Source organism: Paenibacillus salivarius (assembly GCF_051307165.1).
Lineage (GTDB): Bacteria > Bacillota > Bacilli > Paenibacillales > Paenibacillaceae > Fontibacillus.
The window spans coordinates 282,501-743,873 of sequence record NZ_CP195592.1; the positions used below are offsets into that span (position 1 = coordinate 282,501).

At 51.5% G+C, this 461,373-nt stretch carries 381 protein-coding genes, 20 tRNA genes, 2 rRNA genes, 4 pseudogenes and 3 riboswitches (1 of these 410 cut by a window edge); of the genes and pseudogenes, 297 read left to right on the forward strand and 110 right to left on the reverse strand.

Annotation, left to right across the window (positions count from 1 at the left end; genetic code table 11):
* From ACSFXJ_RS01295 to ACSFXJ_RS01400, 22 genes are all read left to right on the forward strand, one after another.
* A 23S ribosomal RNA gene (locus ACSFXJ_RS01295) occupies positions 1-2,511 on the forward strand (it extends 546 nt beyond the left edge of the window).
* A 64-nt stretch (positions 2,512-2,575) separates the two neighbouring features.
* Positions 2,576-2,692, forward strand: a 5S ribosomal RNA gene (gene rrf, locus ACSFXJ_RS01300).
* A 37-nt stretch (positions 2,693-2,729) separates the two neighbouring features.
* A tRNA-Ile gene (locus tag ACSFXJ_RS01305) sits at positions 2,730-2,806 on the forward strand.
* 19 nt (positions 2,807-2,825) lie between these two features.
* Positions 2,826-2,901 (forward strand) — tRNA-Ala (locus tag ACSFXJ_RS01310).
* A 6-nt stretch (positions 2,902-2,907) separates the two neighbouring features.
* Positions 2,908-2,983: transfer RNA gene (locus ACSFXJ_RS01315), tRNA-Asn, on the forward strand.
* Between the two features lie 4 nt (positions 2,984-2,987).
* Positions 2,988-3,079, forward strand: a tRNA-Ser gene (locus ACSFXJ_RS01320).
* Positions 3,080-3,100: 21 nt separating this feature from the next.
* A tRNA-Glu gene (locus ACSFXJ_RS01325) sits at positions 3,101-3,175 on the forward strand.
* A 13-nt stretch (positions 3,176-3,188) separates the two neighbouring features.
* Positions 3,189-3,264 (forward strand) — tRNA-Val (locus ACSFXJ_RS01330).
* A gap of 19 nt (positions 3,265-3,283) precedes the next feature.
* Positions 3,284-3,357, forward strand: a tRNA-Met gene (locus ACSFXJ_RS01335).
* 32 nt (positions 3,358-3,389) lie between these two features.
* Positions 3,390-3,466, forward strand: a tRNA-Asp gene (locus tag ACSFXJ_RS01340).
* A gap of 26 nt (positions 3,467-3,492) precedes the next feature.
* Positions 3,493-3,565, forward strand: a tRNA-Lys gene (locus tag ACSFXJ_RS01345).
* Positions 3,566-3,576: 11 nt separating this feature from the next.
* A tRNA-Leu gene (locus ACSFXJ_RS01350) sits at positions 3,577-3,660 on the forward strand.
* 5 nt (positions 3,661-3,665) lie between these two features.
* Positions 3,666-3,740: transfer RNA gene (locus tag ACSFXJ_RS01355), tRNA-Gly, on the forward strand.
* Between the two features lies 1 nt (position 3,741).
* Positions 3,742-3,818: transfer RNA gene (locus ACSFXJ_RS01360), tRNA-Arg, on the forward strand.
* A 24-nt stretch (positions 3,819-3,842) separates the two neighbouring features.
* Positions 3,843-3,918: transfer RNA gene (locus ACSFXJ_RS01365), tRNA-His, on the forward strand.
* A 22-nt stretch (positions 3,919-3,940) separates the two neighbouring features.
* Positions 3,941-4,015, forward strand: a tRNA-Gln gene (locus tag ACSFXJ_RS01370).
* A 4-nt stretch (positions 4,016-4,019) separates the two neighbouring features.
* A tRNA-Gly gene (locus tag ACSFXJ_RS01375) sits at positions 4,020-4,091 on the forward strand.
* A 24-nt stretch (positions 4,092-4,115) separates the two neighbouring features.
* A tRNA-Leu gene (locus ACSFXJ_RS01380) sits at positions 4,116-4,198 on the forward strand.
* A gap of 6 nt (positions 4,199-4,204) precedes the next feature.
* Positions 4,205-4,281, forward strand: a tRNA-Pro gene (locus ACSFXJ_RS01385).
* 8 nt (positions 4,282-4,289) lie between these two features.
* Positions 4,290-4,360: transfer RNA gene (locus tag ACSFXJ_RS01390), tRNA-Gly, on the forward strand.
* 287 nt (positions 4,361-4,647) lie between these two features.
* Positions 4,648-5,610 (forward strand): 5'-nucleotidase, encoded by a 963-nt coding sequence (locus ACSFXJ_RS01395; protein WP_435923433.1) that lies wholly within the window; start codon positions 4,648-4,650, stop codon positions 5,608-5,610.
* Positions 5,597-5,920 carry a nucleoside triphosphate pyrophosphohydrolase gene (locus tag ACSFXJ_RS01400; protein WP_435923434.1) on the forward strand — a complete coding sequence of 108 codons (324 nt, stop codon included), beginning with the start codon at positions 5,597-5,599 and terminating at the stop codon, positions 5,918-5,920. The genes ACSFXJ_RS01395 and ACSFXJ_RS01400 overlap by 14 nt, the downstream gene beginning before the upstream one ends.
* A gap of 136 nt (positions 5,921-6,056) precedes the next feature.
* Here the strand turns inward: ACSFXJ_RS01400 and ACSFXJ_RS01405 are convergent, their stop codons facing one another.
* Positions 6,057-6,419: a hypothetical protein gene (locus ACSFXJ_RS01405; RefSeq protein WP_435923435.1), complete on the reverse strand. Its 363-nt coding sequence runs from the start codon at positions 6,417-6,419 to the stop codon at positions 6,057-6,059.
* A 276-nt stretch (positions 6,420-6,695) separates the two neighbouring features.
* On the opposite strand from ACSFXJ_RS01405, the gene ACSFXJ_RS01410 reads away from it, so the two are divergent.
* From ACSFXJ_RS01410 to ACSFXJ_RS01470, 13 genes are all read left to right on the forward strand, one after another.
* Positions 6,696-8,504 (forward strand): sugar-binding protein, encoded by a 1,809-nt coding sequence (locus ACSFXJ_RS01410; protein ID WP_435923436.1) that lies wholly within the window; start codon positions 6,696-6,698, stop codon positions 8,502-8,504.
* A 150-nt stretch (positions 8,505-8,654) separates the two neighbouring features.
* Positions 8,655-10,490: a cache domain-containing sensor histidine kinase gene (locus ACSFXJ_RS01415; RefSeq protein ID WP_435923437.1), complete on the forward strand. Its 1,836-nt coding sequence runs from the start codon at positions 8,655-8,657 to the stop codon at positions 10,488-10,490.
* The gene (locus tag ACSFXJ_RS01420; protein ID WP_435923438.1) at positions 10,469-12,052 is read left to right on the forward strand and encodes a response regulator; all 1,584 of its coding nucleotides are present in this window, start codon (positions 10,469-10,471) and stop codon (positions 12,050-12,052) included. Before ACSFXJ_RS01415 ends, ACSFXJ_RS01420 begins: the two co-directional genes overlap by 22 nt.
* A gap of 117 nt (positions 12,053-12,169) precedes the next feature.
* The gene (locus tag ACSFXJ_RS01425; RefSeq protein ID WP_435923439.1) at positions 12,170-13,489 is read left to right on the forward strand and encodes an extracellular solute-binding protein; all 1,320 of its coding nucleotides are present in this window, start codon (positions 12,170-12,172) and stop codon (positions 13,487-13,489) included.
* Between the two features lie 70 nt (positions 13,490-13,559).
* The gene (locus ACSFXJ_RS01430; RefSeq protein ID WP_435923440.1) at positions 13,560-14,429 is read left to right on the forward strand and encodes a carbohydrate ABC transporter permease; all 870 of its coding nucleotides are present in this window, start codon (positions 13,560-13,562) and stop codon (positions 14,427-14,429) included.
* An 8-nt stretch (positions 14,430-14,437) separates the two neighbouring features.
* The gene (locus ACSFXJ_RS01435) at positions 14,438-15,298 is read left to right on the forward strand and encodes a carbohydrate ABC transporter permease (protein ID WP_435923441.1); all 861 of its coding nucleotides are present in this window, start codon (positions 14,438-14,440) and stop codon (positions 15,296-15,298) included.
* A gap of 22 nt (positions 15,299-15,320) precedes the next feature.
* Positions 15,321-16,805 carry an alpha-N-arabinofuranosidase gene (locus tag ACSFXJ_RS01440; RefSeq protein ID WP_435923442.1) on the forward strand — a complete coding sequence of 495 codons (1,485 nt, stop codon included), beginning with the start codon at positions 15,321-15,323 and terminating at the stop codon, positions 16,803-16,805.
* 19 nt (positions 16,806-16,824) lie between these two features.
* Positions 16,825-17,799 (forward strand): aldo/keto reductase family protein, encoded by a 975-nt coding sequence (locus ACSFXJ_RS01445; protein ID WP_435923444.1) that lies wholly within the window; start codon positions 16,825-16,827, stop codon positions 17,797-17,799.
* A 58-nt stretch (positions 17,800-17,857) separates the two neighbouring features.
* Positions 17,858-18,490, forward strand: coding sequence for a polysaccharide deacetylase family protein (locus ACSFXJ_RS01450; protein WP_435923445.1), 633 nt, complete (start codon positions 17,858-17,860; stop codon positions 18,488-18,490).
* A gap of 184 nt (positions 18,491-18,674) precedes the next feature.
* Complete coding sequence (locus ACSFXJ_RS01455; RefSeq protein WP_435923446.1) at positions 18,675-19,256, forward strand: TetR/AcrR family transcriptional regulator; 582 nt, start codon at positions 18,675-18,677, stop codon at positions 19,254-19,256.
* Between the two features lies 1 nt (position 19,257).
* Complete coding sequence (locus ACSFXJ_RS01460; protein WP_435923447.1) at positions 19,258-19,998, forward strand: CPBP family intramembrane glutamic endopeptidase; 741 nt, start codon at positions 19,258-19,260, stop codon at positions 19,996-19,998.
* Between the two features lie 112 nt (positions 19,999-20,110).
* Entirely contained in the window at positions 20,111-20,947 is an 837-nt protein-coding gene (locus tag ACSFXJ_RS01465; RefSeq protein ID WP_435923448.1) for an alpha/beta fold hydrolase, read from the forward strand.
* Positions 20,934-21,293 carry a PAS domain S-box protein gene (locus ACSFXJ_RS01470; protein ID WP_435923450.1) on the forward strand — a complete coding sequence of 120 codons (360 nt, stop codon included), beginning with the start codon at positions 20,934-20,936 and terminating at the stop codon, positions 21,291-21,293. The genes ACSFXJ_RS01465 and ACSFXJ_RS01470 overlap by 14 nt, the downstream gene beginning before the upstream one ends.
* A 106-nt stretch (positions 21,294-21,399) precedes the next feature.
* On the opposite strand, the gene ACSFXJ_RS01475 is transcribed toward ACSFXJ_RS01470, so the two are convergent.
* Positions 21,400-22,146, reverse strand: coding sequence for an NADPH-dependent oxidoreductase (locus ACSFXJ_RS01475; RefSeq protein ID WP_435923451.1), 747 nt, complete (start codon positions 22,144-22,146; stop codon positions 21,400-21,402).
* 135 nt (positions 22,147-22,281) lie between these two features.
* On the opposite strand from ACSFXJ_RS01475, the gene ACSFXJ_RS01480 reads away from it, so the two are divergent.
* A complete protein-coding gene (locus tag ACSFXJ_RS01480) occupies positions 22,282-22,770 on the forward strand; it encodes a MarR family transcriptional regulator (RefSeq protein ID WP_435923453.1) in 489 nt (162 codons plus the stop codon).
* A 114-nt stretch (positions 22,771-22,884) separates the two neighbouring features.
* The gene (locus tag ACSFXJ_RS01485; protein WP_435923454.1) at positions 22,885-23,727 is read left to right on the forward strand and encodes an aldo/keto reductase; all 843 of its coding nucleotides are present in this window, start codon (positions 22,885-22,887) and stop codon (positions 23,725-23,727) included.
* 83 nt (positions 23,728-23,810) lie between these two features.
* Here ACSFXJ_RS01485 and ACSFXJ_RS01490 read toward each other — a convergent pair whose 3' ends face one another.
* A complete protein-coding gene (locus tag ACSFXJ_RS01490) occupies positions 23,811-24,368 on the reverse strand; it encodes a hypothetical protein (protein WP_435923455.1) in 558 nt (185 codons plus the stop codon).
* 187 nt (positions 24,369-24,555) lie between these two features.
* Here ACSFXJ_RS01490 and ACSFXJ_RS01495 point away from each other — a divergent pair, with 187 nt between their 5' ends.
* Positions 24,556-26,541 carry an S-layer homology domain-containing protein gene (locus tag ACSFXJ_RS01495; RefSeq protein ID WP_435923456.1) on the forward strand — a complete coding sequence of 662 codons (1,986 nt, stop codon included), beginning with the start codon at positions 24,556-24,558 and terminating at the stop codon, positions 26,539-26,541.
* Positions 26,542-26,604: 63 nt separating this feature from the next.
* On the opposite strand, the gene ACSFXJ_RS01500 is transcribed toward ACSFXJ_RS01495, so the two are convergent.
* Positions 26,605-28,764 carry a glycoside hydrolase family 3 C-terminal domain-containing protein gene (locus ACSFXJ_RS01500; protein ID WP_435923457.1) on the reverse strand — a complete coding sequence of 720 codons (2,160 nt, stop codon included), beginning with the start codon at positions 28,762-28,764 and terminating at the stop codon, positions 26,605-26,607.
* Between the two features lie 144 nt (positions 28,765-28,908).
* On the opposite strand from ACSFXJ_RS01500, the gene ACSFXJ_RS01505 reads away from it, so the two are divergent.
* Positions 28,909-29,781, forward strand: a complete 873-nt coding sequence (locus ACSFXJ_RS01505; RefSeq protein WP_435923459.1) for an AraC family transcriptional regulator — start codon at positions 28,909-28,911, stop codon at positions 29,779-29,781.
* Positions 29,782-29,830: 49 nt separating this feature from the next.
* On the opposite strand, the pseudogene ACSFXJ_RS01510 reads toward ACSFXJ_RS01505, so the two are convergent.
* Positions 29,831-29,944: pseudogene (locus ACSFXJ_RS01510) on the reverse strand (winged helix-turn-helix transcriptional regulator); the annotation flags it as partial.
* Positions 29,945-30,182: 238 nt separating this feature from the next.
* On the opposite strand from ACSFXJ_RS01510, the gene ACSFXJ_RS01515 reads away from it, so the two are divergent.
* Complete coding sequence (locus tag ACSFXJ_RS01515; protein ID WP_435923460.1) at positions 30,183-31,268, forward strand: SGNH/GDSL hydrolase family protein; 1,086 nt, start codon at positions 30,183-30,185, stop codon at positions 31,266-31,268.
* Positions 31,269-31,335: 67 nt separating this feature from the next.
* On the opposite strand, the gene ACSFXJ_RS01520 is transcribed toward ACSFXJ_RS01515, so the two are convergent.
* A complete protein-coding gene (locus ACSFXJ_RS01520) occupies positions 31,336-31,866 on the reverse strand; it encodes a hypothetical protein (RefSeq protein ID WP_435923461.1) in 531 nt (176 codons plus the stop codon).
* 212 nt (positions 31,867-32,078) lie between these two features.
* Between ACSFXJ_RS01520 and ACSFXJ_RS01525 the strand changes: the two genes are divergently transcribed.
* The 11 genes from ACSFXJ_RS01525 to ACSFXJ_RS01575 all read left to right on the forward strand — a co-directional run bounded on the left by ACSFXJ_RS01525 (position 32,079) and on the right by ACSFXJ_RS01575 (position 47,124).
* Positions 32,079-33,050, forward strand: coding sequence for a 2-hydroxyacid dehydrogenase (locus ACSFXJ_RS01525; RefSeq protein ID WP_435923462.1), 972 nt, complete (start codon positions 32,079-32,081; stop codon positions 33,048-33,050).
* Between the two features lie 31 nt (positions 33,051-33,081).
* Positions 33,082-33,426, forward strand: a complete 345-nt coding sequence (locus ACSFXJ_RS01530) for a hypothetical protein (RefSeq protein ID WP_435923463.1) — start codon at positions 33,082-33,084, stop codon at positions 33,424-33,426.
* 720 nt (positions 33,427-34,146) lie between these two features.
* Positions 34,147-34,728: a hypothetical protein gene (locus ACSFXJ_RS01535; RefSeq protein ID WP_435923464.1), complete on the forward strand. Its 582-nt coding sequence runs from the start codon at positions 34,147-34,149 to the stop codon at positions 34,726-34,728.
* Positions 34,729-35,223: 495 nt separating this feature from the next.
* On the forward strand, positions 35,224-35,757 hold the full coding sequence (locus ACSFXJ_RS01540; protein WP_435923465.1) for a TetR/AcrR family transcriptional regulator: 534 nt from the start codon (positions 35,224-35,226) through the stop codon (positions 35,755-35,757).
* A gap of 528 nt (positions 35,758-36,285) precedes the next feature.
* Complete coding sequence (locus ACSFXJ_RS01545; protein ID WP_435923466.1) at positions 36,286-37,527, forward strand: sugar ABC transporter substrate-binding protein; 1,242 nt, start codon at positions 36,286-36,288, stop codon at positions 37,525-37,527.
* 119 nt (positions 37,528-37,646) lie between these two features.
* Complete coding sequence (locus tag ACSFXJ_RS01550; RefSeq protein ID WP_435923467.1) at positions 37,647-38,546, forward strand: carbohydrate ABC transporter permease; 900 nt, start codon at positions 37,647-37,649, stop codon at positions 38,544-38,546.
* A 20-nt stretch (positions 38,547-38,566) separates the two neighbouring features.
* Positions 38,567-39,385 (forward strand): carbohydrate ABC transporter permease, encoded by an 819-nt coding sequence (locus ACSFXJ_RS01555; protein WP_435923468.1) that lies wholly within the window; start codon positions 38,567-38,569, stop codon positions 39,383-39,385.
* 43 nt (positions 39,386-39,428) lie between these two features.
* Complete coding sequence (locus ACSFXJ_RS01560) at positions 39,429-40,436, forward strand: LacI family DNA-binding transcriptional regulator (protein ID WP_435923469.1); 1,008 nt, start codon at positions 39,429-39,431, stop codon at positions 40,434-40,436.
* Between the two features lie 41 nt (positions 40,437-40,477).
* The gene (locus ACSFXJ_RS01565; protein ID WP_435923470.1) at positions 40,478-41,245 is read left to right on the forward strand and encodes an alpha/beta hydrolase; all 768 of its coding nucleotides are present in this window, start codon (positions 40,478-40,480) and stop codon (positions 41,243-41,245) included.
* A 282-nt stretch (positions 41,246-41,527) separates the two neighbouring features.
* Entirely contained in the window at positions 41,528-43,693 is a 2,166-nt protein-coding gene (locus ACSFXJ_RS01570; protein WP_435923471.1) for a glycoside hydrolase family 3 N-terminal domain-containing protein, read from the forward strand.
* A 50-nt stretch (positions 43,694-43,743) separates the two neighbouring features.
* A complete protein-coding gene (locus ACSFXJ_RS01575) occupies positions 43,744-47,124 on the forward strand; it encodes a GH36-type glycosyl hydrolase domain-containing protein (RefSeq protein ID WP_435923472.1) in 3,381 nt (1,126 codons plus the stop codon).
* A 48-nt stretch (positions 47,125-47,172) separates the two neighbouring features.
* Here ACSFXJ_RS01575 and ACSFXJ_RS01580 read toward each other — a convergent pair whose 3' ends face one another.
* Positions 47,173-47,985 carry an alpha/beta fold hydrolase gene (locus tag ACSFXJ_RS01580; protein WP_435923473.1) on the reverse strand — a complete coding sequence of 271 codons (813 nt, stop codon included), beginning with the start codon at positions 47,983-47,985 and terminating at the stop codon, positions 47,173-47,175.
* A 32-nt stretch (positions 47,986-48,017) separates the two neighbouring features.
* Entirely contained in the window at positions 48,018-48,245 is a 228-nt protein-coding gene (locus ACSFXJ_RS01585) for a ribbon-helix-helix domain-containing protein (protein WP_435923474.1), read from the reverse strand.
* A gap of 211 nt (positions 48,246-48,456) precedes the next feature.
* On the opposite strand from ACSFXJ_RS01585, the gene ACSFXJ_RS01590 reads away from it, so the two are divergent.
* From ACSFXJ_RS01590 to ACSFXJ_RS01630, 9 genes are all read left to right on the forward strand, one after another.
* A complete protein-coding gene (locus tag ACSFXJ_RS01590; protein WP_435923476.1) occupies positions 48,457-51,582 on the forward strand; it encodes an S-layer homology domain-containing protein in 3,126 nt (1,041 codons plus the stop codon).
* 200 nt (positions 51,583-51,782) lie between these two features.
* Positions 51,783-54,911 carry a hybrid sensor histidine kinase/response regulator gene (locus tag ACSFXJ_RS01595; protein ID WP_435923477.1) on the forward strand — a complete coding sequence of 1,043 codons (3,129 nt, stop codon included), beginning with the start codon at positions 51,783-51,785 and terminating at the stop codon, positions 54,909-54,911.
* Between the two features lie 6 nt (positions 54,912-54,917).
* Positions 54,918-56,036: a response regulator gene (locus ACSFXJ_RS01600; protein ID WP_435923478.1), complete on the forward strand. Its 1,119-nt coding sequence runs from the start codon at positions 54,918-54,920 to the stop codon at positions 56,034-56,036.
* 166 nt (positions 56,037-56,202) lie between these two features.
* On the forward strand, positions 56,203-57,465 hold the full coding sequence (locus ACSFXJ_RS01605; RefSeq protein ID WP_435923479.1) for a hypothetical protein: 1,263 nt from the start codon (positions 56,203-56,205) through the stop codon (positions 57,463-57,465).
* The gene (locus ACSFXJ_RS01610) at positions 57,462-58,007 is read left to right on the forward strand and encodes a hypothetical protein (RefSeq protein ID WP_435923480.1); all 546 of its coding nucleotides are present in this window, start codon (positions 57,462-57,464) and stop codon (positions 58,005-58,007) included. The genes ACSFXJ_RS01605 and ACSFXJ_RS01610 overlap by 4 nt, the downstream gene beginning before the upstream one ends.
* Positions 58,008-58,130: 123 nt before the next feature.
* On the forward strand, positions 58,131-58,349 hold the full coding sequence (locus tag ACSFXJ_RS01615) for a hypothetical protein (RefSeq protein WP_435923481.1): 219 nt from the start codon (positions 58,131-58,133) through the stop codon (positions 58,347-58,349).
* Positions 58,350-58,425: 76 nt separating this feature from the next.
* Positions 58,426-58,737: an epoxide hydrolase N-terminal domain-containing protein gene (locus ACSFXJ_RS01620; RefSeq protein ID WP_435923482.1), complete on the forward strand. Its 312-nt coding sequence runs from the start codon at positions 58,426-58,428 to the stop codon at positions 58,735-58,737.
* 12 nt (positions 58,738-58,749) lie between these two features.
* A complete protein-coding gene (locus ACSFXJ_RS01625; RefSeq protein ID WP_435923484.1) occupies positions 58,750-59,574 on the forward strand; it encodes an alpha/beta fold hydrolase in 825 nt (274 codons plus the stop codon).
* 307 nt (positions 59,575-59,881) lie between these two features.
* On the forward strand, positions 59,882-60,781 hold the full coding sequence (locus tag ACSFXJ_RS01630) for a helix-turn-helix transcriptional regulator (RefSeq protein WP_435923486.1): 900 nt from the start codon (positions 59,882-59,884) through the stop codon (positions 60,779-60,781).
* 59 nt (positions 60,782-60,840) lie between these two features.
* Here the strand turns inward: ACSFXJ_RS01630 and mscL are convergent, their stop codons facing one another.
* Positions 60,841-61,215 (reverse strand): large conductance mechanosensitive channel protein MscL, encoded by a 375-nt coding sequence (gene mscL, locus ACSFXJ_RS01635; RefSeq protein ID WP_435923487.1) that lies wholly within the window; start codon positions 61,213-61,215, stop codon positions 60,841-60,843.
* 401 nt (positions 61,216-61,616) lie between these two features.
* Positions 61,617-62,912, reverse strand: coding sequence for an IS110 family transposase (locus ACSFXJ_RS01640; RefSeq protein WP_435921440.1), 1,296 nt, complete (start codon positions 62,910-62,912; stop codon positions 61,617-61,619).
* A gap of 365 nt (positions 62,913-63,277) precedes the next feature.
* On the opposite strand from ACSFXJ_RS01640, the gene ACSFXJ_RS01645 reads away from it, so the two are divergent.
* Entirely contained in the window at positions 63,278-63,667 is a 390-nt protein-coding gene (locus ACSFXJ_RS01645) for a YmaF family protein (RefSeq protein ID WP_435923488.1), read from the forward strand.
* A 65-nt stretch (positions 63,668-63,732) separates the two neighbouring features.
* Here the strand turns inward: ACSFXJ_RS01645 and ACSFXJ_RS01650 are convergent, their stop codons facing one another.
* Entirely contained in the window at positions 63,733-64,566 is an 834-nt protein-coding gene (locus ACSFXJ_RS01650; protein ID WP_435923489.1) for an AraC family transcriptional regulator, read from the reverse strand.
* 171 nt (positions 64,567-64,737) lie between these two features.
* Between ACSFXJ_RS01650 and ACSFXJ_RS01655 the strand changes: the two genes are divergently transcribed.
* Positions 64,738-66,816 carry a beta-galactosidase gene (locus ACSFXJ_RS01655; RefSeq protein ID WP_435923490.1) on the forward strand — a complete coding sequence of 693 codons (2,079 nt, stop codon included), beginning with the start codon at positions 64,738-64,740 and terminating at the stop codon, positions 66,814-66,816.
* Between the two features lie 73 nt (positions 66,817-66,889).
* On the opposite strand, the gene ACSFXJ_RS01660 is transcribed toward ACSFXJ_RS01655, so the two are convergent.
* A complete protein-coding gene (locus ACSFXJ_RS01660) occupies positions 66,890-67,432 on the reverse strand; it encodes a hypothetical protein (RefSeq protein WP_435923491.1) in 543 nt (180 codons plus the stop codon).
* A 151-nt stretch (positions 67,433-67,583) separates the two neighbouring features.
* Here ACSFXJ_RS01660 and ACSFXJ_RS01665 point away from each other — a divergent pair, with 151 nt between their 5' ends.
* Both ACSFXJ_RS01665 and ACSFXJ_RS01670 read left to right on the forward strand, forming a co-directional pair.
* On the forward strand, positions 67,584-67,796 hold the full coding sequence (locus ACSFXJ_RS01665) for a DUF378 domain-containing protein (protein WP_435923492.1): 213 nt from the start codon (positions 67,584-67,586) through the stop codon (positions 67,794-67,796).
* A 152-nt stretch (positions 67,797-67,948) separates the two neighbouring features.
* Positions 67,949-68,512 (forward strand): tyrosine-type recombinase/integrase, encoded by a 564-nt coding sequence (locus tag ACSFXJ_RS01670; protein ID WP_435923493.1) that lies wholly within the window; start codon positions 67,949-67,951, stop codon positions 68,510-68,512.
* A 76-nt stretch (positions 68,513-68,588) separates the two neighbouring features.
* Here the strand turns inward: ACSFXJ_RS01670 and ACSFXJ_RS01675 are convergent, their stop codons facing one another.
* On the reverse strand, positions 68,589-69,275 hold the full coding sequence (locus ACSFXJ_RS01675; protein WP_435923494.1) for a universal stress protein: 687 nt from the start codon (positions 69,273-69,275) through the stop codon (positions 68,589-68,591).
* A gap of 124 nt (positions 69,276-69,399) precedes the next feature.
* Between ACSFXJ_RS01675 and ACSFXJ_RS01680 the strand changes: the two genes are divergently transcribed.
* From ACSFXJ_RS01680 to ACSFXJ_RS01715, 8 genes are all read left to right on the forward strand, one after another.
* The gene (locus ACSFXJ_RS01680; RefSeq protein WP_435923495.1) at positions 69,400-71,811 is read left to right on the forward strand and encodes a Na+/H+ antiporter subunit A; all 2,412 of its coding nucleotides are present in this window, start codon (positions 69,400-69,402) and stop codon (positions 71,809-71,811) included.
* Positions 71,798-72,220: a Na(+)/H(+) antiporter subunit B gene (locus tag ACSFXJ_RS01685; RefSeq protein WP_435923496.1), complete on the forward strand. Its 423-nt coding sequence runs from the start codon at positions 71,798-71,800 to the stop codon at positions 72,218-72,220. Before ACSFXJ_RS01680 ends, ACSFXJ_RS01685 begins: the two co-directional genes overlap by 14 nt.
* Position 72,221: 1 nt before the next feature.
* The gene (locus ACSFXJ_RS01690; protein ID WP_435923497.1) at positions 72,222-72,560 is read left to right on the forward strand and encodes a Na(+)/H(+) antiporter subunit C; all 339 of its coding nucleotides are present in this window, start codon (positions 72,222-72,224) and stop codon (positions 72,558-72,560) included.
* Complete coding sequence (locus tag ACSFXJ_RS01695) at positions 72,553-74,028, forward strand: Na+/H+ antiporter subunit D (RefSeq protein ID WP_435923498.1); 1,476 nt, start codon at positions 72,553-72,555, stop codon at positions 74,026-74,028. The genes ACSFXJ_RS01690 and ACSFXJ_RS01695 overlap by 8 nt, the downstream gene beginning before the upstream one ends.
* A gap of 14 nt (positions 74,029-74,042) precedes the next feature.
* Positions 74,043-74,522, forward strand: coding sequence for a Na+/H+ antiporter subunit E (locus ACSFXJ_RS01700; RefSeq protein ID WP_435923499.1), 480 nt, complete (start codon positions 74,043-74,045; stop codon positions 74,520-74,522).
* Positions 74,519-74,800 carry a Na(+)/H(+) antiporter subunit F1 gene (locus ACSFXJ_RS01705; protein WP_435923501.1) on the forward strand — a complete coding sequence of 94 codons (282 nt, stop codon included), beginning with the start codon at positions 74,519-74,521 and terminating at the stop codon, positions 74,798-74,800. Before ACSFXJ_RS01700 ends, ACSFXJ_RS01705 begins: the two co-directional genes overlap by 4 nt.
* Positions 74,784-75,197, forward strand: coding sequence for a Na+/H+ antiporter subunit G (locus tag ACSFXJ_RS01710; protein ID WP_435923502.1), 414 nt, complete (start codon positions 74,784-74,786; stop codon positions 75,195-75,197). The genes ACSFXJ_RS01705 and ACSFXJ_RS01710 overlap by 17 nt, the downstream gene beginning before the upstream one ends.
* Before the next feature lie 276 nt (positions 75,198-75,473).
* Positions 75,474-75,950 carry a GNAT family N-acetyltransferase gene (locus tag ACSFXJ_RS01715; protein ID WP_435923503.1) on the forward strand — a complete coding sequence of 159 codons (477 nt, stop codon included), beginning with the start codon at positions 75,474-75,476 and terminating at the stop codon, positions 75,948-75,950.
* Between the two features lie 89 nt (positions 75,951-76,039).
* On the opposite strand, the gene ACSFXJ_RS01720 is transcribed toward ACSFXJ_RS01715, so the two are convergent.
* Positions 76,040-80,461, reverse strand: coding sequence for an endo-1,4-beta-xylanase (locus ACSFXJ_RS01720; RefSeq protein ID WP_435923504.1), 4,422 nt, complete (start codon positions 80,459-80,461; stop codon positions 76,040-76,042).
* 382 nt (positions 80,462-80,843) lie between these two features.
* Between ACSFXJ_RS01720 and ACSFXJ_RS01725 the strand changes: the two genes are divergently transcribed.
* The 14 genes from ACSFXJ_RS01725 (at position 80,844) to ACSFXJ_RS01790 (ending at position 98,520) form a co-directional block, all read left to right on the forward strand.
* Positions 80,844-81,263, forward strand: coding sequence for a hypothetical protein (locus ACSFXJ_RS01725; protein WP_435923505.1), 420 nt, complete (start codon positions 80,844-80,846; stop codon positions 81,261-81,263).
* Between the two features lies 1 nt (position 81,264).
* Positions 81,265-83,922 carry a KGGVGR-motif variant AAA ATPase gene (locus tag ACSFXJ_RS01730; protein ID WP_435923506.1) on the forward strand — a complete coding sequence of 886 codons (2,658 nt, stop codon included), beginning with the start codon at positions 81,265-81,267 and terminating at the stop codon, positions 83,920-83,922.
* 317 nt (positions 83,923-84,239) lie between these two features.
* The gene (locus tag ACSFXJ_RS01735) at positions 84,240-85,712 is read left to right on the forward strand and encodes an ATP-binding protein (RefSeq protein ID WP_435923507.1); all 1,473 of its coding nucleotides are present in this window, start codon (positions 84,240-84,242) and stop codon (positions 85,710-85,712) included.
* Positions 85,713-85,715: 3 nt separating this feature from the next.
* Entirely contained in the window at positions 85,716-86,411 is a 696-nt protein-coding gene (locus tag ACSFXJ_RS01740) for a response regulator transcription factor (RefSeq protein WP_435923508.1), read from the forward strand.
* 132 nt (positions 86,412-86,543) lie between these two features.
* Positions 86,544-88,031, forward strand: coding sequence for an S-layer homology domain-containing protein (locus tag ACSFXJ_RS01745; protein WP_435923509.1), 1,488 nt, complete (start codon positions 86,544-86,546; stop codon positions 88,029-88,031).
* A 40-nt stretch (positions 88,032-88,071) separates the two neighbouring features.
* Positions 88,072-88,791: an ankyrin repeat domain-containing protein gene (locus tag ACSFXJ_RS01750; protein ID WP_435923510.1), complete on the forward strand. Its 720-nt coding sequence runs from the start codon at positions 88,072-88,074 to the stop codon at positions 88,789-88,791.
* Between the two features lie 135 nt (positions 88,792-88,926).
* A complete protein-coding gene (locus ACSFXJ_RS01755) occupies positions 88,927-89,442 on the forward strand; it encodes a hypothetical protein (protein WP_435923511.1) in 516 nt (171 codons plus the stop codon).
* Positions 89,443-89,444: 2 nt separating this feature from the next.
* Positions 89,445-90,098 carry a PspA/IM30 family protein gene (locus ACSFXJ_RS01760; protein ID WP_435923512.1) on the forward strand — a complete coding sequence of 218 codons (654 nt, stop codon included), beginning with the start codon at positions 89,445-89,447 and terminating at the stop codon, positions 90,096-90,098.
* Positions 90,099-90,169: 71 nt separating this feature from the next.
* Entirely contained in the window at positions 90,170-90,694 is a 525-nt protein-coding gene (locus ACSFXJ_RS01765) for a hypothetical protein (RefSeq protein ID WP_435923513.1), read from the forward strand.
* Between the two features lie 90 nt (positions 90,695-90,784).
* A complete protein-coding gene (locus ACSFXJ_RS01770; protein ID WP_435923514.1) occupies positions 90,785-91,042 on the forward strand; it encodes a Spo0E family sporulation regulatory protein-aspartic acid phosphatase in 258 nt (85 codons plus the stop codon).
* A gap of 104 nt (positions 91,043-91,146) precedes the next feature.
* Complete coding sequence (locus ACSFXJ_RS01775; protein WP_435923515.1) at positions 91,147-91,554, forward strand: DUF5360 family protein; 408 nt, start codon at positions 91,147-91,149, stop codon at positions 91,552-91,554.
* On the forward strand, positions 91,551-92,123 hold the full coding sequence (locus tag ACSFXJ_RS01780) for a TetR/AcrR family transcriptional regulator (RefSeq protein WP_435923516.1): 573 nt from the start codon (positions 91,551-91,553) through the stop codon (positions 92,121-92,123). Before ACSFXJ_RS01775 ends, ACSFXJ_RS01780 begins: the two co-directional genes overlap by 4 nt.
* 584 nt (positions 92,124-92,707) lie before the next feature.
* The gene (locus tag ACSFXJ_RS01785) at positions 92,708-97,309 is read left to right on the forward strand and encodes an S-layer homology domain-containing protein (RefSeq protein ID WP_435923517.1); all 4,602 of its coding nucleotides are present in this window, start codon (positions 92,708-92,710) and stop codon (positions 97,307-97,309) included.
* Positions 97,310-97,485: 176 nt separating this feature from the next.
* A complete protein-coding gene (locus tag ACSFXJ_RS01790) occupies positions 97,486-98,520 on the forward strand; it encodes an HD-GYP domain-containing protein (RefSeq protein WP_435923518.1) in 1,035 nt (344 codons plus the stop codon).
* Positions 98,521-98,532: 12 nt separating this feature from the next.
* Here ACSFXJ_RS01790 and ACSFXJ_RS01795 read toward each other — a convergent pair whose 3' ends face one another.
* On the reverse strand, positions 98,533-99,300 hold the full coding sequence (locus tag ACSFXJ_RS01795; protein WP_435923519.1) for a C40 family peptidase: 768 nt from the start codon (positions 99,298-99,300) through the stop codon (positions 98,533-98,535).
* A gap of 290 nt (positions 99,301-99,590) precedes the next feature.
* On the opposite strand from ACSFXJ_RS01795, the gene ACSFXJ_RS01800 reads away from it, so the two are divergent.
* The 15 genes from ACSFXJ_RS01800 to ACSFXJ_RS01870 all read left to right on the forward strand — a co-directional run bounded on the left by ACSFXJ_RS01800 (position 99,591) and on the right by ACSFXJ_RS01870 (position 114,512).
* Positions 99,591-99,971: a hypothetical protein gene (locus tag ACSFXJ_RS01800; RefSeq protein ID WP_435923521.1), complete on the forward strand. Its 381-nt coding sequence runs from the start codon at positions 99,591-99,593 to the stop codon at positions 99,969-99,971.
* 36 nt (positions 99,972-100,007) lie between these two features.
* Complete coding sequence (locus tag ACSFXJ_RS01805) at positions 100,008-100,736, forward strand: amino acid ABC transporter ATP-binding protein (RefSeq protein WP_435923522.1); 729 nt, start codon at positions 100,008-100,010, stop codon at positions 100,734-100,736.
* Positions 100,737-100,769: 33 nt separating this feature from the next.
* On the forward strand, positions 100,770-101,573 hold the full coding sequence (locus tag ACSFXJ_RS01810; protein ID WP_435923523.1) for a glutamate ABC transporter substrate-binding protein: 804 nt from the start codon (positions 100,770-100,772) through the stop codon (positions 101,571-101,573).
* Between the two features lie 12 nt (positions 101,574-101,585).
* Positions 101,586-102,236 carry an amino acid ABC transporter permease gene (locus ACSFXJ_RS01815; protein WP_435923524.1) on the forward strand — a complete coding sequence of 217 codons (651 nt, stop codon included), beginning with the start codon at positions 101,586-101,588 and terminating at the stop codon, positions 102,234-102,236.
* Positions 102,237-102,262: 26 nt separating this feature from the next.
* Complete coding sequence (locus ACSFXJ_RS01820; RefSeq protein ID WP_435923525.1) at positions 102,263-102,913, forward strand: amino acid ABC transporter permease; 651 nt, start codon at positions 102,263-102,265, stop codon at positions 102,911-102,913.
* 477 nt (positions 102,914-103,390) lie between these two features.
* The gene (locus tag ACSFXJ_RS01825) at positions 103,391-103,795 is read left to right on the forward strand and encodes a hypothetical protein (protein ID WP_435923526.1); all 405 of its coding nucleotides are present in this window, start codon (positions 103,391-103,393) and stop codon (positions 103,793-103,795) included.
* The gene (locus tag ACSFXJ_RS01830) at positions 103,762-105,777 is read left to right on the forward strand and encodes a glycoside hydrolase family protein (protein ID WP_435923527.1); all 2,016 of its coding nucleotides are present in this window, start codon (positions 103,762-103,764) and stop codon (positions 105,775-105,777) included. Before ACSFXJ_RS01825 ends, ACSFXJ_RS01830 begins: the two co-directional genes overlap by 34 nt.
* The gene (locus tag ACSFXJ_RS01835) at positions 105,737-106,747 is read left to right on the forward strand and encodes a hypothetical protein (RefSeq protein WP_435923528.1); all 1,011 of its coding nucleotides are present in this window, start codon (positions 105,737-105,739) and stop codon (positions 106,745-106,747) included. Before ACSFXJ_RS01830 ends, ACSFXJ_RS01835 begins: the two co-directional genes overlap by 41 nt.
* A gap of 257 nt (positions 106,748-107,004) precedes the next feature.
* Positions 107,005-108,579 (forward strand): RCC1 domain-containing protein, encoded by a 1,575-nt coding sequence (locus tag ACSFXJ_RS01840; RefSeq protein ID WP_435923529.1) that lies wholly within the window; start codon positions 107,005-107,007, stop codon positions 108,577-108,579.
* 132 nt (positions 108,580-108,711) lie between these two features.
* Positions 108,712-109,704, forward strand: a complete 993-nt coding sequence (locus ACSFXJ_RS01845) for a hypothetical protein (protein WP_435923530.1) — start codon at positions 108,712-108,714, stop codon at positions 109,702-109,704.
* A gap of 283 nt (positions 109,705-109,987) precedes the next feature.
* Positions 109,988-110,755, forward strand: coding sequence for a sporulation protein (locus tag ACSFXJ_RS01850; protein ID WP_435923531.1), 768 nt, complete (start codon positions 109,988-109,990; stop codon positions 110,753-110,755).
* Positions 110,756-110,906: 151 nt separating this feature from the next.
* Entirely contained in the window at positions 110,907-111,626 is a 720-nt protein-coding gene (locus ACSFXJ_RS01855; RefSeq protein WP_435923532.1) for a PspA/IM30 family protein, read from the forward strand.
* 4 nt (positions 111,627-111,630) lie between these two features.
* Positions 111,631-112,662, forward strand: a complete 1,032-nt coding sequence (locus ACSFXJ_RS01860; RefSeq protein ID WP_435923533.1) for a TFIIB-type zinc ribbon-containing protein — start codon at positions 111,631-111,633, stop codon at positions 112,660-112,662.
* Complete coding sequence (locus ACSFXJ_RS01865) at positions 112,659-113,444, forward strand: TPM domain-containing protein (RefSeq protein WP_435923534.1); 786 nt, start codon at positions 112,659-112,661, stop codon at positions 113,442-113,444. Before ACSFXJ_RS01860 ends, ACSFXJ_RS01865 begins: the two co-directional genes overlap by 4 nt.
* Before the next feature lie 18 nt (positions 113,445-113,462).
* Positions 113,463-114,512: an SPFH domain-containing protein gene (locus ACSFXJ_RS01870; protein WP_435925654.1), complete on the forward strand. Its 1,050-nt coding sequence runs from the start codon at positions 113,463-113,465 to the stop codon at positions 114,510-114,512.
* A gap of 595 nt (positions 114,513-115,107) precedes the next feature.
* Here the strand turns inward: ACSFXJ_RS01870 and ACSFXJ_RS01875 are convergent.
* Positions 115,108-116,103, reverse strand: a complete 996-nt coding sequence (locus tag ACSFXJ_RS01875; RefSeq protein ID WP_435923535.1) for a dimethylarginine dimethylaminohydrolase family protein — start codon at positions 116,101-116,103, stop codon at positions 115,108-115,110.
* A gap of 151 nt (positions 116,104-116,254) precedes the next feature.
* A complete protein-coding gene (locus ACSFXJ_RS01880; protein WP_435923536.1) occupies positions 116,255-117,394 on the reverse strand; it encodes a DUF4261 domain-containing protein in 1,140 nt (379 codons plus the stop codon).
* A 318-nt stretch (positions 117,395-117,712) separates the two neighbouring features.
* Between ACSFXJ_RS01880 and ACSFXJ_RS01885 the strand changes: the two genes are divergently transcribed.
* From ACSFXJ_RS01885 to ACSFXJ_RS01990, 22 genes are all read left to right on the forward strand, one after another.
* Positions 117,713-118,336, forward strand: coding sequence for a pectate lyase (locus ACSFXJ_RS01885; RefSeq protein ID WP_435925655.1), 624 nt, complete (start codon positions 117,713-117,715; stop codon positions 118,334-118,336).
* A 127-nt stretch (positions 118,337-118,463) separates the two neighbouring features.
* Complete coding sequence (locus ACSFXJ_RS01890) at positions 118,464-121,253, forward strand: glycoside hydrolase family 3 C-terminal domain-containing protein (RefSeq protein ID WP_435923537.1); 2,790 nt, start codon at positions 118,464-118,466, stop codon at positions 121,251-121,253.
* 247 nt (positions 121,254-121,500) lie between these two features.
* Positions 121,501-122,727, forward strand: a complete 1,227-nt coding sequence (locus tag ACSFXJ_RS01895) for a hypothetical protein (protein WP_435923538.1) — start codon at positions 121,501-121,503, stop codon at positions 122,725-122,727.
* A gap of 361 nt (positions 122,728-123,088) precedes the next feature.
* A complete protein-coding gene (locus ACSFXJ_RS01900; protein WP_435923539.1) occupies positions 123,089-125,527 on the forward strand; it encodes a PqqD family protein in 2,439 nt (812 codons plus the stop codon).
* A 17-nt stretch (positions 125,528-125,544) separates the two neighbouring features.
* Positions 125,545-126,870, forward strand: coding sequence for a daptide-type RiPP biosynthesis aminotransferase (gene mpaD / locus ACSFXJ_RS01905; RefSeq protein ID WP_435923540.1), 1,326 nt, complete (start codon positions 125,545-125,547; stop codon positions 126,868-126,870).
* Between the two features lie 931 nt (positions 126,871-127,801).
* On the forward strand, positions 127,802-127,918 hold the full coding sequence (locus ACSFXJ_RS01910) for a hypothetical protein (protein ID WP_435923541.1): 117 nt from the start codon (positions 127,802-127,804) through the stop codon (positions 127,916-127,918).
* Positions 127,919-128,160: 242 nt separating this feature from the next.
* The gene (locus tag ACSFXJ_RS01915) at positions 128,161-128,298 is read left to right on the forward strand and encodes a daptide-type RiPP (protein ID WP_435923543.1); all 138 of its coding nucleotides are present in this window, start codon (positions 128,161-128,163) and stop codon (positions 128,296-128,298) included.
* A gap of 64 nt (positions 128,299-128,362) precedes the next feature.
* A complete protein-coding gene (locus tag ACSFXJ_RS01920) occupies positions 128,363-128,500 on the forward strand; it encodes a daptide-type RiPP (RefSeq protein ID WP_435923544.1) in 138 nt (45 codons plus the stop codon).
* A 103-nt stretch (positions 128,501-128,603) separates the two neighbouring features.
* Entirely contained in the window at positions 128,604-129,758 is a 1,155-nt protein-coding gene (gene mpaP / locus ACSFXJ_RS01925) for a daptide biosynthesis intramembrane metalloprotease (RefSeq protein WP_435923545.1), read from the forward strand.
* A 3-nt stretch (positions 129,759-129,761) separates the two neighbouring features.
* The gene (locus ACSFXJ_RS01930) at positions 129,762-130,664 is read left to right on the forward strand and encodes an ABC transporter ATP-binding protein (protein ID WP_435923546.1); all 903 of its coding nucleotides are present in this window, start codon (positions 129,762-129,764) and stop codon (positions 130,662-130,664) included.
* Entirely contained in the window at positions 130,661-131,899 is a 1,239-nt protein-coding gene (locus ACSFXJ_RS01935) for an ABC transporter permease (protein ID WP_435923547.1), read from the forward strand. The genes ACSFXJ_RS01930 and ACSFXJ_RS01935 overlap by 4 nt, the downstream gene beginning before the upstream one ends.
* Positions 131,900-131,917: 18 nt before the next feature.
* On the forward strand, positions 131,918-132,757 hold the full coding sequence (locus ACSFXJ_RS01940; protein WP_435923548.1) for an SDR family NAD(P)-dependent oxidoreductase: 840 nt from the start codon (positions 131,918-131,920) through the stop codon (positions 132,755-132,757).
* A 74-nt stretch (positions 132,758-132,831) separates the two neighbouring features.
* Positions 132,832-133,656 carry a daptide-type RiPP biosynthesis methyltransferase gene (gene mpaM / locus ACSFXJ_RS01945; RefSeq protein WP_435923549.1) on the forward strand — a complete coding sequence of 275 codons (825 nt, stop codon included), beginning with the start codon at positions 132,832-132,834 and terminating at the stop codon, positions 133,654-133,656.
* Positions 133,653-134,255 (forward strand): TOMM precursor leader peptide-binding protein, encoded by a 603-nt coding sequence (locus ACSFXJ_RS01950; RefSeq protein ID WP_435923550.1) that lies wholly within the window; start codon positions 133,653-133,655, stop codon positions 134,253-134,255. Before mpaM ends, ACSFXJ_RS01950 begins: the two co-directional genes overlap by 4 nt.
* Entirely contained in the window at positions 134,252-135,640 is a 1,389-nt protein-coding gene (locus ACSFXJ_RS01955; RefSeq protein ID WP_435923551.1) for a YcaO-like family protein, read from the forward strand. The genes ACSFXJ_RS01950 and ACSFXJ_RS01955 overlap by 4 nt, the downstream gene beginning before the upstream one ends.
* A 41-nt stretch (positions 135,641-135,681) precedes the next feature.
* Positions 135,682-136,428 (forward strand): hypothetical protein, encoded by a 747-nt coding sequence (locus tag ACSFXJ_RS01960; RefSeq protein WP_435923552.1) that lies wholly within the window; start codon positions 135,682-135,684, stop codon positions 136,426-136,428.
* Positions 136,428-136,622, forward strand: a complete 195-nt coding sequence (locus ACSFXJ_RS01965) for a DUF4177 domain-containing protein (RefSeq protein WP_435923553.1) — start codon at positions 136,428-136,430, stop codon at positions 136,620-136,622. The genes ACSFXJ_RS01960 and ACSFXJ_RS01965 overlap by 1 nt, the downstream gene beginning before the upstream one ends.
* A 32-nt stretch (positions 136,623-136,654) precedes the next feature.
* The gene (locus tag ACSFXJ_RS01970; RefSeq protein ID WP_435923554.1) at positions 136,655-137,038 is read left to right on the forward strand and encodes a GntR family transcriptional regulator; all 384 of its coding nucleotides are present in this window, start codon (positions 136,655-136,657) and stop codon (positions 137,036-137,038) included.
* Positions 137,039-137,180: 142 nt separating this feature from the next.
* Complete coding sequence (locus ACSFXJ_RS01975) at positions 137,181-138,101, forward strand: polyprenyl synthetase family protein (RefSeq protein WP_435923555.1); 921 nt, start codon at positions 137,181-137,183, stop codon at positions 138,099-138,101.
* Between the two features lie 187 nt (positions 138,102-138,288).
* Positions 138,289-138,465, forward strand: a complete 177-nt coding sequence (gene comX, locus ACSFXJ_RS01980; RefSeq protein WP_435923556.1) for a competence pheromone ComX — start codon at positions 138,289-138,291, stop codon at positions 138,463-138,465.
* A gap of 53 nt (positions 138,466-138,518) precedes the next feature.
* A complete protein-coding gene (locus tag ACSFXJ_RS01985; protein ID WP_435923557.1) occupies positions 138,519-140,897 on the forward strand; it encodes a sensor histidine kinase in 2,379 nt (792 codons plus the stop codon).
* A complete protein-coding gene (locus ACSFXJ_RS01990) occupies positions 140,875-141,534 on the forward strand; it encodes a response regulator (protein ID WP_435923558.1) in 660 nt (219 codons plus the stop codon). The genes ACSFXJ_RS01985 and ACSFXJ_RS01990 overlap by 23 nt, the downstream gene beginning before the upstream one ends.
* Before the next feature lie 64 nt (positions 141,535-141,598).
* On the opposite strand, the gene ACSFXJ_RS01995 is transcribed toward ACSFXJ_RS01990, so the two are convergent.
* Positions 141,599-142,357, reverse strand: a complete 759-nt coding sequence (locus ACSFXJ_RS01995) for a hypothetical protein (RefSeq protein WP_435923559.1) — start codon at positions 142,355-142,357, stop codon at positions 141,599-141,601.
* Between the two features lie 207 nt (positions 142,358-142,564).
* Between ACSFXJ_RS01995 and ACSFXJ_RS02000 the strand changes: the two genes are divergently transcribed.
* The 3 genes from ACSFXJ_RS02000 to ACSFXJ_RS02010 all read left to right on the forward strand — a co-directional run bounded on the left by ACSFXJ_RS02000 (position 142,565) and on the right by ACSFXJ_RS02010 (position 144,940).
* Positions 142,565-142,756 (forward strand): hypothetical protein, encoded by a 192-nt coding sequence (locus tag ACSFXJ_RS02000; protein WP_435923560.1) that lies wholly within the window; start codon positions 142,565-142,567, stop codon positions 142,754-142,756.
* Positions 142,757-142,905: 149 nt separating this feature from the next.
* Complete coding sequence (locus ACSFXJ_RS02005) at positions 142,906-143,481, forward strand: lysozyme inhibitor LprI family protein (RefSeq protein ID WP_435923561.1); 576 nt, start codon at positions 142,906-142,908, stop codon at positions 143,479-143,481.
* 181 nt (positions 143,482-143,662) lie between these two features.
* A complete protein-coding gene (locus tag ACSFXJ_RS02010) occupies positions 143,663-144,940 on the forward strand; it encodes an MFS transporter (protein WP_435925656.1) in 1,278 nt (425 codons plus the stop codon).
* 1,878 nt (positions 144,941-146,818) lie between these two features.
* On the opposite strand, the gene ACSFXJ_RS02015 is transcribed toward ACSFXJ_RS02010, so the two are convergent.
* On the reverse strand, positions 146,819-147,727 hold the full coding sequence (locus ACSFXJ_RS02015; protein ID WP_435923562.1) for an EamA family transporter: 909 nt from the start codon (positions 147,725-147,727) through the stop codon (positions 146,819-146,821).
* Between the two features lie 216 nt (positions 147,728-147,943).
* Between ACSFXJ_RS02015 and ACSFXJ_RS02020 the strand changes: the two genes are divergently transcribed.
* Entirely contained in the window at positions 147,944-148,756 is an 813-nt protein-coding gene (locus ACSFXJ_RS02020; protein ID WP_435923563.1) for a methyl-accepting chemotaxis protein, read from the forward strand.
* Positions 148,757-148,815: 59 nt separating this feature from the next.
* Here the strand turns inward: ACSFXJ_RS02020 and ACSFXJ_RS02025 are convergent, their stop codons facing one another.
* Entirely contained in the window at positions 148,816-149,952 is a 1,137-nt protein-coding gene (locus ACSFXJ_RS02025) for a GntR family transcriptional regulator (protein ID WP_435923564.1), read from the reverse strand.
* Positions 149,953-150,353: 401 nt separating this feature from the next.
* Here ACSFXJ_RS02025 and ACSFXJ_RS02030 point away from each other — a divergent pair, with 401 nt between their 5' ends.
* Complete coding sequence (locus ACSFXJ_RS02030; protein WP_435923565.1) at positions 150,354-154,586, forward strand: LamG-like jellyroll fold domain-containing protein; 4,233 nt, start codon at positions 150,354-150,356, stop codon at positions 154,584-154,586.
* A 145-nt stretch (positions 154,587-154,731) separates the two neighbouring features.
* The gene (locus ACSFXJ_RS02035; RefSeq protein WP_435923566.1) at positions 154,732-156,120 is read left to right on the forward strand and encodes an MATE family efflux transporter; all 1,389 of its coding nucleotides are present in this window, start codon (positions 154,732-154,734) and stop codon (positions 156,118-156,120) included.
* A 69-nt stretch (positions 156,121-156,189) separates the two neighbouring features.
* Here the strand turns inward: ACSFXJ_RS02035 and ACSFXJ_RS02040 are convergent, their stop codons facing one another.
* Positions 156,190-156,750, reverse strand: a complete 561-nt coding sequence (locus tag ACSFXJ_RS02040; RefSeq protein ID WP_435923567.1) for a DUF1697 domain-containing protein — start codon at positions 156,748-156,750, stop codon at positions 156,190-156,192.
* A gap of 162 nt (positions 156,751-156,912) precedes the next feature.
* On the opposite strand from ACSFXJ_RS02040, the gene ACSFXJ_RS02045 reads away from it, so the two are divergent.
* The 6 genes from ACSFXJ_RS02045 to ACSFXJ_RS02070 all read left to right on the forward strand — a co-directional run bounded on the left by ACSFXJ_RS02045 (position 156,913) and on the right by ACSFXJ_RS02070 (position 164,905).
* Positions 156,913-158,691 carry a sensor histidine kinase gene (locus ACSFXJ_RS02045; RefSeq protein WP_435923568.1) on the forward strand — a complete coding sequence of 593 codons (1,779 nt, stop codon included), beginning with the start codon at positions 156,913-156,915 and terminating at the stop codon, positions 158,689-158,691.
* Positions 158,692-158,699: 8 nt separating this feature from the next.
* Complete coding sequence (locus ACSFXJ_RS02050; protein ID WP_435923569.1) at positions 158,700-159,521, forward strand: response regulator transcription factor; 822 nt, start codon at positions 158,700-158,702, stop codon at positions 159,519-159,521.
* Positions 159,522-159,612: 91 nt separating this feature from the next.
* Positions 159,613-160,959, forward strand: a complete 1,347-nt coding sequence (locus ACSFXJ_RS02055) for an extracellular solute-binding protein (RefSeq protein WP_435923570.1) — start codon at positions 159,613-159,615, stop codon at positions 160,957-160,959.
* 133 nt (positions 160,960-161,092) lie between these two features.
* On the forward strand, positions 161,093-161,704 hold the full coding sequence (locus ACSFXJ_RS02060; protein ID WP_435923571.1) for a polysaccharide deacetylase family protein: 612 nt from the start codon (positions 161,093-161,095) through the stop codon (positions 161,702-161,704).
* Between the two features lie 103 nt (positions 161,705-161,807).
* A complete protein-coding gene (locus tag ACSFXJ_RS02065; RefSeq protein WP_435923572.1) occupies positions 161,808-163,802 on the forward strand; it encodes a bifunctional diguanylate cyclase/phosphodiesterase in 1,995 nt (664 codons plus the stop codon).
* Between the two features lie 101 nt (positions 163,803-163,903).
* The gene (locus ACSFXJ_RS02070) at positions 163,904-164,905 is read left to right on the forward strand and encodes a GGDEF domain-containing protein (RefSeq protein ID WP_435923573.1); all 1,002 of its coding nucleotides are present in this window, start codon (positions 163,904-163,906) and stop codon (positions 164,903-164,905) included.
* A 61-nt stretch (positions 164,906-164,966) separates the two neighbouring features.
* Here ACSFXJ_RS02070 and udk read toward each other — a convergent pair whose 3' ends face one another.
* The 4 genes from udk to ACSFXJ_RS02090 form a co-directional block, all read right to left on the reverse strand.
* Entirely contained in the window at positions 164,967-165,602 is a 636-nt protein-coding gene (gene udk / locus ACSFXJ_RS02075; protein WP_435923574.1) for a uridine kinase, read from the reverse strand.
* Positions 165,603-165,710: 108 nt separating this feature from the next.
* Positions 165,711-165,923: a hypothetical protein gene (locus ACSFXJ_RS02080; RefSeq protein WP_435923575.1), complete on the reverse strand. Its 213-nt coding sequence runs from the start codon at positions 165,921-165,923 to the stop codon at positions 165,711-165,713.
* Positions 165,920-166,123: a helix-turn-helix transcriptional regulator gene (locus tag ACSFXJ_RS02085; RefSeq protein WP_435923576.1), complete on the reverse strand. Its 204-nt coding sequence runs from the start codon at positions 166,121-166,123 to the stop codon at positions 165,920-165,922. Before ACSFXJ_RS02085 ends, ACSFXJ_RS02080 begins: the two co-directional genes overlap by 4 nt.
* Positions 166,124-166,575: 452 nt before the next feature.
* Entirely contained in the window at positions 166,576-167,328 is a 753-nt protein-coding gene (locus tag ACSFXJ_RS02090) for an SDR family NAD(P)-dependent oxidoreductase (protein ID WP_435923577.1), read from the reverse strand.
* Positions 167,329-167,578: 250 nt separating this feature from the next.
* Here ACSFXJ_RS02090 and ACSFXJ_RS02095 point away from each other — a divergent pair, with 250 nt between their 5' ends.
* On the forward strand, positions 167,579-168,076 hold the full coding sequence (locus ACSFXJ_RS02095) for a hypothetical protein (RefSeq protein ID WP_435923578.1): 498 nt from the start codon (positions 167,579-167,581) through the stop codon (positions 168,074-168,076).
* A gap of 12 nt (positions 168,077-168,088) precedes the next feature.
* Here the strand turns inward: ACSFXJ_RS02095 and ACSFXJ_RS02100 are convergent, their stop codons facing one another.
* The gene (locus ACSFXJ_RS02100; protein WP_435923579.1) at positions 168,089-168,745 is read right to left on the reverse strand and encodes a YitT family protein; all 657 of its coding nucleotides are present in this window, start codon (positions 168,743-168,745) and stop codon (positions 168,089-168,091) included.
* Between the two features lie 283 nt (positions 168,746-169,028).
* Here ACSFXJ_RS02100 and ACSFXJ_RS02105 point away from each other — a divergent pair, with 283 nt between their 5' ends.
* Positions 169,029-170,159, forward strand: a complete 1,131-nt coding sequence (locus ACSFXJ_RS02105; RefSeq protein WP_435923580.1) for a threonine aldolase family protein — start codon at positions 169,029-169,031, stop codon at positions 170,157-170,159.
* A 155-nt stretch (positions 170,160-170,314) separates the two neighbouring features.
* On the opposite strand, the gene ACSFXJ_RS02110 is transcribed toward ACSFXJ_RS02105, so the two are convergent.
* Positions 170,315-171,675, reverse strand: a protein-coding gene (locus ACSFXJ_RS02110; RefSeq protein WP_435921350.1) for an IS1182 family transposase whose coding sequence is annotated in 2 segments (ribosomal slippage) — positions 170,315-171,105 and positions 171,105-171,675 — 1,362 coding nt in all. Because the reading frame shifts where the segments join, the coding sequence is not laid out codon by codon here.
* A gap of 294 nt (positions 171,676-171,969) precedes the next feature.
* Between ACSFXJ_RS02110 and msrA the strand changes: the two genes are divergently transcribed.
* The 5 genes from msrA to ACSFXJ_RS02135 all read left to right on the forward strand — a co-directional run bounded on the left by msrA (position 171,970) and on the right by ACSFXJ_RS02135 (position 176,932).
* Positions 171,970-172,653 (forward strand): peptide-methionine (S)-S-oxide reductase MsrA, encoded by a 684-nt coding sequence (gene msrA / locus ACSFXJ_RS02115; protein WP_435923581.1) that lies wholly within the window; start codon positions 171,970-171,972, stop codon positions 172,651-172,653.
* Positions 172,654-172,802: 149 nt separating this feature from the next.
* On the forward strand, positions 172,803-173,930 hold the full coding sequence (gene ald / locus ACSFXJ_RS02120; protein ID WP_435923582.1) for an alanine dehydrogenase: 1,128 nt from the start codon (positions 172,803-172,805) through the stop codon (positions 173,928-173,930).
* A 49-nt stretch (positions 173,931-173,979) separates the two neighbouring features.
* Complete coding sequence (gene pyk / locus ACSFXJ_RS02125; RefSeq protein ID WP_435923583.1) at positions 173,980-175,401, forward strand: pyruvate kinase; 1,422 nt, start codon at positions 173,980-173,982, stop codon at positions 175,399-175,401.
* Positions 175,402-175,683: 282 nt separating this feature from the next.
* A complete protein-coding gene (locus ACSFXJ_RS02130; protein WP_435923584.1) occupies positions 175,684-176,025 on the forward strand; it encodes a cupin domain-containing protein in 342 nt (113 codons plus the stop codon).
* Between the two features lie 94 nt (positions 176,026-176,119).
* Positions 176,120-176,932, forward strand: coding sequence for an alpha/beta fold hydrolase (locus ACSFXJ_RS02135; RefSeq protein WP_435923585.1), 813 nt, complete (start codon positions 176,120-176,122; stop codon positions 176,930-176,932).
* Between the two features lie 14 nt (positions 176,933-176,946).
* Here the strand turns inward: ACSFXJ_RS02135 and ACSFXJ_RS02140 are convergent, their stop codons facing one another.
* The 6 genes from ACSFXJ_RS02140 to ACSFXJ_RS02165 all read right to left on the reverse strand — a co-directional run bounded on the left by ACSFXJ_RS02140 (position 176,947) and on the right by ACSFXJ_RS02165 (position 183,294).
* On the reverse strand, positions 176,947-177,957 hold the full coding sequence (locus ACSFXJ_RS02140; protein ID WP_435923586.1) for a glycosyltransferase: 1,011 nt from the start codon (positions 177,955-177,957) through the stop codon (positions 176,947-176,949).
* Position 177,958: 1 nt separating this feature from the next.
* Positions 177,959-178,936, reverse strand: a complete 978-nt coding sequence (locus ACSFXJ_RS02145) for a phosphodiester glycosidase family protein (RefSeq protein WP_435923587.1) — start codon at positions 178,934-178,936, stop codon at positions 177,959-177,961.
* A gap of 124 nt (positions 178,937-179,060) precedes the next feature.
* Complete coding sequence (locus ACSFXJ_RS02150; protein WP_435923588.1) at positions 179,061-180,191, reverse strand: GerAB/ArcD/ProY family transporter; 1,131 nt, start codon at positions 180,189-180,191, stop codon at positions 179,061-179,063.
* Between the two features lie 13 nt (positions 180,192-180,204).
* A complete protein-coding gene (locus tag ACSFXJ_RS02155) occupies positions 180,205-180,447 on the reverse strand; it encodes a hypothetical protein (RefSeq protein WP_435923589.1) in 243 nt (80 codons plus the stop codon).
* 4 nt (positions 180,448-180,451) lie between these two features.
* On the reverse strand, positions 180,452-181,657 hold the full coding sequence (locus ACSFXJ_RS02160) for a Ger(x)C family spore germination protein (RefSeq protein ID WP_435923590.1): 1,206 nt from the start codon (positions 181,655-181,657) through the stop codon (positions 180,452-180,454).
* A gap of 20 nt (positions 181,658-181,677) precedes the next feature.
* Positions 181,678-183,294 (reverse strand): spore germination protein, encoded by a 1,617-nt coding sequence (locus tag ACSFXJ_RS02165; RefSeq protein ID WP_435923591.1) that lies wholly within the window; start codon positions 183,292-183,294, stop codon positions 181,678-181,680.
* 133 nt (positions 183,295-183,427) lie between these two features.
* Here ACSFXJ_RS02165 and ACSFXJ_RS02170 point away from each other — a divergent pair, with 133 nt between their 5' ends.
* From ACSFXJ_RS02170 to ACSFXJ_RS02185, 4 genes are all read left to right on the forward strand, one after another.
* Positions 183,428-184,828, forward strand: coding sequence for an aldehyde dehydrogenase (locus tag ACSFXJ_RS02170; protein ID WP_435923592.1), 1,401 nt, complete (start codon positions 183,428-183,430; stop codon positions 184,826-184,828).
* Positions 184,829-184,890: 62 nt separating this feature from the next.
* Positions 184,891-185,787 carry an aldo/keto reductase gene (locus ACSFXJ_RS02175; protein ID WP_435923593.1) on the forward strand — a complete coding sequence of 299 codons (897 nt, stop codon included), beginning with the start codon at positions 184,891-184,893 and terminating at the stop codon, positions 185,785-185,787.
* Between the two features lie 497 nt (positions 185,788-186,284).
* On the forward strand, positions 186,285-187,703 hold the full coding sequence (locus ACSFXJ_RS02180) for a helix-turn-helix domain-containing protein (RefSeq protein ID WP_435923594.1): 1,419 nt from the start codon (positions 186,285-186,287) through the stop codon (positions 187,701-187,703).
* A 241-nt stretch (positions 187,704-187,944) separates the two neighbouring features.
* The gene (locus ACSFXJ_RS02185; protein WP_435923595.1) at positions 187,945-188,106 is read left to right on the forward strand and encodes an aspartyl-phosphate phosphatase Spo0E family protein; all 162 of its coding nucleotides are present in this window, start codon (positions 187,945-187,947) and stop codon (positions 188,104-188,106) included.
* Between the two features lie 84 nt (positions 188,107-188,190).
* Here ACSFXJ_RS02185 and ACSFXJ_RS02190 read toward each other — a convergent pair whose 3' ends face one another.
* Both ACSFXJ_RS02190 and ACSFXJ_RS02195 read right to left on the reverse strand, forming a co-directional pair.
* Positions 188,191-189,771: an oleate hydratase gene (locus tag ACSFXJ_RS02190; protein WP_435923596.1), complete on the reverse strand. Its 1,581-nt coding sequence runs from the start codon at positions 189,769-189,771 to the stop codon at positions 188,191-188,193.
* A 204-nt stretch (positions 189,772-189,975) separates the two neighbouring features.
* Complete coding sequence (locus ACSFXJ_RS02195) at positions 189,976-190,569, reverse strand: TetR-like C-terminal domain-containing protein (protein WP_435925657.1); 594 nt, start codon at positions 190,567-190,569, stop codon at positions 189,976-189,978.
* Positions 190,570-190,674: 105 nt separating this feature from the next.
* On the opposite strand from ACSFXJ_RS02195, the gene ACSFXJ_RS02200 reads away from it, so the two are divergent.
* On the forward strand, positions 190,675-191,379 hold the full coding sequence (locus ACSFXJ_RS02200; protein ID WP_435923597.1) for a response regulator transcription factor: 705 nt from the start codon (positions 190,675-190,677) through the stop codon (positions 191,377-191,379).
* Positions 191,379-192,314, forward strand: a complete 936-nt coding sequence (locus ACSFXJ_RS02205) for a sensor histidine kinase (protein ID WP_435925658.1) — start codon at positions 191,379-191,381, stop codon at positions 192,312-192,314. Before ACSFXJ_RS02200 ends, ACSFXJ_RS02205 begins: the two co-directional genes overlap by 1 nt.
* A gap of 11 nt (positions 192,315-192,325) precedes the next feature.
* Here the strand turns inward: ACSFXJ_RS02205 and ACSFXJ_RS02210 are convergent, their stop codons facing one another.
* Positions 192,326-192,736 carry a hypothetical protein gene (locus ACSFXJ_RS02210; protein ID WP_435923598.1) on the reverse strand — a complete coding sequence of 137 codons (411 nt, stop codon included), beginning with the start codon at positions 192,734-192,736 and terminating at the stop codon, positions 192,326-192,328.
* 269 nt (positions 192,737-193,005) lie between these two features.
* On the opposite strand from ACSFXJ_RS02210, the gene ACSFXJ_RS02215 reads away from it, so the two are divergent.
* Genes ACSFXJ_RS02215 through ACSFXJ_RS02225 form a run of 3 tightly spaced genes read left to right on the forward strand, consistent with a single transcriptional unit; the run spans position 193,006 to position 195,302 of the window.
* Positions 193,006-193,929, forward strand: coding sequence for an ABC transporter ATP-binding protein (locus tag ACSFXJ_RS02215; RefSeq protein WP_435923599.1), 924 nt, complete (start codon positions 193,006-193,008; stop codon positions 193,927-193,929).
* Positions 193,922-194,611 carry an ABC transporter permease gene (locus ACSFXJ_RS02220; RefSeq protein WP_435923600.1) on the forward strand — a complete coding sequence of 230 codons (690 nt, stop codon included), beginning with the start codon at positions 193,922-193,924 and terminating at the stop codon, positions 194,609-194,611. The genes ACSFXJ_RS02215 and ACSFXJ_RS02220 overlap by 8 nt, the downstream gene beginning before the upstream one ends.
* A 16-nt stretch (positions 194,612-194,627) precedes the next feature.
* Positions 194,628-195,302, forward strand: coding sequence for an ABC transporter permease (locus tag ACSFXJ_RS02225; RefSeq protein ID WP_435923601.1), 675 nt, complete (start codon positions 194,628-194,630; stop codon positions 195,300-195,302).
* Positions 195,303-195,415: 113 nt separating this feature from the next.
* On the opposite strand, the gene ACSFXJ_RS02230 is transcribed toward ACSFXJ_RS02225, so the two are convergent.
* Both ACSFXJ_RS02230 and ACSFXJ_RS02235 read right to left on the reverse strand, forming a co-directional pair.
* A complete protein-coding gene (locus ACSFXJ_RS02230) occupies positions 195,416-195,823 on the reverse strand; it encodes a DUF2000 family protein (RefSeq protein WP_435923602.1) in 408 nt (135 codons plus the stop codon).
* On the reverse strand, positions 195,820-196,380 hold the full coding sequence (locus tag ACSFXJ_RS02235; protein ID WP_435923603.1) for a hypothetical protein: 561 nt from the start codon (positions 196,378-196,380) through the stop codon (positions 195,820-195,822). The genes ACSFXJ_RS02230 and ACSFXJ_RS02235 overlap by 4 nt, the downstream gene beginning before the upstream one ends.
* Positions 196,381-196,550: 170 nt before the next feature.
* On the opposite strand from ACSFXJ_RS02235, the gene ACSFXJ_RS02240 reads away from it, so the two are divergent.
* Positions 196,551-197,792, forward strand: coding sequence for an ATP-grasp domain-containing protein (locus tag ACSFXJ_RS02240; protein ID WP_435923604.1), 1,242 nt, complete (start codon positions 196,551-196,553; stop codon positions 197,790-197,792).
* Positions 197,779-199,023, forward strand: a complete 1,245-nt coding sequence (locus ACSFXJ_RS02245; RefSeq protein ID WP_435923605.1) for an MFS transporter — start codon at positions 197,779-197,781, stop codon at positions 199,021-199,023. Before ACSFXJ_RS02240 ends, ACSFXJ_RS02245 begins: the two co-directional genes overlap by 14 nt.
* A 65-nt stretch (positions 199,024-199,088) precedes the next feature.
* On the opposite strand, the gene ACSFXJ_RS02250 is transcribed toward ACSFXJ_RS02245, so the two are convergent.
* The 5 genes from ACSFXJ_RS02250 to ACSFXJ_RS02270 all read right to left on the reverse strand — a co-directional run bounded on the left by ACSFXJ_RS02250 (position 199,089) and on the right by ACSFXJ_RS02270 (position 205,716).
* Positions 199,089-200,591, reverse strand: coding sequence for a response regulator (locus ACSFXJ_RS02250; protein ID WP_435923606.1), 1,503 nt, complete (start codon positions 200,589-200,591; stop codon positions 199,089-199,091).
* A 15-nt stretch (positions 200,592-200,606) separates the two neighbouring features.
* Complete coding sequence (locus ACSFXJ_RS02255; RefSeq protein ID WP_435923607.1) at positions 200,607-202,373, reverse strand: cache domain-containing sensor histidine kinase; 1,767 nt, start codon at positions 202,371-202,373, stop codon at positions 200,607-200,609.
* A 34-nt stretch (positions 202,374-202,407) separates the two neighbouring features.
* Positions 202,408-203,238, reverse strand: a complete 831-nt coding sequence (locus ACSFXJ_RS02260) for a carbohydrate ABC transporter permease (RefSeq protein ID WP_435923608.1) — start codon at positions 203,236-203,238, stop codon at positions 202,408-202,410.
* On the reverse strand, positions 203,235-204,131 hold the full coding sequence (locus ACSFXJ_RS02265; protein ID WP_435923609.1) for a carbohydrate ABC transporter permease: 897 nt from the start codon (positions 204,129-204,131) through the stop codon (positions 203,235-203,237). The genes ACSFXJ_RS02260 and ACSFXJ_RS02265 overlap by 4 nt, the downstream gene beginning before the upstream one ends.
* Before the next feature lie 256 nt (positions 204,132-204,387).
* Positions 204,388-205,716 (reverse strand): ABC transporter substrate-binding protein, encoded by a 1,329-nt coding sequence (locus tag ACSFXJ_RS02270; RefSeq protein WP_435923610.1) that lies wholly within the window; start codon positions 205,714-205,716, stop codon positions 204,388-204,390.
* Positions 205,717-205,981: 265 nt separating this feature from the next.
* On the opposite strand from ACSFXJ_RS02270, the gene ACSFXJ_RS02275 reads away from it, so the two are divergent.
* The 10 genes from ACSFXJ_RS02275 to ACSFXJ_RS02320 all read left to right on the forward strand — a co-directional run bounded on the left by ACSFXJ_RS02275 (position 205,982) and on the right by ACSFXJ_RS02320 (position 228,105).
* Positions 205,982-208,546 (forward strand): beta-mannosidase, encoded by a 2,565-nt coding sequence (locus ACSFXJ_RS02275; RefSeq protein WP_435923611.1) that lies wholly within the window; start codon positions 205,982-205,984, stop codon positions 208,544-208,546.
* Between the two features lie 320 nt (positions 208,547-208,866).
* A complete protein-coding gene (locus ACSFXJ_RS02280; protein ID WP_435923612.1) occupies positions 208,867-210,942 on the forward strand; it encodes an S-layer homology domain-containing protein in 2,076 nt (691 codons plus the stop codon).
* 36 nt (positions 210,943-210,978) lie between these two features.
* Positions 210,979-218,403 (forward strand): polymorphic toxin-type HINT domain-containing protein, encoded by a 7,425-nt coding sequence (locus ACSFXJ_RS02285; RefSeq protein ID WP_435923613.1) that lies wholly within the window; start codon positions 210,979-210,981, stop codon positions 218,401-218,403.
* Between the two features lie 14 nt (positions 218,404-218,417).
* Positions 218,418-218,828 (forward strand): hypothetical protein, encoded by a 411-nt coding sequence (locus tag ACSFXJ_RS02290; protein ID WP_435923614.1) that lies wholly within the window; start codon positions 218,418-218,420, stop codon positions 218,826-218,828.
* Positions 218,829-219,979: 1,151 nt separating this feature from the next.
* A complete protein-coding gene (locus ACSFXJ_RS02295) occupies positions 219,980-220,240 on the forward strand; it encodes a hypothetical protein (protein ID WP_435923615.1) in 261 nt (86 codons plus the stop codon).
* 14 nt (positions 220,241-220,254) lie between these two features.
* Positions 220,255-220,509 carry a hypothetical protein gene (locus ACSFXJ_RS02300; protein WP_435923616.1) on the forward strand — a complete coding sequence of 85 codons (255 nt, stop codon included), beginning with the start codon at positions 220,255-220,257 and terminating at the stop codon, positions 220,507-220,509.
* Positions 220,510-220,808: 299 nt separating this feature from the next.
* Entirely contained in the window at positions 220,809-222,734 is a 1,926-nt protein-coding gene (locus tag ACSFXJ_RS02305; RefSeq protein ID WP_435923617.1) for an LTA synthase family protein, read from the forward strand.
* Positions 222,735-222,900: 166 nt separating this feature from the next.
* Positions 222,901-225,948, forward strand: a complete 3,048-nt coding sequence (locus ACSFXJ_RS02310; RefSeq protein ID WP_435923618.1) for a stalk domain-containing protein — start codon at positions 222,901-222,903, stop codon at positions 225,946-225,948.
* A 156-nt stretch (positions 225,949-226,104) separates the two neighbouring features.
* Positions 226,105-227,103 carry a glycosyltransferase gene (locus ACSFXJ_RS02315; RefSeq protein ID WP_435923619.1) on the forward strand — a complete coding sequence of 333 codons (999 nt, stop codon included), beginning with the start codon at positions 226,105-226,107 and terminating at the stop codon, positions 227,101-227,103.
* Between the two features lie 96 nt (positions 227,104-227,199).
* The gene (locus ACSFXJ_RS02320; RefSeq protein WP_435923620.1) at positions 227,200-228,105 is read left to right on the forward strand and encodes a polysaccharide deacetylase family protein; all 906 of its coding nucleotides are present in this window, start codon (positions 227,200-227,202) and stop codon (positions 228,103-228,105) included.
* Positions 228,106-228,155: 50 nt separating this feature from the next.
* On the opposite strand, the gene ACSFXJ_RS02325 is transcribed toward ACSFXJ_RS02320, so the two are convergent.
* A complete protein-coding gene (locus tag ACSFXJ_RS02325; protein ID WP_435923621.1) occupies positions 228,156-228,791 on the reverse strand; it encodes a GNAT family N-acetyltransferase in 636 nt (211 codons plus the stop codon).
* Positions 228,792-229,240: 449 nt separating this feature from the next.
* Positions 229,241-230,977 carry a putative bifunctional diguanylate cyclase/phosphodiesterase gene (locus tag ACSFXJ_RS02330; protein WP_435923622.1) on the reverse strand — a complete coding sequence of 579 codons (1,737 nt, stop codon included), beginning with the start codon at positions 230,975-230,977 and terminating at the stop codon, positions 229,241-229,243.
* Positions 230,978-231,232: 255 nt separating this feature from the next.
* Between ACSFXJ_RS02330 and ACSFXJ_RS02335 the strand changes: the two genes are divergently transcribed.
* The 5 genes from ACSFXJ_RS02335 (at position 231,233) to ACSFXJ_RS02355 (ending at position 238,481) form a co-directional block, all read left to right on the forward strand.
* The gene (locus ACSFXJ_RS02335) at positions 231,233-232,210 is read left to right on the forward strand and encodes an ABC transporter permease (protein WP_435923623.1); all 978 of its coding nucleotides are present in this window, start codon (positions 231,233-231,235) and stop codon (positions 232,208-232,210) included.
* 18 nt (positions 232,211-232,228) lie between these two features.
* Positions 232,229-233,119 (forward strand): carbohydrate ABC transporter permease, encoded by an 891-nt coding sequence (locus tag ACSFXJ_RS02340; protein WP_435923624.1) that lies wholly within the window; start codon positions 232,229-232,231, stop codon positions 233,117-233,119.
* A gap of 107 nt (positions 233,120-233,226) precedes the next feature.
* The gene (locus ACSFXJ_RS02345; protein ID WP_435923625.1) at positions 233,227-234,912 is read left to right on the forward strand and encodes an extracellular solute-binding protein; all 1,686 of its coding nucleotides are present in this window, start codon (positions 233,227-233,229) and stop codon (positions 234,910-234,912) included.
* Between the two features lie 64 nt (positions 234,913-234,976).
* Complete coding sequence (locus tag ACSFXJ_RS02350) at positions 234,977-236,890, forward strand: cache domain-containing sensor histidine kinase (RefSeq protein WP_435923626.1); 1,914 nt, start codon at positions 234,977-234,979, stop codon at positions 236,888-236,890.
* Entirely contained in the window at positions 236,865-238,481 is a 1,617-nt protein-coding gene (locus ACSFXJ_RS02355; RefSeq protein ID WP_435923627.1) for a response regulator transcription factor, read from the forward strand. Before ACSFXJ_RS02350 ends, ACSFXJ_RS02355 begins: the two co-directional genes overlap by 26 nt.
* A gap of 105 nt (positions 238,482-238,586) precedes the next feature.
* On the opposite strand, the gene ACSFXJ_RS02360 is transcribed toward ACSFXJ_RS02355, so the two are convergent.
* Together ACSFXJ_RS02360 and ACSFXJ_RS02365 are read right to left on the reverse strand one after the other, a co-directional pair.
* Complete coding sequence (locus tag ACSFXJ_RS02360; protein ID WP_435923628.1) at positions 238,587-239,399, reverse strand: hypothetical protein; 813 nt, start codon at positions 239,397-239,399, stop codon at positions 238,587-238,589.
* Positions 239,400-239,570: 171 nt separating this feature from the next.
* Positions 239,571-239,717 carry a hypothetical protein gene (locus ACSFXJ_RS02365; RefSeq protein WP_435923629.1) on the reverse strand — a complete coding sequence of 49 codons (147 nt, stop codon included), beginning with the start codon at positions 239,715-239,717 and terminating at the stop codon, positions 239,571-239,573.
* Between the two features lie 178 nt (positions 239,718-239,895).
* Between ACSFXJ_RS02365 and ACSFXJ_RS02370 the strand changes: the two genes are divergently transcribed.
* Together ACSFXJ_RS02370 and ACSFXJ_RS02375 are read left to right on the forward strand one after the other, a co-directional pair.
* The gene (locus tag ACSFXJ_RS02370; RefSeq protein ID WP_435923630.1) at positions 239,896-240,690 is read left to right on the forward strand and encodes a formate/nitrite transporter family protein; all 795 of its coding nucleotides are present in this window, start codon (positions 239,896-239,898) and stop codon (positions 240,688-240,690) included.
* Positions 240,687-241,607 carry a nucleoside hydrolase gene (locus ACSFXJ_RS02375; RefSeq protein ID WP_435923631.1) on the forward strand — a complete coding sequence of 307 codons (921 nt, stop codon included), beginning with the start codon at positions 240,687-240,689 and terminating at the stop codon, positions 241,605-241,607. The genes ACSFXJ_RS02370 and ACSFXJ_RS02375 overlap by 4 nt, the downstream gene beginning before the upstream one ends.
* Here ACSFXJ_RS02375 and ACSFXJ_RS02380 read toward each other — a convergent pair.
* On the reverse strand, positions 241,594-242,778 hold the full coding sequence (locus ACSFXJ_RS02380; protein WP_435925659.1) for an ROK family protein: 1,185 nt from the start codon (positions 242,776-242,778) through the stop codon (positions 241,594-241,596). The genes ACSFXJ_RS02375 and ACSFXJ_RS02380 overlap by 14 nt on opposite strands.
* A gap of 260 nt (positions 242,779-243,038) precedes the next feature.
* Between ACSFXJ_RS02380 and xylA the strand changes: the two genes are divergently transcribed.
* Together xylA and xylB are read left to right on the forward strand one after the other, a co-directional pair.
* Positions 243,039-244,355 (forward strand): xylose isomerase, encoded by a 1,317-nt coding sequence (xylA, locus tag ACSFXJ_RS02385; protein ID WP_435923632.1) that lies wholly within the window; start codon positions 243,039-243,041, stop codon positions 244,353-244,355.
* Positions 244,356-244,491: 136 nt separating this feature from the next.
* Positions 244,492-245,988: a xylulokinase gene (xylB, locus tag ACSFXJ_RS02390; protein WP_435923633.1), complete on the forward strand. Its 1,497-nt coding sequence runs from the start codon at positions 244,492-244,494 to the stop codon at positions 245,986-245,988.
* A 387-nt stretch (positions 245,989-246,375) separates the two neighbouring features.
* Here xylB and ACSFXJ_RS02395 read toward each other — a convergent pair whose 3' ends face one another.
* The 8 genes from ACSFXJ_RS02395 to ACSFXJ_RS02430 form a co-directional block, all read right to left on the reverse strand.
* On the reverse strand, positions 246,376-246,657 hold the full coding sequence (locus ACSFXJ_RS02395) for a hypothetical protein (RefSeq protein WP_435923634.1): 282 nt from the start codon (positions 246,655-246,657) through the stop codon (positions 246,376-246,378).
* Positions 246,658-246,927: 270 nt separating this feature from the next.
* Entirely contained in the window at positions 246,928-247,602 is a 675-nt protein-coding gene (locus ACSFXJ_RS02400; protein WP_435923635.1) for an ABC transporter ATP-binding protein, read from the reverse strand.
* The gene (locus ACSFXJ_RS02405) at positions 247,602-248,711 is read right to left on the reverse strand and encodes an ABC transporter permease (protein ID WP_435923636.1); all 1,110 of its coding nucleotides are present in this window, start codon (positions 248,709-248,711) and stop codon (positions 247,602-247,604) included. Before ACSFXJ_RS02405 ends, ACSFXJ_RS02400 begins: the two co-directional genes overlap by 1 nt.
* A 134-nt stretch (positions 248,712-248,845) precedes the next feature.
* Positions 248,846-250,231, reverse strand: coding sequence for a sensor histidine kinase (locus ACSFXJ_RS02410; RefSeq protein WP_435923637.1), 1,386 nt, complete (start codon positions 250,229-250,231; stop codon positions 248,846-248,848).
* Complete coding sequence (locus ACSFXJ_RS02415; RefSeq protein WP_435923638.1) at positions 250,228-250,899, reverse strand: response regulator transcription factor; 672 nt, start codon at positions 250,897-250,899, stop codon at positions 250,228-250,230. The genes ACSFXJ_RS02410 and ACSFXJ_RS02415 overlap by 4 nt, the downstream gene beginning before the upstream one ends.
* 356 nt (positions 250,900-251,255) lie before the next feature.
* Complete coding sequence (locus ACSFXJ_RS02420; RefSeq protein ID WP_435923639.1) at positions 251,256-252,134, reverse strand: sugar phosphate isomerase/epimerase family protein; 879 nt, start codon at positions 252,132-252,134, stop codon at positions 251,256-251,258.
* Between the two features lie 7 nt (positions 252,135-252,141).
* Positions 252,142-253,020, reverse strand: a complete 879-nt coding sequence (locus tag ACSFXJ_RS02425; RefSeq protein ID WP_435923640.1) for a sugar phosphate isomerase/epimerase family protein — start codon at positions 253,018-253,020, stop codon at positions 252,142-252,144.
* A 15-nt stretch (positions 253,021-253,035) separates the two neighbouring features.
* Positions 253,036-254,094: a Gfo/Idh/MocA family protein gene (locus ACSFXJ_RS02430; protein ID WP_435923641.1), complete on the reverse strand. Its 1,059-nt coding sequence runs from the start codon at positions 254,092-254,094 to the stop codon at positions 253,036-253,038.
* 131 nt (positions 254,095-254,225) lie between these two features.
* Here ACSFXJ_RS02430 and ACSFXJ_RS02435 point away from each other — a divergent pair, with 131 nt between their 5' ends.
* From ACSFXJ_RS02435 to ACSFXJ_RS02470, 8 genes are all read left to right on the forward strand, one after another.
* Positions 254,226-255,092 (forward strand): helix-turn-helix domain-containing protein, encoded by an 867-nt coding sequence (locus tag ACSFXJ_RS02435; RefSeq protein WP_435923642.1) that lies wholly within the window; start codon positions 254,226-254,228, stop codon positions 255,090-255,092.
* A gap of 84 nt (positions 255,093-255,176) precedes the next feature.
* Positions 255,177-255,455, forward strand: a complete 279-nt coding sequence (locus tag ACSFXJ_RS02440) for a transcriptional regulator SplA domain-containing protein (protein ID WP_435923643.1) — start codon at positions 255,177-255,179, stop codon at positions 255,453-255,455.
* A complete protein-coding gene (gene splB, locus ACSFXJ_RS02445) occupies positions 255,452-256,480 on the forward strand; it encodes a spore photoproduct lyase (RefSeq protein ID WP_435923644.1) in 1,029 nt (342 codons plus the stop codon). Before ACSFXJ_RS02440 ends, splB begins: the two co-directional genes overlap by 4 nt.
* Before the next feature lie 13 nt (positions 256,481-256,493).
* Positions 256,494-256,808, forward strand: a complete 315-nt coding sequence (locus tag ACSFXJ_RS02450; protein WP_435923645.1) for a thioredoxin family protein — start codon at positions 256,494-256,496, stop codon at positions 256,806-256,808.
* A 107-nt stretch (positions 256,809-256,915) separates the two neighbouring features.
* On the forward strand, positions 256,916-258,031 hold the full coding sequence (locus tag ACSFXJ_RS02455) for a hypothetical protein (RefSeq protein WP_435923646.1): 1,116 nt from the start codon (positions 256,916-256,918) through the stop codon (positions 258,029-258,031).
* A 429-nt stretch (positions 258,032-258,460) separates the two neighbouring features.
* Entirely contained in the window at positions 258,461-259,441 is a 981-nt protein-coding gene (locus tag ACSFXJ_RS02460; protein ID WP_435923647.1) for an AAA family ATPase, read from the forward strand.
* Between the two features lie 3 nt (positions 259,442-259,444).
* On the forward strand, positions 259,445-260,536 hold the full coding sequence (locus ACSFXJ_RS02465) for a DUF58 domain-containing protein (RefSeq protein ID WP_435923648.1): 1,092 nt from the start codon (positions 259,445-259,447) through the stop codon (positions 260,534-260,536).
* A complete protein-coding gene (locus ACSFXJ_RS02470; protein ID WP_435923649.1) occupies positions 260,533-261,879 on the forward strand; it encodes a DUF4129 domain-containing protein in 1,347 nt (448 codons plus the stop codon). The genes ACSFXJ_RS02465 and ACSFXJ_RS02470 overlap by 4 nt, the downstream gene beginning before the upstream one ends.
* 53 nt (positions 261,880-261,932) lie before the next feature.
* On the opposite strand, the gene ACSFXJ_RS02475 is transcribed toward ACSFXJ_RS02470, so the two are convergent.
* Entirely contained in the window at positions 261,933-263,246 is a 1,314-nt protein-coding gene (locus ACSFXJ_RS02475; RefSeq protein ID WP_435923650.1) for a hemolysin family protein, read from the reverse strand.
* A 246-nt stretch (positions 263,247-263,492) separates the two neighbouring features.
* A riboswitch (purine riboswitch) is annotated at positions 263,493-263,592 on the forward strand.
* 98 nt (positions 263,593-263,690) lie between these two features.
* On the opposite strand from ACSFXJ_RS02475, the gene ACSFXJ_RS02480 reads away from it, so the two are divergent.
* On the forward strand, positions 263,691-265,121 hold the full coding sequence (locus tag ACSFXJ_RS02480) for an NAD(P)/FAD-dependent oxidoreductase (protein WP_435925660.1): 1,431 nt from the start codon (positions 263,691-263,693) through the stop codon (positions 265,119-265,121).
* A gap of 420 nt (positions 265,122-265,541) precedes the next feature.
* Here the strand turns inward: ACSFXJ_RS02480 and ACSFXJ_RS02485 are convergent.
* The 3 genes from ACSFXJ_RS02485 to ACSFXJ_RS02495 form a co-directional block, all read right to left on the reverse strand.
* Positions 265,542-266,902 (reverse strand): IS1182 family transposase gene (locus tag ACSFXJ_RS02485; RefSeq protein ID WP_435921350.1). Its coding sequence is split into 2 segments (ribosomal slippage): positions 265,542-266,332 and positions 266,332-266,902, totalling 1,362 coding nucleotides; the frame shifts between segments, so codons are not numbered across the junction.
* 134 nt (positions 266,903-267,036) lie between these two features.
* Positions 267,037-267,681 carry a DUF2306 domain-containing protein gene (locus ACSFXJ_RS02490; protein WP_435923651.1) on the reverse strand — a complete coding sequence of 215 codons (645 nt, stop codon included), beginning with the start codon at positions 267,679-267,681 and terminating at the stop codon, positions 267,037-267,039.
* Positions 267,678-268,748: a DJ-1/PfpI family protein gene (locus tag ACSFXJ_RS02495; RefSeq protein WP_435923652.1), complete on the reverse strand. Its 1,071-nt coding sequence runs from the start codon at positions 268,746-268,748 to the stop codon at positions 267,678-267,680. The genes ACSFXJ_RS02490 and ACSFXJ_RS02495 overlap by 4 nt, the downstream gene beginning before the upstream one ends.
* Positions 268,749-268,945: 197 nt before the next feature.
* On the opposite strand from ACSFXJ_RS02495, the gene ACSFXJ_RS02500 reads away from it, so the two are divergent.
* The 12 genes from ACSFXJ_RS02500 (at position 268,946) to ACSFXJ_RS02555 (ending at position 286,172) form a co-directional block, all read left to right on the forward strand.
* The gene (locus tag ACSFXJ_RS02500) at positions 268,946-269,632 is read left to right on the forward strand and encodes a response regulator transcription factor (protein WP_435923654.1); all 687 of its coding nucleotides are present in this window, start codon (positions 268,946-268,948) and stop codon (positions 269,630-269,632) included.
* Between the two features lies 1 nt (position 269,633).
* On the forward strand, positions 269,634-270,968 hold the full coding sequence (locus ACSFXJ_RS02505; RefSeq protein WP_435923655.1) for a sensor histidine kinase: 1,335 nt from the start codon (positions 269,634-269,636) through the stop codon (positions 270,966-270,968).
* Between the two features lie 164 nt (positions 270,969-271,132).
* Positions 271,133-272,493 (forward strand): IS1182 family transposase gene (locus tag ACSFXJ_RS02510; protein WP_435921350.1). Its coding sequence is split into 2 segments (ribosomal slippage): positions 271,133-271,703 and positions 271,703-272,493, totalling 1,362 coding nucleotides; the frame shifts between segments, so codons are not numbered across the junction.
* Positions 272,494-272,740: 247 nt separating this feature from the next.
* On the forward strand, positions 272,741-274,777 hold the full coding sequence (locus ACSFXJ_RS02515) for an amylo-alpha-1,6-glucosidase (RefSeq protein ID WP_435923656.1): 2,037 nt from the start codon (positions 272,741-272,743) through the stop codon (positions 274,775-274,777).
* Positions 274,778-274,802: 25 nt separating this feature from the next.
* Positions 274,803-276,767: a type I pullulanase gene (pulA, locus tag ACSFXJ_RS02520; RefSeq protein WP_435923657.1), complete on the forward strand. Its 1,965-nt coding sequence runs from the start codon at positions 274,803-274,805 to the stop codon at positions 276,765-276,767.
* A 261-nt stretch (positions 276,768-277,028) separates the two neighbouring features.
* Positions 277,029-278,069: a zinc-dependent alcohol dehydrogenase gene (locus tag ACSFXJ_RS02525; protein WP_435923658.1), complete on the forward strand. Its 1,041-nt coding sequence runs from the start codon at positions 277,029-277,031 to the stop codon at positions 278,067-278,069.
* 32 nt (positions 278,070-278,101) lie between these two features.
* Positions 278,102-280,054, forward strand: coding sequence for an alpha-amylase (locus ACSFXJ_RS02530; RefSeq protein ID WP_435923659.1), 1,953 nt, complete (start codon positions 278,102-278,104; stop codon positions 280,052-280,054).
* A gap of 22 nt (positions 280,055-280,076) precedes the next feature.
* On the forward strand, positions 280,077-281,213 hold the full coding sequence (locus ACSFXJ_RS02535; protein ID WP_435923660.1) for a sugar ABC transporter substrate-binding protein: 1,137 nt from the start codon (positions 280,077-280,079) through the stop codon (positions 281,211-281,213).
* Between the two features lie 32 nt (positions 281,214-281,245).
* Positions 281,246-281,905, forward strand: a complete 660-nt coding sequence (locus ACSFXJ_RS02540; RefSeq protein WP_435923661.1) for a RibD family protein — start codon at positions 281,246-281,248, stop codon at positions 281,903-281,905.
* Between the two features lie 18 nt (positions 281,906-281,923).
* Positions 281,924-283,285: an MATE family efflux transporter gene (locus tag ACSFXJ_RS02545; protein WP_435923662.1), complete on the forward strand. Its 1,362-nt coding sequence runs from the start codon at positions 281,924-281,926 to the stop codon at positions 283,283-283,285.
* Positions 283,286-283,981: 696 nt separating this feature from the next.
* Positions 283,982-284,545 carry an RNA polymerase sigma factor gene (locus ACSFXJ_RS02550; RefSeq protein ID WP_435923663.1) on the forward strand — a complete coding sequence of 188 codons (564 nt, stop codon included), beginning with the start codon at positions 283,982-283,984 and terminating at the stop codon, positions 284,543-284,545.
* 46 nt (positions 284,546-284,591) lie between these two features.
* Positions 284,592-286,172 (forward strand): DUF4179 domain-containing protein, encoded by a 1,581-nt coding sequence (locus ACSFXJ_RS02555; RefSeq protein ID WP_435923664.1) that lies wholly within the window; start codon positions 284,592-284,594, stop codon positions 286,170-286,172.
* 219 nt (positions 286,173-286,391) lie between these two features.
* Here ACSFXJ_RS02555 and ACSFXJ_RS02560 read toward each other — a convergent pair whose 3' ends face one another.
* The 4 genes from ACSFXJ_RS02560 to ACSFXJ_RS02575 all read right to left on the reverse strand — a co-directional run bounded on the left by ACSFXJ_RS02560 (position 286,392) and on the right by ACSFXJ_RS02575 (position 292,502).
* A complete protein-coding gene (locus ACSFXJ_RS02560; RefSeq protein ID WP_435923665.1) occupies positions 286,392-288,710 on the reverse strand; it encodes a glycoside hydrolase family 65 protein in 2,319 nt (772 codons plus the stop codon).
* A 93-nt stretch (positions 288,711-288,803) separates the two neighbouring features.
* Positions 288,804-289,460, reverse strand: coding sequence for a beta-phosphoglucomutase (pgmB, locus tag ACSFXJ_RS02565; protein WP_435923666.1), 657 nt, complete (start codon positions 289,458-289,460; stop codon positions 288,804-288,806).
* Positions 289,461-289,548: 88 nt separating this feature from the next.
* Positions 289,549-290,583: a LacI family DNA-binding transcriptional regulator gene (locus ACSFXJ_RS02570; RefSeq protein WP_435923667.1), complete on the reverse strand. Its 1,035-nt coding sequence runs from the start codon at positions 290,581-290,583 to the stop codon at positions 289,549-289,551.
* A 173-nt stretch (positions 290,584-290,756) separates the two neighbouring features.
* Positions 290,757-292,502, reverse strand: a complete 1,746-nt coding sequence (locus ACSFXJ_RS02575; RefSeq protein WP_435923668.1) for an alpha-glycosidase — start codon at positions 292,500-292,502, stop codon at positions 290,757-290,759.
* A 592-nt stretch (positions 292,503-293,094) separates the two neighbouring features.
* Here ACSFXJ_RS02575 and ACSFXJ_RS02580 point away from each other — a divergent pair.
* From ACSFXJ_RS02580 to ACSFXJ_RS02595, 4 genes are all read left to right on the forward strand, one after another.
* On the forward strand, positions 293,095-294,420 hold the full coding sequence (locus ACSFXJ_RS02580) for a sugar ABC transporter substrate-binding protein (RefSeq protein WP_435923669.1): 1,326 nt from the start codon (positions 293,095-293,097) through the stop codon (positions 294,418-294,420).
* Positions 294,421-294,517: 97 nt separating this feature from the next.
* Positions 294,518-295,819: a carbohydrate ABC transporter permease gene (locus ACSFXJ_RS02585; RefSeq protein WP_435923670.1), complete on the forward strand. Its 1,302-nt coding sequence runs from the start codon at positions 294,518-294,520 to the stop codon at positions 295,817-295,819.
* A complete protein-coding gene (locus ACSFXJ_RS02590; protein ID WP_435923671.1) occupies positions 295,816-296,661 on the forward strand; it encodes a sugar ABC transporter permease in 846 nt (281 codons plus the stop codon). Before ACSFXJ_RS02585 ends, ACSFXJ_RS02590 begins: the two co-directional genes overlap by 4 nt.
* Before the next feature lie 96 nt (positions 296,662-296,757).
* A complete protein-coding gene (locus ACSFXJ_RS02595; RefSeq protein WP_435923672.1) occupies positions 296,758-298,833 on the forward strand; it encodes a methyl-accepting chemotaxis protein in 2,076 nt (691 codons plus the stop codon).
* Between the two features lie 656 nt (positions 298,834-299,489).
* Here ACSFXJ_RS02595 and ACSFXJ_RS02600 read toward each other — a convergent pair.
* Positions 299,490-300,173, reverse strand: a complete 684-nt coding sequence (locus ACSFXJ_RS02600; protein ID WP_435923673.1) for a hypothetical protein — start codon at positions 300,171-300,173, stop codon at positions 299,490-299,492.
* A gap of 271 nt (positions 300,174-300,444) precedes the next feature.
* Here ACSFXJ_RS02600 and ACSFXJ_RS02605 point away from each other — a divergent pair, with 271 nt between their 5' ends.
* A complete protein-coding gene (locus ACSFXJ_RS02605) occupies positions 300,445-302,130 on the forward strand; it encodes a glycoside hydrolase family 13 protein (RefSeq protein ID WP_435923674.1) in 1,686 nt (561 codons plus the stop codon).
* A gap of 42 nt (positions 302,131-302,172) precedes the next feature.
* On the opposite strand, the gene ACSFXJ_RS02610 is transcribed toward ACSFXJ_RS02605, so the two are convergent.
* On the reverse strand, positions 302,173-303,777 hold the full coding sequence (locus ACSFXJ_RS02610; protein ID WP_435923675.1) for a helix-turn-helix domain-containing protein: 1,605 nt from the start codon (positions 303,775-303,777) through the stop codon (positions 302,173-302,175).
* Between the two features lie 3 nt (positions 303,778-303,780).
* The gene (locus tag ACSFXJ_RS02615) at positions 303,781-305,511 is read right to left on the reverse strand and encodes a cache domain-containing sensor histidine kinase (RefSeq protein ID WP_435923676.1); all 1,731 of its coding nucleotides are present in this window, start codon (positions 305,509-305,511) and stop codon (positions 303,781-303,783) included.
* A 308-nt stretch (positions 305,512-305,819) separates the two neighbouring features.
* Between ACSFXJ_RS02615 and ACSFXJ_RS02620 the strand changes: the two genes are divergently transcribed.
* Genes ACSFXJ_RS02620 through ACSFXJ_RS02635 form a run of 4 tightly spaced genes read left to right on the forward strand, consistent with a single transcriptional unit; the run spans position 305,820 to position 311,786 of the window.
* Positions 305,820-306,743 carry an ABC transporter permease gene (locus tag ACSFXJ_RS02620; protein ID WP_435923677.1) on the forward strand — a complete coding sequence of 308 codons (924 nt, stop codon included), beginning with the start codon at positions 305,820-305,822 and terminating at the stop codon, positions 306,741-306,743.
* A 48-nt stretch (positions 306,744-306,791) separates the two neighbouring features.
* Positions 306,792-307,679, forward strand: a complete 888-nt coding sequence (locus ACSFXJ_RS02625; RefSeq protein WP_435925661.1) for a carbohydrate ABC transporter permease — start codon at positions 306,792-306,794, stop codon at positions 307,677-307,679.
* A gap of 52 nt (positions 307,680-307,731) precedes the next feature.
* Positions 307,732-309,342, forward strand: coding sequence for an extracellular solute-binding protein (locus tag ACSFXJ_RS02630; protein WP_435923678.1), 1,611 nt, complete (start codon positions 307,732-307,734; stop codon positions 309,340-309,342).
* Between the two features lie 26 nt (positions 309,343-309,368).
* Entirely contained in the window at positions 309,369-311,786 is a 2,418-nt protein-coding gene (locus ACSFXJ_RS02635; protein ID WP_435923679.1) for a glycoside hydrolase family 31 protein, read from the forward strand.
* A 592-nt stretch (positions 311,787-312,378) separates the two neighbouring features.
* On the opposite strand, the gene ACSFXJ_RS02640 is transcribed toward ACSFXJ_RS02635, so the two are convergent.
* Positions 312,379-314,073, reverse strand: coding sequence for an alpha-amylase family glycosyl hydrolase (locus ACSFXJ_RS02640; protein ID WP_435923680.1), 1,695 nt, complete (start codon positions 314,071-314,073; stop codon positions 312,379-312,381).
* A gap of 343 nt (positions 314,074-314,416) precedes the next feature.
* Here ACSFXJ_RS02640 and ACSFXJ_RS02645 point away from each other — a divergent pair, with 343 nt between their 5' ends.
* From ACSFXJ_RS02645 to ACSFXJ_RS02660, 4 genes are all read left to right on the forward strand, one after another.
* Positions 314,417-315,808 (forward strand): L-cystine transporter, encoded by a 1,392-nt coding sequence (locus tag ACSFXJ_RS02645; protein ID WP_435923681.1) that lies wholly within the window; start codon positions 314,417-314,419, stop codon positions 315,806-315,808.
* Between the two features lie 164 nt (positions 315,809-315,972).
* Complete coding sequence (locus tag ACSFXJ_RS02650; RefSeq protein ID WP_435923682.1) at positions 315,973-316,569, forward strand: prepilin peptidase; 597 nt, start codon at positions 315,973-315,975, stop codon at positions 316,567-316,569.
* A gap of 63 nt (positions 316,570-316,632) precedes the next feature.
* A complete protein-coding gene (locus ACSFXJ_RS02655) occupies positions 316,633-317,067 on the forward strand; it encodes an NfeD family protein (protein ID WP_435923683.1) in 435 nt (144 codons plus the stop codon).
* Positions 317,067-318,002 carry an SPFH domain-containing protein gene (locus ACSFXJ_RS02660; protein WP_435923684.1) on the forward strand — a complete coding sequence of 312 codons (936 nt, stop codon included), beginning with the start codon at positions 317,067-317,069 and terminating at the stop codon, positions 318,000-318,002. Before ACSFXJ_RS02655 ends, ACSFXJ_RS02660 begins: the two co-directional genes overlap by 1 nt.
* Before the next feature lie 53 nt (positions 318,003-318,055).
* Here ACSFXJ_RS02660 and ACSFXJ_RS02665 read toward each other — a convergent pair whose 3' ends face one another.
* From ACSFXJ_RS02665 to ACSFXJ_RS02675, 3 genes are all read right to left on the reverse strand, one after another.
* A complete protein-coding gene (locus tag ACSFXJ_RS02665; RefSeq protein WP_435923685.1) occupies positions 318,056-319,045 on the reverse strand; it encodes an alpha/beta fold hydrolase in 990 nt (329 codons plus the stop codon).
* A gap of 112 nt (positions 319,046-319,157) precedes the next feature.
* Positions 319,158-319,838 (reverse strand): PspA/IM30 family protein, encoded by a 681-nt coding sequence (locus ACSFXJ_RS02670; protein WP_435923686.1) that lies wholly within the window; start codon positions 319,836-319,838, stop codon positions 319,158-319,160.
* A 57-nt stretch (positions 319,839-319,895) separates the two neighbouring features.
* Positions 319,896-320,120 carry a PspC domain-containing protein gene (locus ACSFXJ_RS02675; RefSeq protein WP_435923687.1) on the reverse strand — a complete coding sequence of 75 codons (225 nt, stop codon included), beginning with the start codon at positions 320,118-320,120 and terminating at the stop codon, positions 319,896-319,898.
* 446 nt (positions 320,121-320,566) lie between these two features.
* On the opposite strand from ACSFXJ_RS02675, the gene ACSFXJ_RS02680 reads away from it, so the two are divergent.
* From ACSFXJ_RS02680 to ACSFXJ_RS02705, 6 genes are all read left to right on the forward strand, one after another.
* Positions 320,567-321,736 (forward strand): LLM class flavin-dependent oxidoreductase, encoded by a 1,170-nt coding sequence (locus ACSFXJ_RS02680; protein ID WP_435923688.1) that lies wholly within the window; start codon positions 320,567-320,569, stop codon positions 321,734-321,736.
* A gap of 32 nt (positions 321,737-321,768) precedes the next feature.
* Positions 321,769-322,803: an aliphatic sulfonate ABC transporter substrate-binding protein gene (locus ACSFXJ_RS02685; protein ID WP_435923689.1), complete on the forward strand. Its 1,035-nt coding sequence runs from the start codon at positions 321,769-321,771 to the stop codon at positions 322,801-322,803.
* A 115-nt stretch (positions 322,804-322,918) separates the two neighbouring features.
* Positions 322,919-323,710: an ABC transporter permease gene (locus ACSFXJ_RS02690; protein ID WP_435925662.1), complete on the forward strand. Its 792-nt coding sequence runs from the start codon at positions 322,919-322,921 to the stop codon at positions 323,708-323,710.
* Positions 323,711-323,842: 132 nt separating this feature from the next.
* Positions 323,843-324,987 (forward strand): IS3 family transposase gene (locus ACSFXJ_RS02695; protein WP_435923690.1). Its coding sequence is split into 2 segments (ribosomal slippage): positions 323,843-324,116 and positions 324,116-324,987, totalling 1,146 coding nucleotides; the frame shifts between segments, so codons are not numbered across the junction.
* Between the two features lie 164 nt (positions 324,988-325,151).
* The gene (locus ACSFXJ_RS02700; protein WP_435923691.1) at positions 325,152-325,889 is read left to right on the forward strand and encodes a glycerophosphodiester phosphodiesterase; all 738 of its coding nucleotides are present in this window, start codon (positions 325,152-325,154) and stop codon (positions 325,887-325,889) included.
* Positions 325,890-325,893: 4 nt separating this feature from the next.
* Positions 325,894-327,114 carry an SLC45 family MFS transporter gene (locus tag ACSFXJ_RS02705; protein ID WP_435923692.1) on the forward strand — a complete coding sequence of 407 codons (1,221 nt, stop codon included), beginning with the start codon at positions 325,894-325,896 and terminating at the stop codon, positions 327,112-327,114.
* A gap of 252 nt (positions 327,115-327,366) precedes the next feature.
* Here ACSFXJ_RS02705 and ACSFXJ_RS02710 read toward each other — a convergent pair whose 3' ends face one another.
* Positions 327,367-328,143 carry a YcnI family copper-binding membrane protein gene (locus ACSFXJ_RS02710; protein ID WP_435923693.1) on the reverse strand — a complete coding sequence of 259 codons (777 nt, stop codon included), beginning with the start codon at positions 328,141-328,143 and terminating at the stop codon, positions 327,367-327,369.
* Positions 328,144-328,182: 39 nt separating this feature from the next.
* Positions 328,183-329,859, reverse strand: coding sequence for a copper resistance protein CopC (locus ACSFXJ_RS02715; RefSeq protein WP_435923694.1), 1,677 nt, complete (start codon positions 329,857-329,859; stop codon positions 328,183-328,185).
* Positions 329,860-330,065: 206 nt separating this feature from the next.
* Here ACSFXJ_RS02715 and ACSFXJ_RS02720 point away from each other — a divergent pair, with 206 nt between their 5' ends.
* The 5 genes from ACSFXJ_RS02720 (at position 330,066) to qoxD (ending at position 335,251) form a co-directional block, all read left to right on the forward strand.
* On the forward strand, positions 330,066-331,043 hold the full coding sequence (locus ACSFXJ_RS02720) for a diaminopimelate dehydrogenase (protein ID WP_435923695.1): 978 nt from the start codon (positions 330,066-330,068) through the stop codon (positions 331,041-331,043).
* A 412-nt stretch (positions 331,044-331,455) separates the two neighbouring features.
* On the forward strand, positions 331,456-332,403 hold the full coding sequence (gene qoxA / locus ACSFXJ_RS02725) for a cytochrome aa3 quinol oxidase subunit II (protein ID WP_435923696.1): 948 nt from the start codon (positions 331,456-331,458) through the stop codon (positions 332,401-332,403).
* Positions 332,404-332,428: 25 nt separating this feature from the next.
* Positions 332,429-334,372 (forward strand): cytochrome aa3 quinol oxidase subunit I, encoded by a 1,944-nt coding sequence (gene qoxB, locus ACSFXJ_RS02730; protein WP_435923697.1) that lies wholly within the window; start codon positions 332,429-332,431, stop codon positions 334,370-334,372.
* Positions 334,369-334,965 (forward strand): cytochrome aa3 quinol oxidase subunit III, encoded by a 597-nt coding sequence (gene qoxC, locus ACSFXJ_RS02735; RefSeq protein ID WP_435923698.1) that lies wholly within the window; start codon positions 334,369-334,371, stop codon positions 334,963-334,965. Before qoxB ends, qoxC begins: the two co-directional genes overlap by 4 nt.
* Position 334,966: 1 nt before the next feature.
* Positions 334,967-335,251 (forward strand): cytochrome aa3 quinol oxidase subunit IV, encoded by a 285-nt coding sequence (gene qoxD, locus ACSFXJ_RS02740; protein WP_435923699.1) that lies wholly within the window; start codon positions 334,967-334,969, stop codon positions 335,249-335,251.
* A gap of 563 nt (positions 335,252-335,814) precedes the next feature.
* Here the strand turns inward: qoxD and ACSFXJ_RS02745 are convergent.
* Positions 335,815-336,369, reverse strand: coding sequence for a hypothetical protein (locus tag ACSFXJ_RS02745; RefSeq protein WP_435923700.1), 555 nt, complete (start codon positions 336,367-336,369; stop codon positions 335,815-335,817).
* Between the two features lie 182 nt (positions 336,370-336,551).
* Here ACSFXJ_RS02745 and ACSFXJ_RS02750 point away from each other — a divergent pair, with 182 nt between their 5' ends.
* Together ACSFXJ_RS02750 and copZ are read left to right on the forward strand one after the other, a co-directional pair.
* On the forward strand, positions 336,552-336,902 hold the full coding sequence (locus tag ACSFXJ_RS02750; RefSeq protein WP_435923701.1) for a metal-sensitive transcriptional regulator: 351 nt from the start codon (positions 336,552-336,554) through the stop codon (positions 336,900-336,902).
* Between the two features lie 27 nt (positions 336,903-336,929).
* Positions 336,930-337,130, forward strand: coding sequence for a copper chaperone CopZ (gene copZ, locus ACSFXJ_RS02755; RefSeq protein WP_435923702.1), 201 nt, complete (start codon positions 336,930-336,932; stop codon positions 337,128-337,130).
* 78 nt (positions 337,131-337,208) lie between these two features.
* On the opposite strand, the gene ACSFXJ_RS02760 is transcribed toward copZ, so the two are convergent.
* The 5 genes from ACSFXJ_RS02760 to ACSFXJ_RS02780 all read right to left on the reverse strand — a co-directional run bounded on the left by ACSFXJ_RS02760 (position 337,209) and on the right by ACSFXJ_RS02780 (position 341,162).
* Positions 337,209-337,808, reverse strand: a complete 600-nt coding sequence (locus tag ACSFXJ_RS02760; RefSeq protein ID WP_435923703.1) for a hypothetical protein — start codon at positions 337,806-337,808, stop codon at positions 337,209-337,211.
* Positions 337,792-337,989, reverse strand: a complete 198-nt coding sequence (locus ACSFXJ_RS02765; RefSeq protein ID WP_435923704.1) for a toxin-antitoxin system HicB family antitoxin — start codon at positions 337,987-337,989, stop codon at positions 337,792-337,794. The genes ACSFXJ_RS02760 and ACSFXJ_RS02765 overlap by 17 nt, the downstream gene beginning before the upstream one ends.
* A 15-nt stretch (positions 337,990-338,004) precedes the next feature.
* Positions 338,005-338,859, reverse strand: a complete 855-nt coding sequence (locus tag ACSFXJ_RS02770; RefSeq protein ID WP_435923705.1) for an SPFH domain-containing protein — start codon at positions 338,857-338,859, stop codon at positions 338,005-338,007.
* A gap of 149 nt (positions 338,860-339,008) precedes the next feature.
* Positions 339,009-339,635 (reverse strand): hypothetical protein, encoded by a 627-nt coding sequence (locus ACSFXJ_RS02775; RefSeq protein WP_435923706.1) that lies wholly within the window; start codon positions 339,633-339,635, stop codon positions 339,009-339,011.
* An 81-nt stretch (positions 339,636-339,716) separates the two neighbouring features.
* On the reverse strand, positions 339,717-341,162 hold the full coding sequence (locus ACSFXJ_RS02780; RefSeq protein ID WP_435923707.1) for a PLP-dependent aminotransferase family protein: 1,446 nt from the start codon (positions 341,160-341,162) through the stop codon (positions 339,717-339,719).
* A gap of 187 nt (positions 341,163-341,349) precedes the next feature.
* Here ACSFXJ_RS02780 and ACSFXJ_RS02785 point away from each other — a divergent pair, with 187 nt between their 5' ends.
* From ACSFXJ_RS02785 to nfsA, 4 genes are all read left to right on the forward strand, one after another.
* On the forward strand, positions 341,350-341,961 hold the full coding sequence (locus tag ACSFXJ_RS02785; RefSeq protein WP_435923708.1) for a LysE/ArgO family amino acid transporter: 612 nt from the start codon (positions 341,350-341,352) through the stop codon (positions 341,959-341,961).
* 114 nt (positions 341,962-342,075) lie between these two features.
* Positions 342,076-343,200 (forward strand): YhgE/Pip domain-containing protein, encoded by a 1,125-nt coding sequence (locus ACSFXJ_RS02790; RefSeq protein WP_435923709.1) that lies wholly within the window; start codon positions 342,076-342,078, stop codon positions 343,198-343,200.
* Between the two features lie 74 nt (positions 343,201-343,274).
* The gene (locus ACSFXJ_RS02795; protein ID WP_435923710.1) at positions 343,275-343,874 is read left to right on the forward strand and encodes a TetR family transcriptional regulator; all 600 of its coding nucleotides are present in this window, start codon (positions 343,275-343,277) and stop codon (positions 343,872-343,874) included.
* The gene (gene nfsA / locus ACSFXJ_RS02800; RefSeq protein WP_435923711.1) at positions 343,871-344,614 is read left to right on the forward strand and encodes an oxygen-insensitive NADPH nitroreductase; all 744 of its coding nucleotides are present in this window, start codon (positions 343,871-343,873) and stop codon (positions 344,612-344,614) included. The genes ACSFXJ_RS02795 and nfsA overlap by 4 nt, the downstream gene beginning before the upstream one ends.
* Positions 344,615-344,660: 46 nt before the next feature.
* Here the strand turns inward: nfsA and ACSFXJ_RS02805 are convergent, their stop codons facing one another.
* The 3 genes from ACSFXJ_RS02805 to ACSFXJ_RS02815 form a co-directional block, all read right to left on the reverse strand.
* Positions 344,661-345,941 (reverse strand): MFS transporter, encoded by a 1,281-nt coding sequence (locus ACSFXJ_RS02805; protein WP_435923712.1) that lies wholly within the window; start codon positions 345,939-345,941, stop codon positions 344,661-344,663.
* Between the two features lie 149 nt (positions 345,942-346,090).
* Entirely contained in the window at positions 346,091-346,678 is a 588-nt protein-coding gene (locus ACSFXJ_RS02810) for a metalloregulator ArsR/SmtB family transcription factor (protein WP_435923713.1), read from the reverse strand.
* 141 nt (positions 346,679-346,819) lie between these two features.
* A complete protein-coding gene (locus ACSFXJ_RS02815; protein WP_435923714.1) occupies positions 346,820-347,647 on the reverse strand; it encodes a TatD family hydrolase in 828 nt (275 codons plus the stop codon).
* A 136-nt stretch (positions 347,648-347,783) separates the two neighbouring features.
* Here ACSFXJ_RS02815 and ACSFXJ_RS02820 point away from each other — a divergent pair, with 136 nt between their 5' ends.
* A complete protein-coding gene (locus ACSFXJ_RS02820; protein ID WP_435923715.1) occupies positions 347,784-348,401 on the forward strand; it encodes an HD-GYP domain-containing protein in 618 nt (205 codons plus the stop codon).
* 30 nt (positions 348,402-348,431) lie between these two features.
* Here ACSFXJ_RS02820 and ACSFXJ_RS02825 read toward each other — a convergent pair whose 3' ends face one another.
* From ACSFXJ_RS02825 to ACSFXJ_RS02840, 4 genes are read right to left on the reverse strand one after another with little or no spacing between them, the layout of a single operon-like run.
* Positions 348,432-349,241: an ABC transporter ATP-binding protein gene (locus ACSFXJ_RS02825; RefSeq protein WP_435923716.1), complete on the reverse strand. Its 810-nt coding sequence runs from the start codon at positions 349,239-349,241 to the stop codon at positions 348,432-348,434.
* A 16-nt stretch (positions 349,242-349,257) separates the two neighbouring features.
* Complete coding sequence (locus ACSFXJ_RS02830) at positions 349,258-350,028, reverse strand: ABC transporter permease (RefSeq protein ID WP_435923717.1); 771 nt, start codon at positions 350,026-350,028, stop codon at positions 349,258-349,260.
* Positions 350,025-350,318: an MTH1187 family thiamine-binding protein gene (locus ACSFXJ_RS02835; protein WP_435923718.1), complete on the reverse strand. Its 294-nt coding sequence runs from the start codon at positions 350,316-350,318 to the stop codon at positions 350,025-350,027. The genes ACSFXJ_RS02830 and ACSFXJ_RS02835 overlap by 4 nt, the downstream gene beginning before the upstream one ends.
* Before the next feature lie 34 nt (positions 350,319-350,352).
* Positions 350,353-351,396 (reverse strand): ABC transporter substrate-binding protein, encoded by a 1,044-nt coding sequence (locus ACSFXJ_RS02840; RefSeq protein ID WP_435923719.1) that lies wholly within the window; start codon positions 351,394-351,396, stop codon positions 350,353-350,355.
* A gap of 117 nt (positions 351,397-351,513) precedes the next feature.
* Positions 351,514-351,626, reverse strand: a riboswitch (TPP riboswitch).
* Positions 351,627-351,867: 241 nt separating this feature from the next.
* Here ACSFXJ_RS02840 and ACSFXJ_RS02845 point away from each other — a divergent pair.
* Entirely contained in the window at positions 351,868-352,068 is a 201-nt protein-coding gene (locus ACSFXJ_RS02845) for a cold-shock protein (protein WP_435923720.1), read from the forward strand.
* 99 nt (positions 352,069-352,167) lie between these two features.
* The gene (locus tag ACSFXJ_RS02850) at positions 352,168-352,377 is read left to right on the forward strand and encodes a cold-shock protein (RefSeq protein WP_435923721.1); all 210 of its coding nucleotides are present in this window, start codon (positions 352,168-352,170) and stop codon (positions 352,375-352,377) included.
* A 337-nt stretch (positions 352,378-352,714) separates the two neighbouring features.
* Here ACSFXJ_RS02850 and ACSFXJ_RS02855 read toward each other — a convergent pair whose 3' ends face one another.
* Both ACSFXJ_RS02855 and ACSFXJ_RS02860 read right to left on the reverse strand, forming a co-directional pair.
* A complete protein-coding gene (locus ACSFXJ_RS02855; RefSeq protein ID WP_435923722.1) occupies positions 352,715-353,371 on the reverse strand; it encodes a response regulator in 657 nt (218 codons plus the stop codon).
* Between the two features lie 52 nt (positions 353,372-353,423).
* On the reverse strand, positions 353,424-354,581 hold the full coding sequence (locus ACSFXJ_RS02860; RefSeq protein WP_435923723.1) for a sensor histidine kinase: 1,158 nt from the start codon (positions 354,579-354,581) through the stop codon (positions 353,424-353,426).
* Between the two features lie 163 nt (positions 354,582-354,744).
* On the opposite strand from ACSFXJ_RS02860, the gene ACSFXJ_RS02865 reads away from it, so the two are divergent.
* From ACSFXJ_RS02865 to ACSFXJ_RS02880, 4 genes are read left to right on the forward strand one after another with little or no spacing between them, the layout of a single operon-like run.
* Entirely contained in the window at positions 354,745-355,680 is a 936-nt protein-coding gene (locus ACSFXJ_RS02865; protein WP_435923724.1) for an ABC transporter ATP-binding protein, read from the forward strand.
* A gap of 13 nt (positions 355,681-355,693) precedes the next feature.
* On the forward strand, positions 355,694-356,869 hold the full coding sequence (locus ACSFXJ_RS02870; RefSeq protein ID WP_435923725.1) for an ABC transporter permease: 1,176 nt from the start codon (positions 355,694-355,696) through the stop codon (positions 356,867-356,869).
* Positions 356,862-358,013 carry an ABC transporter permease gene (locus ACSFXJ_RS02875; protein ID WP_435923726.1) on the forward strand — a complete coding sequence of 384 codons (1,152 nt, stop codon included), beginning with the start codon at positions 356,862-356,864 and terminating at the stop codon, positions 358,011-358,013. The genes ACSFXJ_RS02870 and ACSFXJ_RS02875 overlap by 8 nt, the downstream gene beginning before the upstream one ends.
* Before the next feature lie 35 nt (positions 358,014-358,048).
* A complete protein-coding gene (locus ACSFXJ_RS02880) occupies positions 358,049-359,533 on the forward strand; it encodes a sensor domain-containing diguanylate cyclase (protein WP_435923727.1) in 1,485 nt (494 codons plus the stop codon).
* Here ACSFXJ_RS02880 and ACSFXJ_RS02885 read toward each other — a convergent pair.
* Positions 359,508-360,011, reverse strand: coding sequence for a CcdC family protein (locus tag ACSFXJ_RS02885; protein ID WP_435923728.1), 504 nt, complete (start codon positions 360,009-360,011; stop codon positions 359,508-359,510). The genes ACSFXJ_RS02880 and ACSFXJ_RS02885 overlap by 26 nt on opposite strands.
* Positions 360,012-360,105: 94 nt before the next feature.
* Here ACSFXJ_RS02885 and ACSFXJ_RS02890 point away from each other — a divergent pair, with 94 nt between their 5' ends.
* The 7 genes from ACSFXJ_RS02890 (at position 360,106) to ACSFXJ_RS02920 (ending at position 365,664) form a co-directional block, all read left to right on the forward strand.
* Complete coding sequence (locus ACSFXJ_RS02890) at positions 360,106-360,531, forward strand: Rrf2 family transcriptional regulator (RefSeq protein WP_435923729.1); 426 nt, start codon at positions 360,106-360,108, stop codon at positions 360,529-360,531.
* 31 nt (positions 360,532-360,562) lie between these two features.
* The gene (locus ACSFXJ_RS02895) at positions 360,563-361,624 is read left to right on the forward strand and encodes a lactonase family protein (protein WP_435923730.1); all 1,062 of its coding nucleotides are present in this window, start codon (positions 360,563-360,565) and stop codon (positions 361,622-361,624) included.
* A 57-nt stretch (positions 361,625-361,681) separates the two neighbouring features.
* The gene (locus ACSFXJ_RS02900; protein WP_435923731.1) at positions 361,682-362,035 is read left to right on the forward strand and encodes a hypothetical protein; all 354 of its coding nucleotides are present in this window, start codon (positions 361,682-361,684) and stop codon (positions 362,033-362,035) included.
* 470 nt (positions 362,036-362,505) lie between these two features.
* Positions 362,506-363,564 carry a sulfate ABC transporter substrate-binding protein gene (locus ACSFXJ_RS02905; RefSeq protein WP_435923732.1) on the forward strand — a complete coding sequence of 353 codons (1,059 nt, stop codon included), beginning with the start codon at positions 362,506-362,508 and terminating at the stop codon, positions 363,562-363,564.
* 82 nt (positions 363,565-363,646) lie between these two features.
* Positions 363,647-364,477, forward strand: a complete 831-nt coding sequence (cysT, locus tag ACSFXJ_RS02910; protein WP_435923733.1) for a sulfate ABC transporter permease subunit CysT — start codon at positions 363,647-363,649, stop codon at positions 364,475-364,477.
* A gap of 79 nt (positions 364,478-364,556) precedes the next feature.
* Positions 364,557-365,420: a sulfate ABC transporter permease subunit CysW gene (gene cysW, locus ACSFXJ_RS02915; protein ID WP_435923734.1), complete on the forward strand. Its 864-nt coding sequence runs from the start codon at positions 364,557-364,559 to the stop codon at positions 365,418-365,420.
* Between the two features lie 28 nt (positions 365,421-365,448).
* Entirely contained in the window at positions 365,449-365,664 is a 216-nt protein-coding gene (locus tag ACSFXJ_RS02920) for a YezD family protein (protein WP_435925663.1), read from the forward strand.
* A gap of 65 nt (positions 365,665-365,729) precedes the next feature.
* Here ACSFXJ_RS02920 and ACSFXJ_RS02925 read toward each other — a convergent pair whose 3' ends face one another.
* On the reverse strand, positions 365,730-366,620 hold the full coding sequence (locus ACSFXJ_RS02925) for a hypothetical protein (protein ID WP_435923735.1): 891 nt from the start codon (positions 366,618-366,620) through the stop codon (positions 365,730-365,732).
* A 125-nt stretch (positions 366,621-366,745) separates the two neighbouring features.
* Between ACSFXJ_RS02925 and ACSFXJ_RS02930 the strand changes: the two genes are divergently transcribed.
* The 5 genes from ACSFXJ_RS02930 to ACSFXJ_RS02950 all read left to right on the forward strand — a co-directional run bounded on the left by ACSFXJ_RS02930 (position 366,746) and on the right by ACSFXJ_RS02950 (position 371,444).
* Complete coding sequence (locus tag ACSFXJ_RS02930) at positions 366,746-367,426, forward strand: DUF421 domain-containing protein (RefSeq protein ID WP_435923736.1); 681 nt, start codon at positions 366,746-366,748, stop codon at positions 367,424-367,426.
* A 156-nt stretch (positions 367,427-367,582) separates the two neighbouring features.
* Positions 367,583-368,407: a sulfite exporter TauE/SafE family protein gene (locus ACSFXJ_RS02935; RefSeq protein WP_435925664.1), complete on the forward strand. Its 825-nt coding sequence runs from the start codon at positions 367,583-367,585 to the stop codon at positions 368,405-368,407.
* 1 nt (position 368,408) lies between these two features.
* Entirely contained in the window at positions 368,409-368,786 is a 378-nt protein-coding gene (locus ACSFXJ_RS02940) for a DUF1634 domain-containing protein (protein WP_435923737.1), read from the forward strand.
* A gap of 224 nt (positions 368,787-369,010) precedes the next feature.
* Positions 369,011-369,649 (forward strand): NAD(P)-dependent oxidoreductase, encoded by a 639-nt coding sequence (locus ACSFXJ_RS02945; RefSeq protein WP_435923738.1) that lies wholly within the window; start codon positions 369,011-369,013, stop codon positions 369,647-369,649.
* A gap of 112 nt (positions 369,650-369,761) precedes the next feature.
* Positions 369,762-371,444, forward strand: coding sequence for an NAD(P)H-hydrate dehydratase (locus ACSFXJ_RS02950; RefSeq protein WP_435923739.1), 1,683 nt, complete (start codon positions 369,762-369,764; stop codon positions 371,442-371,444).
* A 333-nt stretch (positions 371,445-371,777) separates the two neighbouring features.
* Here the strand turns inward: ACSFXJ_RS02950 and ACSFXJ_RS02955 are convergent, their stop codons facing one another.
* Positions 371,778-372,677 (reverse strand): SDR family oxidoreductase, encoded by a 900-nt coding sequence (locus ACSFXJ_RS02955; RefSeq protein WP_435923740.1) that lies wholly within the window; start codon positions 372,675-372,677, stop codon positions 371,778-371,780.
* Between the two features lie 226 nt (positions 372,678-372,903).
* Here ACSFXJ_RS02955 and ssuE point away from each other — a divergent pair, with 226 nt between their 5' ends.
* The 3 genes from ssuE (at position 372,904) to ACSFXJ_RS02970 (ending at position 375,775) form a co-directional block, all read left to right on the forward strand.
* Entirely contained in the window at positions 372,904-373,449 is a 546-nt protein-coding gene (gene ssuE, locus ACSFXJ_RS02960; RefSeq protein WP_435923741.1) for an NADPH-dependent FMN reductase, read from the forward strand.
* A gap of 56 nt (positions 373,450-373,505) precedes the next feature.
* Entirely contained in the window at positions 373,506-374,096 is a 591-nt protein-coding gene (locus ACSFXJ_RS02965) for an AAA family ATPase (RefSeq protein WP_435923742.1), read from the forward strand.
* A gap of 155 nt (positions 374,097-374,251) precedes the next feature.
* Positions 374,252-375,775 (forward strand): methyl-accepting chemotaxis protein, encoded by a 1,524-nt coding sequence (locus tag ACSFXJ_RS02970; protein ID WP_435923743.1) that lies wholly within the window; start codon positions 374,252-374,254, stop codon positions 375,773-375,775.
* 58 nt (positions 375,776-375,833) lie between these two features.
* On the opposite strand, the gene ACSFXJ_RS02975 is transcribed toward ACSFXJ_RS02970, so the two are convergent.
* Genes ACSFXJ_RS02975 through ACSFXJ_RS02985 form a run of 3 tightly spaced genes read right to left on the reverse strand, consistent with a single transcriptional unit; the run spans position 375,834 to position 378,640 of the window.
* The gene (locus tag ACSFXJ_RS02975; protein WP_435923744.1) at positions 375,834-376,529 is read right to left on the reverse strand and encodes a Crp/Fnr family transcriptional regulator; all 696 of its coding nucleotides are present in this window, start codon (positions 376,527-376,529) and stop codon (positions 375,834-375,836) included.
* Positions 376,486-378,402, reverse strand: a complete 1,917-nt coding sequence (locus ACSFXJ_RS02980; RefSeq protein ID WP_435923745.1) for a heavy metal translocating P-type ATPase — start codon at positions 378,400-378,402, stop codon at positions 376,486-376,488. The genes ACSFXJ_RS02975 and ACSFXJ_RS02980 overlap by 44 nt, the downstream gene beginning before the upstream one ends.
* Before the next feature lie 16 nt (positions 378,403-378,418).
* The gene (locus tag ACSFXJ_RS02985) at positions 378,419-378,640 is read right to left on the reverse strand and encodes a heavy-metal-associated domain-containing protein (protein ID WP_435923746.1); all 222 of its coding nucleotides are present in this window, start codon (positions 378,638-378,640) and stop codon (positions 378,419-378,421) included.
* Between the two features lie 207 nt (positions 378,641-378,847).
* On the opposite strand from ACSFXJ_RS02985, the gene ACSFXJ_RS02990 reads away from it, so the two are divergent.
* From ACSFXJ_RS02990 to ACSFXJ_RS03045, 12 genes are all read left to right on the forward strand, one after another.
* Positions 378,848-380,581 (forward strand): ABC transporter ATP-binding protein, encoded by a 1,734-nt coding sequence (locus ACSFXJ_RS02990; protein WP_435923747.1) that lies wholly within the window; start codon positions 378,848-378,850, stop codon positions 380,579-380,581.
* Complete coding sequence (locus ACSFXJ_RS02995) at positions 380,574-382,433, forward strand: ABC transporter ATP-binding protein (RefSeq protein WP_435923748.1); 1,860 nt, start codon at positions 380,574-380,576, stop codon at positions 382,431-382,433. Before ACSFXJ_RS02990 ends, ACSFXJ_RS02995 begins: the two co-directional genes overlap by 8 nt.
* Complete coding sequence (locus ACSFXJ_RS03000; protein ID WP_435923749.1) at positions 382,433-383,188, forward strand: AAA family ATPase; 756 nt, start codon at positions 382,433-382,435, stop codon at positions 383,186-383,188. The genes ACSFXJ_RS02995 and ACSFXJ_RS03000 overlap by 1 nt, the downstream gene beginning before the upstream one ends.
* A 13-nt stretch (positions 383,189-383,201) precedes the next feature.
* The gene (locus ACSFXJ_RS03005) at positions 383,202-383,681 is read left to right on the forward strand and encodes a hypothetical protein (RefSeq protein ID WP_435923750.1); all 480 of its coding nucleotides are present in this window, start codon (positions 383,202-383,204) and stop codon (positions 383,679-383,681) included.
* Between the two features lie 155 nt (positions 383,682-383,836).
* A complete protein-coding gene (locus ACSFXJ_RS03010; protein ID WP_435923752.1) occupies positions 383,837-384,598 on the forward strand; it encodes a class I SAM-dependent methyltransferase in 762 nt (253 codons plus the stop codon).
* 44 nt (positions 384,599-384,642) lie between these two features.
* Positions 384,643-385,818: a DUF4272 domain-containing protein gene (locus ACSFXJ_RS03015; RefSeq protein WP_435923753.1), complete on the forward strand. Its 1,176-nt coding sequence runs from the start codon at positions 384,643-384,645 to the stop codon at positions 385,816-385,818.
* Positions 385,819-387,512: 1,694 nt separating this feature from the next.
* Positions 387,513-388,829 (forward strand): extracellular solute-binding protein, encoded by a 1,317-nt coding sequence (locus ACSFXJ_RS03020; RefSeq protein WP_435923754.1) that lies wholly within the window; start codon positions 387,513-387,515, stop codon positions 388,827-388,829.
* 59 nt (positions 388,830-388,888) lie between these two features.
* Positions 388,889-389,770, forward strand: coding sequence for a carbohydrate ABC transporter permease (locus tag ACSFXJ_RS03025; RefSeq protein ID WP_435923755.1), 882 nt, complete (start codon positions 388,889-388,891; stop codon positions 389,768-389,770).
* Positions 389,771-389,798: 28 nt separating this feature from the next.
* On the forward strand, positions 389,799-390,677 hold the full coding sequence (locus ACSFXJ_RS03030; RefSeq protein WP_435923756.1) for a carbohydrate ABC transporter permease: 879 nt from the start codon (positions 389,799-389,801) through the stop codon (positions 390,675-390,677).
* A 49-nt stretch (positions 390,678-390,726) separates the two neighbouring features.
* Positions 390,727-392,508, forward strand: coding sequence for a sensor histidine kinase (locus ACSFXJ_RS03035; RefSeq protein WP_435923757.1), 1,782 nt, complete (start codon positions 390,727-390,729; stop codon positions 392,506-392,508).
* Positions 392,505-394,109, forward strand: a complete 1,605-nt coding sequence (locus tag ACSFXJ_RS03040) for a response regulator transcription factor (protein WP_435923758.1) — start codon at positions 392,505-392,507, stop codon at positions 394,107-394,109. Before ACSFXJ_RS03035 ends, ACSFXJ_RS03040 begins: the two co-directional genes overlap by 4 nt.
* A gap of 25 nt (positions 394,110-394,134) precedes the next feature.
* Positions 394,135-396,822: a beta-mannosidase gene (locus ACSFXJ_RS03045; protein ID WP_435923759.1), complete on the forward strand. Its 2,688-nt coding sequence runs from the start codon at positions 394,135-394,137 to the stop codon at positions 396,820-396,822.
* Positions 396,823-397,114: 292 nt separating this feature from the next.
* Here the strand turns inward: ACSFXJ_RS03045 and ACSFXJ_RS03050 are convergent.
* From ACSFXJ_RS03050 to ACSFXJ_RS03070, 5 genes and pseudogenes are all read right to left on the reverse strand, one after another.
* A pseudogene (locus tag ACSFXJ_RS03050) lies at positions 397,115-398,445 on the reverse strand (IS3 family transposase).
* Between the two features lie 130 nt (positions 398,446-398,575).
* Complete coding sequence (locus ACSFXJ_RS03055; RefSeq protein ID WP_435923760.1) at positions 398,576-399,607, reverse strand: ribonucleotide-diphosphate reductase subunit beta; 1,032 nt, start codon at positions 399,605-399,607, stop codon at positions 398,576-398,578.
* Between the two features lie 276 nt (positions 399,608-399,883).
* Entirely contained in the window at positions 399,884-402,217 is a 2,334-nt protein-coding gene (locus ACSFXJ_RS03060; protein ID WP_435923761.1) for a ribonucleoside-diphosphate reductase subunit alpha, read from the reverse strand.
* A 195-nt stretch (positions 402,218-402,412) separates the two neighbouring features.
* Positions 402,413-402,934, reverse strand: coding sequence for an anaerobic ribonucleoside-triphosphate reductase activating protein (gene nrdG / locus ACSFXJ_RS03065; RefSeq protein WP_435923762.1), 522 nt, complete (start codon positions 402,932-402,934; stop codon positions 402,413-402,415).
* Positions 402,931-404,901: an anaerobic ribonucleoside triphosphate reductase gene (locus ACSFXJ_RS03070; protein ID WP_435925665.1), complete on the reverse strand. Its 1,971-nt coding sequence runs from the start codon at positions 404,899-404,901 to the stop codon at positions 402,931-402,933. Before ACSFXJ_RS03070 ends, nrdG begins: the two co-directional genes overlap by 4 nt.
* Positions 404,902-405,171: 270 nt before the next feature.
* A riboswitch (cobalamin riboswitch) is annotated at positions 405,172-405,410 on the reverse strand.
* 461 nt (positions 405,411-405,871) lie between these two features.
* On the opposite strand from ACSFXJ_RS03070, the gene ACSFXJ_RS03075 reads away from it, so the two are divergent.
* On the forward strand, positions 405,872-406,093 hold the full coding sequence (locus ACSFXJ_RS03075; protein WP_435923763.1) for a hypothetical protein: 222 nt from the start codon (positions 405,872-405,874) through the stop codon (positions 406,091-406,093).
* Between the two features lie 1,131 nt (positions 406,094-407,224).
* On the opposite strand, the gene ACSFXJ_RS03080 is transcribed toward ACSFXJ_RS03075, so the two are convergent.
* Positions 407,225-408,049 (reverse strand): MurR/RpiR family transcriptional regulator, encoded by an 825-nt coding sequence (locus ACSFXJ_RS03080; RefSeq protein WP_435925666.1) that lies wholly within the window; start codon positions 408,047-408,049, stop codon positions 407,225-407,227.
* Positions 408,050-408,286: 237 nt separating this feature from the next.
* Between ACSFXJ_RS03080 and ACSFXJ_RS03085 the strand changes: the two genes are divergently transcribed.
* From ACSFXJ_RS03085 to ACSFXJ_RS03140, 12 genes are all read left to right on the forward strand, one after another.
* A complete protein-coding gene (locus tag ACSFXJ_RS03085; protein ID WP_435923764.1) occupies positions 408,287-409,168 on the forward strand; it encodes a cell division protein FtsQ in 882 nt (293 codons plus the stop codon).
* Positions 409,168-411,027: an ABC transporter ATP-binding protein gene (locus ACSFXJ_RS03090; RefSeq protein WP_435923765.1), complete on the forward strand. Its 1,860-nt coding sequence runs from the start codon at positions 409,168-409,170 to the stop codon at positions 411,025-411,027. The genes ACSFXJ_RS03085 and ACSFXJ_RS03090 overlap by 1 nt, the downstream gene beginning before the upstream one ends.
* Positions 411,011-411,835 (forward strand): energy-coupling factor transporter transmembrane component T family protein, encoded by an 825-nt coding sequence (locus tag ACSFXJ_RS03095; RefSeq protein WP_435923766.1) that lies wholly within the window; start codon positions 411,011-411,013, stop codon positions 411,833-411,835. Before ACSFXJ_RS03090 ends, ACSFXJ_RS03095 begins: the two co-directional genes overlap by 17 nt.
* Positions 411,836-411,853: 18 nt before the next feature.
* A complete protein-coding gene (locus tag ACSFXJ_RS03100; RefSeq protein ID WP_435923767.1) occupies positions 411,854-412,657 on the forward strand; it encodes a PHP-associated domain-containing protein in 804 nt (267 codons plus the stop codon).
* A gap of 152 nt (positions 412,658-412,809) precedes the next feature.
* A complete protein-coding gene (locus ACSFXJ_RS03105; RefSeq protein ID WP_435923768.1) occupies positions 412,810-413,115 on the forward strand; it encodes an MTH1187 family thiamine-binding protein in 306 nt (101 codons plus the stop codon).
* A gap of 99 nt (positions 413,116-413,214) precedes the next feature.
* Positions 413,215-413,287 (forward strand) — tRNA-Thr (locus ACSFXJ_RS03110).
* Positions 413,288-413,797: 510 nt separating this feature from the next.
* Complete coding sequence (locus tag ACSFXJ_RS03115) at positions 413,798-414,205, forward strand: hypothetical protein (RefSeq protein WP_435923769.1); 408 nt, start codon at positions 413,798-413,800, stop codon at positions 414,203-414,205.
* 65 nt (positions 414,206-414,270) lie between these two features.
* Complete coding sequence (locus tag ACSFXJ_RS03120) at positions 414,271-414,624, forward strand: hypothetical protein (protein ID WP_435923770.1); 354 nt, start codon at positions 414,271-414,273, stop codon at positions 414,622-414,624.
* 118 nt (positions 414,625-414,742) lie between these two features.
* The gene (locus ACSFXJ_RS03125) at positions 414,743-415,198 is read left to right on the forward strand and encodes a hypothetical protein (RefSeq protein ID WP_435923771.1); all 456 of its coding nucleotides are present in this window, start codon (positions 414,743-414,745) and stop codon (positions 415,196-415,198) included.
* Positions 415,199-415,403: 205 nt separating this feature from the next.
* Positions 415,404-415,769, forward strand: coding sequence for a hypothetical protein (locus ACSFXJ_RS03130; RefSeq protein WP_435923772.1), 366 nt, complete (start codon positions 415,404-415,406; stop codon positions 415,767-415,769).
* Entirely contained in the window at positions 415,753-417,411 is a 1,659-nt protein-coding gene (locus ACSFXJ_RS03135; protein WP_435923773.1) for a TOTE conflict system archaeo-eukaryotic primase domain-containing protein, read from the forward strand. The genes ACSFXJ_RS03130 and ACSFXJ_RS03135 overlap by 17 nt, the downstream gene beginning before the upstream one ends.
* The gene (locus ACSFXJ_RS03140) at positions 417,404-419,257 is read left to right on the forward strand and encodes a DUF927 domain-containing protein (RefSeq protein ID WP_435923774.1); all 1,854 of its coding nucleotides are present in this window, start codon (positions 417,404-417,406) and stop codon (positions 419,255-419,257) included. The genes ACSFXJ_RS03135 and ACSFXJ_RS03140 overlap by 8 nt, the downstream gene beginning before the upstream one ends.
* A gap of 396 nt (positions 419,258-419,653) precedes the next feature.
* Here the strand turns inward: ACSFXJ_RS03140 and ACSFXJ_RS03145 are convergent, their stop codons facing one another.
* Positions 419,654-420,775, reverse strand: a complete 1,122-nt coding sequence (locus tag ACSFXJ_RS03145) for a tyrosine-type recombinase/integrase (protein WP_435925667.1) — start codon at positions 420,773-420,775, stop codon at positions 419,654-419,656.
* A gap of 1,203 nt (positions 420,776-421,978) precedes the next feature.
* On the opposite strand from ACSFXJ_RS03145, the gene ACSFXJ_RS03150 reads away from it, so the two are divergent.
* Together ACSFXJ_RS03150 and ACSFXJ_RS03155 are read left to right on the forward strand one after the other, a co-directional pair.
* The gene (locus ACSFXJ_RS03150) at positions 421,979-422,212 is read left to right on the forward strand and encodes a hypothetical protein (RefSeq protein WP_435923775.1); all 234 of its coding nucleotides are present in this window, start codon (positions 421,979-421,981) and stop codon (positions 422,210-422,212) included.
* Positions 422,213-422,503: 291 nt separating this feature from the next.
* Positions 422,504-423,178, forward strand: a complete 675-nt coding sequence (locus ACSFXJ_RS03155; RefSeq protein ID WP_435923776.1) for a stalk domain-containing protein — start codon at positions 422,504-422,506, stop codon at positions 423,176-423,178.
* Positions 423,179-423,217: 39 nt separating this feature from the next.
* On the opposite strand, the gene ACSFXJ_RS03160 is transcribed toward ACSFXJ_RS03155, so the two are convergent.
* Positions 423,218-423,964, reverse strand: a complete 747-nt coding sequence (locus ACSFXJ_RS03160; RefSeq protein WP_435923777.1) for a Crp/Fnr family transcriptional regulator — start codon at positions 423,962-423,964, stop codon at positions 423,218-423,220.
* A gap of 141 nt (positions 423,965-424,105) precedes the next feature.
* Here ACSFXJ_RS03160 and ACSFXJ_RS03165 point away from each other — a divergent pair, with 141 nt between their 5' ends.
* The 4 genes from ACSFXJ_RS03165 (at position 424,106) to ACSFXJ_RS03180 (ending at position 427,948) form a co-directional block, all read left to right on the forward strand.
* Positions 424,106-425,266: an S-layer homology domain-containing protein gene (locus ACSFXJ_RS03165; protein WP_435923778.1), complete on the forward strand. Its 1,161-nt coding sequence runs from the start codon at positions 424,106-424,108 to the stop codon at positions 425,264-425,266.
* Between the two features lie 143 nt (positions 425,267-425,409).
* The gene (locus tag ACSFXJ_RS03170; RefSeq protein ID WP_435923779.1) at positions 425,410-425,598 is read left to right on the forward strand and encodes a hypothetical protein; all 189 of its coding nucleotides are present in this window, start codon (positions 425,410-425,412) and stop codon (positions 425,596-425,598) included.
* Positions 425,595-426,650 carry an S-layer homology domain-containing protein gene (locus ACSFXJ_RS03175; protein WP_435923780.1) on the forward strand — a complete coding sequence of 352 codons (1,056 nt, stop codon included), beginning with the start codon at positions 425,595-425,597 and terminating at the stop codon, positions 426,648-426,650. The genes ACSFXJ_RS03170 and ACSFXJ_RS03175 overlap by 4 nt, the downstream gene beginning before the upstream one ends.
* 14 nt (positions 426,651-426,664) lie before the next feature.
* On the forward strand, positions 426,665-427,948 hold the full coding sequence (locus ACSFXJ_RS03180) for an Athe_2463 domain-containing protein (protein ID WP_435923781.1): 1,284 nt from the start codon (positions 426,665-426,667) through the stop codon (positions 427,946-427,948).
* On the opposite strand, the gene istB is transcribed toward ACSFXJ_RS03180, so the two are convergent.
* Both istB and istA read right to left on the reverse strand, forming a co-directional pair.
* Complete coding sequence (istB, locus tag ACSFXJ_RS03185; RefSeq protein ID WP_435921273.1) at positions 427,920-428,705, reverse strand: IS21-like element helper ATPase IstB; 786 nt, start codon at positions 428,703-428,705, stop codon at positions 427,920-427,922. The genes ACSFXJ_RS03180 and istB overlap by 29 nt on opposite strands.
* Positions 428,702-429,913, reverse strand: coding sequence for an IS21 family transposase (gene istA / locus ACSFXJ_RS03190; protein WP_435921274.1), 1,212 nt, complete (start codon positions 429,911-429,913; stop codon positions 428,702-428,704). The genes istB and istA overlap by 4 nt, the downstream gene beginning before the upstream one ends.
* Positions 429,914-429,965: 52 nt before the next feature.
* On the opposite strand from istA, the gene ACSFXJ_RS03195 reads away from it, so the two are divergent.
* Both ACSFXJ_RS03195 and ACSFXJ_RS03200 read left to right on the forward strand, forming a co-directional pair.
* Positions 429,966-431,147, forward strand: a complete 1,182-nt coding sequence (locus tag ACSFXJ_RS03195; protein WP_435923782.1) for a fibronectin type III domain-containing protein — start codon at positions 429,966-429,968, stop codon at positions 431,145-431,147.
* A 70-nt stretch (positions 431,148-431,217) separates the two neighbouring features.
* Positions 431,218-432,255 carry a hypothetical protein gene (locus ACSFXJ_RS03200; RefSeq protein WP_435923783.1) on the forward strand — a complete coding sequence of 346 codons (1,038 nt, stop codon included), beginning with the start codon at positions 431,218-431,220 and terminating at the stop codon, positions 432,253-432,255.
* A 331-nt stretch (positions 432,256-432,586) separates the two neighbouring features.
* Here the strand turns inward: ACSFXJ_RS03200 and ACSFXJ_RS03205 are convergent, their stop codons facing one another.
* Positions 432,587-433,144: a JAB domain-containing protein gene (locus ACSFXJ_RS03205; protein WP_435923784.1), complete on the reverse strand. Its 558-nt coding sequence runs from the start codon at positions 433,142-433,144 to the stop codon at positions 432,587-432,589.
* A 330-nt stretch (positions 433,145-433,474) separates the two neighbouring features.
* Between ACSFXJ_RS03205 and ACSFXJ_RS03210 the strand changes: the two genes are divergently transcribed.
* Positions 433,475-433,548 (forward strand) — tRNA-Thr (locus tag ACSFXJ_RS03210).
* A 142-nt stretch (positions 433,549-433,690) separates the two neighbouring features.
* Here the strand turns inward: ACSFXJ_RS03210 and ACSFXJ_RS03215 are convergent.
* Complete coding sequence (locus tag ACSFXJ_RS03215; protein ID WP_435923785.1) at positions 433,691-434,596, reverse strand: LysR family transcriptional regulator; 906 nt, start codon at positions 434,594-434,596, stop codon at positions 433,691-433,693.
* Positions 434,597-434,756: 160 nt separating this feature from the next.
* Between ACSFXJ_RS03215 and ACSFXJ_RS03220 the strand changes: the two genes are divergently transcribed.
* Complete coding sequence (locus ACSFXJ_RS03220; RefSeq protein WP_435923786.1) at positions 434,757-435,785, forward strand: alpha/beta fold hydrolase; 1,029 nt, start codon at positions 434,757-434,759, stop codon at positions 435,783-435,785.
* A gap of 115 nt (positions 435,786-435,900) precedes the next feature.
* On the opposite strand, the gene ACSFXJ_RS03225 is transcribed toward ACSFXJ_RS03220, so the two are convergent.
* Positions 435,901-439,176, reverse strand: a complete 3,276-nt coding sequence (locus tag ACSFXJ_RS03225; protein ID WP_435923787.1) for an alpha-amylase family glycosyl hydrolase — start codon at positions 439,174-439,176, stop codon at positions 435,901-435,903.
* 542 nt (positions 439,177-439,718) lie between these two features.
* On the opposite strand from ACSFXJ_RS03225, the gene ACSFXJ_RS03230 reads away from it, so the two are divergent.
* Both ACSFXJ_RS03230 and ACSFXJ_RS03235 read left to right on the forward strand, forming a co-directional pair.
* Complete coding sequence (locus ACSFXJ_RS03230) at positions 439,719-440,345, forward strand: TetR/AcrR family transcriptional regulator (RefSeq protein ID WP_435923788.1); 627 nt, start codon at positions 439,719-439,721, stop codon at positions 440,343-440,345.
* 201 nt (positions 440,346-440,546) lie between these two features.
* Entirely contained in the window at positions 440,547-441,305 is a 759-nt protein-coding gene (locus ACSFXJ_RS03235) for an SDR family oxidoreductase (RefSeq protein ID WP_435923789.1), read from the forward strand.
* 293 nt (positions 441,306-441,598) lie between these two features.
* On the opposite strand, the pseudogene ACSFXJ_RS03240 reads toward ACSFXJ_RS03235, so the two are convergent.
* Positions 441,599-442,929: pseudogene (locus ACSFXJ_RS03240) on the reverse strand (IS3 family transposase).
* A 186-nt stretch (positions 442,930-443,115) separates the two neighbouring features.
* On the opposite strand from ACSFXJ_RS03240, the gene ACSFXJ_RS03245 reads away from it, so the two are divergent.
* The 4 genes from ACSFXJ_RS03245 to ACSFXJ_RS03260 all read left to right on the forward strand — a co-directional run bounded on the left by ACSFXJ_RS03245 (position 443,116) and on the right by ACSFXJ_RS03260 (position 446,726).
* Positions 443,116-444,456 (forward strand): ankyrin repeat domain-containing protein, encoded by a 1,341-nt coding sequence (locus tag ACSFXJ_RS03245; RefSeq protein ID WP_435923790.1) that lies wholly within the window; start codon positions 443,116-443,118, stop codon positions 444,454-444,456.
* Between the two features lie 171 nt (positions 444,457-444,627).
* Entirely contained in the window at positions 444,628-445,083 is a 456-nt protein-coding gene (locus tag ACSFXJ_RS03250; protein WP_435923791.1) for a DUF523 domain-containing protein, read from the forward strand.
* A gap of 133 nt (positions 445,084-445,216) precedes the next feature.
* Positions 445,217-445,708, forward strand: a complete 492-nt coding sequence (locus ACSFXJ_RS03255) for an RNA polymerase sigma factor (RefSeq protein ID WP_435923792.1) — start codon at positions 445,217-445,219, stop codon at positions 445,706-445,708.
* A 7-nt stretch (positions 445,709-445,715) separates the two neighbouring features.
* Positions 445,716-446,726, forward strand: coding sequence for an anti-sigma factor (locus tag ACSFXJ_RS03260; protein ID WP_435923793.1), 1,011 nt, complete (start codon positions 445,716-445,718; stop codon positions 446,724-446,726).
* 69 nt (positions 446,727-446,795) lie between these two features.
* Here the strand turns inward: ACSFXJ_RS03260 and ACSFXJ_RS03265 are convergent, their stop codons facing one another.
* The gene (locus ACSFXJ_RS03265; protein ID WP_435923794.1) at positions 446,796-446,954 is read right to left on the reverse strand and encodes an asparagine synthase; all 159 of its coding nucleotides are present in this window, start codon (positions 446,952-446,954) and stop codon (positions 446,796-446,798) included.
* Between the two features lie 138 nt (positions 446,955-447,092).
* Here ACSFXJ_RS03265 and ACSFXJ_RS03270 point away from each other — a divergent pair, with 138 nt between their 5' ends.
* From ACSFXJ_RS03270 to ACSFXJ_RS03280, 3 genes and pseudogenes are all read left to right on the forward strand, one after another.
* A complete protein-coding gene (locus ACSFXJ_RS03270) occupies positions 447,093-447,974 on the forward strand; it encodes a carbohydrate ABC transporter permease (RefSeq protein ID WP_435923795.1) in 882 nt (293 codons plus the stop codon).
* Positions 447,974-448,810: pseudogene (locus ACSFXJ_RS03275) on the forward strand (carbohydrate ABC transporter permease). The gene ACSFXJ_RS03270 and the pseudogene ACSFXJ_RS03275 overlap by 1 nt, the downstream one beginning before the upstream one ends.
* A 13-nt stretch (positions 448,811-448,823) precedes the next feature.
* Positions 448,824-450,086 (forward strand): ABC transporter substrate-binding protein, encoded by a 1,263-nt coding sequence (locus ACSFXJ_RS03280; RefSeq protein ID WP_435923796.1) that lies wholly within the window; start codon positions 448,824-448,826, stop codon positions 450,084-450,086.
* Positions 450,087-451,973: 1,887 nt separating this feature from the next.
* On the opposite strand, the gene ACSFXJ_RS03285 is transcribed toward ACSFXJ_RS03280, so the two are convergent.
* Complete coding sequence (locus ACSFXJ_RS03285; RefSeq protein ID WP_435923797.1) at positions 451,974-453,068, reverse strand: FAD:protein FMN transferase; 1,095 nt, start codon at positions 453,066-453,068, stop codon at positions 451,974-451,976.
* Between the two features lie 232 nt (positions 453,069-453,300).
* Between ACSFXJ_RS03285 and ACSFXJ_RS03290 the strand changes: the two genes are divergently transcribed.
* From ACSFXJ_RS03290 to ACSFXJ_RS03325, 8 genes are all read left to right on the forward strand, one after another.
* Entirely contained in the window at positions 453,301-453,699 is a 399-nt protein-coding gene (locus ACSFXJ_RS03290; RefSeq protein WP_435923798.1) for a NusG domain II-containing protein, read from the forward strand.
* The gene (locus tag ACSFXJ_RS03295; RefSeq protein WP_435923799.1) at positions 453,683-454,237 is read left to right on the forward strand and encodes a Gx transporter family protein; all 555 of its coding nucleotides are present in this window, start codon (positions 453,683-453,685) and stop codon (positions 454,235-454,237) included. Before ACSFXJ_RS03290 ends, ACSFXJ_RS03295 begins: the two co-directional genes overlap by 17 nt.
* A 43-nt stretch (positions 454,238-454,280) precedes the next feature.
* A complete protein-coding gene (locus tag ACSFXJ_RS03300; protein ID WP_435923800.1) occupies positions 454,281-455,120 on the forward strand; it encodes an energy-coupling factor transporter ATPase in 840 nt (279 codons plus the stop codon).
* A complete protein-coding gene (locus ACSFXJ_RS03305; protein WP_435923801.1) occupies positions 455,096-456,025 on the forward strand; it encodes an energy-coupling factor transporter ATPase in 930 nt (309 codons plus the stop codon). The genes ACSFXJ_RS03300 and ACSFXJ_RS03305 overlap by 25 nt, the downstream gene beginning before the upstream one ends.
* Positions 456,026-456,027: 2 nt before the next feature.
* Positions 456,028-456,828 carry an energy-coupling factor transporter transmembrane component T family protein gene (locus ACSFXJ_RS03310; RefSeq protein WP_435923802.1) on the forward strand — a complete coding sequence of 267 codons (801 nt, stop codon included), beginning with the start codon at positions 456,028-456,030 and terminating at the stop codon, positions 456,826-456,828.
* 45 nt (positions 456,829-456,873) lie between these two features.
* Positions 456,874-458,886, forward strand: coding sequence for a peptidase U32 family protein (locus ACSFXJ_RS03315; protein WP_435923803.1), 2,013 nt, complete (start codon positions 456,874-456,876; stop codon positions 458,884-458,886).
* 277 nt (positions 458,887-459,163) lie between these two features.
* A complete protein-coding gene (locus ACSFXJ_RS03320) occupies positions 459,164-460,462 on the forward strand; it encodes an aspartate aminotransferase family protein (protein ID WP_435923804.1) in 1,299 nt (432 codons plus the stop codon).
* Positions 460,463-460,472: 10 nt separating this feature from the next.
* Positions 460,473-461,345 carry a UbiA-like polyprenyltransferase gene (locus ACSFXJ_RS03325; protein ID WP_435923805.1) on the forward strand — a complete coding sequence of 291 codons (873 nt, stop codon included), beginning with the start codon at positions 460,473-460,475 and terminating at the stop codon, positions 461,343-461,345.
* The last annotated feature ends 28 nt before the right edge of the window (positions 461,346-461,373 follow it).

Genomic DNA, 461,373 nt, shown 5'->3' on the forward strand with positions numbered 1-461,373 from the left:
GAAAAAGAACCTGAAACCGTGTGCTTACAAGAAGTCAGAGCCCATTTTAGGGGTGATGGCGTGCCTTTTGTAGAATGAACCGGCGAGTTACGTTTGCAAGCAAGGTTAAGTCGAAGAGACGGAGCCGCAGCGAAAGCGAGTCTGAATAGGGCGATTTAGTTTGTAGGCGTAGACCCGAAACCGTGTGATCTACCCCTGTCCAGGGTGAAGGTGCGGTAACACGCACTGGAGGCCCGAACCCACGTACGTTGAAAAGTGCGGGGATGAGGTGGGGGTAGCGGAGAAATTCCAATCGAACTCGGAGATAGCTGGTTCTCCCCGAAATAGCTTTAGGGCTAGCCTCGGAAATGACAGTCGTGGAGGTAGAGCACTGATTGGGTGCGGGGCCCGCAAGGGTTACCAAGCTCAGTCAAACTCCGAATGCCATAGACTGATTATCCGGGAGTCAGACAGTGAGTGCTAAGATCCATTGTCAAAAGGGAAACAGCCCAGACCATCAGCTAAGGTCCCCAAGTGTGTGTTAAGTGGGAAAGGATGTGGAGTTGCACAGACAACCAGGATGTTGGCTTAGAAGCAGCCACCATTTAAAGAGTGCGTAATAGCTCACTGGTCGAGTGACTCTGCGCCGAAAATGTAACGGGGCTAAACACACCACCGAAGCTATGGCTTGAATCGACTTCACTGCTTCTTTGAGGCGGTGTTTAACCGATGACATTTTTGCCGAAAGCGACTTTTGAATTTGTTCAAAGGTTTCGGCCAAATGGTCTTCGGGGTTAAACACACTTCGAAGCTGGAGTGAAGTCGATTCAGGGGTAGGGGAGCGTTGAATGCGGGTTGAAGTCAGACCGGAAGGACTGGTGGACTGCATTCAAGTGAGAATGCCGGTATGAGTAACGAAAAGATCAGTGAGAATCTGATCCGCCGAAAGCCTAAGGGTTCCTGAGGAAGGTTCGTCCGCTCAGGGTAAGTCGGGACCTAAGGCGAGGCCGAAAGGCGTAGTCGAAGGACAACAGGTGGAAATTCCTGTACCACCGTAAACCGTTATGAGCAATGGGGTGACGCAGTAGGGTAGTGACGCGAGCTGATGGATGCTCGTCCAAGCAGTGAGGCTGATGTGTAGGCAAATCCGCACATCGTTAAGGCTGGGCTGTGATGGGGAGGGAAAATTTACAGTACCGAAGGTCATGATCTCACACTGCCAAGAAAAGCCTCTAGCCAGGTGAAGGTGCCCGTACCGCAAACCGACACAGGTAGGCGAGAAGAGAATTCTAAGGCGCGCGGAAGAACTCTCGTTAAGGAACTCGGCAAAATGACCCCGTAACTTCGGGAGAAGGGGTGCCTCGGTAGGGTGAATAGCCCGAGGGGGCCGCAGTGAAAAGGCCCAAGCGACTGTTTAGCAAAAACACAGGTCTGTGCGAAGCCGCAAGGCGAAGTATACGGGCTGACGCCTGCCCGGTGCTGGAAGGTTAAGGGGAGTGGTTAGGGAGCAATCCCGAAGCTATGAACTGAAGCCCCAGTAAACGGCGGCCGTAACTATAACGGTCCTAAGGTAGCGAAATTCCTTGTCAGGTAAATTCTGACCCGCACGAATGGCGTAACGACTTGGGCGCTGTCTCAACGAGAGATCCGGTGAAATTTTAATACCTGTGAAGATGCAGGTTACCCGCGACAAGACGGAAAGACCCCATGGAGCTTTACTGCAGCTTGATATTGGACTTTGATACGATTTGTACAGGATAGGTGGGAGCCTAGGAAGCCGGAGCGCCAGCTTCGGTGGAGGCGCCGTTGGGATACCACCCTGATCGTATCGGAGTTCTAACCTGGTACCGTGATCCGGTGCGGGGACAGTGTCAGGCGGGCAGTTTGACTGGGGCGGTCGCCTCCTAAAGAGTAACGGAGGCGCCCCAAGGTTCCCTCAGAATGGTTGGAAATCATTCGAAGAGTGCAAAGGCATAAGGGAGCTTGACTGCGAGACTGACAAGTCGAGCAGGGACGAAAGTCGGGCTTAGTGATCCGGTGGTACCGCATGGAAGGGCCATCGCTCAACGGATAAAAGCTACCCTGGGGATAACAGGCTTATCTCCCCCAAGAGTCCACATCGACGGGGAGGTTTGGCACCTCGATGTCGGCTCATCGCATCCTGGGGCTGAAGTAGGTCCCAAGGGTTGGGCTGTTCGCCCATTAAAGCGGTACGCGAGCTGGGTTCAGAACGTCGTGAGACAGTTCGGTCCCTATCTGTCGTGGGCGTAGGAAATTTGAGAGGAGCTGTCCTTAGTACGAGAGGACCGGGATGGACGCACCGCTGGTGCACCAGTTGTTCCGCCAGGAGCACAGCTGGGTAGCTAAGTGCGGACGGGATAAGCGCTGAAAGCATCTAAGCGTGAAGCCCCCCTCAAGATGAGATTTCCCAGTATGTAAGACCCCTTGAAGACGACGAGGTTGATAGGCTGGGGGTGGAAGCACAGCAATGTGTGGAGCTGACCAGTACTAATCGGTCGAGGGCTTATCCAAAAAGATCTAAACATGCAAATGAAGTTTCGTATCCAGTTTTCAGGCGATCAAAACGCTTGAACCGTTTGGTGGCGATGGCGGAGGGGTTCCACGCGTACCCATCCCGAACACGACCGTTAAGCCCTCCAGCGCCGATGGTACTTGGACCGAAGGGTCCTGGGAGAGTAGGACGCCGCCAAGCGATCCCCTTGATGGGGCTTTTTTTTGCCCAAATTTAAGGGCCCTTAGCTCAGCTGGTTAGAGCGCACCCCTGATAAGGGTGAGGTCGGTGGTTCGAGTCCACTAGGGCCCACCATAAAGTTCATATGAAATTTGGGGCCATAGCTCAGCTGGGAGAGCGCCTGCCTTGCAAGCAGGAGGTCAGGAGTTCGATCCTCCTTGGCTCCACCATTATATTCCCTGATAGCTCAGTTGGTAGAGCACTCGACTGTTAATCGAGTTGTCACAGGTTCGAGTCCTGTTCGGGGAGCCATTATGGAGAGGTGTCCGAGTTGGCCGAAGGAGCACGATTGGAAATCGTGTAGGCGTCACAAGCGTCTCGAGGGTTCGAATCCCTCTCTCTCCGCCATCATATTTCTTTTATAGGCAAGGCCCGTTGGTCAAGGGGTTAAGACACCTCCCTTTCACGGAGGTAACAGGGGTTCGAATCCCCTACGGGTCACCAACACACCAATTTCGGAGGCTTAGCTCAGCTGGGAGAGCATCTGCCTTACAAGCAGAGGGTCGGGGGTTCGATCCCCTCAGCCTCCACCATATAGATTTATTTTACTGACGCGGGGTGGAGCAGCCCGGTAGCTCGTCGGGCTCATAACCCGAAGGCCGCAGGTTCAAATCCTGCCCCCGCAATTATCCCTTGAACAGGGATGCTAAAGTAGTGTGGAGCCGTGGTGTAGAGGCCTAACATGCCTGCCTGTCACGCAGGAGACCGCGGGTTCGAATCCCGTCGGCTCCGCCATTTTTACAACTTAGTTTCGCTTATGAGAGCCATTAGCTCAGTTGGTAGAGCACCTGACTTTTAATCAGGGTGTCGAAGGTTCGAGTCCTTCATGGCTCACTTTTTAAATTGCGCGTGTGGCGGAATTGGCAGACGCACTAGACTTAGGATCTAGCGTCATTGACGTGGGGGTTCAAGTCCCTCCACGCGCACCATTTATGCGGACGTGGCTCAGCGGTAGAGCATCGCCTTGCCAAGGCGAGGGTCGCGGGTTCGATTCCCGTCGTCCGCTCCATGCGCCCTTAGCTCAGCTGGATAGAGCGTTTGACTACGAATCAAAAGGTCAGGAGTTCGAATCTCTTAGGGCGCGCCATCTTTTTCATAAGAAAGTTCTGCGGCGGTCGTGGCGAAGGGGTTAACGCACCGGATTGTGGCTCCGGCATTCGTGGGTTCAAGTCCCATCGATCGCCCCATTTTATACTTTTGAAACAGTGATGGGGATTAGCCAAGCGGTAAGGCAACGGACTTTGACTCCGTCATGCATAGGTTCGAATCCTATATCCCCAGCCACTTTGCGGACGTGGCTCAGCGGTAGAGCATCGCCTTGCCAAGGCGAGGGTCGCGGGTTCGATTCCCGTCGTCCGCTTCGAATCACTTATCAATTAAATATGCCGGTGTGGCGGAATTGGCAGACGCGCGCGACTCAAAATCGTGAGGGAAACCGTGGGGGTTCGAGTCCCTTCACCGGCACCATAGTAACGGGATGTAGCTCAGCTTGGTAGAGCACCTGGTTTGGGACCAGGGGGTCGCATGTTCGAATCGTGTCATCCCGACCATTTATTTTGCGGGTGTAGTTCAATGGTAGAACTCCAGCCTTCCAAGCTGGTAGCGTGGGTTCGATTCCCATCACCCGCTTATTAGAGATCGTGATTCAAAATGAGAAACGCACTTAACCCATATGCAAGATCACTGGGAAGTGCGTTTTTTTGTTGCTCCAAATTCATTATGATATAAGCCTCGAAACAACCGTAACTCCTTAATACCCTCCAGCCCGCTTCTTTTGACTATACGCTTTAGAGAAAATGGCTCCAACTATAGTCTAAAGTTTAGGTTTATCACCCCTAAGACGGTTATGTCCGACGAAAATCTGCTACGACGGCTTTATGATATAATATCCCAAATAACCTACTGCGGAGGATAAAATGCCGTATCCTATAGATGAAAAATTTGTTGTTGCCGTTGCTTCAAGTGCCCTCTTCGATCTCGAGGAATCAGATAAAGTATATAGGGAAAAAGGAGAGGAGGAGTATAGAAAATATCAGCGTGAAAATGAGCAGGTTGTATTAGAACCGGGGGTTGCTTTTCCCCTAATAAAGCGCCTATTAGCATTTAATAGCCAGGATCCGAGCGAGCAGCCTGTGGAAGTGGTTTTGTTGTCAAGAAATGATCCGGATACCGGACTTCGTGTGTTTAAGTCGATTGAACATTACGGTCTTTCGATTTCTCGAGCTGCTTTTGTCGCGGGATCTAACCCCTATGTTTATATGGAGGCCTTTAACGCATCGCTGTTCCTTTCTGCGAATCCCGATGATGTCAGAGAGGCCTTGAAAAGTGGCCTACCTGCTGCACAGGTATTCCCAAGTAAGTTTGTCGATGATGAAGAAGAAGCGGAATTGCGTATTGCTTTTGACTTTGATGGAATTATTGCTGATGATTCATCAGAAAATATATATCAAAAACTAGGAATGCAAGGCTTTCATGAGAATGAGAAAAAGAGGGCAAATGAGGCTCTTCCGCCAGGCCCTCTATACAGGTTTATTAGAGAAGTTGCACGGTTACAACAACGCGAATGGGAGAGAAAGCAGACAGACCCGACTTATACTCCCTTGATCAGGGTTGCTATTGCTACAGCCAGAAACGCCCCGGCACATGAACGTGTTGTAACCACTTTAAGAGGCTCGGGCATCCGGGTGGATGAGGCATTTTTCTTAGGCGGAATTGATAAAGGAAGAGTTTTAAAGGTATTTCGGCCTCATATCTTTTTTGATGACCAAGTCAGTCATATTGAGGGGGTATCCAGCATCTCACCTTCCGCTCACGTGCCTTTTGGTGTTACCAATCTCATGTCCGGTAAAAAAGAGGATGATAACCATGCCCGTTTATAATAAACTCGTCCGAGATCTTATTCCGCAAGTGATTCAGGATTCCGGCAAGGAGTGTAACACGCGTATTTTGGATGAGGATGAGTATAAAAAGGAGTTGCTCATCAAGCTCAAGGAAGAGTCGGAGGAATACTTCGCCGCCCAAAACTCCAAAGATTCATTGGAAGAGCTGGCCGACATGCTTGAAGTGATTCGTTCACTAACAGCCATGCATGGTTTTACATGGGAAGAGCTTGAGGCACTAAGAGAAAAGAAAGCCAAAGCCCGGGGTGGATTTCAGGACCGGGTGTATTTGATCGATGTTACTGACTAGGCCAAGTCACAAACTGATAGCGGTAAGTAACCTGCGAGTCGATCGCCCGAGTTGAGAAAATGACTCGGGCACCCTCTCTAACATTACCTTAGATGAAAGTGCCACGACGAATTATTCATGTCAAGGCTTACCCTTGTTAATGATCCCCTCTCATCTCCCGCACTTCCCTCTCCGTCACCTGCTGGGACTGATAGATCGCTTCCAGCTTCTCCTCTATATTCTTCAACTGAAGCTGTGTCTCCAAGTGGATTTTTTTGGTCTCTTTTTGCGCTTTGGTGTTATCGACTAATACGCAAATGGTAACGCCCGCGCTAAAAATGGTCAGGCCCCGGGCCAATTGATCTACATCCAGGTGGTCGAGTGACATCAGGCAATCGGCAACCCCGGCTCCGACGAGGAATCCTCCGATAATCATCACCGTGTTCAAAGCCCACTTCTGTTCCGTTAACCTGTTCACATTCGGTTTACTGCTCATCCATTTTGAAAACATGCGCTTCATGGTTGCTTCTCCTGTCTATGTTGAAAATTCATTCTAGATGTTTTCGACAAAATGCGGCTTTTTCCTTTTCGGAAGGTTTTCGTTGACATGTTCGAATTTTGAAAGCCGATGCTCGATTTTTGAATGTAGTAATCCCAGACCACTCCCTAAAATATGGGGTGAACCAACAAATCCATTTGGGGAGGGTAATCGTGAAAGCGCTTCTACGAGGCGTAGGCGGAAGAGTCGTGAGAAACACGGGTAAACATAACTGGCGGTAGGAGGAGATATTTTTTGATGAAGAAAAGAAGAAAGCTGTTCCTGCAATCCATGATGATGTTGTTGGTTATTGTATCCATGGTTTTTACGAATGTTCCCGGTTCGGGGACCGAGGTTTCTGCAGCTGTAAATCCAGGTAAGCCTGCACCTCCAGGGAAGAGCGGCTTCGACTCCCAAGGCAGAATGGTGGCCGACTTCGGCTCGCCCGTGATTGACGGCAACATCGATAAGGCATGGAGCAAAGCGCAAGCGGTTTCGCCTAAACACGGTTCGGACGGGGTGGAGGCTTCCGCAACGTTCAAGGCTTTGTGGGATGACCGGGCCCTGTACATTTTGGCAGAGGTCCAAGACAAGAACTTATCCGTCGAGTCCGTCACGCCCTATATGCAAGATTCTTTGGAGTGGTTTTTGGACGAAAACAATGACAAGACCCAGGAATACGGCCTGGACGATTTACATTTCCGCGTCAACGTCGATAATGCCCAGTCCGTGGACAACGGAGATGCCGGGCGCTTCTACACGGCTGCGAAAAAGACGGATGGCGGCTATGTCATCGAAGCCAGAGTTGCACTCAAGGCGAAGCCGGAAAACGGAAAGGTGCTTGGCATCGAGTTACAGATCAATGATGCGAAGGGATCGGAACGGATCGGTACCTTGAATGTGTTCGATTCGACGGGCAGCGCATGGAACGATACGGGGAAATTCGGTGAAATCGTCCTTTCGGGAAAGACCAAGGGAGACGTCAGCGGAGTGAACCCTTATGATCTCCTGAATTTAATCCAAAGCACGATGAAGCTGGACTTCACCCTTTATAAAAATCCAGACGTCGTGACGGATGCTTTGATGAAGGTGATCGCTTCCAACGTGCTGAACGACAAGAAAGCCACCCAACAACAATGGGATGAGCAAGCCGCCGCCATCAAGAATGCGGTAGCCAAACTGCAGATGACGGAAGATGCGGCCAACGAGAAATATTTCAAGGCGGTTCCGGACGCGTATCGGACGGAGAGCGATCAGCCGGGGACGATCGAGAGTTTAACGTATAAAGCACCTAACTTAACGAACGGGATGGACGACAAGAAACTGCATGTTTACCTTCCGCATGGTTATGATCCATCCGATTCAAATAAGAAATATAACGTCCTTTATCTGATGCATGGCGGCGGGGAAAATGAGGATCTCATCTTCGGCGGACCCGGCCAGAGCAAGGAATTGAAGAAAATTCTGGACAATATGATCGCTAAAGGCGACATTGAACCGCTCATCGTGGTCACGCCGACTTTTTATGGGGGGAAAAATGATACCGCCCTGTTCCATGAGGAATTGATCAACAACATTGTCCCGTTGGTGGAAACCAAGTATCACACATACGCAAAATCCGCCAGCTTGGACGATTTGAAAGCATCCCGGGCGCATCGGGCGTTCGGCGGATTCTCCATGGGTTCGGTCACAACATGGTATACCTTTATCCATAACCTCGACTATTTCAAGTATTACCTGCCATTGAGCGGAGACAGCTGGGTATTGGGCCAAGGGGCCGGAGGCAGCAAGCCTAAGGAAACGGCGGAATACCTTGCCAAAGTCGCTAAGGATGCGGGTTATAAGCCGCAGGATTACTACATTTTCAGCGCAACGGGCGATCTGGATATCGCATATCCCAACTTGAAGCCTCAGATCGATGCGATGAAGAAATTAACGGATTCCTTTATCTATTCATCGGATACGAAAAAAGGAAACTTCTACTTCATCGTGGGCGACGGCGGCACGCATGCCTGGAACTGGGTGAACCAGTATATTTACGACATTTTGCCTGACCTGTTCCAATAGGTTCATATTCCGCGAGTAGTGACCGTAAATCCGAGGCCTCTTGTCCCTGGCGTGGCAGGAGGCCTTGGGTATGTTTACCATGTCCGATCCGAAAGACGATCGTTATAATGGGTTTTGTGGATGAAGGCATAAAGAGCGGGGGGCCAGACGGTGAAGGTACGGTTCATGGATCGCATTCGAGCTTTAAGTTACGGTAAACCCAAGAAATTGGCATTCAAAATCCCGTTTGCTTATTTCTTGGTCATTTTGCTGACGGTCGGGATCAGTTATTTGGTACTGAATCAGATTGCCGCGAACTCGGCGCAGAAGAAAATCAACGAGGCGTCGTTGCAGACGATCACTTCCATACGGACGAACGTGGATTTGATGATTGAGAACGTCAACAATTATTCCAAAATGATCTTCTCGGATCATAATCTGCAAAATTTGTTGCGGCAGGGGGATGTTTACGCCAACTTGCCAACCCAGTCCAAGGTTAGCGCCTACTTATACAATTTGATGCAAGCGGTTCCGATCATCGATTCGGTCCATATTTACGACAATTCGGGACACCGCTTTTCGGTCGCGACCCAGGAATTGCCGGCATACATAGAAGCAAATATCGAGGAAGCCCCATGGTATGAAGAAGTGGTAAACAATAAGGGAAGATACATCTTAAGGCTGGACGACGGAACGGGGGCCGCAGGAAATGCCGACGGCAATACCGTCTCTTTTATCCGATTGATTCGGGATATCGATAACACCGCCCCTCTCGGGGTGCTGGTCATCAATATCAAGGATGAAGCGTTTGTACAGGCCTATTCCAATCTGCTGAACGGAAGTTCCATGCAAATCGCGATTTTGGACGAAAACAACCGGACCATTGTCGCCGATTCGACGGATGAACAGAGCGGCGCGGTCTTTAATGAGCTTCTGCATGCAAACAAGGCGATGCTCGAGGAACAATTCCAGCAAAGCGATTCAGGGTATTTGCCCATGGATTTCGGTTCCCGCCAATATACGGTGAGTTATTTATCGGGCGGGCCTTACAACTGGAAGTTCGTGAGCGTTTCGCCGAACAACAGCATGGAGCCGCGAAACCAATCGCTGGTGCTCCTGGCGCTGGTGCTGCTGATCGTCAACGGAAGCATCTTTTTCATAAGCTCCTTCATCATTTCGCGGAGTATCATCAAACCGATTCAGAAGCTGCTGCGGGCGATGAACAAAGCCCCGAGCGGGATCTTTATGAAGGTTAACGCGGAGCAGAACAGCTTTGAGCTCGAACAGTTGTATCACGGATACAATCACATGATCGAACGGATCGATCAATTGCTGAAACGCGTCGTCGAAGAACAAAAGACGATACGCAAAGCGGAGCTGAATGCGCTGCAGTCCCAAATCAAGCCGCACTTTTTGTATAACACGCTGGACTCCATCACGTCGCTGGCGCTGTCGGGAGACAATGAGCAGGTATGCGATTTGATCGAGGCGCTGGGAAGCTATTACCGATTGAGCGTCAGCAAAGGACAAGACGTAATCACGGTCGGGGAAGAAATCGAGATGGTCCGGAATTATTTGAAAATCCAGAGCGTTCGTTATCAGGACGTCTTTGAGACCCGGTTCGAGGTGCAGGAAGACTGCAACCCGGTGCCGATTCCCAAGCTGGTGCTGCAGCCGTTGGTTGAAAACTCGCTTTACCATGGCATTCGGCCCAAAGGCACGAAAGGAACCATTCGGATCCGCGCATTCCAAGAGAACGGGGCCGTGAAAATATCCATATCCGATGACGGCGTCGGCATGTCGCCGGAGGAGATCACGCAAATCCTGCGCACGGAAAGGCAAGGCCAAATCAAGAGCTTTGGACTTTGGGGAACCATGGAACGCCTGCGTATTTTTTACGAGGACAAGGACGTGTTCCATATTGAAAGCGAGCCGGGGAAAGGAACGACGATCACGTTAATCATACCGAATGGAGTAGATTCACCATGGAAAAACGAAAGGTTTTGATTGTTGACGATGAACATTTGATCCGGAATCTGATCCGCATGCGCATCGATTGGGAACAGCAGGGCTTTGAGATCGTCGGGGAAGCCTCCAATGCCCGCGATGCGCTGGAGCTGGCGGAGGCCCTGAAACCGGATGTCATATTTACGGACATTTACATGCCGAACATTGACGGAATCGAGTTTAGCCGCAGGGTGCTGGAGAAGCATCCGAAGATGAAAATCGTGGTCGTGAGCGGCCATGACGAATTTGAATACGCGCAGCAGAGCATCAAGATGGGGATCTTCGATTTTCTCCTCAAACCGGTCCGGGCTTCGGACCTGCTGCAGGTCACGGACAATCTCAAACGGAAGATGGATGAAGAACGGACCCGTGATCATGAACTGGCCAGAATGAAGGAAGAGTTGGAGCGGAATTTTCCGTATCTGCGGGAAAAATTTTTATTCCAGTGGTTAAAGGGGACGCTCTCCCGCGAGGAAGTTCTGGAACAAGCGGAATACTTCAACCTGCCCGCGATTCGCCGCCATGGCGGTGCGCATCAAATCGCCGTCGTCGAAGTCGCTCCGGCCTCCGAAAATCACACCGAGGAGCAATTGACTTATTTGTGGTTGGCGTGCAAGCACCATATCGAGGCATTTTTTCGGGAGGATCCCCTTGTCACGCTGTTATCGGACACCCGGGACCAATTTGTCATGATTTCATTTCATCCCGAGGGAGATTTCGCCGCCACTTGCGAATCGCTAATGACCCGTCTGGTGGATGGCGGGAAGTGCCGGGCCAACATCGGGGTCGGACGAAAGCGGGAACATCTGCAGGAAGCCCACCTGGGGTACCAGGAAGCATGCCAGGCGATCCGTTATAAAGCGTTCGTGGGGAACAATCAGGTCGTTTGCTTTGAAGACATGGTGGACAGCAGGGAGCAGGCGTACAGATCCAATCCGGAGCTTCTTCGGCAGCTGCAATTTTACATCAGCGTCGGTTCGTCCGAACGCGCCGCACAGATGCTGGCCCGCATCTTCGACGTTTCCTTTTCGAGCGTCTCGCAATTCCGCATGGCCGCGATGGATGTCATTACCGAATGCCAGCGCGCGGCGATGGAACAGCAGATCGAGGGCGAGCAGGGGTTCGATAAAGAAACGCTGGTTTCCATGATTACCGCCGATAATTTGCCGGAGCTGCTTCAAACCTTGGAGCGTTACGTCCTTAGCGTTTCCGAAACCATTCATGCGAAAAAACAAGCCAAGGAAGGGAACCTCATCAGTCAGGTAAAAGCGTATTTGGACCAGAATATGGGCGATCCCCAGATCGGATTGGCGAGCACGGCGGCGGCTTTCTTTGTCAGTCCGGGCCATTTGGGACGGCTCATGAAGAAAGAAACGGGCCAAACCTTCGTCGAATATCTGACCAACCTGCGCATGAAAAGAGCGGAAATCCTTCTGAAAACAACCGATTTCAAGGGATATGAGATTGGAGAACAGGTCGGCATTCCGGATCCGCATTATTTCAGCATCCTTTTCAAAAAAGCGACCGGCAGAGCCATGAACGAGTACAGAAACGGAAAATGACGGGAAACAGGATGCTCGAATTTTAAAAGGGAATGCGTTTATTTTGAATGGAGCTATCGGTGCATCTTCCCTAAAATGACTGTAGTTGCATCGAATTAGAGATTGGGAGGTCAAAAGATGAAAGCGTTATTAAAAAAATCCTTGAGTATCGTATTAGCGTTAGGTTTGGCAGGCAGCCTGGCTGCATGTTCCTCTGACTCCTCCGGAGAGAAATCGTCGGCGGGAAGTGGAAGCGGTTCCATCAAGCTTAAGCTTTGGGATCAGTCCGTAGGGAACACGGACCCGTCGGCCAAATTGCTGCCGCAAATCGTCGAGAAATGGAATAGCGAGCATCCCGATATCCAAATCGAACGGACAGGTACGACCGGCGAACAGTATAAAACCAAAGTCAAAACGTCGCTGGCCGCCGGCGAAGCGCCCGACCTCTTTTACGGCATGGGCGGCGGCAGCTTCATGCAGCCTTATATCGAATCCGGAAACGTGCTTGAAATCTCCAGCTATCTGACGGACGAAATTAAATCGAGAATGGCACCGGGCATGGCGGAAGCCATCGAAACGGACGGGAAAATCTATACCCTCCCCGTTTACACCCATATTGCCAACCTTTATGTAAATACCGAGTTGTTCGAAAAAGCGGGAGCCAAAATTCCGACGACGTACACGGAACTGCTTGATGCGGTAGAGAAATTGAAGGCGGCGGGAATCACTCCCGCGCTCATCGGCGAGAAAGACCGCTGGCCGGGCATGTATTGGTACGACATGATCGCCATGCGTCAGGCAGGAAATGCCGCGGTCATGGAGGCATTTAAAGATCCTTCCAAATGGGATTCGCCGGACTTCGTAGCGGCTGCCGCCAAAATGCAGGAGCTGGCAAAAGCAGGCGCCTTCAACAGCAGCATGCTGAGCATGAGCTATGATGAAATGCTGGGCGCCTTCAATGCGGGCAGCGGCGCAATGATGTTCCAGGCGAACTGGGTCAATGCCGGGATCGAGGATCCGTCCTCGGCGACGAAAGGCAAGGTTCAAGTCGTTCCTTTCCCGGTTTTTGAAGACGGAAAAGGCACGGCCACCGAAATTTTCGGCGGTGCCGTCGACGGTTTCTATATCAGCAGCACGACGAAGCATCCGAAAGAAGCCGCTGAGTTCCTGATGTATTTGAGCGAGCAGCTAGGTACGCAAGGTTATCTGGCCGGTGCCGGACTTCCAAGCTGGAACATTGACGGGTTGGATACCTCGAGCCTGTCCGAGTTGGACAAATCGGCCGCGGACATTATGAAAACCGCAACCTCGTTTATTGCATGGTGGGATAACATTCTTCCCGCAGACTCTGCGGAAACGCACAAAAACTTGATTGCCTCGCTTCTGGCGGGCGAGATTACGCCCGAGGAGTTCTGCAAACAGATGGCCCAGCTTAGACCGACGGAACTCAATCTTTGATCTTTGAATAATCTCAAGCCGGATGTGGTCAGGGAAATCCCTGGCCACATCTTTGAGAGGAGAACTCACGATGAATTCAGTTTTTTCGAATAAGACAGCAATTGCGATATTCGTTCTTCCTACCCTGCTCATATTTTGCGGGATTGTATTGGTTCCGATTTTCGTCTCGAGTTATTATAGCGTCTTGGATTGGAACGGCGTCGGTAAAGGTGCGTTTATCGGACTTGATAATTACGTGGAGATGTTCAAGGATCCCCGGGCATTGCATTCCATCCGTAACTCGTTTCTGTTCGCGGCGGCGTCCATTTTCATTCAGTTACCCCTGTCCCTCTTGCTTGCCTTGATCCTGGCGTCCTCCGTGAAGGGCGAAGGATTTTACAGAACGGTGTATTTTATTCCGGTGTTGATCTCCACCGTGGTCATCGCGCAATTATGGTCCAAAATCTACAATGCGGATTACGGGCTTTTAAATACACTGCTCGAGAACATAGGCCTTTCGGGGTTGGCCCAGGACTGGCTCGGGCAAAAGAAGACCGCGCTCGCGGCTTCGTTCATTCCGACCCTGTGGCAGTATGTCGGTTATCATATGCTGCTGATGTATGCCGGGGCGAAATCGATCTCGCAGGATATTTTCGAAGCGGCCAAAATTGACGGGGCCTCCCGCATCCGGACCGCATTCGCCATTACGATTCCGTTGATGAAGCCTATACTCAAGGTATGCTTGGTCTTTTCCGTCATCGGCGCATTCAAGGTCTTCGACCTGGTATACGTCCTCACGGGCGGCGGCCCTTTGTTTGCTACCGAGGTGCCGAGCACATTGATGTACACGACCATTTTCAACACGTACAGATATGGGTACGGCAGTGCGATATCCGTCTTTATTATCCTGGAATGTTTGGTATTTACGGTAATCATCAATAAATTTTTCAAGACCGAATAGGGGTGAGCATGTTGAGTACTGCAGAAGCAAGGTTGCCCAAGAGACCGCAATTCATCGGGAAGATCCTGTTGCAAGTCTTTCTGATTATCATGGCGATTGTTCAGATATATCCCCTTATTTGGCTGGCGTTCTTCTCCTTGAAAGACAATAGCGAAATCTTCAGCGGCGATGTTGCGAGTTTCCCTAAAAAGCTCCTATGGAGCAACTATGCCAAGGCGTTGTCGGACGGCAACGTGATGAATTATTTCAATAACAGCGTGCTGGTGACCGCGGCCTCCATTCTCCTGGTACTGATTCTGTCCTCGATGACGGCTTACGCCATTACCAGAATGAACTGGAAGCTGAGCAATACCACGATGACGCTGATTCTTCTCGGAATGATGGTTCCGATTCACGCGGCGCTGCTGCCGCTGTTCATGGTGCTGAAAAACCTGCACTTGCTGAATACCTACTGGTCGTTGATTATTCCTTACGTGGCCTTTGGGATCCCGATGGCCGTATTCATCCTGGGCAGCTTCTTCAAGGGCGTTCCCCGCGAAATGGAAGAATCCGCGGTCATGGACGGATGCGGCGTATACAGAACCTTCTTTTCCATTATTCTGCCGTTGATCCGTCCAGCCATCGCCACGGTGGCGATCTTTACCTTCCTGTCCTGCTGGAACGAGCTGATGTTTGCGGTAACCTTCATCAATGACACGCATTTTCAGACGCTGACGGTCGGGATGATGTCGATGGTCGGTACTTATATTACGCAGTGGGGAATTATCGGAGCGGGACTCATGATCACGACCGTTCCTACGGTACTGATTTATTTGCTGCTGAACAAGCAGGTCCAAAAAAGCATGATTGCAGGCGCAGTCAAAGGATAAGGGCGCGAAAGGAGATCATTCGATGAAAGCAACAATGACGATCAATGCGGACCAACCGGTCGGAACGATCAGCCGCCACATTTACGGGCACTTCGCCGAGCATCTCGGCCGCTGCATTTACGAAGGCATCTGGGTAGGCGAGGATTCGACGATTCCGAACACCCGCGGCATCCGAAACGACGTTCTGGAGGCGTTGCGGGGCCTGAACATTCCGGTGCTCCGCTGGCCGGGCGGCTGTTTTGCCGACGAGTACCACTGGAAGGACGGCATCGGTCCGCGGGAGCAGCGCAAGCGCATGGTCAATACCCATTGGGGCGGCGTCGTGGAAAACAACCATTTCGGCACGCATGAATTTTTCGATCTGTGCGAGCTGCTGGGTGCGGAACCGTACATTTGCGGTAACGTCGGCAGCGGCACCGTGCAGGAAATGCAGGAATGGGTCGAGTACATGACCTTCGACGGCGAATCGCCGATGGCCAACTGGCGGCAGGCGAACGGACGGGAGAAGCCGTGGAAATTGAAGTATTTCGGCGTCGGAAACGAAAACTGGGGCTGCGGCGGCAACATGCGGGCGGAGTATTATGCCGACGAATACCGCCGGTACCAGACGTATGTCCGGAATTACGGGGAGAACCGGCTCTATAAGATCGCCGGGGGCGCGAATGTGGACGACTACCACTGGACGGAGACGCTGATGCGCGAAGCCGGGGCACATATGGACGGCCTCAGCCTGCACAACTACACGGTGCCGGGAGGATTCGAGGTTAAACGGCCAGCCCTGGGCTTCGATGAGGCGGAATGGTTCGAGACCATGCAGCTGGCGCTGCACATGGACGAGCTGATTACGCGCCATACGGCGATTATGGACCAGTATGATCCGAAGAAACGGGTCGGCCTGATCATCGATGAGTGGGGGAACTGGTTCCAGGTGGAGCCGGGCACGAATCCGGGTTTCCTATACCAGCAAAATTCGATGCGGGATGCGTTGGTCGCAGGTTTGCATTTCCACATCTTCCATCGTCATTGCGACCGCGTCCATATGGCGAACATTGCGCAGACGGTGAACGTGCTGCAGGCGATGATACTGACGGAAGGCGAAAAGATGCTGCTGACGCCGACCTATCATGTCTTCGAGATGTTCAAGGTCCATCAGGATGCGGAGGCGCTGGCGCTTCATCTGGAGACGGACGAGTACCAAGTGGGGGATGCATCCGTTCCCCAAGTCAGCGCATCGGCGTCGAAGCGGGCGGACGGCACGATCGATATCAGCCTGTGCAACGTCGACCCGCATCACGAGGCTGCCGTCACATTGCGGTTGCGCGGACTGGCGGGAGTCCAAAAGGTTGCCGGAAGGGTATTGACGCATGCCGACATGAATGCGCATAATACTTTCGAGCAGCCGGAGACGGTCAAGCCGCAGTCGTTTGACGGGGTTACGGACATGAGTGAAGGCGGTTTGTCGGCAACATTGCCGCCGATGTCCGTCGTCGTGCTGACGCTTTCTTAAAGAGAGGCGGGAAGAAACTATGAAGTATCGGAATCTTGGAAAATGGGGCATCAAAGTCAGCGAAATCGCCTTGGGCAGCTGGATGACGGATGTGCAGGGCACCCAGGCGGTGGAAACGGCAAGGATGAGCGTCCGGCGCGCCTATGAGCTCGGCGTCAATTTTTTCGACTGCGCCGACGCTTACAGCGGCGGGCAGGCGGAAGTGTTCCTCGGCAATATCCTGAAGGAAAATGACCGCAGCTCTTACGTCGTTTCCAGCAAAGTGTTCTTCCCTACCGGAAACGGCGTGAATGACCGGGGGCTTTCCAGAAAGCATATCATCGAGCAGATCGACAAGTCCCTGAAAAACCTGCAAGTCGACTATTTGGACATGTATTTTTGCCATCGGTATGACGAAAGCACCCCTTTGGAGGAAACGCTGCAGACGATGAGCGATTTGGTCGCGCAGGGGAAAGTTCTATACTACGGCGTCAGCGAATGGTCGCCCGTACAGATCACCGAAGCGTTGTATCTGATCAAGGAAATGGGCCTGCGTCCGATGTCGGTCATTCAGCCGCAATATCATATGATGGACCGGTACATCGAGGACGAAATCATCGGCATCTGCGAGAAGCACGGGTTGGGGATCGTTCCTTTCAGCCCGCTGGCGCAAGGCCTGTTGACCGGCAAGTACCGCCAAGGCCAGCCGATTCCCGAGGGTTCACGGGCAACGCACCAGGCCGATAAGCAAATCAATAACCTGCTGACCGAAGAGAATTTGAATAAGGTGGAGAAGCTGGTCCGGATTGCCGAAGATTTGGGTACCAACCTCTCCGTGTTGGCCTTGGCCTGGCTTTTGAGAAAGCCGCAAATCAGCAGTCTGATCACCGGCGCGTCCCGTCCGGAGCAGATCGAGAACAATGCTGCAGCCAGCGGGCTGACGTTATCGGACAAGGTGTTGGAAGAGATCGAACGCATTCTGGATTATCGCCCGTTTGTCCGCAAAATCGGATGAGAATCGCTCGGACGATTAGTAGTTAGCCGGCATTATTTTTGATCGGAGGAAGGTCATCATGGCCAAAGGATCGTTGGTTCATCGGGTCCCGACCCGGGAGAAGGCCGTCGCCTTTACGTTCGACGACGGGCCGCATCCCGTATTTACGGAACAAATATTGGAGATTTTCCACAAGGCGAACGGCAAGGCCACGTTTTGCATGATCGGCCAAGAGATCGATAAGTTTGCGGACATTGCAGCCAAAGTGCATGATGCCGGACATGAGCTTGCCAACCATACCTACTCGCATCCGGACCTGACCGCATTGACGCTGGAGGAAGCGCGTACGGAAATGCGGCTGGGGGACGAGCGGATCCGCCGAGTGACGGGGAAGCCCGTTTCGAGCTTCCGTCCGCCGTATTTTGCCGCGAATGACGACATCCTTTCGCTTGCCGCCGAGCTCGGGTACCGTTCGATCGGGTGCGTCAACGGCGAGGCGAAGGATTGGGAGCAGCCGCAGCCCGGCGTCGATTACATTTTGGAGCATACGAGAGCGACGGTCGGCAATGGCAGCATCTTCTTGTTTCACGACGGCTATGGAGATCGTGCCCAAACGGTTGAGGCCGTCCGGGTGCTGGTGGAGGAGCTTACCGCCGATGGATACCGGTTATTGACGGTTAGCGAGCTGTTTGCCCTTTCGGACCCGACTTGATTTGAAGCAGCCGATAAACATCCCCTTTTGGTAAAGAGTGGACATGGACCTCCGGGTTTCATGGGATCGACTCTTGGCCGGAGGGGATTTTTTTATGACTAAAAAAAGTGCTTGATTAAATAACAAACATAATATAACATATGTAATATAACAAACGTTATTTATTTGTGAGGAGGAAAAATGTATGCCCCCAAAGCCGAAGGTGACGCGGGAAATCGTTCTGGATGCGGCGCTCGGGCTGCTACGCGAAGAAGGAATGGATGCCGTCAACGCGCGCAATGTCGCGAAGAAGCTCGGTACTTCTACGCAGCCGATTTTTAGCCATTTTGCTTCGATGGAGGAATTGAGGGAAGCGATTTACGCTTATGCCGAACATCTGTACAATACGGCGATGCTGGAGGCGATGCAGGGCGGCGGCAACGGCTTTCTGGAAATGGGCCTCGCTTATATCCGGTTTGCGCGTACGGAACAAAAGCTGTTCCAGCTTCTGTTTATGTCGGGCCGGCTGCAGCAGGAGAAGGTGACCGATATCGCGGGCTCCACCGAAGGCGACGATCAGGTGGTTGCGATGATCGGAAGCATGACCGGTCTTTCGGCCGATCAAGCGCGCAAGTTATATTCCGGGATCTGGTTTACGACGCACGGCATTGCCTCCTTGGTCGCGACCAATGGCAGCACGATGGACGACGCGGAGGCGCGAGCCGTCTTGGGCAGCGTATTTAAAGGTTTGTTGGCTATACTCAAAAAAGAAGGCGAGGCGCTTTAACATGTCCATGAATTTTATTCGCAAACATCCGTACATAGCCGCTATTATTGCGGCATTGATCTGCACTTTTCTGACCGCCGTCGGCTCCGCGGCGGCCCAAATCGCCGAATTGGCGGAGGTCCCCGCTTATCTCGTCATGACGGCGTCCGTGGCCATATCCGCGCTGGCAGGTTTATTTCTGCTCCGCCGTTCCAAGATTTCGGCCGTGGAGGCCGGTTTCCGCAGCCCTGCCTCCGGCAGCGTGCGCTCCATTTGGTTTTGCGTGCCGCTGCTGCTGATGGAGGTAATTCCGTTTGTGGCTTACGGCCCCGGGTTTACCCGTCCGGGAGTCGAATATGCGGCGCTGGCTCTGTTCACCATCGTGGTTGGCTTCAACGAAGAGCTTTATTTTCGGGGTCTGGCTTTCTCCTTCCTGTTGGGAAAAGGCCGCAAGCAGGCCGTCATCGGCTCCGCCGTCATCTTCGGCGTGCTGCATGCCGCCAACACGCTGAGCGGAACAAATCCCGCCGAAGTATTGCTGCAAATCGTCTTTGCTGTTCTCGTCGGTCTTGTACTTGCACTCATCGTCAGTATTACACGCAGCCTGTGGATCGGCATGGTGTGGCACTTTATACATAATTTCCTCTCGTTCAGCACGGAAGTGGTCTTCGACCGGACGGCGCTGATTGTGGTTTCGGCCCAAATCTTGATTTTGCTGATCTTTACGATCGGTTTATGGAAACGCGGAACAGCGGCAAACTGAACATAATGCTATACGTCAAAGCCTGCAACGATCGGTTGCAGGTTTTTTGTGTATGTTATACTTATACCTTACGTAAAGGTATTCAGTATTCATAGATAAGGAGGTTTTTCATTTGGCCAAAGATGATATCCTTGCGCGTAATCATGTAAAGGTCACCGGAGAAGGGGAGCAGGCGCTCATCTTTGGGCATGGCTTCGGTTGTGACCAGAATATGTGGCGTTTTGTCGCCCCGGTGTTTGAAAAGAACTTTAAAGTCATCTTGTTTGATTTCACCGGCTCCGGCAAGTCGGATTTGAACGCATACGATCCGGTGAAGTACAGTGATCTTTACGGTTATGCGGAAGATACGCTGGAGATTTGCGAAGCGCTTGATTTGAAGGATGCGATCTATGTCGGGCATTCCGTCGGAGCCACGATCGGAATTCTGGCGTCCATACGGAAGCCGGAGTATTTCAAAGATTTGATCCTGGTCGGAGCCTCTCCTTGTTACATCAATGATCTCCCCGATTATGTGGGCGGATTCGAGAGAGAAGACATTGAAGGCCTTCTGAATATCATGGACCAGAATTTCGTCCAATGGGCCGAGTACCTTGCCCCAGTGATTATGGCAAATCGTGAACGGCCGCATTTGTCCGAGGAATTGAAAGAAAGCTTCTGCACGACAGATCCGGAAATTGCCCGCCAGTTCGCCAAAGCTACCTTTTTATCCGATTACAGAAGCGAACTGTCGATGGTCTCTGTTCCTTCATTAATACTGCAATGCTCCGAGGATGCGATCGCGCCTTTGGAAGTGGGGGCTTACATTCACAACAAGATCGAAGGCAGCGTTCTTCAAATCATGGAGGCTACCGGCCACTGCCCGCATTTGAGCCATCCGGAAGAAACCATCTCCCTCATATCGGAATATTTGAAATCAAAAGGCCGCGTCACGATTCATGGACAAGCCTGACGAACGGACGGACCATGCCCCCTATGGTTGTCTTTCCACCGATGCGGACCAGTCCGTCGTCAGTATCGACGAAGCATGCAAGCAAATGCTTGGATATGATATCCATGGGTTGCGGGGCGCCAGGCTCGAATCCTTGCTTACCCGCCCCAGCCGCATATTTTACCAAATTTATTTCCTGCCTCTGATTAAGTTGAATGGAAAAATCGACGATATGCAGTTGTCTTTTAAGTCAAGCAGCGGCGAAGAAATCCCGATGCTTGTTCATGTAACCTCCAGCACAAAAGAGGGCCGAGAAATGTATGACTTTATTCTTGTCCCCATACAGCATGAGTCGGACAGTAAATAGAGGAGCGTCAAATGAAAGTAAAGTGAGAGCCCGCCCTAGCCAGATCTTCGAATCGGCCCGATACCGTGTGGTACCGGGCCATTTTTTTCTCCCGATTTGCGCTTGGCTACTTCAGATCAAACCCTTTGCTTTTCACGTATTCCGTATACCCGCCCAACGGCAAATCTCGTTGCAGCATGGCGATGACTTTCCCGGACCAGCTTACCTTCTGTTTGTTATTCGTTCGCGCAGCGTAATACTCCTCGACTTCCCGGTCATACGTTTCGACCTTTGCTTTCAGATCGCGATCTTCATACCGGTTTTCAAAAAAAACGGCGGACCGGGGCAGCCTCGGCTTTTGTTCGGGGAATTCGTCCGGAACGCCTACCGCGAGTCCGACCAAAGGCATGACGAAGTCCGGCAAGTCGAGCCATTCGTCCAGTCCGGGGAGGGCCTCGTTAATTCCGCCGATGATCACGGTTCCGAGCCCCATCGATTCGGCCGCTAAACTGGCATTTTGCAGGGCAAGGGCGGAACTGAGCACGGCGGTCTGGTAAAAATACGAGTAACCCAGGTTACGGCCCATTTTTTCCTGCTGCTCCGGGCCGGCGGCCAACATCATCCGGTGAAGATCGGCGCAAAAAACGAAAAAGTATCCGCATTCCTCAATCCACGGATTTTTCGATTGCACCGCAATCTTCTTCCGCAGCTCCCGATCCGTGACGCCGATGATCGAGAACGGCTGCATATGCGCCGAGGTTGGCGCCATTTGCGCCGCATCGACAATGGCTTCAATTTGCTCGGCGGTCAACGGACTATTTTTAAACTTGCGGATGGAGCGATGCTGGCGGATCACTTGGATGACCTCATTCATTTAAATCCCCTCCAAATAGATGGTTTTTATATTTATGGTTTCCATGGAAACCATACTAACAGGGTGAAATTCTTTTGTCAAATGGTTTCCGTGGAAACCATGGTATAATGAAAAGAAAAAAGGTAGGCTTGCCTTATGCCAAATAGAAATGATGAAATGCCTCAGCTCATAAGCCGCATCGAAAAGTCCATGTACCGGATCCTGATCAGCGAAACCGACGAGGACCAGGACCGGCTATGGCTTATGGAGCGTATTTCCGACGACCGGTTAAAAAAGCTGCTGCCCCGCTTATCCGTTTCAAGCCTGCACGTGTTGGACGTGATCCATGCGCATGACGGCATTAAAGGGGCCGATATTGCCCGCGATATGGGGATTACGAAAGGCGCCGTCTCCAAAATTACCCGAAAATTGCTGGACCATGATCTGATTCGGAAAAACCGGCTGCCGGACAACCTGAAAGAAATATATTTCTCCGTGACTCCGCTTGGCGCCGAATTGGCCGAGCTGCATCGCCTCTTTCACCAGGAGAAGGATCAAAAAGTGATAGAATTATTGACTAATTACGACGCGGCTTCATTGGAAATCGTTGCGGACTTTCTGGAAAAGCTGTCTAGTCTGCGGTAGGTTGCGAAGCCATCTCCAGTGAACTCGCGGCCACCCTCAGCGGGTAATAACCCCTGAACGTCGTTTATAATAGGAGTAGCCAGGTTTTCGATCACTTCACAAGGAGGCTTTTCTATGAACCAGAAGATCCCCGAACTTACACTGAATGATGGATTGAAGGTACCCGCGATCGGGCTGGGCACGTATAGCCTGAAGGGCGAAGAGGGCGTTAAAGCCATGGCCGCCGCGATGGACGCGGGGTACCGGTTGATTGATTCGGCTTTTAACTATGAAAACGAAGGGGCTGTCGGGAAGGCGATCCGGCGGAGTTCCGTTCCGAGGGAGGAGCTGCTGATTTGTTCCAAGCTGCCGGGACGGCGCCATGCCTACAAAGAGGCGCTTGCGACCATCGAGGAATCGCTGTACCGGGCCGATTTGGATTATTATGATCTCTATCTCATCCATTGGCCTAATCCCAAGACGGACATGTACGTGGAAGCTTGGCAGGCGATGATCGAGGCCCGGAAGCGCGGATATATCCGTTCGATCGGGGTGAGCAATTTCCTTCCCGAGCATCTGGAGCGCTTGATTCGGGAAACCGGGGTCGCGCCGAGCATGAACCAGGTAGAGCTGCATCCGTTTTTTGACCAAGCGGATCAGCGGGCGAAGCATGCGAAGCTTGGCATCGTGACGGAATCCTGGAGCCCGCTCGGGCGCGGAAATGATATTGTGGAGCACGAGAAGATCGTGAAGATCGGACAAGCCCATGGGAAAACGGGAGCCCAGGTGATATTGCGCTGGCATACCCAGCTGGGGGCGATTCCGATTCCGAAATCGGGCTCGCTTCAGCATCAGAAGGCTAATCTTGATATTTTCGACTTCGAGCTGACGGCGGAGGAGATGGATGTCATCTCATCCTTTAACCGCGAAGACGGACGGTTGTGGGGACAGGATCCGAGCGAATACGAGGAGTTTTGAACGGCTCTATTATGGGCGGGAAAAAGAAACGGCGGTGCAAGGACCCTTCCTTGGCACCGTCGTTTTTCATGGATTTCTAGACGTTAGTGCTGGTTGATCGGCGTAAGAGGATTGGTACTTAGAATGTCTTCCACCTCTTCGTATCCTTTCGGAAATGCGAAGTTGTAACGCGCGGGGAGCGCAAATACGTATTTGTCATTACGGCCCAGTTCTTTAGGTCCGACGGGGGCGGCTCCGATGTGGAAGCTCTCGGCCTGCAGCGCATCCCATTGGGCGATGGTCAGGATCAGGATCGGAATATCCTGCATGGGCTGATCGGCCGTCCAATCCGGATGCCGAAGGGAGATCTTCGGCCCTTCTTCAATCTTACTGTCCTGACTCCCTTCAAATGGGGTGCCTTCCCATTTCTCCATAATAACCGTATATCCTTTCCAAGTGTCCGGTAACGAGAAGCGGAATCCATAATCGGTATTTTCGTATACGACAGCATCCGACTGTTCCGAATTCTCCGTTTTTTTATTCTCATCCGTTACTTCAGCCGTATCAGCGACTTTATTTTCGCCCGGCGTTTTGTCCGTGCATCCGCTCAAAGACAGGGATACGAATAACAATCCGATAATAAAAATAAGCGACTTCTTCATTACGTTTTCCCTCCTATGTACATGTCATAACCAAGTCCAGTGACCTCATAACATTTCATCGGCCTCTTTCCATTTCGGGCCCCAAATTTTGGAACAAGCTCACTCGTGAAACCCGTGCTATGATGGAAATATGGACCAAGTTTTGGGTCCTGAATTTATCATACTACATAGAGGAGTCTACAGAATCATGAAGCACATCAACATGAGAAGATCCACCCAAGTTGCTCTCTCCGTCATGCTCGCAGCATCTCTGCTTCCGGCAGGCGGCGCGCTGGCGGCGGGCAAGCAGCGATTCACCGATGTACCCTCGGGCCATTGGGCGAATGCGGCCATTTCGCGTTTGGCCGATTTGAACATCGTCAACGGGTATCAAGACGGTTCCTTTAAGCCGAATGCCTACATTACGCAGGAAGAATTTATTTCCATGGCCGCCCAAATCCTATACGGCAAGTCAAACGCGGCTCCCGTCGCCGAGGAGGATATTGATGTACCCCCAAGATGGTCGGATTGGGCCTATGAATCGCTGGCCAAGCACGGTATTACTTCATTAACGGATTTCTGGGTCAGCGACGGCGACAAAAGACTCGTTCAGATTACCCGTGCGGAAGCGGCGCGGATTATCTATATGCTTTTTAACGGGAATGTCGAGAGCTTATCTTCGAAGGTTGCCGTCAAATATTTATACCAGCAGGGTCTGACTTCCGGTACATACAGCGATCGAGGGGATTATTTCGCCAATTACGGCCCGAACGAATTGCTCACTCGCGCCCAGGCTGCCGTTTTCCTGAAGCAAATCAAGGATTATAAGGAGGGAACCCTCAAGAAGCCGGGCAAGCCGGTTAATGTAACCGACTCTCTTGCCAGCCGGATTAAGGCGGTCGCGCAGAAGGCCGGCGTTAAGGTGACCGCTTCCGTGAATGAGGAACGCTATCAGACAAGCATAGAAGGCAGCGGGATTACGCTGGATTTCCAATTTGACGAATTTGCATACGGAGATCTGGGCGAGCATTGGCATATGACGATCGCCAAGCTGGACAAAAGCAAAATCGGCCTGATGTCCTCCATTCTAAAGGAACTTGGGCTGCCGATGACGACGCAGGAAACCAACGCACTCCTGAAGGACTTGCTTGCACTTGAATACGGGCAAACCGGGAAGACCTACAAAAAGGGGAACGTCTCGATCCATACTTCGTACTACTTCGGTTATCACGTCCAATGGGGGCAGCAACGGAACAATGACCCGGTGATCCCCACCAACGCGAAGTCTTACGCTCTTTTCGTCAATGGGGAAGAGAAGCGGGGGCCGGGCTTCAACACCTTCCTGGAGCCGATATTCGATAGAAACGGTAAGATTTATGTACCCGTTACGGATGTAATTTCCGATATGGGCGGTTCCTGGGACATGAGCGACGATTGGAACAACTACACCGTCGTCTTGAAGCCAGGTTACCAGTGGCATTTCGAGTGGGACGGGGTTCCGAAAAAGAACGGCTCCACGTTCATTGGTACTTCCATCGGGATGGACGATTCGGATGTTACAGTAAAGGCCATTTCCATGGATGGTTCGCTCTTCCTTCCGCTGGACTTTGTCTCCAACTATTATCCGGTGACGACGCAGATGGAAGGTGCCACGACGATGATTCTGATCGGGACCGTGCCGGAGCATCCGACAACGAATTATTTCGGAACGAAGGGACAGTATCCGACGACCTTCGATTTCAACCCGCTGGATCCGAATATGGAATATCCGGGCGGATGGAAAGCGCCGCAGCTGACTTCGAAATGGTCATCCAATCCGGAGGACAATTTCAAGGCTTTCGAGAAGGAACTCGGATTTACGCAAGGCGGGCGTTATTACAGCATAACGGGTGCCAATCGTGCGATTACGGTATCGGGAGGCGACACCAAGGATACGGAGGTAACACTCTATTTTACGGGATGGGGGACGCCGCCCGGAAAGCCGGATGCCACGTTGTCGGAATCGTTCAAGATCCCGGTGGTCTCCGCGCAGCTGTTCCGCTTCTACTTCGAGGACAAGTGGAAGTCGGTCTGGGACTACTTCAACCGCAATGATATTCCCGATCAATTTACGTTGAACGGGCGCAAGGTAAACGTGTCTTACAGCAATCTTACCGGTATTTTATCTTTTGAAATCGGAAGCAAGAAGAAATAAAAATAAAGAAAAAAGCACCCGCGCGGGTGCTTTTTTTGCATGTCACAAGTTGGGGGCAATGCCCTAGCTCAATACGATCTCTTGCTTCGCCGTCAACGCCAGCTTCACCGGCTCCTTGCCGGTGAGTGCGCGGCTGCGGCTGTCCGGCTGCGAAGTGCCGACATAGATGGAGAACTGACCGGCATAGACGCGCTTGATCGCTTCTTCGTCGAACAGTCCGAAGGCGTCCACCGGCAGATGCAGCGTAACTTGTTGCTCCTCTTGAGGTGCCAGCTGCACCTTCTTCAACCCCTTTAATTGCGCGTTCGGCGTGCCTTCCCGTTCCGCTTTAACATAGATTTGAACCGTCTCGCCGCCGGCCATCGGGCCGTTGTTGCGGATCGTCGCCGTAACTTCGATGCCTGCGTCCGTTACGAGGTCCATGTTCGCCTTCACGTTAGTGATGACGAAATCGGAATACGACAGTCCGAAACCGAACGGATACAGCGCTTCTTGCGTCACATAACGGTAAGTGCGGCCTTTCATCGAGTAGTCCGTAAACTCCGGCAGTTCTTCCGTCGAGCGATAGAAAGTGACCGGCAGCTTGCCTTGGGGCGAGTATTCGCCGAACAGCACCTCTGCGATCGCTCTGCCGCCTTGTGCGCCAGGGTACCAGCACTGCATGATCGCAGGCAGGCGCTCATCCGCCCAGCTCAAATCCATCGCGCTCCCTGTCAGCACCAACAAAATCACCGGTTTGCCGCTTTCGTAAGCGACCTGGAGGATCTGTTCCTGGATGCCCGGGAAACGAAGGTCCGGTTTGTCGCCGCTAGCGAACTGGTTGCCCGTATCCCCTTCTTCGCCTTCCAATCCCGCATCAAGGCCGAGGCATACGATCACGACGTCGCTTTCCTTGCAGACGCCTTTGACTTCCGCGATTCGGTCGTCTCCCGCGCTAAGGTTGGTCATCTTTTCCTTAAACAAGTCGCAGCCTTCGGAATACAGCACGCGTACATCATCGCCCAAGTAATCCTGGATGCCTTCCAGCGGCGTGATATAACGGGATGCCGTACCTTCGTAGTTGCCGACCAAGGCCCTACGGTTGTTTGCGTTCGGACCGATTACGCCGACGGTCTTCAATTTATTTTTGTCCAACGGCAGGAAGTTGTTCTCGTTTTTCAGCAGCGTAAGCGAAGCGCGGGCGATTTGAAGATTGAACTCGCGCATCTTCGGCGAATCGACTTCCTTATAAGAAATCGTGTTGTGTGGAACTTTCTCAGGAGCGTCGAACATGCCAAGCTTCATGCGGGTCGTCATTAAGCGCGTGACGGCCTGATCGATCTTGTTTTCGGTGACGAGTCCCTGTTTGATCGCATCCTTCAAGAAGACGAACAAGCTGCCGCAGTTCAAGTCACAGCCCTTATTCACCGCAAGGGCGACCGATTCCACCGCGTTTGCCGTTACTTTATGAAATTCATGAAAATCCTTGATCGCCCAGCAGTCGGATACGATATGTCCATCGAATCCCCAGTCGCGGCGCAAAATCTCTACGAGCAGCGTCTCGCTGCCGCAGCATGGCTCGCCGTTCGTACGGTTGTATGCGCCCATGACGGCTTCCACATCCGCTTCTTGCACACAGGCTTGGAAAGCCGGCAGATACGTTTCATACATATCTTGCTTGGAAGCGATCGCGTTAAAGCTGTGTCTCAGGCCTTCCGGTCCGGAGTGAACGGCGAAATGCTTGGCGCAGGCGGCCGTCTTCAGGTAATTCTCGTCATCGCCCTGGAGGCCCTTGATGAACCGGACGCCCAGCCGGGATGTAAGATACGGATCCTCGCCGTAAGTCTCATGCCCGCGGCCCCAGCGCGGATCGCGAAATATATTCACATTAGGTGCCCAAAATGTCAGTCCCTTGTATATATCCGTATCGCCGAATTCCTGCTGCATATTATACTTTGCGCGTGCTTCCAGCGCGATCGCATCCGCGATCCGTTCCAGCAGATCTTCGTCGAAAGTGGCGGCCAGCCCGATCGCTTGCGGAAATACCGTCGCCGTTCCGGCTCTGGCTACGCCATGAAGCGCTTCGTTCCACCAATTGTAAGCTGGGATGCCTAGACGTTCGATCGCCGGCGCCACATGCAGCATCTGATGAATCTTCTCATCCAGCGTCATCTGCGCCACGAGTTCTTTTGCCCGTTGCTTATACTCCATGACCTTTTCAGGGTTTTTCTGCAACTCTGTCATGAACTTGCACCGTCCTTTTCGGCATTATGGTAAAGTAATAGATGCATCTATAGATTAGTATAGGTAATATGTTTAAGGGCCACATCCCATTTATTGCGGTCCTTTCTTTAAATGTTGCGATTTCTGGGCGTCAGGAGGTCGTTTATGATTGAATTTCTTGACGGGGTAAGAGAGACCGTCATGTATCCCGAGCATTTTGGCATCCGTTTATACTTGAACGAATTGGCGACCGATTACCAGATTCATTGGCATGCGGCTGCCGAGGTGATCATGCCTATAGAGAACAGTTACACGGCGGTCGTCGGCGACGTTCGCTATGAAATGCAGCCGGGCGATATTTTGCTTATTCCTCCGGGGGAGCTGCACGAATTGTTCGCTCCGGAGTCCGGGAAACGGTTAATCCTGCAATTCGACTACAGCCAGTTGTCCCATATGAACGGTTTCGATTCCGCCTTGGCCATGATGCGACCCTGCATTTTGCTTACCGAAGGCTCCGATGAGGAACTTATCCGCATGCTGCGGCCGCTGCTGAACGAGATCATGGAAGAGTACTTCGGCAATTCCCTGTTGAAGGAAGCCCAAGCGTACTCGATCTTGATTCGATTCATGGTTATTCTGGGACGCGCGCTGCTTACAAAAGACCGGCATTTCAGTCGGGCGCTAGGACCGAAGCGACTGAAGGACATTGACCGATTCATGCAAGTATGCCGATATATCCGCGAGCATTGCACCGAGAATCTGCTCGTCGATGATGCGGCCAAGGTGGCCGGACTGAGCAAGTTCCATTTCGTTCGGATGTTCAAGCAGTTCACCGGCGTCTCGTACAATACGTATTTAAATCGCCAACGCATCCAGGTGGCGGAAAACCTGTTCGCCGATCCGACCATTTCGATTACCGAAGTCGCCATGCGTTCCGGATTCGGCAGTCTGAATACGTTTAACCGCGTATTTAAGATCCATAAACGATGTACCCCTTCGCAATACAAACAGCTGCGCGGCGAGCATATCCACCATTAGTGTCTAATAAAATATCGGAATAGGCGCGCTTGGCTAAGCGTGCCTTTTTTTATTGCAATAGAAATATCCGCCCCTTCTCCGTTAGTGAATATTCGACGGTTACAGGGACGCTAGGGTACACTTCGCGATGCACGATCCCGTTCTTCTCCAAATGGCGAACTGATAACGGTACGTACTGCATCACCCATGGTTGGCTTCAGCCCTCATCGCACTCGGCTTTGCGGCGGCATTGCCAGCTTTGCGTTAAGCCGGAGGGGCAGGGGACTTTTTAAAGCGAAGCTTGAGAAGCCTCTTTCGTAACCGAATCTAAACATGCCTTATAGACGGATACACCGACTCCTTATAATATAAAAGAGATTAATACTGTGCGTGTTGCGGATCGTTGAGGAGGAAGGCTCAAAATGTCAAAAGAGGAAACGAAGACGACTCTAACCTTTAAGGCAACGGGAAATCAAGTCAAAAGGCTCGGGCGGACTTATGATTACAAGGATGTCCTTTGGCTGGCTTTGTCCGGCGGGGGCGTGGAATTTTCGTTCTATGGGAAAAAGGCGGAAGTAACGATAAAGGGCGATAATATCGCGTCAGGCGATGATAATCTGGCCAGAATCGGAATCTATGTCAATGGGGAACGGGTTGTGGACGATATGGTGAACCAGCCCTTGAAAAGGTACGCCTTTTTCGAAAGTAAAGCGGACCAGCATGTTACGGCGAGGATCGTGAAGCTGTCGGAAGCGGCGATGTCCACGGTGGGAATCCAGGAGATTACGGTGGACGCCGAAGAGGGGATCACGCCAACGCCGGTAAAGGCACGAAAAATTGAGTTTATCGGCGATTCGATCACTTGCGGCTACGGTATGGATGATGAGAAGGCGGATTCTGTCTTTTCCACGTCGACGGAAGATGCCACGAAAACCTATGCCTACCTAACCGCTCAAGCGCTTGAGGCGGATTACAGCATGGTTTCGTACAGCGGATACGGCATTATCTCGGGCTTTACGGATAACGATCAAAAGCTGTTGACGCATCTTCTGCCGGATTACTACGAGTTGGTGGCCAAGTCCGAGGGGAGATTTGACGGTGTTTTGGACCCCAGATCGGTTCGTTGGGATTTCAATCAGTTCGTTCCCGATCTGATCGTCATAAATCTGGGGACGAATGACGACAGTTACGCGAAGGACGATGCCGACAGACAGGCGGAATATGCCCGGCAATACGTCGAATTCCTGAAACAGGTCAGATCCCATAATGCGAATGCCATGATTCTTTGTACGTTGGGGATTATGGGGGACCGGTTATATCCGTCGGTTGAACAAGCGGTTCGCGAATATACCAAGCAAACGGGGGATTCCAACATCTCCGCGATGAAGTTTGACGTGCAATCGGCCGAGGACGGATATACCGTCAATTTTCATCCTTCGCACGCGACGCATATTAAAGCGGCGAAAAAGCTGACCACATATATCAGGGGACTTATGAATTGGGCATGAGTTCAATCAAAGGGAAAACGGAAAATCCACAACCGGAGGGTTGTGGATTTTTTTCGGTGACGATTTACTATGCCTCTTTCACCATAAAGCCGATGTCCAAAATTTTATGATGATTCTCATCCTGATCAACAAACCGTTCTTCGCTGTACCGTTCAAAGAAATTCAAAAATCCTTCCTCATCGGGCTGCAATTCCAATCCTTCTGCCTGGATTCGTTCCATGGCGAGATTTTCTTTGGCGAAAATTTCGTCTTCCGTGCCGAAATACCAGCAGATTCCGAAACTAGAAGCTCCCAGCTCCAAAGAATCGAAACCTTCAGGCACAACTGTATTTGCCGGTACGAACATGCCGATCCAATACTCAAAAGGTGCGCCCTCTTTAAACCGCATGAATCCCAGCGAGGCCGTTCCATCTTCATATAAGGATTGAAGGGATTCCCTGCCGCCTGCCGCGTCTACGATGGTATCAAACCAACCGTTGTCGGTCCATTGCATCCAGTGGTAGCCGAACATCCCGTCCACCCGATCGGGGTCGCCGTACTTTTTGCCGATGAGTTTCACTGCCGGAATCGATTGCTTGTACGATTTGATGATTTCCAATTTGAAACCTCCCTAGTTTTTTCTACTTAGTTCCGCATGATGGTAATAGTAACTTCAATGGGCGTCCATTATTTTCCTTTAGGGGGCCATAATTTTTTTCGCAGGACATCCGGAGCGATTCGTGGTAAATCCATAACCTTATGAGGTTGTGGATTTTTGCTATACAATTGTACTATCGGGTTTAGCCCATTCTTCGAAAGCGAGGTTTTCCTATGAAACCCAAGGTTATTGTATACAAAAAGGTCGACTCGTCCGTACTGGACTTCATTCGGGAGCATTGCGAACTTGTTTATATTGAAAATTTGGATTCCGAAACGTATCCCGTGTTTACGGAACAACTGCACGATGCTCACGGCATTATGGGGGCGAGTTTGAAGGTGGATAAAGCCTTGCTGGACCAGGCTCCCCATTTGAAAATCGTCAGCAATATATCCGTAGGCTACGACAATTTGAATATTCCCGAACTCAGCGAACGCGGCATTATGGCCACCAATACGCCTGGCGTGCTGAACGACACCGTCGCCGATGCGATTTTCGGCATCATGCTGGTTACGGCGAGAAGAATGACGGAGCTTGACCGTTACGTGAAAACCGGAAGGTGGACATCTTCGCTGGGCGAAAGCGAATTTGGCATCGATGTCCATCATAAAACGTTAGGAATCATCGGCATGGGCGGCATTGGTGCGAGCATAGCGCAGAGAGCGCACTTCGGCTTTGGAATGGATATTTTGTATCATAATCGTTCCAGAAAGCCGGAGCTCGAGCAAAAGTATTCGGCGGAATACTGCTCGCTGGACGAGCTTTTGCGACGGTCGGATTTCGTATGTCTCATGACGCCGCTTAGTCCGGAAACGGTAAAAATGATCGGAGAACGGGAATTTAAACTCATGAAAAAAACGGCGATTTTTATCAACGGCTCGCGAGGCGCCACCGTGGATGAGGACGCGCTGGTGCAGGCGTTAAAGAACAAGGAGATTCTGGCGGCAGGCTTGGACGTCTATATGCAGGAGCCCGTCCCGGACAACCACCCGTTGTTATCCCTTGAAAACGTAGTGACCATGCCTCATATCGGTTCAGCAACCTATGAAACCCGGTTGAGGATGGCCATGCTTGCGGCCGAAAACCTGGTCCGCGGGCTTCGGGGAGAGATTCCGCCGAACTTGATTAACAAGGCTATGCTATAATAATTGTAATCACTTAACGGAGGTGTCCAAGATGCGATGGGATGAAATTCAGGAGCGTTTTCCTAATGAATGGGTTGTTCTTGAGGCGACTAAGGCCTACTCAAAAGCAGGCCAACGTTATATTGAAGAAATGGCTGTTATTGATTCCTACGCGGACTCCAAGGAGGCTCTCAAACGGTATAGCGAATTGCACCGGGAAGACCCTCACCGTGAGTATTGTTTTTTTTCACACTTCCCGTCCTATGGTTGTGGCTCGAGAACGTTACGTGGGAGTTCGAGGGCCAAGATGAATATAACGGAGTACTATGGCCTTCCCTTTATAAGCATGACAATTATCTTTAGAGGTAAAGAATTAACATTAGAGGTAAAGAATTAACATTAGAGAAAGTACTACTTGACACAGGTTCTGCAAGCACGCTCTTAAACGCGGATGTTGTACAGGAGATTGCAATGGTCCCTGAGGAAAATGATATTGTTGATATGATAAGGGGCGTAGGCGGTGTAGAGTATGTTTACGCTAAAAATTTGGACCTTTATTATGGTTGGTGAAGTATTGATAGAGGATTTTCAAGTTTAAATTGGCAGCATGGATTATGGTATGGAGATTGAAGGCATCCTGGGGTTTAACTTTTTAAAACAAGCAGGGGCCGTGATTGACGTAAGAACAATGGAACTAAAGATCAATTTTTCATAACGTACTTTATGCAGCACCAGTGACGGGCACCCTAGCGGCGCCCGTTTTTTGCATGCTTCAAAGGGCGGAAGCGTTCTTCACAAAGCGCGGCAGCGCCAAGACTTCACGAAGGTTCCACGAATGGTAAAAATAGTGTCTACGAATTGTAACCCTTTATACACCTCCTATCTCCTATAAAATGGGACAATAAATAGAAATCGGATCAAGCCCCGTACTCTACATACTCGAGACAAGCGATGGATCATCGGCATACCGAGTGGAAGTTTCAGGGGAGTTGACTACAAACAGTTCAATGACTTATCAATAAAAAATTAATGATAATAAATATTTTTTTATTGAAAAACGATAAACTATGGTTATAATCAAATTATTAGAAGTTAGCAAGTTAGCAAGCTGCTTTGTATGAGTTTGCCATTAGAGGTGAGAACGTTGACCGGAAACCAAAAGATATATCTTCTACTAACGGACACGGGAACGGTGTTGAACCGGATGATTAAGTCCTATACGAGACAACCCTATAATCATGCCTCCATCGCCTTTGATGCCGAGTTGACCGAGGTATATAGTTTTGGGCGGAAAACGGCGAACAATCCCTTTATAGGGGGGTTCGTCAAAGAAGATCTTCGCTCTTTCCTGTTTATGCAAGCGGGGTGTGCCGTCTATTCCCTAACCGTAACCTATGATCAATATCAAAGGATGTATCGGTATATCCAGGAATTTGACGCGCAAAAGGAACTCTATCGCTATAATTTTATCGGGTTATTTGGCGTGATGTTGAATAAGCCGATCGAGAGAAAGCATGCTTTTTTCTGTTCTCAGTTTGTGGCTTCCGTTTTAAGAAAAGGCGGGGTCATAGACATGGAAAAGGATCCTTCGCTCATTGAACCGGGCCAGCTGCCTTATTCGGCCAATTTTCAATTGATCTTTGAAGGCAGGGTAGAGGATTATCAGACCATCATCAGAACGACTTTCGCCTACTCCTGAAAGACTGCTCCTTCACTCTTCGGCCACGATCAAAACGGTTAGTTCCCGGCCTTAGTACCCCTTGTTTTTCCATCAGCCTGCAATAGAAGAAGAGCCCGAATGCCGCGACAAGGATCCCTATATCAAACAAGGAGATCCAAGGGCCGAGGACATGCCAACGATCCATAAATGAAAATGTGATCAGTTCCAAGCCCAATATCGATAGGGCGGAAATCAGCGAGGCCTGCAAGGCCAAGCGGGTGCGGCATATCAGCAGCAGCGGAACGATTAGGCCGAAAAAAACATTCAGGGTCCACAATATCAAAGGTACGGCGGGGTAATCCGTAAAATATTCGAATATAGCCTGGCCGTAGCTTTTTGCACGATAATAGGCCGGATCATGTCCAAGCATCATAAAGTAATCGTAAATTCCGTTCGCGTAAATAAATATAAAGAATAGCCTCCTTCGCTTTTGAGACAGAATCCAGGGGCAAAAAACGAGACAGGAGGACAACTATGAGAAAAGGTCAGCCGCATCCCTCGTCGATTACCTCGAAAAACATGCTTTCCCAAGGGCTTGTCGAGCTTCTGCGGGAAGAAGAATTCAAAGACATTACGGTTACCAGGCTATGCGACCATGCACAAATCTCCAGAAGGACGTTCTATTGCAATTTTGAAACGATCGAGGAGGTCCTTGCCTATTATATTGACGGTATCATGGATCTGTTTGTCAAAGCGATGGAGGGATACGCCGAGGATGATTTCAAGACCGTGACCAAGGCCTATTTTTCTTTCTGGGAAAAGTATGACCGGCTCCTCATGCTGCTCAATAAAAACAACTTGATACATATCGTTTTTACGAGATATATTCACTATTTGCACCAGTTTCCGAAAACGTTGTGGCTAAACGGGCAAGCCCCTCCCGATGAGCAGAACTTTGCGGTTCGCCTTGCTTACATCTCGGGTGGGTTATGGAGCGTACTGACGTATTGGATTTCCTCCGGCTGTAAGCATTCCTCGATCGAACTTGCGGACATCATTAACGGGTAAAATAAAAAGAGCGATCCTTCCCACGAGAAAGGAATCGCTCTTTTTCATATTGAACGGAATGGTTTAGGAAACGGAAGAGATAAGATGACAGTAGACCTGTTTCACCATGGAATAGTAGTAAAAAAGCCTGTTACAAACACGTCACGTGAGGGTATTAAGTCATATAAGTGCGGAGCATCCGTGCGGCATTTCACAAGAACGAGCCCGCAAGAATTATTTCAAAAACACCAAATTAACCGCTTGAATTTCAAGAATGATGGGATTATAATGTGAATACGAAACGTTTCGAATCAAATGATTTTTGTTTAATTTACTTATGGAAGCTTTTTGGCTTCCAATTCTATCAAACGGAAATGTAAGCGGTAACTTTTCAAAAATTCAGCATTTTGTAGGGGGTTATTGCACGGATTAGAGAAAAATCAGCTCGAATGGTTTCGATATTTTTTTTGAAATTTATCGAAACGTTTCGATAACAAGGCTGTATTCTTCGATTCTTGGCATTGCATACTAAAAAAGAGGTGAAGAAAAGTGAAGAAAAATTGGATCATTGCTTTGATTACACTGCTTGCTGTTTCCGTTATCGCGGCCGGCTGCGGCTCGAAAAACAACTCGGGTTCCAATTCGGCTTCGGGCGGCAGCAAAACGGTAAAAGTCTGGTTTATGGGCACCTCCGAAAGCGTGGAGCCGATCGCGAAAATGTACGAAGAAAAGAATCCCGGCATCAAGGTGGACGTTCAGGCGATTCCTTGGGATTCCGCGCATGACAAGCTGCTGACGGCCGTCGCTTCCAAAAACGGTCCCGACGTCATCCAAATGGGTACGACCTGGATTCCCGAGTTTGCCTCGGCCGGTGCTCTGATGGATATGGCTCCTTACATTGAAAAATATCCGGAGCTCAAAACGGAGAACTTCTTCGACGGGGCGATTCAAACGACGCAATATGACGGCGTGACGGTAGGCATCCCATGGTATGTGGAAACGCGCGGGTTGTTCTATCGGACCGATTTGCTTGCCGAGGCCGGATATCCCGAGGGGCCGAATACTTGGGATGAGTTGAAGGATGCCGCCCAGAAGCTGGCCGCGAGAGGCGCGGGGAACTATGCGATGCCGATCGACGCAAAGGACCAGAACTATCTGTCCATGTTCGCTTGGCAAGCGGGCAGCGATATCATTACCGCCGACCGCCAGCCGCAGTTTAACCAGCCGGAATACGTAGAAGCGATGAATTTCCTGAACAGTTTTTATAAGGAAAACCTCGTTCCGCCTACGGACCTCGATACGGTGACGGGCTTTAAGGAAGGCACGGTTCCGATGTTTATCAGCGGTCCTTGGATGATCCAAGCCGTGAAGGACCAAAACCCGGAAATCGAAGGCAAGTGGACGGTCAAAACATTGCCGGCCAACAAAAACAATAAATCGTTGATGGGCGGTTCCGACCTTTCGATTTTCAAATACAGCAAAAACCCGGATGAAGCGGCGAAATTTATCGCCTACTTGAGCAGCGAGGAAGCGCAGCTCAAATATTACGAAACCTCGAATTCCTTGCCTGCCCTGAAGACGGCCTGGGATAACGAGCAATTCTCCGATCCGATGATCGCCGCCTTCGGTAAGCAGCTGGAAAGTGCGATTCCGACGCCGATGGTCAAGGAATGGGAAGAAGTTTCGCAAGCCTCGGTCGCCGCTTTTGAACGGATTACGGTTGGCGGTGCGGATGTCCAATCGGAGCTTGATGCATTGAATGAAGAAGCCAAAGGAATTTTAGGGAACTAATCATTTTTTCTTCCGCCCGCGAAGATATCGCCGGGACTCCGCCAAAGCGGGGGTCCCGGTTATCTCTTTCCGATGCTCCGCCTGGAAGGGGGAGGAAGAACCTGAAGGGGTGAGGATGAATGAAGCAGCATGCAAACCGCTGGCACAAATATAAATATCCTTATATGTTCATTGCTCCAGCCATACTGTTGCTTTCGGTATTTTCGATCCTGCCGATCATAATCGCGCTGGTCATCAGCTTTACCGATATGGACCTGGTAGGGCTTGCCGACTACTCCAACATTCACGGCGTCGGCTTTACGAATTATCTCGAATTGTTTAAAGACCCCGTATTTTTAAAATCGGTTGTAAACACCGGCATTTACGTCGTTATCGGCGTTCCGCTGGTCATTCTCTTTGCCATGGCAGCCGCGCTGCTGCTCAATTACGGAACGAGCTGGCTGTTCAAGACGTTTCGGGTCGTCTATTATTTGCCGTCCATTACGAATATCGTAGCCGTGGCTGTTGTATGGGGTTACCTTTATAACAGCAACTACGGGCTGTTTAACTATATCCTTTCCTGGTTTGGAGTACCCGCTCAGGCGTGGCTGCAGGATCCGGTGCTGGCCAAGCTTTCCCTCATCATGATGGCGGTTTGGAAGGCAATCGGCCTGAATATGATCATTTTTCTGGCGGCGCTGCAAGGCATTCCGCGCTCCTATTACGAAGCGGCGGAGATCGACGGCGCCACCGGTTGGAAGAAACTCCGCTATATCACCGTTCCTTTGCTCAGCTTCGCCACTTTCTTCGTGACGATTACGACGCTGATCGGCTGGATTCAGTTCTTCGAGGAGCCGCTGGTCATGACGAAGGGCGGGCCGCTCAACGGCACGATGTCCATGGCGCTCTTTATTTACAACAACGGCTTTAAGCTGAGCGACTTCGGCTACGCGGCATCCGGTTCCTTTGTTCTGTTCATTATCATCATCATTGCCACGATCGTGCAGTTTCTCGTCAAGCGGAAGGAAGTCGAATATTAAGGGCAAAGGAGGGAACGCAAATGGCTTTGAAAAGACTGGAAAAGGGCGTTATGACGCTTCTGCTCGTGATCGGCGGCCTGCTGATGATGATTCCTTTCATCTGGATGCTGGGCTCGTCGTTTAAACCGGAAAGCGAATTTACGATTGTTCCGCCGACGATCATTCCGAACCATCCGACATTCCAAAACTATGTGGATTTGTTCGCAAAAATGGACTTTCTCGTGTATCTCCAAAATACGCTGGTCATTGTGTTGTGTTCGTTTGTCGGGCTGTTTTTAAACGCGCTTGCCGGATATGCCTTTGCTAAGTTTGAATTTCCGGGCAAAAACAAATTCTTCTATCTCATCCTGGCCACGATGATGATTCCCGGTCAGGTAACCATGATTCCCACGTATCTGATCATTAACAAGCTCGGTCTTGTGAATACGATGGCAGGCATCGTGCTGCCGGGTTTGGTCGGGGCGTTCGGCATCTTCCTGTTCCGCCAGTTCATGTCGACGATTCCCACGGATTTGATGGAAGCCGCGAGACTTGACGGCGCGGGAGAAATGCGGATTTTCTTTCAATTGATCATCCCGATCGTGAAACCGGTCTTCGCCGTCCAGGGTATTTTGACGTTTATCGGTGCCTGGAACAGCTTCCTGTGGCCGTTAATCATCGCCAACGACGAAAGCTTGTACACCTTGTCGGTCGGACTGTCCCTGTTGAAAGGACAATACGCCTCGAAATTCGGCCTGCAAATGGCCGGCGCCGCATTTATGGTTGTTCCGATCATTATCGTTTTTTCTTTCTTCCAAAAGCATATTATTGAAGGATATACGATCTCGGGGATGAAATAAGTAAATAGAATTTTTTGTTCGGTCAGAAAGGATGACATAGAGAATGGCTACGATTAAGGATGTGGCGAAATTGGCCGGCGTGGCGCTTTCCACGGCATCGTACGCACTTAGCGGAGACAGCAAGGTCAGCGCAAAAACGAGGGAAAAGGTGCTGGAGGCGGCCAGACAGCTCAATTATCATAAGAACGGTTTCGCCATGGATTTAAAACGGAGCCGTACGAATACGATCGCGCTCATCTTGACGGATCTGTCCGGGCCTTATTATTCGGAGCTGATCCGCAGCGTGCAGGATGTCGCGCTTTCCAACGGTTATGACTTGGTGGCCTGCAGCTCGATGGGAGGCAGGGAGTCCACGGCGGTCAAATATTTGCGCGAAAAAAGAGTCGACGGCGCCATCGTGCTGGCGCAAAACATCACCGATGAAATCCTGCTGAACGCGGCCAGCGCAAGCTTTCCGATCATCGCCATGGACCGTCTTACGACCGGCGAAGGCCTGATCAGCGTCGTCGTGGACGGCGAGCTCGGCGGGTATAAAGCGACCCGGTATCTGATCGACAAAGGGCATCGCTCCATCGCTTATATTAGCGGGCCGGCTAATTCCTATGACAACAGCGTGCGTTACCAAGGTTATTTGCGGGCGATGCACGAAGCGGGTCTGGAGGAGAAGGCCAAATGGCGGCTGAGCGGTAATTTCGTGCGGGACGGCGGCTATAAGGCGACGAAAATGATGCTGATGCAGGGCGAGATTCCTTCGGCGGTCTTCTATGGCAACGATGAAATGGCGATCGGTGGCATCAAGGCGATGGAGGAGGACGGTTTTTCCGTGCCGGGCGATATCTCCGTCATCGGATTCGACGATATTCAATTGGCCGAGTACGTGCAGCCGCCGCTGACGACGATTCGCCAGCCGATGTACGATTCCGGCTCGCTGGCGGGCCATCTGCTGTTTCAATTGCTGAACGATGAACAAGTCAACGATTCCTATAAATTAAAGGTCGAACTGATTGAACGCCGGTCGGTTCAAATGGTTGCCCCGGGAATCCAAGTCTGATTTATATCCACATCAAGGCGAACGAAAGGGTTGTGATCGGTTTGGCTTTTATACGGACTTCCTTGTTTGCGGAAACCCTCGAGATGTCGACGGATATCCATGCGGTGATTCCGATGGCGGCGCTCCGTTCCAGCCGGGACGGCAAGCTGCCTGTCCTTTACTTGCTTCACGGATTGGGCGGGGACCATACGGAGTGGACGAGGTTATCCTCGGTGGAGCGTTACGCGGAGGAAAAGGGCATTGCGCTCGTTCTGCCGCGTGCGGACCGCAGCTACTATATGGATATGAAACAGGGGGCGGCATACTACACGTATTTATCGGAAGAGCTTCCCGCCATCGTGAAGTCCCTGTTTCCTGTCTCGGACCGCCGGGAGGACACGTTTATCGCGGGTTTATCGATGGGCGGTTACGGGGCGTTCAAACTGGCGCTTCGTCAGCCGGAACGCTTCGCGGCCGCGGCGAGCCTGTCGGGAAGCCTGGACATTGTTCACCGTTTGAGCGAGCCGACTGTATTCCGGAATCATGAGGAAGTGCGCATGTTCGGCAGCGTGGCGGAGCTGAAGGGAAGCGATGACGATTTGCTGGCGCTGGCCGGCAAAGTCGCCGCGGCCGGAAATCAGCCGATGTTGTATCAGTGCTGCGGAACGGAGGATTTCTTGTACGAGGGCAACCGGAATTTCCTGAAGCATGCCGGGGAAGTCGGACTGGAGGTTACTTATGAAGAAGGGCCCGGAAGCCATGAATGGGGATATTGGGACCGCATGATCAGAACCGTGTTTGATTGGCTGCCGCTGGATAAGAACCGGTAATGAACCGGGGCTGTTGCACGGGATGGTACGGGCAGCAGTGCGAGCAAGGTTCGAAACGTTATTATTTTTTCGTATACAACTATGAAATAGTTCAATAAAATAAAAGGATTTATTTATAAAAACGATTCGAATATATGGAGATCTGAAAAATAAGATGCAGGCATGGGAGTAAAATGATTCCGAAGAAACGGCAGTGTTCGCCTTTGCGACTGGATTTCATTTTACGGACTTGCCCCGCCAACCATTAAAAATAGTTCTACCAATAGGAGAGGGTGAAACCATATGTCAGAGCAACGACGACTGGAAGATATATTGCAGAACATGACGCTCGACGAAAAAATCGCCCAGCTGCAACAACTGGCGGCGCCCTTTTATGATGAAGCCGGAGATGAAGGACTGATCACCGGGCCGATGGAATCGCTCGGCATTACGGCGGAGACGGTGAAGAATGCCGGCTCCGTGCTTGGCATAGCCGGTGCGGAGAAGGTCATCTCCGTGCAGCAGGCGCATATGGCAAACAACAAGCATGGCATTCCGCTCTTGTTTATGGCGGATATCGTGCACGGGTTCAAGACGATCTTTCCGATCCCGCTGGCCATGGGCTGTTCCTGGGATTTGGAGCTGGCCGAGCGCAGCGCGCAGATCGCGGCGAAAGAAGCCGCCGTATCCGGGCTTCATGTCACTTTTGCGCCGATGGCGGATTTGGTGCGCGATCCCCGCTGGGGCAGGGTCATGGAGTCCACGGGAGAGGATCCGTACCTCAACGCCTTGTTCGCGCGGGCGATGGTTCGCGGTTTTCAGGGCCGGGATTTAAGGAACGATACCGGACGCGTCGCTTCCTGCGTGAAGCACTTCGCGGCCTACGGGCTGGCGGAAGGCGGGCGGGAATACAATACGGTCGATCTTTCGGAGCGACAGCTTCGCGAGTATTATTTGCCGGCTTACAAAGCCGCCGTCGACGAAGGCGCGGAAATGGTGATGACCTCGTTCAACACGGTTGAAGGCATCCCCGCCACCGGCAACCGCAAGCTGATGCGGGAACTGTTACGCGACGAGTGGGGATTTGACGGCGTCGTCATTTCCGATTGGGGCGCCGTCGGGGAATTGATTGCGCACGGCGTCGCCGAGGATGACCGCGAAGCGGCTCTGCGGGCGATCCGCGCGGGCGTGGACATCGAGATGATGACCTCCGCTTATGTCCATCGGCTGGCCGGGCTGGTGGCCGAGGGAGTGGTGGACGAGTCGCTGATCGACGAAGCGGTGCTGCGTATTTTGCGGCTCAAAGAAAAACTCGGCCTGTTCGAGAACCCGCTGCGCGGGGCGAATCCGGAAGCGGAACGCGAAATCGTGTATTGCAAGGAGCATCTTGACGCCGCAAAAGAGCTGGCGGTGAAGTCCTGCGTCTTGCTGAAAAATGAAGGCGTGCTGCCGCTGAAGCGGGAGCAGCGGATCGCGCTGATCGGCCCGTTCGCGCAAAGCGGCGATATCCTCGGCAACTGGTCGTGGACCGGATCCCGGGAGACGGCCGTAAGGCTGGGCTCCGCGATGCAGGCCTTCGGCGGTTCCGGCATCGTGATGACCGAAGGCTGCGGCATCGATGAAATCACCGACCAGCAGTTGGAGGAGGCCGTCAAAGCCGCCGGAAATGCCGACGTCATCGTGATGGCGCTCGGCGAAGCGTCGGAGATGAGCGGGGAGGCGGCGAGCCGCACCAATATCAAGCTACCGGAAGCGCAGCTCCGGCTGGTGCAGAGCATGAAGAAGCTCGGCAAGCCGATGGCCGCCGTGCTGTTCAACGGCCGCCCGCTGGACCTGCACGGCATCCTTGAGGAGGCCGATGCGGTGCTCGAAGCCTGGTTCCCGGGCAGCGCGGGCGGGGCGGCCATCGCCGATTTGTTATACGGGGTCGCCAATCCTTCGGGACGGCTGACCATGTCTTTTCCAACCGCGGTCGGGCAGATTCCGGTTTATTATAACCAATTCAATACGGGGCGGCCGAAGCCCTCGGAAGACACGAAGGAGAAGTACGTATCGCAGTATTTGGATAGTCCGAATGCGCCGTTATTTCCTTTCGGCTATGGCTTAAGCTATACGAGTTTTTCCTATGAGGGACTTGAATTGTCATCGGATTCGCTAAAGGCGGGTCAAACCTTGAAAGCCAAGGTCCGGGTCGTCAACGACGGAAGCATGGCGGGAACGGAAACCGTTCAGCTCTATATCCGCGATATTTCCGGCGAGGTCGTGCGCCCGGTGAAGGAACTGAAGGATTTCCGCCAAGTGGCGCTGGCACCGGGCGAAAGCGCGGAGGTTGCGTTCGAGATCACCGAAGGGCAGCTGCGGTACCATCATAGCGATTTGACTTTTACCAGCGACCCGGGGAAATTCGAGCTGCATGTCGGAGGGAACAGCCGCGATACGCTGCAGGCGGTTTTCCGTCTGGAGCCATGAGTTCCCGAGGGAGGCAGCAGGTTTGAAAGAGACATAAGGGAGTGAAGAGCATGGCAAAAGCAGCAGAATCCAGACTGTCGATTCAAAAAGGCGAACTCGAATTCGTTTTTCATCATAATGGAGACCTGTACGAGGCAACCGGCGGTACCGCGATGATCAACCAGCTCCTAAGCAATCCGCTTGACGGTTCGCTCGGCAATCTATACGCCCGGTTGCACACGGAAGAAGGGATTCGGGCTTATCCGCTCCTGGGCATCCGGTCGGGGAGCCGTTTCCGTCAGGCCGGCGACCGGCTGGTGTGGGAAGGCGATATAGCCGCACGCGAAGAGAAGGAACCGGTCCGCTACCGGGTCCAGTTCACGCTGACGGATCAAAACGTATGGTTCTGGGACGTGCAGTTGGAAGGGAGCGGCGTGAACGTCGATGTCGTTTACGGGCAGGACGTCGGGCTTGCCGATCCGGGCGCCGTCCGGAGCAACGAAGCTTACTTGTCGCATTATATCGACCACGCCGTGTTTACGGACCCGGACAAAGGCTTCGTCGTTTGTTCCCGGCAAAACCAGCCGCAAGGCGGGAAGTTCCCTTATTTGCAGCAAGGTTCGCTGACGAAGGCCGAAGGTTATTCCACGGACGGGTTCCAGTTTTTCGGCTTGTCTTATAAGGAGAGCAACGAACCCGAAGCGTTGTCCAAGGAAAAGCTGGCAAACGAGATTTACCAATACGAATTCGCATATACGGCGCTGCAATCCGGCAAAACGGAGCTAAACGGCAAGGCCCGCTTCGTCTTCTACGGTTTGTTCCGAGGCGATCATCCCGGCGCGGTTACGGAACTGGAATACGCTGACGTTGTCCGCGAGGCATGGGAAGAGGCGGAGCATGCTTCGGCCGGTTTGGAGCAGGGGGGCAAGGGGACCTGGAACCGTACGGTAACCCCTTCGCCGCGGTTCGGAGCACCGGTGCAATCCTTGCCGGTAAGCCGGGAGGAGCTGGACCGCCGGTTCCCGCGGCGTCAGCAGGAGGAATTTGCCGGCGGCAGGCTGCTGTCTTTTTTCACGGATCGGTATGAACATATCGTCCTGAAAGAAAAGGAGCTGCTGGTCGAACGTCCTCACGGGCATATTTTAATGAGCGGAGACAATGTGCGGTTCGGCGCCGAGGTCATCACGACGACCTCTTATATGTACGGCATCTTTAACTCGCAGCTCGTCGTGGGCAACACGAATTTCAACAAGATGATGTCCAATGCGCGAAACGCCCTGAATGTGCCGAAAACCTCCGGACAGCGGATCTACGTGGAGCTGGAGGGGAAATATCGTCTCCTTACGCTGCCTTCTTTGTTCGAGATCGGGTTCAACTACGTTCGCTGGTATTATAAATTACCCGCCGACACGCTGATCATCACGAACTATACGACGGTCGAAACGCCGGAGGTCATTTTACGAGTACGATCCGAAAAGGGCATTCCGTACCGCTTTCTGGTGACGAATCAGATTACGATGAATGTGGCCGAATACGAAATTCCGTTTGTCATGGAACAGGAGGGAGAGAGCGGGGCTCTGACGTTCCGTGCCGACGCCTCCTGCATCAGCGCGCAGGCGTATCCGCGGCTTGCTTACCGGATGGTCCTGGACGGGGCGGCTTACCGTTTGCGCGACGAGTCGGCTTTGGCCGAAGGAGCCGTTCCGGGCTGTGCCTCCCTGGTGGCGATGGAGCTGGATGCCAGCGCGGCGTGGACGCTGACGCACCAAGGGCTGTTGAACGGCGGCGATCTGCCGCTTAAGCCCCGCTCCGCCGTTGACGAGATCGAGCGATATAGAGCTTTTTACGCCGAGGTCATGAGCGGATTTAAGCTGACTAAGGATGGCGGGAACGAAGGCGATTTCTTTAAGGTGAACGCGCTGGCCTGGTGGTATACCCACAACATGCTCGTTCACTATTCGGTACCGCACGGCTTGGAGCAATACGGCGGCGCGGCCTGGGGGACGCGGGATGTCTGCCAGGGGCCGGTGGAATATTTCTCGGCTACCCATAAATACGGGCAAGTGCGGGACATTTTGCTGACGGTCTACGCCCATCAATACGCCGAGGACGGCAGCTGGCCGCAATGGTTCATGTTCGACCGGTATACGCGAATCCAGCAGGAGGAGAGTCATGGGGACATTATTGCCTGGCCGCTGAAAGTGCTTGGCGATTATTTGACGGCGACCCGCGACTTTGCGATTCTCGACGAACAGGTTCCCTATACGAGCAAGCACGGCTTCGACTTTACGCCGGAGACGGCATCGGTTCGCGAGCACGTGCTTAAAGAACTGAGTTACATTCGGGAGCATTTCCTGCACGACACTTACCTTTCTTCTTACGGGGACGGGGACTGGGACGATACGCTGCAGCCGGCCAACGCCCAACTGAAGCGGTTCATGGTCAGCAGCTGGACGGTCGCCTTGACGTATCAAGCCATAGATGTGCTGTCGCGGGTACTGGAGCAGGCGGATGCCGCCTGGTCTGCCGATCTCCGGGAAACGGCCGAAGGAATTAAACGTGACTTTAGCCGATACATGCTGGGAACGGACGTCATTCCGGGCTTCCTTTATTTCGAGGACCCGAACGACGCGAAGCCGATGCTGCATCCGGAAGACCGGGAGACCGGCATTCAATACCGCCTGCTGCCGATGATTCAAAGCATGATCAGCGAATTGCTCACGCCGGAGCAGGCGGAAAGCCATCAAAGGCTGATCCGGGACAAACTGTTGTTCCCCGACGGCGTGCGGCTGATGAACCGGCCGGCGCAATATGTCGGCGGGGTCAGCGTGCATTTCAAACGCGCGGAGCAAGCCGCGAACTTCGGTCGCGAAATCGGGCTGCAATACGTGCATGCGCATATCCGCTACATCGAAGCGATGGCGAAGATCGGGCGGCGGGAGCAAATCTGGCATCATTTGGCCGTCATTAATCCGATCGGCATCCGGGATGTGGTGCCCAATGCGGAGCTGCGCCAAAGCAATACGTATTTCAGCAGCTCCGACGGCAAATTCAATACGCGGTACGAAGCCCAGCAGCGTTTTGAGGAACTGCGGGACGGTTCGGCTCCCGTCAAGGGCGGCTGGCGGATTTACTCCAGCGGTCCCGGGATTTACATGAACCAGTTGATTTCGGGCGTGCTCGGCATCCGGATCGAGGGCGGGGATTTGCTGATCGATCCCGTACTGCCGAACGAGCTGGACGGCACCCATTTCGAATTTGACTTTCATGGTCCCGTCACTTTTATTTATCGGGTAAAGGGGAGCGTCGTTCATTCCGTCAAAATCAACGGGCAAGCGGTGGAAGCCGAGCGGATCGCTAACCCGTACCGGACGGGGGGCTTGCGCATTTCGAAGGCGGAATTCGATAGACTCCGGCAGAACGGCAAGGCCGTTGTGGAGATTGAAATGTAGCCATTGTTCGGATGGCGCGAAGGAGAGGCGGAAGCCTCTCTTTTTTTGTCAGTCACACTCGCGGTTATTCCTCAGAAAGTCATGAACGGTCCGGTTAAATGTCTCCGGTTCTTCAACGAATGGGAGGTGCCCGCAGTTCTGCATGCGAATGATGGAGGATCGCTTTAGGTTTTTATGTAAAAGTTCGGCGGTCTTGATGTTGTGGGGATGGTCTTGTTCAGTAATGATGATCAAGGTCGGCACTTGAATCTCCCCTATCCGATGGATGGCGTAAGGCTTTACGGCAGAAGAAAGGTTGGGGGAGAACCGGCAGAAGTTGCGGGGGTCCCTGACTTGTCGAATGACCGTTTCGCGAGCTTCCTTTTTGGCCGAAGAAGGAAAAAAGTAGTCCCAGAACGGATTTGCTATGAATGATTCGATGGCTTTTTCCCGTCCTTTCAGACGTACGTTGATGAAATTCTTCATTCCTTGCCAGGCCAGCTTTAGCGGGTAAGGGTGGCCGTTAACGGACGGGCAGACAAGAACGAGCGCCTGGACCAAATGCGGGTATGTTAGCGCAAAATCCACGGCAACGCCGCCTCCCGAAGAAGAACCGACGAGAGTCAACTTTTGCAGGTGTAAGGATTCGACGAGCCGTTTTAAATCGTCGACATTCGAGAAAGGGGAGTTCGGAGTGCTCGATTGCCCGTAGCCCCTCAGATCATAGCGTACGAGTTGATAGTGCTCGGAAAAAAAGTCCGCCTGACCGCTCCAGATCCGATGATCGTTAAAATTTCCGTGCAACAAAACAACCGGATGTCCTTTTCCCGACACCGCATAAAAAATCCGCCCGTCTTTCACGTTTAAATAATCTTGAAGCATCGACCTCAACCACCTCCGGAACAAGAATTGAGCTATAAAAGATCTGCATGCTGCAGATGATCTTCAATAATGGATCTCAGCACTTCGGATACGGAATAATCCCCTCTGCGGCAAAGCTGGTCGATTTCATCCCAACACGTCTGCGGCAAAGTCAACGATATTTTCCGGGTTGTGCCGATCGGCTTGCGTCCCGCTCCTTTTCGATTCCCGCCTCTGGGGGCGGCCGGACGGTTCGCGTCCTTGTTATTCATCAATTCCATCTTGTCACCACCCATCCCTATCATTTCATAGGGGTGATTTGCCGTCAATTTTTGCTACCTTAATCAAAAATCGGCCCTTTTTTCGAAATAAGAGCCTGTGTTTGAGAGAGTTTTGAGAGAGAGCTCTGGTATTTTGTTAGGTACCAACAATTCATAATCTGCTTCATTGTGGTGATGGAGTTGTTATTAACTTACAGGATGGGAGAGTCAAATGAAGAAAAAGCTCATTTCAATGGCGGCGGCATTTATGTTACTGGCTGCAAACACGCCGATGGTGCACGCGCTGTCGCCGGTTGCAGAGGTATATTATAATGTCGGAACGAGTCTTAGCGACTCCAGCGAATACGAAAGCAGGTTGACCGAAGCGGTTAAAAACAAGCTCCAGGCCGCGGGCATCAATCCTAAATACGTATCGATCATGGATGCGAGCGCCGATCCGGCTTCGGTGACGGATACGACTTATAATTATGTACATTCCGGTTACGACAGCTGGTATATAGGCAACGGGCCGTACGTCACCGCCCCCGAGGTGGAAACGGCCGATTACAATCACGTGCAAGTTTCCAATGGCGGTAAGACCTTAACGTTCTATGGTTATACCCAGCCGGGTTACAAGGACTTCATGCTGACGGAAGGAAGCCCTTCTGGCAAAAAGATCATCACCTTCGATATGGATGAATCGAAAGTGGATTACCACAGCATGGATGGCGGAGGCTTCTTATTCAATACAGCCATCGATCAGGACGATAAATTGAGCGGATATGCGATTTTGTATGTTCAAGGATATGTCAACGTCTACAAAATCGGCGGGATGGACGTTAACGCGCTGCACAACGAGTCGATGAACCCCTTGGGTTCCATGGCGGGCGTAACCCTCGTCGGTAGTTACCCGAAGGGATCATCCACGCAGCACAGCATTAAAATTGTCGCCACCGATGCGGAATTAAATATGTGGGATAACGGCGAACACATCATTCAAGATTTACGTCTTCCCGACGCATACGGCAACGAATTCGGTCCGATCGTCAGCCATGTCGGTCATGGATGCCAGATCATTTCGATTTTTGCCTATGATAATATGAAGCTGTTCTCGACTTCCAAAAAGAAATTGGACGAGGCGGCCGAAGACGTTCTTTGGGAACCGCATGCGCCTTTGCGTTATCTGGTGAACATCGACGATGAGGACCCGACCGATATTTTGACGAACCCCGGGTTAAAGGAAAAGCTCGACGACAGCGACGTCCAATATGTCGGGGTCACGGACGTGACTTATAAGGACATCGAGGAAACGTTCATTAACGAGCTTAAGAAGGGCGGCCTTCATATCAATTCCGGCGATCCCCTCGATGAGGTCATCGACAAAATTGCCGAACGCATAGCCGAGAAAATCATTACGGAATATAAATCGTCGATCGAGGATATTGAGGCGGCGGAGATCAATACCAACATTGAGTACTCCCCTGGCGATTCGAAAAATGCGGTGAGAAACGACATCACGCTGATTCAAGACGATAAAGTAACCACAGTCTGGTCCTCCGATCAGCCATCGGTCATCGCGGCCGACGGAACCGTGACGAGACCGGTCATCGACCAATCGGGTACTTACGTGACCCTGAAGGCAACCATTACCCAAGGCGGGCTTACCAGTGAAAAAACATTTACCGTCTATGTGCTTGCCGCGGATCCGGCTCCTTTGGCGACATTGTCGGCAGTAGGAGGCAACAAACAGGCCGTATTGAGCTTCCCGGCCCTTAAAGGGGCGACGAAGATTACGGTTATGCAATCCACCGATAATATGAACTTTACGCCGTCCACCGTTTCGGAAACATTGAGCGCAGCATCCACAAGCGCTACCGTTACCGGATTGACGAACGGCACGAAGTATTATTTCCAACTGCTGGTTGAGGGCGGCCGATATGCGGGCCCATCCAATGTGGCATCGGCAACGCCGAGCGCGCCTACCGTTCCTACCGTTCCTAGCGTTCCTGCACCAAGTACTCCGACACCTACACCGTCGGCACCTGCTGCGGAGCAACCTACCACGAAAACGAAGGTCACGGTTTCCGACCAGGAGCATGGAGGCAAGGTCGTAGAGGAGAAAATTACGAAGCTTGTCGGCGAAAACCTGAAGGTGTCCGGAAAGATCAAATCGGCAAACGGTCAAACGCTGAATCTTCCGAATATCGTCATGAACGGGGACGGAACCTTCACGATCCCGAAAGTGGCGCCGGGCGAATATCAGCTGGCGCTGAACGTAATCGCGCCTAACGGCGAGAAACTGGCGGGCCCCGCAGGCAAGCTCGTCGTCGACAGTCAAGGGAATGCGAACCTGTCGGTCGATCTGGTCGATCCGTACGGCACGATTCTCGATGAAGTAACCGGCCAACCGGTCGCGGGAGTAAATATGCAATTGTATTGGGCGGATACGGAGCTGAACCGCTCCAAAGGCAGAACGCCCGGAACATTAGTGCCTTTGCCTGAGCTGCCGGACTTTTCGCCGAACAAGAACCATAACCCGCAAGTAAGCTCGGAGAGCGGACAATACGGATGGATGGTATTCCCAGAAGGGGACTATTATTTCCTGGGCGAGAAAGACGGGTACATCCTTTTCGACAGCCGCAAGGATCCGCGTGAAGAAGAATTCGGATCGGACAGCTATATTAAAGACGGCATCATTCATGTCGGAGACACGATCGTGAAATTCAGCTTCTCCGCACAGCCGAAGGTGAAGGCATCGGGCGATCATGGCGCGTACATGGTCGGTTATCCTGACGGCACTTTCAAAGCGGACCGGGGAATTACGAGAGCGGAGGTCGCTGCGATCTTGTCCCGCTTGTATACATCTGCGGGAAGCTCCAACAAAGTCGCGTTTGCGGATGTAAATGCAAAATCCTGGGCTGCGAATGCGATCGCGACCGCGAGCAGCAACAAATGGATGGTCGGCACCGGCAACAAGATGTTCAACCCGCAAAATCAAATCACCCGTGCGGAATTTGCGCAGATTCTCATGAATTTGTATAAATGGGATGCCGCCGGGGAGAGCACATACACCGACGTAGCCGGACATTGGGCGGAAAAGGCCATTGCGGCTGCCGAGAAGCAAGGTGTGCTGTCCGATTTCGCGGAGAAAACATTTAACCCGAATCAACCGATCACCCGGGTGGAGGTCGTCCGGATCTTTAACGAGCTGCTGGACCGCAACCCATGGACGATCAAGGTTGAACCGAAATGGACCGATGTTCCTGAAAGTCATGACAGCTATACCGACATTATGGAAGCTTCGACCCCGCATGCATTCGAGCAACTCGAAACGGGAATCGAAAACTGGAAAAAATAATTTAGATTTACCTTACCTAACCCGCTCCTACCGGAGCGGGTTTTTTATATGAAAATAGCCGAAAAGCCTTCTTTTCATATGTTTCATATACCTTGCAAATACGGACCGTGATATAATGAGCCATGTCAAGCTTTGTCGAATTTTTAACAATAAAATTATGAATTCAAGTTACGGTTTCAAGAAAGCAGGGGAACAGGCCGTTGTTTAAAAAACGCCGATTATACATTGTACTGCTGGGTGTCGTAATTACTGTATTCCTCGCCCTGTATTACGCCGGACAAGCTTATTTGGTCCGCAACGCGGACAGTCCCAAGGTCCAACAAGGCGTCATCGATCTAACCGGATGGGACTTTACGAATGACGGGCCTGTTAAACTGCAGGGGTCGTGGCAGTTTTACTGGAATCAGCTTCTGTCATCCCCTCCGCACGGGAAGCTGACGGGTTATATGGATGTTCCCGGCCAGTGGAACAGGAGCGGTTTTCCGGTCAATGGCGGAGCGACGTACCGGCTGCTCATCAAGGTGAAGCCTTCCGACATGATTTACGGTATGCGGATTTCCAATGCACAAATGGCCAGCGCCGTTTATGTGGACGGCGTCGAAAGGGGACGCAGCGGACGGCCCGCGGTGACCAAAAGCGGCTACACGCCGGAAAATAAGCCGTATACGTTCTATTTCCCGATCGAAGGGGGCACGGCGGAAGTTTTGCTTCAAGCGGCCAACTTCGATTTTATCCAAGGGGGAATCACAAACAACATTGAATTTGGCAGCATGGATGCGATCAGCCGCCTGGATCGAAGAATTACGGGAATGGATATCGTGGTCATTGTAGCGCTCGGGATGGTCGGGCTCTATCATATAGGGGTATTTTTGAAGCGTAGACAAGACAAGAGCCTGCTTTATTTCGGCGCATATTGCATCGTGGCCGGTTTTGCCTTCGCCTGTTTAAGCGAAAGATTGTTTACCCAAGTGTTGTATATGCTGCCTTTCGAGTTTTCGCACAAATTACAGCTGGTCGCGATCTACGGCTCGATCATCGTCATTACTTTATTCCTTCGGACCATATGTCCGGATATTGTACCGGCCTGGTTTTTCAGGGCTGTTTTTATGGTGTTCGGTTCGTTCGTGTTGATCGGTCTGATTTTTCCTTTCTACCTTTATTCGCACGTTACCTTCATATTCAGTACCCTTCAGGTCGTCGTGTATCTTGGTATCATCTGGATGCTGTCCACTTCAAGGGAAGACCGTTACGGAAATTTTAGCCGGCAGAGCATCCTTATTCTGATCCTCGCCTTTTATGCACTGCTCATCAGTCTTATTGATAACTCCTTATATATATTAGCGAAGTTGCCCAACAATTATTTGGGCATCGTCAGTATGATGGTATTCGCGATTCTCGTTTCATTAATGCTGTCTTTCCGGTTTTCCGATGCTTATAAGACGATAGAAGTCATGTCCGTCAAGCTTTTGGAATCGGATCGCCTGAAGGATGAATTTTTGGTCAAGACGTCCCATGAGTTTCAAACCCCTTTGAACGGCATCATCAATATTTCCCAATCGATGATCGACGGCAGGACTGCTGCGGGAAGTGATCATCACCGGTTAAACCTGACCGTCATTCAGGAATCCGCCAAAAGATTGTCCACCCTCGTCGGGGACATTCTGGACATGGAGAGGATTCGAAGAAACGACCTGGCCTTGCATCCGACTGCGGTTGATGTCAGGGTCACGGTGTCGATCGTACTGGAGGTAATGGGGCACCTTTCTACGGATAAGGACATCCGGATTCTCAACCGGATTCCGGGCAACCTTCCTCCCGTCCATGCGGACGAGAATCGACTCAGGCAGGTGCTTCTCAATCTGATCGGGAATGCGATCAAATTTACCGAGCGAGGTTATGTGGAAATCACGGCCGAACGCATCGGCGACGATCAAATCAAGGTGGTCGTGAAGGATACCGGCATCGGGATAGAGCATTCCGACTGGACGGCCGTTTTTCAACCTTTCATGCAAGCCGAAGAGGAAAAATCGCAGGGATATGGCGGCGTCGGTTTGGGCTTGAGCATCTCCCGGCAGCTTGTCCATATGATGAAGGGGGACATTTTTATAGAAGCTTCGGAACCGGGAGCAGGGACACGAATCGCCTTTGTGCTTCCCGTATCCGAAGAGTCGCCTCCCCCCGCGAAGCCGGCTCGTTCTCTCGACGGGGTCGAGCGGAAAGGTGCGAAACTGGAGACAGCGGCTGCAGTAGATACCCATCCGGGCATGTTCACCTTGCTCGCCGTAGATGATGAGCCTGCCAATCTGCAGGTTTTGAGAAATATTTTTTCGGAGAAAGAATTTGTCCTGCATACCGCCACCAATGGCAGGGAAGCGCTTTGTCAGTTAAAGGAAAATGCGAAGATCGATTTGGTTCTGCTGGATGTCATGATGCCCCAGTTATCGGGTTATGAGGTATGCCGGGAGATTCGCGAAAAATACACTTTATTCGATATGCCTGTCATTATGCTCACGGTACGAAATGCGCCTCAGGATTTGGCGGCGGGTTTCGCGGCGGGAGCCAATGACTTTATCGTTAAGCCCTTTAACGCCATGGAGGTTACGGCCAGAGTAAAAACGCTGCTGAAGCTCAAAACGTCGGTTCGGGAGGCGCTGGATTCGGAAATGGCTTTCCTGCAGTCGCAGATTAAACCGCATTTCTTATTCAATGCTTTGAACGCCATCCTCTCTATATGCTATACGGACGGCGCGAGAGCTGCCCGGCTGATTAACCACCTCAGTCATTATTTAAGGCGAAGCTTCGATATTTCCAGCACGGATCAGTTCGTTCGGATCCGCGAAGAGATCAAGCTTGTGGAATCCTATGTGGAAATCGAAAAGGCCAGATTCGAAGACCGGTTGAATGTGTATTATGACATTGACGACTCCCTGCTGGATTGCCGCATTTTGCCGCTCACGATTCAGCCTTTGGTCGAAAACGCGATTCGGCACGGCCTGATGAGAAGAAAGCACGGCGGCCAGGTACGGCTCAGCATCAAAGCGGGGGCGGTAGAGCGGGAGCAAGCGGTTCTCCCGGAACCGGATTTTGTCCATGTGGAAGTGTGGGACAACGGACTGGGAATCGCTCCGGAAAAAATAGCGGCATTATTGGGGGCCGATGATCGGCATCCCGAAAAGAGCGGGGTGGGTCTAAAGAACATCCAACGGAGACTTCAGGTCTTCTTCGGGCAGGGCCTGGACATGACAAGTGAGGAAGGGGAATGGACCCGTGTGCAATTTCGATTCAAAACTTCAAGAAGCGGAAATTCAACTCCATCGGATGACGTGTGATGCGCCATGCTGAAGGTCGTGCTGCTGGATGACGAGAGGCCTTCGTTAAACGTGCTGAGCCAATTTATCGGGACCCGCAAGGATGTACAGATCGTCGGCGCCTATACCGACCCTTCGGAAATGCTTCAGGATGTAGACAGGCTTCGGCCCGATCTTGCCTTTGTGGATATTGAAATGCCGGAGATGAACGGCTTGGAGCTGGCCGCCCGCATGCTAAAGATCCGGGAAGATATCGAGCTCGTATTCGTTACCGCTTATCGTCAATACGCTTTGGAAGCATTCCGGGTGAGCGCGGTAGACTACCTCTTGAAGCCGGTAGAGCCGGAGCTGTTGTACCGCACTTTGGACAGAGTGCAAAAAAGGAAAGGCAAAGCGGTCACTGCAACGGCGGCTCCGAAAGCCGGTCCCCGAATTGTTTGTTTTGGCGGTTTTGAAATCTACAAGGAGGATCAGGCAAAGCCCGTTCGGTTTCCTACCGTCAAGGCGGAGGAACTGTTCGCTTATTTGCTGGTGAACCGGAACACGACGGTATCCAAATGGACGCTGTGCGACCGGCTTTGGCCGGAAGTGCCTTCCGCGGATAAAGTGGAGCATAAATTGCACGTGACCATGCACCGGATGAAAAAAACACTGCGGGAGAACGGTATAGGCGTTCGTATTTCTTCTCAGAGGGGATTCTATCGTATGGAGTGCGACGAGACTTGCGATTACTTGCTGTTTGAGCAAGCGGTTGCCGATATGACGAACGCGGAGAACGGGGATCCCGAAGCTTTGGCTAAGACGATTGAGCTTTATAAAGGACCGCTTTTCGCGAATCGGGACTACGATTGGTGCGAAGCGGAGCGGGAGCGGATGTCCCGGTATTTTTCCGGACTCTCCGGAAAGCTGGCCAAACGGTACTTCGAACAACAGCGATATCCGCAGGCGGTCAAAGTCCTTCTTTCCTTGATCCGTCACGAACCTTTTCATGAAGAGGCGCATGAGCTCTTATTAAGAACATATCAAATTTTACAAGATAGAACCGCATTCTTAGCTCATTATGAAAAAATGAAAAAGAGCTTTATGGAAGAACTGGGGGCCGCCCCTCCCGATGTTTTGACTAAAATGGCGGAAGATATGTTTTAGTTTCGTGTTATCCATTCGTACCGTAAATGAAGGCTTGCCGCAACCTTCGACTTGGATGAGTCGGGGGTTGTTTGTTTTTGGTGCGACCGGCGAAACCTTCTGTTATCGTGGAACGTATAAATTTAAACTATTTTCATTTATTCACATCAGGGGGAGGGTTTGCGGTTTGCTGAACATGCATTTGAACGGCTCGTTGCTTATCCATGAACGGAAGGATCGGAAGATGGAGCCCTTTTACTGGATTCTCACGTTCGAAGTGATGGCATTTCTGATTGTGCTGGCCGTTGCCTTAGTGGTCGGGCCGGTTTTGCTGATCATGAATGATCAGGCTTGGTGGGGGTACGCCCTGCTCGTTGCCGGGGGAGTGCTTGCCGCCCTGCTCGTGCGGTTTACTTTCCGGTATCTTGCGAAATTAATCAGAAAAAACCGGCGTCTTAATTTATACCGGATCTATGAGGATAGGATCGAGTATGCAGCCTACGATGCCGAAAGGCTAAACCGTAGGGAGGATCGCTTTCCGCTGGAGCGGGCGGAGTCGGTTTGCGCGTCCCTGTATGTCGCTCAGCAGTCCTACCATTACAAAAAAACGGAATGGACCGAACGGGTACCCGCCTATGAATTGCTTCCCGTTCTATACATTGTATATCACGGAGAGGGGGGCCGCAGCGTATTGGCGGTTCCCTTCTATGGAGACAATGCGGTCGATCGCTGGCTCGGTACGCTGCAGCAGCGCGGCATCCCGATCAGAGCTACCGAAGAGCTGCTGCTGCCCCGGCCCGAAGCCGATTGGCTTTCGGTGTTGGACAACGGCGAGTTGACTGTTCCCTTTGCGTATGACGGTAATTTTCGGCTCGACTTTGGGCGTTTTATGCATGAAGCGCAAAGCAGAACGCCTAAGGAGGATTCTCCGGCGGGGATGGAGGATACGGAAGCCGGCGGCTTCGGGAAAAGGGCGGTTCCGATCGGCATGGAGCCCGTTCCCGGCGGTTCCGGCGCCCGTTGGCTCCGTTACCCGTCCTACGTCGTAGTTGTGCTGCTCATCGCTTCGCTATATCCGATCGTTCTGCTTGAAGAAACGGGCATGATTCCGGGAATCGGCACGGTCTTGTGTTTCGTTGTCTTGTTCGTGGCGGCTCTGGCCTTTTTTTACCGGATGCGCCGTTTGACCGTGTGGGCTCCGATCCTGTTCGTGCTGGTCGCCTGCTTGGGATGGTTTATATTCGGCGCCTCTCTGGAGTCGCGAGGCGACATAGCCTATGAGGTAACCTCGGCCGCCGCAGGGGCGGCGATCCTGCAGCCCGCGCTGGTCTGGCTGCCCTACGGAGCGGCGGTCTGGATCCGGCGCCGATGGCCGGCCGCTTACCACCTTCGGCGCATAAAACCGTCGGCGAAGGCAGCCGGCAGTGAAGGGAAGGGGGAGCGCGCATGAAGCTGTATCCGGAAATGTTCATATCGAAATGGCATCTTATCGCGCTCGGCATGATCGTGATTGCCTGGATTGCACTCTGGCTCGGCGGGTACGACCGGAAGACGATTTTAAAAAGCGGGCTGGGAGCCACGCTGGTTTTGTATATCGTCGCAACGATTCCGATCGCCATAATTACTCACGACCATATATCGGTAAAGGAGCGGATGAACGCCGAGCTGGACCGCCATTACGCCATTCGGCTGGAAGCGGGACGGGAACTGAGCGATATCGATAAACTCGCCGCCGTCGCCGTACCTTTCCGGGATGACGATGACTACGCCACGTATATTTACGCCGGTAATTATTCCGAATCTTTTTCGTTCAACGGTATGTTGAAGATGGCGATTTATGACGAACAAGGCAAGCTGCTGCATGAGGAGACCTACGAGAAGGTCGTCCTGAAGCCGGGCGAAAGAAAGAAGGTCGACAAATTCTATTCGGAGGGGTATGCCAAAGGGTATCAATACAAGTTCACTTATCATCCCCCGGCTGAAGGCTCCTGAATGTCGAATCGCGGTAAGGCATTGTGACGATAATCACTGAAAATAAAAATCTAAATTTTGAATAATAAAGATAGTGAATATTAGGTTTATGATTATTTGGTGAGATAGGTAGGGGAAGAGAACATGGGAGCCATTCGTGAATCGGTGGATCAGGATTATATGATTGAGCGTGTGCGGGAGTTGTTCCAATGCAGAGTACTCTGGAGCGAAGGGCGTCCGTGCCTGGAATATAACAGCCGGGAAGAGTTGGACAAAATTTCCGATTACGTGAAGGAAAATTTTGATACGGAGCTTCTGGACGTCTTTTTTACGGCAGTGGAGAGCCTTCCTGAGGAATCTTAGATTTTAATTATGACAAGCATGGTGTCATAATCGATATGGTATCTTTCTCCTATCTTTCATTTAAAGGAGAATGGCCATGAACAGTTTAGAACAAATTCGCCCCTTTCGAATCGGCGTATCTCAGAGGGAACTTGATGATCTGGAGGAACGATTGAACCGCGCACGCTTTCCCGAATTACCGGATACCGGGTGGGACCGCGGCGTCCCGCTGTCGTATTTAAAGGAATTGAAGGAATATTGGCAGGAAGAATACGATTGGCGGAGGCACGAAAGGGAACTAAATGAAATTCCGCAATATATGATTACGATCGGCGGGCAAAATATTCATTTTCTTCATATCCCGTCTCCCGATCCGGACGCCAAGCCATTGATGCTTATCCATGGCTAGCCGGGATCCTTTGTGGAGTTCCTGGACGTCATCGGGCCGTTGTCCAATCCGGGCGCTCATGGGGGAAATCCGGGCGATGCGTATCATCTGGTCATTCCGTCGATTCCGGGATTCGGTTTTTCCGCCCCTTTAAATGGACCCGGTTGGACTCCTGCCCGCATCGCAGGAGTCTTTCTTGAGCTGATGGATCGTCTCGGGTATGCGCGGTTTTGCGTTCAAGGCGGGGATACCGGAGCCTTTATCGCGCCGGAGATGGGAAAACTGGCGCCCGACCGCGTGATCGGCATTCATCTCAACGCGCTCCTTACGTTCCCGTCCGGCGAGGAAGGCGATATGGAGGCCCTATCCGAGGAAGAACGACGGCGCATGGCGCGCATGGAGAGCTTTAACGACGGATACCTGCAAATCCAATCGAAGAGTCCGCATACGCTAGCATATGGCTTGCATGATTCGCCTGTCGGCCAGTTGGCGTGGATCGCCGAAATGTTCATGAAGTGGACCGATCCGGAGGAAGCTCTGCCGGAAGCCTCCATAGATCGGGATCGCTTGCTGACCAATATCAGTCTGTATTGGTTTAGCGGAACAGCCGGATCTTCGGTACAGATCTACTATGAATCCATGAACGACCCGATGGCGTGGATGCCCAAGGAGCGAGGCACCGTTCCGACAGGTGTACTGGTATCCGTGACCCATGACACGGCCATCCGATGTTTTGCTGAACGGGAAAACAATATCACGCACTGGACGGAAGCATCGGAAGGCGGCCATTTCTTCGCTCTGGAGAAGCCGGTACGCTTTGTGGAGGATCTCCGCCGGTTCTTCCGCAGCTTGGATTGAGGCGACTGATAACGATGGCACGGTATGACGATCAGCGGCTAACGAAACTGTATAACCTTATTCGGGTAAAATAGCGCGATTCGAGAATCTAACGAAACTGGATATCGCTATTTTGGAGAAATTTGCCCTATAAGCCCACAAATTCGCCGAATAGCGCTATCACGTTTCCTTAGAGCGGCCGAGCGGGGATAGGGCGAGCACCGAACATCCCATTCATTATGGATCACGGTCTCATTTCCCGGTTTCGACGCCGTCGGTATCGTTCTGGTATGCTAATTGGAATAATGTTTCGGAACGGGGTGAGCGAATGAAACTGGACCGTTTGCTGGCGATCACCTTGGAGCTTATGGCGAAGAAACGCGTCCGGGCTTCCGATCTGGCGGCCCGCTTCGAGGTTTCGACCCGGACGATCTATCGGGAGATCGAGCTCATCAATCAGGCCGGTATACCGGTCGTTTCATTTACCGGCGCGGATGGCGGGTTTGAGATTATGGACGGGTTCTTTCTGAGCAAGCAGCACTTTACGGTGCAGGATTTTTCGGTCATATACCAGCTGCTTCAAAGTGTGGAAGGAACGGTTGGGGACAGGTTCACTCTGTTGAAGGATAAGCTTGGCAGCCTTCATCCGAAGCTGTCCAACCGGGAATATACGGATGACATCCTGTTGGAGCTGAGCACTTCACAGGATGAAAAAGAGACCGTTCGCGTCATCTATCATGCGATTCAACGGAAAAAGGTCATCGGTTTTTCTTATCGAAGCGCCTCAGGCACGGTAACCGGGAGAAGGGTGGAGCCGGACCGGCTGGTTTGGGACCGCGGCGCATGGTACCTGGATGGGTACTGTTTGTCACGGAGGGCCCCCCGCTTATTCCGCGTTTCCAGGATAAGCGCTCTTCTCGTGCAGGAAGAGAGGTTTCAGCCGAGAGAGCCGGCGCCGGCTTTTCCTGAAGATAAGCCCTTAGGAATGCATGCCCGCCTGCGGTTCGAACGGTCGGCGGAGCCCCGGGTGTCCGAACAGTTTGCGGGACAATGCCGTTATTCGGGCGATCATATCGAAGTGGAGACCGTGTTTTATACCGAGGCATACGCTTTGTCCGTCGTTCTGAGTTACGGATCGAAAGTCATCGTCCTGTCGCCTCCGGAGCTTAAGGAAGCCTTATTCAGGGAGATCCGGGAAATCCGGGGAAGATACGGGGAGCCGGGGTAGGCGGCGGTTGATCCCAAAGACGAAAAAAAACAGGGCCTCGATGAGAGGCCCTGTTTCATTTATTTTTCCTTCAGCAAATCCCGGATTTCCGTCAGCAACACTTCTTCTCTGCTAGGGGCTGGCGGTGTTTCCGGTTTGCTTTCTTCTTTCCGTTTGAATCTGCTGATGGCTTTGACAAACAGGAAAATGGAGAAAGAAACGATGAAGAAATCGATGATGGTCTGAAGAAACGCGCCATATTTTACGACGGCATCCCCGTATGTAAATTGGAGCCCGTTCAGGTCCACTCCTCCCAAAAGCAAACCGACGAGGGGCATGATGATATCGGCGACTAAAGAGGATACGATTTTCCCGAACGCTCCGCCGATGACGACCCCGATGGCCAGGTCGAGGACGTTTCCCTTCAGCGCAAAAGACTTAAACTCTTTCCACATGAACATAACTCCCACTATAAAGTAATGTTTTCTCCTGTTTTCTCACAAAATCTCAATATTTCAACTTTGACAGCTTGAGCGGTAATATCGGAGAATGTAGCCTGTGCACGGACTAGAGTCAGAGCGTAGGCGGGAATAGAGCTTAGGATGTCAGATTCCAAAACTGTGGATGGTTCGGTATGATCGCACAGTTGGATATCCACATTCACCCTTGGGGTTTACCCTCCCATGTCACGCTGGGTCTATGCCCTCACATTCCTTCGTTCTACCTCTCAAGGGGTGGATGCCGATTCTTGCTCCTTTACGGGGTCGATGCCCTTATGGAATGTAGTCCTTCGGCTGCTCCAGTGCTTCCGTTGTCTAAGCTAAATGATAACGAGAGTTAACAGGTCATGCTTTGATTAAGCTGCCACTTGCATCTGAGCCTGACGAACCGGTCCCAATACATCATTTGCATCATATTCTTTCTGTTTGGTTCCCAGCGTAAAGAGAATACGGACTAGCCTTCCACATAACGCGATAATCGATTGTTTCTTCTTTAACGGGTTATGGCTTCTCGTCGTATAGTAATGGTGCAGTGCCTTGAACGCAGGGTTCTTGGCGACCATCGGCATTACGGCTCGAAACAACAGGGCTCGGAGACGTGACCGCCCTCGCTTGCTTATTCCAGTCCTGCCCTTTCTCTTGCCAGAGCTATTCTCTTTCAAGTTCAGACCGGCCAAACGAATGATTTGCTGCCCATGGTCGTAGTTGTGAATATCCCCAACTTCAGCCAGAAACCCTGCTACCGTCACCACTCCGATGCCTGGCACCGACAACATCTGTGCAGTGCCCGGAATACTTTCGAGGATCTCCAGCACCTTTGCCATGGTTGTCTCGAGTTGTTCACTAAACAGGTCGTATTGCTGCAACAAGACGGCCAGTTCAATTCGAGCTGCTTCTACGCCTTCCGTAAGACCGATCGAGGTGGAGGCTGCAGCCACGAGTTTCTCCGCTCGCTTTATCCCCACTCCACGTTTCACATCTGTCTTCCAACGCTCCAGGACGCCTCTGGAGCCTTTTGCCACAATCTCAGCAGGCAGCGGAAACTCTCTGAGCGTCATAAGCGATGCCTTGCCTTCCCAGACTTTGAAGACGCCTGTGTACTCCGGGAAGAAGCGGTCGAACCAATTGACGATACGACCCTTAACCTGCGTAAGGCTAACCGACATCTTTTCTCGGAGATTCATGAGGATCCGGAGATCTGCATACTCTTTTGTCGGTAGATTCGGTTCAGAGTACTTGCCGTTTCGAATGAGATCCGCAATGACTTTCGCATCCTTGTAGTCGCTCTTCGTCTGTGAGTTGTCTTCTAGCTCTTTGCTTTTGTTGACGTGGTGCGGGTTAACGACGACGATTTTAATGCCTTGCTCCTTCAGGTACGCTGCTAACGGGAACCAGTAGTGCCCGGTGGGCTCAATTCCAAAGACGATCTCCGTTTTGGCATGGGCTTCTTTAAGCTCCTTCATCCAAGTCGCAAGCTTCGTCAGCCCGCTTGCATCATTGTGGAACGTACAGTCTTTTCCGAGTTCAATACCGCGGAAATCTACTGCTCGGGCCACATGAATCTTCTTCGCGATGTCTGCTCCTACTACGAGCGTTGAATCGGTAATTTGTGTTATGCGTTGAATCTGTTTCTGCTTAAGTTTATACTTCATGTTGAGTGCCTCTTTCGTATGTGGGATTTGTTCTTGCCGGAACGTTTCCCAGTATACAAGAGGTGCTTTTTTTGTTCAAAGCTCAAATTACTTCATTACAGGAATGGCTCCTTTTAATGTAAAAGTTGCTGCGAATCTTGCTATTAGTCAAATTATATAGATGCTGCTGACTGGCTTCAAGGCCGAATAGATCTATTTTTCGATTGAAAAGGAGACCATGCGGTCTCTTTTTTTGCGTTTGGGGCTGCCCAATCGCCTTCAGCTAGACGATCGCATAGGCATTTTCCGATGCAGGGCATAGAGTAACCGTGAAATGCACATATTCATCCGTCTATGATCACATCGTGCAGAAAGGAATGATAAGCATGAAGAAGATTCCGGTCAAAGGAGTTGTCATTTCTTCCACCAATCCGGATGGGAGTCATTCGCACAAGTTATATATTACGTCCTGGGGAGGAAGACCGGTGCATTCTCATGAGTTTAAAGGCGTGACTTCCTTTGACGTGGGGCATCGTCATGTCTATGCCGGACTGACCGAACCGGCGCCCAGCGGGGTGCAGCATACGCACCGTTACCATACGATAACATCGTTTGACGATGGCCATTCGCATGTCATTTCCGGAGTAACCGGTCCGGCGGTCCCCGTCCCCGGAGGCGGCCACATCCATCATTTTGAAGGGGTGACGACGGTGAACGGCGCTACCCCGCATAACCATCATTATAGCGGAAACACAGGGAACGAGGTTAGCAGGTAAACAAACGAATGAGGTTCTCGGGTAGCCTTGCGATAACCCGCTCGGGCGAGCGGGTTATTTGGCCGTTACCCGTACATATCCCGAAATTGCTGGGGCGTCATGCCCGTCATCCGATGAAACTGGCTGATGAAATAGCTGCTCTGGTTAAAACCCGTCTCGTAGGCGATCTGCTTAATGGCGAGCGTTGTGGAGACCAGCAGGTTCTTGGCCAGCAAGATGCGGCATTCGGTCAAATAATGCGTCGGCGACTTTCCCACCGCTTCCCTAAATATACGGGTAAAATGGTACGGGCTGTAACCGGCTTGGTCGGCAATGGTCGTTAAATTCAGCTTCTTGGCACAGTGGGTCCGGATATAGTCGGCAATTTCGAACATTTTTCCGCGGGTGCCGTTTGCCGTCAGCCGGCGATAGTGGCCGGCGTCATGCAACAGCGCGGCGAGCGCTTCGTACAGCGTAGCGGATATGGCAGGCTCGTTGACGTTTTCGAACGTATCGGATAACCGCGTCAGCCGTTCCAGCGCCTGTTCGACGCGACCGCGCTGCTGGCCCAGCGTAAACAACCAAACTTCCCCCATGCCTTTGCCGTTGAGGAACTGTTCCACTCCATTCCCGTTAAAATGGACCCAACGCACCTCCCACGGATCGTCCGGATCCGTTCCGTAAACCTGACTCTCGTCCGGCCCGTACAGAAACCCCGTACCGGCCGACATTTCCTGCCGCTCTCCTCCATGGATTACATATCCTTTGCCCGATACGACGACATGAAGATTATAGTCTTTGAACGTTCCTGCCGCCCTTTTCTCGTGGTGCTCGGGCTCGAATGCATAACGGCCGCATGACTCCGGATAGCAGATATAATGCGGGTAGCTCGGCATCGGCAAATAAATATGCTCCTTCACAAACCTCACCTCGAAAACTCTGAGAATGTACTTTGAATAAAATCCGCAATATTTTAATATGGTTCGCAAGATTCGATTATTTACTCTATATAAGATTTCGCTAAGAATAGAATTTAAAGAAAAATACTGTCGCAATATTTTATCACAAATTTAGTTCTGGAGGGTACGGGAATGGCGAAATCAATAAAGGAAGAGACGATCCAACTGGGCGTTTGCTATTATCCGGAGCATTGGAACGAGACGTTATGGGACGATGATTTTCGCCGGATGCGCGAGCTTGGATTTTCCGTCATCCGCATGGCCGAATTCGGTTGGGCGATCATGGAGCCGGAGGAGGGCGTTTTCAACTTCGATTTGTTCGATAGAGCCTTGGACTCCGCGCATCGTCATGGTTTGAAGGTCATTTTGGGCACGCCGACGGCAACGCCCCCGGCTTGGCTGACGCACCGGTATCCGGAAGTGCTGAACGTTTCCAAGGAAGGAGTCACCTACCATCATGGTTTGCGGCGGCACTACAACTATAACAGCCCGATCTATAATGAGCTTTGCGCCCGGATCACGAGAAGAATGGCCGAACAATTCAAGGATCATCCTGCCGTGGTCGGTTGGCAAATCGATAACGAGCTGAACTGCGAAATCGGCGAGTTTTACGCGGAAGCCGACCACGCGGCATTTCGCTTGTGGCTGCAGAATAAATACGGCTCCCTCGACGCTCTCAATCAGGCCTGGGGCACGGTCTTCTGGAGTCAAACCTATACGGCTTGGGAGCAAGTGTTCCTCCCGAGACCAAACCCTTCGGACAGTCCGAATCCGCATCAGGCCTTGGATGAGAAGCGGTTCATCTCGCATAGCACGATCGAATTCGCCCGGATCCAGGCCGATATTTTACGGGAGGTTGTCGGAGAGCGGCATTGGATTACGACCAACGGCTTGTTCGGTCACATTGACAACCATAAGCTCACGGAGGAGCTTCTGGATTTCTATTCCTATGATTCGTATCCTCAGTTTTCGACGATCTATCCGGACGAGGGACCCGAACCGCTGCTGGATCGCAAGTGGAGTTTGAATCTAAGCCGTGTCCGTTCGATTTCCCCGAATTTTTGCGTCATGGAGCAGCAGTCCGGACCCGGGGGTTGGGTCAACCGGATGGGGATGGCCTCGCCAAGGCCCGGCCAGTTGCGGCTTTGGACGTATCAATCGATCGCCCATGGCGCCGATATGCTGCTGTATTTCCGTTGGCGTACGGCGCTGTTCGGCACCGAAATATACTGGCATGGCATTAACGACTACCATAATCAGCCGAACCGCAGAGTGCTGGAAGCCGGCCACGTCGGTCAGGAGCTGGCGCGAATCGGCGGCAGCCTGGCGCAAAGCAAATATGAAGCGAGCATCGCCATTGTCAGCGACTATGACAACCACTGGGACGGAGAGCTTGACGATTGGCATGGTCCTTTGGAGGGACAGAGTTCGTTCGCCTGGTTAAAAACGCTGCAGCGTGAACATATTGCCGCCGATTCGTTCATGCTGTCGGACCGAACGACGCTGGAAGAATTGCAGCGGTATCGCGTGCTGGTCTACCCGCATCCGGCGATTTTGACGGAATCCGTGGCCCTGCTTCTCCGCTCTTATGTCGAAGCCGGCGGCGTCCTGTTGTTCGGGGCCCGAACCGGGTACAAGAACGAGCACGGCCATTGCCGGATGATGCCGATGCCTGGCTTCGCCGCATCGCTGTGCGGTATTACGGTCGAGGACTTTAGCCTGATCAGGGGGAATGTGCAAGCGCCTACCCTGCGTTGGCTGGACGAGGAGGCTGACGGTGGAAACAACGAAGACTCCGCCATCTTTGCCGAAGGCTTTAACGATATTCTGCAGATCGAGCAGGACAGTGTTAAGGTAATCGCCGAGTATGCTTCCGATTATTACGCGGGCAAGCCGGCGCTGACCGTCAACAACCTGGGCAACGGTCGTGTTTACTATTATGGAGCGGCCTTTAATGAGGCGGTCGTTCGCAAGCTTTTGCCGCAGCTGGGTTTACGGAAAACGGCGGAGGATGTCGTACTCGCACCCGCCGAGGTGGAACTGGCTGTCCGGCGTAACCCGGCTTCCGGCGAAGCGTACATTTTTGCCCTAAACTATTCGGGTAAGCCGGTTACACTGCGGTTTCAGCGAAAGGCGGTCGACTTGCTGAGCGAAAGACCCTTTGAGGGAGACGTTCCTCTGGAGCCGTATGGCGTGATGGTGCTCAAATAGTTGTTCGTGTAACCGAAGACCACAAAGACACCGTTATCGGTGTCTTTTTTTTGAGTCTCGGGGGGTTATGGCCCTATGATCTCATTGTGTATGAAATATCGCCCACAAATCGGAAATTTAGCTCATTACGGGCAAATGTGTATGAAAAATCGTCCACAAATCGGCGTTTTGGCGCATTACGAGCAAATGTGTATGAAAAATCGCCTACAAATCGGCGTTTTGGCGCATTACGGGCAAATGTGTATGAAAAATCGTCCACAAATCGGTGTTTTGGCGCATTACGAGCAAATGTGTATGAAAAATCGTCCTCAAATCGGCGTTTTGGCGCATTACGAGCAAATGTGTATGAAATATCGCCCACAAATCGGAAATTTAGCTCATTACGGGCAAATGTGTATGAAAAATCGTCCACAAATCGGCGTTTTGGCGCATTACGAGCAAATGTGTATGAAAAATCGCCCATAAATCGGTGTTTTGGCGCATTACTAGCAAATGTGTATGAAAAATCGTCCACAAATCGGCGTTTTGGCGCATTACGAGCAAATGTGTATGAAAAATCGTCCACAAATCGGCGTTTGTCCGTATTTCGAGCAATTCTGTATGAAATATCGTCCACATTGAGCGGCCCCTGCGTAAAATCACCTTTCCCCGACATGAAGCGGAGTTACAGGAAAGAAATCGGCACGATGCAGGTGGACTTGATACATAATCGATGGCGAAATGGGAGATACATATATGTAACTTCCCATTACAAGGAGCTTGAGACGATGAAAACATTAAATGTGATTGCTCTCACGTTGTTGATTATAGGCGGACTGAACTGGCTGCTGGTGGGCCTTTTCCAGTATGACCTGGTAGCCGGTATCTTTGGAGGCCAGACCTCCACGCTTTCCCGGATCGTTTATGTCATTGTCGGAATTTGCGCGGTGTACTCGATCAAATTCTTTAATGATGTCAGTGAGGAAAGGGTCGCCAGATGACCTGAAAAGTACCGGCATCGGAAAAACCTTGACCCCTTCGGGATCAGGGTTTTTTCGCCGTGACGGACAAAAAGTTCAACAAGTCGTTCATTGTTATGTTACTTAATATATGTTACACTGAAATTAAGTAACATTATTCGGAGGGATTCTCTGTGGAGTATGTTAATCCGATTCGAGACATTGAAACCATTCAGGCGATGAAGGAGGAGTTGAGAAAACATTCAGTCAGAGACTTGTTGCTTTTCGTGCTGGGCATCAATACGGGAATTAGTCTTATCGATCTGCTGAACCTTACTGTACAAGACGTTTGGGACGGTCAGAACGCAAAACAGTTTCTTTATATTAAGGATGAACGAACAGGGGAAGAACAGGCCTTTTACTTGAACGGCAAGATCGGGGATATTTTAAGCGAGTATTTGTCCACCATCGATTGGAAGCCGGAGGATTATCTATTTAAGTCCAAAAAAGATTGCCGTCCGATTACCCGCCAGCAGGCCTATCGGATTATAAACCACTCGGCAAGGGAGATCGGCATATCGGAAAAGATCGGAACGCACACCCTAAGAAAGACGTTTGGTTACCACGCGTACTATAAGGGAGTTGCCATCTCCATCTTAAAGTCGATATTGCATCATCATTCCACGGCCGAAACGCTCAAGTATTTGGGAATCGACAAGAGCGAGAGGCTTCCTATCAAAGTAGATGTGAATTTATAGCATGCTTTTCTTTTGAAAATAAAGAAACTCTCCACATTGAACATGCGGAGAGTGTCTAATCCCAAGTGACTTTATGTTATTCATCTTCAGAGTCTTTCAGACTCATTGCCGTTTGAATATCCACGTTTTTAAATTCGGTGACGATCCCGTCGGTAACCAGGACCTGAAGCGTCTCAGCGTCCTTCATAAAGCGAAAAATACCATGATCGAAATCGGTATCCGCTTCTTTAAAGAATATGCCTTCATATTCGGTAGATTTATCGTGGTTGAAGCTTAGTTTGTAACGGTCCCCGTCCTTAATTAAGTAAGCACGAATTCCCTTTTCAAAAATCCCTTCTTCATCCCGAATATAACGGGCGACCGAAACAATATGCAGGTCGACAAAAGGGATCTCGCGTACCAAGGAATTAATAATCGATCCCTTCGTAATTTGTTCCCATCGGCTATGCGCCGTTTGGCCAAGAATAATCTGTGTAATATTTTTTTCTCTGGCGACTTCCGCAATGATCTTTGAAACCGGACGGCTTTCATTGTCCTTCATAATAAATTGGGCCGTCGGATGGGAATTGGCATATTCCTTCCATTGCTCGATATAGAATACCTTTTCGGCATCCAATTCATCGAACGGCTTGGGGTCTATGGTCAATATATAAAGTGGAGCCTTCATCATATTCGCGATTTTACAGCCGCGTTTGATTAGTCTTTCGCCGTTTGGACCATAATAAACGCAAACAAGAATGCTTTCATTATATACGTTATCCATTTTGAATAATTCACCTCAAGGTAATAGTAGAGCTCAATTAAACTACGTAAGACTATAATTGATGTTTCAACAAGAGTCAAACCATATTTAAGGCAGAATGATTCTTAAGTAAGGAGGAGTGCGCTTGGCCACATTCTATACCTTTATTTTTCTTCCGTTTATAAGTGCAATCATCGTTCCGTTTCTGTACAAGTATTTGAATCGTCAAGTACATACGGGATGGTTTGTTCTTCTCGTACCCTTATCTATCTTTATCTATTTGGTGCAATATATACCTGATGTTGCGGCCGGAGAAACCTATAAATATATCCTGCCGTGGATCCCGACCCTGGATATCAGCATGACGTCGTACGTGGATGGGCTGGCTCTATTATTCGGCCTGCTCATTTCCGGAGTCGGAACCCTGGTCATCATCTACTCTATCTTTTATATGTCCAAGGAGCGGGAGGCTCTCCATAACTTTTACATCTATTTGCTGATGTTTATGGGCGCCATGCTGGGACTGGTATTTTCGGATCATCTTTTAGTCCTCTACGGATTTTGGGAGTTAACAAGCGTTTCTTCCTTCCTATTAATCTCCTATTGGTACGAGCGAAAGAGCTCTCGTCAAGGCGCTTTGAAGGCCATGATGATCACCGTTCTCGGCGGATTCGGCATGTTGGCCGGATTTATTATGCTGATCCTGATGGCCGACACCTACAGCATTCGGGAGATCATCGCGAATCTGGAGCTCATCCAAGGCCATGGGTTGTTTATTCCCGCCATGCTATGCATTTTACTGGGAGCTTTTACGAAATCGGCTCAATTCCCCTTCGGCATTTGGCTGCCGGATGCGATGGAGGCACCGACGCCGGTGAGCAGTTACCTCCATTCCGCAACGATGGTCAAAGCGGGCATTTATTTAGTGGCACGCATGACTCCGGTTTTCGGCGGCAGCTCGGTGTGGTTCTGGCTCGTTGCCGGCATCGGGATCGTCACCCTGCTTTACGGTTCCCTGACGGCGCTGAGACAAACCGATCTGAAAGCGTTGTTAGCTTATTCTACGATCAGCCAATTGGGATTGATTATGTGCCTGCTCGGGGTCGGTTCTTTGGCGGTCTATTTCGGACCCGGCGAGAGCGGAACGGTCTTTACGGTAGCTACCTTTGCGGCTCTGTTTCATCTGTTCAATCACTCGACCTTTAAAGGAAGCTTGTTTATGGTCGTCGGAATTATCGACCACGAGACGGGCCGGCGGGATATCCGCTACTTGGGCGGTTTGATGCAGGTGATGCCTGTGACGTTCACGATCGCCTTGATCGGCGGTTTATCGATGGCGGGGTTGCCGCCGTTTAACGGATTTTTAAGCAAGGAAATGTTTTTTGCGGCCGTGAATGACGTATCCAAAGCCGGCATTTTCGGACTCGGAAACATCGGTTTGCTATTCCCGATTATAGCTTGGGTGGCCAGCATATTTACTTTCGTGTATTGCATGATCTTCGTATTCAAAACCTTCGGAGGAAGATTCCGGCCCGAAAAGCTGATGCGAAAAGTGCATGAGGCGCCTTTGGGGATGCTGATTTCTCCTCTCATTTTGGGCCTGCTTGTCATCTTGATTTTCTTCTTTCCGAATGTGCTCGGAAAATATATTCTTGCCCCGGCATTAACATCCGTTTTGCCGATGATGCCCGTGACCCCATATGATCTCAAAATCAGCGCATGGCATGGACTGAACATGGAATTGCTGATGACGATCGGGGTTATCGCTTTCGGAATCCTGCTCTTTAAGACGGCGAAGGGATGGATCCAGATCGTCCGCAACGTTCCGCAGGGGTTAACGCTGAACCATTGGTACAATCAAGGCTTGACGGGTACGGAAAAGCTCTCGGCATCGCTGACGAATCGGTATATGACAGGCTCGCTGAGACATTATCTGATCTACGTTTTTTCGTTTTTTGTCATATTACTGTTAGGTTCGCTTCTAGGGTTCCATGGCTTGCAATTCGACTTCTCCAAAGATGCGCCCATCGGCATTTTCGATGCCGGGCTGGTGGTCGCGATGATTATCGCTGCCTTTACCGTCTTGTTGGCGGGCAACCGTATCGTGGCGATCGTCGCTTTGGGGGCTTTGGGTTATATGGTTTCGATGTTTTTCGTCATCTTCCGGGCACCGGATCTGGCACTGACACAAATGGTCGTGGAAACCGTAACGACGGTTCTGTTCTTGCTGTGCTTCTATCATTTGCCGAAGCTGAAGAAAAGCATCGAACGCATCCCGTTCAAGCTAACGAATCTGATCATCTCGGTGGGGATGGGATTAACCGTGACCTTGCTGGCATTATCCGCGAACGGACACAAGTTGTTCGAGCCCATTACCTCGTTTTTTGAAAATGCCTATGAACTGGCCGGCGCCAAAAATATCGTCAACGCCATCTTAGTAGACTTCCGGGGCTTCGACACCATGCTGGAAATCTCCGTGCTGGCGATCGCCGGGCTGGGCGTATATATCTTGGTTCATCAGCGTTCCAAAAGGAGGGAACAACATGAAACCGAATGACGTGATCTTAAAAAGCGTGACCCGGGTTGCAGCCGTGATCATTTTGACCTTCTCGATCTATTTGTTCATGAACGGTCATCATCATCCGGGAGGCGGATTCATCGGGGGGCTGAGCACGGCATCCGCGATCGTTCTTCTGTATCTTTCCTTCGGCATCGAAAAGGTGAGAGAAAACATTCGGATGGATTTTAAAAAGCTTTCGGCGATCGGCGTGTTGGTTGCGGTCGGAACCGGAATGGCGGGCGTGGTGTTCGGGGAACCTTTTTTAACCCAAACCTTCGGCCATGTGGATTTGCCCATTTTTGGCGATACCGAGCTCGCTTCCGCATTGGTTTTCGACACCGGCGTGGCTCTTGCGGTTATAGGCACTGCGGTCAATATCATTCTAAGCATAAGCGAGGATCGGTAATATGGAGACACTCATCGTGATACTCGTCGGAATTTTAGTATCCATCGGTACCTATTTGATCCTGTCGAAACAGCTGCTTCGGATTGTGCTTGGAGCATCCATCGTCAGCCATGCTGTGAATCTGCTGCTCATCACGTCCGGCGGGCTAAAGACAGGGAGCGCTCCCCTTCTGGGGGAAAAAGCCGCAGGCTTTGCGGATGCGGTGCCCCAAGCCTTGATATTAACGGCCATCGTCATCAACTTTGCCGTGACGGCATTAGTATTGGTTCTATGTTATCGGGCCTATCAAAATTTCGGGACGGATGACATGGAACGCTTAAGGGGAAATGAGCATGAATAATTGGTTGGTCGCGCCGGTGATCATTCCTCTGTTAACGGGGATGGTCCTCATTATTTTCCAAAAAAATATACAGCTTCAGCGGATTTTGAGCTTGCTTGCTATGTTTGCCACGGGCGTCATTTCCGTTCTTTTGATGAACCAAGTCAAGGAGGGCGGCATACAGACGCTGCAGTTGGGCGGTTGGGAGGCCCCTTTCGGCATTAGCTTTGTCGGCGATATGTTCAGCGCCTTGCTGCTCTTGGCAACCTCCATCGTCGCGGTTTGCTGCTTGATCTATGCTTTTCCGTCGATCTGCCGCAAACAGGAGAAGCTTTATTTCTACCCGTTGTTTCTGTTTTTGATCACAGGGGTTAACGGCTCGTTTTTGACAGGGGACTTATTTAACTTATATGTCTTTTTCGAAGTGTTTTTGGTTGCTTCTTATGTACTGATCACGCTCGGCGGTACCGGGCGGCAGCTTCGCGAGTCGTTAAAATATATCTTTACGAACATTATCGCCTCCGCGTTCTTTCTTATCGGAGTGGCCTATTTATATTCGATGACAGGCACGCTGAATCTCGCCCACCTCTCCGTTCGGATCGCCGAAGTGGGGCAGGACGGGATGATTACGACCGTCGCCTTGTTGTTTTTGATCGTCTTTGCCTTAAAGGCCGGATTGTTGCTCTTTTTCTGGCTGCCGGGATCTTATAGCGTTCCGCCAACGGCCATTGCGGCCATCTTTGCGGCATTGCTCACCAAGGTCGGCATCTATGCCATGATCCGCATGTTTACGCTGATCTTTTATCATGAGCCTCAGATCACCCATCTGATCATCGGTATTTTGGCTGCCGTTACGATGATTTTAGGGGGGCTTGGAGCGATAGGTTTCGGGGATCTGAGAAAAATAATCACCTACAATGTCGTCATCAGCGTCGGCTTTATCATGCTCGGACTCGTTTCGTTCACGCATGAAGGCTTGATGGGCTCGATCTACTATTTACTGCACGATATTCTGATCAAAGCCCTTATCTTTTTGATCGGCGGAACGGTCATTCATCTCACGGGAACAAGTCGGTTGAAAGATATTAGCGGCTTGATTCGGCTTCATCCCCAACTCGGCTGGATGTTCTTCATCGCGGTGTTGTCCATGGTCGGAATTCCTCCGCTGAGCGGTTTCCTCGGCAAAGTATTTACGATTCAAGGCACCTTCGAGGCCGGTTATTACTGGCTTGGAGGAATCGGGTTGCTGGCCAGCTTGTTCATTCTGTATTCGATGATCAAAATGTTCATGAACGCGTTCTGGGGAGAGACGATTCTGAGTCAGGAAGAAGAGAAGGGGACGACGAAGGGCTTGTTGTTACCGATTGCCCTATTGACGATTGCCAGTCTTGCTTTGGGAATCGGGGCCGAAGGGATTGCCGGTTATGTGGCCCAAGCCGCGGAGGAATTGTTGAATCCGAATCTGTACATTCAAGCCGTGTTTGATTAAGGGGGGAGACAGCCATGCCCGTTCAGGTATTGCTTAACATATTTATTGCCTACCTGTGGATGTTTCTGCAGGACGAAATGAGCGTCTTAAACTTTATCAGCGGCTATATTGTCGGTCTCTTTATTTTACTGTGCATGCGCCGTTTCTTTAAAAAGCCGTTCTATCTGTTTACGCTGACCGCGGTCGGCAAGCTGTTGATTATCTTCATTCATGAGCTGATCACTTCCTCGATGATGGTCATGAAGCACGTGCTCCGTCCAAAAATCGATGTAAAACCGGGAATCTTCAAGGTGGATACCGATTTGGAGGGGGATTTGGAAATTACGCTTTTATCATTGTTGATCTGCTTAACGCCAGGCTCGGTCGTTATGGAGATCACCCCAGATTCGAAGACGCTGTACATTCACGGCCTGAATATGCCGGAGTCGAAGGATTCCGTATTAAAGTCGAAGTCCGTTTTTGAAAAAGCGATAAAGGATGTGACCAGAAAATGATATTCGAGACGATCTTGATCATCGCTTTATGTATTCTCATGGTTTCCATCTTGGCCAATCTATACCGGATCGTCAAAGGGCCGTCCAGTGCGGACCGGGTTCAGGCGCTGGATTCCGTCGGCATTAATTTGATCGCCAGTATCGCCGTGTTCTCCGTGCTCTTGCATACGCATGCCTTTTTTGACCTCATCTTGCTGATCGGGATTCTTTCCTTCATAGGGACCGTGGCCTTTGCCCGGTTTATCGAAAGGGGTGCTGTGATTGAGCGGAAGCGGTGAAGTCGTCGGAGCGATCCTTATTCTCATCGGAGCCGTGTTCAGCTTGATCAGCGCGATCGGCAATGTACGTTTGCCCGATGTTTATACAAGGTCTCATGCTGCATCTAAAAGTTCTACGCTTGGCGTGTTATGCGCGTTGGTCGGAACCTTGCTGTACTTTCTGATTTCCGACGGCTATTTCAGCATCCGCCTCATCTTGGGCATCTTCTTCGTATTTTTGACCGCCCCGGTGGCCGCGCACGTGATCTGCCGGGCAGCCTACCGTCACCGTGTGCCGTTAGCGGAGGGGACCGCCGAGGATGAATTGAAGGACTATTATATGGAGAATGAGAAGGTTGAAGAGGAAAACAAGGTTAACCTGGAGGAGAAGAAGCATCCGCTTCAGGTTACGGAGTAAAGTAAGTAAGGTTCCTCTGTTAGGGATTAGGCGAATCGCGGCTTTGCCAGCTGCGGTTCGCCTTTGATCTATTCATGCGCCCTGATTCTGTATGATTTTTCATACATAAATTCGTATTTTAGCGTCGTATGGGCCATTCTGTATGAAATATCAACCACAAATCGGGCGTTTGGCGGAATTGCGAAGGTTTCTGTATGAAATTTCGTATATAATTAGCGATATGACCGCTTTTGCGGACTTTTATGGTCGAATTTTCATCCATAATGGAGGGACAGCATGAGAATCAGAAACATCCAAGCCGAAGATAACGGTGCCATAGAAGCAATTATTCGGAATTGCCTGATCGAGTTTGGCGGAAATCGCGCGGGGTTGGCTTGGGAAGACGAGAGTTTAAGCCATTTGTCCGATTATTATAGCCCAGAGGGCAGAGCCTATTGGGTTGCATTCGATTCAAGCGGCAAGATGCTTGGAGGCTGCGGCATCGCGGAATTCGGTTCCCCCGAGGAACGGATTTGCGAGCTGCAGAAGATGTACTTGGTTGCCGATGCCCGAGGGACGGGACTGGCGACGGAGCTGTTGCAAACCGCACTCGATTTTGCAAAACGGCATTATAACGCTTGCTACCTGGAGACGCTAAAAAGTATGGAAGCAGCCAACCGCTTCTATGTAAAGCACGGCTTTCGGCCGTTGGATGCCCCTCTGGCCGGTTCCGACCATTTTGCATGCGATGCATGGTATATTCGTGATTTGTAGTTGTTTTCTTTCCGAACAGAAGAGGCTGACTCCCGTTAATAAATATACGGAAGTCAGCCTCTTTTACTAGTTCGTGCGCGAGGTTGTCGTTACAGATTCCAAACGCGGTACAGGATCACAGCCGCCTCAGCACGGGTCAGGGAATCGCCCGGCGCGATTTTTCCGTCCTTGCCGTTGACGATGCCTTTGCTCACCAATGCCGCAACGCTGTCTTTGGCGTAACCGGAAATGCTTGCCGCATCCGAGTAAGCGCCGATAGCACCCGCGTTGCCGTTGGCTTGCTTGCCGGCCGCGGCAAGCGCACGTGCCGTGAGCACCATCATGTCTTGACGGGTGATGTGGCTACCCGGTCTGAACGTATTATCTTCAAAACCGGAGGCGATGCCCAGCTCCTTCGCAATGGCCAGCTCTTTGGCAAAGTAAGCGTTTGGCTGAACATCGGCGAACGATGCTCCGGTTTTACCCGTGCCTTGCAGTTCCAAAGCTCTGATCAGAAGCGCGATGAAGTCCGCTCTCGTAATCTCGGCTCCAGGCGAGAAGCTGTCGCCAGCCGTGCCTTTGATGACGTCGCGGGCCGCAATTGCGTCGATGGCTTGTTTTGCCCAAGGGACGCTTTGCAGGTCGCCGAAGGTTTTGGATACGAAAGCTACGGCAAAGGTGCCGGATTGGGCCGTTTGGAAAACGACCGCTTTGGCGGCCGCGTCGTATCGGCCGTTCGGAACCGCTATCGCGTTGCCGTTGCCGTCGATGGACATGACGACGATGTTGTTCGGATTGGCGAGTTCCGAAGCGCTCGGCGCGTAAGGGATCGATACCGTTACAGGCGCCTTCGGGTTATTCCATGCGATGGTCTTGCCGCCGACCTGTACGCTCAGATCGATCGCCGGCCGGTTCCCGATCACCTCGCGGGCTGCCGTACCCAAATTGTCCGTAGACGCTTTGCCTACTCGAATGGATATTTGCCCATCGCTTTCTGTCGTACCTGACAACATGTTGCCCGGAATTTGCAGGGTAGCGCTTTCCGTTTTCAGCAACAGGACAAAGCTCTCTTGGCCGTTCAGGCTTTGAGCCGGCAGCTGGAGCTCGTAAGAATCGACGCCCGCTTGCTTCGCCAGTTCGACAACGATTTGTTTTTTGCCCGTGGTGCCGGGAACCGCCTGTTCCAGCGCTTTTTTCAAGCTGTCGCCCGAAATGGCGCCTACCGTACGGCCGTCTTCCACTTTCACTACCGGCTTGATCGTCACAGAGCCGTTCTCATTCACGACACCGCCTGGTTGAGGGGCATTGCCATTACTGCTGCCGCTTCCTCCAGAGGTGCCGCCGCTGCTTCCCGTGCTGCCGCCACTGGAACCGCCCGGTTTTCCGGTCAGCGTAAGCACGCCGAAAACGGACGTATCCTGATAACCGTTTCCGGTCGTATCGTTCCAGGCGGCAACGCTTTGGCGCGCGCCGTCCTTGGCGTCATTGATCTGTGCGTCGAAGCCGATTTTTTTATCGTTGCCCGGCGCCATCGTTTTAAACGGAATCTTCGCTTCCACCGTGTAATTCGTCCCGGAAACCTTCGTTGCGGATACGAAGCCTTGGGCCATTTCGTCCGGACTGAAGCTGGTTTCGTTATCGAAGTTCACGCGGAATTGTCCGTCGTCGTCCTGATAGAATGTCGTTCTCGCATTGTTTTCGTCCAGGAAAATTTCGACCGAATCCTGTTCCCAGGCATTCGCGCTGCTCTTGTCGAGCTGCGCGTCGCTCACCTGGATCAGAACGTACAGATTTTGATCGTCCCAGAGTGCTTTGGCCACACCGGTCGCGCCTTGCCAAGCCATCTGATAGCGGTTGATCTGCATCTCCGTCGCTTTGCTCCATGCGGCATCCACCGTTCCGTCAATGACAGGGGTCGCATACACCGCCTTGGATTTGTTCGCGTCCGTGGTATCCGGCGTATGTTCCCGCATAAATTTAACGGGGGCGATAACGCCGTAGTAAGCCGGCTTGGCTTTTAGATTTTTATCGAACAGCAGCGGATTGGAAGCTGCTCTCCAGCTGGTGCCGTCGTCCAGCCCCCAGAACGTGACGCGCGCGATATGATCGCTGTGAGCTTTGTAAAGCTCCATCAACTGCGCGTAAAGATACCCTTGAGCTTCCGCCAGCTTGTCGGAAAGCTCGTAGTTGCTTCCGGCTTGGATGTCCAGCTCGGTGACGCTGACTTCGACGCCCAGGGAAATAAACTGCTCCAGAGACCGTTCCACGTTGGCCGGGTTGGTGTTCACCGAATAGTGGCCCTGCATCCCGATCCCGTCGATCAGCAGTTTACCGCCATGAGCCGCCGCGTATCTGTCGTTGATCTCCTTCGTCATGTGGTAAATGGCGTCCGCTTTATTTTTGTTATCATCGTTGTAATCGTTGTAGTAGAGCTTGATGTCCCAATCGGGGTGGTCGTCGAGCACTTCTCTTGCGGCAAGGAAGGCCTGCTCGACAAAGTCGGGACCGATCGATTTATACCAGTTGGATTGGCGCAGAGCCCCTTGCCAGTCGGCAGGATTTGACGGGTTGTCGTTCATCGCTTCATTGACGACGTCCCAGGAAATCACTCTGTCTCCGAAATGCTCCATAACGGTTCTGATATGGGTACGCATATTCGAAAGAGCCTCGTCTCTCGTCAAAGGCATATCGGTCGATGTATCGGTATTCATCCAATCCGGCGTTTGCTGATGCCATACGAGCACGTGCCCGTGCATCTGCATGCCTTCGGCGAGAACCTTGTTAACCATGGCATCCGCCGAATCAAAGGTGAAAGTTCCCTTTTCGCGCTGCAGCGCATCCGGCTTCATGGCGTTGCCTGCGGTGGCGACATTATGATGCATTTTTACCAGCTCAAGCCGGACGCCTTCCAGATCTTCCGCGGATATCGCCGTTCCGATCAGGAAATCGTTCTTGTATGCCTCTTTGATAGGAGTCAGGTCCTTCTCGATTTCCACCGGGCCGGAGCCCGTTTTTTCAAAATGGATGTCATCGATGTAAAAAGAGGCCGTCGCATTGTTCGAGCTTTCCACATAGATCGTCAAAAACTCGTCGCCTACGCTGTTATAACGGTAAGTTCCTTCAAATTGAACCCATCCGTCGGTCGCGTTGATCGTTTTCGGGGCAAGTGCGACATAGTTTGCGCTGCCGCCGTCACCGACTTGAGTCGACAGCTGAATCTGCGAGCTTGCAGGATCGATCAGCTTGACCCAGGCCGAAATTTTATATTCGCTGCCTTTGTCCACGTATTTTTCCACGCGCAGCGAAGGACCGTGCCACGTCGATGTTCTGCCCTCTACCTTCAAGGCATACGAACCGCCTTCGGTATGGTTGTCTTCATTGGTGACGGTCAGCGTTTCATTCCCGGATCTGCCTTCGAAACCGCCCGTGGTTTGATCTTCAAAATCAATCGGAACGAAAGGCAAGGCCGGATCCCTAGGCGGCTCTTCTCCACCGCCGGAGGTTACCTTTTCAGTGATGCGGATATCTCCAATGTAAAAAGGAACAGCGGCGCCTTCGTCGTTGGAGTTAATGCGAAGCGCTGTATCTTTACTCGTATCCACGGTAAATTGTTTCGTCAAAACGACGGCTTTGCCGGCTTCATAATCCGCGTCCGCATAATTTCCGTAGCTATTCACGGTTTGAAGCGCCGCTTTGGCGCCGCTAGGCACAACCACGTTGTCATCCACATAAACGGCCGCGGTCACCGTATAGGTTTTGCCGTTTTGCAAACCGAGGTCGCTGAACTTGAAGTCCGCCGCGTCCCAATTGTTCACCCTTTTGCTTACATATAACGCCGCGCCGTCGTCGTTGCCGTCAAACACTTTGCCGGTGACGGCCGACAGATTGGCGCCGCCTGCTTGCGTCGCAACCCCCGGTCCGTTCGCAAAGGTTTCGCGGTAAACTTCTTTTTCGGTGGTGTTCGATGTATTTTTGGCCGTGATGAGGATATCTCCGATGTAGTAAGGAACCGATTTTCCGTCGTCATTCGAGTTGATGCGCAATGCCTTGTCTTTGCTTGTGTCGACGGTAAATTCTTTCGTCAACGTCACGGCTTTGCCGGCTTCGTAGTCCGCTTCGGCATAATTCCCGTAACTGTCTACGGTTTGGAGCGCCGCCTTGGCGCCGCTAGGCACATTCTCGGTAGCATCCACATACACGGTTACATTCGCCGTATAGGTTTTGCCGTTTTCCAACCCGAGGTCGGCGAATTTGAAATCGGCCGCATCCCAGTTGTTTGCCCGGTTGCTTACATATAACGCGCCCCCGTCGTCGTTGCCGTCAAAAACCTTGCCGGTGACAGGCGTAAGACGAGCCCCGCCCGATTGCGTTGCGGCACCTTGGCCATTCGCAAAGGTTTCGTGGAAAACCGTTACGGTGTCCGCCGATCCTGCCGCTGCGGCACTCGCGCTTGACGACGCGAACCAGCCGGACGGAATAAGCAAGGCCGATGTCAGCAAAAGCGATAGGGCCTGCTTGGTCAATTTCCTCATTTCGTGCACTCCCCCTAAAGTAGTTTTTGATGAACTTGGTTAAGCGCTTACAAATGTATTGGGTCGGACCTCCTTTCAAAACCAGATGATACCATTCGGGGCGAAAGGGCGTCTTAGTCGAAATTAAAGGATGATTCGAGGTTTTTATATAATTTTTACCACGCAGGTTGTTTCATTAATCCATACTTCCCAAGTAGAAGGTTAGACCTTTACTAGTTGTAGTACAAACAAAGATTGATTAAGATAGTAACATCGCTACATACAGTGTGTTTCTTTCTAAATTTCTAAGTAAATAAATGAGTAGATGATTACATGATAAAGATAGTTTTTTATATTTAAAACTTATATTATGAAGGTAAAAGTGATTTAAGAGAGGTTTAAAATGATCCCTGCAAAAATCCATGAGTTGAAAAAAACATTCTTTTGTCATTCAAGTGTGTATAAATCTGCTACGGAAATAAGGGTTTCTCATAAATTACTATTATTCTATGCAGTCGAATGTGGACTAAAGGTATTATTATTAAAGAAAATTAGAAAGACAACTACTGAGGCGTTTTTGGAACATAGTGAATTAAAGGTTAGGATGAGTGGGAAAAATGGGCATAATATAAAATATATGTTGCAGTTTTTAGGTTATAGCCATTTCTCATTACCAAACATGGAGTGTTTAAACGAAAAACAAGCGTCTCCCTCGGAATATAATCAGGTGTGGAGATATGGAATTCAAAATTCTCAAGAGCGAGATAACGAAATTGAACAAACCTTAGTGGAAATAGTCGAATGGATAGAAGGGAGGATTTAACATGAGTTTATATTATACCTGGTATGATATTGAAAAAAAGGTTTATGAGGATAGGAATAAATGGCCGAGAGAATGGGCAAAAGTCGATGTCTACACAAATGAATTGATTATATCTTTCAAACGAAATTTTACAGAAATTGATCTAGTATTGACAAATCAAGTGCTTAGAGAAATGTTTGGTTTTCATTATTCTGAAAATGAGCATAAGATTAGCTTAGATTACAACGGTCACGCAATTCAAGTTATCTTTGAAGTAGTTGGAACTGATGAAATTTATGAAAGGAGTAGTTTACCACTTTTTAAGAATACTGGGGAAAGGATTAATTCTCCACAGCCACTTAATGGAGTTCCAGTTGTTGCATTTCATTCTTACAAAGGAGGAGTTGGAAGAACTCTTTCTTTGCTATCGGCTGTTATTTCGTTAAGTATGAAAAAAAGCAAGTCTGGGAATCCCTTTAAAGTACTAATCGTTGATGGTGACATTGAAGCTCCGGGTATGACATGGTTGGCCGAAAAAGAGGGATTTAAAAGCGATATTAGTTTTATTGACATGCTCTCAATTATTCATGAAACCAAAAATTGGAAGGAGGTGGCTATTCCCTTTATCACAAAGAAAATTGAGGAATCAGTATTAAGGCTTCCATTAGAGGATCTGGAGGTTGAGCATTATTTCCTTCCGACATATAGGGACACAAGCCAGGTTATGTCAATGCCAGTAACGCCAGAAGTAGTAATTCAGATGAGTGGTCGTGAATGGCTAATGGCAGATATTCTTTCTGATCTTGGGACTAGTCTGGGGGTTGATGCTGTATTTATCGATTTGAGAGCAGGTATATCAGAATTCGCTGCTCCGCTATTAATTGACCCACGTGTAAAGAAATTTTTTGTTTCCTCAACTTCCCTACAGTCAAGGCAAGGTACCCAGACTATTTTAAAAAATTTGAACAACAGACACGATTGGATAAACCCTGGAAATATGCCGGTAATACTTATGTCTATGGTTCCGGATGAAATAAGTAATAATGATCGAATTAGTATGGAAGAAGCCCTTATTTCAACCTTTAAGGTCTTTAATAACGAGGAGGACTACATTGCTTCTCCTGGAGTTCAGGTGGAATTTTTACCTTTTGCTTCAAATTTGGTTCACCTTGAGGGATTAGATTCAATTAGCAAAAAGCTTAATGGAACAGATATGCTAAAGATAATCGATAAGTTATTTATGGATATTTTTGACCAATCCTATATTGAGGTTAACAAAAATATTACTGAGGAAAAAAGAGGAGTATTTTTAAATAGTTTAATTAGTCAAGCATCTGAAATGGAGCACGCAGAAACAACGCTTTTTTCAAGTTTTTTAACAACTACTGCCCTTAGAAATTTATCTAGAAAGTATAGGTTGAGCACGCCAATATCTGTAATATTGGGTGCTAAAGGTTCAGGGAAGACCTTTGCTTATTTACAGTTACTTAGATCGGGCACTTGGGATAGGTTCCTTAGTAAAGTTGAAGGTCATTCAAATAATGAAGATAGTACGTTTATTGTCCCCTTCCTAAAACCAAAGAATCTTGCAGAAAAGTCGGTTACTGAAATGGAGTTACATTTAAAGTCGTTAGAAAACTCTATTGGGTTTAAAATGACGATTCGTGAGCTCCTGGATAGAACCGATCAAATTGAGTTGTTCAATCCAAGCCAAGGAACCGAGGCAGAGTGGAAAGCATTTTGGAGGAAACTGCTGTTAGAAAGCACAGGTACTGGAGTCACTACAATTGATGAACTTCAAAATTACCTAATTGAAAAGAATAAAAAAATCGTTTTTATTATTGACGGATTGGAAGAGATATTTCAAAATGTAACAATCGAATCAAAACAACGAGTAGCTATCAGAGCTTTAACCCAAGGAGTAATAAATGAATTAAAATCAATACCAGATAGCAGGATAGGACTTCTAGTGTTTATTCGAAGAGATTTAGCAATGAATGCAATTGAACAAAACTGGGGACAATTCAACTCGCTTTATGAGCAGTATGAGTTAAAATGGACAAATGTTGAAGCTTTGAGATTAGCCCTTTGGTTATGTACATCTGTGGATCCAGCTTTTTATAAAGGCAATGTTCCAATTGAAATTGCTACAGATGAACTTTTGGAAGAGGCACTTTACCCATTATGGGGAATTAAATTAGGTACGTTAAAATCAAACGAGGCCTATTCTGCAAATTGGATCATCGCGGTTCTTTCTGACTTAAATGAACAACTACAAGCAAGGGATATAATTCGGTTTCTCAAAAATGCGGCTGAAGAAAGTAAAAGATTTTCTTCTACCTCTGACCGTTTCTTATCTCCAACTGCTATTAGAAATGCTATTAAGCCTTGCTCGGATAAGAAAATAGAAGAAATTACCCAAGAAATGCCAACCCTTGCTAAAATTTTCGAGAAACTCCGTAAAAAAACTGTCGAGCAAAGACAGGTTCCCTTTCAGCTTGAAGAATATGATATAAGCAATAGTGAGGCAAAACTCTTGGAGCAACAAGGTTATTTGGTGAAACTTGATGATGGTTTTTATATGCCTGAAATCATTAGAAGGGGATTAGATTTTAGTTTGCAAAGAGGTGCTCGTCCAAAAGTATTCTCATTATTAAAACGTGCCAAAAGAAGGCTTTAGCATTAAGGTTCGGTGTGTAACAGTTATATTTAAAAGAGACCTGAGAGGGTCTCTTTTTTAGTGTTTTTATTTTATCTAAATCTAGTGTTTAATATGACCTATACTAGAAGGGTTCTTAGATTCAACTTTTAGGCTTAATGAGTGGCTTATATTCTACTAATCGGAAGATACGCCACGGAACGAACCGATTAATTGCGTCGTTGCAGGGAGCCATTGCTCGCGACTGGGTTGCTATCGATTGCTCCCCGATTCCCTTCCCGAAAATCATATGTCATACTAGGATTACATTTTACCCTTAACGCGACGAGGTGACCGGTATGTCCATCAGAATCAAACTGCTGCTGTCGTACACGGGCATGTTGATCATCAGCCTGCTGGTATTTGCGTTGGCCGCGGGTCTGTTTACGGTTGCGGCGACGGGCGACATTCACAGTATCCGGGATTTTTACAAGGTCCATTATCAGTTGAACCCGTTGACGGAAGAAGAGGAGTCGATGTTCCTCGAATTGAAATATCTCGCGAAAAACGAGCCGGACCAGCTGCTGGATAAGGAGCTTTTGAAGGATTACGATTTCAAGCTCAGAACCGTGCGGGCCGGTCTTTATGTGCGCCGGGAAAGCAATCAGGTGTTTGAATCGTACACGTTGAACCAGCCGGCTCTGGAACAGGGCTTGCCCCCTTATGATTTGAACAACAACCAGATTCGCAATACGTTTAACATCGGCGAACGGTTTTACGCTTACGCCAAATTCGACTTCCGTTTTACGGACGGCGCCAAGGGCAGCGTGTTCGTCATTCGGGAAAGAAGTCCTTTTAGCGAAGTGACCCGAAGATTGCTTCCGGTCCTTTTATTGATTCTGCTAGGCATGATCGTGGTGGCGAATGCGTTATTGTACCGCTGGATTACCCGCAGCGTCGTCAAACCGCTGGATTTGCTTCGCAGCTCGGCAAACCGCATCAAGGAAGGCCAGCTTGAGTTTGCGCTGGATCTGCATGCCAAGGATGAAATTGGCCAATTGAACGAGGCTTTCGAAAATATGCGAAAAAGACTGCAGGAATCCGTACAGCTCCGGCTGCGGGACGAGGAGAACCGGAAGGAGCTGATCTCCAACATTTCGCACGATCTGCGCACTCCGATTACGAGTATCAAAGGCTATATCGAAGGCATCCGGGACGGGGTCGCGGACACGCCGGAAAAAATGGACAAGTACGTGAACATCATTTATTCAAAGGCCGTAGATCTGGACAAGCTTGTGGACGAATTGTTCCTTTACTCCAAGCTGGACCTGAAGCAAGTCCCTTTTACGTTTGAAAAGATGGACATTGCCCGCTTTTTGGAAGACTGCATCGAGGAAGTCCAATACGTCCTGGAGGAAAAGGGCATCCGGATTGAATGGGAGGAACGGCCGGCTAGAGGCGTTGAAGTCATCGCCGACCTGGAAAAGCTGAAGCGCACGGTCCTCAATATCATCGAGAACGCGCAAAATTTCATGGATAAGCCGGAAAAAACGATTCGCTTCTCCGTGCAAGCGACCCCGGAGTGGGTGACGGTTGAAATCCGGGACAACGGGACGGGCATTCCGCCCGAAGCCGTTCCGCACATTTTCGAGCGGTTTTACCGTGCGGAGCAGTCCCGCAATTCCTTGACGGGCGGCAGCGGGCTGGGTCTGGCCATTGCAAGCCAGATCATCGAAGGGCACGGGGGATCGATCCGGGCGGAAAGCGAACTCGGGGCAGGAACGAGCCTGTTCTTTACCTTGAAACGGGCAACGAAAGAAGGAGGTGCATAAACGATGGGGGCTCGTATCCTAATCATTGAAGATGAGACGACGATCGCTCAGTTGGAGCGGGATTACTTCGAGCTCAACGGCTTTGCCGTGGATCTATGCCACGCGGGCGATGAAGGCTTACGGCTCGCGCTTCAAGGCGATTACAATCTGATTATTGTCGACTTGCAGTTGCCGGGCATGGACGGGTTCGAATTGTGCCGGCAAATCCGGCAGGCCAAGGAAGTGCCGATTCTGATCGTTTCCGCCAAAAAGGAAGAGATCGATAAAATCCGGGCCTTTAACCTAGGGGCCGACGATTACGTCACCAAACCGTTCAGTCCCAGCGAGCTGGTTGCGAGAGCCAAAGCCCACCTGACGAGATACGAGCGGTTATTGGGCAAACAGGAACCCGTTCAGCACACGGAAATCCATATCCGGGGTCTTATCATCGATAAAGCGGCGCATCGCGTTTATGTTCGGAACCAGGAAGTTCCTTTTACGACCCGCGAATTTAGCCTGCTGGAGTTTTTGGCCAGCCATCCGAACCGGGTTTTCAGCAAGGACGAGCTGTTTGAGCGGATCTGGGGCATGGATGCCAACGGGGATATCGCCACCGTAACCGTGCACATCCGCCGGCTGCGGGAAAAGATCGAAGTTGACCCTTCGAACCCGCAGTATATTGAAACCGTTTGGGGAGCCGGGTACCGTTTTTCCGTATAAGCAAGTTTAGAATTTGTTAATAAATTGTTTAACGTCTGTTTATCCCGGGTTTCTTTGGATTTTAGGCCTCTCTTATATCATGGGTATAGCGAAAATATCTACTAAACCTATGGATCTTAAGGAGGATTACCGATGAACAAATATTCTGCAAAACTGACTGCGATAGCGTTGACCGTGGCCCTGGGAGGGGCGGCTCTCCCCTGGAACCTGCCGCATGCGGAGGCGGCAGCGGCGGGGATTTCCCCGCAAGAAATTCAACAGGCGGCAAACGAGCTTGCCGGGCTTCGGGTCATTCAGGGATATGGAGACGGCTCCATGAATTTGGAGGGCCGGATCACCCGCGCGGAATTGGCGAAGATGGTGGCCTTGACCTTCGGGCTGCAAGGGAAGGCGGATGCGCAAGCCGGTTTCGCCGATGTAAACCGCGATGCGTGGTATTTCGATTATGCGGCCGAATTGGCGGCACGCGATATTATGCCGGCGGAGGGCGAAGGCTTCCATCCGAAAGGAACCGTGACCGCTTCGGAATTGACACAAATCGTGGCCAAAGCGCTCAATCGCGACCTCAAGTCCGTCGATTACTGGCTGAGCGGATCCGATTCCGCCGCTGCCGATACCCCGGTCACCCGCGGCGAGGCGGCCTACCTGCTGAATACAGCCCTTCAAGCGATTCCTTCTTCCGAGGCGAAAATCACGAGCGTCCGTTCACTGAACGCCATTACGCTGATCGTCACTTTCGATGCTCCTTTAACCTCGGAGGATGAGGCTTTTGCCAAAGCCAAAGCGGATTTTTCCTTTAACGACGGGCTTACCCTGACCAATATGCCGCGCTTAAAAACGGGCTCGATCGCCACTTATATCGTGCCGACCTCCGTTCAGCAGCCGGGGGCCACGTACACGTTGACCTATAAGGGCGAGCAGGCGGGCACGTTTGAAGGCAGCGCATCGAAGCTGGTCATGACCGAGGCGAGACAGATTGCGAACGACACGTTCGAATTGGAAGCCCTCAAGTCGAACGGCGTCGTCGATTACGGATATGTGATCTCCGCATATAGCGCGGGCCGCGGGGCCAATGCCTTCGTGCTGGACGAGAATAACCGGGCGGACGGAAGGACTTATCAGATCATTTCCTCCGGTCAGGGCAGAGAGGTGACGGTTACGCCGGAAGGCGGGCAGCCGATCACGGCAAAATACGTGCCGTTTACCCAATCCACGGACGGCAAACAGGAGCCTAAGTTCCGCTTGCCGGAAGGAGAGGTATTAAAACCGGGCGTGAAATACACCGTGACTTCGGATTGGGCCGATATCGCGGCTGCATCCTTTGTAGCGAAGGAGATCGCTCCGCTGGAAATCGCCGGCGCCGAGGCCGTCAATGAAACCTCGATTAACATCGCTTTATCCGAGGATCCGGGGGATGAAATGTTTTCCGGCCGCCGGGTGGAATTGACCGATGCCCAGGGCAATAAGCTGTCGGCATCGTACAAATACTCCAGCCGAAAAGGCGCGGTGGGCGTGTTTGACCTGGAGCAAGGCGGAACCTTGGTGAAAGGCGCCACGTACACGGTCACTCCGGTGGGCGACTGGGCCGGTTCATCCAAAGCCGAACTGACGGTGAACTGACATTCAAGCACTCATTTTGAAAGGAAGGTGCTGGCTCGTTATGTTTCGCGGCATCTCTATTTTAATCCTGGCTGTCGCCCTTTCGGGATGCGGGATAAATACGGATTCCCGGTTAACCGGCGGGGATCGGGAACATGCGCAGGAGGTGAAGCTGAAAATGGATAAGTTGAACCGGGAGTTATTGAAAGCCGCGGAACTGGGAAACCGGGAAGCGGCCGCCAAGCATTTGGCGGACGGGGCCGATATCGACGCGACGGACGAAAGAGGGCGAACCGCGGCCATGATCGCCGTTCACACGGATCAATTGGAGATGTTCGAATTTTTGATCGGTCAAGGAGCCAATATCAATATCCGGGACAATCGCCAGGACAATCCGTTGCTTTACGCGGGAGCGGAGGGAAAGCTGGATTTCGTCAAGGCGGCCGTTGAGGCGGGCGCGGATACGACCGTAACCAACCGTTTCGGGGGCACCGCCCTCATTCCCGCGGCCGACCGGGGGCATGTCGAGATTGTCCGGGAACTGCTCGCAACCTCCGACGTCGACGTGAATCACGTCAATGATCTGGGCTGGACCGCGCTGCTGGAAGCGGTTATTCTCGGAGACGGCGGTAAGCGGCATCAGGAGATCGTCGAATTGTTGATCGAGAACGGAGCCGACGTGAATCTGGCCGACGGCGAAGGCGTTACGCCGCTGCAGCATGCCAAGAGCCGGGGGTATCAAGAAATGATCGACGCGCTGACCAAAGCCGGCGGGAAATAACGCCGCCGAGTCAAAAGGATGGAGCCGACCCTAATATAGGGTTCTCCGTCTTTTTTTTATTTTCACGTTTAAGATTCATTAAAGGTTCGTCCCCTAAGATACAACCATGGAGATCACGAAAGGGGGTGAGCGCATATGAAAAGATCTTCAATTCTGCCGGGCATCGTCATCGGGGTTGTTTCCGTCATACTTCTGGCGGCAATACTCAAAATGGCTGCAGCGCCCTTCGCCGAGGCCGTTCCGCAGCGTCAGGCATGGCATGAGGCGATGAGACACGGGCACCATATGACTCCATACGGCATGAAATTTACGGAGCGTGCGGAAACGGGAACAAGTCCGGTATGGTCCATTCTTCTTCAGATCGCCGTTCTGATCGGAGGGGCCGTTCTCTTCGTAAAAGGAACGGGGATACCGAAGTGGATCGGGGCCGTCTTGGCCGCTTTGTGCACGATGAGCTTGCTGACGCCGCTTTGGGGCCTCGCCGCATTGATTCTTGTTTTCTTGTTGTATAGAAGGATTGAAAGCAATCGTAAATATACATCTCCGGAATGGATGTCCGCTCTTCCGACGACCATGGCGGAGACGGGCGTAAGCCGAGGCCGGTTCCTGGACGAGTGGGAACGGGAACAACAACATAAGGAGGAAAAATAACTATGGGTATTTTCGGAAGAATGAAGGATATTGCAGCCGCCGATGTGCATCGGCTTCTCGATAATGTGGAAGATCCGGTGACCATGGCCAAATATTATATCAGACAGCTGGAGGACCAGATCGACAAAGCGCGTTCGGCGCTGGCCGTACAGATCGCTGCGGAACAGCAGTACGATGTGCTGATTGCGGGAACCGGCCAAGTCATCGACAAACGCGCCCGCCAGGCGGAGCTTGCGGTGGACCGGGGCGAAGAGGAGATCGCCAGACTGGCCCTTCAGGAAAAATTGCACCATGTGAAGCTGCATCAAACCTACATGGAACAGCGCGAGACGATTCAACAACAGAAGGAGGCTCTCCGCGGGGAAATCGGGCGTCTTCTGGATTTGCGCCGCGAATTGAACGATAAGCTGACGTTCCTGATTGCGCGGATGAATGCGGCGACGGCGCTGCGTGCGACGGCTCGCGCCGTTCCGGCGGTCGACGCCGGCAAGATTGCCCGCGGATTCGATCAAATGGAGCAAAAAATCACGCGCCTGGAAGCGGGAACTTTGGCTTATCGGACAGTGGACCCGTCTTCCCGCCTCTCGGACTGGTCGGAGCAGGATGAAGTGCAGGCCGAGTTGGACAAGCTCAAGGCGGCCAAGCAAATTTCTTAATGAAGAAGGCGGCATGGCGCCGGGCTTCGGTCCGGCCGTGAAGCCACCCTTTATGACGAGGAGGAACGATAATGAACAAAAAAGTATTGGCGGCAAGCGCTCTTGCATTAACCCTGACATTAGGCGGAGGGGCCGTTCTTGCCGGACAGGTAAACGCCGCGGCAGCGGATAAGACGGACACTACGCAGACTACGCAGACTTCGACGACTTCGGACACGACGGCAAAGACAAAAGGATCGCATCAACGAGGCGGGGGCCAGAAGCTGGATGATGCGGCGGTCGCAACGCTTCTTGGCATGACCGAGTCCGATCTCCGGACGGCGCGGCGTGACGGCAAATCGCTGGCGGCGATTGCCGAGGAGAAAGGAATCGAGGTGCAGTCGGTGACTGATTTGGTTGCGCAGGAGATGACGGCGAAGCTTGACCAGAAGCTGGCGGACGGGAAAATCTCGCAAGCGGACTATGACGACCGGAAGGCCGATATAGCGGCGAAGGCGCTTGAGATCGTAAACGGTACGCATGCCGGTAAAGGCGGCCGGGGGCATGGCTCCAAGGCGGACAGCAGTGAAACCCAAACGACACCGGTGAACGAATGAGCATGAAAGCCTTCCCCCTGCTTCGAACGAAGCGGGGGATTTTGCGCATACAGCCGGGACTATCATTTGAAATCGGAAAGGGGATTCCCAATGAGTAAACGTTGGCATCACACGAAGCCCCAGGGAAGCGGGGCTGCAGCGCATGACGCAGGCCGGTCTGCAACGGTAGCCGCCGCTAACCTTGACCTTCCGGCGTTGGCTGCGGAGATCGAGGCGATGCGCTCGGAGATGGAGGCGCTTTTTGATGCATTGGGAAACATAGGCCCCGAGTTAATCGACATTTCGCAAAGGCTGGACGGACTTATTTTTCGATATATGGACTTGAAGAAGAATGAAGAAGCCGGATAGTAAAGGTTACTTGCAAAAGGTGGGCGGAGACGGCATAATAAAGAATATGGAAAACAAATAAACTAAAATGTTTTCCTAGTTTTTTATTGTGGGGGGATTAAACAATGGGAAGAACCTTAAAATCGTTTATGCTGATCACGGATCTCGGATTTTTGGTTTATTGGCTTATCGTGTTTCTGGAGTTGTTGCCGAAGGAATATCTGTATAAAGACTATAGCCATGAAATGATGACCGCCTGGAATTTGTCGTTCGTACCTCTCGACCTGTTTATTTCCGCCACGGGTTTAACGGCTATCTATTTATATCGCCGGAAACACCGGGCTTGGTCGGCGGTTTGCATCGTGACCTTAACCTTAACCTTTTGTTCGGGATTGCAGGCGATCGCGTTTTGGGGGCTGCGGCAGGATTTTGACGTCTCCTGGTGGGTGCCGAACTTGTTTCTTTTGATGTATCCGTTATTTTTCTTGCCTAAGTTGATTCAAACTCAAACGAGGATCGGAGCCGCGCTATGAAAGATCGAATTATGGACTGCGTGCTGGAAGAAATCATGCAGCGGGGGCTGAAATTTTCAATCCGGGATATTGCCGCCCGTTTGGGAATCAGTACGAAAACGATTTATCAGCATTTCGAGTCCAAGGAGCGGATGATCGACGATCTCGTCGACCGCTGCATTCAAGATATGCGCGATGCCGAGGCGGACTTGATGAATAATCCCTCCTTACCCACCCCGGAAAAATTACGGCAAGCCCTGGTCATTCTGCCAAGCGGCCTGTCCTTCGGGGACAACCGCGTCATTCAAGAGCTCAAACAGAAGTATCCCGATTCGTGGAAAAAGGTAGACGCTTATATTCAGCAGGGTTGGGGCAATATCGGCGTGCTGGCCGCAAAAGGATGGGATGAAGGGACTTTACGGCCTTTCGATCTGGAATTGTTTATTCAGGTTTACATCGGGGCATTAAGCCGGCTGATGGACTTTCAGGTTTCGAAAAAGATGGGACTGACGCTGGACCAGGCTTTAGTGCAGATGGTCGAGCTGATGATGCGAGGGGTAACGGGGGATGCGGCGGGAGAGGGCGAGTGATCTTCCTTTTTATATGAAATGATGTGAAGGCGAGCTCCGGAGGGCTCGTTTTTTATTTGTCGGAAGAGCCGGCAGGTTGGTGAATGTTGTACTTTTTACAACAATATGCTCATTAAATGATGGGGACGAGAGAAAATGTTGTACTTTTTGCAGCAATTTGCTTCATTTATCCTTTCAAAGGCTTATTTCGGCTCAAAATGCTGTATTTTTTGCAACTTAGGGGTCGGAAGGAAGGCGTTCAAGGGATTAATGTTGTATAAAGTGCAACATATGCTGCCTATGAGCATGGGCCAATGTGGGAAAAGCTTACCTAAGTTACCTGATCAAAGACGGTTACTGGACCGGAGACGCTGATTGATAAGGAACTCGGTGCCGTCGCCGATTTACGTCAATCCAGCGACGACGGGGTAGAGCATCTTTCCTTTTTATTTTTGCGTAAAACCTTCTCTAACTCAAAGGAAAACGTGCAGGTTTTGTGAGCACCCCATGGGTTTGTTGAGAATTTGTCGAGTTTTGTCTGTTAGAGTACCGAAAGAGTGTGATCTATCGCATAGAATGTCAACAGAAGGAGGAAATAACTGGTAATGAAGAGGAAAATAGCCCATAAGGCATGCGTTTCTTTGCTGTCTTTACTTCTCGTCGCTAACAGCCTTCCGTTCATGAATAGCCAAGTCAAGGCAGCGGCAGGCAGCGGGGACGGGATATCGACGGATGCCCGCTATGTGACCTTCCCGGGCAGCGGGTTGGCGCAGGTGGGCGGAGCTATCAACATTTCGGATACGATCGACGGAAAAACAACAATTGACGGGGCAACGGCGGTAATTAACGGATTTGTCGCAGGAGATGCATTAACCTTTCCGGCCGATACGGATATTGACGGCATAGACATCACGAATAAGGGAAATGGCGTTTATGTCCTGACAGGAACCGCGGATATCAGTACATACGAAAACCTGTTGAATTCCGCTCAATTTTCGGCAGGCAATACAACAAGCCCGCACATCAGAAATATTTCTTTTTCGCTAGGTAGTGCCTTGGCTTTTAGTGAGAACGGGCATTTTTACGAGTTTGTTAATACAGGTACTAGTATTACTTGGCATGCTGCTCAAAAGGCCGCGGAGGCAAGAACTTATTTTGGACGGCAGGGCTACTTGGTTACGATTACAAGCGCATCCGAGAATGACTTTGTGAAATCCAAGGCCCAGGGTCTGGGCTGGATCGGCGGGAAAGACATTGCCCGGCCCGAAAAAACAAGCAATGGCGTTACAACAGCTGTGGGTGCACATCAAAAAGGAACCGGTGATTGGCGTTGGGTAACTGGACCGGAAGGCTTGGAGGATGGCGGAAAAGGCCTCCAGTTTTACAGCGGCTATTATGGTGACGGCGGACGTTCTGTTTACAACGCAACATACGGTAATCCGACCACCAAAGTCATGTATACCCTAATGGATAAAGGTACGGAACCGAATGATACCGGGGGATCGGAATATGTGCTTCATATTTTTGCGACCGGGTATTGGAACGACTACAGCCCTACTAATAAAGTTACAGCATACGTAGTCGAATATGGCGGAATACCAAACGATGTAGTGAATGTGGATATCAGTACGACCGTTACGGTCATCGATAAGTCCGTCCTTCAAAAGAAGTATGATGACATAACGAAAGAAGGACTCATCGAATCGAGTTACACCCCGGATTCGTGGAACGCATTGAATATAGCTCTAAGCGAAGCTGAGGCCGTTTTAAACAGCGCAAGCGCAACGGTCGATGAGATCGGGCAAGCTTATGAAACTTTGGCTAAAGCCAGAGACGGACTGATGAAAAATCGGCCCGTACCCATCAAAACAAGCGATATCTTCTATGAAGGAGAGCAGACGCTTACCATTGAATTCGATAAGGGCGTGCAAATCGGTTCCGGAACGGCACCAGATGCCTTTACCGTGACTGTTGGCGGCAAGACGCTTCCTGTAGCCAGTGCAAAAGTGGATAGCGCGAATCCGGCTAAAGTGACTCTCACGTTGGAAGTGCCGCTTTCCGCTAATATCGGTGAACAGGTGCACGTCGTATATCATGGCGATACCGGATATCTTTTAGGTAAGGAATCCGGCGGCACGGCAGTCGGTGATTTTGATTTCGATGTCAACGAAGATCCGTTTTCCCAAAACCTAAAGATCACAGCACCGGCGGAAAACACGGATGACCGGCAACCGGAAATCAACGGTGCGGCTCCGGACAGCCCGGATAGTGCGACGATTACCGTTGCAGGTCCGGATGACGTCGCTAATAAAGTGATTGACGGCGAAGCCTTGGTTATCAATCCAGACGGCAGTTGGTCGTTTGACAACTATGCCGCGGATTTGGCCCCAGGCACATACACGGTAACTTTAGCGGCAACGAAAGGCGGGCGTACGGCAACCAAGACGTATACGTTCACGATTGTCGATAAGACCGAGCTGCAGAGCGAAGCCGATAAGGCTACAGGCTTGACGGAGACTGATTATACATCCGTAAGCTGGAACAATTACAAAGATGCTTTGGAAGCGGCACAAATCGTGCTGGATAATCACAACGCATCGCAAGACGAAGTAAATTCGGCAACAACGGCTTTGCAAGCGGCATATGATGCCCTTACGCTGCAACCGCCGGTTGCGGAAAGCGGAAGCTTTACCGAAGGCGGCAACACGATTATGATTGTGCTCGATAAAGGCGTGAAGATCGGTGCCGGAACGGCGCAGGATGCCTTTACCGTAACGATTGGCGGCGTGAAAGTTCCTGTCGACGGCGCGATGGTTGACAGTGCGGATCCCGCAAAAGTGATCCTTACGTTACCGGCGGGAACCCAGCTTCCTTCCAATCAAACGATTCATGTAGAATACGAAGGCGCGTCCGGATATCTTTTGGGTGCAGAGCCTAATGGATCGGCTGTCCCGGATTTCAATTTTGACGTCGTGGATCCGTTTGCGGCAGCGTTGAAAATTACGGAACCTAGCGGAAATACATCCGACAAAACGCCGGCCGTCTCGGGCAGCGTCGATGCAAATGCGGATTCCCTGACGGTAGCGGTGACGGACGAAAACGGAAATACCGTTGCTGTTCCTGGCGAACTAAGCTGGAATGCCGGGGATACGACCTGGTCTTACGGTTTGAAGGAAGAGCTGCCTCCGGGCACTTATACGATCGTAGTCACGGCCGTGACGGGCGGACGTTCCGTTCAGGAAAAGAGAACCTTCACGATTACGGAAATCGTGGATAAAACCGCCTTGCAAACGGAAATCAGCCTGGCCGGCGGCTTGGATGAAGCCATCTACACGCCGGAGAGTTGGTCATTCTATCAAGAAAAGCTGGCAGAAGCTCAAATCGTGATGGATAAAGCGGACGCCACTCAAGCCGAAGTGAAAACAGCGTTGAAAACCTTGACGGCGGCAAGAGAAGGCCTGGTGACCGACAGCGGCCATCCGGTGGTCAACGGGTTGGCACTGGACAAGACGAATCCGGGTCGGTTGGTGCTGACCTTTGATCAGCCGGTGAAGGTGACTTCGGACGAATTGAACGGCTTCAACATCAGCGGTCAACGTGGTCCCATCACGGTAACGCAGGACGTCTACGAGCTGAGTGAGGACGGATTGCAGCTGATCCTCCACCTGGATCGTCAGATCGAGCCGGGTGAACAGATTTCCTTAACTTATGCCGAAAATCTTGGCAACATCATTGCCGTGGAATCCGGCAAAACGCTTCTGTCGTTCAACCGGACGGTTACCCGGCCTGCGAACACGGGCGGCGGAACAACGGGCGGCAGCGGTTCGAACGGTTCGGGCAACAGCTCCAACGTTCCTCCCGGACCGACCACCCAGACGATCGTGGTCGATGTGGTTATCGGCGGCGATGAGGAAGCCGGTATCACCAAGGTTCCGATTGAGCGCACCACCTACGCCGATGGTCGCGTTGTCGACAAGGTGATTTATACGAAAGACAAAGCGCAGGAAACGGTGGATAAAGCGCTGCAAGCCGGAAAGAACGTCGCCCGGATCCTGATCCCGGATGCGTCGGACAAGGTTAGCGAAGTGAACCTTCAAATTCCGGCGGATACCGTAGCATTGCTTCAAAACAGCGGAATTGATTTTGAGATATACAATCCGAATGCGTTTATTCAAATTCCTAGCGCCTCGTTGAAGGGGTTAACGGAAAGCTTCTATTTCCGGCTCGTTCCGGTAAAAAATAAGAGCGAGCGGGAAGAGATCGAAGCCCGCGCGCGGACCGAGGAAGTCGTTCGCAAGTGGTCGAAGGACGACAATATCGAGGTCGTGGCCAGACCGATGACGATCGAGACGAACCTGTCGAGCCGTCCGGTCACGCTGACTTTGCCGCTCCGGGACGTCAAGCTTCCGGAAGATGCGAACGAGCGCGCCAAGTTCTTGAAGAGATTGGGCATTTTCATCGAACATACGAACGGCGGGAAAGAAGTGGTGAAGGGAACGGCGGTCACGATGCCGGATGGCCAATTGGGCTTGCAATTCTCCATCGATCACTTCAGTACCTTTACGATTATCGACTTTAACCGGGAGATCTCGGATGGTCAGCATACTCCGTATGTGCAAGGGTTCCCGGACGGGGAATTCAAACCGCTTGAAAATGTGACCCGCGGACAGCTTGCGGCCATGATTGCCCGCAATCTTGGTTATGTCGAAGGCTCATGGAGCGGGGAAGCGCCGTTTAGCGACGTTTCGAAAACGTCCTGGTCTGCGGGAGTCATTGCTTTCGTGAAAGAAAGAGGAATTATGCACGGCATGCCGGACGGAAGCTTCAGACCGAATGACGCCGTCACTCGCGCGGAAATCGCGACGGTGATAGTCAACTATCGGAAACTGGCCGTGACGGAAGGCGGAGAGATCGGCTTCAACGACATCGCGGGACACTGGGCGCAGTGGAACATCCAGGCGGTGCGGAACTCGGGGCTGATCGCGGGCTTCCAGGACGGCGGCTTCAAACCGGATAACTACGCATCCCGCGCGGAAGCGGTGGTTATGGTGAACCGGATGTTTGAACGCGGACCGCTTCATGGCGTCGCCACACCTTCTTTCGAGGATGTGCCTGCCGCTCATTGGGCGTTCCGGGACATCGAGGAAGCCGCAACGACGCATAGCTATCTGATTGACGGAGAGCAAAAAGAAGTCGTAACCGAATAAGTGAATGCATTGAAAAGCCGAGTGCAGAGAGGGTTCATCCCGCTGACTCGGCTTTTTTGCATATAAGGGTTCACTCGAAATTGTCGAGAAATCGTCCAGTTGGCTATGCAAAAATGAAGAAAGCGGGAAATCCCGTTTTTCAGCTCTTTGTTGCATGGAAAAGGAGGGAGTCTGCTTTGGAAAATACGAATCTCCCGTCCGAAGCGTTTTTAGGGAGAAAGGTAAATCGGGATATTTTTAATGACAACGGCACCTTGCTGATGTCCGAGTTCTCTATCATTTCGCAGGAGCATATCGACATCTTGCATAAACAGGGAATTGTCCTGACGGTCGAAGATGTGGCCGAAGAGCCTGCAAATCCGGGAAAGGATTCCGGTTCGACGGAGAAAATCATCGATGATACGGTGCTTCGAGCGACCGAATTGTTTAACGGGATCCGGGAGACGAAGCAGGTTCCGCTTGCGGAATTGCGGCAACATGTCATCCCGATGATTCATGAGGTTGCGCAAACTTCGCAGCTGATCCCCCTATTTTCAAATTTGCAGGCAAAGGATGATTATACATACCGTCATAACATTGCCGTCGGCGTGATGTCTAACCTTTTGGGAACGTGGATGGGGCTTGAACGTCAGGAACTGCTGCAATTAACGACCGCGGCGTTGCTGCACGATGCCGGCAAAATGCTGGTTCCCGACGAGATTTTGAATAAAGCGGGCAAGTTGACTGAAGAGGAATTTGCCTTAATGAAAAACCATACCGTTTTCGGCTATGACCTGCTTAAAAAGACGATCGGGATCAATTACCGCCAGGCCCTGGTCGCGCTTCAGCATCATGAGCGAATGGATGGCAGCGGGTATCCGCTAGGCATCAAGCGGGAGAGCATCGATTTGTTCAGCCGGATTGTTGCGGTTGCGGATATTTTTCATGCCATGACCTCCAAACGCGTGTATCGGGACCCGGCGCCGTTCCATGAAGTTCTGGAACATATGGAGAAAGGATCCTTCGGCGTTTTGGATCCCCGGATCACTCAATTGTTCGTGCATAAGATGATGCATTCGTTGATTGGAAAAGCCGTTATGCTGTCGGATGAAAGGGAGGGCGTCATCCTCATGGTCAACCATCACGACCTAACGCATCCCTTGATTCGGACGGAAGAGGGGTTCGTCGATTTAAGCAAGGATGCAACGGTAAATATCAAACAAATATTTTAAAGCTTTTGGGAGTCAAATGATCGACCCTCCGAACAGAAACCGGCTTGTTAACTGTCTCCATGTGAGATTATGAATATTGACTCCGCCGCTCTTTTTGGAAGGGCAATGCAGGATTTTTCCGCCTCCGAGATAGATGCCCAAGTGGGATATCGGCTTTTCCGAGGGCGTCAAACCTTTGTAATCCGAAGCCTTGTTGCCGCGATAGTTCGTAAAGAACAGCAAATCGCCGCGACGGGCTTCTTTCAATGAAGTATATTGCCTTTTGGCAAAGGCTTTGACATAGGCACCCTGGCTTCTTGAATCCCATGGCAAATCCATGCCGAGCGCGGTAAGGAATACCCACCGGGTAAAATCGGAACAATCGAAGCTTGAAGGTTCGGTCCGGTCGGAGCCGTACACATAAGGAGTGCCGAGAAATGATTTGCCCGTTTGGATGACGTTCTCCACATAGTTTCCTTTTACGGGAGCGATAGAGGGGTCCGGATATTGGCGGATCAGCGGGAACCCGTTCGGATCGAGCAGTTGCTGTCCGGCGGCGGTTAAGCTGCGAATTCGGGCTTGTTTGCCGTTATAGAGGATCTGCTCCACGCCCAAATCCCCGAAATAGAGATCCGGATCATGGTCCTCGTTTTCCGATAAGCGGGTATTCTTGGCAGTGTTTGTATTTTGCTGCTGCGGAACGGACTTAGTGCGAACGCCGTCGTTCGTCGTGCAGGATGTTATCAATATCAGGGTACATAGGCATAGAAAAACGGATGCGGCGCTTTTCTTTTTTTGCATGAGATTCCTCCCTTTCTTGCCGGTCATTGGAGTTTATGATTTCAAATTTCCACCCGTTTTATGATCCTTTCCCAACACAGTCCGATTCGGATGTATAATGATAGGAAAAAGGTCCCATCTACATTCCATATTTTACGAGGTGCGGTACGCATTCGAAAGAAAAGCTTGAGAAACTGATATTTCAAATCAACCAGGCAAGCCCGTTTTTCCTGACCTCCAAGGCTTGGTCCTCCCCGATTTACGGTTTTTCCTATAATCAAACGAGAAACAGCAAATTTATGGATGCGCTCATGAAAAAAGGGATCATTCAAGAGCGGCGCGCCGACGTGATCTGTATTTTGGCCGATTGGCCGAATGTGGCGGAGGGGATCTTTTTTACGGACAAGGCGATGTATGCCAGTTATCCGAAAAATTCCAGCAAGTCCTTCCGGGTGGAGTATGGCGAAATCAAAAGCCTGGAATACAGGCAGTCCGTTCCCGACTGGAGGATCCGGGAGGAAGCCCAGCATTTGGATTGTATGCAGCGAATCAAGACAGCCATCGAAACCGTTTCGGTCTCATTTCATATTGACATCCCATGTGATAAACACCTTGCCTCGGGAGATTTGCTTCCGACGGCTTGGTGTTTTTTTTGCATTTCTTGTCGGATCGGACTCATAACCACCGGCTAAAAAACATATGCATGTCAAAACGGGGAGGGATATCTGTTGATCCATTTCCATCACGTTGAAAAGCATTACGGGCATTTCCATGTGCTGAAAAACATTGATTTGACGGTGGAAGAAGGCGAGGTCGTCGTCGTCGTGGGCCCTTCCGGTTCGGGCAAAAGCACCCTGCTGCGCTGCATCAACCGTCTGGAGGAAATTACGAGCGGCGAGCTGGTCGTGAACGGAATTCGGGTGAATGACCGCAAGGCGGATATCAATCGGGTCCGGCGCGATATCGGGATGGTGTTCCAGCATTTTAACCTGTATCCCCATATGAAGGTGATCGACAACATTACGCTGGCTCCGTTAAAAGTGCTCGGCATTCCGAAGCAGGAAGCCGCGGAAACGGCCAGGTACTACTTGGAGAAGGTCGGAATTTCCGACAAAGCGGACGCATATCCATCCCAGTTGTCGGGGGGACAGCAGCAGCGGGTGGCGATTGCCCGGGGGCTGGCGATGAAGCCGAAAATCATGCTGTTCGACGAACCGACCTCGGCGCTCGATCCGGAGATGGTCGGCGAGGTGCTCGAAGTCATGAAAACGTTGGCTCGGGAAGGCATGACGATGGTGGTCGTGACGCACGAGATGGGCTTTGCCCGCGAGGTGGCCGACCGGATGGTGTTTATGGACGAAGGGCAAATCGTGGAGGTGGGCGTGCCCGAGGAGTTTTTCGAACGGCCGCGAGAGGTGCGCCTGAAGACTTTTCTCGGCAGGCTGTTGAGTCACTAGGTCGCTAAAGATAGGGAGAGGAGCTGAATCGCTATGAAAAAACATTGGAAAATCGTCTCGCTCAGCCTCGCCGTATTGATGACGATGGCGCTTATGGCCGGATGCGGGAACAAAAAGGAAGAGGGCGGGCTTGCTTCCATCGAGTCGCGCGGCAAACTGGTCGTCGGCGTGAAGTTCGACACGAAGCTGTTCGGACTCAAGGACCCGGCAACCGGCGAGGTGGAAGGGTTCGACATCGATATTTCGAAGCAGTTGGCGAAGCGGATTCTGGGCGACGAAAGCAAGGTCGAGTTCAAGGAGGTCACCTCCAAAACGCGGATTCCGATGCTGAACAACGGGGAGATCGACCTGATCGTGGCGACGATGACGATTACGGAGGAACGCAAGAAGGAAGTGGACTTCTCGGACGTCTATTTTCAGGCGGGGCAGTCGCTGCTCGTGAAGAAGGGCAGCCCGATCCGCGGTATTGAAGACGTCACGGCGGACACCAAGGTGATGACCTCGAAAGGGGCAACTTCCGTGAAAAACATCAAGGAAAAGGTGCCCGGCGTGACCGTGCTCGAGTTCGATAACTACCAGGACGCGTTCAGCGCGCTGAAGGCCGGCCAAGGCGATGCCTTGACGACGGATGACGCGATTTTGTACGGGATGGCGGCCCAGGACCCGAACTTCGAGGTGGTCGGTAAGCCTTTCACCGACGAGCCTTACGGGATCGCGATCCAAAAGGGGAATAGCGATCTGGTTCAGGCGGTCAACGATGCCTTGAAGGAGCTGCACGAAAGCGGAGAATACGACGCGATTTATGAGAAGTGGATCGGCAAAAAGCCTTCGGAGTAAGGGGGATCGCCGGTGGATTTTTCCCTGCTGATCGATCACTACGACACTTTTTTGAAAGGATTCCTGAACACGATTTGGGCCAGCCTGCTGGGTTTGCTGGGGAGCTTTGTACTGGGTACGGTAATCGCGGTGTTCCGCATCACCCGATCTCGCACACTGAGATGGTTCGGTACGGCCTATGTGGAGTTTCTCCGAAATATTCCGCTGCTGCTGGTCGTGTTCCTCTTTTACTTGGGACTGCCTTCGCTCGGGGTGACCTTAAGCGGGTTCGCGTCGGGGACGATCGGGCTTGCCGTGTACACGTCTGCGTTTATCGCGGAGGCGATCCGGGCGGGAATCATGGCGGTGCCGAAAGGCCAAACCGAAGCGGCTCGGTCCTCCGGGCTCACCTACGTTCAATCGATGCTATACGTCGTTTTGCCCCAGGCGATCAAGCTCGTTATTCCGCCGCTCGGCAACCAGTTTATCAATCTCGTCAAAAATTCCTCCATCCTCAGCATCGTCGCCGGGTTTGACCTGATGTATTACGGGGACATCATCGCGACGGAAACCTTCGATACGATCAACACCTATATTTTCGTGGCTTTGTTTTACCTGCTGTTGACGCTCCCGCTTAGCTACGGTACCCGGATTCTGGAACGGAAGCTGGCCAGGCATGACTAACGGATCTCGAAAGGGGGAGGACGAATATGGATTTCGCGGGTGCCTACTCGGGCGATTTTCTGATGTTTCTGCTGGACGGATTGTGGGTCACGTTAAAAATCGCCCTGATCTCCATCGTGCTCAGCTTTACGTTCGGCTGCCTCATCGGGATCGTCCGTTATGCCAAAGTGCCGGTGCTGTCTCCGATACTGGCGGCCTTGGTGGAGCTGCTGCGGAATTTGCCCTTGCTGCTGATCATCTTATTCAGCCGGTTTGCGCTGCCGGATCTCGGGATCAAGCTGGGTCCGGAAGGCGCGGCGATTGCCGCGCTGACCGTGTTCGAGATGGCGATGATCTCGGAGGTCGTGCGCGGCGGTCTGAACTCGATCCCGAAGGGACAGGTCGAAGCGGCGCGATCCTCGGGTTTAAGCGGGGTCCAGACGCTTCGTTACATCGTCCTGCCGCAAGGGCTGCGGCGGATGGTGCCGCCTTTGGTGAGCCAGTTCATTTCCCTGCTCAAGGATACCTCGCTGGCCACGGCCATCGCCCTCGCCGAGCTGATGCACAACGCGCAGATCATTATCGGCCATAGCTACAACTACGCGATTCCGGTGCTTTTGCTCTGCGCGGCGATTTATTTTATCGTCAACTACTTGCTGTCATTGCTTTCCCGGAGGCTGGAGAGTAAGACGGGGTGATTGAGGCAAGTGATGAGTGGCGTGTTGGGAGTGTATGAGACGTGTGTTTGTGACGTGTATCTGAGTCGTGTATCCTCTGTGTCGTGTGGGGTGTGCCGTGATCTGTGTCGTGTGTCGCGAGGCGTGTTGGCGTTTGGCGTGTGGTCATGAGGGGCGTGGCTTGCCTTGTTGCGCCGGCGTCTGGCGGATGAACGGCCGCCGCTGTCGGGCACCCTTTCTCTATAGTAATAAACTCTAACGGATGTCAGCGGCCTTATTCGAGCAAAATCCGGGAGTTTTCCAATCTAACGGATATCAGAGCCGTTATTTCACAAAAAAAGACCCCATGTGGGCCCCAAAGTGCCAAATAAGCGCGCTCAGAACCGTTAGAAATCCAAAAGGGGCAAGTACGGGCAAATAAGAGCTGTCAGGACCGTTAGATCTGCGAAAGAACAACCAATCATCCGTTATCCGGCAACGTCGGGGGCGGATTTTCTTATGCAACCTATTTTTCGCGGAAGCGCAGAGCCTTTGGGAACGAAAATTAACGTTCAGGTCCACGTTCTGAGCAGTTTGTCGAATGACTATCAGAAGTACGGGGAACAAGTGTCCCATTCCTACAAAACGGCCAGTGATCGCATCGAGCGGGAGCTTGAATCCATCGTCAGAACATACTCGGATTACGGCAGCGTCACGAGCAAAGTGTATGAGCTGCAAAACAAGCTAAAAAAGACGGAAGGCCAAGTACGCGCGCTTCAGGATCGCAGCGACGAATTAAGCAGGGGATTGAAAACGGCTGCGGAACAATACATAGAGGAAGTTACACGGAGCGATATGTTCAACAAGCATTGGACGAAGTGGAAGATAAGATGCGGGAAATTACGAAATCGGCAAAATCGGTAAAGGAGCAACTTGATAAAAAGGCAGATGGGCTGAAGCAAGCAGCAGAGGTTTATCTGGACAGCGAGAAGGCTGCCAACAAAGCGATCCAGAGGCAGTTTGTTCCTCCGTCTTCTTACTATCCGAAGCAAGGGAATGTTTTCGGGGAAGGCTCGGCGGCATACTTAAAGGATCCTTTGTTTGGGGACCCGGTGGTGCAGCAATTGCATAAACAAGCTCTAAACGGATCGGATGAAGAGAAGGAAGAGGCATTGAAACAACTGGATGCGATCTTTAAAGCGCGATATGACATTGCCCGGGCGCAAGTTGCTTATTCCGTTTATAAGGCGTTTGGAAACCAAGCATTGATGGACGGAGCGCATCGGGAAGCGGAAAGGCTCAGGAACGTGCTGAAGGACCATGGCATCAGCGAAGATTTTTTCGGAAAAGACGTAAACCTGACGCATTTGTATAAAGGTTCTCCGCTAACCGCCTGCTCCTATGATCCATCTTTTCAAATTACGAAAGACGGAAAATTTGTCCCGATTCTGATGCCTGAGGATAATCAATATACATACTTACTGGGATTGGCCATGTCAGGCGGAGCCGAAGGTGCCTGGGCCAAGGCTCAACTAAACGAAATACATAAACGGCTCGCCGAAATCGGCCGGGCTCAAGTGGCCTGGCATGAGTATAAAGCGGAGAATATGGAAAACGAAATGAAGGGCGCGCATGCTTACGCCGTGAAACTTAGAACGGAACTGAAGGAAAACTATTCCTTGTCATCCGAGATGGTGGATGATGTCGACTATAGAATGCTTTGGACAGGGGCGGGGCCGGCGGGGAAGGTTTTGAAGGTGCAAGAGACGGTAGATCATGAACCTAAGAAACCAACTTATGAAAACACCGCAACTGATATCTTACTCAACCCTGTATACTTTAGTCAGGTGGATCCACGTTGGGCTAGTATGATGTATTCAAAGAATAATGACAAGAGCCAGACGATAGGTACTTCTGCTTGTGGTCCTACGTCTATGGCAATGATCCTTTCCACTCTACTTGGTAGAGAAGTAACACCAGTTGAGTTGTGTGATTTTGCTGTGAAACATGGTTATAGGACATTGGATTCTGGCACAAGTTGGGGGTTTTATAAAGCTGTCGCCAAAGAGTATGGATTAGAGTGCGTACAAACTAGCAGCTTAAGTGAAGTGAAAAAGGCTTTGGGCGCTGGAAAAAGTATGGTGGTCTCCTCCATGGGGAAAGGGCACTTTACGAAAGGTGGACATTTTATTGTAATAAACGGGATGGAATCAAAGGGTGATGATATATGGTTTAGTATCCTAGATCCTAATAGTAAGAATCGTAGCTATGGAAAAGATGGAAAAGTTATTGAAGGGACTAAGAATGATGGAAAGGTTCAGGCGATTGAAAGTGTTATAAAGTCAGAGTCCAAACAGTACTGGATTTTTACAAATCCCAAGCCCCTTAATGTTAAAGAAGCGAAAGTTAAGGAGCTTAGCAATAACGCGGTTAAATTTCTTCATGGTTCTGAAAGTTTTTCAGCTTATGTATATAAGGACCAAGGAGGAAAAGATACCATTGGATATGGACATTTGATTCAACCTGGGGAAAAGTTTAAGGAGCCGATGAGCGAAGAGGAAGCAAGGGCTCTCTACAATAAAGACATTGAAAAATTTATTAATGCGGTACATGAATTTGATACGAAGTATTCTTTAAATCTTACACAGAATCAATTTGATGCACTAGTAATTTTTACTTATAACCTTGGCGAGAATTTTTGGAAGGGCGATTCAACGTTAAAGAAACTACTAATATCCGGTAAATATACAAACGAGGAACTGATGAAAGCATTCGGTATGTATCATAAAGTTACGGAGGACGGTGTAAAGAAAGCTTCAAGAGGCTTATATAATAGACGAATTGATGAAGCGGAGGTGTTTTTATATGCGGAATATAAACGGGATACTACCAGGCCCCTTCCATAATAAGCTTTTTATTTTGCTGATTATGTTGGTGATAGTTTCTGGCTGTAAAGATAATCCCGAGGTCATTACCAACGAAAATGAGACGGATATTCCTGTTACAGTTAACCAGGACAATAACGTAATGAATGAGGGGAAACAAACTAATACACCAAAGGAAGATAGCAATAAAGAAGGGGAGGCAGATAGTAATATCAATGCATCTGATTTCTTCGGAGTTTGGGAATTTACAAAAATACTACCAGGATACATTAGTGGATTAACCCAAGAAGAGGCAGAAGGATATATTGGCAAGCAGGTTACGTATATGCCATTATATTGCGAGTATGAGGGACAGGTCTTACATCAACCTCACTACAAATATGAACAATTACCAACCTCTGATTTCATTGAGGGATATAAATTATCTAATCAGGATTGGAATATTAAAGAGGATTATATTACAAGAGTGGAAGTATATCAGGATGAAACTCAAATGGAACCATGGCAAGAATATGTGAGCAGTTTTTTTATCATCGATTCGCACTTGATAATTAGTATAGAAGGGGACTTTTTTCAAATGGATCGCATAACCGGGAGTAATTTGAATAGAACGATTATTAATCCTGCTACATTGGAAGTTGGCCAACAAATCGGTGAATTAACTGTTTCAAAGTTAGATATTTCAGGAACAGACGCGGATTTGCAAATTAATGATATTACTTTTTCTGGGGAACTTACATTGACAGGATCGTATGAGTGGGAAGATACGGGTGACGGATTTGGGTATATCATTACTCTTGATGAAGAAATGCTAGAAAGAATCCCCTTGTTCGAAGATTTCGATGATGAAAGATCCATCGTTCTTAGCAATACGGAAGAAGCAAAAAAAATGCTTTCCTCATCAAGCGGTAAAGCTACGTTTGTTCTGACGAATTACTCCATCGGTTATCGACAAATAATGATAAAGGCGGATCTAGTAGAGGTTAAATAGTACGGGGAAAGCAGAAGAAACAAACCGAACACTTGGTAAACTTTTACCTGCAAGATATCGAAGATTTGGATAACTAGTTTTCAACGAAATTCCCCTCATACTTCCCGGAAAAGACATCATGATATGAATCCGGGAGCAGAGGGGGATTTTATTTAGTTTAAGAGGGGAAGCATACCATGAGCAGTGTTCAAGATAGATCCGGACAAGTTAAAAGAACTGTCTGGGAGGCTGGGGTTGCTTGGGCATAATGTGGGAATATGCCGAGCGGGGTATTTATCAGGATATTTCCGGATTACTCAGGTCTTAAAGGAAGTTACACGGAACGGTATGTTCAACAAGTATTGGACGAGGATGGGCTGGTGAAATACATGAATAAGGTGATTCTGCTACTTATCTTAGCATTATTAATTTCGGGTTGTGGGCTTCGATTATCCAATAACAATGGGATTAAGGAGAATCAAGGAAATATAAGTGGAAATCATCCAAAGAGTAGCAAGCCCCCTCTATTCACGGCAGCAGGTGATCACTCCCTGGCGATTGACGTGAATGGAGACCTGTGGTTTTGGGGAGCGACTGGCCAAGGCTCGAAATCTTCCCCAACCCCCAAGAAGATGCCGGAAGCTTCTGACGTTGCTCAAGTATCCGGCGATTGGGGTTATTCTTTGTTTCTGAAAAAAGACGGAACAGTTTGGGGATGGGGAGTTAACCGGGACGGTCAGTTGGGTGACGGAACGAATATTGATAGAATTAAGCCGGTTCAAGCCCGGGGATTGGAGCAAATTAAAGAGATTAGTTCTTATGGAGGCAGCTCTCTGGCCCTGAAGGAAGACGGAACAGTCTGGGCCTGGGGAAATAATCTATACGGTCAGCTTGGAACGTCAAGAGAGGATGGAAACCTAGCCTCAAAGGTTCCGGGTCTCACTGAAATTATAGCTATCGAGGCAGGAAGTTCCTGTAACGTGGCCTTAAAGAAGGATGGTACGGTATGGGCCTGGGGATATGGGCCGGAAGTAGACTTAAATACCGAAAACTCGGGTGCTGAACCCGCGAAAGTGGCCGGAATAGAAGGCATCGTGGAAGTCACCGCGAAAGGCGGAGGGCTGCTGGCACTGAAAGAGGATGGTACGGTTTGGGAATGGGGCGGCGATGGGGCGCCCGTTATGGTAGAAGAGCTGGAGAATATACAAACGATAGGATTAGAGCCCGCGAAAAGTTTTGCCATAGACCGAGAGGGAAATATATGGACATGGAGTACCGGTCAAAAGCCAGTTAAAATAAACGGTTTATCGGATATCTTGTATGTTTCGCCAGGTGATGACTATGCGTTAGCGCAAGACAAACAAGGGAACTTCTGGGCTTGGGGTGATAATGCGTATGGCCAGCTTGGCGACGGAACGACCGAAACTCGGAACGAGCCGGTGAAGATCGCATTAGCGGATCAGGAACCGATGGAATCCGAGTATACCGTTAGCGAATCTTTCACGATTATGAAGGATAATGTGGCTATTTCTTTCTCGCTCGAGTTTCCGGATTCGTGGAGAGGGAAATACGTCGTGAAGCAGTATGAGGATCAAGTTTCTTTGTATCATAATGCAGCCCTCGAGGAGCCCATTTGGTTGATGCATATATTCGGAGCTACGCCGGAAGAGTGGAACGCGTCTGTGGAAGCGGGCGGGCTTATGAATAAGTTGGGTGAGTTCAGCGAGGGGCTTATCGTTTACGAGCAATTAGCTGATCAAGCATATCCACTGGAATATGCCGAAGAGGAGGAAGAAGTGGCAACATTGCTGAACGATATCGATAAAATCCGGTTGATCGATATTGCGAATTGATTTGCGGAAGGAATTCCGGACTTTTGACCGAAAAGTTGGACATGAACGAAACGAAGATTCGCTTTACCATCAGCGCCTGTTGACTCGCCAGGTGCTTTTTTGTCGCTAGATAACGGAAGGAGGAACCGAATAATGAAATACAAATCAATAATAACATTGATATTGATTATCCTATGTACCATTACATTGGCTGCCTGCGAGGAGAAGGCTTCTCGATCTGGGGTTGATCTTGAGAACAACGGCGATAACAGTTTATCAACAACAGCCAATAAAAACGAGTCATCTTACGATCTCAAAAATCCTGCTGAACTAAAGAAGTTTGTTGAGTTTTTCGACATGGATAAAGCTTTGTTAGTAGAAAGGTCAGCTCAACAATTCGGGGAATCGCCTGCTGAGGAAACAGACCCGGATACGGGAGCAACCTTTCTTAAGTTAGAGAAAACAGGTTTGATTTTTTATTTGACGGATGAAGAAGGAATCCCGGTTAGTCAAGTTGATATTCTGGATGGAAGCCCCTTTCACTATGGCGGTGCCAAAAGCCATATGTCATTTCCGGAAATTATGAATCTTGTCGGTGATACGATGATTACGGCCGATCCCTATTCAGAGGGCGAAGAACAGAAAGAGTACCAGATCACATATCCGTTAGATGGGGTGAGTGTTGCCTTTACTTCCAATCAAGTATTTGAGAATTCCTCCAAAATGATGGTTAACTCTTGGGGCTATTATGACGAGGAGCCGACTCTGCTCAGCGCTAAAGAGATTCATACCGCTCACGGTTTATTTTCCATTCCGGCATCATGGGTTGGAAAGATAGCTCTGGAGGATTCGGGGACGCATCAAATCGTATCATTCCTTAGCCCGCATGGCTATTACCCTTTGGTTGAAATGGAGTTATTTAATCTGTCGGAGTGGAGTGAATTAGCCCCCGAAGAGCAAAACCATTATCAAATGATTTCGAAAACAGAAGATTGGGTTTTTGGCGCAAAAAGGTTGTCCAGTCATCCGAGTGATAAAGAAGATGCTGAATCGTATCGGTCCATGCAATCGGAAATTGACGATGTACTGAATTCTTTTAAGTCTAGTGTACCGCTCGATTCTCGCGAAGGCCTATCCCGAAACTAGGTCGACCTAACGGATCCCAGCGCCGTTATTCGTGGGAATTTCACCGTTTTTGAAATCTAACGGATGCCACAGCCGTTATTTTACAAAAAAGTGGCCTCATTCATGGCCTAAGAAGCCAAATAAAGGCGCTGACATCCGTTAGATTTTCAAATGGGGGCTTTTTTGGCAAATAAGGGCTGTCGCGAGCGTTAGAATCACACGTGTGACCATCCCCGACACGAACCAATATCCAACAATTCCCTCCCCATGATATAATTAAATATCTTGTATCGGGAGGGGTATCATGTCATTCGTTAGTAAGTTATTGGCAAGTGTGGGGATCGGATCGGCAACGGTGGATACGAAGCTTCAACGGAGTCAACTGGTACCCGGAGAAATCGTGGAGGGCGTTGTCGAGGTAAAGGGCGGAAATATCGCCCAAGACATCGACGGGCTTTATCTGACTTTGTTTACTACCTATGAGCGTTCGGCGAATGACAATAGGATGACGGAGCAAATCGCGATTGGCCGGTATCAACTGACCCCGTCTTTCGGAATTCAACCGGATGAGGTGAAACAATTTCCGTTTTCCTTCCAACTGCCGGTGGATACTCCGGTTACGATCGGAAAAACGAACGTTTGGGTGCAAACCGGCCTGGACATTAAAAATGCAATCGATCCTTCGGATCGCGATCATATTGAAATTGTTCCGACGTCGTTAGCTTCGGGCATATTCGACGCTTTGGAAACGCTGGGTTTCCGGATGCGGAGCGCAAATTGCGAAGAAGCAAAAGGGATTTTCCGCAATCATCGCCCATTTGTTCAGGAGTTTGAATTTTCGCCGGTCAGCGGGGAGTATCATCAAAGGCTCGATGAGCTGGAAGTCGTATTTTTGCCTCAATCTGAAGGCTATAAAGTAATCATGGAAGTGGACCGCAGGGCGCGAGGCTTTTCGGGATTATTGGCCGAAGCCATGGATATGGACGAAACGAAGATCAGCTTTATCGTTACGCCGTCGGATATCCCTAATCTGCCGCGCATTCTGGACTCCTTTATTTCCCGGTATTGTTAACTCGATGTCAAACGAAAAAGCGCCTGGCGAACCAGGTGCTTTTTTTGCCTTGATTCCAGGTTCGGACTTGCTAAAATCTCATATTTGAAACCATTCCCCCGAAACAAATGTATTATTATAAAAAGAAGCACGACCAAGGAGGTACGGAACGATGGGAATCTTGTCGAGGTTCGGGGAAATCATGAGAGTCAATATCGGCGCGCTGCTGGAGCGGGCGGAGGAGCCGGAAAAGGCCGTCGATGCGTATATGAGAAAGATGAACAGCGACCTGGGCCAGGTCAAGGCGGAAGCGGCTTCAACCTTTGCGGCCGAAAGCAGAGCCAAACGGGAGCTCGATGAGTGCAATGCCGAGATCCGTAAGCTGCAGCGGTACGCGGAGAAGGCGGTAGAGTCGGGAGACGAGGAAGGCGCGCTTAAATTTTTGGAACGAAAGGCCAAACAAGCGGAGAAGCTGGGCGAACTGCAAACGGCTTATGACCAGGCTGCCGCCAATGCGACCGGCATGAAGAAGCTGGAGGAAAAGTTGATTTCCGATATGAACCGGTTGGAAGCCCGGCGGTTGGAGCTGAAGGGGAAGATGGCGGAGGCTCAAGCGATTCGGGAGAAAAATGCCGGAGCTTCGTCGGCCGGCGGCGTGGATGCGGCTTTTCGCGCGGCGGAGCAGAAGGCGGATATGGCCTTGTACGAAGCGCAAGCGTTGGCCGAGTTAAGAGCCGGAACGCAGGAAGACGATCTGGATGAGCTTATCGCCCAATTGGAGAAGGGGATGAGCGCCAAGGCGGATACGAATTCAACGCCGGAGGGGCCACAGCCAGGAACGGGGGCCGAAGACGAATTGGCCGAGATCAAAGCGAGATTAAAAGGGAAGTGAGTAAATGCCGGTTATCGATTACAAATGTTCGAACTGCGGAAGCAGCATGGTGTTTGACAGCGAAACGGGGACGTTGTCCTGCCTCAGCTGCGGGAGAAAAGACAATATCGAGCGGATTCCGGATCCGCTAAAACACCAAATATTTACGGAAGACGAAGTCAAGGAGTACCACTGCAACAGCTGCGGCGCCGTCATCGTGACGGAACCCGAGACCAGCGCCACCACCTGTAGCTTTTGCGGCTCCGCGGTCGTGTTGAGCGATCGTTTGACCGGGAGGCTTGCGCCGGTGCAGGTGCTGCCTTTTTCTGTCAGCAAGGAAGAAGCGATACAGGCGTTCAAAAAATGGTGCAGAAAAGGTCTGCTTACTCCCAGCGGCTTCATGACGGCGGACCGGATCAAGGGCATTACGGGGATTTACGTCCCGTTCTGGTTATATGACTTACATAACAATGTGGAGGTCCATGCCCATGGCACCAAGGTAAGATCCTACACAAGAGGCGACTATGAAATTACGGAAACGGATCACTTCGATATTTACCGGAAGATCCGCCTGGATTATACCCGGCTGCCGATCGACGCGTCGGAGAAAATGAACGATGGACTGATGGATAAGCTCGAGCCTTTTCCTTACGATCAGCTCAAGGATTTCAAAACGCCTTATCTGGCCGGATATATCGCCGAAAAATACAGCTACACCGATAAAGAACTGTTCCCGCGGGCCAAGGAAAAGGTGGATCCTTACATCCATGCTTATATTTCTTCAACGGTAAACGGGTATGCAACGGTCAATTACACGGATAAACATATCGACACCAGGGTCAAACAGGCGAATTACGTACTGCTTCCCGTATGGATGGTACAGTATGATTACAACCGGTCGGAGTACACGTTTGCCATGAACGGCCAAACCGGGAAAGTGGTCGGCAAGCCGCCGATCAGCATGGGGAAGGTGACCGCCTGGTTTGCGGGCGTTTCCTTCGTCTCGCTCCTGTCGCTGAAGCTGATTTCGTGGATGATGGGAGGCGGTTTTTTATGAGAAAGCATCTTTCATTGACGGCGGCGCTATTCATGGTCCTCTTCTGCCTCCTCGGGCCGTTTGCGGTGCCGGCGGATGCGGCGGCGGAGACGAAAACGCTCATTTTCGATGAAGCCGGCCTGCTCAGCCAGACCGATGCGGAGGAACTGAACGCGATGGCGAACGAATACGGAGCCGAAAGGGAAACGGACATCATTATCTACACCTCCAACAATCTCGAAAATAAAGACGTCGTGATCATGACGGAGGATTTTTATGACGACCGGGCTCCGGGATACGACAAACCGCACGGCAATGCCGTGATCCTGACCATGGATATGTATAACCAGGATATCTACCTGGCCGGCTTTTACAAGGCGGAGGATTACTTGGATGACAGCCGGCTTGACAAGATCCGGGATAAGATTACCCCCGACTTATCGGAAGGCGACTACAGGGCGGCATTTGAAAAATATATTAAAACGGCGCACCGTTATATGGGGTTTAAACCGGGAGTGAATCCAGACAACATTTTGTTCAAACTTTGGTTCCAACTGGGCGGCGCCCTGGTGATCGGAGGCATCGTGGTGGGCATTATGGCTTACCGTTCCGGCGGACGGGTAACCGTAGGCTTCAAAACCTATGAGGATGCAGGCACCTCGGGGGTGCTGGAGCACGCGGACCGGTACATTCGCACGACGGTGACGAAGCGGAAGATCGAGAAGAGCAGCAGTTCAAGCGGCGGTGGCGGAGGAACGACCAGCGGCGGGCATTCGCACAGCGGCAGCAGAGGATCATTTTAAACGAAGGGATGGGGCATGATGGGTTTTTTTAAAAATCAATTTTCAAATGTGGTGGAATGGGAAGAATTCAGGGACGACATGATTTTCTGGAAATGGAGCAACCGGGAAATCAAGAAAGGGAGTAAGCTGATTATCCGTTCCGGCCAGGACGCTATTTTCATCAACAACGGAAAAATCGAAGGGATTTTCAAAGATGAAGGGGAGTTCCAGATCGAATCGGAAATCATTCCGTTTTTATCGACGCTAAAAGGGTTTAAATTCGGCTTCAACAGCGGCATGCGTGTAGAGGTGCTGTTCGTGAATACGAAAGAATTCACCGTTCGGTGGGGGACGCAAAGCCCGATCCTGATCCCGACTCCCCAACTGCCTGGCGGGTTGCCGATTCGCGCCAACGGGACGTTCAATTTCAAGGTGGATGACTACGTTACCCTGATCGACAAAATCGCGGGCATCAAACAAAGTTATCTCGTCGATGACGTGAAGATCCGGATCACTTCCGTGCTGGACCAGCTTTTGATGAAATGGATCAGCAGGGAAGGCAAGGACATGTTCAATCTGCAGGCCAACGCCTCGGACATTGCGAAGGGCATTCGCGAAGATCTGGATATGCAGGTGATGGATAACGGAATCACGATTACCGGCTTCCAAGTGATGAGCTTCAACTACCCCAAAGAAATCCAGGATATGATTACGAAGACGGCCTCCTACGAGATGATCGGGAATTTGCAAAAATACCAGCAGGTCAGCATGACGGACGGCATCGCTTCGGGCAAAGTGCAAGGAGGCGGTACGGCTGCGGATATGGCGGGCATGATGATGGGCATGAACATGGCGAACGAGATGATGAAAAATATGAATCAGAATCAGCAGCAGAATCAGAATCAGAATCAGCCGCAGAGTCCGCAAAATCCGGGCCAGAATCCCGGGGCAGGTCAGAGCGCTGGCTCGAATCAGCAGCAGAGTCCAAACCAAAATGCCGAAGGCGCGAAAAAGCCGAACTTCTGCCCGAACTGCGGTACGAAAACCGAAGGTGCCAACTTCTGTCCGAATTGCGGGCAGAAGCTGTAACCCGGGTTGCCGCGCGCTGCGGGAGTCCCCTTTCACGAAACGGTGGGAGTACCTCTGATTAGGGGGCCGGTCGGCAAGGAGGTCGGCTTGGGCATATGAGGCGCGTGTTGTATTTTATGCAACATTTGTCCCGTAAAGGGGAGATGCGAGTGAAAGTGTTGTACGGAGTACAACATTTTTGCATCATATTCCACCAAATGGACTTCATTGCGCTCAAAATCCTGTATTTTCTGCAACATATGGGGAGAAGGGCAGCTATTTGAGGGTGAAATGTTGTAAAAAGTACAGCATTGGCGATAAGGTTCGAGGTGCAGAGGCTAGTAGGCTGGCTTTAGCCCGGGGTGCGAGTAAGTTTAGCTAAATATCCATGTGACAAGTGGGATCCAGTGGGCTAACTGGGCTAAATAGGCTAACCGAGCTAAATGAGCTAAATGAGCTAAATGAGCTAAATGAGCATCTGAACTAACTGAGCAAAATTTGGTGTAGGTAAGTGAATTAGTAAATGGAGTAAATTGAGACTTGAGGAGCTCCCTCAAACGACAATCCCCCTTTTTTGGCGGCCGCGGGGCTACCGGAAAAAGGGGGATTTCGCTTTTCAGGAAGGCAGGGAGTCCCGAATCAGCGGCAGCGTGCAGCAATGGATTCCTCCGCCGAGCTTTTCGATTTCGGAGACCTCCACCGGGATCACTTCAAGGCCGTTGCGGGACAGCAGGTCGGCGGTATATTTTCCCTCGCTGGAGCAGATGACTCTTCCGGGCGAGACACACAAGGCGTTGATCGTTAATGCAGGATCTCTGGGGTCAACATGGAGCAGTTCGATATTCCGGTGATGAAGCTCCTCCAGAAACCAGAAGGGCAAGAGGGCAATATTTACGAGCGCTTTCTTCGCATCGACCATGAGGAATGCCTCGTCCAGATGAATAATGGAGGCCGGCAGGTCGATTTCGATCAGATCTATGCCTTGGAACGACAGCAGTTGTTTAAGCTGATGCATGCCCTCGGCGTTGACGCGTTCGGAACGGCCGATCAGGGCGGTATGCTTGTCCAGCATTTCAAAGCTGCCGCCCTCAACGAAGCCGTGGCCTTGGATGGCGCCGAGGATCGGCATTTCCGCCCGGGCAAAGTACCCGGCCGCCAGTCTGGTCTCGCCGTAACGGATGTGGAGCGCAAGCCGGGACAGTATCACCCCGCCCGGTACGACCATCCCCCAGTCACGGGTAAATAACGCCTCCGGCCATTTGGTAGCGGCATCATCCTCCAAAAATACGACCTGCGCCCCTTCTTTCTCCAAGGCCGTCACCAAAGACTGGTGCTGCTTCTGTAGCAGCTTCAGGTTGGGCGGGGCCGGTTTGCGGCTTTTGCCGGTTTTGCCTTTGATTCGGCCAAGCAGCATCGGCCCGAATTCGATTTGCGGAGACGCGTCGTGAAGCTGCATGACTTCCTCTCCGGGCCGATGCATCAATACCCGGCGGATGTGCCCTGCGGGGTTGTCGGCGCCCCAGTTTTCGCCCCAAACGGGCATTAGAAGCCGTGGATCGTGAAAGGCTTCTTTCACGATGGTACGCGACAAATAAGGGAAACGGGAATCCATCAAATTCGGTGCTCCTTTTCGGAATTTCGTAATACCAGCTTTCCCGGGATAGATGTCGTACAATCAACCATTACGTATTTACGTCCGCTGCCTCCGCCGGAAAAAGCCCCCGAACCGAAGGTTCGAGGGCTTTATTTGCGTCCTGCCTGCGTTAAAATCCGATTTTTAAACTTTGTCCGTCCATATATACGCCCTCCGACCGCGTAATCGGCAATTTTTGCTCCGCCGAAAACCCGATCGTTTCCCCGTCTCTTAGAGTGACGTCCTGTTCCACCACGTACAGGGAAATGTCGAAGAGGAATTCGCGGAGATCGGCCGGTTCCGACTGGCTGTCCAGCACTTCGATTTCATCCTTGCCGAAGGATCGAAGGCCTATCGTGTACCCGCTAAGGCCGGTTTCCGTGCGGACGAGGCCAAAGTACACCAGGTTCAACAAAGGCACGGAATCATCGGTTTTTATAATTTCGGCCATGTCGAGAAACATTTCCGGCTGGAAAACGGTGCCGGAGGAATAGAAGCCGACCGCGTTCGGCAGCTTCAGGCAGCTGGCGGCGACCTTCGTGTACAGTTTGCCGGCATCCTGCGGCGAGCCGTTGCGGGTAAAGACCGCCACGATGATCTGGGCGACATGCGTCCGGGTCACCTCCACGGCCGAAGGCCAGAGGTAGTTGCCTTGCGCAAAATGTTCGGCCTCCCCATCCGGCACGGGAGCATCCACAAAGCTTAAGGCAACCATGTACCCTTCCGGTTGGAAGACAAGGATGCCTTCTTTTTCCGAGGCGTCCTCCGAATCATCGCTTTCCGAAGAAGCAGAGCTGTCAATGTTCCAATCGCGAAGCAGATTGGCTTTAATTTGCTCGAGGTCGCACTCGTGAGAGTTCAGCAAAATGAACCCGTTGAATAAACCGCCGGATTCCGATCCGTCCTCTTCTTCGGCCGAACCGTCTTGCGCTTGCTCCGCTTCGATTTCCGCGGCGCGCTGCATCCAATACTCCCGGATCATTTCCACCATGGCGATGGCGTCCTGTTTCGCGGTAGCAGGGTCATAGGGCTGCATTTCGCTGAAAATATGGCCGCAATGTTCGGTGGCCGACGGATCTTCATAACCGCCGACGACGCCGAGGAGCCATTTTCCGAGGATGCTTTTCTTGTACTTGATCAGATAGTAATGCATGTTATGTAAATCAAATTCTCCGGCGATCTCTATTTTGGCGGGGTTTTTGCCAAGCTCGTTCTCATGCGCAAGCCAATCCGTCATGGATTGGAGGGCGGCTTGTTGTTGGGCACTCATAATAATAGGTTCCTCTCCTCTTTGGAATTCGAATGCTATAAATGTGTATATTCTACCAATTGGGAGGAAATGAATCAATATTTTGCTGGATTGGATAGATTCTAGAAGGGTGAAATCCGGTTCTTTTCATATACCATAATATTGAAAATAAGTAATCTTATATAATGATTATATACGTTATTCCTTTCTCGTGGTACGCTCAGGACAAGTCCGGGTGAGGAGCACATCATTTCGGGCTATCATCTGAATGAAGGGACGGGGATTCTGGTGAAAAAGTTGTTGAGTCTGGTAGTTTCATTGGGTATCGTCGGCAGTTTGATGAGTGCGGCACCGGTACCAAACGCCCATGCGGCGGAGACAGTGAATTCCACCATCATCGTCAAGGCAGGAGAGACTTTTGACGGAGGCGGCAAAACTTACGTGGCCAACCCGAACACGCTTGGTGACGGCAGCCAGGCGGAGAACCAGAAGCCGATCTTTCGCCTGGAGAACGGGGCCACGTTAAAGAACGTGATTATTGGCGCGCCGGCGGCAGATGGGGTTCATTGTTATGGGAACGCTACCATTCAGAATGTGACCTGGCTTGACGTAGGGGAAGACGCTTTAACGCTGAAGTCCAAGGGGACGGTCAATATTACGGGCGGCGCGGCTTATAAGGCTTATGACAAAGTATTTCAGATGAATGCCGAAGGAACCATCAATATTAAAAACTTCAAAGCCAATGACATCGGCAAACTGGTTCGCCAAAACGGCGGGTCAAGCTATAAGGTCGTCATGACGGTGGACAATTGCGATATCTCCAAGGTGAAGGATTCGATCCTTCGGACGGACAGCAGCACATCAACGGGGAAAATCACCAATACCCGATATTCCAACGTGCCGACCTTGTTCAAAGGCTTTGCTTCGGGCAAAACGAGCGAGTCCGGCAATACGAAGTACTAGAATAGATTTTGAGGGAGCCCTGCGGCATTCGTGCCGCCGAGGGCTCTTTTTAATGGATTTTTCGCATTAGATAATGTACTTTATATATAGCTGTCAATTCGAATATCATTACATAAGGAGCGAAGACATGAATACAGAGAAGATAGGAGTTCCCTTGGAAGGCTTTGCCGAGTTTAGCAGGAAGGTAGCGGCGGAAGGCGCGGTATTGCTGAAAAACGACGGGCATGCGCTTCCGATCCGCAAAGGCGAAAGCGTTTCAATTTTCGGTAGAATCCAGGTGAATTATTACCGTAGCGGCACAGGGTCCGGCGGAAGCGTCAATGTAGCGTATACGACGAACCTGTTGGAAGGTCTTCGCGCCAAAAAGGACATTGTCATTAACGAGGAACTGGCTGCCGTATATGAGCAATGGATCGAACAAAATCCGTTCGACAACGGCGGAGGCGGCTGGGCGGCCGAGCCGTGGCATCAGAAGGAAATGCCTTTAACCGGCGAGCTGGTGCAAGCGGCCAGACGGAAGTCCGACAAAGCGATCGTCGTTATTGGGCGCACCGCGGGCGAGGATCAGGATAACGCCAATGCGCCGGGCAGTTACCAGCTGACGCCGGATGAGAAGGATATGTTGAAAAAGGTGACCGCGCACTTTGAGCAAACGATCGTGGTCCTGAATGTATCCAACATTATCGATATGAGCTGGATGGATGACGACAGCTATACCCATCCGATTCCAAGCGTCATTTACGCATGGCAGGGCGGCATGGAGGGCGGCAACGCGATTGCCGACGTGCTGGTCGGCGACGTGACTCCAAGCGGGAAACTGACCGATACGATCGCCTACTCTATCGAGGATTACCCGTCCACAAGCAACTACGGCAACGAGTTCAAAAATTTGTATCAGGAAGACATCTATGTCGGTTACCGATATTTCGAGACGTTTTGCCCTGATAAAGTTCATTTCGAATTCGGTTTCGGTCTTTCGTACACGGAGTTTTCCATCGAGCCGGAAGAAGCCAAACAGGTCGTCAAAGAGGGCGAGAAGTATATTGAGATTGGCGTAACCGTCAAAAATACCGGAACGATCTATGCGGGCAAAGAGGTCGTGCAAGTGTACGCGGAAGCGCCGCAAGGCAAGCTTGGCAAACCGGCCAAAGTGCTCGCGGCCTTCGCGAAGACGAAGGCTCTGCAGCCGGGCGAATCGCAGCGTCTCACGATCAGCTTCCCCGTTAACACCTTAGCTTCCTATGACGATGGCGGGGTGACGGGATACCGTTCCGCTTACGTTTTGGAAGAAGGCGTTTACCAATTCTATGTGGGAAACAGCGTCAAGAAATTGGCGAAAGTCGGCGTGGACGGTCAAAACGGTTATACCGTGGATTCGCTGCAACTCGTTCAGCAGCTTGAGGAAGCGCTGGCTCCGACGGAAAGCTTCACCCGAATCAAGCCTGGAGCTCGGAAGGCGGACGGCTCGTACGAGCTTACGTATGAAGAGGTCCCTAAACGAAGCATCTCCTTGGCGGACCGCATCGAGAGCCGCTTGCCGGAAACGTTGAAGCAGACGGGAAACCAGGGTTACAAATTAAGAGACGTGTACGATGGAAAAATCAGCATGGAAACCTTTATCGCGCAGCTTAGCGACCAGGACTTGGCGGTTATCGTCCGCGGCGAAGGCATGGTGAGTCCGCTCGTTACGCCGGGCACGGCTTCGGCTTTTGGCGGAGTCAGCAGCAGTTTGTTCAATTTCGGCATCCCGGTCGGCTGTACGGCCGACGGTCCGTCCGGAATCCGGATGGATACCGGGGAGAAAGCGACCCAGGTACCGATCGGCACCTTGCTGGCGGCATCGTGGGATCCGATGTTGGTGGAAGAACTGTATGTTCTTGAAGGCCGGGAGCTGGTGAGAAATCAAATCGACACCTTGCTCGGGCCGGGCCTCAACATTCGCCGCAGTCCGTTGAACGGGCGGAACTTTGAGTATTTCTCGGAAGACCCGCTGATTACGGGAGTTTTTGCGACCGTCTGCACGCGGGGAATTAAGAAAGGCGGCTCGAACGCCACGTTGAAGCATTTCGCCTGCAACAATCAGGAGAAGCACCGCAGCAAGGTGGACGCGGTCGTGTCCGAGCGCGCGGTCCGGGAGATTTATCTCAAGGGCTTTGAAATGGCGGTCAAAGAAGGCGGCGCCAATTCCATTATGACGGCATACAATCCGGTTAACGGGCATTGGTCGGCTTCGAACTATGATCTGAACACGACGATTTTGCGCGGAGAGTGGGGCTTTAAAGGCATCGTGATGACGGACTGGTGGGCCGTGATGAACGACGTGGCCGAAGGCGGACCCGCGGACCGGAAATACACGAACTTCATGGTTCGGGCGCAAAACGATCTCTATATGGTCGTGAGCAACTACGGCGCGGAAATCAACGCCTATGACGACAATACGATCGCTTCCCTGGAGAACGGGACCTTGACCCGCGGAGAATTGCAGCGGAATGCCATGAACATCTGCGAGTTTCTGATGCATGCGCCCGTATTCTCGAGAAAACAAGTGTTCAACGAAACGGTTCATTCCTTCGCGGCCGCCAATCCGTCTGTAGCACCGGAACAGGTGCAGGAATTGTCGCGCGACTCCCAAGTGAAGCCTGCGGCTGAAGGGTCGGCGTATATGAAGGTCGACGAGGCTGGCCAATATTGGGTGACCGTCAATATGATGTCTCCGGACAGCCACCTGGCTCAAAGCGCCTGCAATATTTTGCTGAACGGCCAGCTTTTGACGACGGCGCAGACCAACGGTACGGAAGGAAAATGGTTCAGACAGCGGCTGGTGAAAATCGAATTGGAGGCCGGGCTTTACGAGATGAAGCTTGATTTCATCAAACCGGGCTTGCAGATCGGGTGGATCGAGTTTAAGCGGGTATAAACGACTAATACATCAGGCTGCCGGGCTAGCTCGGCAGCCTGATTTTTTTGCTTTAAGAGGTGGAGCATAGGATTAAAGCTCTGTTTTTCGACAAAATTAGAGGTTTTTTTGATCGATGTAGCGAAACTCTCATAGGATTAAGGAGTTATAGTCGGTGATTTTTTTTCACCAGCTAACTTTAATTGACATCCATTCGGGATGCATTACAATGTACTTACAACAGCCCTAATTAAGGAAGGTGTATGGCATGTCAGAACAAGGGCAGACGGCCGGAATACGAAACCGAATTCATACGGTGATTCGACAAAATTCCGATCGGGGGTTTATTCCACATAACGGGGATATTCAAGTTGGTGCGGAAATGGGGGCGATTCTCGACGAAGCGCTTACCCTGGCCGATTCCGTGCAGACCTTGGATGTCTTTATTTTGGTGCTCATGGAAACCGTAAAGCTTTTGACACACGCCGATGATTCTTCGGGGGCTTTGGGCGATATCATCCGCCGATGCACGGCGGTGATCGAGGAGCTCTGCAGGACGGCGGATGAAGCGAATCGTAAGCTTTTCTTCGATAAACTGATCAAAGCTTCAACCAATAACGACCTGAAGGAATGGAAGAGCGTGGGCTATGGTTTGCTAAAGGGAACGGTTTATCTGGTGGAGGATTATAGCCAAGTCCAAAAAGTATATGATACCTTTGAAACTCTCGGCCCGCCGAGCGACGGAAAAAAATGCTCCGAAGAGTACCTGATTACGTTCGGCATGATTGAACGGCTCGACGGAAAGGCAGCGGCGGACCGATATTTAAAGGATCATCTGGATGTGCCCGAGCTGAGAAAGCTGGCTGTTGAACAAGCTATTGCCGAGAAACAATATACATACGCCGAAAAGTTATGCACCCAGGCTTTGGGGATGGAAGAACGCTGGAACCTCAGAGATTCGGTTTGGCCGCGTTACCTGGAGACGATTTATGCGGCAACGTCCGAAATAGAAAAGTTGACGGAAATCGTTCATCTGATCCTGATTAACGGACAACCTTCCTATTATTCGAAGCTTCAACAACTGTACGAGGCCCAGGGTGTTTGGGAGAAGAAAAAGGAGCCGCTGCTGGAGCAGCTGTCCACGGCGCTAACCGAGAACGAGTACGCAACGGTTCTGATCGAAGCCGGCGAGTTTGCGAGACTGCTCGAATTAATGGATAAGCATAACCACCTGATCGAGCATTATGGGGAGCAGGTGGCGGAGCACGATCCGGAAGCGGCCTACGAAATTTATGAGACGTTTATCTTGGACCAGGCGGAAGAGGCGACCGAACGTGAAGAGTATAAAGTCGTTTGCGAAGCGATCCATAATTACTTCACGGCGGGAGCGAAAACCAGAGCATTGGAGCTCATCGACCGCCTGAGCGAAATGTATCCGCATCGAGCCGCCATGCTGGACGAGCTGGGGCGGCTGAGGGAGATGCTGGTGAAGTAAAGAGCATATTAAGGAAGCATGAAATACATAAGGCTGCCCAATACGGTTGGGTGGCCTTTTTGTTGCGGCCTGTATCGGACACCACAAGGTTCGTTTGCGGTCCGCCGGGTGCCGATATTGCGTTGGGATTGCGGCGAAAAAACGCAATTTGATTGTGGTAAAACGAATATGGGTTTTCGGTGTAAAACTGGAAAATATAGCTTATGATTAGATCAAGGAAAACAACAAGAGAAAAAACGAAACGAACAACGAATGAAAAACGAACACATACCATGAACAACTTATAGGGCCAATGAAAAGCCCCTACATACAGAACCAAGCAAACAGGAAAGAAGGAAACCTTTGAAAAGGGGATGAGGAAATGCTGAAGCTATCATTCGGAAGCGGAGTCACGCTAGCATACTTTGAACATCATCCGACCCGGTTATTTACGGCAAGCGATCATCTGGACTGCCGGTACGTGAGAGCCTACTTTAAGCAGCAAGGCGCAACGGCTACTCAATATGTGGAGCCAAACTTATCGAATATATATGATGCCGCCGAAGACTTGATTGCGCTGGGTAACGAACGGATTGCATTTTATGTGACCGCCGCGAACTCCCGGTTATGCGAGAGATTAACGGTTGTACTGAAAGAACTGGATGACCGCTGCCAAATCGTATGGTTCGGAGAATATGCCGGCGTACATGGAGAAGCTTTGATGAATCGGACCCAGGTTGACGGTTTGGTAATGCGGGAACCCGAAGCCACGCTGTATGCCCTGTCAAATGCAGAGCCGGAAGAATGGAACGCCATCCCGGGATTCCTCGGCAGAGACGGGGGCGAGAATTCATATACGAGTGAACCGGATTCATCCTTATTATACGAGCTCGACCAATTTAACGGAATCTGGGAGGACGCGGCCCAAACGAGACAGACCCCGATCTTCAACATCAAATGCGCGGATCGTTTGGGGCGTGAAGACCATAAAAACGGGTTGCGGACGCATTCGCCCGACAGGTTCAAGCGGGACCTTGAACTCGCCGTTCAAGCGGCTTCCAGAGCAGCAGGGGCCAGACTTCATATCGAAGGATTCCAGCATCTGCATCATACAACAGCAAGAAACGAAATCCTTGAGATATTGGCGCAAGCTAAGGAAAAAATCAGCTTTAAAGTGGAAGTGCCGTTGGAGTGGATGACGGACGATGACTTTCGGGAGCGGCTCGGGCGGTCGGGCATTACGGAAATAATCATGATCGCACCGATGCTGATGACGGAACGGCAAGTTCGGGAAGGGAACTCATTCATTGATCATTTAAAACATCTTAAGGCATCGGATAAAAGACTGACGATTGCGGTTAAGCTGACGGACTCCTTCATTGAGGCCCCGGAAGCCGACTCGAGGCATACCGCAGAGTGGTTGACGGCCTGGACATCGGAAGCCGTGATCGACGGCAACCATGTAAAAGCCGAGACCAACCAGCCGGGGCGGGAGCGGGACAGATTATTTTTATCGGAACCGATCCAGTCGTATCTACTGAAAAATGCAACCCATGAACCTCAGTCGGCACTGACGAATGGATATGTGGCATACATGACGGGAAGTTACCCCGGTCCGTCGACGGGAGGAAGCGTTAAGCATATCGGATACACGGAGGGAACCTGGAACGCATCGTCGGTTCATCGTCTGGGGGAGTACTCCGGGATCAACAGCGCACTTTTATTCGAACATAACCAAGTTATCCGGGAAGAAAAGTATGAGAATATTTATGCGGATCAAGACGGAGTTTGGAAGCGGGAAAACGGGATTTTTGACGGGCTCCTGCATACGGCGGAACAGGAACAGTACTATTTGTCCAATGCCCATCAAATGATTCGCCGGAACGACCATGAGTTTGAATTGCAGATGAATGATTTTCTCCAATGGAAGCCGCTGCAAGTTCGCAGCATGGACTATTCGACGGCTACACGGCTGCAGCCGGATGGAGACGAGGTTGAGTTTCAGTTTTTGGAGATTACTTCGGAAGAGGATCTGGATGTATTCCTGCAGGATGTGGATCACTTTAGCCGCACCGGAAAGTTCCGGCATGGTTTTGAAATCCAATCCTATATGGTCGATAGCTGCCGCTGGTCGGGAGCCCACCATTGCAGGGCAAGAGAACTGCCGAGGATATTCGTGGACGGTCAAGATCAGATATCCGCATGCCGGGGCTGTTCGGCCATCGGGGACATGTACGATACCTTTGATAGCTTGTTGACGCAGGTATCCATCATCAGCGACCAGGAGCAATTACTGCGGGGCTGCAGAACGTGTGAAATCAAAGATTCGTGCTCCAAGTGCAGCTTTTTGCCCGGCTACATGAACCGTCAGCAGTACTGCGATTTGCGGAAGAAGCATGTCATGCTGCATCGATACATGCAAATGGTTCAGTTGTTCAAAGGTTTGAGGAAATATACGCAAGCGCTCCAAGGGATCGGGATTCCGGAAATCAGGGTTTCCTTGCCGACCTGCACGCATCAATGGCCCCGGCAAGGTGGCGACAACATCAACTCCTTTGTCCACGATACGGTATTTCTGTTCTTTGTCCGGAACGAACCTATGCTATTCCACGCCGTGAGTCAGAAGATCATGAAGCTGAACGAACTGACCGCGCTGATTCTGGAAGCATTTATGGCCGGAGCCGACGAGCAGGAGCTGGTGGAGCATATTGCCGAGAAGTATCAGGTTGAAAAGGAATACGCAGCCAAGTCCGTTTCCCAGGCCATGGAGATGTTTACACGCGAGGGCTGTCTGAAGAAAATGCCGGCGAAAGCCGTTTGAAAGGAGGGAATTGCCCTATGTTAACCCCAACAACGAATTATCCGATGGTCCATCCGCTTAAGGATGTTCGGCTCGGCGGGGAGCTTACTCCGCTCGCGATCGGAGACGGAATCTACGTTCAGGATACGAACGGAAGAACCTATATGGACGGGATCAGCGGGCTGTGGAATATATCGCTGGGCTATCGTCATCCGGGTATTCGCCAAGCCATTATCGATCAACTGGATGCGCTGCCCTATGTAAATCCCGTAGACCAGAGCAATCCGACGACGTTGCAATTTGCCGAAACGCTGCTGCGTATCACGCCGGAGCACTTAAGCAAGGTGGCCTATACCTGCACGGGCTCGGAATCGGTGGAGCTCGCGATCAAGCTGATCCGCAAATACCATCATCTCCGCGGCCGGCCGGATAAAACCATGATCGTCGTCCTGGATAAGTCGTATCACGGCAGCTACTACGGCTCCATGAGCGCCAGCGGGATCGACCAGGAGATTTCCGAGAGCTACGGACCAAAGGTGCCAGGCTTCTTCTTCCATCCGGTTCCGGTATGCGGACACTGTACGCCGGGGCATATCGCCGAAGCTTGCCTCGATCTGAAGATCCGGGAATTGGAGCAGCTTTTCGAACAGGAAGGTTCTACGATCGGCGGAGTCCTGTTGGAACCGATCATCGGTTCCGGCGGAATTATACCGCTGCCTGACCGGTATCTTCGCAAAGTGAAAGAATTGTGCCTGAAGTATGATGCCTTACTGGCCTTTGATGAAGTCGCGACGGGGATGGGGCGGACGGGAAAAATGTTTGCCTTCGAGCATAGCGGAGTCGTACCGGATATTCTGTGCCTGTCCAAAGGCATCAACAGCGGATATTTGCCGCTGGGGGCGACCTTGTTCAGCGAGGCGATTCAGCAGGCCTTTGCCGGGGCCGCTTCACATATCGAGCATCTATCCACGCAAAACGGGAACCCGATCGCTTGCGCCGCAGGAATCGCGACAGTCAAAGCGTTGGAAGAGCCGGGGATGCTTGAATCGGTAGAAAAAAGGGGGGCACAGCTCCGAAGCGCGCTGCAGGAAGCCCTCGGGAACAATCCGATCTTCCTGGAAGTCCGCGGGAAGGGTCTGATGGTCGGGGTAGCCCTAACCGCAGACCGTGGGACCGAAGCATGCCTTCCGCCGGAACGCCTTGCGGAGCTTGTCGGCAAGCTGAAACGCCGGGGACTTATCGTCTATCCGTTCAACACGCCGGAATTAACGACAGGTTTTCATCTGTTCCCGCCGTTTGTCATCCAAGAGCACGAGATAGAGATGATGGTGCAGATCATCAAGAAGGTGCTTGAAGGGAGGTGATGAGGGGTGAAGCATAATCTCTCCTGCAAGCTGGACGAAATTCAGGTCCATCTTCTACCCGAATGGTTGAAAGCCGGGATTACACGATTGGCTTATACCCTTTAAGCCGCGTTGTAACTATACAATTCGCCTACAAGCTTGGCTAACAAGAATGAATAAAAACCAATAACTTTCTGTAAGGAGGTGAGCCGCTTGGTAAGAGTGATTCTCCCGATCATTTATCCGATTCTCCCGATTATCCCTATCGTTTTTCTGTAAGCTGAAGCAGCAGTCCAATCGTACATCCGGCAATAACCTATATATAACGCTAAGATATTCACGGTAAAGGAGGTGAGCAGCATGCAAAAGAATCTGTCCTTGCAATTCGAAGAAATGGAAGCCGTTGCGGCTCCGGGTTGGGTTGATGTCGCCATCGGCGTAGCTGTAGGCGTGGGCATCGGCGTAGCGTTGACATAATTTCCTTCAACCGGGTTTTCATAGATTTTTCGAACAACCATTTTTGTAACGGAGGTGAACGACATGGCAGCCATTTGGCCGATTGTAGGACCTGTCATCGGACCTATCATTCTTCCGATTATTCCGCCGATTATTTCTCTGTTCTAATCATCAAATCATGTTCATGCAAAGGAGGTGAGCAGCATGCAAAAGAATCTGTCCTTGCAATTCGAAGAAATGGAAGCCGTAGCGGCTCCGGGTTGGGTTGATGTCGCCATCGGCGTAGCTGTAGGCGTGGGCATCGGCGTAGCGTTGACATAATTTCCTTCAACCGGGTTTTCATAGATTTTCAATCAACAATTTCTGTGCGGGAGGTGAACGACATGGCAACTCTTTGGCCGATCGTAGGACCGATTATTATCATCCTGCCAATTATTCCGCCGATCGTTTCTCTGTATTAATCATCAAATCATGTCATGCAAAGGAGGTGAGCAGCATGCAAAAGAATCTGTCCTTGCAATTCGAAGAAATGGAAGCCGTAGCGGCTCCGGGTTGGGTTGACGTCGCTATCGGAGTGGCTGTAGGCGTAGGCATCGGCGTAGCTTTGACATAATCTCAATCATCCAGGTACTTAGATAAATTGACGAATTTTCGCAAAAGGAGGTGAGCAGCATGCAAAAGAATCTGTCCTTGCAATTCGAAGAAATGGAAGCCGTAGCGGCTCCGGGTTGGGTTGACGTTGCTATCGGCGTGGCCGTAGGCGTAGGTATCGGCGTAGCGTTGACTTAATTTAGCCCTCATTGAATCGCACATTCCTTATTTTTAATACCAAAAAAACAATAAATGGAGGAATTTATGATGACAAATCCAGCATTGGCTCTGCAATTCGAGGAAATGGAAGCAGTAACGGCTCCCGGGGACGGAGCGTTTCTGGCCGGCGTAGGCGTAGGCGTCGCAATTGTAGCAGGAGCGGCTGTAGTCGTTCTTACCTAAGATCGCTAAGATCGGCGGCACTTCATAAACAATTAAAAATACCAATTAAAAGGAGAAGATGATGATGAACAACACTCTTAATTTGCAAATGGAGCTTTTGGAGGATGTTGCAGCGCCGGGTAGTGCCAGAGATTTCGTGGAAGGCGTAGCCGTAGGCGTAACGATCGCAGGCGGAGTCGTCGCGGTTATCGCATTAACGTAAGACCCGAATATGTCTAAGACTCCTCTCCCGTTAGGGAAGCAGCAGCCTGCGGGAGAGGGATCTTACATAACTTTAATCATGAAAGCATTGAGGTGAGCATTCGATGGAAGCGGTAAATCAATTGGAAATTCACGAAATTGAAAATAACTATTTCTTAGTTCAACATACAGTCCATCAAAAATACGTCAAGTTAGGGGTTCGGGAAGTCGAATTCCTGCGGCTGTTAACGCGGGAGGGAGATTTGAAATCGGCGGAAAGCCAATATGCCGGAAGCCTTACGGAAGAAGAAAGAGCGTTCCTGTACGAAAAGTTCAGCGAGTGGGGATTTCTGGACAGCGCCCCGCCCGAGGCGGAAGAGCAGCGCAAAAAATGGAGGTTCAACTGGAAGATCGATGATATTTCCACGATTAAGTTCTTGTCCGTCAATCCGGATCAGTGGTTAACATCGATGCTGCCGGTCATACGCACCATCCTGCATCCGATTACGATTGTCCTTTTTGCCATCCTTATTCTAACCGCAGGTACCCTGCTTGTAAACGATCCGGCCATTATCAACGGCCTGTCATTCGCACAGCTTGGATTCGGCAGTTACGTTGTCATCTACATCATGCTGCTGATGACGACCGTCGTGCATGAATTCGCCCATGGCATGGTGTGCAAGTATTACGGCGGGCGCGTCAAGCAAATGGGAGCCATGCTTTTCTACTTGAGTCCGGCGATGTTTTGCGATGTGAGCGATACCTACAAGTTTAAAAAGAAGAGTCACAAGTTAGCCGTGTTGTTTGCAGGGATCTTCAGTCAGTGGATTATGACCTCGATCGCGCTAGTGACCTACTATGCATTCGCCAGCTTTCAAGTGCATATTCCAGTGCTCTTCTTCTACGGGATTGCAAATCTGGGGCTGAGCATAATCAATATGCTTCCGCTGGTGAAGCTTGACGGATATTGGATGTTGAGTCACGGACTTGGAATCACCAATCTCCGTACCAAAGCATTTCAAGCATTTTTTAAGCTCATTACGCCATGGAAAAGGAAAAACCAGGGCCCGGCCAGTTTGAAGGAAAGGATCATTCTGCTGGTCTACGGCTTCGCGGCCGTCATATTCGCACCATGCTTTTGGGGCTGGGGGCTCTACAGTATTCAGCAGCGGTTGTACTCTTTTCTTGGGGCGACCAGCTTCATCATCACTGCGGGGATTGCCTGCGTGCTGCTCTATCATGGAACCAAATTTATTATCAAAATAAATAAGGCGGTGTAAATCATGACACTTGAAGTAAAACAATTAGTCAAAAAATACGGAGATGCGACGGTACTCCACGGAATATCGCTGAAGGCCAACTCCGGCAAAGCATTCGGGCTGCTGGGAGGCAATGGAGCCGGAAAAACGACGACGATCCGGTCCGTGCTCGGATTGGTGGACTACGATGCCGGAGAAGTGCATTGGGACGGAATCCCCATCCTGGCGAATCGCCCCAGCATCGGTTATTTGCCGGAAGAGCGGGGCTTGTACCCGAAGGAGAAGGTGAGCGAGCAGCTCGTTTATTTCGCCAGACTTGAGGGGATGGATCGTTCGGGCGCCATCAAATCGATGAAAAAATGGCTAGAACGTCTCGGCATCGAAGAGCATGAGCATAAAAGAGTGGAGCAATTGTCCAAGGGGAACCAGCAGAAAGTCCAGATTATTTCGGCTCTAATCCATGATCCGGAGCTGGTCATTCTCGACGAGCCGTTCAGCGGTCTGGATCCGGTCAATTCGGAGCTGCTCGCCTCCGTGGTGAAGGAACAGCTGGGCAAGGGAAAAACGATGATCTTTTCCAGCCACCAGATGGGGCATGTCGAGCAATTTTGCGAAGAGATTTGCATCCTGAAGCGCGGAAGAATGATGGTATCCGGCAAATTGGCGGACATCAAAAAGTCTTACGGGCGCCGGAATCTGGTGCTCCGAAGCGAGAATGACCTGAACCCGCATTTGGCGGCGTTCGGTTTCCACAATGAGGATGTCGACCATCATGCCCACGAATGGCAGCTCACCCTTGAACATGAAGAGCAAGGCAATGAACTGCTGCAGCGGCTCACGAGCCAGGGCGTAAACCTGCTGAAATTTGAAATTAAGGAACCGACATTGCATGAAATATTTATCGAAAAGGTGGGGGAAGTATCATGAGACAATTCGGATTGGTATTCGGCTATTCATTTATGGAGCGGGTGCGTTCCAAAGCGTTCAGAGTCATGACGGTCATCATGATCCTGATCCTGGCGGCGCTGATCATTCTCCCTAAATTTTTGGGAGAGGCCCAGAACATGGCCAAGGGGGATATCGCCATTCTGGATACCGCGGGAATCGTCACCGAGACGGAAGGGTTCCGGCAGCAGGTGTCCGATTCCTACAATTGGCGGGTCATCCAAGAGGCGGATCTGGCCAAGGAGAAGGCGGAACTGGAGAAAGAGGGCGAGGTATTGGGGATCGTCACGATCGGCGAGAAGGATAGCCGGCCCGTTTTAACGGTAACCGTGAACAAGATGGATGACGCCGCCGACTATTTATCTCCATTAAACAGTTACGTGCAAAATTTATATACCCTGTCGGAAATGAACAGGCTGGAGCTTGCTCCTCAGGATAAGGCAAAGTTGACGGCCGCCGTGCAGGTTGAAGTTCAGGAGTTGAAGGTGGGGAGCAAATCGATTACGGCAACCTACTGGCCGATTTATCTGATCATGTTCCTGCTGTACCTGTTGATCTATTTCTTCGGCGCCAATGTGGCGACATCGATCTCGGTCGAAAAAGGCTCACGGGTCAAAGAAATTCTGATTACGAAAGTGAAGCCCATACAGCTGCTTTACGGTAAAGTGCTTGGCGTCGGGCTTGCGGGGCTGCTCCAATTTTCGTTTGTGATCGGCGCGGCTTATCTGATGATGACATTAAGCGGTTCGGGATCGAACCTGGAACTCTTCGGGTTTCAAATCGACTTTTCGATCCTTGAGGGAAAAACGGTGGCCCTCCTTATCGTCTTCTTCATCTTGGGATACTTCTTCTATGCCGCTTTGTTTGCGGCCGCAGGATCCCTTGTCAGCCGAAGCGAGGAAATCAATCAGGTTACGCTTCCTATCTCCTTATTCTTGATGGCGGGATTGTTATTCGGAGTTTTCAACTTGGCGGACGCCGATAGCTCGGCAGCGGTCATCGGCTCCTATGTTCCTTTCGTCACTCCGTTCATGATGTTCATTCGGGTGGGGATGTCGGATCCGACATGGCTGGAAATTCTTCTCCCGACGCTGGTTCTGTTCCTTTCCACACTCGGGGCGTGCTGGCTGTCCGCCAAGGTTTATCAAGTCGGCGTGCTGTTGTACGGGCAAAAGCCGACGCCGAAGCTGATCTATAAAGCGATGAGGTCCTTATAAGAAAGGGGATGAACCACTATGGCGGTTGAAATATCGGCACCGCAAGTTCCGGATTCCCTTTCCCGGCTTCAAAGCGATGCGGCATCGGATCTGGATGCCATCAAGCTGGTCGGCCAATGGGCGCTCGTCACGGGCGCCGGCCGAGGCATCGGAGCGGAAATCGCGCTGCATTTCGCCAGAAAGGGCGCTTCCTTAATCCTGACGGAGCTTCCCGAATTGATGGATCAGGCCGAGGAGGTCGCGGGGCGGCTTCGGGAATCGTATGGCGTGGGAACGGTATGCGAAGCTCTGGATCTCCGGAATATCGAAGGCATTGAGCGATGCGTTCGTTCCATTGAAGAGCAGGGAGTGGACCTTCGATATCTGATCAACAATGCAGGCGTAAATCTGCTGTCGCCCGCGTTGAACCTGACGCAGGAGGAATGGGACTTCGTGGTGGACATTAACCTGAAGGGAACGTTCTTCCTGACCCGGGAAGTGGCCAAAATCATGGTCCGCAACAAAAAGGGTTCCATCGTCATGATCGCCTCGCAGCACGGGGTCGTAGGCAACGAAAACCGGGCGCCCTACTGTGCGAGCAAAGCCGGCCTGATTCATTTGACCAAGGCGCTCGCCATTGAATGGGCGAAATACGGGATAAGGGTGAATGCCGTATCCCCGACATTCGTCGTCACGGATGCAAATCGCAGCATTATTGAAAATCCCCAATTTCAGCGTACCAACCTGCCGAAGGTTCCGCTGCGCAAATTCGCCGAGCCGGAGGACATCGCGAAATCCGTCCTGTTCCTGGCCACGGACGCGGCCGGCATGATTACGGGCCACAATTTGATCGTGGACGGCGGATGGACGATTCAGTAAAGGGACTTCTCAGTTAATCCACAAACGTTACTTATCATGGTTCCTAATTAATCGATTCGAGGAGGTCGGAAAGGATGTACTTTGGAGTATTTAAAGATTTAAGAGATCTGAATATGCCGAATAGCTATGATTTTGATTTGTACGAAGGCTATTATTCCGAATTTTACGAAGCCGTGGCGGGGCGCACGGACTATGATATTCCGCTTCTTCTGGAGCAGGCCCGGCAATACGCCGGGCAGGGCAAGGTCCTGGAGCTCGCTTGCGGATCGGGAAGAATCCTAATGCATATGGCGAATCGTGGATTTCAGGTCGTCGGATTGGATCTTTCCGGGGATATGCTGAACATTTGCCGCAAGAAGCAGGCGCAGCTGCCGGCCAGATTGAGAAACCGGATCGACGTGAAGCAAGGGGACATGACGGATTTTGAGCTGGAGGAAAAGTTTCCGCTCATCGTTTTGTCCGCGACAAGCATCAGCCTGCTGCGTGAAATGGAAGACTTCAGACGGATGCTGGGAACGGTGGAAAGACATCTTGAAGAAGGCGGGCGCTTCATATTCGACTATGTCCTGTCCAATCAGGATCATAATTCGGCGGTACGCGGCGGGCGCGTCAACGGGATTACGCTGGATCTCGGACCGGAGCATAAGCAGTTCGTGCTCATGGGCGAGGAGGAAAATCTGGAAAAGCAGAGCGCGGTGATGAACTTCTATGCGGAAGTGATTCAGCAGGGAGAAACGAAACGTTTCTTCGGTTCCACTTTCAAAAGGTTTTTCCCGGAAGAAGATTTGCTCGGCGCGATTAAGGATTCCTCGTTGCAAATTGTCGAGACCCACACCTATGACCTTGAGGGCGAAGGGAATGTGAGATGCCTCATCCTCGAGAAAGGCGGCAACCGATGAGCGGGTCCGAAATGACCCCGGTTACCGTTTTGTGCGAGGCCGAAGCCATCAACTCGGCGGAGAGCCTGGAACGCTTGTTGCAAGGACTTGGCGTGGCGGTAAACGTCGTGAACCGGTTCGAGGACGTGAATGCGGATTCCGAGCTCGTCGTGGTCCTTCAAGCCGAAAAGGTCGGAGAGGCGTTCAATGCATACGCTCTCCGGAACGGGATTACCTGGCTCCCGGTTCAATTCTCGCATTCGACCGGGAGAATCGGCCCCATCGTCGTCCCCGATTGCTCCGCTTGCTATGAATGCGTACAGCTGCGATCTCGCTCCCATGGGCTTGCGCCTCTGGAGCCGAAAACAACGATGTTCGATCTATCCTGGTCCGTATTGAGCGGCATCGTAGCCATTGAGACGGTGAAATGGATCACCCGCCATACCAATAGTTTTCCGCCGCTGTCTTTAGGCCACCTGATCGAATTTGATCCCTTCCACCTGCAGGGGGATGTAAATCCGGTTTATAAGCTGCCGACGTGCCCTTCTTGCGGGGTTAGGCATCAGGCTCATCTCGCCGCACAGCCTTGGCGGGAGGCGGAATTGGTGCTGGAGCCATGAGCCGCGCGCTGATTCGCAGGTCGGACGCGGGGAGCGCAGCAGGTCGCTCCACCGTGGGCGCCGACGCTGCCTGCCGGGGCTTAACGGCAACATTGCCGGAAAATTTAAGGAAGGCGATTAGTCCGCATGGGGGAATCGTCAGGGGGCTGATGAATTTGAGCTCCGATCCGGGCGATCCGCGCTTGTTCCTCAGTTTGGCGGCTCCGGGCAACCCTAAGTTTTTCGGGCGGGAACAGCATGGGTTGATCGACTTTTTTGCAAGCGGCATGGGATTTACGCCGGAAGAAGCGAACGTCTCGGCGGTCGCGGAAGCGGTGGAAAGGTACTGCGCAGCTTACGTAACCCCGGAACGTACCGTACTGGCGTCCTGGAAGGAGATCGAGGGGGAAGCTCTTCATCCCGACGAACTGCCCCTGTTTACGAAGGAACAGTACGAACAATGGCAATTTCCTTACCGTCCATTTACCGAACAATCCCGAATTCGCTGGGTACAGAGCCGGAGCCTCTCGACCGGACGCTCCAAATGGGTGCCCGCGGCCATCGCCTGGGATTCGTATATCCCTCAGAGCAACGACGAGGAGGCGATTTGCTTCGGTCTAATGACAGGCTCGGCGGCCGGAAGCACGAAGGAGCAAGCCATGATCTCGGGGCTGCTTGAGATCATCGAACGCGATGCCTTTATGATCATGTGGTATAACTCGCTTTCGCTGCCGCGGCTGGACGTCCGTGAATTCGCGGTAGCGGGGCCGTTCAAAGAGCTGTTGGATCCGTCGAGATTCCAACTCGAAGTCGTGGATACGACGAGCGATATCGGTATTCCGTCCGCTTTCGGCTTGCTGACAACCCGGGACGGCAAAGTATCCGTAGGAGGATCGGCGCGGCTATCCATGAAGGACGCGGTGCGGAAAACTTTGATGGAAATCAGCCAGTTGTTTATCGGCAACAAAGGGCAAATATATTCCAAAGCACTGCCCTCTCTTTTGCCGCATCAAGTGACGGATTACGGCTTGAGACTGCCGTACTATGAGCAGCCGTTCGCCAACGAGGAGTTGGCTTTTACGATCGCTTCCGGGGATATCCGGCCGATCCCCGGAGATACCGAAATCGTTCGGGGATCCGAAGCAGAGCGGCTTCAACACATTGTCGACTGCCTGAAAAAGCGCGGGCTGGAAGTGCTGTGCGTGGACGTGACGACCGACGATGTTCGCCAGCTTGGACTTCATGTCGTAAAAATGATCGTTCCCGGAACCGTTCAACTCCCGCGCAGCGAGAAGGAGCGTCTCATTACGAGCGACAGAATTTACAGGACGCCGATGGAGCTTGGCTTGCGAAGCGGGCCGATCAAGCCGGAAGATCTGAACAACAGTCCGCATCCGTTTCCTTGATGCATGCCGGACTTAATTTTATACGATGAGGACGTGATTGCATGCAGATCAAATATATCGATTGGAGATCCGATCAAGAGGTCGAGGAGGAACGGTTGGCGCTGACGTATCACCATAACTCCAACCTTCATCCCCAGTTTGATGTGTTGACCCGTTCGCGGATGAAGATGCTGAAAAAGCTTTTTTCGCAGATGAATCAGACGGTGACGCCGGCAAAACGGTATTTCGCCTCGCAGCGTTATGGCATGGACGCTATGGACCGGAGAAGACATCCCTTTCTTGCGGATCTGGCGGCCGGCCTGGAGCGGTTGCAGGAAAACTGGCAGCCGTTCAGGGAGTTTGAAAACTTGAGGGAGCTTGGACCCGCTCATGAATTGGATGGGCCGGATCTGTACTTTTTGTCGAAAAACCGGGAAGACGGACAGTATCAATTGTTCTATTGCTGTCCTGCCGAAGGTTTTATTGAGCTGGTCAAGGAGCGGGTGGAAGCGGATTGGTGGAAATCTGCGTTCGATTCCGGCATAGACTTTACGGGTGGCGAAGGCGCCATATTTATTACCGCCAATATTCAACGCTCGATGAAGCTGTTCGGGGAACGCGGATATCGCCTCAGCCTGCTCGATGCGGGACGGTTCACCGAACGCCTTCTGCAAAGCGCGCCCGGCAGCGGCAGGACGGTCTCCCCGATGATGGAGTTTTACGATAAGGCCGTTCATGAACTGCTGGGGATTGACGGTTATTACGAAGTCGTGTTGTCGGTTCTTACATTTAGGGAGGAGGAAAAGTAATGTACGAATATAAATTCGTAAAAATCGAGTTGAAGGGATTTCTTGAAAATAAACCGGTGAAGGATTATCAGGAAATCATTCATGAGCATGCACGGGAGGGCTGGAGGCTGTTTCAGATTTTTGCGCCGAGCACCCAAGGCTTTGGCACCGCCAATCATTTCGATTTGATTTTTGAACGGTCCGTGCAGTCCTGAGGGAGCGGTCCTGACCGAAAGAGGCGATAGTTATGAGCAATCACCCGATATCCATTATGATGACGCCGGATTCCGATGAACCGCTCTACGTACAAATTCGGGAACAGCTGCGCGGGCTCATCGTGAGCGGGAGCTTACCCCACGGCGAGATGCTCCCCTCCTTGCGGGAGCTTGCCGGGCAGCTGGATTGCAGCTTGATTACGGTTCGCAGAGTATACGGCGATCTTGAAAAGGAAGGACTGCTCCTCGTGAGGAGGGGGACCGGTACGTTCGTCAACTGCGAAAGCAGCAACTTCGACCGGGACCGGGGACACCCCCAGGTCGTAAGGGCTTTCGAAAAAGCGATCCGGATCGGAAAAATGTACCGCATGAGCTCCGAGGAAATGACCGGTATTCTCGAACAACTGTTGGATTAAGGAAGGCCTGTTTCATGAACGTTTCGTGGAACAGGCTTTTTTATTATTGAATTCAAAGAAAAAAAAGGGATTATTTAATGAATATGGAATGTATAAAATAAATGGGAAAATTTATAATAATTAAGTTGCGGGAGGTTATAAATTGGAGAGATTTGCGGAAATGATAGATTTAGAGCTAAGAAAAAGCTTGAAGAACTATTTTAACGTACCGCAGCTCTATGAACATGCTTTATTATGTCTCGAAGAAAAAATGAAGGAATCCATGCTGTTGGGCAAAATGACCGTGCTGCATTACCGGATGTTTGCCGGCGAGGACAACGAGGATATCTATCGGGCTGCGGCGGCGATCGAGATGATGATGCTGAGCCTGGATATCATCGACGATATTCAAGACAAGGACAATGGGGAACAGGTATGGAACCGGTTTGCCCCGGAAATCGCCCTGAATATCGGCATCGGATTGCTCACCCTTTCCGTGCAGCTCATTCTCTCCACCGGCTTTCCCTTGGAGCGGAAACTGGAGGCTGCGCGCATTATCAACCAAGAAGTCCTCATCGCCGTGAACGGTCAAATGCGGGATTTAGTCAACGACATACATACGGAAGAGGATTACATCGACATGGTGTCGCAGAAGTCCGCAGCCCTGCTGGTCGCCGCCAGCATGATCGGTACGGTTCTGGCCACCGGGGAATGGGTCGAAGGAGTAAAACAGTATACCGAGGAGCTTGGGATCGCCGCTCAAATCAAAAACGACATTCGCGATCTGCTCAATTGGGATCATAAAAACGATTTTCTGAACCGCAAGAGAACGCTGCCCATCCTCTATTTGCTTCAATCGGTATCCGAACACGAGCATTGGATTGCGGACTATTTCGAAGGAAAGCTGGACTTTACCGATGTCCTGCAGCGAAAGGATGAAATCGAGCGCCTTGTGGAGTCGACGGGAACGTTATTGTATACGTCGGTTCGGATGCGGACGCACTACTACCGTTATTTGGAGCTGATCGAACAGCTTCAAGTGGAACCGCATTGGAAGGAGCAGATGCTCTCACTAGCGGAGTAAAAACGCAAAACAACAACAACACCGCAACAACAACACCGCAACATTAACACCGCAAGTCCCCGCAATGAGACCGCTATCATAATGGCGGGAAATACGGGCACGGTTGTCGTTTCCAGCATCTGGGATCCCTGATATATTGGGCTTAAGAGGAAATCCTCTTATAACCAACCAATCGGAGGGATTGTCAATGTTAAAAGAATTGATTCAAGCTTTGGTTAAAGATGCCGGTGCAATGGTGAACGTTCAAGCGGGTCAGCTTCAATTGGCGGGGATTAGCGGTGTGGAACATAGAGCATTGATGGATGTGCTTAAAGACAAAGGCGATATGAGCCGGGAACCGATGAAGGCTAGCATTTGGAACTAATGTGAATCATCGTTAGAGAAAACTTCCAGCTAAACTATTGTGAGGGATTGTCATTGGCAAACAAATACAAAATTACAGCATTTATTGTTCTGATTAGCATTCTTGTGGGTTATTTGTCCGTTTCCATTCTCAGATATCCTATTATCGGGATCGATGTCGCCCTTAATGACCAAGGGCAATATGTGGTGACGGATTCGCCGGAAGGATATTGGAGCTACGGAAAAGTTTTGGTCGGTGATATTGTCGTCGAGATCGACGGAAAACAGGCGGGAGATTTTTATTCCGTAAAGGCATTGGGAGGAATTGAAAGGGCTTCTTCGATTCTGCTCAACAGATTGGAGAGCCCTGATGGTTTGCGTAGTATCTATTTAGAAGTGAATAATCGTCTTACAGCAAAAGAGATTATCCTTCAGCTTGTTCTTCCGTTGGCTGCGGTACTTCTGTTCGCCGTCCTATCCATTTTTGTCTATCGAAGCAAGAAACACGACAAAGCCGCAGTCCAGCTGATTCTTTTTTTTATGTCGATCGGGATCGCTTATTTAAGTTCTTTTTCGTCCGGCAGGATTGATCCGGTAGGGAGACTCGCGCTATCCTTATCCTTTATGCTGGTGCCGATATTCTTTATTCAATTTATGAACGGATATCTGGTTCGTTATCAAGAAAAATTCGTTAATCGAGGCTTGATAATATTCTTTTATATTACCATTAGCGTTCCGAACGCGTTGGAGCTCAGTAATCTCATCTTTTTTAATGTAGCCAGTGGAATTACTACGATAATTATGCTGGCATATTTTATTTCGGTTAATGTGTTTATCATTTATAAGCTGGTTGAAAAGTATATCATGCACCGCCGCGGGTCTTTAAGGTCTTTATTTAAGCTGACTTTGACAGGACACTTGATCGGTTTTGTTCCGTTTTTGACCCTGTTCGCGGTTCCCCAATTGTTTGGGATCACATTCCTGCCGGCGGAGATTCCGGCGGTATTCCTGTTGACTATTCCGATTGTTTATTTATACATGTTCACGACGAAACAGTTATTCGATATCGATTTTTTGATCAATCGTTTTTTGTATTACGCGAGTTTAGCTTTTGCTCCGACCTTGCTTATTACGCTGCTGGCCACCATTATCCTGAGTCAGGACAACTATTCCTGGATTAAATGGAGCCAATTGTTCCTGGTCAGTTACCTGATGATCACCTTATTCCTGTTCGCCAAGGAATATGCGGATCGCCGGTTAAGACCGAGAATCAACAAAGACTTGCATAACTATCAGGGAAGCCTTAACCGATTTTCGACTCGAATCTCGAGAGTCATGAAAAAATCGGATTTGGAACGTGTCTTGGAACATGAGATCGTGCGAGTCTTGCCAGTCGGGGAAGTAGCCTTTTTCGAGGTTCGGATGGATAGGTTGGAGGAACTGAGCCTGGAAGAATCGCTTGCCGATATCCGCGACTCTGTTATTTCCGCTTTTCGACAAGCCCGGCCTCATTTATCCATCGGAAAGATCATACCGGCTGAACGGGGAATCTGCATTGTGATCGGCATCAAGGGAAGTAATCTCCACGTGTTGTGGCTGGACAATAAAAATAACCGGACCCGTTATAACACCGATGAACGGGCTTGGCTCAAAACGTTGGCCAACTACAGTGCCATCGTATATGAAAATCTGTATTTGATCGAAAAGCTGATTGAAGACTTGGAGGAAGAGTTCCAGAGACAGAAAGGATCGTCCGCATCCCCTTGGGTGCTGAGGCTTATTTTTAGATTATCCGAGAAGGAACGGCGCAAGCTGGCGTCCGATCTCCACGATTCCGCGCTTCAGGATCAGTTGCTCTGGTATCGCCAATTGGAGTCCGCAATGTCCGATTACGATATGTCCCAAGACTTGCGGCAGAAACTGCTGGACATCAGGGAAGGACTGTTGGACGTCATTCATCAGATCAGGGAAACCTGCAACGAGCTTAGGCCGCCATTACTTCATGAGATGGGCATCGTGGAAGCTCTGAAAAGCTTGTTTGAGCAGTCGCAGATCCGTAACAATTTCACCGTCGATTTCCGGGGGGATGATTTTACGGCCGAACTGAACGATGAGCAGATGCTTACGATCTTCCGAATTGTACAAGAGCTTCTTCGCAATGCAGGCAAACATGCCAAAGCTTCAAATATCGTGATCGCTTTGGAACAAAAGGACGGGATTCGTCTTACATATAAAGATGACGGGATTGGCCTCAAGCTGGAGGATTTGAATGATTCCTATCAGCATATGGGCTTGTCCGGGATTAAGGAAAGGGTGCACAGCCTGGAAGGCAGCATCAGCTTCAAGTCCGAAATGGGGGAGGGGCTTGAAGTCAACATCTTTTTACCGCTGGAGTCTTCAAGTATGAACAGGGAAAGCGAGGATGATATCGATGATTCGAATATTGCTGGTTGACGATCACCCCTCCGTGGGCGAGGGAACCAAAAACATGATCGAACAGGACCCGGAAATGCAGGTCACCGTGCTCATGTCGGGGATGGAGGCGCTTGACCTCGTTGCAAGGGAAAGCTTCGATGTGATGCTGTTTGATTTGAATATGCCCGTGATTAGCGGAGTGGAATTGACGAAGCGTATGGTGAAGCTGAACCCGGAGTGCCGGGTGTTAATTTATACGGGGTATGAGATCAGCCCGAACTTCAATCTGTTAATCGAGTCGGGGGTCAGCGGGATCGTCAGTAAGACGGCTAGCCGGGAGCAGCTTTTGAATGCCATCCGCTGCGTCATGCGCGATGAAGCGGTCATTCCCGTCTCCTTGCTGCGGCAGCTCCGGCGCCGGGAAGTGCGTTTGAATCAAGGCAGAGGGGAAAAAGAGATGGAGGAAGTATCCATCAATGAACGGGAACAGGAGATTCTGCAGGAGGTGGCCAACGGCAGCAGCAATCGCGATATTGCTTCCAAGCTGTTGATGAGCCAGCGGACGGTAGAATACAATTTAACGCGTATCTTTGAGAAGCTGGGCGTGCGTTCCAGATCGGAAGCGATTGTGGAAGCGAGAAGACTCGGCTTGATTCATTCCAATGAGTTCGTATAAAAATAAACCATGGAAAAGAGCCGTCCGGGTACCGGGAGGGCTCTTTTTTTGCCTTTTGCCGACATCATCTTAAACTGGATTCCCAATCGGCATATAGATTTTCGATGGATGTGTCCAAAATTTTCTCTATTTTTTTAGGCTTGCGAATGATTTCATTCAGCGTCTCGATTCCGTACTTTTCAACGATATAGTGAATCAATGTACCGCTGTAGAAATATGCCGCTCCTCCAGCTTGATTGAAATAACTTGGCTTCCGAAATTGCTCCAGGGCCGGAAAGTCCAGAAAGGCGAACCCGGAATTGATTTTGGACGCGAATTCCTCTTCAAATTGATTGGAAGCGTAGTAGGCGGTTCCCTCATCAAGCCATTTCGTACGCCCGACATTCGGATTGATCTGCTGGATTATCGCATGAACCAGTTCATGCGTAACTTGATCCGTGTAATCTTTTCGCGTATTGGGATCTTCCAAATCTACGGGGGTATATACCTTAATGGTTTTATCCCTAGCATCATAGGTGCCTTCCGTATCCCGCCCGATCATTTCCCGAAAGGCTTCGTAATCCACATACACATGAACGGGGACCTTTTGCTCGGATTCAAAATGAAACATCTTCGATAAACGCATGAAATGGGCGTCAAATTCGGAGGAGAGGATCTCGGTTACTTGTTTGGAGCCGGCATCGGCAGAGGGACTGTAAAACACGCCGTGTTCCGTCTCCTGGATGAGGATCAATCCCTTGTGAGGATTTCTATTGTTGAGGAAGAATGCCGACACGCCTAGCAATAGCAGGATGCCTAAAGTTAAGCCTATGTATTTTTTCAAAATAGAGCCACACCTCTTTCGATGATATATCCTATCATACTTAAATTTACAAATCGGGAAAAGTGAGGATAGAAAATTTTACGAAATCAGCCGGCGGAGCCGGGACGAGATTTTGCCCTATCCGGCATGGTATAATAGCCCTTAATAATCAATTACCTAAAAATCTACTGCACATTTGCATTTATTCTATTTCAGGGGGTCGTTATTTTGAGAGGCTACAATGTTTGGCGTCCCGTCATGCTGATTTTGATTGCGTTGCTGACGAAAACGCTTGTTACGAATTTGTGCATGTTGTTCGGTGTAACCCCGGAGGCGTCCAGTAATGTCGGCTTTATCGCCATGATGATCGCGGCATTGATCACGTACAACCGGATGGCGAAGAATCGCCGCCGAAAGTAAGCGGATACAAGCGTTTTGCCGGACTTGTCGCCGCCGCTTTTTTTGCGTCGATGCAACTTTTTTATTCCACGCCTCGTTTACGTCATTAGATAGTGCCGGATGATTCGGTCATTGGACATCGACGGCGAAAAATAGGGTAGGTGGAGCCATTGAAAAAAACGGGATCTTTATTCTTATCGGTTATATTGGTCAGTGGGATTTTGGCCGGGTGCGGTAACTCCGGGAAACCTGACCAAACTGGCAATACAACGGGAAATGATGAAGCCGTGCAAACGGAGCAAAATACGCAGGGTCATCCGGCCACGGAAGGAACCCCTCCTGCAGGCGAGTCCGGACTGTCTGACGGGAAGGGAACGGCGGACGGTGGTACGAAGAAAGCCTATATTCAAAAGCTGGACGACATCGAAAAAGGGCTCTCGGATCTTCAGGAATTGTACGATGAAGGCACAACCGTGTCGATGACCAAGGCGGCGGAGGAAGCGTATAAACGGTGGGATGATGCACTGAATGAAATTTACGGAGCGTTGAAAAACCGGCTCACCGAAGAGGACATGGCCGTTTTGAAGAAAGAACAGCAGGCCTGGATCACGAAAAGAGACGAGGACGCCGAGAAGAAAGCGGCCGAATTCAAAGGCGGCACGATGGAAGCTTTGGAACTGTTGTCGGCGAAGGCCGGGATTACCAAAGGAAGATGCTATGAATTGGTCGGAAAATACATGAAATAAAGAGGGAGGGCGCCGAGTAGGCGTCCCTTTTTGCGTTCGGTCTTCCGTAACGATTCAACAGGGTGACGAAGCCGGAGTTCACGCTTCCGCCGCAAAAATATTAAAATTCCCGCACTTTATATCTCCCGCGGAATATATTTTAAAAAACAAGCTTCCGGGGGGATAAGCTATGGGGCAAAAACTGGGGCGCAAATGGATCAACTCGCCGTATACGTATGCGCTGGGCATGTTCGCGATGATGGTGCCCAGCCAAGCGTTCAGTTCGTTCTACAGCTACTTTTATGTGGAACGGCTTGGGCTGGGGATCGGACTGGCGACGCTGGCGCGGACGATCTTTTTGACCTGGGACGCGGTGAACAATCCGCTGTTCGGGTATTGGTCGGACCGGACGAATACGCGGTTCGGGCGCCGCAGGCCATGGGTGTACGGTTCGATTTTGCCGTTCGCGTTTTTTTTCGTGCTGGTGTATTCGCCGCCGGGGTTCTTGACGGGCAACGGGCTGTTTATCTGGTTTCTTACCACCCTGATTTTGTATGAGGCGGTTGCCACGGTGATCTGGGTGAATTACGGGGCTTTGTATCCCGAGCTGTACCGAGGCGACCGGCTTCGGGCCAAGGCGTCCGCCATTCAGCAGGGCTACCAGGTCGTTGCGCTCTTGGTCGCCACGGCGTTGACGCCGGTGCTGTATGCGGCCATCGGCTTCTCGAACATGGCGGTCGTCTACGGTTGCATCTTCGCTGTTTTCATGCTGCTGTGCATGATGGGCATCCGGGAAGACCCGAAGGCCGGACAAGGCGAACCGCTCAAGCTAGTTCCGGCGTTCAAGGAAACGATCAAAAACAAGAAGTTTTGGATATTTAACATCTCCAACTCCTTCGCCCAGACCGTGAACGGGCTGATCAGCTCCATCATCCCCTTTTACGCCAAATATGTGTTGGGTATATCGGAGGCTCAGGTCTCGCTAATGCTCGCGGCCGTGTTCGTTTCGGTCATTCCGCTCGTCTTCGTATGGTATTGGATCATCCGCCGGATGGACGGGGTCAAGGCATGGCGGTTGTCCTTGATCGTTTACGGCCTCTCCGTGATTCCACTGTGGTTCGGATTCGACCTGATCAGCGGGATTCTCGCGGGCATAGCCGTCGGCTTCGGACTGGCTGGCTTTTTGGTTACTCCGCCCATTGTCGGCGGACAAATCATCGATGAGGATGCCGAGAAAACCGGCCTGAGAAGAGAGGGGATTTATACCGCGGTTTCCGGGTTCATCACCCGATCGAGCGGGCTGATTTCGGCTCTGGCCTTTTTCGTCGTCGGCGTGATCTTCGGATACGAAAGCGGCGATAACCCCGGGCCCGCTCCGGGGCTGACGTTTAAGTATTTGATGAGCGTCGTTCCGCTGATTTTACTGGCGGTATCCGTCATCCTGTCTTATATGGTCCGCATGAGGCCGGGCAAGTCCTGAATCCCAAAAGGCCGAGGCTCTAACGGTTGCTAATGCGCTTATCGTTCAAAAAAGAGGGCGTCGCCGACTCTAACGGTTGCTAATAAGCTTAATTGGCTTATCTGGCGATAAAACAGGCTGCCTGCAGCCAATTAGCGACTGGGGCAACCGTTAGAAAATAGAACTGGCGATATGAAGCACATTAGCAGCTGTGGCAAGCGTTAGCGTAAGTCCACGACTGTGCAATTAGATGGTCGGGACTCTAACGCTTGCCATTGAGCTATTAGGTCGAAAAACAGGGCATCGCCGACTCTAACGGTTGCCAATGTGGCTTAATTGGCTCGTCTGGCCACAAAACAGGTTCCCTGCAGCCAATTAACGACTGTGGCAAGCGTTAGCGTAAGTTCACCACTGGGCAATTAAAGGGTAGGAACTCTAACGCTTGCCATTGAGCTTATTAATCGAAAAACAGGCTATCGCAATCGCTAACGCTTGCTAATGCGCTTAATTGACTCATCTAGCCACTAAACAGGCTCCCTGCAGCCAATTAACGTCTATAGCAACTCTTAGAAAATAGAACTGGCGATATGAAGCAAATTAGCGGCTGTGGCAAGCGTTAGCGTAAGTCCACCACTGGGCAATTAAAGGGTAGGAACTCTAACGCTTGCCATTGAGCTTATTAATCGAAAAACAGGCTATCGCAATCGCTAACGCTTGCTAATACGCTTAATTGGCTCATCTAGCCACAAAACAGGCTGCCTGCAGCCAATTAACGACTGTGGCAACCGTTAGAAAATAGAACTGGCGATATGAAGCACATTAGCAGCTGTGGCAATCGTTAGCGTAAGTTCACGACTGGGCAATTAAAGGGTAGGAACTCTAACGCTTGCCATTGAGCTTATTAATCGAAAAACAGGCTATCGCCGACTCTAACGGTTGCTAATGCGCTTAATTGACTCATCTAGCCACAAAACAGGCTCCCTGCAGTCAATTAACGTCTATAGCAACTCTTAGAAAATAGAACTGGCGATATGAAGCAAATTAGCGGCTGTGGCAAGCGTTAGCGTAAGTCCACCACTGGGCAATTAAAGGGTCTGAACTCTAACGCTTGCCATTGAGCTTATTAATCGAAAAACAGGCTATCGCAATCGCTAACGCTCGCTAATGCGCTTAATTGTGCCATTTAGCCGCAAAACTGGCCTCCGGGAGCCAATTAACGGCTGGGGCAAGCGTTAGAAAGTCAAACTGGCCATACGCAGCCAATTAGCAACTGTAGCAAGCGTTAGCGTAAGTCCACCACTGGGCAATTAAAGGGTAGGAACTCTAACGCTTGCCATTGAGCTAATAGGTCGAAAAACAGGACATCGCCGACTCTAACGGTTGCTAATGCGCTTAATTGACTCATCTAGCCACAAAACAGGCTCCCTGCGGCCAATTAACGTCTATGGCAACCGTTAGAAAATAGAACTGGCGATATGAAGCAAATTAGCAACTGTGGCAAGCGTTAGCGTAAGTCCACCACTGGGCAATTAAAGGGTAGGAACTCTAACGCTTGCCATTGAGCTAATAGGTCGAAAAACAGGACATCGCAATCGCTAACGCTTGCTAATGCGCTTAATTGGCTCATCTAGCCACAAACCAGGCAGCCTGCGGCCAATTAACGTCTATGGCAACTCTTAGAAAATAGAACTGGCGATATGAAGCACATTAGCGGCTGTGGCAACCGTTAGCGTAAGTTCACGACTGTGCAGTTAGATGGTCGGAACTCTAACGCTCGCCAATGAGCTAACCGTTAGAAATTAAAACTGGCGAAATAAAGCACATTAGCAGCTGTTGCAAGCGTTAGCGTAAGTTTACAACTGGACACCCAACTCCCGCCAGATCGGCTCCCAGCACAAATCACAGCTCATCCGCAATCCCCAACAAGGCGATCCCCGCAATGACCGCAGCAATGACGGCATATTGCGCCTTGCTCAATTTTTCCTTCAGAAAGATCCGGGACAATATCACGGAGAAGATGCTGTACGAGGCGATCAACGGCGCGGCGATGATGGCGTTGCTCGCCATCGCGAACACGTAGAAGAACTGCCCGATCGTTTCGAATACGGCGGCGTACCCTTTGACCCGTTCCTTGAACAGGTTGAAGGGTTGTTTTTTCAGGAATCTCAAATAGATGAACCCGAGGGCCGCGCAAACGAAAAAAGTAAACTCATAAGCGAGCAAAGCGGCGTCCTCGCCGATCAGGCTCATTTCGTCCAAATAAATGCCGTCCGCAAACGTGCCGAGTCCGTCGATGACGCAATACAGGATGGGAAACAGGATCGCCATCACGCCGATCTGATATTTCGGGTCGACTTTCGCCGAATCCGCTTGAAGGGCTGCCTGTTCGACCCTCTTTTCCAGAACGGCAAGGGCGACGACCCCTGCGGTAATGACGGCGATGCCGAAGACCTCAAGGACGCTTAGCGAATGCGTGAAAAAAATAAACAACAAAATCGAAGTCACGGCGCCGGAGGAATTTTGGACGGGAGAGGCAATGGAGAGCTCCAGGTAGCGCAAGCCTATGTAACCGATCGTCATGGACAGGATGTATAGGGCGGAAACGGGCAAATAGCGGAGCATATCGAACGGATCGAACGCGATTCCCTGAATCAGCATATAGCCTGTGGCGTGAACGCCCATCACAAGGCCCACCATAATGACGATTTTGATATGACTGTACCGGTCGGTACTATCGCTGCCTTTTTTGTAAAACAAATCCGCTCCTCCCCAAGCGAAGGCGGTCAACAGGGCAAACATAAACCACATACGTCTTTCTCCTAACTATAAAAATTGAGCGAAGCGAAGCGCCTAAAGTAGCAAATGGCTTTCCCATTATAGATTTTGCGCCATGACAACTGTCAATGACAACAAGTACAGAGATGCTCGTATTCGTCGTAAATAATTCCACTTTTCCCAAACCGTAGATTGCCGTATAGTGTGATATATATCACTTAGCTGTCGAATGGAGAAGAGGAGAAAAACATGAGCAGGACGTTAGAAAGTTATGTTGCCATTGTACCGGTGATCAAGGCGGCTGTCCCGATGGACTTGTCGATCGCGGTTTGCGACCTGGAGAAATTTATCGCTTATTGGCCGGGGGAAAACATCGATTTGTCTATTCGCGTAAACCAGCTGCTGCAGCCCGACGAACCGCTGACGGACGCCATCCGGCGCAATGTCAGCTTGAAGGCGGATGTGCCGGCCGATTTTTACGGATTTGAATTTACGGGGACGGCGGTCCCGCTTCATGATGAGGAAGGAAACGTGATCGGCGGCATTGCGGTGCAATTGCGCAGACAGAAAGAACTGCGGGATATCTCCGACAACATGGCGAAATCGCTGACCCAGGCCAATGTCCAATTGTCACATATGGCGACCGGATCGGATGTGTTGTCCGATTTCACCCGGCAGCTTCTCGAACTCGCCCATACTACCGTGGAGCAGGTCGATCAGGCGGACGAAGTGGTTTCGATTGTCAAGGCCGTCGGAGATCAGACGAATTTGCTCGGCATTAACGCCGCCATTGAAGCGGCTCACGCCGGGGATAAGGGGAGAGGCTTCGGAATCGTCGCGAACGAAATTCGAAAGCTGTCGAACGAGACGGTTTCTTCCACGAAAGAGATCCAGGAAACGCTGAGAAGATTCAAAGAGGTGACCGGGGAAATGGGAGAGGCGATCGACCGCATCGCACAGATCGTAGACGAACAGGCAGGGGCCGCCCGCCAAATCTCGTCGTTTATTCAGGAGATTCAGCAAATGTCCGAAAAGCTGAGTCAATATACTCAAAAATTGTAGGATACCCCGCTTTCATACCCATTTAAAAAGGAGCCCCTTAACGGGAACTCCTTTTTGCCTTACCGGGTTGGGTTAGCCGGTGCTGTCGAGCTTCGAATGACCAGCTCAGGCTGATAAACAAAGGAAGGCGGCAACTTCCCCTTCTTTTCCACCGCGGATACGATCCATTTGGCGGCCTCGATGCCCATATCCATTTTAGGATGCGTCACGGAGGTCAGCTTCACTTCCGAGGCTTCGGCAAGCGAGGAATCGTCGTAGCCGACGATCGAAACCTGATCGGGTACTTTGAGGTCCAGTCTCCGCAGCATATCGAGCACGGCTAAAGCCAACTGGTCGTTGTAGCACACTACGGCTGTCGGATAGCTTTCGGCCGTGAAGTGCCGCTCCAGCTTTTCAAGAACCACGCGATCCTGTTCCTCCGTCGTAAACGGGATAGCCATCTCCTGAAAAAAAGGCACGCCGTTTTCCCGGAAAGCCCGGATAAATCCCTTCATCCGGTTGACCCCCTGCAGATCATCCGTTTTGAACAAACCGATGATGCGCTCATGGCCAAGCCCGATCAAATGATCGGTCGCCGCAAATCCGCCCTGCTCGTCATTGACGATAATGTGTGGGGGCATAAGCTGGGGATAAAATTGGTTGATCATCAAGTAAGGAATATTTTTCTGCTCCAACTCCAGGTAGTAATTGATGTTCGGATTATGATTGCTGCTCTTCGTCGGCTCGACGATAAGACCGTCGATTTGCCGGCTCAGCATGGTCTGGAGGCACTGCCGTTCCTTTTCCACGTTGTTGTCCGTACAGGCAAACGTCAAGGAATATCCCTGAGCGGTCAGGTAGGATTCAATGCCCTTGATGATGGAAGGAAAAATATAATCCGAAATATAGGTGGTTATGACCCCGATATTTTTCTTGTTGGCCGGAGTTGCGGGGAACGCGGAAGAACCTTGCGGCAGGGCAGGATCCAGCAAATGCTTGGATTGAAACGAACAAAACGTCCCGGCCCCCTGCTCCCTGTAAAGCAACCCCTCATGCACCAAATCGCCGACGGCTTGCCGGACGGTATGTCTGCTGACCCCGAACATTTTGACAAGTTCGTTTTCGGAGGGGATTTTCTCCCCGGGGCGAACGTTTCCGCTTACGATCCATTCCGTAATCTTTTCTTTTACTATACTATGCTTCGTTTTTTGAGCCACAGGATCACCACATTCATATGCAAATAACCTAACAATAAAAATATCGTATCAAATTAATGGAAAATATACTATGTTTAAAAACTTCAAGATTCGGCAATAGGCAGTTGAAAAAAAGAAAAATGGTGGTAAAATCAAATCAAAGTTATACGTACAAGTTATGTTCCGGACACCAGGGTTTTGGAAGAAGTCCCCTTCACTTTTCTTATATCATTGGACTTAACGAATTTTGAAAACGCATACTTCGGTAAAATTTGTGAAGAAGGCACTCCCGGACGCATTATCCAGTCTTATGAATTGTCAAAAGTTGTACGGTCAAGTTGGTGTAAATAAGCACAGGTGCATATTATTGTCGGAAACCGGGTGCTTGTGAGCATATAAAATCAAAATAGGAGGAAGCGAACATGAAGAGGACATTGAAAAAGCATCTCACGGCATTGCTGATCCTGTCCATGCTTATGCCATCCGCGGCGTTTGCCGACAGCGGCGTTGCAAGCGGAAACGGCAGTCCCGGAAGCTCAAGCGCGCTAACCGTCTCGGACGTAAAGGGGCACTGGGCGGAGCGACAATTCGACAGTTGGATTCAAAAAGGCCTGATCCAAGGGTACGGCAACGGAACTTATAAACCGAATCAGGAAATTACGCGAGCCGAATTGATTACGATGATCAACCGCGTATTTAACTTTACCGACGTGCACGACACCTCTTTTTCGGACGTGAACGCGGAGGACTCTTTTTATTCTGAAATTAAGAAAGCGGTTGCAGCGGGTTATTTGAAAGGGTATGAAAATGGAACGGTTCGTCCGAAAAATCCGATTACCCGGCAAGAGGCCGCGGTCATGCTGGCGCAAGTGTTCGAGTTAAGTCCGAATCCGGAGGGCGGATCGCAGCTTCAGGATTTGGCGGCGCTTCCGGCTTGGAGCAGGGAGGCGGTTTTGACCCTTGTCCATGAAGGGTATGTCAAGGGCTACGACGATCAAACATTTAAAGCAAACAACCGGATTACCCGCGCAGAAGCGCTTGCGATGGTTAGCAATATTGCGGGTGAAATCATTACCGAGCCGGGGACCTATACCGGAATCTCCGCCCGGAACGTAACCATAAACCGTCCGGGCGTGATTTTGAAGGATGCGAAAATTGCCGGGGACCTCCGCTTAACCAAGGGTGTGGCCGCGGGGGAGCTCACTCTCGACAATGTGACGGTTTCCGGAAGCGTGATTGTGAGCGGCGGGGGCCAAAATGGCGTCACCGTAACGATTGCCGGATCGGATATCCATCAGCTGGTGATGAATACGAACGGCGGCAAGATTAACCTGACCAGCGGTACGATCGGGGAACTTGTGCTGAATGGGGAAACCGCGATTCATGTGGATGAAGGCGGATCCATCAATAAAGTTAGCATCCATGTGGACAAACCGATTACGCTGACCGGCAAAGGGAAAGTCAATTCGGATGACAGCAGGCTGAAACGCGAAGGAAACGAGGCGGCCGCTCCGCCTTCGAAACCATCGAATCCGGGAAGTTCGTCAAGCTCCGGCTCCGGCTCAGGCTCGGGTTCAACCCCAACCCCAGCGCCAAACCCGGATCAGGACATTCGTTTTACGAATGTGTCCGTGCATGATCCCTCCGTCATCAAAGACGGAAATACGTACTACGTGTTCGGTTCCCATATTGAGGCCGCGAAATCTACGGACCTCATGAACTGGACCCGATTTACGAACGGATACGAGACGCCCGGCAATGTATTGTTCGGCGACTTGTCGCAAAACTTGGCCGGTTCGTTCGCCTGGGCCGGGGAAAACGATGCGGACAGCAAAGGCGGCTATGCGGTCTGGGCTCCGGACGTTTACTGGAATGACGAGTACGTGAACGAGGACGGAACGACGGGAGCGTACATGATGTATTACAGCGCCTCCTCGACGTACATCCGCTCCGCGATCGGGTACGCGGTTTCCAAAAACATCGAGGGACCCTACAAGTATGTGGATACCATCATTTACTCCGGTTTTACCGAAAACGAGGCGTATGATGCCAACAGTACGGTCAACAAGCAATGGGCGAATACGAACATCAAACGGTTGATCGATGACGGGGCTTTGTCCGGTCCGAACCCGGCCTGGTTTAAAAACGACGGAGCTTACAACAACAGCGGCTATCCGAACGCGATCGACTCTACGTTGTTCACCGACAAGGACGGCAAGCTTTGGATGACTTACGGATCCTGGTCCGGAGGCATTTTCGTGCTTGAGCTCGATCCGAAGACGGGGAAAGCGATCTACCCCGGAAAAGATGGAAAGACGGCGGACGGGCGCATGATCGACAGATATTTCGGCACGAAAATCGCGGGCGGATATACCAAATCCGGAGAAGGTCCGTTCATTCTGTATGATGAGGAATCCGGAACCTATTTCTTGACCGTGACGTACGGCGGACTCGCATCCGACGGCGGATACAATATGAGACTGTTCAGATCGGCCAGCCCGGACGGGCCTTATGTGGACGCTGCGGGACAAAACGCGGTGCTTCCCGGGGGCGATACGGCAAATACGAATTACGGCATTAAAATGATCGGCAATTTCCTGTTTGAACGCCAAATCGGGGATCCCGGCACGGGAATCGGTTACGGCTATGTATCTCCGGGCCACAACTCCCTGTATTTTGACGAGAAGACCGGTCAGAAGCTGCTGTTCTTCCATACCCGGTTCCCGCAAAGAGGCGAGGCGCACGAGGTGCGCGTACACCAACTGATAAATAATAAAGACGGTTGGCCCGTCGTTGCTCCATTACGCTACACAGGCGAAAAGATCAAAGCCGTCAGCGAAAAAGAACTGGCCGGCGATTATAAATTCGTAAATCACGGATTGGCGTACTCCGGGGATATCACAACCTCCGTGAATATTCAGTTGAATGCGGATCACACCGTTTCCGGCGGGGTGACGGGGACGTGGCAACTGGAAGACGATTATTTTGCATCCGTGACGATCGAAGGCGTGACGTATAATGGAGTGTTCATCCGGCAGTGGGATGAAACCGCCGGTAAAAATACGATGACCTTCGCGGCAATTTCCGCGGCAGGCGAGACGGTTTGGGGCATCAAGCAGGCCGATAAGAGCGACAAACAAATCGTCGAGGATGTCCGTAAGGCGCTGACCCTCGGGGATACGAGTAAAGTGATGTCCGACCTTGAGCTCCCCGTAAAGGGTGCGCGCAATGCATCCATCGCATGGGAGACCTCGGATCCGGCCGTCGTTTCGAACACGGGCGAGGTTTATCCGCCCGAGGCGGGAGAAGAGAACTTGACGGCCGTGCTCACGGCGACCATTACGAAGGGCGCGGCAACCGCAACGAAACAATTCACCATTGTCGTTGTTCCTGTAGATACCGAGTATGGACTAACGGCACAGTACGCGTTTGAAAACAATTTGGAGGATTCCTACGGCCTGTTTGAGGAAGGAACCGTCACGGGAGATCGTATCGACAATACCGGAGGCATGATTTCCTATGCGGACGGCGTAGTTGGAAAGGCGGCCGTATTTGACGGAGGCTCGGGGATTAAGCTTCCGGACGGCCTGATTTCAAGCGAGCATTATTCCGTCACGATGTGGGTATATGCCGAGCAGCATAGCCAGTTTACGACCACCTTCTTCGGCGGCTCGGAAAACAGCTGGATCAGCCTGGTACCGCAATCCTGGGACAATAATACGATGCTGTGGTCGGGCAGCAAGGTATACTATGACGCGTCGACCGGGTCGAGAATTCGCGCCAAGCAGTGGCATCATATCGCCTTTACGATAGACGGCGACGCCGTGAAAGTATATGTGAACGGAGTTCTCAAATACTCGGGCACCGGATTCCCGGATGTATTCAGCGCGGGCGGCGGCTCGTTCGGTTTGGGCGTGAACTGGTGGGATATCCCGTTCAAGGGAATGATCGACGAACTGCGGATATATAATTTGCCCGTTACGGAAGAAGTCATTGCCAAGCTTGCCGGGGATGTGCCGCCGGCATCCGGAGAAACCGCCGCTCAATTAACGGCGAAGTTTTCTTTTGAAAACAACCTTACGGACACCGGCGGAAGCTTCGGCGCAGGGACGGTGACCGGAAGCAAAATCGGCGCCGCTGGCGGAACGATGACTTACGAGGCGGGGGTTCAAGGTCAGGCCGCCGTGTTCGACGGCGCTTCCGGCGTCGTGCTCCCGAAAGGGCTGATCTCCGGAGACAGCTATTCGGTGACGATGTGGGTTTATGCGGATCAGCTGACATCGTATACTCCGGCATTCTTTGGCGCACAGACCGACAGCAGCTGGATCAGTTTCTTGCCGGGCGGGTTCGGCGACGACAAATCGATTCTTTGGTCGGGAACGAAGTGGTATGACGCCATTACCAACGAGGTGACGCCGCTGAATGATTGGACCCACTTTGCTTTCACCGTCAACGGGGACCAAGTCACGGTTTACGTAAATGGAGTGGAGAAGTTTAAAGGAACCGGATTCCCGGATATTTTCCTAGATCAGAACGGAACCTTCGCTTTAGGGGTCAACTGGTGGGACATTCCTTTCAAGGGCAAGATGGATGAACTTCATATTTATAAGGGAGTTCTCACGCGGGACCAAGTTTCGGATCTGGCCGTGAAGTGAACAGACCTTAGCCGGTCCGAGCCAACGGCACCGTGGATCAGCAAATGTGCTGGTTCACGGTGTTGTTTCATTTTTTGAGAGAAAGTAGTGCTATAATGGTTAATGACTTTGTACTTCTACTATAATCGAAAAGAATGTGATTCCTTTGAAACAGCTGCAATTACGAATGCCGGGGAAAGGCCTGTTGGACAAATACTTTACAGGCGAAACGATGGATTACCGGCAGATGATCGCCCTTTTTATCCCGATTCTGATCGACCAGGCGTTTATCGTCGGCCTGAACCTGGTGAATACCGCGATGATCAGTTCGTCGGGGGTGTCGGCGGTCAGCGCGGTCAATATGGTCGACTCGTTGAACGTCTTCCTGATTAACGTGTTTGTGGCCATTGCAACCGGGGGGACGGTCGTGGTTGCGCAGTATAAGGGCAGCGGAAACGAAGCGATGGTATCCCGGGCTTCGGCCGGAACCGTGACGTCGGTATCCCTGGTGGCCCTGTTCATCGGGCTTTTAATCATGGGCTTCCATAATCCGCTGTTGAACGTCCTGTTCGGCAGCGCCTCGGAGGACGTGCTGCACAGCGCGCGGATTTACCTGATCGGCAGCGGGATCTCTTACGCCGGAGTCGCCGTGGTTCAGGCGGTTTGCGGGGCGCTGCGGGGGATCGGCAAAACCAGGGCCTCGTTGATGCTATCCTTGATCATGAACCTCCTGTACGTGGCGCTCAACGTCGTCTTTATCAACCTGTTGCACATGGGTGTCATGGGGATGACGATCGCGGTCAATATCGCCCGCTACGTCGGTGCCGGCTGCGCCTTGTTCTATCTGTTCAAGCTGGACGCCACCTTGCATTTGCGAATTCGCGATCTGTTTCATTTTCCTTTATCGATGCTTCGCAAAATCATGTTCATCGGAGTACCGTTCGCCGCGGAGCAGATGTTCTTTAACGGCGGCAAGCTGCTGACGCAGGTGTTTATCGTCAGCCTGGGCACCTATGCGATCGCCACCAATGCGATCGCCGGTTCGCTGGCGATGGTGTTTCAGATTCCCGCCAGCGCGTTGTCCTTGACGATCGTGACGATCGTCGGGCAGTGCATCGGGCGGGGAAATATGGCGGACGCCCGCAAGTTCATCAAATCGATTCTTTGGCTCGGTTCCATCGCCTTGGCCGTGGTCGGACTCGTGCTGATGCCGTTCTTCCGGCCGCTCGTCGGGATCTTCGATCCGCCCGCCGAGATCGTGGACGACATTTTCCTCGTCCTTTTGATCAATACGCTGGCTCAGATCCCGCTATGGGCGATAAGCTTTATCTTGCCGTCGGCCCTGAGGGCCGCGGGAGACTCAAAATTCACTTCGATCACGTCGATGCTGACCATGTGGCTGTTCCGCGTCGTGCTCGGTTACGTTCTCGGAATCACTCTCGGCTTCGGCATTCTCGGGGTCTGGCTTGCGATGAACTGCGAATGGGGCGTGCGCGGCGCCATCTTCCTGTGGCGGTACCGAGGCACGAAGTGGTATGCGCATAAGCTGATTTAACGGTTTCCACGTTTAATTCGTCTCGAGGGGAATGACCGGTATTCGACCGGATCATTCCCCTCTTTTCCTCTATATTTCTATCCCTTCCGCCAATTCAACCAGCTTGTTCATCGTCCTCCAGTTCCTAACGGTGGCCGGAACGCCCAGCTTCTGCAGGCTGTCGGCCAATTTGGAGTTCCGCTGGCTGTCCGTGAACAACAAATATACATCGCGGCCGGCGATATGGAACAAATCCCTACCGGATTCCACCGCAGCCAGCTTTGCGACTCCTTCCGGGGCAGGCGGCTCCGGCAGCATGGCGACATGCAAGCATTCGCCGACGCAGTTGGCCTGCGCTTCCGCCACAAGCTCCTCCGGGAACGGGCAGTTTTCGACAATCCCCTTCATTTCGTCGAAAGTCCGCAGCATCACGGTCAGCGAAATGCCGAACACGGACCCGATCATCCGCTCAAGCTCCGCGCGCAAGTCGGGCTCGGGCTTGTCCGAGACAAACAGTACGTTTCCGCTCTGAATATACGTTTGTACTCCGGAAAATCCGAGATGCTCCATCTCTTTTTTTAAATCCGCCATTTTAATCTTATTTTTGCCGCCGACGTTAATGCCCCGCAGCAGCGCGATATAACCTTTCATATCCTTACCTCCCATCACTCCACAACCCGCCTCCTTGGAAAAAAGATCCAAACCCTATTAACGTAAACATATCATTGTGGTAGTCTGAGAAGCAACAGGGGTAAATTGGACCTACTCATGGATATTCTCGAAATTATTCTGGAATGAAGGGCGGGATCGGGCATGCTGACGCCGCTTGGGCCGCGCTTGAACCGGTGGAATACGCTTCGGAATCAGATGCTCGTCGGTTTTCTTTGCGTCATGATCGTTATTTTGTGCGTGGTCGGAATCGTCACGTTCGACTCGGTTTCCCGGCTGCTGAAGACGAACGCGGAAAAGCACATCCAGCAAACCGCGGTTCAGGCGAGCGGCAGGCTTGACGCGGTGCTTAACCAGATCGATTCGCTGACGACTCAGGTGGCTACGGATCCTTATGTGCAGAAGCTGCTTTTGAACGAGAAGAACGGAAAACATGCGACATTCACCGAACGGCAGGCGCTTTTGACCAGCATCAAGATCGTGCAGACGTATGCGGACGGCATTGCCTCTGTCGAGATGTACAGCGACGAGAACAGGCGGCTGTTTCCGCTGGACGAAGGAAGCCTGGACAAGAAGGTAAACCAGCAATGGATCCAGAAGGCCAAAGAAAACAAAGGGCGGATCGTCTGGATCGGCACCGACCCGATGGATTCCGACACGGTGCTTGCGATTCGGAGCGTGAGCCTGATGGACCAATGGTTTTCCCATGGCGGATATGTGCTGGTCAGGATGAACCGGGAGGCGTTCCGGCTGGATAAATCGCTGACCGAGGGGAATGAAGGAAACGAGACGATGCTGATCGTCGGCCAAAACTACAGTCTCATCGCGTCCAATGACGACCGGTTTCAGGCAACGGAGATCCAGCCGCTCATCGAAACCGAAGAACCGTGGGTGATGATCGAGAAAAAGAAATACATGCTGGTCAAGCAGCAATCCGGGGTCACGGGATGGACGTTTCTTATTTTGACCCCGGTAAGCGCTATCACCGACGGGATTTCCGTCCTGCGCACCGCGATTCTCGTATCCGCCGGAATCGGGACGCTGTTGTTTATCGTGCTTTCGTTTTTTATGTCGACGTTGATTACGCGTCCGATCTTCAAGCTGATCAAGACGATGCGCGGAGCGAGATTAGGGGGACTGAAGCCGACGGCCCACATTTCGTCCACCATTGAGATTAATGAGCTCAACCGGACTTACAACCAGATGGTCGAGCATATGAACGAGCTGATCAAATTGGTGTACGAAAAGGAAATATTGCAAAGCCGCACCGAGCTCAAGGCACTTCAGGCGCAAATTCATCCCCATTTTCTGTTCAATACGCTCGAGGCTTTGTACTGGTCCCTTCTGGAGAAACAGGAGGAGGAGTTGGCCGAGTATGTCGTCGCCATGGCGGATTTGTTCCGGTATACGATTGCCGGACCGAACAAAGGCGAGTGGGTAACGCTGGAGGATGAACTGGAGCATATCGAGCGTTATCTGCTGATTATGAAAATGAGGATGGGCGAACGTTTGACCTGGTCGATCTCCGCCCCGGCCGCTTACGCTACCGTGGGGATGCCGAAATTGTTGATTCAGCCGCTGGTGGAGAATGCGGTTCTTCACGGCATCGAGGGCGTGATCGGGCCCGCGGAAATTTCGATTACGGTATCGCTGTCGGATAGCGGAACGCAGCTGGAGATTGCCGTGGAGGATAACGGCAAAGGAATGGACGAAGAGGCCATGGAGCGGATCAATACCGCACTCGGTACAGGCCGGATACCGTCGTCCAAAGGCTCGGGCGTCGGCATACTCAATGTGTATCAGCGCATGAAGCTTTATTTCGGCGAAACCGATAACGGAGAACCAAGGCTGTCCATTCGGAGCGGGAACCCGAAGGGTACCCGGGTCGTGTTATTCATTCCGCTTACGCCCAAGGAGGGGTAATTGAATTTATGTTCAAGACCAAAACCATTTTAATCGTCGACGACGAACCCCGGACAAGAACAGGGATCAAAAATATGCTGGAAGCCTGGAGCGGCGGACGCTATGAGGTCAAAACCGCGGATAACGGGCGGGAGGCGCTGGAGCAGTTGAAGCAAGAGCCGGTTCACCTGCTGATCACCGATATCCGGATGCCGGAAATCACCGGACTGAATTTGGTGGAGCTGCTGGAATCGGAGAAGCTGTCGCATCAACCCGCGGTGATTCTGATTTCCGGTTACGCCGAATTCGATTATGCGCATAAAGCCATTCAGCTCGGCGTAGTCAACTATTTGCTGAAGCCGCTTCGCAAGGAGAAGCTGATCGATGCCGTAGAGCAGGCACTGGAGGCTTGGGAGGAAAAGACGCGAATTTCGAAAATGCAGCGGATCATCGACCGGAAGCTGATCCAGGTCAGCGGGGACATGGAAACGGTCAGCGAGCCGATCCATGCGGCGATCCGTTATGTCGAGGAACATCTTGATGAAGGGTTCGGCTTGAAAGAAGTAGCCAGTCACGTTCATTTGAATCCCAGTTATTTCAGCGTGCTGTTCAAGGAACAGATGCAGATGACCTTCATCGAATATGTGACCCGCCTGCGTATCCAAAAGGCGAAGGAGCTGCTGCTGGAGACGAAGCTGCCGATCGCCGAAATCGCCTGCCGGGTGGGTTATCAGACGACCAAGTATTTCAACAAGGTGTTCAGGGAGTACGAGGGCTACAGCCCGGGAATTTACCGGAATGAAGTCAAGGGGGAAATGTCCAGTACCCAAAAAAAGTGGAATAATTCCTAAATATTTTGCCTGATGGACCTCCGCCGCAGAATGCTACACTTGCTTTAGGGAAGCGCTTCAATTGTCGCATGGGAAAGGGGGCACGTCCGGAATGAAAAGAAAAGCGGCTTCGGCATCCATGCTTGTTCTCGCACTGATATTAATCCTGACAGCCTGCGACGGCGGTGCCAAGAACATGGCTTTGAACGGGGGAGACAAGCCCGCGGACGGCAAAGGCACGAAATCGGCCTCCGGCGGCGACAAAATCACCATCAAAATGATGCACCTGTGGCCGGACACCAGCAACTCCGCGCAAAACAGACTGGTCAGGCAGATTATCCGCGAGTACGAGGACGAAAATCCGGATGTGAAGATCGAAACGGAAATGCTCGAAAACGATCCGTATAAGAACAAGCTGAAGGTGCTCACCGCGTCGAACAGCCTGCCCGACGTCGGCTTTACGTGGGCCGCCGGGTTTCTTGAACCGTATGTGAAAGGAAACATGTTTACTCCGCTCGACGATCTTATTCAAAGCGACTTCGAGGATAAGTTCGTTGCGGGCACGACGGAAGGCTATCAGGTGGACGGCAAAACCTATGCGCTTCCGGTCGAATTAAATATCGTTCCCGTTTACTACAACAAGGAGATCTTTGCGAAATACAATCTTCATCCTCCTCAAACCTACGAGGAATTCAAAAATATAATCATGATTTTGAATCGCAATAAAGTAACGCCGATTGCCCTCGGCTCCAAAGACGCATGGGCGGGTTCCTTCTGGTACATGTACCTGGCGGACCGGATCGGCGGCCCGGAAGTGCAGGATCAGGCCGTCGCGAACAGCGACTTTACGGATCCGAGCCTGTTGGAAGCGGCAAGGGAAGCGCAGGAACTGGTGAAAAGCAATGCGTTTATCAAAGGGTTCAACGGTTTGTCCAATGATGAGGCGAAGGCGGAATTTATGGACGAAAAGGCGGCCATGTATGCAATGGGAACTTGGGAGGTGCCGAATTACACGACGAATCCGGATATTCCGCAAGAGTTCAAGGACAAAATCGGGTTCTTCAAATTCCCGACCATCCAAGGCGGTAAGGGCAGCCTGAACGATTGGGTCGGCGGCGTCGGCGCCGGCATGTTCGTGGCCGAAAACTCCAAGGTCAAAGAAGACGCCAAGAAATTCGTCAGCTATTTCGTCAAACGATGGGGCGAATTGTCCGTGACCGATGCCGGCATTATTCCGGCGACGAAGGTGGACACTTCCAGCGTGCAGCTTCCGAAAATGTTTGTTGATGTTCTTAATGAAATCAACCATGCGAACAAGGTGATCCTTTATCTGGACGTTCAGATGAATTCGGTCGCTACGGAAGAGCATTATAATCTGACCCAGGCGCTGCTGGGCGACGCGGTCACGCCGGAAGAGTTCGTCAAGAAGCAGGATGAAGCGCTGAAAGCCGGAAAATAGCCGGCGGCAGAAGGGATTGACGGATAATCCGCCCGGGATTATTCTTCCTATACAGCGACGGTCTTCCGATTGCATGGAGGGGAGAGCCGCCGCTTCGATACGCATAAAGGTTAAAAAGGAGACCCGAAAGAACATGTCCAACATCATTCAAGAGCTTTCCATCAAACGGAAAGCGGTTGCATTCACTTTTGACGACGGCCCGAACCCCGTTTATACGCCCCAGCTACTCGAAATTTTCCGGGAGGCGGGGGGAAAGGCCACGTTCTTTATGATCGGAACGCAGATGGAGCAGTACCCCGAGGTTGTGAAGGAGGTCCATGAGGCCGGGCATGAAATCGGAAATCACACATACACCCATCCGGCCTTAACGGAACTGCACAAAGCGGAATGCAAAGAGGAGCTGGTACGGACAGAGCGTTTGATCGAGCAGATCACGGGGAGCCGCCCGCAGGTCTTTCGTCCTCCGTATTTTGCCTATAACGAGCAGGTAGCAAGCGTTGTCGGAGAGTTTGGTTACAAGGCGATCGGGGCGGTGAACGGGGAGGCGACCGATTGGGAAATGCCGGGGGTAAAGCACATTGTCGACAAGACCCGCGAACAAGTAAGACCCGGAAGCATCCTTATTTTTCACGACGGTTTTGACGATCGTTCACAGACGGTGGAAGCCGTGCGGATTCTAGTGGAGGAGCTTACCGCGGACGGGTATGAATTGCTGACGGCAAGCGAATTGCTGGAACAGAAATAATTTGAAATTTTTATGAATTTTTTTACACTTTCTTCTGTTCATTTGAATTGTTGTCATATTATAATCACTTTAGACAGCATGGGTGAGCAGAGGTGGGTTGGATATGGAAGGCAGTTATAATTACTTCATCGTGGTCCTATCGGTCATCATTTCGGTCGTGGCATCGTACTCCGCATTAAGCATTACGGCAAGAATATCGCGTTCGGACGGGGTCATCCGGTTATTTTGGATATGTGCCGGATCGTTTGTGATGGGGACGGGCGTATGGGCCATGCATTTTGTCGGCATGCTTGCCTTTCATATGGGAATGAAAGTTAAATACGACGTTTGGCTAACGCTCTTGTCCATGGCGGTGAGCGTGGTCTCTTCGTTTATCGCTTTTTATATTACTTTGCCAAAAGTCATTAGCCGGATCAAACTGGTTGTCGGCGGCTTTTCGATGGGAATCGGAATCGTCGCGATGCATTATGTGGGAATGGAAGCCATGATTCTTCCCGGACGGATCGTCTACGCACCTTTTTATTTGATTTTGTCCATCTGCATCGCGCTGGTTGCTTCTTATGCCGCCCTGTTCCTCTTTATCCGGTTTCGAAACCAGCAGGCGGCCAGTTGGCTGAAATGGCTGTCCGCCGTCATGATGGGACTGGCTGTTTGCGGGATGCACTATACCGGCATGCAGGCGTCCCATTTTGACGTTCAGATGAAAAGCAGTATGCTCCGCAACGTGGAAGTGGACTTTTTTTTGGTGGCCTGCGTGACCGTCGTGATTTTCGCTATTTTTATCGTATCCTGGGGAGCGATTTTTTTTGACAGGTATGTGCTTGAGAGAATGGCCTTTCGGGATACGGTGACAGGATTGCCCAACCGCAACGAGATGAACCGGTTTTTTGCTTCGTTCACAAGCAAGGAGGAAATCGGAATATTCTATCTGGACCTGGATCAGTTTAAGGCGGTCAACGACACGCTTGGCCACCATATCGGAGATTTGCTGATCGATCTGGCGGGACGCCGGCTCCGGCATTTTACGGATAACGACAGGAAGGTTTTTCGGATCGGCGGGGATGAATTTTTGCTGATTGCCGCCCCGTGCGGAGAAGAGCAGGCGAAGCGGTTGGCGGAGCAAATGCTGCAAAGCCTGAAGGAGACCTACACGATTCAAGGAAATGAACTTTATATCACCGCCAGCATCGGCATTTGCATCGCATCCATTCGGACTATGGAACCGTCGACGATGCTGAAACGGGCGGATACGGCGATGTACAAGGCGAAGGATGCGGGCAGAAACCAATATTGCATTTATACCGAGGAAATGGGACTTTATGAAGTCCGGAGAATGGAACTTGAAAAAGATTTGCAGTTGGCCTTGTCGGAGGAGCAATTCTTTTTGGTCTATCAACCGAAATGGAATGCCCGTGAGAACCTCCTGGCCGGTTGGGAAGCCTTGGTCAGATGGAACCACCCGAATCTCGGGGTCGTATCGCCGGGCGAATTTATTCCGATTGCCGAAGAGACGGGGCTGATCATTCCGATGACCCGCTTTGCTTTGCGGCAGGCTTGCCGCCAATGCAAAGCATGGCAAAAGGCGGGGGTTGCCCGCCCGGTTTCGGTCAATCTTTCGGTCAAGCTGTTTCAGACCGGCGGCTTGAAGTCGATGGTGCAAGAAGCGCTGAACGAGGCCGATCTTGATCCCCATCTGCTAGAATTGGAAATCACCGAGTCTATGGTGCTCTACGATGTCCGGGAGATCATCGGCCAAATTACGAGCCTTCGGGAAATGGGGGTTCGTATTTCCATGGATGATTTCGGGACGGGCTATTCCTCGATCGGACTGCTCGACAAGATTCCTTTGGATACGTTGAAACTGGACCGTTTGTTCACGAACGACTTGGATACTCCGGCCAAACGGACGATTATTAGCACCATTGTGCTCATGGCGCAAAATCTTCATTTGGAGGTTGTTGCCGAAGGGGTCGAGAGCCGCGAGCACGTCGGTTTTTTGATGGAGCTCGGTTGTCAAATCATGCAAGGATACTATTACGGCAAACCCATGATTGCGGAAGAAGCGGATCAGTGGATGAAGCAGAGGAGCATTATATGAGTCGCCATGCCGGCATAAATAATTCACTGCAGCGAAAAATTATAAATACATACTGGATTGTGCTCGGGTTATCCTTATTGGCGGAATGCATAGCTCTATTTATGAAAATAAAGAATGAGCCCGGCCGCGTTCATGAATATTTGACTCATACCGTGCTTTTCCCGACGCTGATCCAGCTTCTCGTGCTTGGAGCCAATGAGCTCGCCTCCCGGCTCAGATTCGATCGTCCGCTGCTCATCATCCTGAGCGGAACCGTTATCGCTTCGGCTTTGATCATTGCCAACAAGACGATACATTTGCAGTATATTTTCCTGTTGTCCATGCTCGTATCCATGTTTTATTTCAAAATTAAGTATCTTTATTTTGCTTTTATCATTAATATGGTGGCCTTTGCGTCAGTTTACTTTACTTTTGCTCAAGTGCGCCATGGGATAGGGATGTACGAATTGTCCGCGTTTATCTTTGTCATGATCGGCATGGTGTTTATCTTGCGCGGAATTATCCAGCGGGGAGAAGAGATCCTGAAGGATATCAAGCGGATCGTCCGGAATGAAGAGGAGCTGCTTGTCCGGAACGTGATGATGGACCGGATGGTAAAAATGGATGCCTTGACCGACCTTTATAATCACAAAACCTTGCACGAGTATCTGGATCAGCTTGTCGATCAGAGCAATAATTGCTCGATGTCCATGCAGCTTGCGGTGATCGACATCGACAACTTTAAAGCGGTGAATGACACGTACGGGCATGCCGTTGGGGATGTTATTCTGGTTCGCGTAGCCAATATGTTGAAGGAATCCATTACTCCGAACGAAATTGTGGCGAGATATGGGGGCGAGGAATTTGTCGTTATTTTTACGGGAAAAACCTTGGCCGAATCCTTCGATGAAATCGATAAAGCGAGGGAAAATATTTGGCGGCAGCGCCATGAAGAAATGGACGGCCGCCAGATATCGGTCAGCATCGGTCTTGCGGACCACCGGATAGGCTGGAGCCGGTCGGAACTGTTTGAAAAAGCCGATGCGCTCCTGTATGAGGCCAAGCGTGGAGGTAAAAACCGGACCGTGCTCGAATCCCCGTCCGTCGCCGAAGTTACGGTCTGACCGGGCTTGCCGGCTAGCCATCCCCTTCGGTTTGTAGCCCCCGTGTCCGTGACGGTAATCCCTAATTCCTGGACCAGGTAATGCCGCCGTTCAAATATCGTTCGGTCAAAATCGTCAGCATTTGGATGCCGACTTCGTTATGCCCGCCTTCGGGGATGATGAGGTCGGCGTATTTTTTGGAAGGTTCGATGAACGCTTCGTGCATCGGCTTCACCGTAGCCAGATATTGCTGGTGAATGGAGTGGATGGACCGGCCCCTTTCCTCGATATCCCGGAGTACGCGCCGGAGCAGGCGCACATCCGAATCCGTATCCACGAACACCTTGATATGGAGCATGTCGCGCAGCTTTTCGTCGTACAGCACAAACAAGCCTTCCACGATGACGATCCGGTTCGGTTTGAGTTCCAGCGTCTCCGAAGCGGAGCGGGTATGGAGCTTGAAATCGTATACCGGTGCATAGGCGGTTTGTCCGCTTGTCAGCAAGGTAAGGTGCTCCATGAGCAGCTCGTTGTCGAAGGCGAAGGGATGGTCGTAGTTCGTTTTGAAACGATCGTCCATGGTTAGGTGCGTTTGATCTTTATAGTAATTATCCTGTGAAATGAAAGTTACTTTATCGGCTCCAAGCTGCTCGATGACAGAGCGGGCCACCGTAGTTTTTCCAGAGCCGGTACCGCCGGCGATTCCGATGATCAGCATGTTGTTATGAATAACCTCCTGGGTAATTTACCGTTGAACATTCAAGTATTGTAGCATAGCGGCTCTATTTTTTCACCAACATATCATTGGAATTCGCCGCGGCGTATGTCATTTATTCAACTTTCGGTTAAATAGGACCCTGGATCCGAAATATACCACGCAGCCTCCCAGCATCACGGAAAACTCCCAGCCGGTTTCGCCCTGGGTAAAGAAATGAACGAGTGACCAGACCAACAAGGCGAGCGTGTAAAATATAAACCCGTATTTTGCGGACCGGTCGCTCATATATTGTTCCATTTCATCGGCTTTTCGAAATTTCATTTCGCTTCCTCCTCGTAAAAAAACAATTGTTCGATAGGCGTTCCTAGGCGGACGGACAGTTTGAAGGCTAACGCCAAAGTCGGATCGTATTTGTTGTTCTCAATGGCATTTATGGTTTGTCTCGTTACACCGCAGATCGAAGCAAGCTCATCTTGGGAAAGCTTCATCTGTTTTCGTTTTTCGCGGATACAATTTTTCATGGCTGCCTTTCCGAATCTACTAAGAATGTAAAGATGTTTTTACATTTTCAGTATAAGGCACATCGCTCTAAATGTAAAAAGTTTTTTACATAAAAAGCCGATGTTCCGCAGGAGTACGCCCCATAACTATTCTTTGTTGCGGCCTGCTTGGATTTTCCTTCTACTCAGGTCTCACGGTTTGGGAAATGTCTCATAACGGAAGCCACAGCCTTTATTTATAAAAAAATCCACATCATATCAGACCTAACGGAACTGAAAGCCCCTATTTAGCTTAAAACAGCTCCATCGGGCGCAATCATCGTCAAATAAGGGCTCCTGTTTCCGTTAAGCCGTCAAATTCTAGCAATTTCGGCGAGATAAGGGCTCTCATTTCCGTTACGAGGGTCATGAAGCAAAAATCCCCACTCCGGCCTAGTGAAACTTGACCGAAGTAGGGATTTCATGAACTGGGTTTATATCACATGCGGCTGCGCTTCAATCTGCTCCGCTTTGGCCACGGCGTCCTTCAGGGACAACCCCGTAAAGCTTTGCGCCGGGAAGAAGCGTCCGCTCTTCCGGTCATCGACGAAGGCGCCGACCGCGATTCCCGGGATGACGCTCGTGACGTCGTTCGGGGCTTGCGGGCCGCCCAGATCGGTCCGGCACCAGCCCGGATCGGTCAGGTTCAGCAAGACATCGGTGCCCTCCAGCCGGGACGAAAGATCCTTCGTAAATTTATCGAGCGCCGCTTTGCTGGCCGCGTAGCCCGCCTGTTCCGGCTCGTTCCGGATCCCGCTCGTCGTGTTGATCACGCGCCCGAAGCCGCGCTCGATCATTTTCGGAATCAGGCGGTTGCATATGGTTACGACGGAAATGAAATTGATGCGGAAGCTCTGTTCGAAATCCTCTACCGGGGTGTTCCAGTAATCGGTCCGATAGGCGATTTGAACGGCCGCATTGTTGAATACGATATCCACTTGCGTGCCCTTGGCTTCGATTTCGTCCAGCATGGCCACGACTTCCTCGTGATTCCCAAGCTCGGCCTGCACGCTGTAGGCATCCACGCCAAGCGCTTTGACCTCTGCTTCCAGCGCTTTCGTATGCTCCAGCTTTCTGCTGTGGAGCACGAGGTTGCATCCCTGCTCGGCCATAAACTTCGCCGTTTGATATCCAACCCCCCGGCTTGAACCTGTAATGAGTGCCCATTTCCCTTTGACATTGACCATAGAACGTATGCATCCTTTCCAAATAAGGTAGTTAGGGTAGTATGGAGGCCCGTGCAACTATATTATCATTTTAGCTTTGTCTCTTTCATCAACAGGATTGGACAAAAGGAGTATTGTCTCAATCTAGCGGAATTAATGTATCCTGGGACACTCAGTATAAATCCATTAAAACATCTAAAAATTGAAAAATGTAACATTGTTGGTTTGATTTTTGTCAAAAGATAAAATAAGTTTAAGGAGTTGAAAAAGAATGAAAAAGAAGTTGCTCTCTTTTTCACTGGCTTTGGTGATTATCGGTTCGGCAGCTGCTTATTCATATGCATCTCAAGACGTAGTAAAGGAAAAAGAGGTATCGGCAGATATGAATATTACATTAAAGGCAGACAGTAAGCCGCTGAACCGGAATCCGGAACCTGTGCTAAAAGGTAATGCCGATAAACTGGGTTTGCAAAGCCAGTCTTTCAAAGCTACCAAGAGCAGTGTTCTTGATGAAAAAACGTTGAAGGAAAAAAATGCAGAGGTCAAATTGGCCGAATACATGACATATGCGGATTATTTAGAACTTGCCGGAACGGATGCCTTCTCTACTGAAATCGCAGAGGATCGAGTGGTTTTAGCGGTTCAAGTCTACTATCCGGATGGATTTGAGCATATCAAAGCCGGACTTATTAAAAACTGCTTGGCGACAGGATTGTACGATGCGGAAACCGGTGAATACCTTGGCGGTACGTTTGAGACCATTGAATGATTATTAGTCCTTCTACCTCCCCCTTTTATTCCGCCAGGCGGGAGTGAACTTTCCCGGCAAAGAAGCGAAATAAAGCCAACTCACGATCCGCGTGGATATCCACTGGCAGAGAATGGCCTGGATAATAATCTGCCAATCGATCACGATGGCCGTGACGGCAAAAATAAACCCGTTCATCCAGAACAGCGCCTTGCCCGGATTGATCCGCTTTTGCTTGGCTAAAGCCAGCGCCACGAAACCGATGCCCCCGTTTGAGACTCTCTGCTTCATCAGGAGGGTAATTCCGCAACCCAAAAAGAGGGAACCTGCCATCAAATCCAGCCAAATGTTCGTAAACGGGCTCTTGAAATAGACTTCGAAAAAATTGACGGAAACCGCAGTCGACGTGATCACCATGATCGTGCCGACCGCGCTTATTTTGCCGAGGTATTGAATCGATGTAATGAGAAAGAGAAAGTTCATCAGCCACAGGCCGATGCTCATCGGAAAGAGAAACCAGTGATTCAGCAGTACCGCCAGTCCGGCGGCTCCGCCGGAAGGGATGGCATGCGGAAACAAAAACACCCCCATGGCAAATCCCTGGATGACGGACCCGGCGGCAATCAGGGTCCCTTTTTGGATCGAGCGGCGCAGCAGATAGGCTTTGGATCTTCTCTTCAATAAATTCATCAGGGACCATCCTTTATTCGGACAGAGTCGGGGGGCTGGTCCTATTCCCGCTTCCAGAATATATGCTTGTCAGAGGGAAAACATGACGCCGGCACGGGCGGGATGATTATTTCGTCTATCTTCGCCTATCATGGTATGCTAAAAGAAGCAGGGCTTGAGGGTTCGGAGTCCGGGGGGATTCTTGCTGTATGGACGGGTTGCGTTTCATTTTTGCAACGAATCCGGGAGCCGGAACCATGTTCAAGCCTGTAATTTGCAGTATGCCAAGGAGCGCGAATAACATATGACTGGACAACTTAGAGGAGAACAATCGGGATCTGGCGGGCAAACCGGGGCGACTCTCGCGGAAGCTTTTAACCGGGCGGCCTATCGCCTGTCGGGGCAAGGACCGAGAAATGTGGATGTACTGAAATCCGTGCTGGAGCAGGTCGACGGAAACCTGGACAGCGATATATACGGCAAAGGCGCCGTGATCGAAAATTTCGAGAAGGAAATGGCGGATTACCTGGGGAAGGAGGCGGCCGTGTTTTTCCCGAGCGGGACGATGGCGCAGCAAATTGCGTTAAGAATCTGGTGCGACGAGAAAAACATCCGTCAGGTTGCCTACCATCCATTGTCTCATCTTGAGATTCATGAGGAGGACGGGCTCAAGGAGCTGCACGGGATCAAACCGATTCTGTTGGCCGACCGCGACCGTTTGATCACGTTGGAGGATGTCATGAACCTGCAGGAGGACATCTCCTGCCTGTTATTGGAGCTGCCGCAGCGCGAAATCGGGGGGCAATTGCCGGAGTTCGGCGAACTTGAAGCCATTTCCGCTTATTGCCGCGAGAAAGGGATCAAGCTGCATTTGGACGGAGCCCGACTGTACGAGATTTTGCCATATTATCAAAAAACGGCGGCGGAGGTTTGCGCGCTGTTCGACAGCGTGTACGTTTCTTTTTACAAAACGATCGGCGGGGTGGCCGGCGCGATTTTGGCAGGGGACAAGAGCATGACGGAGAAGTCGAAAGTGTGGAAAAGACGGCACGGCGGCGATCTCATCAGCTTGTACCCGTATATTCTCACCAGCCAGCATTATTTCAAGACGCGAATCGGCAAAATGGAGCATTACTATCGCGATGCTGTCGAGTTGGCCGAACGCTTCAATGCCTGCCATCGCGTAACGACCCGCCCTTCGGTTCCCGTATCGAATATGTTCCATGTGCATTTTGACGCGCCAAAAGAACAGATAGAGCCCGTTTTGATCGAGGTTTGCGAAGCGACGGGAGTCGGTATGGCCGGTAATTTGCGGGAGTTCGAAGAGGGAACGTGCTATTTCGAATTCACCGCTGGCGATATGTACGAAATGGTACCGGACGAGAAGCGGGACGAAATGTTCCGGATGCTGGACGGGAAATTGAAGGGGATTTGAACGCAGTTCTTGTATTCGGCATGAGGTGAAAAAGGCTGAGTTTTTAGAAATAACCGGAAATGTTCCGGTTCAGATTGTCGAGAAACCCACGTCTTTGAGACGGTGGGTTTCTCTTTTTTATTTGCAGTGTACTCTCAAGGTTTATAAAGAGGGGATCATCCCCACTTTTCCAGGCGATCCAGATGGATCGCCATCTTCTTCATGTTCTGCACAGCGGCCGTCATCAAAGCTTGTTCTTTGACGTTAGCCAATCCGCGTAAACGGCAATAGCGAAACCCATGGAGCTCTTTGGCATCCGCGAAGCTTCGCTCAATCGTTTCTTTTCGTTTGCGGTACAACTGTTTGCCGTCACGGCTCAGCCGGTTGTTTCGTACCCACTCTTTGCTGTCCTCCCATACGTGACGGGTCAACACCTTTCGGTGGTTACGGGAATGAGTGCATTGCGCAAGCATAGGACATTGTTTGCAATGCTCCGGGTCCGACGCATACTGTCGGTAACCCTTTCGGTCGGTCGTCCGGTATGTCAGACGGTGCTCTGCTGGACAGATATAAGTGTTGTTTTCGGCGTCGTAAATAAACTTCCACTTCGGAAATAGGCCTTGCTTGGGGTGAAATCTCCGGTGTGCAATCACTGCAAAAATTTTTCGTTCTTGTAAACCACGGCAAATCGGCGTCGTTAAATAACCCGAATCCAGCGCTACAGCTTCTACTCGAAAACCAAAACGTTCTCTCTGACGGTCTAAACGAGATAAATACGGAACCGAATCATGGACATTTCCCGGCGTGATGTGGACATCGGTAATGAGATTGTATTTGAGATCCACCGTCCGGTGGTCGAGATAAAAGAACCCTTCTGGCTTTCCGTCACGAACCATATAGCCGCTCTCTGGATCTGTGGTGCTCACTTTAATTTCCTTGGTTTCACTCACTTCCTCTCGCTCTTTTAGGGCTTTTTTCCATGCGCTTTACGGTCCTCCGTGACGGCTCCATTGAGTTCGTCAATATAGTCCTTGGTGTTTTGCAGAACTTCCTGCTTGGTATATTGGTGCTTGTTGGCGTTGGCTTTCACATGAGTCGAATCGGTGATAAGTACGCGTCCGCCCACCATTTTATGTGAAATGGCTTGGAGAACGATTTCATCAAAGATCTCTTGAAAAATATCCGTATCCTTAAAGCGAGTTCGCCGGTTCCAGCTAATCGTCGAATGGTCTGGGACTTTATCGGTCAGGCCCAGACCCAAAAACCAACGATAAGCCAAATTGGTTTGAACCTCTCGTTCCAACTGGCGTTCGGAGCGAATGCCATAAAAATAGCCGAGAAAAATCATCTTAAACAGGATGACTGGATCAATGGCCGGGCGTCCATTGTCCGCACAATACAGGGGCTGAACCTTTTTTTCAATAAAAGAGAAGTCGATATACTTGTCTACTTTACGCAGCAAGTGATCTTGTGGAACCAGTTCTTCGATCGAAACGAATTCATAGCTTTGTTGTTTTTCCCGATTAGATCTCAGCACCAAAAACACCATCCGTTCATGAGTAGTTACATATATTATACAACATTAACGCGGTGCCGTCTTAAATTAATTGAATCAAAAGAAGGCCGTCGAGACTTTCTCGACAGCCTGAACCGGAAATGTTCCGGTTATTTTTTCTTATATGGAGCGGAAAATAAAAATAACGGGAAAACCTGGAGTTAATTTTGCGGTTATAGTAAGAAAAAGAGGCCTGTCGCTGAATTAGCTCCCTTTTTTCCGGTTAATTCGGCGAACAAGCAAACAATGAAGAAATTAGCGGGAGGTTTTCCGGTTATGTTGAACGACGACGAGAACGAATCCTACGTATTCCCCGCCCATTTCGTTCCGGAATCCCTGTGGGAGACGGCGACGCTCGGGATGGGGTGCTTTTGGTCGCCGGAAGCGTTGTTCGGCCATCTCCCTGGCGTGGTTCGTACCCGGACCGGCTATGCCGGAGGGACAACGGTGAATCCGGATTACCGGAGCATGGGCGATCATTCGGAAATGGTCCAAATCGATTACGATCCGCGGCAAATTTCCTATGGGGAGCTGCTTCAAGTGTTTTGGAGCCATCACAATCCGGTGAACATCAACGGCTACAAGGGACGGCAATACTTGTCCCTTATTCTTTTTCATAACGATGGGCAGGAACGGATGATTCGCGAAACGGTGAATCGGATGCGGCAAGAGAAGCCCGGAATCGAGCTCACGGAGATTCAGCCATACGCTGTTTTTTATCCGGCGGAAGAAAGACATCAGAAGTATTACCTCAAGAGATTTCCCGATGCGATAGAGAAACTTCACGCTTTGTACCCTGCTGGCGGGGGACTGGAGTCCAGTACGTTGGCGTCCAGACTGAACGGGCTGGCGAAGGGCTACGCCAACATGGAACGGATCCGGCAAGAACTCCAAATGTGGCCGATGAGCGAGCCGATGCGGAACCGGATAACCGCAACCCTCGGAAAAATACGCTGGTAACGGCATAATCGGGTAATCGCCCGGGTAACCTACCTGCGAACAAACCGCGATACGGAAGGAATATACTGAAGAAACGAGCGGAACATCGGCGATTTCGGGTAATAAGTATTCAGGGATGATTCTGCGTTGGTAGAGGGAAGGTGCCAAAATTGATTATCGGAGTGCCTAAGGAAACGAAAAACAATGAATTCCGGGTCGGCATGACGCCCGGATCCGTGCTGTCCTATGTCCATGCCGGTCACCGGGTGCTGGTGGAAACCCGGGCAGGCGAAGCGATCGGCTTTACGGACGAGGATTATGCGGCTGCAGGGGCCCAGGTGGTGCAAACCGCCGAAGAGGCCTGGTCCGCGGAGATGGTCGTCAAGGTGAAGGAGCCGATTCCGGAGGAATTCGGTTTTTTCCGGCAGAACATGATCCTGTTCACTTATTTGCATCTTGCCCCCGAGCCGGAGCTGACGAAGGCGCTGGCGGAGAAGGGAGTAACGGCGGTCGCTTACGAGACGATCCAACTGGACGACGGCCGGCTACCTTTGCTCATGCCGATGAGTGAAGTTGCCGGGCGGATGTCGATCCAGATCGGGGCGCACTTTTTGGAAAAAGCCCATGGCGGCAAAGGGCTTCTCCTGGGCGGCGTTCCGGGCGTGGAGCCGGGTAAGGTAACGATCATCGGCGGCGGGATCGTCGGTACCAACGCCGCCCGCATGGCGATCGGCCTCGGCGCGGACGTGACGATCATCGACCTTAGCGCCGAGCGGCTTCGCCAGCTCGACGAGCTGTTCCAAGGCCGGGTGAAGACGCTGATTTCGAACCCGTTTAATATCGGCGACGCCGTGCGCAGGGCCGATCTGCTCGTCGGGGCGGTGCTGATCCCTGGTGCGCGAGCTCCAAGGCTCGTGACGGAGGACATGGTCAAAAGCATGTCCCCCGGCTCGGTCATCGTCGACGTGGCGATCGACCAAGGGGGCTCCATCGCGACGATTGACCGGATCACGACGCATGACCAGCCGACCTATGTAAAACACGGCGTCGTTCATTACGCGGTGGCCAATATGCCCGGAGCCGTTGCACGCACCTCCACCATCGCCTTGACGAATGTGACGACCCCTTACGGTTTGCAAATTGCCAATCAAGGCTGCCGCCAGGCGGCTTTGAAAAACCGGGCTCTGGCCAAAGGCATCAACGTCATGGACGGCCGGGTCACTTACCCGGCCGTGGCGGAGGCCCAGGGTCTTGAAGCAGCCGATGTCCTTACCTTGCTGAACCGAAGCGATAATTGAACAAGCAACTGCAGTCCGAACTTTTCTCATATTGATTAGGAGGGATTTCATGCTTCGCACGAAGATCATTTGTACACTGGGACCGGCTTGCGATTCGAACGATACGCTGAAAGAGATGATCCGCGCGGGAATGACGGTAGGTCGCCTGAATATGGCGCACGGGGAGCCGGTAGAGCATGCGGCCAGAATCGAACGGGTGCGCCAGGCGGCGAAAGAATTGGATACCTTCATTCCGATCATGATGGACATCAAGGGACCGGAGGTGCGGATCGGCAAGCTGAAGGAAGATTCCTGCGTATTGACCGCCGGAGAAACGCTCTTGCTCACCACCGAGCAGATCGAAGGCGATTGCACGCGGGTTTCGGTCAATTATCCCGACATGCCCAAGGTGGTGAAGGCGAATGACCGCATTTTGATCGACGACGGCTTGATCGAGCTCCGGGTGGAATCCGCCACGGACACGGAAATCGCTTGCCGCATCGTGAGCGGGGGGAAGCTGAAGCCGCGGAAGGGCGTCAACTTGCCGGGAATCCACACGACCTTGCCGGGCGTGACCGAACGGGACATCCGGCATATCGGCTTCGGCATCGAGCAAAACATCGAGATGATCGCGGTCTCCTTCGTCCGAAAAGGTGACGACATCCGCGAGGTCCGGCGGATTCTCGAGGAGCGCGGCGCGGGCCATGTCCAGATTATCTCGAAGATCGAAAATGAAGAGGGCATCGGCCATCTGGACGATATCCTTGAGGCTTCGGACGGCATCATGGTGGCCCGCGGGGATCTCGGGGTCGAAGTGCCGGTCGAGAAGGTGCCCGCGATGCAGAAGGAAATGATCGACAAGTGCAACTTGGCCGGAAAGCCCGTCATCGTGGCGACGCATATGCTGGAGTCGATGCAGGTTAATCCGCGTCCGACGCGCGCCGAGGTCAGCGACGTCTATAACGCGGTCATGCAAGGGGCCGACGTGGTGATGCTGTCCGGCGAATCCGCTGCCGGGAAGTACCCGGTGCAGGCGGTGCAGACGATGGCGCGGGTGGCGGGACAGGCCGAAGCGACGATCGACTATCCGGAGCAGTTTAACCGCAAAAGAGCTGAGCACGCCACCGACATAACGGAGGTGGTTAGCCAGAGCGCGGTAAGCGCCGCGTTGGAGCTGGACGCCAAGGCGATCATCACATCAACGGAGAGCGGATTCACCGCCCGGATGGTCTCCAAATACCGGCCGAAGGCGCCGATTTTGGCAATTACGCACAATCCGCACGTTCTCTCCAAAGTGTGCCTTTTGTCCGGGGTATTCCCGTTTTTGGGGGAACAGGTGACGACGACGGACGAAATGTTCGGGTCCGCGATTCAGACTGCGCTGAAAACCGGCTACGTATCCCAAGGGGATACGGTCGTACTTTCGGCAGGACTGCCGCTCGGCCAGGCGGGAACGACCAATCTGATGCAGGTCCGGCAGGTAGGCTCATAAAGCGGGACTCGATAAAAGCGTCTTTCCTCAGGTGGAAAGGCGCTTTTTTTTGCCTGTTTACCCTTATCTTGATTGGAATTCTTCCAACAACTTGGACACTTAGAAGGAAAAAATGTTGGCGCATCCCACGAAAATGATTGGATTTAATCCAACCAAAGTATGAATATCAGTCCCAAACGTGAAGCCCGGTTGGATTTATCCCAATCAAGCCAGCCGAAAGAGTTGAAACAAGGCACAGTATGCTAATATATGTTTACTACTATGACCGGAGGAACTGCATAAATGAAAATAAGCAAAAAAAGCGCGGAACATTACCTATGGGGAGATCAGTGTGACGGTTGGCATTTAGTGAAGGGCGAGGATTTAAGCATCATTCATGAACGGATGCCGGCGAATACTTCGGAAATCAAGCATTATCACGAGCGAGCCCGCCAATTCTTCTTCGTCCTGTCAGGCGCGGCCACCATGATCATGGAAGATCAAGAGATTACCATCCATCCGCAAGAGGGGCTTGAAATCCCGCCGCTCGTACCGCATCAAATGTGCAATAAATCGGGCGAAGCCGTTGAATTTTTGGTCATCTCCCAGCCGAACAGCAGAGGAGACCGGATCGCGGTAAATTAACTTCCAAAAAGGGCGTTCACCCATTTCCCTCCGTTTGAGTATCCTGAATCTGTGAGGATCCAGAAGATCAAGTGAAACCGGAGGAATCGAATATATGGGTTATTATGTGGAGACGGAGCCGAATGTAAGGATTTACGTGGAGGACATCAACCCTTACGGAGAAAAGACGATCCTGTTTATCCACGGCTGGCCTTTGAGCCACCGGGCTTATGAGTATCAGTTCAACGTTTTGCCGGGCAAGGGATACCGCTGCGTCGCCATCGATTTGCGGGGATTCGGCAAGTCCGACAAGCCGTGGGACGGTTATTGTCTGGACCGGATGGCGGACGATGTGCGGGGCGTGGTCGATACGCTCGGGCTGCGGGATTTTACGCTGGCGGGACATTCGTACGGGGGAGCGACGGCGATCCGTTATATGGCCCGACATCAAGGGCACGGGGTATCGAAGCTGGCGTTGTTCGCCGCGGCTGCTCCCAGCTTGACGCAACGGCCCGGGTATCCCTACGGCATGCCGATGGAGGACGTGACCGATCTTATTCACCAATCGTTGAACGATCGGCCGAATATGCTGCGGAACCTGAAGCAGCAGTTCTTTTTTCAAAATATATCTTCCGGCATAGCAGACTGGTTCTTTGACATCGCGCTTCCTGCGGCCGGTTATGCTACCGCGAAAGTGGCGATATCCTTTAGGGACGAAAGCCTATTCTCCGACCTCGGCAAGATCTGCGTCCCTACGCTGATTTTGCACGGCGTCCACGACAAAGTGTGCTACCCCGAGCTTGCGTTGGCGCAAAAGCAGGGAATTCCGAACGCCAAGCTGGTTTGGTTCCAAAATAGCGGGCACGGCCTGTTCTATGAGGAACGGGACAAACTGAACGAAGAACTCATCAAATTTATAGAGGGATAGGCACAGGCCTATCCCTAATATACATATTTGCGTTGGGCCCAGTAACTGAACAGAAACAATGTCGCTTCGGTCAGCAGTTTGGAGACGACAAGTGGAAGCCCGGCCGCCGAATGGTAGGCATACATAAATCCGTAGTTTAGAAGAAGAATGATCAGGACTAAGGCAAAATACTTCGGCAACGAGCGCGAGACGGCAGCTTCCGCAGGTTTGCGGAAGACCATGTTCCGGTTCACCGCATAATTGAAGATGGAGCTGCAGAGCCTTGCCCCGGCTACGGAAATGAATAAATTTCCGGCCAAATGCTGGAGCAGAAGGAGCAGCGAAAAATCCAAAAGCGCCGAAATGAGCGAGGAGGCGCTGAATAGAACGATCGGGAGGTACACGCGGAACGAGTCGGCCAGCGGGCGGAAATGGGAAGACCGGTTTTCATCCAGATAGACGGTACCGATCCCGATTTCGAGCACCTTCATGCCTTCCCTATGGGCGGCGAGCAGGAGATTCATTTCGTATTCGAAACGGTCACCCGGTATCCCGCACAGCCATTCCAGCATCCGGGACGAATAACCGCGGAGCCCGGTTTGCGTGTCGTAGATTCGGCTTCCGGTAACAAATGCATAGACCGTTCGCGTAACGGCATTGCCGAGGCGGCTGCGCAGCGGCACTTTGCCGCTGAAGCGCCGGCCGCCCAGCACGATTTCGGCCCCCTCCTCTTCAAGCGCTTCGCCTACCCGCAAAATATCGTCCGGCAGGTGCTGCCCGTCGCTGTCCGCGCAGATGACACCCCCCGGCACGCCTTCCCGCTGCAGATATCGGAAGCCGGTCTTGAGGGCGCGGCCTTTTCCGAGATTGGAGGGATGCCGAAGCACCTTGCAGCCCTCGGCTTCCGCCAGGTCGAAGATCGGGCGGTAGACCTCCCCACTGCCGTCGTCAACGATCAGGATGTCGGTCAAGGACTTCAGCTTGAGCTGCCGGATCAATTGCAGCAGCCGCTGATCAGGTTCATAGGCGGGAATAAGGACCGTCATCTTATTCCACCTCTTTTACATACAAAATATCGCTGACGCCGCGTTCCCGGTTCTTCCCTTGGGGATTGTTCACGACCCGGCCCATGAAATACATCGTGGAGGAGCCGCCGCCATCAAGATTGTATGCTTCGGTGCAGCCCAGGCCGGCAAATACCCGGGCGAATTCATCCAGCGTCATGCCCCGGCTGTAGCCTTGTTTACGGCCGTCCACCACGATAAACACATAGTGGTTCGGCGCGATCATGCCGATTCCGGTTCGCGGATTGGCGCCTTGGATCGAACGGTTGCCGAAGTTCGTGTCGATTTTAACGCTGTCGAAGCCGCTTTGAACTTCGCCATCCTTAATCAGCGTCGGTCCGAAGGACAAGGTGTTGGTCACGCCTTCGGCCAGCAGCGAAGCGGAGTCCGTTTCGGTCTCCTCATAGGACTTCATCGTCCCGTCAGAGAGCAGCGCGAGACCGGTTCTCGCCGGTTCATCGCGATAAAGCGTGCCGCCCCGGATAATAACCCCGTCGTCGCGAAAACCGTAATAGTCCCCGTTCACGGCGAAAATGGCATCGTTATTTGCGGCGATGTCGGACGTATTTTCCGTAATATTGCGACCGAAGCTGTTTTCGGCAAAAGCGGATTGCAGGGAGGCGTTATTTTTCAAAGTGACGTCGGCGACAAAATAAGTGATTTGATCATTGCCCGAACCGGTTTGTACCCGATCGATCTTGATGATGAGATCATCGCTGGCGTAATTCCAATCGTCGTAGGCGGCGTTTTGGGAAGCGCCATCGCTTGTCCCGGTTGCCCCGTTTGCGCCGCCGGATACGGACGTTCCGGATTCGGCAGGGCTCGGGTTTTCAACGACAATCTCCACATGCTTGATCAAATAACGGTCGGCAAGACCGTATATCACTGCCCCCAATCCGAGGACAACGAGTATCAAAATGGCCGTTAACTTTCGTTTTTGCTTTCCGGGCTGTCTTTTCATGCCCAAGCTCACTCCTTTAACCCATGGCTGCCTTTATCCTTGCTCGCAAGAAAAGCGCTTGCCATCATGTTACTTGGGGTTTCTGAAAGTGAACTGAAGGTTGGTTGAAAGCCTGGTGAAACTTTTATTCCGATCGGGCCGGGGAATCGGCGTTCATTTTCTTAGCCGCCATGGTACGGATCAGATGAACACCGAGAAGAACTAAAGGCAGAATAACTCCAAAAGTCAAGATATAGGGAATCCAGGTTTTGCTGTCCCACATTAGTTGATAAGGGGTATTGGGGTAGATAAAAACCGAGACCGCCGCCAAAATCCATCCGAAAGGCAGAACAAGAGGCTGGTAATTTTTAATGCGAAACAACTGGGACAAACCGGTGACGATCGCGTAAAAATACAGGCTGATCCGAAAATATAGTGAGATGAACCACATAATGGCCATAAACACCTCGATTCTTTGCAGGAAATTCCCGATGTTTATTTTTTTTACCAAGGTATAACTGGGATAGACGCCGATGGACGTCACATGCGGGCCCAGTACCAGTATGGTCAGCGTGATGACGATAAACATCACCGCCGCACCTATTAAACTCCCGATGTAAACGGCTTTATGCGCATCGGCGGGCCGGTTTACGCTGGAAGGATAAATGGCCAGCAATACGATGCTGGGAAGAAAGACCGTACTGATGAACGTCAAGGCAGCCGGCAGAAGCGTAGAGATTCCCGATTCCAGCACGGGCTGCATCTTCTTCCAATCCACCTTGGACAGCAAGAGCAGGGTCATGGAGAAGAACAGGAGGAGAAACCAGGGAAACAGCAGTTCCGCGGAACGGGCCATCACCTCGATGCCAAGGCGGACTCCAATCACGATAATGCTTACGAACAGCAGGATGATCGCCTGAATCGGTGTTTCCGGCATCATTTGGGTAGTCATGAAAGTGCCGATGTCCTGCAGGACCGTGGCGGCGCCGGCAAAGAACAAGGACAGCAGGAACAGCAGATATACCGTTTTACCGATCCATTTGCCGAGAAGCTTCTCCGTGATCTGCATCAGATTCATTCCCAAATAGGATTGCGCCAGCTTTTGCTGCAACGCAAGGACGATGAATCCGAGTGCGGAGCCGACGAGGGCGGCGATCCAGGCGTCCTGCCTGGCGGCGGCCGCCATTCCGGAGGGTACGATCAGAATGGCGCTGCCGATCGTAAACAATGCGGTTAAAACGGTAAGCTGCCTCAGAGAGATTTTATATTCCTGCATGACGCCGCTCCTTTCATGATTGGATCAAACCGATGGCGGACAGCAGGTCGCTGAACGGTTTGAATATGATCGCGAATAATTTTAACGGGGTGAGAATCTCCGAGACGAAGGCTTGCATCAAACTGATTCCGATGCCGATCAGAAGCAGCGCAGAGAAAGCCCAGATCTCCTTACGTTCTTTTTCTTTGATCATGCGCGGAAGCTCCAGTGCGGTAATTATTCCGGCAGCTGCCAAAATCAGCGCGGCATCAAGCATGCGGTTACTCCTTGACGTGTTTTAGCAGGGAATCGGTGGTCGTTCCGATTCTGCGTATTTTATAGTTAACTTCGATATGGGTCGCCAAATTCGGGAAGTAGCGGGTGTTCCAATCCTGCCGGATCTTTTTCCAGGCTTTCGGATCAGAGCGGCGGAAGGCTTCCCCGAATCCGAAGATGTCGACATTCAATTCCTTCTGGGCTTTGTTGATCGTGGTCTTAAGTAATTCTAGCGTCCGTTTTTCCATTTCGGTTTCGAATTTTTTAACGGTTCGTTGATCGGTCATATCGACGTCCTTGCATTCGACGGAACCTACGTTACCTTCGATACTCAGCTTAATATTCATTTGGGGCTCGGACTCGACCATCTTCCCCGTAACCTTGGTCTTGCTTCGGATGGTTTCCAAGGCGACTCTTCCCTCCTTCCCGCAAGAGACAAAGTCGACTGAGCTTTTCACGCCTCCTTTTAAATAGTGGTATCCTCTGCTTTCGTATTCGTTTAACCAGCCGACCAGCTTGTCGGATTTGAATGCGGCCAGCCCGGAGTATTTCAACTGGGCGGGTACAAAGATATTTTCCACGTTTTTATGCGTCTCCCCGATGTTTCGGTTCCCGATGAGTTCCAACCCCGTTAACACGGGATGTTTTCCTTCGCTGACAAGGTCGTTGATTAATTGGTCCAAAGTGACGGTCATGCTGGGCGACCAATATTTCTCCGATGTCTGCAGGGAGAGATAGAGCTTATTGGCAGGAACGGTTTCTACCGGAGTTATGATTTTCATGGCTTCTTCCGCCCTCATTCCTTTTGTAACAATGATATAGAAATCGGTTCGAAATTCATGATCTCTCGACAAGAGATCAAGCGTTTTCGCCATGCCTTGTTCGGCCAGCGATTCACTGATCAGGAAGATCCGGAGATGAGAAAAGTAAATTTTACGGGGGCTGATTTGCGTCATTCTTCTCGCCGCCTCAAAAATGGTATCTCCCTCCGAAGTAAAAAGGGTAGCGGGTGACCGGTTGGCGCCGGTTTGTTTGGATGCGACCTGTCCGGGTACAACGACTTGAACCGTGAGGCGGTAGCGGTTATCGACATTATCGACCCCAGCCGCAACCGCAATGGCCAAGTCGTTAAGTTCCCTGCGGTTCCAGCAGCCTGTCAGCATAAGGGATACCGTTAGGAAAAGTGTGGGCAGGACAAACCATCGTTTCATGGATGTACCTTCTTTCGGCATCATTCTTGCGATTCCCGCGATTTTTTCGGAGGATTGCTGTTCATGCGTTCCACATTGTTTTTGCTGACCAGCCGGGGCCGGCTATGCATCAACCAATGGGGCAATCGAAAAATGGAGTCCTTGTTGCCTTCCGGAATCAGCGGCGCAAACGGCGTCAAATAAGGAACCCCGAAAGAACGCAGGCTGCACAAATGCAGGATGAGAGCGATCATGCCTACGAATATGCCGAACAGTCCGAATGAACCGGCCAGGGCCATCAGAGGGAAGCGCATCATCCGAAAGGCAATGGACATGTTAAAGGCCGGCAGCACAAAGCTGGAAATGGCGGTGATGGCGACGACGATAACCATGGCTGCCGAAATGATTCCCGCTTCGACGGCGGCTTGGCCGATAACCAGCGTCCCTACGATAGAGATCGCGGAGCCGACATTTTTAGGCAGACGGACGCCTGCCTCGCGCAAAATTTCAAATGTAAGCTCCATCAGGACGGCTTCCACGAAAGCCGGAAAAGGAATTTGTTCGCGTTGTGCGGCAAGTCCGATCAGAAGCTGCGTCGGAAGCATTTCTTGGTGAAACGTCGAGATGGCAATATATAGAGACGGCCCCAATAGCGATATGAAAATACTGACGTAGCGGAGCAAGCGCAAAAAGCTGCTGATATCCGCCCGTTGGTAATAATCCTCGGAAGCATGGAGGAACGAGATGAACAGTGCCGGAACAACCAGAACAAATGGGGTGCCGTCCACCAAAATGGCGACTTTTCCTTCCAACAATTCGGCGGCGATCACATCCGGGCGCTCGGTATTATAAACAGTCGGAAACGGCGTCAGCGTTTTGTCTTGGATGGCTTCCTCGATATAGCCGCTCTCCAGAATGCCGTCCATATCGATGCGTTCGAGCCGGTCGCGCACTTCCTGAACGATTTTTTCGTTGGCGATCCCATGAATGTACATGATGCTGACATTAGTCTGGGTGAGCCGGCCGATCTGCATCGTTTCCAGCCATAGGGCCGGGTCTTTGATCTTTCTGCGGACTAACGCGGTATTGGTCCGGATCGATTCGGAAAAGGCCTCCCGGGGACCGCGAACCACGTTCTCCGCCGAGGTTTCCATAACCCCGCGATCCTTCCATCCCGGAGTGGCGACCGCAATGCCCTGATCAAGGCCTTCTATCAGAAGGATGGTGTCTCCGGAGAGCAGAGAGTGGAAAAGCGCGGTATAATCTTTGATTTTGCGAAAATCTTTTATACCTAAAGTAATATTGTCCAAAAGGTGCTGCGCATCAGAAGGGAGCGAAGGCTGTGCTTCTTTATCCCCGGAACCTCCCGACATGGCGGAAACGGGCTCCATAATGGAACTGTTAATCTCCTTTTGATCGGCAAGCCCTTCCGTATAAATGATGGCGAGCGACAGTCCCTCCGATCCGGAGACCGGAATTTCCCGGATAATAATATCGGTACTGTTTCCGAGAGTCTGCTTGATTCGTTGCAAGCTGGACTTAAGATCGGGGTTCAATGTGTCCGATGAACCCGAAACGGGCGATGTTGGCGATGGTTGCTCTTTAGCCGAAAATTGCTTTTTCGCGGCGGAATGACCGTTTCTTCTCCGATAGCGCATTTGCTGTCTCCCTCTCTCAGGTTAGGCTATCCCTCCATTATCTCCGAAGGAACGAAGAGGTAAACTTGGGGGATTCGACCTTCATTTGAGGTATAATTGACTGGATAGCCATGATTCGAAAAGAGGGATCGTCATGCAGGATCATTATGAAACGATGGGTGCGGCAACGATACAAAGTCTGATCGAAAAACAGAAGCAAATGGTATCCTCCGGCGGAACGCGGTCTTTATCCTTTCGGATGAAGCAGTTGCAAACGTTGAGAACGGCCGTGAAAAAGCATGAGAAGGACATTATGGAGGCATTGCGGCAAGATTTGCGCAAATCCGAATATGAAGCGTACACCACGGAAATCGGATATTTATACGACAGCATCCGCCATACGACGAAAAACCTGAAGCGCTGGATGAAACCGAAAACGGTGCGGACGCCTGTCGTCCATTTCGGCTCGAAAAGCGTGATCTACCCCGAGCCGTATGGCTCGGCCCTGATCATCGGACCGTTCAATTACCCGTTTATGCTCGTGATGGACCCGCTGGCCGGGGCGATCGCCGCCGGGAATTGCGCGGTCGTCAAACCGTCGGAATTTACGCCGCATGTATCGGCAGTGATTGCGAAACTGATCCGGGAGCATTTCGACGAGGATTATATACGGGTCGTCGAAGGCGGGAAGGATACGACCTCGGAGCTGATTCACGCCCCGTTCGACCGGATCTTTTTTACCGGAAGCACCCAGGTCGGCAAGATCGTGATGAAGGCGGCGGCCGAACATCTCGTTCCGGTCATTTTGGAGCTCGGGGGCAAAAGCCCGTGCATCGTACATCAAGACGCCGACCTCGACCTGGCGGCCAAAAGGATCGCTTGGGGCAAGTTCGTGAATACCGGCCAGACCTGCGTGGCCCCGGACTATGTGCTTGCCCACAAGGAGATTAAATCCACGCTCGTATCCAAACTGAAGGAGCAGATTGCCGCATTCTTCGGGACCGACCCGAAGCAAAGCCCGGACTTCGGACGCATCGTCAACGAGCGGCATTGGGAGCGGCTGACCGGGTTGGTGGACCCCTCCAAGGTCGTTGCCGGAGGCGAGAAGGACCGCGGGGATTTGTATCTCGCACCGACTTTGATGGATCGGGTGGATTGGGCGGACAAAGTGATGGAAGAAGAGATCTTCGGACCGATTTTGCCCGTGCTGGAATATGACGATCTGGACCAGGCCGTTTCGAAGCTGAATTCCCGCCCTAAACCGCTTGCGCTTTACTTGTTTACTTCCGACAAGGGGGTCGAGCGCAAAGTGATGGAGTCGGTGTCCTTTGGCGGGGGCTGCGTCAACGACACGCTCTTGCATTTGGTGACGCCGTATCTGCCCTTTGGCGGGGTAGGCCAGTCCGGAATGGGTTCCTATCATGGAAAATACAGCTTCGAGGCCTTCTCTCACATGAAGGGCGTACTGAAGAAATCGACGCGGGTAAAGATCGATTTTATTTTCCCGCCTTATACGCAGAAGAAACTGAGCCTGATCAAAAGGGTGATGAAGTAGGAGGATGGATTTTTGCAGCGGAATGGAGACATGGTACAATTTCCATGAGGAGGGATTCGAAAATGAAATATCGCAGACTGGGAAAAACGGAGCTGAACGTGTCCGTCATCGGCATCGGGACTTGGCAGTTCGGCGGAGAATGGGGCTTGCAGTTCACGCAAGGAGAAGTCGACGCCATTCTTGATCGGGGACAGGAGCTGGGCATCAACCTGATCGACACGGCGGAATGCTACGGCGACCATTTGTCCGAATCGTTTATCGGGGACTATGTCAGCCGCCGCAAACGCGAGGATTGGATCATTGCCACGAAGTTCGGGCACAAGTTCCATGAGCGGTTTACCCGAACCGATATGTACGGCGCGGAGGATGTCCTCAAGCAATTGGACGAGTCGCTCAAAGCGCTGCGCACGGATTACATCGACCTGTACCAGTTCCACTCGGGACCCGATTCGGCGTTTGATAGCGATAAGCTATGGACCTTGCTCGACAAACAGGTGCAAGCCGGTAAAATCCGCCACCTGGGGACATCGATCGGCAGCAACGATAATCTGCATCAGACCGAAGCTTCCACCAAGGTGAACTCGAAGGTGATCCAGGTCGTATACAACCGGCTTGACCGCAAGCCGGAGGAACGGGTATTCCCGTCCTGCGAGAGCCAGGACCTCGGCGTGCTTGCACGGGTGCCTTTAGCAAGCGGCTACCTGAGCGGCAAGTACAAGCCGGGCGCTGTGTTCGACAACACGGACGTACGGCATCGCCATGATCCGGAGGCGACGCGCCGCAAGCTCGAAGAGGTGGAGGAAATCCGCCGGAACGAGGTGCCGGAGGGCGTGGATATGGCCCAGTGGGCACTGGCCTGGTGCCTTCGCCATTCTGTTGTAAGTGCGGTCATTCCGGGCTGCAAAAACCCGGCGCAAGTGGAATCGAATGCAAGCGCAGCGGATTTGGTAACCGAATAGACGATAGTGAGGGACCGCGATGGAGATCGCGGTTTCTTTTTTAGTGGGGGCGGCATTCTGTACGAATTTTCGTACACAAATCATCTTTTGACCGGATTTTGAGCACTTCTGTATGATTTTTCAGACACAAATGGACACTTCACGATACTTCGGACAATTTCTGTATGAATTTTCGTACAGAACCGGTATCTTTGGTTGTTTTACAAGCCGATAAGGTCGAATTTTCGTACATAATAATCTCAGCTTTTTCTCGTTAAGAGGAAATTGGTTTACGAAAATAGCGAATCTTGTTGGATGAGAGAATACCTCTTAACTTGAAAAGATGCCAAATTATAAGTGGTTTTTACAAACTTTCTTATTTAAATCTATTAATTTACAATTTTCCTGTTGACTCTTGTAAAAATTAACAGTATAATTCCATATAAATACATCATATGCTAGATTTTAGGTGATTTTGAGGAATCCATGCGGAATTGGTTTGGGGGGTGATTGCTCCGTTGATATCCACAACCACGATTCGCGCAGAAATGGAAGACCACATCAAGAAAGAAGGGACAACCCTTCATCAATTTGCCGAACATTCGGGAGTGAACGTCGGAACGCTGAGCGGGATCATCAATGGCAATCGTTCCATTGCGATCGGACAACTGGACCGGATCACCGCTTCGATGGGATTCCCCGAAGGCTACTTCTATGAATTATACGTCGATGAATGCTTCAATTCAGCCGCGCCGCACTGGAGGAGACTCAAGCCATTTTTGCTCCGATGCGCGGAATTGAAAAGGTATGATTGCATCAAGCAGGTTCTGAACCGTTTGCTGGAGGATTTGAAACAGGTTGCGGGGATTTTTGAAACTGCGGAATTAATGTATGAGAAGGGCTTGGTCAATTCGGCGGCGATTTTGTACCAAGCGGTGATCGAAAGTGAACGATCCAATCACTCCGAACGCTTGGCTATGAGTTATTACCGGCTATTTCAAGTGTATCAGGCCGACGCTCGCAGAGGCCTTCAGGCAGCGATGCAATTCCAGCCATACTGCTATCGGCTTCCGGAAGCATTGGCGCTCGATGGGCTACTGATGTTGATTGAGGTCTATGCCGTTAGGTTTAACTGGGCCGAAGTAGAGAATTTTGCAGAAGAATTGAGCCAATTTGCCTGGAAACTTTACGAAAAGAAGGCATGGAAGGATCCGGATTTCAATCCGCTTCGTCCCCTGGTTTTTTATTACGGGAAGGCTTTCTTGTTCAAATCAGGGACATACGAGCTTCGCGGAATGTATGAGGAATCTAAAACATGGATTGCCAAGTACGCGGATTTAAGCTGGTTCGAGGGATTGGACGAAGAGGGGCTGGAAGTCGTCCAGTTACTCAAAAAGTTCGCTGAAGCTAATTACTTATGTACGGAAATTAAATTAGGCAACCAGTCAAAAATCTCGGAGTACGTTTCATTTCTTAAGGAGAATCCGGATGAGGTTGTCGAGGGGTTAATCACGTTAGTTGAATCCGCTAACCGGCATCAATTTTTCATCGATGAAGTTCTTGCCGATTTTACATACGAGATTGAACAATACTGGTTGGTCGGGAAGGACAGTTGGTTTAGTTTGAGGTCGTTTGGGGACGATTACATCGAAACTCCCCCCTATTTCTTTCGGTATTCCGTGTTTTTTCAGGATTACGCCCTGTATTACTTCAGAAAAGGTTTGTATGAAGAGGGCTTAAACCATATTTTATACAGCATGAAATTATCCATAAGATTAAGCAGCAAAGATATACTAGTCAACAACATGGCCATGTTTGAAATGCACCGGAGATATGCGACAGAGACGCAGTGTCTGGAATTCAACCAAATTTGTAGAAGGGTGTGGGAAAATGAAGAAGAGAATATCTTGGGCGGCTTCGGGTATGCTTATGTTTAGTATTGCTGTGGTAGGTGCTGGTCCGGTGATTACTCCGTTATTTCATTGGTGGGGCGTTAAGTAAAGGATAAGCACCAAGTAGAATAGAAGATGGATAGGATCGGCTAACCGCCGGTCCTATTTTAATTTCAAATTTTGGAATTTTTTATGATATGCAAAATCCCTTACCATGCAATATATGGCAACATCCCCTAAAATATTCATAGGGTGAGAGACGATGAAAAACAAGGAGTATATGAAAATGAAAATCGAAAAAGAGAGAAAAAAGTTAAATCAGTTGGCGGAGAGATACGGCCTCAAGCATAAAGCGGTGTTGAATCAATCCATGCTTTTGGACACGTTAATCAACAATTACAACAGAGTGAAGTACGATGAGCTTCACAGAAAGCAGCCGATTGCATGAAGCAGGCCTCGATAAATTCGGCTTTCCATGGCACTAGGGATTGAAAAGAGCTGTGCCTTGAAGCGGACACAGCTCTTTGTCATTTTAACGGAACGAGGTCACGAATCCCTGAAGCAGGGTTCGCACATCGTAATGATACTGATTGATCGGAGAGATCGGCTTATCCACTCCGAGCAGCGTATACACCGCGATTCTTGCCGCCCGAACGGAATATTCTTCGGTAAAGACCACATCGTCCGGGATTTCGCAGAACTGGCTAATGAATGCCAGATTGGTCGAACCTTCCGGAACGACTTTCGGACGATCGCCAGCGGCTCTCGGCATAAACTGGGCAGTGATGAACGGCATCATGCAGGGAATACAGTTAGCCGTGGAAAGAATCGCCTCCATGTCTTTTTCGAAATGAAGATGCTGCAACAGTTCGGTCAAAATTTCTTCCCCGGTACAATCGCTCATTTTTTTCTTTACGAAATCCCCCATCCGATCAGGATACAGACCGTACCCCCAGAACACTTTCACATGCTCCGGCTGATTGCGGAAATGCGGCTGGTGCGCCAGCACGATCGACATGAGCCAGCTGGATTCCTTGAAAGTGACCAATGCGCCCGAACCAGCCTTATTGCGCGAAAATGCTTCCATAAGATCAAAGAAGCGGGAGTCCTGACAAGTTACCGTAAACGATTCCCATTTCGAGCCGTCGATATGATCGTCGAAGGAAGACGGGTTCCCCAGCCCGGGTTTCTTGGCGGCGATGCGATCCCACAGTTTCCAGGAGCTGCCCTTTCCGTTCAACGCCGGTGCCGAGGTCATCGAACCGAGACTAGAGCTTTCCGTCATGGAACCGTTCGTAACAATAACCAGGTCGTTCGCGCTGAGATCCAGCACCTTCTCGGCTCCGTCTTTTACATAATGCATGCGGGTCACGGTAATTCCTTCGCCGTCTTTGAAATCGAGGTCGGTTACCGTGCATTTCATTTCAAAATCGACGCCATGCCCTTCCAGATATTTGTGCAGCGGAAGAATGATGGAATCGTATTGATTGTATGGCGTTCGCGTCACGCCTTCGAGCGTGTGAATCCGCGGATATTCATGCATGAAACGGATCATGTATCTTTTCAGTTCCACGGCGCTGTGCCAGGGCTGGAAAGCGAAGGTGGTCGCCCACATGAACCAGAAATTCGTTTCGAAAAAATGCGGGCCGAACCAGTCGTTGATCTTCGCCTTGCCCATTTGTTCTTCCGGCGTGATGATCAGCTTCGCCATGGCGATCCGATCAGCCATATCGAACCCCATGGATGTTACGTCCACCACCTGTCCCTCTTTGTTCACGAGCCTTGCATTCGAATGGGTCGGATGGGCCGTGTCGAAAGCGATGATTTCATCGCGAACGGACAAGCGCGGATCGTCCAGCGAAGGGATCGATTTCAACAAGTCCCATGTATTCTCGTAAGTTTCGTCGTTCAGCATCCGGCCGCCGCGAATGACATAGCCCTGGGCTTCATTGCCGGCGCCGTCATTGCTGCCGCCGAGGATGTTCATTTCCTCGATAATATGGATTTGCCGTCCGGGAAAATCGCAGTCCCTTACCAAAAAAGCGGCCCCCGCCAACGAAGCGATCCCTCCGCCGACAAAGTACACTTGTCTGCCTTCTACCTCTACCGTCATAACCCGTCGCCTCCCGTATCAAAATATTGTTCGACAAGAACAACCTAAATGTAGTCCATTTTTTCGGAGCGGAACATCGTCATTAAAAGGTGATTGTCTAGTTTTTGGACACCGCGTTACGATTGTCTAAATTTTCGACCAACAGTCCGGGGATTCGACAAGCCGAAGCATAACAAAAAGACCCTCGCCAGGGGAAGGGCTTCCCTATCGAAGGTCACGTATTGCCGGTTCGTTTTTTCGTTCATAGCGATGCAAGGCCCTTTCGAAATTCCCCTCCATCAGATCGCTTAAGCGTTCGATGACGGTCTGAGGTTCCTCTTTCAAGCCGTCCTGCATCCATTGGATTACGAGCCCGGTAAAGGCCAGCGTATAGAAATTGGCGAGAAACTTCTTATCCTTTTCTTCGACCTGTTTGGAGGATAATTCATTGACCACGCCCATAATCAACCGGTACGTGACCGAGTAAAGATAAGTATCCAGATGGTTTCTGGCCAGGGAATGCAGCGTATTGAGGCAGAAGGCTCTATTATTTTCGATATACGTAAAAATCTTGTAAAACCCTTGGGTCCAGGTATGATAGCTGCGGTATTCGGCAATCGTATCGACCGCTTCCGTCTGATAAATCCAGCCGAGCAACTCGTAGATATCCTGAAAATGATAGTAGAAGGTTTGGCGGTTCAATCCGCAATCCTCGACTAAATGTTTGACGGTAATTTTGTTCAGGGGAATTTCCTCCATGATTTGTTTCAAAGAGGCGGCGAGAGCTCTTTTGGTTAGGATGGAATTGGACAATATCATCACCTTCACCCGTACAAGATCCAATCGGCTTGCAATTTTATTATACGCGGGTTCTGCGGCATTCTCAAAAATAGTATAATGAGGAAAGTTGAGAGGTTGGTGAACATGGCACATAAAATTTTGCTTGTTGAAGACGATGCTTCCATCGTGGACATGCTGGCCGGTTACTTAAAAAAAGAAGGCTACACCGTACATTCCGCCGAAAACGGCGAGGACGGTTACGCATCGTTCTGCCGCGAGGCCTATGATTTGCTTATTGTCGATATTATGATGCCAAAGCTGGACGGGATGGAACTGATCAAACTGATCCGACAAACCAGTCCGGTTCCGATTTTGATCATGTCCGCCAAGGATGGCGAAGTCGATAAGGCGATCGGACTCGGCTTCGGCGCGGATGATTATATTACGAAGCCGTTTTCCTTGATCGAGATGACGGCCCGAATCAAGGCGGCGATCCGCAGAAACACCCAATATGCGAAGGCTGAAGCCGCGGAACCAACGGATGCGCTCATCCATTTAAACGGTTTGGCCATCGATTTGGATAACTACGTCGTTCAACGCGGAGCAGAAGAGGTTAAATTGACCTCCAAAGAAGCCGAGATTCTTAGGCTGTTTCTGAAAAATCCAAATCGCGTGTTTACCAAAGCGCAAATATACGCCCTGATCTGGAACGACGATTATTTGGGCGACGAGAACGTGATTAACGTACATATCCGCAGGCTGCGCGAAAAGATCGAAGCGGACCCGTCCAACCCGGTTTATTTGAAAACCCTGTGGGGAATCGGCTACAAATGGGATGGCCGGGTATGATCGTACTATTTTTAATCGGCATCATTATCATATTATCGGGCTTGCTCTACAGGCAGCATTATATACATAGACGAAGAAATCACCAGCTTCGAAAAATACACGACAAGCTGGATCGCATCTTGACCGATCAAACGGGGGAGAAGCTGCTGCTGTTTACGACGGATCGGGAGCTTCGGGTCATTCTAACGGATATAAATCAGGTTTTGGATGATAATCAGCGAATTTTTGCCGAACGGGCAGGAACGGAGCAGTCGATTCGGCGTATGTTGTCCAACATCTCCCATGATCTTAAAACACCGCTTACCGTGATTTTGGGCTACCTTGAAACGATTCACCTGGATCCTGACATGGATTCGGAGGAGCGGGCGGATCTGCTGGTGAAGGTGCAACGGAAAGCGAACGAAGTGATGGAGATGATCCGGCAGTTTTTCGATCTGGCAAAGCTCGAATCGGGCGATCAGCCGATGCCGTTGACCCGAGTCCACTTGAACGAGGTTTGCCGTCGGAATATTCTCTCCTTTTATGAGGTGCTGACGGGCAAAGGCATTGAAGTGGACATTAAAGTACCCGAGGAACCGGTCTACGTCTACGCGAATGAGGGTGCGCTGGACCGGATCCTGAGCAATTTGATCTCCAATGCGGTTCGTTACGGCAGCGACGGAAATATAATAGGTTTAACGCTAAGGCAAGATTCGAATGAGGTGTGCGTGGATGTTTGGGACCGGGGAAAAGGGATCGCGGACATTCACCAGGCAAGGGTCTTTGAACGGCTTTATACGTTAGAGGATTCCCGCAACAAGTTTTATCAGGGCAGCGGGCTGGGGCTGACGATTACCCGGCGGCTTGCGCAAAATATGGGGGGAGACGTCAGCCTATACAGCAAGCCTTATGAGAAGACGGTTTTTACCGTAAAAATGAAGCCGTTCAGGTATTAGTTTGCATCGGTTCATTCATTCGTTATATTGATCGTTTCGCTTGCCATGCTCACGCCATCGCTGCCTAAGGCTTGAATATAGATGTGGTGGTGCAGCGAAATTCCGCCGGTGTTCCAGTTTAAATTCCACCCGTCGCTTTCGTCGGTATCATAGCCGAGAAGGGTTCTCTCTTTCCAGGTTTCCGTGCCGGCCGGAACCAGCCAAAAAAGTACGGTATCCGTATTTTGGGCCTGGAGGGATAACATCAAATCGGTACTTTCGTCCGGGGCGATAAACCAACCGCTTTTTTCGGGAAGGTTGGTTTCGACCTTTACGATGACGGGTTTATCTTGATGGCCCTGTATAGTTTCTTTGGCAGGGTCAGAACATGAGGTTATAAAGGATAGCATGGCAAGAAGCAGGCAGATTCCTTTTATTTTCATTCTCTTGAAGCTCCTTTGTTCCTAAAGATTTGGAGGTCAAAGCTTATTATACAATATATGGCAAGGCCATAAACCAAAAACGTCAAACCTGTTTTGTTTGGCGTTTTTATTATGTTTCTTGGCAATGTTAGTTTCCCTCATCTTTTAGCATTCCTACTGGCCCGGGAGTTCGAACTTAAGAATTAAGTAAGAATTGATTCATAAAAAAGATCATTTCGGATTCTACAATAAACGTATAATACGAAGAGAACAAAGGAGTTGACGGCTACATGAGCTTTATTTTGCGGACGACGCAATTGACGAAGGTTTTTCAAGGCAAAGAGGTAGTCTCCGATGTGAGCATGAACATCCGAAAAGGAGAGATTTACGGATTTTTGGGACCGAACGGCGCGGGTAAGACGACGGTTATGAAAATGCTCACGAATCTGGTGAAGCCGACCGGGGGAGAAATCGAGCTGTTCGGAGAAAAGCTGACGACGGGCTCCCATCATATGCTGGGACGGATCGGGGCGATCATTGAGTATCCGGTGTTCTACGATAAGCTGAAGGCGAGAAAAAATTTGGAGCTGCACTGCGAGTATATGGGTTATTACAATAAGCAGGCGATCAATGACGCGCTGGAATTGGTGAATTTGAGGAATATCGACCATAAACCCGTGAAGGATTTCTCGCTGGGGATGAAGCAGCGGTTGGGTATCGCCAGAGCGATCATTACCAAGCCCGAGCTGCTGATCCTGGATGAGCCGATCAACGGGCTGGACCCGGTCGGCATCAAGGAAATCCGCGATCTGTTCAAGATGCTGTCGAAGGAGTACGGTATTACGCTGCTCGTATCCAGTCATATTTTAGGGGAAATGGAGCAAATGGCGGATACGATCGGCGTAATCAATCACGGTCGGCTGATCGAGGAAGTGCCGATGGACCGGGTGAGAGAGCGGAATACCGATTATATCGAAGTGACGGCCAGCGATAGCAAGGCGGCGGCTTATGTTCTGTCGAACTATCTGCACCTTGAAAACTTTAAAGTCATCGACGATCGCGTCCTGCGTATTTACGATTCCCGTGCGGTGCAGCAGGAGGTTTCCAAGACATTGATCATGCACGAGGTAGGGATTGAATCGATCCATAAAAAGAACAGTTCTTTGGAGGACTACTTCTTGTCGTTATTGAATGGAGGGAATCTGAGTGCTTAACATCATGAAACTGGAACTGAAAAAATATCGCATCAGCGGCAACATATTGGGCGGGTTTATTGCGACGTTTGTGATGATGGCGTTTATCATTCTTATCAACTATGATCCGGAAGAAGCGGCGTTTGCCGGGTACGCGGACGTGCTTGGAGTCATTGACGTTTTCGCCTCGATCACATTTACGGTATTCGCTTCCGCACTTTTAGCCAAGTTCGTTATCGACGAATATAGAAGCAAAACGGTGACCCTGCTTTTCATGTACCCGATCCAACGTAAAAAGCTGCTTGCCGCCAAGATTCTCATCGTCGTTCTGTTTACCTTTATCTTCGGCATCATTTCGAGAGTTCTGATGTTCTCCGGATTTTATTTATTCAATCACTTTGCGCATTTTATTCCGGGAGAAGAACCGGGAGCCTCGCAGCTCATGGAACAGGGCATTCAGGCCGTGGTTAATTCCGCGATGGTGAGCTGTATCAGCCTGGTTCCGCTCTACTTTGGAATGCGTAAATATTCCATCGTCACAACGATCGTTTCGGGGGTCATCCTGAGCGCGGTGTTGAATGGGACCACGGGAAATAATTTCACGCTGAGTTCCATCATCTTTATCCCTGCAACAGTTGGGCTTATCGGCATCGTTGTGGCGTATCTGGCGATTCGGAACGTGAATGTCCGGGATGTGGTGTAAAACAGGGGGGACATAAATGCTGAATTTAATGAAGCTGGAGCTGAGAAAACATAGCCTTAAAGGGAACATTGCCGGAGCATTCATAGCCATTCTCGTCATGATGGCCGTAGTGATTCTGATCAATTACGAAAAGCCGATGGGCAACTACGAGGAAGTCTTTGCCCTTACGAATTCCGCATCCTTCATATTCATTATTTTTGCCTCGGTACTCCTGTCTAAGCTAATCATCAGCGAGTATAAAGCGAAAACCGTGACCGTGATGTTTATGTACCCGCTGAGCCGGAAAAAAGTGATCCTCGCCAAGATCGCCATCGTTGTTCTGTTTACGTTTGTATTTGGAATCCTCGCCCGTGTCGCGATATTCTCGGGATTTTATATATACAACCAGTTCGCTCATTTTGTCGCGGAAGATTTAACGCGAAGCGTGCTGGTCACTAAAGGGCTTGGCTTCGTAGTCGATTCGGCCATGACGAGTTGCATCGGTCTGGCTCCGCTTTACTTCGGGATGAGAAAATACTCGGTGACCGCAACGATGGTGTCGGGGGTCACCCTGATGGCTGTGCTGAATGCGGGAAGCGGAACCGATTTTGCGGTCAGTTCGATCCTGGTGATCCCGATTTCGATCGCTGTCATCGGCATCGTTGTAGCGTACCTGGCGATTCGGAACGTGGATGTCCGGGATGTGGTTTGATCGTCGGGCGGCAGCTATGTTCCGAATAATAGGAAAACCTCCTGCTGAATGAGCCGATATGGTGGCCCAATTTGCAAGGAGGTTTTTTATTCTATCTAAAGTGACTCCGGTTGTTACATCACACTGAATTTCTTGGTGGCGGCCCGCACCGTTTCATCCTCTCCCCAAACGATGACTCCGACCGGCTGCAATTCCTCGGTGGATAAGGAACCCACTTCTCGGCTGTACTGCTCAAAGGCGTTGTTAAGGCTTTGGCCGACCTTGGAAAAGGCCAGGCTTTGCAGGCCGTTTTCTCCTTCCGTAAGCGATTTGGCCAGGGAGATCAGCTGGTTTGCTCCGGCTTTCAGGATGACCGTACTATACCGGATTCCTGCATGCCGAACCCCGTCCAGATCCAATACGGGATCCTGCGAATAAAGGGATGAATCTTGCAGGGCGGCTTGGCCCATTAATAGCGCGGCAACGTTTGCCGCGGCTCCGATTTCCAGGTTTTTGTCCAAAACGATGGCGATTCTTTTCATATCACGGCGACAGCTCCTTCTGCTTTCCTCGTAAAACAAATCCACGGCATATCGATTTCCGCTCTTAAAACTTTGTAAGTAACCAGTTTATAAAAGTCGGCGCAAATCTGATTGGTGATCGCGAGGGAATCTTGTGCCGACTGCAGCAGCATGCGGCAAGCTTCCGAATTGGAAGAGACGGGGATATTGCCGGCGAAATCGACCTCGACTTCCGCCAACAGGTCCGTCGTTGCCGGATGGTGGTATATGACTTTTGTATCCGAGGGCGGTTGTTGAGCGGTTCCGCAAAGAACCAAGGAGGGGATTTTCCGAATAAACACTTCGTTGACGACCATCCCGGAATCCATAATAAAATGATTGATTTTCGGATAAGCTCCGGGGACCAGCAGGCAGGAAATGGCCCCTTTCTTCAAGTCTTCCGCGGCTGCCTCGAAATAGGGATAGGGCTTGATGTGGTGGGCTTTTTCCGCTTCTTTGGCAATATGCATGCTGCAGGTTAAATAACCGTCTTCGTCTCCCAACGTCCCCAAAATCTCATATTTTTGGTCTACTAGCACAGTCCCATCTCCTATTTTTTCCTTTTTTGAGAAACATATAATATAATCACACTTTTGTCAAATATTAACTTGTTAAATTTATACAATTATGAGAATATAATGTCGTGGCGTTTGATAGTAACAGAATCGCCCAAAACATAGAGAATGATGGGTGCGGGAGGAGTTCAGAGATGAAGACGATCGTTTATATTTCCGATTTTAGACTGCCGAATGTTTTAAATTTTATAGAGCCGCTCAAGGGCTTGGAAGGATTCAAAAAAACGCTGATTATCGAGACGGATCAGTTGAAATCCGATCACGCCTTGCATTCCTATTTTGACGAAATTCATTATGTCCCGAGGCTGAGCGATTCCCAGGCGATCATGGATACGATAGGGCAAATCAGAGCGAATGAAGAAATCGCGGCGGTTCTTACCCCGGGGGAAAATGCCATCGAAATCGGAGGGGAGGTCCGCTCGGCGTTTGGCATTGCAGGCTTGCAGCGAAACCAGGCCGAGGCGGTCAGAAACAAGTGGATTATGAAGCAGATGCTTCATCAAAGAGGAATCAGAACGTCCGCCACCGCGATCGCCATCCATGAGTCCGATTATGAACGTTTTGCCGACCGCGTGGGATTTCCGCTGATCGTCAAGCCGCTGAGCGGATTCGGGACCATCAATACGTTCAAGCTGTCGGACCGGGACGAACTGAAGGAGTATGTACATAAGACAAGAAAGCAGGGACAAAGAGACCTGCTGGAGGAGTATATCGTAGGTACGGAGTTTCATTGCGACTCTATCGTATCGAAGGGGAAGGTGGTTTTTTCTTCCGTCTCCCAATATTTATACAATTGCTTGGATATCGCCCGAAACAACATGCCTCCGGCCAGCATCACTTTTCCGGCAACAGACCCGTCGGGCTTTATAGACCGGATCAAAACCGTCAACGAGCTTGTCATTTCGGCGCTGGGCATCAATCAATCGGTGACCCATGCCGAACTGTTCCTTACTCCCTCCGGCGAAGTCGTCTTCGGCGAAATCGGGGCGAGAATCGGGGGAGCCCAGGTGATGCCGCCATGCATTAAAAACACGCACGGCGTCGACATGTTCAAAGCCGTGGTCGAGTTGGAACTGGGGATGTACGAATTCAAACCGGAACCGGCAAAGAACCTGTACAGCGGCATGATCTGTTTCCCGTCGCGAGAGGGCAAGATACGAGCTATTTCCTCGGCGGATGATTTCAAGCATATTCAGGGGCTGATCGACTTTAACGTGTCCTATCAAGTGGGGCAAACCGTAAGCGCGGTCAACGACACCATGACCCGTTCCGGGTATGCGATCGTCGAAGGCGAAAGCTTCGATGAAGTCAGGGAAACGCTGCTTGAATTGTACTACGGGTTCGAGATTCAGGTTGATGCGCATGAACATGTTTAGCACCTATAAGGGATTAAAAAAAGAAGTCTATTTGTTATCCTTGGCCAGAACCATAAACAGCATGGGGGACTTTGTCTTTTCGCTTATTACGCTGTATATGACCATCCAACTGGGGATGAGCGAAAACGTGGCGGGGATCTATGTCTCGATCGCTGCGTTGGTCAGTAGCCCCGGCGTTCTGGTAGGAGGATACTTAAGCGATTTGATGGGAAAGAAAAGAATCATTCTTTTCGGGCAAGTCGTTTCCGCCTTGCTGGTGCTTGGCTGCCTGCTTTTTATGGAGACGCTGACGGTGGGCTACATCCTCATTTTGGCGATGTTTTTTATCAGTATCACCCGGCCGGCCTACAATTCCATGATCATTGATCTGACGACAGGGGAAGCCGAACAAAAAACCGCCTTCTCGCTGATGTATTTGGGGGCCAATCTGGGGATTGCCATCGGGCCGTTAATTGCCGGTTTTTTTATGAAGGACCATATGGATTGGGTGTTCTGGGGAATTGGCGCCATTTCGCTGTGTTCCTCCGTGCTGATCGCCAAGTTCGTCAAACCGCCGGCCAGAGCTCGGGATGAACGAAAAGAGCGGGAAGCCGGCGTTCACGTCAAACCGGACGAATCGTTCTTCCGTACGCTGCTGCAAAAGCCCCTGGTGCTTTCGTTTATTTGCATCTCGTTTCTGAATTATTTTATTTACATGCAATCTTCCTTTAGCGTACCGCTCCAACTAAACCATTCATTTGCCGATAACGGACCGTCTTATTACGGCTTCGTGATGACGGCCAACGCGGTGTGCGTCATTTTGCTGACGACCGTCATCGCTTCATTGACGCGGAAAATAACCCCTGCGCGGCTGGTGGCCGCCGGCGCGTTGTTTTATGCGTTCGGATTCGGCTCGATGTATTTTTCAATCCATCTATCGGTTGTCCTGCTGGCTACCCTGTTATGGACGGTCGGCGAAATTCTCGTTCAAACCAACATCAATGTCTATATCGCTGCCCGGGTCCCCGGCACGCATCAGGGCAGATTTAACGGTTTACTGCTGTTTGTCGGATGCTTGGGTTATTCGCTGAGCCCCTACCTGACCGGGTTATTCATCAAGCATTTTTCCATCCTGACGGTATGGCCGTCCATTTTCATGATCGGGTTGCTGTATGCCGTATTCATGGCGATCCTGCAAGCGGTCGAAAAGCGGAGGAATTTCCGATCGGAGGAAACGAACATAACGAGTTAAAAAAAAAAGCCCCTCTCCCGTTGGGAAAATACGTAAGGAGAGGGGGGCTTTGGCCGGTTTTTTCTTCAGGAAGACTGACTGATCCGCTTGTACTCATTCGGCGTGACGCCGACGATTCGTTTGAACAGTTTGTTGAAATAGGCGGGATCGGGATAGCCGACCTCGCAGCCGACTTCGTGCACTTTCATTTCCGAGGAATGGGAAAGCAGCTCCTTGGCTTTGCGGATCCGTACTTCGATCAAATAATCGGTGATGGTCATGCCGGTTTCCTGCTTGAACAGCTTGCTAAGATAGCTTGGCGTCAGGTATACCAATCCGGCGAGGTGTCCCAATTCAGCAGGCTGGTCGTAATGCTCGGCGATCCACTTTTTGACGATTTCCACGGATTTTCCGCCATGCTCGAGCCGGCCTTCGCGGATTCGCTGCAACGATTTCGTGAATTCGCCGGCAAACCGGTTTTTGATCTCCGCGAACGTCAAACCGTCGCGAATCTGATCTTCCAGCGCCGAGCCGTGTAAGGCATTCGCCGTTTTGTTCCATTCCGGCAACTCGGCCCCGGCCGCTTCGCAAACATGGCGGCAAAGCGACAGGAGGGTGTTGCGGGAAGCCTTGGCCTCCCGAAGCTCCGCAAACAGCTCATCCAATATGCCGCCCGCCCTCGAAATGTTCAGCACCTGCAGGGCCTGAACCAGCGATTCCCGCGAAAGGGCAAACCGTTCCGCAACGTCAAGCGTTTGTTCGAACGACGGATGATAGGAGGTATAGTTCCAGGGCTCCTCCTCATACATGCCCCGGTCGCAGGCCGCCTTCGCTTCGGCGAACGCTTGGCTAAGCAGCCCGGGATTGCCGTATCCCCGGCTTGATCCGGCAAGTACGATGCCTGGCTGAGGATACCGCCGGAGGCGGTCTGCCAGGACGGCAATATCCCCGGGCTCCGGAGGTTCCTCGTAATAGCTGATCAGCGTAATTCCGCCGTCGCCGGGGTCCACGATATCGAAGCAATGGTCCTCGGGCTGGCGCCGGAGCAGGCTGACATTGGAACGAAGCGCTTCCATATCCTCGCCTTTTAGTACGGTTACCGCATAGTAAGGCCGCGGCAAAACCAGTCCGGGCAATTTGGAACAAAGTGCCGTGGAGCTTTGCAAATAAGAGACCAGAAGTCCGGAACGCAACCGTTCTTCCTGCCCCAGGCTGGTCTCTTTTTTCTCGTCCAGTTCATATAGCAAAGCAAACAGCTGTTTCTTATTGATCGGCTTCAGCAAGTAATCGACCGCCGAATATCGCAGCGCCTGCCGGGCGTACTCGAAATCGGTGAATCCGCTCATGATGATGCATCGGGCTTCCGGGCGGACCAGTTTCAGTTCCTTGATCAGCTCCAAACCGTCGACAAGAGGCATGCGGATATCGGTAATCACCACGTCGAAATCGGAAGAGGCCGCAAAGTCCAGCACTTCCTCGCCGTTGGCAAATGTTCCGGTTACCGTGAACCGGTCGCTTTCTTTGGCGACCATCTTCGCCATCCCTTCGCGGATCGTCATTTCATCATCGGCAATCACGATGCGCAGCAACGCTGTCTACCTCCTTTACAATTTGAGGAGCCCGGCAATCCTAAGGGTGACGGTGGTCCCTTCCCCGGGCATGCTGGTTACGTCCAAGCTCGAGCTCTCTCCATAATGCAGACGTATTCGTTCATTCACGTTGCGAAGGCCGATCCCGAATTTATCCGTTTTTCCATCGTTCAGGCTCTCGTTCAAGCCGGCCAGCCTTTCCGCACTCATCCCGACGCCGTCGTCGTAAACGGCAAACAAGACGTCATCCCGCTCGTTCCAGGCCGTTATGGAGATCATCCCCGCGCCGGCCTGCTTCTCAAGGCCATGGAATACGGCGTTTTCCACAATCGGCTGAAATACCAGCTTGATAATGGGGAGCTGATAAAAAGATTCGGGAACGATGAACCGGTAACTGATTTTATCCGGAAAACGGATTTGCAGCAGCTGCAGGTAGTTTTCGACATGCTCGAGCTCGCGCTGTACGGTCGAAATTTCATCGCTGCGGGTAATGCTGTATCGCAGCAGCTGCCCGAGCAAATAAGTCAGCTCGGCGACGCGATCGTCGTCGTTGAGCTCGGCCAGCATGCGGATCGATTCCAGTGTATTGTATATAAAATGCGGATTGATCTGGTTCTGCAGGGCCAGCATATCCGCCTTTTGCTTGCTTTTTTCGGTCTCGTACACTTCCTGGAGCAAATCCTGAACCCGGCCGAGCATCCGGTTGAAATGGCTGCCGAGCATGCCGATCTCATCGTTGTGCTTCACGTTGACCCGGACATCCAGTTTGCCGCGCTGCACCTGCTTCATGAGCTGGACCGTCCGCTTCAGCGGTTTGGTCAGCGCGTAGGAGATGAACATCGCCACCACCAGCGCAAAACCGAGGATGGACAAGGTCATCACCATCATGGCATTGCGGCTCTGTTTGATGGGGCCGAGCAATTCCTGCAGCGGAATCGTCACCAGCGTCTTCCATCCGGTGCTCTCCGAGACGGAATACACCGCGATATGGGGCTCGCCGTCAATATTCAGACGGAAGCTTCCCCGCGAATTCACGGCGCCGGCCAGCAGGGCGTTCCCCGTCAGGTTTTCGCCAAGCCGGTCCGGGTCGCTGTTGTAGACGATTTTTCCGTTTTCGTCGACGATCACGGTGTCGCCGTGGGTGACACTGTTCAAGGGCTGGATGATCCCCTCAAACAGCCGAATATCGACATCGATGACGATGATTCCGATATCCTTCAGCGTGCTGACGGACTGGATGGAGCGCATGACGCTGAACACCTGCCGCTCCTCCGAGCCGTTGACCCGGACGGGATGCGTGCCGACAAGCACGGGCGCCAAACCGGCCTTGCGGGTTCGTTGCTGCCACTCCGCCAGTCTTTCGTAGGGATACAGTTCATTAAGACCGGGTTTGTTGAAGTAAAAAATCGTCCCATAACGGTCGGTCATATAAACCGCGGAAATTTCCTCTTTCGTATTCGCCAAATACATCAGGAACATATTGACGGAAGAATTTTTGTCCCAATCGGTTCCCTTTTGATCAAGATACTTCTGCACATCCTTGTTGTAGAGCGGCAGAATGGTAGACCGCTTAAGGTCCGCGATATACCGGTCCACTTTATCCATCGCATTATCCGCCAATTGGCCCGCCGATTCGGTCGTGCTTGCCAGCATCGCATCCGAATTGGTCCTGTAGGACGAATAGCTGACATAGGTGATCGGCAGCGTGATCAGAAACACGAAGATGACGACCAGCTTTTTTTGCATCGACAAATTGGCGAAAAACGACCACAGCTTCTTCAACGGTTATCCCCTGACCCTCCGCATAAACTGCTTCTTATTTTACAGCACCGCTGGCGACGCCTTCAAAGATATATTTTTGGAGGAAAAAGTAGAGAATGACGGTCGGCAGCAGGATGAGCAGAATCGCCGCGCTGATCAGGTTCCAGTTAGCGACGTTGAGTCCCTGGAACCGCATTAACACGGTGGTTACGACGCCAAGACTTTGCTTCGGCATGTAAAGATACGGCGTGTACATATCGTTATAAATACTGATCGATTTCAAAATAATCAACGTCGACGTCGCCGGCGTAAGCAGCGGAAATATAATGGAACGGTAAATCCGGAACAGGGAAGCCCCTTCCACCATGGCGTTCTCGTCGAGATCCACCGGAATGTTGCGGATAAATTGCAGATAAAGAATGATCTGGATTACGTCCGCCCCGATGTACAAAATGATCGGAGCTCCCATCGTATTGTACAGTCCGAGCGATTTAATGATCCCGAACGTGGCGACCTGGGTCGTGATCCCCGGGATGACGGTGGCGAACAGGTAAAGGGCGAACACCGCCTTTTTCATGCGGAAATCGAATCTGCCCAGCACATAGGCGACCATCGTGCCGAACAGGATGTTGAACACGAGCGCGACGCAGATAATGATCAGCGTATTGGCAAAGCCGCTCAACAGTCCGCCGCGTTCAAAAACGACTTTGAAGTTTTCAAAGTTAAAAAAGCTTTTCGGCAAAGCCATCGTGCTGGCCGTGTTGAATTCCTCGTCCGCTTTGAAGGAGTTGACGATGACCACGTAAGGAGGAAACAGGACGAAGAACACGCCGATCAGCAACGTAATATATTTGAACGTATCCGCGATGGTTTTTTTTCGGGTCATTTGCCGCTTCCCCCTCTGCTAAGAACGAATTGCTGCAATCCGACAACGACGACGACGAAGAACAAAAGAATAATGCTCATCGCGGAGGCGAGGCCGTAATTGTTAAACGCAAACGCCGTTTCGATGACGCGCTGCACGTAAGTTTGGCTTGCTCCGGCCGGGCCGCCCTTCGTCAGAACGAACGGAAGGTCGAATACTTCGAGTGCGCCCGTGACGGTCAGGAACAGGTTTAACTGGATGACCGGCTTCATGTTCGGCAGCGTAATGCGCCAGAAGGTTTGCCAGGCGTTGGCACCGTCGATTTTGGACGCCTCGTAAATGTCCTGAGGAATCGCCTGCAGGGAAGCGATGTAAATAACCATGTTATATCCCATGAACCGCCATAATCCGGTTGAAGCGAGCGAGTAGTTGACGAGCCCTTCGGTGCCGAGCCAGCTGGTCTCGCCGAGACCGGTCAGTCCGATGCTGTTCAGAAACAGGTTGAGGGAGCCTTGCGTCGTATCGAATACGTAGCCGAACATAAAGGCGACGGCCACGCCGTTCATAATATAAGGAAGGAACAGGAGCAGACGGAAAGCGTTCCTGCCGCGAAGCCGTGTGTTCAGGATAACGGCAAAATAAATGGCTACCGCGTTTTGCACCAGTCCCATGACGAAGTAGGCGAAGTTATGCGTGAAAACCCCGAAAATATCCGGATTCGAGAATACCTCCCGGTAATTGTCCAGACCGACCCAGGGCTTCTCCGGGCTGTAGCCGTCCCACTCGGTAAAGCTAAAGTAGACGAGTTTGGCGGCAGGGTAGTAAGTGAACAAGAGGAGCAGAGCTACCGGGATGAGCAGGAACATAAAAATAATGAGCTTTTTTTGCCTCCCGTAAGTCAGTGATCCAAACATGCCATAATCCCTTCTTTCCTTAGAGGTAGTTCAAAAAGTCATCTTTTGATCACGAAGTGTATCGGATAGCATATTCGGCATCGAATCTTGAATTCAGACGCTCCTTCCGGTGCTCACGCAGGTTCTGCCTACGCTCCGCTCCTCACTCGCGCCTTCATCCAACCTTCTCGGTGCTGAAAAGCCGACTTTTTGAACCATTATTTATAGCAAAATGGATTATCGAAAGGCCGATAACCCATTTTGCATCCGGTGCGGATTAGTAGCCGAGATCTTTTTTCGCTTTGGCCCAGGCTTTGTTCCACTTATCAAGAACCGCTTGCGGATCTTTGGCGAGGACAAACTCCTGCGCGATCGCCGGCAAATCGATTTGCGCTTTGTTCGAAATTTCGATGACCTTCGGATCATCCGCCAAGCCTTCCTGGAACTCGACTCCGGTAGCCTGGAACTCCTTCAATTGGGCCAGCTTGGATTCGCGGCCTTCCAGCGGGGACATGAAGCCTGCGAAATCCTCATATCCGGATTCTTCGATCATCCAGGTCAGGAATGCCTTGGTGGCTTCCAGGTTTTTGCTGTCTTTGTTGACGGCGTAAAAGAAGTCGGGGCTCAGAGCGGCTCTGATTTCTCCCGAGTTGTCGTACGGAAGCGGGAAGAAGCCGATATTTTCAGGTTCCGCGCCCACGCCGATCACCTGGTTGATGACCCAGTTGCCCAGGAAGTACATCGCCATCTTGCCGTTCGCCAGGTCTTTTTTGGATTGCTCCCAGTTGGTGGAGTTGATGTCTTTTTCCAGATAGCCTTTGTCGGCCAGCTCTTTAAGCAGGCTCATGGCTTTACCGTAACCGTTGTCCATGGAGAACGGAGCTTCGGAATTGATTCTTTCGTTAGGGAAGTTTTGGTTGTTCTCGATCAGTCTCGGCATATCGTAAACCCAGTTGCCCAGCGGCCATTTATCCTTAAAGTTGGAGGCCAGCGGGATGACGCCGTTTTGCTTCAGCTTTTCGCAGGCGGCCAGGAATTCGTCCCAGGTTTTAGGGATTTCCGTAATGCCGGCATCCGCAAACGCCTTTTTGTTGTAGACGATGCCCGCGGTAGAGTTGCCTGTCGTGATGCCGTACAGCTTGCCGTCGTAGGATTTGAAATCTTTAAACGTCAGATTGCTGCTGAGCTGCAAGTCGTCAAGCGATGCGAAATATTTCGGCAAATCCGAGTTCGGAATGTCCGGAATGAACATCAGGTCGGGAAGCTCGCCGCTGGCCATCCGCACTTTGGCTTGCTGATTGTAGTCGGTCTGGCTGCCTTCGAATTCGATTTTGATATCGGGATACTTTTCGTTGAAACGCTTGATGTATTCGTCGTATTCCTTACCGATCATGTCCGTACGGTTGGTCAAAAACGTCACCTTGCCGCTGAGCGTTTTCTCGCCGGAGCTTTCGCTTCCGGAATTTTGCGTGGCCGTGTTCGTGCCCCCGGAGTTTCCGGTTTTACCGGCGTCTTTGTTGCCGTTGTTTCCGCCGCCGCAGCCCGCCAAAACGGCGGATAGTGCGAAGATCATCATGAATGCCATCAGGATGCTTTTCTTTTTCATGCTTTCATCGCCCCTCGTTTATCATATTTGTTAGCGCTTACACAATAATTCTATATCACCTGTTAGTGCATTAAAATGTTCCCAGTTATTATTTATTGTCTTTAATTATGCTGTTTGCTCCGTCTGTTTCATGTTACATTACATAAAAAGTTCTGAAAATCCATCTTTTGTTCTATTAAAAATATAACAACAAGCTAACAAAATGATTGCTATTTACGAATAAACAGCGATAATTAAAGTATGACTACGTTTACATGGAGGATATATGAGCCGTCAACAACAACAACTTTTGCTGAACAATTGGAGCTTTAAAGCGAGTGACGAGACCCAGTGGAACCCGGCCAAGGTGCCTGGAACCGTGCATAGCGACCTGTTGAACAACGGATTGATTTCCGACCCGTTTTATGGAACCAACGAACATGATCAACAGTGGATCGACAAGAAGGATTGGGATTATCAAACGACCATAACGCTGTCGGATGCCTGGCGGGATTTTTCCCGGGTTGAGCTGGTATTCGACGGATTGGATACTTATGCGGATGTATTTGTAAACGGGGAAAAAGCGTTGTCCGCGGATAACATGTTTGTGGCGTGGAGCGCGGATGTGAAGAGTTTGCTCGTGCCAGGGGAAAATACGGTGCTTGTCCGTTTCCGCTCTCCGATTCAGGAGGACCTCCCCAAATTGGAGAAGCTGGGATACGCGCTGCCCGCATCCAACGACCAGTCGGAACTGGGCGGCCTGGGCGACCGGAAAGTCAGCGTGTTCGCGCGCAAAGCCCCGTACCATTATGGTTGGGATTGGGGTCCGCGCTTCGTGACCAGCGGAATTTGGCGCGAAGTCCGGCTTGTCGGCTGGTCCGGCCCGCGTCTGACCGATTTGTTCATCCGGCAGGATGAAGTCGGTGCCGAGGCTGCGAAATTGACGGCCGTTGCCGAAATTGAAGCGGACGAAGCTTGGGAAGGCGCGCTGGTCGTCAAGACGGATGCGTTGGCCTGGGAACGCGAAGTTCAGTTGAAGCCGGGGCGGCAAACGGTCGAGCTTCCGCTGGAGATTGCGAAGCCGCGACTTTGGTGGTGTCAGGGGCTTGGCGAGCCTTCGATGTATGAGTTTTGCGCAAGCCTGCGGCATGAGGACGGTGCTGCGGCGGCGGAACGCCGGATCAAAACGGGATTACGGCAAATCCGGCTTGTCCGTGAGCGGGACGAAGCGGGAGCCTCCTTCCGTTTCGAACTGAACGGGGTCCCTGTATTCGCGAAAGGGGCCAACCATATTCCGAACGACAGCTTCATTCCGGAAGTCACGGCGGAACGCTACCGGCACGAGATCGCTTCGGCCGCCGAGTCCAATATGAACATGCTGCGCGTATGGGGCGGCGGTTTTTATGAAGAGGACGTATTTTACGACCTTTGCGACGAGTACGGCATTTTGGTGTGGCAGGACTTCATGTTCGCCTGCAGCATGTATCCCGGGGACGAAGCATTTTTGCAAAGCGTCCGCGCGGAAGCGGAATACAATATCAAACGGCTGCGGAATCACCCTAGTATCGCGCTGTGGTGCGGCAATAACGAAATGGACTCGGCTTGGGCCCATTTTGATGAAGACGGCGGCTGGGGCTGGAAAAAGGACTATAATGCGGAACAACGGGAGAAAATCTGGGCCGATTACGAGGCGATTTTCCACCAAATGCTGCCGGAAGTCGTGGAACGCCTGAGCGGCGGCGTGGCTTATTGGCCTTCCTCGCCGATGCGCGAATTGACGGGAGACGCGAACCAGCACGCGACCAAGGTAACCGGCGAAGGGGACGTGCATTATTGGGGCGTATGGCATTCGGTAGAGCCGTTCTCCAACTATAACGAGCGCGTTGGACGGTTTATGAGCGAGTACGGATTCCAGTCTTTCCCGGAACTGTCCTCCGTACTTCGGTATGCGACCGAGGACCAGCTTGAGCTGGAGTCGGAAGTGATGCTGGCCCACCAGAAAAACGGCAGAGGCAACCAGTTGATTAAGGAATATATGGAGCAATACTTGCCGGAGCCGCGCGATTTTAAATCGTTCCTTTATATGAGCCATGTGCTGCAGGCGGAGGCGATCCGGATCGCGATCGAAGCCCACCGCAGAAATAAGCCGTTCTGCATGGGGACGCTGTACTGGCAGATGAACGATTGCTGGCCGGTCGCCTCCTGGGCGGGGATGGATTATTACGGGCGCTGGAAAGCTCTGCAATACACGGTTCGCCGCAGCTTCCGCGATGTGATGCTGTCGGTGGACGAAGCGGCGATGGCGGAGGGCAACTTGGTCATCCACGCCGTGTCCGACCGGCGGGAGGAACTGCAGGCCACGCTTCGCGTGGCGCTGCATGATTTCGGCGGCGAACTGCTCGCCGAGCAGTCGCAGGCGGTGGTGTTGGCCGCCGATTCCGCGGCGGTCGTCCACAGCGCTCCGGTAGCCGAGCTGCTGAACGGACGGGACGGCAAGTCCGCGGTGCTGCACGTCAGCCTCTCGGACAGCGAGGGCCGGGTGCTGGACAGCCGGCATGCTTATTTTGCCGGAGCCCGCGAGCTGACCCTGCCGGAGGCGGCGGTCACCGTCACCGAGGTGCCGGGCAGCGGCGGCAGCGCGTTTACGCTGGAGACCGACGCGCTCGCCAGACAGGTATGGATTCATGCCGAAGAAGAGGGCATCTTCTCCGATAACTTCTTCGACCTGCTCCCTGGGCAGCCGGTCACGGTCGAATTCCGGCGCCGCGGCGGAGAGGGCAGCGCGGAGGCGTTTGTTCAGGGCTCGCCGGGTTCGGTGACCGTTCGCTCGATGCGGGATTTTGTGAAATAAATAGAAGCGAAAAACAGCAGTTCGCCATGGGGCGGGCTGCTGTTTTTTAATGTCCGGTTGTAGCAGCGGAGTACTCTTTTCGTTTGCCTATGACCTATATCTCTCTGTAGTAAAGCTATGGCAGCGAAATAAGGTCGTTTGGGGCTTATTTGGAGAAAAAGATAGAGTCTGGAAGATTGTGGATATATAAGTGGGTACTTTTTACTATTCAATAGGATGAATCTTCCAATTAAAACCCGTTCTTCCGATATACATTAATAAGACATGGGATACAGGAATTAGGAACTATGTCTTATAAAGAATGGAGGTATAGCAAAATAATGGAAGAACTTACATCGAGAAAAAGGCCGCGGAGCTGGAGGCGAGCATGCCTGCTATGGGCTGCCGTATGCCTTGCGGTAAGCTTCGGCGGGCCGGGGGCGGTCTCTGTTAATGCCGCGGATGGGAGCGCGTTCACGGCCGGAGCGATGAGCCAGTCGGATTCCGGCGTCTCCGGCGGAACCGTCGTCTGGCTGAATACGGCGGCGGACGGGGAGCAGCAGATCTATTCCCGCGACGAAGCAACCGGTGCCGTAAAAGCGCTCACAACCCGAAATACGGCCAAGGATGTGCCTTATATCAGCGGAACGACCGTCGTCTGGGCGGATAAAGGGGATCAGGACCCGTCGTCCGCCAACTGGGATATTTACAGCTATGACCTTTCCACCGGGGTGGAGCGGAAGCTGAACAACAAATCCGGCGAGTATTCCAATCCATCCGTGGATGGAAGCGGCGTGGTCTGGTCGGACAACCAGAAATACGGCCGGATCATTTATCATGATCCCGTGACCGGGGCGGAAGCATCGCTTGGCGAAGGCCGCTACCCGGTGCTTAACGACGGGCAAGTCGTTTACAAAAACGCCCGCGATGGCGGTCTTAGCGTGCTTGAGCTGAGCAGCGGCGTAAACCGTTCGCTGGTCAGTTTGGGTGGAAGCAATTACGTCGATTGGTTCGTGACGAACGGCGATTATGTGCTTTTCAAACAAAAGAACGGCAACCTCGAAAGCAAATATGGGATGGTTTCGCTTCGAAATCCGTTATCCGATCCCCAGGATCTGACGAAGATGAGCGTCAAAACCGAAGAATACGCTTTTATGTCGATGGGGGACACGCAGGCTGTCTTTTTGGTGAACGAAGGCGGACAGGCGGTGCTCAAAGGGGTAGATCTTGCATCCACGAAGGTGTACTCGCTGGGTGAAACCGGGTCCGGCAAAAAATACATAGGCTTTAACGGCGACCGGCTTCTGTATATCGGGACGGACGGTTCGCTGGGTTCGCTCGATTTGAGCAAGTACAACACCGGCCCGGCTACGGGCGGAGGCTCTTCATCTTCGCCGGGTTCAAACGGTTCCTCTTCCGGAACGGAGAGCAGTGGAATTAAGACCCCGTTGACCTCCGTCAAATTTGTCATCGGAGCCGAAGGCGGAACGATCAGCCTCACGGATGGCAGGGTCAAACTTGATGTCGTTTCCGGAACTTTTGCCAAGGAGACGGAAGTGACGGTTTCCGAAATGGACAAAGCAGGGTACGCGTTGAAAGACGAGAAGGGCCGTACGCTGGAAGCCGCCGGAGCGGTATGGAGCATTCAGGCCGCCGCCGAATTCGGCAAAGAAGCGCAGCTCGCACTGGCTTACGGAGATGATGCCTATTGGACGGAGCATCGCGAAAAGCTCGGCATTTATCAATACAATGAGGCGCTTGGTTACTGGACTTATGTCGGCGGGGCTACGGATGACTCCAATGGCCGTTATGTCAGTACCTCGATCGGTTCGTCCGGCACGTATGCCGTATTGTTGCGGAAGATCAGCTTCGGTGATGTTAATTCCGGTCACTGGGCCGTTAAAGAAGTCGAAGTATTGGCCTCCCGAGGCATCGTGGACGGAATGGGGGCTAACCAATTTGAGCCAAAAGGCACTTTGACCCGCGCCCAATTCAGCAAAATGCTGGCAAGCGCACTCGGCATCTCGCCGATCACGCCCGCACAGCCGACCTTCCGGGACGTCGCTTCCGCGAAGTGGAGCTACGGATGGGTGGAAGCCGCCGCCGCCGCGGGAATCGTGGAAGGCGACCAGGGGCTGTTCAAGCCGGAGGACGCGCTCACCCGGGAACAAATGATGGCGATGCTGGTCCGCGCCGCCAAAGAGAAGCTTGGCGAAGGACAGACTCAAGGCTCCGGAGTGGACCGGTTCAAAGACCGCGACGCGATTAGCGCATGGGCTTTGCCATTTGTGGAGCAAGCCGTGTCGTTGAAGCTCGTGGAAGGCAGCGGCGATCTCATCAACGCCCGCGCCACGACAACCCGGGCGGAAGCGGCTGTAGTCATTTACAGACTGCTGGAGAAGATCGGGCAATTGTAAATTTAACGATTTTGTTGAATGGAGAGATATAGGTAGATGAATTTAATGAAGAGTCTTTTTCATAAATTACGATCCGTTCGGCCAAAGGCCGTTCTGATCAGCATGCTTGTCCTTGTCCTGCTGGTGACGTCCGTTCCGTTCGTTCCCGGCATGAACATCCAAACGGCGAGCGCTTCGACCAACCTGCGCATTTCGCCGAGCGAGATCAATACGGATCTCGGCGAAAAGACCGTCATCAGCTTCAGCTTCAGCGCGGCGGATAACGGTCAGGCGGAGCATGAAGTCAAAATCAATCTGTGCACGCCAGGCACCAACGGCGGGCCGCCGCAGCTGGGCCAACTGATTGCGAGCGGCAAATACCGCACGAAGAACGCCCAAGGCGAGTACATCGTGCACGAAGTGGAATGGGACGGAAAAATCGGGGGCGTTCCCCTGCCGGAAGGCAAATATTATATCGCCGTTTCGCCGGCCGACTATAACGGAATCGGCGTGTATTACGGTCAAATCGGCAGCTTCGAGATCGTGAACGGCACGCAGCCGAAGCCGCCGGCTTCGATTGTTCTGGAGGCGGGCGCTTCCGGAACCACCGTGGTCAAGGGGACTTCCGAAGCCGGATCCACGGTCAGCCTGGAGGTGCGCAACGCCAGCGGCAACCTGGTGGACAGCCATACCGGCATTTCGGTAAACGGACAGGGACAATGGAGCAAGTCGTTGAACCTTGCCGCCGGACAATTGTTCCAGATTGCTACCCGAAGCCATCGGGACGGTCTGGATTCCAGCTATTCCGAGATCAAGGAAGTGCTTCGCTACGCCGTACCGGGCTTCCCGGTCACCTGGCGGGCGCTGGCCGGTTATTATTACAAGGCGGATTCCACGGCGTCCGTCCATGCGAAGGTACAGGAGATTGCGGCCTGGAACGGCCTCGGGACGGTAAGCGAGAACGACAATGTATCCGGATCGTCCGTATTGCTGATTCAACCGCAAACCGCCGGACAACTGACCCAAGCGGATTTGGCGCAGTTTACGGCCGAGGCGATCAAAAAACGGCTGCGCATCGTCAATCCGTCCTGGAGCGGAATGGTGGAGCCCGCGCGGGGAGATTTTGCCTATTCCACCGATGTGCTTGAATTGCAGGCGCTCATGCCGCTGGGCTTCGGCTTGTCCTATTTGAGCCGCGATCCTTACACCGGTGTAAATGGGCTGGGATGGCACCATTCCTACGAATGGCGTCTCACGCCGATCGACGGGAAACAGGAGCTGATGCAGCCGGACGGAGCGCGCTTTGAATTTGTTCCGTTGGCGGGCGGCAAGTACCTGACCCCGGTAGGAACGGACTGGATTTTGGAGCAAAACGGAAGCGGGCATGTGCTCAAAACGCCGCAAGGCATGAGCTATCAGTTCGACGGCAACGGCCTGCTGACTTCGATTCGCGATTTGAACGGTAATGAGATCGGTTTGACGTATCAAAACGAGCTTTTGCAAAGCGTGGCAACGGACGGAGCTTCATTGGCACTAAGTTATAACGGAAGCGGCCAGCTGGTATCGGTCACCGATCATACGAGCCGGAAGCTGGAATACGGATATGACGGCAACGGGGATATGGTTTCCTTTACCGATGTCGACGGTTCCGTGACGAAGTTCGGCTATGACGGCAACCACCATGTGGTGTCGGTAACCGATCCGGCCCAAACGGCGGTCATGAGCGTAACCTACGATCAACATCAGCGGGTGACGGGCTTTACCGATTTTTACGGATCGACGGAGACGGCGGAATATAGCGGGGAAGTAGCCCCGGTTGTGCGCGAGGAAGAGGATCCGGAGCTGCCGACCGGTCCGGTGTCGATTAACCCGAATAACGGGCGGGACATGCCGGAATCGGATGTCGTGATTTTGTCGGGAACGATGCACAATTTGCGAAATGCCCCTCCTTACAAAATCGTCCCGGGATTGAAGCCGGTCATCACGAATTACCTGGACGGCTTGACGGCAGGGATTCAAAAGAAAGCTGACGAGTTTGAAGCGGCGGCGGGCTCGGGTACCGCAGGGGATATGGAAGCTGTGAAAAAGAAAATATCCGCAAGCAGCGGCAGCGGTCCGGTCATCGTCCGGGCAGGGCAGCTGAATGTGGAGGAAAGCGTGACCCTCGGCAGCTCGAGCAAGCCGGTGATTTTGATCGCGGATGGAATCAACACGAATAAAGATATCACGGTCACCATTCACGGGACGCTGATTTTGAAGCAAGGGCTGAATGCCAATACGAAGTTGAAGCTGAATGCTTATAAAGTAGGCGGTGCCTACGGAAACATCTGGGCGAACGGCACGATTCATCTCAACAATGATTCGGCGGTAAAAGTCGACGACACGCTTTATGCGGGAGTTTTGACGTATAACAGCGGCCAGTTGACGGTCGACGCGCAAAACGTAATCGTGCGGGGCGACTTGTCGATCAACACGAAGGTCATCATGAACATCGCCAAGGAGATGACTCTGGGCGGGATCGTCTCCAATAACCAAATTGCGGACTTGACCATCACGGGCGGCGATTTGTTCGTCCGCGACAATGTCCATGTCAACAATCAAATGTCCGTGGTTGCGGGCGGCGTTTTTGCCATCGGCGGCGATATGGTACCGAATCAGACGCCGAAGGTTCGCGTCGGCGTCGGTAGCGGCAAGACGATCCTGACCTATCCCGAAACGCTTGCGGCGAGCGGGTCTGGAACGGGCAATTCGGTTGCCGCAGCCGGAAGTACAGGCGGGGCTACACCACCTGCCGGCATTTCCGCAACCCTTTTGTCGGTCAGCGAAACGAAGCGCACGGATGCGCTCGGACATGCGACGACGTATGTATGGGGAAGCCGGTTTTTGCTTTCCGATTTGCAGCTGCCGGACGGTTCCGACTGGCAGTATGATTATGACGCGGGCCATCGCCTGGCGGCCGTGACCGACGGTAACGGCTACAAAACCACGGCAAGCTATGACGCCCGGGGCAACAAGGTGCTGGTAACCGACGGAAACCGGCAATCGACGGTCATCCGGTATAATGACCTGAACCTTCCGGTGGAGGTCGTGAATTCGCTCGGCAAGACTACGGTATATGCCTATGATGCGGCAGGCAATTTAACCGCTCAAGAGGATGCGCTTGGCAACCGCGTGGAGATCGCAAGAGACAGCCGCGGCGTGCCGACACAAGTCACGGATGCGCGCGGGAAAACGACGCAGTACACGCTTGATGCGGCCGGGTTTGTGGCCTCGGTGACGGATCCGACCGGTTATGTGACGGAAATGGATCGGGATGCGCTGCATCGGGTCACCACGACTCGGGATAGCGAAGGGGTCATCGAGGAAGTGGCTTATGACGCCAAGGACCGGGTCACGTCCGGTAAGGATGCCCTGCAGCAAACGGCGGAATGGACGTACGATGACAACGGCAATCTTTTTACTTTCAAGGATGAAGCCGGATCGACAACGTCTTATAGCTACGATGTATACCGCATGGCGTCGGTGACGGATCCGCTCGGTCACCTTAGCGAAACAGTGTATGACGTTGCAGGTAACATCGTGGAGGAGAGCGACGGCAACGGCGGGGTCAATCGTTACGAATACGACGGCATGGGCCGGATCGTCAAAATGGTGGATGCCGACGGCAACAGCACGGCCTACACGTATGACGGCAACGGCAATGTGGCTTCCGTGACGGACGCCGAAGGAAACAAAACGGAGTATACGTATAACCACCTGGGCCAACTTTTAACGGTAAAAGATGAGCTTGGAACAGTTATGCAGTATAAATACGATGCGGAAGGGCGGCTCACCAAAGAGACCGATGCGCTCGGCAACAGCACATGGTACGGATATGACGCGGCCGGCCGGATGATCGAGAAGACGGATGCGTTGGGATACGTCACCAAATATGCATACGACGGCTCCGGTAATTTGGTGGAGACCACGCTGCCGGACGGAAACGTGTGGACGAATAAATATGATGATCGCGGATTTGCAAGCGGCACGGTCGATCCGTTGGCCCGGGAAACCTCCCTGGCGAGGGATGGCCGCGGACGGTTGACCTCGTTCACGGATGCCGAAGGCAACGCGACGGAGTATGAGTATGACGCGCTTGGCCGTACGACCTTGATTCGCGATGCGCTGGGGCATGAAACAAAATATACCTACAATGCGCTTGGACAGGTGGCTGAGTTGGCGGATGCCAAAGGACAAACGACGAAGTTCAGCTACGATGCCTTGGGGCAACTGACCGAAGTCATTGATGCGGCGGGCAACGCGTCGTCTTACACTTATGATGCGCTGGGCAACCTGTTGACGAAAAAGAACCCGCTAGGTGCAGTTACAAGCTACAGTTACAATGGACGGGGATTGGTGGAAAGCACGGTCAATACGTTGCAGGAAATTACGTCCATGGCGTATGACGGAAACGGAAACTTGAAGTCGATGGCCGCGCCTGACAATACGACGACACAGTACGCATATGATCAGCGGAATCGGTTAACCGAAATTGTGTATGGAGACGGTCAGAAGGTCAAATACGGCTATGACCTGGCAGATCGCCGTTTGACGATGGACGACGCCACAGGACAAACGCGCTATAACTATGACGCGCTGGGGCGTTTGACGGAGATGATCGATCCTCGCGGCCAAAACGTCCGCTACGAGTGGACGACAACAGGTCAGCGCAGCCGGATCATTTACCCGGACAATACTTCCGTTATTTACGATTATGACAAGGCCGGCCAAATCAGCCAGGTGACGGACGGTCAAGGCCAGAAGACCAGCTATGCCTATAACTTAAACGGACAAGTCACCAGCCGGACCTTGCAGGGCGGGGAGACGAGCAGCTATCAATATGATGCTCTGGGTCAACTCGTCGGCATTGAACACCGAAATGCTGGAGGACAACTGCTGGAGCAGTTGAAATATGTATATGACCCTGTCGGCAATATCACGCACAAAGAACGGCAGGAACAAGGCAAGGATGAGGACCGGCCGCAAGATACGACGAAGCCGGCGGACATCGAAGATTATACGTACGATGCATTGAACCGTCTGATCGAAGTCCAGAACATGAACGGTTCGACCGTATCTTACACGTATGATGCGGCAGGCAACCGTCTGCAGAAGACGCAAACTGTTCAGGGCGTGCCGGAAGTAGAGAATTACACGTACGACCAAGCGAACAAACTGATCCGTTGGGAAAAGGGAGCCGACTACAAAGACTACACGTACGACTTGCGAGGCAACCTGCTTCAGGTAGCGGGCGTCGACAGCGCCGCGGCAATGATGCGCATCACCTCCCTGAACGTGTCGCAGGATGTTTATGGCAATATGAATCCGTTGCTCCCGAATCTGACGGGAACGCCGGATGTATTGGATACGGTAAATCCATTGGCGGATGCGTTTGCGGATCCGTTCGCGGGAAGCGGGGCGAACCCGGTTGATTTGAACTCCAATGGGACGAGCTTGGCGAATCCGAATCCAATCGATCCGTCGCAGATTGATCCGACACAAGTGGATCCAAGTCAGGTAGGCGTGACCGATCAGGTTTACGGACCGGACGCTTTTGACCCGCTTATGCTTGCAGCCTTTGCAGGACCTGGCGTATTGGAGACATACACGTGGGATGCGGCAAATCGACTGACCAGTCACATCAACCCGGCAGGTGACCAAACGGAATACCGGTATGACGGGGATAACAACCGGATTTACATGGGCGTAACCGTAGGAACCGGCAATCAGCAAAACCGTTACCCGTCCGGCCATCCGGCAGGATCGATCGACGGCTGGGAGCCGCAGTACAAGAAGCAGCAAAGCGAAATCTATTTTACCTATGACATCACAAGTCCATTGCCGGAACCTTTGTACGCGACAGATGCCAGCGGCACGAAATGGGTGCAGTCTTACGTCTATGGAGCAGCCGGGGAACGGCTTAGCATGAGCTACCTGCCGAGCGCAGACAGCAGCACCGACTGGGAATCAACTCCAGGCGCCAGCGGAGCCGCACCGAACACATCGCCGGAAACCTTGTACTACCTGAACGACATGCTGGGCAGCCCGCTCGCCTTGTTGAACCAGGACAGCGAAGTCGCGCTCCGCTACCATTACGACGAGTTCGGCACGCCGGAACAACCGGAGAAGTTCGACTTGAACTACCCGGGACCGGATAACCTGTTCGGGTACACGGGACTCGGGTATGACTCCGCGAGTGGCCTCTCGTATGCAAGGGCGAGGTATTTTGACTCGGGGATCGGAAGGTTTGTGAGTCAGGATACGTATGAGGGTGAGATTAACAATCCGCAGAGTTTGAATTTGTATGCGTATGTGCTGAATAATCCGCTGAGCTATATTGATCCAAGTGGAAATTATTGTGTTTCTGCAGATGGAAAGTATGGTCATATGGGTGAATGTAGTAATGCTAATAACGAGAGCAGATATGTCCCCGATTACGTAATTTATGATGGAATGCCTATCGTGGAAAATGGGATAATGATAGGGTATTACGATAAGAGCAAGGATAAACAGATAAAAGTATCAAAGTCTGAACAAATACCATTTAACTGGAATAGTAAAAAAAATGCCGAGTATTACTTTGAATTAATAATAGCTAATCCACCATTAGGTAGCCCTAATCCTTCTGGAAACATGGCCATTCCTGGAGGGACATCTTTGAGGAGCAAGACTAAAAATGGGAAGGGCGGATGCAACTGCTTCACCGCTGGCACAAAAGTTCTCACAGACGAAGGGGAGAAGAATATCGAAGACATTGAAGTCGGAGATATGGTTCTCGCCAAAGATGAGAATAACCCTGATGGGGAATTGGCTTACAAGGAAGTAACGGCTTTATATCGCAACCAACGTGATGATATTATTAAATTGCATGTTGGGGAGCAGGTTATCGAGACGACCGACAACCATCCGTTTTGGGTCGAAGGCAAAGGGTGGGTCTTCGCAGATGAAATTCAGGTGGGCGACAAACTCCAAAAGGCTGACGGAAGCAACCTCACGATTGATAAGGTAGAGTTTGTTAAACTGGATGAGCCAGTAACGGTTTACAACTTTACGGTTGCGGATTACCACACGTATTATGTGACGGATATTGGGATTTGGGTGCATAATACGAACTGTTACACGGCTTCAAAAGTTACTGGTGAGGGAACTCACTTACGAAGAACATATGATGTAAATGGAACAACAGTTAATGTGAACTCAGGGCATGGCTATAATCGTGCGCATAGTACAGGAAGTGTTAAAGGGATTGGTAGTATGAATCAAATCGAAAATGCAATCCTTGGAGACATTAACTCAAAGATCAATGCAGGCTTTAAATTTGCAACACCAAAAACAGGAAGGGTCGATTACATTATTGAGGTAAACGGGCAAAAACTGGGTTATAATGCTATGCGTTTGGACGATGGTTCAATCTCCGTATCAACATATTTTATACCAAAATGAGGTGGAAAAAGTTGATGAATGCTATTGAACTTTCGAAAGAAATTTGGAAGCTACGAGATATTAACTGGTCAAGTTTCTCATTGGAAGAACAAATGATATTGAATGAAAATTTTGAAAATGCAGTGAGGTTACTTAAAGATAAGATTGCGGAAAACGATTCGGATGTAACGGAATTAGTCTTTATTATAGAAAAAGACAAGGATTCGTATTCAATGCCCATTGAGGTAATGTTTAAGGTATACCAAAAATTAATCTTCTCAGAATACAAGATTACTGAAAGTATTAGGGAATTTGTTAATTACTTATCATTCTACGGTCCTGATTGGGAGGAAGAAGTAAGTAGCATCCTTCAATATTTAGAGGAAGGTATGATAAATGAGGCGAAAGAAGTTGCCTTAAAAGTGGATTATAACAAATATAATTAACTTGTGGACCTTGGGGGCGACAACCTTCAAGGTTTTTCTTTTACCCCTATCCAGTGACGAAGTAGTTGAAAACTGACAAACGAGTCTCATCTTCGATACCGATTGCTATTACGAAGCTTTTGTCACCAACCTGGAGGGTGAGCAGTGCTAATAATATTTTTTATAGGCTAAATATTCTTTTGGATGAAGCCAACTGAAATTTAAGGTGATGATAGATGCCTCAAAAAAGAGATGAGATGGGTAATTACTTTCTTATCAATGATTGGAGTTTGTGTTATTGCAGTCATCATTTATTTTGGAGTGAATGGTACACCTTGGGGAAAAGAAAAGTTTAGCTTGCAGGTTGAAGAATACCTAGAACAAATATCCTAACATCAAGATTACTAGTCAAGAGGTACGTTACAGTGTTGTAGATATGAAATACCATTCCACTGTATATTCAGATTCTGGGGAAAAATTTGAGGTGTCTATTGGCAACAATGAATTAGAGGATAATTAGAGAAGATTCTACAGAGATGATGAAGTCATTAACTTTGAGTGTGAACGATGAAGGCAGGTGACAGATCGTCCATTGGGCGATCTTGTTTTCTATAATTACCAGACCTTCAGCAAAATACTGCTAAAACTTCAACATGACCTTGGAGGAGATTTATCTTTAAGATCTAAGTAATTATCATGGGATTTTCGACTTAATTTTTTGTAAGGGTTAGATAACTTAAGATTGGGGAGAAGTATACTATAAAAATACTAAAGCGAATATTAGTAGTCGTTGTAGTGTTGTTAATGATTTGGGGGGGAGCTTCAACATATTTTTTATTTAACGGCACTCCGTGGGGGAAGCAAGCGTTTAAAATAGAAGCTGAACAATACATGAAAAGAAACAGTTTTAAAGATGGAACTTACTACGCTTCATTTGATACTAAAGCAGGGCAACATACTGTAGTTTCTGTAATATCTGATAATCAATTTTACAGAGTTATACTAGTAAATAAAAAATCCCAAAATGATCGATGTTTTTAGTTTTGAAAAAACCATAGATTTTTTTTTCAAAGGAAGGGATTATTACGACAAAAAAACTAGTTATATACCTTGTCATCATATTAATTGTTTCGGGGTGCACACACGAAAAATACCCGTCGGGTAGAGATACCGTGGTATCTTTCGGTGATGGAGCATTACAGCTTCAAAGAGCAGGGTCTACGAATTTAATGATTTTGTATGATTTTAGGAAGGCCCCCTCATCTAGTGTTATTGATACAATTAAAGCGTATAAGAAGAAAAAACAAGCAGCTTATCTTATCGGGGTAAAGTATTTTATATTTATAGACACAGCCCAAAACACATTTACCCTATACGAAGGATTAGATCGCGTTCCACCAGGAATGAGAGCAGAATTTGAATCCCTGAAATGAAACGAGGCGCAGCTTTGAATTATTATTTATACTGCACAAACCATGAATCTATAGACCGAAACGCAATGACCGGTATTATTGCCGAGTTAATCGGAAGCTTGGCGAATGAACATGACAAGGTCTACTTTTACCTTGAAAGCATAAACGACATCCAAGAATTTGACCGCGATCAGTCCAGAAGAATCATGGTCAGAGAAACGATGTTTCCTCATATGGCGATGCCGATGGAATCGCTTTGGATCGATATCGGAAATCGAAACAGAGGATGAGCTGCCCATTGAGGTCTTACTCGCAGATTCGGCGAATCTTCCAACTTCTACAATCCCCGATGCTTTCCTAAAGGTTTCCAATAAGCACGGTTTATCCTTTTCCACCCCGACAACAACCTAGCATAAAAAGCTTCAAAATTAGAGACCTGACGGATAACATCCCCAATTCTGGTCTCTTTTTTTCGTCGGATCAGCGATCTAGAATGAGCGCATTCCTTGTCTGAACCCGCCAAACGGAGTATCCTTAAATAGACTATTTTTTCGAAATGAAGCTATTCATAGAAAGAGTTGAACAAATCATGAGGCATTTTTTCTCGTCCCGTCAGGGGAAGTTTACACTTACGTTTATTTTGCTGCTGCTGAAAATCGGGCTGATGCGCCATTTCTTTTACGAGGGAGTTCCATTAAAGGGCCTGCCGGCCGAGGCGTTGTCCATGCTGGCGTTGCTGTGCCTGGTGGACCTGATTTTTCCTGTGAAAAAGAAAGGCGTCGTCTACTGGTGCTTCAATGGCGTATATTCCTTCATGCTGTTCGCGGCGACCCTGTATTTTGCGCATTTCGGCACGGTGCCGACCTATGCGGTGCTGAGCGAGCTGAATCAGGTGCCGCAGGTCCGGGCCAGCGTCCATGCGCTGATTCGTCCGGAACAGTTCTTATTCTTTGCGGATTTCGCGGTACTCGCGGTTTACGCCATCGTCAAAGGAATCCGCAAGCAGCGCCGGAGACGGTCGCTCAGCTTCCGCACCGACTACGGAAGATCGGCTCGTGCCGGCCGGGGCTGGACGGTTGGAATCGCCTGCGCCCTTGTCCTTTGCCTAGGAGTTTCGGCGTTATATGTGCGATCCGGCAAAAAAATCGACAACGAGCTTGTCCGTGCGGAAAGCGTCGGTTTCCTGAACTTCCAGGCGGATGCCGCGCTTCGCAACCATGAGGAGGAACGGATGATCGCGGAGGGCGACATTAAGGAAACGATCGCCAAAATCCAAAGTCTGCAATCCGGATATCCATATCGCGATAACAAAGGTACCTCAACTGCTAACGGAAGTCCGGCTTATTTCGGAGCCGCCAAAGGCATGAACCTGATTGTGATCCAACTGGAATCGTTCCAGAACTTCCCGATTCATCTGAACGTGGGGGGACAGGAAGTTACGCCGGTGTTGAACGGCCTTGCGGAGGAAGGGATTTACTTCCCGCATGTGTTCCAGCAAATCGGGACCGGCAACACGTCGGACGCGGAATTCATGTCCAACACCTCGATCTATCCGACGGCGACCGAGGCGATGTCCAAGGGCTTCGGAAGCCGGGAATTGCCTAGTCTGCCGAGACTGCTGCAAGGCCATGGATACGTGGCGAACACGTTCCATATCAATAAAGTGACGTTCTGGGACCGCAATAAACTTTATCCGGCTTTGAATTTTGATAAATATTACGACAAGCCATATTTCAACAACGATCATTTTAACGACTTCGGGGCTTCGGATGAGGAAATGTACCGGGTCGGCGTCGAAAAGATGACCGAATTGCACAATCAAGGCAAGCCTTTTTACGCTCAGTTTGTAACGACATCGAGTCATTCGCCGTTCGTCGTTCCGGAGGACAAGGTGAAAATCCAGCTGCCGGAAGCGCTGAAGGGTACCAATCTCGGCAATTACTTGACGGCCGTGAATTACACCGACTATGCGATCGGAAAACTGATCGAGCAGTTGAAGGCGGACGGAATGTGGGAAAATACGATGCTGGCCATTTACGGCGATCACTTCGGCATTCAGCCGAGCGAGACGAGCGCGGACGAATTCCGCGAAAAGCTTGGCATCCCGTATGACGACCGGATCAGCCGTTTTAACATTCCGTTTATCGTCCATATTCCGGGACAAAATCCGGGCATCGTCTCCGATGTCACGGGAGGGCAGGTCGACATCCTGCCGACGTTAGCCAATTTGCTCGGCGTGTCGCTGGCGGATGAGCGGTTCACCGCGATGGGGCAGGATTTGCTGAATATCGACCGGAATGTGGTGGGAATGCGATACTACCTGCCGACAGGGTCCTTTTTTAACAATGAGGTCATGTTTGTTCCGGGCCAAGGCTTCGACGACGGCAAGGCCGTGTCGTTGAAAACGCTGGAACCGGTAGCCGATATCAGCTCGTATCGTGCCGATTACGATTATATCCTGCAGCTGATGAAGCTGTCGGACGAGTACGTAAAACTGTTGCCGAAGCGGCATTAAACTTAGGATTACGAATAGTGGGCGTTCCGCGAATCATGGCTTCATGGTTCCCGGGCCGCCCCTTTTTTTTGACCTCGATCCAAATTGTAGCAACTTTTCCTGTTCTGATGCGTCATATAGTCGTGCAAGATGAATGGAGTGTAAAATCTGGAAGGGAGATGAACGAGTGAGAAAAATATGGACAGCACTTTTAGCGGTCATTCTGGCAGTACCCTTGGTACTACAAACCTCGGCGCAAGCGGCGCCTGCAATCAGCGTTTATATCGATGGAGCGAAATTGGCAACGGACCAAGCGCCGGTGATGGTGCAGGGTCGCGTGATGCTGCCGCTTCGGGCGATTTTTGAAGCGCTGGGCGCCTCGGTCAACTGGAACCAATCGACAAAGACCGTGACGGCGAGCAAGGACGGCACGACGATCGTCTTGACGCTGAAAGCGAAAACGGCAAAGATCAACAATGTATCTATAGGGCTTGACGTTCCTGCCCAATCGATCAAGGGAAGAACGATGATCCCGGTGCGTTTCGTCAGCGAAGCGCTCGGACAGGAGGTGGGCTGGAACTCCAGAACCCAAATCGTAACGATCACCTCCGGCAAAAACGCGGAACCGGACACGTTGAGCCCGGTATCCTATGTGACTCTGCGGGACGTCGCCAATAACGGGGACGGCCGGGATTTGGAGGTCAGTTTCTCCAGATCTTCGACGGAATCGCTGGTAGACCATTACCGGATTTTGATCGTGAAAGCGGCAAACGCCTCGGGCTTTAATCTGGCAACCGCGGCCAAAGTGACTTCCGCCAATTACACGACGGTAAGTCCGAACGGCACCGATCCTTCGATCAGGCTTTCGTCCGGTTCGCGGGATGTGGACGGAGCGGCTATCAAGACCAACCAACCGTATGTAGGATTTGTGCTTGCGGTCGGCAAGGGCAATGTCGGTAGCTCCTTATCCAACCCGTCCTCGCAAATTACGCTGGATCCCGGCGCTTCCGTAGCCGCGGCTACCAATGTGAAGGCGACGGACATCAGCGATTACGGGGATGGACGCGACCTGAGCGTAAGTTTCACCCGTGCGCAAAATGAAGGGAATATTTCGAACTATCGCGTGTTCATCGTGAAAACCAAAGATGCGGGGAGCTTTAATCTTTCTGCGGCAAACGATAACCAGTACTATACGAATGTGAACAAATCCGGAAGCGGCAGCACGCTGACAGGAACGTTAAGCTCCTCTTCCCGGGATACGGCGGGAGATCTGATCAGAAACAACGTATCCTACACTGCGTTCGTCCTGTCGGTGAGCAACAATGCGACGACGGCATCGAATAAATTATCGTCGGCGTCCTCGTCTCTTGTGCTTGGAGAGGCACCTGTCGCAGCTCCTGTCATTACTCGGGTAGACGATATCCTTGATCACGGAGACGGCCGGGATTTGAAGGTCAGCTTCACCAAATCCTCGACGGAGTCGAGAATTTCCGGATACCGCGTCTTTGTAGTCAAGTCAGGCGACGCCTCAAGCTTTAATCTGGCAAAGGCGAATGCGGTATCTAGCGCAAACTATACCGAAATCAAGAAGGATGGATATAACAAAGCCGAGCCTCTATTCTCCAGTTCTAGGGACGTCGACGGCGACCTGATTCGTAACGGAGTTACCTACCGCGTCTTCGTCATGGCGGTAGGCAGCGGCAGCAATGCCGGAAGCAACGCGCTTTCCTCCGCTTCTTCATCGATCACGTTGCTTAACAATTACGGCGTGGGCCTTGTTACGAATTTGAAAATCAGCGACGTGAATGACAATGGGGACGGCCGCGACTTGCAGGTATCCTATACGCGGGCATCCGATGAATCGAACATTAGCGAGTATCGGATTATGATCGTGAAATCCTCCAAGGCCGGAAGCTTTACAGTGTCTAAAGCGGAAGGGGTTCACTGGACGAACTACACGAGAGCGAATACGGGAAGCAATTTCAATAATGTACTGTCCTCGGATGCTAGGGATACGGATGGAGATCTGATTCAAAACGGAGTCAGCTACCGCGCATTCGTACTAACGGTGGGCAAAGGCGCTTATTCGGGCGAGTATAAGCTGACTTCGCAATCGTCGGCGCTGACGCTCACGAACAACTATAGTGTCGGAGAAGTGTCGGGGCTGGTGGTCAAGGATGTGAATGATAACGGCAACGGCAGTGACCTGCAGGTGACCTTCAACCGGGCCTCCGATGAAACGAACATCAACCATTACCGGATTTTCGTCGTCAAATCGGAAAATGCGGGAAGCTTCAATTTGTCAAAAGCGGATAGAAGCGACTATTTTGCCAAGGTGAACAAAGCCGGAAACACGCTGAGCCAGGTCCTGCCTAACGGAGCCAGAGATGTGGACGGCGACCCGATCCGGAACGACGTGAAATATAAAGTGTTCGTGCTCTCCGTCGCGAACAGCAATTATGGCGGCAGCAACGCCATCTCCAAGGCATCCGCCGAAATCAGACTGACGGACAGCAGCGCGGTTGCGGCCGTAAGCGGCCTTGCGGTGACTGCTGAAGGCAACACCGGTTCCGCCGAAGACATCAAGGTGAGCTTCACGAAGCCGGCCAATCAAGACAATATTGCAGAGTACCGGATTCTGGTCGTCCCTTCCGACAAAGCCGACGGTTTTGGTGTAAACCAGGCGAACAGAGTCACGATTCGCGAAAACTTTACCCCGGTGGAGACAGGAGGGTCCAGAACGGTGAAGCTGTCCGTTCAAAGCCCGAATGACGCCTACGGGAACGCGATCACGACCAACGCGACATATCAGGTATTTGTCCTGACGGTGGCCAAATCGGGGGCGGCGAATGTCCTTTCGGGTGCCAGCGACCAGGTTAAAATCAAACCGAACCCGGCGGACAGCATATCGGTGCCTGCGGTGACGTTGGCGAACATCGCTCTGGACGATTCCGGGATTTTCGTAAAGTTTACCCAACCGGATAAAAGCGAATATATTGCCGATTACGAAGTCTTCGCCGTGCCTGCGGGCGCAAAAGTCGATTTGGAAACGGCCGTGAAGCTGTATAACGAGCATAAAACGACGGATGCCGAAAAAGCGATTAACACGGATATCGACGGGAGAGCCTTGGACGCGAAGGCCGAATATGAAGTCTATATTTTGTCGGTTCCGAACATGAAAAACGCCAAGGTATTCGGCTTGTCCAAACCGTTTAAAGTAGACGTCAATAAATAGGACCCAGCTTTCATGAGCGGCGAGCCCTTCGCCATCAAGCACTCCCTCTCGCAGGGAGTGCTTTTTATTGGGACCGATTTGACAAGCTTTTCCTTTCTTTTGTACGCTAAAACCAATTCAATTTTAAATTAAAAACAAAGAAGGGCAGAATGTGCCATGCAAAAAGTCGGTTTGGTGATGCGAAAAATTCAGTTTGCCGAATCTCAAGGACCTCGCGTCTTTGCGGAAAGGCTGCGCAGTGTAGCCCGAGAGCTCGGCGTGGAAATCGTCTTTATCTCCCCGGAACGTCATGTAAGCGGACATGATTGGATTCCGGGATATGAGCATGAAAAAGGGGACCTGGTCAACTACGACATCGTGCTGGATCAGATCTATGCGAACGGAATCGAGCATGTCATTTACACCGTGTCGGGATTCACTTTTCTCAATATGTTCCTACCGAAAAGCGTGTTGTTCCCGCATAGCTTTCCCGACCCCGCTTTGACGGGGTATGAAATGATGAAGCCGTTTTACTCCATTGTGGACAAGGCTGTCGTGCAGACGGAATTTTTGAAGCGGGAAATGGACCGGGTGTTCGGCGTCAAACAGGTCGACGTGATCCCGATCGGATTCAGCGAGGAATTGGCGAACAAGCACTTTAATCCGGATGAAGTCGTGGATAACCGCATTCTCTGGATCGGCCGGGATGAGGAGAACCGCCGTCCGGACCTCGTGCTGGAATACGCCCGCCGGAATCCGGACAAGGAAGTGTTTATGGTGTTCGGCGGTCTCCGCTACAAGGAGAGCATGAAAAAGTACGACATTCCGTCCAACATTCAGCTTCGGTTCGCGCTGTCCCAAGATGAAATCTTCCAACTGATGAATTCGGCCAAAGTCTACTGGAGCTGTTCCAAATTCGATACGTTCGCGATGCCGTTGACCGAGGCTTTGGCCATGGGGAAAATCGTCGTCAAGCCCGAGCACCCTTGTTACGACCATATCAGCTCGCGCCATGCTTTTGCGGGCAATGAAAAGAACTGGTTCGAACTGGTCAACATGGCAGCGGCGTCCCCGCAAAAAGTGTCCATGGATAACCGGGAATACGCGTTTTCTAAGTTTTCGAGCAGCATCATGAAAGAAGGGTATCGGCAATTTTTTGACCGTTGGCTGCGATAGTGCCAGGAAAGAAGTGAAGGCGAAATTCATATGATAGACCATCAATGAAAGCGGTATAATGCGTGTATCATATTGAGCGAAAGCGGAGGTCTTGCGATGAATCTGGGAGAAAAATTGGGATACGGACCGGAGGCCATACTACTGATTGTGAACGCCGACGATTTCGGGATGTGCCATGCGAATAACCTGGCGATCCAGCAATTGTTCGAAGAAGGCGCGATTTCCTCATCGACCTTGATGTTTCCTTGCGGGTGGGCGAAGGAGGCCGCGGTATGGGGTGCGGCCCATCCCGAATATCAGGTTGGCGTACACCTTACTTTTACAAGCGAATGGGACGGGTATAAATGGGGGCCGGTAACCCGGGACGGTAGCGTTAGCACATTGGTGACGAAGGAAGGCTATTTTCCGGCGGACTGCTTCTCTTTCGAGTCCCAAGCTGACCGGGAGCAGGTCCGGCGGGAGATCGTCGGCCAGATCGAGATGGCGAGAACGATGGGAATCGATCCGACGCATCTGGATAACCATATGGGAAGTTTATACGGGTTGGCCGCAGGCCATCATTTTTTGGATGTCGTTTTCGAGGCGTGTGCCCGGTACGGGCTTCCGTTTCGTATGCCGCGTTCGTTGCCCTTAATGGAAAAGGTGCCTGCGGAGCTGGCGGAGCTCGCCAAACAAGTCGCTGCGCTTGCGGACAGCATGGGCGTCGTCATCCTGGATCATCTCATCGGGCTGCCCTTCCGCAAACAGCCGGACGAGACCTATGAATCGTACAAAAAGGACATGATTGGCGTTTTGCGTGCCTTGGAGCCAGGCGTATCCGAAATCATCATCCATCCGGGATTGGCGAACGAAGAGCTTCGTTCCATCCATAACGAATGGGAAAAAAGACAATGGGACTTCGAGCTGTTTCGGGACCCCGAGGTTCAGGAGACCATTTCCCAGGAAGGAATCCGCCTGATCCATTGGAAGGATTTGCGGGATCTGCAGCGTCGTGGGGGCTAGCTTCGGTAGAAGCGACCCCGGAATCGAGCTGAAAATCATACGCTTTTGCGTCAGCTTGTTTCCAGCCGATAATAGGGAATCTGTACGGTAGGATTCCCGATACGATAGGCGGAAAAGGCAATGGACAGGGGTTCCCCGTTTTCGATCAGGCAATATCCCATTCCTTCCGCGAGGAATTGACCGGCACTTTTCCAGAAAAGTTTGGGAGTGACGCGGCCGTTCAGCTTGGCGAAATGCTCCTTGGTCATAGGGACAGCCCTGTGCCGATCCAAGGAAAGCCCGCGGATGGAGGCTTCGAATTTGTTGCGGTCGAAGACGAAATTCACTCTTGTGTTTTCGGAAATTAAGCGGGGTTCCGCTTCCGTCGTCGTAACCAGTTCTCTGAGCAGGACGTTCCAATCGTCGGGAAACACCTGGAGCCACTCCGCGGCTCCCCGGACGTGGCCGGCGTCCACAAGGTACTCGCGCAGTTTCCGATGAAAAAGAGCGTTCTCCGTCCTGCCGAACAGCAGCGACATAGCGTAGGTATGCCGGATATAAAAAGCGGAGGGCGAGGACGGATTGTCCGTATAGACCTCTCCTTCAACTTGTCCGGCGATCACCGCCTGGGCAAATAACGTATTGATCGGCACTTGGCGCAACGCTTCACTGGCTAAGCCATAATCCTTTTCGTCCAATTTGATCATTCGATCCCGATCCCCTTTAACTGGACTCCGTATCTAGCAATCCATCATAGAGTAAAAGTGGGCCGCACACACCAAAATTTGTCACAGGGACATAAGCTTCGATAATTGGTGGGACTAATCTAACGGATATTACAGCCGTTATTTACTCAAAAATCGAACTTTCGAAAATGTAACGGAAGCAGGAGACCTTATTTCCTTCATTTGGCTTGAAAAAGTGCCATTCGCAGTTATATAACGGCTCTCAGATCCGTTAGAAAATAAATAGAGGCCATTTTATTGAAATAACGGCTGTAGCTTCCGTTAGCCTCCGGGATGCCACCTGGCGCCCTCGAACTTCCTCCCCGGCACAACGCTGAAGCAACAAAAAAGCCCTTCCGTCTTCCAACCGGAAAACGAAAGGGCTTCTCATTTGCATTTCATATTGGTGAAATTCCGAAGCGGCGGCCATGCTAACTGAAGGCGTTCTGGCCCTCGCGCAGCATTTTTTCCATCTCCACGCTGTCGACCGGTCGGCTGTAGTAAAAGCCCTGAATCTGATCGCAGTCGTGACTGCGCAGGAAATCGAACTGCTCTTCCGTCTCGACGCCTTCCGCCAGCACGGTCAGTCCCAAGGATTTGCCCAGCTGGATGATGGATAACAACAAAGAGTTATCCCTTTGCGAGGAAGGCGTATTTTGAATGAAGGTGCGGTCGATTTTGAGCACCTGCAATGGGAGCTCCTTCAAGTAATAAATGGAGGAGTAACCTGTTCCGAAATCATCGATCGACAAGGAAATTCCCCGTTTCTTCAAGGAATCGAGCCGATCCTTAATTAACACGGGTTCGTTCAGCAGCGATTCGGTAACCTCCAGCTCGAGGTATTTCGGCTCCAGGCCGGTTTGTTCCAGCACCGTTTCTACCGTCCGGACGAAATGGGGATGCCGGAATTGCACGGCCGAGACATTGACCGAAACCGGCAGCTTCGGATATCCCGCGTCTTGCCACCGCTTGTTCGTGCGGCAGGCTTCCCAAAGCACCCATTCTCCGAGCTCGACGATAAACCCGCTGTCTTCGGCGATCGGAATGAAGGAAGCGGGGGAGATACGCCCCATTTCAGGATCGTTCCAACGGATCAGCGCCTCCAGCCCGGTTAGTTTACGCTCCGTCAGATCGACCTTCGGCTGGTAGAACAGTTCAAATTCGCCTTCCGCCAAAGCCCGCGGCAGCTTCTTCTCGATGCGTACCCGTTCCTGCAATTTGTCCACCAAATAATAGTCAAAATAGTGCGGATCGCTCAGCGATTCGCTTTTTGCTTCCTTCATGGCCAGTTCGGCATGCTTCAGCAGTTGAGGCACATCCTTGCCGTCATCCGGATAAATGCTGATCCCCATGGCGAACCCGATGCTGAGATCCTCGCCATACAGCTTATACGGCTGCTTGAGCAGCGAACTTAATTCATTGGCCATCCGATGAATTTGCAGAGGATCCGCGATGCGCGGCAGAAGAATAATGAACTCATCGGCAAAGCTGCGGCAGATCGGCGTTCCTTCGGTAAAGCAGCTGCAGATCCGTTGCGCAACGCCGACAAGGAGCTCATTCCCCGCGATTTCCCCGTAACTTTCGTTAATGTATCGGAACCTGTTCAGATTGACGCGCAAAATAGCGGCGGTCTTCTGTTCGCTGTCGGTAGCGGCCAGCTCCGTTTTGACGACCTCTTTAAAACGATTCATATTTAAAAGCCCTGTGATCGGATCGAAATAGGAGAGCATGTGGATTTGCTGCTTGGAGGCGTTCCAATCATCCATTTCCTTCGTTACATCAAACTGAACCCCTACAAAAAATTCCGGCTTTCCGTCCGCTTTCATGATGGGACTGATGATGAACTGATTCCAAAAGGTGCTGCCGTCCTTCTTGTAATTTTTAATCGTAACCGTATCCGCCCGTCCATCCTTGATCGCCTGACGGATCACGCTCAGATGATTCTTGTCCGTCTCTTCGCCTTGAAGAAAACGCGCGTTGCGCATCAAGACTTCTTCACGGGAGTACCCGGTGATTCGCTCAAAGCCTTGATTGACATACACGATCGGATTGTCCGGCATGTTGGGATCGGTAATCGCCAGTCCGACGGCCATCCTGTCGATGGAGCTCAGCAAAGCGGAAGATTGAATGATCGAATCGATTCGGGCATGTTTGACGTCCTTGTCCACTGTAAGTCCCCCTAATAATAACCGTAAACGGGCAGGTATAAAGCTGATGATGACCGGCATACGGGAGTACATCCTAATCCCATCATACATGGGGGGGATAAAGGAAATCAATGGATTATTTTTTGAAAGCCGAAAAAATAGCCCCCGATACGAAATCTGAAGCCTTATGCTGAAACGGCAATCCAATTACAATGATAGCAATAGCAATGAAAGTGCTTGCAATCCATTCCGCATCAGCTTGGAGGTCAGAGATCAATGGAGACACAACAGACTCCGCAGCTACAGCCCGCAGCCAGGATAAGGAAGGAACCGACGCCTTCCGCAGCAAGGCGCAAATGGCTGAAAAAACTATATTCGCAACGGCATGTTCAAATCATGGCACTTCTCGGCATCGCCTGGATGATTATTTTCAACTACATTCCCATGTACGGCATCATCATTGCGTTTAAGGATTACGACATTATCAGAACCATTTCCGAAGCCCCTTGGGTCGGACTGGAGCATTTCAAAGAATTTTTGTCGGATGAAAATTTCGGGTATGTCATGAAAAATACGCTGGGCATCAGCTTGCTCAAGCTGTTGACGTTCCCGCTGCCGATTATGTTCGCTCTCTTCTTGAACGAGGTGCGCTCGCTGCGCTTCAAGAAGGCGATCCAGACGATTTCCTATCTGCCTCACTTCTTGTCTTGGGTCGTACTGGGCGGAATTCTTGCAACCTGGTTGTCGGACGTGGGAATTATTAATGAAATCTTAATGGCGCTGAAATTGGTTGATCAGCCGATTTCTTACCTGGCGGAACCGAAGTATTTCTGGACGATCGTCATCACTTCGGATATTTGGAAGGAGCTCGGATGGTCCGCGATTATTTATCTGGCCGCGATCACGAGCATTTCTCCTGAAATGTATGAGGCTGCCCGAATTGACGGTGCCGGACGTTTCCAACAAATGTGGTACGTTACGCTTCCGGCCATCAAGGCCACGATCAGCATCCTGTTCATTTTGGCCGTCAGCGGCGTGCTGAACTCCAACTTCGACCAGATCCTGGTATTGCGCAACGCACTGAACGACAGCGCTAGTAATGTCATTGATTACTATGTATATTATACAGGTATTTCTTCCGGCCGATATTCGTACTCTGCGGCGATCGGATTGTTTAAATCCGTAATTGCGATCACGTTGCTGCTGATTGCGAACCAAGTATCCAAAAAACTCAACGACACTTCGTTGTTTTAGGCCAAGGAGGACATGCACATGTTTTTAACCAAACGCAGAACAAAAGGCGATGTCGCCTTCGATACCTTTAACAACCTGGGAATGCTCATCATCTGCTTTGTTACGCTATATCCGATCTGGTATGTCCTGATCAATTCGTTCAACGACGGCAAGGATGCCATGTTGGGGGGGATATACTGGTGGCCGCGGGTATTCAGTCTGGAGAACTACGAGGCTGTGTTCAACAACCCGGGCATTATGACCGCGATGGGACTCACCGTTGCCAAGACCGTCCTCGGGGTGGTGGCGCATGTCTTCTTTACAGCCATGGTAGCCTATGCTTTCTCGCGCAAGGGTTTGATTGGCGGCAAGTTTTATATCCTGATGGGAACGATCACGATGATCTTCTCCGGCGGTCTTATTCCAACTTACCTGCTCATTCGCGATCTGCATTTGATCGACACCTTTTGGGTTTATATTCTTCCGGTGCTGTTCAGCTTTTTTGATCTCATTATTTTCATGACCTTCTTCCGCGAAATTCCCGACGGATTGGAAGAGGCGGCGCGGATCGACGGGGCGAACGACTGGACGGTCTTTCTAAGGGTCGTACTTCCGGTATCTATGCCGGTGCTTGCCACTATTGCCCTGTTCCACGGCGTATATCAATGGAACGACTACTTTGCAGGAATTATTTATGTCAACAACGAGTCGCTGCAGCCGATTCAGACCTTCCTTTACAGGGTGGTGGCGCAGTCGAGCTCCAATATTATGACTACCGCCTTGCAAGGAAGCGCAGTCACGAAAACGGTAACCTCGCAGTCCGTTAAATTGGCGACGATGGTGGTCACAACGCTTCCGATCGTATTTGCCTATCCGTTCCTGCAGCGTTATTTCGTCAAAGGCATGATGATCGGTTCCATCAAGGGCTAATCCTAGACAGGCCCGCATGAATTCAGTAACTCCTCCGGACCGCCAAGGGCGGTTCTGGAGTTGCACATTATAGCATTACACCATAATCAGAAAAGGGGTAAAAAAGCATGGGCATGAAAAGTAAGTCCAAAAAAATGATGATGCTTTTGATGGCATGTATCATGGTTCTGTCTCTGGCCGCTTGCGGCGGTAACGGCAATAATGCGGCCAAAACAGAAAACGCTAACAACGCCGCTAAGGATACGACGACACCGTCCGAACCGGCTGCTAAACCATCGGGCGATGAACCGGGCTGGAAGTCCGACACGTCTCCGATTACGTTCGACTGGTATTTGAACTTTGCCTGGTTCCCGAATAAATGGGGAGTCGATCCGACGTCCCAATACGTAACCAAAAAGACCGGCGTCGACATTAACTTTATCGTGCCGGCCGGTAACGAAAATGAGAAGCTGAATACGCTGATCGCTTCCGGCAAACTGCCTGACTTCATTACCCTCGGCTGGTATGAAGACGGCGTGAAGAAAATGATCGAAGGCGGTCTCGTTGAACCGCTGAATAAATTGGCGGAAGAATATGATCCGTACTTCTTTAAAGTGGCCGATCCGGACAAACTCGGCTGGTACACTCAAGAGGACGGCAATGTGTACGGATACCCGAACTCTTCCTCTTCCCCTAAAGACTATGAAAAATATGGAGATACTTATGTATCCAACCAAACGTTCGTTGTCCGCAAGGATATTTACGAAGCGATCGGCAGCCCGGACATGCGTACGCCTGAAGGCTTCTTGGCTGCTCTGAAAAAAGCAAAAGAAATGTTCCCTGAGATCGACGGCCAGCCGATCATTCCGCTCGGCTTGCATGAATTCACGGCCACCGGCAACGATTCCCTGGAAGGTTATATTCAGAACTTCCTGGCCATCCCAAGAGAAAAGGACGGCAAGCTGTATGACCGCGAAAGCGATCCTGAATATGTACGCTGGTTGAAGACGCTGCGTCAAGCGAATCAAGACGGTTTGCTGGCAAAGGATATCTTCATTGACAAACGCGCACAAATGGAAGAAAAAATCGCCCAAGGCCGTTACTTTGCTATGCTGTATCAACGCACGGATTTTGCGGCTCAATTGGGTACCTTGTATCAACAAGATCCTAACAAGATCTATATCGCCGTGGACGGTCCGGCTAACACCAACCTGGATGCGCCTAAGCTGAACGGCCCTTCCATTTCCGGCTGGACAGTAACCCTGATTTCCAAGGATGTTAAGGACAAAGCTCGCGCTATCAAATTCCTGAGCTACCTGATGAGTGAAGAAGGCCAGAAAGACCTTTTCCTTGGCGAAAAAGGCGTCAGCTATGATACTATTGATGGAAAAGATCAATTCAAGCCTGAAGCATTCGAACTGATGAACAAAGACCGCGCGGCATTCGACAAGCAATACGGATCCTCGTTCACGTTCTGGATGATGCAAGATACTAATATTACTTATCAATGGGCGCCTCAAGCCGTAGAACCATACAAGCAATTGGAAGACTGGACCCGCGGCAAGACGAACAGTGTCTCCGAATTCGACTTGCTGGATCCGCTGGCCAATTCCGAGGAGGGCATCATTCTCACCAAAATCAAGGATTTGCGCGGCAAGACGCTGCCTAAGCTGTTGATGGCTTCTTCCGAGGCGGAGTTTGATAAGATTTATGCGGATTACATGAAGAAGAAGGAAGATCTCGGCAATGCCAAAGTGATGGCATTCCAACAAACGAAATACGAAGAGAACAAGAAAAAACTCGGCATGCAATAATCGTCATGCCCAAAAGCCCGCATGCCGCGGGCTTTTGGGTGTTCGCAAAAAGGAGTCACCGCTTATGGGGAGCAAGCGCTGGACATCGATATGGGATTCGTTCATGTACTGGTTCGGGCGCCGCTCGCTGCAGAGCCGCCTGATTGCCGCTTACATTTTTATTATTTTGGGGCCTTGCGCGTTGGTGTCCTTTTATTCGTATGAAATGATTAACAACATGTATGTGCGGGATGCCAGGGAAAAGAATTACTCCCTGCTCGATATGGAAGAACTTCATATTCATACGCAGATCGAATCCATGGTTCGGGCCATAGAGGTTGCGTATGAAGATCCGGAAGTAAGAGAGTACCTCGCTAACACTAGCGAGCCTGCTACCGAGGATTTGGTGAATTTCAACAACAACAGCTTCAAGAATCTGACACGTATTCAATACTATAACCCTAATGTGGAGCATCTCCGCATGTTCTCAAGCAATAACATCATAGAAATTTGGCCGATGTTCCTGCGCGAAAGCCGCGTGGCTGATAAAGTATGGTACCAGAAGGCAAAGCAGATGAAGGGAACGTATTCCTGGTCCTTCCATTACACTGACCCGGATATCCTCGACCGCTATAAGGGGCAGACCCCGGCACTGACGCCAAAGGTGTCTCTTCTTCGGGAAATGAGCATTCCGGCCAATCATCATGTAGGTATGGTTCAGGTAGATATGCTGCTGGAGAAGTTTAGCCCCAGAACCTACTCCGTCATTCAGGACAGCCAATCGCAAATGTTGATCGTGGATAGCGAGTCTCAGATTTTTACCCGGGACAAAAATTCCTTCCTTGAGGCCAATCCCAAAATGCAAGCGGTGATCCGGGAGCGGCTTCAGCATTACAAGGAAACCGGGGAATGGGTTGATAATTACTCGGAGAACGGAAATTCATTTCTTCTGCTGCACAAGCCGATCGAGCAAATCAATGCGGATCTGCTTAATATTGTATCCATGGACAATGTACTGGAAGAAATATCCCATACACGCAATTTATTGATCGGAGCCAATATTGGTTTCATCACGCTCGTGACGTTCATTACTTATATTATGAATGCTTTTATCTTGAAAAATCTTCGCCTGCTGACGGAAGAGATGAAAAGGGTCCGGAAGGGAGAGGCATATCGAGGAATTGCCGTCCGGGGAGGCGGCGAAGTCGGGGAACTGGCACATCACTTCTCGAAGCTGATGAACACCATCCATACGCTGATGGCGCAGGCGGTATATAAGCAGGCCCTGACCAAGGAGGCCGAACTGCGAACGCTTCATAACCAAATCGACGCTCATTTCCTTTACAATACATTAGAAAACATTAAGATGCTGGCCGAGATCGAGAATCAGAGGGCCATCTCCGATGCGCTGACCTCTCTTGGCGGCATGATGAGATATAATTTCAAATGGTCCGGAGAGTACGTGAAACTCCGCGATGAAGTCCGGCACATCGAGAACTATATCGAGGTTATGAATATCCGTTTTGACGAGCCCATTCAACTCCGGCTTGATATACCCGAGGAGTATATGGAATTGGAGGTGCTCAAAATGTCGCTGCAACCGATCGTTGAAAATGCGGTAAAACATGCCTGGACGGGAGAAGAGACGGGGGCCCGGGAAATCGATATCCGGGTTGCCGAATGGCAGGAGGAGAATATCCGGATTTCGGTGACGGATAACGGAGACGGGATCGAACCCGAACAGTTAGGCCGGTTAAACAGGGAGCTAAGTCTGATCGGCGTAAGGGAGAAAGTTCCCGGCGGTTTCGGAAAGGATGAAAAGGTCCGGGGAATCGGGTTAATCAATGTCCAGGAGAGGGTCCGATTGTTCTTCGGTCAGGCTTATGGTCTGGAAGTGATCAGTGAGCCGGGCGGCTATACCAGCGTAGTTATGATCATACCCAAAGTGCTTTTGACAGGAGGGGTAGGCAAAAATGGTCAAGTTGTTGATCGTGGATGACGAGAAAAATATCCGGTTCGGACTAAAGACGATGATTGAGAGGGAGTTTCCGGGCCTTTATCATGTAATGACCGCGACGCAGGGAGCCGAGGCCCTGGAATTATATCGCTCCGAGGGGGCGGACGTCGTTATCACCGATATTCGCATGCCGGTTATGGATGGGATCACCTTGATTGAAAAGCTGTCGGAGGCATCCGGACCGGATGACCGGATCCAGCGGCCGATCGTCATTATCCTCAGCGGTTTTGAAGATTTCGAATACGCTAAAGCCGCAATCCGGTATCAGGTCATGGATTATCTGCTCAAGCCGATTCGCCGGGACGAACTGTTCGCCGCCCTGCGCAAAAGCGAGGAGGACCTGAAGAAGCGTTCGCAGTTGGCCGAACAGATAGCAACGACGGAAGCGTACCGGATTCAACTGCAGTCGAGACGGCTTCAGGAACTTCTGATGCAGCCGGAGCTATCGGAGGAAGAGGTGGGGAAGCCCGGCGGAAAAATCGAAATCGGATTCGAAGGTTATTCTCTGCCATTTTCGGTCGCGGTGCTGAGCTATAAATATGAAGATGGAAGTCGGATGAATCGAGACGAACTTAAATCGCTGGCCGAACATATGCTCAGCAGCGTTCAAGGCCATTTGAACGCTTCCTTGCTCGACAGTGAAGGCCGGGTTGTGTTGATCGGAGGCCCGCAGCGGAAATTCGCGGAAATGTCGCAGCTCGCCGCAGAGAAGGATCTGGGCGGTCTTCTGATGGGGATCAGCGAGGAGGGCAACCGGCAGGAGGACATCGCCAAATGTTATGCGGATGCCCGGACGTCGCTGGAATACACCTTCATTTTTCCGAAAACGCGCCTGATTTGGTACAGTGAATTGCAGGGGAAAAGATTGATGTTTCCCGTACCGGAGGAGGCGATCCGCAAGCTGGGCAACATTCTGGGCACCAACCGGGGGAAGGAGATCGGGTCGCTTCTGCATGACATCTTCCGGATCGAGGTTTTGCCCGGGATCGATATCGCTTATCTGGAAGCCGTGAGCAGACGCATCAACGAACAGGTGCTGGATGAAGTGTTCCGGGTATATGGGGAAGCTTCGATCGAAGTATTGAAGCTGTACCGGAAGGTAGGCACGATGACGAACTTCCGCCACTTTCATGACTACTACAGGTCGCTGGAGCAGTTACTGTTGGGGCTGGACGAATATATTAAAGGAATCCGTTCGGCTCATAGCGAACATGGGGATATGAGGGAAGCGGTCGCCTACATCGAAGAAAACTATCATCGTGCGTTGAACATGGCCATGGTGAGCAACCATGTCTCTCTGAATTATTCCTATTTCAGCGAGGCTTTTAAAGCCTACACCGGAGAAAACTTTGTGCTCTATTTAAAAAAGGTGCGAATTCGCAAAGCGAAAGAGATGATCGGAACCGATACGCTGAAATTGTCGGAGATCGGAGCCGCGGTCGGCTTTGAGAATACGAAGCAGTTTTCCAGGGTGTTCAAGGAACTGGAGGGGATTACTCCGTTCGAATACCGCGGCAAATTGTTTGCGGGCCATGAACGGCTTGCGGGTTCCGCTCAAGAAGAGCAGGATTAGTTGAAGATACCCCATGGAGCCCCATGGATTGCTTCAAGTTAAGTAAGAAAGGCTGTACCGGATTCAACCCCGGTGCAGCCTTTCTTTCGTGTACAACGGCAAATGTTAACGCAGCTTGTCCTCCGCTTTCTTGATGGATGCCGAAATCTTCTGTTCCAGGTTGTAGATGTTTTGTTTGTTTTTCAACACTTGGGAAGAGAGGGTATACAACCGGGCGAGCGTATCGGACGTACGGCCGGCATCGCTCTTCTTGACCGCCGCTTTAAAATTGCTCCATTCCGTGGAAATCGATTTGTTTGAGGAGGAGATGGAGCTTTTCTCCGATTTGATCTTCGTTTTTTGCGAGTCCGTTTCGTTCAGGATTTTACGGATTTCCGCCGCCTTGTTTGTCTTTTCCGATTTGGCCGTCTTCAATGACGACTCCTTGTTTTTGATATCCTGCTTGGCCAGCGTCACGGCCACTTTCAATCCGTCAGCCTGGGTTTGAAGCAGTTTGTACAGAGTCTTGTCTTTCAACTTTTTGGCCGCGGCGGCCTGTTTGCTCACCGAGGAATAAGAATTGAAGAGGGGCTGGTATTTCGATTTTGCGGCTTTGACCTGGTCATCCAGCTTGCGAATCTTATCGGCGTCGATTTCCTTGATCTTTTTGCGTGCGGCCGTAAGCCTGGCTTCATTGGAATAATGTAATTCCGAAATCTTGCCCTGCAAGGCGGTGTCCTCACTCTGAAGCTTCGATAAATCGGCGTATTGTTTGGTCAATTTACTCTTCAGCGTCCCTCCGGCTTGCTCTGCCGTTTTATTCAGCGCGGTGGTCAACGAATCGGTAAATTCCAGACTCGCGGCCCATGCGGGCTTCCCCGCAAAGCATAATGAGATGAACATCGCGGTCATCGTTAGCATCAGGGCGTGCTTTTTCATGTGACACTCTCCTCCTCAATTCATTCCGGCACAAAAAAACACCCGTGAAACAAAAGACACGATCAGTGCCTTGCTTCACGGGTGCTTCCCTGTGTTCCGGTTATCCTATATTTGTAAAATATACATGATTCCCCCTGGACTTGTCAATCCCGGAGTTTCCCGATACTCGTGCTATTTTGGCTGTAAATCGGTTTGCAAAAACTCCAGCTTGCGGATAATTTCCTTCTGCCACTTGGCGTCGCCCAGACTGGCAGCGAGATTCAGCAGATCGAGGTAATCATCGATTTGCAGTGAGGATTTACGGGTAGATACTTTCATGGCTTCATACTCCTTTAATAATGATAATCATTATCATATACTAATTATTATGCACAAAATTCCGGCAAAAGTAAATATCCCTTTTGCGCTTGACAAGCCATAGGAATTGTGGAGAATGGGGAGAACGGATTGAGGAAATTTAAAATATAAGATATCAAGGAGGGACGGACAAGACATTATGGAAACGGAATCGCTATTAAAAGTGGAAGAACTGGCTTTAAAAAAGTATAAGATCTTCAAACAGAGCCAGCTTCGTTACATCGCCAGAGCCATGCTTGCCAGCATGTTCATCGGATTCGGGGTGATCGTAGCCTTCAAGAGCGGAAACTTCTTTTATTTGGAGCACTCGCCGCTGACGTATCCGATGGCCGCCATTACTTTCGGTGCCGCGATTATCCTGATTGCTTATGGCGGCGGGGATCTGTTTACTGGAAATACATTCTATTATACGTTTGCCGCGCTGCGGAAAAAATTGAAATGGCTGCAGGTCGTCAGACTGTGGGTGATGAGCTATATCGGAAACATTCTGGGAGCCTGCGCATTCGCGCTGCTTATCTATCTTACGGGATTGTTCGCGGACTCCTCGGTGAACGGATTTTTGCTGAACGTCGTGGAGCATAAGATGAATACTTCGACGGTGGAACTCTTTTTCCGGGCGATCCTATGTAACTGGCTCGTGTGCCTTGCCTTCTTTATCCCGATGTCGCTCAAGGGCGACGGTGCGAAAATGTTCGCGATGATGCTGTTCGTTTTCTGCTTTTTTATTTCGGGTTATGAACACAGCATCGCCAATATGTGTACTTTTGCGATCGCGCTTGTATTGAATCATCCCGGGACCATTTCGGTCGGCGGAGTGATTCACAATTTGATTCCGGTTACCCTGGGGAACTTGGTCGGCGGCGTGCTGCTGATGGGCTTCATGTATTATTTTGCAAACAAACCCTTTTTAGACGAGCAGGAGGAGCATCATTGAAAAAGGTAATTTTGGATGTAGACACGGGCGTTGACGATGCGATGGCTATCGTATATGCGGCGCATTCGCCGGAGCTGGAACTGTTGGGGCTGACCACCTGCTTCGGCAACGTCACGGTAGCGGAGGCGACGCGTAATACCCTTGCCGTGCTGGAGAAGATCGGGAAGCCGATTCCAGTGGTAGAGGGAGCGAAAGAAACGTACCGCCGGGGTGAAAAAAAAGCCTATGCGAGACGCGTGCATGGGGAGGACGGGCTGGGCAACGCGCTGAAACAGCTCCCGCAAAGGAGCGCCCTGGCCGGACATGCCGCCGATTTTATGATCGAACAGGTCAAGCGTTACCCCGGGGAGATTACTCTCATTTCTGTCGGACCTCTGACCAACCTGGCTTTGGCTGTAGAAAAAGACCCTGGTATCATTCCTTTGGTGGGCGAAGTGATCGTCATGGGCGGGGCGGTGAACGTGCCCGGAAACGTGACTCCTTACGGAGAAGCCAATATTGTGGCTGATCCCGAAGCGGCTGCCGCCGTTTTCGGTTCCGGTCTGCCGCTTACGCTGGTCGGCCTTGATGTGACGCTACAAACCCTGCTTCCGCGAGCCCAATTGGACGTATGGCGGGCTTCCGGCCGTGAAGACGCCGTTTTCCTAGCTGAGATGACGGAGTTCTACATGGATTTCTATGAATCGAGTTATCCCGGAAGAGGCGGCTGCGGATTGCACGATCCGCTCGCGGTGGGTGCAGCGATCGATCCGAATTTCGTTAAGGTTCAGCCGATGAAAGTGACGGTCGTTACCGAAGGGGAAGAAACCGGAAAAACGGTAGGCTCCCCCGAAGGAGAGCCCAAAGTCGCCGTTTGTACCGAAGTAGATGCCGAATGGTTTCTGAAGCATTTCATTGAAAAAACTACGGCGTATTGATATTTACGTCGGTGTCGGCCAGAAATGCCGTAATCGGCATGGAAGCCGCACCCAGCGCCGTCGAGCGGATGCCGAGCTTGGCGAAGCTGACCTGGGTCTTTTTCCGGTGATAGGACAGGCTCCGGCTTTTAATCGTTTGCAGCATGGACTCCTCGAACAGTTCGCCTGCGAGCGACAGTCGGTTACCGATCACGATCAGCTCGGGATTGAGGATGTTCACCAAATTGGCAAGTCCGACGCCGAGCTGGGAGCCGATTTCCCGGAGCAGGAGCCCCGCTTTTTCGTCGCCCTGCTTGGCGGCATTCAGAATTTCCTCCAGGTGAGGCGCGTCCGCATCTATCTTCCAAACGGAAGCCGCCCTGTCCAGCAGCGCTTTCTCGGAAGCGAGCGTTTCCCAGCAGCCCCGGTTGCCGCAGCGGCAGAGCGGGCCGTCTTCGGCAATCGTCATATGACCGACCTCCCCGGAGAAATTGGATGTTCCCCGGTAGAGCTCGCCTCCAACGATAATCCCCGATCCGATCCCGATCCCGATGCTTAAGTAAATCAGGTTCAAAGAATCTTTACCGGCCCCGTACAGTTTTTCGCCGATCGCACCGGCGTTCGCCTCGTTATCGATATGCACGTTGGCCCCGAATTCCTCGGCAAGAGCCTTTGCCAGATCCGCCTGTTCCCAGCCGAGATTGGGGGCCGAAATGACGCGGCTCTTTTCGTCCACGAGTCCCGGAACCCCGATGCCGATGCCGACGATCCCGTAAGGGGATTCAGGCGCTTTTCGGCTTAGCTGCCGGACCGTTTTGCGGATTTGTTCAAGCACGCTTTCGGGTGCGATATCGGTTAACGGTACATTCTTTTCAACGACCACATTACCTTCCAAATCGACGAGTACGGCCAGCAAATCGCTGACCCGAATGTCCACGCCGATGGCAAAGCCCGCATTTTTATTAAATAATAGCAGGGTCGGTTTTCTACCGCCGCTCGATTCGCCCGGGCCGATCTCGTTGACGAGACGGCTGTCGATCAACTCGGCCACGAGGGAAGAGACGGTCGCTTTGTTCAGGCCGATTCCCGCCGAAATGTCCGCCCGCGACAAAGGTTGTCTCCCGCGGATCGTGTCCAGCACGATGGTCTTGTTCATTTTTTTGATCAACTGCTGGTCCCCGGTAATTTTCATCATTTTCCTCCATAAACAGACATGCTCTTAACACCATAATATCATAAAGAAAAAATGCTCACTGAATAACTTAGTTAGTTTACTAGACAAACTAAGTATAACGTGATACGATCTAGTTGAAAAGGGCATTTGTCTCCGGTCTTTGGGGCATGATACTCTACAAAACCTTACTACCAAGTCATTTTCAGCACCGAAGGCTCGTTCTATCGGAGGCCATGAAAGGGCTTGCTAAACTCAAATTATGCGGGGAGGATTTTGAAGTGAGTTATTTTAAGAACGTGAACAAGATTCAGTATGAAGGTGCAGGATCGAACAACCCTCTGGCATTCAAACATTACAACGAAAATGAAGTCGTGCTCGGCAAATCGATGAAGGAACACCTTCGTTTTGCGGTTGCTTACTGGCATACGTTTACAATGAACGGTACCGATCCTTTTGGTGCGGCAAACATGATCCGTCCTTGGGAAACCGTTTCCGGCCTGGATTTGGCGAAAGAACGCGTAGAAGTTAACTTTGAATTCCTCGAGAAGCTCGGCGCTCCTTACTACTGCTTCCATGATGTCGACGTGGCTCCGGAAGGCGCAAGCTTGAAAGAATCCAACGCAAACCTGGACGTGATCGTTGCCAAGCTGAAAGAGGGCATGCAACAAAGCGGCGTTAAATTGCTGTGGAACACGGCCAACATGTTCTCCAACCCTCGCTATGTACACGGCGCAGCTACAACTTCGAATGCGGACGTATTTGCTTACGCTGCGGCGCAAGTGAAAAAAGGTCTTGAAACCGCGGTTGAGCTGGGCGCTGAAAACTATGTATTCTGGGGCGGACGCGAAGGTTACGAATCCCTGCTGAATACCGATATGGGCCTTGAGCTCGACAACCTGGCAAGATTCTTCCAAATGGCTATCGACTACGCGAAGGAAATCGGCTTCAAAGGCCAATTCCTGATCGAGCCAAAACCAAAAGAGCCTACCAAGCATCAATATGACTTTGACGCAGCTACGACGATCGCGTTCCTGCAAAAATACGGCTTGCAAGACCACTTCAAACTTAACCTGGAAGCCAACCACGCGACGCTCGCAGGCCACACGTTCGAACATGAACTGCGCGTAGCCCGCATCAACAACATGCTCGGCTCCATCGACGCGAACCAAGGCGACATGCTGCTCGGCTGGGATACCGACGAATTCCCAACTGACCTGTACTCCGTGACTTTGGCTATGTACGAAATTCTTGAAAACGGCGGCATCGGATCCGGCGGCGTGAACTTCGACGCGAAAGTAAGACGTACTTCCTTCGAGCCTGAAGATTTGTTCTACGCTCATATCGCGGGTATGGACACATTTGCAAAAGGCTTGAAAGTAGCCGCGAAAATGAAAGAAGAGAAATTCTTCGACAACCTGATCGCAGAGCGCTACGACAGCTTTAAGTCCGGCATCGGCGCGGACATCGTGTCCGGCAAAGCCGACTTCAAATCGCTGGAAGCTTATGCTCTCGGCCTTGGAGAAATCCGCAACAAGTCGAACCACCTCGAACTGGTGAAAGCACGCCTGAACGAATTTATTTTCAATACAAAATAATTGCATCGAAACAGGTGCGAACCAGCTTTGAATATCCGCAAAAAGGGACGCATGCCGTCCCTTTTTGTCGGTTCATGGGCGTTACCGCGCTGGGATCGTTCCAGTGACAAGTGAGGTTGAAGGGAGAGCATGTCGGATGAAATATGTTATCGGGATTGACCTTGGCACGAGCTCGGTGAAGACGGTGCTTGTGAACAAGGAAGGCGAGATCAAAGGGGAAGCTACGGCTGCGTACCCGCTGATTCAGGAGCATCCTGGATACAGCGAACAAAACCCGGAGGAATGGGTAACGGGGACGATTGCCTGCTTGAAGCAGCTGCTCGGGGAGGGCGGCGTATCCGCGGAAGACATCGAAGGCGTGTCCTTCTCGGGTCAGATGCATGGACTCGTGCTGCTCGATGAGCAGAACAATGTGCTGCGCAACGCGATTCTGTGGAACGATACGCGTACGACCCAAGAGTGCCGGGAAATCGAAGCCAAGTTGGGCGACAACTTGCTTGCGATTACGAGAAACGCGGCACTGGAAGGCTTTACGCTGCCGAAAATCCTCTGGGTGCAAAAGCATGAGCCGGAGTTGTTCGCCAAGGCGGCTCGTTTCGTGCTGCCGAAGGATTACTTGCGCTACCGGATGACCGGACGCGTTGAAATGGAAATTTCCGATGCGGCGGGAACGCTGCTGCTGAACGTGCCGGAAGGCAAATGGAGCGACGAAATCGTGAAGGCGTTCGGGCTTCCGGAAGGGTTCTGCCCGCCGATCGTGGGCAGTACGGAAGAAACCGGCACGCTGCTGCCGGAATTCGCGCAGCAAAGCGGGCTCTCGCCGAATACGCGGGTATTCGGCGGCGGCGCGGACAATGCCTGCGGCGCTGTGGGCGCCGGCATTGTCCGCAAGGGCGATGCGCTGTGCAGCATCGGCACCTCGGGCGTTGTCCTCACGTATGAAGAGGACAAGAGCAAGGACTTCGCCGGCAAGGTGCATTTCTTCAACCATGCGCATCCGGGCGCTTTTTACGCCATGGGCGTTACGCTGGCGGCAGGCTATTCCTTGAGCTGGTTCAAGGATTCGCTCGCGCCGGAACTCAGCTTTAACGAGCTGCTGGAACCGGTCGGCTCGTTGCCTCCGGGCTCGGACGGCCTGTTGTTCACGCCGTACCTCGTCGGCGAACGCACGCCGCATGCGGACAGCGTCATTCGCGGCAGCTTCATCGGCCTGTCCGGCACGCACCGCCGCGAGCATCTCGCACGTGCGGTTATGGAAGGCATCACGTTCTCGCTAGCCGAGTCCGTGGAGTTGTTCCGCGAAGCCGGCATCGAGATCGAGCGCGTCATTTCGATCGGCGGCGGCGCCAAGAATCCGGTCTGGCTGCAAATGCAGGCCGACATTTTCGGTACGCCGGTCGTATCGCTCAAGAACGAGCAAGGCCCGGCGATGGGCGCGGCGATGATGGCCGCCGTCGGCAGCGGCTGGTTCGGCACCCTGAAGGAATGTGCCGACACCTTCATCGGCTACGGCAAAACGTACGAGCCGATCCCTGCAAACGTGGAAAAATACGCTCGCTTATTCAAACTGTACCAGCAAGTGTACTCCGCGACCCGTTCGCTCAACGAGGGATTGCAGGAGTTCCGCGGCTAATCCATGGATTGATGCGGGATCTCAACCTGAGGCGAGAACCCCAACTCAAAAGGGAGAGGTCCTGAATTGGACCGGTCCACTGCGCATTTGGTGCATCGCAGCCCCCGTGGGTGCCTTATGTAGCAGGACGGTGCCTGACTGCGAACGAAATAAGGACAAAAATAGTCCTTATTTCGAGGAAAGGATCCGTTCCGTTAAAAATAGCGGACAAAAAGGTCCTTATTTCACTGAAAAAGGGCGGTTTCCAGGTGGAAACCGCCCTTTTTGCAATAATAAGAGACATTTTTGGCGCTATTTTGATGGATGGTGTCCAAAATCCAGAAATAAGACCATAAAAGGGCGCTATTTTGAGCGAACGATGATTCCGCACGTAGCACCGCCCACCGCCTAAGCAACATGACCCTCCGCACGCAGCACCGCCCACCGCCCAAGCAACATGACCCCGCACGCAGCACCGCCCATCGCCCAAGCAACATGATTCTCCGCACGCAGCACCGCCCACCGCCTAAGCAACATGATCCTCCGGACGCAGCACCGCCGACCGCCCAAGCACCATGACCCCGCACGCAGAACCACCCATCGCCCAAGTAACATGACCCCGCACGCAGTAACGCCGACCGCCGAAGCAACATACTCCGCACGCAGCACCGCCCACCGCCTAAGCAACATGACCCTCCGCACGCAGCACCGCCGACCGCCTAAGCACCATGACCCCGCACGCAGCACCGCCTACCGCCCCAAGCACCATGCCCCCGCACGCAGCGCCGCCGACTGCCCAAGCACCATGACCCCGCACGCAGCAAGCTCACCGCCTAAGCACCATGACCCGCACGCTCAGCAAATTTTCAACGCAAGGGAATTAGCTCCACACCGGATCTATGCCTCCGACAGCCTCCCGTCTTCGATATAAACGACGCGGTCGCACAGGTCGAGCATCCGCTAGTCATGGGTGACCATGACGGCGGCTTTTCCGCGGAGCTTTACCTCATCGGCGAGCATTTGAACGACGTCGCGGCCGCGTTCGGAATCAAGGCTGGCGGTCGGTTCGTCGGCGAGAAGGATCTCCGGATCATTCATCCAGGCCCGGGCGATGGCCGCCCGCTGCCGTTCCCCGCCCGATAGGGACTCGGGGTAATGCTTCAACCGATGACCCAGGCCAAGACGTTCCAGCAAGGCTTTCGCTTTCAAGGCGGATTCTTTCTTCGGCTTACCGCTCAGATCTCCGATCAGAAGCAGCTGGTCAAGGACCGTTAAATACGGGATAAGGTTGGCGGATTGAAAAATAAAGCCGATCTTCGCAAGCCGGACATCGTTCAATGCCGCACCGGACAGCTTGCTGACGTCCTGGCCTCCGATAAGCACCCGCCCTTCGGTCGGCGACAGCAGGGCCCCGGCGATGGACAGAAAGGTGCTTTTTCCCGCACCCGAAGGCCCTACAACGGCGACGAATTCGCCGGCATCGACTTTCAAGGAAACCCGCTCCAGAACCTTAAAGGAGGCATCTCCGTTTCCATACACTTTGCTGACCTGATCGAGCAACAATTTGGCTTCGTCAACCTTCGTAGGATCGGACCAAAACTTCACGTCGTTGTGTTTTTCGATAACGGAATTCATTATGCAGCCCTCCCAATGGCTTCGATCGCATCTACTTTGGCAACCCGATACAAGGACAACAGCGAACCGGCCACGGCCACGATCAAGAATAGCAGAACGCTTATGCCGATCAGGCCGAAGCTAATCTCAAACGGCATACTGTCCGGCAGCAGCAGGGAAACGCCATAGGTCAGGGCGATGCCGGTCGCCAGGCTGACCACGGAAAGCGAAAGGACCTGGGAGATCAAGCTGCGCGCCAGGTATCCGGTTTTCGCGCCGATCGCTTTGAGAACGCCGAACTGGTTCAGTTTTTGAATCGTCATCACATAGAAAAATACGGCCAGCACGAACGCGGCGATGATATACAGAAAAGCGATCATCATCTGCAGAGAGCCCTGTTCTTCCTTGTAACCCGGAATCCCCTTCAGGGCTTCGGATTTACTAATGATCTCGATCCCAGGCACCCGTTCCGAAATCATACCGGCGGCCTCGCCGGATGCTTTCAAAGCAATCGCATTATACCCTCCGTCTGCCAGCCGCGGTCCTTCCGTCAATGTCCTCCAGGCGTTAAAGTTCATATGAATGACGGGGGCATGGCTGAACGACTGCCCGTCCGTGAATCCTACGATTTCGAACTGAAGGCCGGTGGCCTGATCCTCAATCTTGTCCCCAATCGCAAAACCTTCCGCTTTAAAAGACCGGTCGACCACGATCTGATCTTTTGCCGTATCGTCTATCATTCTTCCTTCCGTTACCGCGGGGGCAAGCCTGCCTTCCGCTTCAACCGCAAAGAAGGCGGCATCGATTTTTTGGGGCGAACCGGCTTGGGCTACGGAAGTCATCCGTATTCCCAACGGGGCAGCCTCGACCCCGGCCGACTCCATAACGGTCCGCTTCACCTGGGCAAGCAGATCATCCGTGATGACAGATCGGTTCAATCTGTGATCGCTGTTCTGATCGACGACCAAATAATCGGCGTTCAACCTTTGTATGGAAGAGGCATTGTCCGACGATAGCCCCTTGGCCAGGCCGGATACGAACAGAACCAGCCAGACGATCAGGACCATGATCAGAGATATAAGCAAGTAGCGCACTTTGGAATGTTTTAGCTCACGAAAAGCCAGAAACATGGTTGTTCATCTCCCGTCCAAAAATTTGTAACCGCGGTCCAATAACACCGCCGTACATTCAGAATAGACAGGTTTTATGAACGGAAAATGAACGCAACCTTAGCCGAATATAAGTGTGTATCAAGTTGCCCGGACTATTGAATCGGCAGCCGGATGCGGAACGTTGTTCCTTTGCCGGGCTCGCTGTCGACCGTAATTTCGCCGCCGTGCATTTCAACGATTTTGCTGACGATCGCAAGTCCCAGGCCGCTGCTGCCTTCCTTGCGGTTCCGGGACTTGTCCGCCCGGTAAAACCGTTGAAAAACAAACGGCAAGTCTTCCTCCGCAATCCCGATTCCGGTATCTTCAATCTCGACCCGAATATGCTCCTTCCCTTCAGGGCGCAGCCGGACGGAAATTGTTCCGCTTTCTTCCGTGAACTTGATGCTGTTCGTGATCAAATTGATCCATACCTGGTGCAGCAGCTTGCTATCCGCGTTGATGTAAAGCGAGGGCAGATCCATTTTTACCGCAAGATCCTTGTCCCTCCAGCTCCATTCGGTCATGAACAGCACTTGCCGGATTTGAGCGCCCACGTCGAACTCGTTCTTTTCCAAAATGGCGTCCTCTTTCTCGAGCGAGGCTAGCGTCAACAGCTGCTTACTGAGCTGCGACATACGGCGGCTTTCATCCTCAATAATGGACAGGTAGCGCCTTCGTTGCTCCTCCGGCAGGTCCGCGGTCAAGAGCGTGTGCGAAAAGCCCTGGATCGACGCCAGCGGGGATTGGATTTCGTGGGAGACGTTGGAGACGAACTCCTGACGCATCGCTTCCAGCTGTTCCAGGCTTTTCGCCATTTGAGAAAAATGAACGGCCAATTTCCCGATTTCATCGTCGCGTTTTACGTCCAGCTTGATCTTGTAATTCCCGCGCGCCAGCATTTTGGTCGCCTCCGTCAGTTTAACGATCGGCCTGACCACATATCTGGTACTAAAGGCAACCAGCAGGATGCTCAGGATAAAAGAAACCAGCAGGATCATCGTCAAAAAGGTACGCATTTCCCCGAACTGGATGACGGCATTCGGACGGACGAACAGGGCATAGGCCGGCTCGCCGTTTTTCTGCAGAAGAACTCCGATCGTATTCCTGAGGTCGTTGTCAAAAAATCCGGTCACGAACAATCCGGCGGGAAACCGAGCGATCCCGTGATAGATTTCCCCTTCAAACACTTGTTGGATGGGTTGGGTACCCAACTCTACTTTTCGAAACTCAGGCCCGTAAAAACGCCCCTGGCCCCGCTGATCCACTATGTAAAACTGGTATCCAAGACCGCCGATATGATCCAGATATGAGGACAGATCCATATTTTCGTTCCGCTCATAGTATTGCTTGATATCCTCGGCCATTCCCGTGACTTTGGCGTCGTTGAAAGGCTTTAGTCTGTACTGGTAGTACAGGTTCGAGGCAAAAAAAGCGAGTGTGCTGCTAAGGACCATTACGAGTAGGGTGGTGGCAACGATGCGGTGGTATAGGTTTCTCACTTGAAAACCTCCAATTTGTAGCCCACGCCCCGAACGGTTGTAATGGTAAAATCGCCGCTTTCTCCAAAACGGTCGCGCAGACGCTTGATATGCACGTCAACGGTCCGGTCATCGCCGGCAAAATCAAAGCCCCAGATGTTGGCGATCAGCTCTTCGCGCGTAAAAATCCGGTTCGGATAGCTTGCCAACTGGGAGAGGAGCTCGAACTCCTTCATCGGCAGCAGCAGTTGCTGCCCGCCCGTTCTTACCTCATAGCTCTTCCGGTCGATGACCGTATCCCCCAGGCGGATGGTCTCCGAGCTTACCATCTGATAACGCCGGAGCAGCGCCTTGATGCGAAAAAGCAGTTCCTTCGGCTCGAAGGGCTTGGTAACGTAGTCATCGGTTCCCAGGGCGTAGCCTTTTTCTTTATCGGCGAGCTGATCCTTGGCGGTCAAAAGAATGACGGGGATATCATAGTCCTCCCGTATTTCTTCGCAGAGCTGGAATCCGTCCTTGCCGGGCATCATGACATCGATGACGGCGAGATGAACGGGGCGGGAGGCCAGAATCGCGGCGGCTTCCGCCCCGTCGGCAGCCTCAATGACGCCGTAACCCTCCGTCTGCAAATAGTAAGTCAACAATTCGCGAATGTGCGGATCGTCGTCGGCGATAAGAATGTGAATCACGGTATATGCAACTCCTTAATCTTTTACGTTTCGCAATGGACTTAACTGATGCAACTATAGCTTAAAAAAAGAAAACTTTACAACTCGGACCCGGGGAATGCGGAGCTAGTTTTTAAAGGGAGCATATGTAAAGGAGAGCGAGACAGTTTGAACAATCTAGACTCCCGAAAATAGAAATGCCGGAGCTGAAGCTGCCGGAAGCCGTACGGCGGGTGCTTGGCGAGGCGGAGATACGGCGGCCCGGATTTATGTTTTTAAGGTTTTCGGATTGAACTGACGATTGATGGAAAAAGAAGAAGGAGGTCCAGCCATTGGCTGAGCCTCCTTCTTCGGTTAGTCGTCGAATAAACTGCCGCTTAAACTTCATCCCAAATCCGCCTTACATTTTCAAAAGCAATCCGGGTCCCGACGAGGCAATCCTCCATTCCCTCGTACTCGATCGAGAGGTAACCGTCGTAGCCGGAGGCTTTGACCATCCGGAGGATTTCCCATAGATCGAGATCGCCTTGCCCGGCGATAGCGCCTCGCAGATAGCTGCCGCCCGCGCTGCGGAACCAGCCTTCTCCCGGATTGCGGCTTGAAGGGCGGATATAAAAGTCTTTGATATGAATGATGGAAGCCAAGGGTAAGTTGTTTCTCACGGCCGTTACCGGGTTTTCGTCGACGCAGACGAAATTGCCCACATCCAGCGTCGTTTTGAAGTTGGGACGGTCCACCTCATGAATCAATGCTTGAACGCGGTCGCTGGCCTGCACATAAAAGCCGTGGTTTTCCACGCTGGTGACGATGCCATATTGCGCCGCATGGTCCGCAATCCTGCGGCAGGCCCCGGCGATGCGCCCGATGTCGCCGTTAAACCGGACGATCGAAGTGTCTGCACGGGAAGCGACGTCGTGACGCATCAGCTTCGCGCCGAGCCGGTGGGTACGATCCACCTCGCGAATGACCCGGGCGATTTCGGCTTCGTACTCGGCTTCGGTCTCCGTTATGAAATTCGCCCCGATCGCTACGTTGGATATTTCGAGTCCGAGCGACGCCGCTTTTTCCCTGATCCGCTCTTCGAGTTCTGCCGAAGCCTTCCCATCCCCGGAATCGTCAAAACCGAAACCAAGCCCGGGAACGAGTTCAATATGACCGGCGCCGATGCCGGACGCCCATTCCAACACTTCGCCTATATTCATCAAGCCATGATGCATGGCCTGATATAAACTGTAAGAACTGATACCGAGTTTCATCGCATCCTCATCCCCTATACGCCTTAATAAAAGACACCGCTTTAGCGATATCGTCCGTCGGATTTGCGCCCACTTCCCGCTCAATTGTCAAATATCCGCCGTAACCGATCTCCTGCAGCGCCGCAAAATAAGCCGGGAAGTCGACCTGGCCCTCGCCGAGCGGCACCTCCTCAAACGCTGCGCCGGAGGAAGCCATTTCGGCGATTTTTGCATGGTCCATCGCCCCGTAGCCGAGGAATCCGTACACGTCCCGCGGGTCCACCGGGCGCAGGCGGAGGCCGTCCTTCACATGCGTATGGACCACGTAATCCCGCAGCGTTTTTACGCCCTGGACCGGATCGTCTCCCGTGACCATCACCATGTTGGCCGGATCAAAATTCACCGAAACGCCGTTCGTGCTGAGCGTATCCAGGAAGCTTTTCAAATGGGCAGCCGGTTCCGGTCCGGTTTCGATCGCGAAATAAGCGTTCATGCTCTTCGCGTACACGCCAAGCTCCTCGCAAGCCCGCTGCATCGCATCGTAAATGCGTCCCTGCGTATCTTCGGGGACGATCCCGATGTGCGTCGTGACGATATTCGTCCCGAGTTCGACCGCCAGATCGAGAATCCGCTTCGATTTCTCGATTTTGGCCGGATTCGCCTCCGCGTCCTGGAAGCCATGCCCGGCCAAATCGCCGCACAGGGCGGAGATTTCCAATCCCAGGCTTTGAATGTAGTCGCGCAGTTCCTTACGTTTACTCCCGGTGAGGACCGCCGGGTCCATTTCCCCGGACACGGCATAGATTTGCACGCCGTCCGCGCCGACCTCTTGCGCTTTTTTGAGTCCTTCCCTCACGCCAACGCCGAAGCTGTCCACAATGACTCCGATTTTATTGCCCAGCTTCATCAAAAAGAGCCCCCTCTAGAAAATGATTTCCTTGCCTTCCTCGGCCGATTGGTAGATCGCGTTCAAAATTTTGATCATTTCGACACCGTCTTCGACAGGACTATTCGTTTCGTGCAAACCAAGGCAGCTTCCGACAAAATGCTCGATTTCCCGGTTGAAGCTTTCCTGGAAGTCGAACCCTGGCGAGCTGATCTGGGGATCGATGTTGATGATCGTATCGTGTCGTTCCGTGGCGATGGCCAGCACCGGCTCGATTTCCGCCCCGCCTTTGTCGCCGTAGATGTTGATTTGCGCCGAATTGTCCCTCGCGTGCAAGGAGAAGCTGACATCGACCATCAGCGAGGCCCCGTTTTCAAACCGGATCAGCGCGTTGGCCATATCCTCCACGGTGTTGAAGGAAGCGTCATAGTCGGCGGCTTTATAGAAATTATAGTTTTCGATGTTCGACCGGTTGCCAAGCCGGTTATACGTATTTCCGCTGACGGATTTCACTTTGGGCTTGCCCATCAAATACCAGCACAGGTCGATGGCGTGCACGCCGATGTCGATCAGCGGTCCGCCTCCCGAGCGCTCCTTATCCGCGAACCAGCCTCCGGGATTGCCCAGGCGGCGAATCAGGCTCGCTTTGGCAAAATAAATGTCCCCCAGATCCCCGGCGTCGATAAATTTCTTCAGCACCGCAATGTTGGACGCATGGCGGCGCACATAGCCGACTTGCAGAAGTTTTCCGGTTTCCCGCACCGCCTGCTCGATTTGAACGGCTTCCTCGACCGTTTTGCAGAGCGGTTTTTCGCAGAGGACATGCTTGCCCGCCCGGAGCGAAGCGATGCTGATTTCGGCATGCGTGTTGTTCCAGGTGCAGATGCTCACCGCTTCAACGTCCGGATTAGCGAGCAATTCACGATAGTCGCTATAAACATGAGGGATGCCGTATTTCCGGGCGGTTTCCCCGGCCCGCTCCTGGTTAAAATCGCAAATGGCGATAACTTCGGCACCCGGATGAAGCCGGTAAGCCTCCAGATGACATTCCGATATCGATCCGCTGCCGATCAGGCCAATCTTCAGTACACTCATTGTTACCGCTTACACCCTTTCTTCCCATGCGTCATTTCTGCTACAATGATACCGTTGTATCGCACGGATTTGTTTTATTTGATTAATTACCAATAACTTAGCACAGCCGTTTAAAGGGGTGAATGTGCAGGATGACAAAATATATGGACTATATGATCAGTCCGCATCCGATCCGGGTGTTTAATCCCGCCGTGGATTCCAGCCGCAGAAGAATCAAGTCGATCTCGATCGTTAACGCCGGACATCTGCCGGGAAGAACGCTTCAACGGAGAGATGCGGTGTTCGACAATTGGGCGGTTGTCGTCATTACGGACGGTGCGGGGTACTTTCAAGCCGGGGAAGGGGAACGGCAAAGGGTCGAGGCGGGTTCCTGGTTCTGTCTGTATCCCGGGGAAGTATTCAATTATGGTCCCGACGAAGGCGGGAATTGGGACGAGTATTATTTCACGGTGGAAGGAAGGCGGATCGAAGAGTGGCTCGGCGACTGGTTGTTCTTTCCCGATCAGGTCAAACGGATACCGGTCGACGAGGTGCTTATCGGAAAAATGGAGATGATGTTCATGCTTATCGACAGCCGTCTCCCGGGCAATCTGGACCGGGCCGCCTTGATGCTGGAGTCGTTTCTTTACGAGCTTGTCGCGCTGGGGGAAGAGGAGCGTACGGAATCGGGCGGGCGGGGCAGGACGATGCTCAAGCTCATCGAGGATTTGTCCCGCACGCTGCATCTGCCGCTCGATGCCGGGGAAATTGCCGCAAGACACCATATCTCGGTTTCGACGCTGCGCAGAATGGTGCACGAATACTCGGGTTACCCCCTGAATGAGTATATCCACCGGCTAAAAGTCGCGGAGGCGAAAAACATTTTGCTCAACACGGACATGAGCGTCAAAGAAATCGGTGAAGCGTTGGGATATAAGGATATGTTCTATTTTTCGCGGGTCTTCAAAAAAATGACCGGCCTGTCCCCGAGAAGCTACCGCAACCGGGCGGGCCTATGAGCAGGTTTCATATTTCCTTTGACACCGGGCATGATAACCAGTAAATTGGGCTGGTACATTCCGGCAAAAAGGGAAGGTGCAACAATGCTTTTATATGACGAAAGCGATGCTTATAAACCCGGCGACGTGGTATACGTTTTTTACCGCAATCCCCATACCCAGGATGTGGCGAATATTCAGGAGGCCGCGGTAGTCCATCATCCGGAGCAGCCGGGGCAACTGGCGGTCTTTTTGTACGAAACGTATTATCCGCTCACGGAGGAGATGGCGGTTTACAGGACGGCGGACGAGGCGGAACAGGCCTACCGCCAGGTTTACGGCGATTTCTTTGGCGATGTTTCTACCGAAGGAGCCTTTGAATGAACGAGCCTTTCGTGCCCAGACTGGTCTATTTCGAACCGGATGCGCTGGAATACCCGTTAGGGAAGGAACTGTATGACAAATTCAAAGGGATGGACCTTGAAATCAAATACACCACCTCGCATAATCAGGTAAGGAACCTTCCCGGCAGCAGCGATTTGCAAAAATACAGGGTAGCCAAGTCGACGCTCGTCGTTGGCATCCGCAAAACGCTGAAATTCGACACGTCGAAGCCTTCGGCGGAATACGCGATCCCGTTTGCGACAGGCTGCATGGGGCATTGCCATTATTGCTATTTGCAAACGACGATGGGGAGCAAGCCATACATCCGTACGTACGTGAACGTCGATGAGATCTTGGAGGCCGCCGATAACTATATGGCGGAACGGGCGCCCGAACCGACACGGTTCGAGGCCTCTTGCACCTCCGATATCGTGGGCATCGACCACCTGACCCACACGCTAAAAAAGGCGATCGAGCACTTCGGCAACTCCGAGCACGGGAAGCTGCGGTTCGTGACGAAGTTTCACCACGTCGATCATTTGCTGGATGCCCGGCATAACGGCAAGACCCGGTTTCGATTCAGCGTCAACGCGGATTATGTGATCAAAAATTTCGAGCCAGGCACTTCTCCGTTGGACAAACGAATCGAAGCGGCGGGCAAGGTGGCGCGGGCCGGATACCCGTTAGGCTTCATTGTAGCTCCGATCTACCTTCATGAGGGATGGGAAGAAGGCTACTATCATATGTTCGAGCGGCTCGACGCCGAGCTCCCCGCGGATGCGAGGGACGACATTACGTTCGAATTCATTCAGCACCGCTTCACCAAGCCGGCCAAACGGGTCATCGAGAAAAACTATCCGATGACCAAGCTGGAGTTGGACGAAGAAAAGCGGAGATATAAGTGGGGCAAATATGGCATCGGCAAATATATTTACCCCAAAGAAACGGAAGAGGACTTGAAGCAGCATCTTTACTCCTATATGGAGAAGTTTTTTCCTAAAGCCAGGTTAGAGTATTTTACTTAAAAAGGGGTGGCCTATGCTTACCGAAACGACGGAAAAGGAGCTGCTGACCAGGCTGGAAGGCAGGGTGGTAGGAAGAGAAGCGCTGTTCTTCAGCACGCCTTTATGCGGCTCTTGCCGGCTGGGGGAACGCATGCTGGAGATTGCAATCGAGGCCGGCGGCGCCATTCCCGTATCGAAGCTCAATATCAACTTTACGCCGGTCCTGAGGGAGCGGTGGCAAATATCCAGCGTCCCTTGCCTCGTGATTCTCGAAAACGGGATCCCCGTCCGCAAAGAGTATGCGCTCGGATCCGTGGTCGATTTGCATGATTGGCTGAATGCGGTGTGAGATGCCCGTAAGTTTTCCGAATGGCGTTTAGGCTAACACACAGTTCGCGAATCTCGCATAAGGTGTAAGGTATGCACAATATCGGATCCGGAAGGGAGCTGCGAAAAATGGCAGAACGGGAGCTTCACTATTTTGTTCGGGGGAATACGGCGGCGGGGCTGCATAATTTGGCGGAATCGGCGTTTCAAGGCATTCAAACGCTTTATGTGTTGGAAGGATTTCCGGGAGGAACCGCGGAGGTGCTCGGCAAGCTGGCGTCCGATCTCGGAAGAGACGGATGGGAACTGGAGCTGATTCACCAGCCGCTCGACAGCGATTTGTTGGAAGGGATCATCATCCGGGATTTGTCGGTCGGTTATGTGGATGCGGCCGCTTGGGGGAACGGCGTGAAGCCGGAAGGGACGGAGGTGCGTTCCGTCGATCTCCGGACTGCGCTTGACCAGGAGCAAGTCGCATCGGCGGAAGAGCGAATCCAAGGCTTCGGGCAGGAACTTGCGGAGGTTTATGAGGAGGCTTACGCCAAATTTCTGGAAACGCTGCGAATCCACGACGAGTGGGAAAAGTTTTATATCGATAATTTGGACCGGGAAAGAATGGACCGGCTTGCTTCGGAATGGGGCGATTCGTTCCTGAAGACGGAAGCCGGGGGCAAGCGGGCCGAAGTGACGCATCGTTTTCTCGGCGCGGCCACTTGGCGGGGTGCGGTCGATTTCGTGCCCAATCTGACGGACCGCTTGGAGACCCGCGTGTACGTGAAGGGACGGCCCGGCTCCGGTAAATCGACCTTGTTCCGCAAGCTGGCCGCCATTGCCGAAGAGCGGGGAATCGATACGGAAATTTATCACTGCGGCTTTGATCCGAACAGCTTGGATATGCTGATTTTTCCGGATTTAAGTTTGGCGATCTTCGACAGCACCGCGCCGCACGAGCATTTTCCGGTTCGGGAAGGCGACAGCATTCTCGACGTGTATGAGCTGGCGATTACGCCGGGCACCGACGAGAAATACGCCGATTCGATCCGCCGCGTCAAGGAACGGTATTCGGCATCCATGAAGGAGTCCATCGCGTTTTTGGCCCGTGCCAAGGAGATCTATAACCGGCTTGAGGGGATATATCATGAGGCCGCGGATAGGGATAACTTGCATGAGACGGCGGACCGTTTGCTCAATGAGCTTAAAACCGCCGGCAGTGTGGAGAAACGGGTACAAGCGGGGCGGGAGTAAAAATAGCCGCGTGTGGCTCGCCGGCGTGAAATAAGGATATAAATGGCCCTATTTGGACAATTTCAGTATTTTGTCGGAAAATAAAGGTATTTTATGGTCCTATTTCACGCCAAATCCGGGAAAACTCAAGAAAAATGACGTTTGAAGGCAAAATAGCGCCTTTTTTTGTCGCTATTTATTATGAGATACGTGATTTTCACGGAATAAGGACATTTTTTCCGTTATATACGCTTGGCAGCCTGCCTTGAGCTTTATGCCCGCATGATCTGCAACAGTTTAACCGACAGTCACCGCACACTATCTGTGCATCCTCAGGCTTGTTCCCCTATCCCGCTTTGACGGGCAAGGGGAGTAAGCCTTTTTTTTGCGTACGAGCCAAAATCGGGGAACTTTGTTATGATAAAGACATAAGAAGGAGGCTCGCACGTAATGAACATGCTGGATGCAATGGATATCGCCGGGCGGATTCGCCGAAATATCGAAAATGTCGTCGTAGGAAAAACGGAGGTCATCGATCTTCTTCTGGCCTCGCTGTTCGGAGGCGGACATGTCCTGATGGAGGATGTGCCCGGTACCGGAAAAACGCTGCTTGCGAAAGCGCTTGCACGATCGCTTGACGGGGAGTTCAAACGGATTCAGTTTACCCCGGACTTACTGCCGTCCGATTTGAGCGGCATCAATTTCTACAACCAAAAGTCGGGCGAATTCGAATTCCGCCCCGGCCCGCTTTTTACCCATGTACTGTTGGGGGATGAGATCAACCGGGCTACGCCCCGTACCCAGTCAAGCCTGTTGGAATGCATGGAGGAACGCCAGGTTACGATCGACGGGGTGACTCATAGACTGGCTGCGCCGTTCTTCGTGATGGCCACGCAGAACCCGGTGGACAACCAGGGGACGTTTCCGCTTCCGGAAGCGCAGTTGGACCGGTTCCTCATGAAAATTTCGATGGGTTATCCCACATTCGAAGAAAGCGTGGATATATTGCAGCGGTTCCGAACCGCAAACCCTTTGGATGCGCTGACCCCGGTAGCCACCGGCGAAGAAGTGGCGGCCGCGCAGCGATTGGCGGCGGAGGTCCATGTGTCCGTTGACCTGCTCGGGTATATCGTCCGCATTACCGAAGAGACCCGCAAGCATCCGGAAGTCAGGCTCGGCGCGAGCCCGCGGGCAAGCAGCGCCCTGATGCGCGCATCGCAAGGCTACGCGCTCGTACAAGGACGCGATTACATAACCCCGGACGATATAAAACATGTGGCCGAACCCGTGCTGTCCCATCGTTTACTGCTTCACCGCGGCCTCAAAATCGGGGAAGGGCAGGAAACCGGCGTGATCCGGCAAGTGTTGTCGGCGGTTGCGGTGCCTGCGGAGGAGATGCGGGACGCAGACAGAGTGAAGCAGGTGAACTGACGTATGCTCCCCTGGATATTGGTCAGCGCATTTATTATCGCTATTCTGGTGGCTTGGGTCTACGACCGCTGGGCTTTGAGCGGAGTGCAATACGACCGCTATTTCACGAAGCGGGCCGTATTCGAAAACGATCCGCTGGAAATGGTCGAGGTCATTTCGAACGCCAAACTTCTTCCGCTTCCATGGCTGCGGCTGGAGTCGAGCATGGCCGCGGGGATCCAATTCGGCCGGCAGCAAAACTTAGATGTATATTCGGGCGACATTTACCAGAATCATATCAGTTTGTTTTATCTCAGGCCATTTCGCCGGATTACCCGCCGCCATCAGGTTTCCTGTCCGCGCCGGGGGCTGTATAAACTGGAATCGGCCACATTGACGGCGGGCGATCCGCTCGGGCTTACCACCAAGGTCCAAAAGTTTGACTTGAACTTGGAACTGCTCATCTATCCTCGCCCCATGGCACTGGACGAATTGCCGCTCCCGAACCATAGTTGGCTCGGCGAGCTTGCCGTCCGGCGGTGGGTGGTAGAGGATCCGTTTCTGACGTCCGGGGTTCGGCAATATCGCCCCGGAGACCCGATGAAAAACGTCAACTGGAAGGCTACCGCCCGCACCGGGACGCTGCAGGTGCAGCAGCGTGACTATACCGCCGACCATCGGCTGGTCATCTGTCTCAACATGGAATCGAGCGAATCGATGTGGAGAGCGGTTCTGGAGCCGGATCGGATCGAACGGGGGATCCGGTTTGCGGCCTCGGTCGCCGGATATGCGCTGCAGAACGGAATCGAGACCGGCCTGATGTGCAACGGCAGCCTTGCGGACGGTCCGAAGGAGCCGATCGTCATTCCGCCCTCGGCGGAGACGGGACAACTGGAAAGGCTGCTGGAGGCGATGGCGCGCATGGTGCTGGACAGATCCGTCTCCATGCCGACGCTGCTTGAAGAGGCTGTGGAAGCAGGTACGACGGATACCGACTTTCTCATTATTTCCTGCCATCAAGGGGAAAAACTGCGTATTCAGGCTGAGCTTTTACGGCAAAACGGCAACGGGATCGAGTGGATGGACATTCCTGCGGCGGGGGAGGCTGCGTCATGAAATCGACCTTATCCCATACATGGATTCGGACGTGGTCCCTCTGGGGACTATGCCTTGTCGAGGCCGTCTTCTTTTTGCCCGTGCTTTTGCTTGGGTTTACGTATCTCGTTCCCGGCCTGATTTCCCCGGCCTGGCTTTTCGTTCTTCCGTTTATAACTTTCGTGGGAATTTTGCTGCGAGGGCGGATTTCCGTATTGTGGAAGCAAGCGGGAGTATCGCTACTGCTTGGCGGAGCCGCCGCCGTAGCGGCTTCGGCGCTGGGAGGAAACCCGGCGATAGGTATGGCCTTGGGGGCCGTGTTTGCCTACCATGGCCTCACTTCGGGAAGACGGGATCAACGTATTAGGCTGTACTGGTTGGGGCTGGGGCTTTATTTGTTGGCCGGAATGGTGTATTCCCGGATACCGGCCCTTTCCGGGTGGTTGACGCTGCTCACCTGGGCGGGAGTGTTCTGCCTGGCTTGGACATTGTTCGTCGCCAACCGGAACTATTTGAAATACAGTACGATGGCCTATAATTCGGCCGGCCAAAAACTCCCCCGCGGCTTGCGGGGCCACAATTCGATCTGGATTTTGGCCATCGTGGTGCTTGCGGTGCTCATGGCGGCCGGCACGGGACGCTGGATCGGCAGTATTTTGCTGAATACGGCGAGGCAGCTGTTCAGTTGGCTGTTCAAGCCCGGGGAAGAACCGGCTCCTGAGCTGCCGCCGGAAGAGGAATCGGAAGCTGCGTCCCCGGTGATGCCGTTATTCGAACAACCTGAGCCGAACCGGTGGACCGAGTTTCTGAACGGGGCGTTTTATGTGCTGGGCACGGTGGCGATCATAGCATTGGCCATTCTCGTCATCGTTTTGATTTACAAAAACGCAGGAGGCATGCTGCGGCAATTCATGAACCGGCTTCTGGGCTTACTGAAAAGAACGGGCCGCGAGGAACCCCCAACGGATTTTGTGGACGAAGAGACGAAGCTGGGCTTCCGGGTCTCCGGTGATAAAAAATGGAGCGAGTTGCTGAATCCGCTACTATCCCGATTCGGCAGGCGCGAGCGGTGGGAGGATATGCGGGATAACCGGGAGCGGATCCGTTTCTTATATCGCAGGTTGCTTCATACGGAACAAGCGGACGGTTATGCGGTGAAGCCGTATCTTACCCCCATGGAGACCGAGAAGGAGATTCGAAGCCTCCCAGGGGATACGGCAGGCAAGCGGAATCGAATCAACGCCCGCTCGAAACGCCGTCCCGCTGCCGACAAGCTGATCCAAGCTTATTACCGGATCCGGTACGGAGAGCGGGAGCCTGAGCCGGCCGAGGTCGAACAGCTCCGCAAGGATTTGGACGCATAGCAAAAAAAGAGACCTCAAGTCCCTTGGATAATCCCGGGCTTGAGGTCTTTATTTTACAATTCGGCCTGCATCGACATCTTTTTGATCTCCAGCTTTTTGAAACGATGCGGCTCTTTGTCCAGCAGTTTGAAGCTGAGATCATTGTGCTCCAGCGTTTCCCCGACGTTCATTTCGGGGTGATGGCCGTACAGCCATCCGCCGATGGTATCCACATCCTCGGTATCGAGGTCGGCCAGCAGGATATCATTAATCTGATTAATGCTTACTTTACCGTCAACCACCAGGTGGGTTTCGCTAAGCTGTACGAGCGGCTGTTCTTCTTCTTTGTCGAATTCGTCGCGGATCTCGCCGACGATTTCTTCCAGAATATCCTCGATCGTTACGAGTCCGGCTGTACCGCCGTATTCGTCGATCAGGATCGCGATATGCGTTCCTTCCCGCTGCATCCGCTGAAGCAGTTCATTTACCGGGGTCACCTCGGAAACGGCCATCACCGGCTGCAAAATCGAAGCGACCTCCAGGTTCGGATTATCTTCATAAGCTAGGAAAAACTGCTTCGTGTTGATAATACCGATGACATTATCCTTGCTCTGTCCTACGACCGGAAATCTCGTGTATTGCTGTTCCTTGATGATTTCCAGGTTTTCTTCACGCGTTTTATCCGTATACAAGCACACCATGTCAGTGCGGGGAACCATGATTTCTCTGGCTAGCATATTGTCAAAAGCAAAGATCCGGTTCACGTAACCGTACTCGCTTTGATTGATTTTTCCGCTTTCATAGCTTTCGTTGATAATAATCTGAAGCTCCTCTTCGGAGTGAGCCTCTTCATGCTCGGACGCGGGTTTGACCCCGAGCATTCTAACGAGCTGATTCGCCGATCCGTTCAAGGCCCAAATAAACGGCTTCATGATTTTAGTAAACCAGATCAGCGGCGTTGCCGTAAGCATCGCAATACTCTCCGCCTTGCGGATCGCAAGGGTCTTCGGCGCCAATTCGCCGACGACAACGTGTAAATAGGTGATTACGCAAAACGCAATAATGAAAGATAAAGCTCCGCTAACTGCTTCAGGCATATGGAGGTTGTGGAACACCGGGTGCAGAATTTTCTCCACCGTAGGTTCGCCCAGCCAACCGAGTCCGAGAGCGGTGATCGTAATGCCCAATTGACAAGCCGACAAATATCCATCAAGATTCGAGGTCACCTGCTTGACGGCGAGCGCCTTTTTACGCCCTTCGGCAATTAACTGATCCACCCTGCTTGCCCGTACCCGGACGATTGCAAATTCCACCGCCACGAAAAACGCCGTCGCCGCGATCAGAATCGCAACCAATACCAAATTTACCAAAAGCCTGTCACTGTCCATGCTGAACATCTACTCCTTTTTTATTAAAAAATATAAGAACACAACTCTATTATATAGCATATGAGGGGGGAAAGCTAATTAGGCGGAAGGTCGGAAATACCTATTAATGTTCGTGTTTTGATCAATTACATTGATTATATTAATTAAATAATTCGTTTTCATCGCCTTATTCACGAATAATATTTAAGTATTGGGTTGACTTGTACGCTATTTAAGGCTATTATTACATACGTGATATGAACAAATTGCATAGCAGTCCATTAATTTCGTATAACCTCAAAAATACGGTTTGAGGGTCTCTACAAGGAACCGATAATTCCTGGCTACGAATGGGTAGTTACACATACCTATTCATAGTCGGGAATTTTTTATGCCTAAAAAGAGGCAGTTCAAAAAGTCATCTTTAGATCAAAGACTTTCATCAAAGACATTCAGGAGGAAATGATGAGCAAATATGATGTGATTGTTGTTGGAGCCGGACCCGCGGGAATCTTCGCCTGCTATGAACTGACCCGGAAAGCGCCGCACTGGAAGGTGCTGCTGGTGGACAAAGGACATGACATTTACCGCCGTCGTTGTCCGATCCTTGAGGAAAAGATCACGCTTTGCCCGCCCGCTGCGGGAAAGAAGGAATTCGCCGGTTGCCTGCCAGCCTGCTCGATTACGGCGGGATTTGGAGGAGCCGGGGCATACAGCGATGGTAAATTCAACGTTACGACCGAGTTCGGGGGCTGGCTGACCGATTATATCGCGCCGTCCAAAGTGCTGGACCTGATCCGTTATGTGGACGGTATCAACCTGGAGCACGGGGCGACTCCGCAAATTACCGATCCGATGACCGAAACGATCCGCGGAATCGAACAGCGCGGTTATGCCGCAGGGCTGAAGCTGCTTCGCGCTCAAGTTCGTCATCTGGGCACCGAGCAGAACCTGGAGATTTTGAAATCGATCTATGAATATTTGAAGACGCGGATCGACATGATGTATAAAGCCGAAGTGGAAGATCTGATCACCGTCAAAGAGGACGGACAGCATCGCGTTCAGGGCATTGTGCTGAAAAACGGGGAATCCTATGAAGCGGATCGGGTCATGGTCGCCCCGGGGCGTGACGGATCGGCCTGGCTGACCGACATCTTGAAGAAGCGCCGCCTGAAAATGACCAACAATCAGGTCGATGTGGGCGTTCGCGTGGAAACTTCGGATGTGGTGATGCGCGAGATCAATGAGCATCTGTATGAAGGCAAGTTTATTTTCAATACTTCTGTAGGTACCCGGGTTCGCACGTTCTGCAGCAATCCGTCGGGCCATGTCGTGGTCGAGAACCATAGCGGGGTCATGGCGGCCAACGGTCACTCCTACAAAGACCCGGCGCTCGGTTCGTCGAACACGAACTTTGCTTTGCTCGTGTCCCATAAATTCACGGATCCGTTCGACAAGCCGAACGAGTATGCAAGAGAAATTTGTCAGCGGGCAAACGATCTGTCGAACGGCGGCGTCATTATTCAAAAATACGGGGATATCCTGCGGGGACGCCGCTCCACGTCTTCACGCATCGCCGAAGGCTTCCTTGAGCCGACGCTGAAGGAGGCGGTTCCGGGGGATCTCGGGCTTGTCCTGCCGTACAATACGATGAAGAGCTTGATCGAAATGGTGGAGGCGCTCGATAAAGTGACGCCGGGGATTGCTTCCGAGCACACGCTGTTCTATGGCGTGGAAGCGAAGTTTTACTCGGCCCGTCCGAAGCTGTCGGAAACGCTGGAAACCGAAATCGCCGGCCTGTATTGCGGCGGCGACGGCGCAGGCATTACCCGCGGCCTTGCCCAGGCGGGAGCCGCCGGCGTCTGGATCGCCCGCTCCATGATGGAGAAGGCGTGAGTGTAGGTAGCTGCGCCTAGTTGTTTTTGAATTCATAGATAGCCAGAATGACCATCGAGACGATTTGCAGCAGGAAAAAACCTGCGATAAGAATGAGGACAACCGCTCCTGTCACATTCAGAACTTTTTTCAGCACGTTGGTATACTCCTATAGCCGTTTTTTGAACCGCTTCTTGCCGATCAGGAACAGGTGCACGTGTCGGTAAGAAGCAGCCCTGTATGAACTATCATACACAATTTAACTTTAGAACGCATTTCCAGCAATTATGTATGATTTTTCATCCAGAAAATCGACTTTTAGTTGCATTTAGGGTAAACACGCCGTCAGGCGTGTTCAGATTGTCGAGAAACCCACGTCTTTGAGACGGTGGGTTTCTCTTTTTTATTTGCAGTGTACTCTCAAGGTTTATAAAGAGGGGATCATCCCCACTTTTCCAGGCGATCCAGATGGATCGCCATCTTCTTCATGTTCTGCACAGCGGCCGTCATCAAAGCTTGTTCTTTGACGTTAGCCAATCCGCGTAAACGGCAATAGCGAAACCCATGGAGCTCTTTGGCATCCGCGAAGCTTCGCTCAATCGTTTCTTTTCGTTTGCGGTACAACTGTTTGCCGTCACGGCTCAGCCGGTTGTTTCGTACCCACTCTTTGCTGTCCTCCCATACGTGACGGGTCAACACCTTTCGGTGGTTACGGGAATGAGTGCATTGCGCAAGCATAGGACATTGTTTGCAATGCTCCGGGTCCGACGCATACTGTCGGTAACCCTTTCGGTCGGTCGTCCGGTATGTCAGACGGTGCTCTGCTGGACAGATATAAGTGTTGTTTTCGGCGTCGTAAATAAACTTCCACTTCGGAAATAGGCCTTGCTTGGGGTGAAATCTCCGGTGTGCAATCACTGCAAAAATTTTTCGTTCTTGTAAACCACGGCAAATCGGCGTCGTTAAATAACCCGAATCCAGCGCTACAGCTTCTACTCGAAAACCAAAACGTTCTCTCTGACGGTCTAAACGAGATAAATACGGAACCGAATCATGGACATTTCCCGGCGTGATGTGGACATCGGTAATGAGATTGTATTTGAGATCCACCGTCCGGTGGTCGAGATAAAAGAACCCTTCTGGCTTTCCGTCACGAACCATATAGCCGCTCTCTGGATCTGTGGTGCTCACTTTAATTTCCTTGGTTTCACTCACTTCCTCTCGCTCTTTTAGGGCTTTTTTCCATGCGCTTTACGGTCCTCCGTGACGGCTCCATTGAGTTCGTCAATATAGTCCTTGGTGTTTTGCAGAACTTCCTGCTTGGTATATTGGTGCTTGTTGGCGTTGGCTTTCACATGAGTCGAATCGGTGATAAGTACGCGTCCGCCCACCATTTTATGTGAAATGGCTTGGAGAACGATTTCATCAAAGATCTCTTGAAAAATATCCGTATCCTTAAAGCGAGTTCGCCGGTTCCAGCTAATCGTCGAATGGTCTGGGACTTTATCGGTCAGGCCCAGACCCAAAAACCAACGATAAGCCAAATTGGTTTGAACCTCTCGTTCCAACTGGCGTTCGGAGCGAATGCCATAAAAATAGCCGAGAAAAATCATCTTAAACAGGATGACTGGATCAATGGCCGGGCGTCCATTGTCCGCACAATACAGGGGCTGAACCTTTTTTTCAATAAAAGAGAAGTCGATATACTTGTCTACTTTACGCAGCAAGTGATCTTGTGGAACCAGTTCTTCGATCGAAACGAATTCATAGCTTTGTTGTTTTTCCCGATTAGATCTCAGCACCAAAAACACCATCCGTTCATGAGTAGTTACATATATTATACAACATTAACGCGGTGCCGTCTTAAATTAATTGAATCAAAAGAAGGCCGTCGAGACTTTCTCGACAGCCTGAACACGCCGTCAGGCGTGTTTTTTTATTCTCGAATCGGGGCTTGCTTGTTCTGAACATGGATAATGACGTTAGGAAGTAGCAACAACAGCACGATGGAGCCGTAAACGCCGATCGTGTAGCTGGTAGCGTAATTGAAGCCGAATCCCTGATGAAAGAGCAAGGTCGCAAGATGAATCAGCATATTCGTAAAACAAAAGGCGTAGCTTCGGATCATCCAATTGCGATGGCGGAGAATACGCTTCTTTTTGATTTGGACAAGCGCCGTTATCGTGATGAGCAGCCAGATGATATTAAGCGCATTGAATCCGATGCCGCTTATTCTTCCGCCGGTGGCGTAAGGAGCCATGTATCCGGAAGTCAGCACGACAAAAAAGACGGACAATATATAAATGTAGCCGTTGATGCGATGGAATTTACGGTTTTTTTCAAAGATTCGCCGCGAGAAATTGAGTAACCCCGCCGCCATGGCGATGCAGGCAAAGGCAACATGCACATACATCACGTTTAACCATAAGGGGATTGTTAGCTCACGGCGAAGTCCTGTTTTTCGGCTCAGAAATTCCTCGGCTCCGGGGTCAATCATGTAGTTTTTTACTAAGGCGTAGAGAATGAAAGCGACACTGACTATCGATAAAATAACGTATGGAAAAGGGCTCTTCTTTTTCATATAAATCCATTCTCCCCGGGCCGTGAAGCCCTGGTTCCCGTCAATTTGGAACCCGGCAGCACGCCTGCTTTGGCAAAGCCGGTCATGCGATCTCCCGAGACGGATACTTCGAATCTCAGATTCAGCCGCATCGGCTTCGTGATCCGCAACGACCAGGTTAACATTCCGTCCTGAATCGAAGGATTCATGAATTCAGCCTGCTCATCTCCTTGTATTGCTGTTCCGGAGATCAGGCCATCGCGTGCCGATATGGAAAGCCTGATCTGAAGTTTTCCGACAGGCGTAGCGATCGTCGTATCCCAGTCACCGTCAAAGTCCGACATCTGCGCAGGATGATTACGCTGGGTAACAGGTGCAGCTTCTGCCTTACTCGGTGTGCTTGCGGCGTCTGTATCTCCGGCGGCGGATTTTTTTGGACTCGGCGATGCCAATGCCATCCCCTTATCCCGCCAAACCGTTCCTCTCCGTTCATATTCAAACAACTGCTCGACGGCGTGCGCAATCCGCGGTCCAAGCTCGCGTTCCACCAAATACAGCGCGACATCGAGTCCTGAGGTCACGCCTCCCCCGGTAACCAGGTTGCCGTCGTCCACAACGCGCGCCGGGACGGGAACAGCGCCGGTCGACTCCAAAAAATCCATGCCCAGCCGGTTGGTCACCGTCGGCCTGCCTTCCAATAAGCCGCCCAAAGCGAGGATCAAGGATCCGCCGCATACGGTCGCGACCACGGTATCTTTTTGCTGGAGCGCCTGTCGAATCATTCCGGTTAATGGAGTATTCATGGCCCGGGCCAAAATAGCCGGGACCGAATCCGTGCCTTCTCCTTCGACGTCGCCGGATGCGCCAGGCACCAAAATAATTCCTCCCCGCTCCGGTTTCAGTTTGCCGCCGGCTTCGATTTTTAAACCGTTGATGCCGCTTGCGACAAGCCTCGGACCTTCGGCGGTCACCAATTCTACGGACAGAGCCCCTTCCGCATATAATCCGGCCGCGCAAAAAACTTCGTAAGGCGCAATGGCGTCCAAAAGGTCGAAGCCTTCGAATAATACGATTTGTACATGTAACATCTATAAAACCCCCTTTTTCCGCGTCGATATTTAGGTGTACAGGACGGTTAACAAAAGGATCATAGCAATGAATAATCTCGATTCCGGGTTAAAAAGAGTCACAAAACGATAAACAAATGATCACAAATCGGAACGTTTCGTTTTTCGCATCGAAAAAATGGTAAACTTATCTCGAAATTACAAGGGGGAAGTTCGTGATGGATGAATTAAAAACGATTTTGGTCGTGGATGATGATGAAAGTATCGTCGAACTTCTCAAGGATTTTTTGGAGAACGAAAACTTTCGGGTAGTAACCGCTTCCGATACCGCCGGCGCGCTCTCCGTTTTTAGGCAAAGCACGGTCCACTGCATGGTTGTCGACATCATGATGCCTGGACAGGACGGCTTTGAATTATGCAGGCAAATCCGTGGGGAGAGCAACGTTCCGATTCTGTTTTTGAGCGCGCGCAGCGATGATGTGGACAAGATCCGCGGATTGACGCTGGGCGGAGATGACTATATTGTCAAAACGGCCTCCATTGGCGAGATTGTTGCGAGAGTAAAGGCCGTATTGCGGCGTACGGATTCTCAGAGGGATACCTTCAGATCCGTTCTTGATTATGGACGCCTCAAGATCGACATTTCGACGCGGGAAGTTTTCGTGGAAGGCCGTCCGATTTCGCTCACGCCCAAGGAATTCGAGTTGCTGCGATTGTTTGCGGAGCATCCGAGGCATGTTTTTTCATACGAACATTTGCTTCATAAATTTTGGGAGGGCGTAGGGGACAGGCATACCATTCGCGTTCATCTTAGCCGCCTTCGGGAAAAAATCGAGGCCGATCCGAACCAACCCCAATATCTGATTAACGTATGGGGCGTCGGGTATCGATTTGAGGGAGAATAATATGAGAACGCTTCGTATTCGTACATTCATTATGGCGTGGTTGCTGTTCATGCTTTCCGTGCCGTGGATCTTCTTTGTGACCGCGCATTTCCTGGAGACGAAATCGCTGCGTTTAGGCGAGGACCGGCTGCAGGAACAAAGGCTCCAGGCTCGCTTGGATGAGATAGTTCGCATGATCGAGTTGGGCACGAACAACTGGGGTGATGCGGGATGGCAGAACAAGTTACTGGCCCAATTGCGGGATACCGGCATCGTTGCGGTCATTTCGGATGCGTCGGATCAAGAAATTTTCCGGTCCGGACCCGGGCGGGGGAGAGCGGAGGTACTGACGGAACGAATTTCCATGATGGAGGATGGCCAGGTACTCGGAAAAGTCGCTCTTTACTTGCCGGATTCAAAAAAACCGGTCTCGGTCACGGCGATTGCCGCCGGACTTTTGCTCTCTTTTATTGTTGCAAGCATTGCAATGCGCAGGTTTATTCACAAGCCTTTGGAGAAAATGAGCCTGGCAGCCAGGGAAATTGCTGCGGGAGATTGGAATGTTCGGCTGCCCTCGTCCAGAATTAAGGAAATTGCCGAAGTCCGGGACGGTTTTCAAGTGATGGTGGAGGGGCTTCAGCAGTCATTCCGGAAACAGGCGGAATTGGAGGAAGAACGCCGATTCGTCATCGCCGCCGTCGCCCATGACTTAAGAACCCCGTTATTCGCGTTGCGGGGATATCTGGAGGGGATCGAACAGGGGATTGCGCAGTCTCCTGATAAAATAGCCAAGTACTTGGCGGTATGCAAAGAAAAATCGGCGCAATTGGACCGGCTGGTTGAAGATCTTTTCACATTTACAAAAATAGAGTATTTGGAAGCGGAGCTTAGCAAAAGTCGGGTCGATTTTAAACTCGTGCTGGAAAAGGCGATCGATAGCCTGAGTCCGCAGGCCGGGCAAAAACGGATCATGATCGTTATGAATTCTTCCCCGGATGATATGACGGTTCTGGGCGATCCCCATCTATTGGAGCGTGCCATGAATAACCTGTTGGATAACGCCGTAAGACATACTCCTGCCGAGGAAAAAATTGTCGTAGTATGCGGTAAGGTTGACCATAGAGTCACCTTTTCCGTGAAGGATACCGGGCCGGGCTTTGCTCCCGAAGAACTGGATCGCATATTTGAACCGCTGTATCGCGGAGAAGCTTCCAGGAACCGCTCTACGGGAGGGACCGGATTAGGATTAACGATATCCCGGAGAATTATTAAAAGGCATGGCGGGGAGCTTTCGGCGGGCAACGATCCGGATCAAGGAGCGATTCTGTCGGGATGGATTCCATCGGCTAGCGAGTGAAAACAGACCCTCCGGGGAGTCCGGGTCATTTGAGAAGCGCCCGTCAGGGCGCTCAGGCTGTCGAGAAAGTCTCGACGGCCTTCTTTTGATTCAATTAATTTAAGACGGCACCGCGTTAATGTTGTATAATATATGTAACTACTCATGAACGGATGGTGTTTTTGGTGCTGAGATCTAATCGGGAAAAACAACAAAGCTATGAATTCGTTTCGATCGAAGAACTGGTTCCACAAGATCACTTGCTGCGTAAAGTAGACAAGTATATCGACTTCTCTTTTATTGAAAAAAAGGTTCAGCCCCTGTATTGTGCGGACAATGGACGCCCGGCCATTGATCCAGTCATCCTGTTTAAGATGATTTTTCTCGGCTATTTTTATGGCATTCGCTCCGAACGCCAGTTGGAACGAGAGGTTCAAACCAATTTGGCTTATCGTTGGTTTTTGGGTCTGGGCCTGACCGATAAAGTCCCAGACCATTCGACGATTAGCTGGAACCGGCGAACTCGCTTTAAGGATACGGATATTTTTCAAGAGATCTTTGATGAAATCGTTCTCCAAGCCATTTCACATAAAATGGTGGGCGGACGCGTACTTATCACCGATTCGACTCATGTGAAAGCCAACGCCAACAAGCACCAATATACCAAGCAGGAAGTTCTGCAAAACACCAAGGACTATATTGACGAACTCAATGGAGCCGTCACGGAGGACCGTAAAGCGCATGGAAAAAAGCCCTAAAAGAGCGAGAGGAAGTGAGTGAAACCAAGGAAATTAAAGTGAGCACCACAGATCCAGAGAGCGGCTATATGGTTCGTGACGGAAAGCCAGAAGGGTTCTTTTATCTCGACCACCGGACGGTGGATCTCAAATACAATCTCATTACCGATGTCCACATCACGCCGGGAAATGTCCATGATTCGGTTCCGTATTTATCTCGTTTAGACCGTCAGAGAGAACGTTTTGGTTTTCGAGTAGAAGCTGTAGCGCTGGATTCGGGTTATTTAACGACGCCGATTTGCCGTGGTTTACAAGAACGAAAAATTTTTGCAGTGATTGCACACCGGAGATTTCACCCCAAGCAAGGCCTATTTCCGAAGTGGAAGTTTATTTACGACGCCGAAAACAACACTTATATCTGTCCAGCAGAGCACCGTCTGACATACCGGACGACCGACCGAAAGGGTTACCGACAGTATGCGTCGGACCCGGAGCATTGCAAACAATGTCCTATGCTTGCGCAATGCACTCATTCCCGTAACCACCGAAAGGTGTTGACCCGTCACGTATGGGAGGACAGCAAAGAGTGGGTACGAAACAACCGGCTGAGCCGTGACGGCAAACAGTTGTACCGCAAACGAAAAGAAACGATTGAGCGAAGCTTCGCGGATGCCAAAGAGCTCCATGGGTTTCGCTATTGCCGTTTACGCGGATTGGCTAACGTCAAAGAACAAGCTTTGATGACGGCCGCTGTGCAGAACATGAAGAAGATGGCGATCCATCTGGATCGCCTGGAAAAGTGGGGATGATCCCCTCTTTATAAACCTTGAGAGTACACTGCAAATAAAAAAGAGAAACCCACCGTCTCAAAGACGTGGGTTTCTCGACAATCTGAGCGCCCGTCAGGGCGCTTTTTTTCGCGGGGGCCGGGTTTATTCCGCGTTGATTGTGCAAACGATTGACCCGCTGAAAAGAACGATGTTATAATGCAGCCATAACGCTTAGGTAAACGTTTAACTAAATTACTTTCATTAGACACCGAAGGGGGTACTTCTTATGGATAGAGCTTACGTTCTAGGGCGTAGCGCTTGGCGTACGCTTGATGAAGGCAATGAGCGGGAATGGCTGATCGGCAACGGGATCGGCGGGTACGCCGGCCATTCGGTTCCCGGTGGAGGTTTCCGGATGTCGCACGGGTATCTGGTCGCTTCGGCCAAGGCGCCGGTGAACCGGATGCTGGTGTTTACCCGGACCCAGGAGCTGGTCGAGATCGGCGGCACCAAGTACGATCTTACATCCCAGCAATACGTCAATTGGCAAAAAGACGGCCATCAATATTTGCGGAGATTCAAAATGGATACCGTACCCGAATACGACTACCAAGTGCAAGATGTGAGAATCCGCAAAATCATCGCCATGGAATACGGACATAATACGGTAACGGTATGTTATGAAGTTACCGGAGGGCGCGAGCATACGAAATTGACGCTCGTTCCGCTGTTTAACCATCGATCGCCGGGAGACGTGTCGGAAAAAGGCAGCTTGCGGTTCAACATGGAGCAAACCGGAAGAACGCTAACACTAATTCCAAGCAGCCATCCGGAAACGACGATTTCTTTTATGGCTTCGGAAGGCGAATTTTTGGACAGATCGACTTATCCGGTAACGATGGCGACACCTCCTTATTTGTTTGAAGAAGCGCACTATTACAAATTTGAAAACCGCAACGGTTTCATGGGCGTGGATTATCACTATACTCCCTATGAAATCAATGTCGAATTGGCACCTTATGAAAAGAAAACCTTCTACATAAAGTGCTCCACCGAGCCTTTGGACAGCAAAGACGGTTTTGCGATCGTCCGCGAATACAAAGAAAGAATGGACCGTCTCGTGGAGAAGGCCGGATATCAAAACCGCTTCGCGGATCGCCTCGTCGAAGCCGCCGACCATTTCGTCGTCCACCGGGAATCTACGGGTTTGAAAACGGTGCTGGCCGGCTATCCATGGTTCACCGATTGGGGACGGGATACGATGATCGCGATTCAAGGGCTAACGCTTGCGACCAAGCGGTTTGAGGATGCGAGAGAAATTTTGGAGTCTTTTTCCCGCTATGTCCGAAACGGCCTGATCCCGAACATGTTTCCCGATGACGACCAGGAGCCGTTGTACAACACGGTTGACGCTTCGCTCTGGTATTTCCACTCCGTATATGAGTACTTGCGTTACACCGGGAATGACGAAGATTACGAATTCATCGAAAAGCGGATTTATCCGAAGCTAAAAGAGATCATCGCCGCTTATAAGAACGGCACGGATTTTTCGATCCGGATGGAAGAGGACGGGCTTATTCATGCGGGAGGCGGTTTGGACCAGGTTACCTGGATGGACGTGCGCGTCGGCGAATGGGTCGTGACCCCGCGGCACGGCAAGCCGGTCGAAATCAACGCATTATGGTATAACGCTCTTTGCGTAATGGCGGTATTGGCGGAACGTTTTGGTGACCCGGAGCCATATGATGGATTAGCACGGCAAGTGCGCGAATCCTTTAACCGGCGCTTTTGGAACGCCGAAGCGGAGTGTTTGTACGACGTGGTCGATACGGAGGATGAAAACGGAAACCTCTGCAATGACGCGAAAATCCGGCCAAACCAAATCTGGGCGGTATCGCTTCCGTTTACGATGCTTCCGGAGGAGCAAGCGAAAGCCGTCGTCGGCACGGTTTATAAATATTTATATACGCCTTACGGGCTGCGTTCCCTGTCCTTCACGGATCCCGAATATAAGCCTCGATATATCGGCAAGCTGATCGACCGTGACGGAGCGTATCATATGGGAACCGCGTGGGCGTTTCCGCTGGGCGCTTTCATTACCGCGTACTGCAAGGTAAACGGTTACAGCGCAGATGCCGTGCAGACGGCCAAAGAGATGTGCGAGGTGTTCGAAGACCATCTTCAGGACGGCGGCATCGGCGGTATTGCCGAAATCTTTGACGGAGAATTTGCCTGTACGGGAAGAGGATGCTTTTCTCAAGCCTGGAGCGTCGGAGAAATCCTTCGGGCTTACACCGAGGACATTCTGCCTCATCTGAAATAGAACCTATATGATTGGAGTGATTCCTTTGGCGGTACAGAAAGAGATCGATGTAAAGATAGATTACGGTGATCCGGCGGTGACTGGAGGCGTTTCCGTTTTTGACAAAGCTTTTGATGAGCAGTTTTATTATGATGGCGATGATCTTGGCGTAACATATACGCCGGAGAAAACAAAATTCCGGCTCTGGGCTCCGACGGCTTCCGAGGCGAAGGTGGTTTTTTATTCCTCCTGGGACAGTTTGCCGGTTAAGGAACGGGCGATGACACGGGATTCCCGCGGGACATGGCTCCTTGAAGCCGCCGGGGATTACGACGGGGTGTATTACACTTACAAGGTAAAAGTGGGGACGCAATGGAATGAAGCGGCAGATCCTTACGCCAAAGCGGTCGGCGTCAATGGCGACAGAGCGGTGGTCCTTGATATGCAAAAAACAAATCCGAAGGGGTGGGATTCTCCGAAAGCGCTCCCTCCGCTCGACGCGTCTCTTGATGCGGTAATATATGAGCTTCACGTCCGTGATCTTTCGATTCATCCCGACAGCGGGATTCAGCATAAGGGGAAATTCCTCGGCCTTGCCGAAGAAGGGACCAAGGGTCCGAAAGGAATCCCGACAGGGCTTGATCACATTGCCGGACTGGGCGTAACGCATGTCCAGCTGCTGCCGTTCTACGATTACTCCACGGAAAGCGTGGACGAGACGAAGCTGGATGAGCCGCATTTCAACTGGGGCTATGATCCGAAAAACTATAATGTTCCCGAAGGTTCTTATGCCACGGATCCGTACGCTCCGGCGTCCCGGATCACGGAGTTGAAGCAATGCGTTCAGAAGCTGCATGACCGGGGCCTGCGCGTCGTCATGGACGTCGTTTATAACCATGTGTATGACGGTTATCTGGTCAACTTTACCAAGCTGGTTCCGGGCTATTATCTGCGGTACAAGGAGGACGGAACATTTTCCAACGGGTCGTTCTGCGGGAACGAGTGCGCTTCCGAGCGGGCGATGATGCGGAAATTCATCGTGGAATCCGTTCTCCATTGGGTTCGCGAATACCAAATCGACGGCTTCCGCTTCGACCTCATGGGTTTGCTCGACGTGGACACGATGAATGAAATCCGGCTCCGCCTGGATGAAATCGATCCCTCGATCATCACGATCGGCGAAGGCTGGAAGATGGATACCGTACTGCCGGAAGGGCAGAGGGCCCATCAGGGGAATGCCGGAAAAATGCCGGGCATCGCCCATTTTAACGACGGTACCCGGGATGCGGTCAAAGGGGATACGTTCATCCACGAATCCAAAGGCTTTGTCAGCCGCGGCGACGGTCTTGAAGACGGCGTAAAACGCGGCGTTGTCGGTGGAATCCGTTTCGGCGGCCCGATCGGACAGTTTGCGGATGAACCGGTCCAAAACGTCAATTACGTGGAATGCCATGACAATCATACCCTTTGGGATAAATTGACCCTGTCCGCCGGCCGCGAGCCGAAGGAGCAGCGCCGCAGAATGCACCGTTTGGCCTCGGCCATCGTTCTGACCAGCCAGGGCATCCCGTTCATTCATGCCGGTCAGGAGTTCATGAGGTCCAAAGGCGGCGTGGAGAACAGCTACAAGTCGCCGATCGAGGTCAACTGGCTGGACTGGAACCGTTGTGCCGACCATCAGAATGATGTGCTGTATGTGGCAAGCCTGATCAAGCTTCGGAAATCCCATCCCGCTTTCCGGCTCAGAACCGCGCGGGAAATCCGGGAGCACTTGTACTTTGAGCAGGCTCCGGCGCATACCGTGGCTTACACGCTGCGCAATCATGCCGGAGGAGACCCGGACCGTCATTTATATGTGCTTTATAATGCGAATACGAACCCTGTCGCTCTCGATGTGCCTGATCTCGGTGCGGCATGGGAAGTGCATTACGGCGGTGAATTCGTGCAAAAGCTTGCCGGACGCAAGCTGGAGGTTCATGGGATCGGCATGGTCGTATTGGTAGCTAGGTAATTCGGAAAATCAAGAACCAAATTAACAGAATCGAGAAACCGCAGGATGAACACGACAGAGTGGGCGCCTGCGGTTTTTTGGATTTGCAGAAACATAATGAAACAAAACAAACTTACATAAGGTTTCTGAAAATACCAGGAAGCATTCGACAAAATTTCCCTTACTTTTACAAATATCTGTGATAAGATGTGTTCAAGCGTTTTGTGCAAACGTTTGAACAAAGATAGGAATCATCCATGACAGGAAGGGAGGGAATCACAAATGGAGGCATTGGTCTGGACGGAACAAGGGAGATTGGGGCTTGTCGAACAGGAGTGTCCGTCATGCTGCAAGCCGGGCGACGTCAAGATACAAATCGAACTGACAGGCATTTGCGGCACCGATCTTGCCGTTATTTCCGGAAAGGAACCGGGATCTCCGGGCGTTATTCGCGGCCACGAGGCGGTTGGGACTGTCGTTGATATCGGGTCAGCGGTCAGCCGGATTCAAGTAGGGGACCGCGTCGTGATCGACCCTAACCAAAGCTGCGGGAAATGCCGGTTCTGCCGGAAAGGGCGGCTTCATCTCTGCATCGGTCCGGATGGACAAGGGATGCCGATCGCCGGTCTGAATATATCCGGAACGTTTGCCCCCTATTTCGTTACCGACGAGTCTTTTGTTCACAAGTTACCGGATCGTATGAGTTGGGAGGCTGCGGTTCTTGTAGAGCCTCTTGCATGCGTGCTGCACAATTTCAAGGAAGCCGGGGTGACCCGGGAAGACCGGGTTTTGATATTGGGATCCGGCCCGATGGGGTTGCTGTGTCAAATCGTAAGCAGAGCCTTGGGATGCATCACGATGGCGACGGAAATCAATCCGTACAGGCTTTCGTTTTCGCGACAGTTCTCCGGGGAGGTGGTCACGCCGGAGGAATTAACGGACGACACAGGTTTCCGAATGCGGGAATCCGGGAAATACGATGTCGTCATCGATACGGTCGGAACTCAAATGGGCCTTGCGGAGCAATGGGTAGAACGCGGCGGGAGAATCGTTCCTTTCGGCATTAACGGAGGTTATCAGTATCTGTTGACCCCCACGCATTACACGCAGAACGCCGTGAAGATGATCGGTGCCGGAGAATACCTGAATACCTTTGAAGAGGCGCTGCAATTTGCGGCGAATCATCCCGAGCTTTCGTCTTTGGTGACGAAACGCTATCCGCTGAAACATCATGAGACGGCCATTAACGAGCTTTTAGGCTATGAACTATCAACGGGAAAGGTTCTGCCGTCGGAAACGATGAAAACCGTGTTCGCGTTCTGAACGGAAATTCCGAGAAAGGGGATGGCTGTGTAATGGCACGCCAAGAGAAATTGAAATACTTGTACCGGTTTCTGGCCTCCCGCCAGCGCGAAGAACTGCCTTCGATCTGGATACCTGCGATATGGAACGAATGCCGATACCCGGATATTTTGAGCGAAAAAAATAATGAAATCGAAGTAGAGCCGATACCCTTTTTCCTGCATCATCTTAATTACCTCTTTCAATTGTCGCAATCCCATGCCTTCTCGGAAGGGAGAGATCTGGACCGCAGCGTCATTTATTCGTCGCTGGTCCGTTATTCCGCGGCATGGGACTACCGCCATGACGGAAGCATTCAATCGGGAACCTTTCTGCGGTTCATGATCCTTCTCCCGCTGCTTAAAAAGATGGGAGTAAATATTCTGTATTTGCTGCCGGTCACCAGGTACAGCCGGATGCATTGGAAAGGGGATGTCGGTTCCCCCTATGCGGTTCATTCCTTGTTTGATCTGGACCCCGAATTGCACGATCCTTTGCTGGACGGTATCGGCGAATTTTCGCTTCAAGACGAAATGGGCTCGCTCGTTGAAGCTTGCCATCTGCTGGGCATGAAAGTCGTCGTGGATTTTATCCCCCGGGTAACCGCCAGGGACAGCGAAATTATTGAAGAGCATCCGGACTGGGTCTACTGGATCGGCAAAGAACATCTGGACGGTTTCCGTCCGCCGCACATTCCGGAGCTCGGGTTTTTCGAAGAATGCCTTCCGGACAAGCTGGAAACCGTCTATCGCAGTGCGGAAACGTCTTCGTTTCTACGCAAATTTTCGTTGCCGCCGAACGAGTTGAATCCGCTGCTATGGCAGCGCCTGAAGCAACGTGCCCGGCAATCCGGCGAGCCGCTGCTTTCTCTCGTGGAGGCGGAGATGGGAATTACGACGGCGCCGGCCCATTCCGACTGGATCAATGACATTCAGCCGATTTGGACGGACATTGCTTTTTACAGGCTGTTCAAGGATGTGTCGCCGCAAGTCCGGCATCTGATTCCGCCGGATCAACCGCCGTATGTGCTGTTTGATACGATCAAATGCAATATGTACCCCGGAACGGAACCGAACCGGGAATTGTGGGACATGCTGGTGGAAGCCATTGAATTCAACCTACATACTTACGGCATCGACGGGTTCCGCATCGACATCGGCCATGTTTTGCCTGTGGCGCTTCTCGAGGAAATGTTCCGGAGAATCAGGGAAATCAGGCCGAACGCCATCCTGATCAGCGAAGATTTGTTCAACCGCAACCACCGAAAGGCGGCGAGTACCGGTTATAACATCATGCTGGGCAGCGGCTGGAATATCATGACGGATATCTCCATAGAGACGCTGCAGGCTTATCTTAAGGAGCTTCCGGAATTGGCCATTCACGTTTTTGCCTGCTCCGAAACGGCCGACACGCCGAGAATCACCAGCCGCGGGGGAATTCCGCTGGCGCGGATGATGAGCGTTTTTAACGGCTTTTTGCCGAACGCCGTTCCCTTTTTAACGACGGGAATGGAGATGAACGAAGAGCAGCCGCTGAACTGCGGGCTCGGAGACAATACGGGAGGCGCGGATATCCCGCGGGCGTTTTTCAACCGGTTAACCATTAACTGGACTCATCCGATGCCGATGATTCCCCTGCTGAGCCGCTTGTATTCATGCAAAAACCAATTGGATGATCTGATTCGGCCCCAAAACTTTTTCATACCCGATGCCCAGGGCGAAGTGTTGATCTACGCCTATTTATCGGGAGGCGAGCTGCTTGTCGGCTGTTTCAATTTAAGTCCCGGGATACCGCAAACCGTAAACCTGGATGCCGTATGTCCCGCATCGCATGGATGGACGATCTTGATCGACAGCTTGGCCGATTCGGAGCCGGCAGGGCTGTCCTCCGCAGATGGCGGACAAAACAAGTGGTTACTCCAACCTTATCAGGGCATGGTTTTCTATCATCCCCAGATCAAAATTTAAAGATATGGAGGCAGGTGCAAAGATGGAATCACATCCGAATAAGCTGATAATTTGGCACGAGTTTGACGGACCGGGGGATACCTCTATTGAACTTTTGGAACGTTTATGCCGTGAATACTCCCTGCAAAATGGCATTGAGGTGATACCCGAAGTGATGAATATTTCGGAGTTGGTCACCCGGTTAAATCGGGTGGGCGAGGGAGGAGAGGCCCCTCACATGGCCTTGGTCCCCGCGGATATGGCCGGATTCGGGGAGAAGGCGAAGTATTCCAAAGTACCGGAAGAATTGCTGTCCTTGGCGGCCGCACATGGCTCCGACTTTGCCCAGTCCATGCGGTCCGAAGGAATAGCCTATGGCTTGCCGGTGCTTACGGGCAATCATTTGGTGCTTTTTTATAATCGTGAAATTTACCCCGAGCCGCCAGTCTCTTGGGAAGAGATCGAACAATTGGGAGACGGATTGAAGGAGAAAGGCATTATACCCGCCGCCGCCGATTTGCGGGAGCCTTACTGGTTCATGCCCTTTTTGACGGCATTTGGCGGTTGGCCCATGCGGGACGGCACGCCTTGTCTTCCCGAAGGCGAGATGATACGGGCGCTGCAGGATGTCCGGAGCCGGATGAACCGGGGCCTCTTGGCCAGCATGAACGGTTCGACGGAGCTGCTGGAGGGATTTATCGACGGGAAAATCGGCGCGATCATCTGCGGGGAGTGGATATATAATCACCTGGATCGTCATATGAAGAACAAGTTGGGCGTTTCAAGGCTTCCTTCCATTCAGGGCCGTCCTTCCATTTCCATGTCGTCGGCGATCGGCCTTGTTTTTCCCGGTTATTCGCTGGAATCGGAGCTTCGGGAGGAGATTGTCTCCTTTGCGACCTTCATGCTTAGTGCGGAGAGCCAAATGAAATGGGGGACGGAGGTTCAGCGGATTCCCGTTCATTCAAAAGCGCGCGAGAGGTTGAAGGACTTGACCGGCGAGAATAGGAGAGCACTCACGACATTGTTGGAAGAGAGCCGGTCCATGCCGATCGAACCTGCGATGGCCTCGGTTTGGGAGGCGGTCCGGGCCGGTCTGCTCATTTTGGAGGAAGAAGGCGAAGCGTCCGCATGGCGCGCGATGAATCAACACTTCAAACCGTCTGCCGGAGTCCTGTAAACGAAAAAAATATAAGGAATGAGGGATGATCCATGAAAACGAGCGTATTTAGCCAAATTTCAATCGACGGAAAGCTGACATTGGGTCCGGGGCAGTCCAGCAAGCCCTTGTTCAGCCTCTTTGATGATCCGGATATGGAGTATATTCATAAATTTCGGGGCAAGGTGGACGGGATTATGGTCGGGAAAAATACGATCACGACGGATAACCCCTTTTTGACGAACCGTTATGAAGAGAACAAGAATCCGATGCGGATCATCCCTACAAGAAACATGGATATTCCGATGGATAGCAACGTGCTGACGGATGGGGGACGGACCCTGCTTGTCACGACGGAGAGCGGCAAGGATGAACGCAAGATCGATCAGTTGAGGGAACGGGGCAAGGAATGCCTGATTTGCGGAAAAGACGAGGTGGACTTCGGTCAATTGTTCACCCTGCTGGAGGAAAAGTACGGCATCAACAGCCTGATGGTAGAGGGCGGAGGCTTTCTGAATTGGCATGTGTTCAATCAGGATCTGGTCGACGAGATCATCCTGATGCAGCTTCCGATCATCATCGGCGGGGCGTCCAATATTACGCTGGTCGATGGAGAAGGATACACCAAGCTCGATTTTGCCAAAAAATTTAAGGTGGTCGAAGTGGAGCCAAAGGATAATTACACCTTGCTGCGCTATTTAAAAGCGGTTTGAATATGGGGGATCGGGTAAATGAGCGATGAGTTAAAAAAGGATTTTTACAAGAACGCATATAAAATAGCCCTTCCGGTAACGCTGCAAAGCCTGATCATGTCTTTGCTTACGCTTACGGACCAGCTGATGGTGGGACAGTTGGGCGATGTGGCGATCGCTTCCGTCGGTATGGCCACGAAAATATACGGAGTCATCTCCGTTGTACTGGCCGGTCTTTCGGCAGGCGTTTCGATTTATGCGGCCCAGTTTTGGGGAAAACAGGACCGCAAGAGCATCTCCCAATTGCTCGGCATCGGCCTGTTGGCCGGATTCGCGCTTTCATTTCTGTTCACGCTGCTCGTATTTTTTAAGCCCCAGCTTTGCCTGGGATTGTTTACGACGGATGAGCGGATTTTGGGAGAGGGATACATTTTTCTGCAGATCATCTCGCTAAGTTATGTGCCGACGATGCTTACGATGATGTATTCCGCCATTTTAAGAAGCACGACGCATGTTAAATTGCCGATGTTCGTCAGCTTGTTTACGGTTGGTTTGAACATCGTCCTGAATTATTTGCTGATCTTCGGGAATTGGGGTTTTCCGGAATTGGGGTTAAAAGGATCGGCTATCGCAACGTTAATCGCCCGAATCGTGGAGTGCGCGTTGATCATTGGAGCCGTGTACAAGTTCAGGCTTCCGGGCTCGGTGGATTTCGGCAGCCTGTTCGGGATTCCTAGGCCGCTCCTGAAAAAGTTTATTCAAACGACTTATCCTATCATTTTGACCGAATTCATCTGGGTAATGGGAGAGACCGTATACGCCATGATTTACAGCCGGATGGGCACCGCGGAAATGACGGCCATGACCATTACCTTCCCGCTGCAAGGCATATGCATCGGTTTGCTGTCGGGCCTGGCAAGCGCAGGCGGGGTGATGGTCGGCAACAAGCTGGGCGCCGGGGAAGAAGAGACCGCCATGCAGTATGCCAAGCGTTTCATCGGATTGGGCATCTCCGTTTCCCTGGCCGTCGGGCTCGTGATTGCGGTAGGGTCGCCATGGTACGTCTCGGCGTTCAACGTTTCCGGAGAAGCCCATCGGCTAGGTATATATCTCGTCTGGGTATTTGCCGGTTTCCTCTGGGTGAAGGTCGGCAATATGATCTTGGCTGGAGGGATTCTTAACAGCGGCGGGGACAGTAAATTCGTATTTGCGATGGAGTCCGCGGCAACCTGGGTGATCGGAGTACCCTCAGGGCTTTTGCTGTCATTTGTGCTTAAACAGCCGGTCTACCTTGTTTACCTCGTTCTTTCCTTGGAGGAGGTCGTCCGGTTCGGCATCGGCATGGCAAGAATCCGCTCGCGCAAATGGATCAAAAACCTGGTGAGCGACCTTGGCGCGTAAAGGGTTCTTTGAGTTCACTCGCCGCGCGGTAGCGGGACATGGCGGTTGCGATTGTTGCACATCATACAACATTTTCGGGGAACTTACCGTTTGAAGCTGCAAATGCTGCACAAAATACAACAAAACCGCCCAAAACGACTCATTTTCACGAGAATAAGCCTGAAAATGCTGTAAAAAGTGCAACTTTATCCGTTAGAAGAGTAAACAACGTCCATAAATGTTGCATAAAGTGCAGCTTGTGCAAAACAGAAAGAGCCCGCAATGGATTGCGGGCTCTTTTCTAAACCGATTGTTGCACATAGTACAACATTTTCGGGAAACTTACCGTTCGAAGCTGCAAATGCTGCACTAAATACAACAAAACCGCCCCAAACGGATTCATTTTCACGAGAATAAGCCTGAAAATGCTGTAAAAAGTGCAACTTTATCCGTTAGAAGAGTAAACAACGTCCATAAATGTTGCATAAAGTGCAGCTTGTGCAAAACAGAAAGAGCCAGCGATGGATTGCAGGCTCTTATTCATTTCGCTGACGCCGCAGCAGTTGTCGTTAAGGCGGATGGCCGCAGGATAATCACGGGCAGGCCCCCTCATACCGGGGCTTTTTTCGTTCCGATGCAACTCATTATAGCGAAATGAACCTTTTTTATTGTTCGATTGTTATAAAGATAGCTTAACCGAGAGAGGAGGTTGGAGTTTTGGAGAGTAACCGGGAATTGTTCGAGACCTATCAGCGGGATGTTTTTCGGACCTGCTACTTTATGGTTCATGATGCGGCCGACGCGGAGGATCTGACTCAGGAGGTGTTTGTTACTGTATTCGGCAGCCCGAGGAGAAACGTCGAACATGCGAAGGCGTGGATCATGAAAATAACGGTCAACCATTGCCTGAATTTTTTGAAAAGGCGGCAAAGCTACTATAAAAAAATTGCAGCCAATCCCTTCTTGTTTGCCGGAAATGAAGGTAAAGCCGTGGACAGGCAGGTTGAAGAGAGAGAGGCGGCCGAGGAATGGAAGGCTTATCTGGAGCGTCTCCCGGCAAAAATTCGAGCGGTCCTGACTTTGCGTTACATGCATGATTTCAGTCTGGCTGAAATATCGGATATGCTGTCCATTCCGTTGGGCACGGCAAAATCCAGGCATCATAAAGGGCTTCGGCTAATGAAGAAAATGCTTCAGGAAGCCGGGGTGCAAATTGAAAAAGAAAGGTTGGTCGATCACTATGAAAATCATCGAAGCTATACTGAGGCGTCAATTAAATGAGCCTATAGATGAAAAGTATCCTGATTTTGAACAAATGTGGACTCGAATGGAACAGGCCGGCGCTACACTTCCGAAGGTATCGGATCCTGCCCGTGCCCGCAAAGCTTCCCGAAGCGGATTCAAAAGCTGGCGCGGCGCTGTCCTAGCCGCTTCATTAAGTATCATACTCGCAGCCGTTCCGGTTTACGCCGCCGTGCAGTATGATTGGAGCGGGCTTTTGCGGAATAAGGGCGGCGTTCAAGCCGCATTGGCCCAAAACCTGGGGCAGCCGCTGGAACAGTCCCTGTCGCGCGACGGAGTAACATTGACACTTCACACAGCCATTGCCGACGAGAACCGAACGGTAATTCTCTATTCTCTGGATGTCGGAGACCGTCCGGACGGAGAAATGTGGGACATCGAAGGCATGTCCCTGGTCGGCGAAGACGGGCAGACCGGTAAGATTGAATTCAATAACCAGGAATGGGATGAGGCAAATCGCCGGTATACCGGATATTTGGAAAGCGACTGGGTACCCGGACAGAATATGACACAGGTGAAGGTAGTCGCAAAGCAAATCCAAGAGTACAGTGAGCAAAAGGTAGACTTGCCGTTGGACGTCCATGCCGAGGAGATCCAAAGCTTTCCGGTACAAAGGGACGGGATTGAAAAGGTAGAGGTTCAAGTTTTCCGGCAAGAAGGGGGGAAACTGTTATTTTCTTCGGCAACGACCTTTGATCCCTCGACTTCAACGGAAGCTAAGCGCGAAATTTTCCCGCGTATAGTCGCTTACAGGGATGGGGCCCCGGTAGAGCCGTTGCCGGGCAACACCTTCGGAACCCCCGGTGAACATGGCGAGTATACATCACAGCAGTTTTACGGCACTTCCGACGTGCCGGCCGATGCGACGCAATACAAGTTTAACTACACCAAGATAGAAAAGAGCGTAGACGGTCCATGGGAATTTAATCTGCTTTTGAACCGGGATCAGATGGAAAGCGGGACGACCAAAACGATGCTGAATGTCCCGTTGGAAGCCGGGAGTACAGACCACATCATAGAAGAAATGGTCATTTCGCCGACTCAAATCAAGCTAAACGTACGGAGCAACGAACAAACGGCACCGTTGCCGTATCAAAATTATCAGCTGGAAGTGGATGGAAAAGTAATGGAAGGCGCAATCTGGCCGTCATCAGAGCCGGGGCTGTCCATTCTTCGTTTTGAGCGAACGGGGGAACTGGAAATCACGCCGGAGACCCCGATTATCTTAATCGGAAAACACAAGGTGGTTAGGCATGAAGGAGAAAAAACTCCGGTTCTTTTGAGCAATATATCGACGGAACGGCAGACGTTGTCCACACAAATCGGCGGATATCCGGTGAAATGGACCTATTACATGCTCGACGATAATTTATATGTGGAAACGGAAAGCGCGGACATTCATTTCGGCGGCGTGAATCAGACGCATATCGGACTGGGCAAAGAAAGAATGATCGGCAGACCGGTAACGGTGAATTTCAGCGGGGACGGCAACAACAAGGCTATCGATGTGTATAAAGGCTTTAAAGGCGAAGAGGCTTCCGTTTACATGTTCTATTACACGACGGAAGACCCGGAAAAGGAAACCAGGGTAAAATTGCAACCCTAAGTCTCTCTCGGTGAAACAGCCGGCTGCCAGTGACAGGTGGATTGCGATTGTTGCACAATATACAACATTTTCGATGATGTTACCGTGGTAAGCTGCAAATGCTGCACAAAATACAACTTTATCCGTTAGAGGGGCAAGCAACGCCTAAAATTATTGCATAAAGTGCAACTTGTGCAAAAAAGAAGAGCCCGCAATGGAATGCGGGCTCTTTTCTCATGATTAAACCGTCACGGACGATCTTTGCGACTGGATTTCGCCATGCGCGCTGACGGTGTAGCTGTTGTCGTAAAGGCGGATGGCCGCCGGCACGTCGGTTTCGTTGACGACGACGATGCTGTCTTCGTTCACGTTCACTTTCAGCGTGGCGCCGCGGAACATGACGTTGAACGAGAACGACTTCCAGTGCGAAGGAATGAACGGCTTCAGCACGAGCTCGTCATTGGCCACATGCAATCCGGCAAAGCCGTGGATGACCGCCATCCAGGTTCCCGCCATGCTTGTCGTGTGGCAGCCGTCTTCGGTGTCGTTATTATAGTTATCCAGGTCCAGACGAGCGGTACGCAGATACATTTCGTACGCTTTCTCCTGATATCCGAGCTCGCAAGCGAGGATGGAGTGTACGCAAGGCGACAGGGAAGACTCATGGACCGTAAGCGGCTCATAGAAGTCGAAGTTCCGTTTCTTCGTCTCCAGGTCGTAACGGTCGCTCAGGAAGAACAAGCCTTGCAGCACGTCAGCCTGCTTGATATAGCAGGAGCGCAGAATGCGGTCCCAGGACCAGTTCTGGTTAAGCGGCAGGTTTTCCGGCGCGAGCTCTTTAACGGGAACCAGCTCTTTATCCAGGAAGCCGTCCTGTTGCAGGAAGACGTCGCGTTCCGCATCGTAAGGATAGTACATATTTTCGATGATGTGCTTCCACTTGGCGGTTTCTTCGTCCGTCAGCTTGAGTTTATCGATCAGCTCCTGATAACGGGCGTTTTCGTTCGCTTTCAAATAATCCAATACTTCGAGCGTGTATTCCATCGTCCAAACGGCAATGCGGTTCGTGTACCAGTTGTTGTTGACGTTGTTTTCGTATTCGTTCGGCCCGGTTACGCCGAGCATGACGTACTTGCCTTTCGAGTCCGACCAGTTGACGCGTTCTTCCCAGAAACGGGAAATTTCCGCAAGCACCTCGAGCCCGTATTGGCTCAAATACGATTTGTCGCCGGTATAGTTCACGTAATTGTAGATCGCGTAAGCGATCGCGCCGTTCCGGTGAATTTCCTCGAAGGTGATTTCCCATTCGTTATGGCACTCTTCGCCGTTCATGGTCACCATCGGATACAGGGCGCCTTTGCTGAAACCGAGCTTTTTCGCGTTTTCCTTCGCTTTTTCCAAGTGCTTGTAGCGGTAGATCAACAGGTTGCGGGCGATGTTCGAGTCCGCGGTGCTGAGATAGAACGGCAAGCAGTAGGCTTCCGTATCCCAGTACGTGCTGCCGCCGTATTTTTCACCCGTAAAGCCTTTCGGTCCGATATTCAGGCGGTCATCTTCCCCGGTGTACGTTTGATTCAGCTGGAAAATATTAAAGCGGATCCCTTGCTGTGCCGAAACGTCGCCTTCGATGATGATGTCGCTGCCTTTCCATTTTTCGGCCCATGCGTCGGCCTGTTCCTTCAGAAGCACGTCAAACCCGGCGGCATGAGCTTCGCGAAGGAAGTTCGTGCCCGCTTCGACCAGTTGACCGAGCCCGTGATTGCGGGAAGTGACGTTGGCGACGTATTTGTAAAGAGTGAGCGTTTCTCCTTGGTTCACGTCGAAAGCCGCCTCCGAAGATACGAACTTTTCACGTTCCGATAGGGAAGGGGTGAAGCTCAGCTTCTCGCCGTTTTTGAAAACATCGTAAGCCATGACCGAGGTGACGTGGAAATCCAGCTTTTTCGTTTTCAAGGTCAGGTAAGAAAGATCGGCTGACGCGGATTTCTCCACTTCAAGCCAGAATTTCTCGTCATAGTTGGAATCCTTGTTTTGAACGTCCCCGTCCAGGTATGGCACGAAACGGATGCTTCCCGAGAAGTTAACCGGAGTCACCGCATAGCGGATCGCACCTATTTCCTGGCGTTTCATGCTGACGAAGCGGACCGCTTCAACCTTGATTTCTTTGCCGTCTTCCATCACGGCCACAAAGCGGCGGGACAGATAACCTTCCTTCATGTTGAGCTCGCGCACGAATTCCTTCACTTCGCATTTGGCAAGATCCAGCGCATTGCCGTTCACGAACACGTTGATGCCGATCCAGTTGGTGCTGTTGAGGACCTTGGCAAAATACTCCGGATAGCCGTTTTTCCACCAGCCGACACGCGTTTTATCGGGATAGTAAACCCCGGCCATATAGCTGCCCTGAAGGGATTTGCCGCTGTACTGCTCCTCGAAGTTGGCACGCTGTCCCATGAACCCGTTGCCGATGCTGAATATACTTTCGGAAATTTCATGCGTACTCGGGTCAAACGACTCTTCTATGATCGACCACTCATCCAATTTTAAATATTGTCTCACGATTACCGGCTCCTTCTTATCTTATGATTGTTCAGATAAGACGAACTGTGAAAAGGGATTCATTAGTTCATCCTATTGAGTTAAAAGTAATATTTATGACTCCAGTTCCCGAAGGCGGGAAACCGTCATATCCGCGAGGGAAGGGACGACAAGATTGGCTTTGCCGAGCGTGCTCGGCGAGCCGATGCCCACGCTTCGCATACCTGCGCGGGTCGCGGCTTCAACCCCGGCTTCGGCGTCTTCGAAGACGACGCATTGCTCGGCAGGGACGCCCAGTTCGGAAGCTCCCAGCGTAAATACTTCGGGGTCCGGCTTGGCGCTGGTGGTCCGGGTGCCGTCGATGATCGCGTCGAAATACGGAGTGAGCCCCGTATTGTTCAGGATCGTCATGGCGTTCTTGCTGGCGGAGCCAAGGGCCACTTTCAGCCCGTTATTGCGGCAGTCTTGCAAAAACTCAAGCGCGCCCGGCAAAATCTCGGAGGCGTCCATTTTCGAAATCATGTCGAAATACCAGTTGTTTTTGCGTTCGGCAAGCGTTAGTTTGGTCGCATCATCGAGTTCAATACCCCCGACGCTGAGTAAAATATCAAGGGAAGCCATCCGGCTTACGCCCTTCAAGCGTTCGTTATCTTTCTCAGTGAACTCGAAGCCGAGCTCTTCGGCCAGGCGTTTCCATGCGAGATAATGATATTTGGCGGTGTCGACAAGCACACCGTCCAGATCGAATAAACAAGCTTTGATCGAGGTCATAACCTCTCCTCCTCCATTAGCGCAAACGTTTGAACAATTAGCGAAAAATAAAAGAAGCAAACGCTTCGTTTTATTTTTGTGCCCCACCTTATTTTTTGGATATCGAATACATGGACGATTCACGGATCATCAAGCGATGAGGGATGATCTGGCGCTTCTGATAGGTTTTGTCGTTATTGTTCTGGATGGACTGGATCACAACCTGTGAAGCGGTGTATCCCAAATTGTAAATTCCGATATCGATGCTGCTTAGCGGTGGTGTCGACAACTCAGACAAAGGAATATTGTTGAAGCTGACCAGGCATAAATCTTCGGGTACTTTATACTTGAGCTCATGCAGGCCGCGCAACACGCCGAAAGATACGACGTCATCAATCAGGACGATGGCAGTGGGACGGTCGGGCAAATTCATAAAGAAGGACATGGCACGATAGCCGCTCTCTTGTAAAAACTCGCCTTCCACAATCCATTCCGGCCGCATTTCAAGTCCTGAATCATGCAGGGCATCCAAGTAGCCCTTCAGCCGATCCTTGGAAACGACCAGATCCGGAGGTCCGCTAACGAACCCGATCCGTTCATGTCCCAAGGAAATCAGATGCTTCGTGGCATCATAGGAAGCCTTGACGTTATCGTTATCCACCGACAAAATATCGGGGTACTGCTCGCTGCGACCGATCAACACAAACGGATGACCGTTCTCGTGCAGAAAATCGATAACGGGATCGTCTTTCCTCGAATAAAGCAGAATAACACCATCCACCCGACGTCCGTTGAGCAATCTAGAGACGCCTTCAACTTCCTCTTTCTCATTGGCTCCGGAACTGATCAGTACATCATAACCCAGACGGCTTGCCTGAGTGACAATCCCGCGGATCAATTCCATAAAGAAAAAGTTGGAGAATAACTCCTCGGCGGATTTCGGCAACATGATGCAAATACTGTTTGTCGTTTTGGAAACCAGACTCTTTGCCATAATGTTCGGATGGTACCCGAGCTGATCCATAATGTCTTTTACTTTTCTCGAAGTTTCGGCACTTATTCTTGGATGATTCGACAGCACCCGGGACACGGTAGAGGGCGATACTCCGGCCTTTTTGGCAACGTCTTTAATGGTTACAGCCATAGAAACCTCCTCTGTGGAACCGTTTGCTTTTTACAATGTAATCTTAATCGAAACATAGCGGAAAGTAAATAGATAAAGCAGTAAGAAGATGGTAGAAATTACGAATCTCTGCCGTAAATCAAGGGAAAGTGTGCAAACGGTTTAACATCTGCACACTTTACATATTTACAAAATTATTTCACTTCCGTCAATACCGCATATCCGTATGCGGGCAACTTCACGGACAGTTTTCCGGCGGCCGTCCGGTATGTCGTTCCGCCCATGGCTTCCTGCCATGCTTGTCCGGCAGCTGGAACTTCGAACGTCTGGCCGACGTCGTCGTTGTTGAGCAGCACGATGACGGTTTCATCGCCGAGCTTCCGTTCATACGCCAGTTTGCTGCCGCGTTCCTCGGCGATCAGGAAATGGATCGAACCGGTACGGAGCGGAGCCAAGTCCTTGCGGACGGCAATAAGCTTGCGGTAGAACCAGAACAGATCCTGGTCCTGCTTGTCCGGATTCCATTCCATGCACTTGCGGCAGCCGGGATCCTGATCTCCGTCGAGGCCGACTTCGTCGCCGTAGTAAATGCAAGGCGTTCCGCTGTACGTGAACTGGAAGAGCGCCGCCAGCTTCATTTTGTTTTTGTCGTCTCCGCAAAGGGTGAGCAGGCGCGGCGTGTCATGGCTGTCCAGAAGATTGAACGCCACCTCGCTCGCTTGACGCGGATAGCGCGAAAGCTCTCTGCCGATCACATTCGCGAAGCCTTTGGCATCCAGCTTGCCGCGGACGACGAAATCCAGCACCGCATCCGTAAACGGATAGTTCATGACGGCATCGAATTGATCGCCTTGCAGCCATGGGGAGGATTCATGCCAAATTTCGCCGAGAATATAAGCTTCCGGATTTGCGGCTTTGACGACTTTGCGGAAGTCCCGCCAAAAATGATGATCGACTTCATCGGCCACATCCAGCCGCCAGCCGTCAATGCCGACTTCCTTGATCCAAAATTCCGCTACCTTCAGCAAGTACTCTTTTACTTCGGGATTATTCGTGTTCAGCTTCGGCATCAGCGGCTCGAATGCGAAGGTGTCGTAAGTAGGGACCCCGTCTTTGACTTCGAGCGGATACTCCCGAACGGAGAACCAGTCTTTATAACGGGATTTCTCGCCGTTTTTCATGACATCCACGAAAGGCGCGAAGGTTTTGCCGGAATGATTGAACACGGCGTCGAACAAAACGCGAATGCCCCGTTCATGACAGGCTTGTACTAGCTTTTTGATCGTTTCGATATCCCCGAAATGAGGATCGATTTTCATATAATCGGCGGTATCGTATTTATGGTTTGTGGTTGCTTCAAATAACGGTGTAAAATAAATACCTGTAATGCCAAGTTCGCTGAGATGATCGAGGTGGTCGATCACGCCTTGAAGATCGCCGCCGAAGAAGTTGTCCCGCTCCGGCTTGCCGCCCCAAGGAAGCGTTCCTTCAGGGTCATTGCCCGGATCGCCGTTGGCGAAGCGCTCGGGGAAGATTTGATAAAATACCGCGTCCTTCACCCATGCAGGAACCGAAAAAATATCGGCCGGATTGATGAACGGGAATTCAAACATCCGGTCGGGTCCCGGAGGACGAACTTGGGAGAATTCACTTTCCGTCATCCAAATCTCTTCTTCGCCGGATTTTAGAAGAAAGCCGTATTTCAATCTGCGGTAAGGCGGTTTGACGGCGCATTCCCAGTAATCGAACAGCTCGTCGGAAATGAATTTGGTCATGGGAATCAGTTCTTTGCTTTGGTCCCAAACGTATTTGTCGCCGACGAAGGCGAAAACTTCGGTCAAATCATCCTTTTTGGAACGCAGGCGCAAATGGACCGTTTCATGATCGTAAGCATAGGACCAATTCAGTTTCGGACGGTGATAGACAGCTTCCAGAAGCATGTATAATTTCCTCCCTGGTCAGTTAAATTATTGTCAGTTCCTATCGTTATTCACCCATGCGCCACTAAGCTAAACGAGAGCACCTGTATCTTATAGTAACCGTTTACGTAAAATTTAAATAAAAACGGCGATTCAGCGAAAAAGGGCACACCGCGGCCGGTATTTATAGAAGCCGAGGATGTACCCTTACGATAACAGTGCCTTCGAGTTTTGCTAAAGCAGCGTGGCTGGCCGGTCGGAACTAGCCTTTATTGATTCAGGATTATAGCATTGTTCAAACCATTGCACAAGTTGAACCAAAGGCGGGCAAATTCGGAGCATAATTTAGGAAATGTGCGAAATTCGGAGCATTCATTAGGAATTTTACGATATTGGAGTGAAAACATGAAAATATGGTATGTGCAAACGTTTTTACTAATCGATAACTATGTTGTATCATGAACTCGAGGATAAAGCGCTTTCCAGTCATAAAAAAGGTGCGTTTTACGGCAAATAGGATGAAAAAGTCGGAATCGTTCCTTTACCGCTGAAATCGTTTGCGCAACTTCCAAGAGACTAGTTTCACGTTAAATTCAAGGAGGGGTTTAGCTTTATGAAATTAAAAAAAGCACTGGTTTTGCTCGCATCCCTGTCGCTGGTAGCATCCATCACCGCTTGCGGCAGCAGTAACAACGGCGGTAACAACACTGCCAATACTCCGGCTCCGGCCAACAACGCGCAAGGCAATGCGAACGCAGGCAACAACGCATCCGCAGGGGCTGAGGCGATTACTCCGGAAGAAGGCGCCGAACTGTTAGTTTGGGAAAGTAAAGAAGAAATGGCCTTTACGGAAGAAATCGTAAAACAGTTCGAAGAAAAGTACGGCGTTAAAGTACGGATCGAAGAAAAGGCTCCTACGGACCAAATCGGCGTATTGACGCAAGACGGACCATCCGGCTTGGCGGCAGACGTGCTGATCGTACCGCATGACCACATCGGTAATGCAGCGAAATCCGGTCTGATTCTTGCGAACGACGTGTTCGAAGAAGAAACGAAGAAGAACAACACCGAAGCATCGATCGTCGGCGCATCTTTTGAAGATGTCCTTTACGGCTATCCGAGATCGGCCGAAACGATGGCGCTTTACTATAACAAATCGCTGGTTAAAGAAGCACCTAAGTCTTTCGATGACGTTCTTGAATTCAGCAAAACGTTCACGAACAAAGACCAAAACAAATACGGTATCATGTGGGAAGCAGGCAACATGTACTTCAACTATCCGTTCATCGCCAGCGCCGGCGGTTACCTGTTCGGCAACAACGGAACGGATCCTAACGATATCGGTCTTGCAAACGATGGTGCGATTGAAGGCCTGAAAGTGTTCCAAAGCTTGAAAGCAGCATTGCCGATTAACACCGGCGATATCAACCCTGACATCAAGCGCAGCTTGTTTGGCTCCGGCGACGTAGCGATGGATATCAACGGTCCTTGGGAACTGGCCGGTTACAAAGCCGCTCTGGGCGACAACCTCGGCTTGGCACCATACCCGACGGTAGCCGGCAAAACGGCAATCACGTTCTCCGGTATTAAGGTATGGGTGGTTAACTCCTTTACGAAATATCCGAATGCGGCAAAATTGTTTGCCAACTTTGCTTCCAATAAGGATGCACAACTTTTGCTGAACGAAAAAGTCGGCGCCGTTCCTACGAACTTGGAAGCTCTGGAATCCGATCAAATCAAGAACGATCCATATGTATCGGCATTTGCCGAGCAAGCGAAAAACTCCCAGCCAATGCCTTCGATTCCGGAAATGTCGAACGTTTGGGCTCCTGTAAACGCTGCGTTGCCTGAAATCTGGAACAACAACGCGGATCCGAAAACAGCTATGGATAAAGCCGTTAAGCAAATCCAAGATCTGAATCAAAGCGCTGCTCAGTAATTAGTACAACAATACCCAGAGGAAACATAAAACACCCGCCGCATAGAAGCGGCGGGTCGTTTCCTCGATTCACGGGTGGAGGGGAGAAGGAAGGGAAATGGGCCGGCACCGCAATAACGCAACTATACTGTCGATACTCAGCATGGGATTGGGCCAAATATATAATCGCCAATTCATCAAGGGGTTACTGTTTCTAGCTTTTGAAGCATTCGGGATCATTTACTTCATCAATAATCTTAGAGATGCGCTTTGGGGCATCGTCACGCTCGGCGATACGCCGAGAATGCTGGTAAAAGGAAAATGGGTTGATGGAGATCATTCCATTTTCATCATGATTCAAAGCTTGATCACATTGTTGTTTCTTATCGTTTTTCTTATCGTTTACGTCATGAACATCCGCGATGCCCGCAAAATCGGGGCTGAACGGGAAAACGGCAAAGTGCCGAACAACTTTATTCAGTCGGTTCGCTATGTATTGGACTATAAATTCGCCGTTGCTTTTCTGAGTATTCCAGCGCTCGGCATTTTATTTTTTACGGTGATGCCGATTATCTTCATGGTGATGCTGGCATTTACGAACTATTCCGCGCCAAACCATATTCCGCCTGCGATGCTGGTGGACTGGGTCGGGTTTGGAACCTTTAAAAACCTGGTCGCGCTGAAAACATGGAGCCATACCTTCTACGGTGTCTTGACCTGGACGATTATCTGGGCGGTTTTGTCGACCGTCACGACTTATTTCGGCGGCTTGCTCGTCGCGCTGCTGATCAATCAGAAGGGTATCCGTTTTAAAGGGGTATGGAGAACGATTTTGATTCTTCCTTACGCAATCCCGCAGCTGATTTCGCTGCTTGTTATGAGAAATATGTTTAACGGCCAGTTCGGGCCGGTCAACCAGTATCTGGGTTATTTCGGACTCGGGCGAATCCCGTGGCTTACGGATCCAACCTGGGCCAAGGTGACGGTTATTCTGGTCAATATGTGGGTAGGTATTCCGGTTTCGATGCTGCTCATTCTGGGTGTCTTGACTACCATTCCGAAAGATATGTACGAAGCTGCGGAAGTAGACGGGGCGACAGGGTTTCAAAAATTCAAAATCGTCACGCTGCCAATGGTGTTGTTTACGACAGCTCCAACCTTGATTACGCAATTTGCCGGTAACATCAACAACTTTAACGCCATCTTCCTGTTGACCGGTGGTGATCCGGTTAAAGGTGATTATCAATATGCAGGCGCGACCGACCTGCTCGTGACATGGCTGTACAAACTGACGCTCAATCAGAACAAGTACAACATGGCATCCGCCGTTGGTATTATCATCTTCATCATCATTGCCGCGTTCTCGATTTATAACTATCGCAGAACCAAGTCGTTCAAAGAGGAGGATATGATCCAATGAGCGGACGTAAAATGAGAAACACAATTCGAATGACGGCCAGCTATATCACTCTTGTCATTTTGTGTATCGCGGCGCTTTATCCGGCGCTTTGGGTCATTTTGGGCTCCTTCCGTCCGGGTAAATCCTTGTACAGTAAAACGTTGATTCCGGAAACATTTACGTTTGACCACTACGTTGAATTGTTTACATCAAAAACATACTTGTTCGGCCAGTGGTATTTGAATACGTTGAAAATTTCCGTAAGCTCCATGGTATTGGGCGTCCTGCTCACCTTGCTTACGAGTTACGCGTTATCCCGTTTCCGGTTCCGCGGACGCAAGAACTCGCTGTCGGTGCTGCTCGTACTCGGCATGTTCCCCGGGTTCATGAGTATGATCGCGATTTACTTGCTGCTTCGTGAAATGCAGCTTCTGGATACGCATATTGCGCTCATTATCGTTTATGCCGCAGGGGCGCCGATCGGCGGAACCTTTATCGCCAAGGGCTTCCTGGACACGATTCCGAGATCTTTGGATGAAGCGGCGAGAATCGACGGTGCCAGCAACTTCAGAATCTTTTATAAGATTATTCTTCCGCTGTCCAAGCCGATGCTGACGTACATGGCGTTAACCCAGTTTGTCGGCCCGTGGGTTGACTTCATTTTCGCCAAGCTCGTACTGCGGACCAAGGAAAACTGGACGCTTGCCGTCGGGATGTGGGATATGGTCAGCAGTAACCAGAACACCAACTTCACATTGTTTTCAGCCGGTGCGGTGTTGATCGCCTTGCCGATTACGATATTGTTTATGTTCCTGCAACGTTTGCTTGTGGATGGTCTGACATCCGGCGCAAGCAAAGGCTAACAGAACAAAGGGTATAGTACTCAGTTAACGGCTGAGTTTCTATACCTTTTTTTCTAGATAAAAAGTACATAAGCTTTGCCTATGAGGGGGAAGTGCATGAAACAGTTAAGCAAATTGCAGTTCAAGTCGGTCGGAATGAAAATTTTCGTCATTTTGTTTGCAACGGTGGTGTTGTTGTCGGCCGTGCTGGGAATCAGCTCATATCTGATGTCGAGGGATATTATCCGCGGTCAGGTGGGAAGCGCCTCGTCGCAAGCGATTGAACAAGCGGCGGACAAGGTTGATTTTCTGCTGAAGGAGTATGAGTCCATTTCGCGGCAGCTTGCCGTCGATACCCAATTGCGGACGGATTTGGAGCTCGTAAGAGGGGCGGATACGGATATCGTCAAAAAGACCGAAGCGGAGACCCGAATCAAAAACAAGCTGGAAGCGATGAAAGGCTCGGACGATCGGCTGTACGGGATCAGGCTCCTAAGCAAAGACAATAGCACCTCTTTTTTTACCTCGGGATCCACAGGCGCAACTACGAGTAAAGAGGGAGAAGCCCGGACTAAAGCCATCGTCGATGCCGCGGGCAAGACACTCTGGATTCCGGGTTTAAAAAAGGGCTACTTCGGAAGTTACAACGAACCCACGGTCACCATGGGCAGATTGCTGCAAAATTTGAAGAATCCGAACGCGGAATTTGTTTTGCTGCTTGAGATCAAGGACGAGGCGTTTGTGAATACGCTCTCAAACTTGAAGATCGGCAAATCCGGCGAAGTGCGGATCATTACGTCCGATAATACAATTGTCCATGCCCCCGACCCTGGGCTGATCGAGTCCAAGTCCCAAATCGGCCTGGATCAAAAACTGCCTGAAGGGGAAAGCACCTCCTTTACCGCGGATGATGAAAAAGGCGTACAGCAGCTCGTTGTCTACAGACAGCTTCAAACGACGGACTGGCGGATTATCGGCTATGCGCCGGAGAGCGACTTTTTGAGCGCGGCGGACAAGCTGATTTACGTGACCGTGTTCGTTATCGTGCTGTCCGTCCTGGTCGCGTCGGCGATCGGTTACTATTTGTTCAGAATGGTCGGCAAGCCGCTGCAAAAGCTGTCCCGGCTCATGGAAGAAGGGGAGCGCGGCAATTTGAGCGTCCGCACGAGCTTCAAGGGACAGGATGAAATCGGCCGGCTCGGACAAAGCTTTAACCGGATGGTGGAACAGATTTCCCTGCTGGTTGAAAAAACGAATGATTCCACTGCAGGCTTGCTGGCCACCGCGGAAAACTTGACCCGCGTATCTCGGGACACGTCCCAGACTGCCGGCGAGGTCGCCGCGGCGACGGAGGAAATCGCCCAAGGCGCGTCAAGCCTCGCCGTTGAAGCGGAGAAAGGGACGGATCTGGTCGACAAGATCGGCAGCCAAATGAACCGGGTGGTTTCACTGAATACGGCGATGGACGAATCGGCGGAGCGCGTCATCGAAGTGAGCAATCAGGGCCGGACGTACATGGAGCAGCTGGTGGAAAAGACGGATGCGGTGTCCCGGATGACCAGTATTATTGAGGAGAACTCCGGCAAACTGAGCAGAAGCACGTATTCGATCCGGGGGATATTGGCCCCGATGGTCGAAATGACCAAGCAAACGAACATTTTGTCGTTGAACGCTTCGATCGAAGCTTCGCGTGCCGGAGCTGCGGGAAAAGGATTCGTGGTCATTGCGGACGAGATCCGCAAGCTGTCGGCCCAATCGAACGAATCGATCCAACATGTGTCCGAGATGACGGAAGAGATTCAGGCGGCCATCGAAGGTACGGTCGAGGTTCTGATGAGCGTTACGCCGATGTTTGACGAACAGCTCGCCTCCGTAAAAGAGGCTTCCTCCATCTTCCAAAGAGTCAGCTTGGAAATGGAACGTTTTATCGGCGACTTGCAAAGCTCGTCCGAATCCATAAAGGAGCTGATTGCCTCTCAAACGGCATTAAGCGACTTTATCGGCAGCGTAAGCGCGGTCGCGCAGCAGACGAACGCATCGACGGAGGAAGTGGCCTCGATGTCGTCCGAGCAGTACAGAGTCAGCGAGGAACTGGTGCGCCTGTCCAACCGGCTCGAGGAATTGTCGGAGATGCTGAAGGATTCGCTGGGCGCGTTCCAGGTGGATTCCATGAGCGAAAAGAAGGAGGCTTAGGCCGTTTCGCAGCCATCCGGGCGGAGAATCGCCCGGGTGGCTGCTATTTATGCTGATGTTTACGTCCAATACTATCTTCCTTGCCCATTCTGTACGATATTTCAACTACAATTTCGGAAATTACGGCGAAATGGCTTAATCTGTATGAAATTTCATACAGATTTTGCTCTTTTGGCGCCTTTTTCGGAGATTGTGTATGATTTTTCATACAGAATCGTTAAATTGGCCGTTTTTTCGTAAAATGTGTATGATTTTTCGTACAGGCTAAGGAGCTCGACTTCAAAAACCACTACAAACCACCGTACATCGCACACCACAAACCACACACCGTACATCCATGATGCCACGCACCAACACACTACACATCGCCCATCCGTGCCACGCACCAACACACTACACACCGCAGATCCGTGCCACGCACCAACACACTACACACCGCCCATCCATGCCACACTGCTACACACCACACACTGCAGATCCATGCTACACACACAAACACACTACACACCGCAGATCCATGCTACGCACCAACACACTACACATCGCAATCCATGCCACACATCACATCAACAGACCACACGTCCGCACGTCCGCACGTCCGCACTCATATATACAATTACCACTCTGGATCCCGTACCAAGGCCTAATGGGTTTAGTCAAACCAAATCCGGACTTTGCAGGCTGCCGATATATTCGTAGTATATGACACGTTTCGAGCTGCCTCTTTCAACGGCCCGAAGTTTTCCTTTCTCTACTAACCCGCGACAATGCTTGATCACCGTCATTTTATGCAGCTCCAATTCCCTGGCAACCTCCGTCGGGCGAATGATTCTGTCATGTCGGATAGCGGCCCGCATCAATTCCCGTTCAATCTTTGAATATTTTCTCCCGGTCACCTTTCCCTTACCATCTATAGCCGTAAGTAAAGGGGACAAGATGTTCCGTACGGCAGACAAGACGAAAGAGGGATTTTCTTTTAGCTCATCGAGCGATATATAGAGTACCATACAATCCTGACCTTGAAGAAAGAGTCCGCGATTCAGATCTAACCGGTATTTGGTTCGGTCCGTTCCATGTGTTCCGTAATCCATAATTTCAAAAACAATGCGCACAGCCCCGACGATCCACATGAAATCGGCAAAATATGATCGACCTCTCCAATCTTTCACTTCATATTCGGGATGCAATCCTTGAAAATGTCCGACGATAGGCCACCAGATTTGCGCAACAAACAATTGATTTCCGTACCCGTGTCCTCGCTTCAGGGCATCAAGCCGTTCCCCTTGTCTTCGCTTAAGATGATCGTTTAGCCATGTTTCGTGCTCCGTTCTGAACCCCATTTTTTCACCTCTCCCTTATGATAAAAACAGAAAAACCCCGCCTCCTTCGGAAACCGAAAGGAAGCGGGGCATGCTTTGCCACATGTTTACAATTTAGTTTAACTATGGTTTGCTACAAAAAAGATGGGAAAGCAATAAATAGTAATGACTCCCTCATTAATGCAAACGATTGCGCGAATATTAGAAAAGAAGTATACTTACACTGGAATAATACTAATAAGTCATCAACAAGCTTTCAATCACAGAACACAAGGGGAATGAATTCAAGACGATGAAAAAGACATGGTGGAAAGAGGCCGTAGCCTATCAAATATACCCGCGCAGCTTCATGGACAGCAACGGGGACGGAATCGGCGACTTGCGGGGGATCATCTCCAAGCTGGATTACTTGCAGGATTTGGGGATCGATTTGATCTGGATCTGCCCGATCTATAAATCGCCGAATGACGATAACGGATATGACGTATCGGATTATCAGGATATCATGGCGGAGTTCGGGACGATGGCGGATTTTGACGAGCTGCTGGGTGAAGTTCATGCGAGGGGCATGAAGCTGATCATGGATTTGGTCATTAACCACACCTCGGACGAGCATCCATGGTTTATCGAATCGAGATCATCGCTGGACAATCCGAAACGGGATTACTATATATGGGCCGATCCGAAAGACGGAATGGAGCCGAATAACTGGGCAAGTATATTTAGCGGCTCGATTTGGGAATACGACGAGCATACCGGTCAATATTTTATGCACGTGTTTTCGCGGAGACAGCCGGACCTGAACTGGGAAAATCCAAACGTACGCAGAGAATTGTACGATATGGTCAACTGGTGGCTCGACAAAGGCATCGACGGCTTCCGGGTGGACGCAATTTCCCATATCAAAAAGACGGCAGGGTTCCCGGATATGCCGAATCCGAACAAACTGCGTTACGTGCCGTCGGAAGCGGGACATATGAACCGGGAAGGCATCCACGAGCTGCTGTCCGAAATGAATGCGGAAACGTTCGCGAAATACGATATCGTGACGGTCGGCGAGGCGAGCGGAGTTACCGTGGACGAGGCGGATCTTTGGGTCGGCGAGCAAAACGGAAAATTCAATATGATTTTTCAATTTGAGCACATGGGACTTTGGCAGAAGAGCCTGGATAACGGACTTGATCTGCATCAGTTGAAATCGGTGCTGACCGGCTGGCAGAAAGGTCTTGAAGGTACCGGCTGGAACGCGTTGTTCCTGGAAAATCACGATCAGCCCCGCTCCGTATCGACTTGGGGCAATGATGGCGAGTATTGGGACAAGTCGGCCAAAGCGTTGGCAACGATGTATTTTCTGATGCAGGGCACGCCGTTCATTTACCAAGGCCAGGAAATCGGAATGACCAACGTGCAATTCCCGTCGATCGAGGATTACAACGATGTGTCCATGAGAAATTGGTATAACATCGAAAAGGCGAACGGAAAGAGCCATGAGGAAATCATGCCGGTCATTTGGAGAAACGGACGGGACAACTCCAGAACGCCGATGCAGTGGAACGACAGCCGTAATGCGGGCTTCTCGTCAGGCGAGCCTTGGTTCGGAATAAATCCGAATTACAAGGAAATCAATGTCGAGAAGGCGATGAAAGACCCGGACTCCATCTATCATTATTTCAAAAAGCTGATTCGTTTGCGCAAGGAGCATGAAGCCCTTGTCTACGGAACATATGAGTTGATCCTGCCGGATCATGACTGCATTTACGGCTATACGCGAACGCTGGGGAATGAGAAGCTGCTCGTTCTCGTCAATATGTTTGCGGAAGAAGCCGAATTCGAATTGTCCGGCGAACTGGCCGTTGCCGTTGCACAGCCGTCCGCCGAGCTTTTGCTCACCAACGATCCTGACGCCCAAGGCAAGGAAGCCCTATCCGGCAACCTTCTTAAGCCTTATGAAGCTCGGGTGTACCGGATTAACGGTTAAAATTACAAAAAAGATGCGTGAAGGGGATATACAATCACCCTTTCACGCATTTTTTGCATGCCGCTTTTTATATTCATTCGGTGACAGGCCGACTTCCTGCTTGAACAGCTTGCAGAAGTAAGAATAGTTGGCGTACCCCGCCTTATTGGCAATTGTATAAACCGATAGTTTCGTCGTTTCCAGCAGATGCTTTGCGGCCGCGATCCGCACCCGGATCACGTAGCTTCCCAAGGAAATTCCCGTTTCCCGCTTGAACAATCTTGCCAGGTAGTCGGGATTCAAATAGACGATTTCGGCCAGATCGTTGCGGGTAAGCTCCTTTCCGTAGTGCTCCTGGATATGCTGTTTGATTTGTTCGACCACCGATTTGGGCTGGGCGGCGAAATCCCGGTATTCCATCGCGGTGTAAACCAAGTACTTCAAATATTCCTCCATATCCTCAATCGAGCTAAGCGAATGCATCAGCAGCCGGTCGTTGGTTTTACCCGAATACAGCTTATGCGCCTGGATGCCTTTCATCTTCAAAAAGGAGTACACGAGCTGGCTCATATCCAGCCGAAACAGGCTGAGAATGGACGTGCCCAGCGTTTTGTTCCTGGTCAGGGATTTTAAATACGCGGAGGTTTCTTCGAGAAAAACGGCCGGTTTGTTCTGGTTCAGCAGTTCTTCCAGACGCGCCAGGTCCGGCGGCGAATAGTCCGCTTGCTCCGGCCGGTCGCAACGCTCCACGACATAAGTCTGATTACGGATTTTGGCCATCTCGTCATCCATGATAAACAATTGCTTGACGATTTCGCCGAACTCCCCGAGCTTGCCGGGCAAGGCGATCATGCAGCAGGCATCGCATTTTAAAAAGTGGTTGGCCCTTAGAATCCATGACGCGCATAAGCGTTCAATCGCCTGGGGATCGGGGCTGCGGTTCCATTTCAAAACGGCAAGCCAGGTATATTCCTTATGCTCCAAAACGGTTTCTACGGAAAAGTCGCCGCTTTGGAACCATTCGTCAATCACATTTTGCAGCGCGAAATCGAACAGTCCTTTTTCTTCTTTGCCCATGCTTCCGTTATACGGGAAAATGTTAAACAACAAGGGCTGTACGATGTCGGTCATCTCGTAGGAGAGATGCTGTTCGGAGATCGCCTGGGAGATCACGGATGGCTTAATCGGGAATGACTTGCCTCCGCCGGCCAGCTTGCGCCAGAAATACTCCACGATTTTGGCCTGGTTTTTTTGCCAGAACCGGCCTTCCTCGATGGCCTTCTCGTTGTTTTGCTGTTCCTTGGCCCGATGCACCGCCTTTTGAAGAATGAGCATCAGTTTGTCAAACTCGATCGGCTTGAGGAAATATTCGAAGCTTTGCAGCTCGATCGCCTTTTGCGCATAATTGAAATCCGCGTAATTCGTCAGGAAAATAGCTTGAACGCCGTAATTTTTCTCGCGGATCCAAGCCAGCAGCTCCAACCCGCTTCCTTGCGGCATTTCAATATCCGACACCAGGATGTGCACGGGAGACCGTTCCAGAATTTCGCGGGCTTGAGCGACGTTGTTGGCCGTAAAGACCGCTTCGATGCCCAAAGCCGGCCAATCGATCCTTTTTTCCAATGCGGTGACGACAAAATAGTCGTCGTCCACAAGCAGAGCGTTCATAGGCTACACTCCTGTCCGCTCCGGCGCCGCCGCCGGAAGATTTAACGTAACGAGGGCGCCGCCGCTCGCCATATTGTCGAAAAGAATGACGGCGTCGCCATGATACATCGATTCCAGCCGTTGCATCGTATTCATGATCCCGATATGGGTCCCGTCGGATTGGTCCAGCGGTTCTCCGGATTGCAAGGCATTCAGAATGTCCGTCGGAAAACCTGGCCCGGTATCGGAAATCGAAATTCGAATCCGCTCTTCTCCATCTTCGGCATGGTGCCGGACCTCAAGCGAAATTTGCACTTCCGAAGTCCGGGAGACGGCGTATTTGACCGCATTCTCGACAAAAGTCTGAAGCACGAGCGGCGGAATTTCCGCATGAAGCGTGCTCTCTTCCTGTTTGATGCAATACGCAAGCGCATCCTTATACCGGTGTTTTTGAATATCCATATAAATGCGGACGTGATCGATCTCGTCTTCCAGGCGTACGAAATCTTCGCCGCTTTGGAAGATATAACGGAAATACTTGGATGTGGACAAGGCCATCTGTTCGATTTCCTGATGCATTTGCATCTGAGCCATGCTGTATATACTGGTCAGGCAATTCAGGAAAAAATGGGGCTTGATCTGCAGCTTCATATAATCCAGCTGAATCCGCTGCTTCTCCAGTTCCCGCTCGTAAAGATCGATTTTGAACTTTTTGATCTGGTTGACCAGATTCATGAACAGCTTGTTTGCCTTTTCCAACTCGCTGATTTTGCTGCTTTCGAGGTTGAGCGGCTCACCGTCCTCGTTCCAGAAAGCAAGGTTGTAGGAGAAGCTTTTGATCGGCTTCAATACTTTGTTTTTGAAGTAGAGCAGGATGAAGCCCAAATTGAAGGCAATCAGCAGGGCCAGCAAAATAATCAGCAGCTGGGCGATCATGATTTTCTCGAACGCACCGAATTGAATGACCAGTTTTACATAGAAAGAAGCATTCGTAAACTCGCCTTTGACCGTCGTTCGCGTGCGCAGCAGGTTCAGGAGCGGGTTTTCTTCCGGTTCCTCCGTCATGGCCTCCCCGTTGTTGGAGATGCGGCTGGTCACGCTTTGTTCCGAATCGTTCACGAGCGAGACGTACCCGTTCCCGCCTAAATTAAGCTCCCGCAAAGGACGGATCAGATTATCCGCGGATACCGTGGCGATCATGTAACTGTCATGATAAGGGACGATATTCGTGATGTAATATTTGCCCTTCACCTGAACGGGGGTCCATTTCGAGTAAAACTTTTCATAGACGTCCTTGTCCTCGACGAAACTCATGATTTGCCTTTTCAGTTCCTGGTAGTCCGAATAATTCATGCTGAGCGGAGCGCTGTTCAGAAAAAAGTGCTGTTCCTTCAAATACACAAAGTAATGGTATTCCTTCCCGTAGTTTTTTTGCAGCTCGCTAAAGCGTCTGTGGAGGTTTTCGTTAGCCTTTAAAAACTCTTCGGAATCGGGTTCGGCCGTGTTCATGATTTCCATGTTCTCATCGTTGGCCAGCGTCCAGCCCATATAGTGATTCATGTATGCGAAGTCATGATTGATCCGGTTAATGTACAAGTCGGCCGTATCCTGCAGATAACGGGTGGATTGCTGTTTGACGATGGAGATGGAAGCGAAGCTGATCGCAAAATCCAGGATCAATACGATAAATGAAGTGACGAACATGATTTTGACGTAATGACGAATCGGATACTCCTTGTCACCGGATTTTCCCATATGCTTTGGCCCATCGTCCTTTCCTGCGGAAGCGTTCGGTTCAACGTGTATGCGCTTTATTTAAGCCGTCTAAAAATATTATAGAAGCTTTAAATGAAAAAAACATAGAAACCTATCGGCATTTTGCGGCAAAGTCCGGATAGCACCATGAAAAGTCCGAAAAGTACCATACCGGTTCCGCATGGTCCGGTTTTGGCGATTCCTCCTGCAAGTCAAAAGTCCGTTTAGCGCTTGTGCAAGGTCCGAAAAAGCGCGGGACGCGAAGATATACTGAAAGTGTTCATATAAAGATGCAAGGAGGGGATGTCATGAAAGCCGGTCAAATCGGCGCAGGGCGGAGATACGGGCCGATTCGGCGAAATTGGGGCCTGTACTTGTTGCTGCTTCCGGCTGTGGTACTGACGCTGTTGTTCGCCTATAAACCGATGTACGGGGTACTGATCGCGTTTAAGGACTACAGCCCGGCGCTCGGGATCGGGGGAAGTCCGTGGGCGGGATTCAAGTATTTCGAAAAGTTTTTTAATTCCTACCAGTTTTCGACGACGATCAAAAATACGATCATTATCAGTCTCTACAGCCTGATTACGTTTCCGATCCCGATCGTATTGGCGCTGATGGTCAACCAGATGCGGGCGAACCGGTTCCGGCGATTTTTTCAGACGGTATCGTACATGCCGCATTTTATTTCGACGGTGGTCATGGTAGGGCTGATGCTGATTTTGCTGTCCCCGAGTACGGGATTGGTCGGCAACGCCTTCAAGCTTTTCGGAGCGGAGGCTCCCGACTTGATGGGCTCTTCCGGGTGGTTCAGCAGCATTTACGTCTGGTCGGATGTGTGGCAGCACGCCGGCTGGGACAGCATCATCTACATCGCGGCGTTGTCCACGGTGGACCCGAGCTTGTATGAAGCCGCAACGGTGGACGGAGCGAGCCGGTGGCACAAAATCCGCTATATCGACATTCCGATGCTGATGCCGACGGCGATTACGCTGCTCATTTTACGGGTCGGCGGCCTGCTCGGGGTCGGGTTCGAAAAAGTGTACCTGATGCAGAACGACTTGAACATTCCCGCGAGCGAGATTCTGTCCACCTATGTGTACAAAATCGGGCTGCTTAGCAGCCAATATAGCTTTTCCTCGGCCATCAACCTGTTTAACACCGTCATCAATTTTATTTTGCTGATTCTTGTGAACCAGATTTCCAAGAAGTACAGCGAGAACAGTCTTTGGTAGGGAAGGTGGTAACTCGTGGAGACAGCGAATGCGGCGGTAAGCCCGGCAGTGGCCAAAGTGAAGCAGGGACCGTCCGATAAGGCGGCAGAAGTCGTGATTTACGGTTTTGCGATCCTCTTTTTGATCGCGCTGATTTACCCGCTATATTTTATCGTAATCGCCTCGTTCAGCGATCCGTCGGCCGTGGCGAACGGGAAGGTATGGTTTTTTCCGAAGGGATTTACGCTGGACGGGTACAAGGAGCTTTTTAAGCACGAAAACATTTGGATCGGCTACAGAAACACGATATTGTATACGGTGATAGGGACGGCCATCGGTCTCGTCGTCAATATACCGGCGGCCTATGCTTTGTCCAGGAAAGACCTGAAGGGGCGCAAGTTTCTGTCTTTATACTTCATCTTTACGATGTTTTTCAGCGGCGGGCTGATCCCCACGTTCCTGACGATTCGCGATTTCCATATGTACGACACGTTTCTCGTCATGGTCCTGCCTTTTTCCGTGGTCGTGTACGATATTATTGTGGCAAGGACTTTTTTTCAGACGAGCATTCCGGGGGACTTATGGGAGGCGGCTCAGATCGACGGTTGCGGCAATTTGCGGTACTTCGCCCAAGTCGTTCTGCCGTTGTCGAAGGCGATTATTGCGGTGCTTGGCTTATGGATCGCCGTCGGATACTGGAATTCGTATTTTAATGCGTTGATTTATTTGAAAAATCCCGATTTGCATCCCTTGCAGCTGATCCTTCGCAACATTCTGATCACCAATCAGATGCAGTCCGGGATGGGAACCGGCGAAGCCGCCCAAATCGCGCTGCGGCTGGCCAATATGATGCGCTATTCGGTCATTATTATCGCTACCGTTCCGATCCTATGCGTGTATCCTTTCGTGCAGAAGTATTTTAACCAAGGGGTCATGATCGGCGCGGTGAAGAGTTAAGGGTTTATGGTTTAGGGCTTAGGACGAATGAAAAATGAATGGGGGAATTCGAATGATAAAACAAAGCGGAATGATCCGAACTAAAAAATGGGTCTCGCTTCTGCTTGCGGCTACGCTTGCTTTCGGCCTGGCGGGCTGCGGCGGAGGGGACTCCGGAAATGCCGCGAAAAGCGGGACCGGCGACTTTAATAAGGATGGCTTGCCGATCGTTAACGAGCCGGTGACGCTGAAAGTGCTGACGATGCGCTGGGGCAATATGGGAGATACGTTCACGCAGAATCAGTGGCTGAAGGATCTGGAGCAGCAAACGAACGTAAAAATCGAATGGGAGGTCGTGTCATCCAACGACTGGGGAGAGCAGAAGTCGATCATGCTGGCCAGCGGCACGCTGCCGGACATCATCCTGGGCAACCAGACCTTCTCCGATTCCGATATCGTTAACAATCTCAGCTATTTCCGTCCGCTAGACGATTATATCGATCAATATATGCCGAATCTTAAAGCGGCGATGGAAGAAACGCCGGAGCTGAAAAAGATCAGCACGTTCCCGGACGGGAAAATCTATTCCCTGCCCGCACGGCTGCCGTCGCGCCCGAAAACCCGGAATCAGCCGGTCATCAATAAAGCCTGGCTTGATAAACTGGGGATGGAAATTCCGGATAATACGGAAGACCTTTACAACGTGTTGAAAGCGTTTAAAGAGCAGGATCCGAACGGCAACGGCAAGCAGGATGAGATCCCTTACACCGAGACCGGTTTATCGCCGGATTTCCTGAATCCGTTCGGCATTACCGACACTTATGGCAACAGCATGATGGTGAAGGACGGCAAACCGGTATTTTATCCGACCAGCGAAGAGTACAAGGAAGGGCTCAAGTATGCAAACCGGTTATACTCCGAAGGACTCATCGATAAAGAAATGTTCACCCAGGACGCCACGATGACGTCGGCCAAACAGCAAAATGCGGATGCTCCGATCGTCGGGTTCACGAATCAATGGACGCCGGACGCGGTATTCGGAAAATGGAGCGGCGAATATGCGGCCATTCCTCCGATCGCCGGACCGGACGGAAAGCGGCATAACCCGGGAGATCCGAACGGGATGAGCTTTTACCGGAACGAGATGCTGATTACCACCTCCTGCAAATATCCGGAGATCGCGGCCCGCTGGGCGGATCAGTTCTATACGAATGAAGCGAGCATCCAGAATTTCTGGGGAGCGATCGGCACCGTCATTCAAAAGAACGACGACGGTACGTATACGTTGATGGATCCTCCGGCCGGCACGAGCGCCGACGCCTGGTATTGGGACCAATCCCTTCGGGACTTCGGGCCGAAATACGTGAGCCCGTCGTTCGAGAAGAACATCGTGCTGAATCCTGAAACCGGCGACGGATTAAAACTCGAAATCGACAAATTGGGCAACGAATACGTCTCCGCGCCATTCCCTAACGTCATGTACACGTCCGAGGAGTTCCAGGAGCTTCCGACGCTGACGACGGACATCGACAGCTATGTTGCAACGATGCGGGCTCAGTGGGTCACCAAAGGCGGCATTGACGAAGGCTGGGATGATTATGTGAAAAAGCTGAACGATATGGGACTCGAGAAATTGCTGAAGATCCGTACCGATGCCTATAATCGCTATATGAGCGTAAAATAACGGATTCAAAGAAAGGTGTATGAACGATGCAAAATGTGATCCGAGATCCTGAACCGATGCTGGTTCACGGAAAACTCGAAACGGCGCCTTCGGCGGATCCCGGCGCTGTCGTTCAGGGGGAGAGCTACCGTTTTACGGTGCTCACCCCCGAACTGATCCGCATGGAATTCAGCGAAACCGGAAACTTTGAAGATCGTGCCACGCAAATCGTACTGAACCGGAATTTCCCGGTCCCCGATTTCAAGGTTACGGATCGGGAGGACCGGTTGGAGATTATGACGGGGCGTTTGCACCTGGTTTACGATAAGCGGCCGTTTTCCCGGCACGGACTGAGCGTGAGCGTCCGAAACCGTTCCGGCCATCTGATGGTCGTATGGCGATACGGCGAATGGCCCGAGGATTTGCGCGGGACCGCCCGGACGCTGGACAATGCGGACGGGGCGATTCCGTTGGAACGCGGATTGTTGTCGCGCGGGGGATATTCGCTGATCGATGACAGCCGTTCGCTTCTCTTGGAGGAAGACGGGCGGGTCGAGCCTCGCGGCCGGGAAGACATAGATTTGTATTTGTTCGGCTACGGCCACGATTACCTGGACTGTCTCCGGGATTTTTACCGCCTGTGCGGACGGACGCCGCTATTGCCGCGTTATGCGCTAGGTAATTGGTGGAGCAGGTATTACAAGTATACGGACGAAGAATACAAGGCGCTGATGGAGCGTTTTGAGCGGGAACGAATTCCCTTTTCGGTGGCTGTGCTGGACATGGATTGGCATCTTGTGGACGTCGATCCGGAGTACGGCAGCGGGTGGACGGGATACACCTGGAACCGGGAGTTGTTCCCGGACCCGCAAGGATTTTTAAATTGGCTGCACGAAAAAGGGCTTCGGGTGACTCTGAATGTCCACCCGGCCGACGGAGTAAGGGCGTTTGAAGACTCTTATCTCGCGATGGCGGCGGAACTCGGGAAAAATACGGAAATCGGCGAAGCCGTGGAATTCGATATGACGGATCCTCGTTTCTTGCGGGCCTATTTCAAGTATTTGCATCATCCGCGGGAGGAGGAGGGCGTCGACTTTTGGTGGATCGACTGGCAGCAGGGCGGCGTGACCAAGATTCCCGGCCTCGACCCGTTGTGGATGCTGAACCATTACCATTACCTGGACAGCGGCCGGAGGGGGAAGCGGCGGCTGACCTTCTCGCGCTACGCCGGACTTGGGAGCCATCGTTATCCCGTCGGTTTCTCCGGGGATACGATCGTCACCTGGGAGTCGCTGGACTTCCAGCCGTATTTCACGGCGAACGCCTCCAATGCCGGTTACGGCTGGTGGAGCCATGACATCGGAGGGCATATGCTGGGCGGAAAGGACGATGAGCTAGCCGCCCGCTGGGTACAGTTCGGCGTCTTTTCGCCGATCCTGCGTTTGCACAGCTCGGCCAGCCCGTTCAACAGCAAGGAGCCTTGGCGGTTCAGCAAGCCTGCGGAAGACGTAATGAAGGAATACCTGCGGCTGCGCCATCGGCTTCTGCCTTACCTGTATACGATGAATCGTTACGCCAGCCGGGAAGGGCTGCCGCTGATCCGGCCGATGTATTACCATTATCCCGAACAGCATGAGGCTTACGATGTGCCGAATGAGTATTTTTTCGGGACGGAACTGATCGTTTGCCCGATTACCCAACCGGCGGACCGAAAGACGGGTGTCGCCGAGTTTCAAGGATGGCTGCCTAAAGGCGTCTGGATCGACTTCTTTGACGGAAGAGTGTACGACGGGGGAAGAAGGCTTTCGCTGTATCGCGGTTTGGAGACGATCCCGGTGCTCGCCAAAGCCGGCGCCATCGTGCCTTTGGCGGATTTGACGGAGTATACCGGTTCGGTGGATAATCCCCGGTCTTTGGAGATGAAGGTGTTTGCCGGGGCGGACGGACATTTTCGCCTGTGGGAAGACGAGGGCGATACGGCGGAGGACTTGGATTCGAACTGGTGCGAAACGGAAATGTCGCTGCAATGGGGAGAATCGGCGTCCTTTACTATCATGCCGGCCAAAGGAAATCTCGCGGCCGTGCCGGAACGCAGAAACTGGAAGCTGTCCTTCGTCGGCTTCGGCTATAAGGATATCGCAGTGACGGTCGGCGATAAGGCCTGTGAAGCGGAGGTCGCGTACGACGAACAAAGCCGGACGCTGACGGTGAATGTGCGAGATCTGCCTGTAAGTGAAGCGTTAAACGTTACATTCGTGGAAGCATGTTTGGCCGTCCAATTGGTGGAACATGAAGTATTTACCTTGCTCGACCGGGCGCAGATTGAATTTTTGTTGAAGGAACGAGTCTACCAAGTCGTGAAGGGATCGGCTACGCCGGCGGCCCTGCTCGCAACCCTAGCTTCGATGAAGCTCGAATCTTCGCTGTACGGAGCAATATGCGAAATCGTATCGGCCAAGTCGTAAATGACGGGGATGGCGGCAGTTTAAGTAGCAGTAGAACCACAAGATGTGATGCCCGGTAAGTAGATGTGATAAGCAGTAAGAGAAGTAATCAGCAGAAGTATAAGTGATAGCAGTAAGTAAAAGTAATAAGCGGTAGTAGAAGTAATCAACAATAAACAGCAATAGAACCGCAGAAATGCGGTAACTCGTGGCGGCATTGAGGAAGCACCGGCGCCTTGCGTCCACTCTCAATTATGTTCCAACTTACAGGAATTCTTCCCCGCCAAAATGCCGGGATCCGGGGGTTTTGGCTAAACTATAGGAAAATTTTCCGGTTAAATAGCAACAAATATGTAAAAAGGCTGTACCTTTAGCAGATTTCCTGCTTTGGTAACAGCCTTTTTCGATCCTTCATTGGATAAAATCCAATGAACATGAACAATTCAGGTGATTAATCCTCTCTTGATTGGAAATTATCCAACGAAGCAGCCGGAACCGGCTGGTTTTAAACCATTTGATTGGATTATTTCCAACGAAGGCGGCATGCTGCGATGCTCCGCATTGAATTGGAGCGTAAATCTAGAAACTACTCGCGCGTGTCAACGCTATCAGTCTACTCAAGTATCAACGTCGTATACCCCGGAATGGTTAACTTGCCGCCTTCCAGTACGGCTCCCTCGCGGGTCGCCTTTAGAATCCCCTCAAAGGTGAGACCGTCCTTATTGTCCGCCAAATCAATACTTTGCTCGTTCCCGGTCAAGTTATGGACGACGAGCACCGTCTGTTCTTCGGTTTGGCGGAGGTAGGCGGCCACGCCCGGGTTGCCGGACTGGAACTCGGCGATCGCGCCGTCTTTTAATGCGGGTACGCTATTTCTCATATCGATCAATTTCCGGTAATGGGATAGCAGGGATTTCGGATCGCCCGTTTGTTCCTCCACGCTTCCGCCCGCTTGCCCTTTGTTGAAATGAAGCGGCTCCCAGGTCGTTTGACCGGCACCGTCGTCGCTCTTATACCACTGCATCGGTTCACGGATGCTTTCGTCCGGCTTGGCTCCGAGCATTCCGATTTCCTCGCCGTAATAGATAAACGGATTGCCCGGAAGCGTCAACAGCATCCCCGCGGCCATTTTGGCATGGTTCACGTCGCCTTCGAGCTGGGTCATGGTGCGGTTGACGTCATGGTTCGTCAAAAACGTGGCATCGACGAACTCTCCATTGGATTTTTCGCTATAGATCCCGTAGCTTCTCGCCAATGTAAAACCAAGATTATTATCCTTTTCTTTCTTGGCCGCTTGAACAATCGATTCCGACAGGCTGAAATTAAAGCCGGAATCGAGCGCGCCGTCCAAATAGTTGGCGATCAGCGCAGGGGACGGATCCCAAATTTCGCCCACGAGATAAGCGTCGGGATTGACCTCGACCATACCCTTGCGGAACTCCTGCCACCATTTCACGTTTTTGTCGGTCGTTTCTTGGCTCTTATCCGTGAGCAGATCCTCGTAGATGTGCTTAGCCGCATCCAGGCGGAATCCGTCGACGCCCTGCTCCAGCCAAAAGCGGCCGATATCCTGCATTTCCTCCCGCACTTCCGGATTGTCAAAGTTCAGATCCGGCATCCCTTCCCAGAAAATGCCCATGTAGTGGCTGCCGCGGGCGGAATGCCACGGGCTTCCGCTGCCAGCCGCGCTGCTGCCGCTGGTCTCCCGGTTCTGGTCCTCCGCGAAGATGTACCAGTCCCGATACTTGCTGTCCTTGTTCTGGGCCGCGTCGATAAACCAAGGGTGCTCCTTGCTGGTATGGTTTACGACCAGGTCCATAATGACTTTGATGTCTCGTTTGTGCGCTTCGTCCAAAAAGGTTTTGAAATCCTCGAGCGTCCCATAATCGGGATTAATATTGCGGTAATCGGTGACGTCATATCCGTGGTAGCTGGGAGACGGATTGATCGGCATCAGCCAGATCCCGCCCACGCCGAGATCATCCGTGGTATCCGGATTGCCGTCGTTCAGGTAATCGAGCTTTTCGGTCAGTCCCTTGAAGTCCCCGATGCCGTCGCCGTCCGAATCATAAAAAGACCGGACAAAAACTTCGTAAAATACGGTCGACGGTTGCGCGTCGATGGCTGTCTTTGCCGCCGGGGCATGGTTCCCGGCAACGCTGTTGACCGCGGTATTTTCGGCTTTGCCGCCGCTGTTGCCGGAAGGCGATGCGCTCTCGGAAGAACAGCCAGTTAGTAGGACGGCCGCCAAGGCAGCGCTTCCAAACCATTTTAAAAACCTATAAGAATCTCGCTTTTTCATGTCCATCTCTTCAATTATCCCCCTATCGGCAGTCGCTGATCTTTACATCATACCCGAGAAAACGAATTTGTTAAAACGTTTGCACAACGGAATTATACCAATTTACAGAATATATGGTCATATTTTAGGATTGAATTGAACATAGTAATAAAATCCTCTTCCTTGCTTCGGATATTTCCGTATTCCGCAGGGTGTTATGCAAGAAATTCAGAACTTCAAGAATAGGGTAATAAATTGGTGAGAAATGTAAATAAAATTAATCCTATCAATTTACTAGAGATTGTGTTACGATACATGTAAATTGGTAACCAATCAGAAATTTATACTGACTTGCAGGGGGAATCACGGAATGGAAACATTGTGGGTTATCATTAACGTAGTCGTCATGCTGGCGCTACTGGGCTTACTTCTCTGGATGCAGAAGAAGCATATATCTTTTACGAAACGGGTATTTACCGGTTTGGGACTCGGACTCGTGTTCGGGGTTATTCTTCAGCTTATCTACCAGGCTGACTCCGAAGTGTTGGCGAAGTCCACGGATTGGTTCAACTTGGTCGGACGCGGTTATGTCGGTTTGCTGCAAATGGTTGTCATTCCGCTGATCATGGTTTCGATCATTTCGGCGATCGCGAAACTGAAGGGCACGAAGAACCTTGGAAAAATGAGCGCCCTCATCATCGCGGTATTGCTCATCACAACGGCTATTGCCGCTACAGTAAGTATCGTCACGAGCTTAAGCTTTGATCTGAAGGCGATCGAAATCGAGGCGGGAGAAGCGGAGCAGGCTCGCGGAGCCGCGCTGGAGGAACGGGCCGGCCAAGTGGCGGACAAAACGATTCCGCAGCAGGTTTTGGACTTCATTCCGACGAATCCGTTTGCGGATATGACGGGAGCGCGCAGCACATCTACGCTGGCTGTCGTAATTTTCTCGGCATTTATCGGGGTTGCGGTTCTCGGCCTGGATAAAAAGAAACCGGAACAAGCGGAGACGTTCCGCAAATTGGTAGACGCGGTATATGCGGTTGTCATGCGGATTGTGACCCTGGTATTGAGGCTGACGCCATACGGCATTTTGGCCTTGATCACGAACGTGGTCGCCACGACGGATCCGCAGGAAATTCTCAAGCTGATCAAGTTTGTGTTAGCCTCTTATGTAGCTTTGATCGTCATGTTTATCATTCATCTGATTTTGCTGGCGCTGTTCGGATACAATCCGGTGCAATATGTGAGGAAAGTGCTGCCGACGCTGGTATTTGCTTTTACATCGCGTTCCAGCGCGGCTACGATTCCGCTTAACGTGGAAACGCAGACGAAACGTCTCGGCGTGCCGGAAGGCATCGCCAACCTGTCGGCCTCGTTCGGGGCGACGATCGGGCAGAACGGCTGCGCCGGGATTTATCCGGCCATGCTGGCGGTCATGATCGCGCCGACGGTCGGGATCGACCCGTTCAGCTGGGATTTCATCATCACGCTGATTCTGGTCGTCGTGATCAGCTCCTTCGGTGTCGCAGGTGTAGGCGGCGGTGCAACTTTCGCCTCGCTGATCGTGTTGTCCACGATGAACCTGCCGGTGGCGCTTGCGGGCTTGCTCATCTCCGTTGAACCGTTGATCGATATGGGCCGCACGGCGCTGAACGTCAACGACTCGATTACCGCCGGCGTGATCACGGGTAAAGTGCTCGGTGAGAATGACCAGGATGTGTTCAAAAGCAAAGTCGACTTGGATGTCGCACAGGCTTAATAAATAATCCAGCTTATAGAAGAATCGTCGGAAAGATGTTCCGGCGATTCTTTTTTTAGGATATAATGAATAAAAGTACATAATTCGCCGAAAGTGAACAAAAAATGCCCTTATTCTACTCTTTTTGCGTGTTTTTATCCGGAATTCTCCTAGGTTCGTTATTCATGGTTGTTGCGCAGCGGCTGATCAGGGATAGGGCGGCAACCGCCGCCGGACAAGCCCCCGATTGGGGTTTCTTGCGGATCTCTTTGCTTCATCTCGCAACCGCATTGTTGGCTCTATGGGTCTTCATCCGGTTCGGCTTTACCGGAGAAGGGGCCGTAGGTCTTGCGCTTATCAGTCTTGGAATCATCGTGACGATCACGGATTGCGCGATCAGAATCATTCCGAACAAGGTGTTGCTTGCATTTTTGCCTGTCATGATCTTGTTGCGTCTGGCTTTCCCGCTTCATTCTCTATGGAACCACTTGCTAGGTGCGGCTTTGGGCCTTGGCATGACTTTGGCCGTTGCGCTTCTGATGCGCGGGATGGGGATGGGAGATGTCAAGCTGTTCGGATTGATAGGATGGGTATTGGGGATCCCGCAAATGCTGGTGGCATTTGTGTTGGCTTGCATCATGGGGGGATTGGCCGGAACCGTGTTTCTTTGGGCGAAGAAGGAGCGGCGCATTCCGTTTGCCCCATGGCTGACCGCGGGAACGTTAATCGCCTTCGGCTACGGTTCCGAAATTGCGGAGTGGTATGTGTCATTCATTTCTTGATACTTTTTCCCCCGAGTTCCGTATATACTACTATAACGTCGGAAAGGTGGTGCATTTCCCCTTATGGATGCATGGATTCTGTGGCTGATTGCTGCAGGGGTTTTGCTGGTGCTGGAAATGATGACGCTGACATTCTACTTGCTCTGGCTATGTGCGGGTACGCTAGCGGCGGCGGTTGTCGCCTGGATTGCTCCTGATGCTTATGTGGTGCAAGTGGTGGTTGGGTGTATCGTAGCGGTGGTGCTTACGATTTTTACCAAGCCGATTTCCAAAAGGTTTCGCACGGCAAAAGGATTCCAAGATACCGGAACAGAAGTGATAGGGAGAGAGGGAGTTGTCGTCGAACCGATTGAACAGGGCCAATACGGCATTGTCAAAGTCGGGGGAGACACATGGAGCGCCACATCGGCTCAGAATCTGGCCAAAGACGAGCGGGTGCGGGTGCTGCATCGCAGCAGTACTATTATCGAAGTTGAACGATGGGAGGAATTAACTTAATGGAATGGGCTATCATTGCCGTTATCGTCGTCGTCGTAGTTGTCTTTATCTCACTTACCGTAAAAATCGTACCACAGCAGCGGGTCGGCGTCGTGGAACGTCTCGGTAAATTCAACCGGCTGCTGACGCCGGGGTTGAACATCCTGATCCCGGTCATCGACCAGGTCCGCTTGTATCATGACCTTCGGATTCAGCAGGCCAACGTGCCTCCTCAAACCGTAATTACGAAGGATAACGTACAGGTACAAATCGATACGATCATTTTCTATCAGGTTGTCGGGCCTGAACAAGCAACGTACGGAATCTCCGATTATGTATACGGGGTGCGGAACATCACCACGGCTACAATGCGTCAAATCATCGGTAAAATGGAGCTGGACGAAACGCTGTCCGGCCGGGAGAAAATCTCCTCCGATATCCGGATCGCTTTGGACGAAGCCACCGAAAAATGGGGCGTACGGATCGAGCGCGTCGAGGTCATCGACATCAAGCCTCCGCTGGATATCCAGGAAGCGATGGATAAGCAGATGAAAGCCGAGCGGAACAAGCGGGCTATCGTTCTTGAGGCCGAAGCGGCGAAGCAGGATATGATTCTGCGCGCGGAAGGGGATAAGCAAAGTAAGATTCTGAGAGCGGAAGCGGAGAAGGAAGCCCGGATCCGCGAAGCGGAAGGTTTCCGCCAGGCGCAGGAGCTGGAAGCGCTCGGGGAAGCCAAAGCGATCGAGGCCGTGGCTGCGGCCGAGAAGGCAAGGATCGAAATGTTGCGTAACGCCTCTCTCGACGAGCAGGTTCTTGCGTACCAGTCCTTTGAAGCGCTCAAGGAAGTGGCGAAGGGACCGGCCAACAAAATATTCCTTCCTTCCAATGCGATCGAAACACTTGGAAGCCTTGGCGCGATGGGAGAAATCTTCAAAGCGGGCAAGGAAGGCAAGTAATCGTCATTTTATCCGCATCAAACGTCCGGAAAGGGAAACCTTCCGGGCGTTTTTTATTTTGCAAATGTATCTACCATCCACTTCGAGAACTTTTCCTTCTCTTCAAATTGCGGATAGTGCGCGGAGCGGCCGTACGTAATAAATTCCTTTCGCGTGGCGCCAATCTGATCAAAGTAGGCTTTGGCGGATTCCGCCGAGGTCATGTAATCGTATTGTCCCATGATAAAATACACCGGTAAATCCAGCTCAGTGACAAACGTAGGCAGAGGTTTTTTGATAGCTTGCCCTATTAACGTGTCTTGTACATGAGGTACGCTGCGGAGATATCGGATGCTATCCAATAAGTTGTACTCCGGTCCGAACAGCAAACCTTTGACCAGGTCCGCATTATCATCGATCAATCTTGCGGCTCCGCCGTATTTTCGGACATATTGCCGCGGGGTTAACATTTCGCCGCTTCGGACTTTTTCGGTTAACCCTTGCAAATATTCGGCGTCGGCACGGTTACCCTCCAATTTAGCCTGGTTGATCGTGAAGTACAGACTATCCAATTCGCTTTCCGTCGTATTCGACATTTGTCCGATGCCGATATAAGCTTGGTACTTTTCCGGAGCTTGCTGAGCAGCCTGTATGCCGATGTAGGTTCCGAAGGAATGGCCGACAAGGATGACCTTCTTCTGGTTGAATCGCGCGGATATGTAATCGGTCAATTCCAATAAATCTTCCACCAAGAGATCTGTTGTAAGGTTGGAGTAATCTTCTCCGAAGTGATACGATTTGCCGCTGGCCCTTTGGTCATAATGGACAATCGTGAAGCTTTTCTCCAAAAGGTCTTGGTATTTGGCGTCATAGGGGATTTCCGAAACGCCCGGACCCCCGTGCACAAAAAAAACGACGGGATTGCTTATATCCCTGCCCCGTATCATCAGCTCATGACCGGTGCCGTTAATTTCGACTTGCTCGAGTACGCTTATGCTGTTTTTGCCGTCAATGTCGGGAGTCCATGTAGGGAAGATCAATCCCGCTCCAAGAAGCACAATCATTGCGGCACCCAAATATAGCAGAACTTTTTTAGCTTTTTTATAGCAATCGCTCCTTCAGCAAAAAGCACCTCGACAGGAGTGCCCCAGGCGCTCTGTCGAGGTGCCGCCAGCGTTATTTGTCACGCGATGCCAGCTGATCCTTCATCCGTTGCAATTCTTCCGCGACGGCCGCGGAGTCCGAAGCCGACGCTCCCGTGACGGGGTTGCCGCTTCCCGTCGTATATGATCGGCCGGACACTTCCGCACCGGCTTCCCACTCCAGAATCTTTTCCTCCATGCGTTCGAAGCCTTTGGCGGCAGCGCCATAGTTCAACCCGTGGCTGATGTTCGGCCGTTGCAACTGCTCGCGTTCCTCCACTTTCCGAGCCCGTTCGGCCAGCTCCTGACGTTTTTGCTTGAGGCGCTCGAATTCCGCCTTGCCTTCCTCCAGACGAATTTCCAGCTCGGCTATCCGTTCTTTGGCTTCTGCGGCATCGGCAGCGTGCTTCTCGGCTAGATCCTCATAGCGGATTTTGGCGGCCGCGTTCACGCGGGCTCCCGCTTCATCGCCGGCTTCCAACGCAGCCAAGGCTTGAAGCTCGGATTGCTTGGCAGCTTGGGCGGACTCGGTGCTTTTGCGCTCGGCCACGCTTGCCGCGATCCGCTGCTCGCGCAGCATATTTTCCGCGATTCTCAAATCTTCTTCCAGGTTCCGCAAATACTGGCCGGTCATCATGACCGGGTTCTCCAGTTTATTCAATACTTCGTGCAGGCTTGCCTTTGTAATGTTGGCGATACGGTTTAATAAACTCATTTGGATTCGCTCCTTTGGTTTTGGTTGAATGATTTATGCTCTAAATAATTTGGCCGATTAATAATGGGTGAACGGATCGTCAAAGCCGAAGCTTCCGATCGGCTCTTTCGGAACAATGATGCTGGCGATCAAGTAAATGGCGACGACCGTGCCGAAGCTGCACAAGGCTGCAATGAGGGCGATCAGCCGAACGACGGTAGGATCGGTGTTAAAGTAACGGGCGATCCCGCCGCAAAGGCCGCTGATTTGCTTATCGGTCACCGAACGGTACAATTTTTTCATTTTTCAACACTCGCTTTCTTTATTTTCATGGTTTGGATGTCTTCGTCATTGTCTTTCGATGTCTTTATTCTAGCGCTTTGCCGATTCCGGCATAACAGGCTCGAGACGGTTTTACGAACTGGACCTTGGTCTGGCAGCGGCCCGTCACGGGGCGGGGATGCCTTTGAAAAAAAACGTTTGACAGATTCTGGATCGTCCCTTATGATATAAATCACACTTAACCGATGGGAATAAACAATATTCTACCGGTCGACCGGAGACTCTTCACAGGCCCTTGCCAGGGCCGAGGAAGTCTCCGGTCTTTTTTTGATTATGGAATTCATGAGTGCTCGGCAGAGCCGAACCTTTCCATAATCGCAATACGAATTCCGCAAACCGCGGTCTAGCATTCAGGGAATGACGTCGATCGACGTTTTCTTAATTATCATTCAGGGAGGTTGGAGAAGATGGCTGCATCGCAAAAAGTAGAATTTGGTTGGTACATTCCGACGACAGGGGACGGCAAGCATATCGGGGTAAAACCCGAACGGGAATCGACCCTGGATTACATGATCCAGGTTGCTCAGACGGCGGAGCGCGCAGGGTTCGAATTTGCCTTGATCCCCACGGGAAACAACTGCATCGATTCCTGGGTTGTGGGCTCGGCGCTGGCCGCGCATACGACAACGTTAAAACCGCTGGTGGCTTTTCGCCCGGGATTGATCGCACCGGTATTGGCTGCACGGATGGGCGCTTCTCTGGACCAAATCTCCGGCGGGAGAGCCTTGTTTAATGTGGTCACAGGCGGTTATCCGGATGACTTAAGAGTCACCGGGGACCCGCTCTATGACGATCATGACGCCAGATATGACCGGACGCGGGAATTTTTGAACATCGTTAAACAGGTATGGACCGAGTCGCATGATTTTACCGTGGAAGGATATTTTTTGCGGAACGGGGAAAAAGCCGGGGTTCATTATGAAGGAGCGCATTACCGGATCGAGGGCGGCGTGTCCCAACCGGCACCGGTGCAACAACCGCACCCGCCGCTGTATTTCGGCGGAAGCTCTCCTGCAGGCAAACGGGTTGCCGCGGAGACGGCGGATGTGTATCTGCTGTGGGCGGAGACGCTGCCGCAAATCCGCGAGCAGATTGAAGAGGTGGAGACCTACTTAAGTGAACAGGAGGCAGAGACCGGGACGAGACGCTTCTTGCGTTACGGACTTCGCGCCCAACTGGTCGTAAGGGATACCGAAGAGGAAGCCTGGGAAGCGGCCCGGGAAATCGTAAGCTTAGCCCCGCCGGAGGCCCTGCCCGTGATTGATTTGGTGCAGTCAAAAACGGATGCCGTAAACCAACAGCGCCAGACGGAGCTTTGGAAGCAGTCGCAAGCCAATGATTACGTGATCGGGCCCAACCTGTGGGCAGGGCTGTCGCGGATTCGCGGCGGCGGAGCCGTCGCTTTTGTGGGGACCCCGGATCAGGTATCGGACCGGCTGCTGGAATTTGTGGACGCGGGAATCAGCACGTTTGTACTGTCGGGTTACCCGCATGTGGAAGAAGCGGAAATCGCGGGCGAGAAGCTGCTGCCGCTGTTCAAATCGAAGCGGGAGGCAAGGATCGGGCAAACGGTTTAAGGAACATTCGGGAAAAGAAGGAGGGAGAACGGATGAAGAAACCACAGTCGGTTCTTAAATACTCGGCTGCCGTGCTCGGGATTGCGCTGGTGCTTGCCGGCTGCTCCGCAAGCGGGAGCGGAAGCTCCGGTAAAACGGGGGATACGGCGGAAGCGAAGGGAGCGGCCGATAGCAAGGAAAAGGTCGTCGTCAATATCGGGACCCAAGGGATCAGCCTGCTGACGCTCTCCCATGAAAAAGGCTGGATTGACGAGTCGTTTGCCGCGGTGGGTGCGGAGATCAAATTTACGGATTTCCCTAGCGGCCCGCCGCATTTTGAAGCGATCGCGGCCGGACACCTCGATTTCGGGCTCGTCGGCAACGGCCCGGTGATCGCGGGTCAGGCCGGGGATATCGACTTCAAGGAAATTGCGGTCATATCCGACGGGAAGGAAGGAGACACGATTCTTGTTCATGATGGGTCGGGTATCGAAGACATCGCCGATCTGAAAGGCAAGAAAATAGCTGTAGCCAAAGGAAGCTCCGCGTATGCATTCGTTTACCGGGCTGCCGTGCAGGAGGGCTTGAAGCCATCGGACATCGAACTGATCCAGCTCCAGCCCGACGAGGCGCAGCCCGCGTTTCAATCGAAGGCCGTCGATGCCTGGGCGGTTTGGGAGCCCTATGTAAGCTTGGCGACGAGCCAAGGGGCGGTAGCGATTGCGGACGGGAATAAGCTCAATCTGGCCAGCCCGAGCTTCGCCATCGTCCGCGGGAAGTTTGCCGAGGAGCATCCGGAGGTGGTAACCGTCTTTTTGAAGGAGCTGGATAGGATCATCCGCTGGAGTACGGAGCACCCGGAGGAAACGGCACAGTTTTTCGCGGAGAAAAAGAAGGTGGAGGCCGACCTCGTCAGACTGCTGCTTGGGAAAACGCATTATACCGTGGAGCCGATCAGCGAGGATTACGTGAAGGCACAGCAGGAAACCGCGGATCTGCTCTATGATACGGGCGGTATCCGGAAAAAGATCGATGTCGGCGAAGTCGTCGAGAACAAGTTCGTAGAAGAAGCCCTTGGGGAACGATGACTTTGACGGGTGATATCCTTTATGCAATTTAATAAGACGAGGTGATCCAACTGTGTCACTAGCCAAGGAACAGACGGCAAGCGCTCCCGTAAAGCTTGTACGGTCAACGAAGACGCTGAGGGTCCTATCCGCAGCAGGCTTGAAAATATGGCGGAATCACGGGGTGAGGGGCAGCATCCTCCCCTTCCTCCTGATCGCCGTTTGGCAGTACGCCGCCTGGGTCGGCTGGATATCGGGAACACTGCTCCCTTCTCCGTATGCGATAGCAGCGGAAGGATATGAACTGCTTATGGCAGGCGAATTGCTTCATCATCTGGGCATCAGCGTGGCCCGCGCGGCGGCGGGGTTTCTGATCGGGGGCTCGATCGGATTGGCGACGGGCCTTGCGGCCGGGTTCCTCCGACCCGCGGAACAGGCCATCGATCCGATGCTGCAAATGCTGAAGACGGTTCCGCATCTGGCGATCACACCGCTGTTTATTCTCTGGTTCGGGATCGGAGAGACGTCCAAAATATTGCTGATCGCATTCGGCGCCTTTTTTCCGCTCTATGTAAACACCTTCCTCGGGATTCGCGGCGTCGACCGGAAACTGGTTGAGGTAGCCAGGGTGCTTGAATTCAGTCGCTTTGAACAAATTCGGCTCGTCATTTTGCCCGGCGCCATGCCGAATATTTTGCTCGGCGTCAGACTGTCGATGGGAGTGTCCTGGTTGGGGCTTGTCGTTGCCGAAATGATGGGATCCAGCTCGGGCGTCGGTTATCTGATTCAAGACGCAAGGCAGTTTTCGATCATCACGATCGTCTTTGTCGGCATCGTTATTTTTGCGGCGGTCGGCAAGCTGTCGGACTCTTTGGTCAGATGGCTGGAGAAACGCCTGCTGAAGTGGCGGGATAATTTTTCGGGATAACCCGTATTCCAACAAAATAAACCTCGGAGCTTGTTTAGGGACTGACCCCAAAGCGTGAGACAAATTAAAACACCTTCAAGAGAATTAAACCATGTCGTAAGATATGGGGATAACCTTGGAGGTGTTTTTGCATTGGCAACAAGAGTCAGCTACCCATTCGAACTTAAAATGAAAGCCATTGAAATGAGATTAGAAGGAGTTCCGGTTCGTGAGGTCATGGAGCAACTCGGGATACGGAATAAGACACAGCTGAAGGTGTGGATGAAGTGGTACCGGGAAGGTGACGTGCATCGGCTGGAGCAGCCTGTGGGTAAGCAATATAGCTATGGAAAGGGGCCAGAACACTCTTCAGAGTTAGAAAAGCTACAGGCAGAAAACCGATTTTTAAAGCAGCAGTTGGACCTGCTAAAAAAGTACATGGAGTTGGAAAGGAGGTGGAACCAGAAGTCGTTGTTGCTTGGATCGAGTCTATTCGAGAAGAAGTCACGGTGACGCAGGCTTGTGCGTGGCTTGGCATTGCAAGAGCCACCTATTATCGCTGGAAAGCAACTATGGAGGCAAAATGTCCAGAACCAACGGTGGAGAAAATCCGGGAACTTTGCATTCAACATAAATTTCGATATGGTTACCGGAAGATTACGGCATTACTTCGGATGGAATGTAAGATTAACCATAAACGCGTGCAGCGGATTATGCAGCGAGAGGGGCTCCAATGTCGTGTCAAAGTGAAGAAACGCAAACCTACAGGGCAGCCAGCTTACATCGCAGAACACTTGTTAAAGCGTCAGTTTCAGGCCGATGTCCCCATGCAAAAACTCGTAACAGACATTACGTATTTGCCGTTTGGCGGAAAAACATTGTACCTGTCGAGTATTTTGGACTTGTTTAATGGAGAGATTGTGGCTTACAGTATAGCAGACAAGCAAGACACGACTCTTGTTCTAGACACGTTAAACCAATTACCAGCTGTACCGGGTATGATGCTCCATAGCGATCAAGGCAGCGTTTATACGTCTCAGGCTTATCAGGCGGCTATAAAAGGAAAAGGCATTACCATGAGCATGTCCCGCAAGGGAACGCCCGCTGATAATGCCCCCATCGAATCGTTTCATTCCACACTAAAGTCTGAAACGTTCTATCTCGAAGGTTTAACCTGTACGACGACGGCAATCGTCGAACAGACCGTTCGAGACTACATTACTTACTATAACTCAATTCGCATTCAAACAAAACTAAACAACCAGTCACCGGTTCATTTCCGGCAACTGGCTGCTTAGACTTGTAAGGTGTTTTGATCCCTGTCTCACAAACGGGGGTCAGTCCCTTTAAAAGCTTCGGGGTTTTTAAATTGCATTAACATAGGAGGATTATAATCGTAGGATGGATAATACATAATTATCAGTTTATTAAAATTTGACGCATATAGAAGGAGGAACTTCCATTGCCGAATCTCATCAATTTTGCGCACCGCGGAGCCGCCGGACACCGCCCGGAGAATACGATGTCATCCTTTGTCCATGCCCTTGAGCTTGGTGCCACCGGCATCGAAACCGATGTTCAAATGTCGAAGGACGGAAGGCTCGTGCTGATCCACGACGAGACGTTGCACCGGACGGCGGGAACGCCGGAGTGGGTGAAGGATCTGACGTTCGAGGAAATCCGCTCCCGGGAAGCCGGGTCTTGGTTCCATGAGGATTACCGTGGAGAAAAAATTCCGGCGTTGGAGGAACTGCTTGAACTGGTCCAGCGGACCGACACGATCGTGAATCTGGAGTTGAAAAACGGAGGTGTCCCTTACCCGGACTTGGAGCGCAAAGTGATTGAGGCGGTAAGGCATTACGGTTTATCGGAGCGCGTGATCATTTCGAGCTTTAACCATTACTCTTTGGTGGATTGCAAAAAGCTGGCACCCGAAATTCGAACGGGCATTCTGTATATGGAAGGTCTTTATGAGCCGTGGGAATACGCAAAAAGCATCGGAGCCGACGCGCTGCATGCGTTCCAGTACGCCGTCCGTCCCGAATTCGTCGCAGGGGCCACGGCGGCTGGGGTCGCTTATCATCCGTTCACGGTGAACGAAAAGCATGAGATGGAAGCTTTGATTCGCGCGGGGGTTGCCGGAATCATTACCGATTATCCGGACCGTCTTGCCGAACTGCTTTCCGCCGGGGGAGCGTGACCGGATGAAGAAAACATGGCTGCTGGGACTCGGATTCTTCAGCATCAGCTTGACTTGGGCGCTGTATAACGCCTTTGTCCCGCTTTTTTTGGAGAACTATTTGAAAAGTGCGGCACTGATCGGTTTTATGATGACGATCGATAACTACTTTGCGATGTTTCTGCAGCCATGGATCGGCCATCGCAGCGATAAGACGATGACCAAATACGGCAGACGGATGCCGTACCTGCTGATCGGGATGCCGCTGGGGGCGGTTTTTGCGGCTTTGATCCCGCTTCATACGGGACTGGTGACACTGGTGCTGTTCATGATGCTTATGAACTTGTCGATGAGTCTGTTTCGGTCGCCGACCGTCGCGTTGATGCCGGATATTACTCCCGAGCGGAAGCGGACCCGGGCCAACGGAATCATCAACTTTATGGGGGGCATCGGTTCGGTGCTTGCTTTCGGCGTCGGTTCCATGCTTTACGATATCGGCTCGTACGTACCGTTTCTGTTTGCCGGGGTAGCGATGCTGGCGTGCATGTTCGTTTTGAAGGCGGTCATCAAGGAGCCTGCGACGCTGGGGAGTACGGGGGGCGGCGAAAGCGGGCCGAAGCCTCCCGTACGGATCCGGGAGCAGCTTGACCGGACGACGCTGTTTATTCTGGGGGCTATTTTTTTCTGGTTCGTGTCCTATCAAGGCGTGGAGGCATTCTTTACGTTGTACGGAACGAAGCATGCCGGGATGAACGACAGCGAAGCTTCCTTTTCGCTGACCTTTTTCTCCCTGGCGTTTCTCGCGTTTGCGCTCCCGAGCGGATGGCTCGGCGCCAAATTCGGCAAGAAAAAGATCATCATGATCGGTGTGGCGGGATTGTTCCTTGTATTCGGCGCGGTGGTGTTCGTCGAGTCGATTCTGTTTTTGCGCATTTTATTGATTGTCGGCGGTCTTTTCTGGGCCTGCATCAATATCAACTCGTACCCTTGGATCATCGCCACCGGCAAGGAGGAAAGCATCGGTACCCGGACGGGGATCTATTATTTCGTCTCCTCCGTGGCCGCCATCGTGTCGCCTCCGCTGCTCGGCTGGGTGATCGACGTATTCGGCTATCAAGCCTTATTCCTCAGCGCTTCGGCCGGATTGCTGCTGGCGCTGTGCTGCTTGTTCGGCGCTTCTTCCGGGGAGAAGGATGCCGGGAATGGGGCGCTGCCGTTAGATAAGGCGACAGTGACAGCGGATTGACTCTCGAAATGGCGAAAAAACCTCCGAAATCGGGCCTGACGGTATGGCCGGTTTTTCGGAGGTTTTATTTTTGCGGGAATTTCTCCCGCTAATTAGCCTGTTTTTGATTTAGAAAAGGCATTAGCGGGAAAATCTCCCGTTATCCCTGCCGATTTACCCGAAAATTTGTTCCCGGTGCAAAAATAGCAGGAGCTTTTCCTCTTATTTACTATGATTTGCTGCTTTCCGAAAAAATAACGGGAGCTTTTCCTCTTATTTTTTGCGGGAGCGAAGGGTGACGCCAAGCGCGATCAGGGAAACGAGGAGTGCAGCTACGGATACGACGGTTGTCGTGATTTCCATGGCGCTGCTTCCTTTTTCTCCGGTATCGCCGGACGGCTGTTCGGCGGCTGCGTTATCCGTGCCGGTATTGACGCCGGCATTGGAGCTGTTCGCAGCGTTGCCCGAACCGGCCGCGTTGCCGGTATTGCCGGACCCGGTTCCGGCGGTTCCGTCCGCCGCTTCGTGGCCATGTCCCTGGTCGGCATGGCCGCCCTCGGCTTCAGCCGCCGCCGGATCGGCGGTTACCTTGGTGATCGAGTGCGGCTTGTCCGATCCTTCTTCTCCGCTCCATTCCACAATGCTGCCGTCGCTGTAATACTGAAATGCGTCCCAGGCCAGATCGGCTTCTTCGGCCGGATTTTTCCCGACGAATTCGAACTGCTGGAATTCTCCCGGTCCAATGCCGTCGCCTTCGGAAGACCAGGTAACGACGGTCACCTTCCCGGCATCGTCTTTGGTCAGTTCCACTTTCCAGTCGGAGATCGGCCGGTATTGCTTGAACTCCAGACCGTCCGGGATCTTTAACGATACTTTAACGGTCGGGATGTCTTTTTCCACCGGAATTTTTATGCTGTAGGTTTCCCAGGCGGAGGGCGAAGAAACGCCCGGCGAGACGGTGACATGAGCGCTGGCCACGCCGGATAACAGCAGCAAGCTTGCGGCTGCGGCGGCCCCCATGGATAGGATGCGGGATACAAATTTATTCATGATTTTCCCCTTTCGACATTTCAAAATAGTTGCTTTGTTTTAAGAGACGCTTTCCACGTCAAGCGTAAAATCGTGGTCAATCGATTCGAGCGTTTTCAGCAAAATATGAACATTGACATTCCAGCTGCCCGCCATGGTGATGATAGCGTCAGCTTCCGGCTGAAGGCCGCCGGGCATGACCACTTCAATGACCCCCATGTCCATTTCGTTGGAGGTCAAACGAAGGGTAACTTGTTCGATATTGTCCAAGGGTTTGCCATTTTGATCTTCGATGCGGACACTCATATGATTGTTCCCGATGACGTTTGGAGAAACGTCCACGATGATCCGGTAGCCTTTGACCGTTCCCTCCAAGTGGCCCGCAGGTATTTGTCCGGCGGAAGGAGCCGGCAAGTTGGAGAGCAGCGCGGCCAGCGCGAGAACGAGAAGCCCCGCACAAAACTCCATCCAAACTCCGCGCCCCAGAGGCCGGTTTCGCTTTTGCCCACGGATGAACCCATGCAAAGCCAAACCGAGCATCAGTAAGAAAAGAATGATTTTGATCAACAAAACCCGGCCATAGGCGGTTTGGATTAAATCCCCGATCGATCCTACATGGAGTACGGAACTGTAAATTCCGCTGATCAGCAACACGGACACGCATCCGGCGGCGAAGCCGGAAAAGCGGCGTATGGTTACCCAATATGACTCAGGTCGAGCCTCGGATAATCCGTATCCTCCGCCGGTTGCGGACGGAAGCAGGAAAAAGATGGACAGCAGACCGCCAAGCCAAAGCGCCGAGGCCGATAAATGCAAATAATCCGCGGCAATGGCAAGGATTCGGGATTCCGCATCAGCGGCATGGCCGATAAATGCTTTTGACATAAAAAGCCCTTGGGTAAAAATCAGGGCGAGACAGCTAACGATTCGGCCTACGGATCGGTTATGGACGGTTCGGGTCAGCCACACGATGAAAATCGTCAATACGAGCAGAAGCGCCAATTGGATTGTCCAAACCGTTCCGAATTCGGTACGTTGAAGCGTGTCCAGCAGGAGGTTGCGGTCCCATGCCCGGCTCCATGTCACTCCCGCATAAGCGGCGGTCTGTTGTGGAAGACTTGACAAGATGCCGATAATGGCAAGCGCCAGGCCGGAATAAAGAACAAGCTTGCTTCGGAAAGCAAGCGGGTTTCCGCGCAATTCCCGAGGGAGCAGGATAAGATGAAAAACCAGTACGCCCGAAAGCAGGGTCATTCCCGCATACCATAGAAAGCGGAAGATCACCAGGCCCGATCCGGGCCAAGCCGATGCTTGCCGGTCGACAGCCGGTGCAGCCTGATCGGCGCCTTCGCTGCCGACGAGAAACGTGAACGTTCCCGAAATGGGATGGCCGTCGCTTGAAACGACCTTCCAATTGACCGTGTATGCTCCGTTCGGAAGTCCGGTTTTTAAGCCGGCCGTGAGCAGGTCGGACCGGTTTTCATCGATCCGGGCGTCGCCCGAATCCACGCGTTCTCCGGTAGGACCGAGTACGGTCAGCGAAAAGAAAGCACGTTCCACCGGCTCGTTAAACTGAACCCGGATCGAAGCGGGAGGCTTATCCAATTGCTCGCCGGATGCCGGGGAAGACGAGACGATGGAAGCATGGGCGGATGCCAATCCGGGAAAGGCCGCAATCCATAGTCCGACAATGAGAAGCAGCGGCAAAATGGATTTTCCACATTTTTTAAATATCAAAATACACCCCCATTGTAATGCAATGACATATGTTACAAAAGAGTATACTTGAAAATCCAAGTAAATTTCAAAATTCGCCTTTATGCGCATTTGTCCAAATTTTTGTTCATGAAGTCTAAATTTCGGAAAAGCTCCCGATATTTAAAATAACGCAGGTCTGCGGTAAAATGGGGAGTAGACTTGTTTTTTGAAGGAGGAAACTTTAAGTGGCAGCGAACATTAAAGTAGGTATCGTAGGATACGGAAACTTGGGCCGCGGCGTGGAAAAAGCGATCAAGCAAAATTCCGATATTGAGCTTCGTGCGATTTTTTCAAGAAGACAACCGGGGGATGTGGATGCGGCAAACGGTGTCGTGCATATTTCCGAGGTCGAAAAGTACAAAGGGGATATCGACGTCCTGATTCTTTGCGGAGGCTCGGCCACCGACCTTCCGGAACAAGGACCGGAGCTTGCGGCGTTGTTTAACACCGTGGACAGCTTTGATACCCATGCGAAAATTCCCGAATATTTCGAGAAAGTCGACGCGGCTGCCGTTAAAGGCGGAAATGTCAGCGTTATCTCCACAGGCTGGGATCCGGGCTTGTTCTCCCTGAACCGTTTGCTGGCGGAAGCCATTTTGCCGGAAGGCAAAGACTACACGTTCTGGGGCAAAGGCGTGAGCCAAGGCCACTCCGATGCGATCCGCCGCGTACCTGGCGTCAAGAACGGCGTTCAGTACACGATTCCGATCGAATCCGCGGTAGAGCGCGTGCGCAACGGGGAAAATCCTGAGCTGGCCACGAAAGAAAAGCATCTTCGCGAATGCTATGTCGTCGCAGAAGAAGGAGCCGATAAGGCGAAGATCGAACGTGAGATCAAAGAAATGCCTAACTATTTCTCCGACTATATCACGACGGTCAATTTTATCAGCGAAGAGGAATTGAAAAAGAACCACTCCACCATGCCGCACGGCGGGAATGTGCTCCGCAGCGGACGTACCGGAGAAAACAGCACTCAGATCATCGAATTCAGCTTGAAGCTGGACAGCAATCCGGAATTCACGGCAAGCGTGCTCGTCGCTTATGCCCGCGCGGTGTACAAGCTCTCCAAATCCGGAGAAAAAGGGGCTAAGACGGTATTTGATATTCCGTTCGGACTGTTGTCCCCGAAATCGCCGGAACAACTCCGCAAAGAATTGCTGTAATTGGTGAGAACATAAAGGAAAGTAACGTGTGTTTGCGCGTTGAAAGGGACCTGGCGAATAGCCGGGTCTTTTTTTGTTTTTTTATAAAAACACTAAATATGTGATTATTATCACTAACCAATGGATTCATTATGACAATTTTGCGAACTATGCTGTCGAACCCGGTCATTGTGAACAATTATCAAAATCGCGGATTTCGGCTGAATTTGAGCAAATATGGCCTTATTTGAGGATTGGACAAGATGATTAGAAGAGTGATATAGATCATAGCTGTAAAATAATTGAAAAATTACCTATCTCTATGAATTGTTATTGTTTCAGGTGTTCTCTAACATGAAGTTATATGTTGATTTGTGAAATCATCCGCTAATTGTGATGAGGTCCATAAATAAGAAAGGGGTATCGGAATCCTATGAAAAGGAAAGGATTGCTGCTTGCTGTTTTTACAGCGCTTCTTGTCCTTCTGAGTGGATGTAGCTCTTTGGATGTATTAAACCCGAAAGGGCCGGTGGCCAAGACACAATCTAATGTCATTATTTTCTCGATCTTGGTCATGGCGCTGGTTCTGTTGGTCGTCTATGTTTTGTATGTTTTCATGCTTACAAAGTACCGCGCCTCGAAGGCGGCTCCCGACTATGAACCGCCGCATGAGGAAGGCAGCAAATGGTTGGAAATCACATGGATCGCGATTCCGGTCGTCATTGTTGCCATTTTGTCGGTCGTTACCGTGAAATCCACGAGTGCGGTGGAAAAAGTGCCTGTAGGCTATGAAGATCAGAAACCGCTCGTGATTTACGCCGCATCCTCCAACTGGAAATGGCATTTCAGCTATCCGGAGGAAGGAATCGAGACGGTCAACTATGTAAACATTCCTACGCATCGTCCGGTTGAATTCAGACTGTATTCGTACGGTCCGATCTCCAGCTTCTGGGTGCCGCAGTTGGGCGGTCAGAAATATGCGATGAGCGATATGGTGAACAAGTTGAATCTTGTCGCGGAGCACGAGGGCTCGTATATGGGGAAAAACTCGAACTTCTCGGGCGAAGGCTTTGCCCATATGGAGTTCGAAGTGCTGGCTCAGTCGGCTACTGAGTTCGATAAATGGATTGAAGAAGTTAAATCGACGGCTCCAGAACTGACGGAGCAAGAATTCGATACCCTTCTTGAAGAGGGGATTCTCGGAAGAAAGACTTACACTTCGACGCATCTGGATTTCAGCCCTGCGCCTGAAGGAGAGAACGCCGGACATAACCACGGCGGTTCGGAAAGCACGGATTCCGAAGGTCATGACGCCAATAACGGCGAGATGGACCATTCGGAAATGGACCACTCGGAGATGGATCATTCTCACGGCAACTAAAGATAAAGAAGGGAGCTAGCAGGACATGAAATGGGACGAATTTTTCGTCACGGGCGAGCCGATGATTTACGCTGCGATGGTCAGCATTGTCGTCGCATCGTTAGCGATCTTGATCGGCTTGACCTATTTTAAGAAATGGGGCTACTTGTGGCGCGAATGGCTGACGACCGTCGACCATAAGCGGATCGGTATCATGTACATCATCTGCGCTTTGCTCATGCTGTTCCGCGGCGGCGTTGACGCTCTCCTGATGCGGGGGCAGCTCGCCATGCCGGAAAACGGACTGTTGGACGCGCAGCACTATAATGAAATATTTACGACCCACGGGGTCATCATGATTTTGTTCATGGCAATGCCGTTTGTTATCGGCTTGATGAACGTTGTCGTTCCGCTGCAAATCGGGGCGCGAGACGTTGCGTTTCCGCGGCTTAACGCCGTCAGCTTCTGGCTGTTCTTTGCCGGGGCAATGCTGTTCAACATTTCGTTCGTCATCGGGGGATCCCCGGACGCCGGATGGACCGCGTACTTCCCGTTGGCAAGTACGGAATTCAGCCCGACGGTAGGCAATAACTATTATGCCATTGCTTTGCAGATTTCCGGGATCGGTACGCTGATGACCGGGGTCAACTTTATCGCAACGATTCTGAAAATGCGCGCACCAGGCATGAAGCTGATGAGAATGCCGATGTTTACCTGGTCCGTATTGATCACTTGCGTAATTATTTTGTTTGCGTTCCCGGTATTGACCGTGGCGCTTGCGCTCATGATGTTTGACCGGCAGTTCGGTACCCAGTTCTTTACGATGGCTAACGGCGGTATGGATATGCTCTGGGCCAACCTGTTCTGGGTATGGGGACATCCGGAAGTGTATATCGTTATTTTGCCAGCGTTCGGGATTTATAGTGAGGTTATCTCGACGTTCGCGCGTAAAAACCTGTACGGCTACAAATCCATGGTTTACAGTATGGTCGTGATTTCGGGCCTGTCGTTCCTTGTATGGGCGCATCACTTCTACACGATGGGCCATGGCGTAATGGTGAACGGCGTATTCTCCATTACAACGATGCTGATCGCGGTTCCTACCGGGGTCAAAATATTCAACTGGCTATTTACGCTCCGAAAAGGGCGGATTGAGTTTACGACGCCGATGCTTTACTCCCTGGCGTTTATTCCGATCTTTACGATCGGCGGGGTGACCGGGGTCATGCTCGCCATGGCGAGTGCCGACTACCAGTACCACAATACGATGTTCCTGGTGGCCCACTTCCACTATGTGCTGATTCCGGGTACCGTATTTGCGGTCATCGCCGGCTTCTACTACTGGTTCCCGAAACTGTTCGGGTTCCGGCTTAACGAACGCCAAGGCAAACGCGCCTTCTGGTGGATCGTGATCAGCTTTAACGTTACGTTCTTCCCGCTGTTCTTCCTTGGACTTAAAGGGATGACCCGCCGGATGTATACGTACTCGGAAAGCTCGGGCTTCGGTCCGTTGAACTTGCTCGCTTCGATCGGTTCGGTCGGGCTTGCGATCGGATTTATTTTACTGGTTTACAACATTTATTGGAGCTTCCGGTATGCGCCGAGAGATACGACGGGCGATCCGTGGAATGCGCGGACCCTGGAGTGGAGTACGCACAGCCCGGTTCCGGAGTACAACTTTGCGATTGTACCTACGGTAAAAGGCCTGGATCCTTACTGGGAGCATAAAAAGGGCGGTCATCAGCTGTATAAAGGCAACCTGGAGGAAATCCACATGCCGAACAACAGCGGACAGCCGGTGATTTTGGGCATTATCTTCTTCTTCTTGGGATTCTTTATGGTATTCAGCTGGTGGGTTCCGGCAATCATTGCAGGAATCGGAGTGATCGTGATGCTGGCGGTTCGTTCGTTCGAACGTGACCACGGGCGTCATATACCGGTGAAGGAAATTAAGGAAACGGAAGCGAAACTGGGGGGTGAACAGGCATGAAATTAGATCATACGCTGCCGCTGGAGTATCGTTCGGAAGAGAACAGCAACCGTATTTTCGGGTTCTGGCTGTTCCTCGGCGCGGAAATCGTTCTGTTCTCGACACTGTTTGCCGTTTACCTTACACTTTGGAACCGTACAGGCAACGGTCCGACAGGACAGGAAATTTTCGAGATCGGTCCGGTTTTGATTGAAACGTTCGTACTGCTCACAAGTAGTTTTACGATCGGTCTGGCAATTAACAGTATGCGTCTCGGCTTGAAAAAGCCGACGCTGATTTTCTTCGGGATTACGTTGCTGCTCGGCCTCGGTTTCCTCGGGGTCGAAATTACGGAATTCGTGACTTACGTTCATGAAGGAGCCACGATTCATACCAGCGCGTTCCTCTCCAGCTTATTCGTCCTGCTGGGCACGCACGGTGCCCACGTGACGATGGGTCTGCTCTGGGGGATCGGACTGATGATTCAAATCGGCCGTGAAGGGTTCACGCTGGATACGGCGAACAAATCGTTCATTTTCTCGCTGTACTGGCACTTCCTTGACGTCGTTTGGATTTTCATTTTCAGCTTTGTATATTTGAAAGGACTGATGTGACATGAGTAAATTGTTTCCGGCCAAACACGTCCTGGGTTATGTGTTCTCGCTGATCCTTTCCGTTGTCGCACTGTCCGTCGTTTACTTCGACTTGTCCCTGGGGGTCGGCCTGACGATTCTGCTCGTTAGCGCAGCGATCCAGATGGGCGTTCAGTTGATGCTGTTTATGCACATCGGCGAGGACGGATCGAAAAAGGAGCTATATACGAATATCGCATATGCCCTGTTCGTCGGCCTGGTTACCGTGTTCGGTACCCTGTTCGCGATGATTTGGGGTTACCAGTAATATAAGAAGCAGAAACCGCAGTTCCCTAAGGGGGCTGCGGTTTTTTTGTTTTCAATAGAGGGATGATGATGGATAACTTAGAGGCCGCAAGAAGTATGAAGGTCACTGAAGTAAGGTTATTGTGCGTAGTATCCCCAGGCCGTAGAAGTGTGGAGGCCGCCACTGTAGTAAGTTAGGGCCCAGAGGTAACTCCAGGTCGTAGAAGTATGGGTTTAGGTCGCTAAGTGTGGCGCTGAGTCCTTCAAGTATGCTCTCAACAGCTGTAGTATGCTATGGATAGCTGAAGTATGGATCAGGGTTGCAGAAGTAACTTTATGTTGCGGATGAGTGGATGTCGCCGAAGTATGGAATTAGGACGCAAAATTAACTCATGGTTCCAGAAGTATAGTTCATGCTGATGTTCCAGAATGCTTGATTGGAAAAAATCCAACCAAATGTAAGTGAGAAGCAAAGTTTGGAGTCTTGGTTGGAAATTATCCAACCATTTCGGGAAAAATAGCTCGTATTATCGCCTAAAACACTCAAATCGTTGGAAAAAATCCAATCAAAGCCGAAGATTCAGTCTATATAGCGTTTCTTCGTTGGAACTTTTCCAATCGGCGCAACTGGGCCGGTCCTCCGGTTCCCGATGGTTTCAGCAGACCTTTGTCCACCAAAGATCTCAGCCGCTTCCGGCCTGTTCGGAAATCCACCGCCAAGTGCAGCCTCACATCTTTAGGGCGGATGTATCTGTCCAGGCTCCAAGCAAGGCGAAGAATTTCTTTTTCCGCTGGATCCAAGGCGGTGTCCGGTGTGCTGCGAATCAAGTACGGGCCAATCACCATCTGGAGCATCATGCGGCGAATTTCCGGCTTGTTTTTAATATCGTCAAAAGAAAAATGCAGCATGGTCCAGCCTATACCGGTCAGAAAGTTATCCCGGTTTAGCGCATAACTGAAGGCTTCGCGATCCAAAGTCTTTAACGTGGCTTTGATATCCGTCGCATTCCAACCCGAATTTGCCGAAGGGAGGGAGGAAGGAGAAGTCGAGAAACTGCGATTTCCGGTTCCATCGTACACTTCGTAATCCGGATGCAGGTTCTCGAATGAACCGAATAACGGCCACCATACCTGCTCCAAAAACAGCTCCTCCGCAAAGTTATGGCTGCGAATCAATCGGGGACAGCAGGCAAATATTATAAAACAGCAAAATCAAGTTTAACTTTACATACCCTATAGGGGTATAGTATAATGACAATGCAAGGGGTTAAACCTCAATTCCAACATTATTGCCTGCATGCAAGCGAAGGGGAGAGGATTATATGTCTGACAAAGTGGAGCATGACCATACGGTTCAATCGGAAGCCGATCCATGCTGCGGAAGCGGCGCAAGCGAAAGGCATAGCCATCATTCGGAAGCCGTCAAAAACAATTTGACGAGCCGGTTAAACCGGATCGAAGGGCAAATTCGCGGTATTAAAGGGATGATCGAGAAAGACACTTATTGTGACGATGTGCTGAATCAGATTGCGGCCGTCCAATCCGCCTTGAACAGCGTAGGTAAGCTGCTTTTGGAAGGGCATATGAAGAGCTGCGTCATCGAACGGATTCAAGCCGGAGAAACCGAAGTCATCGAAGAACTGCTGGTGACCGTAAATAAATTGATGAAATAACGATAATATACTGGGGAGGAATTTCAAATGGCAAACATCACGTTGAACGTTGAAGGAATGTCGTGCAACCATTGCGTCAATTCGATCGAAGGAGCCTTGAAAGAACTGGGAGCATCGGCCAAAGTAGACCTTGCGGCAAATAACGTTTCCGTTACTTATGATGAAGGCAAGCTGACGGTAGAGGCGATTAAAGAAGCGATTGAGGATCAGGGATACGACGTCGTCTAATCTCCGACAAAAAGGGAAAGCCGCCTACGAACCTGGATATGACCAGCGTTCGCAGCGCGGCTTTTTTGCTTTATTGAATTATGCGGCACGGATAAAGCCTTGCTCATGAAGTGCGGCGATGATTAGTTTCATCAGGCCCACGGCCCGGGCGAGCGTTTCCTTGTCGGGCTTTTTGCTGCTTTCGGATACGCTTAGCACCGCTTTGTTTCCATAGTGCCGAAGCTTTACGTAAGCGCGAGGGTTCGATTCGAGCGCCTCATGTAAACCTTCCTGCTTTAGGATCGAACGGAGCAGGCTGGGATGGGATGCTTTGGCATGAAACTGTTTGTTCATGGCCGCGTTCGGCAAAGTCACGGGACGGAGCTGAGGCCGAAAAGGGATGAAAAGCGGACGCTTGGACCGGCATAGATGAAATTCCAGTTTTCTTCGGGGAGCAAACTCGAATTTGATACCGACGGTATAGTTTTTGGAAGAGTCTGAATTGCTGTCCGTAACCGTAAGGACGACTGCTCCAAGTTCCTTTCCCAATCCGATGCGTACGTGTTGCCCTCTGTATCTCCATCCCTTAAAGGAGCCGGGGACATAGTCCCCGCCGTATGCCTTCGCAAATTCTTGCAGAAGATGCGTAGTGCCCGAAACCCACCATTTTTTATGACTTGTTTTACTCGCTGCCTGCATCGTTCTTCTCCTCCTTACGGGCCGTCCGCGGCGACGGGAGACGCCCTTCTTTCCGTAGCGCTTCCCGAAGCAGGTATTCGATATGGCCGTTTACGCTTCGGAATTCGTCAGCCGCCCAGCGTTCCAAAGCTTCATAAAGTAACGGATCGAGGCGAAGCGGAAAGCTTTTTTTGCCGGCCATGTGGAATGGAGCTCCTTAGTACAACGTGCTCGTATTGATGACCGGCTGGGCGGAACGGTCGGATACGACGGCAACGAGCAGGTTGTTGATCATGGCGGCTTTGCGTTCATCGTCCAACTCGACCAAATTGTCCTTTTGAAGGCGGGAGATCGCCATTTGCACCATGGTCACCGCGCCGTCGACGATTTTTTCGCGGGCGGCGATGATCGCCTCGGCCTGTTGGCGCTGAAGCATCGCGCTGGCGATTTCCGTGGAGTAAGCCAAGTGGGTGAGGCGGGATTCAATGACTTTTACCCCGGCGATCGCCAGTCGTTTTTGGAGCTCTTCCGTCAGCTCCAGCGCGATTTCTTCGGTGTTGGCGCGAAGGGAGAAGCCGCTTCCGTCCGGCTGGTCGTAAGGATATTTGCTGGCCACATGGCGCAGCGCGGTTTCGCTTTGAATTTCGACGAACGTTTCGTATTCATCGACTTCGAACAGCGCCTTGGCCGAATCCACGACCGAGAAAACGACCACCGCGGCGATCTCGATCGGGTTCCCCCCGACATCGTTCACCTTGAGCTTGGCGCTGTTAAAATTGCGGACACGCAGCGAAACTCTTCTCCGGGTGGAGAACGGAACGGAGAAATAGAAGCCGCTCTTGCGAATGACGCCGAGATACCGCCCGAAGAACGTAATGACGTTCGCCTGGTTCGGCTGCACGATCGTCAACCCGGTTATCAGCACGAAGGCGATGACGCAAGCAGCGACGCCTGCGATCAGAGGGAGAATATCTTCCAGCGAGATCAGATAAACCCCGGCTCCGGTAATCCCCAGAATGAACAGCAGGGCTACAAAACCGTTCAAGTAAGACAATTCTTTTTCTTTGAACATACCCGAACACTCCTTGCATAAGAATATTATTTTGATATTTTTATGATATCACTTTTGCAATATATTGTAAATCGCTAACTAAAAAAATCCGCTCTCCAATCATTTTCATGAAAAGAGAACGGTTATCCGGCAAAGTATTTCGGTTATTGTCAGCTTATCCAGGTCATTCCTGCATCGGTCACGCTCCATGCGCCGTCTTCGAGTTTCAACGTGATTTTGGTCCCTACGGCACCGTTGCCGGACCTGTATTTGCTGCCTTCGATCACCGCTGCGTCTTTACTGATATCCACTTTTTCGACCCGGAGCAGGACGCCTTCCAGCACCATTTTTTCTTTAAAGCCGGGCTCCTGCTCTTGTAACCGGTCGAAAGTCTCATCCCTGATTTCAACCCCATAATCTTCAAAAGAATCGAGTATATATGCTTTATCCTCTTCCGTCAGTTGCGTCAATTCGCTCAGGTCCATAGCGATATATTTCATATCCCCGTTCAAGCCTTCATCCATATCAAACATAGCTTGAAAAGCCAGGCTATACAATTGTCCCGCCGTTCCGTTCATCTCTTTGTCTTGCGGCGGCTCCGGCGGATCTTCTTCCTTCAGACTCCCCGTGCCGGAGGTGTTTTCGGGTTCCGTGACAATTTTCGCGCCGTTCTCGGCCTGGGGCGGATTCTCCGGCGGATTGGCCCCTGCATCGGTTCCTTTTTTTGTTCCGTTACCGCAGCCGCCAAGCAATAATGTCAATGCAATGAGGACGGCGGCGATGTTCTTGCCCTTCATGAATGAAGCCCCCTTTCTTTAAGAATAGACGTTTTAAAAATAATTATGGTTGCCTACGGGCAAGAAAAAGGGAAATAAAGCCTAGAGCGACGCGACAATGCGGGCCAAACGCCCGATTCCCGGCTCCAGTTCTTCCAGGCTCGCAAAAGCATAGGACAACCTGATCCGGCCTTCGGCTTCCCGGTCATACAGATGGCCCGGATTAATCAAGATTCCTTGCTTAAGGGCGGCATCGAACAGCTTGCGCGGCGTAACGGTCCGTTTCAGCTTCAGCCAGATATAGAATCCTCCCCGGGGAAAGCTCCACTCCGCATAATCTCCGAAATGGAGCTCCAGAGCCCGCAAAGCGATTTGCCTGCGGACGCGAAGCGCTGAGCGCAGCCGCTCCAGATGCTCGTCGTACAATCCGCCGGAAAGCCATTTTGCCGCAAGGCTTTGCGACAAGGCGCTGCTTCCGTAATCGGTCTGCATTTTGATGTCGGCGAGCCTCTCGATGACGGGCTGAGGACCCGCAATCCAGCCGATGCGAAGGCCCGGGCTGAGCGTCTTCGACAAGCTGCCGACATAAAGCACGCTGCCGCTTGAATCCGAAGCCTTTAGCGGGGCGGGAGGAGGTTCATCCAGCCATAAATCCCGGTAAACATCGTCTTCGAGAATCGGAAGCCCCAACGATTGGCACGCCTCCAGTACTTGAGTCCGGCGCTTCCCGTTCATAACGATCCCGGTGGGATTATGGAAGGTTGGGATGGTGTAAAGGAGCGACCCTCCGTACTGTCTGGCATAAGGTCCGATCAGTTCGGGGCGCAGCCCTCCTTCATCCATCGGTACGCCCTGCAGATGCATTCCGGCGGATTGGAACACCGGCACGGAGTACAAATAGGAGGGGCGTTCCAAGAGCACTGTCGAACCCGGCTGCAGCAAGCCTGCCGAAATAAGCTGCAAGGCTTGCAGGGCGCCGGAAACGATAAGAATCGATGAAGGCGATACGGCGATGCCGACGGTCTGCAATCGAGCGCTAAGCGCCTTCCGGAGGTCCAAATCGCCGTTCGGTTCGCCATAACCCAATTCGGGAACGCGGACCGCCATGTCGCGGAGCAGCTCTTCCATGCCGGACCGCGGAAGCAGCTCCGGGGATAGCTCGCCCGTCCCGAGCCTTAGGATGCCCGAGTCGAACTCCGCGCGGTTGATCTCCTGGACCGTCGGCAGGTTCGGCCGGTGGATGCCTGCGTTGACATAGGCGTTCCAATCCGGAGGCGGCGTGGAAGCAAGCGCGCCCCAGGTCCGGTTGACGACCCGGGTGCCGCCTCCGCGTCCGCCTTCGATCATGCCCGCGGCGGCGAGCTCGTCCATCGCCGTGACGACGGTACTGCGGTTCACGCCGAAGCTCTGTGCCAGTTCGCGCTGGGAAGGAAGGCGGGTGCCGACGGGCCACTCGCCGCTTGCGATTTTATCGCGGATAAAATGGGTGATCTGAACATGCAGCGGTACCGGAGAGTGGCGGTTGGGCTGCCATATCGGTTTTTCCATCGGTGTCATCGTCCTCCTGCGACCGTGTTCTTCTCGTTTTATGGATACGGCTATTATAACGTTTGGTTGGTTTTATATCCAACCAAATGGATGGAGCCGGCAGCGGTCCATGACGCTACAATAAAGTGCGGGAACTGGCCGAAGATAACTCGGAGGTTCTTTACATCAAGAGAATGAGGTGGACTTTATGACAGGGGCATTTTTTCACGGATTTATGCTCGCGCTGGGGCTGATCTTGCCTTTGGGCGTACAGAATGTATTTGTGTTTAATCAAGGGGCGGCGGGGAAGAAGTGGCCAGGGGCTCTGCCGGCCGTCGTCACCGCTGGATTGTGCGACACGCTGCTGATTGTTTTTGCCGTGATGGGCGTATCGATGGTCGTACTCGCGGTGGATTGGCTGAAGACGGTATTATTTATCGCCGGGGCCTGCTTCATGATTTTTATGGGATGGTCGTTATGGAAAGGAACCCCCGGGGGAGAAGGGAATGCAACGGGCGGCTTGCCGCCGGTAAAACAGGCGGTGTTCGCGATGTCCGTATCCCTGCTGAATCCGCACGCGATTTTGGATACGGTCGGAGTCATCGGATCAAGCTCGTTAAATTATGCGGGTATTGAAAAATATGTCTTTACTCTAGCCACGGTTTTAGTATCGTGGATTTGGTTCGCCGGCTTGGCCATAGCAGGCAGATACGTGGGAAGGATTAGCCGAAGCGGATTATGGCTACGCAGGTTAAATCTATGCTCGGCGGTCGTGATTTGGATCATGGCCGCATATTTATTGGTCAACGGATTGGCCTGAAATACGATATTTTAAATTTTAGATTGACAAATGACACTCACCTTCATATGATTTAAACGAATGTTTTAAACATATGTTTAATAATGAATTTTTACAGGGAGAGTGGCAAGAACCATGAAAAAAGGTTTAATGGCGTTTCTCAAAGCCCCGCAAACCAAAATCGGCATCCTGACGGCATTGATGTTCCAGGTAATCTTCTGCCTCATCTGGATGACGGCTTATGACGGGGTGACCGAGCGGGTCGATCGATTTACGATTGCGGCCGTCAACGAGGACGGTGCGTTCGGAATGCAGCTCGTGGACGGTTTTCAGAAAAATACGCCTTTTCGATGGGAAACCGGCTTGACGGAGCAAGATGCGAGGGAAGCGTTGGAGCGGCGGGAATTACAGATGATCGTCAAAATCCCGGCCGGATTCGGACAGCGGCTGCAGGCCCCCGGAGAAGCGGCGTCATTGGAATATACGATGAACGGATCGAATGCGATGATGGTATCCAGTGTGATGGATAGCACGGCAGCCAAAATCACGGATTCGGTGAACCGGATGGTTTCGGCCCAGGCCGCTCCGGAATTATCCGGAAAGGTGGATTCCAGAGTGGAGACGATTCACCCCGTGGACGGAATGAATAATCAGATGGTGCCGATGATGCTGGTACTGGCTTCGTATGTCGGTACGATGATTATGGGAATGAATCTGCAGCAGGCATCCGGCCTAATCGGTTCCGAATTGTCCGGTTGGCAGCGTTTTGGAGCCAGAACCGTCATCAACCTGGTATCATCCCTCGCCATCGCCCTGGTCGGAACGAGCCTCGTGTTCGCGTTGGGAGGGCAAGCGAACGAAGGATTCTTCGCCTTCTGGTCGTTCCAGAGCTTGATCGTTCTGGCGTTCCTGTTCTTTTCGCAGATGTTTCTGCAATGGTTCGGGATGGCGGGCATGCTGTTCAATATCGCAGCGCTTTCGCTGCAGTTGGTGACTTCGGGAGCTTTGGTTCCGCGTCAATTGTTGAACGGTTTTTATCATGCGACCGGGGATTTTCTTCCTGCAACCTATGCGGTAGAGGGCCTGATGAACATTCAGTTTGGCGGAGCCGGGACGATATCGTCCCGCGACATTGTATGGCTCGGCGTCATCGCTGCGGCAAGCCTTTTGGTCGGACTGGCGGCGGAACTGTTTAAAGGGCGGGGGCCGAAGCGTGAGACCGCGAAAGATCAGGCGGCATTGGAATTTGCCGCGGAGTGAACCGAAGCTCGCCGGCCTTGCGGATCAAAGTTGAAAGTTTCATAATGGGACTAGAATAGGTAAGGGGACTTGCTATGGAACTTTCTGATACGGATGTAAAAATGCGCATACTTATATCGGCGAAATCGTTGTTTGCCAAACAAGGATTTGACGGAACGAGCGTAAGGCAAATCTGCGAGGCGGCGGGCGCCAATGTAGCGCTGGTTTCCTACTACTTCGGGGGCAAGGAGAAAGTGTTCGAAGCGATTTTCGAGCACTTTTTCCCGGGCACCCCCGAGGCGTTTTTCAGGTATGAAGAGGAACTGAAGGACCCGCTGGAGGGCTTGAAAATGCTGACCCGGGAAATCCTGAAGTTCACGATTCAGGACAAAGAGCTGAGCGATATCGTTCAGCAGGAATTGACGCTGCAATCTCCCCGGCTGAACATCGTGTTCTCGTTTTTGAAGCCGGTGTGGTCCAAAGTCAAAGAATTGCTTGAGCTTGGCAAAGAGCAAGGGATTTTTCGGTACGATTCTTTGTCTGCGACTCTGCTCATGGTGCTGGGAGTGGCCTTGTCCCACAAAAGATACCGGAATCTCGAGTTTTTGACGGATATCCGGGAAGATTTTTCGGAAACCTATCCGGAGCATGCGGTTCAATTTATTATGAGGGGTTTGGGAGTGAATTCGGCATGAATGAGGTCATCGCACAAATTAAAAAGCATCGATCCATCCGGAAGTATTCCGAAAAGCCGGTGTCCCGGGAGCAAATCGAAGAAATCGCCCGGGCGGCGCAGTGGGCTTCAAGCTCCAGTAATGTGCAGGCGTACAGCGTTATCGCGGTGACCGACCGGGAGCGGAAGGACAAGCTGAAGGAGTTATGCGGTCAGCAGGCTTATATTTCCGAATGCCCCGTGTTTCTGGTCTGGTGCGGGGATCTGTCCAGATTGAAATCCGCGGCGGAGCGGCATTTGCCGGACCGGGAAACTTACGAGGATACGACGGAGAACTTGATCGTCGCCACGGTCGATGCGGCTCTGGCGGCTCAAAATGCGGCCGTGGCCGCGGAGTCGCTCGGTCTCGGCATCGTATACATCGGCGGCATCCGCAACAGAAGCGAGGAAGTTGCCGAGCTGCTCGGCCTTCCGGAGCTGGTCTATCCCGTATTCGGCATGTGCGTCGGCTATCCGGACCAGGAACCGGGGCAGCGTCCGCGCTTGCCGCAGCAGGCGGTGCTGCACTGGAACGGGTATGACCCGGAGAGCTCGGAAAAAGGCGTGGAGCAGTATGACGAGGTCATGGTAAAGTATCTGCGGGAGAGAACCGGCGGAGCGAAGGATACCCCATGGTCCGTCTTGATGGCGGAAAAGCTGGCCCAGCCGGCCCGGTTGCACATGCGGGAATTTTTGGAGAAGCGCGGTTTCGGATTCAAATAAGCATTACGATAACTTGGAGGCTGCCTGGCAGGGCGGCCTCTTCAAGTTATAAAGCCGCGTTGTCCGGGACGCTCTCCGCGACTTCGGCATGAAACCTGCGGCGGAACAGGAGATAGACGAGCGATGCCCCGGCTCCGGCCGCTGCGAGGAGCATGCCGCCGAACAAGCCTAAAGCTCGGGGAGAAACCTCCTCCAGCATTAATCCGCCAAGGAACATCGCGATCCCCATCATCGTATTTTGCATTGCGGCAAGCATTCCCATAAATCGGCCCCGTATTCGGTCCGGAACGATCGTCATCAACAGGGTCTGATTGCAGGCGTTGCCGATCCCGGAACAGATGGCTTTTCCTCCCAGCAGAAGTACCGACAGCATAAAAGATCCGCTTTGGCTGATCATAACATGAAAGACGCCTTCGATCAGTAGGGTCAGTATGGCGACGGCTTTCATATGTCGAGTGAATTTGCCTGTCATCCCCGATCCGAGGACCAGTCCGGCGCCCAAGGCTCCGTAAAGAATTCCGATCCCTAGATCCCCCTGATGGAAAACCTCCACCGCATATACGCTGAGCAAAATATTAAATATGCCGTCCCCGATCGGCCACACGGCAAAAACGGAGAGCATCAGAAGGAGAAAAGGAGAGCGGATCAGCCAGTTCGGCCAATTCCTTGAATGCGAAACATTCCTTCCGGGCCGGGGAGCCGGAATGGACTCTTCAACGCCAGTTCTTCTATTTCCGGCTGCAGCGGCCCCAACCAGGCTCGGGATCCGGCGCAGCAGCATCGCGGAGATCAGAAAGGACAGCGAGTTCAAAACGAAGGTCGTCTCCGTGCCGAATAGGGAAGAGACGAGGCCCCCGGAGAGTGAACCGCCGATCAGCACGAGTCCGGTCAGGACTTCCTCAAGGCTGTTGACCCTAAGGAGATGCTCCTTCTTGACCAGAAACGGGATGGCCGACATGCGGGCGGGAGAATACAGCGCTTCTCCGGCGGCAAGCAGGAAAGAGTTGACGTAAATAATCCACACGTCACCCGCTTCTCGCACAAGCAGCGGCGATAAGGCGAACAGAACCCGGACCACGTCCGTGACAATCATAATTCTTTTTTTTGAAAAGCGATCCGCAAGCCACCCCCCAAACGGTCCGAAAATGAGGAAGGGCAGAAGCCGGACGGCGAACGTAATTCCGACGGCGAGGCCGGAGCCGGTGAGCGATAGCAGCAGGCCGAGAATGGCCACCTGGCTAAACCGGTCCCCGATGCCGTTCACGATCCCTGCGGCGAACAATCGGGCATAATTTTTTTCCTGTTTAAGCAATAATCCGTGATTCACCTTTAGACTCCTTGATTGCAGCGATGTCTAGCTAATTATCTAATTTTATATATATCTAATTAGTTATTTAAAAAAGGAAGCAGGCCCGAAATTGCATTTACCTGCGGCATTGCTTCGTTCAAACCTGCATAAGCACGGGAGCGTTCAGTTTAAGATTTAGCCCACATTTCCGGCGGGTTAAGCTCGTAAATCCCGTTTTCCCGGTACATGTATTGATGCATGATAAATTCCCTGCGGATGGTGGCGAAATCCTCGTGATACTTCTGAATGTACTCGTTGATTTCTTTCTCGGTGTACTGCCGGCGCGGCTCCAATCCCTGCACGAGGTGTTCGAGAACGATGCGTTTTTTCTTGAGTTGGGCGGGCAGATGCTTGAGTTTTCCGTCTTTCGTGAAAAAATTGCGGATGATAGCCGATTGGTCTTGAGATTTCACGGAGATCCCCTCCTTTCCTTGTTGCGTATCCCCGTTGTTACCAACGTTCAAAATGGCCTGTGCCTGCAAAGCCAGACTCTTCTCGTTCAAGTAAAAATAAATCGTATTCTTGTCCCGGCGTTCGTAGATCAGGTCGGCTTCGCGCAATTTCGCCATATGATGGGTGATGGTGGGAGCCGAAACGCCCAATTTGCCGGCCAGTGCCTGCCCGTGAAGCGGTCCGTTTTTTAGCAATGCGATAATCCGGATCCGGGTGACGTCTCCGACCGTCTTATGGAACTGAACGATACGATCAAGCTGCATGATAGGCCCCCTATTTAGATTATTTACTAATTAGATATTTATCAAATTATTACATGAAAGAAAAAGGATTGTCAATCGGTTGGCTTCCGAAAGGAAAAATCCCTCCAGCCGGCATCAATTGCCGCGCAGGAGGGACGAATGCTACAGTCCGTAGAAACGCCGCGTATTGGAAACCAGTATCCCGCAGGCTTTGTCGTACGACCATCCATGCAATGAAGCCCATGCGGCCGCGACGTCGCGGACCATGTCCGGTTCCGTGTCACGTCCCTCGAACGGCCCTTCGAATGGCCAGGGGCCGTCGGTTTCGGCCATGCACAAGTCTGCGGGATAGTATTTTGCCAGTTCGATGATCTCAGGTTCATAAAGCAGGTCCGGCGTAAACGAAATATAATAACCCCGCTCAGCCATACGCCGAACGGTCTCCTTGGGACCCTTGAACCAGTGGAAATGGGCGCGGGTAATGCTCCGGCGTTCCAACATATCGCAGACCAGCGCGGCGTCTTCATACACGGCATGGAGAACTACAGGCTTGCCTAAGTGCCCTGCGAGTTCAAGAAACCGGTCGAGCAAAGCGACGTATGGCTCAAGGTCGAATGATTCTCCCCGCTGCTCCGCGTCTGTCCGCATGTAGTAGGGGAGGCCGATTTCGCCGACGGCGGCCATGTCCGAAGCATGGGCATGTATCCAGGCGATCAGCGTTTCCAATTCCTGCTCGGATGGCACCGGCTGCTCCGGATGGTAGCCGAAAGCCGGGATCACCCGTCCCGGATAGCGCCTGGACAACTCGAGGTTGCCGAGGCATGACTTCAAATGCATGGAAACACTGATCAACGCATCCATTCCGCGCTCATTTGCGTGTCGCAAGATAAGTTCTTTTGCTTGTTCTTCATACTGGTCAAGATGAATATGAGCGTCAATCCATGGGTGGGATTGTTTTCCATTACTTTGGGACCGGGAGGTTAGATTCACGGGTTAGTTCACTCCTTCTTCGGACATAAGCCGGGAGACGGATTCTCCGAATTGAATTTAAGCTTTTTTTCTAGGCAGGTGGAAACTTTTGGCCTATAATATAATGGAGAAGCAATAGGTTTTAGGAGGCAGTCAGATGGGTACAACCTCTAGCTTATTTATAGAACAGCTGAAATTGGACCAGGAACCGGACGCCTCAAAATGGCTGAAGGCACTTCAAAATACGCATCCGGAAATATATTATCATTGCTCGAGAGTATCCATGCTTGCGGAAAAAATAGCCTTGCAGCTCAAATTGCCGGAACATACCGCCGAGCAATTGATCAGGGGCTGCTTTATGCATGATATCGGCAAAACGGTGATTTCGCGGGAGCTGCTGACCCAGCGTTCCCCCCTGAACGAGAAGCAGTGGGAAGTGATCAAGCTTCACCCGGTGGTTGGGGCCAGGATGGCGGAAAGCAATCCCGGGTTCGGTACGGAAATCATCGATGTGATCAAATATCATCATGAGCGTTGGGACGGAAGGGGGTACCCTTACGGGCTTAAAGGAGAAGATATCCCCCTCGGGGCCCGCATTTGCGCCGTCCTTGACGCCTTTGATTCCATGACCTCCAATATCAAATACCGCCGCATTCTGACACTGAGCGAAGCCAGACTGGAGTTGATCCGGGGGGCCGGCTCGCAATTCGATCCCGATATCGTTCATGCCATGATGAGGCTTTCCGAACAAACGTTGGACATTTATTCATTGTAAAAACCAATCCGGACAGGACCATCCGCCTGTCTAGATTGGTTTTTTGCGTTGTTCTTCTCTCATCCGTCCGGCGATTTCCCGTTTCAGCTCCAGAAACCCGGAATCCTCCGCCAGCTCTTCCTTTCGGGGACGGGCAAAGGGAACGTCGATCCGGTGGAGAACGGAAGCGGGACGGTTGGACAACAAATAAATCGTATCGGAAAGCAAAAGGGCCTCGTCGATGCTGTGGGTGATCATGACCACCGATCTTCGGCTTGTTTCCCAAAGGTCGAGCAGCCAGCGCTGCATTTCGCCGCGCGTGAGCTCGTCCAGCGAGCTGAACGGTTCGTCGAGGCAGAGGACCTCCTGCGGAGCGAGCAATCCGCGCAGGAATGAAGCGCGCTGCTGCATGCCGCCGGACAACGTGTGCGGATAAGCTTTTTCAAAGCCGCCCAGTCCGGCCCGGTTCATCCATTGCAGGGCTTCTTCGCGTGCCGCCGCGTCGGCGCTGCCCGTGATTTCGCGCGCGAGCAGCACGTTGTCCAGCGTCGTCCGCCAGGGGAACAGGGCCGGCCTTTGCGGAACATAGCTGATCAGGCCGCGCTTTCCCGTAACCTCACTGCCTTCGATCTGGACTTGCCCGGCATCCGGCCGGATCAGTCCGCCGATCACATGGAACAGCGTGCTCTTCCCGCACCCGGAGGGGCCGATGATCGAAACGAATCTCCCGGCGGGAACGGACAGGGAAATATCGTTCAGCACGGGCAGAACCTCGCGCCGCCCCTTGCGGTAAGTCAAGCTGATGTTTCGTACCTCGAGCGCGGGAGGTGTAGCCGGATTTGTCGTAGGTTCCGTAACCACGAGGACACGCTCCTTTCTATTTATCGTTATCGGCCGGCCTGTAGCGGACCAGCCATTTTTCAAGCAGGGCGATCAGAATGAACATCGCCAGGCTGATGGCCACGATGACGGCGATGGCAACGAAAGTTTTGTCCGTGCGATATGACGCTTTTTGCAGCATCATATAGTAACCGATTCCTTTGTCCGCCCCGACCCACTCGGCGATGATCGCGCCCATAACGCTGTAGGTTGCCGCAATTTTCATCCCCGAAAACATGGACGGCAGGGCATGGGGGACTTCCAGCTTATAAAAGATTTGCGCTTTCGTCGCCCCGGCCATTCTCATATAATCCAGCATGACCCGGTCGGTTCGGGTTAGGCCGTCCATCGCCGATACGGCAACCGGAAAGAAACAAACCAGCGTGATGATGATGATTTTGGGCAGAACCCCGAAACCGAACCAGATCATGAGCAGGGGAGCGAGGGCGATGACAGGCACGTTTTGGGTCAGAATGATCAACGGATAAAGCGATGATTTCAGAAACGGAATATAATGAAGCGCAAAGGCGACAAGGAGTCCGACGGCGGTCCCGATCACGAAACCGATGATCATAAGCCGGAGCGTCGCGAGCGTATGGCCCCAAAGATTTTCAGCTTCGGCCGACGACACCTTGACGATATCGGCGGGGCTCGGAAGGATCCATTTTTCGATATGAAATACGGAGACGGCCCCTTGCCAAACGATCAAAAACAAGATGACCGCCACGAGGGGCGGCCATATGCTTTTTAAGAGCCGGCTGAGCTTCATGGACGATACTTCTCGGTCAGCTTGTCCATGCTGGCGCCTTCCGGATTGTACAAAATTTTGATCTGGGAGATCACTCCGTTGCTGCCGAACTCCACGACCGCTTCATTCATACGTTTGACGATGGCCAGCAGTTCATCCAGATCGCCCTCCATGGTCGTCTCCAGCGGATTCACCTGATATTTCACCCCGGAGGCTTGAATGACCTCGATTGCACGGTCGACATAAGGAATTACATCCTCACCGTTCGGGGTTTTCGGAATGATTTGAATGCTTAACAGTGCATTTGACATAATCGATCATCCTTTCATCGGTTATTCGGATCAGTTATTCGGGCAAAAATTCATTCGTAAATGCTTTATCCGTATCCAGCGGCTTTTCGATCAGACCGCGTTCGTGCATCCAGTCGGAATAGTTTTGCCAAACTTCGCGTTTTTGCTCTCCCCAACGGGCGGCGTCATCCTTGTATTTCGGGCTGAGCCATTTTTGGCTGGCGGCGACAAGATCCTTATCCAGCTCGGGCACGGCTTTTATAAGTATGTCTGTCGACTCCTCCGGATGGTCGATGGTGTACTCGTAGCCTTTGGTTGTAGCCCGCATGAAGGCCTTGACCAGCTCGGGATCCTCAGCGATCGTTTTCTCGTTCGTGACGATGACCGGCGTATAGTAATCCAGGCTTTCGGAATAATCCTTGACGAATTGCATATCCAGCGGTTCTCCGCGAAGGTCGGCCTCGATTCCCGTCCATGCGTAGAATATCCAGGCAAAGTCGATATCCCGTTTCACGGCCGTAAAATAATCCGCTTCCCCCATATTGACGAATTTCACCTTGTTTACATCGGCTCCGCTCTGGTCCATGATCGATTTCAGAATCGCCTCCTCGACCGGTGAGCCCCAGCCGCCATAGGTTTTTCCTTCATAATCCTTCGGAGATTTGATGTTCCGGTCCACCGGTGCGGCAAAGCCGGACGTGTTATGCTGAATGACCGCGGCGATGGAAACGAGCGGGAGCCCTTGAATTCTCGCTTGGGTCACGCCTTCCTGGTAACTTACGCCAAAGGGAACTTCACCCGAGGCAACCATGGCGTCGGCACCGGCGGAGCCCGGCAGGATGATATCGACGTTCAGGCCTTCTTCTTCGTAAAAACCTTGCTCCTTGGCCACGTAGAAACCGGTGTGATTCGTATTGGGGCTCCAGTCGAGCAAAATCTTGACGTCTTTCAGGGAGGCGGGTTGTCCGTTTCCGGATGCGCCGGCGCCGTTTTTCGCTGCGTTGTTTGCCTTTCCGTTGTCCTGTCCGCAGGCCGTAAGGGCTACGAGCAGTACGGTGCACAGCGCAAGCCATGCCGATTTTTTAAGTCTCACCATCATTCTCTCCTTCATTTGTTCGGAAATTTCCGCAGGTTGCAATCTGGCAGTTCCGGCCAACAAAAAAAGCGCCCCGGATCGGGACGCGTAGGTTTAGGTTCATGGCTATGAATGGATAAGTTCATGGCTAATCATTCTTCCTACGCTGGCATTACCCAGATCAGGTTAAAGGGTCAGTATCTTGCGGGATACAATCTCAGCCGGCCGAATTTCCAGCTCCCCTGAACTATTATGCTGCGGATTACAATTGTCATTATAGTCCGGCATCCCAAATCTGTCCAGCAGGGGAGTGGAGGGACTACGGGCGATTTGCTTTTTTATCCAGATGAGCGTATAATGAGGTTAATTAAGTTTGGAGAAGTGATATTCACGTATTGAAAAGAGTGTCAATTTCTAAAAATGAACTTTTTTCAATATGTGAATTTTTTTATGTAAAAAAGGAGCATGTTAATAATAATCAAGGAGGTAACTTTCATGGAAACTGGAACAGTGAAATGGTTCAATGCCGAGAAAGGTTTCGGCTTTATCGAAGTGGAAGGCGGAAATGACGTATTCGTACATTTCAGCGCAATCCAAGGCGATGGCTTCAAAACGCTTGACGAAGGTCAACGCGTACAATTCAGCGTCGTTCAAGGCAACCGCGGACCGCAAGCCGAGAATGTCGTAAAACTGTAATGCAGGCACAAGCTGCTCTTAACGCGTGCGTTAAGGGCAGCTTTTGTTTTTTTGAGGGAGTGATCGTTCACCCCGCAATATCTTTTTTGGGAGGTTATCATGAACTACCGTAAAAAAACGATCGAAGAAGTTCCTGAGGAGAATACCACGGTTTGGTCTTGCGTTAGCGAGGATTGCAACGGATGGATGCGGGATAACTTTACGTTTGATTACAATCCGGTATGTCCGCTGTGTTCCTCTGAAATGGTAAAGGGAACGAAGATGCTTCCGCAGCTTATTAACACCACTTCCATGAAGACGGGCCAATAACCGCTCCGAAAAAATAAATCGATAACCATGGCTGCCTGCTGAGGCGGCCTTTTTTATGTTGAATAGACCATGGCCGGGGTCACCGAGCCCCCGTTGGAAAAAATCCAATGAACTCTCTATGGTATGGTTACAACTCGGCACTCCATTGGAAAAAATCCAACGATGTTGAACCATCGGCACCCGTTTTGATGAAAAAGCACGTGTTTGATTGGATATTATCCAATGAAGGCCCTGTTTTCGCCCTGATTTGGGAGAAATGGTTGGATTTTTTACAACGAAGGGTGTTCGGAGCGTGCGTGATGCGTTTAACGCGCCCGCCGCGTTTACCGGCGATTCGTTAAGCCCCGCTCCGGCTTTTCCAGTACAGGATGGCGATTTGCGTGCGGTCCCGGACGCCCAGCTTGCCAAGGATGTCGGTGACATAATTTTTAACCGTGCCTTCGCTTAAAAATAACTGGGCGGCGATCTCCTTGTTGGACATGCCGTCGGCGATCAAGCGGACCACGTTTTGTTCCGCCGCCGTTAGGCCGGCCGCGGCAAACCGGGCTTCCGGAGGGGAAGAGGGGGCTTGGCGCAGCAGGCCCGTCAGCTTCCGCGCGACGTCCGGGTGGATGAGCATGTTTCCGCTATGCACGGTTTTGATGCCCTGAATGATCCGGTCGGGAGGGATATTTTTAAGCAGATATCCGCTGGCTCCGTTACGGAGCGCCTCAAGAATATATTCATCGTCATCGAACGTCGTCAGCATCAATACGGAAATGTCGGCAGAGATCGCTTTGATCTTCCGGGTTCCCTCCACGCCGTCGCATTCCGGCATGCGGATATCCATCAGGACGACATCCGGATGGGGGCCGCGCGCGATGAGCTCTGCCGCTTCCGCTCCGTTTCCCGCAGACCCGGCCACTTCGATTTCGGGATCGAGACCGATCAGTAAAGTCAGGCTTTCCCGGATAAACGGGTCATCATCCACTATGAATACCGACAGGTTCGGCATGAGTAATCACTCCTACTAAATAAATGAGTACCAAAGCGTTTTTGAACAACTCTCAAATAATTTCTTCGCGACGGATGACAGGGAGCTTTGTCGTTATCGTAAATACCGGCTCCAAGGCGATTTCAAGCCGGCCTCCGGCCAGAATGCACCGTTCCCGCATGCCGGTGAGACCAAGCCCCGCGTTTTCGGCCGGGAGGCTCGACGGGGGGACGCCGTCGTTGCTGACCGCCATCCATATTTCCTGTTCTCGGTAGGATATGACGATCGTGACGGAAGCGGGATGTCCGTGCTTCAGTGCGTTCGTGATCGCTTCGCGCGCATTTTTGTACATAATCATCTCCTGGCTGGGATACAGGGGATAAGGGTTCCCTTCGACGGTCAGCCCGGTGCGAATCCCGGTTTCCCGGCCGACCTCCTCCAGCATGCGGCTAAGGGAATGGATCCCGGCCGGAGCCTCGGACGGCTTCATCCGCCGAACCGCCGCCCTCATTTCATCCAGCCCGGAGGTCAGTTGGTCGCGGATTTGCCGCAGCATGGTCATGCCCTTTTCCTGATCGGCGGGGATGACCTGGAGCGCGGCTTCCATCATCATTTTGGCCCGGATAAGGCGGTGGCCGACATCGTCATGGAGCTGCCGGGAAATCCGGTTTCGTTCCTCCGCCTGGGCGGCCCCTTCCACCTGTTTCGTGAAGAGGACCAGACGGTTTCGCGTTTCGTCCAGCTCGTAATGCTTCTTACGCAGGGCGTCGTAATGCAGTTCGGCCGTTTCCTTCTTCTGCTCCGCATGTCCCAGCGTGGCCAGGAGAAATGCGGTGCTAAGAACGAATATATTGCAGACCGCGATCCATGACGTAGGCTGACCCTGAAGAGCAAAGTTGAGAGCGGCAAGGTGGAAAACCAACAAAATCCAGCGTGAACGGGTCCGGGTCGGCGGCAGTTGGAAATAGAGAAAGACCGGGCTGACGGCTGCAATGTCCGTCAGCCCTCCGTATGTCCGGCAGAACCAGGCCGCGTACAAAATTTGCAGGGCGGCCAGGGCCATAATTGGAGCTTCCGTGACGGCAAGAAAGCCGGCAACGGCGAAAGCAAGCAAGAACAAGGAACGGAGAACAAACAAACCGTAACCATGTCCGGTCAGCGAATAAATTTCAACCATGCAGGAAATCAGGACGATTCCGCAGGTCAGCGTCAGCAGCAGCCGCTTGGGCATTGTCGCAGCTCCTTCGTAGTTCCTCAATTTGGCTACATTATAACACATGAAGAAGGTGACTAAAGTCATTCTCAGATGATGACGTTCTCTACCTTCGCGGAACGCCGCAGCTTGGTACAATGAATTCAAATCAGAGGAATATCTCGGAGGGACGTGAAGTTTAATGGCTTTTGTGGAAATGAAAGACGTCATCAAACGATATGGAGATAAACTGTCGGTCGATCATTTGAATTTGGACATTCAGCAAGGGGAAATTTTCGGGCTGCTCGGTCCGAATGGAGCGGGCAAAAGCACGACGATCAATATGATCGTCGGCCTGCTGCGGATGGATCAGGGCGAAATCCGCGTCGACGGAATCTCCGTGAAGGAGCAGGTGCTGGAAGTCAAGCGGCGGATCGGCCTGGTACCGCAGGATCTTGCGCTATATGAGGGCATGTCTTCCGCCGACAACGTCGCTTTTTTCGGTAAGTTGTACGGCTTGCGCGGCCGGGAATTAAAAGAACGCACCGCCGAGGCGCTGCGTTTTGTCGGACTCGAGGACCGCGCCAAGCAGCTGCCCAAAACGTTCTCCGGCGGGATGAAACGCAGGCTCAATATCGCCTGCGCCATCATGCATCACCCCAAGCTCATTATTATGGATGAGCCGACGGTGGGCATCGATCCGCAGTCCCGAAATCATATTTTGGAATCCGTCCGGGAATTGAACCGTATGGGATCCACGGTGATCTATACGAGCCACTATATGGAGGAAGTTTCGGCCATTTGCGACCGGGTGGCCATCATGGATCAAGGGCATGTGATCGCTTGCGGCACTCAGGAGGAATTGCGCGAACGCGTTGCGGGGGAAGAAAAGATAAAAATAAAAGCCACGGGGATCGGAGAGGCGGCCCTTCAGGAATTGCGGATGCATCCGCGGATTTCCCGGGTGCTGCAGCAGGATCAAGATCTGGAGCTGTTTACGCCATCATCGCAAAACGATCTGCAGGATATTTTGTATATTTGCGCGAAGCATGACGCCGTCGTCCATTCGGTCGTTTGCGAACAGCCAACCCTTGAAACGCTGTTTTTAAACCTGACCGGACGAAAGCTTCGGGATTAGGAGGAGGAAGGCCATGAAATTAGGGACGATCGTCTCTTTTGAAATCCGGAGGCTTATGTCGAACTGGGGCATCATCATAAACCTGTTTTTGCTTCCGATGCTGTTGATTTTTATTTTGGGCAACGCGTTGTCGGGGGTGGTCGGAACGAACGGAGACGCTTCGGTAGTAAAGATTGTCGTCGGCATCGTCAACCAAGACGGAGAATCCGGGAAGGATCCGGGATTGGCCGCATTCCTGGGTTCTCCGGAAATCGCGAAGTCCCTGGAGGTCCAAACGGTCGCAACCCGCGATGAAGCGGAAAATTTGCTGCGATCCGGGGAAATCGATTACGCCGTCATGATTCCCAAGGGTTTCGATGAACGGGTTGCAAACGGCGAGGCGGCCAAGTGGGAGTATTTGCTTGGCAAAGACCATCTCGTGAACCTGACCGCAGGCGCAATTTTTGATGCTTATTTGGACGGGGTTAACCGCATGCAATCGACGGCGCTCGTTTTGGGTCCCGATAAGGTTATCCCTGCGCTCGCCGATGCTGGGAAAACAGCTGACGTGTACGTGCAGGATACCTCGCTAAACAAGAATGGAGATCAATATTCGTCGTTTCAATACTACGCTGCCTCCATGCTGATCATGTTCCTGCTGTACTCCGGGATTATGGTAAGCGAAAGCTTGAATATGGAAATCAAGGGTAGGACGCTATATCGGCTGGGCTCGATGCCGGTCAGCCCGTTCACGGTTTTTGCAGGGAAAATCTTCGGAAACAGTATCATCACGCTCGCGCAGGCAGCCACCATCATATACGGTACTTCGTGGTTGTATGGCGTCAATTGGGGGACGCATCCCGCATATTTGCTTGCGATCTGCGTATTGGTGGTGCTGTGCTCCATGATGCTTGCCGTCGTGTGCACGTTGCTGACGAAATCCCAGACGGCAGCCAAGGCGGTGGTGCAGGTCGTGATTATCACGATGACCTTTTTGAGCGGAGGCTTTAATCCGCTTCCGGTCGAGTTGATTCAGAAGCTTGGGGAATTTACCGTGAACCACTGGGCGCTTCAAGGGATACTGCGGGTTATGCTCGATGCGGATGCGGGAGAGATCATGCGCCATGTTCTGATGCTGGGAATCGCCGGCGGGCTGCTTCTGCTGATCGGCATCATTACGTACAGAAAGGCGGGATACCAATATGAATAGTTTAACGATAGCCTGGAACATGATCCGGCAGATTGCCGGCACGAAAAAGGGAGCTCTCATGCATATTTTGCTGCCCTGTATCGTCATTGCCCTCGCTGTGGCTCTGTTGGGGCAGGATAATTACAGTCAGGCCCCGGTTCTGTACGTGAACGAAGATGCGGAGATCGCCAGTACGCATTTGCTGAATGAACTAAGAAAATCGGATTATGTGCTGAAGGAAATCGCAAGCGAGTCGGAGTTGAAAGAACAGATTACCGCGAACAAGGGGGAAGCCGGATTCGTGATTCCGAAGGGTTTTACGGAGAGCATGCTTTCCGGGAAACCGGAACCGGTACGGATGTATGAATTAAAAGCAAGCCAGTCCTCTTCCATGCTCCGCGTGTCACTGCGGCAATTGACGATGGGAATCGGTTCCGCAGCCGGGCTGACGGGCCGGTCCGAGCCAACCGGTGAAGCGGATTTGAAGGTATTCGGGTCCGTCCTCGAGCAGATGGAAAAGCATAATGTGAGCTCGGTAAAGCACGATCTGGAGCTTTATCCCAAACCGGGCTTGAATGTCGTGACCGGCTTTACGCTTATGTTTCTGATGGGGCTCATCAACAGCACGGTAAGCAAAGTGATCGAAGATCGCCGCCGGAGAACGATGGCCCGGGTGTTCAGCGCGCCGGTTCGTGCCTGGGAAATTACGCTGGGCAATTTTCTCGGCAGCTTTGCCGTCGGAATCTCACAAATTGCGCTTGTTCTATTGTTTAGCGGCTATGTGCTAAGGTATGATTATGATGTGCCTTTACTTCTTCATTTCCTCGTGCTCGGCGCCTTTATGCTCGTGTCCATGGGGATCGCCAGCGCCATTGCCGGCTTGATTCGCAATCCGCAAAATGCCGGCATGATCAACAGCCTGATCATTACTCCGACTTGTATGCTCGGGGGCTGTTTCTGGCCCGTATCGTTCATGCCCGATTTTATGCAAAAGGCGGCCAACTTCGTCCCGCAAAAATGGGCGATCGAGGCGGTGGAGAAGCTGTCGGAAGGCGGAAGTACGGCAAGCATCCTTTTGCCGCTCGGCATTCTCGGACTCATGGCTATCATTTTGCTTGCGATAGGGTCTACGATTCTTAGACCGGCCGAGACGAATGTGAGTTAATACCTGGGCATCTGACAACTAGAGGAGGGAACTCCATGCGCGATAGTTTTAAACTGGGTTCACAAATACTCGATATTCCCTCCACAGGCAACCAGCGGAGATTTGCTCTGCTGGTCGCTTTATTTATTGTGATCATATCCTTAACGGCGATACCCTTCGGGACGAAAACGCTGCCCGCCTTTAGCCCGTTTCTTCCTATTCTTATTTCCTTGTTTATTTTCGGCGATCTGCTGACCGCCTTTTTTTTGTTCACCCAGTTTCGGGCCTCGGGAGTTCCCGCCCTGCTCGTTCTGGCTTGTACATACGTATATGCGGGATTGATCACGGCGCTCCATATTCTTACGTTTCCGGGGGTCTTCTCGGAAAATGGGGTATTGGGTGCGGACAGTCAGACTTCAGCCTGGATGTGGGTTTTTTGGCACGCCGGTTTCCCGACCGGCATTTTGTTGTATATGTATGTGGGGAGGCGGTACCGGGAATCCATAATGTCCAAAAGAGATGTTTCTTTTTCCGCGTTCATCGGGTTATTCATTACTTTCATGCTTGTTTTATTGTTGTTCCATATATCGAGAGCGGGAAGCGGTATGCTTCCGGCTTTAATCGATTCGGAAGATAGCTACTGGAACGTTTTAAGCACCGGAATCGGTCCGTTTATCGCGCTCCTGAATCTGATCGCCCTAGTGATGATGCTTGTCCGTTTTCAAACAGGGGGACTTCTGAATCTGTGGATTTCCATAGCCTTGCTGGCGTTACTGTTTGATATTGTGCTTACGATTTTTGCGGGGGCGCGCTACAGCTTCGGCTGGTATCTGGCCCGGTTCAATTCCGTGATTGCGGCAACGATCGTCCTGTGCGCCGTGGTCAACGAGGTCAACCGGATGTTCGTCCGGCTTTCGGATCAGCATAAGGAGCTGGTGGAATCCGGAAAAAAGCTGGAACAGGTCAATCAGGAGCTCCTTCGTTTATCCATACTAGATAGCTTGACCGGGATTCCCAACCGCAGGAGGCTTGACGAAATCCTCTCCTGGGAACTGGTTGCTCCGGAGGAAAGGCGGACGCCGCTCTCGCTTTTGCTTTTGGATGTCGACAGGTTCAAAGCCTATAACGATCAGCTTGGACATTTATGCGGTGATAGCGTGCTGAAGGAGGTTGCCGGGGTTCTTTCCAAGGAGGCTAAAACGGTGCACGGGTTTGCCGCAAGGTACGGGGGAGAAGAGTTCGCCGTACTGCTATCCGGGTTGAACGCCCGGGAAACCTATGAGACTGCCGAGAAAATCAGAGTGGCGGTTGAAAGTTTGGGAATCGCCTTTGCCGGGCCTTCGGCCTCCTGGAAGGTCACGGTCAGCATCGGAGGGTACTGTATACCTCCATTTTTAGAGATGGATCAGGACCGTTTTATTCGTTTGGCCGACCAATGTCTGTACGAAGCCAAAAATACGGGCCGCAACCGGTGCATCGTCAAAGGCTGGTCCGGCGATTCCGATTTTATGGAGGCTATGCCTGAGCCGGGGGATTCTTGATGCCGGTAATTGCCCGGTATTCTTTTAGCATAAACAACCTCCAGCGCAAAATCATGCCGAAGGCAAGCAGGAAGAACACCGATCCCGTCTGCAGTACGGAGATATACTGCTCGACGACTTCGTGGAGCGCGAGCCGGAGAACGAGCAGCCCGATCAAGATAAAAGCGAAGCCGGGAGAACGCTTGGCAAACACTTCATCCCCGACGATTTCAAATTTCGTGGTTTTTATCAGAGGGAAAGAGAAAAGCAGCCACCCCGCGGCAAAGGAAATCAGCGCCCAGGTCCAAGGAATGTGCATTTCGGGAGCGATGAACATGGCAAATCCCGTGGCCATGCCGAACGGAGGGATGATGATTTTTTTGAGCGTAACCGGTTTGCGGCTTGCTTTCAACCGGATCACGAGCACGGATATCGCCATCAGGGCCGCGCCGATCGTAACGAACCATTGCAAATAGGTGGTGTTTATGTTATTCAACATGTGAAGGTACCCTTTCAATTTCGAATTTTTTCACATAGACAAGCGAGAACATTATATCATATTCATGATATGATGCCGACTTGGGGGGAAATACATGAATAGCGAGTTTATCATAGCCGTCCACTGTATGCTGTTCCTGTACACCTGCGGAGACGGCAGGACGAACAGCGAACAGATCGCTTGCAGCGTATCGACGCATCCTGCGCGCGTCCGCAAGGTGCTTGCTTCGCTACGAAAGCAGGACTACGTATCCACGAAAGAAGGAGCGGGCGGCGGCTACCGGTTGAACGTTTCGTTGGATGATATTACCCTGGGGGATTTATACCGGATGTTTGCGAGCGGCTCGCTGCAACGCGGATGGTGTTCGGGCAGCGAGCAGTCGTCGTGTCTCGTATCATCCAATATTCACTCCGTGATGGAGCTGATTTTGAGCGGGGGCGAGGAACGGCTTGAGGCCTATTTTCGCGAAATTAAATTATCGGACGTTCATCGTCTGCTAAAAAAATATAATACTGAATAGGCCAAAGGCCGATTAAGGAGGAAGATGGAAAATGAATGAGCTGAGAACGGGTGAAGAATTGCCGATTTACGTAGGTACGTACGCTTCAAAAGAAGAAGAAGGGATTCATCTTTGCGGTTTGAATCCGGAAACGGGGGCGCTTCGGCTCATCGGCAGTACATCGGGTATTGAAAATCCTTCTTTCCTCATCCTTAATGAAGAGGCGAGCCGGCTGTATGCGGTGAGCGAGCAGGCTCAAGGCGGCGTTGCCGCTTATGCGGTTGACCCTGCCAATGGCGGACTGGCCTTGCTTAATACAGCGCCGACGGAAGGAGCGGATCCGTGTCATTTGTCGCTTCCCCGGGACGGAGGGTTATTGGCGGCGAACTACTCCGGCGGGAATGTTGCGCGTTTTGCGCTGGACGGCGAGGGGTCTCTGAATGGCCTGACATCTTTGGTGCAGCATGAGGGACAGGGCCCCCGCCAAGACCGGCAGGAAGCGGCGCATGCCCACAGCGCGGTCCCGGATGAAGCCGGGGCTTATGTTTATGTTTCCGATCTCGGAATGGACCAGATCGTGTATTATCGGACCGAGGAAGGTAAGCTGGTGCGCCAAGGCGCGGTCCAGTTGCCTCCAGGCGCGGGTCCAAGGCATTTTGTGTTTCATCCGAACGGCAGCCATGCGTATGGAATTAATGAATTGAACAGCACGATTACGATTTATGCCCGCGACCGGGAGCAAGGCGGACTGGAAATCATCCGGCATGTCAGCACGTTGCCCGAAGGCTTTGCGGGCGAAAACTACCCGGCGGACATCCATCTTTCGTCGGACGGAAAGTATTTGTACGGATCCAATCGTGGGCACGACAGCATCGTCCGTTTTGCCGTCGATCCGGCTACCGGTGCGCTTGACGCGCCGGAATGGACGGGCACCGGCGGCAAGTGGCCGCGGAATTTCGCGGTGCTGGACGGCTACGTGATTGTCGCAAATCAATTCAGCGACAATATCGTTGTGTTCCGCAGGGACGCGGACAGCGGCAGCCTGACGGAAACCGGACAGGAGCTGGCGTTGGCAAAGCCGTCCTGCGTGGTGCCGGCGGCGAAGGGCAAGTAGGAGATCGATTGAGCGAGCGAGATAATCGGAAGAAGCGATGGTAAGGGGAGAAAAACCTTGCCATCGCTTTTTTTATGGGATACTGGCCGAATACTGTATGAAAAATCGACCATAATTAGCGTTCTGGGTGCAAAACGGGCAAACGTGTATGAAAGATCGACCATAATTAGCGTTTTAGGCGTAAGACGAGCAAATGTGTATGATAAATCGAATACAATCAGCGTTTTGGGCGTAGAACGGGCAAATGTGTATGAAAAATCGACCATAATTAGCGTTCTGGGTGCAAAACGGGCAAATGTGTATGAAAAATCGACCATAATTAGCGTTCTGGGCGCAAAACGGGCAAATGTGTATGATAAATCGACCATAATTAGTGTTCCAGGCGCAAAACGAACAAATGTATATGTCTAATATGAGCAACGTACTCGGGTATGCGGACTCATAAGATCATGTATTTAGAATGTGGAATGTGGTGGGTTAAGGCACGTATTGGCTAGATTTATGTACATGTATTCCGACTAATCTGCGGGGATAAACATGAGAAGCGGCATTTTAAGCCCAAGAAACGTATTTAATGCCCCGCCCAAGCCTCGGACTTTTAGGCATTTTTTATTTAAAAAAAGGTTTGACAACAATACCCTGGGCATTTACAATAACACCATAACATACTAAACAGGTAGGAATAATTAAATTATGTTCTAGCCGTACGGACGGAGGAACGCTCTACTTGCCAAGGCAGACACGGGTAGCGTCTCGGCCTGACCGATTACGGCAAAGGCGTTTCTCCGTTTTTTTGCTTACATTACGGGGGGTATAAACCAAAAAACAGGTAACTGCCCAGCAGAAAGAAAATATAATGATGGAGATTGGAGTGATACGACATGAAAAAGGGTTTGAAAAAGGGAGTTTTACTCAGTTTGGTTCTGGCGATGACGGCGGTGCTGGCGGCCTGCGGTTCGGACGCCGGGGCAAAGAACGGAGCGGGAGACGGCGACGGTGCAAAGAAGACGGTCGAGTTACTGAACGTGTCCTATGACCCGACCCGCGAGCTTTACGAAGAATACAATGCGGCATTTGCGGCTCACTGGGAGAAGGAAAAAGGACAGAAGGTCAAGATCAACCAATCCCATGGCGGTTCGGGCAAGCAAAGCCGGGCGGTGATCGACGGCCTTAAAGCCGATGTGGTTACGCTGGCCCTCGGCTACGATATCGATGCCATTCAGGAAAACGGCCTGATCAATGAGGGATGGCAGCAAAAATACGATGTGAACAGCTCCCCTTACACCTCGACCATTGTTTTCCTGGTTCGTAAAGGCAATCCGAAAGGAATCAAGGACTGGAACGATTTAATCAAAGACGGCGTGGAAGTCATTACGCCGAATCCGCAAACGTCGGGCGGAGCGCGCTGGAACTATCTTGCGGCGTGGGGATATGCCTTGCACCAAAACAACAACGACGAGGCGAAAGCCCAGGAATTCGTCAAACAATTGTTTGAGCACGTTCCGGTACTGGACAGCGGCGCACGCGGCGCGACGACGACTTTCGTAGAACGGGGACTCGGCGATGTGCTGCTGGCCTGGGAAAACGAAGCATGGCTGTCTGTCGAGGAGCTCGGTCCGGACAAATTCGAAATCGTTTATCCTTCCGAGAGTATTTTGGCAGAGCCGCCTGTTGCGGTAGTAGATAAAAATGTCGATAAGAACGGAACGCGTGAAGTGGCGGAGGCGTACCTGGAATACCTGTATTCCGAGGAAGGCCAGACCATCGCGGCGAAAAACTATTACCGTCCGACCTTGGACAGCGTAAAGACGCAATTCGCGGACCAGTTCCCGGAAATCAAGTTGTTCACGATCGATGAAGTGTTCGGCGGTTGGGCCGAAGCGCAGCCGAAGCATTTTGGCGACGGAGGCATTTTCAGCCAGATTTATGCCCCTAAATGACCGACCGTATCAAACGGAGGCACGCTTTCGGGTTTAACCTTAACGGGTCCGTAGAGCGTGGATGATGAAAGGATGAAAGTGGATGCAAACTAGTGTATCAAAGCGCGGCGTCCTGCCCGGCTTCGGGCTCTCGATGGGCTACACGGTACTTTATCTCAGTCTTATTGTTTTAATTCCATTATCCGCGCTGCTGTTGAACTCTACAGGACTAACCTGGGGGAAATTCTGGGATGTCGCCACCGATCCGCGGGTACTGGCTTCGTACAAAATCAGCTTCCTGACGGCCGCAGGCGCGGCGCTGATCGATACGGTGCTGGGATTGCTGCTAGCCTGGGTATTGGTCAGATATGATTTTCCCGGAAAAAAATTGTTCGATGCGATGATCGATTTGCCTTTTGCGCTGCCGACTGCGGTGGCTGGGGTGGCGCTGACGGCGATCTATTCCCAAAACGGCTGGATCGGATCGTTGTTTGAACCGTTGGGCATTCGCCTTGCTTATTCGCCGGTCGGCATTACGCTGGCCCTGATGTTTATCGGTATTCCTTTCGTCGTCCGGACCGTGCAGCCGGTGCTGCAGGATCTGGACGCCGAGGTGGAGGAAGCGGCCGCGACGCTCGGCGCAAGCCGGTTTCGCACCTTCCGCTCCGTCGTGTTCCCGGAACTGTTGCCGCCGCTCCTGACCGGTTTTGCGCTCGCTTTTTCACGCGGCATCGGAGAGTACGGTTCGGTCGTGTTTATCTCCGGCAATATGCCGATGAAAACGGAGATCGCGCCGCTGCTCATTATGACGAAGCTGGAACAGTTCGATTATGCGGGCGCTACGGCGGTAGCCATCCTCCTCCTCCTGATTTCGTTCGTCTTGCTGCTTCTGATCAATTCGCTGCAACGCAGGGTTCGCAAAACAGCGCGATGATCCGTTGGCCTGTTAACGGCAAACTTACAAGAATGGACGAATTTCAAAAAGGAATAGCGTAGAAAGGGGCGAAAAGCAAATGGCCGGTTCCGTGCCTTTGGCTTCAACGAAAACTTCAACGGGAAGAGCCCGGAAGACCCAGTCCTCCGGAGCGATGAAATGGATTTTGATCGGCGCGGCCGTTCTGGTGCTGCTATGGCTGATCGTGCTTCCGCTGGCGGTTGTGATTACCGAGGCGCTGAAGAAGGGGTTCGGCGTATATATGGATGCCATTACGGATCCGGACGCATTGTCGGCATTGCGGTTGACGCTGCTCGTCGCGTTGATCACCGTACCGCTCAATACGATATTCGGGGTGGCCGCAGCCTGGGCCATCACCAAGTTTCATTTTCGCGGGAAGCAATTGTTGGTGACTTTGATTGATTTGCCGTTCGCGGTATCTCCGGTTATCGGCGGACTTATTTACGTGCTGGTATATGGGGCCCACGGCTGGTTCGGCCCTTGGCTGGATGACCACAATATCAAGATTATTTTCGCCCTGCCGGGGATCATCCTGGCGACGATGTTCGTCACCTTCCCCTTTGTGGCCAGAGAGCTTATTCCGCTGATGGAGGATCAGGGCCAGCAGGAGGAAGAGGCGGCGGTTACGCTGGGGGCCAAGGGCTTCCGGATTTTCTGGAAGGTCACGCTGCCGAACATCAAATGGGGGCTTTTATACGGAATCATATTGTGTAATGCGAGAGCGATGGGTGAGTTTGGAGCCGTTTCCGTCGTCTCCGGCCATATCCGGGGAGAAACGAATACACTGCCGCTCCATGTCGAGATTTTGTATAACGAGTATCAATTCTCCGCTTCTTTCGCGGTAGCTTCGCTGCTGCTGCTGCTGGCACTCGTGACCCTGCTGTTGAAGAGCTGGTTCACGAGAAAGAGCGTTCACCACTAATAAACGATCATTTTAGGAGGGCTGCATGATGGCTAAACCGTTAAAAGTAGATGAAGTCTGGTTGGAACGGATCGCAGGGCTGTTGAATGAGATGGAATTCGGATCTTTAAACATTGTCATTCATGAAGGGCAGATCGTTCAGGTTGAACGGACGGAACGCAAGCGGTATGAACTGGGCCCGGCGGCTTCGGTCAAATCATCCGGCGCGTCCAGACATGCAGCCAAAGCATTGCGCAAATCTTAGCTCGGAAAAGATAACAAAAACGCCTCCTTCCCGGTCGAAGTGGAGGCGTTTTTGTTTTGGAATCTTTATTGATCGTGATCCGGGGATGGGAGTCCGGGCTCAATTTCCGTGAGAGATTGATCGCGTCCGGCATAAGGCCGCGACTTTCGCGGCTTGCTGGCGGTGAAGCGAAATCCCGCAATAAAGAGCAAAAGCTGGAATGTCAGTATGTAAGGCGCGAAAGTCAATCCGAACAGATGCAGAAGAAAGAGCGCCGATATCAACAAGGACCAGATTCGCTGCAGCAGGGTGCCTGCGTTAGGACGATGTTCATCCATCAGCGCCGGGTAAAGCAGCAAGAGGGAGAAAACCGCGGATCCGAAATGGGACCAAATATTCAATTGCTCTTCAAAGCCGTACTCCAAAACATTTCTTTCGCCGTTCAAAATTTGCAGAAGCGAGCTGATCAGGTACAGTGCGGAAATGGCGAACAGAAACGGGATGATGGGACGCACCTGCTTCCACAACGCGTATCCGAGGCCGGGATTTTCCGCCCGGACGAGGAGCTTGTCCCGTTCGCCCGACAACCGGTCGATTTCCCGCTCCAGCGTTTTCAGCAGGAGCGGCAAGCGCGCTTTATCCCTGTCGCCGGCATAGGCGGAAATTTGCGCGAGCAGATCCTCCGTGATATAGGGTGCCGCCTGGCAGCCCAGCAGCCGGTCAAGCAGCAGTCTCTCCTCGTCCGCGGAGAGCGGGCTTTGCTGTTCGTTTTCCTGGATCAGCGCGCTTTGCGCCGCAGCGTACTTCTCCAGGCTGCAGCCAAGCCGATCAAGCCGGGTCCGCTCCCTCCGCGCCGAGCCCCATTTGTTCGTTCCGTACAAGACGAGGAAAAGTCCAAGCATCAGCATCGCGGTCAAAGAGGCGGAATTATGCTGCAACAGCCAGGCCATCCATTCCGACAATGACACCGAAATCACCCTTTCCATATTCCTTCTACCACTATTGCATACTGTCAGGACGGATTTCAAGCGTCTTCAAGCTCGCTTTTTCACTTTTCGGGTTAAAGGGTATATAGAAGGAACTAAGTAGGGGAGGGGTTGTCATGGATTTCGGGCAAATTGCGTTCAAGCTTGCCGTCGGTTTTGTCGGGCTGTGGCTGCTTACCCGCTGGCTCGGAAAAAAGGAAATTTCGCAGTTAACGCCGTTTGATTTCGTTTCTTCGCTCATGTTAAGCGAGCTTGTAGGCAACACCGTATATCAGAAGGATGTTCGTTTTATCGAATTGCTGTACGCCCTGTTTTTGTGGGGATTGCTGTCGTTCTTGTTCGAGAAAATCACCCAGCGCGCCAAACGTGCCCGTGGCATCCTTGACGGGAAACCTTCGATCCTGATCCGCGACGGAAGAGTCGATTTGAAGGAGCTTCGAAAAAACAGCCTTGATTTCGACCAGCTTCGGATGCTGCTCAGACAGCAGGGGGTTTTCTTCATAGGCGAGGTGGCTTATGCTATATTTGAGGCCAACGGGTCGCTAAGCATTATGAAAAAGCCTGAAGAAGAAACGGTAACGCGGCGGGATCTTCGGCTCGGGTCGGAGGAAGCCGGACTGTCTTACGGTCTGATCGAGGACGGAAAAATCAACGTTGAGAATCTTGACCTGATCGGGAAGGACGAATACTGGTTGCTCAAGGAGTTGTCGAGGCAGGGGTTCGGCGAGTTGGAGAACGCGGCTTACGCGGAGTGGAAAGAAGGGAAAGGACTGTTTATTTTAAAACGTAAAGAGTAGGAGCGTAATGACCCGAGGCCAGGGGAAAGATATGTTGGGAGAGTTTTGAAAGAAGAGGGGGCGAGTAACGGGCGGCCGGGGTTTGTGTGAGGAACAAGCCTTGGGGTGAGAACGCAAGAATGGTTTACATAAAGGAGATGCAATGTTTTGACTACGATGGTAATTGAAATTTTTCTGATTGCGATCCTGGCGGGGATTGTGGGTTCCGTACTGGGTCTTGGCGGGGGGATCGTCGTGACGCCGGCGCTTACCCTGCTTTTTGGCGTTGACATCAACCATGCGATCGGAGCGAGCATTATTTCCGTCATCGCCACATCCAGCGGCTCGGCGGTAGCGTATATCCGGGACCGGATTACGAACCTCAGGGTCGGGATGTTCCTGGAGATCGCCACCACGGTCGGAGCGATAACGGGTGCCTTTATCGGCGCGCTAGTCGCTCCGAAGTTTTTATATTTTATATTTGCTTTGCTGCTGCTCTATTCCGCCTATGCGATGGTCAAAAAAGGGAAGCAGGAAATTCCGGAAAATGTGCCGAACCACCCGGTGGCCGAGAAGCTGGGACTTTCGGGAGAATACTATGACAAAGCGCTGGGAAAATCGGTTTCGTACAATGTGGACCGGGTGTATGAAGGATTCGGCGTTATGTACGGAGCCGGGGTCGTCTCCGGTTTGCTCGGTATCGGCAGCGGCAGCTTCAAGGTAATGGCGATGGACGTGTTCATGAAAATGCCGCTCAAGGTGTCGACGGCGACGAGCAATTTTATGATGGGCGTCACCGCGGCCGCCAGCGCCGGCATTTACTTGCTTCGGGGGGACATCGTTCCCGTCATTTCCGCGCCAGTCGCGCTCGGGGTTTTGGTCGGGGCTACGGTGGGGTCGCGGATCATGCAGCGCCTAAAGAGCAAGACGATCCGCAAGCTGTTCATTCCTGTCATGGTATATATCGCATTTCAAATGATCTATCAGGGATGGAGGGGTTAACATGACGGAACCGAATGAATCGCAAAAAAGCCGGGTAATAGAAGTGGAGACGGCCGTCAGCAAAATGCTGCGCATCGGCGTAGTCATCGCCGGAGCTGTCATCATTGCAGGCCTGCTCATGTATCTAATCACCGGAAACAGCGGCTACCCGGGGGATACGTACCCCACTACCTTTGGGGGCATTTTTCAAGGACTTGTAGAGCTGAAATCGGTGGCTGTCATCGAAACGGGGCTGTTGCTCCTCATATTGACTCCAGTTTTCCGCGTGTTCGTCTCGTTGTTTGTATTCCTGGAGGAAAAGGATTACCGGTTCGTTTTGATTTCCGCAGTCGTTTTTGTCGTCCTGATTGTGAGCTTTTTGCTCGGTAAGGCAGGCTGATATTTGGCGAACTTCATGCAATAAAACGGCCGATTTTGGAACTCTATAACTATCGTTGATTAACTGGTGAATTGGAGCCTGATAAGATGAACTAAAGCGTGGGATGCGGCAAGAGAACAGCATCAAATCCCGGGAAACGCGGTGCTGGCCTCCGTGACCGGGTTCTGGCGCTCCATATCCTTGTCGGCGGTTCATTTTATAAAAATGAAGGGAGCTTTAAAAATATGAAAATCGCGATTTTCGGTAGTACGGGCACGATCGGCAAAGCCGTTTTGGAGGAGGCGCTGCGGCGCGGACATGAGGTGACGGCGGTGGTTCGGGATCCCGGGAAACTGGGCGATACGGCCGGTCGGGAAAACTTGCGCGTTGTGACCGGCAACATCATTTCCCCGGAATCGGTGGCCGCGGCCGCCGAGGGCTGCGAAGTGGTGGTCAGCGCTTACGGACCTCGCTTCGGCGAGGAAAACGAGCTGTCCGAGGCGACCCGCTCGCTGATCGAAGGCGTTAAGCGGGCTGGAAGCCGCCGGCTGATTGCGGTTGGCGGAGCCGGGGGACTTGAGGTCGAGCCGGGCGTGCGCCTCCTGGAGACGCCGTCATTTCCGGACGAGATCCGGCCGTTGGCCCGGGCCCATGAAGAGGCGTATCAAATTTATCGCGACTCGGACATCGTATGGACGGTGCTCAGTCCGGCGGCGGTGATCGAGCCGGGGAAACGGACCGGGCAATTCCGTATAGGCATGAATCAACTCGTTGTGGATGAACGGGATCAAAGCCGGATTTCGGTAGAGGATTATGCGGTCGCGATGCTGGATGAGGTGGAGGATCCGCAGTTCACGCAGGCGCGGTTTACGGTGGCTTATTAAAAGTTGAGGCGGTTCGCGGGTGTGTTCGGATGGATTTTGCCGGATCGCCCCTGAGTGTGCGCCGTAGCCGGAAGGAAATAGATGCAGTTTCGTTAAACGGGGGAAGGGACCAATGAAATTTCTCATGTCCGATCAAATGAGAGAAGTGGACCGGTATACGATTGAAGAGCTGGGCATCCCGGCGATGGTGCTTATGGAAAATGCGGGACGGGCCATCGCGGAGGAGGTACTGCGGCTTTGTCGGTCCCGACGGGGGCGGGCGCAAAAGCAAAGGCAAAGGCATGATGAACCCCGGCAGGCGGAAGGCTGCTATGTTTATGAAGAAGCGGACAAGGTGCCGGGGTTCGCGGCGGTAAGCGATCCGGAAACGGGCTCCGATGATTCCGGAGAGTATTGGGTTGTCCTTGTCGGCAAGGGTAACAACGGCGGGGACGGGCTGGTATGCGCCCGTCATCTGGCGGACGCGGGCGTCGCCGTGAGCCTGTTGTATGCGGAGCCGCCGGAGCGGCTGCGCGGCGAGGCGGCGGCCCAGCACGAGATCGTGAAACGGCTCGGGCTGCCGGGCCGGGTGTACGATCCCGAGGCGGGAGCCGGGATCGTGGCGGGGGGACGAGACCGGGCGGTGACCGGTCTCGTCGATGCGCTGCTCGGCACCGGAACGAAAGGGGCGCCGCGCGGGGTTTACGCTTCCCTGATCAGGGAAGCGAACGAAAGCGGTCTGCCGATCGTGGCGGCAGACATCCCGAGTGGGCTGGATGCCGATACCGGCGCCGTTCACGACCCCTGCATCCGGGCCCGGGTGACGGTCAGCCTCGCCTTTTTGAAGGCGGGGCTGACGCAGTATCCGGGGGCCGGTCAGGCGGGGGAAGTGGTCGTGCGCTACATCGGCATCCCGCGCCGGTTGCCGCTGGGGATGAGCGCGGCGGGCACGGTGTTGACGCGCGAGGCGCTGGCCGGCGAGCTCGGCGTCGATGCGGAGCGGCCGCGGCTGGCGGACGGCCACAAGGGCACTTACGGGCACGTGCTGCTCGCCGCGGGCAGCCTGCCGATGAGCGGCGCCGGCCTGCTGGCGGCCAAGGCCGCGCTGCGCGCCGGCTGCGGCCTCGCCACGTGGGCGCTGCCGGAGGCGCTGCTGCCGCGGCTGCTCGGGGCCGTGCCCGAGCTGATGCTGGCGCCGGCCGCCGACGGCGGGTCCGGCGCCTGGAACGAAGCCGCAGCGAACGAAGTGCTGCGGCTGCTCGAGGCGCGCGACGTGCTTGCCGTCGGCCCGGGGCTTGGCCGCTTCCCGGGCGAGGCGGCGTTCCTGCGCGCCTTGTGGGAGGGCACCGCGACGCCGCTGGTCGTCGACGCGGACGCCCTGAACATCCTCGCCTCGGCCGGAGGCCTCGCGGCGTGGCCGCGCCGGGATGCGGCGACCGTGCTGACGCCGCATCCCGGCGAAATGTCCCGCTTGACCGGCCTCAGTACGGCCGAGGTCCAGCGGGACCGGATCGGCGTCGCCCGCCGGTTCGCCGCCGAGCATGGGGTAACGCTCGTCCTGAAGGGCGCGCGTACCGTGATCGCGGCCCCCGACGGCCGCGTGTTCGTGAACGTCACCGGTCATCCCGGCATGGCGACGGGAGGCTCCGGCGATGTGCTGACGGGCATCATCGCCGGCCTCCTGGCCCAAGGCCTGGACGGCGTGCAAGCCGCCGCCTTCGGCGCGTACCTGCACGGCCTGGCCGGGGAACAGGCCGCCGCCCGCCGCGGCAATCCCGCCTCGTTGCTTGCGGGCGATATAATCGACGCCCTGTAAGCGTCAGCCCTTTAACAACGGGTGTTGGGCATTTTGCCCGCTTTTCCTTGTGCCGCAGGGGGAGTATGATCCGGGGCATGCTTGGCCGAATGCCGCACATTCCTTCATCCCGCCTCCGGTTGGATTTTTTCCAACGAAATGACCTGTTGCAGCAGCTCTTAGGGCCGGCGATTGGAAAAAATCCAATGATTTAGCGGAGATTCGGGGAATTGAACCCGATCAGGCGGCATTTCGTTGGAAATTTTCCAATGAAGCGGGGGAAATCGGCTTATTGTCTTGTTCCTGGTTGGATTTTTTCCAATCAGGGCTGATAGAAAGCCGATTGGATCTTCCTTACGTCGTCACCATCGCACCGCCGTTCACGTGCAGGACCTCGCCCGTGGCGAAAGAGGAGTCGTCGCTGGCGAGATAGACGTAGGCCGGGGCGAGCTCGAACGGCTGTCCAGCGCGACCGATCGGAGCGTCCGTGCCGAAGACGGCGACTTCCTCGGCGGAAAAGCTGGACGGGATCAGCGGGGTCCAGACGGAGCCGGGGGCCACCGCGTTGACGCGGATGCCGCAGCCGATCAGGGAGAGCGACAGCGACCGTGTAAACGACACGATCGCGCCTTTCGTCGAGGAATAGTCGATCAAGGTTTTATGTCCTTGGTAAGCGGTAATCGAAGCCGTATTAATAATGGAGCTTCCGGGCTTCAGGTGAGGCAGCGCCGCCTGCACCATATAGAAGAACGGAAAAATATTCGTCTGGAACGTCTGAATAAGCTGCTCTTCGCTAATGTCGAGGATGCTGTTTTGAGGGTACTGGACCGCGTGGTTGTTCACGAGCACATCCAGCCGTCCGAAGCATCGCATCGTTTCTTGGACGACATGGCAGCAGTTGCTTTTCAGTCGGAGATCGATCTGAATCGGCAGGCATCGCTGCCCGATTTCTTCGATTCTCCGCTTCGTATCGAGCGCGTCCGAGGTTTCCCAAAGGTAGGGGATGACGAGATCTGCCCCTTCCTTCGCAAACGCGATCGCGGCGGCGCGTCCGATTCCGCTGTCACCGCCGGTAATGATCGCCACTTTGCCTTTGAGTTTTCCGCTGCCCCTATACTCCGGGTTTTCGGAAATGGGCCTGGGGTGCATCAGGCTTTCAAGTCCGGGCTGAACCGGCTGATGCTGCGGCGGGAAAGCGATGGGCTGCTCCTTGCAGACCTTTTCCTTGCCGACATATGGATAGACGGGGATCATTTTGATTGGCTGGCTCCTTCCGAGGACAGAGTCCTGTCAAATTTTCGTATGTTCCATTGTATGCGAACGCCCAGAAAAGCGTACCGCAAAGCCTTGAAAAGCCTTGGATTTCGTACGGGAAGCCCCGCGGCTTCAATTGACTTTTCCGAAAAATATTGATAGCATCAATTTAATGTTTACTGATTTAATCGGGATTAATTGGCAGATAAAGAGGAGGGTGACCTGAATGGCAAAAGTAACGGTGATTAACGGAACGCCGACTCCGGGTTCCCGTTTGACCGCAGTCGTCTCTTTGGCGGAGGAGCTTCTCGTCAAGGAAGGCTTTGAGGTACAGCACGTGAATGTAGGGGAGCTTCCCCCGGACGACTTGATACATACGAAATTCGAGAGCGAGGCGATCGTCAAGGCGAATGCGCTCGTTGCCGGAGCGGATGCGGTCATTGTGGCGAGTCCGGTTTACAAGGCGTCCTACACGGGCGTGCTCAAGACGTTTTTGGACCTGATTCCGCAAAAAGGGCTAGCCGGAAAAATCATTCTCCCGCTCTTTATCGGAGGAAGCCTGGCGCATTTGCTTTCGATCGATTACTCGCTCAAGCCGGTATTGTCCGCGCTTGGAGCGCGTCATATTTTGGGCGGCGTATATGCGGTGGATTCGCAGGTCGCGCGGACGGAACAGGGCGGTTTCGACATTGCCGAGGAACTGGAATCCAGGCTTGCCGACAATGTGAAGGAATTGGCGGAGGAAACGAGACGGAGAATCGCCTCTTCGTAACATTTCGGACCGGATCATTCTGCAGCAGCACTTACCAAAGGGGGATATTTTAGCATATGCAGAAGCTTGTATTTTTTGTGGGAGTCGCCGGAACAGGCAAAACAACGGTGGCGAGAAAGCTGGCTCAACGGGTGCAGGCCGCATTTTTGGACCGGGATACGGTCGGAGGCCGTTTCGTCGAGAAAATTTTGGAGATGAACGGGCTGGACGTGAACGACCGGGATTCCCAATTCTATAAAGAGCATCTTCGGGACCTCGAGTACGATACGACCAAGGATATTTGCATCGAAAACTTGGCGGCGGGCCAAAACGTGTTCATGATTTCCCCGTTTACGGCCGAACTCAAGAATAAAGCTTGGATCGAGGAGGTCCTGGCCGCTGCCGGCAAAACCAAGCAGGACGTGGACGTCAAAGTCATCGTCGTCACGCTGAAGGACATGGAGACGCAAAAGGAACGCATCATCGACAGACAAACCGAGCGCGACACTTGGAAGCTGGAGCATTGGGACGACTTCAAGCACCGCGTCCAGTTCGTGCCGGAAATCCAGTGGGATATTCCCGAATCGTCCGTTCTGGTGTTTGACAACAGCGGCGAGCTGACGGAAGAAAAAGCGGATAGCGTATACCGGTTTGTCGCCGGGGAATAAAGACGGGCATAGAAAGAGAGCGTTCCGAAATGGGGCGCTCTTTTTGGTTTGGGCGGATGTTCATCTAAAATGTCTTGACAATGCCCGAAGCAAAGGAATAATGTCGAATTATGGCAAGCAATTTACTTTATCTACAACAAGGGGAAGAGATAGGCATGAATATTCCAGGCACCAGCGTAATCGGCTCGTCGGAGCGCTCATTTTCCGAAAAACAAAAAAGACAACAAGATGTATCCAGAAGAAACCGGGTCGTTCTGATCATGTTGACCCTAAACTGCCTTTCGCTGATAGGCGGAACGGCAAGCGCTCCGGCCGGGGAGCGGAGTTCTCTCCTGGTATCGCTGATCATTACCGCCGTCGGCACGATCGGATTTGGATTGCTCTACTTTTTGGACAGGTATACCGGGATTTTACCCTATTGGTCGGTCGGCACGCTTTTAATCAGCAACATTCAGTTGAATTTGATCAACGAGGCGGGCGACTTCAGTTTATCCGTACTTGCCGCGCTGATCGTTCTCGTGATTTCGACGTTATACATGAAGCAGCATTTGTTGGTTATTTCTTTTCTCATTTGCTCGCTCATGCTGGTCTATTCATTGGTTTTCGGGCAATTTGACGATATACCGCAGAGCACCGTTATTTCGACCGTAACGATGTATGTTTTCATTTCTTTCATTTTATTCGGACTCTTACATATTTCACGCCTGCTGTTAAAGGATATCGCCGGGACCCGGGGAGAGGTGGAAGAATTACTGAATCAGCAACAACTGCAAAAGGAAACTTTAATATCGAACGTACAAACCGCCACGTCTCATTTGAACCATAATATGGAGGCCGTGACGCACATAAACGCTTCCCTGGAAAACATGAACTTGTCCCTGCGGGAGATCGCCGTAGGCGCATCCGAACAATCCCAATCCGTGCTTTCCATCAGCGAGTCCTTGGCCGAGCTTCAAGCTTTGACGAAGCACGTTTCGGAGTCGACCGGCACGCTGGTCGAGAAGGCGGATACGACCAAACGGCTGGCGGATGAAGGAAAGAACGAGATCGCGGTTCTGGCGGATTCGCTGGATAGTTTCCAGCATTTTTTGGAATCGGTATCCGATACGACGTTGCAGCTGATTCAAAATATACGGGAAACCGAGACCTTCAGCGAGACGATTCGCGAAATTGCGAACCAGACCAATTTGTTGTCCCTGAATGCAAGCATCGAGGCGGCACGGGCGGGAGAGCACGGTCAGGGGTTCTCGGTCGTGGCGCAGGAAATCCGGAAGCTGGCGGAATCGTCCGCGCATTCGGCCCAGCAAATTTCGGAGCAGCTCAGCCAATTTTCGAGCACTTCCCAATTGATGCAGTCGAGCATGGCCCAAGTCGTCTCGCAGGTCAAGGAAAACAATGAAATTACGTTAAAAACGAAACGAACCTTCGAAACGATCCGGGAGGCCATCGAGTCGTTAAATCGGATTTCCGTCGAAAATAACCGGTCCATCGTGCAGATCAACCGCTCTTCGGAATCGATCAACGAGGAAGCCGGCAAGCTGGCCGCAATCAGCGAGCAGTCCTCCGCCACACTGGATCAGCTGTCGTCCGATTTGCAGGTGCTCCTGTCCCATAATAAAGAAAGCATGGACAGCATCGAGTCCGTCAAAAATCATTTGCTCAAGCTGACGGAAAAATAGAACTTATCCCGATCATCCCCGCCGGATCCTCGTTCCGGCGGGGATTTTCGTTACGCGGCTATACCAACAGCAACGCATCCAAATCCACGATCTCGATCTCGCGCTGTCCATGCTGGCGGATCCAGCCGCCGGCTTCGAAGTCGCCGAGTTTCCGGCTGATCGTTTCCGGCGTGGTGGCGAGATGGGAGGCGAGGTCCTTCCGGCTCATCGGCAGCTTGACGCGGGAATTTTTCTGGGATTCGACCAGGCCGGCGAGATACATGGCGATCCTTGTTTCCACGGTTTCCATCCCGATGCGCGCGGCACGGGTTTCGCTGGCGGCCAACCGGTTCGAAAACTCGGACAGCATTTTGAGGGCGATTTGCGGATACTTGAGCAAAAACTTCCGCAAGTTGTCGCGCCCCATGACGCATAATTCGAGAGGCTCCAACGCTTCGGCATAAGAATCATGGACCGATTCGTTAAACAGGGCCAACTCCCCGCTGAACTCCCCCGGCCCGAGAATGCGGACCAACTGTTCCTTTCCGCCGCTCGATTCCCGGAATATTTTCATGCTGCCCTTGTGGACGATATAAAGGCCTTCCGATAATTCTCCAGGACGGTAAATCATTTGGCCGCGAGGGTAGGAAACCGAACGTGCGGTCCGCACAATCTCCTCCATTTCTGGGTCGCTCAAATGGTTAAAGAGCGGCACGATCGAAATGCAATATTTATTCGTACCGTGGTGACCGCAGCTGTGAGTTTCTTCCGACATATCCATCACCTTTCTTTTTGTTTCGGGTGTTCTTTTGGTACCGACCCAACCTTACGGCGTTCAAAACGACAAGAAGGACGCTCAGTTCATGAATGAACATGCCGGAGGCCAGATATACTTTTCCGGTCAGCACGCCGAGCAGAAGTACGGCGACTGTAGCGATCGCAATAAACATATTTTGCCGCATATTCCGGACGGTGGCCTTGGAGAGCGAGTAAGCGTACGAAAACTGGTTTAACCGATCGGCCATCAACACGACGTCGGCCGTCTCCATGGCAATGTCGGTGCCGCCTTCTCCCATAGCCAGACCGATGTCCGCCGTTGCGATCGCGGGAGCGTCGTTAATACCGTCCCCGGCCATCGCTACTCGCTTTCCGGCGTCTTTCAGCGCCTTGATCAAGGCCGACTTTCCCTCGGGCATGACGCCCGCATGCACCTCGTCCAACTCTAGCTTGCTGCCGATGATCCCGGCGGCGTGGCGGTTATCTCCGGTGAGCATCAGGATTTTTCGGATGCCCGCTTGACGAAGGTCGCGCACCGCCTGTTCCGCTTCCGGCCGTAGCCGGTCGGCGATGGCGAGCAAACCTTCCAGTTGACCGCCGATGGCCATATAGACGACGGTGTTGCCTTGCTGTTCCAGGTTTTCGGCAAGGGCTTCCGCTTCCCTGCCGATATCGATCCCTTCGGCGTTCATCAGCTTGCGGTTTCCGACCGCCAACGTATTTCCGCCCTTCGTAACCCGGATTCCGCTTCCCTTGATGATTTCGGCCCATTCCGGTCTTGCACCGTCATATGCAAGGTTTCTTTTTTCGGCTTCGTTCATGATGGCCCGTCCCAAATGATGCTCTGAGACGGCTTCGGCTCCGGCGGCTAGGGATAGCAATTCATTTTCATCCCGGCAAAAAGCATGGATGCTTGTGACCTCCGGTTTTCCCGTTGTCAGGGTTCCGGTTTTGTCGAAGACAACCGTATCGATGCGGGATAACCTTTCCATCACTTCGCCGCCTTTGATCAACACGCCGTGTCTTGCGCCGTTTCCGATGCCGGAGACGACGGAAACCGGGGCCCCGATGACAAGCGCTCCGGGGCAGGCAATCACAAGAAAGGTGATCGCCGTTTCCGGCTTGCCGGTCACGGCGAGGACAAGGATCGAAAGCAGCACCGCTGCAGGCGTGTAAACTCTGGCAAAACGGTCCATAAATTGCTGCGTCTTCGACTTGGCTTCCTGCGCTTCTTCCACCAGTTCGATCATGCGGGCGAATGAGGTGTCCCCGCCTACTTTTTCGGCAACCACTTCAATATATCCGTTATCTACGATTGTACCGCTAAATACGGAATCGTGAACCGACTTGTTTACGGGAACGGCTTCTCCAGTGACGGCGGATTCGTCCATGGCCGCCGAGCCGGAGACAATGCGGCCGTCCACGGCGACCTTTTCCCCGGAACGGATCAAAAGGCGGTCGCCGACTTCCACCGTTTCGGCAGGTACGCGAATCGGCTTGCCGTCGCGCACCACGTTCGCTTCGTCCGGGGCCATGTCAAGCAGCGCCTTCAGCGATGACCGGGTCTTTTCCAGCGTCCGCGACTCCAAATAGCCTCCAAACAGGAATAAAAAAGTCACCGCCGCCGACTCTACATACTCGCCAAGGTACAAAGCCCCGACGACCGCGATGGACACGAGCAGTTCAATGCTGAACGCCTTTCCGCGAAGAGCTTGATAGGCTCGGATTGCGATAGGGATTCCGGCAGTTAGCGTGGCGAAAAGCAGGGCGGCCTGCCGCCAGGGAATCCAGCCTGCGAGATGCAAAGCGGCGGCGGCCAGCAGCCAAAGGCCGGAGATTAAGGTTGCGTAAGAGGATTGCCGGGCATTCACGAGTAACCCCTCCTTCTTAGGAAACTTTTTGCGCGATGACGGGATAGCCCAGCCGGGTCACGACTTGCCTTAACAGGTCAGGCTGTACGATGCTTTGGTCGAATTGAATCCGAATCTTGCTGGAATGAAATAGCACTTTCGCTTCCGTGACGCCCGGCTGGCGATTCAGCGCGGTTTCGATCTTTTGGACGCAAGACGGACAAGACAAGGGCTCAAGGGCAAAAACGAGTTTTTTCATGGAAGGTACCTCCGTTAAAATAAATAGTTGGCTTTATGAACCGAGTATAGGGAATCTTTTCGCCCGTCGCCTTGACGCCGCTCAAGTTCCGTGATCTTCGGAAAGACTTACCAATCCGTTTGAAACTGTTCTATAATTGTAAAATAGTGTTTTTCGATCGGGATGAAAGGTACCCGCAACGATGTGTCGCAAGCAGGAGGGATGAACATGACTTTTATTTTCTCTTTTCTAAAGAAATACCGGGTTGCCGCCGTTTCGGCGTTCTCCATGATGTTGATCGAGCTCGCGGTGGAGCTGGTTCAGCCGCTGTTGATCTCGAAAATCATCGACAACGGAATCGCGAGGCAGAACCTGACGGTGGTCTGGATGTGGGGCGGGGTACTGTTGGCGAGTGCTTTGGCAGCGTTTGCAGCGGGGATATCGAGTTCTTTTTTCGCCTCTCATGCGAGCCAGGGATTCGGATATGATTTGCGCGACAGGTTATACGAGAAAGTGGAAAGACTGTCGTATCCCGTGTTCAGCCGGTTTGCCGGATCCTCTTTAATCACGCGTTTGACCGGGGATGTCACCCAATTGCAGGATATGGTTTTTATGAGTCTTCGTTTTGCCACGCGGGTTCCGCTCGTCCTGCTCGGCAGCATGCTGATGGCTCTCATAGTCAGCGTGAAGCTGGGGTTGATATTGACGATTCTCGTTCCGTTGATTCTGCTTTTTGTCATGAGGATGATCAAAAAAACGTCCGTTTTGTTTCGTAAAGTACAGCAGAAGCTCGACAATCTGAACGCAGTCATCCAGGAGAACTTGACCGGCATGCGGCTGATCCGCGTATTCGTTCGGAGGGACCACGAGGCCGGGCGGTTCCGGGCGCGGAGCACGGAGCTGATGAACGGCACGGTGTCGGCCCTGCGGCTTGCGGAAACGACGATGCCGATCGCGCTCTTTATTATGAACGCGGGAATATTGGCCGTCCTTTGGCTCGGGCGGGCGGATATCGCCGCGGGACAGGCTACGGTCGGGGAAGCGGTGGCCGTGGCGAATTACTCGCTGCGGACGATCGGCGCATTGTCGGCGCTATCCTGGATTATGACCTCTTATTCCCGGGCGTCCGCGTCTTCGCAGCGGGTGGGGGAGGTTTTGGCGACCGGGGATGAGGCTTCGGAAACGCCGAATACGGACAAACCGGGCGAGTCCGGCATCCAGGGGCAAGTGGAATTTGCCGGCGTCGGATTCCGGTATCCCGGCAGCGATTTGAAGGTGCTGGAGAACGTGTCCTTTACCGTTCAGGCAGGGCAGCGCGTGGCGATCATGGGAGCTACGGGATCGGGAAAGTCTTCGCTGGTCCAACTGATTCTCCGTCTCCAGGAGCCGACGGAAGGGGCGATCCTGATCGACGGGAAAGATATCCGGGAAATGGACCGGGAACGGCTGCTGCATTCCATCGGTTACGTGCCGCAGGAGGTCATCCTGTTCTCGGGCACGGTCCGGGACAACATTGCCTGGGGACGAGAAGACGCTTCACTCGCGGAGATCATGGAGGCTGCGCGACAGGCGCAGATCCATGCGACGATCGAGTCGCTGCCTCATGGCTACGACACGATGCTCGGACAGCGGGGCGTGAATCTGTCCGGCGGGCAAAAGCAGCGGCTTTCCATTGCGCGGGCGCTTGTCCGCAAGCCTTCCGTCCTCATTTTGGACGACAGCACCAGCGCGCTCGACACGCGGACCGAAGCCGCATTGCTTCAGGAGCTGGACAATCTGTCCTGCACGACATTTTTGATTACGCAAAAAATGAGCGCCACGGCTTCCGCCGATCTTGTCCTGCTTCTCGATGACGGCAGGCTGATCGCGTGCGGAAAGCACGAGAATTTGTTGAAGAATTCGCCGCTCTATCTCCGCATTGCCGAATCCCAACAGAGAGAGGGGGACAAACCGCATGTTTAAGGCATTCGTTGAGCCGTTCCGGCATTCGTACCCCGAGTCTGTCATCAAGCAGGGCGGGCGGAAGCAAAAAGCGAAAGCAAAGGACTGGTCCGGTACATTAGGCCGGATTTGGCGGTATCTTGCGGAGCGGAAGGGCAAGCTGTCCCTTGTGCTCCTGATGGTCGTGATCAGCTCAGGTTTGGGGCTGCTGGGTCCGTATCTCCTTGGCGTGGCCGTCGACCATTACCTGGAGGGAAGCGGAGGACGCCCTTGGGTGCTTTTCCTGCTCGGTCTCGCTCTCGTCTACGCCGGCTCCTCGCTCGCCGGATGGCTGCAAAATATATGGATGATCCAAATCGCCCAAGAGACGGTGTACCGGATGCGGTCGGATCTGTTTGCGAAGCTGCATCGTTTGCCGATCCCCTTTTACGGACGGAGACAGCAGGGCGAAATCATGAGCCGGGTGACGAACGACATCGAGAATGTCAGTTCGACGCTGAACAGCTCCGCGATCCAGATTTTTTCGAGCGTGCTGACGCTGATCGGAACGATCACGGTGATGCTCTTGCTCAGCCCGCTGCTTACGCTGCTGACCTTTCTCGTCGTGCCTTTAATGGCTCTCGGGATGCGTTGGATCACCAGGCGTACCGGCCCGCTGTACAAACAGCGGCAGCGCGATCTCGGGAGCTTGAACGGATATGTCGAAGAGACGCTGTCCGGACAGCGGATCATTAAAGCTTTTTCCCAGGAAGAACGGGTCATTCGCGAATTTCGCGAACGCAACCGGGCGATCCGTCAGTCGGGGTTCTGGGCGCAGACGATTTCCGGCTTTATCCCGAAGCTGATGAACGCGCTGAACAACCTGAGCTTTGCTCTCGTCGCCGGGATCGGCGGCGTGCTGGCGATCCACGGCAAGGTCACGGTCGGGGTGATTATCGTCTTTGTCGAGTATGCCAGACAGTTCACCCGCCCTTTGAACGATCTCGCCAACCAATGGAACACGCTGCTGTCGGCGATGGCCGGAGCGGAGCGGGTGTTCGAGGTGATGGACGAAGATGAGGAGTCCCGGGACGAGCGGGAGGCCGTCTCTTTGGGGAAAGTGGAAGGGGCGGTGGAATTCAAGCACGTTTCTTTTTCGTATGAAAAAGAAGAAAATGCCGGCGACACGCTGACGGATATCAGCTTTAAGGCCGAGCCGGGTGAAATGATCGCGCTGGTCGGTCCGACGGGTGCGGGAAAAACGACGTTGATCCAGCTGCTTTCGCGTTTTTACGATCCGGACAAGGGGACGATCACCTTGGATGGCCGGGACATTACGGGGATAACCCGTGACAGTCTCCGCAGCCACATGGCTTTCGTGCTTCAGGATTCGTTCTTGTTCCAGGGAACGATCCGGGAGAACATTCGCTTCGGACGCCTTGGCGCGACCGATGCCGAGGTGGAGGAAGCGGCGAAGCTGGCGAATGCCCATTCTTTCATCACCCGCCTTGTGGACGGGTACGATAAAGAGCTCGGCGTCGGCGGCGAAGGCATTAGCCAAGGGCAAAAGCAGCTGCTTGCGATCGCGCGGGCGATTTTGGCGGATCCGTCCATGCTGGTGCTGGATGAAGCGACCAGCAGCATCGACACGGTCACGGAAATCAAGATCCAGGACGGGTTGCAGCGGCTGATGCAAGGACGGACCAGCTTTGTCATCGCCCACCGGCTCGGGACGATCCGGCAGGCCGATAAAATCCTGGTGCTCAAGGAAGGACGGCTGATCGAGCAGGGCAACCATGAAGAGCTGATGCGGCAGGGAGGATTTTACAGCGAGTTGTATCAAGGCCGCTTGGAAGAAGAACAGGAGGACATGATTCAAGGAGGGCAGCCGTGATGGGGATTTACGATGTACAATCATATTTGCGTAGCATGACCCTGCTCCGGGACGAAGTGCCTTCGTTTTCGCGTTACCCGTTCGAACTTCCGGCGATTGCCGCGATGGAGAAGCTGGATTTTCATCCCAAAGTGACTTACATCGTCGGCGAAAACGGCATGGGCAAATCGACGCTGCTGGAAGCGGTGGCGGTGGCGCTCGGCTTTAATCCGGAAGGCGGGACGCTGAACTTTACATTCTCCACGGCAGCCACGCATTCCGAGCTGTACCGGTATCTCCGGCCGGTCCGGGGAACGCGGAAGCCGAGGGACGGCTTTTTCTTCAGGGCGGAGAGCTACTATAATTTGGCGACGGAGATCGACGCGCTGGACCGGGAAATGAGTTTCGGTCCGCCGATCATCGAATCCTACGGCGGCAAATCCCTGCATATGATGTCGCATGGAGAGTCGTTCTTTGCGGCGTTCATGAACCGGTTCAGCGGACAGGGATTGTATATACTGGACGAGCCGGAGGCGGCGTTGTCCCCGTTCCGGCAAATGGCGATGCTGTCGCGGATTCACGAGCTGGTGGGCAAGCGGTCCCAGTTTATTATCTCGACGCATTCCCCGATTTTGATGGCTTACCCCGACAGTTTGATTTATCAGCTTACGCCGGAGGGGATCCGGACGGTGGAACTCGAGGAAACGGATCACTTTATCATTATGAAACAATTCGTCAACAACCGCGAGAAGCTGCTGCGGGAATTGCTGGAGTAGGGGAGGGATGAGCGTGCGGTTTTTTAAGGAAAGCTTGTCGGGGCGGAATCGGCTGATTGTGATGGTCGCGATCATGGGCGTTGCCCTTCTGCTTCTTCCGCTGGGAATCCTGCTCGGCGGATGCGGCGGCAGCGATCCGGAGCCTGCATTGACGACAAAAAAGCTGGCCGAGCTCTACCCGGGAGAACTCGAAAACGTTGCCCGGATCGAAATTCGCAGCGGTTCGACGGGCCAGCTCGTAAGGATCACCGATGCCGCAAAAATCGCGGCCTGGCTCCGGGAAGTCCGGGAGATGGAGTTCGTTCCCGATCCGAACCAGGAGGACCGGACGGGATATTTGTACGCGGTCTCGTTATTCGAACATGAGGATGAGGCAGCCAAGCTTTCTTTTACTCCGAGCAGCACCGGCGGACATTATTACTTACACAATGAAGAGCTGAAAGAGAAGATCGAGGCGTTGTTTGAAGACGCGCGGTTAGAAAGGGGAAATTAATTTATGGGCTGTTTGGTGATTCGTTGCGGTATGTGCCCGGTGCAGCCTTCATTGCGCTGATAACCGAATGTACCGGGCGGAAGTGAAACGGTTATCGAAGGTTGCACCGCTCTATCTTTTTTTGCCCTATGAAAAAAGGAGAGGGGTACGCGTCTATGAAATCGGAATATATGAAATTTAGAGAAGTTTGGGAAGAGGAAGAAGACCGGGGATTTCAGGGTTGGGATTTCTCCCGGCTAAACGGCCGCATGTCGGAAGAGGAACTGCCTTGGGATTATAAGGCGGTTGTATTGGCATATAAGAATGAGAACACCGTGATGCTCGACATGGGGACCGGGGGCGGGGAGTTCCTGCTTTCGCTGGAGCCTGCTCCAGGCAAAACCTTTGCGACCGAGAACTACGTTCCCAACTATGAATTATGTGCGGCCAAGCTGCCGCCTTACGGCATCAAGGTGAGACGGGCGGAAAGCGACGAGGCTTTGCCTTTCGATGACGGCATGTTCGATCTGGTGATCAACCGGCATGAAGCCTTTTCCGCCGGGGAGGTTTACCGGATCTTGAAGCCGGGCGGCGCGTTTATTACCCAGCAGGTGGGAGGTATGAACAACCGGGAATTGTCGCGTTTTTTGCTGGGTGAAGATGCGGCGGCCGAAGACGCGGAATTTCATGCGGGCCGGGTGTCGGAGCAGCTGGAACAGGTGGGATTCGAGGTGCTGGAGCGGCAAGAATGCTTTCCGATGCTGAAATTTTACGATATCGGCGCGCTTGTGTATTTTGCCAAAATTATCGAGTGGGAGTTTCCTGGGTTTTCGGTGGACCGGTGCTTCGGGAAACTTTGCATGCTGCAGGAACAATTGGAATGCGACGGTTTTATCCTTGGCAAGGAGCACCGGTTCTTTATTTTAGCGCGTAAATGATTGATGTGATGAATTTATTTACCAGGGATCAAGGAGGAGACGGTTTGGCTTATTTTACGATTTTTGTATCGCGTAACGATATTGAAGGCATTGACGGATCGGTCCGGGAGGTGTTCGGGGAAAAGTTTAAGGTGAGCGGAACGCCGGTGGAAATGGTTGCGCAGCCGAAAGGCTGGTTCAGCAAAAACAACATTACGATCCGCGTGGTTTCCGAGGATACGGACCCGGATTATTTTGAAAGCAACATTCCGGGGATGATGGGATTCTATCAACAAATCCCTTTTGCCGATGAAGACTTGCAGTATCGGGTGCTGACTCAGGTTTCCGTGATCAACACGATGCTGGCGATCGAAACCGAAAAAGATTACGGTCCGGATTATCACAAGCTTTTTGTTGAACTGGCGGGCAAGGTGGACGGCATCGTTTTTTTGCCTGACGGTACATTGCTGGATTACGACGGACAGGTGATCGTGGATGGCGATGGAAAATCCGGACCGGCCGATTTCAGGCCCCGGGCCTGCACGCGAAAGATCCACGGCGAGGAACGATCCACGGATGAAGGGCGGGCGCGTAAAGAACGAACGCAGGCCTTCTTGCGGGACAAAGGCGTCCCGTTTCTTGAAACCTTGCCCGAGCTGCCTCCCGTGGCGGAGATGGCCGTAAGGACGCGGGAGGAAATCGCCCGGCGTGCGGTCGCTTTGCTGATCGTGATCCAATACGCTTGCGATGCGGCACAAGGAGAAGATTTGCCGGAATCGAAGGAATTTGTAATGAACATGCTGGAGCGATTCGGCGTGACGGACGAGTTGACGGAAAAGGAACGGGATCTGCTGGAGCAAGCGGAGCCTGGGCATCAGGACGCGGTGAATTTGATCTGGCAGTATGAAGCGTATTGGGCTCTGTTGTGGGGGCTCGGGCTGCTGGAGTCGCTTGATTTTCCCGATGAGACTTGCGATTGCGATTTTGCCATTAACACGGTGGCAAGCTGCGAGACGTTCGAGGAGTTTTTGGGCAAAACGGCGATGCGGCGCCCGGATGAATTGTTGGAGGAAGCGGACAAAATTTACCGTCTGCATTGGGCCTGCGTCAACGCACGGATCAACGGGCAGGCGGCCCCGGCCGGCTTGAATGAGAGCGTTGTTATGGAACGGCGGCGGGGGCTGTTCTGGATGCTCGGCGACGAGGGCGAGACGTGGGATTATATTCGGATGGACACTTAGGGGCTGGTACGTTCCGCTTCAATGGAGGAATGATCACGTGGTCGATCGATTGGTCGGTCGGTCGGATTGACGGTGGGCGACGCTCTAACGGTTGTAAGGAACGCTAATTGAACACATTTCGTCTTTTTCACTTTTTAACGGTTGTGTGTACTCTTATTTACCGTTTTAACCGGTGACTCGCTAGTTTTCGGTTCAATAAGAGTTCATTGTGATCGTTACATTGAGAATGTGTCTGTTTTGAACCAAATAACGTTTCTGGTATCCGTTAAAATCGGTATAAAGAAAGCTGGTGGTGGTCGGGATGTGGAATTCACGGGGAATTGAGGAGATAGCGGGACTGCTAAACGGGATATCGCCAAAGCTGGCCTCGAAGTATCATTTTCAGCGAATGTTCCATGCCTTAACCGGGTAAGGTCCCCGGGAAAACCGGCCCCGGTACGGCCCTGTCTTGTCCTGCCTGTCCGGATACACACCGGGAAGTCGCTCCATCGCTTCATAAAGAAGCGCTAGAGCGGCTTTTTTTATGTACTCCTGGTCCGGCGGGGGATTCTTCCCGGAAAATAAGGACTTTATTGTCCGCTATTTCGCGGAAATCGCTGGCGGCAGAAAAAATAAGACCCTTTTAAGGCTTTATTTGGGCTGGAAATGAGCAAAAAGGGCATTTTGGGCCCAAGGAGTGCCAAATAAGGCCCAAAATTACCCTTATTTTGCGGACAAGGGGAGTTTTCACCGAAATAAGACCTAAAAAGGGCGTTATTTTGCGAGCGCTGGGGTAGGTGTCGAAAGGAGAAGGCGGATCGGTCTCGGGAGGCGAGCCGCTTCACCGCTTCATAAAGAAGCGAGTGAGCGGCTTTTTTATGCACTCCTGGTCCGGCGGGATGGCCTTCCCGGAAAATAAGGACTTTATTGTCCGCTATTTCGCGGAAATCGCTGGCGGCAGAAAAAATAAGACCCTTTTAAGGCCTTATTTGGGCTGAGAGTGGGCAAAAAGGGCATATGGGGCTCAAGGAATGCCAAATAAGGCCCAAAATTACCCTTATTTTGCGGACAAGGGGAGTTTTCACCGAAATAAGACCCAAAAAGGGCGTTATTTCTCAAGGGCTGGGGCAGGGGCAGCAGTGCCGTCATGGCACAGTAGAAGGTTACCGGCCAGCAGGGAGTTACTACGCAAGTAGAAAGTTACCGGCCAGCAGGGAGTTACTACGCAAGTAGAAGGTTACCGGCCAGCAGGGAGTTACAGCACAAGTAGAAGGTTACCGGCCAGCAGGGAGTTACAGCACAAGTAGAAGGTTAGCGGTCAGCAGGTAGTTACTTCGCAAGGAGAAAGTTACCGGCAGCAGGGAGTTACAGCGCAAGGAGGAGGGTACATGTCAGCAGGGAGTTACTGCGCAAGTAGAAGGTTAGCGGTCAGCAGGGAGTTACTCCGCAAGGAGAAAGTTCCCGGTCAGCAGGGAGTTACTCCGCAAGGAGAAAGTTCCCGGTCAGCAGGGAGTTACGGCGCAAGGTAAAGAAGTCCGAAGGTTTAGCAGCCAGCAGAGCCGTGACCGGAATGGACGGGTCTATGTGTCGCGTATGTCTCGTTTATAGGCACGGAGCCGATATTTTTCACCCCCAGACCCGCCGATCGTCCCCTTATCGCAGCCCAGGGGTTATTTTACAATGAGATTAATCACGCGGGAGGGAGATGCCGGAAGATGAAAAAAGGATTATCGCTTTTGATGATGGCCGCGATGGTGGCTCTGCTGCTGGCGGGCTGCGGCGGCGGGAACGAAGCATCCGGTGGAAACGGCAATAAAGGGGAAAAGGTCAGCATTACGATCTGGCACAATTGGACGGGGCAGGACGCGAAGGCGGTGGCGATGCGGAAAATCATCGAGGATTTCCGCACGGAGAACCCGGACATCGAAGTGATCGACGAAGGGTTGCCGACGGACGGGCTGCGCACCCGGTTGCGGACGGTGGCCGCGGCGAACGAGATGCCGGATTTGTTCGTGATGTGGCCTGACGCGATGACGAAGGAATTCGTCAAAGGGGATTTGCTTCAGCCGATCGATGAGGAGCTGAACGCGAATCCGGATTGGAAAAACAATTTCATTCCGAACGCGCTGGACGGTTACACGGTCGACGGAAAGATCTACTCCGTGCCGATGAATTTGGCGCCGAGCTCGTTCATTTACTACAATGACGCCCTGTTCAAGGAGCACAATGTCAAAGTGCCGGAGACCTGGGCGGAGCTGGAGACCGCGATTCAGACGTTTAACGACAAGGGCGTCATCCCGATCGTGCTCGGCAACAAGACGAACTGGGTGGCGCAGTCCACGATTTTCAGCACGCTTGCGGACCGCATTACGGGGACGGACTGGTTCCTGAAGGCGGTAGACCAGGATGGGGCGAAGTTCACCGATCCCGAGTTCGTCGAGGCACTCGCTACGCTCCAGGAACTCGGCGAAAAGGGCGCGTTCCAGGACGGCTTCAACAGCATCGACGAGACGCAGATGATGCAATTGTACTTCCAGGGCAAAGCGGCGATGGTCATCAACGGTGGCTGGGCGCTGGCCAATCTTGTGAATAACGCTCCGCCGGAGGTGTTGGACAATACCCACATTACGATCCTTCCGGTAATCGAAGGCGGCAAGGGCGATCCGGAAACGACGGCGGGCGTCGTGGGCACCGGGCTCGGCGTCAGCAAAAAGCTGACGGGCGCCAAGAAGGAAGCGGCGATGAAGCTGTTTTACGAAATGGCCGGGCCGGACGGGCAGCAGGCGACCCTGAACAGCAGCACGCTCGTCAGCTACAAGCTCGATCTGGACAAAAGCAAGGCGCACCCGCTGTTCGTGGAGCTATACGAGTTGATGCAGCATGTCAAAATCACCCCGGTCTACGACTCCAAGCTCGGCTCGGCAACCGTGGAAGTGGTCAACAACGGGCTTCAGGAACTGCTGACCGGAGGCAAGCCGGAGGACATCGCGAAAAAAATCCAGGACTCCCAGGCGGCTGCCGTCGCGAATTGAATTTAGAGCCCCTTCCCTTTGGGGAGGGGTTTCATTTTATCCAGAAAGGGTGAGACCCCATGAATGCACTGCGCAGCAGGCGCTTCATCCTGACGGGCCTGGCGCCCGCCGTCCTTTTATACACGCTGTTCGTTTTCGTGCCCGTGCTATGGTCGGCATATTACGGTTTTTTCAATTGGTCCGGCATCGGGGAGGCCCGGTTTATCGGTTTGGACAATTATGCGGAAATTTTGCGCGATCCCGTGTTTTGGCGGTCGCTCAAAAACAACGTCATCTTCGTACTGGCCTCCGTGTTCGGCCAAATTCCGCTGGCTCTCGCGCTGGCGGTGCTGCTTCACAAAAGCAATTGGCTCCAGCGCTTTTTGCGCTCGGCCGTATTTCTGCCCATGGTGCTTTCCACGGTCGTGATCGGGATGATCTGGCAATATTTTTACCATCCGCAAATCGGGATTCTTAACTTTCTACTCGATTCGCTCGGTCTGCAAAGCTGGAAGCTGGAATGGCTGTCCGACCGGAATATCGCGATCTACTCGCTGCTTCCGCCGTTGATCTGGAGCTATGTCGGGCTGTATCTCATCATTTTCATGTCGGCCCTGCAGAACATTCCCGGCGAGATCCACGACGCGGCGAAAATCGACGGGGTATCCGGGGCGCGGAAGCTCGTCTCCATTACCCTGCCGATCATTAAAAATACGGTTCAGGTCGCGGTCATACTCTGCATTTCCGGCAGTCTGAAGTCGTTCGATCTGGTGTATATCATGACAAAGGGCGGGCCGGCCCATGCGACGGAATTGTTGGCGACGTACATGTACAACTCCACATTCACCACGTACCGCTACGGCTTCGGCAGCGCCATATCAACGACGATCATGCTGATCAGCCTGATCCTGATCGGAACGAGCCAATGGTTGGCAAACCGGAACAAGAGCAAGCAGTCCTAAAAAGTCCGAAGAGGAGGGACATCCGCAAATGAATACTCAAACAGTAACGATCCGGCGCCCGATCCGCAGCGGCCCCCCCGCGGGGCTCCGCAAAGCCGTGAAATCCATCTTTTGGACGCTCCTTGGAATCTATGGTATTTTAACGTTATATCCGTTCTTATGGCTGCTCATCAGCGCGTTTAAGACAAATACGGACTTTTATAACCGGCCGTTCGGGCTGCCCGAGGTGTGGCAGGGAGATAATTTCATCCGCGCCTGGGACAGCTCCAGGATGGGAACCGCGTTCGGCAATTCGCTGATCGTTTCGGTCGGATCGCTGGTGCTGACGTTGTTCCTGTCGGCGCTCTGCTCATTTATATTGGCCAGGTTTCAGTTCCGCTGGAAAGGGTGGGTATCGGTGTTTTTTGTCATCGGCATGCTCATTCCGATCCACAGCACGCTGGTTCCGCTGTTCATTTTAATGAAGCAGATGTCGCTGCTGAACACGTACTGGGCGCTGGTGCTGCCTTACACGGCATTTGCGCTTCCCACGGCGATCTTCGTGCTTACCGCTTACCTGACGGGCGTTCCTCGCGAACTCGAGGAGGCGTCCTTTATCGACGGAACCGGTTTATGGGGGCTGTTTTTCCGTATTATGCTCCCGATTTCCTTGCCGGCGCTATCGACGGTGACGATTTTGAGTTTTTTGCATGCCTGGAACGACTTTTCGTTTGCCCTTGTATTCATTAGTAGAACGGAATTAAAAACGCTGCCCCTGGCCATCGCCAATTTCGCCGACGGGTATCAGACGGATTACGGTTTGACGCTGGCGGCGATGACGATGTCCGTCGTTCCGACGATCGTGCTGTATCTTCTGTTTCAGGAACAGATGATGAAAGGGATGACGGCGGGGGCGGTCAAAGGATAGAGCGGTTGGCGGCGGGGCAGGATTCTCGGACAGAGGGGAGGACTTCACTTTGCGGAAATGGCTGGCTTCTTCGCTGCAGCGGAAGCTGTCGGTCGTCATTGCGGGATCGGTGATCGTGCCGCTGCTGGCGCTCGGGCTGTTTGCGTTTTTGATCTCCTCCAAAGTCACGGAAGAGAAAACCAAGCTGACCGGAAGCGATATGCTGGAGCAGATCGAAGCGAACCTCCGGTTTATGCTCGGTGATGCGGAAACGTTATCCGTGTTTCTGATCGGGGAGCGGGATATTCAGGCCTATTTGACGGGAAAAGAGGACAACGAGACCGCTCGGGCCGCCATCGTCGGAAGAATGACGAACTTGGCCGCTTCGAAGTCCTATATCGCCAACATCGCCATATATCCGGATAGGTTCGGCCCCGCGCTATCCACCGCGGCCTGGGCGGACGAAGGTATTCCCGACCCGGCGGAAATGGCGGCCGGAGGCGGAAAAACCTGGTCCGGCGTCTACCGGGTCCGGAATTATGACGGCGAGCAGAACGTGATCACGCTCGTCCGCCCGATCCGCAGCGTGTACAATTTTCAGCATTTGGGCTGGCTGGCGATCAGCCTGGACGAGGAGGAGTTGTCCCGGAACTGGAGGCATCCCGATTTCGGGCAGAATACGGGTACGGTACAGTTGATCGGTTCGCAGGGGCTGATTCTGTCCTCCCCGGACAAAACCCGGCTCGGCCTCCCGTTGGAACAATTCTCTCCGGGGCTCCTGCCGCTCGTTCCGGACAAAAATTTCGGAAGCGCTATCTACGGAAAAGGGGAAGAGAAGGTGACCGTGCTTTACCGCCGGGAACCGATGACGAACTGGCTGCTGGTCGGCACGGTCCCTTACGAGCAGTACCGGGCCGAAAACCGGTACATTCTGGCTCTCACCGCCGCGGCGGTCGGCGTGGCGGCGCTGCTGAGCGCGGCGCTCGTCTGGTTCACGGTCCGCCGGATCACCCGTCCGCTCGGCGTGCTGACCCGCCATTTGTCCCGCATCGATCCCGATCGCCCGCTGCCGCGTTTTCCCGTCGGCCGGGAAGACGAGATCGGCAGGCTCGGGCAAAGCTATAACCTGCTGGGCGCGCATATCGAAAGGCTTAAGCGGGAGGTGATCCGCGGCGAGGCCCGCAAAAAGGAAGCGGATCTGCGGGCTTTGCAGGCGCAGATGAACCCGCACTTTTTGTACAATACGCTGTCCTCGATCCACTGGATCGCCCTCATGTCCGGTGAAAAACGGATTGCGGATATGGTCGAGGGACTGAGCGATTTTTTGCGGATCAGCCTGAACCGGGGCAAGGAATATTGTCCGGTGAGGCAGGAACTGGATCATATCCGCAACTATGTCCGTGTCCAGTCGATTCGTTTTCCCGAGGAGTTTTCGGTCGATTATATCGTGGACCCGGGCCTGCTGGACAAAATGATGCTTAAGCTGCTGCTGCAGCCGCTCGTCGAGAATGCCTTGATCCACGGCATCCAGAAGAAAGGAAGCCCCGGCACGATCACGCTCCTTCTGCAGCCGCAGCAGGAGCGCATGACGGTCACCGTGCTGGATGACGGAGCCGGAATGGGTCCGGGGAGGCTCGAGGAAGTCCGTACGCTGCTGGAGGAACAGCAGGAGCCGGCGGTGCAAGAGAAGGAGGTTTTGGCATCCGCAGGCAGCGGATACGGTCTTCGAAATGTCAATGAACGGTTGCTTCTCCATTACGGCCCCGATTCCCGGTTGGAAGTGGACAGCAGGGAAGGGGCGGGAACGCGAATCTCCTTTTCAATTCCGCTTAGGGAGGAATCGGCATCATGAAGCTCTTGATCGTGGACGACGAACCGATTATTCGTACGGGGCTGGCCAGCGTCATCTCCTGGAAGGAGCTCGGGATTATGCTGTTGACCCCGGCGGCTTCCGCGGAGGAGGCTTTGGAACGGCTTCCCGTCGAGAAGCCGCAAATCCTGTTGACCGACATCCGTATGAAAGGAAAAACGGGTCTGCAGCTCGCCGAGGAAGCCTGCGCCATGCTGCCGGGCCTTGAGGTCATCATTCTGTCGGGCTACGGTGATTTTGTCTACGCCCAACAGGCGCTCCGCCAAGGCGTCGGCGATTACTTGCTGAAGACGAGCAAGCCGGAGGAAATCATGAAGGCGGTCATGCAGGCAAAATGCAGGCTGCTGGAGCGCTGGGAAGAAGAATCCCGGGCCGAACGGCTTTGGAAGGAAGGGGAACGTAGACAGTTTCTTCAATGGATCATTGAAGGAGATGTTGCGGACGGATCGGAGGTCCCTCCGTTTTTGCTTGCCGGAAAGGGATCCGGGAGAGCCGGCGATGAAGTATGGCAGGTTGTCGTAGCGGGCGCTGACGGATGGGGGGATTCCGGTTCCACGCCGTCCCTGCTGCTGTTTGCCGTGCAAAATATGCTGGAGGATCTTTTGCCGGGGGCATCGTTTCTGGTACAGCGGGAGCGCCTGATTTGCGTATTTCGGTTGGAACGTGACCGGGAACGGCGGCTCGGGAGGCTCGGCAGTGCGGCGGACTGGGTGGAGCGCCAACTGAAATGCAGGCTGCGCATGAGTGCCGGGGAACCGGCGACCTCTCCCGAACGGCTTCATCACGGCTATTCCACCGCGATGGCGGCGTTTCGTTACCATGCCTTGGTCCCGGCCCGAATATTGGATTATAGCGGGATTGCGGGGCGGAGGGGGGGCAGGACGGTGCTGACCCAGGACGAGGAAACGCTGCTCGGCTCGCTGCTATTGGACCGGGATGCCGTAGGCTTACGGGCATGGACGGGACGCTTGATCGACGAGCTGATCTGCGACCCGGAGTGCACGGTGGAATCGTACATGGCCTGTATACATTCGGCCGTTCTCGCCGCCCACCGCTGGCTGGCCCGGACGCTGCGCGTCATCGGCCGGGAGGATGGATACTGGATTGAGCCGTGGAATGCGGACGAGAATGAGGCGGCCGGATTGAGGGAGGAGCTGTTCCGTCATCTCCACGATACGATGACTATGTACCACAGCCGGTTAGGTGAGGGAAGGCAATCCCACGTGGAACGCGCAAAAGCGTTCATCGAATCTTGCCCGGCCCAGGAGCTTAGCCTACAGCAGGTTGCCGGACATGTGCATCTTCACCCCGGCCATTTGAGCGAGCTGTTCAAGAAAGAGACGGGCAGCACGTTCGGCGATTTCGTGACCGGGTTCCGGATGCGGAAGGCGATGCAGCTACTGACCGTTACTCCGGCGAAGGTCAGTGAAGTCGCTCTGATGGTAGGATACGAGGACGTAAAGTATTTCAGCCGGCTGTTCAAAAAACATACGGGCAAAACGCCGAGCGAGTACCGGGAAGGAGCTTTTTCCGGCAACGGCTGCGATATGACCGGGGCCGGAATGGAACCGGGAGCGAGTTGACGAGGCGACGGAAGGGGAATGGGAAATGGAGCTTGCAGGACCATGGAAACTACAGCATTTTGAGCCGGGGGAGAAGCCTCCGCTGGAGCTCGCCGCTCCCGGTCTGGACGACCGGTTCTGGATTGCGGTATCCGTTCCGGGTGACGTGCATTCCGCATTGATTGAAAGGCGGATCATCGATCATCCGTATGCAGGGCATAACGATGCCAAATCCCGGTGGATTGAACGCAAGGAATGGTGGTACCGGACGGGCTTCACGCTAGAGACGCCGCCCGATGAGGCAGGGGGCGAACGGCTGGAGCTCATCTTCGAAGGGCTCGATACGTTTGCATCCGTCTATGTTAATGGGCATGAGGTCGGGGCGGCCGGGAATATGCTGATGTCGCACACATTCGATATTACGCGGATCGTCCGGCCAGGGTGGAATTCGCTGGCCGTGAAGTTCGATCCGCTGTATTTGCACAACCGGGACAAGGAATTTCTCGAATGGTCCTCCTATACGGAAGAAAGACCGTGGCTGCGCAAAGCCGCCATGAACTTCGGCTGGGACTGGGGCCCTCGGATGGTGACGGTCGGCATCTGGGGCAAAGTTCGGCTGGAGCGGCGGAGCCTGGCGAAGCTGGAAGGTGTGTATGCTTTTACGATAACGGCAAATTCGGAGCGGGCGGCCTTGTCGGTGCAATCCGAGGTCACCGCTTATAGATCCGATTTACCGGTGGAATTGGAGATCAGGTTGTTGGATGCCGGGGGGCAGGCGGCTGCTAGCGCGAGCGCCGCAGTGCCGGCCGCCTCGCTTGAATCCCGCAAAAAGGTTTACGGTCCGGGAAGCCGGGGGCGGCGGATAACGGCCGATGCGGAGCTGGTTGTGGAAGCTCCACGGTTGTGGTGGACCCATGATCTTGGCGAGCCGTATTTGTACACCTTGGAAGTGGTGTTGCGAGCGGCCGGCTATGAGTTGGACCGATATGAGCAGCCGTTCGGCATCCGTACCCTTGATCTGGCGCTGGAGGATCCGGAAGGAAACCGTTCCTTCGCTTTTGTCCTGAACGGAGTACGATTGTACGCTAAAGGAGCGAACTGGATTCCGGCCGATCATCTGATCGGTGCTATCCCGGATTCGAGATACAAGGAACTGATCGAGCTCTCCGTGGAAGGCCGCATGAACATGCTGCGCGTATGGGCAGGCGGCATTTACGAAAAAGACGTTTTTTACGACGAATGCGATCGGCAGGGCGTGCTCGTATGGCAGGATTTTGCGTTTGCCAATGCGCTTTTTCCGGACTTCAACCGGGACTTTATGGACAATGTGCGACGGGAGGTTGAAGACAATGTCCGGCGGCTGCGGAACCGGGCTTCCCTGGCGCTTTGGTGCGGAAACAACGAAATCGACTGGTTGTACGACATGAAGTCATCCGGCGGGGATATCAAGGGCGCTTTTTTCGGGGAAAGCATTTATCACGAGCTGATTCCCGAGGTGCTGGAGGAGCTTGACCCCGCCCGGCCGTACTGGCCGTCCTCGCCATACGGGGCCAACGACGGTTATGATGCGAACGACCCTCATACCGGGGATCGGCATAATTGGCAGGTATGGCACGGCTCGGTTTATCCGCGAATGCAGGGGGAACCTCCACAGCTGGACTACAGCATGAAGGGCGTTTCGTTCAAAAACTTCAAGCAGGACTTTGCGTTGTTCAGCAGCGAGTTCGGAATGCATGCCTCGGCGAACCGCTACACCCTTGAGAAGTATATCCCGGAAGGGGAGTTCTATTGGGGCAGCCCCGAGATGGCGAACCGCAACAAGGATACGAATCACCAAAAAGGGATTCTGCTGATGGAGAGCTACACGGGCATTCCGCGGAACATCGAGGAGTACATGAATTTTTCGATGCTGACGCAGGCCGAAGGGCTGAAATACGGGATCGAGCATTTCCGGCGGAACCGGCACCGCAACAGCGGAGCGCTCGTCTGGCAGTTGAACGACAGCTGGCCGGGGACGAGCTGGTCGATGATCGATTACGAGCTGCTGCCGAAAGCTTCGTATTATTATGCCAAAACGTTCTTCCATCCGCTGCTGTTGTCCCTGGAGCATGAGCCGGGGGAGGACCTGAACGTTTGGGTCGTCAATGACAGCCTGGAAACGCTGACAGGGGAAGTCAAGCTAAAGGTATGCAAGCTGGAGGCCAAGACGGAGGCGGGCGCCGGAGCTAGCGGGAAGCCAGGGGCTGGAGAAGGCATGGCGGCCCCTGGTACGGATTCGACGCAGGCGTTCGGCGGAAAAGACGGGGAGACGTGGATTGTTGCTTCCTTCCGCGTGAACGTTGCGCCACTGTCCGCGGTCCGCGTCGGCTCGCTGAGCGAAGCGGAGGCACTGAATGGCGCGGCGGCGGAAGACGTGATGGTGGAGCTGTCCGCCGAAGGCTTTGCCGCTCCATCGAACCGCTACTACCTGCGCGACCCGAAGGATGTCCGCCTGCCGTCCGCCGTCCTGGAAGCGGAGACGGATGAGGAGGCGGGCCGCGTGACCGTCAGAGCGGCGGGAACGGGAGCCGCCCGCTTCGTCAAGCTGGAGCTGCCGCTCGGTCGGGTCCGTTACAGCGACAACTACTTTGACCTGCTCCCGGGCGAGAGCCGGACCGTTGACGTTACCCACCCGGACGGCGTGGTGCTTCCTTGGTCGGGTCTCCGCGTGAGCGCAATGAACGAGCAAAAGTGAATTAAGCGACGGGATAGAGGACGATGTTGGCACAAAACGTAACGGTTGCCAGAGCCACTATTTAGGCGAAAATCCGTTAATTGCACGTTTAACGGTTGTCAGGGGCGTTATTCGGTACGCAACGCTGTCAATTATCGTCATTCGCACCTAATAAGCTCAACTACGACCGTTAAAATCCGAATGGGCGGAAAACGCGACAAATAACGGCTCCTGAGAACGTTAGCCATGCAAATGAAAAAGAGACCTTGCCGATTAAAATGTACCCTTTGTAAAGGACATTTTAAAAAAAGGCTTAGGCTACCTGAAAAAGATGATTCCTGTACTGTACAGGAGTCATCTTTTTCAGGTTCCATTGATATCTAGTATGGTTATAGTGGCGGATATACCTATCAATTTCTTGTTGAAGCTCTCCAAACGTTTTACATGATTTTATATCCACTTCGTCTTTAAGATGGCCAAAGAATGATTCGATAGGGGCGTTATCCCAGCAGTTTCCCTTCCTGGACATGGATTGGTACAATCCGAGTTTCTTAACCTGTTTCTGAAAATCTGGATGTGTGTAATGGGTACCCTGATCAGAATGAATGAAGGCCCCTTTAGCTTTCTTAAAGGTTCTGTTCTTCTTCAATTTAGTGAGGGTATCTGTGGCCAGATTCATGATGATTCGGCTAGACATGTGATGTGCTAAAACTTCACCTGTAGAACCATCTTTAATGACGGACAAATAAGCTCTTTGTCCACCGTGATAGTTCAGATAAGTGATATCCGTTAGAAGGACCTTGCCAGGCATCCCCTGTTTAAATTGGCGGTTTAGGAAGTTAGGAACCACTCGGTGTTCTTGAGTGGCTTTCATCATTCTCCGGTACGGATTTGCCTTCCTAATAGGGCAGACGATATCGTATTTTTTCATGATTCTACGGATCTTCTTCAAGTTGAAGACACACTGAAATTGACCTGCCAATGTCATTTTAATTTGGCGTGCCCCTTTCTTTCTGCCTTTGAAGTTAAAGGCCTTTAGAATCATTTCTTTCGTTTCTTCATCCTTTTTATCCTTGCGTCTCCTTTGTTCAATAGATTTGGCTGAGAAATAATTATAGTAACCACTTCTTGAAACTCCGGCAACTTCACAAAGGAATTTCACCATATGGATAAGGTTATATTTTTCAATGACCTCATGAATGAGAATATATTTTTGACTGACGGGCAGCTTTACTTCTTTAGCCCCCTTCCCAACAAACGAATCTTTTTTAAGAGTTCGTTTTCTGCCTGCACAAGCTTCATCTGTGCTTCCAATCTGGCATACTTCTCTTCAATAGATAATTCTTTAATCCGTGGCCTGCCAGAACTACCCTTTCTGGTATCTTTAAGGCCCAACACTCCTTCGGTTTTATAAGCAGCTTTCCAACGATCTGAAGCTGATTTAACTCTCTTCATGCCAATAACGTCAATATTAAATCCTGCTTCTTCAAAGATTTCTCTTGGAAGCTTCCCTTCACTATATTCAGTAACAAAGTGTTGTTTAAATTCATCAGTGTATGTGATGCCCTTTGAACTGACTGTTTTAACATATCGGTTCTTAGATAGTGTTGTGATATCTTTCTCTGTAAATAATTTTTTACTCATAATTCTCCGTCTCCACGTATTTCTCTATGTTATTCTTTAAATTATACAAAAAACACCCTATAGAAAGAGCACTTTTTTTAAGTGTCTATTCTATAGGGTACATTTTAGATTGGCAAGGCCTCTTTATTTTTTACAAATCGTCAAATCCGTTATCGTCGCCCACTTTGCCGTAGTTGCGGGACTTGGCTTCAAAGAAGTCGGTCTTGGTTGCATTGAGCGCTTCGTCGGAGAAAGGTTTGATCCAAGGCATGCAGTTGACGTCGACGCCTTCATAGCCTTTTTCCATACCCATCAAAGTCAGGCGCTTGTTAGCGATGTATTTGATGTAGTCGGACAGCTCGTTCAGGTCGATGCCGCGGACTTCCTTCAGCGTATAATGAGCCCAGTTCGTCTCGAGCTCCACGGCCCGGTCGATCGTCCGGTACACATAGTCGATGTTCTCCTTGGTGTTCAGCTCCGGATAGTCGGCCAGCAGCTGTTTGAACACTTCTGCGAAGAAGTAGCAGTGCTGGTTCTCGTCACGCTGAATGTAGGAGATCATTTGGCTCGTGCCCATCATCTTTTGGTCGCGGGCCAGGTTGTAGAAGAAGGCGAAGGTGCTGTAGAAGAAAATGCCTTCCAGAATGAGATCCGCGACGAGCGCTTCGAAAAACGTTTGCGGCGTCTGTTCGTTGCGGAAGTTTTGATAAATTTCGGAAATGAACTTGTTGCGGTCCAGCAGCACCGGATCGTGCTTCCAGTATTCGAAAATCTCCTTCTGCTCTTGCTCCGACACGATGGAGGACAGCACGTAGGAATACGATTGATTGTGCACGACCTCCTGCTGCCCGATAATCGCCGAAATCGCCTCAAGGGAGGAGTCGGTAAAATACCGCTTCACGTCGCCGACGAACATCGTCTGCATCGAATCGAGCACCGCGAGCAGCGAAATGTTGATTTTGAACGTGCGTTGTTCCTCCGGATCCAGCTGGGCAAACTGCTGCGCGTCCTTGTTCATCGGAATTTCGTCCGCGATCCAGTGGTTCAGCAGCAGCACCTTGTAAAGTTTGTACATATGCGGCATGCGGATATCGTTCCAGTTGAGAATCCCCGAGCATTCGCCCCCGATGATCCGGGTGGATTTGTTCGGCGCCTCCGTGTTAAAGATCGTTTGCAGATGCATTTTGTTCATCTCCTTGATTTAGTCACGTAATGGCTGGCGTATTGCTGCTCTTTGCTTGTCATTACGATAAAGGACATTTATTGTCTTATTTCGAGTTTTTTAAAGTTTCTAAAAAATAGCGGTAATTCAGGGCGTTATAGCCGGCAAAAAAGAGATATATGAGCGAAATAAGCCGCTTTTGGTGCGAATAAGGCCTAAATTTACCGCTAATATGCCCTCGCCTTGCGATCCCCCATTGTTCCGTTAGCTTCAGAGCCGCAGCAGGGTTCCCCCGCCTTACGACGCGCAGGATTCGCACTCTTCGATCGTCAGCGCGCGGCTGCGCACGTAGTAAGTCGACTTCATGCCGGCTTTCCAAGCGTGAAGATGCAGCGCCAGGAATTCGCTTGCCTTGATGTCCGGGCGCACGTAGAAGTTGAAGCTTTGTCCTTGGTCCACGTGGCGCTGGCGGGCGGCGGCCATGTCGATGGACCAGTGCTGGTCGATCAAGAACGCCGTCTTGTAGTACCAGATCGTTTTTTCGGACAGATCCGGTGCCGGATTGGCGATCTTGTACGTCGTCTTCTCTTCATAGGAGAGAAGCTCGTAAAGCGGGTCGATGCTGGCCGTGGAACCGGCGATGATCGACGTCGAGCCGTTCGGTGCGATCGCAAACATCCAGGCGTTGCGCACGCCGTTTTCACGGACCTGAGCCGCAAGCTCGCGCCACTGCTCCGTCGTCACGAATTTGCCTTCGCGGGAGCCGTCCGTATATCCGCGGTATTCGAAGTATTTGCCGTTTTCCCAATCGGAACCGGCGAACTTCGGATAGCGGCCTTTTTCAATGGCTAGCTCCATGCTCGATTTGACCAGCAGGTAGTTGATTTTTTCGTACAGCGCGTCATTATAGGCAACCGCTTCGTCGGACTCCCAGCGGATGCCTTCAAGCGCGAGCAAATGGTGCAGGCCGAACGTGCCGAGACCGATCGCACGGTACTGGCTGTTCGTGTATTGCGCCTGCAATACTTCGATATTGTTGATGTCGATGACGTTGTCCAGCATCCGCGTTTGGATCGGCACCAACCGGTCCAGCACGCCTGCCGGAACGGCACGAGCCAAGTGGATCGAGTTCAGGTTGCAGACCACGAAATCGCCCGGGATTTTCGAGATGATGATGCGCGTTTGGCCGTCTTTCGTCACGAGCTCTTCTTTTTCCACCACGGTCGGCGTCTGGTTCTGCATAATTTCCGTACACAGGTTGGACGAGTAAATCATGCCGTGCGCCCGGTTCGGGTTGGCGCGGTTGACGGTGTCGCGATAGAACATGTACGGCGTCCCGGTTTCGAGCTGCGACTTCATGATCCGTTTCATAATGTCGATCGCCGGCATCGTGATCCGAGGCAGGGTCGGATGGTTGACCGCCTCTTCGTATTTTTCGCGGAACGAGCCTTTGCCGAATTCCTCGTCGTAGAAATCCTCCAGGCCGAGCGGACGGCCGTTTTCGTCTTTCCAGCCCATCGTTTTCTTCACTTCATGCGGACAGAACAGGTTCCATTCGCCGCGTTCCTCGACCTTCTCCATAAACAGATCGGGCAGGCAGACGCCGTGGAATACGTCGTGAGCGCGCATGCGCTCGTCGCCGTTGTTCAGCTTGAGATCCAGGAAAGCGAGAATATCTTTATGAAAAACGTCCAGGTACACGGCGATCGCGCCTTTGCGCGTGCCGAGCTGGTCGACGCTGACGGCGGTGTTGTTCAGCTGGCGGATCCATGGGATAACGCCGGAGCTGGTGTTTTTATGGCCGCGGATATCGGAGCCGCGCGCGCGTACCTTGCCAAGGTAGACGCCGATGCCGCCGCCCATTTTGCTGAGCCGGGCCACATCGGTATTGGAATCGAAAATGCCTTCCAGCGAGTCGTCGACCGTGTCGATAAAGCAGCTGGAGAGCTGGCCGGCGACTTTTTTGCCCGCATTGGACATCGTCGGCGTCGCGGCGGTCATATAAATGTTGCTCATCGCCCAGTAGGCTTCTTTGACGAGCTCCAGACGGGTTTCCTCCGGCTCGCGGTGCATGAGGTACATGGCGATGACCATGTAGCGCTCCTGCGGAAGTTCCATCGTCCGGCCTTCAAAATCGGTAGCCAGGTAGCGCTCGGCCAATGTGAGCAGACCGATATAATCGAACAGCAGATCGCGCGAAGGATCGATGGTCCGGCCGAGCTCATCGATTTGCTCTTTGGTGTAGCATGTAAGCAGCTCTTCGCGGTATACGCCGATTTTGCACAGTTCGGTGATCAAATGATGGAACGAGCCGTACGGTTCCTCCGGGTATGCCTTGTAACGGCGGTTGACGGCCGCTTTTTTATAAAGGGAGGTCAGCAGGGCGCGGGCCGCGGCAAACTTCCAGTCCGGCTCCTCTTTCGTAACCAGTTCAAGCGCGGACATCGTAAATGCGCTGCTGATTTCCTCTCCGGTCACTTCGTCGCGTCTCAGCTTGGCGTTTACGCCGCGAAGGAGACGCTCTTTGTCCAGTGTATGTAATCCGTCGAGGATACGATCGGCATAAACGCCGAGACGTTCGCTGTCGAACGCGAGCTGACGGTTGTTGGGCTTCGTTACGAGTGATGGCATAATGGTAGTTCCTCGCTTTCTTGATCTACAAAATTTTAAAGTCTATAATCTTTAATTCTCAAATTGAGAATAAAGATGAAAAAAAAGGACGTCCGCCGATTTGCAGGCAGGCGAATAGGGGACGCCGATAAGTCGAATTCTATGCTGTCTATTAAAATCATCACAGATCATTAATTATACTAGAATCTTGATGAGCTAGAAAGAGAAAGTTGGCTCCCATAAAACGGGAGCACTTTCGGCAAGGCTGCGTTCGATGTCGATGAGCCGCTGGTTGGAGCTGCCCCTGTAAAGCAGGGAAGGATCCCGAAGCTCCAGGACGAAGCGCCCGTCGACGAGCACCTGGCAGCGCGCCAGGAGGCGGAATTCGGGGGAATCCCGATGCCCGGTCAATTCCTCGAAGGTATAACCGCTGTATATCCAGACGGGGACGTCCCGGCCCGCTTCATCGCGCAGGCGGTCGATAAATTGCCCGACCTCCTCCGCCGAGAAGAAAGGGTCCCCGCCCAGGATGCTGACCCCGCTGAGCAGCGGGTTGTTAACGATGTCTTGAATAATCCCGTGCTCCCGCTCGGGGGTCAGCGGCTCCCCGTAATTGAAGTTCCATGTGGCCGCGCTGAAGCAGCCTTTACAATAATGCCGGCAGCCGCTGACGAAAAGGGCGGCCCGCAGGCCCTCGCCCTCATTGATCGATTCGGGGTAATATCCGCAGATGTTCATGCGTCATGCTTCACCCGGTCGCGGACCTCCGCTTGTTTTGCCGCATTGAAGCGGGTCTGGTAATCGCCCGTCAAATAGCCGGTCACGCGCCGTAGACGGCGGATATGCACGTCGTTCTCATGACTGCCGCACGAAGGACAATTCGCTCCGATGATGCCTTCGAACCCGCAGGCCGAGCAGCGGTCTATCGGGTGGTTGATGCTAAAATAGCTGACCTGCTGGGAAAGGGCATATTGAATGATGTTCAGGAAAGCCGCCGGATTGCTGCGGGCGTTCCCGTTCAATTCGATATACGAAATGGCCCCCGCATTGCAAATTCCATGAAACGGAGCTTCAAGCTGTATTTTTTTCGCGGCGCTCAATTTGTAGTAAACCGGCACGTGAAAAGAGTTCGTGTAATATTCCCGGTCAACGACGCCCGGAACCTTGCCGTAAACATCCGCGTCGCGTTTGGTGAATTTGCCGGACAGCCCCTCCGCCGGCGTGGCGAACAGCGTAATGTTCAGATTGTGATTTTCGCTCTGTTTGTCGCAGTAGTCGCGCATGTGGGCGATCAAGTCGTACGCTTTTTTATAAACTTGCTCATCCTCGCCATGGTGCTTGCCGTACAGCGCCTTCATGCATTCCGCGAGTCCGATGAAGCCGATCGACAGCGTTCCGTGCTTGAGCAGCTCGCCGACGGATTCGTCCGGGGCGAGCTTTTCGCCGCCTTCCCAGACGCCTTCGCGCATCATGAAGTCCGAAGCTTTGGCTTTTTGCGAAGCCTGGATTTGATAGCGGTGCAGCAAGCCTTCCAGCGCGATGTCCATATAGCGGTCCAACTCCCGGTAGAAACCCGCTTCATCGGCTTCCCGCCGGTGTCCCAAGGCGATCCCGTGCTCCAGCCCGAGCTTGACCAGGTTCAGCGTATTAAAGGAAAGGTTGCCTTTCCCGGACAAATGGTTGCGTCCGAACCGGTCGGCGACGACCCGGGTGCGGCAGCCCATCGTGGCGAATTCCGTATCCGGATCGGCCGGATCGTAATACATCAGGTTTAGCGGCGCATCCAGATTCGCAAAATTCGGATACAGGCGCTTCGCGGAGCATTCCGCCGCCTTCACGAACAGATGATAGTTAGGCTCGCCCGGATTTTGGTTAACGCCTTGCTTGCATTTGAAAATCTGAATCGGAAAAATCGGCGTTTCCCCGCTGCCGAGGCCTTGCATCGTTGCCGTCAGGAGCGAACGGATCACGAGCTGGCCTTCCGGCGAAGTGCAGGTGCCGTAGTTGATGCTCGTGAACGGGATTTGACCGCCCGCGCGGCTCGACATCGTGTTCAGATTGTGGATCAGGCTTTCCGCGGCTTGCAGCGTTTCGCTCTCGGTTTCTTTTAACGCATATGTAAAAGCTTTTGGATATTCGGCTTGAAGATCGTTGCGGCTCATGTTGATTTCTTCATCAGCGAACAGCGTACCGTCCGCCTCTTCAAAATACTCCAGCCCTTTGAGAAAATATTTGGCAAACGACTTGGCCACGTAAGGGGCGAGGTCGAAATCCAGCTTGTTGGCCGATACGCCGCCGTATTGCGAGTTTTGCTGGGATTGGAAAATAATCGCGACCAGAGCCATCGCCGTCATGATCGACTTCGGCGGCCGGACGCTGCCGTTGCCGGTGTTGAAGCCTTCGCGAAGCAGCTTATCAAACGGGATGAAAATGCAGTTGGTCGTACCGATGGCATACTGGTCCAGATCGTGCACGTAAACGACATTGTCTTTGATCGCCTGTACGAGCCGAGGCGGCATGACGAAGTGGTTTGCGTACCACTTGGCGTACTCGCTACCGAATTTGCTCATTTTGCCGGAGAAGCTTTCCCCGTTCAGGTTGGCGTTTTCGCGCAGGACCTCCAGGTTCGAACTGGCCACGATTTCCTCGCCGAGGCGGATCACTTCCCTAAGGATGGAGTCTGTATTTGTTTCCGTTGCAGGCATCCTCCCCTGGGTTTGGTCCGTGCTCTTCTCCATACTCGTCTCCGTTTCGTTTTCCGTCCATTCATCGATTCGATTCAACAGCGTCATTGCATGTTTTCCTCCCCGAACACTAGTGAATTAATCCATATAAAAAGCACTCCCAACCCGGCCCAGGTCGAAAATGCCCGAATGCGTCGCAATGATAGCTATAGAAAGGGAGTCGTCATGCTGTCAAAAACAAAGCTATGGATAAGCTGCAAGCGGACACCTCCCTGTACCTCGCAGGTTAGCGCGGTGTCTTCCAAACGGGCAGGTCTCCTGGCTCTCGTGATTTTCCCGGCGCCTTCCCGCAGGACAGGGTTGGTTCTGCAGTGGCGATATGCCGGCAAAATGTGCGGATGACACGATTCGGATCGTGTCGCATCGCACGTGACGATGACAGTGGCGGGACCGCAGCGGACTTGCACCGCTTTCCCTTTTAAGCTCCGGCGGGCTTTTTCCGTCGAAGCACCCGTTTACACTATATTTTGTTGTGTTGATAATACATTAACCCAATATCTAGTGTTTGTAAATGGGACTTGCGCGAAATAGGCGGATGAAAAGAATGAAAATCGAGTGAAAGCAGGCGGGGATTGGACAAGCGGGATTTGAAAATTTTTTGTGAATGTCCGGGAAGGCGGAGAGGGGGGGAGATGGGATTTTGGATGAGTGTGGCGGCGTCTCGGTAGTATCTATTTCGTGGACTGTAACGGTTGCCTGAGGCGTTAATTGGGAAGAACTCGCATGTTTTCAGAACTAACGGTTGTCCGGGAGCCTAATTGAGCTAAAAGGGCGGGTTAGCGGACCTTGAGCGGCGAATAAGGGCCGTGGCAACCGTTAAGAAGGGAAGGAAGGTGATTGAGGCCATTTAACGGCTGTGGCAACCGTTAGGAATATAGTTAGGTGGGAGCAAAGCGATGATGTACCATGGTGCAGCACGACGGATGCAGCGGTGCACTATGCTGCTTGGGGCGGCAAAGGGTACAACATTGCCTGGCGGCAGCCAAGTGATACAACAAGTTGCCTGGCGGTAGCCAAGCAGTACAACATGTTACCTGGCAGCAACAACGCGGTAATCCCATGCGGTTCGGCAGCGACAAAGCGGTGCGCCAAGCTGCTTCCGCTGCTTCCGCTGCTTCTATGGAGAGTAACGCTTGCCAGAGGCGTTAAATAGGGTGAATTCACGTTTTCGCAAATTTAACGCTTGCAGAAGAGCTTATATAGCAAAAAGGGCAGCTAGTGTGGTGGAATAAGCGAAATAAGGCTCATGGCAATCGTTAAAAGTGTAAAAACGGAATTTGAGGTGTTATAAGGTCCGTGACAAGCGTTAGCGCCGTACAGGTTAGCGGATACAAAGCGATGATGCACCATCCGTGCTACAGAAGCAGGGCGATGATGCACCATGCGACACGACGAATGCATAGAGGTGCACTATGCTGCTTGGGGACAGCAAAGCGGTACAACAAGTTGCCTGGCGGCAGCCAAGCAGTACAACATGTTACCTACGCCAACAAAGCAGTACAACATGTCTGACGTCAACAAAGCGATACAACATATTATTAAGTGGTAGCCAAGGGTTATAACATGATGCCTGGTGGCAGCCAAGTGATACAACATGTTACCTGGCGGCAACAACGCGGTAATCCCATGCGGTTCGGCAGCGACAAAACGGTGCGCCAAGCTTCTTCCGCTGCTTCTATGGAGGGTAACGCTTGCCAGAGGCGTTAAATAGGGTGAATTCACGTTTTCGCAAATTTAACGCTTGCAGAAGAGCTTATATAGCTAAAAGGGCGGCTAGTGTGGTGGAATTAGCGAAATAAGGCTCGTGGCAATCGTTAAAAGTATAAAAACGGAATTTGAGGTGTTATAAGGTCCGTGACAAGCGTTAGCGCCGTACAGGTTAGCGGATACAAAGCGATGATGCACCATCCGAACTACAGAAGCAGGGCGATGATACACCATGCGACACGACGAATGCATAGCGGTCCACTATGCTGCTTGGGGACAGCAAAGCGGTACAACATGTTGCCAAGCGGTAGCTAAGCGGACATCATGCTGCCTAACGCCAGCAAAGCGGTACAACAAAACATGTTGCCAAGCGGTAGCTAAGCGGACATCGTGCTGCCTAACGCCAACAAAGCGGTACAACATGTTGCCTGGCGGCAACACAGCGGTATCCCGATGCATGCGGTTCGGCAGCGACAAAGCATGTGCGCCAAGCTGCTTCTGCTGCTTTTATGTGAGAGTAACAGCCTCCCCCGACGTCAATTTGAACACAAAACGTCGGCAGACTCAGGCCACCGGCTTACCTGGGCAGCTCATGCGCATAATTTTTGCGCAGGCGGTTCAGTTCGTTCAATTTTTGCAAATGATCATCCTTATTTCTCATCCCTACCGCGATAATGAGGTTCTCCACGATAAACGTAGGGGCGATCATCGAGTGGAACTCCCAGGTTTCGCCGCGGCTGGCGAACAGGGTGATGTCGCATTGGCCGGAAAAGTCGGATACCAGCCGATCCGTAATCAGCAAGGTACGGTACCCGGCCTCCTTGGCATGATCGACGATCACTTTGGCTTCCGGCAGCAGCCGGACAAAACCGAACAGGACGACGAGGTCACCTTCGGTTAAATGGAGCAGGTCTTCAAACAGCTCGCTGCCGCCGCGGTCCAGCCGATGCACGGATAAGCCGAAACGGCCCAGCCTGAAATGCAGCAGCTCGGTTAGTCCGGCGGAGGGGCCGGGGCCGTAGATGTAGATCCGCTTGGACCCGGCGAGAGCGGTTACGGCCTCATCGAATGCGCCCTGGGAATAATGGGCCAGCGTTTCTTCGAGACGGGCGACGCTTGCTGCGAGAAATTGCCGGGGAAGCGTGCCGGCGTCCGTTTGGTCCATCATATTTTGCATTTTGGCGGCAGGCGTGACGTCCAGTTGGCTCCGCAGCTGGCTTTTGAAGTCCTTGATATTTTTAAAACCGACCGACCGCCAAAACCGGGATACCGTGGCGATACTGACTCCGAGGGCGTCCGCGATTTCCTGTTCGGTGGAGAACAGCACGGCCTGCTCGTTTTTCCGGATATAGTCCGCGATCTTGTATTGGCCCGGCGACAGGGTTTCGGTATTCCATTCCATCTTCTTCAAGAGGGCGTCCTCGCTTTCATCATCGGGTTGATTGATATAACTAGATTATCACATAGGAAGGAGGATGGCATTCGCGTTTGATATGTTTATTTTCATAATATAGTTAAATGAAAATTTATTTACATAATGTTTACGTACCGTAACATCCAATTTAATACTTCGCCTCTATATTGGGGTTAGCCTTGCAGGAGAACAATGCCGGGCGCCTTAAATAGGGAGGGGAAGCAAATGGTTCAATTAAAACAAAGATACGTTTTGACGCAATCGCAAAAAATGATGGTGTTCATTCTTTCCATGTCGCTGTACGGCTTATCCAACATGATTACGGAGCTGATTCCTTCGTTCCGGCTCGGCCCCGTGGAGCTGTCGGTGGAGTATTTTGCCTTCATTCCGTTGACGCTGTGCATTTTGTTTCATCCGTTTTACGCGGCCGTAGGCGCTGCGCTGGGCGAAATGATTTTCGGGGAAATTATGCTGGGGCAATTCGGAGGGCTCGGAGAGCTGGAGAAGTTTATCGCTTTCTCGCTGGCGATGTTTATTGCGGGAACCTTGGTGAATGATCCGAAGAACAAAAGACAAGTCGGGGTGGCGGCGATTACCGGAGTAGCCATCCATCAATTTATCAGTTCCAGCGTGGATATTGCAAAAGTGTGGATCGGAGTCGAGGAATTTGAGGCCGTTCCGGGCCTTGCGCAGAGCGTTGTCGTGGTGGAAGGCGTTTCGTTCCTGAACGATGTGCTGTTCTCCGGAATTCTGTTCGCGCTGCTGCCGACATTGTACCTCGTTCCAAGGTTGTATGGGAAAATCGAGCCTTTGCTCGGCATGAAACCGAGAAATAATAAGATGAAATATTCACTTGGTGAAATTATTGCTCCGAGATTGATCGTCATCGCGATCGTACTCGCTTGCGCGGCTGCGGGAGCGGAATTCCTGGCCGAGTCGGACATGGCTTTGATCGATTGGGACGCGGACTTCCTGGAAAGCATCGGCGGCTGGTTCATCTGGGTCAGCATCGGTACGGCGGCCGTCGTGGCCTTGATTACGATTTTGCTGCTGGTTCGTAAAGGCAAGTCGGTACCGCGGCAAATGGACGGGAGCGGACAGATTTAATGGCGGAACTGGACAACAACAAGTACATCGTGTCTCTGGAAGACGTGACATTTACATATCCAGGCGCGGAGCAGCCGGTGTTGAACGGCGTATCCCTACGGATAGAGCGTGGCGATTTCGTTGCCGTGATCGGCGGAAACGGCAGCGGCAAATCGACGATGTGCAAAACGTTAAACGGGCTGATCCCGCACTATTATGTCGGCGATTTTCAGGGAACGGTCGTAGTTAACGGCCTGAATACGATGGAGCATGAGGTAGCACGCCTTTCCAAGCATGTCGGTTACGTCTACCAGGATTTCGAAAATCAGCTCATTCGCCCGACCGTATTGGACGATGCCGGCTTCGCCCCGCTGAATTACGGCTTTGAGGACTATCAGGAGCGCGGGCGCCGGGCCCTTCGGCTCGTGGATTTGCAGGCGGACCCGAAGGAGTTCATCTGGCAGCTCAGCGGCGGACAGAAGCACCAGCTTGCGCTGGCCGGGGCGATCTCGCTCGATCCCGACATCCTCATTATCGACGAGCCCGTCGCCCAGCTGGATCCGAATCATGCCAGACAGATTTACGATTTGCTGCGCAATTTGAACGAAAACTATGGAAAAACGATTATCGTCATCGAGCATCACACCGAGTTTATCGCCGAGTACTGCAAGACGGTGGTTCTGATGGATGACGGCCGCGCATTATGGTCAAAGCCGGCGAAAGAGGCGCTTTGCGAGATGGAGCAGCTGCAAAAAAGCCACATTTTCCCGCCACAGGTGACGCAAGCGGCTGACCGTTTGTCCCAAAGCGCGGCGGCTTTACGGGGCGCATCGGGCGCAGAAACCGGAGGAGTCGCAGGACGGCAATTCCCGGTCACGTTGGAGGAAGCGATCGGGTATTTTGAACATGTGCGGAGTTGGGGAAAAGATAAGGCTTCAACCGGAAAAGAACGCATGGCCGGTTTGCAGGGAACGGAGAACCACCGGATCGACTCTTCCGGTCCCGTCATCGAGGCGAAGCATGTCCGTTATTCCTACCGGACGGTATCCCGCGAACGGAACACCGTGCTGGAGGACCTCAGCGTCTCGTTCTACCCCGGCGACCTGGTCGCTTTGGTCGGCAATAACGGCGCCGGGAAATCCTCATTCATGAAGCTGATCACCGGCGTGACCAAGCCGGAACGGGGAACGGTCAGCGTCAAAGGCATCGATACGCTGAAAACCCCGCCTGAGCAGTTGGCCGATATGGTGACCTATATTTATCAAAATCCCGAGGAAATGTTCATCGAGGATTCCATCCGCAAGGATGTCGAGTTTTTCCTGAAAGCCCGCCGCGTGAGCGGGTATGAACAGAAGGTGGATGAAATTCTGGAAAGCTTCGGGCTGACCGAGCTGCAGCACCGCGACGGCCGCCTGCTGAGCGGGGGACAACAGCGGCGCGCGTCGCTGGCGATCGGCGTGGCGATGAATCCGTCGGTCATCCTGCTGGATGAGCCGACGGCCAACCTGGATATCGCCACCCGCAAAGACATTACGCGCCTGCTGCAGCAGTTGAACAAGCATGTCGAAACGGTCGTCGTGGCGACCCATGACATGCAGCTGGTGGCGGAATGGGCGAACCGGGTGATCGTGATGAACCGGGGAAGACTGATCCACAACGGAACGAGGGAGTCCGTCTTCGGGGATCCGGGGCTGCTTGAAACGGCGGGGCTGACCGCGCCGCAAATTTTGGAGCTCAGCCGGGCGCTTGGCTTGCCTCGGTTGTGCTACACCGTGGATGAGTTCGTGCAATGCTGGCTGACGCAGGAGTATCCCGCCGAAGCCGCAATAGACGACGCAGCAACCGGAAAGGAGGCGGTACTTCATGGAATATGTACGTAAGCTCATGGACCGGGTGTCCGTGGAAGGCGTGAAGATCGAATTGCTCAACACCGCCTACGGGAACGGCGACACTTTTTTGGCCAAACTGGACCCTCGGACGTTGTTCCTTTGGTATTTATATTTCGGCATCGCGCCGTGGTTCATCCACGATACGCTGCTGCTGCTCGGAATGTTCCTGCTCATGACCGTAACGACGATCATGTCCAGGGTAAGCCCGCTCATTATCGCAATCCTCTGCCTGGGGCTTTTGAGCCAGGCCGGTTACCTGCTCATTGTCTCCTGGCTGTTCGGCGGGGGCGGAGAGGCGATATTGCCGCTGCTTAAACTATCCATGAAGCTGTCCGTCATATCGATGGCAAGCATCACCGTCTTTTGTTCCATGGATCCCGAGAAGCTGAGCGACGGGTTGCTCAGTATCGGCGTGCCCAAACAGGTGTCTTTCGGCATCGCTTACGGTTACCGGATGCTCCCGAGCCTGTTGGAAGAGTATCACCATATCTTTCTGTCGTTTCGTTTGCGCGGCAAGGCGCCGGACCGGCACGGGCTGCTTTACTGGCGCAGTATCATGTACTTTGTGAAGATCGCCGTGCTGTCTTTTTACCCGCTGATTCTCAGCATTGCCAAAAGAACGCGCACTACCGTGGAGGCGCTGGAGTCCAAAGGCTTTTCTTATGCTTACCAGTCGCCCGAAGTGAAGCGGATCAAGCTGTCCCATATGAGATTTACGCTCCGCGACGCATGGTTCCTGGTCGTTTCGGCCCTCTATGTGGCGGGAATCCATATCGCCGCTTTCCAATTTCAACCCTAAGAAGGAGAACAACATACTATGAAAATAGATTTGCATACCCATGTGAAACTGTCCAAAAAAACGGAATTCAGCCATGCGTATTTCAAAGAAATGATGGCGGAAGCGCGGGGAAACGGACTCGACGCGGTCGCCATGACGGAGCATTTCAATACGCTGCGCTACGGGGATATTTATGAGGTGCTGGACCGGAACTATCCTTATGAGCACGGATATTATCTGGCCGAGGGGATCAAGGTGTTTCCCGGCGTCGAGGTGGATATCCGGGAGACCGGGCATATTTTGCTGATCGGCGAAAGGGAGAGCGTGCTTGAACTTCGAAGCCGTCTTGCGCCCTATACCGAAAAAGGGAGCTTCATCGATTTCCGCACGCTCCTCGATTGGAGCGAAGGCGGGGAATTCCTCAGAATCGGTGCGCACCCGTTCCGGGAAAGTACGCCGCTGCATCATTTGCCCGACGAGCTTTTGGCCCGGCTGGACGCATTTGATCTGAACGGGAAAGACATTTACAGTCAAGGGCTGGAATCGTACCGCAGCAAAATTGACGAATTTGCCCGGCGGCTCGGGCGCCCTGTCGTCGGGGGAAGCGACACGCATCAATTTATGCAGTACGGGAGCGTCGTGAACGAGTTTGATGCCGGCTTCGAAAGCGTAGATCAGTTAAAGGCATTGATTCGTCAGGGATCGTACCGAATCCACGTTTCGCCGGCGCTGGACATTAAAGTGAAGTCGGCCAACCTGATCAAAGCCCTGTTGAAAAAGAGCCTGTCGCTGCCGGCGGATGACGACGCCGAGGAACTCGGGGAGCACACCGCAACAGCATAACGACTAGGTAAAGCCAAGAGTCAAGCAAGCGTCAAGCAAGAAGCAACAAGCAACAACAAGCGTCTCCTTACGGGGTCAGGTACGGTTTGAATCGGCTTACCGGACTTGTTACAATAGACGGGAATAAGTAAACGATCAAGGAGGCGCTTGTTATGGCGATTGCGGAAGTGACGGTCATTCCGATCGGGACGGGTTCGACCAGCCTCAGCTCTTACGTTGCCGAACTGCAGAGGGTGCTTGGACAGCAAAAGGGGATTACATATACGCTCACCTCGATGAGCACGATTATCGAAGGCTCGCTGGACGATATTTTTGCGGCGATCCGCGCGATCCACGAGGCGCCTTTTCAAGACGGCGCGATGCGCGTATCCACCTCGGTCAAGATCGACGACCGCCGGGATAAGGCCGGCTCATCCGAGCAGAAGCTGCGCTCCGTGCAGGATAAGCTGGGCTTATAGAACGGAGTTTCAAAGCATTGCGCAAATTCCAGATCTTGGCGCTTGCATTATTTGAAAAACGGAGTATAATAATTTTTGTTTCACCCCAAAGGTGAATCTGCTGATGTAGCTCAGCTGGTAGAGCAACGCATTCGTAATGCGTAGGTCGGGGGTTCGAATCCCTTCATCAGCATCTTAAATTAGCCCGTTCCTTACGGGCTTTTTTTATTAGTACTAATATAACTGAAAAATATATGTCATTTAGTCTGTGTTGCCCATTTTGCCGTATCAGGGACAGCAGCCAGACAGCAGAACAGCAGACAGCCATCTTCAATTTGAAGGTGGCTTTTTTGTGTTTGTCGAAAGGGGTGCAAAAGGCCAAACACAGGGAGCATATGCAAGGAGAGGGGAGGAATTTAGATCCTTATATTTCCTTTAGAGTATATAAAAGCGCCTTAAACATTGAACTTTTTGTGAACTTTTCATTTTAGAACGTATATTCCCGTGTGGCGCGTGCCGCAGGCACCGTTGTCCAAATTCTGAAGAGCGGCGCCTGCGCCTTTCTCGACCTATCTTTTCTAGTAAGCGGACAGTGAATATAATAACCATACCATTTCGAGAGGGGCGTGGACGAAATGATTGGAGGATATTAATCGGCCATTTGCTGCTTCATTCATAATCATAAAACCTGGAGGAATTTCAAATGAACAACCAATTCAAAATCACGTACCAACATCCTGTGGAAGTAACCCAATGGACTTATGATGAAATTACTCAACCGGAGCAAGTGCATGCTATGAAAACAAAACTCACTGAAGCAGGGTTTACTTCCGGAAGCCAAATCACTTTGGAAGTAGATTGTACAGAGCTTGAGGAGCAGTTGATGAACAATCGTTTCTACGACTGGGATCATGGAGTCCCAGCAGAGTCCTCCAATGATTACACCGCCTATCTGATGCAAATGCACATAGATGATCAAGTCTTTGAAATTGAACCCGATGAGATCTCAAACCACCCGATCTATGAAGTCTTTAAGAAACTCGAACAACACTTCTACGATCCAAAAGTTATATTTGATAACGGATTGAAATTTACTGCAAAGCTTTGTTAGTTTATGTTTCACAAAGAGAGGGAGTCACCTCCCTCTCGACTCCATCATGAAAGGTTGTAATATTAATGATTAATTTGGCTCCGCAAAATGCAGTGTATTATGAATGCCACTTTTTTGGATTCACTTCGCCAAAACCTGTTGTAACAACAATTCGAAACCTTAACGATGTTCAGAAAGTCCATCAACACATTTTAGCGCAAACGGAATCTAAATCAGGGATGTTCAATTTGGAGATCAGCGGATACTTGGTCTGGAACGGTAAGGTGTACAGCTTTGATAAAACACATTCCGACAGAGCCGTTCAAGTTACAATCACTCGCTTGAAGAACCTTATGTATGATCAAGTCCGCCAACATTTTGAAATCTTCGAAACAACTGAAATTCCGGGTACACCGACGTGCATCGTGGGAATGTGCTAGCGACCCCATTCGAGTAATGACCTGCTCTATGACAACATCATACCCTACTTCCATGCCTCGAAATTGAACTGGTAAAATTAGGATATAAAGTTAATTACCAGTTCAGGAGGCGAGTTCATTGATTGTCAATGGAATACTCAAAATGGCCGTAATACTTGATATTTCAGATCGTACACTCCGGAAAGCCTTGCAGAGACATCCTGACTTCCCAGCGGACAAGTCCGAGGCAGGGCATTGGGTCTTTGACACTGACAGGGTGTTGCCTTGGTGGAAACAGCATTACGGTTATTTGGAGGGTCTGCAAAATGGCACTCTGATCACGGCAAATAGTTTGAAGAAGAAACTCGGGGTGAGTCATAGCACTGTAAGCAGATGGCTGATTGAAGGATTGCCGCATCAAAAAGTCAATCCTAGTTGTATCGTGATCGACCTGAAAGAAGCAGCAAACTGGCTGGAGAATAAATCAGATTCGACAAAAATCTACAGCGAACGACTGGAACAAATTATATCCAGCCACCAACAAGAGTGTCTCGGCACCGCTAACTCCGGCCTTCGTGACCCTGGTGACAGGTGAAGTCTGATGCGGGTATAATTGATGCCCTTAACTGAAAGGTGGTGATGGTATGAAGACATAAAAAAGCGTCTCACAAGGAGCCGCTTCAAGGTGGTGCTATTTGTTGGCGCAAATAGCACTAGTGTTGCAATTAGGAGTTAATTGAGACCCTCCGATTGTAACACGGCGTTTTACTTCACGCAATTACCAGAAGGAGGAAATTAACATGAACAAAGAAGAACTTTACACCTTTTCAGAAGAGGACTTGAAGAGCCTCGAAGAAACGCAATACATCGATTTGTGCGATCCCGATACTTTTGTTCATATGCTTGATAATAATTCATGGAATACCAAAAACAGTCTAGATATTGCTTTTGTTTTCGTTAATAGTCCATATTCCCGTTGGAATAATTACAATGACTTGTTCGTTCTTGCAAAAGTATATGCAGAATATATGTACCATCAAGGTAGAATCTCTGTAGAATGCGTTGTTTTCACTGAAATGCAATTTATTTCCGACATCACGTGTTGGTTGCTTGTGAATGGCGATATTGAGAATCTTATGGAGTTTATCGATGGATATAGAAACTAAAATTACGTTATATAAACAACTTTTCATCCACCGGGATGATGCATATATGAGCAACACTGGTCTTGGATGGAAGCCCGTTCGTGATTGTGGAATCGATCGGGGCTTTGGTGACGGACAAGTTCTTTCCCATCTTGAAGGAAGAAGTCGATGCGGAATTTATGCCATGAAGCCAGCACCAGAAAATACATGTAAGTGGGTCGTTGCAGACTTTGATGCTAATGACCAAGCCTTCACCCAGGCTTGGTCATTAGCCCACTACTTGAAAGATAATGGTTTATTCCCTTTGGTGGAGCGTTCTTTTTCAGGGAAGGGGTATCATGTTTGGTTGTTCTTTGAGCAGCCAATTAAAGCTAGGGTAGCAAGGACGCTAATGTTTAATGCCTTAGTAGAAACAGGAATTCCTGTTCAAGGAGAAACCGGAAAAGGAAAGACTACAGCAAGATCTTTTGATAGATTATTTCCTGCACAAGATGAATCAAGAATATATGGTAACATCATTGCTTTGCCGCTTTTTGGGGAGGCTGTAAAGCAAGGGAACTGTACCTTTGTAGATGATAAAGGATTGCCATTCATAAATCAGTGGAATGTTCTATCCGAAGCTGTTGAAAAGAGGATTCCGGTTATACACCCTATCCTTCAAGCTGAACGGATTAAAGTAGAAGGAATAAGGGAAGAGAGGAGTTCTAATAAAAATGATGAGGACAATTCATTTGTTCTACTTAATAAGCTACCAGACCAACTAAATAGGATTAGAGATTGTGAGGCTATTAAGCAAAGTATTTCAAATCCCAATGCTTTTAATAATGCTACATGGACAGGCGTACTTTCTAATATCGCTGTGTTTGAGAGCAAGGGGCGAGATTTAGCACACGAGGTAAGCAAGGGATATGACATGCGAATCGTAAACCAAGACCCCACACATGTCTACAGCGAAGATGAAACAGACAGGGCGTTCTTTCGCAAGGTGGATTATATTCAAAAACAAGGAATTCCAGCAAGTTGCCGCTGGTTAAGTGACCAAGGCTGGACTTGCCCTAAACTTGAATATTGCCCTAACAAATTTATTGCCATGTATGGAGCACCACCCAGCCTAACAATCTATAATCCAGAGAATGTATTGACCAACGATGATAGAAAGAGAATTTTGGCCTGGGAACAAACAACGGGATATGAAGAAGTCTTCAGATTGTTTCCAGATGATGCGATCTTTGTAGTAGCTAAGAATGGAAAACTGAAAGAGATCCGGCGAAAAGAATATTGGCTTTTGAGCCATTTGCTTGGTTTCCAACAGGTATTTGTTAGATATCCCGGCTTTCAAAACACAGTCCGTTCTATATGGTATGAATGGGATAGCGAAACGGATGCAGACCGCTTCGAGCACTATTTACTTGATAATAGTGACGATAGTGATTTTAATCGTTTCGACCGTTCTTTCTGGATACTTAACAAGGGTAAAGATATAACACTTGGTACAGCTATGAAGGTTATTGAAAAGCTAGCTAAAGAAGCGAAAATCCAATTGCCTGAAACATGGATGGATGTAGTCGTTCTGAAAATCAACAAGGATGATTTCTTTCGTCCGCTCCCATACTTCGGTGAACTTAATAAAAGTATATTTGGAAGGGGTATCACAAATGAATAAACTTATTGCAGATACGATTGAAGAAATTGAACAAAAGCATCCAGAATTAAAAATTCCAAGCGTATTTAAAGATGTTGTTCCCAGTACACCAGTTGATCTTATGATTCCACCCGGATACAAAATTGACCCTGTACAAGGGATAATTGATGCAACAAACCCGGACAAACCTAAAGTGATTAGCGATGCAATTATACTCCCGACTGCTAGGGTAAAGGACACAGATAACGATGATAGTCCCAAATTGAGACTGCAAACATGGAACCACCTCAAAGGTGAATGGGAAAGAAACCCCTTCCTTGTCACTTTTGGTACAATCTCATCAACCAGGGAGATTGGGCAACTGAATAATGGAATGGTTATTGCTTTTAATGAAGACCAAAAATCAGGGGCGGCGAAATTCTTCCATTCCCTTTGGAAAGAGAATAATAGGTTTATTGATTTACCAGTAATTTATCGCATTAACAATTGTGGTTGGACTCGTGATGGATTCTTTTACCCGTTCACAACGCAGAGAGATGAAATAGAAGTTAATGCACCAGAAGGAACTACTCTGGAAGGAATTGAGAGGGTTATTAAGACAGTCCCTTCTGGCAACATTGATAGAGCCAAAGAACTTATAAATGAGCAAAAAGATAATTCTGTTTTAACTTTGATGCTTGCTGGATGTCTTGCTAGCCCATTGGTTCCTTTATTGAAGGGATTGCTTGATGAAAATATAGGGATTGATCTATTCGGCAGAACATCTAGCGGAAAAACGACCTTGCAAACCATGGCTATTAACTTGATTTATGGGTTGGGAGATAATCTTAAAACCACTTGGGCTAAGGCAAGAGAAGCAGGGATCTGGAATACCGCTAAGGCAGTAAATAATTTAGTATTTATGCTTGATGATTCACATAGAATTTCTGAAAAATTATTTGGTGTGCCGCATGACTTGATTAATGGTAAAGAAGGGCAAAAGAGTATTACTACTAAAGATAAAGGTTGGGCTGGAAAGGATGCAAGTGAAATCACCTACCAGGGTGTTATTTTATTTAACGGAGAGATTTCTATACATTCTGTAAGTCCAAATGACACAGCAGGTGTATATGGCCGCATATTTATGATTGATAAACCACCATTCCCCGAGTCGGTGGGGAGCGTAGATGTTGAACAATTTAAAAAGGAGTCATTAAATAATGCAGGGCATTTCGCCAAACCATGGATTGAGTATATTGCCCAAATGAATCCTAATGATCTTGACAATGAAATCCGGAAACTTGATACCTTGTTTGAACGTACAGACAAAGGCGGACTCTTCGGTCGTCTTGCAACAAAAGCGCAAGTTCTTGTATATTGTGTTCAAAAGTTTAATGAGTTGTTTGATATGGATCTCGATATAGAGTCCATGATCGAACTTCTTACTGAATCCATGAATAAACAGACAGAAAATGTTGAAGTTACAGATAAACAAATGAAGGTTGTTTTAGATGTAGTGTTGGAAAGGTCTAACGGTGCAAGCTGGACTGCACAAGATTGCATGTTCATTGATCTTGAAAATCCACACAATACTTTTGATCTCTACAAATATTCTGATATGGATATCTGTTACAAAAAGAATGAATACATCATTGTCAAGAATGGGCCTCTTAAGGAACTGCTCAAGAAGGAGGGTTATTCTAATTACGAGGCAGTAAAGAAACAACTGGTTTCAGCTGGATACTTAGAGGATGACAAAGCAAAACAAATCAAATATCCACGACATGGGGATCAATCAAAAGAAGATGCTCGCATGTATGGATTTAAGTTTCCCTATAAGAAGTTCAAACATCTTTTGCCAAAAGATAATACAACCACAGAAGAATAAAATCAAAATGGGGACTCTACAAGGGGTTCCCATTGGCTTATCAATAGATATAAATTTGGACAAAGGCAGGGCTATGTGGGGCTAGGTGGGGGCTATATAGGGGGCTAAAAGCTAGAAACACGTAGACTAGGATTATATAAATAAGGGGCTAGGAGGGCTATAAAAATATAAGGTTAAACTTGTTGGAGATATTCTTTTGTTTGTTCTTGGGGTTTGGGACGGGAAAACTATATTTTATTTCTAGTAGCCCTTGTAGCCCCAACCGCCTGGCCCCTCGTCAAGGGTTCACTCGGTCTAGCCCCATGCATAGCCCCTGCACAGCCCCACATAGCCCTGCCTTTGTGGAAGTGAACAAAGCAAAGCCCCCAACCTATTCAGTGGGGGCCAATCATTGTTTCAATTCAAAAGTTGCATGCTATCCAGCACGTCTACCACGCCTTCTTCCATCCGTGGAGTCACGTGGGAGTAGATATCTAGCGTGATTTCAGATTTCTTGTGTCCCAGTCTTTCTTGTACTGCTTTGACATTAATTCCGCTTTGCAAAAGGATCGTTGCATGTGTGTGCCGAAGGTCGTGGAATCTGATCTTTGGCAATCCACTCATGTCACGAAGCTTGTACCACTCTCTCGAAAAGTTTCTGGGATTGACCATGTTGCCTTTGCGAGTTCTGACCAAGAAATCATCTCTTTTGTTGAAAATTCTTGCTTCATCTTCGTAGAGACAATCTCTGTGCCTCTTGAGTTCATCCATAACTTGAAGGGGCAAAACCATCGATCGTGTACCTTTCTTCGTTTTAGGGTCACTGAGTTTATACCCAACATCATTCACCACGATAGAGCGGCGGATAGTCAACCGATTTGTTTGAAAATCAATGTCTTTCCAACGCAAAGCCAAGATTTCGCCTTGTCTAGCCCCTGTGCAAGCTTCCAAGAGAAAAGCGATATACCAACGGCTGCTCTTTGCTATACTTAAAAAGTGAGCCAATTCTTCCTTAGTCCAAACATCATGTTCATGAACATAATTCTTCTTTGGTATAGTCGCTTTCTTTACGGGATTAGCCTGGAGCATCTCCAACGCAATTGCCTTCTCCATAGCCTTAGATAGCATATGATGAACCTTCTTTACTGTCTGTGGAGAAAGACCTTTGCTGATCAACACGTAGTAAAGTCTTTGGATATGCCCTGTGGTCAACTTATTTAATTTCAAGTTCCCGAACTCTGGAGAAATATAGTTGTTTAAATATCTGTTAAAATTCTTTCTCGTGCTGGCGCAATAATTGTATCCTTCTTGATCAATCCATGAGCGAAGGTAGTTAAATACTAATTCTTCGCTCGGCTTCACTAACATGTGTTGACCTGTCCCGTGCCCCATTTGAATTAATGCAGCCTGTGCCTCTTCTTTTGTCGCAAATCCGCTCTTAGTAATTCTACGCTTCTTGCCATTTAAATCATATCCCATGGGCAAAGAAAATTCCCATCGACCGTTGGCCCGTTGCCGGACATGTCCACTTACTTTCACTTTCAATCGAACCAGACTCCTTTCTGTATTTTGCGGTCCGATTGTAACCCACGCTCATAATTACCAACAATTACCATATTACTGGCTTTTAAAGCACGGTTCTTGAGACATGTTCATTCTGTTGCCTATGGACAGCAGGTGTTGGCTGAATACTCTCGGGCTTAATCCCGGCAAGTTGCCATGTTCTCCATACGACTTTAGATAAGGCTTCACTCGTTCAAAGGACCATTAAGCTTTAGACAAAGGCGCAGGAACTCTACCTATTTAAAACTATTCAACGACACACACAGTCCAAAACGATAAGATAGAGGGGATTGAATGCTCAAAAGCTTCAAAATACCTAATTCCCTATAAACATAGGAACCCGTTGCTTCATTTCTAAATAGGGTATCCGCTGGTCTTGGACCAAACGCTTGACTTTCCTTGCTTTGTGGCTGGACTACCGGGGTTCAAGTATTCTTGAAGCAACAGGAAGCAACGGAAATACCAAGAAGGGGCTCCCGTGGGGCAAAGCCTTTGATACCATGGGTCAAACAAGGCTCAGATTCTTCCTGTAGACATAGGAAATAACCTATTCAGAAGGATCAAAAGTTTCAATCCCAGTATTCAGGAGGACAGAGACGAAGGTGATCAGAAGACAATTCTTTGCTCATTGATCCAGTCGAACTTTGTCGAAAGGCTATTTATTTCATTAAACGAGGAAAGCTTGTACAAAGATCAAGTTATCAATTTTGCAGTTTTGCCCGACTCTGTTCTCAGTGGCTGGATCAACCATAGACTTCGGTATTCCAAACAGGGTATCTAGGGCCTTTGTTTATGGAGCAGAAGGTATGTTCATGGGGATATGGGAGGCGAATATAATTTCGAATACATGTTAAACAAACTGTCCAATCTAATAAACGGATAAACAAAACTTGTCCCATAGCCGGTACCTTTATCTACTTGTTAAACAGGAAAATATATCGGTTTAACAAGGAGTGAAAATGTCTCGAATCCGGAGTGATTCTCTATAACTGTTAAACAGCATGTTATCTTGTTTAACGCATTCACAAAATCACGTAGATTCTGGATCACTTAACCAAACTGTTAAACAACAAGGAGTGCTTGTTTAACAGTTCTTCAAAATTCCATTCGACAATAATTGACAGGAGATCCCATTCTTAAAGTACAATTGGGCCACCAAGATTAAAGGGGAGGATCACTGTGGAGCAACTTGTGAGAAAGAAGAAGTTCCAGACAATACTAGGAGTGCAGAGCAAGACAGTAGACAAATGGTTTGCAAGAGGACTGCCTCATTGTACTCCTTCAGTTAATTTATGTTTCATTGATGTTAATCTAGCTATCAAGTGGTTTGAGCAACAAAACAATCCGAGAACTAGTGAGCGTGCAGAAAGGCTCAAAAAATATATTCTTGTACTGGACAAGCCAGAGGGGTAGAATGGGGGCATAAAAAGACAGGAGAGCATTTCAAAAACAATCTTGAAGCATTCAACAATTAAAGCGACCAGTTCAAAAGGCCACCTGATTATAGGTGGCCTTTTGCTGTGTTTTGTGACCTAGGACACGAAGTCTTTGTATGGAGCGACACTGAAATAAGAAAATTTCTCCTGTAGAATATTTACATAGGCTATTAGTCACGCAAACAAAGAAATGTCCAACAAGATATTACATACGACAGTAGATCAAATTTATAAATACTATTTGGAGTTGAAAGGAGTTTAAATTAATATGGGAATGAAATTTAGTATTAAATCTGCGAGTATCGGATTTATCGTTGGGGCTATGTTCTTTTCAGGTGTTTCGTATGCTGCTGGGGGCAGTGTTTATAAAATCGTGCAGAATGGAATTGATAAAACTCCAGTAGCTGAGGATCTCAAGCCTCTTGTTCAAAATGGACGAGTCTATGTTCCTGTCCGAACTATTGCAAATTTATTGGATGTACCAATTGGATATGATAACGTTAGTAAAACAATAACTTTGGGAAATAAAATTGACGGAAAGTTAATAAAAAATGTATCTTCTTATGAAGGTTACATTTCAGCTGTTTCCTATACAAATAAGTTTAAAATTAATAATGAAGAATATAATGCTCCAAGCATTGTGTTTTATCATACTACTGGAAAGGGTTCTCTCAAAATCGATTTAGACGGCAAATACAAGACATTTTTATTTTCATTAGGTGTATTAGATATGTCAAGCAATGGTTATAGCGTAAAATTAACATTTAAAGATGATACAGGAAGAGTACTTGATCAACAACAAGTAGGAAATAATAGCCTTGTTGAAGGAATATCAGTAGATGTCGAGAATGTGAATCAATTGGTTATTGAGACCCAGGGAACAAGAGTTCCAGCATATGATGCATATATACCTGTAGCAATTATTAACCCAATATTACAGTAAAGACTTGGGGCCAAATATTATTTGGCCCCTAAAATAGAATCAAAGCAGTTCACTTATCTCCAATGGATAGCTGTAGTAAGAATGCCACTTACGTGCTTCTGGTGTATCCTTTCCTCCAGCTAAGGCATAGAGTCTTTTAATATTGGTTATAGTGATCATTCGATCTTGAAGCAAGATAACACCTTCTTGCTGTAATCCTTGCAATGATCTTGTGGCAGACTCTCTACCGATTCCGACCATATTGGCAAGATGTTGTTGAGTAATCTTCCAATCGATTAAGTATCCTTGTTCTGTGGGCTTTCCGAAGTTGGCATACAGATCAAGAAGCAGGTTGGCTATACGTACTCTTGAATCAAGAAAGGCTAGATACTCGATCTTCCTATCAGCTTGAGCTAAACGATCACTGACTATGTATAATATTCTTCTTAAAATCTCTGGATATTTAGCTATGAGTTCTTCTAAAGCCTTGATTTCGATCTTCCAAAGCTTAGTGGGTTCAAGAGCAGAAACAGAAGCCAAACGCCTCTTGTCATGGTGCACTGCTTCTAGTTCTCCAATAGGTTGCCCCGGAAATTGGTGGCCTAACACAATGATTCGATCATCTTCTTGACGGAAGATTTGGAGAGTGCCTGTTTTAACAATAAACATTTCATTGGCTAGATCAGTTTGATGAAATAACACATGGTCCTTTGATAAAGAAATTTCAGTAAATCTTGACAATACATAAAACTCATCTAGGACTTCAATGCCTTCAAAGAAAGGCGTATGTAACACATTATTATACATATGTATCCCTCTTAAAACATGATGGGTGGCTGGACATAGGGGGCGGATTCTTTCTTTATTGTATCAGACGACTGGGTAATTGTGTGAGGCGTTTTGGTGAGGTAAAATTCACATAACATTTTATTGAAAGGGAGTTAAATCATGAAATATTTAAAGGTTCTGACCACAGCCTTACTTACAGGTTCTATACTTTTAGCATCCCCGGTCTCTGCTGCTAGCTTTAAAGATGTTCCTTCTACACATTGGGCGAATGATTCAATTAATTGGGCGGTGAATCAGGGAATTGCGAATGGATTTCAAGATGGTACTTTTCATCCAGAAGACTATGTTACGGAAGAAGCTTTCGTTTCTATGTTTGTTCGTGCTTACGGAGAAGTGCCAGAAGTAGAAGATGCGCCTTACTGGTCTTATAAGTATTACAAAGAAATACAACCGCTTCTTTATCCTGTCACAGGTATGCGTGATAGTAAGGTTAATAGGAAATGGGTAGCCGAGTTTATTTCTGCCTCTCAAGGGAAAAATTATACCAAAGATAACGCAATACGGTATGTCTTGGGGAAGCAGTTGGCTAAGGGAAAGACTGAAGCAACTGTTGTAGGTTACAAGGGGTCTGACTTGGTAACAAGAGCAGAGGCAGTAGCCATGATAAAGAACGTAATTGAGAAACGAGAATCGAATGAATTACTTGCAATGCCTATATATCCTAGTGATGTTTCAGAAATAAAAGACGTGCCAATGGGGATATCAACTGATAAATATACGGATGAGGAAAAAGAAGAAATTATAGACGGCATACGAAGACGATTTGGTCATGATAGTAGATTGTCAGATCCATACAGATCAAGTTATAGATTTGACGGCGATGTTTTACTTATTGGTGATGGAAAACCGACCGACTTCATGTTAGCTAAGGCTAGAAAAATAGCCGATGCCTTAAAGGACACCAATGAGTTGTATGCTATGATTAATGTTGAATCCTCAGGAATAGGCTTAAATGATATAAATAAACCGGGTAGCGTCATAATGGTTTTTCGGATAGAAGATAATAATTCATTAGGTTACATACAATACTGGAATCTTGACGAAGGAACGGACTTAAATGTTAAATATGTTGACGGCATTGTCAAAGCGATGAATGCGTTTGGCATTTCTGTTGGGGATACTTTTGTCAAAACATTAAAGGCGACCACTTGGGATGGAAAGGAAAGATCGTTTAAATCTGGTTCTACGAGATATTATATTACTAATATTTCTCTTGGTCAGGGTTTTATAAATGCAAATAAGCCTTGGGGAAGTAAATAAATTATCTATCTACTAGGGGGGCTCTTACCGTGTTTATGGTAAGAGCCCTTCATTATCTTATGATAAGTATTTCATATACATATAATTGACAAAATCCCCCATATTGCTGGTAGAATCCCTACAAACATTGAGGGGTGGTGTTCATGGTTGAACTAAAACGCAAAGAACTTGTTCAATGGTTGGGCATTTCAGACAGGACACTCAACAGATGGATTAAACGCAATCTCCCTTACACAGTAGTTAGAGAGAGTTATCAAAAGTATCAAGTATTTGACACAGAACAAGTGATTCAGTGGATGAATCAACAATCCAAGGAGGTTAAATCAAAATGAAATCAAAATTTGCAAAATCAGTATCGGCAGCAATCTTGGCAATGGCTCTTGCAGGACAAGTTAGTGTGTTTGCTGCAACAAGCGGCTTTAAAGACGTTCCATCCAGCCACTGGGCCTATGAGACGATTATGTGGGGCCAACATAGTAAAATAATAGAAGGTTTCCAAGACGGAACATTCCGTCCAACGCAAGGTGTTAGCGAAAGTCAATTTCTTGCCATGTTGCTTAGATCGTTCAAGACTGATATTCCTGTTGCACAAGCTGGCGAGAACTGGAGTACGCCTTACTATACGTTGGCGAAGTCGCTTAATTATCCGGTGACAGGCAATGCAAATGCAACAATCACTCGGACAAAAGTTGCCGAACTCATTGCCGCAACTCAAGGAAAGAATTACTCCGGGGTCCAAGCCGTTAAGTATTTACTGTTTTCTGGTGTTGCCCAAGGTAAAACAGAAAATTCTGTGGATGGATACAAAGGCAATGATACTCTGACACGTGCAGAAGCAGTTCAGTTTATTAAGAACGTGCTGGACAAGCTTGATACCAGTGAACTTCTTCCTCGTCCATCCACACCAAGTGACCCAAGTGAACTGGAAGATATTAAAGATGGTTCAAACACGGTGGTTGACCGGGAACTGGAGAAGATCGGAAAAGGCGAAGATCAACAACTGGCTGGACTTGCTACTAAAGTCAACAATGCACTGAAAGGTACAGGGTACAATGTGTTCTATAACCCAGAACAAGGTGGTCTTGGTGTGGACGACCCCAAAACGAACCGTGTAATGTTTGTTTACTTTAAAGAGCCTATGTATGATGGGACAATCATTCAGTACGCGAACCTTGCCAATGAAGCTGGGACGGAGTGGATTCCAGAATACGTTGATGCCATTGTCAAAGCTATGAATGCGTTGGGTGTCAAAGCGGATGCTTCTTTCCAGAAGGCATTCAAAGAGGCCGTATATAGTGGCAAAGAGAAGAGTTTCAAGTCAGGCAATACAACATTATATATCAAACCGTCCAAAGGTGCTGGAGACGGTTTTATCTCTAAATAATGGAGGCGATTACCTTGAAAAAGCTTATTTCACTTGCATTGTCTGCTTCATTGGCTTCTGGCATTGTGGTGGCTGGATTGAGTGTTGAACCTCAGAAAACCTCTGCAAAGCCTCTTGATCCTGCTCTGGCTGCTTGTACTTCAATCTTTCTACCGAGCGTTAAGGAAGAACTGGAACGGATGGGCCTTAAATCAACAATTTCTATTGGTGGACTTGGTGGAAGTGGGCAAACATATTCTTTGGATTGGAAGAAACTTGACCAAGAGAAATTGGTTGTATACGGTGGGCCAGATGACATTCAAAAAGACCCTGACTACGATCAAGAGTATAATTCAGCCACTAAACAGTATCGCTACTTGGGTTATGGTTCTGGCAAGAATGCTTACTTTAACAAAGACTTCCCACCAGATGCCTTGGCTACAACGGATGTCAGCACCCGTGACTGGATCAAGAATCCTTGGGAGAAGTCACTTAATAGTTCTTACCCGAATAAACAAGCCGAATGGGTAAGAAAGACAACTTTAGAACAACGTGCGGAATGGCTCGAAGGCATTTATGACAAGTACACCAAGAATAGTGTGAATCTTGCAGGGAACTGGACCAAGTTTGCTGCACCTTGGAACAAAACCATTGACCAATTCATTGTATGGCAGCAACAGCCTGGTCCATTGTTCCCCGGTACAGTCACTGGGTGGCATACAGGGAAAACGGCAGATTGGTATGATACATTTTACATCGCTCCAACTGAAAGTCTTATAGGCGATATGGCAATCAATCCGTTCGATGCTCAAGTGAACGAAGCCAATCGTACCGTGGGAATTAACATTTGGAGTAACTTCCAGTTCAGACAAACAGCCGATCTCAAGTACAAGTTCACCGAAGACGCAGATGGCAAAATGATCCTTGAAACAGACAAGACCCTTCCAGCAGAAGCCTTTGACGGATACGCTTCAACTGGAGCAAAGAAGTATCCAGCCATCACATCTATCAAAGCTGATCTTTTGACTCCAGTGACAGCCAGCAGCATTTGTAAAGATGCCGAGAGAATCGCACAAGTAGTCAACACCACACCAAAAGCCATTCTGGACCATACTTATACACAAGAAGCCAAAACACTCATGGTTGGAATCTTTGGAGACTATGCTGAGACATCCAAGAACATTCCAATTCCAGAATCAGCTTGGGAAAAGCTTGCTTTAGGCGAAAAGGTCTATCTTGTCAACATCGGTTTAAAATTCCCCAAAAGTATCGGTCTAAAATTCCCCAGTTTCATCGGTCGGCTTCATCGTCCTCTGTAGGTTCAGGGCGGAAGAAGCCGGCCTTTTTCTTCTCCTTAATACGGTAGCTCTCTCCCTTGATGTTAACGGTACTGGAGTGATGGAGGAGGCGGTCGAGGATGGCCGTCGCCAGCACCGTATCGCCGAATATATCACCCCAAGCGCCAAACGTCTTGTTAGACGTAAGCAGGATAGAACCGCGCTCATAACGCTCAGAGACGATCTGGAAGAAGAAGTGGGCAGCGGTCTCGTCCATCTTTCGGTACCCGATCTCATCGATGATGAGCAGGTCGGGCTTGGTGAACATCCTCATTTTCTGTTTGATCGTGTTGGTCAAGTGAGCCGTCTGTAGTGTCTGCACTAGGTCATGTGCTGTGATGAAGTAGACGGAATGTCGCTTCTTTATGGCCTCAAGGCCCAACGCTACAGCGAGGTGCGTCTTACCTACACCAGGCGGTCCGAGGAAAATGAGATTCTCTTGATGCGCCACGAAGCGAAGCGTTGAGAGGTCGCGGATCCTGCGCTCATCGACCGATGGCTGGAAGGCAAAATCGAACTGGTCCAGCGTTTTATGGAACGGTAGATGAGCGAGGCGCGTCCTTGTTTGGATGTACCGGTCGTGCTTGGCAATCATTTCTTCAGCCAATAGCTTGTCCAGGAACTCCAGATACGGTATATTCGCTTTAGACGCTTCTTCGGCGTGCTGATGGATGATTTCCGGTATGCGAACCCACCCAAAGTGGCGGATCGCCGCCTCCAGTCTCTCTTGCAGAATCATTGGAGCACCGCCTCTTCCATGAGCGAGTCATAGACCGATAGCGAGCGCTCTGACACTTCTGGTGCGATTTGGCTGACATAACGAGGCGTGGGCTCTCCAACCGGACGACTCGATGTGCTGCGAATGCCCTCGAAGTGTTTTTTATTGCTTATAATTTGGTGTCGTCCCATGGATTTGGTATGCTCGGCGATGAGCTGTCTGCCGCAGTAGAAGCGCAGCGTGCCGTTCCTCTCATCCTGCACCTCCACGATAGAGCCCACGTAAGCAAACGGGACAGTATATCGGTTCGCCTCATACGAAACGTAGCAGTCGCTGGATACTCTTCTCTGATGCCGCTCGGCGTAAGCAAAGGCGACGTCATTTACAGGACTGAGACACTCTTCTTTCCATAGCTCGCGTGGCACCCTGAACGTCGTGCCGTGCAGACGATTATTCGCGACCGTATCGAGCCATTGCTTGGCCTGCGCGTTGAGATCTTGCAATCCCGTGAAGGTGCGTATGCGCGGCCAAAAGTTCTTTCGCACGTAGCCGACACCGTTTTCTACTTTACCTTTGGTTCTTGGCCTATAGGGTTTGCAACGGCGAAGCGTGAAGCCATAGTGCTTTGCAAACCGGGCAAACTGCTCATTCCAGATCGCCTCGCCGCTTTCGTCCTGTCCGGTTACGACTGTTTTCATATTGTCGTAGAGACAGCTTTGGGTAATTCCGCCGAAGTACTCGAAAGCTCTCGTATGACAGCCCATGAGCGTGTCCAGACGCTCGTCCTCGGTGAACTCTAGATACATTGCTCGGGAGTAGCCAAGCACCATGACAAATGCGTAGAGACGCTTCAATCGGCCGTCGTGGTCTACTCTGAAGTGACCCCAATCTACCTGCGACTGCTCGCCAGGCTTCGTCTCAAACCGCTCGGTCGCCTTAGACTGAACCGCTGGTCGAAGCGGTTGCATGAAGACGCGAAGAATGGTACTGCTGCCCGTATAGCCCTTCTCTCGGATCTCGTCTAAGATGACGCTCGCATTGAGACAGCCTTCTTCCATACGGTTCCGTATGTATTCCTTGTAAGCGTCCAGCTTGCCGGCTGCCGGATTTCGTCTCACGTAACGGATGTGCTCCTCTACCTGCAAATACTTTCTAACCGTCTTACGGTCACGTCCCAGCTCATCTGCGATCTGGGTGACGCTCATGCCCCTTGCCTTCATATCCTTCATCTTGAAACACTCCCCGTTCTTGACCAATCTCGACTCTCTCCCTTCGGAGAGTATGTCGGCAATAGGTGGGGAATTTTCAACCGATGATATTGGGTATATTACAACCGATTTTCACAATCTCACCGTATCAATTAACAATCAAAAGTCACCCAATGAATTGCTTTGGGAAAATAATGAGGCGGTTTGGTTGCTTTCCGCTGGGACGTTCAAAACACCACCGATCAAATTCAAGGACATCACACAAACAAGTAGTATTGCTTATTGGGAACCTCTTCCGGAAGACACAGTGGATCACTACGAACTTACCTGCTCTTCTGACAACAAGAACACCAACACAGGCAAGAAGTCCGAGTGGGCTTTGACTGGACTTACACCCAAAACGACATATACTTGCGAACTTGAAGCCTTTAATCCAGAAGGTGTTAGTGGTGGAGTTGAGACAGGAACATTTACAACATTGCCAGAAGACAACGTTCCAGATCCAGGTGAAGGAACATCCCCAGGTGGAAGTAGCGGTGGCTGGAAAGAACTTGGTCTAGTACGTGAAATTAATAACCTGAGACAAAAGTCAGTCCCTAGTGGATATCCATCCAAAGTAGATCAATATCAAGCTATCAAAGCTGATACAAGCAAAGCGAACGGGTATTCACCGTACTTCGGGGAAAAATTGGGTGTATATGCTATTCCTGACATCGGTACATCAACATATAGCTGGAAGTTCAATTATCAAGACAGTGAGTGGGATTCATGCAAAACAACAGACAAAGATGGCAAATGTCAAGGTGGCTATGTTACTGTCACCAAGACAGCAACAGACAGTTGTTCCGTCAAATATCCAAAGATCGGCCCGACAGGACTTAGTTCAACGACTTCTGATCCCAAAGGCAAGTCGGCAAACTTGACTAGCAAGTGGGGCAAAACAGGCAAAATCACCGTCACCAAGTCGGAATCTGGCGAGTGTGTCGGAACGCATCCTAGAAATCCAAGTCCAAGACAATTCACCTACTATGTTCCTACAGAACTTCTTTTGTCTCCGGCTCTCTTGCTGGACAAGGGCTTCAATCCAACTTACAACAAGATCGATGATGCTTGGAAAGATGAATGGATTAAAGTTGAAGGAACAAGCTACTCACTGGGAACTGATGGACGTTCCCTTTCTGGAACAGCAAGTCCAGCCACCATCAGCTTTAAGATGCTCTGGAGCCGTTACGGAAACATTGGAACAGGAGGTTAGTAAAACCGACACTGGGGAGGTTCAATCGGGCCTCCCTCTTTCTATTACTTTAAAGAATGGAGGACAACCCATGAATCTATCCAGACATTATTATTCACCACATAATCAATTGCCGTTCCTCTACGTGTTGTATCAATATGATTGTCTCCATGCCAAAGATATGGCTCGATTGCTCCATATGAACAGTGATGTTGTGTTGAGGTACATGAAAGCCTTGGAAGAATCCAGTTATGTCAAAAGTTATCGGCATGGGTCCCGTTCCTACTGGCATTTAGTCACGGATGGAATCGCCTACTTGGAAAAGCTGCTGGAAGAAACTTTGCCTATTCATTACGGAACTGGGCATCCTTCGAGAGAACGCAAGCAGAAGTTGCGTCACGATCTGCATGGAACTCTTCTTGCGATGAATATGGTGGAGCACACCGTCCCTGATGAAACAGGCTTGATCACTTGGATTGGTCCGACTTTGACTAAGACACTGTATCCCAAGAGTATGGACAATGGCTTTGTTGAAACGATTGTGCCATTCTATAATCCCGATTTGTATTTGGAATATGTTTGTGAAGGTCGAATCGGATGCCTGAACGTTGAGATTGATGCATCCAAGCAAACAGCCACTGAATGGAAGATGAAAGTGCAGAAAAGCCGTGTGAGTGTACTTATGGGCTTCTACCGTTCAACTACGGACTGGCTCACCATTGCCTTTGTAACACTTCGTGGAGAACAATTCCTCCAGAATACCCTGGCAACACTCGTAGATGAGTTTGTTGGGCATGAGAACCCTGTCTTGGTGGTGGCTACAACCTTTGACCAATTGTCAGAACAAGGACCCTATGCCCCGATCTGGTTGTCTAACGATGGAACGGACACCAAATATGCTTTAAAAGATTTGACTATTTTGGAATGGAATCATGAGGAAAGCCCCTTGTTGATCGGGACCAATAGCTGGCTGGATGCTCTGAAAGGTGGAAGGCTTAATCTTTACACATATGCAAACCCTTGGATAAGCAAGGTCCAGCCATGGAATGAATATATTCCACAAGAGGAACGGAGAGCGACGAGACTGCAAGAGAAGTTAGACGCTAGACGAAATGCGAGTGGCGAATAACTTGAGGATTAATACTGGGCTTAGACTAAAGGACATAGACAGTCAGAGTTTGAAATACCTTGTACGGCTAGAAGAGAAACATGGTCAGAATGATGTGGATATGTATTTAAAGTAATAACAGGATGTAGGTGTGTTCAGTTATAGATTATGTGGGAATATTTTGTGGCTGGCTTGACTAGTGACAAGTATGTATGAGTATGTGCGAATCGCTGTGTACCTTGTTTTATGGTCTGAGTGGGCTTGTGGCTTGGTTCCAGTTAAGTTTAAAAAGGCCAAAGAAAGATTTTGCAAGAATGGGTTACACAGCGGCGCATATAGGCATAGATAGATGTTAATAGCCTTGTTGTTTGAGTGAGATATAACTGGTTTGACCGAATATGATGTGGTCTAGCAGGTCGATGCCGATTATTGAGCCTGATTGTTGTAGTCTTTGGGTCATGTTGATGTCTTCTTCGCTAGGTGTTGGGTTGCCGCTTGGGTGGTTGTGGGCGCATATAACGCTGGAGGCGGCATAGAGTATAGCAGGACGGAAAACTTCTCGTGGATGGACGACTGTGGCATTAAGGGTGCCGAGACTGATTTGTTTGCAAGCAATGAGTCGGTTCTTTGCGTTTAGGTAAAGGCAGAAGAAATGTTCCTTATTGCGGAATGCGAATTTGTTGCGTAGGAGTTCAGCCACATGTTCAGGTGCACAAATTAGTTTGGGTGCACGTTGTGGAGCGGTCATGAAATGCAACAGGGATTTGATGCTTTTGATTTGTTGGATGGGTAGACCAGAATACTTGGCGAGACACGAAGCATTTGTTTCAAGAATGTCTTCGGCAGTTGGGTACAGTTGGAACAGTTTGTCCACAGACGACTTGTTTAGCGAAAGTGCATGACTGACCATTTAAGACAGTCCTTGGTGGCTTTGAAAGTTTAGCATACACGGCTCTCCTTTGAGTTTTCTGCCGGGATTCTACCATACGTATATTTTCGAACACAAGTATCTTGCCACCCAGACGCTTGTACAAAGTTCGAATAGCCAAGACTGAGAGAGGGACACACCGACAAAAGCTTGCTGGGCTTGGAAAGTACTCGGAGACAGCCGCCAAATAGTCCTTGGACAGCAGATGGACAGCAGTTGAAACATATATCGAATTCAGCAGACTGCTTTAGACAGCAACATATACACTTACAAATAGCGTCGAGAAAAGAATGAGAAGCATATATCCATCAAGGCGACACATCGAACTATAGTTTTTACGCCCCGCATTCGTAATGCGTAGGTCGGGGGTTCGAATCCCTTCATCAGCATCCTTGATTTTTCAAGCGCAACGCGTCTTCCGAGGTTTTCGGGAGGCGCGTTTTTTGTGTTTGTCGTGTTTGTAGGATGTGAGCTCTTGGGATAGAAAGGAGGGGCAAGGCGCCCGCTCGAGGATTCCCCTTTGCATGACTAAGTGGTTTTATTTTCCCCTAAAGCGATAACCTCTCTTGCCGCTTCTATGAAGGACAACATGATCGGCGAAAGCCACTTGTCTTTGTGCCATAACATCTGCGTATACACGTGCAAGTCCGGAATTTGCCATGGAAGAGCAACAAGCTCGCCCCGCTCCACTTCGGCTTCCGCGACGATTTCCGGAAGAAAGGCAATGCCGATTCCCGTAATTGCACATTGTTTAATGGCTTCCGCGCTTTGAAACTCCAAATACGTAATACTATCGATGCCCTCTTTCTCAAATGACCGGTCAAACATGGTTCGATAGGGGCAACCCTTTTCATTCGTCAGGAACACTTCACCGTGAAAATCTTCCAACCGCAGCACGCTTCGTTTCGCGAGCGGATGGTCCGGAGCGGCGAACAAGCGGAATGTTTCCTCCAGCAACGGCTCCACGGCAAGCCCGCTTGACCGAATGGATTCATCCAGCATAAAGATGATATCCGCAGTTCCCTCAAACAGCGTTTGCTTGAGCTGCTGATTCGGAACGGAACGGAAGATGAGACGAACGCCCGGATGACGCGAACGGAACAGGTGGAAAGCACTCGGAAGCCGATAGGCGCAAAGAACCTCGTTGGCACTGATCGTCAGGGTACCGCTTAGATTTTCCTGGTCATGAACGACGCTGCGAGCTTCGTCCAATTTATTAAAAACGCTTTCGATATGAGTTAAGAAGCGTTTACCCTCCGGCGTAAGAATGAGCTGCTTGCCCAACCGGTCAAAAAGACGAACGCCAAGTTCATCCTCCAATGCTTTGATTTGCATCGTGACGTTGGAGGGGACGTAGTTCAGCACTTCCGCAGCCCGAGTGAAATTTAAAGTTGCCGCAACCGTCCGGAACGTTTTCAGTTGGCGCAATTCCATCCGATAAATCCCCCTTTACCTTCAATATTATTGAATACTATTTTGAATTTTAATCACTTTTATTGAAGGTATCACAGACTTATACTGAGCACAAGAAGTACAAGAAGTACAAGAAGTACATTCCAAATGTTGTTTTTATTTTCAAAGGGAGGACAATACCATGGATTATGAAATTTTTGATCTGGGTGACGTAGTCTTACAATCCGGAGAGACGTTGCCGGGCGCTTTTCTAGCTTATAAGACTTATGGAAAATTGAATGAAAAGAAAGATAACGTCATCCTTTATCCGACGGCTTTTGGCGACACGCACGTTCAGAATGAATGGTTGATCGGAGAGGGGATGGCACTGGATCCGCGGGAATATTTCATCATCGTTCCAAATCTGCTGGGCAACGGATTATCTTCGTCTCCCAGCAACACGCCGCCCCCTTTTGACCGTGCTCATTTTCCGCACGTAACCATCTATGACAACGTGAAATTGCAGCATCGGCTGGTGACCGAAAAATTCGGCATTCAAAAGATCGCTCTCGTCGTCGGATGGTCAATGGGAGGCATTCAATCCTTCCAATGGGGGGCAAGTTACCCGGACATGGTGGAACGAATTGCTCCTTTTGCCGGAGTTGCCAAAACCTGGCCTCAGACGTTTTTGGTCCTGGAGGGAATGAAGGCTTCACTCATGGCCGCCGCCCGGTTCGATTCAAGTAAACTAAACGGGTTGACTTCTTCGGACATGCGCGCCGTAGGCCGTGTCTATGCAGGGTGGGGGTTATCGCCGGCGTTTTACAGAGAGGAACTTTATCGCGGGATGGGATTTGACTCTTTGGCGGATTTTATGGCCGGAGTCTGGGATGACAGCTTTATGAACATGGATCCTCACAATGTCCTGGCCATGTTATGGACGGGCCAGCATGCAGATATAAGCGCAGACCCCTCCTATAACGGGGATTTCGATAAGGCGCTCCAAAGCATTAAAGCGCTTGCCTGCATCATGCCGGGGAGCACGGATCTCTTTTGCACGGCGGACGATAACGAATACGAGGCGAAGCTTATGCCTAATGCTGTTTTTAAGCCGATTAAGTCGATCTGGGGCCATTTTGCCGGCCGCGGAATCAACGGAGCCGATAATGCATTTATTGACGACAACTTAAAACGCTTGCTCGCGCTGACGAGTCCAATAACGCATTCGTAATGCGCAAGTCGGAGGGGACGAATGTCCTCGTCGGCAAATGATTGGTATGTGTAATGAGCCCGCGGCTCCCATTAAGGGGGCGCGGGCTCATTGAATGAAAAAGGGAATTACCGCACTATTTCAAAAACGGACCGCTTTCGCCGATCTTGCCCGGAGCCGGATTGCCCGGCAGATCCAGAACGTAGATGCGAAGGTTGCCCTTGCCGGACAAGGAAACGGATAGGGTGCCGTTCGTTACTGTTTTCGTGTCGCCGGTAATGGCGTCTTTATAGGTGCCGTTTGGAATGCCGGTGTAAGTCGCGGACTCGCTGATCGCCACAAGCGCAAAACTGTCGACGCCTTCGGCGGCATTCGTGTACCGGCGTTTGAACGCCATTTTTCCGGAAATTCCCTCGGTCGAATACTGGCCTTTTTGCAATGCCGGAATCTGCCGGCGGATTTGGTTCAACCGCTGCAAATGCTTGACCAGAGGCTGCTGCAGCGTTTCGGCCACTTTGCCGGAGGCCGATGCGACCTTGCCGAAATCGCTGGCCACGACGGTGCCTTCGATTTCATCGCCGAAGTAGGCACGACGGGTCTCTTCAAGCGGGCAGGTCGGACCGCAGTCGATCCGCTCGCCGGCCTGGAATTCAATCTCGTCGCCGTACATAATGGTAGGAATGCCGCGGAAGGTCCACATCAAGCTCATGTTTTCGGCCCAAGCTTCGGTTCCGCCGTCGTAGGCGGTGCTCGATTTGTTCGGGCCGAAGTCATGGCTGCTGACATAGACGACATTATACGTTGCGTCATTGGTCGCATCGTCCGAATCCTTGCCGTTATTGAAGGCATTGACCGCTTCGCTGAAATTCATGTGCATCCGCATGTCGATGATGTTCATACCGGAAAATTTGCTGTGATCGGGCGCGTGATATTCATTGCCTCTTAAAAAGGCGTTATCCGATTTCGGCTGATTTTCCGTTCCCAGCTGATTTTCATAATTGTATTGCTCCAAGGCTGCAACCTCATCATCGGCGCTGTACTCCTTGCGTTCTTTCCAAGTGAAGAACTGGGCGGAATGGTTGACCGAGCCGCGGTTCCATTTGTCGTTGACAAATGCGCCGACTTCGCCGAACATGAAGAAATCTTTGCCTTTGTCGCCGAATTTGGCGACAGCGTGTTCTTCGGCGGCGGGCAGGAAATGGCGGTTCCAGGTCACCCGAGGTATATGGACGGCGGTATCGATCCTGAAGCCGTCAACCCCCATGTCGATGAAATTATTGTAGGCACCGATCAAATAATCCTGCACGGGCTTGCTTTCGGTATTAAAATCGGCAAGATCTTCATGGAGCCAGCAGCTGCGGGAATCCTCGCCCTCCCAGTTGCCGATCCAGCATTGGTGATAGTATTCCTCCGGGAACATGCCCGAAGTCGGGTTTGGCCATTGGCAGTTGTATATCCGATAGCCTTCCTTGCTATAGTACGGGGTCGGCAAGCCCCAATTTTGACAGGTGTTGTCCGCAGGCTCCTCCGTAGACCACATGTCTCCGTTGTAAGCCTTGGCGGAAACGTCATTCGGATAGAGTCCGTCATATTCCAGTCCGGGAATTCTTTCATCGTAAAACCAGCTCCATTGCGAGTCGCGGACGCCGAAAACGGTCGGCGTAAACAAGTCCTTGGCCCCCCATCGGCTGGAATGGTTGTAGACAACATCCTGAATGATTTTGATGCCTTTATTGTGGGCGGCGTTGATCAAATCCTGATAACTGGCACCGCTTGATTCCAGGCGCGGGTCGACCCTGTAGAAATCATATCCGTGATAGCCGTGGAAATCGTAGTCGGACCGGTTGAGCACGACCGGCGTAATCCAGATTGCCGAAAAACCGAGCGCCTTAATATAATCGAGCTTTTCCATCAGCCCCTTGAAATCTCCCCGGAACATGGGGTCGTCGTTCGCGGCATTGCCCGAAGCCTCATGGAATTGCCCCCCGCGGTTATTCGAGGAATCCCCGTCGTAAAAGCGGGCGGTCATCACGAAGTAAATCGAATCTTCGCGGGCGTCACCGCCAAGCGGCGTACCGCCGGGCGAAGGAAGCGGGGCATCGCCCGTTTTGGCCGAAACCGGCCCGCTGTCCGCGGATTTGTTCGGTGGAACGGCCTTGTCATAAGCTTTTACTGTATACGAGTAAATCGTTTGCGCATCCAGACCTGCGTCCGTGAAATCGGTACGGGTCGTCGTATACACCTTCTTTCCTTGGGATCCGCCCGTCCGCGTGATTTCATATCCGGCTACGCCTCTGCCGTTCTCATTGTCGGTCGAAGCGTTCCAAGACAAAGTGATGGTTAAATCCTTCGCAACCGCCTTTACATTTTCCGGCACGGATGGAGGGAGCTTATCCTCGGGCAAGGGGGCGCACGGGCTGATCGCATTTGGGGTAACCGTACCGTCTTTAATGGTCGTAATCCCCGTGCCGATGACATAATCCTTTCCGTTGTTGTTGTCCCAGACGGAGCCGTTGTTGAATGCGGCTTTCATGCTGGTCGCTTCGCCGAGGTTTATCGTGATTTTTGCCCAATCCACGCAGGCTTCCTCCGCCATTCTTACTCCGGGCGGGGTCGTCCAGGCGGCCCCGGCGGGAGAGTAGTGAATATTGACCAGAGACCATGCGCGCGACTTGGTGTAATAATAAACGATAGCCTGGTTTCCGGCGCCAGCTTCTAAAGTGGTTACGGCAAGGGGAGCGGACAGTGCGGACTCGTTTCCGGCTTTATCCTTGGCCAGTACGGCGAACGAATAACCGGTGGAGGCCGAGAGGCCTGTAAAGGTATACGATGTCGTTGTCACATTGGCGTTGACCAAGGTTCCGTCTTGAAAGACTTTATAGCCCTGAATGCCGCTTCCGCCAATGTTATCCTGGCTTTCGGACCATGAAATCGTCACGGTCGACGATGTTGCCTCCGTTACGGCCAGGTTGCCCGGAACGCTTGGTGCTGTCGTGTCCGGTACCTCCGGATTGCTATCGCTCCAATGGCTTCCGTCATACCAGCCTTCTTTGTCCCTCAATATTCCCGGCTGGCCGCCTGCCGGAGTCTGGTTGCCGTTGCCGTCTTTAAACATCACTCTGGCACTGGAGACACCCTCAATGGTGTAAACATACCAATCGCCGGTTTCCGCAATCATGGATGGAGAGGACTGCCAGGACGGCTCGGCGACGCTCGGGCTCGTTTGATAGTAATAAAGCTGCGGAGGGCCCCATCCTGCCGGCTTTTTGAAGTGTACTGTCAAGCCTGCGGCCGCTGCGGGTTCCTCAGCCGCATTAACCGTAGCCGACGTTCCGGGGGAGGAAAGGGGAAATGCCGAGAATATCAGAGCTATTGCCATGATCAGCCCTAACCATTTTCTTCGTAATTTCATTGTCGCTTCATCTCTCCTTTAATTTCAATTAATTACATATAATGCGCTTACAATAAAGGTGCTTTAACCGGAATAGAATCCCTCCTTTATCATTCAAATGTCTTCAGGAGAAGCTTGGGTTCTCGCAAAGGCTGGACGGCTTGTTCATCATTTGAACGATTACGACCTTTGACCAGGATGCGGAAAGAGCTTTTCTCGACGAAGAGGCTATGGGAATACTCCCCGTTTGGCGGAACCGCTCAAGAACGGACAGGCCGGTAACCGAAGCGATACGAATGTTGAGGCTTAATCAGGAAAACGTTTGCACAAAATAGAATAGGGTACCGATGCGTCGATGATTTCGGGAAGGCGTATGGGGAACTTTGTTAAACCGTATGTTATCATTTGGGGCTTTTATCCGTCAACAGATTTATTTAAAAAAATGAATATCCGACAATATATGGAGGGTGCGATGGTAAAGGGGAGGCTTGAGAGAGGCAAGAGAAGACCGAAAAATGATATGATAAGAGCATCATGCACAACAAAAAAAGGATGTTATGTCTATGGACGACAAGAAAACGGACAGACGCATACTGCGAAGCAAGGCCGCGTTAAGGCAAGCTTTATTGGAGCTGATGGCGGACAAAAGCTTTCATTCCATCTCCATCAAGGAAATCGTCGAAAAAGCTGGGTACAACCGGGGGACGTTCTATACCCATTATGATAGCAAGGAAGCGCTCCTTGAAGACATTTACACAAATTTATTGGATGAATTAATCCAATCCTTCCGGGCTCCGTACGAGGAAGTGGAAGTGTTCCGAATCGACGAGCTGCCGGCGAAATCGGTAACGATTTTTGAGCATTTTTACCGGAATAAAGGCGTGTACACGACATTGTTTAAAAGCGAGGTATTGACTCAATTCAAGGGGAAAATATTCGACGCGTTAAAGCAAATATCCATGGAGGACCTACTATACGACGGGCCGGACTCTGCGGATGATCCATTGAACCGGGAGTTTCTCGTCATTTACTCTATGAATGCACTGCTCGGACTCATCTTCCATTGGATAGAAAGCGGGTATCATTATTCTCCGTCCTATATGCAGGATCAACTTGTCAAAATGATCAACTGGCGGCCTTATGCGGCCAAAATCAACAAAAAGAGCGAGGGAAGCGTCACGGTCCGGTGATGCTTCCCTTTTCTTTGATTCACGGAGATAACCATACAAATTTGACATTTGTGTCGGGTAACGTACATTTCCGGAATGTTTAATGATTGTTTGGATTTTTAGGCTAAACTATACTGAATATCAAAGCAGAAATTTGTTAATGCAGTAACTTTGTTCACATTTTCATAATTGATTTCTGAATATTTCAAGGAGGGATTTGTTGTGAAGCTTCAAAACCAAGTTGCCGTCGTCACCGGTGCCGCATCAGGAATGGGAAAACAAATCGCTTTGCTGTTTGCCAAAGAAGGAGCCAAAGTCGCGGTTTCCGACTTGAACCTTGAGGGCGCAAACGCAACGGTAGAAGAAATTAAAGCTCAAGGCGGTACGGCGTTTGCCATTAAGACGAACGTTGCCGTTGAAGAAGATATTCAAAACTTGATCGATACGACCGTTCAAAATTACGGCACGGTGGATATCCTTGTCAACAATGCGGGAATTATGGACGGCATGGAGCCCGCCGGCGAAATTAACGATGATAAATGGGAAAGAGTTTTTGCCATCAATACGACCAGCGTCATGCGCTCTACACGTAAAGTATTGCCGATTTTCCTCGAAAAGAAAAAAGGGGTGATCGTCAACGTAGCTTCGGCAGGGGGACTTTATGGCGCTCGTGCAGGCGCAGCTTATACGGCGTCGAAGCATGCCGTTGTCGGCTTCACCAAAAACACGGGCTACATGTACGCTGCGGAAGGCATCCGCTGCAATGCGATCGCTCCGGGCGGGGTGGAGACGAACATCGGAGCATCCATGCAAGGAATCAGCGAATTCGGCTTTGGCCGGCAGCAGCTCGGCATGGCGATCAATCCTCGTGTCGGCAAGGCTGAAGAGATTGCCAAGGTAGCTTTGTTCCTGGCGTCGGACGAGTCCAGCTTCGTAAACGGTACGGTGATTACCGCCGATGCCGGTTGGACCGCGTATTAATACAAACGGAAAGTGCGCTCCGAAGGATCGGGGCGTACTTTTTATTTGCTTAAGTACGTCTACTTTTTAAGTCTTGCTTCCAAAGCATCCAAAGCATGATTTCGGATCGCTTCAACCTGGGTCTCCGCTTCTTTCAAACCGCCCGCATTTGTAACGATGGTTAGCGGGTGCTCCATGAACTTCTCCCCGGTCAAATTCCGGTCAACTCCTTCAATGAATCCATACGCAAAAAATAAGAAAAGGTTCGGTTAAAGTAAAGTGTACCCTTTGTAAAGGACATTTTAAAAAAAGGCTTAGGCTACCTGAAAAAGATGATTCCTGTACTGTACAGGAGTCATCTTTTTCAGGTTCCATTGATATCTAGTATGGTTATAGTGGCGGATATACCTATCAATTTCTTGTTGAAGCTCTCCAAACGTTTTACATGATTTTATATCCACTTCGTCTTTAAGATGGCCAAAGAATGATTCGATAGGGGCGTTATCCCAGCAGTTTCCCTTCCTGGACATGGATTGGTACAATCCGAGTTTCTTAACCTGTTTCTGAAAATCTGGATGTGTGTAATGGGTACCCTGATCAGAATGAATGAAGGCCCCTTTAGCTTTCTTAAAGGTTCTGTTCTTCTTCAATTTAGTGAGGGTATCTGTGGCCAGATTCATGATGATTCGGCTAGACATGTGATGTGCTAAAACTTCACCTGTAGAACCATCTTTAATGACGGACAAATAAGCTCTTTGTCCACCGTGATAGTTCAGATAAGTGATATCCGTTAGAAGGACCTTGCCAGGCATCCCCTGTTTAAATTGGCGGTTTAGGAAGTTAGGAACCACTCGGTGTTCTTGAGTGGCTTTCATCATTCTCCGGTACGGATTTGCCTTCCTAATAGGGCAGACGATATCGTATTTTTTCATGATTCTACGGATCTTCTTCAAGTTGAAGACACACTGAAATTGACCTGCCAATGTCATTTTAATTTGGCGTGCCCCTTTCTTTCTGCCTTTGAAGTTAAAGGCCTTTAGAATCATTTCTTTCGTTTCTTCATCCTTTTTATCCTTGCGTCTCCTTTGTTCAATAGATTTGGCTGAGAAATAATTATAGTAACCACTTCTTGAAACTCCGGCAACTTCACAAAGGAATTTCACCATATGGATAAGGTTATATTTTTCAATGACCTCATGAATGAGAATATATTTTTGACTGACGGGCAGCTTTACTTCTTTAGCCCCCTTCCCAACAAACGAATCTTTTTTAAGAGTTCGTTTTCTGCCTGCACAAGCTTCATCTGTGCTTCCAATCTGGCATACTTCTCTTCAATAGATAATTCTTTAATCCGTGGCCTGCCAGAACTACCCTTTCTGGTATCTTTAAGGCCCAACACTCCTTCGGTTTTATAAGCAGCTTTCCAACGATCTGAAGCTGATTTAACTCTCTTCATGCCAATAACGTCAATATTAAATCCTGCTTCTTCAAAGATTTCTCTTGGAAGCTTCCCTTCACTATATTCAGTAACAAAGTGTTGTTTAAATTCATCAGTGTATGTGATGCCCTTTGAACTGACTGTTTTAACATATCGGTTCTTAGATAGTGTTGTGATATCTTTCTCTGTAAATAATTTTTTACTCATAATTCTCCGTCTCCACGTATTTCTCTATGTTATTCTTTAAATTATACAAAAAACACCCTATAGAAAGAGCACTTTTTTTAAGTGTCTATTCTATAGGGTACATTTTAAAGAAGATGGTTGCTCTTTTTTGCGGAATCCTGACATAATGAGGAATACATATATTTTACTAAGATGGAGTGTGTTTCTTTGCGTTCTTTTTTGATCTCACTACTTGTCGTATTTACGATGCTCATCGCTTCTTGTTCCCCGGCTCCCGGGCAGCGCGGGAATTTGCAGAGCGAAGACCTTTCCGCCGTTGCGAGCGGAGTTACCGCCTCGGACTGGGAGGAACAGGTTGGTTATGAAAGAATGACCGCGCTTGTAGGCGGTATTTTGCAAGATTGGCGCAGTCAGGGAATTGAAATCGAACGATTTTTCGAGGACCCGGACGTTGAAGCCGAGTTCTGGACGCAGCTGGTCCTGATCTATTTTACGGAGGAAGAGGGGCGAAACTCCACGCTGCTGGATGCCATGGTTTGGATGCGGGACAATCAGGAACTCCTTAAGGAGCAAGAGGCTAAGGCGATGGCGGAGCTTTCCGGAAAAAACGAATCGTCGAATCCTTCGAAATCCGAGCCGCAAAATAGCGAACACACCGAAGAAAATCGATTGATTCATGCGATTAATGAAGGGGATATCGCGGCAGTCAAACAGCTCTTGTCGGACGGGGCGGATCCGAATTCGGCCGATGAGCATGGATACTCGGCGCTGCAATTAGCCTTATATAATACGGACCATGCTTCCGATATGCCGGATCCGGAGCTGATCAAGGCAAGGCAAACGAAGGGGTTGAAGCTTGTTCATCTGCTGCTCGATGCGGGAGCGGACCCGAATGCCGGCTTGCCGGACGATCCGGTTCTCGTGACCGCTGGCATGATTTTACCCGAAGCGTGCGTGCCGCTGGCGGAGGCCGGGGCCGATACGAACGCGCGGGACGGCCTTGGAAACACCGTCTTGTTTTACCTGCTTGATGAAGAGAACGTATTTTCCGAGATGCTGAAGCGCGGGGCTAACCCCAAACTGAAAAATGACGAGAATGAGACCGTCTACGATAAGGTCCGAAAACGGAATGCCACCGGCGTTGCGAAACTGCTGGGCATGGAGCTTGCCGAACAAAAGGTGACTCCGGAAAATCCATACGTCGAAGCGGTTTTCGACAAAGTCCATGACGGAATTACCCAAGATGAAGCCATCCAATTATTCGGTCCGGATTATGTACAGCGTTTCGATGAGCTCGACGGTTCCGAGGTTTGGGAATATGCCGGGACGGCAAAAGGTTACGGCAAGCCTTCCACGGATAACGGAAGCACGGATGAAGAAGGCATCCTATCCGGAAAGGTGAACGTGGAGCTGTCGATTTACTGGAACGCGGAACGTACCGCTTGGTACAGCGTCGTTTATGCCCTAGGCCCCGATAACGAAATCTATGTTTACTATATTCATCCCGGCGAGAAGAAAACGGTGGGAGAACCTTTATGGCAAGGCTAGCATAGGCGAGAGCGCCTAGCGGATCGGCCAAAGTCTTGGCGAATGCGAGGGAACGATGGGGAGAGGGCCGGATTCTTTGCGGAAGAGTCCGCCTTCATTCTTGCTGAATTTCCATTTCCCGGGCAATATTGTCGGATCATCGTATATTACATAGGGAGGAAGTGCAGAGATATGATCATTGTCAGCTCTTGTCTGGCCGGAATGAAGGTCCGTTACAACGGTACGGATAGTTTGGATGAGACGATCCGGAAACTGGTGGAAGAAAAAAAGGCGGTGACGGTTTGTCCAGAGCTTTTGGGCGGCTTCATGACACCTCGAGACCCGGCGGAGATTGTCGGCGGAACGGGGGAGGACGTGTTGGACGGAAAGGCCAGAGTCATAGAAAAATCCAGAGAAGACGTAACCGGGTTGTATATGAAAGGTGCATATGAGACGCTGAGAATCGCAAAAGAACTGGGGGCCACCACCGTGGTTTTGAAGGAAAACAGTCCCTCTTGCGGCAGTAGCCGGATTTATGACGGAAGCTTTGAAAACCGGCGGATATCCGGCAACGGCGTGACGACGGCTTTGCTCAGGAGAGAAGGGATCGTCGTTTTGTCGGAGGAGCAGTTGCAGTTCATCGTCTAAAATACATAATTGCCGCTTTCTTTGAGGCTGCCTATTGTTATCGCAGATAACCGGGGCAGCCTCGATTTTGTTTTATCGCGAAAAAATAACATTTCCCGGATTCGTCCGTTATACAACCGAAAGGAGGTGCAGGATGGGGCCCGGGCAGCTTCATGAAATCCTTCAACGCAAGTGCGGAGAAATCCGCAAGTATTTAATCCGTTTGGGCGCCACTGCAGCCGACGCGGAGGATGTTGTACAGGAAACGTTATACAAGGCGTTTCTTTATATGGAAGCCATTGAAGAGAACAAGTTCAGCGCATGGATGTATAAGGTGGCGATTAACCGCTACTTCGATTTATGCCGCCGTGAAAAGCGATACGCTTATCAGGCCGAAATTCCCGACGTTCAGGCGCCGGAAAAGGAATGGCCGGAGGAACGGCTGCTTCAGCGTGAGCAGCGCGAGGAAATCGAGCGTACGCTGGCGGAGCTCAAACCGCTGCACAGGCAGCTTATTTTGCTGAAATATGAAATGGAGTTGTCGTATCAAGAAATCGCGGAGCTGCTGGGGATGACGCCGGAGGCCGTAAAGGCCACGCTATTTCGCGCCCGGCAGCAGTTCAAGAACAAATACGGAGGCGAATAAAACCAATATGACGAAACCCTGGGATGAAGACGACAAGCAATTAGGCAGAGTCATCAGAAAAGCCAAGCGAAAAACCTGGATCCGAAATATTCTCATCTCGCTCATCGCGAGTCTCGTTGCAATCTTCCTCGTGCAGTTCGGCGCGCTTCAATTGACCTATCGGGCATCCGACAAAGCGCTAAATGAGGAGTGGCTGCGAATGTCGTTGACAAGCCCTAACGAATACGAATCGGGGTATGCGGATCAACGGGGATTTTTATCGGGAACGCTTGAGTTTTCAACTTATAAAATCGTGGAGGGGGTGCCGGTTCCCTGGGGAAGCCGAATGAGGGAATACAAGGTGCCCGGATTTCCGAAGTTTACGGGATTGAGCGGAAATAAGGGCAACTTGACCGTAGTCGATCCTGAAATGGACGCGAAGAGTTACTTGTACTATCGCCAGTACAATGCTTCGAATGGGCAGCGGGAGCTGATGTTTTATGTGCCCGGCGTGGATTATAACGGGAAAATATTGAACGATCTCGACATGGTGGGAAGCATGGGGACGAATAAGGCGGCAGAAATGGCGATCTCCTTCGACAAGGATTATTCCTTTGACGAGGTTCGTGCCATGCTTCCGGAGGAAGTGACGCCGGTATGGTATTGGGTTGATACGTACGATAACCGGGAAACCTTCAAGTTTAAGCCGTATAAGGATGAACGGGGCGAAACCAGCTATCCTACCCCGATGACGAAACTTTTTGGCGTGTACGGTTTCGGCGTGCGGCCCGACTGGGATCAAGTCGAAGTCGACGAATTTCTGCAAAATCTGCAGACCGGCATCGATCAAGGAGGAAGCTACGCCAAGGATTACGAGCGGATCTACGCGTATCTCAAAAAGGATAAAAATAACCCGGATGAAAGCGACGTGCGCATCCTTGGCGTTGTCGTCACCGGTACGGCGAAGGAATTGCAAAGCCTTCGGGGGCAAACTTACGTAAGAGCGGCCGTGCTTGGGGCGGTTGCCGAAACTTATTAGGTTTTAAACAAAGGGACTATCCTGCGGCAGAATCGGCTGCTTCGGGATAGTCCCTGTCTTTCTTACAGGCTAGCGGTGCTCGATCAAATCGATGGTACCCAGCACGACATGGGCCAGGCCGAATCCGAGAGCGCCGGTCGCAGCAAGCTTGTACTTGCTTCCAAGCAGTGATGCGGCGGAAGCGGCCACTACGGCTCCAAGAACGGTAGGAATCAAACCTTCACGCATGCAAAACACCCCTTTGGACAGGATTGGAAAGACACTGCTAGTGTTCGATTCTGGCGGAGGAAATATTCGCTAAGATTCAATTCTTTGTCCCCAAGGTTAAAAAGAGGTCAAAACAGTAGCCAAGGGGTGAAGCGAAAAATGACGCGAAAAAGAACGTCCCAATGGATGCAGCAGCTCGTGTTCGTGGGGCCGTCCACCCTGTTTTTTATTCTGATCGTGGCGGTTCCGTTTTTCCTTGGATTGTACTATGCCTTTACGGATTGGAACGGCATATCCAGGCACGCGGACGGAGTGGGGCTGCGCAATTTTACGCATATTTTTACGAAAGATCCCGCTTTTCTGAATTCGTTCTGGTTTACCGCGAAATTTACGGTGCTGGGCGTGCTCCTCACCAACGTAGTGGGCTTTGTCCTGGCCTATTTTTTAACGAAACATCTGCTGACGAGAAACGTGATGCGGACGGTCTTTTTTATGCCCCACGTGATCGGCGGTCTGCTGCTCGGCTTTATTTGGCAGTTTATTTTTGTCCGGGGCTTTACTTCGATCGGCGGGGCGACGGGAATCCCGTTCTTCAAGCTGCCGTGGCTCGGTACGGAGGCGACTTCGTTTTGGGCGATCGTCATTGTCTTTGTCTGGCAGAACGCCGGTTATTTGATGGTCATCTATATTTCCGCCATCAACAATGTACCGAAAAACCTGATCGAAGCGGCGAAGGTCGATGGTGCGGGGCGCGGTCAGGTGCTGAGGCATGTCGTCATTCCGCTGGTGATGCCGGCGGTGACGGTCTGCTTGTTCCTGGCGATTTCGTGGTCGTTCAAACTGTTCGATCTGAACTTGTCCTTAACGAAAGGCGGGCCGTTTAAATCGACCGAGTCGGTCGCGCTGAATATATACAATGAAGCGTTCAACATCAGCCGATTCGGCATGGGGTCCGCCAAGGCGATCATTTTCTTCCTCATTGTCGCCGTGATATCGATACTGCAGGTGCGGGCCACCAAGAGCAGGGAGGTTGAGCTGTAATGGATACGACGAAACGATACCGCGGGGCCCTGATTGCGATCGAGGTCGTACTTCTTCTGGGCGCGCTGGTTTTTCTGGTGCCTTTTTACTTCCTGATCGTCAACTCGTTAAAAAGCTTCGGCGAAATTTTGACCGATGCCGCAGGATGGCCGGCAGCCTTCCAGTGGAGCAACTACGCGGAGGCGTGGAACAAAACGTCCTTCCCGAAGGCGTTCGGAAATTCGCTGCTGGTGACGGCGGCGAGCAATCTGCTGCTCGTGCTCATGTGTTCCATGGCAGCCTACCGGATGGCGCGGAAGCCGACGAGGTACAACCGGTTTTTGTACGCCGCAATTGTGGCCGCGATGGTCATTCCTTTTCAGGCGATCATGATTCCCCTCGTCAAAGTATCCAGCTTGTACGGCATCATGAACTCGATTTGGGGACTCGTCATCTGCTATCTCGGCTTTGGCGCTCCGCTAACGGTGTTCATGCTCCATGGATTCGTTTAATCCGTTCCGGTGGATATCGAGGAGGCGGGCCGGGTGGACGGCTGTTCCCCGTACGGGACGTTTTTCCGCATTATTTTGCCGCTGATGCAGCCGATCGCCATCACCGTGATCATTCTGAATACGCTGTGGATCTGGAACGACTATCTGATGCCGTCGCTGATCCTGCAAAAGCCGGAGCTCTATACCATTCCGATCGAGACGTTTGCCTTCTTCGGCCAATATACGAAGCAGTGGAATCTGGCGCTGCCTGCGCTCGTGCTGGGGATCACGCCGGTGGTTATCTTTTTCCTGGCCATGCAGAAATACATTATTGAAGGCATCGCCCAAGGCTCGGTGAAAGGATAAGGAGGGACCAAGGATGAAACTCGGCAGACTGGCATTGTTAATGGTGGTTTTGGCATTGATCGCCGCCGGATGCGGCAAAAACGGGCCGGAGATGGACGGCGGGCGGAAGGTGCTGCATATTTTTCAGTTCAAGGTGGAAATCGCGGAAGCACTGGAAGGCTTGAAGGCCGAATTTGAAAAAGAACATCCCGACATCAAGCTGGATATCCAGACCGTCGGCGGAGGGAGCGATTACGGCGCGTCGCTGCGGTCGAAATTCGCTTCCGGGGAGGAACCGGATATTTTCAATATCGGCGGATATACGGAAATGGAAATGTGGCAGGAGTACCTCGAAGATTTGTCGGACCAGCCTTGGGTAAAGGACGCCAAAGAGATCGCCAAAGAACCGATGACCAAAGACGGCAAGCTGTACGGGCAGCCGATGAACCTGGAGGGATACGGTTTTATCTATAATAAGGATCTGTTCGCCAAGGCGGGGATTAAGGAGAAGCCGGTCACATTGAGTGCGCTGCGGGAAGCCGCGGAAAAGCTCAAGGCGGCGGGAATCATTCCCTTCTCCAACGGGTACCAGGAATGGTTCGTGCTCGGCAATCATAACGTGAACGTCGCTTTTGCCGATCAGCAAGACCCCGCTGGGTTTATCCAGGGCTTAACGGACGGGAAATACAGATTCGCGGATGATCCGGTGTTCAAGCAATGGACGGAATTGCTGGACCTGACGCTGGAATACGGCAACGACAATCCGCTGACGACGGATTACAACACCCAGGTGACGATGTTTGCGGAAGGAAAGGCGGCCATGCTTCAGCAGGGCAACTGGACCCAGGTACAACTGGACGGCATTAACCCGGATTTGAATTTGGGCATTCTCCCGATGCCGATCGACGATACCGCGGAGGACAATGACCAACTGTTTGTCGGCGTGCCGAACAACTGGGTCATCTTCAAGGATTCTCCGGTCAAGGAGGAAGCGAAGGAATTTTTGAACTGGCTCGTCACGTCGGACACGGGCAAAAAATACATCACGAAGGAATTCAAATTTATCCCTGCCTTCGACAGCATTCAGGGGACCGAGGAGGACCTCGGAGCGCTGGGGATGGAAGTACTGAACTATACGGACGCCGGGAAAGCCTTGACCTGGAACTGGTTCCGGTTCCCGAACGGGATGCCGCAGGAAATCGCCAGCAGCATGCAGGCTTATATCGGCGGCAAAATAGGAAAACAGGAAATGCTGGAGCAGTTCCAAACGAACTGGGACAACCTCAGCGTGGAATAGAAAAAGGCGCCAAAATGGACGCAAGCGCTCATACGATGGATCATTGCTAAATGACACACGTGTGGCGCTTGCTTTTTTTACGTATCTTATTTTTTCCCTGCGTGGGAATTCAATTGTATTGCAACCCTTGCCTTTATGTACACGTTAAAGGTCTGCTTGCGTTATCGCTATATCATATCGCTTCGCGATCAGGTTCCTGCCTAGACTACAACCGCAACTGTTCTTACGGTTTCCAAAACAACAAAAGCCCTACCTCTCATTTGTCCTTGCGGCTCCGATGACCGCGCCAGTGTGAATCGGAAATACACAGAAAATTCTTACTCTTTGGGTCATTCAAATAAGGAATTTTATACCGATCTGGTATTTAGGAGAGTTATAATCTTTTGAGGAACTGCCATATGGGGTTTACAATCTAATTGAAAACTATACAGTAATTTTCATGAAAAGTCAAATGTGGAGAGGATGGGGGGCTAGACAACATGTAGATTACGTCGCTACCCCGCTGATGAAGAGCTTAATAATGCGGCATCCGCCGTATGGATCAATGGAAAAAAATAAGGACAGCATTTGCTCTTATTTGCCCATGTTGAAGCCTGAAAACGTCTTTTGGCCACCATTCTTAACCAATAAGGGCCTCTTTTGCCTATTGCTTGGCCTTACACAAACCCAGGTCGACAGGCCGCCACCTGAGCCCCCCGACAATGCCGACTACCCGGAATCCAGCACCCGACACCCGAGGCCCGACCATCTGACCACCAACCACACGAGGTCCGACCACCGACCGACCACCGACCGACCACCCATCATCCGATGTCCGCTACGCTGACCACTTATCACCCGAGGCCCGACTACGCTGACCACACCGACCACCCGACCACATAAAAGCTTGGCTCAAATAAGAGCCCATTTGTCCTTTATTTTGTCGAAAAGACCCTGCTACGAAAAAATAGGGCCATTTTTGGGCCTTATTTCGGCAAATGGAAGCACCAAATCGATGATATGGCACTCATTCCACTGGAATAAGAGACATTTTGTCCCTTATATTCCTGGTGTAATCGAAAAAAGCAGAAATAAGGGCAAAAAAGGGCCTTATTTCTGCTCCGTCCTTAGACAAACCCAGATCCGACATGCTGCCACTCAACGAACCACCTGACCACGTATAAGCTTGGCTCAAATAAGAGCTCTTTTGTCCTTTATTTTGTCGAATAGACCCAGCTACAAAAAAATAAGGCCATTTATGGGCCTTAATTCGGCAAATGGAAGCTCCAAGTCGATGATATGGCACTCATTCCACTGGAATAAGAGACATTTTGTCCCTTATATTCCTGGTGTAATCGAAAAAAGCAGAAATAAGGGTATAAAACGGCCTTATTTCTGCTCCGTCCTTAGACAAACCCAGATCCGACATGCTGCCACTCAACGAACCACCCGACCACGTAAAAGCTTGGCTCAAATAAGAGCCCATTTGTCCTTTATTTTGTCGAAAAGACCCTGATACGAAAAAATAAGGCCATTTATGGGCCTTAATTCGGCAAATGGAAGCACCAAATCGATGATATGGCACTCATTCCACTGGAATAAGGGACATTTTGTCCCTTATATTCCTGGTATAATCGAAAAAAGCAGAAATAAGGGTATAAAACGGCCTTATTTCTGCTCCGTCCTTAGACAAACCCAGATCCGACATGCTGCCACTCAACGAACCACCTGAACACGTTTAAGCTTGGCGCAGATAAGGGGTCTTATTTCGGCAAATGGAAGCTCCAAGTCGATGATATGGCACTCATTCCGCTGGAATAAGGGACATTATTGTCCTTATATTCCTGGTGTAATCGAAAAAAACAGAAATAAGGGCAAAAAACGGCCTTATTTCTGCCCTGCATCTACTTAATTCGCAAACGTGTAATCATCGTTTTCCTTAACCAGCATCTCTTTAAAGCCGGGGCTGGCGTAGAGCTTTTTATCCTTGGTAATAAACAGCACTTCCGTATTCGGCGTATTCTCGGCAAACTTCAAGCCTTCCTCGATGCCCATGATCAGCAAGGAGGTGTCCATGGTGTCCGCGTCGATGGAACGGTCGGTGATGATCGTGACGCTGCTGATATTGTTATCGACCGGATATCCCGTACGGGGATCGATGATATGCTGGTACAGCTTGCCGTCCTCGATAAAGTAGCGTTCGTAAATGCCGGCGGTGACGACCGTTTTATCCTTTACGCGAACCTTCCCGATCGGGTTGCCGCGTTCCATGGCCGGATCCTGGATGCCGACGTTCCAGGCCAGGCCGCCCGGTTTTTCGCCCATCACGAAAATGTTGCCGCCAAGGTCGATAATGGCGCTGTGAAAATCCTTGGCCGCCAAATAATCGTAGATGGCATCCGCGGCATAGCCTTTACCATAGGAACCGAGATCGATTTCCATGTCCTTATCCTGAAGATAAATTTCATGCGTATCCGGATTCAATTCAATTTTGCGGTAATCCGTCAATTTCTGTGCCGCGGCGATCTCATCGGCAGGAGGCACGTGCGCGCCTTCATGTCCGATGTTCCATAAGCTGACGAGAGGTCCGATCGACGGGTCAAGCAGGCCGTCCGTTTTTTGGGCATATTCGACGGCTTTGCTAACCAGCTCGAACGTATCGGGAGACACCTGAACAGCCGAAACCCCGGCCTGGGCGTTCACTTTATGGATTTCACTGTCGGGATTGGTGCGGCTGATTTTATTGTCGATATTTTTCATCAGGGCTTCCAGTTCCTCAAAATGTTTGGAGTTGGCCCGGGTGTCGTAAATTTTAATGGCGACGATCGTATCAAAAATAAAAAAGTTCTGCGATGCCGGCTGGGTCGTTTCGGTATCCGCCGTTTGCGCGGTTGCCCCGGAATTTTGCGAGTCCGCAGCCTTTCCGCTCCCGGAGCAGCCTCCAAGCAGAGCCGCGAGCAGGGTAAGTGTCAAGAGCAGGATTGCCGGTTTCTTTTTGTTCATGGGAGCAGCCTCTTTTCTCCTGTCATTTTCGACCTTGATTGTAGCAGAAATAGAGAAGTCCCGAAAGTACTTTAATTCACAAAGTAATGATTATCCGGTGAAATTGTTTCTTAAGTGAGGAATTTGTGAAATGAGGGAAGGTTTGAGACAAATATCACAAGGGCGTGAGGAATGTTACATGTATAATGGGTACATCTAAGATTTAGACAATTAAAAAATAAGGGAGTTTGCCATGAAACGCGGAGATATCCTGCTGATCGGGCTCGTCGTTGTCATTGCGGCTGCGTTTTTGGTCCCCAGGTGGCTTGGTGGGGATGAAAGTGAAAAAAATCACAACGAGACAAAAGTCGCAAAAATCACGGTGGACGGTAAGCTTTACCGGACCGTGGAACTGACCGAAGAAGAGCAAACGATCGAAATTAAAACGGAGTTCGGCTACAACTTATTGAAAGTTCACGATTACGGCATTCAAATGATCGATGCGGACTGTCCGGACGATATATGCCTGACCTTTGGCTTCGTGGACCGGGTCGGAGGGACGATCGTCTGCTTGCCTAACAAGGTGCTCGTCGAGGTCGAAGGCGGATCCGGAACCGGGGGAGGAGATGAGCTCGATGTCATCGTTAAATAAGGAATCGAATCTTGCGCTGAAAAGAACCGTGATCGTGGCGATTTTTGCCGCGGTGGCGGTGGTGCTCAGTTTGGTCGAGTCGCTGATTCCGGTCAATATGAGCGTGCCGGGCGCAAAGCTGGGCCTGGCGAATATTATGGTGCTTACTTGTCTTTATTTTCTGCGGGCGAGAGACGCCTTGATGATGGTGCTGCTCAAAACCTTGCTGACCGCATTTATTTTCGGTACATTTTCCAGCTTTCTGTTCAGTATTATGGGAGCCCTGTTCAGCTTTGCGGCGATGTGGTTCCTGCTGCTCGTCGGACGCAAGCGCCTGAGCGCCATCGGCATCAGCATTGTCGGCGGGATCGCCCACAATATCGGGCAGCTGACCGCGGCATCCATCTATTTTAATACGACAAAAATATTCTACTACTTGCCTATGCTGCTCATTATGGGGGTTCTGACGGGGATTGCGGTAGGGATCGCGGTTAGATATCTGGTCCCGTCGCTGTCCAAATTGTCGCTGTTCGACGGGTTCCTTGCCGAAACGGCGTGAGCTGAAATTCGGGATTCGGGTATTCGGAAAGGGGCGATGAAGAATGGAAGGCACCGGCCTTGCCTTTGAATTAGAGCACGTGTCTTTTGCTTACGAGCCGGAGGAGCCGGTTCTGGATAACGTCAGCTTCAGTATTCCCCAAGGAAGCTGGGTGTCTCTGGTCGGACCGAACGGCTGCGGAAAGTCTACGCTCGCCAAGCTGATCGGCGGTCTGCTTGCCGTCAACGGCGGAACGATCAGGGTGGAAGGCATTCCGCTGAACCCCGAGACGGTATCGCAAATCCGCCCGCGGATCGGCATGGTGTTTCAAAATCCGGACAATCAATTTATCGGCTCAACCGTGGAGGAGGATATCGCCTTCGGCCTTGAGGGGCGGTGTTTGCCGCGGGATGAGATGAGGGAGCGGGTCCGTCGTTATGCGGAAAAGCTGGAAATCGGGCACCTGCTTTCAAAGCATCCCGCCGAGCTTTCCGGGGGACAGAAGCAGCGTGTGGCCATTGCGGCCATCCTTGCCATGGAGCCGGGCATCGTCATTTTCGACGAATCCTCCTCTATGCTGGATGAGAAAGCTCGCGGAGAACTTCTTGATATCGTTCGGGAAATGAAGGGAAGCGGACGGTACACGATGGTCTCCATTACGCATGATGCGGATGAAATTATGGCTTCGGACAGGGCTATCGTGCTGCGTGACGGCGGCATTGCGGCCGATTTGGAGCCGCGGGAGTTGTTCGGCGACGCCGGTCTGCTAAGGGCCTGCCGACTGGTCGCTCCTTTTGAAATCCGGCTGGCGCGGGAGCTTGCTCTGCATGGAATAACACTGCCGCACGCTTACCCGGAAAAGGGGGTGGCGGACAGATTATGGCAATTATGTTCGAGCAAGTAAGCTTCGCCTACGACGATCGAAGCCTATGGAGAAACGGTGCCCTTGAGGGGGTCAGCCTGGAGCTTGAAAGCGGCGCATTCGCTGCCATTGCCGGGTCTACGGGCTCGGGCAAGTCGACGCTGCTGCAGCATTTAAACGGGATCCTGAAGCCGACGGGCGGTAAGGTCCGAGTTCTGGATTTTATCCTCCAGGCGGGCCAAAAGCAGCCCCCGCTACGCGAGCTTCGCAGACGCGTTGGTCTCGTTTTCCAGTTTCCCGAGCAGCAGATGTTTGAAGATACCGTGGAGAAGGATATCATCTTCGGTCCGAGGAACTTCGGCATGGATGCGGCCGAGGCCCGGAAGCAGGCCAGCAAAGCGCTTGCGATGGTCGGGCTGGACGATTCGTTTCTCGGCCGCAATCCGTTCCATCTCAGCGGCGGCCAAATGCGCAAGGTGGCGATCGCATCCGTGCTGGCGATGGATCCGGACGTGATTGCGCTGGATGAGCCGACCGCGACGCTCGACCCGCAAAGCAGGGGCGAAATGGCCGAAATGTTGTTCCGGCTTCAGCGGGAGCAGGGAAAAACGGTAATCGTCATTACCCACCGGATGGAAGAAATGCTGCCTTATGCGGATACATGGATCGTGATGCATAAGGGAAGCAAAGCGTTTCAGGGAACGGCGGGAGCATTGGTCCGTGAGGCCGACCGGCTCGAGCGCGAATGCGGCCTGGCGATTCCGGCCGGCATCCGGATTTGGAAAGACATCGCCTCACGCTTTGGCCTGGAGGAGGAAGAGCCGTGCTTGACTCCCGAAGCTCTTGCCGAGCGGGCTTCGCGTCTGCTGGAGGAGCAGGGGCGAAACAAAGACAAAGGCATAGGCACGGGCGGGAACAAGGGCATCACGAGAAAAGGAGACGGTTGACGATGCGAAACAAGCTGCTGTTTGGCCGGAGTATCGATACCGGTTCCTGGGTTCACGGCCTCGACCCGCGGGCCAAGCTGACCGGAATGTTTCTTTATCTGGCTGCGATCGTGATCGTCGGATCGTGGCCGGCACTCGGCATTGCGGCCGCCTTTTCGATCGCCTACATGCTGGCAACGCGGATTCCGCTGAAGTATTACGTGAAGGCCGCGAAGCCGCTATGGGTGCTCATGGTATTTATTTTTGCCGTCCAGTGCCTGACGGTAAAGCAGGGATCCGTGCTGTTTCGCGCAGGAGCCTGGACGCTGTACTCGGGCGGATTGAGCAGCGGCTTTATCGCGGCCGCACGTATGGCGCTCCTGGTTTCTTTTACGGCGATCCTGACGTTTACGACAACGCCCGGCCTGCTGAATCAGGGGCTGTCGGGGGTGCTTGCGCCTCTGCGAAAGGTCGGCATATCCGCCCAGAGGTTGACGCTCATGATGAGCATCGCGCTCAGGTTTATCCCGACGATCCTCGACGAGACCCATAAAATATTGAAGGCGCAGGCCGCGCGCGGAGCCGATCTTAAAGAACTTCCCTGGAAGGAAAAAGGCAAGCTGCTGGTGTCCTTGCTCGTTCCGGTAACGGTCAGCGCATTTCGCCGGGCGGAGGAACTGGTGCTATCGATGGAAGCCCGCGGATTTATGATCGGCGCGCCGCGCTCGGAGTACCACCGCTTAAGCTGGAAACCGCGGGACACCTGGTTTGTATTTTCATATATCGCACTGGTTACCGTCGTACTGATCATCAAACTTATATAGACAATCCGCCTAAATCTAGCGGAACAACGGAGGAGGGAAACAAAGGTGGCACGTTATTTTAACGGAAGAGAAGTTGAACTGTTGGCACCTGCGGGCACGTTTGAAATTTTCGAAGAGGTGATTCGGGCGAATTGCGATGCCGTCTATTTCGGCGGGCCGAGCCTGAATATGCGGCTGATGCGCAAGGGATACAATTTTTCGCGGGAGGAAATGACGCGGGCGGTGGAGATCGCTCATTCGCTGGGCAAGAAAGCCTACGTGACGGTAAACAATTTGCTGAACGAGGGCGAAATCGGAGAGGCTTCCGAATATTTGAAGTTTCTCGAAAAGGTGGGGCCGGATGCGATTATCGTTCAGGATTTTGCCGTCCTCGCCTTGATTCGGGAAATGGAGCTTTCGCTTCCGGTGCATTCCTCGGTCATGATGAACGTGCATAACGTGGAGATGGTCAAGGCGCTTCAGGAGCTCGGCGTCACTAGAGTCGTGACGTCCCGCGAAATGGATCTGCACACGACCCGTTATTTGCAGGCGGCGACCGGCATGGAGCTGGAGTATTTCGTACATGGGGATATGTGCTCGGTACACGGGGCGAACTGCTATTTCAGCTCGCTCGTATTCGGAATGAGCAGTAACCGGGGCAAATGCCTCAAGCCGTGCCGTTGGGATTACCGCGTCAAAAAAGACGGCAACATCTATCCTTCGGAATATCCGCTGGCCGTAAAAGACATGTTCATGTACGAGCATATCCCGGAATTGATCCATGGGGGCATTACGTCTTTCAAAATCGAAGGCCGGATGCGGGACAAAGCGTTTGTGGTCATGCTGGCGAACGCCTACGGGGATGCCATCGACCGCTATATTCAAGATCCCGCCGGATTCGAGCGCAGCCGGGATACCCAACTGCTGTATGAAAACCGTAAACGGGACTTTTCCACCGGATATGCGTTCGGGCGTCCGGGGCTTTCGAACATCAACAAGCGTTATGAAGGGACCGGGAAATTTTACAGCACGGGAAAAGTGTTCAGTACGCCGACGGCGGAGCGGGAGCTCGGGGTGAAGCGGCTGGACGAAATTCGGGCATTTTGGAGCGGCGGCTTGGACACGGGGCGGAATGCTTTGTCCAAACGGCCGTCGACTTCCGAAATTTCGGTGCATGTCAACAATATGGCACAGGCGAATGCCGCGTTGGAGGCGGGGGCCGATCATATTTATCTGTCGGGCGACGTCTTTGAACCGGACCGTCCGTTCACCAAAGCGGACATTTTGGAGCTGGCCGCGCTCAAGGGCCCGGCGAAGCTCTATGTATGCATGCCCCGCATGATGACGGAGCTGCACTTCGATATTTACGATGCCCTGTTATCGGGAGAACGTCTGCCGATCGACGGCGTGATGGTGACCAATCTGGGCGCGGTTCGCAAATTTGCCGCCAAAGGCTATCCGCTTGTAGGGGACTTCAACCTGAACGTGTACAATCGGCTGTCCGCGAAGTTCTATCATGAGCTTGGCGTGAAACGCCTGACGGCTTCGATGGAGCTGCCGCTCCGCGATTTTTCCGCGTTGATGGAGGATGCCCCCGCACCGATGGAAGCGATCGTGCACGGCTCTCCTGCGATCATGTATATGGAACACGACCTGTATGAGAATGCGGAAGTGTTTGAGCCGATTGGGCTGGAGGACAACAAGTTCGTCGACAACCAGGTGCTCGTGCTGATGACGGACCAGGGGGAAAACCCGGTTTACCGGGACGTGCATGGACGGAATCATTTGACGCTGGCCAAGGAGCTCTGCCTTTTGCCGCTGGTAAAAGAATTAAAGGAAGCCGGGGTGTCCGTATTCCGGATCGAAGGGGCTACGTACCGGCCGGAGCAACTGCGGACGATTATCGGGGCATACAAGGCCGCGCTTGCCGAGCCGGAAAAGGCAATCGAGCTTTTCGGGGGCCTCGAGCCGGTATACGCCGGATATACGCTCGGGGCGCTGCAGTTCGACGGCGGGCCGGCGGGAACAGGTAGCGGCACCGAGGCGGCGGTTGGGGCCGAAGAGCCCGTCAGGGTGTAAGCTTGGAGGAGCGAACGGTCTCTCCATTCGTTTTGCCGAACCGGGAGAAATCCAAAATTAAATATCGGGAAAACCTCCCGCTATTTTTCAATAAATGAAGCGATGATGCAATTTAAAGGGAAAATATACCTATATTTGTGGCTATTTTCGCTTTTGATCTCGATTCATGCAAAATTAGCCGGAGAAATTCCCGTTAAGTCGGCAATTCGCGATAAAAGCGCAAAATTAACGGGAGTAATTCCGGTTATTCCTTGAGACTAGAAAGGGGCGGTTAAGGATGCAACACTTTATCGGACCGGAGGGCGTGATGGCAAAGCGGAGGGCGTATTTTTACCCTTGCACCAGCCATTTTTACCGCAATCCGCCGCAGCTGGTTAAAGGCGAAATGCAGTATTTGTACGGGCATGACGGCACGTGCTATACGGATTTTTTTGCCGGGGTTTCCGTGGTGGCCGGCGGGCATTGCAATCCGGAGATCGCGGAACGGACGGCGGAGCAGCTGAAAACGCTGCAGCATACCTGCACGATCTACCTGACCCAGCCGAACGTCGATCTGGCGGAGCGGATGGCAGGCATACTGCCTGGCGAGCTCAGACGGACGTTCTTTGTGAACAGCGGCTCGGAGGCCAACGAAGGCGCACTGCTGCTCGCCCGGCTTCATACCGGGCGCAAGGGGTTCCTTGCGCTGGAGCAGGGCCTGCATGGCCGGACGTATTTGACGATGAGCGTCACGGGCCTGACGATGTGGCGCTCCGACCCGCAGCTCGCGGAACCGGGCGCGGCGGACGTGACGTTCATTCCGCGGCCCTTTGAGCGCGGGATGAACCAAGATGAGGCGGCACGCCGCTCCATCGAGGCCCTGAAGGCGGCGCTGGAAGCGAAGGGCGGCGAGATCGCCGCCATGATCGTGGAGCCGATTCAGGGCAACGGAGGCATCATCGTGCCGCCCGACTGGTATTTCCCTGAAGTGAAGGCGCTGCTTGAGCAGTACGGCGTACTGCTCATCGCCGATGAGATTCAGACCGGCTTCGGCCGTACGGGCCGCATGTTCGCCATGGACCGGTGGGGCGTCACACCCGACATCGTGACGATGGCGAAGGCGCTCGGCAGCGGCATCCCGGTGGCCGCGTTCGCCTCGACGGACGCCGTTGCCGCCAGCTTCACGAAGCCTTCGGCTTCGACGTTCGGCGGCAATCCGGTGTCGTCCGTCACCGCGCTGGCGGTGCTCGATTACATCGAGGCCCACCGCCTGCCCGAACGCGCCGAGCGCCTTGGCGGCCTGCTGCTCGCCGGCCTGCGCGACCTGGCCGCCCGGTATCCGGGCATCGTCTCCGATGTGCGCGGCGCAGGCCTGATGATCGGCGCCGAGCTGTGCGCGGACGATCGCGGGCGCGGAGCCGTCCTGGCAGACGACGTCCTGGAGGAGATGAAGGACCGGGGATTCATCATCGGCAAAAACGGAGTCGGCCGCAACGTGCTGGCCTTCCAGCCGCCCCTCGTCATCACGGAGGACGACATCTCCGACATGCTGGCGGCGCTGGACCGGTCGCTCGCTGCCGTAGGCACGGCCAAGTAGGAGGTAACGTATGGAATATGTACGTAAAGTCGGGACCAAGATCAGGCTGTATAGCGAACTGGTCATGTTCTCGCACACGTTGTTTTCATTGCCGTTTGCGGTCATTTCGATGATTTGGGCCGCGGAAGGATTCCCGTCCTGGAGAGTCATGCTGTGGGGGCTGATCGCCTTGATCGGCGCCCGCAACGGGGCCAACGCGTTCAACCGCGTGACCGACCGGATCTTCGACGAAATGAATCCGCGGACCGCGCACCGCCACCTGCCGAGAAAACTGCTGGGTGAAAAAGAAGTACTCCGGTTTGTGGCCGTCAACTATGCCGCATTCATCTTCGCTTCGGCCATGCTGAATACGCTATGCCTGGTCTTGTCGCCGGTAGCCATTTTTCTGATCTCATCCTACTCTTATACGAAGCGCTTTACTTATCTCAGCCATCTGTATCTCGGATTTACGATCGCGTCGGCCCCGATCGGGGCCTGGTTTGCCGTCACCGGGGAGTTTGCGTTTACGCCTTTCATCCTGGGCACGATCGTGATGCTGTGGATCGCGGGATTCGATATCATTTACGGCACCCAGGATATTGAATTCGACCGGAATCACGGGCTATGGTCGATTCCAAGCATTTTCGGGCTGAAAAACAGCTTGAGGATCGCCGCGGGCCTTCATTGCATCATGGTGCTTCTGTTGATCGCGCTGATCCCGATCCGGCAGCTGGGATGGCTGTATATGGCCGGAGTTGCCTTAGCCATCCTCCTGCTGATGACGGAGCATAAAATCATTAAGCCTTCGAACCGTAAAATGATGAAGGTAGCTTCCTACAACTTAAATCAGGTCATCAGTATGATCATTCTGTTTTTCACCGTCGGGGACTTTTTTCTGAACTGATCTCTATCATAAAAAAACAAAGGCGCCT

Excerpts from the sequence above, each read along its gene's own strand:
- ACSFXJ_RS01395 (WP_435923433.1), top strand. The coding sequence starts at position 4,648 with ATGCCGTATCCTATAGATGAAAAATTTGTTGTTGCCGTTGCTTCAAGT.
- ACSFXJ_RS01400 (WP_435923434.1), top strand. The coding sequence starts at position 5,597 with ATGCCCGTTTATAATAAACTCGTCCGAGATCTTATTCCGCAAGTGATT.
- ACSFXJ_RS01405 (WP_435923435.1), bottom strand. The coding sequence starts at position 6,419 with ATGAAGCGCATGTTTTCAAAATGGATGAGCAGTAAACCGAATGTGAAC.
- ACSFXJ_RS01410 (WP_435923436.1), top strand. The coding sequence starts at position 6,696 with ATGAAGAAAAGAAGAAAGCTGTTCCTGCAATCCATGATGATGTTGTTG.
- ACSFXJ_RS01420 (WP_435923438.1), top strand. The coding sequence starts at position 10,469 with ATGGAAAAACGAAAGGTTTTGATTGTTGACGATGAACATTTGATCCGG.
- ACSFXJ_RS01425 (WP_435923439.1), top strand. The coding sequence starts at position 12,170 with ATGAAAGCGTTATTAAAAAAATCCTTGAGTATCGTATTAGCGTTAGGT.
- ACSFXJ_RS01430 (WP_435923440.1), top strand. The coding sequence starts at position 13,560 with ATGAATTCAGTTTTTTCGAATAAGACAGCAATTGCGATATTCGTTCTT.
- ACSFXJ_RS01435 (WP_435923441.1), top strand. The coding sequence starts at position 14,438 with ATGTTGAGTACTGCAGAAGCAAGGTTGCCCAAGAGACCGCAATTCATC.
- ACSFXJ_RS01440 (WP_435923442.1), top strand. The coding sequence starts at position 15,321 with ATGAAAGCAACAATGACGATCAATGCGGACCAACCGGTCGGAACGATC.
- ACSFXJ_RS01445 (WP_435923444.1), top strand. The coding sequence starts at position 16,825 with ATGAAGTATCGGAATCTTGGAAAATGGGGCATCAAAGTCAGCGAAATC.
- ACSFXJ_RS01450 (WP_435923445.1), top strand. The coding sequence starts at position 17,858 with ATGGCCAAAGGATCGTTGGTTCATCGGGTCCCGACCCGGGAGAAGGCC.
- ACSFXJ_RS01455 (WP_435923446.1), top strand. The coding sequence starts at position 18,675 with ATGCCCCCAAAGCCGAAGGTGACGCGGGAAATCGTTCTGGATGCGGCG.
- ACSFXJ_RS01460 (WP_435923447.1), top strand. The coding sequence starts at position 19,258 with ATGTCCATGAATTTTATTCGCAAACATCCGTACATAGCCGCTATTATT.
- ACSFXJ_RS01470 (WP_435923450.1), top strand. The coding sequence starts at position 20,934 with ATGGACAAGCCTGACGAACGGACGGACCATGCCCCCTATGGTTGTCTT.
- ACSFXJ_RS01475 (WP_435923451.1), bottom strand. The coding sequence starts at position 22,146 with ATGAATGAGGTCATCCAAGTGATCCGCCAGCATCGCTCCATCCGCAAG.
- ACSFXJ_RS01480 (WP_435923453.1), top strand. The coding sequence starts at position 22,282 with ATGCCAAATAGAAATGATGAAATGCCTCAGCTCATAAGCCGCATCGAA.
- ACSFXJ_RS01485 (WP_435923454.1), top strand. The coding sequence starts at position 22,885 with ATGAACCAGAAGATCCCCGAACTTACACTGAATGATGGATTGAAGGTA.
- ACSFXJ_RS01490 (WP_435923455.1), bottom strand. The coding sequence starts at position 24,368 with ATGAAGAAGTCGCTTATTTTTATTATCGGATTGTTATTCGTATCCCTG.
- ACSFXJ_RS01495 (WP_435923456.1), top strand. The coding sequence starts at position 24,556 with ATGAAGCACATCAACATGAGAAGATCCACCCAAGTTGCTCTCTCCGTC.
- ACSFXJ_RS01500 (WP_435923457.1), bottom strand. The coding sequence starts at position 28,764 with ATGACAGAGTTGCAGAAAAACCCTGAAAAGGTCATGGAGTATAAGCAA.
- ACSFXJ_RS01505 (WP_435923459.1), top strand. The coding sequence starts at position 28,909 with ATGATTGAATTTCTTGACGGGGTAAGAGAGACCGTCATGTATCCCGAG.
- ACSFXJ_RS01515 (WP_435923460.1), top strand. The coding sequence starts at position 30,183 with ATGTCAAAAGAGGAAACGAAGACGACTCTAACCTTTAAGGCAACGGGA.
- ACSFXJ_RS01525 (WP_435923462.1), top strand. The coding sequence starts at position 32,079 with ATGAAACCCAAGGTTATTGTATACAAAAAGGTCGACTCGTCCGTACTG.
- ACSFXJ_RS01530 (WP_435923463.1), top strand. The coding sequence starts at position 33,082 with ATGCGATGGGATGAAATTCAGGAGCGTTTTCCTAATGAATGGGTTGTT.
- ACSFXJ_RS01535 (WP_435923464.1), top strand. The coding sequence starts at position 34,147 with ATGAGTTTGCCATTAGAGGTGAGAACGTTGACCGGAAACCAAAAGATA.
- ACSFXJ_RS01540 (WP_435923465.1), top strand. The coding sequence starts at position 35,224 with ATGAGAAAAGGTCAGCCGCATCCCTCGTCGATTACCTCGAAAAACATG.
- ACSFXJ_RS01550 (WP_435923467.1), top strand. The coding sequence starts at position 37,647 with ATGAAGCAGCATGCAAACCGCTGGCACAAATATAAATATCCTTATATG.
- ACSFXJ_RS01555 (WP_435923468.1), top strand. The coding sequence starts at position 38,567 with ATGGCTTTGAAAAGACTGGAAAAGGGCGTTATGACGCTTCTGCTCGTG.
- ACSFXJ_RS01560 (WP_435923469.1), top strand. The coding sequence starts at position 39,429 with ATGGCTACGATTAAGGATGTGGCGAAATTGGCCGGCGTGGCGCTTTCC.
- ACSFXJ_RS01570 (WP_435923471.1), top strand. The coding sequence starts at position 41,528 with ATGTCAGAGCAACGACGACTGGAAGATATATTGCAGAACATGACGCTC.
- ACSFXJ_RS01575 (WP_435923472.1), top strand. The coding sequence starts at position 43,744 with ATGGCAAAAGCAGCAGAATCCAGACTGTCGATTCAAAAAGGCGAACTC.
- ACSFXJ_RS01580 (WP_435923473.1), bottom strand. The coding sequence starts at position 47,985 with ATGCTTCAAGATTATTTAAACGTGAAAGACGGGCGGATTTTTTATGCG.
- ACSFXJ_RS01585 (WP_435923474.1), bottom strand. The coding sequence starts at position 48,245 with ATGGAATTGATGAATAACAAGGACGCGAACCGTCCGGCCGCCCCCAGA.
- ACSFXJ_RS01590 (WP_435923476.1), top strand. The coding sequence starts at position 48,457 with ATGAAGAAAAAGCTCATTTCAATGGCGGCGGCATTTATGTTACTGGCT.
- ACSFXJ_RS01600 (WP_435923478.1), top strand. The coding sequence starts at position 54,918 with ATGCTGAAGGTCGTGCTGCTGGATGACGAGAGGCCTTCGTTAAACGTG.
- ACSFXJ_RS01610 (WP_435923480.1), top strand. The coding sequence starts at position 57,462 with ATGAAGCTGTATCCGGAAATGTTCATATCGAAATGGCATCTTATCGCG.
- ACSFXJ_RS01615 (WP_435923481.1), top strand. The coding sequence starts at position 58,131 with ATGGGAGCCATTCGTGAATCGGTGGATCAGGATTATATGATTGAGCGT.
- ACSFXJ_RS01620 (WP_435923482.1), top strand. The coding sequence starts at position 58,426 with ATGAACAGTTTAGAACAAATTCGCCCCTTTCGAATCGGCGTATCTCAG.
- ACSFXJ_RS01630 (WP_435923486.1), top strand. The coding sequence starts at position 59,882 with ATGAAACTGGACCGTTTGCTGGCGATCACCTTGGAGCTTATGGCGAAG.
- mscL (WP_435923487.1), bottom strand. The coding sequence starts at position 61,215 with ATGTGGAAAGAGTTTAAGTCTTTTGCGCTGAAGGGAAACGTCCTCGAC.
- ACSFXJ_RS01640 (WP_435921440.1), bottom strand. The coding sequence starts at position 62,912 with ATGAAGTATAAACTTAAGCAGAAACAGATTCAACGCATAACACAAATT.
- ACSFXJ_RS01645 (WP_435923488.1), top strand. The coding sequence starts at position 63,278 with ATGAAGAAGATTCCGGTCAAAGGAGTTGTCATTTCTTCCACCAATCCG.
- ACSFXJ_RS01655 (WP_435923490.1), top strand. The coding sequence starts at position 64,738 with ATGGCGAAATCAATAAAGGAAGAGACGATCCAACTGGGCGTTTGCTAT.
- ACSFXJ_RS01665 (WP_435923492.1), top strand. The coding sequence starts at position 67,584 with ATGAAAACATTAAATGTGATTGCTCTCACGTTGTTGATTATAGGCGGA.
- ACSFXJ_RS01675 (WP_435923494.1), bottom strand. The coding sequence starts at position 69,275 with ATGGATAACGTATATAATGAAAGCATTCTTGTTTGCGTTTATTATGGT.
- ACSFXJ_RS01685 (WP_435923496.1), top strand. The coding sequence starts at position 71,798 with ATGAAACCGAATGACGTGATCTTAAAAAGCGTGACCCGGGTTGCAGCC.
- ACSFXJ_RS01690 (WP_435923497.1), top strand. The coding sequence starts at position 72,222 with ATGGAGACACTCATCGTGATACTCGTCGGAATTTTAGTATCCATCGGT.
- ACSFXJ_RS01695 (WP_435923498.1), top strand. The coding sequence starts at position 72,553 with ATGAATAATTGGTTGGTCGCGCCGGTGATCATTCCTCTGTTAACGGGG.
- ACSFXJ_RS01700 (WP_435923499.1), top strand. The coding sequence starts at position 74,043 with ATGCCCGTTCAGGTATTGCTTAACATATTTATTGCCTACCTGTGGATG.
- ACSFXJ_RS01705 (WP_435923501.1), top strand. The coding sequence starts at position 74,519 with ATGATATTCGAGACGATCTTGATCATCGCTTTATGTATTCTCATGGTT.
- ACSFXJ_RS01715 (WP_435923503.1), top strand. The coding sequence starts at position 75,474 with ATGAGAATCAGAAACATCCAAGCCGAAGATAACGGTGCCATAGAAGCA.
- ACSFXJ_RS01720 (WP_435923504.1), bottom strand. The coding sequence starts at position 80,461 with ATGAGGAAATTGACCAAGCAGGCCCTATCGCTTTTGCTGACATCGGCC.
- ACSFXJ_RS01725 (WP_435923505.1), top strand. The coding sequence starts at position 80,844 with ATGATCCCTGCAAAAATCCATGAGTTGAAAAAAACATTCTTTTGTCAT.
- ACSFXJ_RS01730 (WP_435923506.1), top strand. The coding sequence starts at position 81,265 with ATGAGTTTATATTATACCTGGTATGATATTGAAAAAAAGGTTTATGAG.
- ACSFXJ_RS01735 (WP_435923507.1), top strand. The coding sequence starts at position 84,240 with ATGTCCATCAGAATCAAACTGCTGCTGTCGTACACGGGCATGTTGATC.
- ACSFXJ_RS01740 (WP_435923508.1), top strand. The coding sequence starts at position 85,716 with ATGGGGGCTCGTATCCTAATCATTGAAGATGAGACGACGATCGCTCAG.
- ACSFXJ_RS01745 (WP_435923509.1), top strand. The coding sequence starts at position 86,544 with ATGAACAAATATTCTGCAAAACTGACTGCGATAGCGTTGACCGTGGCC.
- ACSFXJ_RS01750 (WP_435923510.1), top strand. The coding sequence starts at position 88,072 with ATGTTTCGCGGCATCTCTATTTTAATCCTGGCTGTCGCCCTTTCGGGA.
- ACSFXJ_RS01755 (WP_435923511.1), top strand. The coding sequence starts at position 88,927 with ATGAAAAGATCTTCAATTCTGCCGGGCATCGTCATCGGGGTTGTTTCC.
- ACSFXJ_RS01760 (WP_435923512.1), top strand. The coding sequence starts at position 89,445 with ATGGGTATTTTCGGAAGAATGAAGGATATTGCAGCCGCCGATGTGCAT.
- ACSFXJ_RS01765 (WP_435923513.1), top strand. The coding sequence starts at position 90,170 with ATGAACAAAAAAGTATTGGCGGCAAGCGCTCTTGCATTAACCCTGACA.
- ACSFXJ_RS01770 (WP_435923514.1), top strand. The coding sequence starts at position 90,785 with ATGAGTAAACGTTGGCATCACACGAAGCCCCAGGGAAGCGGGGCTGCA.
- ACSFXJ_RS01775 (WP_435923515.1), top strand. The coding sequence starts at position 91,147 with ATGGGAAGAACCTTAAAATCGTTTATGCTGATCACGGATCTCGGATTT.
- ACSFXJ_RS01780 (WP_435923516.1), top strand. The coding sequence starts at position 91,551 with ATGAAAGATCGAATTATGGACTGCGTGCTGGAAGAAATCATGCAGCGG.
- ACSFXJ_RS01785 (WP_435923517.1), top strand. The coding sequence starts at position 92,708 with ATGAAGAGGAAAATAGCCCATAAGGCATGCGTTTCTTTGCTGTCTTTA.
- ACSFXJ_RS01795 (WP_435923519.1), bottom strand. The coding sequence starts at position 99,300 with ATGCAAAAAAAGAAAAGCGCCGCATCCGTTTTTCTATGCCTATGTACC.
- ACSFXJ_RS01800 (WP_435923521.1), top strand. The coding sequence starts at position 99,591 with ATGAAAAAAGGGATCATTCAAGAGCGGCGCGCCGACGTGATCTGTATT.
- ACSFXJ_RS01810 (WP_435923523.1), top strand. The coding sequence starts at position 100,770 with ATGAAAAAACATTGGAAAATCGTCTCGCTCAGCCTCGCCGTATTGATG.
- ACSFXJ_RS01820 (WP_435923525.1), top strand. The coding sequence starts at position 102,263 with ATGGATTTCGCGGGTGCCTACTCGGGCGATTTTCTGATGTTTCTGCTG.
- ACSFXJ_RS01825 (WP_435923526.1), top strand. The coding sequence starts at position 103,391 with ATGCAACCTATTTTTCGCGGAAGCGCAGAGCCTTTGGGAACGAAAATT.
- ACSFXJ_RS01830 (WP_435923527.1), top strand. The coding sequence starts at position 103,762 with ATGCGGGAAATTACGAAATCGGCAAAATCGGTAAAGGAGCAACTTGAT.
- ACSFXJ_RS01835 (WP_435923528.1), top strand. The coding sequence starts at position 105,737 with ATGCGGAATATAAACGGGATACTACCAGGCCCCTTCCATAATAAGCTT.
- ACSFXJ_RS01840 (WP_435923529.1), top strand. The coding sequence starts at position 107,005 with ATGCCGAGCGGGGTATTTATCAGGATATTTCCGGATTACTCAGGTCTT.
- ACSFXJ_RS01845 (WP_435923530.1), top strand. The coding sequence starts at position 108,712 with ATGAAATACAAATCAATAATAACATTGATATTGATTATCCTATGTACC.
- ACSFXJ_RS01850 (WP_435923531.1), top strand. The coding sequence starts at position 109,988 with ATGTCATTCGTTAGTAAGTTATTGGCAAGTGTGGGGATCGGATCGGCA.
- ACSFXJ_RS01855 (WP_435923532.1), top strand. The coding sequence starts at position 110,907 with ATGGGAATCTTGTCGAGGTTCGGGGAAATCATGAGAGTCAATATCGGC.
- ACSFXJ_RS01860 (WP_435923533.1), top strand. The coding sequence starts at position 111,631 with ATGCCGGTTATCGATTACAAATGTTCGAACTGCGGAAGCAGCATGGTG.
- ACSFXJ_RS01865 (WP_435923534.1), top strand. The coding sequence starts at position 112,659 with ATGAGAAAGCATCTTTCATTGACGGCGGCGCTATTCATGGTCCTCTTC.
- ACSFXJ_RS01870 (WP_435925654.1), top strand. The coding sequence starts at position 113,463 with ATGGGTTTTTTTAAAAATCAATTTTCAAATGTGGTGGAATGGGAAGAA.
- ACSFXJ_RS01875 (WP_435923535.1), bottom strand. The coding sequence starts at position 116,103 with ATGGATTCCCGTTTCCCTTATTTGTCGCGTACCATCGTGAAAGAAGCC.
- ACSFXJ_RS01880 (WP_435923536.1), bottom strand. The coding sequence starts at position 117,394 with ATGAGTGCCCAACAACAAGCCGCCCTCCAATCCATGACGGATTGGCTT.
- ACSFXJ_RS01885 (WP_435925655.1), top strand. The coding sequence starts at position 117,713 with ATGAGTGCGGCACCGGTACCAAACGCCCATGCGGCGGAGACAGTGAAT.
- ACSFXJ_RS01890 (WP_435923537.1), top strand. The coding sequence starts at position 118,464 with ATGAATACAGAGAAGATAGGAGTTCCCTTGGAAGGCTTTGCCGAGTTT.
- ACSFXJ_RS01895 (WP_435923538.1), top strand. The coding sequence starts at position 121,501 with ATGTCAGAACAAGGGCAGACGGCCGGAATACGAAACCGAATTCATACG.
- ACSFXJ_RS01900 (WP_435923539.1), top strand. The coding sequence starts at position 123,089 with ATGCTGAAGCTATCATTCGGAAGCGGAGTCACGCTAGCATACTTTGAA.
- mpaD (WP_435923540.1), top strand. The coding sequence starts at position 125,545 with ATGTTAACCCCAACAACGAATTATCCGATGGTCCATCCGCTTAAGGAT.
- ACSFXJ_RS01910 (WP_435923541.1), top strand. The coding sequence starts at position 127,802 with ATGCAAAAGAATCTGTCCTTGCAATTCGAAGAAATGGAAGCCGTAGCG.
- ACSFXJ_RS01915 (WP_435923543.1), top strand. The coding sequence starts at position 128,161 with ATGATGACAAATCCAGCATTGGCTCTGCAATTCGAGGAAATGGAAGCA.
- ACSFXJ_RS01920 (WP_435923544.1), top strand. The coding sequence starts at position 128,363 with ATGAACAACACTCTTAATTTGCAAATGGAGCTTTTGGAGGATGTTGCA.
- mpaP (WP_435923545.1), top strand. The coding sequence starts at position 128,604 with ATGGAAGCGGTAAATCAATTGGAAATTCACGAAATTGAAAATAACTAT.
- ACSFXJ_RS01930 (WP_435923546.1), top strand. The coding sequence starts at position 129,762 with ATGACACTTGAAGTAAAACAATTAGTCAAAAAATACGGAGATGCGACG.
- ACSFXJ_RS01935 (WP_435923547.1), top strand. The coding sequence starts at position 130,661 with ATGAGACAATTCGGATTGGTATTCGGCTATTCATTTATGGAGCGGGTG.
- ACSFXJ_RS01940 (WP_435923548.1), top strand. The coding sequence starts at position 131,918 with ATGGCGGTTGAAATATCGGCACCGCAAGTTCCGGATTCCCTTTCCCGG.
- mpaM (WP_435923549.1), top strand. The coding sequence starts at position 132,832 with ATGTACTTTGGAGTATTTAAAGATTTAAGAGATCTGAATATGCCGAAT.
- ACSFXJ_RS01950 (WP_435923550.1), top strand. The coding sequence starts at position 133,653 with ATGAGCGGGTCCGAAATGACCCCGGTTACCGTTTTGTGCGAGGCCGAA.
- ACSFXJ_RS01955 (WP_435923551.1), top strand. The coding sequence starts at position 134,252 with ATGAGCCGCGCGCTGATTCGCAGGTCGGACGCGGGGAGCGCAGCAGGT.
- ACSFXJ_RS01960 (WP_435923552.1), top strand. The coding sequence starts at position 135,682 with ATGCAGATCAAATATATCGATTGGAGATCCGATCAAGAGGTCGAGGAG.
- ACSFXJ_RS01965 (WP_435923553.1), top strand. The coding sequence starts at position 136,428 with ATGTACGAATATAAATTCGTAAAAATCGAGTTGAAGGGATTTCTTGAA.
- ACSFXJ_RS01970 (WP_435923554.1), top strand. The coding sequence starts at position 136,655 with ATGAGCAATCACCCGATATCCATTATGATGACGCCGGATTCCGATGAA.
- comX (WP_435923556.1), top strand. The coding sequence starts at position 138,289 with ATGTTAAAAGAATTGATTCAAGCTTTGGTTAAAGATGCCGGTGCAATG.
- ACSFXJ_RS01990 (WP_435923558.1), top strand. The coding sequence starts at position 140,875 with ATGATTCGAATATTGCTGGTTGACGATCACCCCTCCGTGGGCGAGGGA.
- ACSFXJ_RS02015 (WP_435923562.1), bottom strand. The coding sequence starts at position 147,727 with ATGTGGTTTATGTTTGCCCTGTTGACCGCCTTCGCTTGGGGAGGAGCG.
- ACSFXJ_RS02020 (WP_435923563.1), top strand. The coding sequence starts at position 147,944 with ATGAGCAGGACGTTAGAAAGTTATGTTGCCATTGTACCGGTGATCAAG.
- ACSFXJ_RS02030 (WP_435923565.1), top strand. The coding sequence starts at position 150,354 with ATGAAGAGGACATTGAAAAAGCATCTCACGGCATTGCTGATCCTGTCC.
- ACSFXJ_RS02040 (WP_435923567.1), bottom strand. The coding sequence starts at position 156,750 with ATGAAAGGTTATATCGCGCTGCTGCGGGGCATTAACGTCGGCGGCAAA.
- ACSFXJ_RS02045 (WP_435923568.1), top strand. The coding sequence starts at position 156,913 with ATGCTGACGCCGCTTGGGCCGCGCTTGAACCGGTGGAATACGCTTCGG.
- ACSFXJ_RS02050 (WP_435923569.1), top strand. The coding sequence starts at position 158,700 with ATGTTCAAGACCAAAACCATTTTAATCGTCGACGACGAACCCCGGACA.
- ACSFXJ_RS02055 (WP_435923570.1), top strand. The coding sequence starts at position 159,613 with ATGAAAAGAAAAGCGGCTTCGGCATCCATGCTTGTTCTCGCACTGATA.
- ACSFXJ_RS02060 (WP_435923571.1), top strand. The coding sequence starts at position 161,093 with ATGTCCAACATCATTCAAGAGCTTTCCATCAAACGGAAAGCGGTTGCA.
- ACSFXJ_RS02065 (WP_435923572.1), top strand. The coding sequence starts at position 161,808 with ATGGAAGGCAGTTATAATTACTTCATCGTGGTCCTATCGGTCATCATT.
- ACSFXJ_RS02070 (WP_435923573.1), top strand. The coding sequence starts at position 163,904 with ATGAAAATAAAGAATGAGCCCGGCCGCGTTCATGAATATTTGACTCAT.
- udk (WP_435923574.1), bottom strand. The coding sequence starts at position 165,602 with ATGCTGATCATCGGAATCGCCGGCGGTACCGGCTCTGGAAAAACTACG.
- ACSFXJ_RS02080 (WP_435923575.1), bottom strand. The coding sequence starts at position 165,923 with ATGAAATTTCGAAAAGCCGATGAAATGGAACAATATATGAGCGACCGG.
- ACSFXJ_RS02085 (WP_435923576.1), bottom strand. The coding sequence starts at position 166,123 with ATGAAAAATTGTATCCGCGAAAAACGAAAACAGATGAAGCTTTCCCAA.
- ACSFXJ_RS02090 (WP_435923577.1), bottom strand. The coding sequence starts at position 167,328 with ATGGTCAATGTCAAAGGGAAATGGGCACTCATTACAGGTTCAAGCCGG.
- ACSFXJ_RS02095 (WP_435923578.1), top strand. The coding sequence starts at position 167,579 with ATGAAAAAGAAGTTGCTCTCTTTTTCACTGGCTTTGGTGATTATCGGT.
- ACSFXJ_RS02100 (WP_435923579.1), bottom strand. The coding sequence starts at position 168,745 with ATGAATTTATTGAAGAGAAGATCCAAAGCCTATCTGCTGCGCCGCTCG.
- ACSFXJ_RS02105 (WP_435923580.1), top strand. The coding sequence starts at position 169,029 with ATGACTGGACAACTTAGAGGAGAACAATCGGGATCTGGCGGGCAAACC.
- msrA (WP_435923581.1), top strand. The coding sequence starts at position 171,970 with ATGTTGAACGACGACGAGAACGAATCCTACGTATTCCCCGCCCATTTC.
- pyk (WP_435923583.1), top strand. The coding sequence starts at position 173,980 with ATGCTTCGCACGAAGATCATTTGTACACTGGGACCGGCTTGCGATTCG.
- ACSFXJ_RS02130 (WP_435923584.1), top strand. The coding sequence starts at position 175,684 with ATGAAAATAAGCAAAAAAAGCGCGGAACATTACCTATGGGGAGATCAG.
- ACSFXJ_RS02135 (WP_435923585.1), top strand. The coding sequence starts at position 176,120 with ATGGGTTATTATGTGGAGACGGAGCCGAATGTAAGGATTTACGTGGAG.
- ACSFXJ_RS02140 (WP_435923586.1), bottom strand. The coding sequence starts at position 177,957 with ATGACGGTCCTTATTCCCGCCTATGAACCTGATCAGCGGCTGCTGCAA.
- ACSFXJ_RS02145 (WP_435923587.1), bottom strand. The coding sequence starts at position 178,936 with ATGAAAAGACAGCCCGGAAAGCAAAAACGAAAGTTAACGGCCATTTTG.
- ACSFXJ_RS02150 (WP_435923588.1), bottom strand. The coding sequence starts at position 180,191 with ATGCAGGAATATAAAATCTCTCTGAGGCAGCTTACCGTTTTAACCGCA.
- ACSFXJ_RS02155 (WP_435923589.1), bottom strand. The coding sequence starts at position 180,447 with ATGCTTGATGCCGCGCTGATTTTGGCAGCTGCCGGAATAATTACCGCA.
- ACSFXJ_RS02160 (WP_435923590.1), bottom strand. The coding sequence starts at position 181,657 with ATGAAACGATGGTTTGTCCTGCCCACACTTTTCCTAACGGTATCCCTT.
- ACSFXJ_RS02165 (WP_435923591.1), bottom strand. The coding sequence starts at position 183,294 with ATGCGCTATCGGAGAAGAAACGGTCATTCCGCCGCGAAAAAGCAATTT.
- ACSFXJ_RS02170 (WP_435923592.1), top strand. The coding sequence starts at position 183,428 with ATGCAGGATCATTATGAAACGATGGGTGCGGCAACGATACAAAGTCTG.
- ACSFXJ_RS02175 (WP_435923593.1), top strand. The coding sequence starts at position 184,891 with ATGAAATATCGCAGACTGGGAAAAACGGAGCTGAACGTGTCCGTCATC.
- ACSFXJ_RS02185 (WP_435923595.1), top strand. The coding sequence starts at position 187,945 with ATGAAAATCGAAAAAGAGAGAAAAAAGTTAAATCAGTTGGCGGAGAGA.
- ACSFXJ_RS02190 (WP_435923596.1), bottom strand. The coding sequence starts at position 189,771 with ATGACGGTAGAGGTAGAAGGCAGACAAGTGTACTTTGTCGGCGGAGGG.
- ACSFXJ_RS02195 (WP_435925657.1), bottom strand. The coding sequence starts at position 190,569 with ATGATATTGTCCAATTCCATCCTAACCAAAAGAGCTCTCGCCGCCTCT.
- ACSFXJ_RS02200 (WP_435923597.1), top strand. The coding sequence starts at position 190,675 with ATGGCACATAAAATTTTGCTTGTTGAAGACGATGCTTCCATCGTGGAC.
- ACSFXJ_RS02210 (WP_435923598.1), bottom strand. The coding sequence starts at position 192,736 with ATGAAAATAAAAGGAATCTGCCTGCTTCTTGCCATGCTATCCTTTATA.
- ACSFXJ_RS02215 (WP_435923599.1), top strand. The coding sequence starts at position 193,006 with ATGAGCTTTATTTTGCGGACGACGCAATTGACGAAGGTTTTTCAAGGC.
- ACSFXJ_RS02225 (WP_435923601.1), top strand. The coding sequence starts at position 194,628 with ATGCTGAATTTAATGAAGCTGGAGCTGAGAAAACATAGCCTTAAAGGG.
- ACSFXJ_RS02230 (WP_435923602.1), bottom strand. The coding sequence starts at position 195,823 with ATGAAAAGAATCGCCATCGTTTTGGACAAAAACCTGGAAATCGGAGCC.
- ACSFXJ_RS02240 (WP_435923604.1), top strand. The coding sequence starts at position 196,551 with ATGAAGACGATCGTTTATATTTCCGATTTTAGACTGCCGAATGTTTTA.
- ACSFXJ_RS02245 (WP_435923605.1), top strand. The coding sequence starts at position 197,779 with ATGAACATGTTTAGCACCTATAAGGGATTAAAAAAAGAAGTCTATTTG.
- ACSFXJ_RS02260 (WP_435923608.1), bottom strand. The coding sequence starts at position 203,238 with ATGACCCGAAAAAAAACCATCGCGGATACGTTCAAATATATTACGTTG.
- ACSFXJ_RS02265 (WP_435923609.1), bottom strand. The coding sequence starts at position 204,131 with ATGTTTGGATCACTGACTTACGGGAGGCAAAAAAAGCTCATTATTTTT.
- ACSFXJ_RS02270 (WP_435923610.1), bottom strand. The coding sequence starts at position 205,716 with ATGAAAAAGAAAAGCATCCTGATGGCATTCATGATGATCTTCGCACTA.
- ACSFXJ_RS02275 (WP_435923611.1), top strand. The coding sequence starts at position 205,982 with ATGAGCCGTCAACAACAACAACTTTTGCTGAACAATTGGAGCTTTAAA.
- ACSFXJ_RS02280 (WP_435923612.1), top strand. The coding sequence starts at position 208,867 with ATGGAAGAACTTACATCGAGAAAAAGGCCGCGGAGCTGGAGGCGAGCA.
- ACSFXJ_RS02285 (WP_435923613.1), top strand. The coding sequence starts at position 210,979 with ATGAATTTAATGAAGAGTCTTTTTCATAAATTACGATCCGTTCGGCCA.
- ACSFXJ_RS02290 (WP_435923614.1), top strand. The coding sequence starts at position 218,418 with ATGAATGCTATTGAACTTTCGAAAGAAATTTGGAAGCTACGAGATATT.
- ACSFXJ_RS02305 (WP_435923617.1), top strand. The coding sequence starts at position 220,809 with ATGAGGCATTTTTTCTCGTCCCGTCAGGGGAAGTTTACACTTACGTTT.
- ACSFXJ_RS02315 (WP_435923619.1), top strand. The coding sequence starts at position 226,105 with ATGCAAAAAGTCGGTTTGGTGATGCGAAAAATTCAGTTTGCCGAATCT.
- ACSFXJ_RS02320 (WP_435923620.1), top strand. The coding sequence starts at position 227,200 with ATGAATCTGGGAGAAAAATTGGGATACGGACCGGAGGCCATACTACTG.
- ACSFXJ_RS02325 (WP_435923621.1), bottom strand. The coding sequence starts at position 228,791 with ATGATCAAATTGGACGAAAAGGATTATGGCTTAGCCAGTGAAGCGTTG.
- ACSFXJ_RS02335 (WP_435923623.1), top strand. The coding sequence starts at position 231,233 with ATGGAGACACAACAGACTCCGCAGCTACAGCCCGCAGCCAGGATAAGG.
- ACSFXJ_RS02340 (WP_435923624.1), top strand. The coding sequence starts at position 232,229 with ATGTTTTTAACCAAACGCAGAACAAAAGGCGATGTCGCCTTCGATACC.
- ACSFXJ_RS02345 (WP_435923625.1), top strand. The coding sequence starts at position 233,227 with ATGGGCATGAAAAGTAAGTCCAAAAAAATGATGATGCTTTTGATGGCA.
- ACSFXJ_RS02350 (WP_435923626.1), top strand. The coding sequence starts at position 234,977 with ATGGGGAGCAAGCGCTGGACATCGATATGGGATTCGTTCATGTACTGG.
- ACSFXJ_RS02355 (WP_435923627.1), top strand. The coding sequence starts at position 236,865 with ATGGTCAAGTTGTTGATCGTGGATGACGAGAAAAATATCCGGTTCGGA.
- ACSFXJ_RS02360 (WP_435923628.1), bottom strand. The coding sequence starts at position 239,399 with ATGAAAAAGCACGCCCTGATGCTAACGATGACCGCGATGTTCATCTCA.
- ACSFXJ_RS02365 (WP_435923629.1), bottom strand. The coding sequence starts at position 239,717 with ATGAAAGTATCTACCCGTAAATCCTCACTGCAAATCGATGATTACCTC.
- ACSFXJ_RS02370 (WP_435923630.1), top strand. The coding sequence starts at position 239,896 with ATGGAAACGGAATCGCTATTAAAAGTGGAAGAACTGGCTTTAAAAAAG.
- ACSFXJ_RS02380 (WP_435925659.1), bottom strand. The coding sequence starts at position 242,778 with ATGAAAATTACCGGGGACCAGCAGTTGATCAAAAAAATGAACAAGACC.
- xylB (WP_435923633.1), top strand. The coding sequence starts at position 244,492 with ATGAAATATGTTATCGGGATTGACCTTGGCACGAGCTCGGTGAAGACG.
- ACSFXJ_RS02395 (WP_435923634.1), bottom strand. The coding sequence starts at position 246,657 with ATGTTGCTTAGGCGGTGGGCGGTGCTGCGTGCGGAGTATGTTGCTTCG.
- ACSFXJ_RS02400 (WP_435923635.1), bottom strand. The coding sequence starts at position 247,602 with ATGAATTCCGTTATCGAAAAACACAACGACGTGAAGTTTTGGTCCGAT.
- ACSFXJ_RS02405 (WP_435923636.1), bottom strand. The coding sequence starts at position 248,711 with ATGTTTCTGGCTTTTCGTGAGCTAAAACATTCCAAAGTGCGCTACTTG.
- ACSFXJ_RS02420 (WP_435923639.1), bottom strand. The coding sequence starts at position 252,134 with ATGAAACTCGGTATCAGTTCTTACAGTTTATATCAGGCCATGCATCAT.
- ACSFXJ_RS02425 (WP_435923640.1), bottom strand. The coding sequence starts at position 253,020 with ATGAAGCTGGGCAATAAAATCGGAGTCATTGTGGACAGCTTCGGCGTT.
- ACSFXJ_RS02430 (WP_435923641.1), bottom strand. The coding sequence starts at position 254,094 with ATGAGTGTACTGAAGATTGGCCTGATCGGCAGCGGATCGATATCGGAA.
- ACSFXJ_RS02435 (WP_435923642.1), top strand. The coding sequence starts at position 254,226 with ATGACAAAATATATGGACTATATGATCAGTCCGCATCCGATCCGGGTG.
- ACSFXJ_RS02440 (WP_435923643.1), top strand. The coding sequence starts at position 255,177 with ATGCTTTTATATGACGAAAGCGATGCTTATAAACCCGGCGACGTGGTA.
- splB (WP_435923644.1), top strand. The coding sequence starts at position 255,452 with ATGAACGAGCCTTTCGTGCCCAGACTGGTCTATTTCGAACCGGATGCG.
- ACSFXJ_RS02450 (WP_435923645.1), top strand. The coding sequence starts at position 256,494 with ATGCTTACCGAAACGACGGAAAAGGAGCTGCTGACCAGGCTGGAAGGC.
- ACSFXJ_RS02455 (WP_435923646.1), top strand. The coding sequence starts at position 256,916 with ATGGCAGAACGGGAGCTTCACTATTTTGTTCGGGGGAATACGGCGGCG.
- ACSFXJ_RS02460 (WP_435923647.1), top strand. The coding sequence starts at position 258,461 with ATGAACATGCTGGATGCAATGGATATCGCCGGGCGGATTCGCCGAAAT.
- ACSFXJ_RS02465 (WP_435923648.1), top strand. The coding sequence starts at position 259,445 with ATGCTCCCCTGGATATTGGTCAGCGCATTTATTATCGCTATTCTGGTG.
- ACSFXJ_RS02470 (WP_435923649.1), top strand. The coding sequence starts at position 260,533 with ATGAAATCGACCTTATCCCATACATGGATTCGGACGTGGTCCCTCTGG.
- ACSFXJ_RS02475 (WP_435923650.1), bottom strand. The coding sequence starts at position 263,246 with ATGGACAGTGACAGGCTTTTGGTAAATTTGGTATTGGTTGCGATTCTG.
- ACSFXJ_RS02480 (WP_435925660.1), top strand. The coding sequence starts at position 263,691 with ATGAGCAAATATGATGTGATTGTTGTTGGAGCCGGACCCGCGGGAATC.
- ACSFXJ_RS02490 (WP_435923651.1), bottom strand. The coding sequence starts at position 267,681 with ATGAAAAAGAAGAGCCCTTTTCCATACGTTATTTTATCGATAGTCAGT.
- ACSFXJ_RS02495 (WP_435923652.1), bottom strand. The coding sequence starts at position 268,748 with ATGTTACATGTACAAATCGTATTATTCGAAGGCTTCGACCTTTTGGAC.
- ACSFXJ_RS02500 (WP_435923654.1), top strand. The coding sequence starts at position 268,946 with ATGGATGAATTAAAAACGATTTTGGTCGTGGATGATGATGAAAGTATC.
- ACSFXJ_RS02505 (WP_435923655.1), top strand. The coding sequence starts at position 269,634 with ATGAGAACGCTTCGTATTCGTACATTCATTATGGCGTGGTTGCTGTTC.
- ACSFXJ_RS02515 (WP_435923656.1), top strand. The coding sequence starts at position 272,741 with ATGGATAGAGCTTACGTTCTAGGGCGTAGCGCTTGGCGTACGCTTGAT.
- ACSFXJ_RS02525 (WP_435923658.1), top strand. The coding sequence starts at position 277,029 with ATGGAGGCATTGGTCTGGACGGAACAAGGGAGATTGGGGCTTGTCGAA.
- ACSFXJ_RS02530 (WP_435923659.1), top strand. The coding sequence starts at position 278,102 with ATGGCACGCCAAGAGAAATTGAAATACTTGTACCGGTTTCTGGCCTCC.
- ACSFXJ_RS02535 (WP_435923660.1), top strand. The coding sequence starts at position 280,077 with ATGGAATCACATCCGAATAAGCTGATAATTTGGCACGAGTTTGACGGA.
- ACSFXJ_RS02540 (WP_435923661.1), top strand. The coding sequence starts at position 281,246 with ATGAAAACGAGCGTATTTAGCCAAATTTCAATCGACGGAAAGCTGACA.
- ACSFXJ_RS02545 (WP_435923662.1), top strand. The coding sequence starts at position 281,924 with ATGAGCGATGAGTTAAAAAAGGATTTTTACAAGAACGCATATAAAATA.
- ACSFXJ_RS02555 (WP_435923664.1), top strand. The coding sequence starts at position 284,592 with ATGGAACAGGCCGGCGCTACACTTCCGAAGGTATCGGATCCTGCCCGT.
- pgmB (WP_435923666.1), bottom strand. The coding sequence starts at position 289,460 with ATGACCTCGATCAAAGCTTGTTTATTCGATCTGGACGGTGTGCTTGTC.
- ACSFXJ_RS02570 (WP_435923667.1), bottom strand. The coding sequence starts at position 290,583 with ATGGCTGTAACCATTAAAGACGTTGCCAAAAAGGCCGGAGTATCGCCC.
- ACSFXJ_RS02575 (WP_435923668.1), bottom strand. The coding sequence starts at position 292,502 with ATGCTTCTGGAAGCTGTCTATCACCGTCCGAAACTGAATTGGTCCTAT.
- ACSFXJ_RS02580 (WP_435923669.1), top strand. The coding sequence starts at position 293,095 with ATGAAATTAAAAAAAGCACTGGTTTTGCTCGCATCCCTGTCGCTGGTA.
- ACSFXJ_RS02585 (WP_435923670.1), top strand. The coding sequence starts at position 294,518 with ATGGGCCGGCACCGCAATAACGCAACTATACTGTCGATACTCAGCATG.
- ACSFXJ_RS02590 (WP_435923671.1), top strand. The coding sequence starts at position 295,816 with ATGAGCGGACGTAAAATGAGAAACACAATTCGAATGACGGCCAGCTAT.
- ACSFXJ_RS02595 (WP_435923672.1), top strand. The coding sequence starts at position 296,758 with ATGAAACAGTTAAGCAAATTGCAGTTCAAGTCGGTCGGAATGAAAATT.
- ACSFXJ_RS02600 (WP_435923673.1), bottom strand. The coding sequence starts at position 300,173 with ATGGGGTTCAGAACGGAGCACGAAACATGGCTAAACGATCATCTTAAG.
- ACSFXJ_RS02605 (WP_435923674.1), top strand. The coding sequence starts at position 300,445 with ATGAAAAAGACATGGTGGAAAGAGGCCGTAGCCTATCAAATATACCCG.
- ACSFXJ_RS02610 (WP_435923675.1), bottom strand. The coding sequence starts at position 303,777 with ATGAACGCTCTGCTTGTGGACGACGACTATTTTGTCGTCACCGCATTG.
- ACSFXJ_RS02615 (WP_435923676.1), bottom strand. The coding sequence starts at position 305,511 with ATGGGAAAATCCGGTGACAAGGAGTATCCGATTCGTCATTACGTCAAA.
- ACSFXJ_RS02620 (WP_435923677.1), top strand. The coding sequence starts at position 305,820 with ATGAAAGCCGGTCAAATCGGCGCAGGGCGGAGATACGGGCCGATTCGG.
- ACSFXJ_RS02630 (WP_435923678.1), top strand. The coding sequence starts at position 307,732 with ATGATAAAACAAAGCGGAATGATCCGAACTAAAAAATGGGTCTCGCTT.
- ACSFXJ_RS02635 (WP_435923679.1), top strand. The coding sequence starts at position 309,369 with ATGCAAAATGTGATCCGAGATCCTGAACCGATGCTGGTTCACGGAAAA.
- ACSFXJ_RS02640 (WP_435923680.1), bottom strand. The coding sequence starts at position 314,073 with ATGGACATGAAAAAGCGAGATTCTTATAGGTTTTTAAAATGGTTTGGA.
- ACSFXJ_RS02645 (WP_435923681.1), top strand. The coding sequence starts at position 314,417 with ATGGAAACATTGTGGGTTATCATTAACGTAGTCGTCATGCTGGCGCTA.
- ACSFXJ_RS02650 (WP_435923682.1), top strand. The coding sequence starts at position 315,973 with ATGGTTGTTGCGCAGCGGCTGATCAGGGATAGGGCGGCAACCGCCGCC.
- ACSFXJ_RS02655 (WP_435923683.1), top strand. The coding sequence starts at position 316,633 with ATGGATGCATGGATTCTGTGGCTGATTGCTGCAGGGGTTTTGCTGGTG.
- ACSFXJ_RS02660 (WP_435923684.1), top strand. The coding sequence starts at position 317,067 with ATGGAATGGGCTATCATTGCCGTTATCGTCGTCGTCGTAGTTGTCTTT.
- ACSFXJ_RS02665 (WP_435923685.1), bottom strand. The coding sequence starts at position 319,045 with ATGATTGTGCTTCTTGGAGCGGGATTGATCTTCCCTACATGGACTCCC.
- ACSFXJ_RS02670 (WP_435923686.1), bottom strand. The coding sequence starts at position 319,838 with ATGAGTTTATTAAACCGTATCGCCAACATTACAAAGGCAAGCCTGCAC.
- ACSFXJ_RS02675 (WP_435923687.1), bottom strand. The coding sequence starts at position 320,120 with ATGAAAAAATTGTACCGTTCGGTGACCGATAAGCAAATCAGCGGCCTT.
- ACSFXJ_RS02680 (WP_435923688.1), top strand. The coding sequence starts at position 320,567 with ATGGCTGCATCGCAAAAAGTAGAATTTGGTTGGTACATTCCGACGACA.
- ACSFXJ_RS02685 (WP_435923689.1), top strand. The coding sequence starts at position 321,769 with ATGAAGAAACCACAGTCGGTTCTTAAATACTCGGCTGCCGTGCTCGGG.
- ACSFXJ_RS02705 (WP_435923692.1), top strand. The coding sequence starts at position 325,894 with ATGAAGAAAACATGGCTGCTGGGACTCGGATTCTTCAGCATCAGCTTG.
- ACSFXJ_RS02710 (WP_435923693.1), bottom strand. The coding sequence starts at position 328,143 with ATGAATAAATTTGTATCCCGCATCCTATCCATGGGGGCCGCCGCAGCC.
- qoxA (WP_435923696.1), top strand. The coding sequence starts at position 331,456 with ATGAAAAGGAAAGGATTGCTGCTTGCTGTTTTTACAGCGCTTCTTGTC.
- qoxB (WP_435923697.1), top strand. The coding sequence starts at position 332,429 with ATGAAATGGGACGAATTTTTCGTCACGGGCGAGCCGATGATTTACGCT.
- qoxC (WP_435923698.1), top strand. The coding sequence starts at position 334,369 with ATGAAATTAGATCATACGCTGCCGCTGGAGTATCGTTCGGAAGAGAAC.
- qoxD (WP_435923699.1), top strand. The coding sequence starts at position 334,967 with ATGAGTAAATTGTTTCCGGCCAAACACGTCCTGGGTTATGTGTTCTCG.
- ACSFXJ_RS02750 (WP_435923701.1), top strand. The coding sequence starts at position 336,552 with ATGTCTGACAAAGTGGAGCATGACCATACGGTTCAATCGGAAGCCGAT.
- copZ (WP_435923702.1), top strand. The coding sequence starts at position 336,930 with ATGGCAAACATCACGTTGAACGTTGAAGGAATGTCGTGCAACCATTGC.
- ACSFXJ_RS02760 (WP_435923703.1), bottom strand. The coding sequence starts at position 337,808 with ATGCAGGCAGCGAGTAAAACAAGTCATAAAAAATGGTGGGTTTCGGGC.
- ACSFXJ_RS02765 (WP_435923704.1), bottom strand. The coding sequence starts at position 337,989 with ATGGCCGGCAAAAAAAGCTTTCCGCTTCGCCTCGATCCGTTACTTTAT.
- ACSFXJ_RS02770 (WP_435923705.1), bottom strand. The coding sequence starts at position 338,859 with ATGTTCAAAGAAAAAGAATTGTCTTACTTGAACGGTTTTGTAGCCCTG.
- ACSFXJ_RS02775 (WP_435923706.1), bottom strand. The coding sequence starts at position 339,635 with ATGAAGGGCAAGAACATCGCCGCCGTCCTCATTGCATTGACATTATTG.
- ACSFXJ_RS02780 (WP_435923707.1), bottom strand. The coding sequence starts at position 341,162 with ATGGAAAAACCGATATGGCAGCCCAACCGCCACTCTCCGGTACCGCTG.
- ACSFXJ_RS02785 (WP_435923708.1), top strand. The coding sequence starts at position 341,350 with ATGACAGGGGCATTTTTTCACGGATTTATGCTCGCGCTGGGGCTGATC.
- ACSFXJ_RS02790 (WP_435923709.1), top strand. The coding sequence starts at position 342,076 with ATGAAAAAAGGTTTAATGGCGTTTCTCAAAGCCCCGCAAACCAAAATC.
- ACSFXJ_RS02795 (WP_435923710.1), top strand. The coding sequence starts at position 343,275 with ATGGAACTTTCTGATACGGATGTAAAAATGCGCATACTTATATCGGCG.
- nfsA (WP_435923711.1), top strand. The coding sequence starts at position 343,871 with ATGAATGAGGTCATCGCACAAATTAAAAAGCATCGATCCATCCGGAAG.
- ACSFXJ_RS02810 (WP_435923713.1), bottom strand. The coding sequence starts at position 346,678 with ATGCAGCTTGATCGTATCGTTCAGTTCCATAAGACGGTCGGAGACGTC.
- ACSFXJ_RS02820 (WP_435923715.1), top strand. The coding sequence starts at position 347,784 with ATGGGTACAACCTCTAGCTTATTTATAGAACAGCTGAAATTGGACCAG.
- ACSFXJ_RS02830 (WP_435923717.1), bottom strand. The coding sequence starts at position 350,028 with ATGAAGCTCAGCCGGCTCTTAAAAAGCATATGGCCGCCCCTCGTGGCG.
- ACSFXJ_RS02835 (WP_435923718.1), bottom strand. The coding sequence starts at position 350,318 with ATGTCAAATGCACTGTTAAGCATTCAAATCATTCCGAAAACCCCGAAC.
- ACSFXJ_RS02840 (WP_435923719.1), bottom strand. The coding sequence starts at position 351,396 with ATGATGGTGAGACTTAAAAAATCGGCATGGCTTGCGCTGTGCACCGTA.
- ACSFXJ_RS02845 (WP_435923720.1), top strand. The coding sequence starts at position 351,868 with ATGGAAACTGGAACAGTGAAATGGTTCAATGCCGAGAAAGGTTTCGGC.
- ACSFXJ_RS02850 (WP_435923721.1), top strand. The coding sequence starts at position 352,168 with ATGAACTACCGTAAAAAAACGATCGAAGAAGTTCCTGAGGAGAATACC.
- ACSFXJ_RS02855 (WP_435923722.1), bottom strand. The coding sequence starts at position 353,371 with ATGCCGAACCTGTCGGTATTCATAGTGGATGATGACCCGTTTATCCGG.
- ACSFXJ_RS02860 (WP_435923723.1), bottom strand. The coding sequence starts at position 354,581 with ATGCCCAAGCGGCTGCTGCTGACGCTGACCTGCGGAATCGTCCTGATT.
- ACSFXJ_RS02865 (WP_435923724.1), top strand. The coding sequence starts at position 354,745 with ATGGCTTTTGTGGAAATGAAAGACGTCATCAAACGATATGGAGATAAA.
- ACSFXJ_RS02870 (WP_435923725.1), top strand. The coding sequence starts at position 355,694 with ATGAAATTAGGGACGATCGTCTCTTTTGAAATCCGGAGGCTTATGTCG.
- ACSFXJ_RS02875 (WP_435923726.1), top strand. The coding sequence starts at position 356,862 with ATGAATAGTTTAACGATAGCCTGGAACATGATCCGGCAGATTGCCGGC.
- ACSFXJ_RS02880 (WP_435923727.1), top strand. The coding sequence starts at position 358,049 with ATGCGCGATAGTTTTAAACTGGGTTCACAAATACTCGATATTCCCTCC.
- ACSFXJ_RS02885 (WP_435923728.1), bottom strand. The coding sequence starts at position 360,011 with ATGTTGAATAACATAAACACCACCTATTTGCAATGGTTCGTTACGATC.
- ACSFXJ_RS02890 (WP_435923729.1), top strand. The coding sequence starts at position 360,106 with ATGAATAGCGAGTTTATCATAGCCGTCCACTGTATGCTGTTCCTGTAC.
- ACSFXJ_RS02895 (WP_435923730.1), top strand. The coding sequence starts at position 360,563 with ATGAATGAGCTGAGAACGGGTGAAGAATTGCCGATTTACGTAGGTACG.
- ACSFXJ_RS02905 (WP_435923732.1), top strand. The coding sequence starts at position 362,506 with ATGAAAAAGGGTTTGAAAAAGGGAGTTTTACTCAGTTTGGTTCTGGCG.
- cysT (WP_435923733.1), top strand. The coding sequence starts at position 363,647 with ATGCAAACTAGTGTATCAAAGCGCGGCGTCCTGCCCGGCTTCGGGCTC.
- cysW (WP_435923734.1), top strand. The coding sequence starts at position 364,557 with ATGGCCGGTTCCGTGCCTTTGGCTTCAACGAAAACTTCAACGGGAAGA.
- ACSFXJ_RS02920 (WP_435925663.1), top strand. The coding sequence starts at position 365,449 with ATGGCTAAACCGTTAAAAGTAGATGAAGTCTGGTTGGAACGGATCGCA.
- ACSFXJ_RS02930 (WP_435923736.1), top strand. The coding sequence starts at position 366,746 with ATGGATTTCGGGCAAATTGCGTTCAAGCTTGCCGTCGGTTTTGTCGGG.
- ACSFXJ_RS02935 (WP_435925664.1), top strand. The coding sequence starts at position 367,583 with ATGGTAATTGAAATTTTTCTGATTGCGATCCTGGCGGGGATTGTGGGT.
- ACSFXJ_RS02940 (WP_435923737.1), top strand. The coding sequence starts at position 368,409 with ATGACGGAACCGAATGAATCGCAAAAAAGCCGGGTAATAGAAGTGGAG.
- ACSFXJ_RS02945 (WP_435923738.1), top strand. The coding sequence starts at position 369,011 with ATGAAAATCGCGATTTTCGGTAGTACGGGCACGATCGGCAAAGCCGTT.
- ACSFXJ_RS02950 (WP_435923739.1), top strand. The coding sequence starts at position 369,762 with ATGAAATTTCTCATGTCCGATCAAATGAGAGAAGTGGACCGGTATACG.
- ACSFXJ_RS02955 (WP_435923740.1), bottom strand. The coding sequence starts at position 372,677 with ATGATCCCCGTCTATCCATATGTCGGCAAGGAAAAGGTCTGCAAGGAG.
- ssuE (WP_435923741.1), top strand. The coding sequence starts at position 372,904 with ATGGCAAAAGTAACGGTGATTAACGGAACGCCGACTCCGGGTTCCCGT.
- ACSFXJ_RS02965 (WP_435923742.1), top strand. The coding sequence starts at position 373,506 with ATGCAGAAGCTTGTATTTTTTGTGGGAGTCGCCGGAACAGGCAAAACA.
- ACSFXJ_RS02970 (WP_435923743.1), top strand. The coding sequence starts at position 374,252 with ATGAATATTCCAGGCACCAGCGTAATCGGCTCGTCGGAGCGCTCATTT.
- ACSFXJ_RS02975 (WP_435923744.1), bottom strand. The coding sequence starts at position 376,529 with ATGTCGGAAGAAACTCACAGCTGCGGTCACCACGGTACGAATAAATAT.
- ACSFXJ_RS02985 (WP_435923746.1), bottom strand. The coding sequence starts at position 378,640 with ATGAAAAAACTCGTTTTTGCCCTTGAGCCCTTGTCTTGTCCGTCTTGC.
- ACSFXJ_RS02990 (WP_435923747.1), top strand. The coding sequence starts at position 378,848 with ATGACTTTTATTTTCTCTTTTCTAAAGAAATACCGGGTTGCCGCCGTT.
- ACSFXJ_RS02995 (WP_435923748.1), top strand. The coding sequence starts at position 380,574 with ATGTTTAAGGCATTCGTTGAGCCGTTCCGGCATTCGTACCCCGAGTCT.
- ACSFXJ_RS03000 (WP_435923749.1), top strand. The coding sequence starts at position 382,433 with ATGGGGATTTACGATGTACAATCATATTTGCGTAGCATGACCCTGCTC.
- ACSFXJ_RS03010 (WP_435923752.1), top strand. The coding sequence starts at position 383,837 with ATGAAATCGGAATATATGAAATTTAGAGAAGTTTGGGAAGAGGAAGAA.
- ACSFXJ_RS03020 (WP_435923754.1), top strand. The coding sequence starts at position 387,513 with ATGAAAAAAGGATTATCGCTTTTGATGATGGCCGCGATGGTGGCTCTG.
- ACSFXJ_RS03025 (WP_435923755.1), top strand. The coding sequence starts at position 388,889 with ATGAATGCACTGCGCAGCAGGCGCTTCATCCTGACGGGCCTGGCGCCC.
- ACSFXJ_RS03030 (WP_435923756.1), top strand. The coding sequence starts at position 389,799 with ATGAATACTCAAACAGTAACGATCCGGCGCCCGATCCGCAGCGGCCCC.
- ACSFXJ_RS03040 (WP_435923758.1), top strand. The coding sequence starts at position 392,505 with ATGAAGCTCTTGATCGTGGACGACGAACCGATTATTCGTACGGGGCTG.
- ACSFXJ_RS03045 (WP_435923759.1), top strand. The coding sequence starts at position 394,135 with ATGGAGCTTGCAGGACCATGGAAACTACAGCATTTTGAGCCGGGGGAG.
- ACSFXJ_RS03055 (WP_435923760.1), bottom strand. The coding sequence starts at position 399,607 with ATGCATCTGCAAACGATCTTTAACACGGAGGCGCCGAACAAATCCACC.
- ACSFXJ_RS03060 (WP_435923761.1), bottom strand. The coding sequence starts at position 402,217 with ATGCCATCACTCGTAACGAAGCCCAACAACCGTCAGCTCGCGTTCGAC.
- nrdG (WP_435923762.1), bottom strand. The coding sequence starts at position 402,934 with ATGAACATCTGCGGATATTACCCCGAATCGATCAATGAGGGCGAGGGC.
- ACSFXJ_RS03070 (WP_435925665.1), bottom strand. The coding sequence starts at position 404,901 with ATGCCTGCAACGGAAACAAATACAGACTCCATCCTTAGGGAAGTGATC.
- ACSFXJ_RS03080 (WP_435925666.1), bottom strand. The coding sequence starts at position 408,049 with ATGGAATGGAATACCGAAACCCTGTCGCCGGGCCAATACAAGATCGCG.
- ACSFXJ_RS03085 (WP_435923764.1), top strand. The coding sequence starts at position 408,287 with ATGGTTCAATTAAAACAAAGATACGTTTTGACGCAATCGCAAAAAATG.
- ACSFXJ_RS03090 (WP_435923765.1), top strand. The coding sequence starts at position 409,168 with ATGGCGGAACTGGACAACAACAAGTACATCGTGTCTCTGGAAGACGTG.
- ACSFXJ_RS03095 (WP_435923766.1), top strand. The coding sequence starts at position 411,011 with ATGGAATATGTACGTAAGCTCATGGACCGGGTGTCCGTGGAAGGCGTG.
- ACSFXJ_RS03100 (WP_435923767.1), top strand. The coding sequence starts at position 411,854 with ATGAAAATAGATTTGCATACCCATGTGAAACTGTCCAAAAAAACGGAA.
- ACSFXJ_RS03105 (WP_435923768.1), top strand. The coding sequence starts at position 412,810 with ATGGCGATTGCGGAAGTGACGGTCATTCCGATCGGGACGGGTTCGACC.
- ACSFXJ_RS03115 (WP_435923769.1), top strand. The coding sequence starts at position 413,798 with ATGAACAACCAATTCAAAATCACGTACCAACATCCTGTGGAAGTAACC.
- ACSFXJ_RS03120 (WP_435923770.1), top strand. The coding sequence starts at position 414,271 with ATGATTAATTTGGCTCCGCAAAATGCAGTGTATTATGAATGCCACTTT.
- ACSFXJ_RS03130 (WP_435923772.1), top strand. The coding sequence starts at position 415,404 with ATGAACAAAGAAGAACTTTACACCTTTTCAGAAGAGGACTTGAAGAGC.
- ACSFXJ_RS03135 (WP_435923773.1), top strand. The coding sequence starts at position 415,753 with ATGGATATAGAAACTAAAATTACGTTATATAAACAACTTTTCATCCAC.
- ACSFXJ_RS03140 (WP_435923774.1), top strand. The coding sequence starts at position 417,404 with ATGAATAAACTTATTGCAGATACGATTGAAGAAATTGAACAAAAGCAT.
- ACSFXJ_RS03155 (WP_435923776.1), top strand. The coding sequence starts at position 422,504 with ATGGGAATGAAATTTAGTATTAAATCTGCGAGTATCGGATTTATCGTT.
- ACSFXJ_RS03160 (WP_435923777.1), bottom strand. The coding sequence starts at position 423,964 with ATGTATAATAATGTGTTACATACGCCTTTCTTTGAAGGCATTGAAGTC.
- ACSFXJ_RS03165 (WP_435923778.1), top strand. The coding sequence starts at position 424,106 with ATGAAATATTTAAAGGTTCTGACCACAGCCTTACTTACAGGTTCTATA.
- ACSFXJ_RS03170 (WP_435923779.1), top strand. The coding sequence starts at position 425,410 with ATGGTTGAACTAAAACGCAAAGAACTTGTTCAATGGTTGGGCATTTCA.
- ACSFXJ_RS03175 (WP_435923780.1), top strand. The coding sequence starts at position 425,595 with ATGAAATCAAAATTTGCAAAATCAGTATCGGCAGCAATCTTGGCAATG.
- istB (WP_435921273.1), bottom strand. The coding sequence starts at position 428,705 with ATGATTCTGCAAGAGAGACTGGAGGCGGCGATCCGCCACTTTGGGTGG.
- istA (WP_435921274.1), bottom strand. The coding sequence starts at position 429,913 with ATGAAGGATATGAAGGCAAGGGGCATGAGCGTCACCCAGATCGCAGAT.
- ACSFXJ_RS03195 (WP_435923782.1), top strand. The coding sequence starts at position 429,966 with ATGTCGGCAATAGGTGGGGAATTTTCAACCGATGATATTGGGTATATT.
- ACSFXJ_RS03200 (WP_435923783.1), top strand. The coding sequence starts at position 431,218 with ATGAATCTATCCAGACATTATTATTCACCACATAATCAATTGCCGTTC.
- ACSFXJ_RS03205 (WP_435923784.1), bottom strand. The coding sequence starts at position 433,144 with ATGGTCAGTCATGCACTTTCGCTAAACAAGTCGTCTGTGGACAAACTG.
- ACSFXJ_RS03215 (WP_435923785.1), bottom strand. The coding sequence starts at position 434,596 with ATGGAATTGCGCCAACTGAAAACGTTCCGGACGGTTGCGGCAACTTTA.
- ACSFXJ_RS03220 (WP_435923786.1), top strand. The coding sequence starts at position 434,757 with ATGGATTATGAAATTTTTGATCTGGGTGACGTAGTCTTACAATCCGGA.
- ACSFXJ_RS03225 (WP_435923787.1), bottom strand. The coding sequence starts at position 439,176 with ATGAAATTACGAAGAAAATGGTTAGGGCTGATCATGGCAATAGCTCTG.
- ACSFXJ_RS03230 (WP_435923788.1), top strand. The coding sequence starts at position 439,719 with ATGGACGACAAGAAAACGGACAGACGCATACTGCGAAGCAAGGCCGCG.
- ACSFXJ_RS03250 (WP_435923791.1), top strand. The coding sequence starts at position 444,628 with ATGATCATTGTCAGCTCTTGTCTGGCCGGAATGAAGGTCCGTTACAAC.
- ACSFXJ_RS03255 (WP_435923792.1), top strand. The coding sequence starts at position 445,217 with ATGGGGCCCGGGCAGCTTCATGAAATCCTTCAACGCAAGTGCGGAGAA.
- ACSFXJ_RS03260 (WP_435923793.1), top strand. The coding sequence starts at position 445,716 with ATGACGAAACCCTGGGATGAAGACGACAAGCAATTAGGCAGAGTCATC.
- ACSFXJ_RS03265 (WP_435923794.1), bottom strand. The coding sequence starts at position 446,954 with ATGCGTGAAGGTTTGATTCCTACCGTTCTTGGAGCCGTAGTGGCCGCT.
- ACSFXJ_RS03270 (WP_435923795.1), top strand. The coding sequence starts at position 447,093 with ATGACGCGAAAAAGAACGTCCCAATGGATGCAGCAGCTCGTGTTCGTG.
- ACSFXJ_RS03280 (WP_435923796.1), top strand. The coding sequence starts at position 448,824 with ATGAAACTCGGCAGACTGGCATTGTTAATGGTGGTTTTGGCATTGATC.
- ACSFXJ_RS03285 (WP_435923797.1), bottom strand. The coding sequence starts at position 453,068 with ATGAACAAAAAGAAACCGGCAATCCTGCTCTTGACACTTACCCTGCTC.
- ACSFXJ_RS03290 (WP_435923798.1), top strand. The coding sequence starts at position 453,301 with ATGAAACGCGGAGATATCCTGCTGATCGGGCTCGTCGTTGTCATTGCG.
- ACSFXJ_RS03295 (WP_435923799.1), top strand. The coding sequence starts at position 453,683 with ATGTCATCGTTAAATAAGGAATCGAATCTTGCGCTGAAAAGAACCGTG.
- ACSFXJ_RS03300 (WP_435923800.1), top strand. The coding sequence starts at position 454,281 with ATGGAAGGCACCGGCCTTGCCTTTGAATTAGAGCACGTGTCTTTTGCT.
- ACSFXJ_RS03305 (WP_435923801.1), top strand. The coding sequence starts at position 455,096 with ATGGCAATTATGTTCGAGCAAGTAAGCTTCGCCTACGACGATCGAAGC.
- ACSFXJ_RS03310 (WP_435923802.1), top strand. The coding sequence starts at position 456,028 with ATGCGAAACAAGCTGCTGTTTGGCCGGAGTATCGATACCGGTTCCTGG.
- ACSFXJ_RS03320 (WP_435923804.1), top strand. The coding sequence starts at position 459,164 with ATGCAACACTTTATCGGACCGGAGGGCGTGATGGCAAAGCGGAGGGCG.
- ACSFXJ_RS03325 (WP_435923805.1), top strand. The coding sequence starts at position 460,473 with ATGGAATATGTACGTAAAGTCGGGACCAAGATCAGGCTGTATAGCGAA.